This is a genomic window from Rhodococcus rhodochrous (assembly GCF_900187265.1).
GTDB lineage: Bacteria > Actinomycetota > Actinomycetes > Mycobacteriales > Mycobacteriaceae > Rhodococcus > Rhodococcus rhodochrous.
Genome location: NZ_LT906450.1, coordinates 4,079,949 through 4,541,321 on the forward strand (window position 1 = coordinate 4,079,949; position 461,373 = coordinate 4,541,321).

Genomic DNA, 461,373 nt, shown 5'->3' on the forward strand with positions numbered 1-461,373 from the left:
ATCATCGGTGCGCACTGCTGCAGGACCTGCTCGTCCCGGATCGAGACGCCGAGCCACACACCCACCCACGAGAGGGCGAACCGGAACAACAGCAGCACCAGCACGGCGAGGGCGATCTCCCCGGCGTCCGCCTCGATCCGCCAGCCGACAAGATATCCGATGCCGACCATCGGCGCCAGCGTGACCGCACACGTCAGGGTCTCGGCGAAGACAAGGCCGGCGGGTGCGGCCACCGGGGAGGTGGGCAGGGTCCGGAAGCGATCCGACAGTCCGCTGCGCATGTCGGCGTTGGCGGTGGCGGCGGTGGTCGCGAGGCCCATGGCCGCCACGAGGACGAGTACGCCCGGCATCAGATACGCGCGGTAGGTGGCGCCCTCGCCACCGGACAGGGCGCCGGCGAAGACGAATCCGAAGAGCAGCATCATGCCCAACGGTGCGGTGAGGGTGACGAACAGCAGGGCCGGCGAATGCCGGTAGGTCAGCAGGACGCGGTGCAGCAACGTCCGGGTGCCGGTGAGGGCAGAACTGCCGTGGCCGGACTCGTGGATGGTGGTCATGCGGACTCCTCGATTCGCTCACGTCCGGTCAGGGTCAGGAACGCCTCGTCGAGACCCACGCGGCGTCGGCCGATGTCGTCGACGGGGACACCTGCCTCGCCGAGGGCGCGCAGCACCGGCAGCAACGGCACCGAGTGGGCCTCGGTCGTGAACGACAGCCGGACCGAGTCGTTCGCCCCCGGCGTCCGGACGCCGGTGTGGCGCAGGCCGAATGCGCCGATGACGGCGACGGCCTCGTCGACGTGGGCGGCACCGGGCAGGACGAGGTCGAGTCCGGAGCCGACCGCCTCCTTGATCTCGGCGGGAGTGCCGGTCGCGATCGTCCGGCCCGCGTCGAGGATGGTGATGTCGTCGGCAAGCCGGTCGGCCTCGTCGAGATACTGCGTGGTGAGCAGGACCGCGGTGCCCTCGGCGACCAGTTCGCCGACCATCCCGTAGATCTCGTTGCGACTGCTCGGATCGAGACCGGTGGTCGGTTCGTCGAGGAAGAGCACGTCGGGTCGCACGAGCATCCCGCCGAGCAGATCCAGCCGCCGGCGCATGCCGCCGGAGTAGGTGCTCGCCTGCCGGTTCGCAGCGTCGGCCAGACCGAAGCGGTCGAGCAGTTCGACCGCGCGGGCGTGGGCGGCGCGACCGGCCAGACCGTGCAGGCGAGCGACGATCGTCAGGTTCTCGACACCGGTCAGCCGCAGATCCACCGCGTGGTACTGGCCGACGAAGCCGATGCAGCGCTTCACGCGGGCCGCATCGCGCACCACGTCGAAGCCGCGTACGCGGGCACGACCGGCCGTGGGCCGCAGCAGGGTGGCGAGCATCCGCACGGTGGTGGTCTTCCCCGATCCGTTCGGACCGAGGAGCGCATGGACGCGTCCCGGCGGGACGCGCAGCTGGACGTCGTCGACGACGGTGCGATCACCGAACGTCCGGGTGAGGCCTTCCGCCTCGAGTGCCATCTCGGTCACGATCCGCCTCTCGACTGGGAACAACGTTCGCAGTTCGAGGGTACTCATCTGCGAACATCGTTCGCAACCCGTTCGAGGAGGCATGCTGTCCTGCATGACGGTCTCCGACTCGATCTGGCTGCGGTCCGACACCGGGCGTCCCGGTCCGCGACCGGCCTACACGCTCGACCAGCTCGCGGACGCGTGCGTGCGGATCGCCGACGAGGACGGCATCCGCGCCCTGTCCATGCGCAGGCTCGCCGACACCCTCGGTACCGCCCCCGCGTCGCTCTACCGCTACGTCTCGGGCAAGACCGATCTCGTGGACCTCATGGTCGACCGAGCCGGCGCCGAATACCGCTTCGCTCCACTGACCGGCGACGTGCGCGCCGACGTACTCGACATCGCCGAACAGTCCCGCGCGATCCACCGCCGGCACCCCTGGCTGAGCCAGGTCACCGCATCGACGCTCGGCCCGAACTCGATGCGGTATCTCGACCACCTCGTCGGCGCCCTCGCCCCCGCCGGACTCGACCCGACCGCGACGATGACCGGAGTCGCCCTCCTGTCGGGGTGGGTCACCAACTTCGCCGCGCAGGAGGCCGCCGGGATGTCGGCAGGGGCGGCCGGCGGCGGAGCCGCGCACATCGCCGCGATGCTCGAGCACGGCGACTACCCGCACCTCACCGCCCTGATGACCGGCGCGTCCTCCGGGGGGCCCGCAGGGGACGCCGCCGATCCCGACGGCGGCAGCGGTACCGATGCGAACGACCGTGCGTTCCGCGCCGGCATCGACGCGCTCCTGTTCGGCATCGCGCCGACTCGCTGACGGCGCGCGGCGTTCGGCTAACTGTTGCGGGTCATGACGTTGTAGACACCACCAGGGGCTGACGAAGGCGGACGGGCCTTCCGACGGCAGGATGGGAAGTACCACCAACTCATCCGCCGAACGAAAGAACCCGTCCGTGCTCCACCGTAACGCCCCACTGTCCGTCGAAGGTCGCCGCCGTCTCGTCGAGCGGTGCCAGACTCGTCCGCTGTCCCATGTCGCCGCCGAGATGGGGATCTCCCGGGCCTGCGCCAGCAAATGGATGGCCCGCTACCGCGAACACGGTGAACTCGGCCTGCTCGACCGCCCCAGCGTCCCGCACCACCACCCCACCGCGACCCCGGCCGAGACCGTGGCGCGGATCGAGACCCTGCGACGGAAGCACAAGTGGTCCGCGGCTCGTATCGCACACGAGCTCGCCGCCGACGGCATCAGCATCTCGGTACGCACCGTCAGCCGGCACCTCGCTCACCTCGGCTTGAACCGGCGCAGGTTCCTCGATCCGAACGGCGAGAACAACCGCCAGCCACGCCGGATCATCGCCCGCTGGCCCGGCCACATGGTGCACGTCGACATCAAAAAAGTCGGCCGAATCCCCGACGGCGGTGGCTGGCGGGTCCACGGCAAGGGCTCGGATCAGGCCAAGAAAGTCGAGCGCGCCAAGACCGCCGGTGCCCGCGCCGGCTACGTCTACCTGCACTCGGCGGTCGACGGGTTCTCCCGCCTCGCCTACACCGAGGCCCTGGCCGACGAGAAAGCCGCCACGGCAATCGGGTTCATGCACCGGGCGAGAGTGTTCTTCGCCGCCCACGGCATCGTGCACATCCACCGGGTGGTCACCGACAACGGGTCCTGCTACCGGGCGAAGGACTTCGCGAAAGTGCTCCACGGTGGCCGGCATCAACGGATCACCCCGTACACCCCTCGTCACAACGGGAAGGTCGAGCGCTACAACCGGATTCTGGCCGAGGAGTTCCTCTACGCCCGCGTCTGGGTCAGCGAACGGCAACGCGCCCAGGCGCTACAGGTGTGGAATGTGCACTACAACTATCATCGTCCGCATACTGCCGTCGGTAATCGGCCGCCCGCGAGCAAACTCCGGACCGGTGTCACCAACGTCATGGCCTCATACAGCTAACCCAGGATCCCCCGGTCGTAGGCGGCTGCGACCGCCGCTGCCCTGTCCTTCACCTCGAGCTTCGCGAAGACGTGGGTCAGGTGGGTCTTCACGGTCGCCTCGCTGACGAACAGTTCCTGGGCGATGGCCCGGTTCGAGGTGCCCTTCGCGACGAGCGCCAGCACCTCACGCTCCCGGGCGCTGAGCGCCTGCGGGGCGGTGGGTGTCCGCATGTGGTTCATCAACCGCGACGCGACCACCGGCGACAAGACGGTCCGTCCCTCCGCCGCAGCCCGCACCCCGGCGAACAGGTCGTCCCGCAGAGCGTCCTTGAGCAGGTAGCCGGTCGCGCCGGCCTCGATCGCAGGCACGGTGTCGGCGTCCGTGTCGTAGGTCGTCAGCACCAGGACGCGACTACGCGCACCTCGCGCGACGAGTTCGGTGATCGCCTGCACTCCCCCGCCTCCCGGCATCCGCAGGTCCATGAGCACCACGTCGGGATCGAGTTCGAGCGTGAGGGTCACGGCCTCCGGACCGGAGGCGGCCTCCCCGACCACGTCGAATTCCGGGGATGCGGCGAACATTCCGCGCAGGCCGTCCCGCACGACGGGGTGGTCGTCGACGATCAGCACGGTGATCTCGTCCGCGTCGGTCACGACATCCTCCCCGTCGGTCACGACGTCCTCCCGGCCCTGATCAGCGGCACCCGCACCGAGACCGCGGTCCCCACACCCGGTTCGGACTCGACGTCCACGACGCCGGCGATCCGGTCGGCACGGGACTGCATGCCCCGCAACCCGAATCCGTCGCCCGGTGTCGCGCACGGATCGAAACCGCATCCGTCGTCCCGGATGTCCACACTCACTTCGTCGTCCATGTAGGACACCGTGACACCGGCACGGTGTGCGGAGGAATGCTTGGCGACGTTCGCGAGGGCCTCCTGGGTGATGCGGAACAACGTCACTCCGATGTCGTCGTGCAACGGTTCGGTGGTGCCCGTGACCGTGAGATCGGCCCGGATCCCGTTTTCGGCCGACCATCTCTCCACCTCGTGGGCCAGCGCGTCGTCGAGCGTGCGGTGCTCGAGTGCCTCGGGAGCGAGATTGCGCACCGAGCGGCGGGCATCGCCGAGGCTGCGTCGCGCAAGGTCCGTGGCCCTCTCGACGTGGCGCCGCGCCGCCTCCGGATCGGCGGTGTCCTGCGCCGCCTGCAACTGCGTGACGATCCCGGCCAGGCCCTGGGCGAGGGTGTCGTGGATCTCGGCGGCGAGCCGGCGGCGCTCGTCGTCGATCCCCGCTTCCCGGGCGTGCACCAGCAGCTGCGCGTGCAGGGCCTGGTTCTCGGACAGCGCGTTCTCGAGTCGGACGTTGGTGCGTTCGAGTTCGGTGATCGCAGCGAGCCGTTCGAGACTTCGCTGCTCGTCGCGTTCGGCGAGCCTCATCATCAGCATGGAGATCGAAGCGTTGAGCACGACGAGGAGCCCGAACGCGATCCACATCGTCGTGTCCTCCGGCGGCAGACCACCCGCCTGCGAACCCGCCACCGTCACAGCGGTGACGAGCAGCCCGAACCGGATCCAGCGATCCGGCAGCATCGCGTGGGCATCGAAGTAGCCGGAGGCCGCGTAGATCGCGAAGAACGGGTTGAGCCAACTCAGGACGAACGCCAGGGCAGACCGGAGCAGGTAGTAGACCGCGTCGCCCTCCGGCATCGACCGGCGGCGGCGACCGCGCCACAGTTCCAGACCCACCGCCACCGCGGTGAGCACCGCTGCCGTGTACCGCTCGGCGGGACTCATCAACAACGTCGCGGTGCCGACGGACAGGACGGTGCCGGTGGCGAGCATCCCCACCGGCGCCCATCTGTAGGTCCGAAGCCACGGATCGTCGGTGGTCGTCGGTGCCGTCATGGCTTCCAGGATGACGGTCGACGCGGTCACTGCCAACGGAACCACCGGATCGCCACGCCGGTCAGGACGACGGTCCAACCCACCACGACCGCGATGCCACCGAGGTTCGGCAGGCCGCCCGCGGCGGTCTCGTCGAGCAGTTGCGCTGCGGCACCGAAGGGTGTCAGCTCCACGATCCGTCGCAGCAGCTCGGGCATCGCCTGCACCGGAAGCCATACGCCTGCACTGAACATCAACGGGAAGAACACGATCGTGCCCAGCGTCTGGGCGATCCGCACGGACGGTGCCACCGCAGCCAGTGTCGCTCCCGCGCTCAGTGCCGCAGCGAGAGTGACGAGTACCGCGAGTGCGTATCCCCACGGCTGGGCGGGGAAGGCGACTCCGAAGGCCGCCCGACCGACGATCAGTGCGAGGACCACCGACGCCAGGACCGCGATCGCGTGCACCACGATCTGTGCGGTCAGCAGGTGCGACGGACTCGCCGGGGTCACGGCGAGCCTGCGGAGGATGCCCCGTTCTCGGTACGACGACAACACCGCGGGCATCGTCTGGACACCGGCCACGATCATCGCGAGGAGGATCGCCACGGGGACGTACAGATCGATCACCCGCAGACCACCGAGGTCCGGATCCGGTTCCCGGAAACCGGGAATCATGCCGAGGATCACGAGCAACAACGTGGGGAAGACGAGGATCCAGAAGAGCGCCCCGGGTTCCCGCGTGAACAGTCGTGCCTCGGTACGCAGAACGGCGGTCGATGCGGACATCGCCGGGGTGCCCGTCGTCGACGTCTCGACGAGCCTGGTGCGGACGGTCGGGTCGGTCATGACGTGCTCCTGGCGTCGGTGAGATCGAGGTAGGCGTCGTCGAGGGTCGCTTCGGCGATGCGGAGGCGTTCGGCCGTGACGCCGAGGCGTGCCAACAGGCCGAGTACCGCGTGGATCGACTCCTCGCTGCCTTCGACGGCCACCCGTTCCCGGGCGGTGTGCACGGAGACGACGCCGGGCTGGGCTTCGAGGAGCGCGGGGTCGAGCGGACCGGACGGGTGGAACGAGACCACGATCGCTGCGGACGACTGCCCGATCAGCTGGGCCGGCGTCCCCAGCGCACGGATGCGCCCGGAATCGAAGACCGCGACACGGTCGCAGAGGCGTTGTGCCTCTTCCATGAAGTGGGTGACGAGCAGGACGGTGACGCCGGAATCACGCACCTCCTCGATCAGTTCCCAGGTGTCACGGCGCCCACGCGGGTCGAGTCCGGTGGTGAGTTCGTCGAGGACGACGACGCGCGGTGAACCGATGAGTGCCAGTGCGATGAACAACCGCTGTTTCTGGCCCCCGGACAGTTTCGTGAACCGGGTGTCGAGCATGCGGCCGAGCCCGAGGCGTTCGGCGAGCACATCGCCGTCCGCGGGTCGGGCGTAGAAGGCCGTGTACAACCGGAGGGCCTCGCGCACGGTCAGTTTCGGCTGCAGCTCGCTTTGCTGCAACTGCGTGCCGAGCAGTTCGGTGACGGCCCGGTGGTCGCGGACCGGGTCGAGGCCGGCGACGCGGACGGTGCCCTCGTCGGGTTTTCGCAGACCCGAGATGTGTTCGACGGAGGTCGTCTTCCCGGCCCCGTTCGGACCGAGGATCCCGAAGATCTCACCTTCGTGGATCTCGAAGCTCACGCCGTCCACGACGGCGCGACCTCCGTACGACTTGTGCAGATTGCTCACTTCGACGATCGGCATGCATCGAGCGTCGCGCGGAGTTCCGGTCCCGCACATCGTCCGTCCGTCTCGATCGGATGTCCCCCGATCGGATGATGGCGAGGGTCATCCGGGTCGGGCATGATGTCGCCGTGCGTGTTCCCCGTCGAGATCAACCCGCGCGGCGCGAGGCCGCTCGGGTGTTCGACACGGGAGAACCCACATGGAATACAACGCGATGATCGAAATCGACGCCGACCTCGATCGCCTGACCGACGACGAGACCGTCGAGCTCATCGAACCGATCGTCCCGCACCACGGGGCGGTGGGACGCAGCGACAACGGCCGCGCCCAGCTCGTCATCACCGTCGACGCCGTCGATGCGATCCACGCGCTGCGGTTCGTGCGCGACCTGATGCAGACCTCGTACCCGTCGTACCGCGTGAACGCGGTGGACGTGTTGCCCACCAGTGCGTTCGACGCGATCTACGGCTTCGGCGACTACTTCGCCTGATGTGACGGGCCGGTGAGGGTCCGCCCCGGCGCGGACCCTCACGTCACTTCCGGCGCCCGAACCTCCGCATGCCGAGCAGGTAGCCCGGGATCGACCGGAACGGGACCCGCACCGGCCAGTCGTCGGGGCGGAAGTACGCCTCGGTGCCGCCGTCGACCACCACGACGCTGCCCGTCATGAAGTCCGCGGCCGAGGACAGCATGAACTCGACCCACTGCGCGATCTCGTCGGGCTTCCCGAAGCCCCCGAGCGGAACGGGGAAGCTCTCGACCGCCTTCTTGAGCGGGCTCTCGAGCTGCGCGTCGAGCAGCGGGGTGGAGATCGCTCCCGGTGCGAGGACGTTGAGGCGGATGCCGGCACCCGCCCATTCGGGGGTGACCGCGGCGCGGCGCGCCCATCGGGTCACGGCGATCTTCGATGCCGCGTAGGTGAACGGCGGGCCTGCCTGCGGGATGCGCGTGGTGCGCGCGACGCCCTTGTCCATGTCGCCGGCGAGGAATGCCTTCACCGCCGAGTTCGGCACGCCGGGCGTCGTGGTCGTCGAATTCGACCCGAACACCACGACCTTGCTGTTCGCGGAGGCGGCCAGAGCCGGTCGCCAATCGACGAGCAGGTCGATCACGCCCCGCACGTTGACCTGCGCGATGAGCTTCTCCTTGCCCGGGGTGGGGCCCAGGCCCGCGGCGAGCACGGCACCGTCGAGACGGCTGCCCGCCAGCTCGAGCGTCGCCCGGATCGCGTGGGAGCGGCCTTCCAAGGTGGACAGGTCCGCCGTGACCTCGGTGTCCTTCAGATCGATGCCGATCACCGTGTGCCCGGCGGCCCGCAACCGCTCCGCGCTCGCCCGGCCCATTCCCGACGCGGCACCCGTCACCGCATATACCGCCATGTGCCCCTCCATCGTTGGATTCGGGGCACGTTACAGCGAGGCGACCGCCTCGTGCAGCAGGGCGACGTACCGAGCGAGACCTGCCGCGTCGAGGACATCCGGGGAGGTCGTCACCGACAGGGTAACGGTGTCGCCGATCCCGTGCACGCCGTGGGTGAGCGCCTGCACGGGCGACAGGCCCGGGAAGCCGGAGGTGAACCGCACCCGTCCGCCACCGAGTTCCAGGTCGGCCGGCCCTCGGTGGACGCTCGACACGACGGTGTTGCCCGTGACGGTGGGTGGGACGACGGACAGGTCGAGTCGGTCGGTACCGAACCGCAGCAACGGTGCGGGGACGTGGTCGTCGGTGCGGGCCCGGATCGCCATGGCGGGGTGCCGCGCACGGATCCGTTGCAACGCCAGGTCGGCGGCGATCGCTGCGGCACGTTCGTGCGGGTCGCGGATCGCGCAGTGCAGGTCGACGCCGACGTTGCGGTAGCTGTTGCGGGCCGTGCCCGGCGCCACCGCAACCGGCACCTCGGCGGACAGTTCGTCGACGCCGAGGAACTGCGACAGGGCGGCGCCGATGGCCGTGAGCGCGCCGACGGTAACCGTGCCGACGCTGCGCAGGTCGGCGGAGTCGAACACGAGTGTGCGGACCGTCCGCCGCGGCCCGGGTGCGGTGTTCACGGCGACCAGCGGCCTCCCCGGGGTGGGTTGCGGCACCGACGGGTCGGCGAGCTGTCGCGCCGCCTCCACCGCCCGCCGTCCGTCGGCGATCACCCGCGGAATCGAGAACGGCAGCCGCAGGACGGCACGTGTGAGCATCCCGGCCGGCGAGGGGGCACGCGGCGGTGTGGTGGGTGTCGCGGTGCCCGCCAGCAGGTCGCGGGCGAGCGCGGAGGTGCGCACCCCGTCGGCGAAGGCGTGCGACATCTGCAGGACGACGAGGAGGGCGGGACCGTTCCCGCGCGGAGCACCCGTGACATGCGGGAAGACGTGCAGTCGCCACGGCGAGACGGTGACGTCGACGCGGGTCGCGACGAGTCCGGACAGCGTGTCGAGCAGGTCGCCGTAGCTACCGGATCCGTGGACGACGAACCGGTCCTCTGCAGACGTGTGCGCTGCAGGGGTGTGCGCTGCCCAATAGGGATAGTCGAGACCCGCGGGCACCTCGACCATCCGTACCTGCAGCTCCCCCATCACCTCCGCACGCGAGCGCAGCTCGTCGAGCACGTCGGCGACCGGAGCCGCGGGGGCGTCGAAACAGTAGAGGGCGAACAGGTCGCCCGGGATGCGGTCGCCGAGCCATTCCCGGCGCGCGTCCGACGGATGCATCTGCACGAGGTCACAGTCTGCCTGCCGCCCGTGGCACGTGCGGGGCGGGTATGAATGGGTCATGAGCGACGACACGACCGATCCGTACCTGTGGCTCGAGGACGTCACCGGCGAGGAACAACTCGACTGGGTGCGTGCCCGGAACGACCGAACGGTCGAGGAGTACACCCGCACCGAGAGCTTCACCGACCTCGAATCCCGCATCCGCGAGATCCTCGACACCGACGCCCGCATCCCCTATGCGCGTCGGCGGGGCGAGTACCTCTACAACTACTGGCGGGACGCCGAGCACGTGCGCGGCCTGTGGCGTCGCACGACGATGGAGCAGTACCTGCGCGACGAACCCGAATGGGACGTCCTCGTCGACCTCGACGCCGTCGCCGAGGAGGAGGGCGAGAACTGGGTGTGGTCGGGCGCCCAGGTGCTGCGGCCCGACCAGACCCGTGCGCTCATCAGCCTGTCGCGCGGTGGTGCCGACGCGAGCGTGATCCGCGAGTTCGACCTCGTCGAGCGGCGATTCGTCTCTGGCCCGGACAGTTTCGAACTGTCCGAGGCGAAGACGGACATCGGGTGGATCGACGCCGACACCGTCTACGTGGGAAGCGATTTCGGCGACGGCTCGCTCACCGACTCGGGTTATCCGCGACTCGCGAAGAAGTGGCGGCGCGGCACCCCTATCGAGGAGGCCGAGACGGTCTTCGAAGGTGAGCGCACCGATGTCGCCGTCTCCGCCTGGTACGACAACACCCCCGGTTACGAACGCAGCTTCGTCGACCGCGCGATCGACTTCTACCGGGCGCAGCGTTTCGAACTCACCGCGGACGGCGAACTCGTCGAACTCGACGTTCCCGACGACGCGCGGGTGAGCGTGTACCGCGACCACCTGCTCGTGCGCACCCGCTCCGAATGGCTCGGTCATCCCGCCGGCACCCTGCTGGCCGCGAACTATCCGGCCTTCCTCGCCGGGTCGCGCGAGGTGACGGTGCTGTTCGGTCCCGACGACCACACCTCGCTCGAGCAGTACGCGTGGACGCAGAACCATCTGCTCGTCGTCACACTGCGCGATGTGCAGACCCGCGTGCGGGTACTCACGCCGGGCGAGGACGGCTGGTCGGACGAGGAGCTGCCCGGCGTCCCCGATGCCACGTCGACCTCGATCATCGACGTCGATCCGCTCAACGGCGACGACTTCTTCCTCAACTCGAGTGGTTTCACGATCCCCGCGACCCTGCTGTCGGGGACGGTCGGCGGTCCGGTTGAGGCGATCAAGCAGGCCCCGTCGTTCTTCGACGCCGAGGGCATCACCGTCGAGCAGTTCTTCGCGACGTCCGACGACGGCACGCAGGTGCCCTACTTCGTGGTGGGTAGCAACACCGGAACCCCTTCGCCCACACTGCTGTACGGATACGGCGGATTCGAGAACTCGATGGTGCCGGCCTACAGCGGCGGCGTCGGGCGGGCGTGGCTCGAGAAGGGTTACACCTACGTCATCGCCAACATCCGCGGTGGCGGCGAGTACGGGCCCACCTGGCACACTCAGGCCCTGAAGGAGAACCGGCACAAGGTCTTCGAGGACTTCGCCGCGGTCGCGAAGGATCTCGTCGCGCGCGGGATCACGACGGCCGAGCAGCTCGGCGCCCAGGGCGGCAGCAACGGCGGTCTGCTCATGGGCGTGATGCTCACCCGCTGTCCCGAACTGTTCGGGGCGATCGTGTGCCAGGTGCCGCTGCTCGACATGAAGCGCTACCACCTGCTGCTCGCCGGTGCGTCGTGGATGGCCGAGTACGGCGATCCCGACAACCCCGCGGAGTGGGAGTTCCTGTCGAAGTACTCGCCGTACCAGAACACCGATCCGGATGCCGACTACCCGCCGATCCTCGTCACCACGTCGACGCGCGACGACCGGGTGCATCCCGGCCATGCGCGGAAGATGGTGGCGCGACTCGAGGAGCAGGGTCACGAGGTCTGGTACTACGAGAACATCGAGGGCGGCCACGGCGGCGCGGCCGACAACGCGCAGGCGGCGTTCAAGTCTGCTCTCACGTTCACCTTCCTGGCCGACAAGCTCACGAACCGGTGAACTTCGGGGAGGTTGTGTGCGTTTTCGACAATGAACACGCACACGACCTCCCTCATCTCGCCGGTCCGGTGGACTCGCGGACGACGAGCTGCGTCGGGAGCACGAGTTCGTCGGCCACCACGACCCGCTCGTAGGCCTGTCGGGCGAGCATCTCGATGGCGCGCGCCCCGGCGTCCTCGGTGCGTTCGGCGAGCGTCGTGAGCGACGGCTGGCACAGGTCGGAGCCGAAGATGTTGTCGAACCCGACCACGCTCACGTGCTCCGGCACGGACACCCCGCGTTCCCGCATCCGGCGCAGCACCCCGATGGCGAGCATGTCGTTGTGGCACACCACCGCGGTGGCACCGGCGGCCACGGCGGCGTCGGCTGCGGCGGCACCGCCACCGAGCGTCGGTGAGTAGGGGCCGAAGCGACGCACCGCGATGTCGTGGGCCTGCGCCGCGGCCTGCAGACCGGCCCAGCGCCGTGCTCCCGACCACGACTCGGGCGGACCGCCGAGGAACAACAACGAGCGGTGCCCGAGCGACGCGAGGTGGTCGACGATCTGCCGCGTGCCGGCCTCGTAATCGGCGACGACGCAGGAGATTCCGCGGATCGCGCGATTCACGAGAGTGACGGCGTCGAGGTCGGCGATGCGCCGCAGTTCGTCGTCGGGCATGCGGGCGGCCGCCAGGACGAAGCCGTCGACGGCCGGCCCCAACCGCCGGATGATGTGCGCTTCGGTGGCCGCGCTCTCCTGGGTGTCGGCGAGGACGAGGGTCCGGCCGGAGGCGACGGCGGCGCGTTCGGCCCCTTTGATCACGCCCGAGAAGAAGGGGTTCGTGATGTCGGGGACGAGCAGCGCCAAGGTGTTGGTGCGTCCCGATTCGAGGGCTCGGGCCGCGGGGTTGGGGGCGTAGCCGAGCCGGTCGGCGACCTCGAGGACGTGGTCGCGGGTGGCGGCGTTGACGCGGCCGGGGTTGGTGAACGTGCGCGAGACCGTGGACGCCGCCACCCCTGCCTCGCGGGCCACATCGGTGATGGTGGCGCGTTTCCGGGAACGCGGAGAGGCCGACATACGGACAGTATGGCAAAAAATGGCAAACGATTGCCGTGGGCTGCGCCACACCCATAACGTCCGTGTATCCGATACTGAAGACCCACCCCCCGAGGCATCCGATGACTGAGAACACCACGGTGCAGCGCACGCCCCGCAAGGCGGCGCTCGCCGCGTGGAGCGGCAGCGCACTGGAGTACTACGACCTGGCGATCTACGGCACCGCCGCTGCGCTCGTCTTCCCGAAGATCTTCTTCCCCGAGGGCAACCAGGCGGTCGCGACCGTCGCGTCGCTCGCCACCTTCGGCGTCGCCTACGTCGCGCGTCCCTTCGGTTCCGTCCTGATGGGCCACATCGGCGACCGTTTCGGCCGCAAGCTGATCCTCGTGGGCACGCTGCTGCTCATGGGTGTCTCGACCTTCCTCATCGGCTGCCTGCCGACCTACGGGCAGGTCGGCATGCTCGCGCCGATCCTGCTGGTCACCTTGAGACTCCTCCAGGGCCTGTCGGCCGCTGGTGAGCAGGCCGGCGCGAACTCGATGTCGTTCGAACACGCCCCCGACGACAAGCGCGGTTTCTTCACCAGCTGGACGCTGAGCGGCACGCAGGGCGGGCAGGTGCTCGCACCGCTGATGTTCCTGCCGGTGATCGCCCTGCTCTCCGAGGAGCAACTGCAGTCGTGGGGCTGGCGCGTGCCGTTCTGGATCAGCGCCGTGATCGTGCTGATCGGCTTCCTCATCCGCCGCAGCCTCGACGAGACCCCCGAGTTCCACGCCGAGAAGGCGCACGACGAGGCGCCCAAGGCACCGCTGGCCGTCCTCTTCCGCCACCACTGGACCGGTGTCCTGCGCGTCTTCTTCGCGGCCTTCATCGCCATGGTCAACACCGCATTCCAGGTGTTCGCCCTCAACTTCGCCACCGCCGACGAGTACGGCATCGGCATCAGCGACACCACGATGCTGTGGCTGGCGATCGTCGCCAACATCATCGCCGTCGGCACCATCCCCATGTGGGCCATGCTGTCCGACCGCATCGGCCGCAAGCCGGTCTTCGTCACCGGCCTGATCGGCAGCGCCGTCATGGTGACGGCCTTCCTGTGGTCGATCTCGCGGGGCGACGTGCCGCTCGTACTCGTCACCGGCATCCTGCTCGCCGGCGTGATCTACAGCATGCCGAACGCCGTGTGGCCCGCCACCTACGCCGAGTACTTCCCCACCAGCGTCCGCCTGTCGGGCATGGCGATCGGTACCCAGTTCGGTTTCGCGCTCGCCGGCTTCACCCCGGCCATCGCCGGGTCGCTCATGGACGGCAACGCCGACAACTGGTATCGCGTGGCCCTGTTCTGCGTCGGCGCCGTCGTCATCTCGCTGATCGCGGTGGCCACCGGACCGTCCGGAACCCACAAGGTCCCCACCCGCGAGGTCGGCCTGCTCCCCCACGACCGGAATAACGCACAGGTCCCTGCCGGAGCCGCATCGTGAGTGCCCGCCCGACGATCGCCGTCCTCAACGGGCCCAATCTCGACCTGCTCGGCACGCGCGAACCCCATCTCTACGGCACCGCCACGTTGGCGGACGTCGAGAAGTCGTGCCGTCGAACCGCCGACGACCTGGGCTTCGACATCGACTTCCGGCAGAGCAACCACGAGGGCGCACTCATCGATGCCGTCCACGAACTCCGCGAATCGGCGGCCGGTTTCGTGGTCAACGCCGCGGCCTACACGCACACCTCGGTCGCACTGCACGACGCGCTGGTGACCGTCGCGGCACCGATCGTGGAAGTGCACCTGACCAACGTCCACGCCCGCGAGGAGTTCCGGCACCGCTCGTTCGTCGCTCCCGTCGCGAAGGCCGTGATCGCCGGATGCGGCCCCGACGGATACGACTTCGCCGTCCGTCACCTGGCCGCGCTCGCACTCGACACCGAGAAGAAGGAAAGCTCCCGATGACCACCGCAGCGCCCGCACGTACGTCCTTCCTGCTGGGCCTGTTCGGCGCCGGGATCGGCGGTTCGCTCACCCCGGCCATGCAGGAACGCGAGGGTTTCGCCTCGGGACTGAACCTGACCTACCGCCTCGTCGACGCCGAGCGCCTCGGCTACGGCGCCGAGAACCTGGCCGAGATGCTCGACTGGGCACAGCGTTTCGGTTTCGACGGGCTCAACATCACGCACCCCTTCAAGCAGGTCGTGATCCCCCTGCTCGACGAGTTGTCCGACGACGCCCACGATCTCGGGGCGGTCAACACCGTGGTGTTCCGGGACGGCCGCGCGATCGGCCGCAACACCGACTGGTCCGGCTGGGGACGCGCGTTCCGCCGTCGGCTGCCCGAGGCCGTCTCCGACCGCGCCGTGCTGGTCGGGGCCGGTGGCGCCGGTTCGGCCGTCGGGTACGCGCTGCTCGAACAGGGCTCCGCGCACGTGTCCATCGTCGATGTCGACGTCGAGAAGGCGCAGGCCTGCGCGACCCGCCTGGCCAAGCGTTTCGGCGACGACCGGGTGCGCGCGACCACCGACCTCGCCGGGGCTCTGGCCTCGGCTCAGGGTCTGGTCAACGCGACCCCGACGGGCATGACCGGACACCCCGGGCTGCCTGTCCCCGCCGAACTCGTCCGCGAGGACCTGTGGGTCTCCGACGTCGTGTACTTCCCGCTCGAGACCGAACTGATCCACCTCGCCCGTTCCCGCGGCTGCCGGGTGGTGCCCGGTGGTGGCATGGCCGTCTTCCAGGCCGTGGGCGCATTCGAGTACTTCACGGGCGTCGAACCCGACGCCGAACGAATGGTCCGACACTTCGAGGAGCTGACCAGCTGATGCGCCGCGGAATCGCCACCGTCTCGCTCTCCGGTGTTCTCGCCGACAAACTCGACGCGATCGCCGCTGCAGGATTCGACGGGATCGAGATCTTCGACAACGACCTGATCGCATCGCCGCTGTCACCCGCCGAGGTGGCCCGGCGCTGCGCCGATCTCGGTCTGTCGATCGACCTGTTCCAGCCGATCCGCGACATCGAGGGTGTCGACCCGCGGCGGTTCCCCGACGTCCTACACCGCGTCCGCCGCAAGCTCGAGGTGATGAACGAGCTCGGCGCGACGACCTTCCTGGCGTGCTCGAACGCGCTGCCGACGGCGATCGACGATCCGGAGCTGTCCGCCGAACAGTTGCGCACCGTCGGCGATCTCGCCGCCTCGCACGGGGTCACCTTCGCCTACGAGGCCCTCGCCTGGGGACGTCACGTCAATCGGGTCGGGCAGGCGTGGAGCCTCGTCGAACGCGCCGACCACCCTGCGGTGACGCTGGCCGTGGACACTTTCCACATGCTCGCGCGCGGCGACGACGGACGCGCCCTGGCCGGCATCCCCGGTGAGCGCATCGGTTTCCTGCAGGTCGCCGACGCGCCGGTTCTCGACATGAACGTCCTCGAGTGGAGCCGTCACTTCCGGTGCTTCCCAGGGCAGGGCATGCTCGACGTCTCCGGGGTGGTCGCGGCCGTGCTCGACGCCGGCTACGACGGGCCGCTCTCGCTCGAGGTCTTCAGCGACGTGGTGCGCGAAGCGGATCCGCATGTGACCGCGCGCGACGCGATGCGGTCGCTGCTGTTCCTCGAGGATCGGCTCGGTGCGCGGGTCACCGGCCCCGCACGTGAGAAGGTGACGGTCGCGCCGCCGCTTCCGGCGCGGACCGACGCGGCGTTCGTCGAACTCGCCGACCCCGACCGCACCGAGTACCCGGCGCTGCTCACCGGACTCGGATTCCACATCGCCGGCCGGCACCGCAGCAAGCCCGTCGTGTGGTGGCGCAACGGCGGCGCGAACGTCGTCCTCAACGAAGAGCCCGCGCCGGGCCCCGCCGCGACCGCGTTGGGTCTCGTCGCCCCCGATGTCGCGGCGGTGGCCGAACGCGCCGCGAGCCTGCTGTGGCCCGCGGTCGACCGCACCCGCGGAGAGGGCGAGGCGGGCCTGCCGGGCATCACCTCCCCCTCCGGTCTGCACGTCTTCGTCAGTGCCGAGGCGGGACAGACCGACGACTGGCACAACGACTTCGTGTCCGACGACGGCGCGGGCACCTCACCTGTCGACGAGGGATGGCTCGGTCTCGACCACGTCGACGTGACGGTCGCGGCGGACGACCTGAACCAGGAGCTGTCGTTCTTCCGCACCCTGTTCGGACTGCGGCCGGAGGACCCGGAGGAGTACATCCAGCCGCAGGGCCGCCTGCGCATCCGCGCTCTGCGCGCGGAGAAGGGCGACCTGCGGGTCGCGCTGAACGTCTCCGATACCGGTGCTGCGCCACAGCCGCACGGCGTGACCCAGCTGGCCTTCGCCACGGCCGACGTCGTCGACTCGGTGCGGCACGCACGTGCGCGCGGGGTGGAGTTCCTCCGGCCGCCCGCGAACTACTATGCCGATCTCGATGCGCGGTTCGTGCTCGACCCGGACCTGCTCGTCGTCCTGCAGGACAACGGGTTGCTCTACGACCGCAACGACGACGGTGGCGAATTCCTGCACGCGTACTCGCTCCCGGTGCAGGGTGGCTTCCAGGTCGAGCTCCTCGAACGGCGCGGCGGTTACACCGGATACGGCTCCCCCAACGCCCACGTCCGGCTCGCCGCGGCCGCCCGCGCGGGATCAGCGGTCGCGTAGCCAGGTCACGATCTTCGCGACGGTGTCGTCGTTGTCGCGGATCCATCCGTTGTGGCCCAGTGCCCGCGGGTTGTGCCACCGGGCGACCTCGGCGGCGGGCAGCTTCTCGAGCAGGTGCTGCGCCGACTCGATCGGGGTGAGGTCGTCGCCTTCGATCGTGATCGACAGGACGGGCAGCGTGAGACGCCCGATCCGTTCCTCGTAGTCGATGTCCGCACCGGCCGGTTCGAACCGGCCGGTGCGGGCCAGTCGCGCCCAGTCGGAGATCAGCACGCGCGACTGCCGGCCGAATCCGGCGACGTCGATGCGGTCGCCGGGCCAGAAACCGGCAACCGCGGCGGTCAGCGACATCGCCGTCGCCCCGAGCCACAGCCCCGGTCCGCGGATACCACCGTGGTGGCGGTAATAGGGCGTGCCCGAGGCGACGAGGATCAGCCCGCCGAGGCGTCCGCGGATGCGCGCGGCGTAGAGCACCCCGAGTTGCCCGCCCATGGAGTGGCCGAGCAGGTACGGCGTCGAATCGGGGAAACGCTCCCGCACCACCTCGAAGACGGCGGGGAAATGCGTCGCGACGATCTCGTGATAGCCGTAGGTGCTCTCGGGCCCGGGTCTCGGACGGCTGTCGCCCTGCCCGGCCAGTTCACAGATCGCCGCGTCGAATCCGTGGTCGGTGATCGCCTGCGCGAACGGCTCGTAGTAACCGGCCGGGATGCCGAGCCCTGGCACGATCACCACGACGGCGCGGGAAGCGTCGCGGCGTGTCTCGTGTTCGTGGTCGGGTCCCGCGAAGAGGCGCACCGGGGCCGTGGTGCCCCCGGGAAGCTGGATCGGTACGGTCTCCACCGGCCCAGACTAGGCCGATCCGGACGCGGCGGGTGCCGGTTTCCCCGCCCCCGAACTTCACCGCCCTCCGAATTTCATCGCTACCCCGAGTCCGGAATTCAGGGTCGGGATGGGGGTCGTGCCCGGATGTGCTCGGGCCGGGTCGCGGCGGACGATCGAAATGTCCGGTCCAGCACCCTTTCGGAGGAACCCATGCGTACCCTTGCCACCCGCTCCCGTCTCGCGACCGCCGCCGTCCTGTCGCTCGGCACCGCCGCAGTGTTTCTCGGAACAGGAACTGCCGCAGCACAATCCGCGCCCGGTGTCGTGGGCATGAGCGAGCAGGCCGCGGTCGGCGTGCTCACCGCGGAGGGTGTGCCGTACTCGATCGTCAACCGGTCCGGTTCCGCCGGCGGCGACTGCACCGTGACCGCTCAGCGCGACCGGGGATACCGGACCGAGGTCGAGTACGAATACGACAGTGACGACAACGAGTTCGACCGTGTCGAACGTCAGGTGTGGCGCGGAGTCGGCCTGACGGTCGTGTGCCGCTGACGAGTCCTGACGGTCAGTCCAGACCGAAACCGCGCTCCCGCAGGGCTTCTCGCATCTTCTCCCTGCTCCCGAGCGCACCGGGCGACGCGAAGCGCCCGAGTACACGTTCGACCCAGCTCTCCGCCAGACCCTGATCGCGGTAGAAGCCGGCGATCTCCTCCTCGTAGGCGGCGAGGCCGACATCCCGCTCCTCGGTCGAGTACTGCTCGCGATGCAGCACCACATCCTGACCCAACCGCGGCTTGACCTCCGCCTCCACCTCGGGATCGGGACGGCCCACCACCAGCCCGACCACAGCGAAACTGTGGTCGGGCAGAGCCAGTTCTGCGGCCACGTCACGCGGATGATTGCGGATCGCTCCGATGTAGACGGTGCCGAGACCGAGTGATTCCGCAGCGAGCACCGCGTTCTGCGCGGCGAGCGCGGCATCGACCACACCGAGCAGGGCCGACTCCACGTAGTCGACGTTGACGAGGTCCTTGTCGTGCTGCTCGGCGACCCGCGCCGCGCGGGCGAGGTCGGCCACCCACACGAGCAGGAGCGGAGCGTCACGCACCGCCGGCTGATTGCCGGCGAGAGTCGCGATCCGGGCGAGCCGGTCGCGGTCGGTGACGGCCACGACGCTCCACAACTGCAGGTTGCTCGAGCTCGCGGCGGAGGAAGCCGCGGCCACGATTGCGCGCAGATCGTTCTCGGAGACGGCCTCGGGAAGGAACTTCCGCACGGAGCGATGCGCCAGTTGAAGAGCGATGACGTCGTTCCACGCGCCGGAACCACCACGGCCGGCCACCTGCTCAGCGGCGCGGGTGCCGTACCTGCGGCGCAGTGCGGCGAGCTGTTCGTCGAGGACGACGTCGGTCATGGCGGGGAGATCTCCTTCTGATCGGCAGTACCGACGGTCGAGTCTGCCTCCTCGCGTCCCGGCCGCCGAGCATTGCCCTCAGCATGATTTCAGCGGCGTCCGGGCCGGCTCGTCCGGTCGACCCCGAGACGAAGATCAGGGTGAAGATCCGGGCCGTTCCCGGATGTGCCGGGACCGTCACGGCGACAGGATGAATGCATGAACTTCGAGAACCAGGCTCCCCGTCCCTTCACCCGTTCCTCGTCCCAGCGCATGCTCGGTGGTGTGTGCGCCGGACTGGCCGAGTACTTCAACGTCGACCTCAATCTCGTGCGTGCAGGCGCAGTCCTCGCGGCCTTCGTCACGGGCGGCACCGCCGTGTTGCTCTACCTCGCCCTGTGGATGCTGATCCCCGAGAACTGAGAAGGATCACGGGGTCGGCCGAGACGACGACACCCCCGGCGGATCTCCGTCGGGGGTGTCGTGCTCCGCTGCGAGGCAGCGGCACAGCATGTTCAGCTCAGCAAGAACTACTGCTGGCCGAGGCCGAGGACGGCACTGCCGGTCTCGAGCAGGGTGCCGAGCAGTTCGGTGCCGCCGAGCAGTTCGAGGGCGGAGCCGATGAGTTCGATGACGTCCATGAGAATCTCCTTCGTCCGATCACATACCGGACGGGTGTCGTCCGATTGCTTTTCACCTACCCGGAATTCGATCGGAATTCCGTCGGGCTCGCATCAATTCTCAACACACTCGCCGCGCCTGCGCGACCCGAGAATACGCAAAACGGATGTGATGACATTCACACTCACAGAGAAGCCGGGACGAGCTCACATATGTCCAGCTCACAGCGTCAAGGAAGGAAAACGGAACGTCCGTACCCATTTATTTCCGTTTGAACTCGATATTTCCGTTCGACCCGATTCATCCCGTTCGCTGACCGATTATGGCGAATCGACCGATCCATCGGATGAATAACGACCGAAAGAAGATGCCCGATTCGACCGGGATCGAATCGGGCATTTCCGGTGGATTGTCCGGGACCGCTACAGTCCGACCGCCTGCGACAGAAGCGGCCACGAGTTGCGCAGATCACCCTCCCACCGGGCCCCACATGTTCTCGGGGTCGCCGCCCTTGACGCGCATGACAGCCTGCACGTAGGACTGCCCAGCGGCGTGCTCGTCCCGGCGTATCCGCTGTATGCCCCGACCGCCTCGTACAGCTCAGGGGCCGCCGCAACAAGGCCGAGCATCGATGTCCCGGACATCGACAGGCCCGCAATGGCGTTGCGTCCGATGTCCGAACTCCGTGTCGATGATCGGCGGGAGTTCGTGCGTCAGGAAGGTCGTCCGCATGTTGCGGCCGAGCGTGGGATCCCGGTTGCGCCAATCGGTGTAGTAGCTGTAGCCGCCGAGGAGCGGTGTGACGACGTGATGTTCTTGCCCGACTGTTCTCGACGGTCCGAGCACGCCTCCAAGAGCAGCGCAGACCAGGTCGTCTATCAAAACGGACAATGTGGCACTTCCGTAACTTCCATCGCATCCCGACTCGATCTCATGACAGGACATTCCGACACATCACCTATAATTGGATCCATTTACTCAATTATTGAATCCAAGCGAGGATCCATGTCCATCACTCCGCCAGGTCTCTTGGGGCGCCGTTTCTGGCTCCTGTTCGCCGCGTCGACGCTCGTGTGCACGACGACCGGCACTGTCGCCCCCGCCCTCCCTCAGTACATCCAGAACGATCTCGGTCACAGCGCCACCGTGGTGGGGATTGTCGTGGGCGCGGCGTCGGTCCTGTCCGTGATCGCCAACCCCGTTCTCGGGCGGATCACCGATCGGGCCGGACGCCGCCGGATGGGAATGTCGGGCGCCGCACTGGGAGTCCTCGGGATGGGGGTGCTTCTGCTGGCCGGCGGGCTGTGGAACGTAGTCGGTGGGCGGGCGCTGTTCGGGATCGGTGCCATCGCGCTGAACGTCGCGCTCACCGCCTGGGTGGTGGACGCGGCACGGGCGGATGCGCGGGGACGCGCCCTGGGGATGTTCGGCATCAGCGTGTGGATCGGCCTGGCGGCAGGTCCCCAGATCGGTCAGACTCTGCTGCACGAGTACGGCTTCACCGCCGTCTGGCTCGCCTGCGCCGCCATGCAGGCGGGGGCGTTCGGGTGCATCGCGGCCGCTCCGCGTCGCCCCCGGACCGCGGTCGTGGACAGGACCCCGCAGAAGTGGGGACCTGTGGTGGCCGCCACCGCCCGCCCCAGCGCGATCGCCGCGGCCGCGTGGACCGGTGAATCGATCCTGATGTCCTTCCTCATCCTCCATCTCGTCGACCGCGGCGTGCCGTCCACCGGCCCGACCGGTGCGGCGGCGGTCTTCACAGTCTTCTCCGCCGGCGTGGTCGGTTTCCGGTTGCTCCTCGGTACCCGGGTGGATCGGTGGCGGCCGCAGGTCACGGTGGCGGGGGCCCTGGCCGCCACCACCGCCGGTTACGTCGTCCTCGCCTTCGCGAGCAGCTTCCCAGTCGCCGCGATCGGGGCCGCACTGCTCGGCTGCGGGTTCTCCCCCCTGTATCCGGCACTGCTGATGCTCACCACCGGCCGGCTCCACCCGAACAGCCGCGCGGCGGGGCTCGGTGTGTTCACCTCGGGTGTCGAGCTGGGCCTCGCCGTCGGGGTGTTCGCCGGCGGCGTCCTCGTGGACCGGGCCGGTGGTGGAGCCGCAATGCTCGGCGCAGCGGGTTTCCAGATCGTCGCGATGGTCGTGCTGCTGTGCCGCCCGTGGCGCGTCACCCCCTCCCCCGCACCGGTCGGCGTGGCTGCGGAGGCCTGAACGGCACATCCGCGCAGACGAATTCGGCCGCGCCGTCCCGAAGGACGGCGCGGCCGCTGCGTTCGATCCGGTCAGCTACCGCAGCACGCCGACTCGCCACCGGACTCGGTGGAGCAGTGCGGCGTGGGCGCGGGGATGTCCATCGCCGGGTTCCGGTCGAAGAAGCCGTCCGGCTCGAACATGAAACCGATCTGCTCGACCGGCATGATCGGCCACTGCTCGGGACGCGGGAAGTGCATCACGCCGATGACCGGCCACAGCACCAGTTCGGCACCGTCGAGCGAGCGTCCCTTCTGCTGCCACACCTGCACGCCGTCCTCGCCGGGCTCGGCCTGGTTCGGGTACTGGCCACCGACGTACTGCTCGGCGGGATCGTAGGGGGTGGCCCACAAGTGGTTGTGGGTGAACGGTGCTCGCCGGGCCATCACGGAGTCCGGGGTGGAGAACGGGATCGTGGTGTTGGGCAACAGGAGCCGGTAGCCGGTGGGCTCGCCGTAGCGGTTGGTGCGCTCGGCGCTCTCGATACGCCAGTGCCGCGAGACCGACGCGTCGTTGCGCTGGGCCGCGTCCTTCTCGTTCAGCAGCGGGACCCGCACGGTCCGCACCGCATTGCCCCAGGGGTTTTTCTCGGGGTCCGGATCGACCTCGGCATGCTCCTCGACGATCCGGTTGAGCGGTCCGTCGATCGCGGTGTCCAGGCGCAGGCCGAAGAAGTGCTGGTGGTTGGGGGTCTGGACGTTCTTGGAGACGACCCGGCCGTAGGGGGCCTCCTCACCCTCCTCGATTCCGGAGGCCGACATCAGGCCGGTGAGTTTGACGGCGAGCTTGATGGTGCCGTCCTGGTGCAGCGACCAGTAGAAGCCGTAGTCGTAGTTCGCAACGGTCTGGAAGTTGGAGATGATGAGCTTGCGGGCGCGGCGCACCTGCCCGACGTCGCGACGCATGTCGGTGTGCTTCCACAGGACGCTGTCGTCCTCTTCGTGCATGCAGATCGCCTGCGGAATGGTCCGGCCCACCCCGTCGCCGCCGAGCACGGTCGCGTCGAAGTAGTGGATGACACCGAGGCAGTCGCATCCGAGCGCGAGGGAGTTGGTCAGCGGGCCGGCACCGTACTCACCCCAGTCGAAGAAGTTCTTGCGGTACTGGGTGGAGTTCGAGTCGAGGTACGGGACGTACATCTCGTTGCAGGCGACACGCTTGAGGATCGAACGGCCCTTGAACGTGAGGTCGTACAGTACGAGGCCCTCACGGTGGGTGAAGCCGAGGCGGAACTCCCAACCCTGCCAGGTGACCTTCCATCCCTCGACGTCGAAGCTCGTGCCTTCGGGCTGGACGACCTCGAGCGGGGCGAGACCCTCACGGTCGGGCTCCCACAAGCCGTTGTCGTAGTTGCCGGTCTCCTCCGAGATCGGCACGACACCGTGGTCCTCGACCTCGAGGACCTCCATGGTCTGCATATCGATGATGGGCACGACCCCCTGCACGGGGCGGGCGTAGCCGTTGTCGTCCTCGTCCACGCGGTGCCAGACGGTGCCCCAGGTGACGCGGCGGTCCTTGTACTCGTCGGGCACGAATCCGCCCATCGACTCCGCGTCGACCATCACGAGCGAGACGTCGGTGATGCCACGCTTGGCGAGGGCGGCGCGGAACTCGGGGTTTTCGCGGCAGGCCTGGGCGGCGGCGCGGGCCTCCTCGGAGGTGATGCCCGGACGACGGGGGTCGATGGCGCGCCAGTCGCGGATCCGCGACTCCTCGCCGAGGAGGACGTCGACCTCCCAGGCTTCGTTGTTGCCGTAGTCCATGACCACGAGACCGACCTTGCGCTCGCCGGCCGGTGCCGCGCCGGCGAGGACCGCGCGGGCATGGGCCTCGTCGAGCGTGGCACCCCAGAAACGGAGCCGGTCGCCGGTGCGCGCGTCGGCACGCACCAGGGCCACGGCGGCGTCGATCTCCTCACGGGCGAGCGGATCGAGCGGGTGGCTGCTGACGGCGACTTTGCCTTGCGTGGGTGCGTAAGCGCTCACGGCGTGCTCCTTCTGTGAACGGGTATCGGGTACCGAAGACGATTTTTTGGATCCAATAATTTCGTTACTGTATCCGAAAGTCGAGCGCATGGCGCGTCGATGTGGCGACGGCAACACGGAAAGGAGTTTGGTAGGTTGGCATCCGATTCGATCCAAGTTGGATCCGATTCCGTCGGATCGATGCGCGGCGCAGACGCCGGAGATTCACGCGGTGCGGGGGGCGCGCCGCCCTGCAGAAGAGGTCACTGATGAGCGACACCAGTACCGGGCACGCTTTGGTGGACGACACCGCAGCGGCCATCCGAGCGAAGATCATGTCCGGCGAGATCCCGATCGGCGCCCAGCTCCGGCAGGCCGAACTCGCGAAATCCCTCGGCGTCAGCCGCACCCCGGTGCGCGAGGCCCTGCGGCAGCTCCAGGCCGGAGGACTGATCGAGGTCGTCCCCAATCGCGGTGCGGTCGTGCGCGTCCCGGTTCCCTGGGAGGTCCGGGAGGCCTACGAGGTCCGCGCCGAACTCGAGGCCCTCGCCTGCGAGCGGGCCGTCGACCGGATCACCGACGACGCTCTCGAGGAGCTGAGGGAGACGAACCGCGTTCTGCGCGAGACCCGCCCGGAGCCGACCGAACCGGGCCGGCCCGGCGCCAGCACCCTGGCGAACGACCGCTTCCACACCCTCATCCACGAAGCAGCCGGCAACGAGCGGCTCTCCCGGGTGATCGCCCAGCTCAACGAGACCTTCCCCCGGAACGTCTCCGCCACGGTGCTGCAGGACAATTCGCGGCACCGCGAGGACAACCTGCGCGAGCACGAACAGATCGTGGCCGCCATCGAGGCCGGCGACCACGCGGCGGCACGCGAGGCGATGCGCCGGCACGTCCTCAGCGCGGGCGAACAGCTCGCACGCTGGTACGAGCGCCGGTCCTCGACCGTCTTCAAGGGCTGACGCCCTTCGAGAACCGGAGAACACGGAGGCCGGCCCGGACGCCCCTGCGGCGTCCGGGCCGGCTCGTCTTCCGGTCAGACCCGGGCGGGGGCCAGCATCCGGCCCGGCTCCAGGAAATCCAGATCGGGCCGCGACACACCCGTCACCAGGTCCGCGAGCGCCTCTCCGACGGCGGGTCCGAACTTGAATCCGTGGCCCGAGCACGCGGCCGCCACGAGGATCTGCGGCGTCTCCGGCAGCGGCCCGAGCGCGAAGCGATTGTTCGGTGCCATCGTGTACCGGCAGGACAGTGAGCCCACCACCGCTCCGTCCGCGGCGGGCAGGAACCGGCGGACCAGAACGTGCAGGACGTCGATCTCGCTCTGCGACACCGGCTTGCGCGCGGTGGTGAGGTCGTCCTCGGGACCGTGATCGAGGCCCACCTTGAGGGTGTCGCCACCGTAGGACGGGATGCCGTACATGAGGCCGACCCCGGGCACCTCGATGGAGAACGGGCCGAGGTTCGGCGGCGCGAGCATCTCCGGCCGGGACCCGGCAACGTGGATGTTGACGATGCGCACCACGTCGAGCACGGGCGCGAACTGCGGGAGCAGCTCCGAGATCCACGGCCCGGCGCAGACGACCACGCGGGCGGCCCGGATGCGGCCGGCGGTCGTGGTGACCACGGCGCCGTCGCCGTCGGGATCGATGCCGAGCACCCGGACACCCTCACGGCGGTCCACTCCGGCACGCCGGCCGATCGCGGTCAGCTGGGCCATCGCGGCCGCGGCGTCGACGACACCTGCGGCGGGGTCGTAGAGCGCGCGGAAGCCGGCACCGAGTTCGAGGCCGGGGAAACGCCGGGCCGCCTCAACGTGGTCGACCATCACGCAGTCCGGCCCGTCCAGCCCGGACTCGGCGTCCAGCGCGCGGGCGTAGAGGCCACCGGTCGTGGTGATCAGCGGGCGGGCGACCTCCTCCTCGAGTTCGGCCCAGGCCCGGTAGGCACGGTCGACGAGGGGGTACCAGATCGGATTCGGGTAGGCGCGCCGGATCATCCGGGCACGGCCGTGCGAGGAGCCCTCCACGTGTCCTTCGGAGAACTGCTCGAGCTGGATCACCCGCACACCGCGCCGGGCCAGCTGCCACGCGGTGGAGTTGCCGTGGATACCGGCGCCGACGACGACCACGTCCGTCGATTCCGCTGCCTCCACCGGCGCCGACCGGCGCGGGGCCAGGTCGGCGAGCGACGGGGTGGCGGGCAGTGGCACCCGCACCACTCCCTCGGGTTCCTGCAGCACCTCGACGAGGGCGTCGAGGTCGTCCTCACCGTTGTAGACGTGCATCGAAGCGCGGACCACCGCGTCGATCCCACGGTCGCCGAGATCCCACTGGGCGTGGGCGGCAGGTACGGCGACGACCCGGATCCCGCGGCGGCGCAGGTGTTCCTTGACGTCGAGCGCGGATCGTCCGTCCACTCCGAAGGTGACGATGCCGCCACCCGCGGCCGGCGGATCGAGGACGGTGACACCGGCGACCCCGGCGAGCTTCGCACGCAGCAGGCTCCCGAGATCGCCGATGTGGCGGGTGATCGCATCGATGCCGGTGGCGAACGCCTCGTCGAGGGCGGTACCGAGGCCGAGTTCGAGTGCGTGCGAGGCCTCCCAGGTCTCGAACCGCACCGCCGAGTCCTTCAGCTCGTAGGAGTTGTCGGCCTTCCACAGCGCTCCTCGCACGTCCGGCGAGCCGGGACGCAGGGTCTCGCGCGCGGCCGGCGAGACGTAGAGCAGGCCGGTGCCGCGCGGCCCGCGCAGGAACTTGCGTCCGGTGGTGACGAGGATGTCGCAGCCGATCGTCGCGACGTCCACCGGCAGCTGGCCGACGGACTGCGTCGCGTCGAGCAGGTAGGTCACTCCCGCTGCGCGGCACAGTGCTCCGACCTCGGCGACGGGTTCGACGAGTCCGGAGGAGGTGGGCACGTGTGCGACGGTGACGAGGCGGGCAGACCTCTTCAGGGCGCCGGCGAGGGCGTCGAGGTCGATGCGGCCGGCCGCGTCGTTGGGGACGACCTCGATCTCGATGCCGAGGCTGTCGCGCAGTTCCAGGAGGTGCAGGGCCGAGCTCACGTAGCTCGACCGGGAGACGAGGACGCGGTCGCCGCGCTGCAGTCTCAGCGCGGCGAGGGCGCGGTGCCAGCCGTCGGTGGCGCTGTTCACCAGCGCGATGTCGGTGGAGTCGGCACCGAGCAGCCGGGCCGCACTGTCGTACACCGCGTCGATACGCCCGCGGGCGAGGGCGTCGGCCTCATACCCACCGATGCGGGACTCGAGTTCGAGGTGCTGCCGCACCGTGGACAGCACCCCCGAGGAGAGCAGCGCGGCGCCCGCGGCGTTGAGGTGGTGGGAGAGGCCGGCCCCGGGCGTGTGCGCGCGGTGGTCTGCAACGTCGATCACGAAGCACTCCTGGATTGAAGGGGCGAGATCGCCCGGTCCGCTTTGTATACCGACACTATCAGATTGGATCCACTAATGTCGTGCCGTGGACAGACGAAAACGGCATCCGCGGAACACTTTTCGTTCCACGGATGCCGTTTCGACAGCACGAACACCGCGCCTACAAGGCCACGACCACACTCTTCGGTTCGCAGAATCCGAAGAGTGCCTCGTCGCCGAGATCCCGGCCGACACCCGAGTCCCCGAGCCCACCGAAGGGCAACGCGGGGTCGAAGACGTTGTAGGTGTTGATCCACACCGTGCCGGCTCGCAGCCTCGCCGCCATCCGGTGGGCCCGGGAGACGTCCTTCGTCCAGACACCCGCGGCGAGACCGTAGTTCGTGTCGTTGCCGATCGCGATCGCCTCCTCCTCGTCCTCGAAGGGGATGACCCCGACCACCGGCCCGAAGATCTCCTCGCACGCGATGGTCATCGAGTTGTCGACGCCGACGAACAGGGTCGGTTCGACGAAGAAGCCCGGCAGATCGGGCACCCCGCCACCGACGAGCACCTGCGCGCCCTCCTCGCGGCCGATGGCGATGTAGCGCAGGACCTGCTGCCGCTGCTCCTCGGACACGAGGGGACCGACGGTTATGCCACCGTCAAGGCCGTTGCCCACGGGTACCTTCCTTACCGCCGCAGCGAGCCGCTCGTGCATCTCGTCGAGGATCGAACGCTGCACCAGCAATCGGCTTCCCGCCGTGCACATCTGACCGGAGTGCCCGAAGGAGGCGCGCATCGCGGTGAAGACGGCGGCGTCGAGATCGGCGTCCTCGAAGACGATGTTGGGGCTCTTGCCGCCGAGTTCGAGGGTGAGCCGCTTGCTGGTGGGGGCCGCCGCTGCCATCACCGCGCGTCCCACCTCGGTGGAGCCGGTGAACGACACCTTCGCGACCCCGGGGTGTTCGACGAGCCGGGCACCGACGCGACCGTCGCCGGTGACGACGTTGACCACACCGGCGGGGACACCGGCCTGCTCGCACAGCGCCGCGACCCGCAGCATCGTCAGCGGCGTCTGCTCGGCGGGCTTGACCACGACGGTGCAGCCGGCGGCGAGCGCGGGGGCGAGCTTGAAACAGCCCGTCATGATGGGGAAGTTCCACGGCAGGATGAGCGCGGCCACCCCGACGGGTTCGCGGGTGGTGTAGACGTGGTGGTCACCGGCGATCGGGACGGTGGTGCCCGTCAGACGTGTCGTCGCTCCGGCGAAGTGCCGGAAGGTGTTCGCGCTCGACTGCGTGTCGGCGCGGGACCGCTCGATGGGCTTGCCGTTGTCGCGGGTCTCGAGCACCGCCAGTTCCTCGAGGTTCTCCTCGATGAGATCGGCGATGCGGGTGAGGATCCGGGCGCGTTCGAGCGGCGGCAGGGTGCGCCAGCGTCCGTCCGCGTGGGCGGCGGCGGCCGCGGCGACCGCGGCGTCGACGTCCTCGTCGGTGGCCGATACCGCGCGGGTGAGGACCTCCCCGGTGGCGGGGTCGAGGACGTCGAAGCATTCGCGGTCGCCGGCGGGGATCCACCGGCCGTCGATGTAGAACGGTTCGGCGGCCGAGACGGCGGGTTCGGTGATGAGGGTCAACGAAGAAACTCCTGACAAGCGTGGATCAGCGCGGGCTGGGCCAAGATTCGGCGATCGCGTCGGCCACCGCCTTCGCGGTGGTGCGAATGCACCGTTCCATCTCGCGGGCCCCGTTCTCCTCGGTGGCCTGCTCGACGTCCCGGCCCCACACACCCGACCGGCTGACCTGGTCGGTGCGGTAGTCCCAGAAGGTGTCGCGGTCCTCGAGCGATTCGGCCCGGTCCATGTGCACGATCTCCGGGTCGATGTGCAACATCAGCGAGGTCTCGAAGTAGTTGGCGTGCATCAGGCCGCGTCCGTAGGTGACGCGGCCGTCGACCTCCGGACCGGGATAGCAGGTGACGTAGAAGATGCAGCGCACGCGCACGTCGTCGTACTTGACGCGGAGCTTGTCGGCGGCGACCTCCATCGGGCCGGCGTTCCACGTGTGGGCGTTGACGAAGACGAACTGACGGACTCCGAGCGCGTAGAGGGAGTCGGTGATGTCCTCGAGCATCGCGATCATCGTCTCGGGACGCAACGTGAGCGTGCCGGGCAGGGTGCCGTGGGAGCCGGACACCCCGTACACCAGCGGCGGCACCACCGGGACACCCGTGAGCGCGGAGACACCGAGGCAGACGTGGTGGGCGATCTCCCCGTCCACGCACAGTCCCAGATGCGGTCCGTGCTGCTCGGTGGCACCGAGCGGAATCAGCACGGAATCGACGCCCTGGAGCAGGCTTTCGCATTCGCGGGCAGTGAGGCGTTCCCACTGGACCGGTTCGCCCGTGCCACCGAGTTCGGCGGCGAGATCGGCTGGGACGACCGGCGAGTAGAGGCGTTCGAATCGCGGGCTCACACCGTCACCTCGAGCTTCAGCAGACGGGCCATGTTGAGCCCTTCGACCTTCGCGCGATCCGCGTCGTCGGGGATCGCCTTGCGGATCTTGAGACGTTCGATGTCGAAGTCGCTGCCGGGCCATTCGGTGCCCATGAGAATCTTGTCGGGACCGAGGCGGTTGTAGGCGCGCTTGACGTCGGAGACCAGGGTCGCGGAGGTCTCCAGGTAGATGTTCTCGGTGCGCTCGGCCACCGTGATCGCGTCGGGCACGTTCCACACCGCACCCATGTGGGCGACGATGGTCGGCACCTCCGGATAGTACTTCGCGACCTCCTCGATCGCGAACGGCGAGCAGAACGCGTCGTCGAGGGAGTTGAACAGCACGATGAGACCGCGCTCGCGGCACACCTCGAAGATGGGGTCCAGCAGGCCGTGGTCGGAGGCGATGTAACCGTGCAGGGAGGGGTGCAGCTTCAGACCGGGCAGACGGGCGTCGGCGATCCGGTGGATCTCGCGTTCGGCATCGTCGTCCTGCGGCATGACCTGGCCGAATCCGAAGAACCGGTCGGGATGGGCCGCGACGAGGTCGATGAGGAAGTCGTTCTCGATGCGCTGGGCGAGCGAGCAGACCATCGCCATGTCCACGCCGGCTGCGTCCATGCTGTCGAGGATGCGCTGCGGGTCGAACGGCGTGTAGGGCGGCGGTGCCTCACCGCGCCGCACACCGGTCAGATAGTCCGACCGGCCACGAACGTCCTGCGTGGTGTTGTAGGCGTCGATGATCATTCGGGGATTCCCCTTCGTCAGGTGGATGCACGCCTGCAAGGCGATCCGGCTCGCCCGAGGCACGAGTACGAAGCTAACAGAATTGGATCCAATTAGTGCTATAAAGAATCCATTCTTAACGCCGATGTAACGCATCGCTGCGAACCTGACAGCATGACAAGCGTTTCCGGATCCGCCCCCACCACGCCACCCCCGTTCGGGCTCGCCCCCGAGGACATCGGCCTCTGGGACGCGGCGGTCTCCCTCCTGCAGCGCACCTACCGCTCGGGCCGGCACGAGGTCGCCGCGGCCGTACGGACCCGGTCGAGCGGCATCCACGTGGGTGTCCACATGGCGGGGTCGGCCGGTCGCACGTCGATCTGCGCGGAAGGCATGGCACTGGGGGCGGTGCTCGCCGCCACCCCCCCGGACCTGTCGCTCGCCGACGAGATCGACGCCGTCCTCGCGGTCCTGCACCGACCGGGGATCGGGATACGCATCGTCTCGGCCTGCGGGGTGTGCCGCGAGCTCCTGTTCGACTACTGCCCCGAGGCGTGGAACTACGTCCACCGGTTCCCGGACGACGCACCGGCACCGGGTACACCGGAGGTCGTGTACCTTCCGGAGACCGGACGGGGCATCCGAGAGGTACCCGCGCTCGCCCACGGATCGGCCGAGCGCCTGCGGGTGCGGGAACTGATGCCCGCCAAGAACATTCGGTCCTGGTGACGGATCAGCGCAGCCCGGCCGCGAGTGCGGTCGCGCTGCGCCAGGCCAGGGCCTCGACGGTCTGTACCGGGCCGCGGCCCCCGCAGGTGGGGAAGGTCGCCGTGCCGGTGACCACCAGGCCCGGCACCCCGTGGACACGTCCGTAGCCGTCGACCACCGAGGTCTCCGGGTCGGTCCCCATCCTCGCCCCGCCGTAGAGGTGCGTACCGAGGGGTTGCGCAGCGAACTCCTCGGCCGTGGTGGTGACGGCCCCGGCCGCGACGAGCCAGTCGCGCATGACGTCCTGCAGGTGGCGGGCGCGGCGACGATCGTCGTCGTGCAACGCGAAGGCGATCCGCGCGACCGGGCGTCCCAGCACGTCGACCGCCACCGGATCGAGGTCGATCGTGTTGTCCCGGTGGGGCAACTGTTCGGGTTGGGCCCACACCGCACCCCAGTGGGGATCCGGCGACGGAGCAGGGCCGGTCATCGCAGCCTGCAGGATCGATCCTCCGACGAATCCCTCTCGGGTGCAGTCGATCCCGTCGGCGTCGTACTCGGCGACCGCCGTGGCCGTCGCGGGCCCCGCCGATCCCCGGTCGAGGTCCACCCCCGGGAAGTGCCCGCGCACGCGAAGGAAGTTGTGCGACATGAAGTACCGTCCGACGGCCGGGCCGCCGAGCCCGGAGAGCAACAGCAGGCGCACGTTCGCGAGCACCGACCCGGCGAGCACCACGGCCCGGGCGGTAACCGTACGGATCCGCCCCTCGTGGTGGACGCGGACACCGGCGACGCCCGACCGGTCGGTGAGCACCTCCAGGACGGTGGTGCCCGGCATCGTGGTCACCCGCCCGGTGGCCACCGCCTGCCTGAGCAGGAATCCGGTGTCGCGGGACGCCGCGGCCGGAGCCTCGAAGGGCTGCAGGCCGAGGGCCCGGGCGGCCGCCGCCATACGGCGGGTCCACTCCGTCGACGGCCGCGGACCGACCCGCAGGAGGTGCTCGACCCGCTCGTACCACTCGTGCAGTTCGGCGGGGTCGATCGGCCAGTCCCGGACGTCCGTGCCCGGCGGTAGGACACCGGGGCCGTGACGCGCCTCGACCCGCGTGCGCATCCGCAGCGTCCACGGGTCGAGACGGTAGCTCTGCGGCGCAGCGAGGAGTTTCGATCCCCCGATCCCGTCGCGGCCGGCCTGCGGGCCCGGCGCGCGCACCGCCTCCTCGTGTGCCGCCGAACGCAGCGTCGGCGCAGCCGCCGCGAGAGGCGCCCGGGACGCGCTCCCGGACGTCCCGGCGTCGATCGCGGTGACCGTGTGCCCGGCACGGGCCAGCGCCCACGTCGCGATCGTCCCGGCCGGTCCCAGGCCGACCACGACGACGCTCACGCCACCGGGCCTGTCACGATCTCCGCCGCCCCGTCCGCGCGGGGATCGGATGCGGTGGACAGGTTCCCACCGGCGAGGCGGGAGACCTGGACGTGGCCGGCCTCGTCCCAACGCGCGCCCCGTGCCGTGCTGCGCAGTCCGGCGCGTGCCGCGACCTCCGCGAGATCGTCGGCGACACCGTCGTGTTCGACGACGAGGGTGGGCTCGTCCGCGCCGATGTCGCGGGCCCCGAACACCCACCGCTGCCGGCCGAGAACCTCGACGGCGTCACTGCCGGGGTCGGTGAGGTCACCGGCGACCTGCGACAAGATCCACGGTTGCGCCCGTCCGCCCTGGCAGCCGAGGGCCAGCACCAGATCGTCGCCGACGGCGACGGTGGGGCTGAGGGTGTGTGGCGGCCGGGCCCCCGGACGCAGGAAGGCGGGATGCCCGGGATCGAGGGAGAACGCCGATCCGCGGCTGTGCAGCACGATCCCGGTCTCGGGTTCGAGCAGACCGGCCCCGAAACTCTGGTACACGCTCTGGATGAGTGTCACGGCGCGGCCCTCGTCGTCGACGGCGGTGACGGCGACGGTGTCGCCCTGCGGGCGCGGGACACCGGGTCCGGTGAGCGCCGCGAAGACGTCCGTGCCCTCCGCGGCCGCGAAGAACCGGTCGAGGTCGACCTCGGCCACGCGCGGGTCGGCCAGCAGCGCGTCGCGGGCCTGCGCGACCCGGATCGACCTGTCGAGCAGGTCGGCGGCGGACCGGCGGGCGTCGTCGCCGAGGACGGCGAGCAGCGCCGAGGCCTGGCTCGGAGCGGGCGCGGTGAACCACCTCACCCCGTCGATCGTGCGGGAGACCGGGGTGGTCGTCACCGCACGGTGCACGGCGAGATCACCTGCGGTGATCGGGCTTCCGAGCTTCTGCAGGCCGGCGACGAGGGTGGCGGCGAGATCACCGGTGTAGAAGGCGGACGGCTCGTCGGCCAGGGTCCGCAGGGTGCGGGCCAGGGCGGGCTGCCGCCACAGGGCGCCCTCGGCGAGGGGCTGTCCGTCGGCGTCGAAGAACGCCGCGCGCGAACCCGGATCGGTGTGCAGCAGTTCGGCGTTGGCGAGCAGCGCACGCCGCATGCCCGCGGACACGGCGGTGCCCTCCTCAGCGATCCGGGCCGCCTCGGCCAGCGCCGAGGACAGTGGCAGGGCCGCACCGAGACCTTCGAGGGTCCGCCAGCCCGCGACCACACCGGGCACGGTCACCGCGAGCGGTCCGCGGCCGGGCATGCGGTCGTGGGCGGCGCGGATGGCGGCCACGTCGATCCCGGAGGCCGCGGCTCCCACCGAGACGACGGCGTGCACGGAGCCGTCCGGCTCGCGCACCACGGCGATGAGGTCGCCCCCGAGGGCGCACTGGTGCGGGTAGACGACGGTGAGGACCGCAGCGGCGGCGAGCGCCGCGTCGAGGGCGTTGCCGCCCGACTGCACGGCCTGCCGGGCCGCCGCGGTCGCCTCGTGGTGCGGTGCCGCGACCGCGACGCGCCACGTGCTCATCGCCGGATGAGGATGGTCCGGGCCGGTGCCGCTTCGCTGCCCTGCAGCTTCAGCGGCAGGCACACCATCTCGTAGGGGCCGGCCTCGACGGCGGCGAGGTCGAGACCTTCGAGGATGATGACGCCGTTGGGCAGGAGCTCGTGGTGGGTGTCCCACTCGACGGTGTTCTCGGGGGATTCCAGGGTCAGGTAGTCGATCGCGATGATCTTCACCCCGCGTTCGCGCAGCAGTGCCGCGCCGTCGGGGGCGAGACCGACCCACTGCGAGGGCTTCTCGTCGGCGCGCAACGCACCGGACTCGGACGAGTTGACGGTCTTGAGGATGACGCGGGTGGCGTCGCCGATCCCGGCGGCCTCGAGTTCGGCGGCGCCGATCTGTCCCGTCGTGCCGGTCAGGTCCAGCACGACCGCGGGGCCGACGAGCACGTCCATGTCGATCCGGTCGACGGGCAGTTCGCCGTCCTTGAAATGCAGGGGGGCGTCGACGTGGGTGCCGGTGTGCGAACCGATCAGCCAGCGGGTGACGTTCGAGGCGTCGCCGGCGGCGATGGATTCGACGGTGGTGATCTCGGGCTTGCGGCCCCAGTGCAGCATCTGCGGGTGGATGGGGAGGGAGATGTCGAAGATTTGCACGGTGTCTCTTTCTGTCGGGTCCCCCGCGGGACCGAGCGTAGCGGGCGCATCGGGACGACGGCGTCGGCGGTGAGGTGGTGCGGCTCAGAGCAGGCCGAAGTACTCGCGCTGTTCCCAGTCCGAGACATGCGCGAGATAGCGCGCGAACTCGGAACGTTTGAGCGAGAGGTACCAGCCGACGAAGTCGGGTCCGAAGGCGGCGGTGAGCTGTTCGTCGGCCTCGAGGGCGTCGAGTGCCTCCCCCAGCGAACGCGGCAGGCGCGGTGCGCCCGGTTCGTAGGGGTTCTCGGTCGGCATCCCCGGATCGAGTTCGCGGACGATGCCGTCGAGACCGCTCGCCACCTGCGCCCCGATGTAGAGATAGGGGTTGGCGGCGGGCTCACCCGACCGGTTCTCGAGCCGGGTGTTCGGGTCGCCCGGGGAGCCGACCACGCGGACCATCGCGCCCTTGTTGTCGATGCCCCACACCACCGCGTCGGGGGCGAGGGAGAACGGCATGTACCGCTTGTAGCCGTTGACGGTCGGGGTGGCGAAGGCGGTGGCGGCGGATGCGTGGGCGAGCAGGCCGGCGAGATAGTGCATGCCCTCGGCCGAGAGCGTTCCGAAACCCTCTGAGGTGAAGACCGGTGCGCCCGTGGAGATCCGACGCAGCGACTGGTGCAGGTGCCATCCGGTGGAGGCGGTCTGTGTGCCGGCCGGCCGGGACATGAAGGTGGCATGGTAGCCGTGGCGGCGGCAGATCTGCCGGATCGCGGCTCGGGTGAGGACGACGTTGTCCGCGGTCTGCAGGGCGGATCCCGGTGCGAGCGTGATCTCGAGCTGGCTCGGGCCGAATTCGAGTTCGATCGAGCGCAGCGGCAGGTCCGCCCGGGTCAGACCGTCGTGCAGCGCCTGTACGAGATGGTCGAGCGAGTCGAGACCCTCCTCGTGCAGCAGCTGCGAGCCGGTGCTCACCGGTGCGACGGTGGCCGCCCGGCCGGGGGCGCCGGGGGTACCGATGCGGTCGGCGGTGAGTTCGTCCTCGGTGGCGCGGAAGACATGGAACTCGAGTTCCGCGCCGGTGATCATCTCCAGGTCGTGCTCGGCCAGGCGGGCGAGCTGGTTGCGCAGGACGGTGCGCGGGCACAGCGGCACCGGCCGGCCGTCGGGGAAGTGCACCTGGCACAGCAGCCATCCGGTGCGGGCCGCCCAGGGCAGGACCCGGAAGGTCGTCGGGTCGGGCACGAGCACGATGTCACCTGCGCCGGAGAAGCCGGCGACCCCGACGCCGGTGTCGGAGGAGAACACCGAGAACGCCGAACGCCCCGAGGTGTCCTTGAGCAGCAGGGACGACGGTGCGGTCACCCCGGAGCGCATGGCGCCGGGGACGGCGTCGCGGGTCATGGTCTTACCGCGCAGCACCCCGTGCTGGTCGACGAACGAGAAGCGCACCATCTCGATGCCGAGTTCGTCGATGACGCGGCGCATCTGCGCGGCGGCGGCGTAGTGTTCCTCGGTCCACAGCCCGTGGGCGTCGACGAATCCGCCGCGTTCGGACGCGAGCAGCGGGCGGGCGCTCGAGCCGTCACCGCCCTCGGAGATCGGGCGCTCGTCGATGCTACGCATCGGCCAGGTCCTGTGCGTCGTCCGAGGAGGACTCCGACGCCCACGGAGAGGCGTTGCGCCGCTGAGCCTCCCGCTTGCGCCAGTGCAGTTCCCAATCGTCGGCGGGCGCGATCGTGTCGACGGCGAGCGGTCCCCGCAGCGCGGCAGCGGTCGCCTCGTCGACGGGCAGGCCGGGAACGGAGTTGCCGGCCTCGAACGCTTCGAGGGCGCGCAGCAGCATACGGCGGTTGGCGGTGACGGCGCGGTCGGAGATACCGAGGCGTTCCTGGGTGCGGTCCTGGATCGGTCCCATCGACTCGACGGCCCACTGATCGTGGACGTTGATGTCGAGACCCATACCGGTGTAGGTGAGGTCGCGCTGCTCGGCCGGGTCGAATCCCCAGTTGTTGGAACGGTTCCGGATGGGACGGTAGTCCGGGAGGGTGACGCCCTCGAGGCGCTGCGCGAGCAGCCTCTCCTTGTCGGTCTCGTCCTGGAAATCGTAGAAGATCATGTACCAGTAGTGGTTCTCGTCATCGACGGGGACGTGCCACTGGATGAAGACCTTGTTGTTGCCGAACGGCACGACGAAGGCGTTGGGGAACACCAGGTTCGTGATGCGGACGTGCTTGACCTCCTCGGTCAGGTCCCGCAGCGCGAAGACCCGCAGGCCGTACTCGGTCTGCTCGACCTCGATGTCGGGGCGGAAGCTCTCGCCCACGAGCTCGGACAGCTTCTTGCCGGTCCCGTCGACCTCCTCACTGAACTGCTGCCCGTAGACCTCGCGCGGGTCCTCACCGACGAAGCGGTGCAGGAAGGAGACGTGACTGGGGTCGATACCGCCCTCGAGTCCCTGCAGCCAGTTGCACTCCCACAGTCCCTTGAACGCGAAGGTGTACTCGTCGGGGGCGGTGAAGCAGTCGTAGGCGGGGAACGGCGGCGGGTCGCCGGCACCGAGATAGGCGAAGATGATGCCGTTGCGTTCCTCGCAGGGATAGCTGGCGATGCGGACGCGCTCGGCGAAGCGGCTGTGCTCGGGTTCGGCGGGTTGTTCGAGGCACTGGCCGTCGGCGCCGTAGAGCCAGCCGTGGTACAGGCAGCGCAGGCCGCCGTCCTCGAGCCGCCCGAAGGACAGGTCGACGCCACGGTGGGCGCAGAACCGGCTCACCAGACCCCAGCCGCCGCCGGGCCGCTCGAACAGCACAAGGTCCTCCCCCATGAGCCGGACGGCCTTGACGGGGCGATCCTCGGGCATCTCCGAGACCAGGGCCGCGGGCTGCCAGTAGGCGCGCATCATCTTGCCCAGCGGGGTCCCCGGTCCGGTGCGGGTCAGCCGTTCGTTGTCTTCGTGCTTCAGCATGCTCGACACCTCGTATCCGATTACTATTGAATTGGATCCAATATTGCCAGATTGTCATCCACGCGCAAATCGAGAACGGAGCCGCACGTGACCGCACCCTGTCCCCCGGCACGCCCCGACCATCTCGGCAGGCTCGCCGCCGTCCTCGCGGGCGCCACCGCGACGACGCATCTCGTGACGGCGGCGTTCCACCACACCGCCTCCCCCACCACCGCGCTGCTCGCCGTCATGGCCGCCGCCTGCCTCACCTGCTGCCGGCACCTCTGGCGCGCACCGAGCCCGGCCACCTTCGCCACCGCGGCCGTGACGACGACGCTCATGCTGGCCCTGCACATCCCCCTGCCCCACCACGACCACACCGCCGCACACGCCGCCGTCGACCTCTCCGGCACCGGCTCCCTCGATCTGCTCATGACCGCGGCGACCGGGCTGGCACTGGTCGAGCTCGCCGTCACCGTCACCGCGGTCTTCGTGCGCACCCGCGCGATTCCCGAAGCGGTGCTGGGACGTCCCGCCGCGGCGCACTCCTGACGCCGGGCACGCCGCGCTCGGCCGGCACGTCAGACGTCCAGGACGAGCCGCGGCGTGCGCGACCGGCCGACACAGATCATCATCGTCGTCCCGGATTCGCGCTCCGCTTTCGTCAGCACCGAATCACGATGTTCGGGAACCCCCTCCAGAACCTTCGTCTCGCACGAGCCGCAGAAGCCGTCCTCGCACGAGAACGCGACGTCCGGATCGACCTCGCGGACCACGTCCAGCAGCGACCGGCCGGCGGGTACCGGCAGGACCACCCCGCTGCGCCGCAACTCCACCTCGAAGGCCTCGTCGGGATCGGCAGCGACGTCCGGATCCACGGGGGCGGCACCGAACCGCTCGTAGTGGAAGGCCTCCTCCCCCAGCGCCGCCCGGGTGGCCTCCTCCGCCGCCCGCAGGAGCGGCTCGGGGCCGCAGCAGTACACCGCGGTACCGGCGGGTGCGGCGGCCAGGGCGCCGGCGAGATCGGGATGCCCGAGCTCGTCCTGCGGCACCACGACCACATCCGGTCCCAGCGTCCGGACCTCGTCGACGAACGCCATCGACGCCCGGCTCCGGCCACCGTAGAGCAACGACCACGACGCGCCCCGGGCGGTGAGCATCCGCGCCATCGCCAGCAGCGGCGTGATGCCGATGCCACCCGCGACCAGCAGGTGGTGCTCCGCCTCCACCAGTGGGAAGAGGTTGCGGGGCGGGCGGTATCCGACCCGGATGCCCGGGCGCAGGGTGTGCACCTCGGCGGAGCCGCCGCGGCCGGTGGCCTCGCGGAGCACGGCGATGCGGTAGCTGTGGTCGTCGGCGGGATCCCCGCACAGGCTGTACTGGCGCACGGTGCCGGAGGGCAGCACGAGATCGATGTGCGCACCCGCCTCCCAGGCCGGTAGCCGCGCTCCTTCGGGATCCTCGAGCAGCAACGAGATCACGTCCTGCGCCTCCCAGCGCATCTGGCGGATCAGCAGTTCGGGTGCGGCAGTGGACACGGTCGAAAACCTCCATGTACGAGTGCGACCCCGGAGCGGTCTCCGGGGTCGCGGGATCATCCGATGGTCGTGAGCCGCCCGGTCGCCACAGTGCCGCGCACGAAATCCGGTGCGGTCAGCCGATCGCCGGGGGCGGTGAGGGGATCGTCGGCGAGCAGGACGAGATCTCCGGGCCCGCCGGGGACGAGGTGCCCACCGGCGGTGCCCAGCAGTGCGGCTGCCCCGCTGGTGTGCAGTCTCCAGGCCGCCTCGGCCCCGATCTCGCGGAGGACCGAAGCCATTCCCGCTGCCGGGGACAGCTCCGGGCCGGGGGCGTCCGACCCGCCTCCGACGACGACGCCGTGGGCGAGCCAGTTCCCGAGGCGGCCGAGCGTGGCCGCGGCGGGCTCACCGAGGCGGTTGCGGATCGACGGCAGCGCCGCATCGCCGAGTGCGGGTTGCGCGGCGACCCCGACACCGAGTTCGGCTGCCTGCGCCGCGAACTCGACGCGGTGTTCCAGATAGGCGTGGATCAGATGTGTGCCCGTCCCGGCCCAGGACGGCAGGATCCCGGCGTCGACGGGGCGGCGGAGCAGGTCGAGCACCAATTCCACGGCAGCCGGCCCGACGGTGTGCAGGGCGAGACCGCTGCGTCGCTGCGCGGCCCACGCGATGTAGCTCTCGAGGGTCTCCGTCGAGGTGGACTGCACCCCACAGCTGTCGGTTCCCGGCCACGGGTCGTGGCGCAGGGCGGTGCCGAGCATCCCTCCACCGTCCACGAACAACTTGGCGGGTCCGAGCGACAACCGGGCGGCCGGATCCTGTGAGATACCCACGGATTCGACCTCCTTCCGGAACTGTTCGGGGTCGCTGCCGTCGAGGGCGTGGGGGAACACGACGAGGCGGACGGGCGGGTCCTCGCTCACGTACAGGTCCCGGTAGGCGGCGAGTTCGTCGATCCCCAGCGCGGGGTCGGCCGCGCAGGTGACGCCGACGCGGACGAGTTCATCCAGGCCGGTGCGGATCCATCCGCGCCGCTGCGCCTCCGTCGGAGCCGGCACGACCGCGGAGACGACGGCCACGGCACCGTGTTCGACGAGTTCGCCGGTGAGGTGCCCGTCGGCGTCGCGGCCGAAGCGCCCGCCCACCGGATCCGGCGAGTCGTCCCGGATTCCGGCGCTGCGCAGCGCGGCCGAGCTGGCGAGTCCGTCGTGACCCCGCCGGTCGAGCAGCATCGGCCGCCCGCCGGCCGCCTCGTCGAGTTCGGCGAGTGTGGGCAGACGCCGCTCCTCGAAGGACGTCTCGTCGAATCCGGCGCTGCCGAGCAGCCAGGAGGACCGGGGCAGGTCGGATGCGGCGGCACGGATACGGTCGAGCGCCTGCGGGATCGACGTGCAGTCGTCGAGCCGCAGTCGGCCGGCGGCACGCCCGAGCCACATGACGTGGACGTGGGAGTCGACGAAGGCCGGTGCCACCACCCCGTCGTGGTGCACCGTGCGGATTCCTTCCGGCGCAACCGCGGTCACCTCGGCGATCGAACCGACCGCCGTCACCGTCCCGTCGACGATGCACACCGCCTCGGCGGTGCCGGTGCCCGCGACCGGCCGGACGTCCCCGCACACGACGAGCGAGGACGTCGGATCGAACCCCTCCCGGGGTGCTCGGGTGGCCATGTCAGGCGCTCAGCGAGTCCGGGAAGTGGCAGCGCACCGCGCGGCCGTCCTTCCGTTCCGTCAGCGACGGCGCCACCTCCCGGCACATCGGATCCACGACGGGACAGATGTCCGCGAACCGGCATCCGGTGGCCGTGCGGGGAATCGAGGGTACGTCCCGGTCGGGGTCCCCGGCGGCCCCGGAGGTGCCGGGGACGGCGTCGAGCAGCGTGCGGCTGTAGGGGTGCAGGGGTTCGTCGAAGAACTCGTCGGCGGGCGCGATCTCGACGATCCGGCCGAGGTAGACCACGCACACCCGGTCGGCGATGTGCCGCACGACGCCCATGTCGTGCGAGACGAACATCATCGTCAGGTTGCGTTCCTTCTGCAGGTCCACGAGCAGGTTCACGACCTGGGCCTGGATCGACACGTCGAGCGCGGAGACCGGTTCGTCGGCGACGACGAAGCGCGGGCTCACGGCCAGCGCCCGGGCGATCCCGACGCGCTGGCGTTGCCCGCCCGAGAACTGCGCGGGATAGCGGTCGAGCAATGCCTCGGAGATGCCGACCTGCCCGAGCAGTTCCTCGACGTAGCCGTCGATACGGTCGCGTTCCATGATGCCGAAGTTGCGCAGGGGTGCGGCGACGATCTCGCGGACGGTCATCCGCGGATTGAGCGAGCCGAAGGGGTCCTGGAAGATCATCTGCATCTCGCGGTGGAACTCCCGCATCCGCGGCGGCGAGAGCGACTCGATCCTCCTGCCCCGGTAGGTGATCGTCCCGCCCACCACCGGAGCGAGTCCGAGCAGGGCCTTGCCGAGAGTGGACTTGCCGCTGCCGGATTCGCCGACGACGCCGAGCACCTCACCTTCGAGGATCTCGAGCGAGACCTCGTCGAGCGCGACCGGGGCACCCGATCGGGCGCGGCCGTATCGCACGGTCAGGTTCTCGACCTCGATCAGCGGTGCGCGCTGTGGGGGTTCGGCGTACGGCTCGTGCCGCGTGGCGGTCTCAAACATGGGCAGGTACCTTCACTCGGTTCGTCAGGCACGCATCGAGGTGCCCCGGGGACGAGTCGGCGGGCAGCAGGGGCGGGATCCCGTGGTCGCAGTCCGGAGTCGCCAGGCTGCACCGCGGCGCGAAGGCGCATCCGTCGGGGCGTTCGGCTCCGCGGATCGGGTCGCCGCCGATGGCCGGCAACCGATCGAGACGCGGTCCGTGTACGGGGGTGCGGGATTCGAGCAGTCCGCGGGTGTAGGGGTGGCGGGGGTTGCCGACCACCTCGTCGACGGTGCCGATCTCGACGATCCGCCCGGCGTACATGACGGCGACGCGGTCGGCGACCTCGGCGACCACCCCGAGATCGTGGGTGACGAGGATGACCGACGATCCGGTTTCGCGTTGCAGGCGCTTGATCAACCGCAGGACCTGCTGCTGGATCGTCACGTCCAGGGCGGTGGTGGGTTCGTCGGCGACCAGGACGCGGGGATCGTTGGCGAGGGCCATCGCGATCATCACACGCTGGCGCATGCCACCGGAGAACTCGTGGGGATAGGACCGGTAGGCGCCCTCGGGGTCCACGATGCCGACGGCGTCGAGCAGTTCCACGGCGCGGGCCTGCGCCTCCCGGCGTCCCGTTCTGCTGTGCAGCCGGAGCATCTCGACGATCTGGACACCGACCTTCTGGATGGGGTTCAGCGCCGACAGCGAGTCCTGGAAGACCACCGCGATCTCGGAGCCGCGGATGGAACGCAGGTCATTCTCGGTGGCGGTGACGAGGTCGGTGTCGCCGAAGGTCGCCCGTCCACCCACGGTGGTGCCCGGACCACGGTTGAGGCCGATCATGCCCATCGTGAGAGCGGACTTGCCCGAGCCGGATTCGCCGACGAGGGCGAGCAGCTCACCGGGATACAGGTCGAGGTCGACGTCGGCGACCGCCGGCACCGTGCCCTCCGAGGAGCGGAAGGACACCGAGAAGTTGCGCAGGGACAGGACAGGATCCGTCTTGGTCGTCACGACATTCCCTTCCGCAGGCGGGGATCGATCGCGATCTGGATCAGATCCACGACGAGGTTGACGAGGATGAACACCGTCGCGATCGCGAGGACCGCACCCTGGACGACGAGGTAGTCCCGCTGGATCACCGACGACACCAGCAGGTTTCCGATGCCGGGATACGAGAACACCGATTCGGTGATGACGGCGCCGCCGATGAGCGATCCGAACTGGATTCCGAGAGCGGTGACGATCGGCAACGACGCGTTGGGCAGCAGGTGCCGGAAGACGATGCGGGACTCGGAGGCGCCCTTCATCCGGGCGGTGCGGATGAAGTCCTCGCCGCGGACGTCGAGCACCGCGGTCCGGGCCATGCGGGTGAAGAAGCCGGCCATGGAGATCGCCAGCGTCGTCGCGGGCAGGACGAGATGCTTCGTCCAGGGCATCACGAGATCGGGACGGTTCTGCAGAATCGCGTCGAGCAGGACGAAATTGGTGGTCGGCGTGTAGTCGAGGGAGGACGGCATGCGGCCGAGCACCGGTAGCCATCCCAGCACGACACCGAACAGGTAGATCGACGCGACGCCGAGCGCGAACCACGGCAGCGCGAAGGTGAGGGTGGACAGTGCGCGGATGCCGGTGTCGATCCAGGTGTCCTTCGTCAGGGCGGCGACGATGCCTCCCGTCACCCCGATGAGGACCGCGAGGAACATCGCGGCCACGGCCAGTTCGAGGGTCGCGGGCAGCGCGGTCCACAGCAGGTTCGCGACGTCGTTGCCGCCGTAGTACGACGAGCCGAGGTCGAAGGTGACGAACGAGCGCAGGAAGTCGACGTACTGCTGCCACAGCGGCCGGTCCAGACCGAGCTGTTCGTTGATCAGCGCGGTATTGGCCTCGATCTCGGCGGTGGTCAGGCCCTGGGTTCCGTTGGTGGCGAGCGAGGATGCCGGCGAACCCGGTATCAGGCGCATCGCGAGGAACACGAAGGTCGTGATCGCCAGCAGCATCGGTGGCACCAGCGCGATGCGCTTGAGCACGGCGATCCCCACCCCGCTGCGGTCCCGGCGGGACGGGCAGGTGGCCTTCTCGGCCGGGAGCGCGGGCGGGGCGGTGAGTCCGGTGGGCACCGGTCGGGTCACTGTCATCGCATGTCCTTGACGTCGATGGCATCGCGCAGGTCGTCGCCGACGAAGCTGCAGGCGGCCACGAACAGCACCGTCAGCAGCGCCGGCAGCAGAACCAGTTGCGGGGCGGAGTAGATGAACTCCTGTCCGGCCTGGACCATGTAGCCCCAGTCGGGTGTGGGGGGCTGGATTCCCAGTCCCAGATACGACATTCCGGCGGCGAATCCGGCGGCGATCGACAGCGTCGTGACGAACTGGACGAGGATCGGGCCGGCGATGTTCGGCAGGATCTCACGGAAGAGTGTGCGGGGCAGGCGCGATCCGCCCACGCGGGCGGCGAGGATGTAGTCCTTCGAGGCCTCCCGCAGCGCGAGCGTGCGGGTCAGGCGCGCGAAGGCGGGCGCCAGGGCGATGCCCACGCCGACGACGAGGGTGCCGGCGCCGGGACCGGCGATCGCGACGGCGATGATGATCAGCACGATCGACGGCATGGCCATGCCCAGATCGGTGAACCGCATGAGCAGCTGGTCGAGGCGGCCGCCGCGGTATCCCGCGACGAAGCCGAGCACGACACCGATGACGCAGCTCAGGGCCGCGGCCAGGATGGACACCTCGACGAGTGGCCGCGCCCCGTACACGAGGCGGGCGAGCTGGTCGCGGCCGAGATCGTCGGTGCCGAGCAGGTGTCCGGGCGATCCGACGGGCAGCAGCGGAGACGCGTCCTGACGGAGCGGATCGGTGCCGAGGAGCATCGGCCCGAGGATCGCCAGGAGCACGAAGAAGATCGCTGTGCCCCAGGCGATCACCGCGACGGGACGGCGGGCGATCCGGCGATCGGATCGCTTCCGCCCCGTGCGCTTCCTCGATGGGGCGGAGCTAGACACGAGCGGTCTCCGCGAAGCAGCGGTGGTTGGCGAGCGCCGCGAGGTTGAGGTCGCTCACCCCGACTCCGGTGACGACGGGGTTGCTCGCGCACGCGAGCATCGCGACGCCCATGATCTCGTCGGCGAACTTCTTCTGCAGCGTCGTGTAGATCTCCTTGCGCTCCGCGGGGCTCGTGACGGCGCGGGCCTCCTTGACCATCGGATCGAACGTCTCCGCGTAGCGGGGCAGCGTGTTGTAGCCGCCGACCACACCGGCGTAGACACCGGTGGAGATGGTCATCTCGCCGGCGAGGTTGTCGGGATCGGGGACGTAGGAGTTGCGCTCCCAGATCATCAGTTCGTGGCCGGACGAGGTGGGGTCGAACACGCGGGACGAGAAGGTCGCCGGGTCGATGGTCTCGACGGTGATCTCGAGGCCGATGTCCTTCAGGTTCTGCTCGACGATCTGGGCGGCGCGGGGGTGCCATGCATCGGAGGCGGCGAGCAGGGTGAGGCGGCGGCCGGTCGCGCCGACGGATTCGAGCAGACGGCGCGCTTCGGCCGGGTCGCTCGTGCCGATGCCGGCGAGAGAGGTGTCGTAGCCCTCCACGGACGGCGGGAGCAGGTAGCCCTCCGGCAGCGCACCGACGCCGAAGAAGACCTGTTCGAGGATGGCCTTGCGGTCGATGGCGAGGTTGATGGCCTTGCGCACCTCGAGCTCGGCGAGCGCCGGCTGCCGCACGTCCATGATGACGAAGGCGTCGAAGGACGGTGCGGGTTCGTAGACGATGACCTTGTCGTTGCCGCGCAGCTGGCCGAGCGACGAGTGCGGGGTCAGCGCGGTCGCCGAGATGTCGCCGGAGATCAGCGAGGAGATGATCGTCGAGGGGTCCTGGATCTGCTGCAGCACGAGACGGCGGGTGGCGGGGGCGCCCTCGTAGTAGTCGTCGAACGCCTCGAGCACGACGTTCTGACCCGAGGTGGAGGACACGAGCTTGTAGGGTCCCGTGCCGATGAGGTTCTTGCCGATGTCCTGGCCGTACTGCTCGATGGCGGCGGCGGGCATGATGCGGCCGCCGATGTCGGACAGCTTGGACAGCACGGTGCCGTCCGGGGTCTGCAGGACGAGCTCGACGGTGGAGTCGTCGACGGCCCGGATGGACTCGAAGTTGTTGCCGATGGACTTGAGCGGCCGTGACGAGCCGGTGGGCAGGGTGGGGTCGTTCTTGTCGAACTGGCGGCTGAGCGAGCGTACGACGTCGTTCGCGGTGAGCGTGCTGCCGTCGTGGAAGGTGACGCCCTGCCGCAGGGTGAAGGTGTAGGTGCGGCCGTCCTCGCTGACGGTCCAGGACTCGGCGAGATCGGGCTGCGGCTCGTTGGTCTCGAAGTCGATGAAGGTCAGGCCGCGGCAGACGCAGTCGACGACCATCCAGTCCCCGAGGGTGGTGTAGAAGGCGGGATCGTGGATGGCGCTGGTGCCGTCGATGCCGATGGTCAGGGTTCCACCCGAACCGCCCGAGCCCGACCCGGAGCCGTCACCGTTCGGCTGGGCGGTGCCGCACGCGGCCGCGAGGGTCGTGACACCGAGGCCGAGTCCGAGCACGCCCACACCACGCAGGAGCGAACGCCGAGAGAAGGACGGGGTCTCCGCAGTCCGTTTCGTCGAATCCACCATGGTTTTCCTCATCCATTGGTCCAGTTATTGGATCCAATCTATAAGGCCACGTATGCAATCTATGTAACCGATTGCTACGTTCATGTTTCGAGATGGTGTGAACGACCTCGTCCAGGAGCCCGACGACGACAGGTGCCGAGACGGCACGAGGCCCGATCCCGTGTGGGATCGGGCCTCGCGTGGCGCTAGGGGCGGATCAGAAGTCCATGCCGCCCATGCCGCCGGTCGGGTCGCCCGCGGGAGCGGCGGCCTTCTCCGGCTTGTCGGCGACGACGGCCTCGGTCGTCAGGAACAGAGCCGCGATCGACGCAGCGTTCTGCAGCGCCGAGCGGGTGACCTTGACCGGGTCGTTGATGCCCGCTTCGAGCAGGTCCTCGTAGTCGCCGGTCGCAGCGTTGAGGCCGTGGCCGGCCTCGAGGTTGCGGACCTTCTCGGCGACGACGCCGGGCTCGAGGCCGGCGTTGAAGGCGATCTGCTTCAGCGGCGCCTCGAGGGCGACCTTGACGATGTTGGCACCCGTGGCCTCGTCGCCCTCGAGCTTGAGGTCGTCGAGAACCGGAGCGGCCTGCAGCAGGGCCACGCCACCACCGGCGACGATGCCCTCTTCGACGGCAGCCTTCGCGTTGCGGACGGCGTCCTCGATGCGGTGCTTGCGCTCCTTGAGCTCGACCTCGGTCGCGGCACCGGCCTTGATGACGGCGACGCCGCCGGCCAGCTTCGCGAGGCGCTCCTGCAGCTTCTCGCGGTCGTAGTCCGAATCCGACGCCTCGATCTCGGCGCGGATCTGGTTGACGCGACCGGCGATGGCGTCGGGATCGCCCGCGCCCTCGACGATGGTGGTCTCGTCCTTGGTGACGACGACCTTGCGGGCCTGGCCGAGCAGCTCGATGCCGGCGGTCTCGAGGGAGAGGCCGACCTCTTCGCTGACGACCTCGCCACCGGTGAGGATGGCGATGTCGGCGAGCTGGGCCTTGCGGCGGTCGCCGAAGCCCGGAGCCTTGACGGCGACCGACTTGAAGGTGCCGCGGATCTTGTTGAGGACCAGGGTGGACAGGGCCTCACCCTCGACGTCCTCGGCGATGATCAGCAGCGGCTTGCCCGACTGGATGACCTTCTCGAGCAGCGGCAGCAGGTCCTTGACCGTGGAGATCTTGGAGCTGACGAGCAGGATGTAGGGATCCTCGAGCACTGCCTCCTGACGCTCTGCGTCGGTGGCGAAGTAGAGGGAGATGTAGCCCTTGTCGAAGCGCATACCCTCGGTCAGCTCGAGCTGGAGACCGAAGGTGTTGGACTCCTCGACGGTGATGACGCCTTCCTTGCCCACCTTGTCGATGGCCTCGGCGATGAGCTCACCGATCGCGGGGTCGCCGGCGGAGATGCCTGCGGTGGCGGCGATCTGCTCCTTGGTCTCGACCTCCTTGGCGGTGTCGAGCAGCTTGGCGGTGACGGCCTCGACGGCCTTCTCGATGCCGCGCTTCAGGCCGAGGGGGTTGGCGCCCGCAGCAACGTTGCGCAGACCCTCGCGGACGAGAGCCTGGGCGAGCACGGTAGCGGTGGTGGTGCCGTCACCCGCGACGTCGTCGGTCTTCTTGGCAACTTCCTTGACCAGCTCGGCGCCGATCTTCTCGTACGGATCCTCGAGCTCGATCTCCTTGGCGATGGAGACACCATCGTTGGTGATCGTGGGGGCGCCCCACTTCTTCTCGAGAACGACGTTGCGACCCTTGGGGCCCAACGTCACCTTGACTGCGTCGGCGAGGCTGTTGAGGCCCCGCTCGAGGCCGCGACGGGCCTCTTCGTCGAACGCGATGATCTTGGCCATTGCGAAGTGATCCTCCGGGTATGGGGGTGACACCGGAGCGATCGCTCGTCGGATCGCTCCATGTACGCCTTCGGCCGGAAGCAGTGCCCGCGACGGACGACCAGGGGTGTCGAAAACCCGGTCTCACCCTACCGACCTGGCACTCACGTGTTGCGAGTGCTAAGTGCATTCTTAGCACTCGGGGGTGGCGAGTGCAAGATTACCGGCACCCGCCACCCCCGTCACGAAATCTGCGAAAGACCGACTACACGGTAGTGCGGATCATCGATGCGGCGCTCGCTCAGCGAGGCGTCGAACCGACTCCCACGGCGCACCACTGCCCCGTCGCGGTGTTGACCGCGAACGACTGGGCACCGACGCACGTGACGCCGGTGGTGTCGGCCGTGGCACCCGACCCGTAGCCGGCCACCGACAGGGTCGTCGCCGGACCCTGAGCCCAGGAGTGGCTCAGTCCGCCGCCGAGCGCGTAGGCGAACGAACGGCCGCCGTCACGGGCCGCACTGAGCGCCGTACCGAAGCCCGTCGCGTGGGCTTCGGCGGCGCCGGCCGACTCGGCAACCGACACCGCGGTGCCGCTGTCGGCCGCGTACGCGCGAGCGAAGGCGTCCTCTGCGGTGGCGCCGCAGCTGGCGGTATCGGACACCAGGATGTCGTTGGCAGAAGGAGGTGACACACAGGTCACCGGCGCCGCTGCGGCGGTACCCCCACCGAACAGCGCGGCCGAGGCCACACCGATGGCGACGAGTACACCGGCCCGGAGCGAACGGCGCGCGGTGAGAACGGATCGGAACGAACGAATGGACAAGAACGGCTCCTCTGCACTGGAGTGCCTCTACGCGAAAGGCTGCATCTGCGCTATGTGGGGCGAGCGCCCCGGCCGTAGGGTACCGATCACATGCGTCTCACGCGAGACCACGTGTCACAGACTGTCGAGGAGCCCGGGGAGATCGGCGACGGAGTCGATGACGTGGTCGGGACGATCGACCGCCAGGTCCAGGACGGATTGCCGAAACTTGCCGGTACGCACCAGGATTCCCGTCATACCGAGGCGTTGCCCCGGGACGACCTCTCCCGCGATGTCGTCGCCGACGACCACCATCCGATCCGGTTCGACACCCATCCGCTCCGATGCGACGAGGAAGCCGCGCAACGACGGCTTGCCCACCGCCACCACCGACCTGCCGGTGAGCTCCTCGAGTCCGGCCAGGTAGACCCCGGTGTCGATGCGCAACCCGTCGGCGGCCTGCCAGGCGAGCGCCCGGTGCATCGCGACCACCGGGACGTCCTCGCGCATCAACTCGGCGACGCGGCTCATCGCCCGGTGCGTGAAGGCATCCCCCGCGCCGCCGAGGATCACCACTTCCGGGTCGTCCTCGTCCAGCACGAGACCGTCGAGATCCGCTGCGATGTCGCCCTCGTTGAGGACCCAGCAACGCAGGCCCGGATAGGTCTGCCGGACATGGTCGACGGTGAGGGATACCGCGGTGACGATCTCGTCCGGTGACACCTCCATCCCGAGATCGGTGAGCCGCTGAGCGATCTCGGCGCACGTCCGGGAGGTGGTGTTGGTGAGGAAGGCGCGGCGGACGCCGTCGGCACGCAGTCGTGCCAGGACGTCCGCCGCACCCGGGACGGGCTGCCACTCGGTGACGAGCACGCCCTCGATATCGAACAACACCCCGTCCACACGCGTCATGCATCGAGCCTATCCGCGTGCGTGGCCACGGCGACAGGCTCGGCTCACACGCTTCCGGCGAGGCGTTCGGCGAGCAGACGGGTGAACCGCGCCGGATCCTCCACCTCGCCACCCTCGGCGATCAACGCCATGCCGTGGATCAGCTCGGCGACGTCGGCGAGCGAGGTGTCGTCCGGACGCTGCTCCCGGGCCGTGCGCAGACCCGACACGAGCGGGTGACCGGGATTGAGTTCGAGGATCCGCTTGACCCGCGGCACCGGCTGACCCGACGCCTTGTACATCCGCTCGAGCGCCGGCGACATGCTGAAGGTATCGCCGACGATGCACGCCGGGGAGGACGTCAGGCGCGACGAGAGCCGCACGTCCTTGACCTGCTCGTCGAGGGTCTCCTTCATCCACGACAGCAGGTCGCCGAACTCCTTCTCCTTCTCCTCGCGTTCGGCTTCGGCGGCCTTCTTCTCGTCCTCGGTACCGAGGTCGACATCGCCCTTGGCGATCGACTGGAAGCGCTTGCCCTCGAACTCCGGAACGGAGGTCACCCACATCTCGTCGACGGGGTCGGTCAGGAGCAGCACCTCGATGCCCTTGTCGCGGAACGCCTCCATGTGCGGGGAGCTCTCGAGCAGCTGCCGCGACTCGCCGGTCAGGTAGTAGATGGCGTCCTGGCCGTCCTTCATGCGCTCGACGTAACCGGCGAGCGTGGTCTGCTCCTCCTCGCTCGCCGTCGAGTCGAACGACGAGATCGCCAGCAGCGTGTCGCGGTTGTCGGTGTCGGAGATCAGGCCTTCCTTGACGACCCGGCCGAACTCGCGCCAGAACTTCGTGTACTTCTCGGGTTCCTTCGCGGCCATGTCCTTGACGGTCGCGAGGACCTTCTTCGTCAGGCGGCGCCGGATGGCCCGGATCTGCCGGTCCTGCTGCAGGATCTCACGAGAGACGTTGAGCGACAGGTCCTGTGCGTCGACCACACCCTTGACGAAACGCAGGTACTCGGGGACGAGGTCCTCGCAGTCGTCCATGATGAACACGCGCTTGACGTACAGCTGCACGCCGGTGCGCCGTTCGCGGGCGAACAGGTCGAACGGCGCGTGCTCCGGGATGAACAGCAGCGCCTGGTATTCGAAGGTGCCCTCGGCCTTGAGTGGGATGATCTCGAGCGGCTCGTCCCAGGCATGCGCGATGTGCTTGTAGAAGTCCTTGTACTCCTCCTCGGAGACCTCGTCCTTCGAGCGCGCCCACAACGCCTTCTGCGAGTTGAGGGTCTTGGTCTCGAAGGTCACCTCGTCGGCGCCGTCCTCCGACTTCGTGGTGCGCGAGACCTCCATGCGGATCGGCCACGCGATGAAATCCGAGTACTTCTTGACGATCTCCTCGAGCTTCCACTGCGAGGTGTAGTCGAACAGGTGGTCCTCGGCGTCCTCGGGCTTGAGGTGCAGGATCACCGAGGTGCCCTGGGGCGCGTCGTCCACCTCGGCGATCGTGTAGGTGGATTCGCCGCTGGACTCCCAGCGCGTACCGGTCTTCTCCCCCGCCTTGCGGGTGACGAGCGTGACCTTGTCGGCGACCATGAACGACGAGTAGAAGCCGATGCCGAACTGGCCGATCAACTCCTCGGATGCGGCGGCGTCCTTGGCCTCGCGCAGCTTCTGGCGGAGTTCGCCCGTACCGGACTTCGCGAGGGTACCGATGAGGTCGACGACCTCGTCGCGGTTCATGCCGATGCCGTTGTCGCGCACGGTCAGGGTGCGCGCGTCCTTGTCCACCTCGAGCTCGATGTGCAGGTCGGAGGTGTCGACGTCGAGATCCTTGTTTCGGAACGACTCCAGCCGGAGTTTGTCCAGGGCGTCCGACGCGTTGGAGATCAACTCGCGCAGGAAGGTGTCCTTGTTCGAGTAGATCGAGTGGATCATCAGATCCAGCAACTGCCGCGTCTCGGCCTGGAATTCACGCTGTTCGACGTTCGTACTCATTCCGGGTTCCCTTTCCACAAGCAGAACTTCCCCGGAAATAGTAAGCCGCCCGCGAACCCGGCCCGTTCGCGCTTCCGGGTCCATGATGGAGGTGCAGGCTTCGTCGTTCACAGGAGGTTGCGATGACGGTTCGTCGGACGGTGGTCGTCGGTGCGGGCATCGTGGGTCTGTCCACCGCGTGGTTCCTGCAGGAACGCGGTATCGAGGTCACGGTGCTCGATCGGGTCGGCGTGGCGGGCGACGCGTCGTGGGGCAACGCCGGATGGCTCGCGCCGGCTCTGACCCTGCCGCTGCCCGAGCCGGGGGTGCTGCGTTACGGCTTGCGCTCGATGTTCCGGCCGTCCTCGCCGGTGTACGTGCCGCCCACGACGGATCTGCGGTTGCTGCGCTTCCTCGCCGACTTCGCGCGGCACTGCACGAGACGGAAATGGACGTCGTCGATGGAGGTCTTCGCGCGCGCCAACCGCGTCGCCCTCGACGCCTACGACGATCTCGCCCGCGGGTCGGGCGACACGATCGTCACCGAGCCGACGCGGGTCGCCGATCCGTTCCTCGCGGCGTTCACCTCGGACGACGATCGACGGCTGCTGGTCGAGGAGTTCGAGCACGCACGTGCCGCAGGCAGCGAGATCGATTTCGACCTGCTCGACACCGACACGCTGCATTCGCTCGAACCGCTGCTCGGGGACCCGGTGCGGGTCGGGCTCCGGATCCGGGGGCAGCGGTTCATCGATCCGCCGCGGTTCGTCGCCTCTCTGGCGCACGCGGTCCGCGCCCGGGGCGCGGAGATCGTCACCGATGTCGACGTCCAGGAGGTGCGCGACACCGGTCGCGGGGTGGACGTCGTCGTGGCCGGTGGCGACTCCCGTTCGGCGGATGCGGTGGTGCTCGCGAACGGAGCGTGGCTTGGGCCTCTCGCCCGGCCGTTCGGTGTGCGCACGCAGGTTCAGGCCGGTCGCGGCTACAGCTTCAGCGTGCGGCCGCCGAGCCTGCCGAAGAACCCGGTCTACTTCCCCGCCCAGCGGGTGGCGTGCACACCCCTCCAGGACCGCTTCCGGGTCGCCGGCATGATGGAGTTCCGCAGCCCCGACGCCCCGCTCGACCCGCGGCGCATCGAGGCGATCGTCGACGCGACCCGACCGCTGCTGCGCGATGTCGACTGGGACGGGCGCAGCGAGGAGTGGGTGGGCTCGCGTCCGTGCACGGCGGACGGGCTCCCGCTGATCGGCCGCACGCGTTCGGAGCGGGTGTACGTCGCCGGCGGGCACGGGATGTGGGGTGTGGCGCTCGGTCCCCTCACCGGACGGCTGCTCGCCGGGTCGATGACCGGCGAGCCGGATCCGTTGCTCAGGTCGTTCGATCCGCTGCGCTGACCGGTCCGGGTTCGAGGCGGTCGCGTACGCGGTCGAACCATTCGAGGACGGCCCGTTCGTAGAGGATGCCGAAATCGAGGGTCGCCGCTGCGTGCGGCGGGAGGATGTCGGCCGCCGCCTGCTGTTCGTAGGCGGCGAGCTGCTCCTCGTGTCTGCGGCGGTGGTCGGCGAGCATCTCGGCGAGGCGCTCGGGTGGGAGGTGATCGCCGAAGCTGACGGTCAGCAGCAGCGGGTGACGGATGTTCTCGTCGCCCGGTTCGCGGTCGATCCATTCGGCGAAGGCCGTGCGTCCGGCCTCGGTCAGCAGGTAGGGCTTGCGGTCGCGCGGGCCCTTCTCCCCCGCCTCGATCAGTCCCTGCCGTTCCATCGCCGCCAGTTCCCGGTAGACCTGGCTCGTCGTCAGCGACCAGAACTTGCCGATGCGCGTCTGTGCGGTGGACACCAGGTCCCAGCCCGTCTTGGGGCCTTCGTGGAGGAATCCGAGCAGTGACGCGGCGGTGGCGTTGAGCGGTCGTCCGGTCATGGACGGGTCCTTCCTCGATTCGTACAGCGAAAAAACTTGACATTCCACTGTGGCATATCCACCCTGGAGTCAGGTGACATTCCATTGTGGAAGATCCCGGAGGGCACCATGGAACACACATCCACCACCGTCCCGACCGATCCCGGCCCGGCGACACCCGGCCCGGCGACACCCGGCCTTGCAACACCACCGCTGCGCATCTCCGATGCCGAGCGCGAAACGATCGTCGACGAACTGGGGCGCCATCTCACCGCCGGACGACTGACGATCGCCGAGTTCGACGAACGCGTCGCCGGGGTCTACCGCGCCGTGACGCAGGACGACGCCGGCGCCGTGCTCGCCGATCTGCCGTCGACACCCGCGCCCACCCCGGCCCCGCCGGCCGGGAATCCCTTCCCACGCCTGCGCCTGCCGCTCCACCAGCGCATCGAGTGGGGAGCCTGGGCCGCCGTGGGCTCCATCAATCTCGTGGTGTGGGCACTGGTGTCGCTCGGAACGGCCTCATTGATCTACTTCTGGCCGATCTGGGTCATCGCGCCCTGGGGTCTCGTCCTGGTGGGACGCACCGCACTCGGACTCGAGGGCGGCCCGGACCGCCGCAGGGCCGACGACCACATCCGCAACGCCCGGCGACGGCACCGCGAACACATGCGCCGCGCCGCCCTCATGCACCGGCGTGCCGTCATGCACCGGCGTGGACCGAATCCGCACTGCGGGCGATCGAGTCGTACCTGGTACTGATGTTCCCGAGATAGTGCGGGTGCGTGAGGATGTAGGGGGCATCGATCGAGATGCCGCGGACGACGATATCCCCCGCCGTCTCCGGTGCCATACCGGCGTTCCCGCCCTTGATGTGATCCACGCGCCGGACCTCGCCGCCGAGCCTGGCGGTGCTGTCGTCGAGCCCCGAACGCACCAGGCCCGGGCACAGGACCGAGACCCCGACACCGTGCGGGGCGAGTTCTGCACGTAGCGCTTCGGACATCGCGACGACGGCGGCCTTCGCGGCGCTGTACACGCCGCGGCCCGGCACACCCGCGGTCAGCCCCATGACCGAGGCGGTGTTGACGATGTGCCCGCGCCCGCGTGCCCGCAGGTCACCCGCGAAGGCCGAGACGCCGTTGAACACCCCGGTGACGTCGATGTCGATGACGGTGTCGAAGATCTGAGGATCGAGGTCGGCGAAATCTGTTCCGTTGAAACCGATCCCGGCGTTGTTGACGAGGATGTCGACCGGACCGAAGGCGTCCTCCGCTTCCCGTTTGACGCTGCACCAGCCCTCCCGGTCGCGCACGTCGAGGACGGCGCCACGGAAGAGCCGGAAGACTCCCGTCCGGTCGGCGAGCGTGGATTCGACTGCCGCGCCGTCGATGTCCGCGATCGTCACGGCCACCCCACGGTGGGCCAGGGCGTCGGCGATGCCGCGGCCGATACCGCTCGCACCTCCGGTGACGAGCGCGTGGCGCGCCGAGGCGATGTTCATGGACGAGGCTCCGTTCGTCTGGGTCGTCGAAGTCTGTGGTTCGTCGAGGTCTGCGGTTCGTCCCGATCAGTGCGACCGGCGGATCTTTCCGAAGTCCCAACTGCGCACGTTCTGCGGAGTGATCCGCAGCCATGCATGACGGCCGTCCGCCGTGAACTCGTCGCGACCGGCGTACTTGCGGGCGAAGGACAGTTCGACGCCGCGCAACAGTTCGTCCTCGACCGTGCGCGCCACGACCTCGGGGCGGGAACCGCGCGGCACGTCGCCGACGCTCATCGCGGTTCCACGTACCTCGACGCCTCGCAGATCCGTGAACTGCTCCCCACCGTCGACGACGATCGCGATGCGCGGGTCCTTCTGCAGGTCGGTCCACCGGCGGCTGCGGACGAGGGAGTTGAGCCACAGGAAGGCGCCGTCCCAGACGAACCACAACGGAGCGACGTGCGGGCTTCCGTCACCGCCGATCGTTGCGACGCGGCACGTCCGCTCGGTGGAGAGGAAGAGATCGATCTCCTCCTTCGTCATCGAGATCCCGGCGCCGCGCGTGCGCAGCGCGCCGTTTCCACTCATCAGCCCTCCTACCTGCACGGATGCTCGTCAAGAATTTTATTCTCTTTCATGAGAGAGATGTTCTCATCCGGCGGGTGCGAACACAACAGTCCGACGGGTCCGACCGATCTGCGATAGTCGGGACCAGCCGTGCCCGTCCCGGGCATCCCGCACGCCGGAGACGGAGCCGCCGATGTTTCTTCTCGACGACAGGTTGGTCTTCGGCGCGGGAGATCTCACCCGCGCCGCCTCGTGCGAGTTCGCCCTGCTCCGCAGCCTCGACTCGGCACTCGGTCGCCGCCCGCGCCCCGACACCGAACCCGACGCGATGCTCGACCGCGTCGTCGCACTCGGCGGTCGTCACGAGCAGCGTGTCCTCGACCGGTTCCGCGCGCAGGTGGGTGCGGAGAAGGTCGTCGAGATCGCCCGGCCCGAGTACACCGCCCGGGCACTCACCGAGGCGGCACAGGCCACCCTCGACGCCGTCCGGGCCGGAGCACCCGTCGCCTACCAGGGCGCATTCTTCGACACCGGCTCCTTCGACGCAGGCTCCTCCGACACCGCCCCGGTTCCGCTCGGCATGGTCGGCTTCTCCGACTTCCTCGTCCTCGAGGAGGACGGTTACGCCGTCTACGACAGCAAACTCTCCCGGCACGCGAAGGTCGAGGCCCTGCTCCAGCTCGCCGCATATGCGGACGCACTCGCGCGTACCGGGACGGCGGTGTCCTCACACGCGCATCTCGTCCTCGGTGATGGCTCGATCGCGTCCTATCCGCTCGCGGAGATCCTCCCGGTCTACCGGCACCGACGAGCCTGTCTCGAAACCCTTCTGACGTCGCACCGCGCCGCCCCCGAGCCGGTTCAGTGGGGATCGGGTGGGCACACCGCCTGCGGGCGCTGCGACGACTGCGCCCCCGAACTCGAACGCCACCGCGACCTGCTGTTGGTCGCGGGGATGCGCAGCACCCAGCGGCTGCATCTGATCGAGGCCGGTGTGTCGACCATCGACGACCTCGCCGCATGTGCGGCGCCCGTCGACGGGATGGCCCGCCGCACCTTCGAGACCCTGCGCGCGCAGGCACGGGCGCAACTCGAGGAGGAGCGGCGGGGCAGTCCCTACGCGGAGGTCTACGACGCCACTCCGCTCGGCATCCTGCCCGCCCCCGACGAGGGTGACATCTTCTTCGACTTCGAGGGCGACCCGCTGTGGTCCGAGGGTGGCGATTCCGAGTGGGGACTCGAGTACCTGTTCGGCGTGGTGGAGGGACCGGCCGATGCGCCGGTCTTCCGTCCCTTCTGGGCGCACGACCGCGAGCAGGAACGGCAGGCGCTGCTGAACTTCCTCGACTACGTCACCGACCGTCGGCGTCGCTACCCGGGGATGCACATCTACCACTACGCCCCGTACGAGAAGACGGCGTTGCTGCGACTGGCCGGCCGCTATGGCGTCGGCGAGGAGATCATCGACGATCTGCTGCGCGAGGGTGTGCTCGTCGACCTGTATCCCGTGGTGCGCAACTCGATCCGGGTGGGCGCCCGGGCGTACGGGCTCAAGAAGCTCGAACCGCTCTACACCGAGGAGGGCGAGTCGCGCGACGGCGATGTCGTCGACGCGGGCGCCTCGATCGTCGCGTACGCCGACTACTGCGCACTGCGCGACGCCGGGCGCCTCGAGGAGGCGGAACGCGAACTCGCGTCGATCGCTTCCTACAACGAGGACGACTGCATCTCCACCCTGCGTCTACGCGACTGGTTGCTCACTCGCGCCCGCGACCACGGCATCTCCCCCACCGAGACCATCCACGACGAGGCGGCTCCCGACGCGGAGGCGCACCCCGTCGAGACGAAACTCCTCGAGTACGTCGGCGGTGCACTCGCGGGCGACCGTACCCCGGAGCAACAGGCGGCGGCACTCGTCGCCGCAGCCATGGGCTACCACCGGCGCGAGCGGAAACCTTTCTGGTGGTCGCACTTCGACCGTCTGTCCACGGTTCCGGACGAGTGGGCCGACGCCCGCGACACGTTGGTCGCGGCGACGTGCACGCTCGAGACCGACTGGCACAAGGCCACGCCCCGTCAGCGACTGCTCCGGCGCCGGTTGCGCCTGGCGGGTGAGTTCGAGCCGGGCAGCACGTTGCGCGCCGGGCAGGACGTCTTCCTGTTGTACGACGCGCCGGGACCGGACGGACTGCCCGACGGCGGCGCCGGGACGCGGGCGTGGTCGCGCGGCCAGGTCGTCGAACGCACCACGGGGACGGACCATCCCGACGCGCTCGTCGTCGACGAGTTGCTGCGGACGGACGAGGAGTATTCGGCACTGCCGGTCGCGGTGACACCCGGTGCACCGATCTCGTCGAAGAACATCGAAGCGGCGATCGCCTCCGCTGCCGAGGCGATGTGCAGCGGGTTGCCGGCGCTGCCGTCGGCTGCGGCGGTGGACGTGCTGCGCCGTATCCCGCCCCGCTCGAGCTCCGGTGCCGCACTGCCACCGCTCGGCGACGACGCGGCGGCCACGATCGTCGCGGCCGTTCTCGCCCTGGACAATTCGTACCTGGCGGTGCAGGGCCCGCCCGGAACCGGCAAGACGTACACCGGGGCGCGCGTGGTGGCGGCACTCGTGAACGAACACGGCTGGCGTGTCGGCGTGGTCGCGCAGTCGCATTCGGTGGTCGAGAACATGCTGGCCGGCATCGTCGCCGCGGGGATGTCGCCGGAGCGGGTCGCCAAGGCGAAATGCCAGAGCCCCGAACCGACGTGGACCGCCTTCCCGGACGCGAAGTCCCTTGCGACACACATCGGTACATCCACGACCGGCTACGTGGTGGGTGGAACGGCCTGGGACTTCACGAATCCGAACTGCATCGGACCCGGCAGCCTGGACCTGCTGGTGGTCGACGAGGCCGGTCAGTTCTGCCTCGCCAACACCATCGCCGTGGCCACGGCCGCGTCGAATCTGCTGCTGCTCGGCGATCCCCGCCAACTGCCGCAGGTCTCGCAGGGCACCCACCCCGAGCCCGTGGACGAGTCCGCCCTCGGATGGCTCGCCGAAGGGCACGGGGCGCTGCCCGCCGATCGTGGCTACTTCCTGCCGGTGACCTGGCGGATGCACCCGGATCTGTGCGCGCGGGTGTCCGAACTGTCCTACGAGGGACGCCTGCGGTCGAAGTCCGAGATCACCACGCGCCGCGCGCTCGACGGCGTCCCGCCCGGCGTGCGGCTCGTGGAGGTCGCACACGAGGGCAATGCGACCTGCTCACCCGAGGAGAGCGCCGAGATCGTGCGGGCCGTCGCAGCCGTGCTCGGCTCGGCGTGGACGGACGACGCCGGCTCCCCGCCACGCCCCCTCGGAGAAGAGGACATCCTGGTGGTCGCGCCGTACAACGCTCAGGTCACCCGCCTGCGACAGGATCTCGCCGAAGCCGGTCTGCACCGCGTCCAGGTGGGCACCGTCGACAAGTTCCAGGGCCGCCAGGCCGCGATGGTGTTCGTGTCGATGACGGCTTCCGCCGTCGAGGACGTGCCGCGGGGCATGACGTTCCTGTTGTCCCGCAACCGGTCGAACGTGGCCCTCTCACGCGGCAAGTGGTCGGCGGTGATCGTCCGGTCCGGCGCCCTGACCGATCACCTCCCGTCGACCCCGGACGGCCTGATCGAACTCGGGGCGTTCATGCGGCTGACGGGAACAGAGCCGACCGGGACGTGACCGCACTCACATCGTCCGATAGGATCGACGACGATCCTGTTACCCCCGGTAGCAGATACACGGGACCCGGTCCCCAGAGAAGACCCGGTCCCCCGAGCACAGGAGTACACGTGTCGAAGACTCTCGAGGCCACGATCGAGATCACCGCCTCCCCCGAGCAGGTGTGGCGCGTGGTGTCCGATCTGAAGCGGATGGGCGAGTGGAGCCCGCAGTGCCGTCGGATGATCGTGCGCGGCGGACCGGTATCGGCCGGCACCACCACGATCAACATCAACAAGAAGGGCCTGCTGGTGTGGCCCACGACGGCGAAGGTGATCGACTTCGAACCCGGCCGTCGCCTGAGCTTCCGGATCAACGAGAACCGCTCCATCTGGTCGTTCACCCTCGAACCCACCGCCACCGGCACCCGGGTCACCCAGCGGCGCGAGGCGCCCACCGGGACCAGCAAGGTCTCGCAGACCCTGGTCAAGTATGTTCTCGGCGGCACCGAGGCGTTCGACGACGAACTGACGATGGGGATGAACGCGACTCTCGCCCGTCTCAAGAACGAGATCGAGGCGGGCGCGCGGGTCTGACCTTCCCTCCTCCGCTCACGTACGCTGGAGTGCCTGTGGACCGACAGGACCCGCCCGCGCGACGGGCGGGTCCACTGCGGTCCCGGATCACCGATCGCCAGCGATAAGAGGAGCCCGTGGCACGTAAGCCGACGCCCGCCGGAACACCCCCCACCAGCGGGGTAGCCCACATGGTCGACCTGGTCAGGCACGTCGTACCGCCCATGCATCCGGGCGGCATCCCCTTCGTCGCAGCTCCGCTCGCCGTGGCGACCCTCGGCCGCCGCAAGCCCTGGCTGCGCCGCGCCGGTCTCGCATCGGCACTGGCGTGCGCCACCTTCTTCCGGCACCCGCACCGCGTGCCGCCGAACCGCACCGGGGTGGTCGTCGCTCCCGCCGACGGCGAGATCGCTCTCGTCGACCACGCCGTGCCGCCCGCCGAACTCGGGCTCGGCAGCGAGGAGCGCCCCCGGGTCAGCATCTTCCTGTCCGTCCTCGACGTGCACGTACAGCGCAGCCCCGTCGGCGGCACGGTCCGCTCGGTGGTCCACACCCCCGGCAAGTTCCTCTCCGCCGATCTCGCCGACGCGAGCGAGGTCAACGAGCGCACCAGCATGCTGATCGAGACGCGCGACGGCGCCGAGGTCGCCGTCGTCCAGATCGCCGGGCTGCTGGCGCGGCGCATCGTCAACGACGCGCAGATCGGCGATACTCTGCCGATCGGCGACACCTACGGTCTGATCCGCTTCGGATCCCGGGTCGACACCTACCTGCCGGTCGGGAGCACCCTGCTGGTCGAACGCGGTCAGCGCACCATCGGTGCCGAGACCGTCCTCGCTCAGCTGCCCACGGTGTCGTGAGTCCGCACACGCAGGGTTCGCGTGCGGTCGCGACCGGTCGGTCCCGCGGTCGGCCCAACGTCGTCCGCCTGCTGCCGAGCGTCATCACGATCCTGGCGTTCTCCGCCGGGCTGTCGGCGGTGAAGTTCGCGCTCGACGGGCAACTCGGCACCGCGCTCGGCATGATCGGCGCCGCGGCCGTCCTCGACTCACTCGACGGCCGCATCGCCCGCATGCTCGATGCGACCAGCAAGATCGGCGCCGAACTCGACTCGCTGTCGGATGCCGTCGCCTTCGGTGTCGCCCCGGCGCTCGTGCTGTACGTGACGATGCTCGACGGCAGCCCCTTCGGCTGGATCGTCGCCCTGCTCTACGCGGTGAGCCTCGTGCTGCGGCTCGCACGGTTCAACACCCTTCTCGAGGACGACAGTGTCCCCGCCTACGCACGCGAGTACTTCGTCGGCGTGCCCGCGCCGGCGGCCGCCCTCGTCGCACTGTCACCCGTCGCCGCCTACATCCAGTGGGGCGACGGCTGGTGGACCTCCTACGGGCTGGTCGCGCTGTGGATCCTCGGGACGGCCGGGCTCGCGGTCAGCCGCATCCCGACCTTCGCGATGAAGTCGGCGTCCGTCCCCGCGCGACTCGCCGTGGTGCTGCTCGTGCTGGTCGCGGTGGCCGCGGCCGCGCTGGTCACCTATCCGTTCATCCTCATGCTCGTGCTGGTCGCGGTGTATCTCGCGCACATCCCCTTCGCGGTGCGTTCGAGGCGATGGGTCGCGGCCCGGCCCGAGACCTGGGACATCAAGCCCTCGGAGCGCCGTGCACTGCGTGCCCGCAACCGCGCGCAGCGTCCGCGTCGAGTCGCGGCCCGGCGTGTCGCCACGTCGGCGAGATCTCAGGCGCGACTCGGACTGCGCCGTCCGCGAGGGCGATGACATGCACGGCCCGCGAGGACGCTAGTCACGTTCTAGGCTCGGCGGGGTGACGACCCCACAACTCTCACTCACCGTCCGGCTCAACACCTCCGCCGCCGACTCGCGGCGGGGTGTCGTGCGTCTGCACCCCGAGGCGCTGGCCGCCCTGGGCCTGCGGGAATGGGACGCGATCGCGTTGGTGGGAGCGCGTCGCACGGCGGTCGTGGCGGGTCTCGCGCCGACCGGCACCCCGACCGGCACGATCCTGCTCGACGACGTGGTGCTGTCGAACACGGGCCTGAAGGAGGACGCGACGGTCGTCGTCGCACCCGTGACGGTCTACGGCGCGCGCACGGTGACGGTCACCGGATCCACCCTCGCGCGGCAGTCGATCCCGGAGACGACCCTGCGTCAGGCACTGCTCGGGAAGGTCCTCACCGTCGGCGACGCGGTGTCGTTGCTCCCGCGCGATCTCGGACCGGGCACGAGCAACGCCGAGACGACGCGGGCGTTGTCGCGGACGTTCGCGATCGCGTGGACCACCGAACTGCTCACCGTCTCGTCGGTGGATCCGGCCGGACCGGTGAGCGTGCAGCCGAACACCGCGGTCGTATGGGGTGGTGGTCAGGACGCTCTGTCGTCGTCCGTGCCGTCCGCCTCCGGATTCGTCTCGTCGGGCTTCGTCGCCTCCTCCCCCGCGACCGACCGGTCCGAACCGGTCCCCATCCCGGCTGTGCCTCCGGCACCCCCGGTCGAGGACCTCGTGGGTGTGCAGGCCCAGGTCGCGAAGCTCTCCGAATGGCTCACCCTCTCGCTCGACGAACCGGAACTGCTGCGCACCCTCGGCGCGTCGCCGCACCTCGGCGTGCTCGTCACCGGCCCCGCCGGGGTCGGTAAGGCGACCTTCGTGCGCTCGGTCGTCGCGGACCGGCGTCTGGTGGAGGTCGACGGGCCGGGCGTGGGTGCGCTCGCCGCCGACGATCGGCTGCGCCGGATCTCCGCGGCCGCCGAAGCGGTGCGCGGCGGTGGCGTCCTGCTGCTCACCGACGTCGACGCCGTGCTGCCCGCCGACACCGAACCCGTCGCGACGTTGATCCTCGACGAGCTGCGGCGGGTCGTCGACACCGAGGGCGCGGTGCTGATCGCGACCACCGCGCATCCCGACGACGTCGACTCCCGGCTGCGCGCCCCGGAGATCTGCGACCGCGAACTGTCCCTGCCGCTGCCCGACGGTGCGACCCGCCGGGTCCTGCTCGACGTGCTGCTGCGTTCGGTGCCGGCCACCGGCCTCGATCTCGCTGCCGTCGCCGGTCGCACTCCCGGCTTCGTCGTCGCCGACCTCGCGGCACTGTGTCGCGAGGCGGCACTGCGCGCGGCGTCCCGGGCGAATCGCGACGACGACGAACCGTCGCTCGTCCAGGACGACCTGCTCGGCGCGCTCGAGGTGATCCGTCCGCTGTCGCGGTCGGGCACCGAGGAGCTGGCGATCGGCAGCGTGAGTCTCGACGACGTCGGCGACATGGTCGAGACGAAGCAGGCACTGACCGAAGCCGTCCTGTGGCCGCTGCAGCATCCCGATTCGTTCGAGCGCCTCGGTGTCGACCCGCCGCGCGGTGTGCTGCTGTATGGCCCGCCCGGCTGCGGCAAGACCTATCTCGTCCGCGCCCTCGCCGGCACCGGGCGCCTGAGCGTCCACGCCGTCAAGGGCGCCGAACTGATGGACAAGTGGGTCGGCGCCTCGGAGAAGGCGGTACGCGAACTGTTCGAGCGTGCCCGCAACTCGGCGCCGGCACTGGTGTTCCTCGACGAGATCGACGCGCTCGCGCCGCGCCGCGGGCAGAGCTCCGATTCCGGGGTGTCCGACCGGGTCGTCGCGTCGCTGCTCACCGAACTCGACGGTGTCGAACCCCTGCGCGACGTCGTGGTGGTCGGGGCCACGAACCGACCCGACCTCATCGATCCGGCGCTGCTGCGTCCCGGCCGCCTCGAACGTCTCGTGTTCGTGCCGCCGCCGGACGCCGACGCCCGGGCCGCGATCCTGAAGACCGCGGGACGGTCGGTGCCGCTCGCCGACGACGTCGACCTCGACGAGCTGGCCGCCGGACTCGACGGCTACTCGGCCGCGGACTGCTCGGCGATGCTGCGCGAGGCCGCGCTCGCTGCGATGCGGCGCAACGTCGACGCCGCCGTGGTGACAGCGGAGGACGTCGCGGTGGCCCGGGAGAAGGTGCGGCCCTCGCTCGATCCCGCGCAGGTCGCGCATCTGCAGGCCTACGCGGAGGGCCGTTGAGATGGCCGTGACCACCGCGGTCCGCGTGGCCGGACCGGCAGCCGTCCTCGCGGCCTTCCTCGCCGCCGCGGTCGCGATCCTCGTCCCGGCCGCGGGTGAATCCGTCCTCCCGGCGGGTGCGCGCAGCGAATGGGCGCCCGTGGTCACCGCCGCGCTCGCCGTTCTCTCGGCGGCGGGGCTGCAGCGGACCGGCTCCAGGCGTACCGCGTGGATGCTGGCCGCCGCGTCGATCGTGGTCCTCGGTTCGATCCGCTATCTCGTTCCCGCCGGCATCTCGGCCGACAGTCTGACGGTCGTCGGATGGGTGATCGCCGCGATCACCGGTGTGTTGCTCGGAGCGGCGACCGCGGGTTCGTGGGGTTCGGCGACCGGCCAGTGGGCGCTGATCGCCGGTGGCTGGGCGGCCTTCCTCACCGCCGCGGCCGTCGGCTCCGAGGTCCCCGTCGACGCGATGCGCTGGACGGTTCCGCAGTGGGCGTTGGTCTTCGCACTCGTGGCAACCGTCGCCGCTGCGCTGACGGTTCCTACCGGGATGCGCGTGCAGCGGGCCGATCCGCGGTTGCTCGCGATCATGGTGACCGCCGCGGTGGTGCTCTCGGTGGGCTACCGGTTGCTGGGTGAATTCGTGGGTTCCCGCGCGGGCGACACGGGTGTGCTCCTGTGGCTGGTCGCCGGCGGAGCGCTCGCGGTGGCGGTCGTCGGCGCCGAGATCGTCGCGCGCCTCGTCCCGCCCGGCGACGACCGGTTCGTCCTCGCAGTCACCGGAGCCGTGGCCGCGGCGTACCCCGTCCTCGTCGAACTGTGGTCGGGTATGCAGTCGGCGACCGTGCCGTGGTGGGTGCTGCTCGTCGCGGTGGCCGCCGTGGTCGCCGGGGTGCGGCTCTCCCCGTACATGCCGTACGCGCTTCCCGGGCTGGTGCTCGCCGCATCGATCTCGGCGGCGACGGTGTGGTGGCCGGCGGAGATCGGCGAGGGCATCCCCCTCGCGGTGCGGGTCGCGCTCGTCGCGCTGGGCACCGGTCTCGCGCTCGGCGCATCCTTGCCGGGTTCGGCGTCCGTGGCGGCTCTCGGCCTGGCGCTGCCGGTGCCGGCAACGGCCGTCGTGGGGGCCGTGTGGATGCTGCCGGCGGATGCGCAATGGTCGGCGCTCGCATTGTTCGCCGCCGCCGTGATCTGTGCGTGGCAGGTGCGTTAGCGCTCTCACCTCCCCGATTCGCAAGCGTGCGAAGACAACCGTTAGGATGGGCACAATCCGTTTTGCCCGATGACGGCGAGCGGCGTGCATGTCGGGGCGATCCCCGTTTCGGCGGTGTGCCGTCCGCTGTGACGACAGCGAGTCCCACGGCCCGCAGTCAGTTTCACCCCGCCGACAGGCCCGACCCCGACGGAGTGCCTTTTGATCGCCATACTCGTTGCCCATGCGGTCGCTGCTCTTCTGGCGCCGCTTCTGGTCAGAGTCATGGGGAGAAATGCATTCCTGCCGCTCGCGCTGGTGCCCCTCGCAAGTCTCGGCTGGGTGGTCACCAATTGGGGAACCGATCAGACCCTGCAGATCGCGTGGGCCCCGACGCTGTCGATGAATATCGATCTGCGCTTCGACACGCTCGCGGCGATCATGTGCGTGCTCGTCCTCGGCATCGGTTCGTTGATCCTGCTCTATTGTTCGCGTTATTTCGAGGACGACGAGCCCCGCCTGGGCCTGTTCGCCGCCGAGATGGTCGCCTTCGCCGGCGCCATGTTCGGCCTGGTGGTCAGCGACAACATGTTGCTGCTCTACGTCTTCTGGGAACTGACGACCGTCCTGTCGTTCCTGCTCGTCGGGCACTACGCCGAACGCGCCTCGAGTCGTCGTGCCGCCACCCAGGCCCTGCTCGTCACCACGGCCGGTGGTCTGGCGATGCTGGTCGGCATCATCGTCCTCGGCGAGATGGTCGGCAGCTACAACCTCTCCGACGTCGTCGCGGCGGCACCCCACGGCTGGCTCGCCGGTGTGGCCGTGGTGCTCGTGCTCGTCGGCGCACTGTCGAAGTCCGCCGTGGTCCCGCTGCACTTCTGGCTGCCCGGCGCGATGGCCGCCCCCACCCCGGTGTCCGGATACCTCCACGCCGCGGCGATGGTCAAGGCCGGTATCTACCTCGTGGCCCGGCTCGCGCCCGGCTTCGCCGACAGCGCCGCGTGGCGGCCGATCGTCATCGGTCTCGGTCTCGCGTCGATGATCCTCGCCGGCTGGCGAGCGTTCCGCGCTTTCGACCTCAAGCTCATCCTGGCCTTCGGCACCGTCAGTCAGCTCGGTTTCCTCACGGCCCTGGTGGGCACGGGCAGCCGGGAAGCGGCCCTGGCGGGCCTGGCGATGGTGATCGCCCACGCCCTGTTCAAAGCATGCCTGTTCATGGTGGTCGGCATCATCGACCACTCCACGGGCACCCGCGACATCCGCAAACTCGCACATCTCGGCTCCGTAGCCCCCTACCTGGCGTTGATCGCGATACTCGCGGCGGCGAGCATGGCCGGTCTGCCACCGTTCATCGGGTTCGTCGCGAAGGAAGCCGCCCTCGAGTCGGCGCTGGTGGCCGAGGTACTGCCCGAATGGGCGCGGATCGCCATGACCGCGGGCATCGTGGTGGGCTCGATCCTCACCCTCGCCTACAGCATCCGGTTCATCTGGGGTGCCTTCGGCCGCAAGCAGCTCAAGCGCCCGAGCCCCGCGGTGCAGAACCTTCACGCGCCCGGGGCGCTGCTGCTCACCGCCCCGAGCATCCTTGCGTTCGCCGGTCTCGCCGCGGGCTTCGCGAGCTCGTGGGTCGATCACCTGATCACCCCCTACGCCGACGAGCTGCCCACCGAACTGAGCAAGCCCTACCACCTGGCGCTGTGGCACGGGTTCTCCTTGCCCCTGGGCCTGACCGCCGTGGTGATCGTGGGCGGCACGGTTCTGTTCCTCGCGCACCGCACCATCGCGCGCCTGCGCTTCGAGCACCCGCCGCTCGGCAACGCCGACCGGATGTACGACGCGACCCTCCAGGGCATGGACACCCTGTCCCTGCGCCTGACCGCCTTCCTGCAGCGCGGTTCGCTCCCCCTGACCCAGGCGACGATCCTCGTCACCCTGGTGGCGCTCCCGACGGTGCTGATGTTCTTCTTCGGGCTGAGCACGATGCCGTCGACGCGCGCGTGGGACTCGATCTGGCAGCTCGGGGTCGGGCTGATCATGATGGCCGCCGCGATCACCGCGACGGTGCTGCGCAACCGTCTCGGCGGTGTGCTGGTCGTGGGCGTGACCGGCTACGGGCTCGGTGTGCTGTTCGCCCTGCAGGGCGCCCCCGATCTCGCGCTCACCCAGTTCCTCGTCGAGACCGTCACCCTCGTGATGTTCGTGCTGGTCCTGCGCAAGCTGCCCGCCGAGACCGACCCGGCCGCGGTGATGGGCAGCAAGTTCGCCCGCGCGATGCTCGGCATCGCCGTGGGTGCAGTGGTCGTCGGGATCGGCGCCTACGCCGTCGCGGCACGCACCACCGATCCGATCTCGCTGCTGCTGCCCGACGCCGCCTACTACGGCGGCGACGGCAAGAACGTCGTCAACGTCCTGCTCGTCGACATCCGCGCCTGGGACACGATGGGCGAGATCTCGGTGCTGCTGGTCGCCGCGACCGGCGTGGCCAGCCTGGTCTTCCGCACCCGCCGCTTCGGCACCGCCCCGCGTGTGGCTGACGCACCTGCGGCGCAGCTCGACGCGGTATCCGCCAGCAACGAGACGACCTGGCTGCTCGGCGGCGATCTCATCGATCCGCGCTACCGCTCGCTGGTCCTCGAGGTCACCACCCGGCTGGTCTTCCCCACCATGATGATCCTGTCGGTGTACTTCTTCTTCTCCGGCCACAACGCCCCCGGTGGCGGCTTCGCGGGCGGTCTCATCGCCGGTCTCGCGCTGGTGTTGAGGTACCTGGCCGGAGGACGCTACGAGCTCGGAGAGGCGGTTCCCATCGACGCCGGCAAGATCCTCGGCATCGGACTCACCTTCGCCGCAGGCACCGCGCTGGTGTCGATGTTCCTCGGTGCTCCGGCCCTGTCGTCGGCGACCCTCGAGCTCACGCTGCCGCTGCTCGGCGACATCAAGATCGTGACCGCGCTGTTCTTCGACCTCGGTGTGTACCTCATCGTGGTCGGCCTGATCCTGGACGTGCTGCGCAGCCTCGGTGCTCGCCTCGACGCCGAGACCGTGGGTGAGCGCCGATGACCGCGAACATCACGCTCCTCGCCATCGTCGGCGTGCTCGTCGCGTCCGGTGTGTATCTGCTGCTCGAACGCAGCATCATCAAGATGTTGCTGGGTCTGCTGCTGGCGGGCAACGGCATCAACCTGCTGCTGCTCACGCTCGGCGGTCCCGCGGGTCACGCCCCCATCGTCGGTGTGGAGAGCGACGTCGAGCCGGACATGGCCGACCCCCTCGCCCAGGCGATGATCCTCACCGCGATCGTCATCACGATGGGTATAGCGGCGTTCGTGCTGGCATTGACCTACCGCTCCTACACCTATCGCGCACGGGACGAGATCGAGAACGACCCCGAGGACACCCTCGTGTCGCAGCGGCGCAGTCTCGCGGATCTTCCGTCGCGAGACCGCTCCGACGACCCGCTCACCGGTATCCCGAGCAAGAGCGGCGACGCCTTCGACGCCGCGGGCAACCCGATCCCGCTCGACCAGCTCAAGAACATCGAGGACCTCGAGGCGTACGAGGACCTGCACGACGGCGACTTCGACGACCCGACCGACTCTGCCTACACGCAGAACCAGGACGGGACGGACGAGTCCGGCGCTGCCGGAGATGCCCCTGCCGGAGATGCGGCCGGAGCCGGCTCTGCCGAGGACGCCGACGAGGCCGACTCCGCCGAGGACGACACCGCAGCCGTGCGTGCGGACGACCCCGACCCCGAGGCCCCCGATCCCGCCGAGGACGAGCCGACCGGAGACGACGAGAAGAACGGGAAGGAGGATCGCCGATGAACCTGAGCGTCGCGAACCTGGTTCCCCTCCCCGTCCTCATCCCGCTGCTCGCTGCCGCTGCGACCCTGATCGTCGGCCGCCGTCCCCGCGCACAGCGGTGGATCACCGTCTTCGCGCTCGTCGCCTCGCTCGCCGTGGGCGTGGCGCTGCTGTACTACGCCGATGCCGACGGCATCGCCGTACTGCAGATCGGCGGGTGGGAGGCGCCGATCGGCATCTCGCTGGTCGTCGACCGTTTGTCGGCGTTGATGCTGGTCGTCTCGGGGATCGTGCTGCTGTCGGTGATGCTGTACGCGGTCGGTCAGGGTATCCACGACGGCAACGAGCAACAGCCCGTCTCGATCTTCCTACCGACCTATCTCGCGCTCACGGCGGGTGTCAACATCGCCTTCCTCGCGGGCGACCTGTTCAACCTCTTCGTCGGCTTCGAGGTTCTCCTCGCCGCATCGTTCGTCCTGCTGACCCTGGGTGCGAGCGCCGACCGCGTCCGCGCGGGCGTCTCGTACGTCATGGTCTCGATGGTGTCCTCGCTGGTCTTCCTCGTGGGCATCGCCTTCGCCTACGCCGCCACGGGCACCCTGAACCTCGCCCAGATGGCACTGCGGATGGACGAGATCTCACCGGGCACCCGGGCCGCGATCTTCGGTGTGCTGCTCGTCGCCTTCGGCATCAAGGCCGCGGTCTTCCCGCTGTCGTCGTGGCTGCCCGACTCCTACCCCACCGCACCCGCACCGGTCACCGCCGTCTTCGCCGGCCTGCTGACCAAGGTCGGCGTCTACGCGATCATCCGGGCGCACACCCTGCTGTTCCCGGGTGGCGAACTCGACGACGTCCTGCTCGTCGCCGGTCTGCTCACGATGGTCGTCGGCATCCTCGGCGCGATCGCGCAGAACGACATCAAGCGTCTGCTGTCGTTCACGCTCGTCAGCCACATCGGATACATGATCTTCGGCGTCGCCCTGTCGTCGCAGACGGGTCTCGCGGGCGCCGTCTACTACGTCGGCCACCACATCCTCGTGCAGACCACCCTCTTCCTCGTGGTGGGTCTCATCGAACGCCAGGCCGGGTCGGCGTCGCTGCGACGCCTCGGCAGCCTTGCACTCATGTCCCCGCTGCTGGCGGTCCTGTTCCTCATCCCGGCGCTCAACCTGGGCGGTATCCCGCCGTTCTCCGGGTTCATCGGGAAGGTCGCCCTGCTGCAGGCCGGTGCGGAGGACGGTTCGGTCCTCGCCTGGATCCTCGTCGCCGGTGGTGTCGTGACCAGCCTGCTGACGCTGTACGTCGTCGCGCGTATCTGGACGAAGGCGTTCTGGCGGGCACGCGCCGACGCGCCCGAGGGCGATCTCGCCGACATCGGCCCGTCGGCGCTGATCGACGAATCCGCCACCGACATCTCGTTCGAGGAACGCCCGGACGTCGGCCGGATGCCGGCCGCGATGCTCGTCCCCACGGTCTGGCTCGTGGCGATCGGTGTGTCGTTGACGGTCTTCGCCGGTCCACTGCTCGACATCAGCAACCGTGCCGCGGAGAACCTGCGCGACCGCACGGTGTACATCGAGGCCGTGCTGGGGGGTGAGCAGGAATGATGAAACGCGCCAACGTCCTGCGCATGTTCGTCGTGGGATGGACGACGCTGGTCTGGGTCCTGCTGTGGGGCACCTTCAGCGTCGCCAACATCCTCGCCGGCGTGGTCGTCTCGCTCGTCATCATGTTCGTGCTGCCACTGCCGCGCGTGCCCGTCGAGGGTCGCGTGCACGTGTGGTCCGCGATGCGACTCGGCGCGGTGATCTTCAGCGAAACCATCCGCTCGACGATCAACGTGGCGTGGCTGGCGATCCGACCGTCCCCGCCGCCGGTCACCGGTGTGCTGCGCTGCCGGCTCACCATCAAGTCCGACCTGGTGCTGACACTGTGGACGGACATCATGAACAACATCCCGGGCACCATGGTGCTCGAGATCGACCAGGTGCGGCGGATCATGTACGTGCACGTTCTCGACGTGAGTACCGACAAGGCCGTGGCCGACTTCTACCGTTCCGCCCGCCTCATCGAGCGTCTTCTCATCCAGACGTTCGAACGCGAGTCGGAATGGCAGGCCAGCCCCTGGCGCAGCGGAACGGAGGAACTGACGTGACCGTGACACTGGTGATCGCGGGGACACTGCTGTTCGTCTCCGCGGTCCTGATCACCTACCGCGTGATCGCGGGCCCCAACTCCCTCGACCGGCTCGTCGGCGTCGACGCCCTGCTGGCGCTCGGCATCTGCGGCATCGCGATCTGGGCGGTGTACACGCGCGACACGTCGGTGCTGCCCGCCACCGTAGCCCTGGCCCTGGTCGGCTTCATCGGGTCGGTGTCCGTGGCTCGATTCCGGGTGCGTGACGAAGGATGACGACGATCATCGACACCTTCGCCCACATCCTGATCCTCATCGGTTCGGTCATCTCGCTGACCGCCGCGATCGGCGTGGTCCGTTTCCGCGACACCCTGTCGCGCATGCACCCCGCTACCAAGCCCCAAGTGGTGGGCCTGTTGTTCGTACTGGGCGGCGCCATGATCATCCTGCGCAGCTCGATCGACATCTGGATGATGGCCCTGGCGGGCATGTTCATGGTCCTCACCGCCCCCGTGATCGCCCACCGGGTCGGCCGCGTCGCCTACCGGGAGCAGCTCGGTCGCGACGGTCTGCTCGACGAGGACGCTCCCGGCGGTGCCTGACAACCGATGAGGGCCCGACGGGCGATGAGGGCCAGACTCTCGACGGGAGCGTGACGGCCGGGATGTCCTCGGCCGATCACTCCTTCAGTTCCTGCACGAGCGAGTCCACCACCGCGACGAGATCGCCGTCGGTCCGCTCCGCGATCCGGCGCTGACGCTGGTAGGACGCTCCCCGCACCGGGATGTCCGCGACCCGCGCGAGTTCGTCGGCGCAACCGAGCCGCATCGCGGTGGGCATGATCTGCTCGAGCAGGTCGTTCAGGTCGTCGGTGACCAGCCGCTCGGTGCACACCGGGTCGAGGATGACCTCCGCCTCGAGTCCGTAGCGCGCGGCACGCCACTTGTTCTCCTTGACGTGCCACGGCTGCAGCACGGGCAGTTCCTCACCGCGTTCGAGACATTCGTCGAAGTAGACGACGAGCGAATGCACGAAGGCGACGAGGGCGGCCAGTTCGGCACGGTTGGTGATGCCGTCGAACACCCGGACCTCGAGGGTGCCCCATTTCGGCGCCGGCCGGATGTCCCAGTGCATCCCCCCGGGGTGGCTGATGACGCCGGACTTGAGCTGATCGCCGATGAACTCCGCGTACTGCGGCCAGTCGGCGAAATGGTAGGGCAGGCCGGCGGTCGGCAGCTGCTGGAACATCAGCGCGCGGTTGCTCGCGTAGCCCGTGTCGTAGCCCGCCCAGATCGGCGACGAGGCCGACAGCGCGAGCATGTGGGGATACTTCACGAGCATGGCGTTGAGGATCGGGATGATCTTCTCCGCGGAGGAGACCCCCACGTGGACGTGTACTCCCCAGATGAGCATCTGCCGTCCCCACCAGCGGGTGCGGTTGATCATCTCGTCGTAGTCCGGGGACGGGGTGACGGTCTGGTCGGTCCACTGCGCGAACGGGTGGGTGCCGGCGCACATCAGGTCCACGCCGTTCGGGTCGGCGGCACGTCGCAGCAGCGACAGCGACTCGGACAGGTCGTCGACCGCCTCGGCGACGGTGTCGTGCACGCCGGTGACGAGTTCGACGGTGTTGCGCAGGAACTCCTTGGTCAACCGCGGGGTCTCCCCCGCGATCTCCTTCACCCTGTCGAAGACGACCGTCGCGCTGTTCGAGAGATCACGGGTGGTCTTGTCCACCAGAGCGATCTCCCATTCCACGCCGATCGTGGGACGAGGTGATCCCGGAAACTCGACTGCCACGTATCGATCCAACCACAGGGCCCCGCCGACGGATGTCCGTCTGCGGGGCCCTGTGTCGGGAATTACCTGCGAGATCGAGTCTCAGGAGATGCGGTCTCCGGTCACTCGATGACGCCGCACGCGAGGCGCGCGCCGAGGTTGTCCTGGTGCACGACCACCGAGGCGCCGTCCTCACCCTCGAGGTCCTCGAGGCCGAAGGCCGAGGTGGTGACGGTGGCGGTGGCGGTGCCGTCCTCACGGACGACGAGCGAGACCAGGTCGCCGCTCTCCGGAACGGAGGTGTTACCGCCGGCCTGCAGGTGGGCACCGGCGGACAGGAACGCGCCGGGCTCGCCGCCGTCCGGAGCGGTGGACTCGGCCTCGCAACGGCCGAACTCGTGGATGTGGACACCGTGGTAGCCGGGCTCGAGACCCTCGACCTCGACGGTCACCTCGACGTCGCCGCCGTTCTCGGCGAACGACACGGTGCCGGCCGACTCGCCGTCGACCGTGGTGAGCTCCGCGGTGAGCGCAGCAGCAGAGGCGGAGCCACCGGCGTGCGACTCGCTCCCACCCTCGGTGCCGTGGTCGTCGCCGTGGGCCTCGGAAGCGGGCGCGGCGGATCCCGTCCACACCGGCGGAGTCGTCCCCGGCTCGGTGCTCGCCTCCTCGCTGTTCGAGCACGCAGTCAGGCCCACCGCGGCGATCGCGACGATCGGGGCCAGAGCACGCCAGGACATGCGACGGGTGGAACTGGAGACCATCAAACCGCTCCTTCGAAGTGCCGAAAAGTCACCCGATCATAACCGGGCGTCTCCGGCGACCACCCGGTGGCGGACCGACACGGTTCCGGCGCTAACGCGAAGTGACGATGACGATCACTCCGGGGGCGGCGTCGCGGATGCCCTCGAAGCGCGGTTGCGCGGTGACACCGAGCGACTCGGCGACGGCTGTCGCGGTCTGCTGCTCTCCGGGAGACGACCCGTAGAACACCGAGGTCTGCGGGAGCAAGCCCTCGCTGTAGTTGCCCGTTTCACTGATGGTGTACCCCTCGTCCTCGAGGTAGGCCGCGGTCTGCGCGGCGAGGCCCGCGACCTCCGAGTTGTTGAACACGCGCACCGGTGCCGTCGCGGAGGCCGAGGTGTCGGACGCGAACGCGGTTCCGCTCCCCACGGGCATGGAAGGAGCCGAAGACACGGCCGTGGTGGTGGTCGCACCGTCCCCGGCGGCGGACGTGCCACCGTTCGCGGCAGCGGGCGCGGGCGCGGTGGGCACCGCGGCCGAGCGCGTGGACGGTGCGGCCGGCGCGGCAGCGGTCGTCGTCGTGGGTGCCGCCGCGGGAGCGGGTTCGTCGTCGGAATCACCGAGCGAGGCGAAACCGAGACCGGCGAACAGGATGCCCAAGGAGATCAGGACCATCGCGAACGCACGCAGAGGCGGTCCCGAGGGTGCGGGCGCGCGGCTGGGGATCTCGGGGGTTCTGCTCACGACCTCGACCATAGTTGCCCGAGCACACGCAGCGCTGCCGACCGGCCGCGCGTGTCGATATCGCATTATCCGGCCCGACGGCCGCCCGTCTAACGGGTGTCGAAACCGAGCCGGCGGGCCGCGCGGGCCTTCTGACGGCTCGCACGCAACCGCCGCAGCCGCTTGACCAGCATCGGATCGGCGGCGAGCGCCTCGGGACGATCCACCAGAGCATTGAGCACCTGGTAGTAGCGAGTGGCGGAGAGACCGAAGAGTTCCTTGATGGCGTCCTCCTTGGCACCGGCGTACTTCCACCACTGCCGTTCGAACGCCAGGATGTCGAGATCGCGACGGCTCAGGCCGTTCGCCTCGTCGCCGGTGGGTTCCTGCGCGGATGCGCCGTCGCCCTGCTGGGACACGAGATCGGACCGGTCGTTGCCGTGCGCTGCTGCGCCGTCCATTTCCCTCCTCGACTGACTGGATCACACCGTGACGAAGAGTCCTTGCGTCTCGGCGGAAGTCATTCAATCACGGGGTGGGGACACATACCGGTTCGAGAACGCCGCGAGTCGATCCCATTATCCTGTGTCACCATGGCCATTCTTCCGATCGTCATCGTCGGCGACCCCGTCCTGCACAACCCGACCCGGCCGGTGACCGAGTCACCCGCCGAACTCGCTCAGCTGATCGCCGACATGTTCGAGACGATGGACGCGGCCAACGGCGTCGGTCTCGCCGCCAACCAGGTCGGCGTGGACAAGCGACTGTTCGTCTACGACTGCCCCGACCGCGACGAGTCCGGCAAGGTCGTGCGCCGGCGCGGTGTCGTCGTCAATCCGATCCTCGAGACCTCGGAGATCCCCGAGACGATGCCCGACCCGGAGGACGATCTCGAGGGCTGCCTGTCCGTGCCCGGCGAGAACTTCCCCACCGGCCGCGCCGACTGGGCGAAGGTCACCGGTACCGACGAGAACGGTGATCCCGTCGAGATCGAGGGCCACGGATTCTTCGCTCGCATGCTGCAGCACGAGGTCGGGCACCTCGACGGCTTCCTGTACGTCGACGTCCTGATCGGACGCAACGCCCGCGCCGCGAAGAAGACCATCAAGCGCGCCGGATGGGGTGTCCCCGGGCTGACCTGGCTCCCGGGTTCGGTGGAGGACCCGTTCGGCCACGACGACGAGGACGAGTGACGAGGCGACCGGCGAACCGTCGATGACGACCGACCGTCCGGCCCCGTCCGTACCCCTCGGCACCCGGGTGGTGCTGCGGTACCGCCTGCCCGCCGGCTACAGCCATCCGATGACCGACGTCATCGGTGAACTCGTCTCCGTCGAACCGGTGGTCGCGGTGCGCACCGCCGACGGTCGCGTCGTCCAGGTGTCCCCCACCTCGGTCGTCGCGCTCAAGCCGATCGCGGCGCGGCCGATCCGCGTCTCGGAGATCCGCGCGCTCGAGCACGCTGCCGCTGCGGGGTGGCCCGGTCTCGAATCTGCCTGGGTGGACGGCTGGCTCGTGCGCGCCGGGCACGGTTTCACCCGGCGCGCCAATTCGGCGACGCCGCTCGGTGAACGTGGCACCGTGGCCGACCCCGCCGATCCGGCCGTGCGCGCCCGGCTCCGTGAATGGTTCGCGGCGCGCGGACTGCCGTTGCGACTGCTGGTGCCCGATCGGCTCGCCCGGATACCGGAGGGATGGCCGACCTCGGAGCCGGTGCTCGTTATGGGCGCCGACCTCGCGAACGTGCCGTTGCCGCCGGAACCCACCCCGGTCACGATCACCGAGCGGCCGGACGCCGACTGGCTGTCGCTCCACCGCGCCGACGCCGACCCGCGGCTCGCGCAGGACGTGCTCGGCTCGGTGGCCGCGGGTGTCCTCGGGTTCGGCCGCATCGGCGCGCCCGGGCAGGCGCCCCTGGCGATCTGCCGCGCGGCGATCACCGACGCACCGGACGGACGCCGCTGGGTGGGTCTGTCGACCGTGGAGGTCGCGCCCGAGCACCGGCGGCGCGGACTCGGCACACTCGTGTGCGGCGCTCTGCTGCGCTGGGCCCGCGAGCAGGCTGCGACCCACGCATACCTGCAGGTCGAGGAGTCGAATACGGCGGCCCGCGCCCTGTACCGAGAACTCGGCTTCGTCGACCACCACCGCTACCGGTACGCCTCCGAACCCGTCGGATAGGTCGCCTACAGTGGGCGTGTGCGCCTTGCTACCTGGAATGTGAACTCCGTCCGTGCCCGTACCGACCGCATCCTCGACTGGTTGCAGCGAACCGACACGGATGTGCTCGCGATGCAGGAAACCAAGTGCAAGGACGAGCAGTTCCCGTACGAACGCTTCGAGGAACTCGGCTACCGCGTCGCGCACGTCGGGCTGAGTCAGTGGAACGGCGTGGCAATCGCGTCGCGTGTGGGCCTCGACGACGTGCAAATCGGCTTCGAGGACCAGCCCGGTTTCTCGAAGGACCCGGAGGTCGATCCGGCGCTCGAGGCGCGGGCCATCGGCGCGACGTGCGCGGGTGTGCGCGTGTGGAGCCTGTACGTCCCCAACGGCCGCGACCTGAACGACCCGCACTACACCTACAAGCTCGACTGGCTCGCCAAGCTGCGCGCCGACGCGCACGCCTGGGCCACCGCAGCGCCCGAGCAGCCCATCGCGCTGGTCGGCGACTGGAACGTCGCCCCCACCGACGACGACGTGTGGGATCCGGCCTTCTTCGAGGGCAAGACGCACACCTCGCAGCCCGAGCGCGACGCCTTCCACGCGTTCACCGAGGTCGGCTACACCGACGTCGTCCGTCCGCACGCACCCGGCCCCGGGGTGTACACCTACTGGGACTACACCCAGCTGCGCTTCCCGAAGAAGCAGGGCATGCGGATCGACTTCGTCCTCGGGTCCCCTGCCTTCGCGGCGCGGGTGACGGGCGCCGAGATCGACCGCAACGAGCGCAAGGGCAAGGGCGCGAGCGACCACGCACCGGTCATCGTCGACCTCGACCTCTGAGCGGATTCCGGGCCGGGTGAACCGCCCGCGCAGGCATCAGGCCTTGCGGGCGGGCACCTTGCGTCGCGGCTGCCTGCGCCGGTTCTCCTTGCGCTGGGGGTCGGTGCGCGGAGGTTCGAGAGGCACGACGACGTCGCGGTAGTTCTCGTGCGACGACAGGAACCGCTGCACATAGGTGCACACCGGCCGCACGCGCCAACCTCGTCTGCGCGCGAGATCGAGCGAGCCACCGACGAGAACGGCTGCGAGACCCCGATGGCCGAAATCCTCCACGATCACGGTGTGCATGAAGTCGACGACCGGCGGGTTCGGTGCCGGAACGCGTTCGAAGTCGTAGTACCCCAGGATGCCGACGAGATCGCCGTTGAGGCGCAGTTCGAACCGGTTCTGGTCGGCGTTGTCCGACACGGCGAGGTCCGGCGAACTCGTGTTCATGAGCGCCTCCAATAGGGGTGTTGCGTGATCGAACTGTGACCTATGCCACTATAGAGTACTGCGGTGACCACCGGCAGCAGCGCTGTCGCGTTTCGGAAAGTGCACCCGTCCCAGCGCCGCCCGGCCGTGATCGAACACACCCTCGGTAGGGTGTCCGCGTGGACCTTCTGCCCTTGTCGCCTCGAGGCGAGACCCCGGTTCGAGCCCTCACCATCGCCGGTACCGACTCCGGAGGTGGGGCCGGCATCCAGGCCGATTCCCGCACGATGGCGATGTGCGGTGTGCACGCCTGCGTCGCGGTGGCCGCCGTGACCGTCCAGAACTCCGTCGGCGTCCGCGGGTTCCACGAGATCCCCGCCGAGACCGTGGCCGACCAGGTGCGATGCGTGGTCGAGGACATCGGGGTGTCCGCAGCGAAGACCGGCATGCTCGCCTCCACGCAGATCATCGAGGCCGTCGCGCAGGTGTGCTGCGAGGTGGGCATCGGCCGCGACAAGGAGGTGCCCCTCGTCGTCGATCCGGTCTGCGCCTCGATGCACGGCGATCCGCTGCTGCACTCCGACGCGCTCGACGCGATCCGCGGGGTGCTCATCCCCCTCGCCACCGTCGTCACCCCGAACCTCGACGAGGTACGGCTGATCACGAGCATCGACGTCGTCGACGACGCGTCGGCCCGGCGCGCAGCCGAAGCGCTCCATGCGCTCGGCGCCCGGTGGGTGATCGTCAAGGGCGGTCACCTGCGCAGCTCGGAGAAGAGCACCGACCTGCTGTTCGACGGCGACCGCTTCCTCGAGTTCAGCACGCCGCGGATCGAGACCGGCAACGACCACGGCGGCGGCGACACGCTGGCGGCCGCGATCGCGTCGGCCCTCGCCCACGGCCGGTCGGTGCCCGAGGCCGTCGAGTTCGCGAAGGAATGGATCACGAAGTGCCTCGAGTGGTCCTACGACCTCGGTCACGGCCACGGGCCGGTCAACCCGTTGTGGCGCCTGCACGAGCGCTGACCGCGCCCGTCCTCACTCGGTGAACTCGGCACGCACCTCGGCCCGCTGGTCGCCGGTGGGTACCCCGTCGGGTCCGTCGATCGAATTCGCGTAGACGGCCGTGCCGTAGGCGACGGCGGCGGCCGCCGCGCCGAACGCCTCGCGGTCGATGCCGGCCAGGGTGTCCTCGGGGGTGTGGTAGTTCGGGTCGAAGGGCTGGTCGGCGGTGCCACCCCACAGGTCGGCCTGCTCGGGGGTCTTGACGTCGTCGGCGCCGGTGAACACCCCGCCCGCGGGGATGCCGAAGGCGACGAACGGACCGTAATCGGAGCGACCGTCGAAATCGGTTCCGCCGACTTCGATTCCGCGTTCGTCGAAGAACTGCGCGAAGGTCCGCTCGATACCCGCCGAGCCCTCCGGACCGGGTCCTTCACCGACGGAGTCGGAGTCGTCGCCGTCGAACACGAGATATCCGGCGTTGGGCGAGCCGAGCATGTCGAAGTTCAGGTACAGGGCGATGTCGAGTCGTTCCTCGTCGGACAGCGACTCGACGTATTTCGTCGAGCCGACCAGTCCGACCTCCTCGGCGCCCCAGAACGCGAACCGTACGGCGTTGGTCACGTCCGGTTCGCTGCCGAGTTGCAGCGCGGTCTCGAGGACGGCGGCGACACCGGTTCCGTTGTCGTTGATCCCAGGTCCTTCGGGGACGCTGTCGAGGTGCGCGCCGACGACGACCACGTCATCGGTCGAGCCGGTGCGGGTCTGCGCGATCACGTTGCGCGACTTCCGGTCCTCGGTGCGGGTCTGGAGCGTCACCGTCACGCTGGTCGCAGCGGACAGGCGCTCGGCGTCGGCCCCGGCCACACCCCCGACCGGGATGCGGGGATTCGATTCCGCCCCGAGACCGGCGGCGTCGAGCGGACCGTCCTCGTTGTTGGCGACGAGGAGTGCGGCCGCTCCTCGTTCGGCGGCGACCTGCTCCTTGACGGCGAAGGTGCACACGCCGCGATCGACGATCACCACCGCACCGGCCGCGTCGACACCGTCGTAGTCGGTGGCCTCGCAACCGGGGGTGTCGTCGGGGGCGATACGTACGACACGCGCGGTGAGCCCCTCCGGTCCCGTCGACGGTGACATGCCGAGTGCGCTCACACCCATCGGCTCCCCGTCGACGGTGAGCTGCTCGTTCTCGACGGCGAACAGGGTCGTGTCGAACTCCGGTGTCTGCACGTCGAATCCGGCGTCGCGCAGAGCTCCGGCGACGTAGTCGACGCTCGCGTCGTAACCGGGGGTCCCGAGCGAACGGTTGCCGTCGTTCTCGCCGGCGATCCGTTCGAGTTCCGTCAGGTGCGCCATGACGGCATCGAGTTCCACGGCGTCGGCGAGCACCGCCGGGTCGACCGGCGGCGTCTCCACCTCCGCCTCCGAGCATCCCGCCGTCAGGAGTACACCGGCGGCGATCAGAGCCGCTCCCCGCATGCCGTATCTCGTCTGCGCCCGCGCCATCGACCGAGCGTACAAAAAAGCACTGCGCCGCACGGGGAAACCGTGCGGCGCAGTGTGACGGCGCAGAACCTGCGGCGTGTCGGCGCAGAACGTCAGGCGTCGCGGCGGTTGACCACCACGAGCGAGGCGGCGAACACCACGAACGAGAAGGCCGCGAAGTACACGAGCGATCCCCATGGACCCCAGTGGAATTCGATTCCCTGCCCGATGCCCAGGAAGTTGTTCGCGTTCGCGAACGGCAGGAACGGCTGGATCTCACGGCCCACCGAACCGAACAACGCGAACAACGACTCGAGCAGCAGCGGCCACAGCATCAACAGCGCGATCGTGCCGGCCGACTGCCGCAGCAGCGTGCCCACACCGACCGCGAGGAAGACGCACAGGAACGCGTAGATCGCGGTGCCGTAGACCGCGCGCCACGCCGTCCCACCGCTCAGGACGAGTTCGCGACCTGCGTCCGGCCCCGCCAACGCCTTCGCGAGGTAGAAGGCACCGAACGAGACCGCGAGTGTCAGCACCGCACCCAGCACGCCGATGAGCAGCGCCTTCATCGTCAGGAGCAGGGTGCGGTTCGGGGTGGCCTGGAAGGTCGTGCGGATGACCCCGAAGCGGTACTCGCTGGTGACCGACAGCGCCGCGAGAATCATGAGCACCAGCACGCCGAGACCGGTGACGCCGCTGACCGCGACGTCCACGGTCGGATAGAACCGTCCCAGCTCGTCGTCCATCCCTGCCGACGCACGGGAGACCGACCCGAGGATCGCGGCCAGACCGAGGCCGAGGGCGACGATGACGACGGTGCACCACAGCGGTGACTGCACCGACGTGAGCTTGATCCGTTCGGCCCGCAGTGTGTCGAGCGCCGTACTCATCACAGTCCACCCTTCATGACGTCGTCGACTCCGGATCCGTGGTATTCGACCTCGCCACCGGTGAGTTTCATGAACGCTTCCTCGAGCGACGCGTTGCGTCCCGCGAGTTCGTGCAACACGATCGACCGGGTCGCGGCGAGTTCGCCGATCTCCGCCGCCGGAGCGCCCGAGACATGCAGGGCACCGTCGTCCTCCCGCACGGTGTGCCCGCGCTCGGTGAGCGCGGTGCGCAGCTCGTCGAGCTGCGGACTGCGCACGACGACGAACGACTCGGACGCGCGATCGACGAACTCCTTCACCGAGGTGTCGGCGATGAGCCGTCCACGCCCGATGACGATCAGATGTTCGGCGGTCTGCGCCATCTCCGAGAGCAGGTGGCTGGACACGAGCACCGTGCGGCCTTCCGCGGCGAGCGCCTGCATGAACCGCCGGATCCACACGATGCCCTCGGGGTCGAGGCCGTTGACCGGTTCGTCGAACAGCAGCACGCGCGGGTTGCCGAGCAGCGCGGCGGCGAGACCGAGTCGCTGCGACATGCCGAGAGAGAATCCGCCGGCGCGCTTGCCGGCGACCTCCGTCAGCCCCACCTGGCGCAGCACCTCGTCGACGCGTGAGGCGGGCAGACCGTTCGACGCAGCCAGCCAGGCGAGATGCGACCGCGCCGACCGGTTGGGATGCACCCACTTCGCGTCGAGCAGTGCGCCGACGGTGGTGAGCGGCCGTGTCAGCTCGGTGTACGGCTTCCCTTCGATCAGTGCAGTTCCCGAGGTCGGCCGGTCCAGTCCCAGGATCATGCGCATCGTGGTGGACTTCCCCGCCCCGTTGGGGCCGAGGAAGCCGGTGACGATACCGGGACGGACCGTGAACGTCAGGTCGTCGACCGCGGTCGTGGACCCGAAGGTCTTGGTCAAGCCGGTCACTTCGATCATGCGCACCACCCTACGTGCGGCTCCGGCCCGCGCATCCGATCACGCGCCCGGAGCCGCACGCGGTGTGTCAGGGGACGAACACCTCGACGGTGACCGGGATGCTCGGTCGCTCGGTACGCATCGTCAGGGCGACACGGCCCTGCCCGGGGAACACGTGCATGAACAACGGCCGGGTGCTGGTGTGGAAGGCCGGCACGAAGCGGGTCTCCGTGCCGCGGGCGCCGGTGTCGAGATTGTGCCAGTCGAACGCCACGGTGACGTCGCAGTTCAGAACACTCGGTGTCCACTCGCCGAGAAGCGAATAGCCCTGCGTGATCCGCAGTTCGATCCCGTGGGTGGCGCCCGCCACCGAGTAGATCGAGTAGGACTCGTCGAGCGGGCCGTCGAAGGCGGTTCCACCCGCGCGCACGATGCCGGCGCAGATGCCGTCGCCCAGTGTCAGCACGGGAGGCGTGGCCAGCTGCGTCATCTCGCACGTTCTCGGTCCGGTGTTCGACCGGCTCAGCTGGCACGGCTCCTGGGCGCCTGCGACGCCCGGTGCCGTGACAGCGACGGCAACACCCATGAGCCCGGCAGCGGCGGCGGAAAGGATTCGGTGTGCAATTGTCATGCCCGGGGATCGTACCGACCGCACGGTATCCCGTCACGCGATAATCGGAAAACCCCTGAACACGAGGATTCTCAAGGGTTTTCCGTACCGGTCACGGCTCCATCGGCGAAGATGCCTGAGCCCAGAAGCGTTTCGGGATCCGACCGGCGTGCCGGGCACGGAATCCCGCCTCGACGGCGTGGCGCATCGCCGACGCCATCAGCGCCGGATCCTTCGCGCGGGTGACGGCGGTCGCGAGCAGCACGGCGTCGCAACCGAGTTCCATCGCGAGCGCCGCGTCGGAGGCGGTTCCGATTCCCGCGTCGAGGATCACCGGCACGCCCGCCGCCTCGACGATCATCTCGATGTGGTGCGGGTTCGAGATACCGAGGCCGGTGCCGATCGGCGAACCGAGCGGCATCACCGCAGCACAACCGACATCCTCGAGACGGCGCGCAAGGACGGGATCGTCGGTCGTGTACGGCAGGACGACGAAGCCGTCGTCGACGAGTTGTTCGGCCGCCGAGACGAGTTCGATGGCGTCGGGCAGCAGCGTCCGTTCGTCGGCGATGACCTCGAGTTTCACCCAGTCGGTCTCCAGCGCTTCCCGCCCGAGCTGCGCGGTCAGCACGGCCTCCTTCGCGCCGCGGCACCCGGCGGTGTTCGGCAGCGGTTCGATACCGAGACGGCGCAGCAGATCGAGGACACCGGTTCCGGAGGCCGCATCGACGCGGCGCATCGCGACGGTGGTCAGTTCGGTGCCCGACGCGACGAGCGCCTCCTCGAGCACGGCCAGGTTCGCCGCGCCACCGGTGCCGGTGATCAGCCGCGACCCGAAGGTGCGGCCGGCGATGGTCAGCTGCGGCAGATCGGCGCCGGGATCGTGTGTCTCAGCCACCCTGGACCGCCGTGAGGATCTCGATGCTCGCGCCGCGTGCCACCGGTTCCGACCAGCGACCGCGCGGGCACACGACACCGTCGACGGCGACGGCGATTCCCTTCTCGGGCAGACCGAGCTCGTTCAGCAGCTGCGACACGGTCGGGGCCGCGTCGTAGTACTTGTCCTCACCGTTGACGGTGATGCCCACGGACACGTTCGTCATCCCACACTCGCTTCCGTAATTCGTCCAGGACAGGCGTATTTCGCGTCGGCCAGCGACCGCCCGCCGAGTTCGGCGAGCACCGCGTCGACGGTGAGCGGCGTGAGCAGCACACCGTTGCGGCCGTGGCCGGTCGCGGCGACGACACGATCGGAGAGCCGGCCGATCAGCGGCAGGTTGTCGGGGGTCATCGGGCGCAGGCCCGCGCTCGCCTCGAACAGTTCGTACTCGCCGAGCGCCGGGAAGATCGTCTCGGCGTCGGCGATCAGATCGCGCACACCCGCCACCGTGACCTGCGTGTCGGACGCCTCGTACTGCGTCGCGCCCACGACGAGCCCGTCGTGGCGGGGCACCAGATAGGCGGGCCGTCCGTGGACACTCGCACGGATGGTGCGCTGCGGCGGCGGGGTCGCGCCCGGCCGCACCCGCAGCCGCAGGATCTCGCCCTTGACCGGTCGGACCGGAAGACCCGGCCACAGCCGCGCCGACGCCGAGCCGGCGGCGAGCACCACCTGGTCGTCGGGCAGGTCGGCGAGGTCGTGCACGGCGCCGTCGGAGAAACGCACCCCGGCCCCGGTGGCCGCAGTGCGCAGGGCGTCGACGAGCGCGCGGTTGTCGACCGACGACTCGGTGGGTGCGAGCAGTCCGAGCCGGACCTTCGGGCCGAGCGACGGCTCGAACTCCCGGATCTCCGCGCGGGAGAGCAGCCGCATCTCGTGCCCTCGCTCCCCGACCCATTCGGCGACGGTCCGCAGGTCGGCCGCATCCGCCGCGTCGAGCGCAACGGTCAGCGACGCCTCGGCGGTGAACACGTCGACGCCGGTCTCCGTGCGCAGTGCGTCCGCGAAGCCGGGCCAGCGGTCGAGCGACGCCGCACCCAGGGACAGCACATGGTCCTCACCCGGCCAGCCCTCGGACAGCGGGGCCAGCATTCCCCCGGCCACCCACGAGGCACCGCTACCGGGATTCGGGTCGTGCACGGTCACGACGTGCCCCGAGCGGGCCGCGCGCCATGCGATCGACAGCCCGATCACTCCGCCACCCACGACGGCCACAGTTGCCATTGGTCCACCTCACTCCCTGCGCCGGCATGATCCGGGTCAGGTCATAACGGTCGGGGCCGGCAGGCCCCCTCTCAGCCCCGCGAACCTCGGGACTCCCGTGTCGTCACACTTTCTGCCTAGAGGCTACCGTCTTGGTCGTGACCACCTATCGCGGCAACCATCCCGACCCGCGCGGCCGCCTCGCGACCGCCCGGTTGTACCTGTGCACCGATGCTCGCCGGGACACCGGTGACCTCGCACGGTTCGTCGAGGAGGCCCTCGCCGGTGGGGTCGACATCGTCCAGTTACGCGACAAGGACTCGGCCGGCGAGAAGAAGTTCGGACGCCTCGAGGCACGCGAGGAACTCGCCGCCCTCGAGATCATCGGTGAGGCGTGTGCACGCCACGGTGCACTCCTCGCCGTCAACGACCGCGCCGACATCGCTCTCGCGGCGGGCGCCGACATTTTGCACCTCGGTCAGGGCGACCTGCCGGTGCGGCACGCGCGGCAGATCCTCGGCGACGAGATCGTCATCGGCCGTTCGACGTCGAGTCGGGCGCAGGCCGCGCTCGCCGACATCGAGGAGGGCGTCGACTATTTCGCGTCCGGGCCGGTGTGGGACACCCCGACCAAGCCGGGACGGACCGCCGCGGGGCTGGAGGTGACGCGCGAGGTCGCGCAGTCGCAACCGGCACGACCGTGGTTCGCGATCGGCGGCATCGATCTCGAGCGGCTCCCCGAGGTGCTCGACGCCGGGGCCACGCGGGTCGCGGTGGTCCGGGCGATCACCAAGGCCTCCGATCCGCGGGCAGCCGCCGCGGCGCTCAAGACCCCACTGCCCGCCTGAGGCCGCTGAAGGCCGCTGCCGGCCCGAGGGGCTACAGCCAGCCCAGCACGGCCGAGGGCGACATCGCGATCGTGCCCTCGGGCAACCGCGCGCGCAGGCCGCGATCCGCGGTGACCACGACCGTCACGCCGGGGTCGACCACGGCCGTCGCGGTGGAGGCGAGCCGGGCCAGTTCGTCATCGCCGCTGCCGTCCGCGCTGTGTACCGGGATCCGGACGTCGTCGATCGTCGCGTCGCGGGCGTGCCCTTCGAGGACCGCTTCGACGCGGGGGACCCAGCCGAACGTCCCGTCGGGAAACTCGACGGTGCGGGGCAGGACCGCGGCGAGGTCGGCGAGCAGGGCGCTCGTCGCGCCGGGGCGGTCGCGCCACCATCCGGTGGGGCCGCTCGCTCCGAGCACGTTCGCGGTGTCGAGGAGCATGCGCACCGGTGAGGTGCGCAGCGACGGCCACGCCTCGGCGAAGCCGCTGTGCAGCGGCATCGTCTCCACCTCCGGTTCGGGCACCCAGCGCAGTTCGGTGCTCTCCTGGTTGATGCTGGTCACGAGCGTTTCGGTGGCGTCGGCAACGACAGTGGTGTAGGTCCATCCACCCGCGAGACCGGAGGTGACGCGTTCGGCGCGCACCGTCACGGCCGCGACATCGATCCCGGCCTCCTCGTGGGCCTCCCGCACGGCGGCGTCGACGGTGCTCTCGTGCGAGTCGCGCGCTCCACCGGGAAGGGCCCAGGTCCCACCCTGGTGCGACCACGCCGCCCGGTGCTGCAGGAGAACCGCGGGACGGCCGTCCGCGAGCGGAGCGCGCAGCAGCAGACCTGCGGCGCCGTGCCGTCCCCAGCGCTTCTCACCGTCCGGTCCGACCGCCCAGCCGTCACCGTCTCCACGCATTGCGTCCGCCTCTCCGATCCGTCCTCGCCCGGGCGTGTGCCCGGTACCGGATCCCGCCGTCCGTGGACGGCAACAATACCGCCGGGCTGCTTATATGCTCCCCTCAGAGCGCTCGACACGAGGAAGGGAGTGCCCGGTGGACGTACGGATCACCCCTCCCTTCGCGCCTGTCGAGAGCCATATCCGCGACGACGCCGGCACCGACGCTCCGGACGCCCGGTTCGACGACGCCCGCGCGCTGTTGCGATCCACGCCGGTGCGGTTGGTGGTCCTCGGCGTGGTGCTCACCGTTCTGCTCGTCGCGTCGGCGGCGGTCTCCGCGACGACGGTCTCCGGCAGGCAGGCCACCCACGACCGTCTCCTCTCGTCCATAGAGCCGCTCGCCAGCGCGGCCCAGAATCTCTACAGCGCGCTGTCGGTGGCCGACGCCGCCGCCGTGACGGGCTTCATCTCGGGCGGACTCGAACCGGAGGCGGTGCGCAGTCGCTACATCCGGGCCACCAACGAGGCCGCGGAGTATCTCGTCATCGCGGCGACCGGCCTGACCGACGCCGACCGCGAGACCGCGCACAACCTGACGGAGATCGGGCGGCTGCTGCCCGTCTACACGGGCCTCATCGAAACGGCCCGCACCAACAACCGCACCGGGCATCCGGTCGGCGCCGCATATCTCGGCGAGGCCTCGCACCTGATGCAGACCGAACTGCTCCCCGCCGCGCAGGAACTGCACACGCGGGGCGTCGCCGCCGTCGAGGACACCCAGCGCGACGCGGTACGACCACCCTGGCTCGCAATCGGTCTGCTCCTCGTCACGGTCGCCGCACTGTGCGTGGCGCACGTCGTCGTGAGCCGCCGCTGTCGTCGCACCCTCAATCCCGGACTCCTCGTCGCGATCGGCGCGACCGGGGTGCTGCTGTGCTGGTTGCTCGTCGCCGGCCTGGCCTCGTCGAGTGCCACCGAACACGCCATCGAACGCGGTGCGGCACCGCTCGCCGATCTCACCGAGGGGCGGATCCTCGCCCAGCAGTCGCGTACCGCCGAGACTCTGCTGATCGCCCGGCGCGACACGACCGGCGCGTACGACGACACCTTCGGGACCAACATGGCGCGACTCGGCGACATCCTCGACGAGTACGGGCGCGACTCCGCCCTCGAGGCCGGCGCCGAAGCGGTCGAGGCCGCGCGGTCGGCGCACGGCGCCTGGATCAACTCGCACGCACGCATGGTCGCCGCCCTCGCCCGCGGCGACTACGCAGCGGCCTCGGTCCTCGCGGTCGGGGCGGGACCAGGCGAATCCACCGCCCGGTTCGTCGCTCTCGATGCGGCCCTGACGGAAGGAATCGACGACACCCGCACCGAACTGCGCGACAACGAGTTCCGCGCCTCCCGCACCCTCGCCGGTCTCGCACCGGCGTCGGTGGTGCTGCTGACGGTGGCACTGATCGGCGTGTGGGTCGGTCTCCGGCCCCGGTTGAAGGAGTACCAGTGAGAAAGCGCGTTCTCGTCGCGGGTCTGTGCGTCGTCGCCGCACTCGCCGGCGGGTGCGCGACCGATCCCCCACCGCGCGCCCCCGGTCTCCAGGGGACGACGACCTCTCTCCCGCTCCCCGAGAACGCTCGGATGCTCGAATCGTCGGTGGCCACACCACCCGCACCCGACTGCGGCGATCCCACCGCCTCGCTGTCCCCGGACCCGAACGCCACCGGACCCGCGATCGATCGGATCCGGAAGCGCGGACGGCTGATCGTCGGCCTCGACACCGGCAGCAACCTCATGAGCTACCGCGATACCGCGACCGGGCGGATCACCGGTTTCGACGTCGACATCGCACGTGAGATCGCCCGCGACCTCCTGGGCGATCCCGACCTCGTCGACTACCGCATCCTGTCCTCCGCCGAACGCGAGAAGGCGCTGCAGGACTCCACCGTCGACATCGTCGCGAAGACCATGAGCATCACGTGCGCCCGACGCGAGAAGGTCGACTTCTCCTCCGAGTACTTCCGGGCCCAGCAGCGCGTGCTCGTCGTGCGGGGTTCCGACATCCGCTCCGCCGCCGATCTCGCCGGCCGGCGCGTGTGCATCGTCGAGGGCACCACCTCGCTGCTCCGGATGCGAGAAGTGCAGCCGTCGGCGTCGATCCTCACCGTGCCGTCGTGGGCCGACTGCCTCGTCGTCCTCCAGCAACAGCAGGTCGACGCCGTGAGCACCGACGACACGATCCTCGCCGGACTCGCCTCGCAGGACCCCTATCTCGAACTCGTCGGCCCCTCCCTCGGATCGGAGCCGTACGGCATAGGAATCCGGCAGGGCAGCGACGAGCTCGTACGCTTCGTCAACGCCACCCTCGAACGGATCCGCTCCGACGGGACGTGGACGGCGCTGTACGAGAAGTACCTGCGGGTGCTCGGTCCCACTCCGTCACCCCCGACACCGAACTACCGGGAGTGACGGCCATGTCCGACGAACCCGAACCGGCCGGCACGCCGTCGGCCGATTCCGGCCCCGCGACCGAACGGGCAGTCGATTCCGGGCCTGTCACCAGACGCGCGGCGGATTCCGGACCCGCGACCGAACCGTCGACGAGCGACTCGGGGCCGGCCACCGCGCGGGCGGCCGGGGATACCGGGCCCGCCACCGAACGCGGCCCCGCCCCCACCACGCAGCCCGAATCCACCCGGCGCTCCTCGATCCGGTCGGGTTCGTCCTCCCAGCGATCGTCCTCCCAGCGCTCGTCGTCCCAACGCTCGTCGAGCCGTCGCGTCCGGCCCCGCGGCACCCAGCGTCGCCGCATCGCCGGCCTCGTCGACGTGCCGGTCCCCACCCCGAAGGATCCCGTCGACGCCGTCCTCCGCGATCCGCACGTCTCCGAGGGCAAGAGGTTCTGCTCGAAGTGCGGGCAACCGGTGGGACGCAGCACCCCCTCCGGGCCGGGTCCCACCGAAGGCGATTGCCCCAAGTGCGGAACGCATTTCCAGTTCACTCCCGCCCTGCACCGCGGGGATCTCGTCGCCGGGCAGTACGAGGTGCAGGGCTGCCTCGCGCACGGCGGACTGGGGTGGATCTATCTCGCGATCGACCGAAACGTGAGCGACCGCTGGGTGGTACTGAAGGGGTTGCTGCAGGGCGGTGACGCCGAGGCCCAGGCGGTCGCGGTGGCCGAACGCCAGTTCCTGGCCGAGGTCAGCCATCCGAGCATCGTCCAGATCTACAACTTCGTCGAACACCCCTCCCCCGACGGCACCCCGATGGGGTACATCGTCATGGAGTACCTGGGTGGTCACACCCTGCGTACCGTGCTCGACAACTATCCCCCGCCGAATCGCATCCCGGTCGAGCAGGCCATCGGGTACATGCTCGAAGTGCTTCCGGCACTGCAATATCTGCACGACATCGGACTGGTCTACAACGACCTCAAGCCCGAGAACATCATGGTCACCGACGAGCAGATCGAACTCATCGACCTCGGTGCCGTCTCCGCGGTCGAGGGATACGGCTATCTGTACGGGACGCCCGGATATCAGGCGCCCGAGATCGTCCGGACCGGACCGACGGTCGCGAGCGACATCTACACGGTCGGACGCACACTCGCGGTGCTCACGCTCGACATGCCGTCGGACAAGGGCCGGTATCGCGACGGTCTGCCCACCCCCGAGCAGGCTCCCCTGCTCGCCGAGTTCGACTCCTTCCACCGCCTGCTCCTGCGGGCCACGAACCCCGATCCGCAGCAGCGCTTCTCGTCCGCCGACGAACTGCAGGGTCAGCTCACCGGTGTGTTGCGCGAGATCCTGTCGAAGAAGCTCGGTACCGAACATCCCGGACTGTCCCGCCTGTTCAGCCCGCCCCGCACGACCTTCGGCACCGACGAGGCACTCGTCCCCACCGACGTGTACGCCGACGGGATCGAGCGCGACCCCAAACTGCGGGGGCAGGATGTCGCGGCGGCACTGCCCGTCCCCCTGCTCGACCCCAACGATCCGAGTGCCGCGCTCCTCGCCGCCGCGGTCCACAGCGAACCTCAGCAGACCCTCGACTCGCTCCGGCACGCGCGCGAGAACGGGGTCGGTCGGGTCGTCGGGGCATCCGATGTGTCGTTCTCCAAGGAGATCACCCTGGCCGAGGTCCGCGCCTATCTCGATCTCGGACAGGTCGACAGCGCGGTGGACATCCTCGCCCGCCTCGAGCGCGAGTTCGGCGACGACTGGCGCATGGACTGGTACGCCGGGATCGCCGAACTGCTGCAGGACGACTACGAGGCGGCGTTCGCCCGGTTCGACAAGGTGCTGCAGGCTCTTCCGGGTGAGATCGCCCCGAAGATCGCGCTCGGGGCCACCGCCGAACTGACGCTGCAGCACTGGGAGAGCGACGACCCCGATGCGTGGCGACGCTTCTGCGAGGAGTCCTACCGGGTCGTGTGGCGCACCGACCACGCCGTCGTCAGTGCGGCCTTCGGGTTGGCACGCCAGCTCACGGCCCGCGACGAGATCCGCGCCGCCGTGGACGTGCTCGACGAGGTCCCCACGACCTCCCGGCACCACAGTGCCGCGACCATGACCGCCGCCCTGATCCTGTTGCGGGGCGGTCGCGTCGAGGAGATCTCCGAGGCGGATCTGCGCGAGGCCGCGCACCGGATCGCGTCACTTCCTCCCGACGAGGGTCGCGCACTGCAGATGCGCGCGCTCGTCCTCGGGACGGCACTCGAATGGGTGCGCAGCGGCCGGGCGTCGAGTCGCGAGTACGACCGCATCCTCGACGTACCGTTCACGGAGAAGGGACTACGCCTGGGCACCGAAGCAGCGCTGCGGCAGCTGGCGCGCAACGCGCCCTCACGCACGCACCGCTACACCCTCGTCGACCTCGCGAACGCGATCCGGCCGCGCAGCCTGACCTGATCGAAGATCAGGCACGTGCAGCCTGACCTGATCGAAGATCAGCGCCGGGCGAACTGCACGGCTGCGCGCGCGATCGCGAGTTCCTCGTTCGTGGGGATCACGAGCACCTCCACCTGCGACGAGTCGGCCGAGATCCGGCGTTCCCCGTCGTCGTCGGCGGTGTTGCGCGCGTCGTCGACGATGATGCCGAGCCGGTGAAGGTCGGCGAGGCTGTCGCGCCGGACGTCGACGTTGTTCTCCCCCACCCCGCCGGTGAACACGATCGCGTCGACCCCTCCGAGTTCGAAGGTGTAGGCGCCCACGTATTTCCGGATTCGGTGCACATAGACTTCGTACGCGAGTCGCGCATCCTCGTCGCCCTCGCCGACGAGTTTCAGCAGGGCGCGGAAGTCGTTGACGCCCGAGAGTCCCTTCAGGCCCGAGTGCCGGTTGAGCAGGTCGTCGATGGCGTCGACCTTCAGTCCGGCCGCCCGGTTGAGGTGCATGACGACACCCGGATCGATGTCGCCGCTGCGCGTGCCCATGACGAGACCTTCGAGCGGGGTCAGACCCATCGAGGTGTCGATCGGACTGCCGCCCGCGATCGCCGACGCCGACGCGCCGTTACCCAGATGGAGCACAACCAGATTCAGGTCCGCGATGTCGCGCCCGAGGAACTCCGCGGCACGCCCCGAGACGTATTCGTGTGAGGTGCCGTGGAATCCGTAGCGCCGGATGTCGTGCTTGTGGGCGATGTCGCGGTCGATCGCGTAGGTCGCCGCGTGCGGCGGGAGACCGTGGAAGAAGGCGGTGTCGAAGACACCCACGTGGGGTACGTCGGGAAGTTCCTCCCGCGCGACCTCCATTCCCACGACGTTCGCCGGATTGTGGAGGGGTGCGAGGACCGACAGCTCGTCGACGGCGCGGACCACATCGTCGTCGATGAGAGTGGGTTCGTAGAAGACCTTGCCGCCGTGCACGAGTCGGTGTCCGACAGCGACGATGCCCACCTCGTGCAGCGGACGGCCCAGTCCTTCGAGCATCTCGAGCACCGCGCGCAGTCCGGTCCGGTGGTCGGCGATGGCGTCGTTGCGTTCGTCCACGCCCGTCGTGTGATGGAAGACGATCCGCCCCTCCGACTCCCCGATCCGCTCGATCAGTCCGTGCGCCAGCGACTTTCCGCTGTCCGGTTCGATCAGCTGGAACTTGATCGACGACGATCCGGAGTTGAGGACCAGTACGGTGCCTGCGGTGGCCGGGTTCGGGCTGCTCACGCGTCTTCCTCCTGCGCCTGGATCGCGGTGATGGCGATGGTGTTGACGATGTCCTGGATCAGGGCGCCCCGGGAGAGGTCGTTGACCGGCTTGTTCAGGCCCTGCAGGACCGGTCCGACGGCGACGGCCCCGGCGCTGCGCTGCACGGCCTTGTAGGTGTTGTTGCCGGTGTTCAGGTCCGGGAAGATGAACACCGTGGCGCGTCCGGCGACGTCGGAATCGGGCAGCTTCGCACTCGCGACCGTCGGTTCGATCGCCGCGTCGTACTGGATCGGACCTTCCACCAGCAGGTCGGGTCGCCTCTCCCGCACGAACGTCGTGGCCGAGCGGACCTTGTCGACGTCGGCACCCGAACCGGATTCGCCGGTGGAGTACGACAGCATCGCGACCCTCGGGTCGATGCCGAACCGGGCGGCGGTCGCGGCGGACGAGATCGCGATGTCGGCGAGCTGGTCGGCGGTCGGGTCGGGGACGACGGCGCAGTCACCGTACGCGAGGACGCGGTCGGCGAGGCACATCAGGAAGATGCTCGACACCGTGGAGACACCCGGTTCGGTCTTGATGATCTCGAGGGCGGGGCGGATCGTGTGGGCGGTGGTGTGTGCCGCGCCCGAGACCATGCCGTCGGCCAGTCCCAGGTGCACCATCATCGTGCCGAAATACGAGATGTCGCGAATGATCTCGCGTGCACGGTCGACGGTCATGCCCTTGTGGGCGCGCAGACGCGCGTACTCCTCCGCGAACCGGTCGGCGTGCTCGGAGGTGCGCGGGTCGAGGATCTGTGCCTCCGACAGGTCCACCCCGAGTTCCGACGCCCGCTGGCGGACGGCTGCCTCGTCGCCGAGGATCGTCAGCTTCACGATGCCACGCTGGAGCACGCGTCCGGCGGCTCGAAGGATGCGGTCGTCCTCGCCCTCGGGCAACACGATGTGCCGCTGCTGGGCCCGCGCGCGGTCGATGAGCTGGTATTCGAACATCTGCGGGGTGGTCACGGACGGTCGCGGCAGTCGCAACCGGTCGAGCAGAGAACGGGAATCGACGTGTCGTTCCATGAGCGCGAGTGCCGTGTCGATCTTGCGCTGCGCGCCGAGGGCCATGCGGCCGCGGGTGCGGTCGGCAGCCGAGGCGGTGTCGAAGGTGCCGAGTTCGGTGGTGAGGATCGGCAGCGACGGCTTCAGGGCCGTGACGAGCTGCGCGATCATCGGGTGCGGCAGCAGGCCGCCGTTCATGATGATGCCGGCGAGCGTCGGGAATCCTTCGGCGGCATTGGCATTGACCAGCGCGAGGATGACGTCGGAGCGGTCGGCGGGAGCGATGACGACGACGCCGTCGGTGAGCCGCTCGAGAATCCGTTCGGCGGTCATGCCCCCGACCATGATGCGCAGCGCTTCCCGCTGCAGCAGGTCGGGGTCGCCGCTGTAGAGCTCGCCTCCGATCGCGGTCTGCAGCTCGGCCATCGTCGGCGCGACCAGCGCGGGCACCTCCGGGAGCGTCCACACCGGTTCGGCGCGGTCGCCGAGAGCCTGGGCGATCTCGTCGAGTGCATGCGGGTCGCAGCGGTTCACCACCACCGCGCCGAGATGCGCGTGCTGTCCCGCGAGCTCGTACGCGCACACACCGGCGAGCTGGGCGATCTCCGAGGGCGTGCGGCGGGAACCGCGCAGGACGAGCAGCACCGGGGCGTCGAGATTCGCCGCGATGCGGGCGTTGTACGACAGTTCGCTGGGGTTGGCGATCTCCGTGTAGTCGCTGCCGACGATGACGACGGCGTCGCAGCGGTCGGCCACCGCGTGGTACTTGCCGACGATGTCGCTGAGCGCGGCGTCCGGGTCGTCGTGGACGTCGTCGTAGGTGACGCCGATGCAGTCCCCGTAGGCGAGGTCGACGGTGGTGTGTTCGAGCAACAGTTCGAGGATGTAGTCGATGTCGCTGTCGGAGCGCGCGATGGGACGGAAGACACCGACGCGGGCGGTGGACGCGCACAGCGTCTGCAGCACCCCCAGGGCGACGGTCGATTTCCCGGTGTCCCCTTCCGGAGCTGCGATGTAGATGCTCGTGACGGACCCTGCAGCAGCACTCATGGATCCACCCTAACTGCAAACTCTGTTCCGTCCCGTGTACCCGCACACACGGCTCGAAGGCCCGCGACACGAACGCGATGTCACTCCTCCCTGGGAGGGGCGGCACCTTCGTCGTCGGACGTCAGCCGAGTGCGCGCAGGCGCGGCGCGAGGTCGCGTTCGAACAGTTCCAGGAACCGCTTCTGGTCATGACCCGGCGCGTGGAACACCAGATGATTCAACCCGGCATCGACATACGCCTTGACCTTCTCGACCGCCTCGTCCGGATCCGACGCCACGATCCACCGCTTGGCGACCTGCTCGATCGGCAACGCACCGGCCGCCGCCTCCATCTCCATCGGATCGTCGATGGAATGCTTCTGCTCCGGGGTGAGCGACAACGGTGCCCAGAAGCGGGTGTTCTCCAACGCCTTGTCCGGATCGGTGTCGTACGAGATCTTGATCTCGATCATCTTGTCGATCCCGGCCACATCCCGCTCCGCCTTCTCCGCACCCTCGGCGACGGCCGGCAACAGTTTCTCGGTGTAGAGCTCCATGCCCTTCCCCGAGGTGCAGATGAACCCGTCTCCGGCCCGTCCCGCATACCGGGCGACGACCGGACCACCGGCGGCGACGTAGACCGGGATGCCGCCTTCGGGCACGTCGTAGATCGACGCACCCTTGGTCGTGTAGTACTCGCCCTCGAAATCGACCCGGTCCCCGCGCCAGAGCTCGCGCATCAATCGCACCGACTCCCGAAGACGGGCGAAACGTTCCTTGAACTCCGGCCACTGGCCGGCATATCCGGTGGCGATCTCGTTGAGCGCTTCGCCGGTGCCGACGCCGAGGAAGATCCGCCCCGGATACAGGCACCCCATCGTCGCGAAGGCCTGCGCGATCACCGCCGGGTTGTACCGGAACGTCGGCGTCAACACCGAGGTCCCGAGCTGCAGGCGTTCGGTGCGCTCACCCACCGCGGTCATCCACGCCAACGAGAACGGCGCATGCCCGCCGTTGTGCCGCCACGGCTGGAAATGATCCGACACCGTCGCCGAATCCATCCCGTGCGCCTCGGCGAGCACACCCAACTCCACCAACTCGCGCGGGCCGAACTGCTCCGCCGACGCCTTGTACCCCAACTTCAAACCCCGAGCCACAGATTCCTCCGACCGTTCGCGTTCCGATGCCCCCGAGTATGCCGCCTACCCAAGCGAAAGTTGGGGGAGGTCGTGTGCGTCTTTCGCGAGAAAAACACACATAAGCTCCCCGAACATGGCCTGTCTGGGGTGCGCACCGCACGCCGTAGACTCGCCTCGGTGACCCCGCTCGAACTCTTCCTCGTCGCATTGGCCGGACTCGGCGCCGGAGCTATCAACTCCCTCGTCGGATCCGGCACCCTCATCACCTTCCCGACGCTCGTCGCGTTCGGTGTACCCCCGGTGACCGCGACGATGTCCAACGCGATCGGCCTGGTCGCTGGAGGCGTCTCGGGCACCTGGGGGTATCGGCGCGAGCTGCGCGGGCAATGGGAGCGGTTGCGGTGGCAGATCCCCGCGTCGTTCTGCGGGGCGCTGGTCGGAGCGTGGCTCCTGCTCCACCTGCCGGAAACCGTCTTCGAGACGGTCGTGCCGATCCTGCTCCTCCTGGCACTCACGCTCGTCGTGTTCCAGCCGAAGATCCAGGCGTGGGTGGCTCGCCGGACAGGAGGTGACGCCGACGGCCACCTCGGACCGGTACGGATGACACTGCTCGTCGTCGGCACCTTCGCCGTCGGCATCTACGGCGGCTACTTCACGGCGGCACAGGGCATCCTGTTGATGGGCCTGTTCGGAGCATTGCTGCACGACCACATCCAGCGACAGAACGCGGCGAAGAACCTTCTGTCGCTGGTCGTGAACGTCGTGGCCGCGTGCGCGTACATCCTGGTGGCGTTCGAACGGATCGACTGGACCGTGGCCGCACTGATCGCCGTGGGCTCTTTGATCGGTGGTTATCTCGGCTCGCACTACGGCCGACGCCTGTCGCCGGTCGCGCTGCGGGCGGTGATCGTCGTGGTGGGGCTGATCGGTCTTTACCGACTGCTTGCCTGACGCACTACTCTCCGGAATTCACCTCTGCCGGGAGTTGTCCGCAGCGTTACGAGAAGAACAGGAATCAATTCGACTTCAGAGAAATGGGAATTCCCGCCACTACAAGAGTCACCGACTCACTGGCCTCGGCGACCCGCGCATTGAGCCGACCCAGCATGTCCCGGAACAACCGCCCCGACGCGCTCGCCGGCACCACACCGCTGCCCACCTCGTTACTGACGGCGACCACGGGAACCCGGGTCTGCCGCCACGCATCGAGGAGGTCGTCGATATCGATGTCGACCGCAGCGGAATTGCCCGTGTTCCACACGTCGTGGAGGTCGAGTCGTGCCGTGAGCCAGGTTCCGAGACAGTCGACGAGCAGAGGTTCGTCCGCGTCGCGCAACACCTTCGCCACATCCGAGGTCTCGATCGTCGACCATGAGTCCGGTCGTCTATCGCGGTGCAGTGCAACACGTTCCGCCCATTCGGCGTCGCCCTCACGCGTCCCGCCGGTGGCGACGTAGGTGACGGACGGATACGACGCGAGCAGTTCCTCTGCGTGCCGCGACTTGCCCGACCGCACTCCCCCGAGGACCAGCGTCCGATGCGGCACGAGCGGAGTCTGCTCACCCACGTGGACCACCTCACCGTCGCGCCCCGGACGAGAATTCGATTGCTGCAGCTTATTTCGCAGATCGTCGATGGGCGGATTGTGGTGGCCGAGATGCACCGCGACCACGTCGGTGTTCTCGGTAACGGCACCGGCACTGCGCAGACCATCGACCATCGCACCGAATTCGGGCAGGCCGAGGTGGCCCTCGGACAGCGCGGAACGGTCGCCGAAGGTCTCTTCGAGGAAGACCGCGTCGAACCGGGCGCCGCGTACGGCCTCGAACCACTCGGTGGGCCACATCCCGGTGTCGCACGCCCACAGCAACCGCGACCCGCCGGGCCCCGACAGGTCGTACAGCACCGCGTCTCCGTCGCGGAACACCTTGTGTCGTGCGGGAAGAACGCGCACCGAGTATTCGCCGACGGTGAGCGAGTCCCCGGCCTCGACCGGCACGAAACGCACCGGGTCCTCCGGGCCCGCCCAGGGCCTGCAGGTGTCGAGTGCGTCGGCGGGGCCGATCACATCGAGATCGACGCCGGCAGCGACCCACGATCGGAACAACAATGCCTGGGGGCCGAGATGGTCGGCATGGGCATGAGTCAGGAGGATGTGGCGTACCTTCGCCAGCGACCTGCCGTGCCGCACGGCCGCGCGGGGCGCCTCGGGACCACAGTCGAGCATCAGCACGTCGTCGACGAGTGCCGCAGTCTGCCCGCGGATCTCACCGCGACGCGCGGCATCCGCGCAGGACGCGCATGTGCAGAACGGATTCGGCCACCCGTCCGCCGCGCCGGTCCCCAGGAGTACGACCTCCATCAGCAGCCTTTCGTACTGTCGCGGAGAGGGAGGACGGCGCGACCCGCCGGACGGTCGAGGATCTCGACGCGGGCGCCGTAGACCTGCGCGATGCGGTCGGCGGTGAGGACGTCATCGGGCGCTCCGTCGGCGACGACGTGCCCACCGTCGAGGAGCACGAGTCGTTCCCCGTACTGCGCGGCGGAGGTCAGATCGTGCATCGCGGCGATGACGGTGAGGTCGCCTTCGGTGCGCATCGAGTCGACGAGTTCGAGCACCTGCTGCTGGTGCCCGATGTCGAGTGCGCTGGTGGGTTCGTCGAGGAGCAGCACGCGCGGTTGCTGGGCGAGAGCGCGCGCGAGCACGACGCGCTGCAGCTCACCGCCGGACAGTTCGGTCGCGAGGCGCGGGGCGAACGCTTCGAGCTCGAGTCGTTCGACGACGCGGTCCACCACCTCACGGTCGTGTGCGGTCTCGGAACCGAAGCGCGGGATGTGCGGGGTGCGACCGAGATGGATCAGTTCCCGGACGGTGACGCCTTCCGGCACCACCGGGCGTTGCGGCATCAGCGCGACCGCTCGTGCCATGTCCCGGCGCCCGGCACGTCCCGGCACGACGTCGGCGACCCGGAGGTGACCGGTGGCCGGCACGAGACCGGCGAGGACGTGCAGGAGAGTGGTCTTGCCCGACCCGTTGGGTCCGACCAGCGACACCCACGATCCCGCGGTGACGTTCAGGTCGACCCGGTGCAGCACCTCGACGCCTCCGCGTTCGGCGGTGAGCTGCCGGCACGAGACCGTCATGGTCGGGGTGGTGAGAACATCGCTTTTCATCGGACACCTCGGCTCCGTCTGAGCACGACGAGGAAGAAGGGCGCCCCGATCGCCGCGGTGACGACACCGATCGGCAGTTCGGCGGGCGACATGACGGTGCGGGCCAGGACGTCCGCGAGGACGAGGAAGGACGCACCCACCAGCAGCGACAGCGGCAGCAGGAGGCGGTGTCCCGGCCCGACGAGCAGCCGGACCGCGTGCGGAACGACGATGCCGACGAACCCGATGAGTCCGCTGGCCGAGACCACCGCAGCGGTCCCGAGGGTCGCGACGCACACGAGCAGCAGCCGCACGCGCGCCGGGTTGATCCCGAGGCTCGCGGCTTCGACGTCGCCGACCGCCATGACATCGAGTGTGCGCCGATGCAGCGCGATGATCGCGACGGTGACCACGACGTACGGCAGGACCACGACGACGTCGGACCAGCCGTCGGTGGACAGGCGGCCGAGCATCCACGAGTACACCTGCCGCAGGGTGTCGTCGTGCAGCTGCATGAAGAAGGTCTGGATCGCGTTCGCGAAGGCGGCGACGGCGACACCGGCGAGGATGATGACGACTTCCGAGCGGCTGCCACCGACGGTACGGCCGAGCGAGTACGTCGCGCCGACGGCGAGCAGTCCCCCGGCGAAGGCCGCGATCGGGACACCGGCGAACCCGGCGGCGCCGCCCACGACGACGGCGAGGGTGGCACCGAGGCCGGCGCCGCTGGAGACCCCGAGCAGATACGGGTCGGCGAGCGGGTTGCGGAAGACCCCCTGGTAGGCGGCACCGGCGATGGCCAGCATCGCCCCCACCAGCACCCCGAGCACGACGCGCGGCATCCGGATGTTCCACAGGATCGCCTGCTGACGCGTGCTCAGCCCGGAGTCGACGTCGACGAACGGCAGGCGGTCGGCGATGTCGAGCAGCACCCCACCCGGGGTGAGGCCGGCGGGCCCGACGAGGATCCCGACCAGCATCGCGGCGAACAGGGCGAGCACCGCGCCGGTCAGTACGAGCACGTTGCGCGGCACCACCCGCGCACCACCGGGTGGCAGTGCGCGGGTGGTGCCTCGCGACAGGGAGATCAAGGCGTGGGCTGGACCGCGGGGATGGCGCCGACGATCCGGGCGACCTCACGCATCAGGTCCACGACGCGCGGCCCCCAGCGACTCGCGATGTCCTCGTCGAGGACGTAGACGTGACCGTCCCGGACTGCGGTGAGCTCGTCCCATCCGGCACGCTGCGCGACGACCTCGGGCGTGACACCGCAGCACTGTCCGTCGGCCAGGAAGATCACGTCGGGGTTCTGTTCGAGGACGTACTCGGCGGACAGCTGCGGGTAGCCGTTGCCGCCGGTCGCGATCGAGGTCAGACCCAGCATCGAGAAGATCTCGCCGATGTAGGTGTCGTCGGTGACGGTGTAGAAGGTGTTGTCGAGCTCGTGGTAGTAGGTCAGCGGGGTCTCCCGTGTGGGGAGTCCGGCGAGAATCTCGTCGATGTCCGTCTTCATCTGCGCGACGACCTCGGCGGCATCACCGACGTGCCCGGTCACGGCTCCGAGCTGTTCGATCTGGGCGTAGGTGTCGTCCAGGTTCTCGGCCGCGGGAAGGATCAGCGTCTCGACGCCGGCCTGTTCGAGCCCCGCGACGAGATCGGCGGTGTCGGCGTTGGCGACGACGAGGTCGGGTTCGTATCCGAGGATCGCCTCGACGTTGGGGGTGTACCCCGACAGGTCGGTGACCGGCGCGTCGGTCGGGTAATCGGACCGGTCGTCGACCGCGACGACCTGATCACCGGCACCGACGGCGTAGAGCATCTCCGTGCTGGTGGGGCTCAACGACACGATGGCCTGGGGGACGTCCGCGGAGGTGGTGTCGGTGTCACCGGACGGTGACGAATCGTCGCTGCTCGAGCATCCTGCGGCGAGGAGCGCGAAGGCGGTCAGTCCGGCGGCGAGCAGCCGCCGGTGATTGTCGAGGGGCACAGCCATCCTCCGTTGTTCGGAGGACGAAAACAGTACGGCTGCAACGGTGCGGTTGCGGCACGTCACCGTCCTTCGTCCGAGGACCAGTACGTACGGACCCTCCGCGCCGGCTGACCTGGCTCACCCGGAAGTCGGGCTCACAGTTGCGGGACAGCGCCGGATTCTCACCGGCTTCACCGAAAACGCAGCGGGTGCCCTACCGGATCGGCAGGACACCCGCAGCGTAGCTCACGGCGTCCCAGGTCAGGACAGCGCCTGCTGGAGATCCTCGAGCAGGTCCTCGGGATCCTCGAGGCCCACGGACAGTCGCACCACACCGTCGGACAGACCGATCGCGGCCCGGCCCTCCGGTCCCATCGCCCGGTGGGTGGTGGTCGCCGGGTGGGTGATGAGCGACTTGGAGTCGCCGAGATTGTTGGAGATGTCGACGATGCGCAGCTTGTTCAGCAGTTCGAAGGCACGCTTCTTGCCCTCGCCCTCGGGGGCGTCGAGCTCGAACGTGATGATCGTGCCGCCGCCGCTCATCTGCGACTTCGCGAGTTCGTACTGGGGGTGCGATTCGAGGTACGGGTACTTGACCCAGCGCACGGCATCCTGCGTTTCGAGGAACTGCGCGATGCGCAGCGCCGAATCGACGGAGGCGCGCAACCGCACCGGCATGGTCTCGAGGCCCTTGAGCAGCGTCCACGCGTTGAACGGGCTCAACGACGGCCCGGTGTGGCGGATGAGCTGCTGCACGGGCCCGTCGATGTAGTCCTCGGGACCGAGGATCGCTCCGCCGAGCACGCGGCCTTGGCCGTCGATGTGCTTGGTGCCCGAGTAGACGACGATGTCGGCACCGAGATCGATGCTGCGCTGCAGCAGCGGGGTGGCGAAGACGTTGTCCAGCACCACCTTCGCGCCCGCCGCGTGCGCCATCTCGGAGACGCGTCGCACGTCGACGAGGGTCTGCATCGGGTTCGACGGGGTCTCGAAGAAGACCGCCGTGGTGGGCACCGACAGCGCCTTCTCCCACTGGTCGAGGTCCTCGCCGTCGACGAACACCGTCTCGACACCCCAGCGAGGCAGGATCTCGTTGCACACGACGAAGCACGAACCGAAGAGGCTGCGTGCCGCGACGAGGCGGTCACCCTTGCCGAGCAGCGCGGCGAGCGCGGTGAACACCGCGGACATGCCGGACGCGGTGGCGTAGGCGCCCTCGGCACCGTCGAGCAGGCGCAGGCGCTCCTCGAACATCTTCACCGTGGGGTTGCCGTAGCGGGAGTAGACGAAGTGGTCGACGTCGCCGGTGAACGCGGCTTCGGCGGCCTCCGCGGACTCGTAGACGAACCCGGAGTTGAGGTAGAGCGCCTCGGAGGTCTCCTCGAAGCCGGATCGGAGCAGGCCGCCGCGCACGCCGAGCGTGGCGGGGCGAACGGTGGCGGGCAGCGCCTTGTCGAACGCGCCGCCCTGGGGGATGGAACTCACGACTGCCTCCACGGCAGGCCCGCAGCCCGCCAGCCCTCGGCACCGCGATGGCCTTCACCGTCGAGAGCGCCTTCGAATCCTTCGAGAAGGTTGTAGGCGGGGGTCAGGCCCGCAGCGGTGGCGGCCGTGGCCGCTCCGATGGAGCGCTGCCCCGAGCGACACAGGAAGATCACCGGTCCGCCGCCGATACCCGCCGCTCTCAGGTCCTCGACGAAGGTCGGGTTGGGTGCGCCGTCGGGGTAACGAACCCACTCGACGAACACGGTCCGGCGACCGAGCGACGAGGTCTCGGGGACCCCGACGTATTTCCACTCGGCTTCGGTACGCACATCGACGAGCACGGCATCCGGATCACCTTGCAGCAGGTCCCATGCCTGCTGCGGCGTTATATCACCTGCGTAGCTCACCCGGATATGTTTTCACAGGTCGGACTGTGACGTACACGCGGGCACCGCTTCGTATACGCACGGCGACGCGTCAGAACCGGCAGATCCGCCATACGTCGTCGACGCGGACGACCTGCCACGTCTCGGTCTGTGTCTCCCCGTCGAGGCCGGTCCGGACGTCGACGGTGGCCCGATCGCCGTCCACGGAGACGTTCTGTGTGGCCTGCAGTTCCACCCGTCCCTCGACGTCCGCGAGCGGCGCTTCCTCGGCGGGCAGATCGCTGCAGCGCAGCCGGTCGAGGATCGGTCCGTCGTTCTCGTTGTGCGCGGAGACGTAGTCGGTGACCGCGCGGCGCACCATCTCGTCCTCGGTGAGGTCGTCGCCCGCCGGGGAGAAGAGCTGTGCGCCGAAGACGACGAGGACGAGAACCACCAGCACCGCGAGGGCTCCGAGGAAAGGCCCTATGCTGCTACCGGTGGGACCGTCGGGATCCGGGCCGGGATCGGGTTCGGGTTCGGGGGCTCCGCGCTTGGCCATGCGCCCGATCCTAGTGGGCGCGAGGTCGCGACCCGTCACGGCCGCATTTGCCCTAAAAACCCTCTCGAGGTAGGAATTGTCGCATGGCCACCACGCAGCTCGTTCGACGCCTCGCCGTCGACCTGTGTCGTATGGGTGCCCACATGTGTTGTCGCTGAAGCGATTCGCTCGACGGCTCGATGTCTTCTCCTTCGCCGTCATCCCCGCGCGACCTGCGCCGAGCCCACTGAGGGCAGCCTTAATTTAAGCTGGATATGTCCGTCCGCACACCGAAGAGGTAGTTGATCCCCTGATGACCGATCAGACTCGTCCCCTTCGCGTCGCGATCGTGGGTGCCGGCCCTGCCGGTATCTACGCCGCCGACGCACTCATGAAGTCCGACACTGCGCAGGATCCCGGGGTCAGCATCGACCTGTTCGAGCGCATGCCGGCGCCGTTCGGTCTGATCCGCTACGGTGTCGCGCCCGACCACCCGCGCATCAAGGGCATCATCACGGCCCTGCACAAGGTGCTCGACAAGCCGCAGATCCGCCTGCTCGGCAATCTCGACTACGGCAGCGACTTCAACCTCGACGACCTGCAGCGTTTCTACGATGCGGTGATCTTCTCGACCGGCGCGAACGCGGACCGCGCGCTGAACATCCCCGGTATCGATCTCGACGGCAGCTACGGCGCCGCCGACTTCGTGTCCTGGTACGACGGTCACCCCGACGTGCCGCGCACCTGGCCGCTCGAGGCGGAGAAGGTCGCCGTCCTCGGTGTCGGCAACGTCGCGCTCGACGTCGCCCGCGTGCTCGCCAAGACCGGCGACGAACTCCTGCCGACGGAGATCCCGCCGAACGTCTACGAGGGCCTGAAGAACAACAAGGCCGTCGAGGTGCACGTCTTCGGTCGCCGTGGTCCGGCGCAGGCCAAGTTCACGCCGCTCGAGCTGCGCGAACTCGACCACTCCCCGACCATCGAGGTCATCGTCGATCCCGAGGACATCGACTACGACGAAGGCTCCGAGCAGGCGCGTCGTAACTCGAAGCAGGTCGACATGGTCGCCAACACCCTGCAGGACTGGGCGATCCGCGATGTGGGCAACCGCCCGCACAAGCTGTTCCTGCACTTCTTCGAGTCCCCGCACGAGATCCTCGGCGAGGACGGCAAGGTCGTCGGTCTGCGCACCGAGCGCACCGAGCTCGACGGCACCGGCAACGTACGCGGCACCGGCAAGTTCAACGACTGGGAGGTCCAGGCCGTCTACCGCGCGGTCGGCTACCTGTCGCAGAACATCGCCAAGCTGCCCTTCGACGAGCAGGCCGGCACCGTGCCGAACGAGGCCGGACGTGTTCTCGCCGACGAGAACGCCGAGGGTCACGACCGGTTCATGCCGTACACCTACGTCACCGGCTGGATCAAGCGCGGCCCCGTCGGCCTGATCGGCCACACCAAGGGCGACGCGAACGAGACCGTCGCGAACCTGCTCGAGGACCGGGCCGCCGGCCGTCTGAACACCCCCGAGGATCCGTCCGAGGACGCGATCGTGAAGTTCCTCGAGGACAAGCAGCTGCCGTACACCACCTGGCAGGGCTGGTACCGCCTCGATGCGCACGAGCGCAGCCTCGGTGAGGCCGAGGGCCGCGAGCGCGTGAAGGTCGTCGAGCGCGAGGACATGTTCCGCGCCAGCGAGCCGCACAAGGCGTGACAGCCGCCTGAGCTGCACGAACGAGGAGGGACCCATCCGCACACGGATGGGTCCCTCTCGCTTTCCGGGTGTGCTCAGGTGAGCAGGACGGCGCCCAGCCATACCGACGCTGCGACGAGCCCGCCGAACAGTTCGACGAGGATCGACAACGCGACCGCCTTGGTCGCCGCGACCGTCGAGACCCACGCGTCGCGGTGGGTGCGGTGCCGCTGCACCTCCGACAGGTACATGCCGAGCAGGAAGCCCAGGAACAGCCCGACGACGGGGATGACGAAGAAGCCGACGATGCCGAGCAGACCGGCCAGGATGAGCGACCGGTTCGGCACCCCGGCCTGTTGCAGTCGCTTGCCGGGCCAGGTGTACTTCACGATGCCGGTGACCAGCAGCGCCACCGTCGCGACGCCCAGCACGATCCATGCGGTGGTGCCTCCCGTGAGGAACGCCCACACGGCGATCGCACCGAAGATCAGCAGGACGCCGGGCAGGATCGGCAGCACGATCCCGAGCAGTCCGACGAGGATCGCCAGCCCGACGAGCAGTTCGCCGCCGGCACTCACGGCGCCACCGGGCGGGCCGAGCGGGCGGAAGACGGCGGAGTACCGGGACGCGGTGGCAGCATGGTGGGACTATATGTGCCACCGGTCCACGCCCCCGGGAGGACGCGATGAGCAGTACCAGGCCTCACAGCAGCCCGAAGAGTGCATCGGACGCCGCTTCCGCCGCGGTGCGCGGCGACGTCCGGTACTTCACGACGCCCGGTGTCGATCCTGCCGAGACGGTGGAGTGGCAGCGACGCGACGCGCGGATCGTCCATCACGGCACCGGCCGTGTCGTCTTCGAGCAGACGGATGTGGAGTTCCCCGCCTTCTGGTCGCAGAACGCCACCGACATCGTCACGCAGAAGTACTTCCGCGGGCAGCTCGGGCACCCCGATCGTGAACACTCGCTGCGCGACGTGATCGCGCGGATCGTCGACACGATCACCGCGTGGGGGCACACCGACGGCCACCTCGACGCCCCGGAGGCATTCGCCGCCGAACTGACCTACCTGCTGATCCACCAGCGGGCCTCGTTCAACAGTCCCGTCTGGTTCAACATCGGCGTGCCGAACACTCCACAACAGGCCAGCGCGTGTTTCATCCTGTCGGTCGACGACAGCATCGATTCGATCCTCGAGTGGTACCGGCAGGAAGCGGTCATCTTCAAGGGTGGGTCGGGCGCGGGGGTGAACCTCTCCCGGATCCGTTCGTCGGCCGAACCGCTCACCGGCGGCGGAAGCGCGTCGGGGCCGGTCAGCTTCATGCGCGGCGCCGACGCCTCGGCCGGGACCATCAAGTCCGGCGGCAAGACCCGGCGGGCCGCGAAGATGGTGATCCTCGACGTCGACCATCCCGACATCGAGGAGTTCGTCGACTGCAAGGCGATCGAGGAACGCAAGGCACGGGTGCTCGCCGAGGCCGGTTTCGACATGGGTCTCGACGGCAGCGACATCCATTCGGTGCAGTACCAGAACGCGAACAACTCGGTGCGCGTGACCGACGAGTTCATGCATGCGGTCGTGGCCGACGCCGAGTGGCCGCTGCGTGCGGTGACGACCGGCGAGACGGTCCGGACGGTCCGCGCGCGAGAGCTGTTGCAGCGCATCGCTGCCGCCACCTGGGAGTGCGCCGACCCGGGTATCCAGTACGACACGACGATCAACGCCTGGCACACCGCCTCGGCGACCGGCCGGATCAACGCGTCGAATCCCTGCTCGGAGTATATGCATCTCGACGATTCGGCCTGCAACCTCGCGAGCCTGAACCTGCTCACCTTCCTACGCGAGGACGGCACCTTCGACGTCGACGGTTTCCGTCATGCCGTGGCGGTGATGCTCACCGCGCAGGAGATCCTCGTCGGCCGCGCCGACTACCCCACCGAGAAGATCGGTGAGACGTCGCGGCGGTTCCGGCAGCTCGGGCTCGGTTACGCCAATCTCGGTGCGCTGCTCATGGCTTCGGGTCTGCCCTACGACAGCGAGGCCGGTCGCGCGACGGCCGCGGCGATCACCGCTCTGATGACCGGCCACGCCTATGCCGTGTCGGCGGACATGGCACGGCGCCTCGGGCCGTTCGACGGGTTCGACGAGAACCGCGCGCCGATGCTCGACGTGCTGGGCAAGCACCGTGGTGCGCTCGACGACATCGACGCCGATCTCGCACCCGCCGAGGTGCTCGACGCGGCACGACAGGCGTGGGATCGCGCGGTGGCCGACGGCACCGCCCACGGTGTGCGCAACAGCCAGGTCAGCGTGCTCGCGCCGACCGGCACGATCGGGCTCGCGATGGACTGCGACACCACCGGGATCGAACCGGACCTGGCGTTGGTGAAGACCAAGAAGCTCGTCGGCGGTGGCAGCCTCACGATCGTCAATCGCAGTGTGCCGCGCGCACTGTCGCGTCTGGGTTACAGCCCGTCGGAGGTCGCCGACATCGTGGCGCACCTCGATCTGCACCACGATCTCACCGGTGCACCGCACGTGCGCGACGAGCACGCACCGGTGTTCGCGACCTCCATGGGCGACAACGTCATCTCGCCGCGCGGTCACGTCGGGATGATGGCCGCGGTGCAACCGTTCCTGTCGGGTGCGATCTCGAAGACGGTGAACCTGCCCGAGTCCGCGACCGTCGACGACATCGCCGACATGTACGTCGACGCATGGCGCCTGGGGGTGAAGGCCCTCGCGATCTACCGCGACAACTGCAAACTGGGACAACCGTTGTCGACATCGTCGCGCCCTGCCGTCGCAGAAGCGGCGGTCCCGTCCGCGGCGCCTCGTCGCGAACGGCTCCCGCGTACCCGCAACTCGCGGACGTTCGAGTTCCGGGTGGCCGACTGCAAGGGCTTCGTCACGATCGGCGAGTACGACGACGGGCGTCCGGGCGAGATGTTCCTGCGCGTGTCCAAGCAGGGTTCGACCTTGGCCGGCATCATGGACGCCTTCTCGATGTCGGTCAGTTACGGTCTGCAGTACGGGGTTCCGTTGCGCACCTTCGTCCGGGCCTTCACGAGTACGCGTTTCGAACCTGCCGGGATCACCGACGATCCGGATCTGCGGATCGCCACGTCGATCCTCGACTACATCTTCCGGCGACTGGCGGTCGACTATCTCGAACCCGACGAGCGCGCCGAACTCGGCATCCTCACCGTCGCCGAGCGTTCGGTGCCCGACACCCCCACGCTCACGCCGTACACGAGCACGCCGCCGATGCGCGAGCCCGATCCGCCGGCGACCGCCCCGCGCGGCACACACAGCGAGAGCACATCCTCCCCGGGTGGGCTCGCCGCTCCGTCGCCGTCGAATCCGGACGCGCCGTATTGCATGCAGTGCGGGGTGAAGATGCAGCGGGCCGGGTCGTGCCACGCCTGTCCGTCCTGTGGGAACACCAGCGGCTGCAGCTGAGGTGATGCGTCCATACTGGCGCGATGGTCCTGGGAATCGACACCGAACTGACACTGACGGCCGCGGGTGCGGTCTTCCTCCTCGCACTCGCTCTCGGCGTGTGGAAGTACCGGCAGATGGCGACCTCCGACGACCACCTCGCGCACCCGTACGTCGACATCGCCCACCGCTCCGCCCTGATGTACTCCTTCGCGACGCTGCTGGTCGCGGTGTTCGTCGAGCTCAGCGCGTGGCCCACCGCGGTGAACCTCGCGGCGGCCGCGGTGATCGTGATGTTCTTCGTCGGCGCGATCGCGAGCTATGTCGTGCACGGCGCGCTGCGCGATACCACCAACCAGTTCGCGCATCCGGTGCGCGGGACGGGCCTGGCGATGGCCGCGCTGATCGTCGGCGAGATGGGTGGCTTCGCGGTGCTGTTCGCAGGCTTCCTGTGGGGCGCCTTCGCGAGCTGAGGCCGCGTCAGGTGCGGTGTTCGAGCAACGACAGGACGTTGCCGTGCGGGTCTCGGAACCACGCGACCCGCATGCCGTCGGGCGCGGTCCACGCGTCGTGGTCGTCCTGGTCCATGCCGTTGTAGCGGATGAACTCCACGCCGTGCTCGCGCAGTCGTTCGACGGTGCCGTCCAGATCGGATACCCGCCAGCCCAGCACGGTGTAGCCGGTCTCCTCGCGCGACTGCACGAGGGTCACCCGGACCGGTGCGCCGTCGCCTCCGTCGAGGACGAGCGCGAACGGGTCGCGGGAGAGCTTCCGGAAGCGCAGGGTGTCGACGTAGAACGTCTCCGAGACGTCGAGGTCGGTGCTCGGGATGAAACTCACGAGTTGGCCGGTGATCGTCATATGTCCACTGTGCGCCGGAGCGCCCGAGCGCGACAGCGGATTCGGCGGATTCACGCCCCCACCTCCGCGATCCGGCGACTAGGCTCTCGATCATGAGCACCTCGGAGATCGCCACGGTCCTGGCCTGGCACGACGCCGTGAACAGCAACGACATCGACACGCTCGTGCAGTTGTCGAGCGACGACATCGTGCTGCCCACCCCCGACGACGATCCCGACCAAGGACTCGACGAGCTGCGCGAGTGGGCGACGACGGCGGGCGTCACGCTGCAGCCGGGCCGCATGTTCGTCCACCGGGGCGTCGTGGTGGTCGAGGAGACGGCGACGTGGGCGTCCGATCCGGGTCCCCGTGAGGAGGCGATCGCCTTCCGGGTGGTCGACGACCAGGTGGTCACCGTCGTCCGGCACACCGATCTCGCGGAGGCCTTCGAGGCGACCGGACTGAGTGAAGCAGATCTGTACGAGGAGTGATCCGTTCCGCGTGACCGGAACCATATTCTGAACGCTCGCTAAGGTACTCTCCGTTGCGACAGTCCCTACGTATCGGAGTGAGGTTCGTCGAGTGTCCGCTGAAGCTGTTGAGAAGAAGGGTCCGCTCGCGGGTATCCGCGTCGTCGAGTTCAAGGGCCTCGGTCCCGGCCCGCACGCCGCGACCCTGCTCGCCGATCTCGGCGCCGATGTCGTCATCGTGCAGCGCCCCGGCGAGATCCCGCAGGAGGGACAGCGCGATCCGATTCAGCGCAACCGTCGCATCGTCGAGGCCAACCTCAAGGATCCCGCCGACATCGAGAAGGTCCTGACCCTGCTCGAGCGCGCCGACGTCCTCATCGAGGGCTTCCGCCCCGGCGTCACCGAACGGCTCGGCCTCGGACCGGACGTGGTCCTCGAGCGCAACCCGCGCATCGTCTACGGCCGCATGACCGGCTGGGGCCAGGAGGGCCCGCTCGCCAACGCGGCCGGCCACGACATCAACTACATCTCCCTCACCGGCGTCCTGCACGCCATCGGCCGCCAGGGCGAGCGTCCGGTGCCGCCGCTGAACATGGTCGGCGACTTCGGTGGCGGTTCGATGTTCCTCGTGTTCGGCATCCTGTCCGCCCTCGTCGAGCGTCAGACCTCCGGCAAGGGTCAGGTCGTCGACGCGGCGATGGTCGACGGCGCGCTCGCCCTGTCGCACATGATGTGGGCGTTCCGCGGTCGCGGCGCGTGGTCGGACGAGCGCGGCGTCAACATGCTCGACACCGGCGCACCGTTCTACGAGGTCTACGAGACCAAGGACGGCAAGTACATGGCCGTCGGTTCCATCGAGCCGCAGTTCTACGCGCTGCTGCTGCAGGGCCTCGAGCTCGATCCGGCCGACCTGCCGCACCAGCTCGACACCTCGCGCTGGGCGGAGATGAAGAAGATCTTCACCGAGAAGTTCCTGTCGAAGACCCGCGACGAGTGGACCGAGATCTTCCTCGGCACCGACGCCTGCGTCTCCCCGGTCCTCACCTGGGCCGAGGCGGAGAAGAACGAGCATCTCGTCGCCCGCGGATCGCTGATCGAGATCGACGGCGTCGTGCAGCACGCACCGGCTCCGCGCTTCTCCCGCACCCCCGCCGGTGAGCCGGTCGGACCGGCGGCCGAGGCCACCGACATCGACACCCTCTGGGTCTGATCGCCCGGTCCGGGCCCGGGATCGTAACGGTGTTCTACCGATACGGTTCCGGGCCCGTCCCATCAGCGGGAAAGCCACCGGGCGCACCCTGATCGGTGTGCTATCAACACCGTCATGAGTGATGGGGTGGGAGCCGCGATCCATCGATCGGCGGCCACGGCACGAGCACGAGCACGCACCGCGGTCCCGGGCCGCGTCCCGGAGGTGCTCGACGTCCGCAGCAAGGACGGCACCCGCATCCACACCGAGGCGTACGGGCCCGCCGACGCCCCGACGATCGTCCTGGCGCACGGCATCCTGTGCGAACTCGGTTTCTGGCGCAACCAGATTCGCGACCTGTGCGACGACTACCGGGTGGTCGCCTTCGATCACCGCGGTCACGGACGCAGCCAGGCCGCCCCTGCCCGGGCGTACACGATGGACCATCTCGCCGACGATCTCCACGCCGTGCTGGGCGCGGCCGCACCCGACGGCCGACCCGTCGTGGTCGCCGGGCACTCCATGGGCGGCATCGCCGTGATGGCCTGGGCCGAACGGTATCCGCGCGACGTCGACGCACGGGTGTCGGCCGTGGGCCTGGTGAACACCACACCGGGCGAGATCTTCGACAACGTGCAGTTCCTGCGCGGACCACAGAGCCTGACGACGGTGCGGCGCCGCGTCGCCCAGACCGTCGTTCCGCTGGCGCGGATGCCGCTCCCCCAGCGGATGCCGTTGCGCAAGCACCTGCTCTCCCGCGTCGCCGTCGGGACGGGGGCGGCCGCGACGATCACCGCGGACGTCGACCGCATGCTCGGCCGCACCTCGGCACGAGGTCGCGGCGGTTACGGGCGGCTGCTGGTGAACATGATCGACACCGTCGATCCCTCCGCGATCACCGCGCCCACCCTGGTGATCGCGGGCAGCCACGACCGGATCTCACCGCCGGGCCGATCCGAGTGGATCGCCGAGCGCCTGCCGAACCTGCTCGAACTGCGCACCTTCGACAGCGGGCACTGCGGCCCCCTGGAACGACCCGGAGAGGTGTCGGCGGCGCTGCGCGAGCTGATCGAGACGTCCTGAGAGGCAGGATCAGACGACGAGCCGCGCCTCGTCGGGCGTGCGCCCGGAGGCCACCTGGTCGTAGGCGGCTGCCATGGCCTCGACGGCATCGTCGAGGACCTCGACGTCCTGCGTGTACGGCAGGCGCACGAAGTGCTCGAACGCGCCCTGCACACCGAAGCGCGGACCGGCGGAGAGCAGCACACCGTGGGACGGCGCGGCGGCAGCCAGCGAGGTCGACACCGGTTCGGGCATCCGCGCCCACAGCGACATCCCGCCCTGGCCCGGCGTGTACTCCCAGTCGGGCAGCCGGCAGTCCAGGGCGTCGCACAGCGCACGACGTCGTTCCCTCAACGCAGCGCGGCGACGTTCGAGCAGTTCGTCGACGTCGGAGAGCAGATGCGCGGCCGCGAGCTGTTCCATGACGGGCGTGCCCAGGTCGACCGCGGTCCGCGCTCCGGCCAGCCGGACGATCGTGTCGCGGTCGGCGCGGATCCACCCCACCCGCAGACCACCCCACAGCGACTTCGCCGTCGAGCCCACCGTCACCACCGACGCGCCGGCAGGCATGGCTGCGACGGGAGGCGGCGGCGGAGCATCGAGCCACAGATCGACCATCGACTCGTCGACGACGAGCGTGGTCCGCGTGTCGCGCATGATGCGGGCCAGTTCGGCGCGGCCGTCCTCGTCGAGGCACAGGCCCGTGGGGTTGTGGAAATCGGGAACCAGGAAGGCGGTGCGAGCGGCGGTCTGCCGGACGGCGCTGGCGACACCGTCGAGATCCCAGCCGCCGTGCGGACCGTTCTCCGGGCGCACCGGAACCGGCACCGGGCGCGCGCCGTACCGGCGGATCGCTTCGAGCGCATTGGGATAGGTGGGGTGGTCGACGACCACCCGGTCGCCGGGATCGTCGAGCACACCGAGCAGCAGACGCATCGCGTGCTGCGCGCCGGAGGTCACCATGATCTGGTCGGGCGAGGTGGGCAGTCCACGCTCGCGGTAGCGACGGGCGATGACTTCGCGCAGCACCAACACCCCGATCGGTTCCATGCCGTGCGAGTCGAGATAGGTCGACATCGACCGCAGCGCCGCCGCATACGCCGCCTCGATCTCCGCTGCCGGCGCGGGCAGCGAGGCATTGCTCAGATCGATCGCCGGACCGATCGGCATCCGGGACCCCGTGTTCTCGGAGTCCCGACGTGCAGGCACGGCGACCGTACTGCGGGCGCCCTGGCGGCTGCGCAGATAGCCCTCTTCCCGCAGCGCCGCATAGGCGGAGGCGACGGTGGTGCGGCTCACCGACAGCGCGGCGGCGAGTTCCCGCTCGCTGGGCAGGGCGACCCCGAGTGGGACGCGACCGTCGTGCACGAGCAGGCGGATGCTGTCCGCGAGCGCCCGGTAGGCAGGGCGGGGATCGGCGCGAGCGGAGCGACGGGAATGCGACTGTCCGGAATCCTGCCAGTTGCCGAGGTCGCGGACGAGCGAACCGGCTCCGATCGCTCGAGTGATCACCGATCCAGTATGCCCCGCGCCGCGCGGGCGGGATCAGGACGGTGGATCGAGCACCTGACGGAACAGGACCGTCCCTCGCGAGTCGAGCAACTCGACCCGCATCTGCTTCGTCGCGCCGTCGACGAACACCTCCCCGAAGTGCTGATATCCGTCCATCGGTGAGGTGTTCGCCGCCGGGGGCGCGTGCACGAAGACGGCCTCGGGACCGAACGTCCCGTCCAGTTCGTTGGGGCCGAAAGCACCGGCGTTGAGCGGTCCCGAGACGAACTCCCAGAACTCGTCGAAGTCGGTGAACGAGGCGCGGTCCGGCGAATAGTGATGCGCGGCCGTGTAGTGCACGTCGGCGGTCAACCACACCGTGCCGGTGATCCTGCGCGCCTTGACGGCCGACAGGACCTGCGCGATCTCCGATTCCCGACCCGAGGGAGCGCCGTTGTCCCCGTTCGCGATTCCTTCGAAGGCCGTGTCGCCGTCGGGTACCACCAGGCCGATCGGCAGGTCGGCGGCGATGATCTTCCAGGTGGCGGTCGAGCGGGTGAGTTCGTCGATGAGCCACCGCGTCTGCGCGCTGCCGAGCACCTGTCCCGCCGCGCCGACGTTGGTGCCGTTGGCGTCCTTGTAGGTCCGCATGTCGAGTACGAAGACGTCGAGCAGCGGTCCGTACCGCACGACCCGGTGGATACGTCCGTCGACGGCCTCCGCCGGATCGAGCGGGAGCCACTCGTGGAAGGCACGGAAAGCCCGTTCCGCCAGGACGTCCACGTTTTTCTCGGTGTACTGGTCGAGATCCAGGATCTCACCCGCGTACCAGTTGTTGACGGTCTCGTGGTCGTCCCACTGCACGATCTGTGCGACGGTGGAGTTGAACCTGCGGTAGTTCTCGTCCATGAGGTTGTAGGCGTACTGGCCGCGGTACTCGTCGAGGGTCTGCGCCACGGCGCTCTTGGGTTCGGTGACGACGTTGCGCCAGATCCGGCCGTCCGGCAGTTCGACGGTCTCCTTCAGCGGATTGTCGGCGTACACGACATCGCCGGAATGCACGAACAGGTGCGGGTCGCGACGGGCCATCGTGTCGAAGATCGTCATCCCACCGACGTCGGGGTTGATGCCGAAGCCCTGACCGGCAGTGTCGCCGGACCACTGCAGCCTGATGTCGCCGGGAGCGGTCGGGGCGGTGCGGAACAGACCCGTCACCGGCTCGGACGTGGCGCCGTCCTCGCCTTCGAGGACGACACGGTAGTGCACCTGCTCACCGGCCGGCAGTCCCGTCAGCCGCAGCCGGCCGGTTCCGTCGGTCTCGGGTGTGAGCAGTCCACCCACGTGCCGGACGGGATCGGTGAAGGATTCGGTGGCCGCCGTCTCCACGACGAGCCGAGCCGGTCGATCCGAGCGCGCCCACACGAGCGCCCCGTCGGCCCGCACGTCGCCGGTGGCCACACCGTGGGTGAGGATCGGCCGCTCACGGACCAGGCTCGGCGTTGCAACGGAACTTCCCGACGAGCACGCCGCCGCCGGAGCCGCGAGGGCTCCGAGCGCAACGGTGCGTAGCAGGGTTCGACGGGACACGTACATGGTTCTCCCCGGGGTCCGACGGACTGTGCGGGACGAGCGTGCACAGTCCGTGCGAACCGTCGGTGAACATGCAGTGAGGGATCGGTGCCCGTCCGACGACGAATCGGAGCGGGCCGGAAGCTACCCCGTCAGCGGATGACGTCGCGCCGGACGATCGTCTCGTCACGGCCCGGTCCGACACCGATGCAGGAGATGTAGGCGCCGGAGAGCTCCTCGAGACGCAGCACGTAGTTCTGCGCGTTCTTCGGCAGCTCCTCGAAGGTGCGGGCGTGGGTGATGTCCTCCCACCAGCCCGGCATCTCCTCGTAGATCGGCTTGGCGTGGTGCACGTCGGTCTGCGTCATCGGCATCTCGTCGATCCGCACACCGTCGACCTCGTAGCCGACGCAGATCGGCACGGTGTCGAGGCCCGACAGCACGTCGAGCTTGGTGAGGAAGTAGTCGGTGATGCCGTTGACGCGGGTCGCGTAGCGGGCGATGACGGCGTCGAACCATCCCGTACGGCGGGCGCGACCGGTGGTCACACCGACCTCACCACCCTGCTTGGCCAGGTAGGCGCCGTGGTCGTCGAACAGCTCGGTCGGGAACGGGCCGGAGCCGACGCGGGTGGTGTAGGCCTTGAGGATGCCCAGCACCGTCGAGATCTTCGCCGGGCCGATACCGGAACCGACAGCGGCGCCGCCGGCGGTGGGGTTGGACGACGTCACGTACGGATAGGTGCCGTGGTCGACGTCGAGCAGCGTGCCCTGCGAACCCTCGAGGAGGATCGTGTCGCCGCGCTCGAGCGCCTTGTTCAGTTCGAGGCGCGTATCGGTGATGCGGTGCTTGAAACCCTCGGCCTGGGTGAGGACCTCCTCGACCACCTGCTGCGGGTCGAGCGCCTTGCGGTTGTAGATCTTGACGAGCACCTGGTTCTTGAATTCCAGTGCGGCCTCGACCTTCTGGGTCAGGATCTTCTCGTCGAGCACATCGGCGACCCGCACGCCGACGCGGGCGATCTTGTCCTGGTAGCAGGGACCGATACCGCGTCCGGTGGTGCCGATCTTCTTCTTGCCGAGGAAGCGTTCGGTGACCTTGTCGATGGCCACGTGGTACGGCATGATCAGGTGCGCATCGGCCGAGAGCAGCAGACGGGACGTGTCGACGTCGCGCTTCTCGAGACCTTCGAGCTCGGTGAGCAGCACACCCGGATCCACCACGACACCGTTGCCGATGACGTTGTTGACGCCGGGCGTCAGGATTCCCGACGGGATCAGGTGCAGGGCGAACTTGTCGCCGTTGGGCAGCACGACCGTGTGACCGGCGTTGTTACCACCCTGGTAGCGCACGACCCACTGCAGACGTCCGCCGAGTAGATCGGTAGCTTTGCCCTTGCCCTCGTCGCCCCACTGGGCTCCGATCAGGACGATTGCCGGCATGTCGCGCTCTCCTCAGGCAGGTGTCTACGTGCGGGCGGTCTCGCCTGCAGGGTCCTGCCCAACCGGGCAGCAGCCGGGACCACAGTGTAGTCCACCCTCCGACAAGCGCGAATGACGGGACTGCAGAAGCGCCGGAGCTGCGGCGCGGTGCCGGGTCGCCGCCGCCCTCCCCCACCGGCTTCCCATTACAGTGGACGCAGCCGAGAGCCCGACGAACCCGACCCCTCGAGGAGACCCGTTGACCCCGGTAGTGCTCAGATGCGGTGACGTGCCATTGCCGTTGGCGCTGACCCCCGTGACCGCACTGTCTGCGCCTGCCCTCCCCGAGAAGGACGACTTCGAGGACGTCTTCGCGCATCTCGAGTCGGTGGAGGACCCTCGTCTGATCGTCGTGGGCGACGACGCCGCCTTCGCCGCGACCGTCACCCGCCTGATGCGCACCGAACGTCTCGACCTGGAGGTCGCGTACGTCCCGGAGAAGCGCACCCCCGCCACCGAGGCGTACGGGTTGCGGACGGGGTCGAAGGCCGCCACCGTCGCCCTCCAGGGGGTCGCGAAGCCGTTGCCGCTGATCCGCGACGACGCCGGTATCGCCCTCGTCGGCCGTGCACTGCTGTGCGGGGAGAACGGCGACGCGCTCGTCGGGGAGGCCTACGTCGACGACACCCGCCTGTTCTCCGGCACGGTGCCCGGCATCCGCGTCGAACCCACACCCGCGATGCCCGGTCTGCGGGCCGCGATCGACCGGCCGCGCTGGTTCGGCGGCTACAAGTGGCTGACGGGCCGGGCCATGCAATTGGGTTCCCCCGCCGCGGTCGTCACCCGCGACGGGGTCGCGAACCCCCGGGCTCTCAAGCGGTCGACCTTCTACCGGCACGACAAGAAGTGGAAGCTCGTCCGCTGAGACCCGTTTTCAGCCGACGTTGACCCCGTAGTCCCGCGCGATGCCCGCCAGGCCGGAGGCGTAGCCCTGGCCGATGGCGCGGAACTTCCACTCTCCACCGTGGCGGTACAGCTCACCGAAGACCATCGCGGTCTCGGTGGATGCATCCTCGGTGAGGTCGTAGCGGGCGAGTTCCCGGCCGTCGGCGCGGTCGACGACGCGGATGAACGCGTTGCGGACCTGACCGAACGACTGGCCCCGCGCGTCGGCGTCGTGGATCGACACCGGGAAGACGATCGACTTGACCTCCGCGGGAACGGCGACGAGGTCGACGTTCACGCTCTCGTCGTCGCCCTCGCCCTCACCCGTGAGGTTGTCGCCGGTGTGCTCGACGGAGCCGTCCGGCGAACGCAGGTTGTTGTAGAAGACGAAATGCTGGTCGGACAGGACCTTGCCGTTCTCGCTCGTCAGCAGTGCGCTAGCGTCGAGATCGAAGTCCGCGCCGGTCGTCGCGCGCACGTCCCAGCCGAGACCCACCGTCACCGCCGTCAGGTTCGGAGCCTCCTTCGACAGCGAAACGTTGCCGCCCTTGGCCAAGCTCACACCCATACCGAATCCTTTCGCTCGATGATCGTTGCCTACCGCCACCCTAGTGAAGACCGGACGAGTCGGGCAGGGACGTGTGAAGGCCGTCCCGCGGGGGTAGTCGCAGGGCACCGGACGATGGCCGGGGACGGCGTTCCCGGCCTTTCGGTGTGTACGGCGAATGTCGCGCGAGGGAGAAGAGGGGTCGGTTGTGGTGATTCGAGTCGCGTCGGTACCTGCGTCGCACGTCTACGTCCGGCACCTCGCCTGCCCGGAGGGCGACGACGTGATCCGGTTGACGGATCCGGTTCCCGCCGACGGCCGCAAGGTTCCCGGGGGCTGGTGGCCGCCGTTGATGCTCGAACCGGGCCGGGTGAGCGACCACCACGAGGAATTCGACGTCTTCCACATCCATTTCGGATTCGACGCGATCGGCGCGGAGCAGCTGCAGGACGTCGTTGCCGAACTCGCCGAGCACGACAAGCCTCTCGTGTACACGGTGCACGACCTGCGGACCCCGCACCATCCCACCCCCCGGTGAGCACCACAAGCAACTCGACGTGCTGATTCCGGCCGCGGACGAACTGATCACCCTCACGCCGGGCGCCGCCGAGCGGATCCGTCTGCGCTGGGGCCGGGAGGCGACGGTCCTGCCGCATCCGCACGTCGTCGAACAGCACTGGCTCGAGCGACCGCGTCGCGACGAGAGTCCGTTCGTCGTGGGGGTCCACGCGAAGAGCCTGCGCGCGAACATGGATCTGTTCCCGGTGCTCGACACGCTGGCCGAGACCGTGCGCTCGCTTCCCGATGCGGTGTTGCAGATCAACGTGCACGACGAGATCTTCGATCCCGACAATGCGTACTGGTACAACCCGGAAGCCGGTTCCCGCATCCTCCAGTACGGCGAGCAACCCCAGGTGGACGTGCGCGTGCATCCGTACTTCTCCGACGACGAACTGTGGCAGTACCTCTCGGACCTGTCGGTGTCGGTGCTGCCCTACCGTTTCGGAACCCATTCGGGTTGGCTCGAGGCGTGTTTCGACCTCGGCACCGCCGTGATCGCGCCGAGTTGCGGCTTCTACGGCGAGCAACGTCGGTGCGGTGTGTACACCTACGACGAGGACACCTTCGACGCCGACTCGCTCGATCGTTGCGTGCGAGAACTGTACGAGAGTAGAGATCTTCCGCGAGCCGACTGGTCGCAACGTATGGACGAACGTCGCGCGCTGGCCCGCGCCCATCGTGACATATACCTGCGCGCGATGAGCAGCCGGAGCGGATCATGACGCCGTTGCGCATCGCGCTCATCGCGTCGAACAGATATCCGATCCGCCAGCCCTTCGCCGGCGGACTCGAAGCGCACGTGTGGCATCTCGCCCACGCGCTCGGCAAGGACGGCCACGAGGTGACGCTCTTCGCCGCACCGGGATCCGATCCGGAACTTCCGGCCTCGTTCCTCGAGGTGCCGTCCTTCGAGGTCAGCGAACTCGCACGCAGCGACGTGTCGATGCCCCCGGCGAACGGCTTCCTCGGCGACCACCACGCCTACCTGTCGCTGATGCTCGATCTCGCCGGACCGTCCGCCGATGCTTTCGACGTCGTGCACAACCACAGCCTGCACTACCTGCCGATAGCGATGGCCCGCATGTTGCGCACCCCGTTGCTCTGCACGCTGCACACGCCGCCGACGCCGTGGCTCGAGTCGGCGATGGCGACTCCGGGTGGGTGCCCGGGCACGTTCGTCGCGGTCAGCCGGCACACCGCGACGGCCTGGGAACACGCCACGCCCGGTCCGGTGGCGGTCGTGCCCAACGGTGTCGATCTCGGAGCGTGGCCGGTCGGTTCGGGAGGTGAGGACCTGATCTGGTTCGGCCGCCTCGTGCCGGAGAAGGGCGCGCATCTCGCGATCGAGGCCGCGCGCCGGGCCGGTTACCGGCTGCGGATCGCGGGCCCGATCAGCAACCGCAGGTACTTCGCGGAGCACGTCGAACCGTTCCTCGGTCCCGACGTGATCTATCTCGGTCATCTCTCCCAGCCGGATCTCGCTGCCGCGGTGGGACGTTCGGCAGCAGCACTCATCACCCCGCAATGGGACGAACCGTACGGTCTCGTCGTCGCCGAGTCCCTCGCATGCGGGACACCCGTGGTGGCCTTCGCGCGCGGCGGCATCCCGGAGGTCGTCGACGAGAGCAGCGGATGCCTGGTCGCGCCGGACGACATCGACGGCCTGGCCGCGGCGATACCCCGCGCGGTCCGTCTGTCCCGTGCCTCCGCCCGAGCCCGCGCGGAGGAGCGTTGTTCGGAACGCACGATGGTCGATGCCTACGTCTCGCTGTATCGGGAACTCGCGGGAGCGGCATGATCGGCTACTACATCCATCATCACGGGCACGGACACCGCACCCGCGCGAGCAGCATCTGCGCGCATCTGCGGACGCCGGTGACGGCATTGTCGTCGGCGCCGCTCGGCACTGCCGCCGACGCCTTCGACGACGTCGTGCTGCTCCCCCGCGACGACCTCGCCGTCGACACCGCGCAGGACCCGACGGCCCACGACGTCCTCCACTGGGTTCCCACCCACGACGACGGTCTCCGCGAACGCATGCACGCACTGGGGTCGTGGATCGCCGCGACCCGCCCGAGCCTGCTGGTGGTGGACGTGTCGGTGGAGGTGACGCTCCTCGCCCGCTTGTACGGGATCCCCGTCGTGGTGCTCGCGATGCCGGGCGAGCGCACCGATACCGCCCACACGCTGGCCTACCGCGTCGCCGACCATCTCATCGCACCGTGGTCGCAGGACGTCTACGATCCGCACTGGCTGCGCTCGTACGCCACCTCGTACGTCGGCGGGATCAGCCGTTTCGACGGACGCCCGTCTCCCACCCGCACAGCCGGTGAGAAGCCGAGGGTCCTCGTCATGAGCGGCAGCGGCGGATCGTCGATCACCGTCGACGATCTGCACCGGTTCTCGTCGCGCTTCCCCCAGTACGAGTGGGAGGGTCTCGGTGTCGCGGGCGGCCCGTGGATCGACGATCCGTGGCCCGTCCTCACCGGAGCCGACGTCGTGATCGGGCATGCGGGCCAGAACACCGTCGCCGACATCGCGGCCGCCGCGCGACCTGCGGTCGTGATCGCCGAACCCCGTCCGTTCGACGAACAGCGTTCCACCGCAACGGCTCTGGAGAAGGCCGGACTGACGGTGGGTCTCGACGGGTGGCCCGACCCGAACCGCTGGCCCGAACTGATCGAGCGAGCACGCGGCCTCGGCCCCGTCGAATGGAAACGCTGGCAGGTCGACGGTGCCGCGGCACGTGCGGCGGCGATCCTGGACGAGCTGGCGGAGAGATCGTGACGGTCTCGGTCGTCACCGTCGCCGCGAGTCGCAGCACGCATCTGCGACGGCAACTCGACGGCCTCGCACGCAGCACCCGGACACCCGACGAGCACATCGTCGTCGCGATGGGTGATCCGCAGGTCGCAGAGGTCGTCGCTGCTGCGGGATCGTCGGCGCGGGTGGTGGAGATGGACGTCGACTCCTCGAAACTGCCGGTCGGAGAGGCGCGGAATCTGGGTGCGCGGACGGCGTCGTCGGATCTGCTCGTCTTCCTCGACGTCGACTGCATCCCCGCTCCCGACCTGATCGAACGATATGTCGAGGCGGCCGGCCGGCACCCGGCTGCGCTGCTCAGCGGTCCGGTCACCTATCTGTCCGAACCGGGTGCCGGCGGCTACGACCTCGACCGGCTCGGCGACTCGATCGATCCGCATCCGGCCCGTCCGTTCCCCTCCTCGGGTGAGATCGTGCTGGACGACAGGCACGAATTGTTCTGGTCGCTGTCGTTCGCGTCCCGGTCGCTCGTGTGGGACCGCATCGGCGGGTTCTGCACCGCCTACAGCGGATACGGCGGCGAGGACACCGATTTCGGGCAGAAGGCCGCGCGTGCCGGAGTGCCGATGGCCTGGGTCGGCGGCGCCCACGCCTTCCACCAGTACCACCCGGTATCGAACCCACCGGTCGAGCATCTCGACGACATCCTCACCAACGCCGCGCTGTTCCACCAACGTTGGGGCTGGTGGCCGATGCGGGGGTGGCTCGACGAGTTCGAGCGTCTCGGTCTCGCCGCTTTCGACACCCGGGAGCGGCGATGGGTACGCACTCGACCGTGAACTGGTATCACGGCGTGTGCTAATTTCGGCACCGTCATTACGATGACGCCAGAGGAAGCCGGTGCGATTCCGGCGCGGTCCCGCCACTGTGACCGGAGAGCGATCTCCGGGAGCCAGATACTCCCGTCGCCGTACCTCCTTGCCCGGGGCGGACTTCCCCGAGAGAGGGCGTAATCGCCATGCGTGTACGCGCAGCCTTCCCGAAGCTCCTGGTCGCGCTGACCTCGGCGAGTCTTCTGCTCGCCGGGTGTTCGACGACCGCATCCGATACCGAGAACGACGCCTCGGACGGGTGTATCACCGACTTCGACCCCTCGGTCGACTATTTCCCCGACAAGTCCGAGATCGTCGACGCCGAGAACTTTTCGATCACCTACGAGAAGAGCTACCAGGTTCTCACCGTGAACGAACCGTTCTCCGCGGCACCGCCGGAGTCGTACGTGCTGGTCAAGTGCGGTGCACCTGCTCCGGAGCTGTCGGGCGAGCTGGCCGCGGCCCAGCAGATTCAGGTGCCGATCACGAGCTTGTATTCCGGTTCGACCACCCACCTGCCACTGGTGACCGAACTCGATGCGCTCGACGTCCTCAGCGGCGTCTCGAACGGCTCCTATGTCTCCGACCCGGCCGTGATCGAACGCATCGAATCGGGCGCCGTCGCCGAGTATGCCGCGGGCGGCAACATCGACACCGAAGCCGTGGTGCTCGCTGCACCCGACGTTCTCATGACCGGCGGCTCCGACGATCCCGCCTACGTCCAGCTGCGGGAGGCCGGAATCGGCGTGGTCGCCAATGCCGAGTGGCTCGAGGCATCTCCGCTGGGACGCGCAGAGTGGATCAAGGTGATGGCCGCGCTGACCGGCAAGGAGAAAGAGGCGGCACAGGTCTACGACGATATCCGGAACCGTTATCTCGATGTGGCGGCGAAAGCCTCCGACGTGGAACCGGCTCCCGTTCTGCTGGGTGGGATGGCACAGGGCACGTGGTACATGTCCTCCGGCGGCAGCTTCATGGGCCGGTTGTTCAGCGACGCCGGTGCGCAGTGGCCGTGGCAGGACGTGACCACCGCCGGCTCGCTTCCCCTCGACTTCGAGGCTGTGGTCGCCGAAGCATCCGATGCGCCGACCTGGCTCGTGGTGAACAACTGGACGTCGATCGGTGACGCACTCGCCGACGACGAACGGTACCGCTCGCTGGCCGCCGTCGGCGCCGGCCGGGTGTGGAACGCGAACAAGGCTCTCGGCCCCAATGGGGGCAACGACTTCTACGAGCGGGGCGTCCTGCGACCCGACCTGATCCTGTCGGACCTCGTGGCGATTCTGCATCCCGACCTGTTGCCCGACCACGAGTTCACGTTCTACCAGCAGCTACCGGCATGACCGCCGTGCTCGGAGCATCCCCTGCCGCGACCGAGTCCGCGCCCGACTCGCCGCCGGGTACCGGACGGGTCTCGCTCGTGTTCACGGCGCTGATCGTGGGACTGGCGGCGGCAACGATCCTGTCGGTGACACTGGGTTCGGTGACGGTGCCGCTCGGCGAGACCCTCCGGGTCCTGTTCGGCCAGGAAGCATCGGATCCGCGCTGGAGCATGGTGATTCGTGATCTGCGGCTACCGCGAACGATCACCGCGATCGCGGTCGGGGCGGCGCTGGGGATCGCGGGTCTGCAGATGCAGACGCTGTTCCGGAACGCTCTGGCGGACCCGTTCATCCTCGGTGCCAGTTCCGGCGCGAGTCTCGGTGTGGCGATCGTCGTCGTGCTCGGCGGGGGCGGAGCGAGTGGCTTCACGGCCGGTCTGGCGGGTCTCGGGCGTGCGGGTGTGGTGCTCGCCGCGGCGCTGGGGGCGGCTGCGGTTCTCCTGTTGATCGTATTGCTGTCGCGGTGGGTGCGGTCGGCCGTCACCCTGTTGCTCATCGGAGTGATGCTCGGGTCGGCGACCACAGCCGTCGTCTCGGTACTGCTGGTGTATACAGACCCGCAGCGCAGTCAGCAGTTCCTGGTGTGGGGACTCGGGAGCTTCACGGCCACGACGTGGTCGGATCTGAAGTTGCTCGTCCCTGTCGTGCTCGGCGGAATCGCCGTCGCACTGCTCACCGTGCGCGCGCTCAATGCGCTGCTGCTCGGTGAGGGTTACGCCCGGTCCATGGGCATCGATATTCGCGCCGTCCGGCTCACCACCGTGGTGTCGGCCGCTCTCCTGGCCGGGGCCACCACCGCGTTCTGCGGCCCGATCGGATTTCTCGGCCTGATCGTCCCGCATCTGGCCCGCATGGCCTTCGGCACTTCGGACCATCGCATACTGCTTCCCGGTGTCGCGTTGCTCGGAGCCGTGCTCGCCCTCGTCTGCGGGATCGTGAGCCAGATGCCCGGTACCGACACGGTGTTCCCCCTCAACGCCGTCACCGCCATCGTCGGCGCTCCCGTTGTGATCGCGGTTCTCATCCGCAGCCGACGCGGAGCACTCGGAGCAGCACTGTGATTCCAGGTAGCACTGTGACCCCGGGCGTGGAACTGCACGACCTCACGATCGGTTACACCCGGCGTCGGGCACTGCGGCGCGGAACGGTCACCGAGGTGGCCTCCGGTCTGTCGGCAGTGGCGCGACGCGGCGAACTCACCGCCCTCGTCGGGCCGAACGGTGCAGGAAAGTCGACGTTGCTCCGGACGTTGTGCGGCCTGCAACCGGCGCTGCGCGGTCGGGTGCTCATCGACGGTGAGGACGTGGCGACGGTGAAGCCCGCCGACCTCGCCACCCGCATCTCGGTGGTGCTCACCGAGCGCATCGACCCCGGCCTGTTCACGGTGCGCGAACTGGTCGCGCTCGGCCGCACACCGCACCTGCCCGCCAGTGCACGGCTGTCCCCCGAAGATCTGGCCGCGGTGGACCAGGCGCTCGAGGCGGTCGGCGCGACCCGCCTCGCATCCCGGCAGTTCTCCGAACTGTCCGATGGGCAACGGCAACGTTCTCTCACCGCCCGTGCCCTGGCTCAGGATCCGTCGCTGCTCGTCCTGGACGAACCCACCTCCTTCCTCGACGTTCCGTCGCGGGTCGAACTGGTGGACGTCCTCGGCCGTCTCGCTCGTGAACAGAACCTGGCTGTGGTGATGTCCACGCACGAACTCGAACTCGCCTTGCGCGTAGCCGACAGGATGTGGCTGCTGGGCACCGACCGGACCTTGACGTGCGATACGCCGGCGGCGCTGGCCGAGTCCGGACGGATCGGGGCGGCATTCGATCGGGGGCGGATGCGGTTCGATTCGCGGACGATGGTGTTCGATCTGAAACCGGAGGACAGCCGTGTCTGACCCAGCGGTGTCCGGCGCGCGCGGGGTGCTCGCGCGAATCACCGCGTGGAGTCCGTACTTTCGTGTCGGTACCGGCCCGGTGGATGCGGGCTGGCGCCCGACCTCCGAACTACGGGATGCCGCGACCCGCGATGTTCTGGTCCGTGCGATATCGGAACGTATGAAGACCGCGGAGCCTCGCGTCGCGGCATCGACCTTGTTCTTCGGTTTCGTCGCACGGCTGTGGTCGGTCGCGGTCGGCACCGTCACCGCCTCTGGACGCTGTGTCCGGCTCGACCCCGACAGGCTGTTGTGGCGCGACGACTCCGGTCTGCAGTTGCACATCGTCACCCCCGTATTCGGTAGCGACCCCGCAACGGAAGTGCTCGATGCTCAGATCGAACCGCTGATCGACGCGTGGCGGGACATCGTTGCGCCGGGGGCGCTCTGGGGCAACACCGCCTCCGCTCTGATCGGTGCTCGGCGCGTCATCGGCGACGAAGCCCGACCGCACGTCGACGCACTGCTGCAGGACCCGCGGCTCGTTCACACCATCGACCGAGCCACAGGCCGCCGGCGCAGTTGCTGCCTGTACTACCGCACACCGTCCGGCGGTGTGTGCAGCGACTGCGTCTTCCCCACACCACCCCGACAGATATCGAAGGAGATGTTGTGACCGTCGTTTTCGATCCCGAGATCGTCACCACCGAGGACGGGGGACGTGAGCAGCGCTGGCCGTTGCCCACCGACGAGGACAGCTTGCTGCGTCTGGTCACCTTGCTGTTCGAAAACTATTGGAACGACGTGTGGTTCGGTCTTCTCATCGAAGGCTCTGCGCTCGAGGTCGCCGCGCCGAACGCACCGAAGAAGATCGGCATGTACGACGGGTACGTCACCGTCGACTTCGGTCGCTGGCACTTTCACCTGTGCATCGGTGAGCACACGGCGAGCGGACCGGAACTGGGCCGGATCCGTCGCTGTGGCCGCGCCGAGTTGTATCGCCGGATCGGTAAGGACGACACCGTCACCTCGTGGGGTCTGCGCCTGTTCAACGGTCGCGACGAGCAGATGCTGACCGTCATGCTGCCCACCCCGTTCCTCACCAACACCCAGCAGCTCACGGACGAACCGGTCTGGGAGCACCTCGAAGCCTGGGACCGCATCCGCGCGGAATTCCTGGAGCTGGAACCGGATCCACGCGACCGGAGCGGAAAGGGCTTCCGTCACTCCTGATTCGACGCAGGTCTATAGTGGTGGGTGCAGTCGGTTCGTCCCTGCCCGGTCGTGAGGAGCCCCAAAGACCGGGAAGTGACGTCGAAGCACCTTCCGAGGTGTCGAAGAGGGAACCCGGTGAGAATCCGGGACTGCCCCGCAGCGGTATGCAGGAACGACCGCCGTCAACAGCACTGGGTGCACACCCGGGAAGCGACGGCCAGTAGGTTCGAGCCTCACGGCTCGGGCGCCTGCGAGTCCGAATACCTGCCGATCGTGTCGGGCACGCCGTGCCCGACGGTATGCCGCCTCGTGGAATGGGCGCACGCCGATCGGCAACACCTCGACCACGGTCGAGAATACGGGGCTCGTATCGGGATGTGCGTTCGTCGGGCGGTAGACCACCCGCGACGAACACCGGAGAAAACCTGATGTCTGTTCCGACAGCTACCCCGTTCACCGCGACCGTGCTCGGCTCCGCGCGTATCGGACCGAACCGGGAGCTGAAGAAAGCCACCGAAGCCTACTGGGCCGGTCGTCTCGACCGCGCCCGCCTCGAAGCGGTCGCCACGCAGTTGCGTGCCGAAACATGGTCTCGCCAGCACTCGGCCGGACTCGATTCGATTCCGGTCGGAACGTTCTCGTTCTACGACCAGATCCTCGACACAGCGGTCATGCTCGGGGCTCTTCCTCCCAGAGTCGAAGGCATCACCGACGACCTGGACCGCTATTTCGCCGCTGCGCGCGGAACCGACGACGTCGCTCCCCTCGAGATGACCAAGTGGTTCGATACCAACTACCACTACCTGGTCCCCGAGATCGGGCCCGACACCACCTTCCGACTCGACGCCACCAAGATCCTCGCCGAGGTCGCACAGGCGCGCGAACTCGGAATTCCGGCGCGTCCGGTCGTCGTCGGCCCCTTGACGTTCCTGTTGCTGTCGAAACCGGTCGACGGCCAAGGCTCGTTGCTCGACCGCGTGGACGAACTCGTACCCCTCTACCAAGACCTGTTCGCACAACTCGCCGGCACCGGAGTCGACTGGGTACAGGTCGACGAACCGGCACTCGTCCGCGATCTGGACGACGCCACCCTCGACGCCGTCGGACGCGTGTACAGAGCCCTGTCACAAGCACACGAGCGGCCTGCACTCCTCGTCGCGTCGTACTTCGGCAGCCTCGGTGCAGCGCTGGACAAGCTTGCGCATACTGCGATCGAAGGCATCGCCGTCGATCTCGTGGCCGGAACCAGCGAGGGCATCGCGGGACTGCCCGCTCTCGCCGACAAACTGATCGTCGCCGGTGTCGTCGACGGCCGGAACGTCTGGCGCACCGACCTCGAACGAGCCCTTTCCAGTCTCGCCACACTCTTCGGATCCACAGCGGCGGTCGCGGTGTCGTCCTCGTGCTCGCTGCTGCACGTGCCGTACACGATCGAGGCGGAGCCCGGTCTCGACGAGTCGCTGCGTAGCCGGCTCGCATTCGGCGACGAGAAGATCACCGAGATCGTGGCACTCTCGAAGGCGCTTCGCGGGGGCCGCGACGCCGTCTCCGAAGAGCTCGAGGCATCCCGCGCCGCTGCGCAGGTACGTGCCTCGGACCCGCGGCTGCGCAACGATCGGATCCGCGGGGTCCTCGCGTCCCTTTCATCGAAGCGGACGCGCACACCGGCCGATCGGCGTCGGGAGATCCAGCGGGGCCACCTCGATCTGCCTTTGCTGCCCACGACGACGATCGGGTCGTATCCCCAGACCACTCGCATCCGAGTTGCCCGAACGGCACTGCGCAAGGGCGAGATCGACCGCACCGAGTACGTGCAGCGGATGCGTGACGAGATCGCTGAAGTCGTTGCATTGCAGGAGAAGTTGGGCTTGGACGTCCTCGTTCACGGTGAACCGGAACGCAACGACATGGTGCAGTACTTCGCTGAGCAACTGGATGGCTTCTTTGCCACCGAGAACGGTTGGGTCCAGTCCTACGGCAGCCGCTGCGTGCGACCGCCGATCCTCTACGGCGATGTTGCACGGCACGCCCCGATGACCGTCGACTGGATCACCTACGCCCAATCTCTGACCGACAAGCCGGTCAAGGGCATGCTCACGGGGCCCGTCACGATCCTCGCCTGGTCGTTCGTCCGAGACGATCAGCCGCTCGCCGAGACAGCCGACCAGATCGCCTTGGCGATCCGCGACGAGACTGTGGACCTACAGGCCGCCGGGGTACGCATCATCCAGGTGGACGAGCCGGCACTGCGCGAACTGCTGCCGTTACGCGCCGCCGAGCATGCCGACTACCTGAAGTGGGCTGTGGGGGCGTTCCGCCTGGCCACCTCCGGCGTCGCGGATTCCACCCAGATCCACACCCACCTGTGCTATTCGGAGTTCGGCGAGGTCATCGAAGCGATCGCCGAGCTCGACGCCGATGTCACGTCCATCGAAGCGGCCCGGTCCCACATGGAGGTCCTCGACGACCTGAACGCCGTGGGATTCGATCTCGGGGTGGGCCCCGGGGTGTACGACATCCATTCGCCGCGTGTTCCGAGCGAAGCCGAGATCGCCGAATCGCTCCGCGAAGCGCTGCGAGCAGTGCCCGCTGAACGACTGTGGGTCAATCCGGACTGTGGGCTCAAGACCCGCCGTACGGAGGAGGTCACGGCCTCACTGACCAACCTCGTCGCGGCCGCCGCCACCGTTCGCGCCGAACTCGGCAACTAGCCTCTCCCCAGCAAAGGTTTCTTCATCATGTCCATCCGAAAGATTCGCACCACCCATGCCGGGAGCCTTCCCCGCACGCCCGAACTCGTCGAAGCCAACCGTGCGCGACGCGAGGCAGCCGACAGCTTCCGGCTCGACACCTCGCAAGAATTCTCGGAACTGCTCGCCGGCCAGGTCACCGCGCTGGTGCAGCGCCAAGTGGACCTCGGAATCACCACCCCCGGCGACGGCGAGTACGGCAAGGCCATGTCCTCGACCGTCGACTACGGAGCATGGTGGTCGTACTCGTTCCAACGACTGTCCGGTCTCGAACTGACCGACGGCGGCCCGTTCGGCAGCACCCCGGTCCGATCCACGCCCGGCAACGTCCGGCTCACCACCTTCCCCGATCGGCGCGACTGGACACTGTTCGCCGAGGCCTACGGCGATCCCGACAGCGGGATCTCCGTAGGTAAGGAACCACCGCTGTTCCCCACAGCGACGGGTCCGGTCACATACATCGGCCACGACGCCATCGCATCCGACATCGCGAATCTGAAGTCCGCCCTCGCCGCCTCGGGTGCCGAGAACGGGTTCATGACGTCGCTGTCTCCGGGCAGCGCCTCCCGGATCGGCAACGAGCACTACGCCACCGAGGAGGAGTTCATCTGGGCGTGCGCGGATGCTATGCGTGAGGAATACCAGGCGATCATCGACGCCGGCCTGATCCTGCAGATCGACGATCCCTCCATCGCCGAGAACTGGGATCAGATCAATCCCGAACCGACGGTCGAGGACTATCTTGCGTTCACCCGGATCCGGGTCGAAGCACTCAACCACGCCCTTCGCGGCCTGCCTCAGGACCGGATCCGTTTCCACCTGTGCTGGGGCAGCTGGCACGGCCCGCACACCACCGACCTCGAATTCAAGTATCTCGTCGAGACGATGCTGCAGATCGATGCAGGTTCGTACTCCTTCGAGGCTGCCAACGTCCGCCACGAGCACGAGTGGCGAGTATGGGAGAACGTGAAACTTCCCGACGGCAAACAGATCGTGCCCGGCGTCATCAGCCACGCCACCAACGTGGTCGAACATCCCGAACTGGTGGCCGACCGGATCGAGAGGTTCGCGAGTGTCGTCGGTCCGGAGAACGTGATCGCGTCGACGGACTGCGGGCTCGGCGGACGGATCCATCCGCAGATTGCGTGGGCGAAGCTCGAATCGCTCACCAAGGGAGCAGAACTCGCGGCAGAACGCCTCTGGTGACACTTCCCGTGCGTGGTCCCGGTAATGGGACCACGCACGGGTTCGTCAGAGTCGGACCTGCGCCAGAATCGCCTCTGCGAGCTTGACGTGCGCGGCATCGACGAGTTGCCCGTCGACACTGGTTGCGCCCAGACCACGGGCCTGCGCGTCGCGGTACGCCTCCAGATTCCTCTTCGCGCGCCGGATCTCGTCCTCGCTCGGCGAGAAGACATCATTGGCGATCTCTATCTGGGACGGGTGGATCGCCCACTTCCCGTCGAAGCCCAGCGCAGCGGCGTGCCGTGCTGCACGTTCGTATCCCGCAGCATTTCGGAAATCGGGGTACGGAGCATCGATCGCGAGCAACCCACCTATGCGAGCAGCCGTAAGTACCTTCATTCGGGCGTAGTGCCAGAAGTCGCCCGGGTATTCGTCGCGTGGTTCGAAATTCGTATCGACGCGCGCATGCTGGGAGACCGAGAGATCACCCGCTCCGAAGATGAGGGCGTCGAGCCTACTGCTGGATGTCGCGATCTCCTCGGCATTCGCCACTCCGGCGACATCCTCGATGAGCACTTCGAGTCGGACGGGTTTCGTGATACCGAGGGTGCCTTCCACCTGTGTGAGCAGTGTGTCCACCCACCACACGTCCCGAGCGGACGTAACCTTCGGGACGATGATGACGTCGAGGTTCTCACGCGCCCCCGAGAGCACTTCGATCACGTCCCCGTAAGCCCAGCGGGTATCGATGCCGTTCATCCGCAACGCTCGAACGGTGGTTCCCCAGTCGTAGTCGTTGAAGGCGCGCACCGCCTTGCCGCGCGCTTCCTCTCTGTTGGCGGGTGCCACGGCGTCCTCGAGATCGAGGAACACCAGATCGGCCTGCGAAGCCGCAGCTTTGGCGAACATCCGCTCGTTGGACGCAGGAGTGGCCAGTTCGGACCGTCTGATCCTGCGCGGTGCAGCGGTTTCGGTCATGATGGATTCCTTCCGTGGTCAGACGATGCTGCGTTCGCGGAGTTCGGCGAGTTCGGTTTCGCTCAACCCGAGGATTTCGGTGAGCACTTCCGTGGTGTGTCGGCCGAGTGCCGGTCCGAGCGTGTCGACGATCCCGTCACTTCGTGAGAAGCGCGGCACAGGCGCCTGCACGAGCAGGTCCCTGAGTTCGTCGTCCTCGACCCGCACGAACACCCCTCGAGCCTTCATCTGCTCGTCCTCGACCAATTGTGCGACATCGTAGACGGGGGCAGCTGCGATCTCCTCCGCCTCGAACACCGCCATGGCCTCGTCGAGGGTATGCCGGCCCACCCACTCGGCGACGATCTCGTCGACTTCGTCCAGGCGAGAAAGCCGACTCTGGGGATCGGAGAAATCCGGATGGGAGATCAGGTCCGCGCGGCCGATCGCCTTGAAGACGCGCAGCGCGATCGAAGGGGCGCTGGCCGACATCGCGAGCCATCTGCCGTCTTTCGTGCGATAGGTGTTGCGTGGAGCAGAGATTTCCCAGCGGTTACCGGATCGATGAGCAATCGCACCGGTCCGGTCGTAGGCGAGCAGTGACTGTTCCAGCAACCGTGCGAGTGGATCGATCAGATTGATATCGATCAGTTGCCCGTCGGCACCGTGCACATCGCGGTGGTAGAGCGCCATCATGACGGCATACGCGGCGTTCAACGACGCGACACCGTCGGCGAGCATGAACGAAGGCAGAGTCGGTGGCCCGTCGCTTTCTCCCGTGCTGTGGGCGAAGCCGCTCATCGCCTCCCCCAACGTGCCGAAACCCGGCCGGGAGGCCTTCGGTCCGTGGAGCCCGAAGCCGGTGACGTGCAACATCACAAGCTTCGGGTTGAGTGAACTCAGTGCCTCGTAGTCCAGACCCCACCGGGTCAGGGTGTGCGGACGCGTGTTCGCCACTACCACGTCGCATTCGACGGCCAGTCGACGTACGAGATCCTGTCCGGTATCGGTCCGGAGGTCGATGGTCACGGACCTCTTGTTGCGGCCGAGGCTTTTCCACATCAGCCCGATTCCACCGTCCTGTACTCCCCATCCGCGGATCGGATCACCACCCTGAGGTTGCTCGATCTTGATCACATCGGCACCGAACTCACCGAGATAGGTGGCGGCAAGCGGTCCTGCCGCGAGAGTCGCCATGTCGAGAACGCGGATTCCGGCGAGCATCGTTCCGCGCGAATCTGCTGCCGGATCAGGCATGCTCGACGACCTTTCCGGCATCGGCGAGATCGGTTGTTCGTGTAGCCATGATGTTCTCGGGACGGGCGAGGCCGAGGTTCTCGCGTAATGTCCTGCCCTCGTAGTCCGTTCGTACGAGTTCACGTGCGCGGAGCTCGGGGACGACGAGACGCACGAAGTCTTCGAATGCTCCAGGGAAATGCGTTGCTGCAATAACAAATCCGTCGCACGAACGTGACTGGAACCAGTGCTCCATTTGTTCGGCTATCTGCGGTCCGGTTCCGACGAACCGCGGTCCTTGCAGCAGGGTGGCGCGGTGGTTGGCGAGCACACGCAAGGTCAGTTCCTGATCTCTGATGTGGCGCTTGACCCCCTGCACGAGTCCACGGATGCCAGAGACCTGGTCGATGAGTTCGTCGGTGACCACATCGTCGAGGCTGTGACCGGAAAAATCGTAGTTGGTGACCTCCGACAGCAGAGTGAGGGAAGCCTGGGGGTGGACGAGGTCGTGCAGGAAGATGTTTTCCTTCTCGCGCGCAATCTGTTCGGTTTCGCCCGGAATGACGTAGACCATCGGCAGTACCCGGACGGAATCGGCGTCTCGACCGTATTCGGCGATGATCGCTTTCTGGTCGGCGTAGTGTTCGGCAGCCACCTCCCGACTCGGATCACCGGTGAAGATGAGATCGGCCCACTTCGCTGCGAATTGCCGTCCGCGGCCGGATTGGCCTGCCTGAATGAGAACCGGGCGTCCCTGCGGGGTGCGGGGCACGGTGAGCGGGCCCTGCACGTCGAAGAACTCGCCGTGGTGATCGAGTTTGTGTACCTTCGCCGGGTCGGCGAAGACTCCCGACTCACGGTCGGCGACGATGGCGTCGTCCTCCCACGAATCCCACAGCTTGGCAACTACTTCGACGAACTCCTCGGCACGGTCGTAGCGCTTGTCGTGCTCGGCGTGTTGGTCCACACCGAAGTTACGCGCCTCGGCGTCGTTGACGGAGGTAACGATGTTCCACGCCGCGCGGCCGCCACTGAGATGGTCGAGAGACGCGAATGTGCGGGCCACGTGGAACGGTTGGTAGTAGGTGGTCGAGTAGGTTGCGCCGAGCCCGAGATGCTGCGTCACCGCCGCGGCGGCACCGAGGATCGCAGTCAGGTCGAGCTTGATCGGACGGGCGCCGTATCGGACGGCGTCGTCGACCGAGTTGCCGTAGATTCCGGGCATCGCGAGGCGGTCGTCGAAGAACATCAGGTCGAACCTGCCTTCCTCGAGGACACGTGCAATGCGCTGGTAGTAGTCCAGACTCAAGAAGTCCTGCGCAGCATGCGGGTAACGCCACGACCCCGAGTACACCGACACATTGCCGGCCTGCATGAAGGCTACGAGCGTCATCCGATCGTTTCTAAGTTCCATGGGTACCCCTCGCTCGAAAAACATATCTGATCTGAACTGATATATTTATTACCCGGTGATAGATTGTCAACCCGACGACCGACCGGGCGAGAAGAGATGCAATGACAGACGTCGACCGCGGCCCCTGGACACTCAGGACAGCACCGACCGATGGTGGCGCCGCGCCGAAACGGACGAGCCGCGAACGCGCCACCGAAATCCTGCGTAATCGAATCCTCTCGGGCGACCTGTCACCCGGCGACCGCATCGACCTCGACGCCGTTGCCGACGAGTTCGGCACGAGCCGCACCCCGGTACGCGAAGCATGCCTCGCTCTCGCCCAGGAAGGGCTGGTGCGCGTCGCTCAGCGCAGCGGCGTCTCCGTCATCGGCGTCTCTCCCGAGACCATCATCGAGAACTTCGCGCTCATGGCGGCACTGTCCGGCGTCGCCGCACAGTGGGCGGCAGAGAAGATCACCGACCGGCAGCTACTGCGCGTGCGAGAACTGCACCGGGAGACTCGTGTTGCCGCCGCCACCGGCGACGACATCGCAACTCTGAACTGGATGTTCCACCGCGAAATCAACAAGTCGTGCGGTTCCGCTCGACTGCAGGCAATGCTCGGCGACGCCGGTCGCATGATCCCGCAACGGTACTTCGAACTGTTTCCCGAACGGGTGCCGTGCAGCCTCGACGAACACGACTCGCTGATCAGCGCTCTCGCACGAGGCGACGGCGCCGAGGCCAGGCGGATCACCGAAGAGCACTTCGCCGGCGCATCGCAGATGCTCAGCGCGTACATCGCGCAGGCAGCTCGTAACAGCGCCGCCGCGATGGATTGAACCTTCCATCGAGCTCGTTCACTTCGGCAGGTCGCCGATCAGGAATCGAGCTCGTGGACGTGTAGCTGTATGACGTGTCGGTATGTTAATCCTAAACAGATACATCAGATCACCATCAATGTATGAAAGGCGTCCCGCCATGACGACCCGTCCGATCCGACCACGACGCAGCACACTTGCAGTACCCGGATCGAATCCGAAGATGATCGACAAGGCCCGCGGACTGCACGTCGATGCCGTATTCCTCGATCTCGAGGACGCGTGCGCCCCCGCAGCAAAGGCCGCCGGCCGCAAGAACATCATCGAAGCCCTCCGCGAAGGCGGATTCGGCGAGAAGATTCGCACAGTTCGGGTCAACGACTGGACGACCCCGTGGACCTACCGTGACGTCATTGATGTCGTCGAAGGCGCAGGAGCACAACTCGATTGCATCATGCTTCCCAAGGTCCAGGATGCTGCTCAAGTCCACGCCTTGGACATGTTGCTCACTCAGATCGAGAAGTCGCACGGCCTCGAAGTCGGTCGCATCGGAATCGAAGTGCAGATCGAGACCGCTTCGGGCCTGATCGCACTCGATGCGATCGCGCAGGCGAGCCCTCGCATCGAGACCCTCATCTTCGGTCCTGCCGACTTCATGGCCTCGATCCAGATGAAATCTCTCACCGTCGGCGAGCAGCCGCCGGGCTACGACGTGGGTGACGCGTACCACCACATCCTGATGTCCATCCTGATGGCAGCACGGGCCCACGGAAAACAGGCGATCGACGGCCCCTACCTCGCGATAAAAGACCTCGACGGGCTCGGTCGGGTCGCAGGCCGGGCCGCTGCACTCGGTTTCGACGGTAAATGGGTTCTGCACCCGACCCAGGTGGACCTGATCAACGAAACTTTCAGCCCGAGCCAGGACGATTACGATCACGCCGAGAACATCCTCGATGCATACGCATGGTGCACTTCCGAGGCCGGCGGCTCTCGCGGAGCCGCGATGCTGGGAGACGAAATGATCGACGAGGCGTCCCGCAAGATGGCTCTGGTGATCGCGGGTAAAGGACGCGCGGCAGGGATGAAGCGGGCAACGGTATGGCAGCCGCCCGAGTGAGAACCGGAAACGGCGGCCCGCACCGTGTCTACGGTGCGGGCCGCCAGGGGAAGGCACCCCGGGGTCAGGAGACGGTGACGGAAACCACCCCGGGGTGCTGCTCTGTGCGCCGTCAGGCCACCACCGGGCGTTGCGGGACACCCGAATACTCGCTGAGCGGTCGGATCAGTGCATTCGACTCACCCTGCTCGATAATGTGTGCGGTCCAGCCGGTGATGCGGCTCATCACGAAGATCGGTGTGAACACCTCGATGTCGAAGCCCATCAGGTAATAGGCCGGGCCGGTGGGACAGTCGAGGTTGGGCTTGATGCCGGTGGCCTCGTTCATGGTGCGTTCGAGGATCTCGTACATCCGTACCCACTTCTCACCGCCGGTCTTCGCCGCGACGTCGAGGAAGGCCCGCTTCATCGTGGGCACCCGGGAGTCACCGTTCTTGTAGACGCGGTGCCCGAAGCCCATGACCTTCTCCTTGCGGGCAAGCCTGCCGCGCAACCATTCCTCGGCCCGTTCGGGTTCACCGATTTCGAGCATGTCGTGCATGACGGCTTCGTTGGCGCCGCCGTGCAGCGGGCCCTTCAAGGTGCCGATCGCGGCGGTGACGGCACTGTAGATGTCCGACAGGGTCGACGTCACCACGCGCGCCGCGAAGGTCGATGCGTTGAAACTGTGCTCGGCGTACAGGATCAGCGAGACCTCGAACGCCTTGACGATCTCTGCGTCCGGCACCTCTCCGAAGCACATGTTCAGGAAATTCTCGGCGAACCCGAGCGAGTGGTGAGGCGCGATCGGATCGAGGCCGTGACGGCGCCGATGGTCGGCCGCGACGATCGTAGGCAGCAGAGCCATCATGCGAAGGGCCTTCTCACGCTTCGCCCGAGACGAGTTGTCCCATTCCTCTGGGTCCTCGGCGCCGAGATAGCTGATAGCGGTGCGCACCACGTCCATCGGGTGGCAGTTCTCCGGCATCTTCGCCACCAGCGCCAAGAGCGATCGATCGGCGCGACGATTCGCACGCTCGCGTTGACAGAACAGCTCGAGTTGGGAGTGGGTCGGCAACTCGCCGTTCCACAACAGGTAGGCGACCTGCTCGAAACTGCAGTGTGCCGCGAGGTCCTGCACCGCATAACCACGGTAGGTCAGCGAATTCGTCTCGGGCACCACCTTGGAGATCGCGGTGGTGTCGACGACGACGCCGGCCAGCCCTTTGTAGATGGTCGGGACTGTGTTCGTCATTGGTTCCCTCCGAGCGTGAAGTTGAATACTCCGGAATCGAACTCGTTGTAGCGCTCGTACTCGAGCAACTCGTACAGCCGCGACCGCGTCTGCATCTGGTCGACGAGAGTTTCCTGAGTGCCCTCCTCATGGATCACTCGTAGACCCCGCTCGATCGCGCCCATCGCCAATCTCAGTGTGGTGACGGGATATATCACTGCGTTGTAACCGATCGCCTCGAGGGCCTGTGCCGGGATGAGTTGCGACTTGCCGAATTCGGTCATGTTCGCAAGTAGCGGGATATCCACAGCTGTACGGAACTTCTCGAAGTTGGCGCGGGTGTGCAGCGCTTCGGTGAAGATCAGGTCGGCACCGGCCTCGGCATAGGCCTTCGCACGCTCGATAGCAGCGTCGATGCCGTCGATCCCTGCGGCGTCCGTGCGTGCACAGATCACGAAATTCGGATCGCGGCGAGCCGTCACGGCGGCACGGAGTCGCCGAACCATCTCGTCGGTCGGCACGATCGCCTTGCCGTCGAGATGTCCACAGCGCTTCGGATTGACCTGATCCTCGAGGTGCAGACCGGCAAGACCCGCATCTTCGGCTGCGAGCACGGTGCGCGCTGCGGACATCGGCTCACCGAATCCGGTGTCGGCGTCGATGAGCACAGGCAGGTCGGTGACCGCGGCGATCTGCCGACTGTGCGAGACAACCTCCGTGAGAGTCGTCAACCCGATGTCGGGGAGCCCCAGCCCGGCCGAGAAAGCGCCACCGGAAACGTAGACTCCCTCGAATCCGATTTCCTGGATCAGTTTGGCCGTCAACGGGTTGATCGCACCGGGGAACCGCTGGATCTTCCCCGATTGCAGTCCCGCCCGGAACGCCGCGCGCTTGTCCGCCACCGATGTGGAAGCTGCGATGAGTCCGGTCATCTCAGAACAGTCCCTTCGGCGACTTCGGTGCACGGGCGAGAACCTCGTCGGACACGGTGAAGGTGAGCTCGTTCAGTTCGCCGGCCTTCAGTTCGGGGGTGCGCTGCGCGACGTCGAGGAAGCGTTCCTGCTCGGCCGGATCGATGACGCCCTCGGCGAGGGTACGGAACTTCGCGATGTACTGATCCCGAGCGAAGGGACGCGCCCCCAACGGATGCGCATCGGCGATCGCCAACTCGTCGACGATCACCTCGCCGCTCTTCAACGTCACCTCGGCGCGCGCACCGAACGCCTTCTCGTCCGGATCGGTGGAGTGGTAACGGCGGGTCCACTCGGGATCCTCTGCGGTGGAGATCTTGCGCCACAGCTCGATGGTGTCCGGGCGCTGCGCCCGCTCGGGCGCATAAGAACGCTCGTGGTGCCAGGTGCCGTCCTGCAACGCGACGGCGAAGATGTACATCACCGAGTGATCGAGCGTCTCACGGCTGGCCTGCGGGTCGAACTTCTGCGGATCGTTCGAGCCGGTGCCGATCACGACGTGGGTGTGGTGACTGGTGTGCAGCACGATCGACGCGACCTGATCCAGGTCGCCGATCCGATCGCGCATGCGCCGCGCCAGGTCGATCGGAGCCTGGCTCTGGTACTCGGCCGAATGTTCCTTGGTGTACGTGTCGAGGATGGCGCGCTTCGCCTCACCCGGTCCCGGCAGCGGCACCTGGTATTCGGCCTCAGGGCCGCCGAGCAGCCACGCGATGACGCCGTCCTCCCCTTCCCAGATCGGAGACGGTGCGCCCTCACCGCGCAGTGCCCGGTCCACGGCCTCGACAGCCATCTTCCCGGCGAAGGCCGGCGCATACGCCTTCCAGCTCGAGATCTCGCCCTTGCGGGACTGTCGCGTCGCGGTCGTGGTGTGCAGTGCCTGTCCGATCGCCTGATAGACCGTTTCGGTGTCGAGTCCGAGCAGCGTGCCGATACCGGCAGCGGCCGACGGGCCGAGATGCGCGACATGGTCGATCTTGTGCTCGTGCAGACAGATCGCCCGCACCAGATCGACCTGGATCTCGTAGCCGGTGGCCAGGCCGCGGATCAGGTCCGCGCCGCTGCGGCCGGTGTGCTGGGCGACCGCCAGAATCGACGGGATGTTGTCGCCCGGATGCGAGTACTCTGCCGCGAGAAAGGTGTCGTGGAAGTCGAGTTCACGCACCGCGACGCCGTTGGCCCACGCTGCCCACTCGGGAGAGAACGTGCCACCGACACCGAAGACCGTGGAACCGGGGCGGTACGGGTGGGCCAGCGCCTGGGCACGGGCATTGGCCACCGGACGACGCGTCACCGATGCCGCCGCGACCGCCGCGTTGTCGATGATCCGGTTGACGATCATCTCGGCTGTGTCGGCAGGGACCTCGACCGGATCGGTCGCGACCTCGGTGATCTTCCATGCGAGGTGCTCGTGCTTGGGGAACTCTTCAGCGGAACGGCGGGTGCGGACGAGATGGGTTTTCACTTCACGACCTTCCAGAGGATCTCAACTATCGATTTGCACGCTATGCAGGGCGGGGTGGAAGGGAAATGGGTTGCACAGGAGTATTTGTGCGAACCGTGAAGATCGATTTTGTGTAAATTGCGGAAACGCTCCCTGTTACGTTTTTCGCATGCAGAAGCTGTATGCGGGCGCCAAGTTGCGGCGGCTACGCGAAGAGCGAGGTTTGACCCAGACTGCCCTCGCTCGGCTGCTGCAGTTGTCCACCAGCTATGTGAACCAACTGGAGAACGACCAACGCCCGCTCACTGTGCCGGTCCTGTTGCGTTTGAACTCGACGTTCGACCTGGACATGGGATTTTTCGCGGTCGACAGCGACGCCCGGTTGATCGCGGACCTGCAGGATGTGTTCGCCGACCACGCGACCACCGTCGACAGCACGGCAGCGGAGGTCGATGATCTGGTCACCCGCCATCCCGCCGCGGCGCAGATGCTGGTCACGATGCACCGGCGCCTGAGGGGGGTCACGGAACAGGTGGAGCGTCTGTCGCCGACGGGCGACGGTTCCGCCCTGGACCATCGCGTGGCGATGCCCTACGAGGACGTGCGGGACTTCTTCTACGACCGTCGTAACCACATCGCCGAGCTCGACGATGCCGCCGAGCAGATGTTCATATCCCGCGGGTTGTCACTGGGCGGCCTCGATCTTCAGCTCGCGCGCCTGCTACGGGACGAGCACTCCGTCACAGTCAGGATCCGTACCGACCCGCCCGGCGAACCCGGACCCAAACGCAGCTACGACCCGTCGACGAGAGTTCTCCTTCTCGCACGCCGCCTCACTCATGGGCAGCGCGCGTTCCAGTTGGCCACCCAACTTGCGTTCCTCACCCAGAACAGCACCCTCGACGCCCTCGTCGCAACGGCGCCCGAGCTACCGACCGAGTCGCAGGCACTCACGCGTATCGGCCTGGCCAACTATTTCGCCGGTGCCCTCATACTGCCCTACACCCAGTTCCTACGCAGTGCCGAGGACTTGCATTACGATATCGACCTGCTCGGCAACGCATTCGAGGTCGGGTTCGAAACCGTCTGCCATCGCCTCTCCACCCTCCAACGCCCCGGACAACGCGGAGTTCCTTTCTTCTTCGTACGCACCGACAAGGCGGGAAACATCTCGAAACGGCAGTCGGCCACGGCATTTCACTTCTCTCGGGTCGGTGGAAGCTGCCCACTGTGGATCGTCCACGACACCTTCGCCACACCCGGTCGGATTCACACCCAGGTTGCCCAGATGCCCGACGGCCGGAAGTATCTGTGGATCGCACGGACCACCGACGAACACTCCACCGGCGGTTTCCTGGCCCAGCCCCGGAGCTTCGCCATCGGGCTCGGCTGCGACCTTGCCCACGCCCACAGGCTCGTCTACGCCCGAGGATTGAACCTCGACGACCCGGCAACTACCGTCCCGATCGGACCGGGTTGCAAGGTCTGCGACCGTATCGACTGCGCTCAGCGAGCATTTCCGCAAGTGGGCCGCTCCCTGGACACCGACGAGAACCTGGCTCCCCCTGTCCCCTACACTCCCGAGCGTTCCCAGAGATGAACCGAACGTCGGGCACGTCCCTGCGTCGTCAGCTCGACGACCTCGCACACTCGGAGGATCGAGTGACGGAACACTGGTGGGACAACGCTGCATGCCGTTTCTTCGGCCCGGCACCGTTCTTCGCTCCGGACGACGAGACCCCGGCGCAACGCGCCGGACGAGAGCGTACCGCCAAACTCATCTGCAGTGCTTGTCCCGTGCGGTGGACCTGCCTACAGCAAGCTCTGACGACCGGCGAGCATCACGGCGTGTGGGGTGGAACAACCGAGCACGAACGCAAACGGCTCGCACGCCCGTCCCCGCAAGGTAGGCAGATCGCTCGCTGACACGTCGGGGTGGAATCCACTACCGCCCCAGCCGACGGGCGCGTTCCGACAGGCGTGCGAGTCGAACATCGGGATGCTGGCGAGGACAGGTCGAGCACTTCACGCCGTGCGGACCGTTGTACAGCAGGCAACACGACACTCTGTGTACAAAGGTGTGTGGTGCCCCTTCGGATTCGGTCGCCACCTCTTGAAATCGTGGAGCAGGAAGCCGTGTCCCGCCGAGCTGCCCGGAGATTTCCCGTACCGTCGCGCGGGCAGATTCCAGTGCCTCGTCTACGCGCCCGGTCGCGGTTCCGGCCCACAGGTACCGGGTCGCGATGGAATCGACGGCCACAGCCCACAGCCGTCGCTCCCCCTTGCCACAGAGCGAGGCCAAGTACTCGATGCCCGAACCCAATGCCTCGGCGAGCGCAGACTCGACCGGTGTCGTCAGCACCCGGGTGGACCGTGCTCCGACCAACCGGCCGTACATCTTCCGGTTCGGTGAGAACGTGCCATCCAGGGTCGAGATCGCGCCGGATGCAACAAAGTCGACGTCACGTCCGGTCAACGCGCGGCGGTGCAGGACCACGTCCTGAAGCCGTGGACTCAGCGCTGTCCCCGTGACGAACAGGCTCGCAACCGTCGGCAGGACCAGCGAACTACTGATCGCGCGCCACAGGACCGTCCCCAGAATCAACGGGTCGTCGACCTGCCACCGCTCGGAACGCAGGTGCATCTCGTGCTCTACCCATTCGGGGTCGAGAATCGCGGAGGCGGGAATCTCCTGGGAACCGCCATCGAGGATCAGTGGGGCGTGCTCACTCACCGGGAGCGTGTTCAACAGCCGGGTGAGCACAGCCTCCGCTGTCGGGTTCGGAACAACCATCGTCACCAGCGCCTTTCGTCGGCTACTCGAGTCCGCTCAAGTCCATCCGCGGCTCGATCTCGCTCTGAGGCAGCAGTTGTTCCTGTTCCAAAGCCTTCCGCACGTGTTCTGCAGTATCCATCATCAAGGCGCCACTGCGTCCCATGTCGGTCGGAAGGTTGAGGACGCGTCCCTGGGTGATGGCATCCAGTGAGCGGGTTGCGGGATTCTCGGAGAGAAGGGTCAGCTTCGCTTCGAATGCACCGGCACCGTCTCCGGTATCGGTGAGAACGATGAAGTCGGGGTTCGCGGCGGTCACCGATTCCCAGGACATCTTCGGGCTCTTCTCGTCCACGTCGTCGAGCGCGTTGCGGGCGCCTGTCACCTCGATGATGGATGTGAAGAGGTGGGGCTTTCCGGCGCTCGAGACTCCTTCGTTCGATACCGAGGTGATGTACATGACGGTGGGGGCGTCCTCTGCACGCGGTGCCGATTCCATCTCCCCTCGCCGCTCCCTCAACTCCTCGATCTTCGCCGCGGCGATATCGTCGTGACCGACGATGGCGCCGATGTTCGACAGGTCGGCGAACGCCTCGTCCCACGGTGACATGGTGTCGACAGAGCCGGGGAGGCACGTGGGGGTGACGGTGTAGGCAGGGATACCGAAGTCGTCGTTCAGGCGTTCCGGAGTGATGTTCTTCTCCACACTGAATCCCCAGCCGTAACCGGCCATCACCACGTCGGGCTTCTGGGCTTGAATACTCTCGAGGTTGAACGATTCCTCGGACTCGAACGGCAACTCGTCGATGCGCTCGGTGCCGTACATGCCGCGAAGCTGGTCGAGTCGCGAAGCACGAATGCCGCTGACGGCCGTGATGTGGTCGTCGGCGTCGAGCGCCAGCAAGTTCAGAAGAATCTGGCTGTCGTTGGCGTAGATCGCCGTAGCCGGGGACGGGAAAGTGAGTTCCGTTCCGCAGTTCTCGACAGTGACTTCACCGTCGAGTGCGGCATCGTTGCTCTGATCGGAACTGCTGCAGCCGGTGAGGGCCACGACGGCTGCAACAAGTCCGGCAGCCAGAGGGGCCGGGGACTTCAGGCGGGACAGAATGCTCGAATCGAACTGTAGGCGTTCAGACATGGTTCTCCGTGTGTGGTCGGGTCCCTGCGGAATCGGAACCGAGCACCAGGTGCTGCCGTCCGGTTGTGGGATCTGTGAGCTGGGTTGCAGGAACTGAGAAAACGTGTGCGACGGTGGCCGGCGACAGAGCGTCGGACGCATCGGCGTAGGTCGCAAGAGTGCCGTCGTGCAGGACGGCCACCCGGTCGAAATACGATGCGGCAAGGGTGAGGTCGTGCATTGCCGCGACGACTGTGCACCCGAGCCCCCGCAGCGTTTCCAGAAGGTGGATCTGGTGGCGGATATCGAGATGGTTCGTGGGTTCGTCCAGTATCAGCAAGGTCGACTCCTGGGCGAGCCCGCGGGCGAGCATCGCCCGGCGGCGCTCACCACCCGAAAGTTGGTCGCACCGCCGGTCGACTGCATGTGTCAATTCGACGGTGGACAGGGCGCGGAGAGTGACCTCCCGGTCCGAATCCTCGCCCATCGACCAGGGTGGACGATGAGGAATCCGGCCCATGGCAACCATTTCGCCGAGCAACAGGTCCTGCGGGGGTGTTTCTTCCTGCCCGACGTAGGCGATCGCCCTGGCCCGTACCCGAGGCGGGAGAGAATAGAGATCCCGACCGTCGATGGTGACGGTTCCCTCTGCGGGCGCGCGTAGACCCGCGAGAGTGCGTAGCAGCGTCGACTTTCCGCTTCCGTTGACTCCCACCAGCGCAATCATGGAGCCGTACGCGAAATCGAGGTCGATGCCGGACAGAATGTCCGCACCCGCGACCGTGCAACGAACGTTGCGCACCTGCATGTGCATCAATCACCGTCCGAGAAACTGTAGTGGCGCCGTCCGAGCAGGAAGAGGAAGACGGGCGCCCCGACCAGGCCCGTCATCACGCCGAGGGGAAGTTCCTCGGGACTGAGCAGAACGCGGGCGGCAATATCGATCCACAAGAGGAACAGGGCTCCACCGAGTGCAGCGACCGGCAGGACGATGCGGTGGCGTGCCCCCACCATGATCCTGGCCAGATGCGGCATGATCAGGCCCACGAACCCGATCCCGCCGGATACCGAGACCAGCACGCCGACCAGAATCGACGACAGCGCGAACAACCCGAACCGAAGCCCCCGGACGGGAACACCGAGGGCTCTGGCGACGTCCGGTCCGCTCGCCAGCGCGTCGAGCCACGAATGGATCGCGAACAATATGCCCGCGGATACGAGCACGACGACAAGTGCCGGAAGGATCTGCTCCCACATCGAGCCTGCGACGCTTCCGAGTGTCCAGTGCAGGACCGAGCGAACGGCATCGCGGTCGTCGCTGAGGAAGACGAGAAAGCTCGATATCGACGAGAACGCTGACGCCATGACGACACCGGTGAGAATCAACCGAAGAGGTGTCAGTCCTCCTTGGGCCATGGAAACACCGAAGACCGCGGCTCCGGCAACCATCGCACCGATCAATGCGCCCAGCGACAACGCCCAGATGCCGAGTGTGGTCAGCACACCGAACATGATGACCAGGGTGGCTCCGACACCCGCTCCGGCCGAGATTCCCAGAAGGTACGGGTCGGCCAGGGGATTCTTCACGAGTGTTTGCATTGCGGCGCCGGCCATCGCCAGGCCTGCGCCGACGATCAGCGCCATCAGGATGCGAGGTGCTCGGAGTTCCCAGATGATCGTGTCGTAGACGGGATCAGGGCCGGCCCCGCCACCGAGGCGGGCCCGCACCACGTCCCAGGTAGCCGACAAGGGCACGGGTTCCGATCCGAGAGTCAAGGAAACGAATCCACTGACGACGACCGCGACGACAAGCGCGGCCAGTAGTGGAATCGCCGGAACCCGAGTGCGTCGAGGAGGTTTCGCGACCTCGAGCAACTCGACTCACCGACAGGTGTAGTGCAGTGCCCCATTGCGGGGTCGGTGGCTTACTTCGGGGGAAGCAAATACACGAACAGGTATGAGGGGACCTCTGGCGTAGGCGCGCATCGATCGCTCTTTCGTAACTGGGGCCCAATCGCGAGGCCCGCGTTGTCATTCGGTGAGCCAGCTGGTATTCGGACTCAGGATCGTGCCCACTGGGCGCCTTCCCAGACCATCTACGGTCCAGTGGCATGTGCCCTGTCGGTACCCTTTACCGCTGCGCGACAGTTCCGGATTCTCACCGGATTCCCTGTAGTTCCGATACATGTTGCGTATTGGAACTACGACTGACTCGAGGAGAACCTTACACAAAAAGGAGCAGGTGTTATAGGCCGGACCCGAAGACTGGGATTTCAGTACCCCAGGTAAGCTCGTGGACTCCGGAATCTCTTGGCTCCCGGCATCTCAGCGGTGTCTGCATGATTCGACCCATCTCACCGTCGGCGATGGCATCACCAACTGTCGTCGCGTCGGTCGTACCATCCCGCGCCCTCGGGCCTCCTCATCGAAAAGCAGGTACGTGGTGTACCGGCCGTGAAGGAAGAACTCAGACCTATGACAGATCTCGACACGATCCTGGACACGATCGATGCGCTCGGTCCCCCTTTTCATGTCGGCACCACGCCGAGGAAGGGCACCGCAGACGACGCCGAGGTCGACTGGTTCGCCGGCGCACAACTCTGCGACCCGGCGTCCGGGGAAGCACGAAGAATGATCGAGTTGCACGCTCGGTTTCGCCGGATGCCTGTCGCACGGCACGTCGGTTCCCTGGTCTTCCAACGCTACTGCCATCGTGTCTGCGCCGTCGCGGCAGCGGCGTGGGTACTGCACGGCGTCGCGCTGGACCTGCGTGCCCCGAACGTCCGCGTGCGCTTTGTTTCCGGCACGCCGGATCTGGTGGTGCTGGGCACACCGAGCGCACTGGCCGATGCCACCCCCGAAGATCTTCTCGAGGCGAGTGTCGACGGACACCTGGCGCCTCTCGCGCAGAGTGTGCGCGCCGAGACAGGCCCCGGGATGGGCAACCTCCTGGGCAATATCGCGGCGGGATTCGCCGGTGCCTTCCGAACACTTGCGCGACGACCCGACCCGAATCCGAACATGCAGGAAATCAGCGTTCTCGCAGAAAGTTTGCTCTCGGCCCGGCCCGAACTACAGCGTTGCGGTGACCTACGGATTCTCACCGGCCCTGCCGGTCCTCGTCTCCAGTACGACCGCAGAACCTGTTGCCATTGGTATGCCGCCCCCGACGGCCGTTACTGTTCCTGGTGCTCTCGGCTTTCCTACGACGAACGGACACGACGTTTCCAGGAGTCCATGGCGCAGGAATGAACGGGGCCACGGGACCGGCCGGGGTCGTAGCGCGGATCTACTGCATCCGGGACGGCACCGGTGCGCGCAACCGCCGGTAACGGATTACCGGCGCACCCCCGTCGTCGTCCACCGTGGCACGCACGCCGTACACCTGCTCGATCATGTCGGCGGTCAGCGCCTCGGCCGGCGTTCCGCACGCGACGACCCGCCCCTTCTCGAGCACGACCACTCGATCACAGAACATGGCGGCGAGGTTGAGATCGTGCAGGGCAACATAACTCGTCACCGGTAGCGCTACGACCCGTTCGAGGATGTCGAGCTGATGCGCGATGTCGAGGTGGTTGGTCGGCTCGTCGAGCAGTAGCTCCTCGGGTTCCTGTGCCAGCGCCCGCGCGATCTGCGCGCGCTGACGTTCGCCGCCCGACATCGACCGCCACAGACGATCGGCGTGCTGCGTCATACCGGTCGCTTCGAGTGCGTTCGCGATGGCGAGGTCTCCCCCGTCGTCGCGTCCAAAAGTATCTGCATGAGGAATTCGTCCGAGACGCACCACGTCTCGCACTCGGATGTCGACCTCGGTGTGTGCGTGCTGTCCGACCATAGCGACGCGACGGGCAAGTGTCCGGCGGCCGAGGTTGCGCAGATCGGTGCCGTCGAGCGTCACCACACCCGAGTCCGGCCGATCGACGCCGGCCAGCAGACGGAGCAACGACGATTTCCCCGAGCCGTTCGGTCCGAGCAGCCCGATCGTTTCCCCGGGCACGGGATCGATCGTCACTTCGTCGACGACGAGGTTTCCGCCGCGGCTCCACCGCAGCGACTTCGCGGACAGTGTCACGGGGTACTCCTCGTACGGAAGAGAATCAGGGCAAAAGCGGGCACTCCGATCAGGGCCGTCACCACGCCGACGGGGACCTCTTGCGGTGCGAACACGGTGCGGGCGACCGCGTCGACCCACACCATGAAGACTGCTCCGACGACGGCGGTGACCGGGACCAGGCGGCTGTGGCGGGGGCCGACCAGGAAGCGGGCCGCGTGCGGAAGCACCAGTCCCACGAACCCGATCGCGCCGGCCGCACTGACCAGGACAGCGGTGATCAGGGCCGTCACCATCAGGAACAGCAGCCGTGTGCGCCCGACCGAGATCCCGAGGGTCGCCGCGGTCGACGAACCGAAGGTGAAGGCGTCCAGTGACGATGCCTTCACCAGGCACACCACGATCCCGGCGGCGCAGACCGATCCGCAGAGCGCCACATCTGTCCAGGTGGCACCGGACAACGAACCGAGCAGCCAGAACAACACTCCCCGAGTGCGTTCCGCGTCGGCGGACGAGATGACGATGAACGATGTCAGAGCCGAGAACAGTTGTGTCCCTGCAACTCCGGCCAGAACCACGCGGGAGGTTCCGCCCCCTGCGCCGGTAGCCAACAGCAGCACGAGAGCAAACGAGGCGAGAGCACCGAGAAAGGCTCCACTCGACAGCGACACAGCGCCACCACCGATGCCGAGTACGGCGATCATCACGGCTCCGGTCGACGCACCCGACGAGATGCCGAGAACGAACGGATCGGCAAGCGGATTGCGCAGCAGCGACTGCATGATCGCCCCGCACACCGCGAGTCCGGCGCCGCACACGGCGGCGAGCAGCGTGCGGGGCAGACGCAGTTCCCACACGATCCCTTCCCGAATCGCACTGACCGAGCTGTCACCCAGTCCCAAGCGTTCGAAGATCACCGCGTAGACGTCGACGACGGACAGCTCGGCCGGGCCGATCGTGACGGTCACCGCGATCGACAGTGCGAGAACGATCAGTCCCGCGACCACCACGACACCGGCCACCGGAACCCGGCGAACCTCCGCGGGTCGCCGGGCAGTGGACGTCACCATCAGTTGTCGAGATTCCACTCGCGCAGGGCGTCGGCGACCTTCTCGATTCCGTCGATCGTGCGGATGGACGGGTTCATATCGGCGCCGTTGACCACGATGTACCGCCGGTTCTGCACCGCACTCAGGCGCTGGGTGACCGGATTCGATTCCAGGAACTCGATCTTGCTGTCCAGAGCGTCCCCGGTGATGCTGCGGCGGCTCAGGTCGGCCAGAACGAGCGCGGTCGGGTCACGATCGAGGATCGACTCCCAGCTCACCTGAGGCCACTCGTTCGTGGTGTCGTCGAAGACGTTCTTCGCTCCGACGGAATCGGTGATGATGCCCGACGATCCGCAGCAACCCGCCACATACGGGGTCTCGATATCGGCGAACCAGTACGCGAGCGACACTCCGTTCGCGTTCACCTGTCCCGACGCGTCCTCGTACCGCTGTTCGAGTTCGGCGACGAACTGCTCACCGCGCTCACGCACGTCGAAGATCGCGGCGAGGTCGCGGATCTCCTTGTACACCGCGTCCATGGTCAGCGGTTCGGTGCGGTTGCCGTCGGCGTTGACGCTGTTGTCGTCCTTGCCGTCGCAATCGGTGGGCGACAGGTAGGCGGGCACCCCGAGTTGCTCGAACTGCGACGGTTCGGCAACCCCACCGGGTCCGAGCGTTCCGCCGAAGGACGCCGAGACGAAATCCGGTTCCGTATCGAGCACGACCTCGAAGGACGGCTTGTTGTCAGCCAGACGCGGAACCTTCGCGTTCTCGTCGGCGAGGTTCTCCCGAACGGGATCGGTCCAGGTCGCGGTGCCGACCATGCGGTCGGCGAGACCGAGCGACAGCAGGATCTCGGTGGATCCCTGATTCAGGGACACCGCCCGCTGTGGTGGCGCGTCGACGGTGAGCGTCCTGCCGCAGTTCTCGATGGTGAGCGGGTACGCCGTCGCGGCTGTGTCCGGCTCGGGCGGAGTCGATTGTTCGTCGTTCGACGAGCATCCCGACACGGTCAGCGCCGCCGCCATCAATGCGACGCCGACGCGCACCACCGAATACCGCCTCGTACGGGCGGTGAATATCGAATTGTTCATGTCCATCCTCGTGGGTCCTGCTTCGGCGACGCAGGTGTCCTGGCTCCCGGATCGACGCTCGCCCCCGGCCTTCCAACCCGTATGGGCCGTGACCATGCTGTTGGGGGATCACTCCTCGGTGACAGTTGCGGGACAGCCACGGATTCGCACCGTTGTTCCCTACGTCGCTACGAACAGTACAAGACCCGGCGTCGGTCCCGGAACCGCGCAACCGGGCGTCCGCCACCCATCGACACCGGATGAGGCACCATGTCCGAATGGCATCCGGCCGAAGAACCCTCGTCGTCGCATGCGCGCCGAGGGCTACCGTTTCGTGACGGTGTCGGAGCTGCTCGACATGCAGTCCTCGTGAACTCCGGAGCGCGAAATGGTCATCGGTACGCGTTGTTACGCGCTCCGATGACCATTTCGCGCTCTGATCCTCAGGTGAACGGGACCCCGCCGGTGACGGCGATGGTCTCCCCGGTGATGTAACTCGACTCCTGGGAGGCGAGGAAGACGTAGGCCGGTGCAAGTTCCGCGGGCTGGCCGGGGCGACCGAGCGGGGTGTCCTTACCGAACTGCTCGTACGCATCCTTCGGCATCGTCGCGGGAATGAGCGGCGTCCAGATCGGACCGGGGGCAACCGCATTGACGCGGATACCCTTGCTCGCCACGTCGGAGGCGAGGCCCTTCGTGAAGTCGACGATGCCGGCCTTCGTGGCCGCGTAGTCGAGCAGACCGGGCGAGGGGCTGACCGCCTGAATCGATGTGGTGTTGACGATCGTCGAGCCCGGGGCCATCTCCGCGACCGCGAACTTCGAGAGCCAGAACAGGGCGTAGAGGTTCGTCTTCATCACGCGGTCGAACTGCTCGGTGGAGATGTCGCCGATGCCGCCGGGTTCGAGGTGCTGGTAGGTGGCGTTGTTGACGAGGATGTCGATGCCGCCGAGTTCGGACACCGTCGTGTCGATCAATCGCCGGCAGAATTCCTCCTCCCGGATGTCGCCGGGCATCCGCACCGCGCGGCGTCCCGCCTGTTCGACGAGTTCGGCGGTCCGCTTGCCGTCCTCGTCCTCCTCGTCGAGATAGGCCAGGACGACGTCGGCACCCTCCCGCGCGAAGGCGACCGCGACCGCCCGTCCGATACCGGAGTCACCACCGGTGATCAGGGCGCGGCGGCCTTCGAGCCGTCCGCTCCCCCGGTAGGTCGCCTCGCCGTGGTCGGGGGCGGAGAGCAGATCGGCGGTCGCGCCGGGATAGGTGATCTCCGGTTGCTCCTCGAGCGGCGGAACCGGGTGCTGCTCTCCCGGGTGCTGCATGCGGTACTGGTCCTGGTCCGGCATCGTCGCCCTCCCTCGATCGGTTCGTAAGGGGCGGTACCCGGTGCTCCGCGGCGCCACACCGGCACCGGTCCCGGCGAGTGTGTCGGAGCATAATGACAGGTGGACGACATGAGCGAGGTCACATCGGCGTCCGGCGCATAATGGCCACCCATGTGTCGGAACGGAGAGGTCGAGGCATGAGCGCGGACGGTACGAGCGCGGACCTGTCGGCCTATCGGAACGACTTCGCCCGGATCGAGAAGAAGGTCGCCGGGGAGTTCGACGCCGGCCGCCGCGGCCGGGTTCTTGCGGTCTGCGTCGTCGTCCTGACGGTGTGCATGTTGCTTCCGCAGACGTCGTCGGCGTGGTCGTGGACGGTCTTCGGCAGTTGGTTCGGCGACACCGCGCCCGTAGCGGTGCCGCTGCGGATCTTCGCGGTCCTGGCCCTGGTGTTCGGGGTGGTGATCTCGACGCTGGCGTTGTGGCTGCGACGGTGGAAGCTGGCGTCGCTCGCGATGCTCGGCTCGGGGCTGTCGTCGTTCTTCGGGCTGTTGGCGTACTGGTCGCAGGCGGGGATGATCACGAACGCTCCGCATCATCCGACCGTGGCGTTGATCGCCGAATGGCTGGTGATGATCGTGATGACGTCGCAGTGGTTGCCGATCGTGCTGAGCCGGTCGCCCACGGACGTCCCGCCCCGGCCGCATCCGCTGCGGACCGGTCGACGGTAGGTCAGCGCTCGACGAGCGAGCCCATCTTCTTCGCCAGGAACTCGATGCTGCGACGCGGCACGAGCCGGGCGAGCAGGTCGAGCATCATCGCGTCCTTGCCGATGCACACCCGGAAGGTGCCCTTCTCGATCGCGTCGGCGATCCTGTGTGCGGCCTCGGCGGACGAGGTGATCCTGACGGAGGCATCGGTGTTGCGTCCCGGGATCGCGGCACCGGAGTTCTCGGCGATGCCGGTGCGGACGGCGCCGGGGAACACCAGCGTCACCGCGACCTTCGTCGTGCGCAGTTCGGCGTACAGGCCCTCGGTGAGCAGCTTGACCGCCGCCTTGCTCGCGCCGTAGACCGACTGGCCCGGCACCGGCACGAAGGCACCCATGCTCGACACGTTGAGCAGGCTCGCCTCGGGACGGCTCAGCAGCTCGGGGAGGAACGCCTTGCACATATGGACGACGCCCCAGTAGTTGACGTCGAGCACCTTGTTCATCTCGTCGTACGGCAGGTCTGCGAACGGGACGAACTTCTGGATGATGCCGGCGACGTTGGCGACCCCGTCGACCCGCCCGTGTGCTGCGGTCACCTCGCCCACCAGGGCTTCGACGGCGGCGCGATCGGAAACGTCGACCGTGTGGGTGGTCAGACGGTCGTCGTACGCGACCGCCAGGGCACGGGTGCCGTCGAGAGCCTCGGCGCGGAGGTCGACCGCCGCGACCCGCGCCCCACGCACGAGGAGTTCGAGGACGACGTCGCGTCCGATCCCGTTGCCTCCACCGGTGACGACGAAAACCCTGTCACGGATCTGCATGCTGCCTCCTCGTGTCGTTGGGTCCAGTCAATCCGGTCCGGCGACCCGACGCCACCCGAAGTGTGCGCGTGCACGTCTGCGGGTATCCGCCCGGACACGAGTCGGCCCAGCGTACGGAGGTAGAAGTGACGACGTCGAAGAAGAAGGACGACGAGGTGCGCAAGGACCCGCCGGGTCCGGTCGATCACGGTCGCAACGGCGGTATGGCGACCCGGGAGAACGCCCCCGAGGTGGTCGAGCGTTCGGACGACGACGAGAAGTGACCCGATCCGGACGATGTGAACGGCCACGAGGCCACCGATCGGGCCGATAGGTTGAGTACATGCAGTTCGCCGGACCGGCCGAACAGTACAACCGCTTCATGGGCCGCTACGCAGCGACGCTCGCGCCCGCCCTGGCGGACGCGGGTGGGGTGAGGGGCGGGCATCGGGTCTGCGACGTGGGATGCGGACCGGGTGGGCTCACCCGTGAACTGGTCGCCCGGGTCGGTGCAGCGAACGTCGCAGCGATCGATCCCGCTCCCCAGTTCGCGGCGGCGTGCCGGCAGATCGCACCGGAGATCGACGTCCGCGTCGGGGTGGCCGAGAACCTGCCGTGGCCGGACGGAACGTTCGACGTCACCCTGGCATCGTTGGTTCTCGGATTCATGAACGATCCCGAACTGGGTGTGCGGGAGATGGTGCGGGTGACCCGTCCGGGCGGCACCGTCGCCGCGTGCATGTGGGACACCACGGCCGGCGGGATGACGATGCTCCGCGTCTTCTGGACCGCAGTGGGAACGGTCGAGCCCGGCACTCCGGGTGAGAGGACACTGCCCGGTACCAGCGAAGGCGACATCGCCGACCGGTTTCGGCGGGCGGGTCTGCACGAGGTGGTCGGCGGCGCCCTGTCCGCGCGCGCCGATTACGCCGATTTCTCCGACTTCTGGGAACCCTTCACGTTCGGTGTGGGACCGGCCGGTCGGCACCTGGTCTCGATGTCCGAAAGGCACCGCGTCGCAGTGCGTGATGCCTGCCGTGCTGCTCTTCCGTCCGGACCGTTCTCGCTCGACGCCCGCGCCTGGTATGCGCGGGGAACGGTTCCGGACGAACGGAACTCACCCTCGCCGCAGTAAATAGGTGTCCATCACCCAGCCGCGGGCCTGCTTGGCCCGCGCACGGGCCTCACGGATCGCGGGAAGCACCTCGGCAAGCTTGCCCGCGACGAGTTCTTCGTCGTCGGTTCCCAGATTCGCACCCCACCACATGCTCCACGTCCCGTCGAGGTCGGCGCAGGCAAGGCCGCCGTCGAGCATCACCACGATGTTCGACGCACCCGCTGCGACGTCCCGAAGCAACCGACGACCGGTCGTCACGGTGATCGGCCCGCCGATGGTGTTGAGCACGAGACGATGTCGGGCCGCGAGCAGTTGCACGCTGCTGATACCGGGAACGACGTCGTAGTCGAACCACACCCTCCCGCGTTCGAGGATGCGTTCGACGACGCGGATCGTGCTGTCGTACAAGCTCGGATCCCCCCAGACCAGGAAGCCGACCGTCTCGTCCTCCCGAACCTGTTCGAGCAGAACGGTCTCGTATGCCTCGGCGCGGGCGGCGTGCCAGTCGCGCACCTCGTCTCCGTAGCGCTCCGGGTTCCGGTCGCGGGGCGGGTCGGGCACCACGACCATCCGATAGGAACCGGAAGTGTGACGGCGCAGGATCTCTTCGCGGACCGCCACGAGATCGTCCACGCCCCGCTTCTTGTCGGGCACAAGGAAGACGTCGACGCTCTCGAGGGCGCGCACCGCCGCCACCGTGAGATCGTCCGGTCCCCCGGGGCCGATCCCGATGAGCCGAACCCTCACCCCCGGTCCTCGAGATCGCCCTCGACGTCGAGATAGGCCTGCTGCAGTCTGTTCATCGTCTCGGGATCCGGTTCGGACCACAGCCCGCGATCGGCCGCCTCGGTGAGCCGTTCGACGATCCCGCGCAGCGCCCACGGATTCGCTTCGCGGAGGAACTGCTGGTTCTCCGGGTCGAGCGCATAGTTCTGTGCGAGCGACTCGTACATCCAGTCCTCGACCACACCGGCAGTGGCGTCGTAGCCGAACAGGTAGTCGACGGTCGCGGCGAGTTCGAATGCGCCCTTGTAGCCGTGCCGGCGCATCGCACCGATCCACCGCGGGTTGACGACCCGAGCGCGGAAGACCCGTGCGGTCTCCTCCGCCAGTGAGCGGGTGCGCACCGCATCGGGGGTGGTGGAATCGCCGATGTATGCCTTCGGGTCGGTGCCCGTCAGCGCCCGCACCGTTGCGACCATGCCGCCGTGGTACTGGAAGTAGTCGTCGGAGTCGGCGATGTCGTGTTCGCGGGTGTCGGTGTTCTTCGCCGCCACCGCGATCCGTCGATAGTTCGCACGCATGTCGTCGGCGGCCGGAACACCGTGCAGCCCACGCCCGTAGGCGAATCCGCCCCAGGCCGTGTAGACCTCGGCGAGATCGGCGTCGGTACGCCAGTTGCCTGAGTCGATGAGTTGCAGGATGCCGGCACCGTACGAGCCGGGCTTCGATCCGAAGATGCGCCGTACCGCACGGTCGGCGTCGCCGTGTTCGGCTTCGTCCCGCCGAGCGTGGGCTCGCACGTAGTTCTGCTCGTCGGGTTCGTCGAGGGCGGCGACCATGCGGATCGCGTCGTCGAGCATCCCGATGACGTGTGGGAACGCGTCCCGGAAGAAGCCGGAGATCCGGACCGTGACGTCGATGCGGGGCCGGCCGAGTTCCTCGAGCGGGATCACGGTCAGTTCGCGCACCCGACGCGACTCGGCGTCCCATTCCGGCCGCACACCGATGAGTGCGAGCACTTCGGCGATGTCGTCGCCGGCGGTGCGCATCGCCGAGGTCCCCCACACCGACAGGCCGACCGACTGCGGGTACTCCCCCGTGTCGGCGAGATACCGCCCGATCAGATTGTCCGCCAACGCGACACCGGTGTCGTAGGCGAGCCGGCTCGGGACGGCTTTCGGGTCGACGGTGTAGAAGTTGCGCCCGGTCGGCAGCACGTTGACCAGGCCGCGCAAGGGTGAGCCGGACGGACCGGCCGGGACGTATCCACCATCGAGTGCGTGCAGCACCGCGTCGAGTTCGACCCTTGTGCCCGCGAGGCGGGGAACCACTTCGTCGGCAGCGAAGGTGAGCACCCTCGCGACCTCGGAATCAGGATGGCCGAGCACGGTTTCGACGATGCGTGCAGATGACCCGGCGTGCCAACCGTCGTCCTCCATGGCCTCCACGAGCGACCGCGCGACGCTCTCGACGGCATCGACCTCCTTCGACGGAGCATCGGACTTCAGCCCGAGTGCGGTGCGCAGACCCGGGACGGCGTTGCTCCTGCCGCCCCACACCTGCGCGGCCCGCAGTATCGACAACACGAGATTCACTCGCGCCTCGCCGGTCGGCGCGTCGCCGAGGACGTGCAGGCCGTCGCGGATCTGCGCGTCCTTGACCTCGCACAACCATCCGTCGACGTGCAACAGGAAGTCGTCGAATTCGGCGTCGTGCGGGCGGTCGTCGAGTCCGAGATCGTGGTCCAGCTTCGCCGCCTGGATGAGCGTCCAGATCTGCGCCCGGATCGCGGGCAGTTTCGCCGGATCCATCGCGGCGATGTTCGAGTACTCGTCGAGCAGCTGTTCGAGACGAGCGATGTCGCCGTAGGATTCGGCGCGCGCCATGGGCGGGATGAGGTGGTCGACGATCGTCGCGTGCGCTCGGCGTTTGGCCTGCGCCCCTTCGCCCGGATCGTTGACGAGGAACGGGTAGATCAGCGGCAGGTTACCGATCGCGGCGTCGGTCGCGCAGGCGGCGGACAGACCCGCGTTCTTGCCCGGCAGCCACTCCATCGACCCGTGTTTGCCGAGATGCACCACGGCGTCGGCACCGAAGCCGTGCTCGACCCACTTGTAGGCGGCGAGGTAGTGGTGCGAGGGTGCCATGTCGGGATCGTGGTAGATCGCCACCGGATTCTCGCCGAATCCGCGGGGCGGCTGGATCATCAGCACCACGTTGCCGGCTTGCAGGGTCGCCAGCACGATGGCGTCACCGTCGACGAACAACCGTCCCGGTGCCGGTCCCCACGCTTCGATCATGGCGTCGGTGAGCTCGGCCGGTAGACCGTCGGTCCACCGAAGATAGTCGGAGGTGCTCACCCGCACCGGATTTCCGGCGAGTTGTTCGGCGGTGAGCCACTCCTCGTCCTGCCCGCCGGCATCGATCAGGGCATGGATCAAGGCGTTTCCCGCCTCGGCGTCGTCCTCGACGTCCATACCGGGGAAACCGTCGCCGAGGTCGTATCCGGCATCGCGCAGCGCGCGCAGCATCCGGATCGCCGACACCGGCGTGTCGAGACCGACGGCGTTGCCGACACGGGAATGTTTGGTCGGGTAGGCGGACAACATGACCGCGATCCGGCGCTGCTCCGGAGGCACATGTCGTAATCGCGCGTGAGCCACAGCGATACCGGCGACGCGCCGACACCGTTCCGGGTCGGTGACGTAGCGGGGCAGACCGTCGGCATCGAGTTCCTTGAACGAGAACGGAACCGTGATGATGCGTCCGTCGAATTCGGGGACGGCGATCTGCGTGGCCGAATCGAGCGGCGACACACCGTCGTCCGATTCCGCCCAGTCGTCACGACTCCACGTCAGGCACAGAGCCTGCAGGATCGGGATGTCGAGCGCGGCGAGCGCTCCGACGTCCCACGCCTCGTCCTCGCCTCCCGCGCTCACGGCGGCAGGTCTGGTGCCACCGGCAGCCAGCACCGTCACGACCAGCGCGTCGAGGGTGCCGAGTTCGGCGAGCAGATCCTCGGGCGCTCCACGCAGCGACGCGCAGTGGATCACGACGCCGCAAGCCGTGCCGGTCGCGTCGATCGCGTCGGCGAGATCGTGCGCGAACTGCACGTTTCCGCTGGTGTGGTGGGCTCGGTAGAACAACACGCCGACGCGCGGCAACCCCTCGCCGTCGACCGGATCGGGACGGTCGAGCACACCCCATTCGGGCAGCTCGGCGGGTGGTTCGAAACCCTCACCGCCGAGCAGCACGGTGTCGCTCAGAAAGGCGTGGAGCTGCCCGAGATTGGCCGGGCCGCCGTGCGCGAGATAGCGATGCGCTTCGGCGGCGATGCCGATCGGCACCGTCGAACGCCCCATGAGCTCGGCGTCCGGGGTCTGTTCACCGCCGAGGACGACCACCGGCACACCCGCGGCGAGCACGGTATCGAGTCCCGCCTGCCAACTCCGAGCGGAACCCAGGATCCGCACCACGACCAGGGCGGATCCGCCGAGCAGCGCGGGCAGTTCGGCGGACACGTCGAGGCGCGACGGGTTGCCGAGCACCCAGTCGGCACCGCTCGACCGCGCCGACAGCAGGTCGGTGTCGGACGTCGACAACAAAGTCAGGCGCGTCACGACGCAACCCGAAAACGCAGGCGTACAGCCATGTTCAGTCTCCAAAACCCTCGTGGACCTCACGTGCCGTGGCCGGTCTCCTGGCTGACGGGTCGTCGCTGCTCCACCGACCTTCCCGGACCGAGATCCAGTGGCCTCCGCACCGGCGGACCGGTACGGACGAGGGCGAGCAACTATCCGCTCACAGTGGCGAGGGCCGCGCCGGTTTCCCACCGGCTTCCCGAGCACCACGGCAAGCCGAGAGTAGCGCACCCGGCCGGAAAGGTGTGCAACCATGTGCGTCCGTGGATGCTCTGCCACCCTCTCTCCCTCCCGATCGGTGCCCCGGAATCCTTCGCCCGCATGTCGCGGCGGACGGTGCATTGGTGCGGCTTCGCGCGCCCGGAGGGCAGGTGCCCGCCGGTGCGCTCCGAGCACTGTCGAACGCGTCGATCGCCTACGCCGACGGCGACGTGCATCTGACGTCGCGCGGAAACCTGCAGCTCAGAGGCATCGACCTCGACGAGGACGGTGCCGTCCCCACGGGACTGGCCGATGCCGTCGCCGCGGCCGGCCTGCTCCCGTCGGCGAGCCACGAACGGGTGCGGAACATCGTCGCGTCGCCGCTGTCGGGTCTCGTGGGCGGACTCGCCGACGTCCGGCCTCTCGTCCGCGAACTCGATACCGGGCTGTGCGCCGATCCGGCCCTCGTCAACCTACCGGGCCGGTTCCTGTTCGGCCTCGACGACGGTCGCGGCGACATCGCCGCCTTGCGGTGCGACCTCACCGCTGTCGCACTCGACGACGGCACCGCACGCATCGTCGTGGGTGGTCTCGACGGGCCGACGGTGCCACTCGCGGAGGCTCCGGAGACGCTCCTGCGACTCGCCCGCCGCTTCGTCGAGATCCGCGGGTCGGTGTGGCACGTGCGCCAACTTCCGCGTGCGGGAGCGGAACTCGACGGTACCCTTCCCACATCACGGCCACCGGCCGTCACGATGCCGTACGGCACGCTCGGCGACGCGGTATCGGTGCTGGTCCCGCTGGGAATTCTCACCCCCGCTATGGTCGCTGCCCTGCCCGATCGCGGTGTGGTCGTCACGCCGTGGCGCGGCCTGGTACTCCCGTCCGGGTCGAATCTCGTTGCGCTGCGCGAAACCGGCTTCGAGACGGCCCCGGATTCGGCGTGGCAGCGGGTGACCGCGTGCACGGGAGCACCCGGGTGTAGCCTCGCCGGAGGTGACACCCGAGCGCTGGCTCGCCGGATCGTCGCCGGAGATACCACCGATTCCCGAATTCACGTCGCCGGATGCGAACGCGCCTGCGGCGCACCGCACTCGCCTCACCGCCTCGTTTTCGCCAGGAGCACCCCGTGACCCTTCGACCTCCCCCGCGTCGGTACGACTACGTCACCGACGGCGCCGAGATCTACGTCCGGTCGTTCGCGACGATCCGCGCCGAGTCGGAGCTGTCCGCGATTCCTGCGAGTGCGGAGAAGGTCGCGGTCCGGATGATCCATGCAAGCGGGCAGACCGATCTGGCACGAGATCTCGTGATCCACTCCGATCTTGTTCCGTCCGCCCGCACTGCTCTGAACGCAGGTGCTCCGATCCTCACCGACGCGAACATGGTGGCCTCCGGGGTCACCCGTACGCGCCTGCCCGCGGGCAACGACGTGGTGTGCCTGCTCGCCGACCCACGTGTCCCCGAACTCGCCGAGCGGTGGGGCACGACCCGCTCCGCAGCGGCGGTGTCGTTGTGGGCCGACCGCCTCGAAGGCTCCGTCGTCGCGATAGGCAATGCCCCGACGGCCCTGTTCCATCTGCTCGAGATGCTCGACGACGGCGCCCCGCGACCGGCCGCGATCGTCGGTGTTCCCGTCGGGTTCATCGGCGCCGCGGAGTCGAAGGAGGCGCTGCTCGACCATCCGCTGCAGATCCCCCATCTGGTGGTGCGGGGGCGCCGCGGCGGGTCGGCGATGGCGTCGTCCGCGATCAATGCACTTGCCCAGGAGAAGGAATGAGCGACACGATGCCAGGCAGGTTCTACGGCGTGGGCCTCGGTCCCGGTGATCCCGAACTCATCACACGCAAGGCCGCGCGGCTGATCGCCGAGGCCGACGTGCTCGCCTACTATTCCGGCACGCACGGCCGCTCCATCGCCCGGTCGATCGCCGCCGACCTGATCCCGGACGGGGTGATCGAGGAACTGCTCGTGTACCCGGTGACGACGGGCACCACCGATCACCCGGGCGGCTACGACGGTGCGATCGCCGATTTCTACGACGAGTCCGCCGCCCGGCTGGCCGTCCACCTCGACGCGGGACGCACCGTCGTCGTGCTCTGCGAAGGCGACCCCCTGTTCTACGGCTCGTACATGTACCTGCACGACCGCCTCGCTCCGCGATACCCGACGGAAGTGGTGCCGGGGGTGACGTCGGTGTCCGCCGCATCTGCTGCGGCCGCCGAACCGATGGTGCGCCGCACCGACGTCCTCACCATCCTGCCCGGCACGTTGCCCGCCCCGGAACTCGCACGGCGGCTCGCCGACACCGACGGCGCGGCGATCATGAAGCTGGGCAGGACGTTTCCCGCCGTCCGGGAAGCTCTCGCCCAGTCCGGTCGCCTCGACGACGCCGTCTATGTCGAACGCGCGTCGATGGATCGGCAACGCATCCTGCCGGTCACCGAGGTCGACGCCGACGCGGTGCCGTACTTCTCGGTGATCCTCACGGCCGGTGACCGCTCGCCGAGGAATCGCGCCGTCGCCGACCGATCACGGCCCTCCGTAGCGACCGAGGTGACACATCCGGAGGCGAACGAACTGTTCGTCGTCGGGTTGGGTCCCGCGGACGAGAAGTGGCTGACCGCCGAGGCCGCCGACGCACTCGCGCAGGTCGATCACGTCGTCGGATACGGACCGTATGTCGATCGCGTCCCGGTACGTCCCGGCCTGCACCGTCATTCGAGTGGCAACACCGTCGAGGTCGACCGCGCGCGATTCGCTCTCGACCTCGCGCTGGCGGGCGAGAAGGTCGCGGTGGTCTCCGGTGGCGACGCCGGGGTGTTCGGGATGGCGTCCGCGGTGTTCGAGGCCGCCCAGGACGACACCTACGCGTCGGTGCCGATCCGCGTCCTGCCGGGTGTCTCCGCGGTGCAGGCCGTCGCGGCGCGTGCCGGCGCCCCGATCGGCGGCGACTTCGCGGTGATGAGCCTGTCGGATCGACTCAAGCCGTGGGACGTGATCGAGAAGCGGTTGGCTGCGGTGTCGGAGGCCGATCTCGTCCTGGGCATCTACAACCCGGCGTCCCGGTCTCGGACCACGCAGGTCGCGGATGCGAGAACGGTACTGCTGAAGCATCGTCCGGCCGACACCGTCGTCGTGATCGGGCGCGATGTGGGACGGCCCGGTGAGTCGCTCGAGGTCACGACACTCGAGAAACTGGATCCGGCGAACATCGACATGAAGTGCCTGCTCATCGTCGGCGCTGCGGGCACCTCCGTGACACCGACCGGCGCGGTGTGGACGAAACGGTCGGTGGACGGTCAGAGTGCGGGATCGTCGACGACCGACTGGACGAGCCGGCCGTAGGTCTCGATCAGCGACTCGCTGGGCATCTCGTCGCGCGGCAGCAACTCGAACGTCCTCAGGCTGCCCGCCAGTCCCAGCAGGAGGGTGACGACGATCTGCGAGCGCACCAGCCCTGCCGATTCGTCCCCGATCAGTGCCGCGATGCGGGCGACGACCCGCTCGTTCGTCCGTGCGCGGGCCACAGCCGGATCCGCTGCCTCACGGACCAGGAAGGGTGCCACCGCCCAGAAGTCGTAGTCGTCCGAATCCCGTCGCTCGACGACCGCACGCACCATCCGGTACCCGACCGGCTCGTCGTGACGCGTGGCTTCGGCGAGTCCGGGCGAGTCCGGAGCTGCCGCCTGGAAGAGCTCGGCCTTGCTGCCGGTCAGTTTCATCACGAGAGCCGGTGAGACACCGGCTGCTTCGGCGACGTCCCTGATCGTGGTGCCGTTGAATCCGCGCTCGGCGAACAGCGGTCGTGCGGCGTCGAGGATGACGTCGCGGGTGGTTCGCTCGGTCACCTACGCCTTCGCCTCCACGGATGCGTCCGCAACGCTCGTCGTCGACGGTCGATGCCTCGGAAGGAACATGGCTGCCAGGCCAGCGGAGAACGTCGCGACGCCGGCGATCCCGAACATCGCCACGAAGGCGCTGTGGGCCGGGAAGACCGTCCCGGCGACTTCCATGGTGAGCCCGGCGACCAGTGCCGCGACCACCGCGCTCATGCTCGACGATCCGATCGTCCTCAGCAGGCTGTTGAGTCCGTTGGCCGCTGCGGTCTCCGAGAGCGGGACGGCACCCATGATCAACGCCGGCATGGTCGCGAAGGCCATCGCGTTACCGATGCTGACGAGGACGCTCCCGATGACGATGAGTGCGACGGTGTCGTCGAAGACCATGCGGAATCCGTAGGCCACGGTCATGAGCAGTCCTGCGGCCAACAGAGTGGTGCGGCCGCCGAATCGTGCGGTCATGCGCGCCGACAGCGGAGAGACGACAAGCATGGTGAGTCCACCCGGAACCATGCACAGACCCGCGGTCGCCGCACTGAGACCGAATCCGAAACCGGTGATCTCCGGAAGTTGCAGTTGCTGCGTCGTGGAGAGGGTGTTCGCATACGCCGCGAAGCCGACGAAGAGCCCGGCGATGTTGGTGAGCAGAACAGGGCGACGGGACGAGACCCGCAGATCCACCATCGGGACGGGAACGCGCAGTTCGTACGGGACCCAGATCGCGAGAACGACGGCGGCCGCCCCGAGGCTCACGAGGGTCTGCGGACTCGACCAGCCCCAGACCGGTCCCTTCGAGATCCCGAGCAGCAGCGCCACCAGAGCGAGCGACAACAGCACTGCGCCGACGAGGTCGAAGCGGCCCCGGGTACCCGAGGCGCCCGCCGGGACCGTGACGAGGATGCCGACCAGCAGGAGCACACCGGCAGCCGCCGAGACGTAGAAGACCGAGGCCCACCCCAGGGTGTCGTAGAGAACGCCCGCTGCCGGTAGACCCAGTGCGCCACCGATGCCCATCGTGGCACTGGTCAGCGCCACCGCGCTCGCGACCTTCTCGCGGGGCAGCAGGTCGCGCAGCACGGCCATGGCGACCGGGATGAGTGCCGAGGAGAAGCCCTGCAGCGCGCGGCCGACGAGGACGGCGATGTAGCTCCCGCCGAGCGCGGCGATCAACGACCCCACGACCATCATCGCCAGCGACAGCACCATCATCCGGCGCTTGCCGAACATGTCGGCCGACCGGGAGACGATGGGGGTCGCCACCGCTCCGGTCAGCAACGTGATGGTGACCAGCCAGGTCGCGGCGCCGGCCGAGACGTCGAGGATCTCCGGGAAGTCCGGGAGCAGCGGAATGACCAGCGTGGTCTGCAGAGCCGCGACGAGACCCGCCAGGCTCAGCAGCGTCGTGACCGTCGTGCTCGACGCCGATGTCGTTCGTCCCATGTCCCCATCTCCGTTGCCCCCCCCCTGCGGGGTGAACACCGTTCACCCAATGATCGAGTGAACGGTGTTCACCCCCGGATTGTCAACAGGTTCGCGCGGTGAACCGGGGTTCGCCGCTGCTGCAACCTGGGCAAACCCCGGTTCGGCACGCAAGGAGGGAACTATCCGAGACCGAGGCGCTCGCGAGCGGGGTCGTAGAGGTGCGAGCAGGCGACATCCGGCCGTTCACGCACGCCGAGAGCGTGTCCGACGACGATGACCGCGGTGTGCTTCAGGCCGGCCGCCTCGACACCGTCGGCGATGTCGGCGAGGGTGCCGCGCAGCACGACCTGGTTCGGCCGCGACGCGAACGCGACCACCGCGACGGGACAATCGGCGCCGTATTCGGCAGTGAGTTCTTCGGCCAGGACACGGATGCGGGTGATCGCCAGGTGCAGGACGAGACTCGCCCGGATCCCCGCGACCCGCGTCAGAGCCTCGGTGTCGGGCATCGCCGTCGACCGGGCCTGCGTGCGGGTCAGCACGACCGTCTGCACGAGTTCGGGAACGGTCAACTCGGTGCCGAGTGCCGCGGCCGCCGCGGCGTAGGCGGGCACACCGGGCGTGACGTCCCAGGGCACGCCTGCGGCGTCGAGTCGTCGCGTCTGTTCGGTGAGCGCCGAGTACAGCGACGGGTCGCCGGAACACAATCGCACGGCGTCGAGCCCGCGCCGGTGCGCGTCGACGAGATGCGCGGTGATCCCGTCGAGGTCCAGGTGCTGCGTGTCGATCAGTTCGGCGTCGTCACGACAGTGCGACAGCGTGTCGGCATCGAGATAGGTACCGGCGTACAGCACGACCGGGACCTCGCGCAGCAGGTTCACCGCTCGCAGCGTGAGCAGGTCGGCCGCTCCGGGTCCGGATCCGACGAAATGGACGGTCATCGTTCGCCTTTCACTGCGCTCCACTGCACGACCGGTCGCTGCGCACGCCAGCCGGTGAATGTTCCTATGGGATCTGCGTGTTCGACGGACAGACGGGTGAGTTCACCGCCGTGCGTCTTCCACCACTGCACGAGGCCGGCCTCGGTCTCCAGCGTCACCGCGTGCGCGACGAGCCGACCGCCGGGAGGCAATGCGTCCCAACACGTGTCGAGCACACCCTCACGACTTCCTCCCCCGCCGACGAAGATCGCGTCGGGCACCGGGAGTCCGTCGAGCGCGGCGGGAGCGGCACCACGGACGACGCGCACGGTCGACGGCACTCCCAGAGCGGCGGCATTGCGCTCGATCGCGCCGGCGCGCCTCTCGTCCTTCTCGATCGCGAGAGTACGACAGCGCGGATCGGTTCGCGCCCATTCGATTCCGACGGACCCGGCTCCCGCACCGACGTCCCACAGCAACTCTCCCGGTCGCGGTGCGAGTGCGCACACCGCCGCGACACGCACGGTCCGCTTGCTGAGCTGTCCGTCGTGCTCGAACAGGGAGTCGTCGAGACCGGGCACAGTCGACAGTCCTGCCGGTCCGTCGACCTCGACGCACATCAGACTCAGAGACCGGACGCCCGTATCGGTCAGATGGGCCGCCTTCGCATCGATCCGGGACTCGTCCGCAGCACCGAGATGCGACAACACCGCAACCCGTGAGTTCCCGAAACCGGCGGCCACCAGGAGCGTCGCAACATCCGCGACACGTGCACCGTCGACGAGGACGACGAGTTTGCGTCCGCGCGTCAGAACTCTGCGCAGAGCATCGATCTCACGCCCCACGACAGTGACCGTCTCGCACTCCTCTGCCCACCAGCCCATGCGTGCGCGGGCGAGTGCCACCGACGAGACCGCCGGGATCACCTCCACGGCGTCGCGTCCGAGGCGCCGGATCAGTGTGGTGCCGATTCCGGAGACCAGTGGATCGCCGGACGCGAGCGCGACGACGTCCTTGCCGACGTGCCGGTCGAGGAGGTCGTCGAGGCCGGGCAGGAGCGGCGACGGCCACTCCTCACGCACCGCCGCGCCGGCGGGAATCAGGTCGAGGTGGCGCCGGCCACCGAGCAGGACCTCGGCCGCGAGAATCCGCTCCCGGACGGTGGACGGCACACCGGACCATCCGTCCGCCCCGATTCCGACAACGGTGATGCCTGTCGTCTGTCGCATCGGTCCCATGGCGGTGAACCATAACCCAGGCGCGGCGGCTACACTCGGCCGCGGCAAGGCAATCGAAGGTGCCCCTCACGGGGATAATCGGGAAGCCGGTGAGAATCCGGCACAGGCCCGCTGCGGTGACCCGGGAGTCGTCGATCATGCGCATCCGCGCAGCCACTGGACCGTCCGGTCCGGGAAGGCGATCGCACGGCGTCCGACCGGGAAGTCCGAATACCGGCCTTCGAACAGCTTGCCGCGGAGAACATCCCAGCGGGAGCCTGTGGAGGTCGAAATGTACGTGTATCCGTTCGGCGCGGTGGTCGGTTCCGACGACCTCGCGCTGGCCCTGACCCTGTGTGCGGTGTCGCCGACGATCGGCGGTGTGCTGGTGCGTGGCGAGAAGGGCACCGCGAAATCGACGACGGTGCGTGCCCACGCCGCGCTGTTGCCGCCGGTCACCGTCGTGGACGGGTGCCGGTTCTCGTGCGATCCGGACGCGCCCGATCCGTCCTGTCCGGACGGTCCTCATCCGGCCGATACAGCCTCGCATGTCCGACCGGTTCGGCTGGTGGAACTACCCGTCGGCGCGGCGGAGGATCGCGTCACCGGAGCGTTGCATCTCGGCAAGGCACTGGCCGACCGCACGGCCGAATACGAACCCGGTCTTCTGGCCCTGGCCCACCGCGGTGTGCTGTACGTCGACGAGGTCAATCTCCTGCACGACCACCTGGTCGACCTGCTGCTCGACGCCGCGGCGATGGGTCGCTCGACCGTCGAACGCGATGGGGTCTCCGTCGAGCACGCCTCCCGATTCGTCCTGGTCGGAACGATGAATCCCGAGGAGGGTGAGCTTCGCCCGCAGTTGCTCGACCGCTTCGGACTCGCCGTGGATGTGGCCGCGCCCCGCGACCCGCACGTGCGCGCCGAGATCGTGCGGCGGCGGATGGCCTTCGACGCCGATCCGGCCGGATTCACCGCGCGGTGGGCGGATCGGGATGCCGAGTGGTCGCGTCGCGTCGTCGCCGCGCGCGAACGCGTCCCGCAGGTCGTACTGAGCGACGACGCGCTGGTCTCGATCGCCGAGGTGTGCGCGGCGTTCGATGTGGACGGCATGCGTGCCGACCTGGTCACCGCCCGCACGGCCATCGCGCACGCGGCCTGGCACGACCGCCTCGAGGTGACACGCGAGGACATCGCGGCAGCGGCCCGGCTCGCGCTTCCGCACCGTCGGCGGCGCAACCCGTTCGACGCCCCCACCAGCAGCGACGACCTGCTCGACGACCTGCTCGGCGGAGACGACCCCGATCCCGGCCCCGACGACGATCCCGGTGGCGGCGAGAGCGCACCCGACGACTCGGCAGCGGAGACGTCCTCCGGCTCGGGCGACAGGTTGTCCACCAGCCTGGCGTCGGCATCGGATCCGTTTCGTGCCAGGGTGTTCTCCGTCGATCGGGTCGGGCGCGGGGCGGCCGGCCGTCGGTCGCGGGCGGTCACCACGATCGGCCGCACAGTGGGCAGTCGCCGCGGCGATTCCGGTCCGGTTCACCTTCCCGCCACGATCCGCGCGACCGTCCTCACCGATCAGGGTCTGCAGCTGCGCCGCAAGATCATCGAAGGCCGCGAGACCAATCTCGTCCTGTTCTGTGTCGACGCCTCCGGGTCGATGGCCGCACGCAACCGGATGGTGCAGGTCAAGACCGCTGTTCTGTCGCTGCTGCTCGACGCCTACCGCCGTCGCGACACCGTCGGCCTCGTGACCTTCCGCGGCGCCGGCGCGACCGTCGCACTCCCGCCGACGAATTCGGTGGACGTGGCCGCCGCACGGCTACGCGAACTCCCCGCCGGTGGGCGGACCCCGCTGGCGGAGGGCCTGATCGAAGCGGCCGAGATCATCCGGCGCCATTCGCTGCGGGATCCGCGACGACGCGCCCTGCTCGTCGTGGTCACGGACGGTCGCGCCACCGCCGGACCGGACGCCGTGCAGCGCTCGCTCGACACCGCGGACGTCATTGCTGCACAGGGAATCTCCTCGGTGGTGGTGGATTCCGAGACGGGACGTTTCCGGATGGGTCTCGCGGCCCGTCTCGCCGAACGCCTCGGCGCCGACTACGTACCCGTCGGCGAGGTCGATGCTGAGGCACTGACCGGAATCGTTCGGGAGAGGGCCGCCTGATGCCGAAGGGACAGCCCACCGTCGTACCTGACGACGGTCTCACGACCCGCCAGCGCCGCAACCGGCCGTTGCTGATGGTCAACACCGGTGACGGAAAAGGAAAGTCCACGGCCGCATTCGGTCTCGCGCTGCGGGGCTGGAACCAGGGCTGGTCGGTCGCCGTCTTCCAGTTCGTCAAGTCCGCCAAGTGGCGCCTCGGCGAGCAGACCGCCTTCGAGACCCTCGCCGACCTGCACGACGAGCGCGGCACCGGCGGACCCATCGAGTGGCACAAGATGGGATCCGGATGGTCGTGGTCGCGCAAGGAGGGCACCGAGGAGGACCACGCTGCCGACGCCCTCGCCGGATGGCGCGAGATCCAGCGACGCCTCGCCGCGGAGGAGCACGGCCTGTACGTGCTGGACGAGTTCACCTATCCGATCGCGTGGGGATGGGTCGACATCGACGAGGTCGTCGATACGCTGACCTCTCGGCCGGGACGCCAGCACGTCATGATCACGGGGCGGCGGGCGCACCCGAAGCTCGTCGAGGTCGCCGACCTGGTGACGGAGATGACGAAGGTCAAGCATCCGATGGATGCGGGTCAGAAGGGCCAGCGAGGGATCGAGTGGTGAGAGTTCCACGTGTAGTCGTCGCCGCACCGGCATCCGGGCACGGGAAGACCACCGTCGCCACGGGTCTCATGGCGGCGCTGCGCCGCGCCGGGCACGTCGTGTCGGGCCACAAGATCGGTCCCGACTACATCGATCCCGGCTACCACTCGCTCGCCACCGGCCGACCCGGCCGCAACCTCGACCCGCATCTCGTCGGCGAGGACCTCGTCGCTCCCCTCTTCCTGCACGGCGCCGCCGGTGCGGACATCGCCGTGATCGAAGGTGTCATGGGGTTGTACGACGGGATGATCGGCACCGACGGGTACGCGTCCACCGCCCACACCGCGGCCCTGCTGTCCGCACCGGTGATCCTCGTCGTCGACGTCTCGCACGCCTCCCGGTCGATCGCGGCGATCGTGCACGGCATAGCGTCCTACGACCGCGGCACGCGGATCGCCGGCGTGATCCTGAACAAGGCCGGATCGCAGCGACATTCGGACGAGGTGATCCGCGCACTCGAACCGACCGGCATCCCGGTGATCGGCGTGCTCGGTCGCGACGACGGCATCACCGTTCCGTCGCGCCATCTCGGCCTGGTGCCCGCCGAGGAACGCGACGAGGCGACCGCGCAGGTGGATCGGCTTGCCGCGCAGATCGCCGAACGCATCGACCTCGCCGACATCCTCGGTATCGCCTCGGCAGCACCCGACCTACCGGCGACGCCGTGGTCACCGGGCACGTCCACCGAGGACGGTCCGGTGATCGCTGTCGCCGGAGGCCGTGCCTTCACCTTCCGCTACACCGAGACCGAGGAACTCCTGCGCGCACACGGATGCCGACCGGTGACCTTCGATCCCCTGCGCGACGAACGACTACCCGCCGGCACCGCAGGTATCTACCTCGGCGGCGGGTTCCCCGAGGTGCACGCCGCCGACCTCGCCGCGAACCTCCCCCTGCGCACGCACCTGCGCGCCGCGATCGCGGCGGGAGTTCCAACCGTCGCCGAGTGCGCCGGTCTGCTCTATCTGGGGCGCGAGGTCGACGGACACGAGATGGTCGGCGCCCTCGACACGTCGGCACGGATGACCTCGCGCCTGACCCTCGGCTACCGCACCGCGATCGCACCGCAGGACGCCCTGCTCGCTCCCGCCGGCACCCGCGTCACCGGTCACGAATTCCACCGCACCGCGATCGACCCCGGCGCCTCTCCCGCGTGGCTGCTCGACGGCCGGCCGGACGGCGTCGCCACCGCGACGGTGCATGCGTCGTACCTGCACACGCACTGGGCCGGACATCCCGATCTCGCACGACGGTTCGCGGACGCCGCGCGGGCGGCGGAACCCGCACCCGAACCCACCTCGGCACCGGCACGTCGTCGAACACACGAACCCGATCTGCATCATCACGGCGACCGCGACGCGACCGAAGGGCTGGTCGACCTCGCCGTCAACGTCTCGCGCCGACCTCGACCGGCTTGGCTCGACGACGCCCTGCGTGCCTCGCTGGACGATCTCGCGCGCTATCCCGACCCGAGCGGTGCACGCGCCGCCCTCGCCGATCGTCACGGCCGCAGCAACGACGAGGTCCTCCCGACGGCCGGGGGTGCCGAGGCGTTCACGTTGCTCGCCCGGGCGCGGGCATGGCGGAAACCGGTGGTGGTGCACCCGCAGTTCACCGAACCCGAGGCCGCACTGCTGGCCGCCGGACATCGTGTCACGCGGGTGGTGTTGCGCCGCGACGACGGGTTCGTCCTCGATCCGGGTGTGATCCCGGAGGACGCCGACCTGGTGATCGTCGGCAACCCGACGAATCCCACCTCGGTCCTGCATCCGGCCGACACGCTCCTGGCACTGACCCGACCGGGACGCGTCGTCGTGGTCGACGAGGCGTTCATGGACGCCGTTCCCGGCGAAGCCGAATCGTTGACGGGACAGTTCGTTCCGGGACTCGTGGTGCTGCGGTCGCTCACCAAGACGTGGGCGATCCCCGGCCTGCGAGCTGGATACGTGGTCGGCGACGCCGCGGTGCTCGCGGATCTCGCCGTGCAGCAACCGCCCTGGTCGGTGTCCACCCCCGCAGCGGCTGCGATGATCGCGTGCGCATCCGACGACGCAGTACGCGAGACCGACGTGATCGCGCACGAGATCGCCGGAGACAGGGAGGTCCTCGTCGACGCCCTCACCGGACTCGGAATCCACGTGGTCTCCCCCGCGACGGCCCCGTTCGTGCTGGCGGAAGTACCCGAAGGAACTCGGGAGAAACTGCGGCAGAAGGGGTTCGCGCTGCGTCGCGGAGACACCTTCCCCGGCCTCGGTGACGACTGGGTGCGGATCGCAGTGCGCGACGCGGCGACCACGACGGTGCTCGTCGAAGCATGGAGGACGATCCTGTGAAGCGCAGCGCACCCGGAAAACAGAGGGCACTCGGACTGGCGCTCGGCTACGCTGCCGACCAACTCGTCGGCGACCCGCAACGGTGGCATCCCGTGAGCGGCTTCGGGAAGCTGGCGCGCGCCGCCGAAGGCCGGCTGTATGGCGACCACCGCGCTGCCGGGGTGGTGTTCACCTCGCTGCTGGTCGGCTCCGCCGGGGCGTTGGGATACGTCGCCGACCGCGCGACCCGCGGTCGTCCGGTGCTGTCGGTCGCGGTCACGGCGCTGGCCACCTGGACCGTGCTCGGTGGCCGCTCCCTCGGATTCGAGGCCCGGACGATCGACGCTCAGCTCCGCGACGGCGACCTCGCCGCGGCGCGGCAACAGGTGACCCACCTGGTGGGCCGCGACCCGTCGCGACTCGACGAGAACGGGATCGCGCGCGCCACGATCGAGTCGGTCGCCGAGAACACCTCCGACGCCGTCGTCGCGCCGCTGTGGTGGGGTGCGCTGCTCGGTCCGGCCGGCCTGCTCGCGTACCGGGCCGCGAACACCCTCGACGCACGCGTCGGCCACCGCACCCCGCGACTCGAACGGTTCGGGTGGGCTTCGGCCCGGTTCGACGACGTGCTCAACCTCGTCCCCGCTCGCCTCACCGCCCTGTTGGCCGTCGCACTCGGTGACGACGGCCGGGGTGCGATCCGGGCGTGGCGTCGGGACGCCCGTAAGCATCCGAGCCCTAATGCCGGTCCGGTCGAGGCGGCGTTCGCCGGCGCTCTCGGTCTCCGGCTCGGCGGCACGAACATGTATCACGGAGTGGTCGAGGATCGCGGCACGCTCGGCGACGGACCCGCGCCGGTCCCGGAGGATATCGGCCGGACCGCGCGACTCGCCTCGAAGGTCGGAACCGGATCCGTGGCGACGGCTGTCGCCGTCTCACTCGCACGTCGTCGATAATCTGCTCGGTATTTCCCCGCCTCGACGGACAATTCCGTTCCGAGGGTGAAATTTCGGGGTGAATCCGTGTTCGTTCTGCCCGAATACGTAACTCCGGTTACTGTTCGTGCGATTCGTAGAGATAGTGCCCCGTGGAGTGGTGGACTTCGGATCGGCTCTGCAGTAGACGTAGTGATCAACGAGTCGTGCTGGATACTATGCTGTTTCGCTCGAGCCGGTCAACGACAACGCCGGTTCGGTAGCGTGCTGTTTGGCGGCGATCACCGCCCGGAGCTCGTCCATGCTCACATCCGAGACATACCGGCGGGTGACCTGCCACTCGTCGTGCTGCTCGATGACCACCGCGGTCGCCAACCGGAGGAATGCCGCCGGGTTCGGAAAAATGTCCACGACGTCGGCTCGACGCTTGATTTCCTTGTTCAACCGCTCAATGGGATTGTTGGACCACACCTTTTGCCAATGAGCCTTGGGGAACGCGGTGAACGCCAGCACATCGTGTTTGGCGGCTTCCATCAACGCCGCGACCTTCGGAAACGACCCGGAGAAGGTGTCGGTGACCTGATCCCACTGCTCCGCGACGGCGTCCGGGTCGGTGTGCGCGAAGATCGTCTTGACCGCCGCCATCACCGGCGGCACATGCTTGGCCGCCACCGCCGCCCGAATGTTGCGCATGAAATGCACCCGGCACCGCTGCCACGAAGAACCCGCGAACTGCTGCATCACAGCAGCTTTGAGGCCACTGTGTGCATCGGAGATCACCAGATGCACCCCCGACAGACCACGGGCCTTGAGGCTGGTGAGGAACTCGCGCCAGAACTCGTAGGATTCGCTGTCCCCGACGGCGGTTCCGAGTACCTCGCGGGTGCCGTCGATCGAGACTCCGGTGGCCACCACCAACGCCTGGGACACCACGTGCGCACCGACCCGGACCTTGCAGAAGGTGGCGTCGAGAAACACGTACGGAAAGCTCGTGTGCGTCAGCGTGCGCTCGCGGAACCGGGCGATCTCGGTGTCCAGACCAGCGCAGATCCGCGACACCTCCGACTTCGAGATCCCGGATCCGACACCCAACGCGCCGACCAGGTCGTCGACGCTGCGGGTCGACACGCCGTGCACGTAGGCTTCCATGACCACTGCGTACAGGGCCTTGTCGATGCGGCGGCGTCGCTCCAGCAAGGAGGGGAAGAACGATCCTGACCGCAGTTCGGGGATCTTGACCTCGACATCGCCGCTGGTGGTGGCCACGGTCTTCGTTCGATGTCCGTTGCGGTGCGTTATCCGGGTGTCGGTGCGTTCGTAGCGGCCGGCGCCGAGCTTGTCGGTGGCCTCGGCTTCGATCAGAGCCTGCAGGCCGGTACGGATCAGTTCGGCGAACACGCTGGCGCTGTCGGCGCCCTCGAGCGCGTGGAGCTGGGTGAGCAGTGCAGAATGATCGTGGGTCATCGCGTAGCTGCTTTCTGTGAGTCACTGTGAGAGGTAACTCGTTGATCACTACGCGATGGCCCACCCTCGGCGAGGGAGCGACACGCCGCGGACCTGGCCGGATGCGCTCAGCCGATTCCCACCACTCCCCGGGACTTACCCGGTGCAATCCGTAGAATTTCGAAGCGCGGTTGCGTTAACACCTCCCCGGATTGATCTTGTTTCGTCCCAATTTTGCTGCCAGCCTCAAGATGACCCCTGCAACTCTCTATGATGTTCAGCACCGGAGTGGTCAAGTGGTCCGTGCCCTGCGTGGTATTCAAGTACCAGACGGGGTTTAACGCATTCTTCATTCCGAAATCCTTGCTGAACACAATCCCAAACGGTTTGAATTGGCGGGACCGTCCCGCAATATCTTGAACCATCGACCAACAGTGCTCCAACGGAGTCTCCGTGAAGCAACAGCATTTCTGGCCTAGGCCCGCAGCCTCGAGAGCGCCAGGGAATTCTTCTGCGAGTTCTTTGGCTAATCCCAGATTGCTACGTGCTTCGATTACGCCACTCGCGAGAATCTGCATCAGAGCATCCCTAGCAGATCCGTTACCTCTGTCCCGGGTAAAGTGCACTAAATATTCACTGAGATCGGACCTTTTGTGCAGCAATTCCGCAATATTTTGTTTCACAGTCGAATAATAGCTGCTTTACAATGCCCGGACCAGATCTTACTGATCTGGCAATGAAGGTAACCGGACCGTCGTCAGGGGTGTAACACGCATCACTACTGCTCTGCACGGGGTCCGTAGGCCCTGTGGCCCTCAGATGGCACCTCGCCCCCATCAGGTCTTCGCTAACTCCTGCCAGCAGCGCATCACCACAACGAAGACGGACAACTTGTTCCCTTGCATTGGAGCGATGGCAGCGGGATGCGCGAAGAAGCCGAGAAATTGATACGACCGTGGAGCAAGCGGAACTGCAGCGGATCCACGCGCAGGTTCAGGAAAACGACATACCCCCGCGACGGATTGATACGCTGATCTCGAACATTCCTTCTTGGAAGTTCACTGAGGCCTACTGTGTCCGGACGGTGGGCCTCTTCTCTTGGCCGGACAACAGCCACGCTCAGCCTCGGTCCAGGTCAGGCTTGCCCTGCCCGTCTCCTACCGAATCCCTCCAGTTGTGCTAGGTTTCCCGCGATGGAGGGGGCCATTACGGTGCTGTATGCCGACACCGAGCGAATCCATGAGCTTGCAAACACGCTGAATCCCGGCGAGAACACGCGAGAATCCGGAGTTTGCGACCAGGCGATCTCAGGCGCCTCCAGTCTGATTTCATCGTCGGCCACGTCCGCCGTGCTGGCTGTCCTCGGTGGTCTGGCTGACACTGCGCTCAGTGCGTGTCATGACGAGTTCACCGCACTCAGCACCAATACCGAGCACGCGAGCGAGAGCTACCGGACCACTGACGACGAGACCGCCCAACAGCTCTCGGCAATCGAGATACCCGAGTGATCGTGCAGGGATCCCGAGGGCTCCCCAGCAGATCGACGATCGAACATTGGGATGCACTGACTGCTTCTGACACGATCGTCCGCACTCTGGGCTACGAAGCTGAACGACTCGATTCGCACACCCGGTCCGTTGACAGGCAGCGCGCCGCCGTCTCGGGCGAGGACTGGATAGGAACTGCCAACCAGGCAGCAGACGACCGGATCGCCGACGCATGCGCCCGTAGCCGGAAGCTGTCCACAGGGCTAGTCGAAGTTGCTGGCACCGTCGAGACCGGGCTTTCGGAGCTGCACTACGCCCGCAGAGCGTTGCTTTCGGCGGTCGCGGAGGCAGAGGCCGACGGATGCCGAGTCGCAGACGACTGGACTGTCACGATCATAGGGCCGCCGACCGAGGAGTCCGAGGCCAAGGTCTTCGAATGGGCCGGTTATCTACGCTTCAAGGCTGCGGCTGTCCAGGAGGCCGACTCCCGTGCCGCCCAATCCATTGCAGACGCGGCGGCGGCTCTGACCTTCGGCTCCAACTCTGGAATCCATGGCTTCGTGCCGATCATCGCGCTTGGCGCTGTCGATCTGGCGCTCATGGCAGCCCTCGCCGCCGGTGCGATCTCGGCAGGCGCGATCCTCCTATGGGTCTCTGAACACTTTCCGAGCATCAACCTGCAGCAGGTGCTCGACATCATGCCGTCGACCCTGACCAATGATGGTCCGGGACAGTGGGAGTACCCCAACCGTGGCGGCACCTCCGAACGCGCCGGTGCCTACGAGGAACAAGTCACCGGCAGCCCCGCCGGAGTTGAATATGCGATCCCCAAAGCGGACGGCTCGGGCAACGTCCTGTTCGACGGTTGGGACCCGGACGCCGGAGAGAGCGGCAAGCTCATCGAAGCGAAAGGACCCGGCTACGAATGGATGGTCGGCGACGACGGCCAGTTCAAGCCTAATATGGGCGCAGCCAAATCTCTCCCCGACCAGCTTCGACGGCAATCTGAAGCTGCCGAATCCGCTGGGGCCGAGATCGAGTGGCGTGTCGCCGAAGAGCGAGTAGCTGAAGCCATCGAGGACATGATCGACGAAGCTGGATACGAGAACATTACGGTCAAGTACGTCCCGCCGGAGTAGCAGGCAACCACAGGTAGACAGGGAGGAACACGGTGGTACTGGATTTCATTGGTGGCTGGGGCGGACGGGTCGAGTCGCCTCGCGACGGCGCAGATCGCTTACAGCGCTCGCTACAGGAGATGCCCGACCTGTCCCATCTCTACTCTCCTTGGCTTCTCAACGGTGTCAAAGAAGACGGCACCTTCGTGCATCTCCCGAATGACATCGACGGCATCGAACAGGTAGTAGCCGACTCGATCCTCCGTGGAGACGATGGACTGGCCATGGTCAAGACCGGGTACACACCCGACTTGATCCGGATGTGTGAAGGCAGCTACCGCAAGTACTCAGTACGCGTGGGATTCGACGGGACAGGATTGAAGAACCATGTCCACTTCTCCCTGGACGATCCCGCGGACGATCCTTCCGGTGTAATCGACCCAGCACTCGTTGCCGACCATCTCCATATCCTGGTCCGTGCATGGGAACCCGACTACATCTATGTCGCCCCCAAGAAGCACCGTCGGTCGATCGGCTGCAAACCCGGACAGATCTGCGCCGGCTGGCTCACCTACGTCAAGGACAACGTCCCGCTAGACGAAACAGCACTCCGCGCCCACGCAATCGAGATCACCTCAGGAGACGGCGGTCGCTACATCCAGCTCAACGGAACCCCCACCACCCCCGACCTCGAGCAGGCCACCATTGTCCGACAAGCTTTGGGCTACTGACGGAAACAACCTTCGGACCGCATGCGGCTCCCTGCCGGACGCCCCACGAGCGTCAAATTCAAGTTGCCCGAGGCCTTCAAGCCGGGTGATGCGACGAGGAACGCATCAGGTCATCCGCAGGATGGACAAAGTCCCATGTGCTGTCGTTCGATCCACTAACTTCGGGAAATGACGTTCTCTCGTGAGTTCCTCGCAGACTTTCACGCTGGCGTGCATCCGGACGAACCCCAGCTACTCGCTCGTATCTACGCGGACGAAAACGCTGTCACCTATCTGGAATCCTTGGAGCGCGTGACTGATCCGTTGCGACAGTATGGGCGGTCTCAATTCCCGCAACTGGACTGAACCCAGCGCATGAACTGATCACAAGTTGTCGCCCCGTCTCGATATCCTCAGCGCTGTGAGCAACAGCGGTCAGGGCCATGCCATTTGCGTAGCTGTCGGCTGCACTCTCAAGGTCTCGGTCAAGAAGCACCAGTTGTGCGAGAAGCACTACCAAGCCTTCTGGAAGTACGGAGACCCGAACGGTAGCGGTAAACGTCAGGGTGGCCCATGTTCCGTATCTGACTGCAACCGACCGCGGAGCAGCCGCGAAGGCTACTGCCATATGCACAGACTCCGACTGCTTCGCACGAACTCCCTGGGTGCGAAAGGGAGGCTAATACACGGGGACTCTGCAAACCGCATTACAACCGATGGCTAGGGAATCGCCCCGTCCAGGCATGACGGCTAGCCAAGACCGCTCAGCCGGATAAGTTATCGGTCACGTAGCGTCAAAGATAACTTATTCAGCGAATGACAACTCGACTAGGCCCGGCACAGAGGTACGAGTTGAGGTACGTGCGGAAGCCCGTCATGGCCGTTCTTATCATGCCTTAGTCGGTCTTGTTCTTACCCAGCTGACCTGGGCCGATGCCATTCGTTCAGCTTCCCAAGCTGAATACGCGGGTTCGATTCCCGTCATCGGCTCAGACGAAAAGCCCCGGCCGGATTATCTTCCGGTCCGGGGCTTTCGCGATTCTCGGTACTGCGGTTCCGGGTGCCGATGTCGTCCTCGGAACGCGCGAGAGATGTATCAGAATTCGAACACCACTCGAGCGGGAACAGATCCGCTGAGCACATCGCTGATCGACTGGTTCACCGATTCCAACGGTCGGGTTTCGGAGATGACCTGGGTGCGTCCCGCTGCGTGCAGGGCGAAGACGTCGGCCAGGTCGTTGCGCGTCCCCACGATCGATCCGATCACGGACTTGCCGCCGAGCACCGTGTCGAAGATCGGCACCGGCAACGACGCATCACCGGCCGGCAGCGCTACACAGACGAGTCGCCCGCCGCGACGCAGCGAGGCGTAAGCCTGCTGGAAGGACGCAGCCGAGGCCACGAGCGCGAGAGCCACATCCGCTCCCCCGAGGCGGGCGATCGCCTCCACCGGGTCCTCCTTCTTGGCGTTGACAACATGGTCTGCGCCGAGACGCCGCGCCATTTCGAGCTTCTCGTCTTCGACGTCGACAGCGACCACGAAGCCGCCTGCAATCCGCGCATACTGCACTGCGAGGTGTCCGAGTCCGCCGATACCGAAGACGGCGACGGTCTGCGCGGGACGCACCTTCGCCACCAGTACCGCCTTGTAGGTCGTCACGCCGGCGCACGTCAGTGGCCCCGCGTCCACGGACGAAACACCGTCGGGGACAGGGGTTGCGAAAGCAGAGGGGAGCACCGCGTACTCACCGAAGCTGCCGTTGACGGAGTAACCGGAATTGCGCTGGTTCTCGCACAGAGTCTCCCAGCCGGAGATGCAATACCGGCACGCACCACACGCATATCCCAGCCAGGCGATGGCGACCCGCTCACCCACCGGTCGGTCGGTGACGTCCGATCCGATCGCCTCGACACGTCCGATGCCCTCGTGCCCGGGTATGAACGGCGGAGACGGCTTGACCGGCCAATCACCGTGTGCCGCGTGGATATCGGTGTGGCAGAGCCCGGTCACTTCCATCTTCACCAGTACGTCGGTCGGTCCGGGCTCGGGAACAGGCAGATCTTGGATCTCGAGGGGTGCTGTGAAGTCGGTGACGACTGCTGCTTTCATCGCGAATCTCCTGTGGTGGGCGGGCCCGCACATCCACGAGCCGTACGACCCCGAGAGCCCCGTGCCCCCGAACCCGAAGACCGTCCATCCTTCTCCCGGCGTCGTGTCCCCATCCTCGACCACGAGGTGCCGGGATATCAGGGTTCTCGGTCACGAATCGGTATGCAGTTGGTACCTGCTTCCTTCGCGAGGATGTGCCGCTCCACGCCAACTGTGCATCGCTTCCGCAGCGACGAACCGGCCGACTAGTTGTACTGACCGGGGACGTTGGTCAATCGTGAGAAGGGCGGCTGGTTCCCGCAGGCCGTGTGGGGCCGGTGGTGGTTGTAGTAGTGCAGCCAGCCCTCCAGCTCGCCCCGGCGTTCCGTTTCGGAGGTGTAGCAGCGGGCGTAGGCCCAGCCGTCGGCCAGGGTGCGGTGGAACCGCTCGATCTTGCCGTTGGTCTGCGGCCGATACGGCCGCGTGCGCTTGTGCCTGACTCCGAGCTCTGCGCAGGTGTCTCGCCATAGGTGTGAGCGGTAGGCGCCGCCGTTGTCGGACAGGACGCGTTCGACGGTGACGCCGCGGGCGTTGAACCACTCGACGGCCCTCACCAGCACTGCGGTGGCGGTGATCGCGGTTTCGTTGTCGTGGATCTCGGCGTAGGCGACACGGGAGTGGTCGTCGATGACGGTGTGGACGTAGGCCTTGCCCATCAACGGGTCATAGTGCTTATTCCTGGGCTTGTCGGGGGTGGCTGCTCGGTTCTTCTCGCCTTGTCGTCGGCCGACGTAGCGCCAGCCTCCGCCGTCGGGGATATTGCCGAGCTTCTTCACATCGACGTGGAGCATCGCGCCAGGATGGTCGTGTTCGTAGCGACGGACGGGTTCGCCGGTAGCGCGGTCGACGTGGGAGAGCCGGTTGAGATGGGCATCCGTGAGGATGCGGTGGACCGTCGACGGCGCGATCCCGAGCCGATACGAGAGCTGCACCGGTCCTTCGCGGAGACGTAGCCGGAGCTGGATGCAGCGGCGGGTGACCCGCGCGCTGGTTTTGCTGGGCGAGTGGTGCGGGCGCGAGGAGCGGTCCTGCATGAGCTCGCCGGCGCGGTAGCGGTCGGCCCAGCGCTTCACCGTCGGCCACGACACCTGGAATCGTGCAGCGACCTCACTGACAGGCCAGCCCTCGCCGACGACGAGACGAGCGACGATCAGGCGATGACGCGGCGTCAGGGCCGCATTGGGGTGAGACATTGCGTTCTCCGGAAAGTGCAGTCGAGGGCTAGCTGCGGCCGATCTGGATGCGTTTCCATGCCGACGACGTTGCGCACCCGCCGAGCAGACCGACCGCCAGGGGGATGACAAGTGCAACTGCCGGCACAGTCGGATCGCCAGAGGCCCACAGGGTCGGGATCGCCCACGGCACGTAGCGGCCGAGACCGAAGCCGGAGGTCAGGTTGGTGGCCACGAGAACGGCCAGGGTCGCGCCGATCCCGGCCAGGTATCCGCGCCAGTGGGTGGCCACCCAAGCGATGGGAAGCACGCTGCACACCAGGCAGAATCCGCTGATCGTCAGTGTCAACCCGGCATGGAGTGCCCCTGCCGGATCAAGCCCGAGACCGATCCCTGCCATGATCGATGCGACGCTTTGAACCAGAGTGAGGGCCAGGCCCCAGCCGAGGCAGGCGACAAGCTTTGCGCGTGCCACCGCTGCGCGGGACGTGCCGATCGCGAAGAGACCGACGATGGTGCCGTCAGTGAACTCGCGGCCGACTGCCCACGCCGCGACGATTCCGGCTGCCAGCAGCAGGGTGACTCCAAGGCTCAGGGCGGCCAGGCTGACATATCCGCTCCACCCCTGCCCGCTGATCATGGCGGCTGCCTTGCGGCCCATGTCTGTCCCTGGGGCGTGGACGGCTGCTGCGTAGCCACCGGCCGAGGTGGCTGTGGCCATGATGAGAACGGCACAGGCCGCGGTTCTGGCCACGGGGGATGCGTAGAGTTTTCGGGATTCGATGCGCAGGACTGGGGCGTGTGGGGTCATCAGATCTCCTGCAACTGTTGGTCGGCGGCCAGTACGGTGTCGAAGAAGACCTTCTCGAGGTCACGTTCGTCGGGGGTGATGGTGGCGATGACCTGTCCGTGGTGAAGGACGTCGACCGCATCGGAGACACGGGCGAGTTCGTCGAAGTGGTGGCTGGTGATCAGGATCGAGCTGCCCTGGCCTGCCAGGCGACGCAGTTCGTCACGAAACGCCACGACCGCCAGAGGGTCGAGGCCGTTGGTGGGCTCGTCGAGGACGGCCACGCTGGGCTCATGGGCGAGCGCGCTGATCAGGCCCACCTTCTGACGCGTGCCTAGGGAAAGCCGCCGAACGGGCTGGTCAAGATGGGCTTCCATGCCGAGCGCCCGCGAAAGCTGCGCGACGCGTGGCGCGCACCCTGATGGGTCCATGCCGTGAAGCATGATCGCGTTGTCGATGTTGGCGCGCGCTGTCAGCTCGGGATAGGCGGCCGGCGTCTCGACCATGTGACCGACCCGACACCAGGCCTCTGCGGGGCTGGGCCAGATGTCCTGGCCGTGGAGCAGGACATGGCCCGCATCGGGTCGCAGCATGCCCAGCGCCACCCGCAGTGCGGTCGTCTTGCCCGCACCGTTGAGGCCGACGAGCGCACGAATCTGTCCGTGGGACAGCTCAAGGTCCAGTCCACGCAACACCTCGCATCCGCCCAGCCGGACCTGGATCCCCGACAAGGTCAGCGCGGCGGTCATCGGGCCGAGCCCAACAAGCTCTGCAGCCCGCCGGCAAGGGCCATCGCAACATGGCTGGGCTCGGGCTCGGCCGCCCAGCCCAGCAGGATCGCCGTGGCGGCCCCCATCACGGCCCCTGCAGCAGCTCGCGCCTGGTCGGCGGATGCGCCGGAGCTGACCAGGGCCTCGCGAATCGCCTGCTCCGTTGCCGCGCTGGAAGCCCAGACAGCCCCACGCAAAGAGGGCGTGGCCGCGACGAGCTGGATGCGGTCCCGGAACTGGGGAGACGACAACTCGCGCGCCGCTTCGGGCTCGCTCAGCGCGGCCAGGAAGCCGCCCACCACTCGCTCGAGCGGGTGTGCTGACGCTGGCTGGGCGGCGACGGCCAGTGCGATCGCCGGATCGAACATGTCCTCCACCAGGACGGACTCCTTGCTGGAGAAGTGCCGGAAGAAGGTCATCCGTGACACTCCAGCCGCTTCAGCGATCTGGGCCACCGACACGGTGTCGTAGCCAAACTCGCGGAACAGGCGCAGGGCGATGTCATGCAAACGTCGGCGATCAATCGGAACAGTCATGCCCCAATGATACCCAGTCACAGTTACCGAGTAACAGAATCAGTCGATCAACGTGTCCGGTCAGTACAACTAGTGGTGGAACAGCACCGGCTGACCTTCACGCGGAATAGGCGTCTCCAGCCGATCGAGGAAGTCGACCTCCGTCTTGATTTCGGCCAGAAGCGCGGTGGCGAGGTCGTGGCTCAAACCGTTGCGCACGACGATCCGCTGCACCGTGACGTCGGCCAGGTCGTCGGGCATGGGATACGCGGGTACGAGCCATCCCTTCATCCGCAACCTGTCCGACAGGTCGTAGAGGGTCCACTTGTCGGTGTAGCCCTTTTTGAGCATCCACGCGAACACCGGAATGTCGGAGCCGTCGTTCCACAGTTCGAATGCCGGAAGCTTGGCTATCTCCTGCGCAAGGTACTGCGCGACTGCCAGCGACTCCTGTTGGACTCGTTTGTAACCGTTGGACCCCAAGCGCAGGAACATGTAGTACTGCAACAGCACCTGCGCGCCCGGCCGTGAGAAGTTCAGCGCAAAGGTTGGCATGCTGCCGCCGAGGTAACTGACGTAGAAGACCAGTTCGTCCGGTAGCGCCTGCTTGTCACGCCATACCACCCAGCCCACGCCGGGATAGACGAGACCGTACTTGTGACCCGACGTGCTGATCGACGCCACCCGGTCGAGCCGGAAATCCCACACCAGGTCCGGCTGACAGAACGGCGCGATCATCGCTCCGGACGCGCCGTCGACGTGAATCGGGACGTCGACGCCGGTGTCGGCGGCGATGCGGTCCAGTGCCTCACTGATCTCGGCAACAGGTTCGTACGCTCCGGTATACGTCACGCCCATGATGGCGACGACGCCGATGGTGTTCTCGTCCACATACTTGTCGAGTTCGTGCCCGTCGAGGGTTCTGTGCTCCAAGGTGATGGGTACATACCGTGCTTCGACTTCGAAATAGTTGCAGAACTTCTCCCAGCACACCTGAACAGCGCTCGAAAGCACGAGGTTCGGCGCCTCGGTGGACTTTCCTTCGGAGCGCCGGCGCTTCTGCCACCTTCGTTTGAGTGCCAATCCGCCGAGCATGCACGCCTCGGAGGAACCGATCGTGGACGTTCCGATGGCGTTGTCGGGATCGTTGGCGTTCCACAAATCGGCAAGTATTGTCCAGCAACGCGTTTCGATAGCCGCCGTCTGCGGATACTCGTCCTTGTCGATCATGTTCTTGTCGGCGGACTCGGTATAGAGACGAACGGCAAAGTCGTCCATCCACGTGCCGACGAATGTGGCCAGATTCAGCCGCGCGTTGCCGTCCAGCATCGCCTCGTCGTGCACAATCTGGTAGGCGGTCTCGGGGTACGACTCCGACTGCGGCATCCGGTTTTTCGGGAGGTCGGTGGCCTCCCCCGGTCGCTCGAAGACCGGATTGAGCGAAAGCGAGTCGCTGGTGCCGACACCACGTCCACGGAACTCGGTGGGATCGATCGGTTCAGACATTGTTCTCCCTCGGAAAGCGAATCGGACCATAGTCGTGTGTAGACGGCGGATTCGACGTATGCGTCATGATCTGCTCGCATTGCCGGTCCCCGAGCCGGTGGGGCGAGGACCGTCCGGGCCCTCCTTGGTGTAGTCCGTCTGATCAGCCACATCTTCACCTGCGGTGAGCATTACGTGCTCGCCGCGTGCAATCGGCGGGACGAACTTGTTCACCTCGCCGTACCGTTGCCGAATCGGTTCGACAAGGCGCGGGTGGGACCTCTTGTCGTGGAGCGCGTAGATGATGAACGGAATGAGGACCGCGACGATGAATGCGCAGACCAAGATTCCCGTGTATTCCGTATCGTATCTCTTCGCCAAGGTCGAGGGCGTCACAAAGCTGATCGCCAGCGCAAATCCCGACACGATGAACCCGACCACTGCGACGAACAGTTTGACCACAGTTCCGCCCGGAATCTCGTACGCGCGTTCCAGATTCTTCTTCCTCAACACCAGGACCATGTACGCGATGAAGAACAGGAGATAGCCGACGAGATAGATCACCGTGGTCAGGGCGATGGCGGTGAAGAAGCTGACGTTGCCTGCACCGCCGCCGAAGGTGAGCAGAGCGGCCCAACCCGTGACGATCACACCCTGCACGACGATGAAATTGACCGGGACGTCTGCACGGTTCACTTTGCGCATGGACCTGGGCAGGATCCCTTTCTGGGCAGTCACATACATACCCCGGGCCGGGCCGACGACCCAGGCGCTCACTTCGGCCATGACGCCGACCGCGAGCATCACCGCAAGCACCTTCGCCAGCCAGACAAGACTATGACTGAAGTGCTCGAGTAGCCCGGCGAACGTCTGGACCACGCCGGCGCTGAGCGAGAGTTCACTCTCCGGGACGACTGCCGCCACCGACAGGCCGCCCACGGTGTTGAGGACTACTGCCGCGATCACGAGCATCAGCATGGCCAACGGGTAATCCCGTTTGGGATTCACCATTTCGTTGGCATGACTGGCGCTGGCCTCGACACCCATGTACGCCAGGATGAACGACACGAACACGACCAACGTGGAGAGTTCACTGAAGTCGGGCACCAGCGCGGCGGCACTGATCTCGACATCCGACTGTCCACCGGTGGCGAGATACGCGATCGCCAAGACGATGAGGACTATTCCGGGGATGATCACGCCGCCCACAAAACCTGTTTTCGCAATACGGGCGGTGTATTTGGTGCCACCGAGTTGGCTGAACGTGAGTAGCCAGAAGATCACCAGCACCCCGGCGAACTTCATCCACGGAACCTCGTCGAGTTGTCCCAGTTGAAGACGTAGCCCAGGGCACCGAGGATGAAATAGATCATCGTGACGAATCCGACGGTTATCTGCAGCCATTGGAAGAAGATGGCCGCGAAGCCGAATCGTTCGCCCAGAGTCGACCCGACCCATTTGAAGATGCCGCCCTCTTCCCATCCCTTGACCGTTGCCATTTCGGCAGCACACAGAGCCACCGGGATGAACCAGCAGAAGCCGCCGAGAACGAGGAAAAAGACCAGGCTCAGACCGGAAGTCGCGAACGTCGGATACTCGTAGACGGTCATGACCATCGAAGCAGTGATCGCAAAGAACCCGAAGAGGGTCAGTGTCTTCGGCGGAGCCTTCGGAGCAACCATACCCGTTCCTTATTCACTAGGTATCGGTCAACAACACTGTCGCCCGGCGCTTTACTGCGGCACGCAAAGCGTATCGCAGTCCGAAAGCAAGAATCATGAAAGCGACGATCTTGAGATGCCGAACCGGACCGAACTGGCAATAGTTCAAGCACCTTCGCATTCCACGCAATATGCGCGCGTCGTCAAAGAACTCTCTCGACGCACCTGTCGCGGCCCACCCGCCAGGAACCGACCCACGGGCAGGCAGGCCACGGCTCGCAGCTACCAGCGGTAGTCCAGGAACTTTCCGTCGAAGGTGACGACCACGCGGTCACCGTCCGGATCGGGCCGCCGCGTGATGTCGACGGTGAAATTGATCGCGCTCATGATTCCGTCACCGAACTCTTCGTGGATGAGCGCTTTGAGCGCCGGTCCGTACACCGAGAGCGCCTCCGAGAAACGGTAGATCGTCGGGTCGCGCATGACCTCGGGTGAGGAACCGCGGTGAGGTTGCAGTGCAAGGCTTTCAGCGATTTCCTCACCCAATCCGAGCCGCTCACATACGCGGCTCGCCTGCTCTGCGCTGAGGGGGTGCTGGCCCAGCAGTGCTGCAGTCGTCCACACCAGCGGCGCGCCGAGGTGCTCGGCGAGGTCCGCCCACGTGAGTCCCTGGCGGATTCTCGCCGCGTCCACAATTGCCGCAGCGTCGGCCTTCGGAAGAATCGGGTTCATGGGTACTGCCTTTCGATGTGGTTGCCGGGTGGACGTGGTTCGGCTGTTGTCGGGGCGGACGCTTGCTCAGGCCGGCGTGAGTTCCGATTCCGTCGTCTCCGTCTCGGCTCTTGCTCCCCGCTTCGGTGCAGTGCGCATGTGGGTCACATAGATCACCGCACCGACGAAAACAATTCCTCCCACGAGATTACCTATCACCGTGGGGATTTCGTTCCACACGAGATAATCGCCCAACGAGAATTCGCCGCCGAGCAACAATCCGGACGGGAAGAGGAACATGTTGACCACGGAGTGCTCGAAGCCCATGTAGAAGAACAGCATGACCGGCATCCACATGACCAGGACCTTGCCGGGAACACTCTTGGACATCAGCGCTGCAACGACAGCGGTGGACACCATCCAGTTGCACAGCACACCACGCAGGAACAGAGTCATCATGCCTGCGGCGCCGTGCTCGGCGTAGCCGACGGTGCGCGCTTCCCCGATGTGCATCAGTTGCTGGGCCACATCGTTCGGCGGGATGGAGTAGCCGTAGGTGAGAATGAAGGTGATCATGACGGCGACAGTGAAAGCACCCGCAAAGTTGCCGAGGAAGACCAGACCCCAATTGCGCAGTACCGCACCGATGGTCACCCCCGGGCGCTTGTCGACGTAGGCGACCGGGGCGAGCGTGAACACCCCGGTGAGCAAGTCGAACCCGAGCAGATAGAGCATGCAGAAGCCGACCGGGAATAGCACCGCGCCGAGCAGTGCGTTGCCGGTCTGCACGGTGACCGTGACGGCGAATGCGGCCGCGAGCGCGAGGATCGCGCCACCCATGTAGGACCGGATGACGGTGTCCCGTGTGGACATGAGGACCTTGCTCTCGCCTGCGTCGACCATCGAACGGGCGAGTTCGGCGGGGGGAACGTAGGACACATCAACCTCCTGGTCGGGTAGGCCAGTGTTTCGGGGTTGCGTGTCCGGCACATTGCCGAGCAGTAAAAGCGGTCGTTACGTTCTCCTCGCACGGGTGCCCGCCACGTTGTGAGGCCGCACGGCGGGTATTCCTGCGGGCTTGTGGCCGGGACTAGGGCCGGTCGTCGCGGCGAGCGCTGTATTCGCGATGCGGAACGAATTCGAAGGTCAGCATGGCGAACGCCGCAGGTAGGAGGTAACGCAGTTTGAAGAGGACGAACCGCCGGTCTGTCCCCGCGTGAAACTTGTCCAGATAGCGATACAGCGACTCGAGCGCGATGATCGAGTCTCCGAGGCGGAGCACCATGCGCACTCCGGAACGCCATCGGCCGGTGCCGTTCGGGCCGAGAAGGTCCGGGAACGGGGCAAATGCCAACGACACCGACGTTCCGCCGATGCTGCGGACGTGGTCGATGACGGCGACGGCCATCCGCTCGTCGGTGCCGTTCGGTGCCCGGGGGCTACGCCATGGCACGTCCAGGCTCCATTCTTCGCCATGATCTGCAAGGCCGTATCGCTGAAACCCGACGGGAACCATGTCCCGGTCGCGTGCGATGACGATCATCATGTCCGGGTACGTCCCGTCGAGCAGATGGTCGAGGATCATCGAAAAGCCCCGGCGCTGATGGCCGGAGCGAGTGTGAGCCACGATGTCGAGCAGTTGACTCCGCACTTCGGGGGACAGATCCCTTTCGGCGACGATCTCGGTGGTGACTCCGGCGTTCTCGGCGCGGTGCACCGCCTGGCGGAGGTTACGGAAACGCCGGCCGACGAGGGTGAAATGCCCGACGTCGACGATGACGTCGCACCCGATGCAGACCGATCTCAGTCGTGGGCGACCCCGACCGCCCGACTGCCACAACCGAACGGTGTTCTCACCGGCCCCGAGGACAGCCACCCGCCACCCCCGGTCGGAGGCGAAGCGCGTGAAGTCCGAAAGCAGGTTGTCGAACGCCGGCGGGTGGCCCACCGGGTCGCCCGACACCACCGCGATACCGGCGCGCGTGCGATACCCGATCGCGGCGGTGCGACCGGAATTGTAGAAGTACGACTTGGTCGAATTCAGCGCAAACGGCGCCAACGGGTCACCGCTGGACTCCCGCACGAGCGAGGCGATGCGTTCTTCCTCCTCGGGTTCTGGCCTGCTCCCGACGGGAAGAACCAACACGGGCCCCGACACCGCGATCGCGACGAACGCGACATGGCTGTGTCCCCAGGCGTAGGCGAAACCTGCCACCAGCAGACACAACAGGGCTGCTACCGCATGCATACGGGTCACGGGACGGCGCAACCACACCCCGCGGGCGACGAACGCGATCGCGACAGCGAGCGCGACGATCAGTTTTGTGTCCCTGCCCGACCGGAATGCCGCGATTTCCAGCACGATCATCGCGAGCAGGTACAAGCGGAGTCCCATTCGCTGCACGCCGGGTGTCGCCGAGGCTGCGGCGGTTTGCAGGGTCGTCATGGCTCACTCTCGATTCTCCGCGGCATCGGGCGCCCTTACGACCGTATGCCCGTTGAATCGCCCACCCTGCGGTTTCTGATGAAGAGCGAGCAGTCAAGGGAACGAACACGATTTATCCGGCATTACGCCGCTCGCACTCGCTCACGATGCGGAGGATAGTGCCCCGTGGAGTGGTGGACTTCGGATCGGCTCTGCAGTAGACGTAGTGATCAACGAGTCGTGCTGGATACTATGCTGTTTCGCTCGAGCCGGTCAACGACAACGCCGGTTCGGTAGCGTGCTGTTTGGCGGCGATCACCGCCCGGAGCTCGTCCATGCTCACATCCGAGACATACCGGCGGGTGACCTGCCACTCGTCGTGCTGCTCGATGACCACCGCGGTCGCCAACCGGAGGAATGCCGCCGGGTTCGGAAAAATGTCCACGACGTCGGCTCGACGCTTGATTTCCTTGTTCAACCGCTCAATGGGATTGTTGGACCACACCTTTTGCCAATGAGCCTTGGGGAACGCGGTGAACGCCAGCACATCGTGTTTGGCGGCTTCCATCAACGCCGCGACCTTCGGAAACGACCCGGAGAAGGTGTCGGTGACCTGATCCCACTGCTCCGCGACGGCGTCCGGGTCGGTGTGCGCGAAGATCGTCTTGACCGCCGCCATCACCGGCGGCACATGCTTGGCCGCCACCGCCGCCCGAATGTTGCGCATGAAATGCACCCGGCACCGCTGCCACGAAGAACCCGCGAACTGCTGCATCACAGCAGCTTTGAGGCCACTGTGTGCATCGGAGATCACCAGATGCACCCCCGACAGACCACGGGCCTTGAGGCTGGTGAGGAACTCGCGCCAGAACTCGTAGGATTCGCTGTCCCCGACGGCGGTTCCGAGTACCTCGCGGGTGCCGTCGATCGAGACTCCGGTGGCCACCACCAACGCCTGGGACACCACGTGCGCACCGACCCGGACCTTGCAGAAGGTGGCGTCGAGAAACACGTACGGAAAGCTCGTGTGCGTCAGCGTGCGCTCGCGGAACCGGGCGATCTCGGTGTCCAGACCAGCGCAGATCCGCGACACCTCCGACTTCGAGATCCCGGATCCGACACCCAACGCGCCGACCAGGTCGTCGACGCTGCGGGTCGACACGCCGTGCACGTAGGCTTCCATGACCACTGCGTACAGGGCCTTGTCGATGCGGCGGCGTCGCTCCAGCAAGGAGGGGAAGAACGATCCTGACCGCAGTTCGGGGATCTTGACCTCGACATCGCCGCTGGTGGTGGCCACGGTCTTCGTTCGATGTCCGTTGCGGTGCGTTATCCGGGTGTCGGTGCGTTCGTAGCGGCCGGCGCCGAGCTTGTCGGTGGCCTCGGCTTCGATCAGAGCCTGCAGGCCGGTACGGATCAGTTCGGCGAACACGCTGGCGCTGTCGGCGCCCTCGAGCGCGTGGAGCTGGGTGAGCAGTGCAGAATGATCGTGGGTCATCGCGTAGCTGCTTTCTGTGAGTCACTGTGAGAGGTAACTCGTTGATCACTACGCGATGGCCCACCCTCGGCGAGGGAGCGACACGCCGCGGACCTGGCCGGATGCGCTCAGCCGATTCCCACCACTCCCCGGGACTTACCCGGCGTAGGATCGGAAAAAGAAATACGGAACCGTTGAGCAGGGGGAAGCCGACGTGGAGGTGTCGAGATTTTTCCTTACTGTCGCGGTCGCCTGTTCTCGGAATTGTCCGATGCCCCACGTCTGGTGATCCTTCGCGGCCACCGTTTCTCGGGGAAGACGACACTTCTGCGGACATGGCTCATGACCGATCCCGAACCTTGTCGCGTCATTGCGTACGTCGGTCCGTCCACTGCGGATTCTGCCGCCGACCGTTATTGGACCCGGATATTCGATTCCGTACGCCGTTGCATCGACATCGACGCCTCGCGCACGAGCCGGGGATTCGCCGCCCTCCGAACTGCCCTCTCGACCGCGGACACACCCGTCACCCTCGTCCTCGACGGCACGCGACTCGATGAGGACGTCGCCGAGGGCATCGGCACCCTGCTCGCCGACGAACCGACCCTGCGCATCGTCGTCGCGACCCGCACCACGAGTTCCGCCGGTGCGGGCATGCCCTCCGACACGAGGATCCTCACCTCCGCCGACCTCGCCTTCACCGTCGACGAAACAACCGCATATCTGCGTGATGCCGGTGTTCCGCAGGAGCGGTGGGTCGTGGAGCGGATCGTTCACCGCACCGGAGGGCTACCGGCCGTGATCGGCCGTCTCCCCACAGCCCTGTCCTCCGCACCGATCCCCGGAGCGACGGAGCTCGAGCACCTCGACCGCATCGTGGACGCGGTGATCGACTCGGTGACAGCACGGACGATCAAGAACGAACCGCTCCTCGCACACCTGCTGCGACCGGTTCTGATGTCGGCGATGACCGACTCGCTGACCTGCGCGTCCCTCGCAGAGTCGGGTGTGGACGCCCCGACCTTCGTCACCACCCTCGAGTCCCTCGGCCTGGTCGAATCCGTGCCCGGGAGCCCGGCCCGGGCGTACCCGGACGCCGTCCGCCGGTCGTTGTTGCGACGTGCCGTCGCCGACCTGCCGGCGGAACCGGCCAGGACCTACCTCGTGATGCCGGGGACCGACGAGCGCGGGTCGGACAATGCTGCGCAGCTCGGGCAGGTCGTCACTCTGCGGAGGGACGGACGGTTCGCCGAGGCGGCGTCGATCTGCGACGAGCTCGCGTCGAGAGCGGTGTCCTCGTCGACCGAGTCCACCGATACGACGGTCACTTCCGACGCCGCCTTCTACTTCCAGGCGGGGCTGACCTACTTCTTCGCGGTGCGTCCGCACGAGGCGATGGGCATGCTGCGCCGAGCCCGTTCCGCCGGGGCCGGGACCCCCGTCGGCGAGGACGCCGCTGCCGTACTCGGACTCATGCATGCCCTGCGCGGAGAAGGGCCGGAGGCACGCGCGGCGCTCTCCACCGATCGGTCGCCTCGGCGGCACCACCGCAACAACGCACGACTCGCGCACACAGCCGAGCAGATCGCGGCGGTACTGCTCGCGATCGACCGACTCGAATCCGACGTCGCGCTCGACATCCTCGTCGACATCGAAGCGTCCACGGCTCCGAACGAGCTCTGGGCACTCGTCCTCTACGCACAGGGCTCGCTCGCGCTGCTCACCCGTACTCCGATGGACGGGCTGCGGCGGATCAAGGCCGAGATCCGGAGGCACCCCGAGCTCCACGCCGGGTACAACGCGGTGCTCGTCAACGCGATACGCGCCGACCTCGAACTGGCGCTGGGCGACTTCGACCGGGCGCAGAACCTCATCGCCGACTCCACCCACCTGTTCACCGCGCCCGTCCATGCCCGCCTGCGTCTGCTGACGGGCGATCCTGCCGGCAGCGAAGCGCTCGTGCACCACTACGGAACCGATCCGAACTGCACGCCCCGGCAGGCGATGGAACTCGCCGTGCTCGGTGCAGCTGCCGCATGCGCGCTCGGACGCGACACCGAGGCCCGTCCTCATCTCGACCGGGCGATCGCGCTGTCGCAGCAGACCGGGCTGTTGCGACCGTTCACCATGGTCTCGCCGCTGATGGCCCGTCACTTCGGCTCGCTGGGAGTCGCCCTGCCGACCGCCGCGGAGCCGACGGCGCTCGACACGGCCACCTACCCGAAGTCGAAACCGGTCGTGCGACTGACGCCGCGCGAGCGTGCGGTGCTCGACGGATTGATCGCGGGTCGTTCGGCACGCACCATCGCGAAGGTCGAGTTCGTCAGCGTGAACACGGTGAAGACGCAACTGCGGTCGCTGTACCGGAAGCTCGGCGTGAACTCCGGGAAGGACGCGGTGATCGCCGCGCGGCACCTCGTGCTCGACTGACGCGGTACCCGAGCGACGGGTGAGCCCGGTCGGTCCGGCCGCCTCAGGGAGTGTGCTCGACCGTGGTCATGTGGTGGTGGCCGATGCGCACCAGCTCCGACAGCACGTCGGTGTCCACGGCGGACAGCTTCGTGACGTACAGGCACGCGGCACCGCGCTTGTGCGGACCGAGGGTCGCGAGGAGCTCTTCGGCACCGGGCGCGATCGTCAACCCGTACAGCGCGAGGTTCGTCTTGCGCGGCGAGAAACCGACGGCGAGGGCGTCGCCTTCGCGTCCGCTGGCGTATCGGTAGTGGTACCGGCCGAAACCGACCATCGACGGTCCCCACATCACCGCCGGCTGCCCGGTGACGTCGTGCATCAGGTCGTGCAGTGCCCACCCGTCGGCGCGGCGTACCGGATGATCGACGGCGTCGAGGAACTCCGACACCGGACGATCGGTGGGCTGGGTCTTGTTCTCGGCCATGATCGGCACTCTTCCAGCGAGTGCCGACAGGTACCTGTCACGGCATGTCCCGCAGGTCCTCGATGCGGTGGTCGAACTCGCCCTCGGTGTCGTCGACCGCGTCCTCGAGGCGACCGTTCTCGAGCGGTCGGTACACGAAGACGGTGTTCAGGCCGACCTCGCGGGCGGCCCGCAGATCGTAGGGATGCGACGCGACCATCGCGGCCCGGGAGGGGTCGACCCCGAGATAGCGGCAGGTGCGTTCGTACAGGAAACGTTCGGGTTTGAAGGCGCCGAACAGTTCGGCCGTGAGGATGGCGTCGGCCTCGAGCTGCTGCTCGCGGAAGAGCCTGATCATCGTGGCCATGTCCGTGTTCGACAGCGTCGACACCACCGCCTGAGAACGGAGTTCCTTCAGCCCCGGCCGCACGTCCGGCCATGCCTCGAGGCGCTGCCATGCCCGCGCCGTCTCGATGCGCACGTCCTCGGGAAGGTCGATCCCGAACTGCTCGCACACGTCGCCGAGTCCGTCGACGTAGGAGTCCTGCACGCGATACCACTTCTCCACCGACTGATCGAGGCGGAGGATGCGCTCGTAGTAGTCACTCCTCCAGGCCCGCACCAGGTCGCCCACGGTCGCCGGATCGGCATAGGTACCGAGTGCCTCGGCGACCGCCCGGGTGACCGGGGTGTAGAAGTCCATCAGCGTGCCCTGCACGTCGAAGATGTACGCGTCGTATCGGCTCACGCCCTGGAGCATGCCCGCTCGCGCCGTCCCGAAACGGAGTCGCAGAACCAGCACGCCGATGTGACCCGCGTCGCATACTGGGACCGAAGCGTCGCCGCGCTCCGGGGGTACACCATGGACGACCTGGCGGAATTCCGTCACGATCTCGATCGCATCGAACACCGCGTCGCCGGTGAGGTGACCGTCGGCCGCTCGCGGGTCCGAATCCTGGCCGGGTGCGTCGCGCTGCTGGTCGTGGGCCTGCTGCTTCCCCAGGCCACCTCGGTGACGTCCCTGACGACCCTTCTGCGCTGGGACTCCGAGGCCGCCACACTCCCCCTCCGCGTCTTCGACGTCTTCGTGGTGGTGTTCGGCATCCTCGTACCGCTCGTCGCGTTGCTCCGCCGCCGGTGGGGTGCCGCGGCGATCGCGATGCTCGGCTCGGGTGCGGCGTCGATGGTGGGACTGTTCGCCGTCTGGTCGCAGGCCGGGATGGTCGCCCACACCTCTCACGCACCGCACGTGGGGCTGTATCTGTGCTGGGCCGCGGTGATGGCGTCCACGGCGGTGTGGCTGCCCGTCGTGCTCTCCACCGCTCCCCTGCGTAGCGCTCCTCCCGTCACCTCCGGGGTTCTGACTCCCCGGGACGGTCACTGATCGCACCGTTCACCGATCGACAGTGGCGCGCGTCACGCTTGCAGTGCAACACTGTAATCAGTGCAACACGCACGGTTGATCGGTGCGACACGCACCGGGTCGCGTCCCGAGGAGGACATCATGCGACATTCACACATTCACGGATTCGGACGACCGGGCGGCTGGCAACAGGCCGACGTCCCCGACGCGAGCGATGCCTCCGAGTGGTTCGCCGGCAGGCTCCCCGACGACTGGTTCACCGGCCCGCCCGACATCGAGATCGACAGAGAGGAGATCTTCGTCGTCGGCCCGCTCGGGGTACCCGACGGCACGAGCGATACCGAGATCGACGGACGTATCGCTCGATTCCGCGAGACCACCCGCGCCGATCGGATGCGCATCGCCGACGAGGCCGAGGCCCGCTACGGCCGGAAGGTGGCCTGGGGCGTGAAGGTCGGCGACCGGACCGACCTGTTCACCCACCTCGCCGTCCCGGTCATGACTCGACTGCGCCAACCCGAACGGAAGGTGCTCGACACCCTCGTCGACGCGGGTGTCGCGCGGTCCCGTTCGGACGCACTGAAGTGGACCGTCAGGCTCGTGGGGCAGCACTCGGAGCAATGGCTCCGGGAACTGCGCGAGGCGATGAAGAAGGTCGACGATCTGCGTTCCGAAGGTCCGCAGGTCTGACCTCCGCGACCCGGAGGACCCACTCCCGCGCTGCCGCCACGGACTCCACCGTGGCGACACCGCGGGGTGCCGGCGGGCGACGCACGACGATCACGCGCACACCCAGTTCGTCGGCGGCGTCGAGTTTGCCGCGAGTGAGCGAGCCACCCGAATCCTTCGTGACGAGGGTGTCGATCCTGTGGTCGAGCAGCAGCTTCCGTTCGTCACTCGCGGTGTAGGGGCCGCGTCCGAGCAGCACCGACCAAGCCTGTGGCACTTCGATCGTCGGCGGATCGACGACGCGGACGAGCACGTCGTGCGCGTCGAGCGGCCCGACGAAGCGGCCGAGGGTCTGTCGTCCCGTGCTGAGGAAGATCCTCCGGCCGGTCGCGGCAGCGCGCGCGGCGCCGTCGTGGTCGTCGACCCACGTCCACCGGCGGTGCTCGTCGTGCCAACCGGGTCGCTGCAGGCGCACGAGCAGCACGTGTGCGGCAGCGCATGCCGCGGCGGCGTTCGCGCTGATGCCCGCGGCGAACGGATGGGTGGCGTCGACGACGGCTCGGATATCGCGCTCGGTCAGGTACCGGGCGAGACCCTCTGCACCACCGAATCCACCGATGCGCACGGGGCCGACGGGCAGGCGTGGATTGCGGACCCGGCCGGCCAGGGAGGATTCGAACGCGATGTGCGTGTCGTCCAATGCTGCAGCGAGGGAACGGGCTTCCCCCGTCCCACCGAGGATGAGGACCGTCACCGAAGGGTTCCCCTCAGCACGGGCAGGGTTCGCCCGTCGGAGAGCATGGCGAGCAGAGCGTCCATGTCGAGATGTTCGTCGACGAGATCCGCGAGCGCCTCGATGCGAGCCTCGCGTGCGGCCGGGAAACTCACTTCCCCGGCGCGGATCTCGCAGCCCATCCCTGCGGCGACCTCACGCAGCCACGCCCACCGTAGGGCGTCCCCTTCGAGGGCGCCGTGCCACATGGTGCCGAACACCGATCCTTCGCGGGTGCCGCCGAGGAAATCGGTGCCCCCGTCGACGATGATGCGTCCGTGGTGGATCTCGTAACCGGAGGCGGCCACACCCAACGCGGTGCCCCTCGGCAACCGGAGAACCTTCTCGCGTCCGAATGCGGTTCGCACCGGGAGCAATCCGAGACCCGCAACGCTTGCGCCGGGCAACCCCTCGACGCCGTGCGGGTCGTCGATCTGCGTGCCGAGCATCTGGAATCCGCCGCAGATACCGAGGATCGTTCCACCCCGGCGGGCGTGCTCGACGATCGCGGTGTCGAGTCCTCGCGAGCGCAGCCACGCGAGATCCGCGAGGGTTGCGCGTGTTCCGGGCACGATCACCACGTCGGCACCGGCGAGCGCTCGCGGGTCCTCGACGAAGCGGACCCGCACATCCGGTTCGAGGCACAACGCATCGACATCGGTGAAATTGCTGACGCGCGGCAGCATCACGACGGCGATGCTCAGTGCACCGTCACCGTCGTGCACGGGGCGGGAGGTGAGGGCGAGCGAATCCTCGGAGTCGAGCCACAGGTCGCGTTGCCACGGCAGCACACCGAGTACAGGGCGGCCGGTGAGTCGTTCGAGCGAGTCGAGTCCGGGCTTCAGGAGTGAGACGTCGCCACGGAACTTGTTGATCACGAAACCGCGGATCAACTGCTGATCCGCCGCGTCGAGCAGGGCGAGCGTCCCGTACATCGAGGCGAAGACACCACCGCGGTCGATGTCGCCGACGATGACGGTCGGCATCGAACCGTGTTGCGCCAGTCCCATGTTCACGTAGTCGTGGTCGCGCAGATTGATCTCGGCCGCACTGCCGGCACCTTCGCACACCACCACGTCGAATCTGCGGCGGAGGTCATCGAAGGTGCCGAACGCCGCATCGGCGAGATGCTGTCGCCCACCGGCGAACTCGCCTGCCTCCAACGCTCCGGCAGGTCGCCCGAGAACCACGACGTGGCTGCGCCGGTCGCTGCCGGGCTTGAGCAGCACCGGGTTCATCGCGGCCTCGGGGATCGCGCGTGCTGCCACCGCCTGGATCCACTGGGCGCGCCCGATCTCCGCGCCCTCACTCGTCACCATCGAATTGTTCGACATGTTCTGCGCCTTGAACGGCGCGACCCGAAGGCCGCGCCGCGACAAGGATCGGCAGATCCCGGTGACGACCACGGATTTCCCTGCATCCGAAGTCGTTCCGGCGACGAGCAGACCCGAACCCATGTCGTCAGGCCGAGATCATCACACGACGGGACGCGCGTTCGGTGAGATACGCGAAGACCACACCGAGCGCCGCCCACAGGGTGAGCTGCACGGTGAACGACGCGACCCGGAACTCCCACAGCAGTGTCGCGGGGAATCCCTCGTCCACCTCGTCGATTCTCGGCAGGGCGAGATATCCGAGTCCCACCACGACGAGGAATGCGACCGCCGGTCCGGCGATACGGACGGTGTGGAGATCCTGGGCCGCCAGGGCCTTCGCCACCGCGACGGCCACGGCGATCGCGACGAGCCCGAGAACCACCGAGGCGAGCCACAGCAGGGTGCGTTGATCGATCGTGTCGGGATCACCGACGGCCGGCGGGTTCGCCGGGTACTTCACGAACGGGACTGCCTCGACGGCGAGCCACGCCCCGGCCGCTCCGAACAATCCGAGTTTCCACCCCGGCATGTCGGTGAGGCGACGCGCGAAGTGCAGCACCGATGCGTAGAGAGCGCCGAGTGCGAGACCCGCGAGGATCGTCGCGAGGAACAGCCCGGCCTTCTGACCGGTTCGGCCGACGAGCGCGTCGTCGCCGTGACTGTGACCGTGGGATTCTTCGGCGGTCGCAGCGTGATCGTGGTCGTGCGAATGCGCCTCGCCGGCAGCTTCTTCGAGCGCGATCGCCGATTCGATGTGGGGTTCGCCGACGACGAAGGCGACACCGCCGGCGAGCAGACCCGCGACGAGTCCGGCGAGCAGGCCCCGCAACAGCAGGTGGAGGTAGGTTCCGGGCATCATGGTCCCCGTTCTCAATGGCACGGGAGACCGAGGAGGTGCCGGCCGTCGTGCATCAACTCGTGCATGAACATGCCGGTGCGCGAGATCGCGCCCTGATCGAATCCGACCAGGTAGAGAACGAGAAATGCCGCGACGATCACTGCGGCGAGAGCGACTGCGAGTGCGGCGGAGCCGAGCGACTCGTCGGGGGTATGGACAACAGCCATGACAATCCTCCTGGGATTTCGCGTCCCATTCGATTCCGTCATGCGCCGCGGGAGTTTTCTGGCTTCCGGAGATTTCGACGTCTCCGGTTACAGTGGCGCGACCGCTCCGGTTTCCCACCGGATTGCCTACACCTCGGCACATCTTTACCGACGAACCTTCGCACCGCGCGGTCTGCGATGTCAAGCGGAGAGGACGCACCTGCCGTGACCCGATTGTTCTTCGTCGCACACGCTTCCACGCGTGCGACGGAAAAGGCCCGATTCCCGTGCGACGAGCCGATCTCCGAACGAGGCCGACGCGAACTCGGACGCGTCACCGTGCCGGTCGTCGACCGGTGGGTGTGTGCACCGGAGCGACGCGCGGTCGACACGGTGCACGCCTTCGGTCTCCTCGCCGAGATCGACCCGGCACTGCGCGAGCTCGACTACGGCATGTGGTGCGGGGCGGGGTTGGACGAACTGCCCGAGAGCGACCTGGCGATGTGGCTGACCGAGCCGGCGGCAGCACCGCACGGCGGCGAGTCCGTCGAGGACCTCATCCGCAGGGTCGGCACCTGGCTGGCTGCACGGGACGACGGCTACGAACGTGTCGGGGTGGTGACACACCCGGCGGTCGTGCGGGCCGCAACGGTGTGCGCCCTCGACGCTCCGGCATCGTCGTTCCGCAGGGTCGACGTGGGACCGCTCGACGTCGTTCGGCTCTACGGTGGGCCGGATCGGTGGACGTTGCGTCCGAACCGATTCGCGCGGTGAGCTACCAGGTGACGTCCTTCTCGCACTGCTTGCCGTCGACCGTCGACTCCACCTGGACGGTGGCGTGCTCGAGTCCGTGCGACGACAGCGCGGTGCGCGCCGAGTCGAGGATCCACTGCGGGTCGTGGTCGCTGACGAGATGCACGGTGGCGACGTCCATGCCGGTGGTCAGCGTCCACACGTGCAGGTCGTGCACGCCGCACACGCCGGGCAGCGCGAGCAGGTCGGTGCGCAGGAGATCGACGTCGAGATGCGCGGGCGAGGTCTGCGTGAGGATGCGCAGCGACTCGGCGGCCAGTCGCAGGGCGCGCGGCACGACCCACAGGGAGATGAGCACACCGACGACGACGTCGGCCAGGCTCCACCCGAAGATCATGACGAGTGCGCCCGCGATGAGGACCCCGACGGATCCGACGGCGTCGGCCAGCACTTCCATGTAGGCACCGCGCACCGCGATGCTGTCCTTCGCGTCGGCCCGGAGCATGAGCATCACGACGATGTTGGCGGCCAGTCCCGCGAGGGCGGTGATGATCATGGGCAGGCCGGGAAGTTCGGGGGCGTCGCCGATGCGATTGATCGCCTCGTAGAAGACCCAGCCGGCGACGCCGAGCAGCAGCACCGCGTTGACCATCGCGGTGAGGACTTCGGCGCGGTGCCACCCGAAGGTGCGCGACGCCGCGCTGCTCCCTCGTCGGGCGAGGATGAGGGCGACCATGCCCATGGACACCCCGACGACGTCGGTGAGCATGTGGCCCGCGTCGGCGAGCAGGGCGAGGGAGCCGATCAGGAGACCGACGAGCGCCTCGAGTACGAAGAACGCTCCGAGGATGCCCAGCGCGAAGGCCATGCGCCGGATGACGGCACGCGTGGGACCGGCGCCCTGACCGTGACCGTGGCCGACGCCGTGTGAGTGCCCGTGACCCGAACCCATCGAACTCCCTCTCCGAACTTCGGGCCATCGTATGCACGAATGCGCATATGTTTCAACGGCGACGTGCCCGGCGGGGTCGGAGAGGTCTATTCGTCCGGGTCGTAGGCCGGATGTTCGACGGTGGGAGGAAGGGTCGCGATCGCGGTGATCCGCTTGAGTCCGGCGGTCTGCAGCAGGTCGACGATCAGCGACCTCATCTGCGCGAACACCACCGTCGCCGAGACTCCCGCCCCGGCGATGAGGTCGGGATCCATCTTCTTGGCGATGCTGCGCAGCACGCGCGCGGCCTCGGCCTGGTCGGGTTGCTCCCCCGGCTCGGCGAGAACCATCGCGCGGAGCACGTCCACCGCATCGGCCACCTCGGCGAAACGCTGCACGAGCCGCGGGTCGAGGATCTCGTCGTCGCGAACGAGGGTCAGGGACCGGCGCGCGAGCACCCGGATGTTGCGCATCGCGTGGTCGATGGGATCGGCCGCGGCGGTGAGCACTGCGAGTCTGCCCCGGCTGTTCCAGTAGAGCGGCGAGATCCGGCTGATCTCCCGGCCACCCTTGAGGTGGGTCCGCATCGTGTCGATCGCAGGCTGAGTGGCTCGTGCCTGTTTGAGGGCGTCCTCGATCGGTTTCGGGTTGTTCTCGACGAGCCCGGTCTCGACCTTCCTCAGGACCTCGCTCGCCGTCGCGAGGACCTCGGCGGCGTTGCGCCGGGCACGCCGCACCGGATGGGTGGGGATCATGGCGACGACCGCGATTCCGGTGAGACCACCGATCAGGGCGTCGACCATGCGATCGGGCCCACCGGTACCGCCGGGTGGCAGCAGTGTCGCCACAAGCACTGCAGAGTTCCCGGCCTGCATCGCGAAGATCGGGCCGCTGTTCAACGCGACCGCCGTACTCATCGCGATCGTCACGACGAGGGCGATCTGCCACGGTCCGCTGCCGATCAGCGACACGAGCAGGTCGCCCACACCGATCCCGACGGTCACACCGCAGACGAGTTCGACGGAACGCCGCAACCGGGCGCCGAGCCCGAGTCCGAGGGAGACGACTGCCGCGATGGGCGCGAAGAAGGGCTGTTGGTGCCCGACCAGATCCTTCGCGACCCACCACGCAAGGCCCGCCGCCAACGCGCACTGCACGATCGGCAGCGCCGATGAGCGCAGCCGTTCGAACGAGTCGGTCAGGCGCTTACGAGCTCCTCGACGCGTGGGTCGACGCCGGGTCGCCGCGGACAGTCTGTTCGATACAGACATGTACGGGCGTCTATTCGACGCCGAGTTCTTCCGCTGCCCGCGGGTCGCAGTCCTCGAGCAGGTCCAGGCAGCGGGCGTGCTCGTCCGACTCCCCGATGGTCCGGGCGGCCCGGGCCAGCACGGCGACGCAGCGCAGGAAACCGCGGTTGGGTTCGTGGCTGTAGGGCACGGGACCGAAACCCTTCCATCCGTTGCGGCGCAGCTGGTCGAGGCCGCGGTGGTATCCGGTGCGGGCGTAGGCGTAGGCCTGGATCGTCTCGCCACTGTCGAGTGCGGCCTCGGCGAGGTACGCCCATGCGATCGAGGCGGTGGGATGGTCGGCTGCGACCTTCGCCGGGTCCTCGTTGTTCAGCAGGGCCGACTCCGCGTCGTCGTCGCCGGGGAGAAGGGTGGGCTGCGGTCCGAGAAGATCACCGAAAGACGTCATGGGGTCATTCTGCCCTTCCGTCATGAAGGCTCGATAGAGTCCCCGGGTAACCGCAGGCCGTCGAGCGAGGTGCAGCACGTTGTCGGACCCGAAGAACGAAGAGTCACCCGAGCAGACTTCGACGACCCCATCTGTCGAAACACCGGGCGAGAGCACGGAGAACGAACCCGCCGTCGAGCCGGCGACGGCCGAGAAGGCGGCGCCTGAGGAAGCAGTGGCCGAGGAGGCCGACGAGCCGGCGGAGCAGGTCACCGAGCCGACCACCGAGGCGGCGTCCGCTGATGTGGACGCGAGCAGCGAGGTCGACGCCTCCCCCGAGAGTTCCGAAACCGTCGAGCCGTCCGGAACTCCCGAACCCCAGGACGCTCCAGAACTCCCGGACGCTCCCCAGCCCTCCGACACCGTCGCGAGCAGCGACGAGCCGGAGCAGGCCGACGAACCGAAGCAGGCCGACGAACCGAAGCAGGCTTCGGACGAGAGCATCACCACGGACGAGACCGTGGCGCTTCCCGTCGTCGACCCCGAGAACACCGGGTCCCGCCCGGCCGCCGAACCCGAATCGGAACCCACGCCCGAATCCGACGCCGCCTCCGCCGCCGATGCGCCCACGGTGCAGATCCCGGTTCGCAGCCACGTACCCAAGGCGCCGCCGCAGCGAATCGTGCCCCGCGGTGAGGAACCGCCGGTGCAGCCCGAACCCGCCCGCGTCGCCGTCCAGCCCACGCCGACGCGCATCCCGCCGGCCCGCGACAAGAGCCGCGGACGCTGGCTGATCGCCGCCGGAGCGGCAGCCGTGCTGGTGGTCGTCGCGATCGTCGCGGCCGGGGTGTTCGTGTTCATGAAGGACCGCGCCGACAACTCCCCTGAGAGCCGGATCCGCTCGAGCATCGACACCTTCGTCGGAGCGCTCGAATCGGGCGACCTCCCGACCCTGCGGGAGTCGACCTGCGGGGCGCTCTCCGACTTCTACGAGACGGTCGATCCGGAGAATTTCCGCGACATCCACCGGCTCGCCGTCGAGCAGGGCGAGATCCCGGTGGTGACGAGCGTCGACCGCATCCAGATCACCGACGGCACCGCCATCGCGCAGGTCACCGCGCACACGGTGAACAATCCCGACGACGTCACCGACCGCACCTTCGACCTCATGCTCGACGGTGAGCAGTGGAAGGTCTGCAGCGAATAAACGGGACAACGGCAGCGACGAGTGCGCAGAAACCGTCGATCGTCCTCGGCGTGTCGCGACGATTTCTGCACACCCCGGGGACGACGAAGGGCGCCGACGTTGCCGTCGGCGCCCTTCGGGTATCGGTGGGTCCTACTTGGCCGAGACCGAGCGTCCCGCCGACCTGAGGTCGTTGCAGGCCTCGATGACACGCTGCGTCATGGACGCCTCGGCCTTCTTGAGGTAGCTGCGCGGGTCGTAGGTCTTCTTGTTGCCGACCTCGCCGTCGATCTTGAGAACACCGTCGTAGTTGGTGAACATGTGTCCCGCGATCGGACGGGTGAACGCGTACTGCGTGTCGGTGTCGACGTTCATCTTCACCACGCCGTAGCTCAGCGCCTCGTCGATCTCCGACTTCAGCGAACCCGAACCACCGTGGAAGACGAGGTCGAACGGCTTCGAACCCTCGGGCAGACCCAGCTTCTTCGACGCGGCGGCCTGGCCCTCGGCGAGGACGGACGGCTTGAGCTTGACGTTGCCCGGCTTGTAGACGCCGTGGACGTTGCCGAAGGTCGCGGCGAGCAGGTACTGGCCCTTGTCGGCGCCGAGCGCGTCGACGGTCTTCTCGAAGTCCTCGACGGTGGTGTAGAGCTTGTCGTTGATGGCGTTCTCGACGCCGTCCTCTTCACCGCCGACGACGCCGATCTCGATCTCGAGGATGATCTTCGCGGCCTTGGCGGCGGCGAGGAGATCCTGCGCGATCTCGAGGTTCTCGTCGATCGGGATGGCCGAGCCGTCCCACATGTGCGACTGGAACAGCGGGTTCTGACCGTTGTTCACGCGCTCCTGCGAGATCGCGATGAGCGGACGGACGAAGCCGTCGAGCTTGTCCTTCGGGCAGTGGTCGGTGTGCAGGGCGATGGTCACGTCGTACTTCTCCGCGACGACGTGAGCGAACTCGGCGAGTGCGACGGCACCGGTGACCATGTCCTTCACGCCCAGGCCCGAGCCGAACTCGGCGCCACCGGTCGAGAACTGGATGATGCCGTCGCTGCCGGCGTCCGCAAAGCCCTTGATGGCGGCGTTGATCGTTTCGGACGAGGTGCAGTTGATGGCCGGGAACGCAAAGGAGTTCTCCTTCGCGCGGGCGATCATCTCGGCGTAGACCTCGGGAGTCGCGATAGGCACAGCGGCTGTCCTCCAGATGAGAGTCGATCGGCATCCCACCGGGATGTGGTGGGTGCCCGGGTTGTCCCTGCAGTATGTCAAGTGACACGTCTCCTCGATACTCGGGCCGTCCCGCGCCCGATGCCGGGATTCGGGGTGAGGTGGACCCCGCCGGTACCCTGGACCGCGTGACTGTGTTCGAAGCCTCGGAGTCCGTGACCAATCTGGCCCTGATGCCGGGGTTTCTGGATCCGGTCAATCTGCTCAATTCGTTCGGAACCTGGATGCTCATCGGGCTGCTGCTCGTGGTGTTCATCGAGTCCGGACTGCTGTTTCCGCTGCTCCCGGGCGACTCTCTGCTGTTCACCGCGGGTCTGATCGCAGCGGCCAAGTCGGCGGAGGTCGAGCCGTTCGCCCCTCTGTGGGTGCTGATGGTGACGATCCCGATCGCGGCCGTCCTCGGCGACCAGGTCGGTTATCTCATCGGCGCGAAGGGCGGCACCAAGCTGTTCAAACCCGATGCGAAGCTCTTCAAGCAGGCCTACATCGACGAGGCGCACCAGTTCTTCCTGCGCCACGGTCCCGCGATGATCTTCCTGGCACGCTTCGTGCCGATCGTGCGCACCTACGCCCCGCTCGTCGCGGGCGCCGCGAAGATGCCCTACCGCGTGTTCATCGTCTACAACGTCCTGGGCGGCATCGTGTGGGGCGCGGGTGTGACGCTGCTCGGCTACCTGCTCGGCCAGATCACCTTCATCGCCGACAACATCGACATCATCTTCCTGGGCATCGTGTTCGTCTCGGTGATCCCGATCATCACCGAGGTCGGCAAGCGCGTGCTCAGCTCGCGTCGTGCGGCCAAGAACGGTGAGGCGCCGGCCGCCGAGGCCGAGCCCGCGACGATGCCGATCAACCGCATCGAGAGCAAGTAGGAACGGCCCTCACACCGCAGAAGGTGGATTCCGCCCGTCGAACGAACGGGCCGGGATCCACCTTCTTCCGTTTCAGGACCGCGACGCGGCGACAGCGTAGGCGGCCTCCATGAGCATCCACCCACCGAGTTGCACCGACATGTCGCGTTCGGCGACGGCCGACTCACGGACGGTGCCGCCCGCGAACCGCGCGACCGAGGTGCCCAGGCCCGGGAGCCGCGCCTGCTTCGACCAGTCGCGGCCGAAGACGGGCAGTTCCTCGACCTGCAGCCGGTTCTCCCAGGCGGCCTCCGCCGACGCCAGCACGATCCGTGCCGCGACGTTGCGGGCACGGATGTCGTCGCCGTCGACGACGGGCAGTGTCGTGGCGACCATCGCGAGGTAGCGGGCCAGGATCCCGTTGAACAGTCCCCCGTCGCCCCCTCCCCCGCCGGTGACGACACTGCGTTCGGTGAGGTGGTCGTCGACTGCGGCGACAAGCGCGTGGACCCTGCGGCGATGCCGGGGGTCGTCGAGCTGCAGGGCGAGTTCGGTCTCGAGACCGAGCGTCACACCCTGGCAGTAGCTGTAGATCGCGCGTTCGTGCACGCCGTCGCGGATGCCGTCCAGGACGAGACCCGTCTCGGGGTCGAGCAGCACGTCGTGGATCCAGTCGGCCATCTCCTCGGCGCGGTAGACCTTGCCGGTGCGGGCGAGCAGCAGCGCCGCGGGACCGTTCGCGGGGGCGTTGAAGAAGTTGTCCCGGCGACGCCACGGGATGCCGCCGCCGCGTTCGGGTTGCCAGGCGTCGAGGAGCTCGTCGACGAGGGTCGCGATCGCACCGCGGTGGTCGACGTAGAGATGCCGTTCGGCCCGTTCCAGCGACAGGCCGAGCCACGCCATGTCGTCGTAGTAGTTGTTGGTCCAGCCGGTGAGGTTGCGGATGCGGTGGGTGCGGGCGAGCCGCACGACGCGGCGCCGGCGACGCGGTGTGGCGTCGCGCTCGGCGGCGTCGACGGCGGTGTCGATCAGGTGCGCCTGCCACCAGTAGTGCCAGGAGAGGAACAGTCGCTCACGTCGGACGGCGGGCCATCCGACCACCCCGAGCGCGGTGCCGGGCAGGGCCCAGAGACGACGGATGTGCCGCGAGACGATCGCACCCTCTGCGGCGTCGGCCCGCTGCGACCACCGGGCGGCTTCGACTCCGTCCGAACGCTGTCCTGCTGCGGTGTTCATCACCCTCCACACTGCCCGACCGGCGGCCGTCCCGACGACGGTCCGCGCGACTTTCATCCCGGAATGCGGGGCAGGTGTTACCAGGCGTCCGAGAAATCGGCGTGCTGCCTGATCCACGCGTGCATCGCGATCCCCGCGGCGACACCCGCGTTGATGGATCGGGTGGAGCCGAACTGGGCGATGGAGACCGTCATCGACGCGACGTTGCGGGCCGCTTCGGTGACGCCGGGACCCTCCTGCCCGAACAGCAGCAGGCAGCGGTGCGGCAGGGTCGCCGTCTCCAACCGGACCGAGCCGGGGGTGTTGTCCACCGCCACGATCTCGAGGTCCTGTTCGGCCGCCCACGCGACGAGCGCGTCGACGTCGGGGTGGTGGAGCAGGTGCTGGTAGCGATCGGTGACCATCGCTCCGCGCCGGTTCCACCGGCGTCGTCCGACGATGTGCACGGTGCCCACGGCGAACGCGTTGGCGGTGCGGACGACCGTCCCGATGTTCGCGTCGTGGGCGAAGTTCTCGATGGCCACGTGCAGCGGGTGCCTGCGACGGTCGATGTCCGCGACGATCGCCTCGCGGTTCCAGTAGCGGTAGGCGTCGACGACGTTGCGCCGGTCGCCGTTGGCGAGCAGCTCCGGGTCGTAGCGCGGGTCGGTCGGCGGCTCGGTGCCGAATTCCTCGATCCACGGTCCGACGCCGTGCGGGTGCTCGCCCCACTCGGTGGGGCCCGCGGCGTCCTCGACGGCCGGTTCGGAATGCGTGTCGGTCACCGTCAGAACGTCTCGTTCGATCCTGCCGCGACGCGGAAACCGTGACCGGTGGCGTCGTTGGTGCAGGTCACGTCGGCTGCGGTGGTGGCGCACGTGTAACCGAGCTGTGACAGCGGCGATCCGGGCGGCAGCGCGGGGCTCGCCCCGTCGGGCGAGAGGTAGACCGGTCCGCCGGAGCACACGAACTCCCCTTCACCGGAGTCCTGCACGCGGATGCCGAGTCCCCAGTTGACCATGCAGTCCTCGGGGCGCGGCGGGATCGGATCGGTCGGTCCCTCACAGCCCGCCTCGGTGCGGGTGGGCAGCCGGACGATGCCGCATTCGAAGGTGCCGTCGGGGCTGCTGAAGTAGTACGACTCGTTGCGCTGGTACTCGACCTGCGCGAGCGGAGCAGGTTCCTCCGTGGAGGTCTCCGGCTCGGGAGCCGGTTCGGTCGTCGACGGGGTCGTCTCCTCGGTGGTACTCGGGGCGACCGTCGTGGAGGAGGTCGTCGAGGCAGTCGCCGAGGTCGTCGTCGACGTCGCTCCGGAGTCGGCTTCCGGCCCGTCCGCGGAGCCTCCGCATCCTGCGACGAACAGTGCCGCACCCGCGACGACTGCGACCGGCCACATCCGAATTCTCACGCAACACCCTTCCCGACGACGTGCGGGTGTCACTCTATCGAGCGGTGTCAGTGGCCGGTCAGGCGCCGGTTGACCAGGCGATTCATCCATCCGGGCGACACCTGGGCGAGTGTGGCGAGCACGGTTGCCTGCCGTCCGACGGGCCGGTGCACCCGGCCCGAACGCCGGGTGGGGCGGGTCGCGTCGAACACCGCGCGGGCGACGTCGTCGGCGCCGAGGTTCACGCCCAGGGAGCGTCGCGAGCCGATGTCCATCCCGTCGACCATGTTCGTGTCGACGAACAGCGGCCACATCGCCTGGACCTTGATGTCGTGGCGTGCCCACTCGAGTTCGAGTGCTTCGGTCAGGCCGCGCACCGCGAACTTGGTGGCGCTGTAGGTGGCGAGCTCGGGCTGTCCGTAGAGCGCCGATGCCGAGCACATGTTGACGATCTGCGCACCGGGGGTGTCGCGGAGGTACGGGAAGGCCGCATGGCAGCCGAGGAGGACACCGGTGACGTTGACCTCGACGATCCGGCGATGGCGGCTCACCGGGATCTCCTCGAACGGTCCGGAGGACAGCAGCCCGGCGTTGTTGACGAGGACGTCGAGGCGGCCGTCGGTGCAGAATTCCTCGAGCACGCGGGTCCACGCGGCGGTGTCGGTGACGTCGAGGGAACCGGTGACGATCCGTCCCGCGGTGATCGAGGCGCCCTCCTCGGCGAGGCTCGCGAGCCCGGCGGTGTCGATGTCGAAGGCACCGACGCGGTAACCGTGACGGGCGAAGAGCAGGGCTGTGGAGCGGCCGATACCGGCGGCGGCTCCGGTGATCACCACGCTGGGAGCAGACATGGCATCACCCTAATCGCGGGCGGGACCCGACGGGGTAGAGCGGGGATAGGCTGGAATCGGAGGAGTTGTGAATCGTCGTATCGTCGCCACCGTCGCGTTCGTCACCGTGGGATATGTCGTCGTTCTCGCGTTGTGGATGAACCTGTTCCTGCCGATCTCCGAACCCGGCACCGAGGGTTTCCAGGTGGTCTTCCTCGTCTGCCTGTACGGCACCGTGCTCGGCCTGTCGATGGCGCTCGCGGGTCGCCGATCGGAGGTCATGCGTCGCATCGAACGCGAGGGCTACGAGGGATGGGCGACCATCCGTTCCGCGACACCGCTCGATCTGACCTCGACCGGTCAACTGACCCGGCTCGACCTCGAGCTCACGGTGCCCGGCTCGGAGCCCTATCGCGGCACGGTCGTCTACGAGGTCGACCGCCGCGACCTGCACCGCTACGTCGCCGGCGAGGTCGTGAGCATCTGGGTGGACCCCCTCGACCGCGACCGGATCGTCCTCTACCCCTAACCCTTCCGGCTCGTGAGAGCGAGAAGCCCTTCCACGAGCAGCAGCTGGGCCACGGCGTAGGTGGTCAGCACGAATCCTTCCGCTGCCGCACGGGACTTCTCGTCCTTCAGCAGGGTGCGGCGCACCACGATCGATCCGTCGGACAGCGTGAAGATCAGACCACCGAGACCGAGCCAACTGCGCCGATCGGTGTCCGGCACGGCCAGCCCCGCGCGCACGCGCGCAGCGGGCGCGAGGGCGGGATCTCCGGCGAGCGTCGCGGTGGTGGCGAGCAGGGCACCGTATCCGGCCAGCGGCGCGGCCACCGAGCGGCTGCGGGCGGCGAGCAGACCGGCCGCACCGGCCAGCGCACCGGCACGCTGCACCGCGACCGGCTTCGACACCCGCGCACCACGCCGGACGAGGATGCTCGAGTAGGCGGTCTGCATGACACCGAAACAGGCTGCACCGCTCAGGATCCGACGGTCCTCGTCGGAGCGGATCATGGCGATGTCGCCGAGGGTGGCGGCTGCGAGACCCGCGACCATCAGCGCGGTATCGGCGCGATCGGTGTCACGGGAGCGACGCAGCACCCGCACGGCGAGCGCCGGTGCGATGAGCGGTTTGGCGATCCGCTGCAGCTTCTCGTTACCCGACACCCCACCGACGACCGTGGCAGCCGATGCCGCCGCGAACACCGCGTGCTCGACGCCCCACCTCTTGCGACTGAACCAACCCATGCGCGCACAGTACCCGGCAGGCATCAGCAGCGGCGCGCACCGCCGGACGCCGTGGCGCGCAGGAAGGTCGGCGCCGGAAGGCCGCGACGCGCAGCGGCATCGGCGACGGCCTGCCGCACCGGGTCGACGCGGTCGTCCTCGCACAGCGCGATCGCCGACCCGCCGAAACCGCCGCCCACCATCCGGGCACCGAGTGCACCGGCGCCGACGGCCGCATCGACGGCGGTGTCGAGCTCGAGGCAGCTGACCTCGAAGTCGTCGCGCAACGAGCGGTGCGACGCATCGAGCAATGGTCCGAGATCCCGGATCCGCCCTGCCCGCAACAACTCCGCGGCCTCCCGGACCCGGGCGATCTCGCCGATCACGTGCCGGGCGCGGCGACGCAGGACGGGATCGTCGATCGGGTCCGCCGACGAGGCGTCGCGCAGGCTCTCCACGCCGAGGAGTCGAGTGGCGTCCTCGACCTCACGGCGGCGCTGCCCGTACTGCCCGTCGGCGAGCTCGTGTCCGGTGCCGGTGTCGACGACCAGCACGGTCAGTCCTCGGGCTTGCGCGTCGAACGGGATGTGTTCGCTGCTGCCGTCGGCGAAGTCGAGGAGCAGCGCGTGGCCCGGACGGGCGTGGAGGGCGATCCGCTGGTCGAGCCCACCGGTGGGAGCACCGGCGTAGTCGTTCTCCGCGCGCACGCACGCCGCGGCGAGTCGATCACGGCCGTCGTCGTCGAGGGGCAGCCCGCACAGGTCGGCGAGTGCCACCGCAACCGATGTCTCGAGTGCCGCGGACGACGAGAGTCCCGCTCCGACCGGCACGTCCGACGCGACCGCGATGTCCGCCCCGGTGAATCCCGGCGGGTCGAGCGTCCAGATCACGCCGGCGACGTAGGCCACCCAGCCGTCGGCGTGCCGGTCGCGCAGATCGAGATCGACGTCGTCGAAACCGGAACTGCGCACGCGCAGCAGATGATCGGAGCGGCGGCGTACAGCGACGACGGTGACCTGCGGGATCGCCATCGGCAGGCACAGACCTCCGGCGTAGTCGACGTGCTCGCCGATGAGATTGACGCGCCCGGGCGCGCACCAGCAGCCCTCGGGGTCGGTGCCGAACTCGGCCGTGAACCGTGCGCGGGCGGTCTCCGCGAGTGTCATGGCGCCACCTCGCGCAGGCGTTCGGCGATCCGTTCGGGGGTGGTGTCGCTGATCCACGCGCCCATCGCGGATTCGGATCCGGCGAGATATTTCAGCTTGTCCGGGGCCCGCCGCAACGAGAAGATCTGGCAGAACAATCGCACGTCCCCGCGGGGTGCACCGACCGGCGCCTGGTGCCAGGCGGCGATGTAGGGAGCGCGGTCGACACCGGGAAAGAACCGGTCGACACGGCCGAGCAGGTCGCACTGGATGCCGGCGAGTTCGTCGCGTTCGTGTTCGTCGAGGGCCGCGAGATCAGGGACCTCGCGATGCGGGACGAGGTGCACCTCGACAGGCCAGCGTGCCGCGGCGGGAACATAGGCCGACCAGGCGTCGCCGGCGAACACGAGTCGGGTGCCCGCGCGTCGTTCGGCGTCCAGGATGTCGCCCTGCAGCGACCTGCCGGTCCGCCGGCGATGCTCGCGGGCGCGGTCGAGCAGGGCCTGCGAGCGCGGTGGGACGAACGGGTAGGCGTAGATCTGTCCGTGCGGATGCTGCAGTGTCACACCGATTTCCACGCCGCGGTTCTCGAAGCAGAAGACCTGCTCGACATCAGGTCGCTGCGACAGCGCGGCGGTGCGGGCGGCGAGCGCATCGATGACGGTGCGCGCCCGGGACGCCGAGAGGTCGGCGAACCGGGCGTCGTGGTCGGGGGTGAACGCGACGACCTCGCAGCGGCCGGTCGCCGGTCGCCGCGGCCACAGACCGTCGCCGTCGACGAGATCCTCACCGGCCGACGGCGCCCCGAGCGACGGGAAACGGTTCTCGAAGACAACGACGTCGTAGTCGTCGGCCGGGATCTCGGTGCACGCACCGGCCCTGCTCGGACACAGCGGGCAGTCGACGGCCGACGGCAGGAAGGTGCGGTCCATCCGGTGCGCCGCGAAGGTGACCCACTCCCCCGTCAGCGGGTCGCGGCGCATCTCGGAGGTCGCCGCGACCGGCGGCAGGTCGCGGCGGTCGTGGAGGTCGCGGGTCGCGGCACCGGAGACGAACGGCTCGGTGTCGTCGAAGTAGATCAGCTCCCGGCCATCCGCGAGATGCGTGACGGTCTGCCGGACCCGCGCCTCCACGCGGCTACTTGTCGTCCAGACCCAGGTCGGCGAGGCCGAGCAGGGAACGGTACTCGACGCCCTCGGCGGCGATGACCTCGTCGGCGCCGGTCGCGCGGTCGACGACGGTCGCGACACCCACGACGATCGCGCCGGCCTCGCGCAGCGCCTTGACGGCGGTGAGCGGCGAGTTGCCGGTGGTGGTGGTGTCCTCGACGACGAGCACGCGCTTGCCGGTGACGTCCGGTCCCTCGATCTGCCGCTGCATGCCGTGGGCCTTGGCGGCCTTGCGGACGACGAACGCGTCGATGGGCCGGCCGGGGGCGTGCATGACGGCGAGGGCGACCGGGTCGGCACCCATGGTCAGGCCGCCGACGGCGTCGAAGTCCCAGTCGGAGACGAGCTCGCGCAGCAGCTTGCCGATGAGCGGGCCGGCCTCGTGGTGCAGGGTCGCGCGGCGCAGGTCGACGTAGTAGTCGGCTTCCTTACCGGACGACAGGGTCACGCGGCCGTGTACCACCGCCAGCTCGCGTACCAGTGCTGCCAGTTCGTCGCGGTCACTCATTGCGTCCTCACCCGTCGTTCGGCGGCGCGACGCCGGTGCGGTCGCGCTCGTGTCGGGGAACGAGCCTAGTCGCTGTGGGTCGCAGATCAGGCAGCGACGGTGTCGGAGGTCGCCTCGGACTCCGGCCGGACGTCGCTCGCGACGACCGCGGTTTCGGTGTCCGCCTCGACGGTCTCGGGCCTGCGGGCCGGTCCGGATGCGGTGACGGGTGCGGGCGCCTCGAACAGCACGACCGGGCCGACGGCCGCGAGCTTCGCGAACAACGAGGTGGGGAATCGGCCGACGGCGGTGTTCAGGGCGCCGCCGAGGTCGTTGTGCACGCGGACGGCGCCGGCGATGCGCTGTTCGCGGGTCTGCAGTTCCCGGGCGACCCGGATGAACGGCCAGTGGTTGACCCCTTCGAGTCCACCGATCAGCTCGTGCAGCGTCGCGGACAGCGCGTTCTCCGCGCCGGCGCGTTCGGTGAGCCCGAGACGCTGGTCGCGCACGCCGATGGCGAGCGACCGGGCGCCGACGACGGGCCGGATGTGCTCACGTTCGACGCCTGCACCGGCCGACGCCGCGATGAGCGCGGGCACGAGATCGTAGCGGTCGTCGAGTTCGTGGAGGAGCAGGCGCAGGCTCTCCCGGTGGCGTTGCTGCAGCGTCCGAAGGCGGCGCACGCCTGCGCGCAACCACAGCACCACCGCAACCACGACAGCAACACAGAGCACCACAGCCACAGACGTCACGCGCAGAAATGTACCGAGCGCACGGATCGCGTCGAAGACTGCACCCGGCGTGTCCTGCGCGGTGTATCCGTACCGTGATCTGGCAACGCCCGCCGTCAGTTCGTCCGGCGACGATCAGGTGCGGCCGCGACCGTTGCCGAAGGTGTTCGTCAGCTTCCGCACGAGGTTCTGCGGCACCAGTCGTCCCGCCGTCGCGAGCACCTTGTACTGCAGCCCGGGGATGCTGCGGACCTTGCCCTTGTCCAGGTCGGCGAGCGAGGTGCGCACCACCTCGTCGACGTCGAGCCACATCAGGTTCGGGGTGGACGACATGTCGATCCCGGCACGCTGGTGGAACTCGGTGCGCACGAAGCCGGGGCACAGTGCCTGCACCCGCACGCCCGTGCCGGTGAGACCGCCCGCCAGTCCTTCGGTGAACGACACGACGTAGGCCTTGCTGCCGGAGTAGGTGGAACCGCGCCCGGGAAGCAGACCGGCCACGCTCGCGACATTGACGATGTCACCCCTGCCCGCCTCGATCATCGACGGGAGCGCGGCGCGTGTGAACGCGACGACCGAGGTGACGTTGACATCGAGCTGCGCGTGCAACAGGGCCGGATCGGCGGTCCAGAACTCGCCGGTCGTGCCGAAGCCGGCGTTGTTGACGAGCATGTCGACGCCGCGGCCGAGGCGCTCGACGACGAGATCGCGACCGTCGGCCGTCGCCAGGTCGGCGACGATGATCTCCGATGCCGCCCCGAACTTCTGCTTCAGCTCGGCGGCGAGTTCGTCGAGGGCGGGACGGGTGCGGGCGACGAGCACGAGGTCGTAACCGCGACTCGCGAGGGTGCGGGCGAAACCCGCGCCGATTCCCGAGGTGGGTCCGGTCACGAGCGCGACGGGGCGGGCGGAAGTCATGGCCGCCACACTAACGACACGCGGCGTGCGCGACCACCTCTCGGCGTTCCCCGCAGTGACTGCTTCTCGGCGTTCGCCTCAGTGACCGCTTCTCGGCGTTCGCCTCAGTGACAATTCTCGGCGTTCGCCTCAGTGACGAGCGGAGGGGCGTCCCGGATCCTGCGAACCCCGGTCGAGTTCCTCGGGTTCGACAACGGGTGGCAGCACGTGGAGGATGCCGGACAGCCGCGCGACGGTCTCGATGGCCGAGTCCCATTCGCGTCCGGTGCTGCCGATGGGGATCGAGCCGAGCGTCCACTCGCCCTCGCTCCACAGCATCTGCACGTGATCGGGGATGGATTCGGTGAACGCGACCATCCGCTGATCGCACACGCGACGCGCGATCTCGAGGTCGGTGGCGAAGACGATGCGCGGCCCGATCGAACCGAGCAGGTTCATGTCGGGATCCTTCGGCGGCGGCGTCGACTTGAGGCGCAGGTCGATGTCGACGTCGGAGCCGACCTTGCGGCGGACCGCGATGATCGTCGCGGTCTCCTCGATGTCGAACAGGACGAACTCCTCGCCGCGGCGAACCCCGCGGACGATGTCGATCGCGCCGAGATATTCCTGCTTGGCGAGCGCCGCGCGGTGCCAGGTGGACGGCAGGTGGTCCTCGGCGGAGGTGTACTTGTAACCCTGCGCCTTGGCCCAGATCTCCCGGATACGACCCGACTGCTCCCGCCGCGTCCGGTCGACGTAGAGCAGCGCGACCGCACCCAGCAGTGCGACCGCGGCCAGAGAGAACCACATGACAGTCATCGTCGAGTCAGCCTAGCGGGTCAGCGGCCCGAACCACCGAAGGATGGGAGGGACGCGCTGACGACGGTCTGGGCGGTCATCCGCCCCTGCTCGACGGCGCTGCCGGTCGCCACGGCGGTCGCGCCGACCTCGAGGCTGTCGGCGGTGTTGCCGGTCAGGGTGATGATCTCGGTGTCGGGCGTGAGGACGACGGTGACCGTCGAACCACCGATGACACCGAGGGTGATGCTGCCGCCGTCGTTCGCGGTGATCGTGCCCACGACCGCGCCCGCGTCGCCCATGACCTCGCCGAGTCCGCCCGGGATCCGGTCGAGGGGCAGCCCCGGTGTGGTCGGTTCGGGTGCCGGCGGGAGAGTCGCCGTCGGCGGGGGCGCGACGGTGGCCGGGGCGCGATCCGACGCGACCCGCGAGGTGGAGTCGTCGGGTCGGCTGAGCAGGAACCCGATGGTGCCGCCGAGCGCGATGAGGACCACCGCGGCGAGCGCGATCAGTCCCCAGCGAGGGCCGCGTGGCTTCCCGGCATCCGCGCCGGGCACCGGGCCCGTCGGTGGCTGCCCCGGTATCCCCTGCCCCGGTGTGCCCGGTCCCGGGTTCATCGCCGTCTGCGGATTGCGGGGGTCGTAACCGGGGAGCACCTGCGTGGGCTGATAGCCGTGCGGGGGCGGGTAGCCCGGCTGGGGAGGATACGGCTGCTGAGACGGATGGACCTGGGGCGCGGGGTAGGCCTGCGTGGGCTGGTACTCGCTCCCCTGCGCGCCCCACTGCTCGTAGCGGGTGTACGCGACCGTCGGGTCGGTGACCGGCCGCCCGTACGCCTCGGTCGGGTCGTCGGTGTGCAGCACGCGGGTCGCGTCGTCGTCCGTCCCGTTCGACGACTCGTCGAGTGCGTAGGCCCGTTCCTGCGGGGTGCGCGGCTCCTGGGGATTCGTCATAGCGCCTTCCAGAGTAGGCGTGCGCGGCCCCGGCGGCTCCTGCCGCCGAGGCCGCGCACGGGGCGCCGTCAGGCGCTGATCACCAGGTGGTCGCCGTCCTCGCTGACGCCCACGTGGACGGTGTCGCCGTCCTTGATCTCACCGGCGAGCAGCTTCTTGGCGAGCTGGTCGCCGACGGATTGCTGGATCAGGCGACGCAACGGACGTGCACCGTACTGCGGGTCGTAGCCGCGCACCGCCAGCCAGAACCGGGCGGTACCGGAGACGTCCAGCGTCAGTCGCCGCGCCGACATGCGGTCGGCGAACTGGTCGAGCTGGATGTCGACGATCTTCTCGAGCTGCTCCTCCGAGAGCGGGTCGAAGATCACGACGTCGTCGAGCCGGTTGATGAACTCCGGCTTGAACGCCGCCCGCACCGCCGCCATCACCTGTTCCTTGTCGCCACCCGCACCGAGGTTCGACGTGAGGATCAGGATGGTGTTGCGGAAGTCGACCGTGCGTCCCTGGCCGTCGGTGAGACGACCGTCGTCGAGCACCTGCAACAGCGTGTCGAAGACGTCCGGGTGTGCCTTCTCGACCTCGTCGAACAGCACCACCGTGTAGGGGCGGCGCCGCACGGCCTCGGTCAGCTGGCCGCCGGCCTCGTAGCCGACGTAGCCCGGAGGCGCACCGACGAGCCGTGCCACCGAGTGCTTCTCGCTGTACTCGGACATGTCGATCCGCACCATGGCGCGTTCGTCGTCGAACAGGAAGTCCGCGAGTGCCTTCGCCAGCTCCGTCTTACCGACACCGGTCGGGCCGAGGAACAGGAACGACCCCGTCGGACGGTTAGGGTCGGCGACACCGGCACGCGCACGACGCACCGCGTCGGAGACGGCCTGCACCGCGACGTCCTGGCCGACGACCCGCTTGCGCAGTTCGTCCTCCATCCGCAGCAGCTTGGCGGTCTCGCCCTCGAGCATGCGCCCGGCGGGGATGCCGGTCCATGCCGCGACGACGTCGGCGACGTCGTCCGGGCCGACCTCCTCCTTGAGCATCAGGTCGCCACCGGCGGTGGCACCCGACGCGGCGGCTGCCGCCTCGAGCTTCTTCTCCAGCTCGGGGATGCGGCCGTAGCGCAGCTCGGCGGCCTTGCCGAGGTCGCCGTCGCGTTCGGCGCGTTCCTCCTCACCGCGCAGGGATTCGAGCTGTTCCTTGATCTCCCGCACGGAGTCGATCGCGGTCTTCTCGTTCTGCCAGCGCGTCGTGAGCTGGTTGAGCTTCTCCCGCTCGTCGGCGAGTTCGGCGCGCAGCTTCTCGAGGCGTTCCTTCGAGGCCTCGTCGCTCTCCTTCTGCAACGCCATCTCCTCGATCTCGAGGCGACGGACGATGCGTTCGACGCTGTCGATCTCCTCGGGACGCGAATCGATCTCCATCCGCAGGCGCGAAGCCGCCTCGTCGACGAGGTCGATGGCCTTGTCGGGCAGGAAGCGCGAGGTGATGTACCGGTCGGACAGCGTCGCCGCCGCGACGAGCGCGGAGTCGGTGATGCGCACGCCGTGGTGCACCTCGTAGCGCTCCTTGAGGCCGCGCAGGATGCCGACGGTGTCCTCGACACTCGGCTCCCCCACCAGAACCTGCTGGAAGCGACGTTCGAGAGCCGCGTCCTTCTCGATGTACTTGCGGTACTCGTCGAGGGTCGTGGCACCGACCAGCCGCAACTCACCGCGGGCGAGCATCGGCTTGATCATGTTGCCGGCATCCATCGCCGACTCGCCCGTCGCGCCCGCACCGACGATGGTGTGGAGCTCGTCGATGAAGGTGATGATCTGCCCGGCCGATTCCTTGATCTCGTCGAGCACGGCCTTGAGGCGTTCCTCGAACTCGCCGCGGTACTTCGCGCCCGCGACCATCGAGCCGAGGTCGAGCGAGATGACGGTCTTGCCGCGCAGCGACTCGGGCACGTCCCCGGCGACGATGCGCTGGGCGAGGCCCTCGACGATGGCGGTCTTACCGACACCCGGCTCACCGATGAGAACCGGGTTGTTCTTGGTCCTGCGGGAGAGCACCTGGACGACACGGCGGATCTCGTTGTCGCGACCGATGACCGGGTCGAGCTTGCCTTCGCGCGCCCGCGCCGTCAGATCGGTGGAGTACTTCTCCAGGGCCTGGTAGCTGGCCTCGGGATCGGCGGAGGTCACGCGGCGGTTGCCGCGGACGGTCGTGAAGGCGTCGCGCAGGGCGGTCGGCGTTGCGCCGCGCCCGGCGAGCAGCTTCGCGACATCGGAGTCGCCACCGGCGAGGCCGACGAGGACGTGCTCGGTGGAGACGAATTCGTCGGTGAGTTCGGTGGCGAGTTTCTGTGCCGCAGTCATGGCCGCGATCGCCTCACGCCCGAGCTGCGGTGTGGTGGTCGCCCCGCTGGTCTGCGGAAGACGACGGACGAGGTCCTCGGCTTCCCTGCGGACCGCGGCCGGGTCGACGCCCACCGCTTCGAGCAGCGGGCCGGCGATGCCGTCGGTCTGGTCGAGCAGTGCCACGAGCAGGTGTGCCGGACGGATTTCCGGGTTGCCCGCAGTGGACGCCGACTGAAGTGCAGCGGTGAGTGCGGCCTGGGTCTTGGTCGTCGGATTGAACGAGTCCACTGCGCGCCCCTTTCTTTCTCGGTGCACTCCCGCGCAGGCGAGTGCCCCATGTCGATTCTGCACCCGATTCCCTGCACCGGGCAGGTCTCGGTGATGTCGAATTCTTCAACGGATCATAAGTTGAGTTTGTTCCACTCAACTTTCCTGAGTGTAGTGACTCTGAACACAAACCGCTTGCAGACTGTGACGGACCCGGCGGTCAGTGGCCGGGCGCCCTGCAACCGACTACAGTGGCGGCGTTCGCGCAGCACGGATACAGGGAGGATGGCGTGGAGGCTTTCGCCATCGCCCGGGTTCAGCTCAGCTTCGCGTCGATCATCGCCACCCCCACCGGAGCCGAACGGTTCGCGACGGCGTTCTACAACGCCATGTGGAGCGAGTCCACCGGCATCCGCTCACTGTTCCCCGCCGGCATGGAGTCGATGCGGCAGCGTTTCGCGACCGCGGTCGGCTGGGTCGTCGCCCGTCTCCACGAGCCCGGCACCGTCGACAGGTTCCTCGCCCAGCTCGCGCGCGACCACCGGAAGTACGGGGTCGAGCCGCTGCACTACCGCGTCGCGGGCAACGCACTGCTCGCCGCGGTCCGCGAGTGCACTCCCCTGATCCTGTGGACGGCCGCGCTCGAGCGCACCTGGGCCGAGGTCGTCGACGGGGTCGTCGATACGATGGCGACCGCCGCGGCCACCGACGACCTGCCCGCCTCGTGGGGGGCCACCGTCGTCGGCCACGAACGCGTGCTCCCCGATCTGGCGATCATCCGGCTCGAGGCCGACAGCCCGATCCCCTATTACGCCGGCCAGTACATGAGCGTGCAGATCCCGCAGCGCCCGCACATGTGGCGGTACCTGTCCGCGGCGATCCCTCCGAATCCGTACGGGCAGATCGAATTCCACGTCCGACGGGTCTCCACCGGATGGGTGAGCCCGGCGCTCGTCGGCGAGACCGCCGTCGGTGACCGATGGACGATCGGCCCACCGCTCGGTGGCCTGCACGTCGACCGCGAGAGCGGCCAGGACGTGCTGATGATCGCGTCCGGTACCGGACTCGCCCCCATGCGCGCCCAGATCATGGAGATGGCGATGCGCGGCGACAACCCGCGCGTCCACCTGTTCTACGGCGGCAAGTATCCGTGCGACCTGTACGACCTCGAGACGCTGTGGCAGATCGCCACGACCAACCCGTGGCTGACCATCGTGCCGGTGCTCGAGGAGAAGGAGAACCCTTGGTGGCACCCGGTTCCTGTGAAGGAACCGCCCACCGGCCTCAACCGGCCGATGTACGGCAAGCTCGGTAAGGTCGCCGGGCAGTTCGGCACGTGGGCCGACCGTCAGATCCAGATCGCCGGGTCGCCGTCGATGATCCGCACGACGCTGTACGCGTTGTCGGCGGCAGGCACCCCGCGTCAGAACATCAGCTTCGACCCGCTCTGATCTGCTTGCGCAGCTTCCGTGCTGCGAGAACGTTCCGCGTCAGCGAGATGGGGTTCGGTGGCACCCATCCGGCCTGCTTCGCCATTCCGAGATCGTCGCGTACGGCCCAGTGCTCGACCACCTTGCCGTCGGCCACCCGCAGCCAATGGGTCTGCCGCACCGAGAACCGCTTCCCCGTGGGCGCGAACACCTGATCGACGCGCCCGTACTCGTCGTAGGTCACGAACGGACCTTCGTGCCGGGCCGACATGACGGAGTCGACGACGACGAGACCGTCCTCCTCCACGACGTGCCTCACCTCGAACCTCAGGTCCGCGAAGGCCTCGCGCAACCACAGTGCAGTCGCGAAGAAACCCTCGGGCCCCGGCGCTCTCGCGGCCGGCGGTTCGTCCTTCGCCTCGTGGTTGACCGCATCGGCGGACACCACCTCCTCGAAGACGCTGCGGTCACCGTCGACCATGATCATCATGGACCGCACGGCGAGAGCCCTCTTCTCCTCCGAACCGAGTTCCGAGGTGGACGCCGGAGTGGAATGTTCGATCTTCACGGCACTCTCCTGCCTGTGAAACGAGACGATCGACCCCCGGTTCGAGTATGAACCGGCCGGTCGGGAAGTCAACGCCGCAGGAGAAGGGAAACGGTGGCTACATCCGCTGCGCCGCGACCGCCCGCGCGAACTCCGGATGCGCCTGCGAGATGACGAGTTCCGAACCGTCCTCGGCCACGGACATTCCCAGCGACGCCCGCTTCGGTTCGAGCACCCGCAGGGCGACGTAGATCGGGAGGAACGACAGACCGAAGACACTGAGCAGCGCGAGACCGTAGATCTTGGGAGCGCCCTGCACGAGCGCGAACACCAGCGCGAGGAAGATGACGCCGAGGACCGTGCAGGTCGCGGCGGCGGCGATCTGCCACCGCGTGCGGACGGCGACGCAGCGAGCGCACACAGGCCAGTCCACCGCGGCGACCTGCACCGTGTAGGCGGCCTCGAGCGCCGAACCGAACCGGTTCGATCCCTGGCGGGGCTCCGACGCGTCGGCCGCGACCGTCACCCGGACACGTCCGGTCTCGGGCTCTCCGTGGCGCGGGCAGATCGGGGGGATGGGATCGATCGGTCGCATCGAACCGTCTCCGAGCGTGCTCGTCGCTCCCGAGCCCGGATATTCGACTGCCAACCGCACCTCGACCCGCTGGGCGTCCCCGTTCACCATGCGAGGGAGTATGTCAGGCCGCACTCCCCGGCGAAAGCCGAGGATCTATCGGCCGCGTCGCCTCTCCGTCTCGGCCACGAAATTCGGGTGGGCGTACGCGACAACGAGGGCCGACCCGTCGATCGGAGCCTCGAAACCCCACCAGCCCTGACGCATCTGTCTGACGAAGATCGCCGGGGTCGGAACGAGAATGGCACCGAACACCAGCAGTGTCGCCACGCCGGGATGTTCACGCCCCAACCCGATGATCGCCATATTCACCACGGCGAGCAGACAGAACAACCCGGCAAACAGGAACAACTTGATCGCCCATCGCGCCACCCGATCCACCCGCACACAGCGCGCACACATCGGCACGTCGAACGAGATGTGGCGCGGTACGTGCTGTGCGCGGGCGCGCCAGGTGCTCGCCTGAGCTCCGGCCTCGGTGCCGAGGATCCGAATTTGACCACGGGTGTGCCGAACCTTCCGGCTCGTGGTGACCCATGTCCTCACTCGTTCGATCTCCGGCACACCGTGCACGGGACACAAGGGCGGAAGTGGATCCTTCACGGTCAGCAGGGGGTTCGATGCTCCATCCGGCGCCGACTTCACGTCGTCGCGGCACTTCAACTCGAAACGCACATGTGCACGGTCCGATTTCGTGATCCCCCCATGTTTCACGCCGAGCACTGTAGCGGGCCGTCTGGAGGCGCGTCGCCATGCCCTACACTCTCGTCCGATCACGACAGGGGGGATGTCTTGACACAACCGTATCTACACGTGGATCCCGACGATCTGCGCACAGCGGCACGCGATCTGCAGGATCTGGCCGATCAGGCCGACAGCGCGCGCCGCTACGTAGACCGATGGCTGACGGCACCCGAGATCGGGGGGTTCGTCTTCCTCGACGTCGCCGAGCGTGTGCATACCGTCCGCTCCCGGCTGACCTCGCTCTACGGGGAACTGGGCGTGGCCACCGACCGGGCTGCGACGGCGATGACCGAATCCGCACGGACGTACGAGGACACCGAAGTCGCCACTTCGACACAGTTCGAGCGCACGAACCCGGACGTCGGCTGGTGAGCGCCCGTCCCGATGAAGCGCTTGTCGAACCCACCGCCTCCGATCCCATACCGGACCTGCTCGAACGCACCCTCGGCTTGTACTACCTCTCCCCGAGCTTCTACGTCGCCGAACTGTGCAAGTTCGTGGTGGGTACCGATCCGTGGGCATGGGCTGCCCAGTACTACGCCGGGGATTGGGCGACAGTGCTGCGCGCGAGCGATGCTGTCGACAGACTCGCCACCTTCCACCGCGAGTACGCGACCGCCGTCGAGGAGGTCCACGGCACGGTCGCCCCCTGGAGTGGGTCGGCCGCACACGCCGCAGGGTTGTACCTCACCGATCTCGCGGCCGTTCTCGACGAGCAGGCGCAGGCCGTCCACGGCATCGGTAGGCAACTCGAACAGGTAGCCCTGGCCATGTACGAACTGAACCAGGCCTTCGCCGAAATTCTCTCCGTCATAACGGATGCCGCAATCATCGCCCTCGTCAAGTGGGCCGCGGCGGGTGTCGTCGGCGCGACCGGGGTCGGCGCCATCGCCTCCGTGGTGGTGGCGGGCACCTCACTGCGGGAACTCAAGCTCATCGCCGATTCGTGGAGCCGAGCGATGAGCATCCACACCGCCGTATGGACGACCGTCCAGGGATCCATGGGATTGCTCGTCGGTCACCTCACACAGATCGAGAACATCGAGATCCCCACCCTCCCCGCAGTCTAAGCACCACGGTGCCGCACAGAAATCGAGAAGACATGGACGAACCCGAGATCGTCGTCGACGTCGCGCGCGGCGATGCCACCCTGTCCCGCGAGATCGTCACGTCATTGCGGTCGATCGCCGACGCCACGGGCGACCCGGCCTTCGCGAAGCTCGTCGAGCAGGTGACGTCGGGTGAGCTGGGGGTGCGGGAACTCGCCGGTACAGAAGTGTTCTCGTCGATGCTCGACCGTCTGGTCGCCCCGGTCCTCGAGTCGCTGAAGGAGACGACCTTCGAGGATCTCGTCGAGGAGCGTCCCGACCCTCATATGTAACGCAGATCACACTTCTTGCGATGATCCATCATCAGCCACACACAGAGGAACGGACATGAGCAGGATTCACGTGTGGCTCGCGATGATCGTCGTCATCGCGGGGATCGGGCTGACGGGCCCGACCGCGTCGGCCGCAACGCCCTATTGCGGCATCCACTGGGGTTCGCTGGACAAGGTGAACCCGACGATGGTCGCCTCACCGTTCACCGCCGTGCGGGCGGGACGGCACGAGTGCTTCGACCGGATCGTCGTCGATCTCGCCGGACCGGCCGCGGGGTACCGCGTCGGCTACGTCCCCGCCGTCCACGAGGACGGATCCGGGTTCGAGGTTCCGCTGCGCGGAGGCGCCTACCTCCAGGTGGTCGTCCTCGCGCCCGCCTACTACGTACCGGCGAACCGGCGCGAGGTCGTCGACGTGAGCGGATACCGCACCCTGCGACAGGTGGCGTGGGCCAACAGTTTCGAAGGCCAGACCACCCTCGGTGTCGGGGTACGGGCCCGGCTGCCGTTCCGGGTGTTCACCCTCGACGGTCCCGGTAGCGGTTCGCGGGTGGTGCTGGACGTCGCGCACCAGTGGTGAGGCAGGACAGCGGCATTCCGAATCCACGAGTCCTGGTGACAAACAGCCGGCCCCGGCAACCACGACCGGTTGCCGGGACCGACTGCCACGCGAACGGGGTCAGCGATAGGACGCCCGCAGCGTCTTCTTGTCGAGCTTGCCCAGCGGCGTCAGCGGCAGCGCGTCGAGGAAGTCGACCGACTTGGGCGCGTGCACCGAACCCTTTGCGGCACGCACCTTCTCGATCAGTTCCTCGGCCGGCACCGACTGACCGTCGCGCAGCACGACACACGCCTTGACGGCCTCGCCCCACTTGGTATCCGGCACACCGACGACGGCCACCGACGCGACCGCCGGGTGCGACGAGATGACGTCCTCGATCTCGCGGGGGAAGACGTTGAAGCCTCCGGTGACGATCATGTCCTTCTTGCGGTCGACGATCGTCATGAAGCCGTTCTTGTCGGCGCGCGCGACGTCACCCGTGTGCAGCCATCCGCCGCGCAGCGCCTCGGCGGTCTCCTCCGGCTTGTTCAGATAGCCCTTCATCACCAGCGGGCCGCGCACACAGATCTCGCCGAGTTCGCCCTGCGGCACCTCGTTCAGGTCGTCGTCGAGCAGACGGACGTCGAGCCACGGCACGGGGCGACCACACGACGCGAGGCGGCTCGGATCGTCGGGGAGGTGTTCCTCCTTGCGCAGCACCGAGATGGTCATGCCGCATTCGGACTGGCCGTAGAACTGGAAGAAGACCGGGCCGAGCCGCTCGATCCCTTCGCGCAGGCGGGACGGCGACATCGCCGACGCACCGTAGAACAGGGTCTCGAGGCTCGACAGGTCGCGGCTGTCGAAATCGGGATGGTCGAGCAGCATGTAGATCATCGTCGGCACGAGCATGGTCGCGTTGATGCGATGCTTCTCGATCGCTTCGAGCACGAGCGCAGGATCGAAGTGCGGCAGCACGTAGAGGCATCCGCCGCGCAGGAGCGTGGGGACGAAGAACGCCGCACCCGCGTGCGAGAGCGGGGTGCACACGAGGAAGCGCGGCTGCTCGGGCCACTGCCACTCGGCCATCTGGATCTGATTCAGGGCCGCGCCCGAACGGAACGAGCCCATCACGCCCTTCGGCTTCCCGGTGGTGCCGCCGGTGTAGACGATGGACGAGGTGTCCTCGATGTCGACAGGCGCGGACACGAGGCGCTGCTCGGTGAACTCCTCGGACAGGGCGAGGATGTCGGTGCCCACCGAGGACGGGCCGAGGGAGAACAGGTTCTTCAGGGTCGGCACCTGCTCGCGCAGCTCCGCGGCGCGTTCCTCGAAGTGGCGGGGATCGAAGATCAGGGTCTCGATCTCGGCGTCGGTCGAGATGTACTGGTGGTCGGAGAGCGAGCCCATGGGGTTCAGGGCCGTGTTGCGGCAGCCGGCGACCATCGTGGCGCCCATCGAGATGAGCACCTCGGGCCGGTTCTTGGACAGCATCGCCACCGCCGATCCCTGCCCGACCCCGACGGACGCGAGCGCCTGCTGGAACCGGCTGATGGCAGCGCGCATCTCGGCTCCGGTGAGGACGACGTCACCGAGGTGCAGGGCGGGCCGGTCGGCGCTGCGGTCGAGCGCGGTGATGAGGAGATCGGGCGTGAATGCGGGGCGGTAGAGGTCGGCGTACTCCTCGGGCATGGTCGTCCTTCCGGTGTGCTGTGACGGTCCGTTGTGTGACGTCACCGGTCGGCGTTCTCCGCTGTGGTGACCATCACCTGCCGTTCGTCACGATAACCTCTCGATGCCGAAAACTGAAACACGTTCCACTCTGCCTTTTCGCCGATTTCTCGCCTAGAGTCTTGGGCACGTCACAGCACACCACCGGGGGATCACGCATGCAGTCGGCCACGCCGTCACCGAGCGAGACCGAAACGGCAGTCACCGCAACCGTCGTCGAACATCATCGGCTCCGGCACGACCTCGTCGTCGTGCGTCTCGAATGCGACGACGCGATCGTCGATTTCCGCCCCGGGCAGTACGTCGACGTGGCCGTGCCGCAACGTCCCACGCTGCCGCGTCGCCTCTCCCCCGCGCTGCCACCGTCGCTGGACGGCAAGCTCGAGTTCCACGTGCGCACGGTCCCGGGTGGCTGGGTGAGCGGCGCGATCGTCGCCGACACCCAACCGGGCGACGTGTGGCAGATCGGCGCCGCCCGCGGCGGCGACCTCCACATCGACGACACCGGCCGCATCGTCATCATGGTGGCCGGCGGCACGGGCCTCGCGCCGCTGCGGTCGTTGATCCTCGACACGGCGCGTCGCCCGGATCCGCCCCGCACCTTCCTGTTCACGGGCGCCCGCAACCCGCGCGACCTGTACGCCGCCGACATGCTCATGCTCCTGTCGGAGGCGCTGCCGTGGCTGACGGTGGTGCCGGTCGTGGAGACCCTCGAGATCCCCGACATCCCCGACCCCTGGTTCGATCGCATCGCCCCGCGCATCGACGAGTTCGGACCCGACCCCGACGAACTGCTCGAGGGCAGCGTCGACGAGGTCGTCACGTCCTACGGTGCGTTCGGCGACCACCAGGTGCTCGTGTGCGGCCCGGCGGCCATGGTGCGCACCACCGCTCAGCGGCTGATCGAGACCGGTACCCCGGTCGAGAACATCCGCTACGACCCGTACTGAGTGCCCCGGCGCACCGGCCGGCGCTCTACGAAGCGGCCGCGGTCACCCAGGCACGGGCGACGACCGACCCGGACGAGTCCGTGCCGACGAGCGCGACGTCCTCGACGTTCTCGTGATCGGTGCGGTAACGCTGCAACACGGTCACCGACCAGGTCGGTGATCCGGGACCCGCGGAGTGCTCGTAGAAGCGCATCCGGAGCCGCCGCACATCGGCGAGGTCGAACCGTTCGACAACCGAATGCAGCAGTTCGTCGGCGTACGGGGTGGGCACACCGTGCTCACCGCCCGGACGCGCCGATCCGGACACGAAGACCTCGGCGACGACCCGCCCGATCTCATCGACGTATCCGAGTGTCCGGTCGAGCCGGCCGGACGCCTCGTCACGGTTGTCGCGGGCCCGGCAGGTCAGCGCGTCGGTGGTGGGTGGCGCGAAGAACACGACGTCCACTTCGTCCACCGGGCCGTCTTCGGGACGGGGCCCGGCTCCCCAGAGGGACAGCACGGTAGGGAGGGAACGGACGTCCCCGTTCGTGATCGTCACATGCCCTCCCTACCTCTCGGATCGTCCGCTCAGGCGACCGGTGCGTCCGACGATGCTGCGTCGCGTGCCGCGATGTACCCGAAGACCAGGCCCTGCCCGATGGTGGCGCCGGCACCGGGATAGCGGTGGCCGAACGCGTTGGCCGCGGTGTTGCCGATGGCGTAGAGACCGGCGATGGGGCTGCCGTCCTCGCGGAGGACCCGCGCCCGTTCGTCGGCGCGCACGCCACCGCACGTGCCGAGATCGCTCAGCGTCATCTTCACCGCGTAGAGCGGGCCGTGCGTGAGGGGTCGCAGGTTCGGGTTCGGCTGGACGGTCGGGTCACCGTAGTAGCGGTCGTAGGCACTGCCGCCACGTCCGAACTCGGAATCCGTTCCCGCCGCCGCGTCCTCGTTGAACTTGCCGAACGTCGCGGCGAAGGTGTCCACCGGCACGCCCATCGACGCCGCGAGTTCCGCAGCGGTGGTGCCGCGGTGGGCGATGCCCGCCTTGTACCAGGCCTCCGGGAGCGGCTGGCGCGGGAACACCCCGGCCGCGAAGACGTAGCTGTTGCGGTACTTCTGGTCGAAGACGATCCACATCGACTCGATCGGATCGCCGGCACGCTCGCGTTCGAGCACCAACTGTCCGAACGACATGTAGTCGGACGACTCGTTGGTGAACCGGCGTCCCGTCTGGTCGACGATGAACGAGCCGGGCAGCGAACGCTCGGCGAGCATGACCATCGGCGGCTTGCCCGGGCGGGTCGGCGCGACGGCGGGGAACCACCAGGCCTGGTCCATGAGGGCGAGATCGGCACCGACCTCCTGGGCCGCCTTGATCGCATCGCCGGTGTTGGTCTCCGCCCCGAGGCTCTCGTGGTCGAGCAGACGCTCGGACTGGAACTTGCGGCGCATCTCCATGTCGTGGTCGAACCCGCCGGCGGCGAGCACCACCCCGCGACGCGCGGTCACCGTCACCTCACGTCCGTTCTGCGCTACGACGGCACCGGTGACACGGTCGCCGTCGGTGAGCAGACGCACCAGCGACGTCTCGGTCCACACCGGCACACCGGCCTTCAGCACACCCGCGAACAGTCCGGCGGCGATCGCCTGTCCACCGGCGACGTATTCACGCTTGACGGCGAGACCGGCGACACCCTGGGCGAGCCGCTTGAAGATGCGCGGAAAACCCTTGTGCGGCACGCGCAGCATGAGGTTCATCCACTTGTAGTCGGCACCGGTGGTGGGCATCGGCAGGCTCGCCTCCATGAGGCCGGGACGCAGTCGACCGCGCTCCTCACCGAGGACCGACAGGTCCAGGGGCAGGCACTCGCAGCTGCGGCCGACCGCCGAACCACCCGCCAGTTCGGGGTGATAGTCGGAGTAGCCCTCTGCCCAGAACAGCTTCATGGGGGTGGTGCGCTGGAGCATCTCGACGGTGGCGACACCGTTGTCGACGAAGGCCTCGCCCCGCTCGACCGGCGCCGTGCCGTCGACGACCGTCCGCACGTAGGTGTGGCCGCGCTCGATGGTGTCGCCGCTTCCCGCCGCGTCGAGTACCGGATTGGCCGGCACCCAGAACGCACCGCCGGAACGGGCGGTCGATCCGCCGACGTAGGCCGATTTCTCCACGATGAGGGCGGACAGGCCCGCCTCGTGCGCGGTGAGCGCGGCGGCCATGCCGGTACCGGACCCGATCACGAGCAGGTCCACGGTCGTGTCGCGGGCTGTGGTCACGGCCGGTACAGGGGTCTTGGCCATCGACTGTCTCCTTCACATCGTTGTCTTCCGGACGGTATGGCAGCTCCGGGAGTCGTAACATGCGTGATCCCGATCACCGGGAGAACGCGAGGACGGACGATCGGTCTCCGACGGTCCGATCATTCCGGCGAGGCGAAGACGCCGGAGAGGTAGGCGACGATCTCGTGGAACAACTCCTCCGCAGCAGGTAGCACGGCTGTCATGGTCGCGAAACCGTGCATCATCCCGTCGTACCGCCGTAGTTCGACCGGCACACCGGATTCCTGCATACGCCGCGCGTACTCCTCGGTGCCGTCGCGCGTGGGGTCCACTTCGGCGGTGGCGACGAAGGCGGGCGGCAGGCCGACCAGGTCGCCGGCGAGGCCCGGAGATGCCTGCACAGAACGCCGGTCGGCGGGATCCGGCACGTACATGTCCCAGAACCAGTGACAATCCTCCGGGGACAGCAGTGCCGTGGCGTACTCGGGATTGGTCACTTCCATCACCGCAGTCCCGTACAGGGAGATCTGCGCGAGAGGACATGGAAGACCGGTCTCGTGGAGTTGCTGGGCCAACGCGAAGGTCAGAGTGCCACCGGCACTCTCGCCTGCGATCACTGCTCGCGTCACGTCGACGGGCCGAAGTTCATCGGGCGCAGAGGTGATCCATTCCCAAACACTCCGACAATCGTCGAGCGCCGCCGGACAGGGGTGTTCCGGCGCCAGCCGGTAGTCCACGGAGACGATGACGGACCGGGATGCGATGCTCAACTTCCGCAGGTACTCCTCGTTCTGGTCGAGATTTCCGACGGCGAATCCTCCACTGTGCATCCACTGCACCACCGGCAACCCCGGGTCGTCGGACGGCCGGTAGACGCGCACGGGAACGCCACCACCGGCAGAGGGAACGACGCTGTCCTGTCGATGATGAATGGGTGTCGTTGCCGGAATCGCGTGCGCAGCGAGAGCGGCACGCAGATCCTCCACAGGCGTCTCGTGCATGGGCTTCGCCATGCGTGCTGCAGATGCATCGACCACGCGCTGCGCTTCCGGTGAGAGCGACATGTGTTCTCGTTTCGTCGACGTCTCGTACGGGCTGGGGAGGTTCCGATCGCTGTGGCGGCGGTTCGGATCAGAGAACTCGCGGAGACACCTCTGCGAAGTGATCGGCGTATCTCACCAAGTCCTGGGTATCGAGAACGACGTGAACGGCACTGAAGTGAACCGTCTCGGGTTTCTTGCCGCTCCTATATCGGTGACGGCTCCGGTTGTGGAGTCGACAGGTGAGCGTAGTACGCCGCCTCGAATTCATCCGGCGGGACGTATCCGAGACGGCTGTGCAGGCGACTGCGATTGAACCAGTCGACCCACTCCATCGTGGCGTACTCGACGTCCTCGACGGACTTGTAGGGACCCGGATGGAACGGGTTTCCCTTGGTGATCACTTCGGTCTTGAACAACCCGATCGTGCTCTCGGCCAGAGCGTTGTCGTATGCGTCTCCGACGCTGCCAATCGACGCGGCAATACCCTCCAGCACAAGGGTTTCCGCGAAAGAGATGGAAGTGTACTGGGCGAGTTCAACCGGTCGATGCAACACCGGGCTACTGCAGGGAGCGTAGCTGCTCGGCGAAGACCTCGGCCGGGGTTCGCCAGCCGAGGACCTTGCGTGGCCTGTTGTTGATCGCCAGAGCGACGGCGTCGAGGTCCTCGGCGGACCACCGGGACAGATCGGTACCCTTCGGGAAATACTGGCGCAGCAGGCCGTTCGTGTTCTCGTTCGTCGGTCGTTGCCAGGGCGAGTGCGGGTCGGCGAAGAACACTCTCGTGCCGGTCTTGAGAGCGAACCGGGCATGACCGGACAGCTCCTTTCCGCGGTCCCAGGTCAAGGTCTTGCGGAGCTGCTCGGGAAGCGTGGTCATCGATGTCGTCAGCGCGGCGTTCATCGCGGCGGCGCCGTAGCCACCGAGGGACGGACCGTTCTTCACAGGCGGCCTCTCGCCCCACCCCTCCAATCGAGGCAGGTGCACCAGGATCGTGGAGCGGCTGCTGCGCTCGACGAGCGTGCCGATCGCGGACCGGCCGGTCCCGATGATCAAGTCGCCTTCCCAATGCCCTGGGACAGCACGGTCTTCGGCTTCGGCGGGGCGTTCGCTGATCACCACGTCCGCGGTGACATGTCCCTGCGGCTTGTTCTGCGATCGGCTACGGGGCACCCGCAGTGCCCGGCCGGTGCGCAGGCATGTGACCAACTCCCGTGTCAGGGCGCCTCGACCTTCGATGTACAACGATTGGTAGATCGCCTCGTGACTGATGCGCATGGACTCATCCTCCGGGAAATCAACTTTCAGCCGGTGCGAGATCTGTTCCGGGCTCCATGCCGTCGCCCACCGTCGGTCCTGCCGATGCGGCTTGTTCAGTCCTTTCCACGCGGGCGTGTCGGGGCCTGCGACGGCGGTGCCGTCGGGCCGGCGGACGGCCGCGGAGAGCCGCTCCTGCACATACTCACGCAACCTGTCGTTGTCTAACAGCTTCGCCGTTTTCGGGCGTTTCGCGGCTTGTTGCGCTTTCCACTGCGCCACTCCGGCTCGGTAGACCTGCGTGCCGCTGCGGGTCGCCGCGTTGCGGCGCAGCTCGCGTGAGATCGTCCCCGGGTCGCGTCCGATCCGACGGGCGATCTCCCGCACGCCGACATCCTGGGCGCGCAACAGTGCGATCTCCTCACGCTCGGTGAACGACAGGTAGCGGCCCGTGGGCTCGTCCAGGCTGATCGGCGGCATGCCGCCAGCGTGACGGAACCACCGGGACCCGACCGGCCACGACACGCCGACGGCCTCCGCGGCGTCGGCAGTCGTCGCTCCTGAGGCGATCCGCCGCCAGAAATCGCGCTGCACCGCACGCGAGGGTTCCGGTCTCCCCGGTGACCGCATCGACGGGCGCAACGCCCGATCCGCCGCCCACTGCCGTCGGGCACCCACCGGCGCCTGGCGTGTCTGCTTGTTGCTGCGTCCCATCGCACACCTCCGTCATCGAGGTGTTGCGACGACCGATTGAATCCACCCTGACTGCCGGCATCGCTATGGTGGATCAACCCTGAGCCGACCGGGTGGCCCGTGTGGTCACGTCGCCACAATGCCATCTTCAAGGCGGTGGTGACCATCGCGGTGTCCTTGACGGTGGCGGCATGCCAGCCGACGATCGCCCGCGAGAAGCAGTCGATCACGAACGCGACATAGACGAACCCCGCCCAGGTGCGGCAATAGGTGAAGTCGGTGACCCACTTCCGATTCGGAACCTCGGCGGTGAAATCACGATCGACCAGGTCAGGGGCGCGGCGGCTGTCCGAGCCGCCGGGCATGGTGGTGCGGTGCCGACGGCCCCGGACCGCTCCGGACAGCCCTTCATCGCGCATCAACCGGTCGACGGTGCATGCCGCGACGTCGTGGCCGTGTCTGCGCAGGTGCACGGTCATCTTCCGGCGACCATAGAGACCTTCGGCGGTGCCGACGGTCTCACGCAGAGCGTTCGTCAGATGTGCATCGGCGACGGTCCGGCGGGATGGAGAAGCAGTTTTCCAGTTCCGATACGTGCGTGGGGCGACCTTGACGCCACGCTCGGTGAGCACGGCGCAGATCGACTCGACCCGGTGTCCTTGTGCACGCATCTGGTCGATGAACTGGCAGATCAGCGGCGGCGAGGGTCGAGCTCCCTCGCGAAGAAAATCGAGGCCGATTTCAAGATTTCGTTGGCCTCACGGAGGTCTCGGACTTCGCGTTCGAGCTCTTTGATTCGTTGCTGTTCAGCGGTGGTCACGTCGGGTGTCTTGTCGGCATCGATCAGAGCCTGGCGGGTCCAGGTGCGCAGCGACTCGACACCGACGCCGAGCTTCGGGGCGATGGCTTTGCACGCCGCGAACGGCGAAGAATATTCGTCGAGGTGGTCGAGGACCATCTTCACCGCTCGTTCACGCTGCTCGGCGGGGTAACGCTTGGACATGATGTGCATCCTCCTCAAGAAAGGAGGCGGCATCAAACCCGAGACGGTTCAGTGTGCGGTCGTGGGTGGATCGGTGGGACACCGGACTGGTCGATCTGACCGGCGATCAAGGGTTGCTGGCGCAGGTCAACGGGCGCACCTCGGCGGTGGTGATCGACTGGTTCGACGCCCGCGACGAGACGTGGAAGGCGCAGATCACCCATGTCGCGATCGACATGTCGACGGTGTACGCAAAGGCGGCGCGCGAGGCATTGCCGCACGCACAACTGGTGGTGGACCGGTTCCACGTGGTCAAGAAGGCCAACGAGATGGTCGATACCGTCCGACGCCGGGTCACCCAGCCCGAGCGGGGTCGGCGCGGCCGCAAGAGCGATGTCGAATGGATCAATCGCCGCCGGCTGCGGGCCTCCGAACGCCTGACCAACGAACAACGATCGACACTGTTCGAGAAGCTGACCTCCGCCGACCCGCACGGGGACATCGCCGCCGCATGGATCGCCAAAGAACTGCTGCGGGATGTGTTGCGCTGCACCGACCGTGGTGGCCTTCGCCATGAGATCCGGGACAGACTGTATCGGTTCTACACGTTCTGCGCGGCATGCCGTGTCCCGGAGATCGGCAAGCTGGCGACGACCGTCTCGGCGTGGCAGGAACCGATGATCCTGGCGATCACCACCGGCCTGTCGAATGCGCGCAGTGAAGGCTACAACCGCATCGTCAAGCACGTCGGCCGCATCGCGTTCGGATTCCGTACCCCGGAGAACCAACGCCGCCGGGTACGGTGGGCCTGCACTCGTCGATCACGTCGGGTCGCACCCAGCCGGCGCCAATGCCACTGCTAACTGCGAAGAGCCCGATTGGGGCTCGATCGAGCAGTTCGTGCCGATCGACCACACCGCAACGCCGACGCAGATCCACACGAGCACCGTGACACGGTCGGGGCTGTGGACACCAGGGCCGATCAACATCACGTCCTGATTGAACCGCCGTGGGTCCGGTAGAGACTTCGTTCAGGCCACCTTGAGGACCGAGGTAGCAACGGGGCGCTGTCGAGCAGCTCGCCGACATGGCGACGGGCTGCAGTCTTCGAGCCTCCGTGTTCGGCGATCCGGTCCCGATACATCCGGACCGCACGTTCCTGAGTCTCCGCGTCGTACTTCCTCGGTGCGGGCATACCAGCATTCTCTTTGTTGGATCAGGCGCCCCCATCTCACCCAGGACCGTTCATAGTGCGTTCGTGCGGGACACCGTGAAATTCGGCGTCGATGACTGGCCACACCACGCAATCGACATCGTTGCTTGACCCCATATGAGCGGTGGCTTCACGTCATGCCAGTACGATCTGCTCGGTCGGCTGAGCGTGTTTGCTCGGGCGCTCCATGTATGTCGGGCCGTAAGCGACAAAACCAAATCGGGAATAGAGAGGCTGCGCGTCCGCTGTATGCAGCATCCATCGGAAATCCCCTGCGTCGGCATCCAACAATAGGTATTCGAGTATTGCGCTTCCGATGCCTGCACCGCGATGCTCCGGAAAGACGAACCCGTCTGCGATGTATCCGTAGCTAACACCGTCCGAGGACACTCGGACGGCGCCGAGCAGCTGTCCCGAATCAGACGCTCGCGCAACGTAGACTTTCCAGGCCCTATCGAATTGGAATCGAATTTGATCTCGCGAGCGCCACCTATTCCAATAGGCGTCCTCAAGGAGGAAATCGAGGATACGCGAAAGTTCCGCTTCCGACAGCTGGGTGTCTATCACTATGCTCATGACTGAACTATCGACTTTCCATCAGGTGTTCCTAGGCTTACGGTGCCTCGGATCGCTGTCATGTACACCCCCACCGTCGCGACTATACCGAGCGCTCCTATCAGAGACAGAGCACCGTGTCCCACTGCTATGGCTGGGCGACATCGGCGATGGTGTCGTTCAAATTGGGGTTGAGCGCTATGACTTGGATCCCACCCTGATCCCGCTTCAAGGTCGCCTCGGTGATCAGGCATCGATCGACCAGCGCGGCTACGCGCAGAGTCTTGTCGATCTTGTTGGCAACAGAGTCATCGAGAGTGAGATGATCGCCAAGGTTTTCGCCGCAGCAAACTGCGAGTTACCAGGTTTCCCTCAGCTTGCCGGTACGGTCAGCGTTGCTGCGGGCGCTGTGAGCTACGCTGTTCGAGCTGTGCTCAGGGGAGAGATATTGCCCCGCGAGTGGGGCGTGAAGCTGGCAGAGAGCGTGCTGATCCCGGGATGAATTCCTTCACCGAACACCGTCGTGGACGCAATCGGCGGTTGCTGCTCGTACATCCGAACAGCCAGCTGCCATGGATCTTCGACGCCGCGGACGCCGCTGGCATCGACCTAGTGGTTCTTCCTCGTGAGGGAGCACGAGGGGACGCATCGCAATTCCCTGCGGTTGTCGAAGTGCTGGACGCCGGTATTGATAGTGTGGATGAACTTGCGGCGATCCACGCGGACCGACCCTTCGACGGGGCCTTCTCGCCGTATGATCCGTCGGTTCCATTCACTGCCCGTCTATGCGAGCGTCTCGGCTTCACCAGCGTTTCCACACGCGCCGCCAAGATCAGCCGTGACAAGTCGGAGGTTCGCAAGCAACTCCAGGCGTGTGGCGGCAACGTTCTCCGGAACGTAGTGGTAGACCCGTTAGCAGAACCAGACATTCAAAGTTTGAGCACTGTCGGTCTGCCCGCGGTCGTGAAGCCGCTGGATGGATACGGAAGTCTCGGCGTGTGCCTGCTGCAATCCTACGACGACGTCGCAGAAGTTTTCACTAAGAGCGCAGCTGCGCGGATGACTGCGACAACAGCCGTTCGAGGCGACTTGTTGTTGTTGTTGGAAGAGTTCCTTCCTGGCCCGGAGTTTGTTGTCGAGTCGATCGTGCTCGATGGTGACGTGTTTCCGTTGGTGCTCGGGGACAAGGGGCGACCGCAGGGCCCTTACTTCGAGGAGGGTGACTATATAGCACCAGCCACAGTGTCGTCGGATGTCGCTAAGGCGATTGTGGACGAAGTCGTCAACGCGCATCACGCAGTCGGAATCAAATCGGGTCCCACTCACACCGAGGTGCGACTCTCTTCTGCAGGGCGTCCCTTCATCCTCGATATCGGGGCGCGCTTTGGGGGATCCGGCGTTTCCCACTTCATGGTCCAGGCCGCTACGGGCATTGATTTCGCTGGAGAGGTGCTCCGGCAGTGCGTCGGTCTACCCACGACAATCCGAGACGGGGTGGCACCGGGCGTGCTTCCGCCGACGGTGGCCTGGTCAGCGAACTACATCATTCCGATCGGAAGTGCCGGCATCGTCGCTGACGTGGTCGGTCTCGATGAGATCGAACGAGACGAGCGGGTCGCTCACACGTTCAAGCTCGTCGAGTCGGGAGACCACCTGCTGCCGTATCCAACCTTTTCTGGCCATCCGGGCTTCATTTTGTCCAGACATTTAAGCCGGACGTCCGTTGAAGACCTACACCAGCGTCTGGCCGAACGCGTCGCTGTCACTTATCTTCCATCTCATGCCCCGGTGTAGTTCCCAAGCAGGTTGGTGGAGGGATTGCGACGACACGCGGTAGCCGGGTCGTCGACAGCGAAGGTCTCCTGTCGTGAAGTGGAAGTTGTTGAGACAACCACTGAGCGACAGGAGACCTTCTTGGCCCACGCTGACGCATTCTGACCCTGAATGGCCCGGCTACTGCTGGACCAACGCGTCGTCGACGACGACCGTCCCATCGTGCAAGCAACCGCATTTTCAACGTCTCCTGGCCCACCACCAAACCCGGGGCCGTGTGATACCTGGAGATGGTGCCGGATGGGATGAATGACCGCTCCAGCGGCCGATCGCGTCCAGACTGAACATGCCGATCGCGACCGTGCATGCGGTGCCGCTTGAATCGGCTCTCGCACATCGGCATCCGTACCGGCCAGATGATCCGCCGCTACGTACACCCCATCCGGGATCGATGATCCACGTTGACATCAAAACCGGGATGCCCCTCGATCCACCGACCAAGACCAGCATAAAAGTCTCTGATACCCAACGTATTTCACTACGTGAAGCGAGAACCTCGAACCTACCTGTGTCGGTGGTGGCAGGTCCCCGATAGTCGGTCCAGGCGGTTCTAGAGCCGGTTCCTACGTGCAGTCGATCAGTCGATCTCGCACGCCACGGGCTGGTGCCGGTGGGTGCATCCGGCAGCGTACTCGGCGGGGGTCTTGTACCCCAATGTCGAATGACGGTGTCGGTGATTGTGGTCGTCCTTGAAGTCCTCGATCACCACCCGGGCCTCGAGCAGAGTCGGCCAGTAGTTGCGGTTCAGACACTCATCGCGCAACCGGTTGTTGAACGATTCGATGAACCCGTTGTTCCACGGCGTGCCCGGCGGAATGTAGGACACCCCCACCGACCCAGCACAGAAGTCCCGCAGCGCTTCCGAGATGAACTCCGGCCCATTGTCCATCCGTAACGCCAGCGGCGGCCCACCCCACATCGCGAACGCCTTCTCCAAGCCCTCGATCAACCGGTCGGCGGTGATCGAACGGTCCACGATGTTCAACAACGACATCCGCGTATGCTCGTCGACCATCGAGGCGATCTTCACCGTCTTACCGTCGACGGTCGAATCGAATTGGAAGTCCAACGCCCACACAATGTTCGGAGCATCCGCGTCGACGATCGGAACCGAGGATTGGCCGGCACGTTTGCGGCGTGGGGCGCGCCGGACCTGCAGTCCTTCCTCCTTCCACAGGCGGTGAACCTTCTTCTTGTTCACCTCGACACCCTGGTCGTAGCGCAGCCACGCCCACGCTCGACGGAACCCGTGCCGCGGATGTTTGCGGGAATATCTGCGTAGCTCTGCGCGCAGGTCGGCGTCCGGGTCGTCCGGTGTCTGCGCCAACGGCAACCGCCGGTAAACCGATCGGGAGAGCCCAACGACCTTGCACGCGAACCGCTCCGACATCTGTAGGGTGTCGGTGAGCATGGTGATCGCGGCGCGTTTGGCGGTCGGGCTTAGAGCATGTCTCTTATGGTCTAGATCGTTTGTGCGGCATAATGCACCGTCGTGGTCGATGCGTTGTCTTCCCGGCTGGTACCGGATGGGTTGTGGGAGATCGTCGAACCGTTGCTGCCCGGATTCCGGGCGCGGCCGCAAGGCGGCGGCCGGGCGGCGATCGATGATCGGGCGGTGTTCACCGCTATCGTCTATGTCCTCACCAGCGGCTGTGCCTGGCGGCACCTGCCGCCGTCATTCGGAGTCAGTGTTCCGACCGCGCATAGACGGTTCACGACCTGGGCCAAGGCTGGGGTGTTCGACGAGCTGCACCGCCGGGTCCTCGATCGGCTCGGCGCCGGCGGGGACCTGGACTGGTCCGCCGCGATCCTCGACGCCGCGCACGTGCGGGCGAAAAGGGGGGGCTCTCTGACCGGTCCCAGCCCGGTCGATCGACGCAAGAACGGCTCGAAGATCCACATCCTGTCCGACGCCGATGGTATCCCGCTGGTCACCGCGGTGACCTCGGCGAACACCCACGACAGTGTCATGCTGCAGCCCATGGTCGCTGCGATTCCTGCGGTGCGTTCGCGTCGCGGTCCGCGGCGCCGCCGACCCGGCCGGTTGCGGGCGGACAAGGGTTACGACTACCCCGTACACCGCCGGTGGCTGCGGGCCCGGGGCATCGTTCCGCGGATCGCCCGCCGCGGCGTTGACAGCAGCGAACGACTCGGCCGCTACCGATGGAAGATCGAACGCACCCTGGCCTGGCTCACCGGCTACCGTCGGCTGACGATGCGCTACGAGCGCCACGGCGAGCACTTCGCTGCTTTCCTCCAACTCGCCGCGGCGTTGACCTGCTTCAAGAAACTCGCCAAATGAGACATTCTCTTAGAATTTTCCCTTCGCGATCTCCCGCAACGCGTCCTTCTCCAACTCGGCATCTGCGAGCAATCGCTTGAGCCGGCTGTTCTGCTCCCGCAGTTCCTTGAGCTCCTTCGCCGCATCGGCATCCATGCCGCCGTATTGACGACGCCAGTTGTACAGCGTCGCCGCCGACACCTCGAGCGCGGCGGCGATCTCCTCGCCGTTCTTGCCTTCCGCGGCCAACTCGTCGGCCCGGCGCAGCTTGCGCACGATGTCCTCGGCCGAGTGACGTTTGCGTCCCGCCATGATTCCTATCGTCCCTTCTTCGCCCTTACCAGGGCAATCAGGACTCTAGAACAACCCGGACCTACTCACAGGGGACACGCCAACGCCAGTTGCTGCCACTCCCGTCGCTGCCGATCCCGTTGGTTTCAGATGGGCTTGTCGCGACGACGATGTCTCAATCGGGGCGGGGGTCGTACCGGTACAGAGTCCCACAGCATTCTTGCGACGTGGTAGGGACTGGGGTCTGGACCATTCCGTGGGCACCGTCAATCGTGTACCAGTCTGTTGGTGGTGCGAGGCTCGGGTCAGCGGCGACCGCGGCCAGCGCCAGGTCCTCGAAGAACGCTTCAGTGGCTCCGACCGCGGCGACGACGACAGCGCGGTTGAGTGAGCGCTGGTTGGCGGGCGGCGCTCCGGCACCAGTTTGCTCCCCTGGCTGACGCGCGGGGCCGTCAGGGGCGCATTCTTCTGATGGATACTCTCGAGGGTTCTGTGCGTCCGAGAGGTACGAGACCAGTTCGTCCAACGACGACTGCAAGGGGTGACGGGGCAACGCGTTCTCCAAAAGTCGGCTCGATCGACCACGCACGCGCTCGGCGGTCTACTCCACGACTCCGCCGATCTGCCGCTTCCCGCAGGTCGAGGTAGGGATGCGGGTGCGCCGGCCCCGCCAGCGCGCTGCGCTGGCCGACTTCATTGGGTAGGCGACAATCGAGGCCTACGCCTCGCCGGATGCCCTGGTCATCAGCGCGCTGACCGCCGACGGCCCGCGGGCGCTGACGCGCACCACCGATTGCGAACTGGTGCGGCGAGGCGGCGACGAGGACCCTGCTCGGAGCCCCGATCAGGTTGGTCGAGATCCCGATCATCGGGACGACGGAACCCGCGGCCACGGTCCGCGCGCTTCGCGACGCCGCTCCCGCCGGCGCAAGCCCGTTGACCGTCGAGTGGGACGGCCTGCTGTGCGTGATCACAATGACCCGGCCCGCGGTCCGCAACGCCGTCGATCTGGCGCTGGCCCTGGAAATCGAGAAGGCCGTCGATGGCCGGACCATCGAGCAGCATGACGCGGCGGACGTCCGCACTCTGGCCGACGGGTGGGTCTACGCACGCTTTTACGAATCAACCGCGCGCCGCAACGCTGCCCTGCCCGGCTGGCTGCACTTCTACAATCACCACCGAGCCCTTTCCGCCATCGGCGGCCAGCCGCTAGTCACCAGACAACGTCGCTGGACATCGCATGATGGACGCCGTCAGCTCCGTGGGTGTGTCGTCCGGGACGAGGTAGCCCGCGCCAGGGATGGTCTCGAAGCGTGCTACGGGGATCTGTGCCGCAAGCTGCGCCCCTTGGCTGCAGGCATCAGATGTCATCGCCGGCTCGTCTGCGCATACGCAGGCGAGCCCCGGACGGTAGACCGGGCATCAACACATCGGATGATTCGGGCGTCGGATGTGTCTCAGCCGAGCTCGTGCCGGCGTAGATACGCGAGGACGGCCAGCACCCGACGATTCGTGTCGTCGGTCGGCGGCAGCACCAGTTTGTTAAAGATGTTGCCGACATGCTTGCCGACCGCCGATTCGGTGATGAACAACTGTGCGGCGATCGCCGCATTCGAATGTCCCTCTGCGATCGAGGCGAGCACCTCGCGTTCGCGCGGCGACAACTGCGCCAACGGATCCCGCCGGCGACGGAACAACTGCTGTATGACCATCGGATCGATCACAGTGCCACCGGCAACCACTTGACGCAGAGTGGAGACGAACTCCTCGACATCGACGATGCGATCCTTCAGCAGATAGCCGACCCGCCCACCTTCCGCACCCATGAGTTCGTCGGCGTAACTCAATTCGACATACTGGCTCAACGCCACCACGGCAAGCCCCGGATAGGTTCGTCGCAGTGCCACTGCTGCGCGCAACCCCTCGTCGGTGAAACCCGGCGGCATCCGCACATCGGTCACGACGAGGTCCGGACGGTGCTCGGCGACAGCCGATTCCAAGTTCACGGCATCGGGGACCGCAGCCACGACCTCGAACCCGAATCGTTCGAGCATCGCGGCGAGGCTTTCGCGCAGCAGTGCACCATCCTCGGCGAGGACCACTCGCACGGCAGTCAGTTCTCGATCCACGGCAACTCCACACGGACAACGGTGGGCCCGCCAGGCGGGCTGGACAGCAGCATTCTGCCGTCGACCGCCGCGACCCGGTCGGCCAGGCCCGTCAGACCGCTCCCTCGTTCCGGATCCGCACCACCGCAGCCGTCGTCCACGATCTCAACGACCAGCAGATTCCCGGCGCGTCGGACAGCCACTGCGACGGCCGTCGCATCCGCATGCTTGGCGACGTTGTTGAGCGCCTCGACCACGACGAAGTACGCTGCGACCTCGACATCCCGGGCGGGGCGGGATGGGATGTCCGCGGTGACGCCGACCGGGGCCATGAAGTCTTCGGCCAGCGCACGCAACGCGTCGGGCAGGCCACGGTCGGTGAGGACCCTCGGGTGGATTCCCCGAATGAGTTGCCGCAGTTCCGCCATCAATTCCTTGGCCTGGTCATGCGCCTGCGACACGCTTTTCGCGGCTGCGGAATCTGGTGGGAGGTCGAGTTTGGCCATGCCCAACTGCAAGGTGAGGTTGACGAGCAGCGACTGTGCGCCGTCGTGCAGGTCGCGCTCGATCCTGCGACGTTCCGCCTCGAAGGCATCGACCAACCGGGCCCGGGACCGGGACACCTCCACAAGTCGTGCACGAAGCGCGTCCGGGTCGTCGCCGCACAATAACGACCGGGCGAGCGCACCGTGCAGTCCCGCGATCAGAGCACTCACATACGGGATCGCGGGCAGCAGAAGCACACCTGCGATCGCGTAGGGGACGGCCTGGTCGACCGCCGTGATCTGGCTGAAGCCGAGCGCCACCGCTTCGTCACCGTCACCCACCACCAGGGGGCTGATCACCATCACCACGATGAGCCCGGTGATCACCGCAGCCAGGAACAACAACGCGGGCACCAGCGTGAGCAGCAGGAACGCATAGCCGAGCCCCCTCCATGTCGCGGACTCGGTGTAGCGGGTGCGCACCCAGGGCCACAGGCCCGCGGAGGGAGGAGCGCGGTGCGCCGAGAGCGCCCGATCCCTGCTCACCAGACGCAGCCGCATCCGTTCCAGGGTCGCCAGCGGTATCGCCACCAGCGGGCCGAGCCCGAACACCAGCGCCGCGCCGAGAACACCGAGGAACAGCACCCGGCCGAGCGGCTGCGGATACATGCCGTCGCCCGCCCACACGATCAGGACGAGCCACGGGACGCAGAACGCCGCGAACGGCAACGCGACCATGCACACCACCGGGACGGTGGTCAGCACGTGACCCAGCGACCGCCACGGCCACTCGGTCAGCAGAAAGCGCCGCCGTGTGATCGCGGTGAGCACCGTGGTCGGTTCATTGGAGGACACCGAGTGAGTCTACCGACGCGGCCGCTGCTTCGGGATGAGGTGGAGTGCAGCCGAAAGGTGGTGCTGGCACCACCTTCGATCCGCGGCGTGGACCCAGTGACCGCACCACCGGTCGAATGGTCAGCTGAAGTCATGCAACTGGAGCTGAACCACGTCACCAAAACCTATCGGGGTAAACAGGCTGTCACCGACGTCAGCCTGCGGGTCGGGCCCGGGGTTCTCGGCCTCCTCGGCCCCAACGGAGCCGGTAAGTCGTCGCTGATGCGCATTCTCTCCACAATCACCCGCCCGACCACAGGTACGGTCATGTGGAACGGGACCGACATCGTCGCTCGGCCGGAGCCGCTCCGACGCGTCCTCGGTTACCTCCCGCAGGATTTCGGCGTCTACCCGAATCTCAGTGCCGGAGAGTTCCTCCGGTATCTCGCCGCAGTGAAAGGTCTGACTTCGCGGTCGGCCAAGGAGCGGGTCGACGAGCTGCTCGAACTCGTCAACCTGACGGAGACGGGATCGCGGCCGGTGGGTACGTTTTCCGGCGGAATGCGCCAGCGTGTCGGTATCGCGCAGGCACTCCTGGGTGACCCCGAGCTTCTCATCGTCGACGAACCGACGGTCGGGCTGGACCCCGAGGAACGCATGCGGTTCCGCAACCTGCTCGGGGACCTGGCGAACGACCGGATCGTCATCCTGTCCACTCACATCGTGTCAGACATCGAATCGATCGCCGACGACATCGCGATCCTCACCGCCGGCGAACTACGTAGGCGCGGCACCCCGGAGGAGCTTCTCCGTTCCGCGGACGGTCTGGTGTGGGAAGCGATGGTTCCCGTCGATGCCGTGACCGAGATCCGGCAACGAGCGACGATAACCCGCACGGTCCGAACAGCACAGGGCGTGCGTGTCCGTGCGGTCGCCCATACACCTCCGATGCCGGGGGCTCGTCCTGTCGAACCCGATCTCGAAGACGCGTACGTCATCGCGGTCCACAGCCCGATGGCGCCCGCCGGGGTGATCCGATGACAGGCGCTGTCGCTGCCGTCGCGATGGCAGACTTCCGGGATCGTTCGCGGCGTCCCGCGTTCCTGGTGACGGTGCTCGGCGCTGTCGCACTCGGCTATGTGGCCGTCCCGCCTGTCTCTGCAACGTACGCGATGGTCAAGGTCGGATCGTTCCGGGGACTGTACGACAGCGCGTACATCGGCATGTTGCTCGCCATGATCGGCAGTTTGTGGTTGCCGCTGTTCGGGTTCTACGTCGTCCGCAGCAGCATCGCGCGCGACATTTCGACCAGCGTAGGCGAAACGCTTTCCGCCTCCCCGTTGCGCACGTCGATGTATCTGCTAGGCAAGTATCTGAGCAACCTGGCGGTGCTCGCGGCGATGGCTGCCGCACTCGCTCTGATCGCACCCGTGATGCAGCTTCTCCGCGGGGAATCCACTAGCCTCGACATGACGGCGCTCTGGCTTCCGATCGTGCTGTTCTGTCTTCCTGTCCTGACCGTGGCCGCAGCAGCCGCCGTCGTCTTCGAAACGGTCCCGCTCTTGCGAGGTGGTGCGGGAAACATACTGTGGTTCTTCGTGTATCCGTCGATGTTCCTCGCCGGGATTCCGCTGGTCTACGGATCAATTACCGCAGGGTTCCAGGCAGACCTGGCGACGCAGCACCCCGGCATGGATGACGAGATCTCAATCGGGTTCACCGCGGAACCGGGCGCACTCGGGCAGTTCACGTGGTCCGGGATGGACATCGACACGACTCTCGTCGCCGCGAGTGCGGGGTTGATTGCCGCCTCGACGATCGTCGCCATCCTTCCCTCCCTCTGGTTCGGCCGGTTCGATCCCGCACGGTGGCAACGCACTCCCTCGCATGTGTCTGCCGCACCTGCAACCGAAGCTCCCGTTGCGCCGGCGTTCTCGCAGAGCCCGCGAACGCTGTCGCCGGCCGAGCGTGGACAGTCGTTCCCGGGGTTGCTGCTCGGCGAGGTGCGCATTCATCTCGGAAGCGTGTCGCGGTGGTGGTGGCTCACACTCGCGATCGTGACGATCACAGCCCTCGCCGTTCCCGCTGATCGCGTCGGCACCGCACTGCTCTTCGCATGGTTGTTGCCGGTGCTGCTGTGGTCACGTCTCGGGACACTCACCTACGAACAAGGCGTCGCTCCCCTTGTGCAGTGCGGTGTCTCGTCTCGCATCAGACTCATCGCCGAGTGGGGTGCAGGCGTGCTTATTGCGGTCATCGCGGGTGTCGGCCCGCTGGTGAAGATGCTGCTTGCAGCGGACGCGACCGGAGTCGCCGCGTGGGTTGCGGGTGCGACGGTGATTCCTGCCCTTGCGCTTCTGATCGGGTCGATCGGCCGGACTGCACGCGTGTTCCAGGCCGTCTACCTGTTGATCTGGTACGCCGTGCTCAACGGGGTCGCAGCGGTCGACGTCATGGGCGTGCTCCGCACCGATGGGTCACTCGGCGGCCCGTCCCCACTGTTGTCCTTCGGCGTCAGCGCCGTGCTGATCGCCGCCACAGTACTCGTTCAGGAGATTCGCCATGCCCGTCGTTGAAACCGCACCCCGGAAGTTCCGCGTCTCCGTCGGCGTTGCGGCACTGGCACTCTTGTCTGTAGCACTCACCGGCTGCACTGCCGATTCCACGAGTCACGAACAGCGGAATGACAGCTACAGCGGCGCCACGTCCGTCACACTCGATTTCGATGATGCGGGTGCCAAACAGTTCGGTGTCACCACCGCGGCCCTGAGCGCCCAGGTGATCGGCTCCGACCGCGACGACATCGAGATCCGACGTTCCTTCGAGTTCACCGACGGCGACAAGCCCGATGAACGCATCGACACCGACGGGTCCGGTCTGATTATCAGCGCGAGTTGCCCCGATAGATTTGCCGTCGGCAGCCCCACCTGCGTCGCCCGATACGAGATCGCCGTACCGTACGGGACTGTTGTCCAAGGGAATTCGAAGTTCGGCGATCTGACGGTGACCGACACCCGTGCCGCCGTCGATCTGAACTCCCGCTACGGTGACGTCACGCTGGTCACGGGCCCGGGCGGTTACGCGGTGGACGCCGTCTCGGCGACGGGCACAAGCACCATCGAGGTGCCGCAGGATCCCGCCGGGATCCCGGTGCGCCTACGGTCCGGAGATGGCGCCGTCTCCGCAATGACGGGCCCTCGCTGAGACGAGAGCGAAGTACCCAGAGTGAATGCACACCTCGCAGGGACGGTTACTACCAGGCAGCCACTCGAGGTGTGTGTTATTCGTCGTCGTCGATCTCGCCGCGGGCCAACCACTGTGGGAGGAGCTGCTCAGGAGTATCGGCGTGAGGATGGGGTGGCTGTGGTGTCCGGGCGAGTAGTCGAATGACGGCAATCACCGCCAGGACGATTAACACCCAGAACGCGATCATCGCGAAGATCATGAGCGCGTAGCCCCACCCGTTCATGCTGTTGGCGTACCAGAACATCATCGGTGTGCCTCTGCATTGCGCCAGATTCGTCGCTCTTCAGGCAGCCCGCGCGATCGCGATTTTCACCCGGGTCCGGCGCACGAGTTCGGCGCGGCCGGCGACGGTGCCGCGAGACGGCCCACACCTGCTGCCTCAGCGATCGCATCGGGTGGCACGTCACTCGCGCCCGCTCTGCTTTCTGTTGATTGGCGTCCAAGTATGCCGAGGCGCTCTTTCAAGAACGCGATGTCGTTGTCCTGCTCGAACATCTGCTTGCGGAGACGGGCGAGCTCGGTGCCCACACGGGCGATGCTGCTGCAGCTCGGAGAGCATCTCGACATACCGCTTCGTGATCGGAACACGCTGTCGGCGTTGGTGACGAAGCGGACATCTCACCTGTCCCCGTACAGATGTCGTGGGAATCTGCGATAGGAGGCGCACACAGCCAATGGGCACACCGACCAGCACCAAAATATCGAAACGACCTGCAAAACAAGATGAAACACCTGATGAGTATCCGGACGCACCCTGACGAACCGTTGCGGGCAGATTCAATCGTCCTCGACGGTGATCGTTGGGGGACTGGGAATTACCGCGGTGGTCAAGGCGATGCGAGTGCGGTCCCCGCCGGAGTCGGTTTGGTACGGCGCGAGTAGCTCGGCGAGCCGTGTCTGGATCTGCGCGAGGTCGTCGGTGGTGACGTAGAGCGGTGTGGTGCCGAAACCCAAGTAATTCCGCAGGTTTCGATCCTCGTTCTCGATGAACGTGTCGAAACTCTCGCCGAGTGCGCTCAGGAAGGTCAGGAAGGCGTTTCGGAGTTCTGCGTCGCTCATCGCATTGAGATCGTCGTGCCCGACGTGTGCCATGCGTTCCCCGAGCGCGAGTGTTCGTTCAATGGTCCCGCGCACGCGGCGCTCGTCGACGACGGTGACGATCTCCGCGTCGATCAGTGCCGCCACGTGCCGGTAGAGCGTGGCCTGGGTGACGCTCGGCAGTGCCGCCCGGAGTTCGCCGGTCGTCAGCTGGCGACCTCCGAGTTGCTGCACAATCCGCAACCGAACAGGATGCAGTACGACGTCGGCAATTGTCGATTTGCTCGCCATCGCGACCTTTCGCCGTTATTATCACTCTGATAATGTTCTCAACATCGATACGAGCTTACCGTCGACAGGAGACTTGACGCTATGGCGCAACCGATCTACGACGAAGCAGCCCTGCATCTGACCTTTTCTCGATGGGAAGCCCCGGTGGTCCGCTATTCCGCCATGGCTGTACCGCTGAACTCGATCTCGAGCGTCGAGGTGTTGCCGAGATGGACCTCGGAAACTCTCGGCATCAGATCCGGCCTGACAGTCTCCGGCTACCTGAAAGTCGGCACCTTCTTGCACCCCCGCGGCACCACTCGGCTGGTCTCGATGAAGCGTGGCCACCCGATATTGCGTGTCGGACTTCGTGGGCGCAAGGCCGATGAGAAGTTCGACGAATTGCTTCTCAGCAGCCCGGACGCATACGAGATCGCCGAAGCCCTCCGACTGGCCGGTGTGCGATGAAGGGCGTCTCCATCCAAGTCGACAGCCTCACAAAACGATTCGGTCGAGTAGAGGCAGTCGGCGACGTCACCTTCACGGCCCAACCGGGTCGGGTGACGGGTTTTCTCGGACCGAACGGCGCCGGCAAATCCACGACTTTAAGGATGCTGCTCGGACTGACCCGTCCGGACCGCGGTACTGCGCTGTTCGCCGGCATCGCCTACGGCGACCTTCCGTCCCCCACGCGAACCGTGGGCGCTGTACTGGACATCGCGTCGGCGCATCCTGCTACCACCGCCCGCAATCACCTCCGTACCTTCTGCGCCCTCGGCGGTCACCCGTCGGATCGAGTCGACGAGGTAATCGGAACGGTCGAACTGGACCGGTTCTCCGACCGACGCGTAGGCGGTTACTCCACGGGCATGCGACAGCGCCTCTCCCTCGCTACCGCGCTGCTGGGCGACCCGGACGTGCTCGTTCTCGACGAACCGTCCAACGGCCTCGACCCGGCGGGAATTGTGTGGCTACGTAACTTCCTTCGGGATTTCGCTGTCTCCGGCGGTACCGTCCTGATCTCCAGCCACGCCCTCGGTGAACTGCAGAACAGTATCGACGACGTGGTGCTCATCGACCACGGACAGATCGTCTGGACGGGCACCCTGCTCGAACTCACGACGCGAGGCGACACATTGGAAGAGGCATACCTCAGACTCATCGCCCGGGAGAGTGCGATATGAAGCGTGCCGTCCGCGGTGAACTCACGCGACTGTTCTCCACCCGTCTCCCCATGTGGGCACTGATTGCGGCCGTCGCGAGCGGCGCCGGACTCACAGGGCTGCTCGGTTTAGTGGGCCCGGAGAACGCATCGCCTCCGATGCCCGCTCTCGACACCTCGGAAGGTGTGGGAATCGCTATCGGCCTCGCTGGGCTGCTGCTGTTCGTACCCGCACTGTTCGGCACGGTAGCCATCACGAGCGAGTACCGCCACCAGACCATCGGCTCGACGTTCCTTGCGGTGCCTCGTCGCGGCAGGGTGCTCGGCGCAAAGCTGGCTGTCTACAGCGTATTTGGACTCGCTTACGGACTGCTGATGTCGTTGTCGTCGGCAATCGCCTTGTGGTCCGTCGCCACCATGCGCGGAATCACCCTCGGCGCCTCCGCCGGCGACCTGGTGACACTCCTTGCCCGCCTGGCTGTGGCCGCCGCAATCTACACGATGCTCGGCATGGGTATCGGTGCGCTGGCACGCAACCAGCTCGTGGCCGTGGGAGTCGCGCTCGGGTATTTCTATCTTGTTGAGCCTGCGCTCATGATCGTCCCGGGACTCGGTGCCTTCTATCCGTTCCTTCCTGGAGGCGCGACTGCTTCACTGATGGACTTCACGTTCCTCGCCGATACCGTCGCCCAGGAATCTTCGCTGGGAGTGCCCGCATTGCTCTCGCCGCTCGTGGGCGTGCTCGTGCTCCTCGGCTACGCGGCGGCTGCCTCGGTGGTAGCAGTGGTGTCGCCGCTTCGGCGGGATCTCGCGTAGCGTTGCCGCGCTGAGCAGTGCTGCGCGCGGTCCGGCGGGTCGGATACCGCCGGATTTACGCAGAACCGACCGATCTGGGGAACGCCCTCCCCGAGGACTCGCCCCGACTCGCTCAGCAGATCACCTCGATGCTGGCAACGGGCGGGCGGAAATGTGGGGAGTTCCAACCGAAAGCGGACAGAAACCGTCGCGCTGCAGGGACAGTGTCCGGTGCAGCGCCGCCGCCAGAGGCCAGTTCACGGCTTCAACGTACAAGGCACGAGCGTGGACCGCTGTGAGCTGGGTGGATCCGGGGGGACTGCTGCACGATCCGGTGACAGATTCGGTCACGCAGCCTGTGTGGCTGGTGTGGTCATGATGGTCTCGAACTCGACAGGCGTCAATCTGCCGAGCCGGAGCTGACGTCGCCGGCGGTGATAGGTCCGCTCGATCCAAGTCACGATCGCGATGCGCAACTGCTCGCGTGTGGCCCATCTCTGCCGGTCGAGGACGTTCTTCTGGAGCAGCGCAAAGAACGATTCCATCGCGGCATTGTCGCCGGCCGCACCCACCCGACCCATCGATCCGACCAGGTCGTGGCGGGCGAGGGCGCGGACAAATTTCCGGCTGCGAAATTGCGATCCACGGTCGGAATGAACCACACATCCGGCAACCGAGTCCCGCCGTGCCACTGCCGATTCGAGGGCCGTGACAGCCAGACGGGATTTCATCCGATCGCTGATCGAGTAGCCGACGATCCGGTTCGAGTACACGTCCTTGACCGCACACAGGTAGAGCTTGCCTTCCTCGGTTCTGTGTTCGGTGATATCGGTGAGCCACAAAGTGTTTGGAGCATCCGCGGTGAAGACGCGGCCGACGAGATCATCGTGCACCGGCGGCCCGGAGCGGCCCTTCTTCGAGCCACGTTTCTTGCCGAACACACTCCACCACCTGTTGGTCGAACAGATCCGCCACGCCGTGCGGTCCGACATCGACTCGCCCGCATCGCGGGCTTCGTCGGCGAGGAACCGGTAGCCGAACTCCGGGTCCTCGCGGTGGGCGTCGAACAGGGCGTTCGCCCGGTACGCCTCCTCGAGTTCGGCGTCGGTGACCGGGTCGGCGAGCCACCGGTAGTACGGCTGGCGCGCGATCCCCAGAACCCGGCACACCCGCCGCGACGGGAATCCCGCCGGCGGCCAGCTCGCGGACGAGCGGTGGGGGCACCTCCCGCGTGCGGGGGAACATCATTTTCCCGGAAGATTCGCCTGTGATAGATACGCCGCGGCCCGCCGCAGCACTTCGTTCTCCTGCTCAAGCAACCGGATCCGCTTTCTCAGCTCGCGGTTCTCTCTGGACTCCTCGTTCGTCGTCCCTGGCTTGGTGCCGTCCTCGACGTCGGCATTCCTGAGCCAGTTGGTCAGGCAGGATTCGCTGATGCCGAAGTCGGCGGCGATCTGCCGCAGGTGCTGACCTGGTTCGCGGTTGCGGGCCACGCGGACGACGTCGTCGCGGAACTCTTTCGGATAGGGCTTGGGCACGGGGTCCATCCTTCCAGCAGTGCCTCACGGCACCACAGTTCAGATGTCACCTATCCGTGCAGCAGTCCCAACAGCGTTCGCCTACACCGGCTACCCGAAGATCGTCATCGAATCCGTGCCGGAGGACGTCACCAGCGTCACGACCGGAGTGCTGGCCACAACCCGACAGGCGTTCTCCGCCATCAGCGTTGCGATCGTGTCGGTCATGCTCTCGCTGTGGACCGTGCCGGATACGACCATGCCGACATCGGCGTCGCTCGACCTGGCAGTCGGCTGGTTCGTGTTGTGCTCGCTGATTGTGGCGGCGATCTGTTTGTTCATCGGCCGGCCGCAACAGGCGCCTGCCGTCGACTCGCCTGTGAGCGACGGCCGGGACGACGCCGACATGTCCGGCGCCGCAGTCTGAAAGCGAACCGGTGTGGGCCTGTTCGTTCCTCCGGGAAAACCCTCCCGCGAAGCGGGATACGGTCGCCCTGGAACGCTCCGACGACCGTAGGTTCTCGATATGGCAGACGAGAAGATCTTCGTGGTCGACCGTGTGGTCACGAAGCCGGGATGTGCACGAACGTTCGTCGACAGATACATCGCCGAATACGTACCGGGGGGACGTGGACGAGGGATGACGCTCGACCGGATCCTCGTCACTCCTCCGGTCTGGTCCGACGACGAAACCAACGTGGTCACCATCATGTGGTCGGTCGACGGCGTGAACTCGTGGTGGAACATGACCCGGCAGGGACGACGAGACCCCGAACTCGGACGGTGGTGGTCGGATATGGATCAGTACGTCACCGAGCGTTCGCGGACGATGGCCGCCCAGGCCGCCGACATCGAAGGACTTGCCGATGTTTAACGTGGTCAGAGTCGTGCACTTCGACGAGTCCGCAAGCATTGCGGACTGCGCCGAATACGTCGACACCGTTCGGATCGCCGCCAAGGAACTCGACACGGTCGGACACTTCGTCGCTCCCACCCTGCCCGGCGTGATCAACGGTGGCAATGTCCTTGTGCATCTTCGTTTTCCGTCCGCAGAGATCGCCGCTCGCCACATCAGCGATTTCGACGTCATCCTCCGTACACCTCCCGCGACGTATGTGGACGGAGTCGGTTATCCGGCTTCCTCGGCGCACAGACGTCCGGACGAGCCGCACACGGTCTACCGGGCGCTTCTGGTGCGGGTCGACCCCGAGGCCCCGGCCGAAGCCGTCGAGGAGTTCGAAGGTGACCTGTTGAAGATGCCAGGATACATCCCCTCGATCGTCGCCTGGCGCCTGAGCCGGGTAGCGGATTCGGTGGGCCGTACCGAATGGACGCACGTGTGGGAGCAGGAGTTCACCGATCACGAGGCTCTCATGGGCCAGTACCTGAACCATCCGGTCCACTGGAGCATCGTCGACCGCTGGTTCGATCCGGAGTGCCCGGAAGTCATCGTGCGCGAGCGGGTGTGCCACACCTTCTGCGCTGTGGAGGACATCGCCATCGAGTGAGAACGACGAAGTCCTCGGGCCATCGGTGATGGTCCGAGGACTTCGTCTTCAGCGGAGTGCCGTCACTCGAACAGTGAACGCATCATCTTCCAGATCTCCTGCCGTGCAGGCTCCGTCAACGACAGCGACGGGAACGTCAGGAATCCGTGGAAGAGACCGTCGAATCGTCGATGCCGTACTTCCACACCGGCGTCCGCGAGTCGTTGCGCATAGTCGTCACCGGCCGAGCACGGTGGATCGAGTTCGGCAGTGATCACGACGGCCGCAGGAAGTCCGGCGAGCGAATCGGCCCGAGTCGGGACCAGTCGAGGATCGTCGGTACCTTCCGGCGCGTACTGCTCCCAGTACCACTTCATCGCCTTGGTGGTGTTGTAGTACCCCGACCCGTACTTCCGGTACGACTCCGTGTCGAAGTCGTCGTCGATGACCGGATAGAACAGCGCCTGGCCGAACACTGCAGGTCCCCCGCCGTCGCGCGCTGCGAGGGCCACGGTCGCGGCGAGGTTCCCCCCGGCACTGTCACCTGCAAGCACGATACGCGTGGGATCTCCCCCGTATGTCGTGATGTTGCCGGCCGCCCATTCGAGTGCTGCGTACATGTCCTCGTGCGCTGCCGGTGCACGATGTTCCGGTGCGAGTCGGTAGTCGACGGACACGACGACGACGCCGACCCCCTCCGCCATCGAACGACAGAACTCGTCGTGACTGTCGAGATCGCAGAACACGAAGCCACCGCCGTGGGCGAAGACCACCACCGGGATCGCGTCCTCGGAACTCTCGGGCCGATAGACACGGAGCGCGAGGTCTCCACCGGGACCGTCGATGGTGATGTCGTGGACGTCCCTCATGGCGGGCAGGTGCTGAAGAGGTGCACGACGACTGCGGATCAGGTCACGGAGTTCCGGGGGCGGAACCGTGGTGACATCCGGAAAGCCCGCGTCCAGGGCCTTCAGCATGGACTCGACTTCAGGATGCAATGACATGTGGGTCTCCTCGATGTGGTGCGTTCGGCCACGCTAAGACCGGGGGCGACGGGTCCGGAACCCGTTATCCCGGCCAGCGGTCGACCGAAATACGTCACTTCAGTGGGACGAAGCCTTCGCTCGGGCCGACCCGGCCACGAGGATGAGGAGCAGCCCACACCCGACAGTCACCGATCGACGGTGACCGGAGACCCGGAGGAAGCGACATCATGACCACCGCGCACGGTGCTACGTCCGCACCCGACGACGTCTACGATCCCGACGTGAGGAGGCTGGTCGAGGCGATCCGCGCGCGAGGCGTCGGTTCCTTGCGGGACACCGGGGTCGAAGCGGCCCGCCGCTCACTCGAATCGATCGTCCGGCCCGCCGGCCCCGACATGCGCTCCGTGCAGTCCAGGGAACTCCCCAGACCCCACGGCACCGTTCCCGTGCGCATCTACCGCCCTCGTTCGACACCGGATCGACATGCACCCGCCCTGGTCTGGTTCCACGGCGGCGGCATGATCATGGGCACTCTCGATTCGTTCGACCGGCTCGCGCGCGAGGTCGCCGAATCGACGCGGGCCGTGGTGATCAACGTCGACTACCGACTCGCCCCCGAACATCGCTATCCCGTGGCCCACGACGAAGCCTGGGCAGCGCTTCGATGGGCACACGACAACGCTCACGATCTGGGTCTGGATCCGGACCGTATCGGGGTGGGTGGAGACAGTGCCGGCGGCGGGTTGGCCGCGGCCACAGCTCTCCGGGCCCGCAACGAAGGCGGGCCCCGCATCGCTCAGCAGGTGCTGGTGTATCCCGGCCTCGAGCGCCGATGCGATCGGCCGTCGATGCGGCGCTTCGGCGACAGTCCCTTCCTCAGGTCCGAGGACATCGACTGGATGAAATCGCTGTATCTGGGCGATGATCCGGCAGAGGACGACGAGTACGGAACCCCGGTGCTGGCGACCGATCTGAGTGGGCTCCCTCCTGCGGTGGTGATCTGTGGTTATGCCGATCCCCTCCGGGACGGTGTGGAGGACTACGGACGACGCCTGCAGGAGGCGGGGGTGCCGACGGCCGTCATCCGCTATCCGGGGGTCGGGCACGGATTCTTCATGCAGACCCACGCACTGGCACGGGCCAGGGCTGCGATGGCGGAGGTCGGTGCCCTGGTCGCCGCACGGTTCGCTCCGATCACCTGATCCCGGAATTCCTCCCGGTGAGCAGACCATGACCGTCCAGGAGCCACGGAACTCCTCGTAGTTTGTCCGCGAGCGCGCAACCCGGCTCGCTCGCAGATGCCGAGGAGGCAGCGATGTCCCGAGAACCCGGATCCCAGGTGGAACGCGACGAGATCGAACACGTGGACGTGGTGGTGGTCGGGATGGGTGCCGCCGGCTGCGCTGCCGCTCTGGCCGCCCACGACGCGGGTGCCCGAGTGGTCGTGCTGGAGAAGACCGGTCCCGGCGAGGCCGGCGGAAACACGCGGGTGTCGGGTGGTGGCTGGTTCCATCACGACGATCCCGAACGCGCTGCTGTGTATCTGCGCGCGCTGTGCGGCGACGATCGGCCCCTACCCGAGCCCGTCGTCCGAGCGTGGTCCCACGGAACCCGAGAGGTGTCCGCATGGGTGGAATCGCTCGGTGTCGAGGTGGGGCCGCACGGTCACTTCAACGCGGCCGGCGCGGAGTATCCCGAGCTGCCCGGGAGCGACTGCTACGGAGGATTACGTTGTGTCGAGGGGACACTCGGTCAAGGTCGGCTCTTCGCGGTCCTGGAGAAGGCGTTGCACGATCGCGGCATCGACGTGCGGTACGAGACGCCCGTTGCGCGCCTGACGACCGACGCGCTCACAGGTTCGGTGACCGGCGTCGTCACCGCCGGCGGTGAACGGATCGACGCCGGGCGCGGTGTCGTGCTCGCCACCGGCGGCTTCGAAGGCGACCCCGAACTGGTACGCACTCACCTCGGACTCGAGGACGTGCCGGTGTGGGGAAGCACGGCCGCAACCGGCGACGGCCTCCGTATGGCGCAGGAGGTCGGGGCGGATCTGTGGCACATGGACAACATGATGGCGGTCAACGGCATCACCGACCCGGCTTCCCGCCACGGCTACTTCGCGATGTTCGTCCATGCGCGTGGGGTGATCTGGGTCGACGACACGGGCCGTCGATTCGTGGACGAGTTCGTCCCGTCGGGGCACGGGCAGGCGTTGATCGACGGACGGTACGTTCTGCATCCGCATCGCCCCATGTGGGTCGTGTTCGACGAGAAGACGAGGTCGGCCGGTCCGATCAGCGGTTCGGCCGACATCCTCCCGGTCGGGTGGAACGTGTTGATGAACGGTTATCGGTGGAGCTCCGACAACATGACGGAGATCGAAGCGGGCTGGATACGACGCGGCGACACGCTGGAAGAACTTGCCGCGGTGACAGGAGTGCCCGCAGATGCTCTCGCAGAAAGCGTCTCGGAGTACAACGCTGCATGCGCTGCGGGGGTGGACGAGCGCTTCGGGCGTTCCGCCGCCACGCTGGTGCCACTCCTCGAACCCCCCTTCTATGCCTACCGCAGCGGACCGATGCTGGCGTGGACCAACGGCGGGCCTCGTCGTGACGAACACGCTCGTGCCCTCGCCACGGACGGCACGGTCATCGAGGGACTCTATGCCGCGGGCACGGTGAGCTCGACATTCAGTTGGGCCAAGGACGGTGGTTTCCACATTGCCGATGCGTTCGTGTTCGGCCGCATCGCGGGCGAACACGCCGCTCGTCGTATCGGTTGAGTCCGGAGACCGGGACGGTTCGTGCTTCCTGCGTCCGCCGCGCGCAGACTGCCACGAGACGACGTTGCGAAGGAGTGTCCTGTCATGACCCCTGTGCCGAGCCGAGATCCGAAGGTGCGGATCGGAATCACCAGTCCGATCGTCACGCGCCTTCCGGGTGCGTACAACGAATGGGAAGCAACCGCCGGGATCGACGAGCTGACACGGATCGCGGTCACCGCGGACCGCCTGCGATTCCATCACCTCACCTGCAGTGAACATGTCGCCGTGCCGGTGCCTGTGGCCGAAGTTCGTGGCGGGACGTACTGGGATCCGTTGGCGACACTCGGGTATCTGGCGGGACGGACCGAACGGATCCGGCTCGCCACACAGGTTCTGGTTCTCGGCTATCACCACCCGCTGGAGATCGCCAAGCGTTACGGCACCCTCGACGCGGTCAGCGGGGGTCGCCTGATCCTGGGACTCGGCGTCGGCACGCTGCAAGAAGAGTTCGATCTGCTCGACGTGCCGTTCACCGACCGCGGCGCACGGGCGGACGATTCCCTGGCTGCGCTGCGTGCCGCGCTCTCGGAGCGCGTACCGTCCTATCGCGGAATGTATTTCGAGTTCTCCGACATGGTCGTGGAGCCCAACGCAGTACAACCGCGGGTGCCGTTGTGGATCGGCGGGCGTACACCACGCTCCTTGCGACGGGCGTGCGAGCTGGCAGACGGCTGGGTTCCTTTCGGTCTGTCGTTCGACGACGTGCAGGCGATGTTGGGCAGGAGACAGCTGCAGTCCGGATTCGAGGTCGTGTTGCCGGCTGCGGGCCTGGATCCGATCGGCGACCCGGACAGGACGAGAAGGAGGCTCGATCGCGCCGTATCGGCGGGAGCGACGATCATCGGCGCCGGAGTGACCGCCGAGTCGGTCGACCACTACTGCGAGCAGCTCGAGGCTCTCACAGAGTTGTACGGCGAGGCGTTCGGGAATGCCGGAGAATGAGGCCCGCGCTTTCGTGATCCACTTCACAACCTTGGGAACGTGTGGCACCATTCCGATTCGAAATACCCACGTCCTCGCGCTCGGAGCGCTGCGGTTGTAGGAGTAGTCATGACGATTGAGGCGGAAGTCGACCGTACGGCACCCAGCGCAGTGCTCGATCGTGTCGGCCTCGTGCTCGATACGTTCGACGGGGCCGGCCAGCTCACCCTCGCCCAGATCGTGCGTCGGACCGGCCTCCCTCGGTCGTCCGCCCATCGCATCCTCGATCGCCTGGTCTCGATGCGATGGCTGCATCGGGAAGGCCGCACCTACACCCTCGGGCTCCGCCTGATGGAACTCGGTTCACTCGCCGTCCACCAGGACAGACTGCACGCCACCGCCCTACCGCACCTGCAGGAACTCCATCGCGTCACCGGCTTCGTCGTCCACCTGGCCGTCCTCGACGGCGACGATCTCGTCTACCTCGAGAAGATCGGCGGACGTCTCGCCACGGCCGTGCCCACCCGGGTCGGAGGACGCCGACCGGCGCGCAGCACCGCCCTCGGCAAAGCACTTCTGGCGTACGAAGGCACCCCCGGTGCCGCCTACGATCACATACGCGAGCAGGGGGTCGCCTTCGAGAACGAGGAGTCGCTGGCAGGATTCGGGTGTATCGCTGTTCCTGTCGGTCCCGTCGGTTCCGCGGTCGCAGCGGTATCACTGTGCGGCCCCCTCCCCCATCTGCGTTTCGAACATCGGCTGACCGCGCCCGTCCGCATGACGGCCACCGCCATCTGGCGCAAACTCGACCGCAACCACATCGTTCCGACCCTGCAGACCCGCCGGACGCTACGCACAGCACCCGGCGTCCGAGAGCATCAGTACGCCTGACGGACAGTCCTGCCGACCGTCCGGGTTGCGGGTCGACGCATGTCGGACCCGTCGATCCCCCTGTGCGCGAATCGTTCTGCGGATGAGTAGGAGCGGCAGCGAATCGGGTACGTCGCGGATCTCCCGCTGCGCGGGAGCGCGACCCCATATCCACCACGACGCGAATAACGTCGACGAAGTCGCCCCTTGACCATCATCAGATCCGAGGAACAGATATGACAGTGTCCGACGCAGACGCCCGCACGCAGCGCATCCGCGCCACCGTGCACGCCTATCTCGACGCCGTGGCCGCGGGAGTGGCCGCCGACATCGCCGCCCTCTACGCCGAGGACGCCACCCTCGAGGATCCGGTCGGCAGCGAACCGCGCGTGGGCCGGGCCGCGATCGCCGAGTTCTACAAGGGTGTCGAGGCCGCCGAGAACACCACCGAACTGCTCACGCTCCGGATCGGCGGGTCGACCGCGGCCTTCCACTTCCGCGTGGTCACGAAGGCGGGCGAGCAGACCTACGAGATCGAGCCCATCGACATCATGACGTTCGACGACGAGGGACGAATCACCAGCATGCGGGCGGTCTGGGCACCGAGCGACATGCGTGTCCGCTGACCGGTGGGCGGGGCACGGTTCGCCAGGCCCCGCCACGGTGACGGACACTGGAACGAACGCCGATCGATTGGAGCTTCGATGACAGCGGAACACGCGGTACTGGATCCCCGACGGATCCGCGACGTGATGGGCAACTTCTGCACGGGTGTCACGGTGATCACCGCGCTCGACGGCGACGAACCGCTGGGATTCGCATGCCAGTCGTTCGTGTCGGTCTCGCTGGACCCGCCGCTCATCTCGTTCTGTCCCGCCCGCACGTCGACGACCTGGCCGAAGATCCGGGAGGTCGGCACCCTGGCCGTCAACGTCCTGTCCGAGAGCCAACGCACCCTGTGCGGTGCGTTCGCGGTGAGCGGCGGCAACAAGTTCCGCGGGGTGCGCTGGGAGCCGGGTGACAACGGCGCTCCGGCGCTCGAGGGAGCCCTCGCACGGGTCGAGGCGACCGTGGAGACCGAGTACGAGGCCGGCGACCACACGATCGTGCTGGCACGAGTGACCGGACTGACGTCGCTGCACTCCCGCGGCCCGCTCCTGTTCTTCCAGGGCACCTACGGCGGTTTCGAGCGTCGGTGACACCGAACGTCGGCGATGTGGAACGACGGGTGAGGGAATAGACGGTCACCGGCCGAGGTTGCTCCGAAGGTGTGCCCGGCGGCCGATACCGGGCCCCGACGCGAAGGATTACCGGTGACCGTTCCCCTCTCCATCCTCGACCTCGCACACATCGGCAAGGGCGAGACCGCCCGTGAGAGCTTCGACGCCAGCGTGAAGATGGCCCGGCTCGCCGAGCAGTGGGGTTACCGGCGCATCTGGTACGCCGAACACCACAACATGCCGACGATCGTCTCGTCGGCGACGAGCGTGCTCATCGCGCACGTCGCCGCGCACACCTCGTCGATCCGTCTCGGCGCGGGCGGCATCATGCTGCCGAACCACTCGCCGCTGACCATCGCCGAACAGTTCGGCACCCTCGCCACGCTGCATCCCGGCCGCATCGACCTCGGTCTCGGCCGCGCCCCCGGCAGCGACCAGAAGACCATGCGGGCGCTGCGCCGCGATCCGACGTCGGCCGACAGCTTCCCGCAGGACGTTCTCGAACTGCAGGCCTACCTGAAGGGCGAGTCGCGGATCCCGGGAGTCGACGCGATCCCCGGTAAGGGCACCGACGTGCCGCTGTGCATCCTGGGCTCGTCGCTGTTCGGCGCGAAACTCGCTGCCCTGCTCGGTCTTCCGTACGCCTTCGCGTCGCACTTCGCGCCGCAGGCCCTCGAGGACGCGGTGCGGCTCTACCGCCGCGAGTTCCAGCCCTCCCCCGACCACCCGGAGCCGCACGTCATCGCAGGTGTCGGCGTGATCGCCGCCGACACCACCGAGGAGGCGCAGTCGCTGTTCGAGGCGACCAAGCGGGCCCGGGTCGTCCAGATGGTCGGACGCGGGCGCACGTTCACGGAGGAGGAGATCGACATGCTGCTCGACTCCCCCGCCGGCATGCAGGTGCTCGAGATGCTCCGGTACACCGCCGTGGGTACGCCGCAGGAGGTGCGCGACTACCTCGACCGGTTCACCGAGCGCGCGCAGGCCGACGAGCTGATCGTCGTGTCGTCGGCTCCCGGACGCGACGCGTGGCTGCGTTCGCTGGAGCTTGTTGCGCAGGTCAGCGACCTCGTCCCGGCCTGATCGCCGAAGACCGACGGATCGAGCTACCGACGGGTACACTTCAGCGGCCGGCCAGGCACGGCTGAGAACCACGAGTCGTCAACCGCCAGGAGCACGATGAAGTACCGCACCCGCGCTGTCGCAGCGGCAGTTCTGACCGCTGCGGCGGCGCTCACCGCACCGACCACTGCGTCCGCCGATGCTCTGCCCACAGATGGGCCCAGCATCACGCTGACGATCCGGAACGACACCGATGCGCCGATGGTGCTCACGTCGACCGAGAACCTCTACGGAACGTGGGTGGACGAACCGGCCACCGTGGTGCCGGCCCGCTCCACCGAAACGATCTCGGCGAGCAGTACCGACCGGCGCGGGTTCGGCATCCAGATCGACTACACGATGCCCGGCGACGCGACGGTGGCGCTCATGGCCAACAACTACGGCACGGGCGTCGCGAACGGCGACGGCACCCACATCGCCGGTGCCAACCGGCACGGCTTCGGGGTCGCGACCACGGTGGAGGACGGATATCCGTTCATGACAGCGGACTTCGCCGTCACCCGACCCTGAGACGACGAACCGGGCCCGGAGGGATACCTGCGTATCCTTCCGGGCCCGGTTCGTATGTGCGTCAGCGTCGCGCCTGTCTATCAGCGTCCCGCAGCGTCCATCACGGACAGGTGCGCGAACAGCGCGCTCGCGCCGATCGGGTTGCCACCGCCGGGGTAGACGGTGCCGCTCGGTGCTGCCATCGTGTTGCCCGCCGCGTACAGACCGGGGATCGGAGCACCCTCGCTGTCGAGCACGCGCCCGACGGTGTCGGTCCGCAGACCGCCCTTGGTGCCGAGATCGGAGATGCCGAACTGCGCCGCGTGGAAGGGGCCCTGCTCGATCGGGACCAGCGCGGACCCACCGCCGGTGAAGGCGAGATCGTAGGGTTCGTCCCCGCGACCGAAGTCTTCGTCGACTCCCTTCGCGGCCAGCTCGTTCCACCGCGCGACGGTCGCCTTCAGGGATTCGGCGGGCACACCGATCTGCCCGGCGAGCTCCTCGAGGGTGTCGGCGGTCTTCCACAGTCCCGCGTCGACGTACTTCTCGGTCTCGACGAGCGGCACGTTCGTCGCCCCGACCGGCGGGGCCTCACCGTTCCGGTCGTCGTAGATCATCCAGAACGGCAACGTCATCTCGCCGCGCTCCATGCGGGCGATGACGTCGCGGCCCAGACGGTCGTAGGGTGCGTACTCGTTGGTGAACCGCGCACCGTCCTGGTCGACGAAGATGCCGCCCGTGAAGCACAGCGCGAACGCCGAGCGTCCGTCCGGATGGGTCAGTCCCGGTGACCACCAGGCCTGATCCATCAGATCCACGTCGGCGCCGACGGCGATGCCCGCCTCGTGGGCCTTGCCGAGGTTCGACCACGGTCCCATCGAGTCCCGCGCGGCACCCGGTACCCCGTACTTGCCGCGCATCTCGTCGTTCTGATCGAAACCGCCGGCGGCCAGGACGACGCCCTTGCGCGCGCGGATCGCACGTCGCTCACCGTCGTTCCCGACGACCGCGCCCACGACCACGCCGTCCTCGACGATCAGTTCCTCGAGCGGGGTGTTCCGGTACAGGTCCACGTTCGGGTACTTGCGCAGGGCGATGAGGAATCGTCCGACGAGCGCACGACCGCCGATGAGCATGTCGGGCAGGGGTTCGCCGATGCGTTCACGGCCGAGCGGGCCGCGGATCGACTCGTTGAGCTCGGGATCGCCGGCGATGGGCAGCGGCGACGGGACGATGTGCCGTCCCTGGGCACGGGCCTTGGGCGCCTTGCCGAAGTAGTCGGGCCACGGGTACACCATGAATTCGAGGTCGTCGTCGGACTCGAGGTAGTCGATCAGCGGGGCGCCGCCGCGAACGTAGGCCTCCTGCAGCTCGTGCGGGGTGCGGTCGCCGACGACCGCGTGGTAGTAGGTCAGCGCATCCTCGATGGTGTCATCGTCACCGGCGCGCTGCAGGACCGCGTTGGTGGGGAACCAGACGCCGCCGCCCCCGGAGTACGCCGTGGTGCCGCCGAAGTACTCGGACGCCTCGACGAGGATCACCGACAGCCCTTCGCGCGCAGCGGTGTACGCACCGCAGCACCCTCCGGCTCCCGACCCCACCACGAGGACGTCACATTCTTCCGCCCACTCCGCCATGACTGTTGCCTTCCGTCGACCGTTCGTGTGGAACACGCCACACTAGGCAGACGTCGGGCCCGCGCAGGGCGATCGTCTCGCTGGGCGGGAGATTTTCACCCGGCAGGTCGGTGCGGTCGGTCAGTCGCGCCTGTTGCGCGGCTTCCATACGACGAGGGCGTTGCTGCGCGGAATCGGCACCAGATCGCCGCGCGTCGAACGCAACTGGGCGAACTCGGCGTTGAGTTCGACGACGCGCTGCTGCAGCGCCTCGACCTGGTTGGTCAGCTCTATGATCCGCTTGATCCCGGCGAGGTTGACACCTTCGTCCTGGGAGAGGCGCTGTACTTCGCGCAGCAGTTCGACGTCGCGCGGCGAGTACCGGCGGCCGCCGCCGCTGGTGCGGTGCGGGGTGACGAGGCCGAGCCGGTCGTAGTTACGCAGCGTCTGCGCATGCATCCCGGCGAGTTCTGCTGCCACCGAGATGACGTAGACGCGCGCATCGGGGTCCGGTGACAGATCCCGTGGCATTCTCGTCTCGCTCATCACGCACCTGCCCATCCCTCTCGAGGATCGAAACCGCTTGCCTCTTCTGCACGAAGATAGTTGTGCAGCGCTTCCGTCGCCTTCTCGTCGAGATTCTGCGGGATCGCGACCTTCACCGTGACGAGAAGGTCACCGGCGCCGCCCCCGCGCTTGGGGACACCGCGTCCGCGGACCCGCAGGACCCGGCCGTCGGCCGTTCCCGGCGGGATCTTCAGCCCGACGCGACCGTCGAGGGTCGGCACCGAGACGGTGCCGCCGAGGACGAGCTCGCCGTAACTGACGGGCAGCACGAGGGTCAGATCGTCGCCCTCACGCCCGAACACGCGGTCGGGACGGACGTGCACCGTCACGAACAGGTCGCCGGACGGAGCGCCGCGCAGACCGGCCTCGCCCTGACCGGCGAGGCGGATGCGCGAACCGTCCTTGATGCCTGTGGGGACCCGCACGGTGATGGTGCGCGTGCGGTTCTGCACACCGGTACCGCGGCAGTCGTTGCAGGGGTTGTCGATGATCGATCCGGTGCCCCGGCAGTCGTCGCACGGTTCCGAGAAACCGAACGCGCCCTGGTTACGGGAGACCACACCGCTTCCGTTGCAGTACGGGCAGACCCGCGGGCTCGTTCCCGGCTGGGCACCGCTGCCGTGGCAGGTGGTGCACGGCGCCGGGCTGGTCATCCGCAGGGGAACCGTGACGCCCTTGACGGCGTCGCGGAAGTCGAGTGTCGTCTCGGTCTCGACATCGGAGCCGCGGCGCGGACGCGAACGGGCGCCCGGTGCCGCTCCGCCGGCGCGGTTGAACAGGCCGCCGAAGAGGTCGCCGAGTCCACCGTCGCCGGCGCCACCGCCGAACAGGTCGCCGATGTCGAAGGTCGCTCCGGTGCCACCGGAGAATCCGCCGGCGCCGGGACGGAAGCCGCCCTGCATGCCGCCGGAGGCGAACATGCGGCGGGTCTCGTCGTATTCCTTGCGCTTGGCGGGATCCGACAGGACGGCGTTGGCCTCGCTGACGGCCTTGAAACGTTCTTCGGCCTTGGCGTCACCGGGGTTGGCGTCGGGATGCAGGTCCCGCGCCAGTTTCCGGTAGGCCTTCTTGATCTCGTCCTGCGTTGCGTCGGGGGAGACGCCCAGGTCCTTGTAGAAGTCCTTCTCGATCCACTCCCGCTGGCTCACCGGGCGTCTCCTCCTCTCGCGTTTTCTTGTTCTTACTCTGTGCCCGGCTCTGCCGACGGCGCGTCGCCCGGCGTGTCCGCCGGATCGCCGTCGGTGACCGTCACCATCGCGTGCCGCAGGATGCGGTCGCCGAAGCGGTAACCCTTGCGGAGCACCGCCCCGAGCACCGGGTGGTGACCGTCGCCTTCCATCTGGACGGCCTCGTGCAGCTCGGGATCGAAGGCGTCGCCTTCCTCGCCGAACGCGACGAGTCCGACACTGTCGAACACGGCGGTCAGCTTGCCGGACAGCGCCTTCAGCGGACCCGTCTCCAGGTCGCCGTGGGCGCGGGCCCGGTCGAGGTCGTCGAGGACGTCGAGGAACTTCGCCGCGACGGAGGCCTTGGCCTCCTCCGCGATCGCCGTGCGCTGCGCCTCGGCGCGGCGACGGTAGTTCGCGTACTCCGCGCTCACGCGCTGCAGGTCGGCAGTGCGCTCGGCGAGTTCCTTCGCCTCCTGCGACTGTCCTTCGGTCTGCTCGGCCTTCTCGGTGTCACCCTCCGCAGGAACCGACTCGATCACCTCGCCCTCCTCGGCGCGCGGCTCCTCGGCGGGGTCGCGCACCTCGAAGGTCTCGGGGTCGATCCGTCGCTTGTCGGTGACGGTCACCGGTTCCTGCTCGGGCTTGTCGGCACTCACTTCTTCTCCGAATCGTTCGGCTCGTCGACGACCTCGGCGTCGACGACGTCGTCGGCACCTGCGGCCGCGCCGTCACCGGCAGCGGCACCCTCGGCGCCCTGCGCCTCGTAGATGGCCTGGCCGAGGGCCTGCGACTCGGTCGCGAGCTTCTCGACGGCGGCCTTGACCGCGTTGATGTCGGAGCCGGCGAGAGCGTCGTTGGCTTCCTTGACGGCAGCCTCGACCTTCTCCTTGACGTCGGCCGGGACCTTGTCCTCGTTCTCCTTGATGAACTTCTCGGTCTGGTGCACGAGCGACTCGGCCTGGTTGCGGACCTCGGCCTCCTCGCGACGCTTGCGGTCCTCCTCGGCGTGGGCCTCGGCGTCCTTGACCATCCGATCGATCTCCTCCTGGGAGAGGCCGGAGCCTTCCTGGATCTTGATCGTGTTCTCCTTGCCGGTGCCCTTGTCGCGGGCGGTGACGTGGACGATGCCGTTGGCGTCGATGTCGAAGGTCACCTCGATCTGCGGGACACCGCGCGGAGCCGGCGCGATGCCGCCGAGCTCGAACGAACCGAGCAGCTTGTTGTGCGCCGCGATCTCACGCTCGCCCTGGTAGACCTGGATCTGCACGGACGGCTGGTTGTCGTCGGCCGTGGTGAAGGTCTCGGACCGCTTGGTGGGGATCGTGGTGTTGCGCTCGATGAGCTTGGTCATCACGCCGCCCTTGGTCTCGATACCGAGCGACAGCGGGGTGACGTCGAGCAGCAGCACGTCCTTGACCTCGCCCTTGAGGACGCCGGCCTGCAGAGCTGCACCCACGGCGACGACCTCGTCGGGGTTCACGCCCTTGTTGGGCTCGCGACCACCGGTGAGCTCGCGCACCAGGTCGGTGACGGCGGGCATACGGGTCGAGCCGCCGACCAGCACGACGTGGTCGATGTCGCCGACGGAGATGCCTGCGTCCTTGACGACCTGCTGGAACGGAGCGCGGGTGCGCTCGAGGAGGTCGCCGGTGATCTTCTGGAACTCCGAGCGGGTGAGCTGCTCGTCGAGGAACAGCGGGTTCTTGTCCGCGTCGACGGTGATATAGGGCAGGTTGATCGAGGTCGACTGCGAGGACGACAGCTCGATCTTGGCCTTCTCGGCAGCCTCACGCAGACGCTGCATAGCCATCTTGTCCTTGGTCAGGTCGACGCCGTGCTGTGCCTTGAACTTGTCGACGAGCCAGTTGACGATGCGCTCGTCCCAGTCGTCGCCACCGAGGTGGTTGTCGCCGGAGGTCGCGCGGACCTCGACGACGCCGTCGCCGATCTCGAGGAGGGAGACGTCGAAGGTGCCGCCACCGAGGTCGAAGACCAGGATGGTCTGCTCCTTCTCGCCCTTGTCGAGGCCGTAGGCGAGGGCAGCCGCGGTGGGCTCGTTGACGATGCGCAGGACGTTGAGGCCGGCGATGGTGCCGGCTTCCTTCGTGGCCTGACGCTGGGCGTCGTTGAAGTACGCCGGGACGGTGATGACTGCGTCGGTGATGTCCTCACCGAGGTAGGCCTCGGCGTCGCGCTTGAGCTTCATCAGCGTGCGGGCGCTGATCTCCTGCGGCGTGTACTTCTTGTCGTCGATGGCCACGGTCCAGTCCGTGCCGATGTGGCGCTTGACCGAACGGATGGTGCGGTCGACGTTGGTGACCGCCTGGTTCTTGGCGGGCTGGCCCACCAGAACCTCACCGTTCTTCGCGAATGCGACGACGGACGGGGTGGTACGGGACCCCTCGGCGTTGGCGACCACAACGGGCTCGCCGCCTTCCAGAACGGAAACGACCGAGTTGGTGGTTCCGAGGTCGATGCCGACCGCACGAGCCATAATTTTCCTCCAATGTTCCTGCCGCGGCGCGTACACGCCGCGAAAACGTTCCTGCTCCCCCGGACCTGTTCGACCCGGGTGAGCGCGGTCGACTCAAGCCTGCACCCGATCGACTCACGTCGTCAAATGAGGTTGAGCCTAGTGCGCTCAAGTTGTCTGACTCATCCAACGGCAGGTCGCGGATTTTTGTTCCGATCGTGACGTAGATCACTTCCGCGTCGGATCGCGCTGTTCTGCCGCTCCCCTGCCGTCCCCGGAAACGACCCGCTGGGCGGGAAAGACCGGTGCCCCGCCCGTTCCACCCGCCCTAGCGTGAGGCCACTTCATGAACCTCCGTGTCCGTTCCGGGACCGGACTGTTCGCGCTCGTGGAAGGACTCCAAGTTGAACGGCCAGCATCCCCGATCCGTCGTCACCGCACCTGATGCCACCACCGGGACCACGTCGTACGACGTCGTCGTGGTCGGGGCCGGCATCGCCGGTCTCTACGCGATCCACAGATTCCGCAGCCAGGGCCTGACGGTCCGCGCGTTCGAGGCAGCGTCGGGGGTGGGCGGGGTCTGGTACTGGAACCGCTACCCCGGCGCGCGCTGCGACGTCGAGTCGATCGACTACTCCTACTCCTTCTCCCCCGAACTCGAGCAGGAGTGGAACTGGAGCGAGAAGTACGCCACCCAGCCCGAGATCCTCGCCTACCTCGAGCACGTCGCCGACCGGTTCGACCTGCGCCGCGACATCCGGTTCGACACCCGCGTCACCTCCGCGGTCCTCGACGAGGAGGGCCTGCGCTGGACCGTGCGCACCGACCGCGGTGACGAGGTCTCCGCCCGCTTCCTCGTCGTGGCCGCCGGGCCGTTGTCTAACGCGAACACCCCGGCCTTCGACGGTCTCGACCGCTTCACCGGCGACATCGTCCACACGGCCCGCTGGCCCCACGACGGCGTCGATTTCACCGGCAAGCGCGTCGGCGTGATCGGCACGGGATCGTCGGGCATCCAGTCGATCCCGATCATCGCCGAGCAGGCCGAGCAGCTGTTCGTCTTCCAGCGCTCGGCGAACTACAGCATCCCCGCCGGCAACGTGCCGCTCGACGACGCCACCCGCGCCGAGCAGAAGGCGAACTATGCCGAGCGACGCCGGCTGTCCCGGGAATCCGGCGGCGGCTCCCCGCACCGGCCGCACCCGAAGTCGGCACTCGAGGTGTCCGAGGAGGAACGCCGCGCCGTCTACGAGGAACGCTGGAAGCTCGGCGGCGTCCTCTTCTCCAAGGCGTTCCCCGACCAGCTCACCGATCCGGCTGCCAACGACACCGCCCGTGCGTTCTGGGAGGAGAAGATCCGCGCGGTCGTCGACGATCCTGCGGTCGCCGAACTGCTGACCCCCAAGGACCACGCCATCGGCGCCAAGCGCATCGTCACCGACAGCGGGTACTACGAGACGTACAACCGCGACAACGTCGAACTCGTCGACCTGCGCAGCACCCCGATCGTGGGCATGGACGAGACCGGCATCGTCACCACCGGCGCGCATTACGACCTCGACATGATCGTCCTCGCGACCGGCTTCGACGCCATGACCGGTTCGCTCGACAAGCTCGAGATCGTCGGCCGCGGCGGTCGCACCCTGAAGGAGACGTGGGCGGCCGGCCCGCGGACCTATCTCGGGCTCGGCATCGACGGCTTCCCCAATTTCTTCAACCTCACCGGCCCCGGCAGCCCGTCGGTCCTCGCGAACATGGTGTTGCACTCCGAACTCCACGTCGACTGGGTCGCCGACGCGATCGCCTATCTCGATGCGCGCGGCGCCGCCGGTATCGAGGGCACGCCGGAGGCCGTCGCCGACTGGGTGGAGGAATGCCGCAACCGGGCCGAGGCGTCGCTGCTGAACTCCGCGAACTCCTGGTACCTCGGCGCGAACATCCCGGGTCGGCCCCGCGTGTTCATGCCCTTCCTCGGCGGCTTCGGCGTCTACCGCGAGATCATCACGGAGGTGGCCGAATCCGGTTACAAGGGGTTTGCGATCCTCGAGGGCTGACGCCCCGGACGGAGGGTTCGGGATCGATCAGTTGCGTCCGTCGAACAGTGCGTCCGGGCGCAACCGATCGGTCAGCACCCGGGCCCGCTTGGCGGCGAGCCGGTCGAAGGACTCCGGGTGGGTGAGGATCCAGAAGTCGTCGCGCCCGATGCCGTCGAACAGCAGTCGCGCGGCGTCGTCGGGGGTCATCCCCTCCCGGATCTGTTCACGCCAGAACCCGGCGTCGGCGGCGGACGCCTCGTGGTCGGGAAGGTCGTCGAAGATGCGCGTGGCGACCTGCCCTGGACTGAACACCGACACGCCGATCTGCGGATACGCCTCGGCACATTCGAGATACAGGCATTCGGTGAGCGCCTGGACACCGTGCTTCGACGCCGCGTAGGCCGTCATCCGCGGGGTGATCGCGATGCCGCCCACCGAGCACGTGTTCACGATGTGCGACCGTCGCGGGTCGGCGCCCATCCTCGGGACGAACGACCGGATGCCGTGGTAGACGCCCAGCAGGTTCACGTCGATCACGCGCCGCCACTCGCCGACGGGCACCTCCCAGGTATATCCGAGCGATTCGAGGCCGGCATTGTTGAGCAGCACTGTCACCGAACCGAATTCGGCATACGCGGCATCGGCCAGAGCGTCCACCGCAGCGGCATCGCGCACGTCGGTGGGCACCGTGAGCGCTGCGCATCCGTCGGCCCGCAGGTCCGCGGCGACCGCGTCGAGGCGCTCGGCGGAGATGTCGGCGAGCACGACGTTCATGCCGAGGGCTGCGGCCCGCCGGGCGGCGCTCTCCCCGATCCCGCTGCCCGCTCCGGTCACGACGGCGGTACCGTCCTTCAGGTCTTCCGGTCGCACGATGTCTCCTGTTCGACGCAGCGATTACTTGACGCAGTGCCCGGCGTCGACGGGCAGGGTGACACCGGTGATGTAGCGGGACTCCTCGGATGCGAGGAACAGGCTCGCGTTCGCGATGTCCTCGGGTTCGATCAACGGCACCGGAAGCAGGTGCATCGACTGCAGGGCCGTCTCGAACTGCTCCCGCGTCGGGTTCTCGACACCCGGGCAGAAGGTGCGCATCGTGGCCGGGTTCTCCACCATCGTGGTCCGGGTGTTGGCGGGGTGGATCGTGTTGACCCGCACCCGATGCGGAGCGAGTTCGTTGGCGAGCGACTTCATCAACCCCACGACACCGTGCTTGGCGGCGGTGTAATGGCCGACGCTCACGAGCCCGCGCAGACCCGCGATCGAACTGACGAGCACGATCGAGCCCCCGCGACCACCGGCCACGATGTGCGGGATCGCGGCCTTGCACGTGCGCCACACGCCGGTGAGGTTGACGTCGAGCATGGTCTGCCAGCGTTCGGAGTCCATCTCCGTCGCCCGGCCCGACGAGCTGATCCCCGCGGTCGCGCACACGACATCCAGCCGGCCGAGCGCCGTGACCCCCTCCGCCACCGCGTCGTCGAGTGACGGCTGATCGCGCACGTCCACCTCGAAGGCACAGATCTTCCGGCCGAGCGATTCGACAAGTCGCACGGTCTCGGCGAGGTCGGCGGGTGACGCGCCGGGAGTGGTCGCGTGGTCCACCGGGGCGCACACGTCGACGGCGACGATGTCGGCGCCTTCCTGCGCGAACCGCACCGCCTGGGCGCGTCCCATCCCCCTCGCCGCGCCGGTGATCAGCGCGACCTTGCCGTCCAGACGTCCACTCATCACGCCACCTTCTGGGTCAGACCGCCGTCGACGACCATCTGCAGGCCGGTGACGTAACGGGATTCGTCGGATGCGAGGAAGAGCACCGCGTTGCTCACGTCGACCGGTTCGACCCACGGCACACGCAGTAGCGTCTTCGTCGACAGCACCTCCGCGACGTCGTCGGCGGTGGGCGCCTCGAGGTCGGGGCGCAGCCGCGCGAAGGTCGCGGGGTTGAGCGTCATCGGTGTCGCCGCCGCACCCGGATGAACGGTGTTGACGCGGATCGCCCGCGCCCCGAGTTCGTTCGCCAGGGTCTTGGCCAGGCCCGTGACCGCGTGCTTGGCCGCCGAGTAGTGCGACGCGCCCGGAACGGCCTTGATCGCGGCGGTGGAGCTGACGATGATCACCGATCCACCGGCGGGATCGAGTTCGGCGACACCGGCTTTGACGGTGTGCCAGGTACCGGTGAGGTTGACGTCGATCGATCGGTTCCAGATCTCGTCGTCGATCTCCCAGGACGGGCCCGGATTGTCGCTGATGCCGGCGTTCGCGACGACGACGTCGAGCGGCCCGAGCTCGGACACTCCGGCGCGGACCGCCGCGACCACCGCGTCGAGGTCGCGGACGTCCGCCGTGCCGGTGACGATCCGGCGCCCCGTGGCGCGTACGAGGCGGGCGGTCTCGTCCAGTTCCGCCTCCGTGCGGCCGCCCGGCAGGTCCAGCGCGACGATGTCGGCACCCTCCTCCGCCAGCCGCGTCGCACATGCGCGCCCCAGCCCACCTGCGGCGCCCGTGATCAGCGCGACCTTCCCGGTCATCCGTGCCATGAACGTTCCTTTCGCCGTGATGTGCCGCGACGCTAACGACCGCGGGTGTTCCCTCGGGAGGGCTTCTCCCGTGTGACGGGAGGCCTGTTCTGCCCGCCGGTTCGTCGCATTCCATCCAGCGGGAGACACGCTTCACACGGCGAGTGGCCGACGAGTTCCATGAGGCGCATCACAAGTCTCTCCACCACTGACGGCACGGAGGAATTCATGTCCATCGACACCGCACGGTCCGGTTCGGACGACGACGTCGAGATCCGCGAGATCCAGGCTGCGGCCGCTCCCACCCGCTTCGCACGGGGCTGGCACTGCCTCGGCCTGCTCCGAGACTTCCAGGACGGCAAGCCGCACTCCATCGAGGCCTTCGGAACCAAGCTGGTCGTGTTCGCCGACAGCAAGGGGCAGCTCAACGTCCTCGATGCCTACTGCCGGCACATGGGTGGCGACCTGAGCCGCGGCGAGGTCAAGGGCGACTCGATCGCGTGCCCGTTCCACGACTGGCGCTGGAACGGCAAGGGCAAGTGCACCGACATCCCCTACGCCCGGCGCGTCCCGCCGATCGCGAAGACCCGCGCCTGGACGACCCTCGAACGCAACGGCCAGCTGTACGTCTGGAACGACCCGCAGGGCAATCCGCCGCCGGAGGATGTCACCATCCCGGAGATCGCCGGTTACGGCACCGACGAGTGGACGGACTGGAGCTGGAAGAGCCTGCGCATCAAGGGCTCCCACTGCCGTGAGATCGTCGACAACGTCGTCGACATGGCGCACTTCTTCTACATCCACTACTCGTTCCCGCGCTACTTCAAGAACGTCTTCGAGAGCCACACCGCCACGCAGTACATGCACTCGACCGGTCGTGAGGACGTCATCTCCGGCACCAACTACGACGACCCCAACGCCGAACTGCGTTCCGAGGCAACCTATTTCGGTCCGTCGTACATGATCGACTGGCTCGAATCCGATGCCAACGGCCAGACCATCGAGACCATCCTCATCAACTGCCACTACCCGGTGAGCAACAACGAGTTCGTGCTGCAGTACGGCGCGATCGTCAAGAAGCTCCCGGGGGTGTCGGACGAGATCGCCGCCGGGATGGCCGAGCAGTTCGCCGAGGGCGTGCAGCTCGGTTTCGAGCAGGACGTCGAGATCTGGAAGAACAAGGCACCCATCGACAATCCGCTGCTGTCCGAGGAGGACGGCCCGGTCTACCAGCTGCGTCGCTGGTACCAGCAGTTCTACGTCGATGTCGAGGACATCACCGAGGACATGACCAAGCGCTTCGAGTTCGAGATCGACACCACCCGGGCGGTCGCGAGCTGGCAGAAGGAGGTCGCGGAGAACCTCGCGAAGCAGGCCGAAGGCTCCACCGCGACCCCCTAGAGCCCCTCGTCGCATCCCCCACCCCACCAGAAGGAACACGATCATGAGCTACGAAGTCCTGGCCGGCATCGAGGCCGCGGCCGACGACATCTTCCTCGAAGGCATCGAGGCCGAACGGATCGGCAAGGTCGCCGACGCGACCGTCAAGCGCATGAAGGAGTCCGGCTCCATCCGCATGCTGCAGCCCAAGGAGCACGGCGGTTTCGAGTCGCATCCGCGCGAGTTCGCCGAGACGGTCATGCGGATGGCGTCGCTCAACCCCTCGGGCGGCTGGGTCCACGGCATCGTGGGCGTGCATCCCTGGCAGCTCGCGTTCGCCGATCCCAAGGTCCAGCAGGAGGTCTGGGGCCAGGACCAGGACACGTGGCTCGCGTCGCCGTACATGCCGGGCGGCATGTGTGTGCCGGTCGACGGCGGTTACAAGTTCTCCGGCAAGTGGTCGTTCTCCTCGGGCACCGACCACTGCGACTGGGCGTTCCTCGGCGCGATGGCATGCAATCCGGACGGCAGCGTGCAGATGCCGCCGCGCATGCTGCACGTGATCATCCCGCGGTCCGACTACCGGATCATCGACGACTCGTGGGACGTCGTGGGTCTGCGCGGGACGGGATCGAAGGACGTCGTCGTCGAGGACGCGTTCGTGCCCGACTACCGCGTCATGGATTGCGACGAGGTCATCGACGGCACCGCCGTCCGCAAGTACGGCCGCACCGAGTCGCTGTACCTGATGCCGTGGTCGAACATGTTCCCGCTCGGGATCACCTCTGCCACCATCGGCATCTGCGAGGGTCTGCTGCACCACGCCAACGAGTACCAGCGCGAGCGCATCAACCCGCAGGGCACGGCGGTCAAGGACGATCCCTACACCCTGTTCGCGATCGGTGAGGCCACGGCGAAACTGCGGTCGGCCCGGGATTCGCTGCTCGCCAACGTCGATCGCATGTGGGACATCGTCGATTCCGGGAAGACGCCGACCTTCGAGCAGCGTGCTCTCGGCCGCGAGACCCAGGTGAACGCCGCCTGGCAGGCCGTCACGGCCGTCGACCAGGTCTACGCCCGGTGCGGCGGCAACGCCCTGCGGATGGACAAGCCGATGCAGCGTTTCTGGCGCGATGCACACGCCGGTCTGCACCACGCGATCCACGTCCCGGGCACGGTCTACCACGCGGCGACGCTGAGCGGCCTCGGCGTGGACCCGCAGGGTCCGCTGCGGGCGATGATCTGACCTTCCCCCACATCCGAACCGACAACGGAGACAACAGTATGAGCAAGTTCGACGCCGGAAGTTTCGGCACCGACATCCGCGGTCTGGGATACGTGAAGATCCAGACGAACGACATGGAGCGCTGGCGGAAGTTCGCGTTCGAGGTCCTCGGCTTCGCCCAGGGGTCCGGGCCGGAGGAGAACGCGCTGTACCTGCGCATGGACGAGCGCAGCGCGCGCATCGTGGTGGTGCCGGGCGAGGACGACCGGGTCGTCACGATCGGCTGGGAGGTCCGCGACCGCGCGGCCCTGGCACGCGTCCAGGCAGCCGTCGAGGGGGCCGGAGTGGCGGTCAAGCCGCTGTCGGTCGAAGAAGCCGACCTGCGCCGGGTGGAGGAGGTCATCACCTTCCAGGATCCGAGCGGCGCGACCCTCGAGGTCTTCCACGGCGCGGTGCTCGACCACAGCCCGGTGGTCACGCCGTTCGGCGCGAAGTTCGTGACGGGCGCGCAGGGACTCGGCCACGTCGTCCTGCCGGTCACCGACATCAACGGCACCTTCGACTTCTACACCGAGGTTCTCGGCTTCCTGCCGCGCGGCGCCTTCCGGTTGCCGGCACCGCCGGAGTTCGGGCCGATCCGCCTGCGCTTCCTGGGGGTCAACCAGCGCCACCACAGCCTCGCGCTGATTCCCGCCCCGCACGGCGGCGCTCCGGGCCTGATCCACCTCATGGTCGAGGTCGACACCCTGGACGCGGTCGGCCAGGCTCTCGACCGGGTCGTCAAGGACGGTTTCTCGGTGTCGTCGACGCTGGGCCGCCACACCAACGACAAGATGGTGTCGTTCTACGTCCGCGCCCCCGGTGGCTGGGACATCGAGTTCGGTACCGACGGGCAGCTCGTGGACGAGACGTTCTACACGTCCGAGGAGATCACCGCCGACAGCTACTGGGGCCACGACTGGTCCGGTAGCGAGCCGCTCGCCGCCATGTAGCACCACCCTCTGCGCACCACCGCACAACTGCAGATCGCTCCCCGAAGAGGGGGAACCCCGTCCACGAGGACAGCGGGTTCCCCCTCTTCGGTGTGCAATCTCGGTGATCCACTTCACAAATGTGCGCGCATGTGTCACTATTTCTAATAGAAAGACCCACGTCATTTGGGTTTCGTGGCGATTCTCGCCCCTGATCGAGGGAGATATCGGTGACCGCACCCGCGACTGCAGACTCCACCCCCACCGCGATCCTCGAACGGATCTCGCTCGTCCTGGACGCCTTCGACGGCCCCGGACGGCTCACGCTCGCCCAGGTCGTCAGGCGAACCGGGCTACCCCGCTCGTCCGCCCATCGGATGCTCGAACGACTCGTCGAGATGCGGTGGCTGCGCCGCGAGGGCCGCGACTACGAGCTCGGCACCCGCCTCATGGAGCTCGGCTCGATCGCTGTCCACCAGAACCGCCTGCACAGCGCCGCCGCTCCGATCCTGCACGACCTGCACCGCGCCACCGGCTACGTCGTGCACCTCGGCGTACTCGACGGGCCCGACGTGCTCTATCTCGACAAGGTCGGTGGCCGGCTCGCCACGGAGCTGCCCACCCGCGTCGGCAGCCGCTATCCCGCACGCAATTCCGCGATCGGCAAGGCCCTGCTCGCCTACACCCCGCCCAGCACCGACGACCTCACCGAGCTCACCCCCGAACTGCGCAAGGTCCGCGAGACGGGCGTGGCGTACGAGGTGGCGCGGATCTCCGGCGGGATCGGCATCATCGCCGTCCCGATCGGCCCCGTCGGTGATGTCGTCGCCGCCCTGTCCATCTGCGGACCGACCAGCCACGTCAAGTTCGACCATCGCCACGCCGCCCCGGTCCGTATGGCAGCGAACGCGATCCACCGATCTCTCTCAGGACGCCCCCGCGCTGCGCAGGTCGTGCCGCGAGCGCACCACCCGGGCCTGTCCGCAGCGACGGCACAGCCCCGCCTGCAGTACGCCTGAGGGCGCTCCGCTCTGCCCGGACGGTCCCCGCACCGGGCGGAGCGGCCGACTCAGCTGCGCTCGCGCCGTTCGAGACCCAGCACGAAGTCCTCCACGTCGCGCCAGGACCCGGCGACCTCCGGAACAGGATTGCCCAGTTCGTCACGGGCCCGGACGGACGAGAAGGTCTCGGCCGCCTCGTCGATGTCGGCCAGTACCTGTTTCGCCAGATCGATCTCGGCCTGGAAGTAGCGTTCGGCCCAGATCAGGCTCATCCGGGAGAACGCCCATGCGGGTTCGCGGTTGGCGTGATCGCCGTGCAGCTTCGCCTGCTCCCGCATGGTCTCCATGTTCTCGATGTGCGACCGGACGAGCTTCTTCAGCTCGTCGGGCTCGTTGAGATGTCCCATCCACAGACGCAGCATGAGACCGTGCTTGAGGACCGGTTGTTCGACGGGCGCAGCCCGCGACCAGTTCCGCACGGCACGGGTGCCACGTTCGGTGATGCGGTAGACCCGCCGGCCACGCTCCCCCGGCTCGGAGATCATCTCCGACTCGGCCAGCCCCGCCGCCTCGAGCTTCTTGAGTTCGGCGTAGATCTGGCTGACGGACGGACTCCAGTAGAAGAAGCCGATGCTCCAGTCCGCCCACTTCTTCAGGTCGTAACCGGTGAGTCCCTCACCGAAGGTGAGCATGCCCAGAACGGCCCAACTCGTGGCGGGCAACGACGGGTAGCTGTCGTCGGAAGCGTCGGCGACAGGCTCGATCTCGGGCATGATCGAAGCCTAACAGCCCAGGTAGATGAGGGTGCACCGCGCTGGATACCGCCCGCTGAGCGGAACACGGTCTCCCGTTCCGTGGGAGAACGGGAGACTCGGCCGGTCGCCGCAACTACCGTCGCTGTCACAGCCCCCAGGAGGTCCGATCATGGAAAGCGTCACCTGCAACCACTGCAGCAATCGCGTCCTCGTCGAGAAATACAGCGAGGCACACACCAGCATCCAGTGGCTCGACGACGCCGACAGCGTCTGCCCCGAGTTCGCGCGGGCCCGCACCGCCCAGGAAGGCCGTGCCTGGATCCCCACCTGCCACAAACTGCAGCAGACGATCGACGACCTGATCGTCTCCGGCCAGATCGGCCTGTCGCTGCGCAGCTATCCGGTACCCGGCCGCCTCGAATGACGCGGAGCGCGGCCGGGATCCGCCGGATCACATCCCCCGCGCCTCGTTCGCCTTCGTGATGAACTCGATCTGTTCACGACTCGGCCCGCAGAACTCCTGCTCGATCTGCTGCGCGTTGTCCTCGTGCATGCGGTAGAGGCTGTCGCGTAGGCCCTCGTCGCCGCCGTGGAACTGCTCGAGCAGACCCATCCATTGCCGTGCCATCTCCTGGGCCTCGGGAGAAGCCGGATCCATCCCCGCACTCAGTGCAGCGTCGACACGTGGGATGAGCTCCTGCCACGACGCCTCCGCCGCCGTGATGACGTCGTCGCCCAGCCTTGCGCGTCGTTCCGCGAGGTCTGCGATCTGTCCCTTGTCGAAATACTTCTCGAAGACGTCGTCCACTTCGATCACTCCTCGGATCACCTGAAGGAAGTCGGCGACCGATGCATCCGGCGACGTTCGGACCGTGCGGGAGAGCATCTCGACCTGGGCGCGCAGCGTGCGGGTTGCCGCGAGCTGATCGTCCAGGTAGGCACGGTGCGCATCGAGGATCTCCGACAGCGAGGTGTCACCGTCGGTGACCGTGGCGATCGCGTCCAGCGACAGCCCGAGCTGACGCAGCACCAGCACCTGGTACAGCCTCTCGACGTCCGGCTCCTCGTACAACCGGTGACCCGACGCCGTCCGGCCCGACGGCCGCACGAGGCCTATGTCGTCGTAGTGATGCAGGGTCCGCACGGTCAGGCCCGTCTCCGCTGCGAGACGCCCCACCTTCCATTGCTGTCCGGAACGTGTCTGCTGCATCGTCCACCCACTTCCACCGGCACTCCGTGTACCGGCACGATCGACGCTATGACCTCACGTTACGTGAGGTGCAAGCCGATCGTCCGGCTACAACTCGTCTACCGGCCGGCTCCCGCGACCAGCCCCTCCGCACTGCGCGCCGCCACCGCTGCGGCCTTCGCGGTGAACGGATCGAGCAGCGGATACTCTGCGCGGGATCGCCAGTGCCGCACCGCGTCGACGGCTGCCGCGCGGATCTCGGCGGGCGACGCGTCGTCGGTGAGTCCGAGGCGCCGGGTGGCGCCGATCCCGGATCCACCGACCACACGCTGCAGCGCCAGGACCTCCTCGTCGGGCAACGACACCGACGCCGACCGCAGTCTGCCCAGCAGGCGGAGTTCGGCGAAGCCGTGGTCGTCGGCCAGTTCGCGTCGCACGGCTCCCAGCAGGTCGTGATCGCCGCACGCGTGCAGCACCCGTTCGAGCGCCAGCAGCGCCGAATGGGTCTTGAGCTGATCGGCGCGCTGACCGAACTGCACGTCGATGACCTGACGCAGCTCGTCGAGCCCGCTGCGCGCGACGAGTTCGGCGGCGAGCGAAGGTGAATCGCGCGCGCCGAGCTGCACGAGCAGAACTGCGGTGCGGATGCCGAACAGACCGAACCGGTCGACGAGACGTGCCCGCATCCCGGGGTCGACGGGCAGGTCGACGTCGGGCCGCGCGAAGCGGTCGGCCGACAACATCGCGACCTGCAGTTGGTCCGACGGCATCCGGGCGAGCGCCTCGAAGGCCGCGAACTCGTTCTGCCGCAACGTTCGTGCGGCGAGCGCGAGCAACCCGGCGACCGGCACGACCGCCTGGCACAGTCCGGTGCGTTCGAGTTCGTCGGTGAACCTCGCCGCGACCTGCTTCGCCGACATCATCGCGTCGGCGCGACCGGCACCGACCTCGTCGGCACGCGAGACCACGCCGACGATGCCGAGCGGCCCCGATCCCCCGCCGACATGGCGGCCGATCCGTTCGAGGAACTCGACGTCGGCGGCGCCGAGCGAACGCATCAGGTAGACGGCGGCGTCGGCACCCGAGGCCGATTCCTCCGGGGTGAGCAGCGCCAGGGTCCGCGCCGACACGTCCTGCGACAGCGACGACGTGCCCGGGGTGTCGATGATGGTGGTCTGCGCCAGCGCGCTGGCGGGCCATTCGACGTCGATGAAGTCGACGCGGTCGGCGGTGAGTTCGCCGAGGTCGAAGGTCAGACGCCCGTCGGGACGGTGCACGGGCACCGGCATGCGGCGCTCCCCGTCGTACCAGGCGTTCACCGACGGCACGGGCCCGTTGCGGTACCAGGTGACGACGCGTGTGCACTCCGTCGCATCGGTGGGCGCGATGTCCTGCCCCACAAGCGCATTGAGCAGAGTCGACTTGCCGGCCTTGAGCGATCCGGCGAGCGCGACCCGCAGCGGCTGATCGAGTCGCGCGGCGCAGTGGTCGAGCCGGTCCGCGACGGCCGGGTTCCCGCCGTACGACGCGCGTGCCCGGTCGAGCAGGTCGCGGGCGCGCGCGAGGGCCGGGGTCACGCCGACACTCCCGCGAGTTCCGCGGCGCGCTCGCGCAATCGGCTCAGTTCCGCGACCTGCGTGTCGAGTTCGCCGATCCGACGCCGGCGTTCCTGTTCCTGCACGGTCGCGGCCTGACGGGTCGCTTCGAGCGACTCGTCGAGCGAACGCAGTGTCTGTTCGGCGATCTCGGTGAAGTGATCGCGCAACTGCCGCTGGATGAGGCGGAGCCGGTCCTTGGATTCCTTCCCGACCTGGAAGCTCACGTCGTCGGTGAAGGCGCGGATCGCGTTCTTCGCGTCGGCGCGGCGTCTGGCGAGCCGGACCTGCTTGTCGTCGCGATACGCCTTGGTGCCCAATACGACTCCGGCTCCCACCGAGATCGGGTTCACGAGCGCCATCCCCATCAGGGTGGTGACGAGACCGAACATCAGCACGCCACCGTAGGAACCCTTCATGCCGACGAGCACCTTCTGACCGATGCCGATCCGGCCGGACTCGAGATCGGACAGGTTCTCGACGGGATCGAGCAGCGTCGACAGGTCGCCGAGATGCAGCGACGGCAGGGATGCGTCGTCGAGCGCGAAGTGCTCCGCCACCCTGCCGGCGAGGATCCCGGCGCGTTCGTGCGCCCACACGAAGTTGTCGCCGACCGATTCGGCGACCTGCTCGGCGAGCCACTGCCCCAGCCGGGGCCATTCCTTGCCCGGATCACACTCGTCCACGGACGCTTCGGCGTCGCGGGTCACTGTGCGCAACCGGTCGCGCAGGTCGTGGTCGATGTCGGCCGCGAGATCGGCGATGCCGTCCGACAACGTGATCTGCCACCGCGCCGCCCGCGTCCGCAACGCCTCGGTCGCGGCACGCGCCCGGCGCAGGTCCTCGATCGCGGCGTTCCCGGATTCGGGGTCGCGCAGCGCAGCGAGTTCGCTCTCGCAACCGAGCGCGAGATGGTCGACGACGGTCTTCACGTCGTGTGCCACCGACAGGCGCGCCGAGTCGGCGTTGCGCGCGACGACCTGGTCGCGCAGGAAGTCGTAGATCGCGTCGAAGCCGGATTCCTGCTGCAGCGACGCATCGTCGGTGCGCAGGGCGTATTCGCGCAGCAGGGACGAGACGGGCAGCAACGGCAGGTCGAGCCCGGCGCGCTGCAGGTGTTCGCGGTCGGCGTCGACGATCGCGCGCCAGTGCGGATACATGTCGGTCTTGGTTACGAGCACCGCCGACGCCGGGCACAGTGTCTGCACCTGCCGCAGGAACGCCATCTCCGGAGCGGTGAACTCCTGGCTCGCATCCGAGACGACGAAAACCGCGTCCGCGGTGGCGAGGAGCGTCAATGTGGCTGCGGTGTGCGGATTTCCGTGCCCGCCCACACCCGGGGTGTCGACGAACACGAGCCCGTCGGCGAGCAGTGGACTCGGCACGCTCACCTCCAGCCGTTCGACGTCCCGGCCGGCACTGCGCGGCGCGACCTGCTGCAGGTCGTCGAAGGGAACGGCGATGCGCGGCGCCGAACCGGTCGGGACGAGTTCGGCCGACGGCTCCTGCCCGTGCTGCACGAGCGTGGGGACCGCGGTGGTCTCGTCGTCGCCGACGGAACACACCTCGAGGCCGAGCAGTGCGTTCACGAACCGGCTCTTGCCCTGGTTCAGTCCCCCGACGACGACCACCCGCAGTCGCGGGTCGGTGACCTTCGTGCGGGCGGCCGTCAGCCGGTCGGTGAGATCGTTGCGCCCGGCGCTGCGGGAGCGCGCGATCACGGAGTCGATCAGGTCGAGGAGCGCTCGGCGTCTCGAGGGATCGGATGGATGCTGCGTATCCGGTGAATGCTGCATGGGCTGCGTCGACTCGCCTTCCGTCGGTGCGGGCTCCGGCCATTATGTCCCGGAGCCCGCACCGCTGCGGTCAGGGCAGCAGTCCGTCGAGATCGGTGGAGTCGCCACCGGCGCCGAGCGAGGAGTCGCCACCGGCTCCGGCGAACAGACCACCACCGAGACCGGAGGTCGCGGTGAGGCCGCCCTCGCCGAACAGACCTGCAGCTCCCGAGGCGGAGCCGAAGACGTCCTCGCCGACCGACGCCCAACCCTCCGCACCACCCGACAGGGCCGTCCCCACCTGCGTGGACAGTTCGGCGCCGAGGTCGGCTGCGCTCTCCAGGCCGCCGGAGACACCGAGGTCGACTGCAGTACCCGGATCTGCTGCACCACCGAGATCGAGGGCGTTCTCGAAGTCGGCTGCCGTACCCAGGTCGACCGACGTTCCCAGTCCACCGGCCGCGCCGATCCCCGAATCGATCGCGGCGCCTAGGTCCGCGCCCACGTTCACTCCGGCCCCGAGTTCCGCCGCCGCGTCCAGCGCTCCGTCGAGGGCGTAGCCGAGCTGACCGGTGGCTTCGGCACCGGCGCCGAGGCTGCCGCCGATCGTTGTCGCGAGCTGCGAGCCGAGATCCGCACCCGCATCGACGGGCACCGACCCCGCGGCCGTCTCGAGTGCACTGCCGAGCTGCAGGCCGAGCTCGGCGCCTGCCGAACCACCGGTCGCGAAGGTCGAGCCGAGGACGGACGACAGGTCCGTTCCGAGGCTCGTCCCCGCCTGCACGGTCGAATCGACGGTCGCGCCGATATCGGTGGTCGAGCCGATGGCGACGTTCAGCGCGGACGACAGTTCGGTGGTCGCGGTGGTCTCGAGGCCCAGCGCGCCGCCGAGCACCCCACCGACCACCGTGCCGAGGTCGATGCCCGCACCGGTCTCCGTATCGATCTCACCACCACCGGAGAGGACCGCGTCGAGGTCGACGCCGCCGAGCAGGCCACCGTGCGCACCGCTCTCGATGACGGTCCCCAGCGCGGCACCGAGATCGGCCGCAGCGCCGCCGCCCGCTCCGAGCAGGGCCGAGAGGGACGCACCGAGACCGAGGGTCGCGCCCACGCCGGCGTCGAGACCGGCGGCGAGGTCGGTTCCCAGGCCGGCACCGAGATCGGCCACACCACCGAGGACACCGCCCAGGCTCGTGCCGAGCGCACCGGTCAGTTCCGTGCCCACGCCGAGCACGCCCCCGAGTGTCGTGCCGAGCGCGACACCGAGTTCGGCGCCGCCGTCGAGGGCCGCGGTGAGCTCGGTCGAGAACGCGCCCCCGGCGTCGACGGCAGATTCCAGCAGGCCACCGAGGGCGAGGCCGATATCGGCACCGAGCGTGCCCCCGATACCCAGTGCTCCTTCGAGGGTGGTCGCGAGGTCGGCGCCGAGACCGCCCGAGGCCTCGACGGCCGCATCGATCGCGGCGGCGAGATCGGCGGCGGCACCGACACCCAGGCCCAGTCCGCCTTCGAGCGCTCCGCCCACAGCGCCCCCGATGCCGAGGGCTCCACCGAGGTCGAGACCCGCGCCGAGTGCACCGCCGAGTGCCGCACCCAGGGAAGCGCCGAGCTCGCCACCGGCTTCGAGCGCCGCTCCGAGTTGTGCACCGAGGTCGGCGACGACCCCGGTCTGCGCGTCGAGGTTCAGTCCGCCACCGAGACCCAGGCCCCCACCGAGTCCTGCCCCGACACCGAGGCCCAGGCCGGCGGCGCCACCGAGGCCCACTGCTCCACCCAGGCCCGCCGCTCCACCCAGGCCCGCCGCTCCACCCAGGCCCACTGCTCCACCCAGGCCCGCCGCGGCGGTACCGGCGATCGACGCTCCGACGTTCGCGGCACCGTTCAGCGCTGCGGTCAGTTCGGCGGCGGTCCCGGCGAACAGACCGCTGTCCGCGACCAGCGGGGCGACGGCGACGATGTCGGCGTGGCACACGTCGTCCAGTCCGGCTTCGGCGAGGACGGCCTCGGGGTTGCTGCAGTACCGGGCGAGTTCCTTCTCGTCGCGGAACAGGCCGAGGATGAAGTCGAGTACGGCGTTGGTGGCCATCGCGTGTCTCCTGAGTCGTGGGGATCTGGGAACGACGCTACGAATCCGCGGGTCACGGGCACAGGGGGTGCGGCCCCCTGTCTGCCGTCGACCGTTAGGGGATCGGGGTGCGGGGGCATCGGGGTCGTTAGGGGATCGTCCCCACGATCGGGCCGGTGGGCGGTGTGGGAGCTAACAGGTCACGGGGTGGGAACGACAGGCTCATCGAGACCGAACGGTGGAACGAGATCGCGGACCTGTGTCCGCCAGAACCCGGGAGCATGCATGTATTCAGGACTCGGCGTCACGATCGGGGCGGCCAATTCGGTGGCCCTCACCGTGCTCGACCAGCCCCGATCCGGCGATCCCAGCGTTCTGTCGGTCCCCACCGAACTCCATCTCCCCGAGGACGGAGCCCCCGTCCTCGGCGCCCCGACCCCCGGTGCGCAGGCGTTCTCCGGCTATGCGGCCCGGGTCGGCGATCCGGTCGGCATCCTCGCCGAGGACGGCTCCACCTACCTCGGTGAGGATCTCGTCGCGTCAACCGTGGCCTGTCTGCAGTACCGCACCGGCACCTCCGATGTGCCGACGATGCTGGCGCATCCCGCCGCGTGGTCGGCGCACACCGTCGAGGCCCTGCAGGCGGCGCTCGTCCGCGCCGGCGTGACCGCAGGGACGATCCCCGAACCGATCGCGGCGGTGCGCTGGCTCGACGCCACCCACGGTCCGCTGGGGGACGACGTGACGGTGGTCTACGACCTCGGTGCGCGCAGCCTCGACGTCGCCGTCGTGCAGGGCGGGACGCATCCGACGCTGTTGGGCCGACCGCTGAGCAGCGACGACGTCTCCGGCGACCACCTCGACCATCTCGTCACCACCTATCTGCTGGGAACGCTCGGCGAGGACGCGGCCGACCTCGACCCGTTCGATCCCGCGACCGTCGCGGCCCTCGCCGATTTCCGTGCTCGGTGCCGCGCGGCGAAGGAGGCACTGTCCAGCGACACCGAGACGGTCGTGCCGGTCGCGCTGCCGGGCCTGCACCGCGACCTGCGTCTGGTGCGCAGCGAGTTCGAGGAGTTCGCCCGGGAGCCGCTGGAGACGTCGCTCGCCGTGGTGCAGGATGCGATCCGCGGGGCCGGGCTCGACCGGTCGGACATCGCACACGTGCTGTTGATCGGTGGTGGCTCGTCCACCCCGCTCGTCGCCGAACTGATCTCGTCGGAGCTGGGTCTGCCGATCGTCTCGTCGGCGCGACCGGCCTTCACCGCAGCGCACGGAGCCGCGCTCGCAGCGGCCGCGGTCGGTGCCCCGACTGCCGCGGCGCCGGTGGCGCCTCCTGCACCTGTCGTCGACGACGAACCCGAGACCGTCGCACTGCCGGTGGTGCCCGCCGCGGAGGCGCAGCTTGTCGCTGCAGCGCATCGGCCCGCAGTCGTCGACACCGCGACCGGCACACCCGCACGCGCCCGTTCGTTCGCGCTGGTGGGTGCCGCTGTCGCCGCCGTCGTCGTCCTCGCCGGGGGCGGGCTGGCGATCGGCACCCTGTCGTCGGAGGCCGAGACGCCCGGTTCGGAGGTACGTCCGTCGAGCGAGATCGTGGCCGGGAACCCGACGACCACCACGACCGTCCCCGGTACGACCGTCCCCGGCACGACCGGCGCGCAGCCGTCCGAGTCGGGAACCGTCGTCCCGGTCCGGGTGCAAGGCCCGGACGGGACCGTGACTGCTGTCCCGGTCGCCGCGACGCCCGCTTCCGGTACCGCACCCACCGGCGCTGTACCTGCACCGGACCCGACCGCACCCGCACCGGCGACACCCGGGGAGACGACGCAGGCACCCGAATCGGCACCGCAACCGGCTCCCGCCCCGGCACCGGCGCCCGCTCCTGCGCCGGCACCGCAACCGACCGCACCCACCGCACCGAATACGGGTGGCAGCCGCGTCGGCGACGCCCTGTCGGGCGCAGGTCAGGGTGCGGGCGCGGTCGTCGAGGGTGTCGGTAACGGCGTGGGCCGGGTGCTCGACGGCACCGGCAACGTGGTCGGGGGTGTCCTCGACGGCACGGGGCAGGTCGTCGGCGGACTGCTCGGAACCGGACGCTGACCGATCCCGATGACGTCCGCTCCCGCCCCTCCGCGACGCCCGGTCCCCAGGGAGGTCACGCGTGCCCTGACCGCGGCCGCTCCCCCGCGACTGCTGCTCGTCGGCGGCACCGGAACCGGGAAGTCCGCAATCCTCGCTTCGCTCCGAACCGATTTCGCCGACACCCGCATCGTCGACGACGCACACCGCATGACCGCCGCGGAACTGCAGGAGCTCGTCGACCACATCCGGGATGCACCGACGGGGATCGTCGTGGCCACCGAAGCCCGACCGCACCGAGCCGAGATGCGCTCGCTGACCGCAGCGTTCACGGGAAGCGGGACGGTGGTGGAACTGGGGTCGTGGACACCTCGTGAGATCGCCGGTCGCGCGGCGTCGTTCGAGCTCCGGCTCGCACCGCCCCAGGTGCGTGCCCTGCACCGCCTCACGGGCGGCGTACCGCATCTCGTCGACACCGCCCTCGACGCCGTGCGGACGGAGAGCGTTGTCCGGCGGGCCGTCGAGGAAGCGATCCGCCGGCAGCTCCTCGCGGATCTCGATCTCACCGCAGCTCTGGCGCTCGTCGACCTCGGCGCGGCGCTCGATCCCGGCGAACTCGCCGCCGTGCTCGACATCCCTGTCGAGCGCGCTCTCGATCTCGTCGATGCGGCCCGTGCGAGTGGTCTGCTCGGCGCCGATGCCGCGAGCCTCACCACCGGGGCGAGCGGTGCGCCCGCGGCGGCCCTGGGACGGCACAACCTGTTCGTCGTCGCGCGTCGCCTCCTCGCGACTCGTCTCGATGCCGGAACGCTGACGCCGCAACTCGCCCGCGGCCTCGCGACGATCGGCCTCACCGACCCGCATCTCGCCGAGCGACTCGTCGCGTTCGCAGCCGACGCGCCGCCCCGCGAGGCCGCGGATCTTCTCGACGCCGCCGTACCCGCGGGAGCCGATCCCGCGACCCTTGCGGTGCGGCGAGCCGAAGTCGCCTTCGCGGCAGGGGATCTCGAGCGAGCCGAACAGATCACCGACCGGTTGCTCGACCGCGTCGACACGGCGGACGTCGACGACCTGCGCGCCGCCACCCGGATCTCCGCGAGCATCGCCGCGCATCGCGGCATGCTCGACCGCAGTGCCGACCTGTTCGAATGGCTCGGTCCCGAACGGGTCGGTACGGACGCTCCCCTCGCCGCCACCGTGCTGCTCGCCGCCGGACGACCCTCGGCCGCAGAACGTCTCCGCGGTGCCGCCACCTCGGGTGCGCCGACCTCTGCGGCCTCCGCCGCACGACTGCTCGAGGAGGGCCTGCGCGAATCCGTCGGCGGCGACGGCCGGATCGCGATGAACCGCCTCGCCCGCGCATTGACGAGCCTCGGCTCCGACGGGCCGCTGCGCGCCTGGCCCGACACGGTCGACGCCGTCGCCGCACTGCTGTGCCTGCACTCGGGCGAACTCGGGCACGCACGCGCGATCCTCGACCGTCCGGAGACTCCCACCGTCCGCAATCGCATCCTGGTGGCGTGGACCGAGATGCTCGGCGGTGATCTCGCAGCCGCGGCGGCGACCGCCGAAGCCGTCGCTCCCGAAGTGACCGGGCAGCGCGACCTCCTCTTCTTCCACGCCTTGCAGGTCGGGTTGGCGCGACGCAATGCCGACCTCGGAGCGTTGACGGTGCGGTGGCAGGCCGCGCAGTCGGTCGTGGCCGAGTACTCCGTCGACCTGTTCGGGCTGCTGCCGTTGGGCGAACTGTGGCTGGCCGCCGTCCGCCTCGGGGAGTCCGCGCGGGTCGCGCACCTCGTCGCCGCTGCCCGCGTACTGCTCACCACCCTCGGTGAGCCACCGCTGTGGGGCGCGGCGCTGCACTGGTACGGGGTGCAGGTCGCGATCGCCGCGGACCGGCCGGCCGACCTCGTCCCGCACGCCCGCGCGCTGGCCCTGGCCGCGGAGACCACCGCCTACGCCGCGGTGCTCGCGCGGGCCGGGCACGCCTGGCTCTCCGTACTGCGCGGTGAGGTCGACGCGACGCGCATCCGCGAAGCGGCCGAGGCCCTCGCGTCCGTGGGTCTTCCGTGGGACGGCGCGAAGCTCGCGGGAGAAGCAGCGCTGCGGGCGGACGACACCACTGTCGCCACCGGATTACTGCAGGTCGCGCGGACGATCCGGCAGGACGGCCCGGCCGGTCGCGCACCGGTCGACATCGCCCCCGACACTCCCCCGGGCGATCCGGACGAATCACCCCTCGGTGCACGGGAGAAGCCGGGTGCACTGTCCGAGCGAGAGGCGCAGGTGGCCGACCTGGTGGTTTCGGGCCTCACCTACCGGGAGGTAGGAAACCACCTGTACATTTCCGCGAAGACCGTGGAACATCATGTCGCCCGTATCCGGCGCCGACTCGGTGCCGGTTCCCGCTCGGAGCTCCTGTCACTGCTTCGGGCCATGGGGCACGGCGCAGATGTACCCCGTCACACACACTCCGACCGGAATGGAGGCAAGCCGGCATGTCCGTAGGCGTAGGCCTGAGGGTGGGGACCACCGTGTCGTCGGTTGCGGTCACCTCACCGACGCCGGGACGGCCGGACCCCGCACCGATCGAGCGGTTCACCGCCGTCCACCTGCACTCCGACGGCACCGCAACGCTCGGAGACCACGACGTCGTCGACGGCCACACCAGTTCCTTCACCGGCTTCGTCGACCGCCTCGGCCACTCCGGTGGTGTCCGCGCCAACGACGGTTCGCTCTCCCGCGCCGAAGACCTCGTCGCCACGGCCATGGAATGCCTCCTCGCCGACGCAGCCTCCCTCATCGGCGACACCCCGTACACCGCAGTGGCGACGCACCCCACCGACTGGCCGAGCTCGACGGTCGCGGTGCTGCGCAACGCCCTCGACTACGTCGGATTGCGTCACGTCTCGCTCGTCTCCGACGCCGAGGCCGCCGCGGCATGGTTCGAATCGCAGGTCGCGCACCAGACCGGACGACTCGTCGCGGTCTATCACATCGACCCGCAGGGCTCGACCGTCACCCTCGTGCGCTCGGGAGTCGCGGCGGGTAAGGCATTCCGGTACCCCGAAGGCGACGCCCCGTCGGTCGCTGCGCAGCTCTCGTCGGCGCTCGGCGCGTTCGGCTGGCTCGTGAGCAACCTCGACGCCATCGTCGTCACGGTCGACGAAGCGGTCGACCCGAGCGCCGCGCAGCTCGTCGCGCAGTCGGTGAAGACCGGACTCGGCGTGCGGTGCGCCCTGGCGCCCGAGCCGCACCAGACGATGGTGCGCGGCGCTGCTCTCGCCGCGGCCGCAGGCTCGGTCGACCTCCTCGGGTCGACGCAGATCCTGCCCACCGCCAAGCTCGCCGAACCGCGACGCAGCGAACTCGACCCAGAGATCACCGCGGTGATCTCGAAGATCACGGCGACTCCCCCTCCGGGTGCCACGCCCGCTCCCGCCGCGACGCCCGCGGCGAACACGTCGAAGGCGACGGTCGCCGCCGTCGCGGTCGGAGAAACCGCCGACGAGAAGCCCTCGGGTCGCTCGTCGAAGGTCACGGCCATCGCGGCAGCCGCGGCGATCGCGCTGCTCGTGGGCGTCGGCGCGCTGGTGTTCGGACTGCGGGACTCTCCGACGGCCACCGCGGGAACGCAGGTCGCCGAGACCCCGACCGCACCCGCGACCACGACGACCTCGAAGGCGCGCCCCGCACCGGCTCCCCGCAGCACCGAGGAGACCACCACCGAGGAGTCGACCGAGCCGGCCACCGCCGAGCAGACGGTCCCGGTGGCTCCGCCGGTCGTGCAGCAGACCTGGGTAGATCCCACCACCGGCACGAGCGAACAGTCCTCTTCTTCGTCGTCGTCGCCGGGCTCGACCACCTCCAGCACGTCCGACACGTCCTCGACCACGTCGAGCACAGGCTGGTCGAGGCGGAACCAGCCCAGTGATTCCTCGGGTGGCGGACGCGACAGAGGCGGCAGCGGTGGCGGGGACAGCAGCACCCCGACGACTCCGCCGACGTCCGATACGACCGATCCCGAGCCCTCCGAGGGACCGACACCGTCGGAGACTTCGGAGCCGTCGGAGACTGAGACCCCCAACTAGACAGCGCAGGTATCCCAGTGGTGACCTACGGCACTATCGGCGGTCGCCGGGCCGTCCCGTAGGCTGTCCCGCGGGTCGGCTCGCCGAATCCACGAAGCACCTGTTCAAGAGCACATCGAGCACACATGAAAGGCCTCCATGCGTCTCTCGTCGGCGTCGCGCGCCGCAGTCCGTTCCACCACCCGCCGCGTCGCAGTCGCAGCGGCCTCCGCGGTTCTGCTGGCAGTGCCCTTGAGCGCCACAGCGAGTGCCGCGCCCGCCGAACAGTTGCCTTCCGCTGAACTTCCCGCCGAACTCGTCGAGGCGATCCAGCGCGACCTGGGTCTGTCCCCCGAGGAGTATCTCGACCGGGCCGCCCGCGCGCAGGAGCTCGGCGACTACGCCCGCGACTTCCGTTCCGAGCACCCCTCCGAGTTCGCCGGTGCCTGGCTCGGCGAGGACGGCAAGCCGGTCATCGCCGTCACGAACCGCGAGGCCGCCGAGCGCGCCGCGCAGGACGGCTTCCACGCCACGGTCGCGCCGGTCTCGGCCGACGGACTCGAGCAGGCCCTCGCCGAATTGAACCGCTGGGTGGCAGGGCTCCCGCGCGAGGTGTCGTCGCAGATCAACTCCGCGTCGATCGATGTGCTCAACAACCAGATCGTCCTCGACATCGTGAACTCGCCGATCGGGCGCGCACTGAACCTGCCGTCGCTGGTGGCGAACGTGCAGGTCCAGCTGTCGCCGGGCATGCCGCCCAACGATCCGGCCCCGATGGGTGGCGACACCTACATCACCGCCGACGGCGACGTCCGCACCACGCCCATCGAGCGCATCGGCATCTGCTCGTTCGGCTTCAACGGTGTCGACGCCGACGGCAACGCCGTCAACCTCACCGCCGGTCACTGCGACGCCGTCGCCCGTGCCGACGGTGGTTCGACCGTCTACCTGCCCAACCGCGCGAACATCGACGAGAGCGTCCGGATCGGCAAGTTCACCGAGTCCACGGTGGGCACCGACAGCACCCTCGACTACGGCATCGTCTCGCTGGACGACGCCGGCGTCGAGGCCGGCCTCGATCGCCCGTCGGTCCGCGGCGGCAACGGTTCGACCCTCACGGTCACCGGCACGGCCGTTCCGGTCGTCGGGGCGCCCGTCTGCAAGTCGGGACAGTCCTCGTCGTTCACGTGCGGCCTCGTCGTCGCCGACCGCATCGAGACCCAGCTGACCTACGACTCGGGCTTCTCGAGCACCATCCGCGGCTTCGCGACCTCCGCCTGCACCCTCGCGGGTGACAGCGGTGGCGCGATCGTCACCGGCACCCTCGCCCTCGGCGTGATCAGCGGATCGAACAGCGCCGGCGCACCGAACTGCGTCGAGGCGAACCTGGTACTCGCGCCCAACGGTGGTACCTCCAGCCTCGGCATTCCGATCCAGGAGATCGAGAACGCCACCGGCACCCGAGTCCGTACTGCGGCGAACCCGGCATAAAGGCCGGAACCGTCCGGTCCGTTCGTCACAACAGTCACACGAGTCTCATCCGTAACCGAGAAGTACCTATGTACTTCCTCGCTCACCCCTTAGGATCGGACGGACGCCGATCCGCGGGGGAACGGCGCCTTCGCGCGTGCATGCGTGAAGGAACGAGAAAGGTATCCATGCGACGCACCTTCGCACGTCGGACGGCCGTCATCGGTTCGGCCGCACTGCTGCTCCTCGGTCCTGCCGTTGCCATCGCGCAGGCCGAACCCGAGACCGAACCCGCGCAGACATCGTCTCTGCCGGCCGAGCTCGTCGAGGCGTTGCAGCGCGACCTGAACATCGATGCCGAGCGCTTCCTCGCCGATGCGCAGCGCAGCCAGGATCTCGCCGCGTTCGCCGAGAAGGCACGGGAGCAGTTCGAAGCCGTCTTCGCCGGTGTGTGGCTGGACGACCAGGGCACCGCCACGGTCGGCCTGACCGAGGGTGACGGCTTCGAGGAGGCCCGCAAGGCCGCCGAGGATGCCGGATTCACCGTCGCCGAGACCGAACGCAGCGAGGACGCCCTCGAAGATCAGCTCGGCGCACTGGGCGACTGGCTCGAGACCCAGCCGCCCGCCGTCGCCGACGTCATCCGCGGCATCGCCATCGACGTGGTGAACAACGACGTCGTCGTGCGCACCGACAACGTGTCCGGTGTCGAGCTCCCCGACTTCCTCGACGGAGTGCGCGTGCTGTTCGCTCCCGCCGAGCTGACGCCGGAAGGCGCGACCGACCTGCAGCCCATCGCCGGTGGCCTCGACGCCCCCGACGCTCTCTTCGGTGGCGACGCCTACGCCGCGCTCGGCGCCGGCGAGGGCCTGCGCTGCTCGCTCGGCTTCAACGGCGAGGACGGCAACGGACAGCCCGTGAACATCACCGCCGGTCACTGCGACCCCAACCGCGCGCAGGCCGGCACTCGGTGGGCCTCCCAGGTCCACCAGCTCATCGGCGACAACCTCGGCCAGCATCTCGGCTCGTTCGAGAAGACGGTGCTCGACGGCAGCGACTACGCGCTGATCCGCCCCACCGCCGCTGCCGCGGGTCGCTTCGAGAACAACGGCGTGCGCGTTCCGTTCGCCGCTCCGCTGCCCATCACGGGTGTCGCGGATCCCGTCGTGGGCGCTCCGGTCTGCAAGTCGGGCCTGCGCACCGGCTACAGCTGCGGCGTCGTGACCGCCACCGGCCAGAACGTCGAGATCGGCCACCGCGTGCTCGAGAACGGCTTCTCCACCAACCTGTGCGCCCTGCAGGGTGACAGCGGTGGCACCCTCGTCACCGGCACCCTCGCCCTCGGCATCTCCAGCGCCTCGAACGTCGGCCAGTACGGCATGTGCGAGATCGCCGGGTTCGTCAGCGGCCTGCTCGGTGAGAGCCCCGAACTGTTCGCCACGCCGATCAAGACGGTCCTCGCGGAGAACCCGGGCCTGAAGGTCCGCACCTGGTAGGACAGGCTCCATACAAGAACGCGGCCCGGCTTTCCCAACATGGAGAGCCGGGCCTCGTCGCATACTCAGCGGTATGTGCTGCCACAGGAGCGTCACCGAGGAATCAAGATCGAGTCAGGTTAGGCTCTCTCCAACTCGGTCGGAACACGTGAGTCGGCCGCAAGAACAGAGGGAGAAGAAGTGCTCGGATCATCACTCCTGGGAAGCCTGGCGGTAGTGCTTACAGATCCACAGGTGCTGTGGAACTTGATCAGACTTTTTCTGGCCGCCTGACCAGGGTACGAAACAGCCCCGCCGCCCTTCCGGGCGACGGGGCTGTTCTCGCTCTTCCTTACTTGGCCCACTGCGTGGTTCCCGGAGGCGCGAACAGATCCTGGACCACTGCGATACCCGCGACCACAGCGGTCGGGCCACCGGCGACGAAAGCACCGATGGTGCCGCCACCACCTGCTCCGACCACACACCCACCGATGGCACCCGGAATCGTCCCGACAAGGCCGACGGCCGCGCCGACGATGCAGCCGATGATCGCACCTGCAACGGTGCCGATGGCCGTAGCCATGCCCAGCTGCGAAATGAAGTTCTGCTGCGACTTCAGGTTCTCCTCAGGCGACGCGACGTCGGTCAGCTTCAGGGCAACCGGGGTGATCGACGGCCCGACCTTGTCCTCGGGATCAACCGGCACGGCCTTATTCAGGTCCGTCGTCGGGGTCAGGGTCAGCGTCTTGCCGTCTTCGCTGATCTCACGCTCGAAGGGGAGCTGCAGATCGCCGAGCTGGATCGCGAGGGGCAGGCTGAGGACAGTGTTGCCGTCGTCGTCCTGCAGCTCGACGCTTTCACCGTCGCCGGAGATCCGGAACTGTCCGGCGTCGATGACAGTCTCGATGGACTCACCGTCGGGACGAACCTCGTAGTTGATGGCGTTCTCGTCCTGCGCAGCGGGCGCCGCATACGAGGTACCGGCGGTGATGCCCATGGCGGCGATCGTCATCGTCGCCACAGCGGCAAGCTTCTTCAGCTTCATCTTTTTCCGTTCTGTGACATGGCGCACGCCTGTTAAGACGCCCCCATTCTGCTGTATTGACCTGGAGTTCTACGTCCCCCGACGTGTACAGCCCACATGCGAACCCCATGTACCGGGCGAATCATAACCGACATCACATCCGGAGTGTTATACCCATTTGCCCGAATGGAAACAGCATCGTGGCCGGTACAGGGGTGCCGTGATCTCCGTGTGACACATGCCTCTTTTCAGACGAGTTAGGACATCCTGCGTGACTGCGGTATCACGTTTGACCTCTAGCGTGTCCGGGCACACGGTCTCCGATTCGACGCAGTCATAGCTACTGTCGGGTAACTCCAGATCAGACCAAGTTACCGGTGAGTAACTTAGCTTGCGTTACGATGCGGTGACTCATACCAGGCGGCACGACGCCGCCCCCGACACGAAAGGCCACGTATGAATGCCCTGACGATTACGTTGGGCACGATCGGCGTGCTGCTGAGCCTCGTGTGTTGGTTCGCGTTCATCAGCGGCGCGCTGAAGATGGTCAACACGATCCGGGTCGGCCAGCCGGCCCCGGACCGCTGGCGGCCGTTCTTCCCGCGCTTCAAGCAGATGGTCGTCGAATTCCTCGCGCACACGAAGATGGTCAAATTCCGGACCGTCGGCTGGGCGCACTGGCTGGTGATGGTCGGCTTCATGCTCGGCGCGATCGTCTGGTTCGAGGCCTACGGCCAGACGTTCGATCCGAACTTCCATTGGCCCCTCATCGGCGACACCGTCGTCTACCACTTCATCGACGAGATCCTCGGCCTCGGCACGGTGATCGGCATCCTGACGCTGATCTACATCCGCCAGCGCAACCATCCGCGTCAGCCCGGTCGGATGTCGCGCTTCAGTGGCTCGAACTTCAAGGCCGCCTACTTCGTCGAAGCGGTGGTGCTGCTCGAGGGCCTGGGCATGATCCTGGTGAAGGCCGGCAAGATCGCCACCTACCACCACCACAACGCCTACACCGACTTCTTCACGATGCAGGTCGCCCGGATCCTTCCGGAGAGCCCCGAACTGGTGTCGGTGTTCGCGTTCATCAAGCTCATGTCGGGCATGGTGTGGCTCTACATCGTCGGCCGCAACATCACCTGGGGTGTCGCGTGGCACCGCTTCTCGGCCTTCTTCAACATCTACTTCAAGCGTGAGGACGACGGCGGTCCCGCCCTCGGCGCCGCACGCCAGATGATGTCCGGCGGCAAGCCCGTCGACATGGAAGACGCCGACCCGGACAACGACACCTTCGGTGCCGGTCGCATCGAGGACTTCACGTGGAAGGGCTGGCTGGACTTCACGACCTGCACCGAGTGCGGTCGTTGCCAGTCGCAGTGCCCCGCCTGGAACACCGGTAAGCCGCTGTCGCCCAAGCTGCTCATCACGTCGCTGCGCGACCACGGTTACGCCAAGGCGCCCTACCTGCTCGCCGGCGGTCGCACCGATCTCGGTGGCGACGAGGTCGGGCTGGTCGACGCCGACGGCAACCCGGACGAGGCCAAGCTCGCGAAGATCCCGGCGTCGGCTCGCGAGGAGTCGGGTCGCAAGCTCGTCGGCGAGACCGAGGCGCTGGTCGAGGGCGGCGAGCTCGCTCCCGTCATCGACACCGAGACCCTGTGGTCGTGCACCAACTGTGGTGCGTGCGTCGAGCAGTGCCCGGTGGACATCGAGCACGTCGACCACATCATCGACATGCGTCGCTACCAGGTGCTCATCGAGTCGGACTTCCCGTCCGAGCTCGCGGGTCTGTTCAAGAACCTCGAGAACAAGGGCAACCCCTGGGGTCAGAACGCCAAGGACCGTCTCAACTGGATCAACGAGATGGAGTTCGACATCCCGGTCTTCGGCCAGGATGCCGACAGCTTCGACGGCTACGAGTACCTCTTCTGGGTCGGCTGTGCCGGTGCCTACGAGGACCGCGCGAAGAAGACCACGAAGGCCGTCGCCGAGCTCCTCGCGACCGCCGGCGTGAAGTTCATGGTCCTCGGCGCCGACGAGACCTGCACGGGCGACTCCGCTCGCCGCGCGGGCAACGAGTTCCTGTTCCAGCAGCTGGCGCAGCAGAACATCGAAGTCCTCAACGGTGTGTTCGAGGGCGTCGAGCCGAGCAAGCGCAAGATCGTCGTGACCTGCGCGCACTGCTTCAACGCGCTGAACAACGAGTACCCGCAGGTGGGTGGCAGCTACGAGGTCGTCCACCACACGCAGCTGCTCAACCGTCTCGTGCGGGCGAAGAAGCTGGTCCAGGTCAAGGCCGTCGGCCAGGACGTGACCTACCACGACCCGTGCTTCCTCGGACGGCACAACAAGGTCTACAACGCTCCGCGTGAGCTGATGGCGGCGTCGGGCGCGAAGCTCGTCGAGATGCCGCGTCACGGCGAGCGGTCCATGTGCTGTGGTGCCGGTGGTGCCCGCATGTGGATGGAGGAGAAGATCGGTAAGCGCATCAACATCGACCGTGTCGACGAAGCGCTCACCACGAATCCCGCCAAGATCGCGACCGGCTGCCCGTTCTGCCGCGTCATGCTCACCGATGGTGTGACGGCGCGTCAGGAAGAGGGCAAGGGTGAAGGCGTCGAGGTCATCGACGTCGCGCAGCTCATGCTCGAGTCCATCTCTCGCGTCGAGGCCGCCAAGCTCAGCGACAACCTCAAGGTCGTCCAGCAGCCGAAGACCCCGGTGGAGGTCGAGGAGACCGCGGAAGAGGTCGAGAAGGAGCGCGTCGAGGAGGTCGAGGCCGCAGCGGCAGCGCCGGCTGCTCCGAAGACCACCGGTGCCCCGAAGACCGGCGGTCTGCAGATGAAGGGCGGGCTCAAGGCTCCGGGCGGACCGAAGGCTCCCGGTGGCGCGAAGGCTCCTGCTGCTGAGGCAGCCGAGGCTCCGGCAGCGCCGAAGGCGAAGCCGGGCGGACTGCAGATGAAGGGCGGCCTGAAGGGTCCGGGCGCGAAGAAGGCTGCGGCTCCGGCTGCACCTGCCGCGTCGTCCGAGGCTTCTGCTGCTCCTGCGGCCGAGGCACCGGCAGCGCCGAAGGCCAAGCCGGGCGGACTGCAGATGAAGGGTGGCCTCAAGGCTCCGGGCGCGAAGGCCCCGGGTGCTGCGAAGCCGGCCGCACCTGCTGCCCCGGCCGAGTCGTCGGCGTCGTCGGAAGCTCCCGCAGCCGAGGCACCCGCGGTGCCGAAGGCGAAGCCGGGTGGTCTCCAGCTCAAGAGCGGCCTGAAGGGCCCCGGCGCCAAGAAGGCGGCTCCGGCAGCGAACTCTGCTCCCGCGGCTCCTGCCGAGGAAGCACCTGCTGCCGAGGCTCCCGCGGCGGAAGTTCCCGCTACGGAAGCGCCTGCGGAGCAGCCGAAGGAGTCGGCGATCCCGAAGGCGAAGCCGGGCGGACTGCAGCTCAAGAGTGGTCTGAAGGGACCGGGTGCGAAGAAGGCTGCGCCTGCCGCTCCGGCGAAGCCGGCGGCAGAGCCGGAGTCGACGCCGGAACCCGAGCCCGAGTCGGCACCGGAGCCCGAGGCCCCGGCAAAGCCGGAGGCCGAGGCGCCGGCGCCGCCGCAGGCAAAGCCCGGCGGTCTGCAGATCAAGAGCGGCATCAAGCCGCCGGGTCGCAAGTAAGTAGGTAAACAACCGAGAAGTGAGGCTCACAACCGTGGTGGTCAACCACTGGGGTTGTGAGCCTCACTTCTGCGTTGAGAGCCTTCGTACGACGTACCGCCCAACCGGGCCACTCCCCCGCTGCGCCAACCCCATGGCTGCGCGGATCTTCGACGCGAGCGCGCCCGGGTTCTCCAGCTCGTCCCATGTCCACCGCACGACCACCCACCCCGCCTGGCGTAACCGGTCCTCGCGCAGCTTCTCCTGATAGACGACGTCCTCCGCATCCTTGGTGGCGACACCGTCGCGTCGGTACTTGATACGACCGTCGAACTCACCGATGACACCGTGGTCGCGCCACAGAAAGTCCACCCGCGCGAGCCACCGATCGGCAGCGTCGAGCACGTCGACCTGGGTGAGTGGGATCGGTAGGCGCTCGTCGACCATCAGGATGCGACTGCGTGACTCGCCGACGCTGTCGCTACGGTCGTCCATCCGTCCCACCGCCCGCGAAGCACGTGCGCGTCCCGGATGAGCTCCCATCCGCTCCAGTGCACTCTGCAGCAATCCGATGTCGGTCAGACCCTGTCGCAACGCGCGGTCGCCGAGCACCACCGACTCTTCGAGCGGCTCGGTTGCTGCGATATCGACTACGGTCCGCGCGACCTCCAGTACGCGGACGCCGCACCTGTCCATCACCTCGGTGTCGTCGAGTCGCGCAGTGTGCATCACTCGTCCCGGCGTTCGTTTGTGCGGCATAATGCACCGTCGTGGTCGATGCGTTGTCTTCCCGGCTGGTACCGGATGCCTTGTGGGAGATCGTCGAACCGTCGCTGCCCGGATTCCGGGCGCGACCCCAAGGCGGCGGCCGGGCGGCGATCGATGATCGGGCGGTGTTCACCGCGATCGTCTATGTCCTCACCAGCGGCTGTGCCTGGCGGCACCTGCCACCGTCATTCGGAGTCAGTGTTCCGACCGCGCATAGACGGTTCACGACCTGGGCCAAGGCTGGGGTGTTCGACGAGCTGCACCGCCGGGTCCTCGATCGGCTCGGCGCCGGCGGGGACCTGGACTGGTCCGCCGCGATCCTCGACGCCGCGCACGTGCGGGCGAAAAGGGGGGCTCTCTGACCGGTCCCAGCCCGGTCGATCGACGCAAGAACGGCTCGAAGATCCACATCCTGTCCGACGCCGATGGTATCCCCGCTGGTCACCGCGGTGACCTCGGCGAACACCCACGACAGTGTCATGCTGCAGCCCATGGTCGCTGCGATTCCTGCGGTGCGTTCGCGTCGCGGTCCGCGGCGCCGCCGACCCGGCCGGTTGCGGGCGGACAAGGGTTACGACTACCCCGTACACCGCCGGTGGCTGCGGGCCCGGGGCATCGTTCCGCGGATCGCCCGCCGCGGCGTTGACAGCAGCGAACGACTCGGCCGCTACCGGTGGAAGATCGAACGCACCCTGGCTTGGCTGAGCGGCTATCGCCGGCTGACGATGCGCTACGAACGTCACGGTGAGAACTTTGCTTCCTTTCTCCAACTCGCCGCTGCGCTGACCTGCTTCAAGAAACTCACCAAATGAGACGTGCTCTTATCTCCCCAGGCGCGCATGATCCGCACGGGTGTGCGCATCACAGAAACGGCGCGGTCTCCCCGACACGGCGCCTAACTGCGATTACCGTATCGCGCCTGAACCGCCGTTCGTTTCTCAGGCTCAATATTGATTCGCGACACATCGTGCCCGTAATGCTCGAGCAGTCGCGGATCCATTATCCGCCGCCACAGCGGCGGGAACAGCGCGAGGATGATCAATACCGCGTAGCCGGCGGGCAACTGCGGCGCCTGCGGCATCGACCGCAGGGTCTGGTAGCGGCGCAGCGGATTGGCGTGATGGTCGCTGTGCCGTTGCAGGTTGTAGAGGAACAGGTTGGAACACACGTGGTTGCTGTTCCAGCTGTGCTGGGGTTGCACGCGTTCGTAGCTGCCGTCCGGGCGCTTCTTGCGCAGCAGCCCGTAGTGCTCGAGATAGTTGGCGCCTTCTAGGAACATGATCGCCATGACGGCCTGGACGACGAGCCACGGGGCGATCGACCAGCCGAACACCGCGATGAGCACGGCGTACAGGACGACGCTCAGCGCCCACGCGTTGAGGATGTCGTTGTGCCGCACGTTCCAGAACGACGTACCGCGACGTTCGAGGCGGCCCTTCTCGTAGCGGATCGCCGAGCGGAGGCTGCCGAACACCGAGCGGGGCAGGAAGCGCCAGTAGCTCTCCCCCATGCGGGCGGTGGCGGGGTCCTCCGGGGTCGCCACACGGGCGTGGTGTCCACGATTGTGTTCGACGTAGAAGTGGCCGTAGAACGACTGGGCGAGTGCGATCTTCGCGAGGCGCCGCTCGATGGTGGTGCGCTTGTGCCCGAGTTCGTGCGCCGCGTTGATGCCGACACCGCCGACGATGCCGAGCGTGGCGGCCATCGCGAACCGTTCGGCGCCGCCCATGGGCTGCGACACCCACATCCAGCATCCGAATGCCAGGCCCGCGTACTGCAGTGGGAGATACAGGTAGGTGCAGTAGCGGTAGTACCGGTCGTTCTCGAGCGTCCGCATCACGCTCTCGGGGGGATTGCTCGTGTCCAGCCTCGCGAACGCGTCGACCAGCGGGCAGACGACGGCGATGACCAGTGCACCGGTGGCCCAGAAGACGCCGAGGTGCAGGTATTCGACGAGGAAGTAGGCGATGAAGGGACTCAGGGGGACGACGAGTCCGTACAGCCAGAGGCGCTTCTTGGGGTCGGTCCATCGATCGTGCGTCGCGCTGCGAGGAGTCGCCGAATCCACAAACACCAATCCCCCAGGAAGGAAAAACCGTCCGGTACGAATCCCCCCGCACCGGATGAAACAAACTGTTACCCCACGACCCGGATATACCTTACAAGTAGTACTTACCGACGGGTAGGTCTATATGACCCCTATGTGGCGCAGAGCACACACCGCGGTAGTACACGACGACGGCGCCGCATCCTGAGATGCGACGCCGTCGAACGCGGAATTCTCGAAAGGGTGCGACCTAGATGGCGCGCACGCCCTGAGCCTGCGGGCCCTTCTGCCCCTGACCGATCTCGAACTCGACTCGTGCCCCCTCGTCCAGGGTCTTGAAGCCCGAACCCTGGATCTCGGAGTAATGGACGAAAACGTCTGCTCCCCCACCATCCTGCTCGATGAAACCGAAGCCCTTTTCCGCGTTGAACCACTTGACAGTGCCCTGCGCCATACCACTTGCTCCTTGCATTCCCCCACGTCACCCCGACGTGAGGCCTAGATGGACCTCGATCATCGCATTGATCCGGACATTCGTCGCGCCTTGTTTCCCAACTCGTTACCGCAACCGGCAAAACGCGGATGAAATCCTGTTGCGGCACGGTGGCACGATGTAAGCCGTGACTACCGAGGAGCAAGGCCAACTTCACCATCACATCAGCCGTCGGCTCGAGCAGTCGTCGAAGCTCCAGAACGTGCTCTACGAGATCCGCGGGCCGGTGCACGCCCACGCCGCGCGGCTCGAGGCCGAGGGGCATCGCATCCTCAAGCTCAACATCGGCAACCCCGCACCGTTCGGGTTCGAGGCGCCCGACACGATCGTGCAGGACATGATCGCGGCGCTGCCCCACGCGCAGGGCTACTCGGAGTCAAAGGGCATCGCCTCCGCCCGTCGCGCGATCGTCACGCGCTACGAGCTCGTGCCGCGCTTCCCGAAGTTCGACATCAACGATGTCTACCTGGGCAACGGCGTCTCCGAGCTCATCACCATCACCATGCAGGCCCTGCTCGACGACGGCGACGAGGTGCTCATCCCGGCACCCGACTATCCGTTGTGGACGGCGATGACCTCGCTCGCCGGTGGCACCCCCGTGCACTATCTGTGCGACGAGACCAACGACTGGAACCCGGACCTCGACGACATCGAGTCCCGGATCACCGACCGCACCAAGGCGATCGTGGTGATCAACCCGAACAACCCGACGGGCGCCGTGTACTCGCAGGAGGTGCTCGAGGGGATCGTGCGCCTCGCCCGCAAGCACCAGTTGCTGCTGCTCGCCGACGAGATCTACGACAAGATCCTGTACGACGACTCGAAGCACATCTCCCTCGCCTCGCTGGCCCCCGACCTGCTCTGCCTGACCTACAACGGCCTGTCGAAGGCGTACCGGGTCGCCGGCTACCGATCCGGCTGGATGGTCATCACCGGCCCGAAGGATCACGCAGAGGGCTTCCTCGAAGGCGTCGACCTGCTCGCCTCGACGCGGTTGTGCCCCAACGTGCCGGCCCAGCACGCCATCCAGGTGGCGCTCGGTGGCTACCAGAGCATCGAGGACCTGGTGCTGCCCGGCGGGCGCCTGCTCGAGCAGCGCGACGTCGCGTGGGAGCGGCTCAACGCCATTCCGGGCGTGAGCTGCGTGAAGCCGCGCGGCGCGCTCTACGCCTTCCCGCGTCTGGACCCGGAGGTCTACGACATCCACGACGACGAGAAGCTCGTGCAGGATCTGCTGCTGCAGGAGCGCATCCTCGTCACCCAGGGCACGGGCTTCAACTGGCCGAACCACGACCATCTGCGCATCGTCACGCTGCCGTGGGCACGCGATCTGGCGGTGGCGATCGAGCGGATCGGTAACTTCCTGTCCTCCTACAAGCAGTAGGAACTAGGCTTCCGACCCCGGGCCGGCAATCGTTGCCGAACAGTTATATTGCGCCTTTCGGGACCAAAGTCCCTGTTTAGAGGCACGGGCGACCTACCCGAACGGACAGTTTGTCGGGTTCGTGACCATCGCCACATGTCAACCCCTCCCCAACCCGGGGTCGGAACCAGTAATTTGTCCTATGGCACTAAGCACTACGCGCTGTGCCGGGCTCCCTGATCGATCGCCATCCCCCCCCTGTGCGAGATCAGGTGACGGTGGCGGGGACACCCCCCCTGCTCCCCGCCACCACCAGCCCCAACCATCTCGCCTCTTGGCTAGCCTGTCCGGGTGAATCACGGACACGGCCACTTCGGCCACGGACACGGTCACGGCCACGGGCAGGACGAAAGTCCCATCCCACTCGGACCCATCGCCGCGAAGATCGTCGTCGGCCTCCTGGCTGCGATCGGTCTCCTTGTGCTCTTCGGTACCGCCCTGTTGTGGCCGAGCAGCCGTTCCGTGGACATCCCCGCCCCCTTCCAGACGAGTAGCGGCGGCGCGGTCGTCACCGAGGCCGGAACCGTCGTCGAACAGGACACCGGCCCGTGCGGCAGCGCGTCCTTCGGGCGCGTCTTCACCGGTGAGCCGTCCCCTCCCTCGAGCAACGCCTTCGACTGCGAACGCAGCATCGTCGCCATCGAATCCGGTCCCGACGACGGTGCCCGGACCCTCCTCGAGGTGATCCCCGGCCCGGGTCAGCCCGAACTACAGGCCGGCGACGAGATCCGTCTCGTCCGCCAGACCGATCCGGCGGGTGCCACCCAGTACTCCTTCTACGACTACGCCCGCGGTTTCCCGCTCGCCCTGGTGGTCGCGGCCTTCGCTGTCGTGGTGGTCGCGATCGCCCGTTGGCGCGGTCTGCGGGCCCTGATCGGCCTGGTGGTCGCGTTCGGGGTGCTGGTGGTGTTCATGCTCCCGGCGCTCCTGGACGGCAAACCCGCCGTGCCGGTCGCACTGGTCGGCGGTGCACTGATCCTCTACGCGGTGCTCTATCTGGCGCACGGCGTGAATCTGAGGACCAGTTCGGCGCTGCTCGGCACACTCGCGTCGATGGTCGTCGCGGCCCTGCTGTCCTACGTCGCGATCCGGATGACGCACCTGACGGGCCTGTCGGAGGAACAGAACACCGACGTACAGCTGTACATCGGGCACGTGTCGATCTCGGGCCTGCTGTTGGCCGGATTCATCATCGGCTCACTGGGTGTGCTCAACGACGTCACCATCACGCAGGCGTCGTCGGCCTTCGAACTCGCCGGGCTCGATCCCGAGTCGTCACGTCGTGAGATCTTCTCGGCGGCGATGCGCGTGGGCCGCGACCACATCGCCAGCACCGTCTACACACTCGTCCTCGCCTACGCGGGCGGCGCGCTGCCTCTGCTGCTGCTGTTCTCGGTGGCCGGGCGCTCGATCACGGATGTGATCACGAGCGACGCCGTGGCGATCGAGCTGGTCCGCGCATGCGTCGGCGGCATCGCGCTCACGTTGTCGGTGCCGCTCACCACGGCGATCGCCGCCGTGCTCGCGCGTACCGACGCCCCCGGACAGCAGACGGGTGGCCGGCACGCGCGACGCGCGTGAGCGGGCGACTCAGGGAAGCCGGATCTGCGGCAGCGGCGGCAACTCGATCGTCGGCAGCGGCGGCAGCGTCGGCACCGGCACTCCCAGCCCCGGGATGGTCGGAGCCGGGGCGGGCGGAGGTTCGGGGGCCGGCGGCACCGGGCGCGGCGAATAGGTCGTCGGAACGGGCTCCGGCTCGACCGTGGTGGTCGTGGTGACCTGTGTGGGCGCCACCGCCGGTGCGGGGTTCTGGCGCGGCGCGTTGGTGGTCGTGGGGGTGTACGACTGGGTGGGGCTCGTTTCGTCGGTCGACGAACTGGTGAAGCCGGTGCTCAGCGCCACGCCGATGACCGCGACGACCGCGAGGGCCGTGCCGGCGATACCGGCGCCGGAGATCTGCTTGCCGCTGACCGACGGGCCGCGACCGGCCAGCGTCGCCCACCACGGCTTCTTCGCGTCGGCGGATTCCGGGCCGGAGGCGGCCGCGGTCGTCGGTGCGGCGGCCGCAGCGACGACGGGGATCTGCTCGGTATCGGCGCTCGTCGACGACGGGCGGCCCGGCACGATGCGGGTGAGGGTGCTCACCGGCTGCGAGTTCGCCGGCTTCGTGGCGGCCATGGCCCCGCCCTTGGCGAGCACGAGTTCGGGCTCGTGCGGCACCACCAGCGGCAGTCCGAGCCACGAGCGCAGCACCTCCTGCACGAGCGGGATGTGCGCGCCGCCGCCGAGCAGGACCACGGCCTCGGGGTTGCGACCGGCACGGGAGATCACCTGGTGCACGAACTGCGCCGACGACTCGACGCACTGTGCGATGAGCGGATCGAAGGTCTCGCGCGACATGAGCACGACCCCTGCAGCACCCGGCACGGCCACGGTCTCGCTCAGCGACAGCTTCTCCTTGGCCTCGCGGCACTGGGCGGACAATTCGTCGTCGGTGGCGGGGTCGTCGGGGCGCCACACACCGTTGGTGTCGAGCTGGTGGTCGCGGATCACGTTGTCGAAGACGCGGCCGCCGATGCTGTCGGTGCGTTCGGCGAGCACCTCGCGGGAGACGAGGTCGACGACGGTGACGGTGAGCCCAGCGTCGCCGAGGTCGTAGAAGACGGCGGTGTTGCTGCCGAGTTCGCCGGTGGCCTGCAGATAGGTGACGGCCGCCTCGGGTTCGGAGACGAGGAGGTAGCGGTCGATGTGTTCGACGGCCATCGCCGCGCGCAGGCGCTCGGCCTGGGCATGGTCGCGGTAGACCACTCCGACCCGCTCGATCGGATCGCCCGCGACACCCGTCTGGAAGAGCACCCCGAGGGTGCCCGCCGCCAGCCGTGCCGGATCGTCCTTACCGGTTTCGACCACCTGGAACTGGAACCCCGCCGTCGGGGTCGTTCGATCCACGGGCCGCACCACCCGAACGGCGCTCTCCCCCACGGTCACACCGAGAATAGAACTCATCAGCCGCCTTCGACGTTGGATGCGCCAGCCGCTTCAGCTTCCCCCGGCGCCCGAAATCACCGACGATGGTACAGAACGTTACCGACCGGTCACGAGGGCCGTTCGGATGACGTATACGGGGACCGAGCACCCTGACGGCGTCTCCCATAGGATCGCCGAATGCGGATTCTCTATGTGTGTACCGGAAACATCTGCCGCTCACCCACCGCAGAGAGGCTGACCACCGCATACGCGGCCGAACAAGGTCGCGGAGATCTCTCGGCGCACAGTGCCGGCACCCGGGCGATGGTCGGTCACGGCATGGAACCCACCGCTGCCCTCGTGTTGCAGCAGCTCGGAGGCGATCCGGACGGATTCGCCGCGCGCCGGATCACCCCGCAGATCGCGGAGGACTCCGACATGATCATCACGATGAGCGAGAACCACCGGGCAAAGGTGGTCCAGCTCGCCCCGCGCCGGATGCGGGTGACGTTCACACTGCGCGAGGCTGCCCGGCTGCAGAAGGCCACCGGAGCGCGAACCATCGCAGAACTGACGACGGCCCGGGCGCAGATGTCTGCACCCGGGCCGGAGGACATCGTCGATCCGATCGGCCGCGACGAGGAGACGTTCGTCGCGGTCGGATCCGAGATCGCCGACCTGTTGCTACCTCTCCTCGCCGCTCTCCGATCCTGAGTCGTTCACCGGGCGCCGCGGTGCGTGCACCACGGGCCGCGACAGCGGCTCGGCGGAGGAGTACGCCTGCGGCGCCTGGTAGGGCTCGCTGCCGTACCGCTCCGTTGCCGGCTGCGGCGCCGGCGGGAACTGCTCCGCAGCGCGGTAGTGGTAGGCGTCGTTGCTCGGCGCCGGGTAGGCCTGCGTGGCCGGCGGCTCGACGTGGCGATGACCGTTCTGCGGCCGTGCCGGGCCTTCCACGGGTGCCTGCGTCTGCGGGGCAGGCTGGGCGGCCGGTGCGGTCGGGGCCGGTGCACCGACACGCTGTGTCGCCGGCGTGCTCGTCTGGGCGGCCGCCGGAGCAGCAGCCGGAGCGGCACCGTCCTTGTCGGAGCTGTAGTAGTAGTAGCGGTACTCGTAGGCCGTGCCGCGTCCCTTGGTGGGGGTCATCGCCAGGATCGTGCCGAGCACGGGCGCGTTGATCGCACGCAGGTTGCCGACGGCCCGCGCGAACTGCTCGCGGGTGGTCTTGCCGTAACGCGCGATGAGCAGCGCACCGTCGGCGATGCTCGTGAGGATCGCCGCGTCGGTGACGGGCAGCAGCGGCGGCGCGTCGATGATGACGTAGTCGAAGCGCGACCGCAGGTCCTCGATGACCTCCCGCGCATGCGCGGAGCCGAGCAGCTCGGACGGGTTGGGCGGCAGACCGCCCGCAGCGAGCACGCACATGCCGTCGAAGCGGGTCGGCTGGAGCACGTCCTCGAGCGAGGCCGTGTGCGCGAGCACGTTCGACAGGCCGGCGTCGCCGAGCGTGGCGAGGTACTTGCTCACGCGCGGGCGGCGCAGGTCGGCTTCGACGAGCACCACGGAGTGTCCGGCTTCGGCGAGCACCAGGGCCAGGTTGACGGCCGTGGTGGTCTTTCCCTCGCTGGGAAGCGAGCTGGTGACGACAATCGCGCGCGGCGGGTTGTCGACCTCGAGGAACTGCAGGTTGGTCCGCATCTCGCGGTAGGCCTCGGCGTCGCCGCTGTTGGCTTCCGCGAAGACGATCGCCGGCTCTTCCTGGCGGGCCTTGTCGAGCGGGATCACACCCACCACACCGGTGCCGGCGAGATCCTCGACGGCGTTGCGGTCCTTGATGGTGTTGTCGAGGCGGTCACGCAGCACCGCGAGGGCGATACCGAGCAGCAGACCGACGGCCAGACCCAGCGCGACGTTCCGCGTGGTCTTCGGCGTCACCGGCGACGACGGCGTGGCTGCGTACTGCTCGACCACCACGCGGGCGGTGGGCGGGCCGCCGTCCTCCGGGGTCTCCAGTTCGCGTGCCATGACGACGAATTCGTCCGACAGCGCGTTGGCGAGGTCGCGGGCACGCTCGGGCGACTCGTCGGTGACGGCGGTGTCGATGAGCACCGTGTCGGGAGTCGACGAAGCGGTCACCTTGCCGGCCAGATCGACGGCCGACATGTCGCCGAGACCGAGCTTCTCGAGGGTGCGCTGCGCGAGGGTGGTGCCCTCGAGCAGTTCGGTGTAGGAGGTGACTCGCTGCTGCGAGAACAGGTTGCCCTGGTAGATCTCCTGCACCGATGCGCCCGACGAGGTCGACACGAACAGACGTGTCTTGGCTTCGTACTGCGGCGTGGTCAGCAGGGAGGCGCCGAGAGCGGCAAGAACCGCCACCACCGTCGTGACGGCGACGATCCTCCACCTCGCCTGCAGAATTCGCAGGTAATCATGTACTTCCATCAGGGCGTCTCCCTCGTTGCGGTAACACTGCGTGCGCACCCGGTGGGCGCGGTGTGGGGGTCGTCGTGGCGCTCGAGCACGCTGTCGAGCACCGGGCCGATCGCACGCACCGCGTCCGGATCGGCCAGTTCCGAGTGCGTGAACGGCACCGGATGTTCGACGACGAGACCGCGCACATATCGCTGCCAGGTGGCGGCGAGATCTGGGTGCCGGTCGAGATCGGGGGCGGCGACCACCAGGACGATGTCGCCGTCGTATTCGCCGAGGGTGTGCCGGCGCACCGCGTCTTCGACGGCCTGCGCGGCGGCGTCGGTGCGGCGCCGGACCTCGGCGACGAGTTCTTCGGGCAGCCCGGCGATGTCGGGTACGTTCTCTGCCGCAGGGTGGGGCTCGGCAGGCACAGTCTCGGGCGTGAGCGTGTCGAGCAGCACTACCGCACCGACCTGCTCTCCGTGCTCGCGGAGCTGCACGGCCATCTCGTGTGCGATGGTGCCGCCCACCGACCAGCCCAGCAGGTGGTAGGGACCATCGGGCCTCACCTTACGGATTTCGGCCACATACCGCGCGGCGAGTTCGCCGATGCTGTCCGGAATGTCGTCGAAGCCCGTTGCCTGCAGTCCGTAGACGGTGCGGCCGTCCAGGTGCGGTGCCAATCCGGCGTACATCCATGCGAGTCCGCTGATGGGGTGCACGCAGAACAGCGGGGGCCGTTCATCACCGCGACCGGCGATCTCGACGATACTGCCGAGCGGGTCGCGGTCGTCATCGCTGCGGCCGTGCTCGATCCGGTCGGCCAGAGCGGCGAGATCCGTACTGGTGAACAGCCATTCGACGGGGACGTCGGCGCCGAGCGCGTCGCGCAGTTCGCCGGCGACGGTGACGGCCGCGATGGAACTGCCGCCGAGATCGAAGAAGCTTCGGTCGGCGGAGATCTCGTCGACCGGCAGATCGAGGTGGCGGGCGAACACCGCGGCGACGGTCTGTGCGATGCGACCCTGCGGCGCCACATACGGTTCGTCGACCGCGGTGTCGGGGGCGGGCAGCGCCGCGCGGTCGACCTTGCCGGACACCGTCAGCGGCAGTGCGTCGACGACGGTGATGCTCGCCGGTCGCAGGTGCCGCGGCAGGTCGGCGACGAGCGCGCGACGCAGCGCCGCCATGTCGGGTGCGGTGCCGGTCTCGGGCTGGATGTAGGAGACGAGCACGGTGTCGCCGGCACGTCCGGGATGCGGGACGGTCACGGCCGCTGCGACTCCCGGGCGGCTCAGCAGCGCGGCGTCGACCTCGGCGGGTTCGATGCGGATGCCGTGGATCTTCACCTGGTCGTCGATGCGGGCCACGTAGTCCAGTACCCCGTTCGGCTGGATCCGAACCAGGTCGCCCGTGCGGTACAGCCGCGACCCGCCGTCGTCGAACGGGTTCGCGACGAATCGGGTTGCGGTGAGGCCGGATTCGTAGCGGTAGCCGCGGGCGGTGCTGTCGCCGGTCACGTAGAGCTCGCCGACGGTGCCGCGCGGCACGGGGTGCAGGCGCGAATCGAGCACGTAGGCGGTGGCTCCGGCGACAGGCGTGCCGATGCTCGGCTTGTCGTCACCCATGAGCGGTGCGGAATACGAGACGGCGACGGTGAATTCGGTGGGTCCGTAGCCGTTGACGATCCGGTGCCGCGACCAGCGGCCCACCAGCGCACCGGGCAGGGTCTCACCCGCGGCGACGATCGTCGTCGGCTCGAGTGCCTCGGGGTCGAGGGTGCCGAGCACGGTGGGCGTGAGGTTGAGGTGCGTGACGCGCTCGTCGACGATCAGCTCCTGCAGGGGTTCCCCGGCGAAGGTGTGGTCGGGGGCGATCACGAGGGCGCCGCCGTGCGCGTGGGCGGAGAGCAGTTCGAAGACCGCGGCGTCGAAGGTGTGCGAGGCGACCTGCAGCACGCGCGATTCCGGCCCGAGGTCGAGCAGGTCGGTCTGCACGTCGAGCAGCGCCGCGAGTCCGCGGTGGGTGACGTCGACGCCCTTCGGTGTGCCCGTGGTGCCGGACGTGTAGATCGTGTAGGCGAGGTCGCCGGATGTCACTGCGGGACGCGGCGGTTCGACGGCATCGAAGTCGATGCTGCGGTCGGCGGTGAGGTCGAGCCACATCACGTGGCCGAATTCGCGGTAGCCGACGGTCAGGCCGATGCGGGCACCGGAGTCGGCGAGGATCGCGGCGCTGCGCGCGTCGGGCTGGGTGAGATCGACGGACACCCACGCCGCACCGAGTTTCGTGATCGCCCAGACGGCGAGCGGCCAGTACTCGCTGCGCGGCACGGCGATCGCGACGAGGTCTCCGCGTCGTACGCCGTGGGAGGCGAGCACGGAAGCGATCTCGTCGGCGCGGGCGTCGAGTCCGCCGTACGTCCACGCGACGGTGCCGGAGCGCACCGCGATGCGTCCGCGATGCTGCTCGACGGCAGTCTCCAGGATCTCGGGCAGCGTGCGCGGTGCGACGGCGGGAGCCGACAGCGGTGCGTGCACCGGCACGGCGAGATCGCCGACGGCGCGGTCGGGTTCGGCGAGGGCGGCGGCGAGCATCGCGACGAGGTCGGTGAGCATCGCGTCGCCGGTGGTGTCGTCGAACAGATCCGTCGCGTAGACCAGGCGCAGGTCGAGTCCGGCCTCGTGCTCGACGAGTTCGACGACCACGTCGAACTGCGCGGCCGGTTCCCCGGCGTCGGTCTCGGCGATCTGCACGTCCGGCAGTTGCGGCAGCACCTCGCCGGCCTCGACGCGGTGCGTGAGCAGCACCTGGAAGAGCGGGCTGTACGACGGGTCGCGACGCGGCGCGAGGCGCGCGACGACCTCGTCGAACGGCACGTCGGCGTGCGCGAGCGCGCCGAGGTCGGTGGCCCGCACATCACGCAGCAGATCGGTGAACGGACGCGACGGGTCGACGGCGGTGCGCAGCACGACGGTGCCGACGAACATGCCGACGAGCCGGTCGAGACGCGCATCGGGGCGACCCGCGATCGCGGTGCCGACGGCGATGTCGGTGCGTCCGCTGCGACGCGCGAGCATCGCGGCGAGCACCGCGTGGACGAGCATGAACACCGTGACGTCGTGGCTGCGCGCGACATCCCGGAGGCGACGGTGGGTCTCGGCGTCGAGCGTCGAGACGATCTGCGCGCCACGGTGCGTCGGCTGCGCGGGGCGCGGCCGGTCGGCGGGCAACGGCAGCGGGCCGTCGGGGATGCCGGCAAGTGTGGTGGCCCAGTAGTCGAGTTGACGGGCGGCGAGCGAACTCGGGTCGGTGACGTCGCCGAGCAGTTCGTGCTGCCAGCGCGCGTAGTCGCCGTAGGTGACGGGCAGTGACTCGAAGACCGGTGCTTCTCCCCCGCGACGCGCGGCGTAGGCGACGGCGAGATCGGTGAGCAGCGGACCGACGGACGCGCCGTCGAACGCGATGTGGTGCACGGCGGCAGCGAGCACCCAGCGGCCGGGTTCGACGTCGAACAACCGGATCCGCATCGGTGCCTGCGTCGTGATGTCGAAGGGCGTGGTGATCGTGGCGGTCACGGCTGCGGCGACGTCTTCCGGCGCGGAGTGTTCGAGCACCGGCGGGTCGACGGGCACCTGGACGTCGTCGGTGAAGGCGGTGCGCAGCACGCGGTGACGGTCGACGACATCGCTCACCGCAGCGGTGAGGGCGTCGACGTCGAGGTTGCCGCTCAACGTCAGCACGACCGGCACGAGATAGCCGGCGGTGCCGGTCTCGGCGCGCGCGACGATGCCGAGGCGGCGCTGCGCGGGCGCGATCGGTGCCAGGGTGTCGTCGTCGTAGTGCCGCAGCGCGACGCGCTGGTCGTCGCCGGATTCGATGCGGGCGGCGAGCGCGGCGAGCGTGGGGGCGGCGAGCACCTCGCGCACCGGCACGTCGGTGCCGAACGCCTCGCTCAGGCGCGCGGCGAAGACGACGGCCGACAGCGAGTCACCACCGGCGGTGAAGAACCCGCGGTGCGCGGCCGGGCGGGCGCCGAGCACGTCCTCGGCGACGGTGACGACGAGATCCTCGGCGTCGGTGAGCGGCCGGTCGAGGGCTTCATCGTCGTCGAGTGCGGCGGCGTCGTGCAGTTCGAGCGCGGCGACGTCGAGCTTGCCGTTGGGGGTGAGGGGCAGCTGGGCGAGCGCGTGCACGCGGGTCGGCATGCGATGCGGCGGTACGACGAGCGCGAGTCGCGCGGTGATGTCGTCGGCCGACAGGTCCGGGCCGGCCGCGAACGCGACGAGCGTGCCGCTCACCGCGACCACCGCGGCCTGCCGGATGCCGGACTGGGCGAGCAGCGTGGCTTCGAGTTCGCCGGGTTCGATACGCACGCCGCGCACCTTGAGCTGGCGGTCGGTGCGGCCGAGATAGCCGAGGGTGTCGTCGACGCGGCGGTGGACGCGGTCGCCCGTGCGGTACATGCGTGCACCGCCGGGGGCGGCGACGAAGCGTTCGGCGGTGCGGGCCGGGTCGTCGAGATATCCGGCGGCGAGGCCTTCACCCGCAAGGTACAGCTCGCCGACCGCGCCGGCCGGCACGGGCCGCAGGCGTGCGTCGAGCACGTGGGCGACGGTGCCGGGGACGGGCTTGCCGATGCTCGGGCGGGTGCCGGGTTCGATGTCGACGAGGGTCGCGACGATCGTGGCCTCGGTCGGTCCGTAGGCGTCGAGCATCACGCGGCCGTCGGCCCAGCGCGCCGCGAGCGACGGCGACAGCGATTCGCCACCGGACGCGACGACCTTCAGGTCGGGCAGTCCCTCGGGGTCGAGGGTGCCGAGCACCGTGGGGGTCGACAGGTAGTGGGTGATGCGCTGTTCGGCGAGGTAGCGGTGCAGGTCCTGACCGGCGTAGACGTCCGGGGGTGCGACGACGAGCGTCGCACCGGTGGTGTGGGCGAGCAGCAGTTCGAGCAGCGCGGCGTCGAACTCGGGTGAATAGCCGTGCAGTACGCGGTCTCCGGGCTCCACCCGGTAGCGCTCGGCGGCTTCGGCGGCGAGCGGGGCGAGTCCGCGGTGCGTCACGGCGACCCGCTTCGGGGTGCCGGTGGAGCCGGAGGTGGACACGACGTAGGCGGTGCCGGGCAGGCACGTCTCCCCTGCCTGCCGCGAATGGGTGAAGGCCGCACCGGTCTTGGTGATGGCCCACAGGGTGCGGATGTAGTCGACGCTGCGCGGTGCGTCGATGCGGACGATCCGGCCGTCCCGCGCGCCGTCGGCCCGCAGCTCGTCGGCGAGGGCGTCGGACTGTTCGTCGAGTTCGCGGTAGGTGAGCGATTTGCCGTCGCCGCGCAGGGCCTCGCGGTCGGGATGCGCGGCGGCGGTGGCGCGCAGCATCTCGGCGAGGGTGCGGGTCGGGGCCGGTTCGCCGCCGTCGAGGGCAGCGGCCGGGGCGTCGACGGCCATTTCACCGATGGTCGTGTCGGGTGCGCTCGCCAGGTTGCCGAGCAGCGCGACGAACCGGGTGACGAGCAGTTCGGCGGTGCGGCCGGCGAAGCGGGCGGCGTCGAACACGAGCGTGCCGGCGTAACCGGCGGGGCGTGGGGCGAGCGTGAACTGCAGGTCGAACTTCGGTGTGTCGTCGAGGACTTCGCGGGCCTCGACCGTGAGCTCCCCGAGGCTGATCGGATCGATTCCGAAGTCCTGCAGCGCCAAAGCGACCTGCGGCGCGCCGCTCTGCCGCTCCGACAGCAGCTGCTCGTACGGCACGGCGACGTGGTCGAAGGCGGCGACGTCGAAGTCGCGGACCTGGCCGAGCAGTCCGGCGAACGACATGTCGGGGGCCACGCGGGCGCGCAGCACGAGGGTGTCGAGGAACGGGCCGACGAGGTCTTCGAGCTGCGCCCAGCGGCGTCCGCCCACCACGGCGGCGACGGCGATGTCGTCGCTGCCGCCGAGTCGCGCGAGCAGCACCGAGAGGGCGGCGTGCAGCACCATGAACTCGGTGGCGCCGTGTGCGCGGGCGAGGTCGGCGAGCGCCTCGCGCACATCGGCGGGCACCGTGAAGTCGACGCTGCGTGCACCGGTTTCGGTTCCGGTGGCGTCGGCGGGCAGTTCGGTGAGGGTGAGTCCGTCGAGGGCGCGCCGCCAGTGCTCGAGGTCGCGTTCGGGGATGCCGCGTTCGGCTTCCCACAGGGCGTAGTCGGCGTACTGCAGCGGCAGCGGTTCCCACTGCGGGGCCGCACCGTTCACGCGGGCGAGATAGGCGATGGTGAGGTCGCGCAGCAGCGGCTTCAACGACGTGCCGTCGGCGATCGAATGGTCGACGTCGAGGTGCAGCACGTGCTGGTCGGGGCCGGTGCGTTCGAGTCGCACGCGCCACCGGTCGCTGCGCGGCGCCTCGTGGACCTGCTGGTACACGCCGTCGCCGTCGACGATGTAGTCGGTGCGCAGGATCTCGTGGCGCAGCGCGACGTCGCCGAGGGCGGCCTGCAGGGCACCGAGGTCGAGCGGTCCGCTCAGGTTGACCTCGCTGCGCAGCCGGTAGGCATCGGGGGCGAGCGAACTCAGTCCCCACAGACGACGCTGGGCGCGGCTGAGCGGAATCCGTTCCGGGCGCGGCGACACGGCGACGGGTCCGGCGTCGGTGTCGAAACCACCGGCGTCGAGGGCGGCGGCGAGCGCGTCGACGGTGGGGTTCGCGAATACCGTGCGCAGCGGCACGTCGGTGCCGGTCTCGTCGCGCAGGCGTCCGACGAGGACGGTGGCGAGCAGCGAGTTGCCGCCGACGGCGAAGAAGTCGTCGGTGCGTCCCACCGCGGTGCCGTCGCCGAGGACGTCGCCGATGATGCGGGCGACGAGCGCTTCGGTCTCGGTGCGCGGTTGGCTGCCTTCGCCGGCGGCGGGTTCGGGCAGTGCGGTGGCATCGACCTTGCCGTGGGAGGTGAGCGGGATCGCGGCCAGCGGCACGATCGCGGTGGGCACGAGGTGCGCGGGCAGAACGGTGCGCAGCTGGGCTCGCAGGTCTGTGTCGTCCAGGTTGTTGCCGTCGAGGTTCTCACCGGTGACGTAGGAGACGAGACGACCGCTGCGCACGAGCGTCACGGCCCGGTCGACGCCGTCGAGCGCGGTGAGGGCGGTATCGATCTCGCCGGGTTCGATGCGCACACCGCGCAACTTGATCTGGTTGTCGCTGCGGCCGACGAATTCGAGGGCACCGGCACGGGTCCAGCGCACGAGGTCGCCGGTGCGGTAGCGGCGGCCGTCGGGTCCGGCGACGAACCGCGCTGCGGTGCGCGCGGCGGCGTCGCGGTAGCCCGAGGCGAGTCGCGGTCCGGAGACGTAGAGTTCGCCGACCACCCCGGTGGGCACGGGACGCAGCCGCTCGTCGAGGACCTCGACGGTGACGCCGCGAACCGGGGTGCCGATGACGATGTCGTCGCCGGGTCGCAAGGGCTGCGAGTTGGTGACGAACATCGTGGCCTCGGCCGGGCCGTAGCTGTTGACGAGGGTGCGCCCGTCTCCCCAGCGGTCGACGATCTCGCGGGTGAGCCGATCGCCGCCGAGCACGAGGGTGCGCAGGGCCGGCAGGTCGCGCACCGGCACGGTCGCGAGCGTCGACGGTGTCATCACCGCGTGGGTGATCCCGGCGCTGTCGAGCAGGTCGCCGAGGGCGGCGCCGCCGTAACTGTCGGCGTCGGCCACCACGAGCGTCGCGCCGGAGATGCCGGCGGTGAGCATCTCGAGCATCGCGGCGTCGAACGACGGTGCCGCGACGTGCAGGACGCGATCGCCCGGGAAGGCGGCGAGGTATTCGCCGATGTCCTCGGCGAACGCGCTCGCGGCGCGCTGGGTGACGGTGACGGCCTTGGGGTGTCCGGTGGTGCCGGAGGTGAAGACGAAGTAGGCGGGCGCGTCGGGTGCGGCATCGACGACGTCGGCGAGCGGCTCCTCGTCGTCCGAGGTCACTTCGAGCCACCGCACGGTCGCCGGAAGTGTCGGCGCTTCACCGACTCCCACGCGCACGTCGGCGAGCATCTCGGCCAGGCGCGCGGTGGGGGCGGCGGGGTCGACGAGCATCGGTGCGGCACCGGCGGCGATGATGCCCCACACGGCGAGCACGGATTCGAGCGAGCGCGGGTAGGCGCACGCGACCGGATCGCCCGGGCGCACTCCGGCGAGCTGGAGGCGCGCGGCGAGAGCGTCGGCGTAGTACAGCAGTTCGGGATACGACAGTTCGCGGTCGCCGTCCACGATCGCGAGTTCCTCGCCACCGGCGGCCGCACCCTGCGCGAGCCACTGCCGCAGCGACCGGGATGCACCCGGTGTGGCGCCGACGGTGGGTAAATCGACGTCGCCGTGCAGGTCGATCTCACCGACCCGCACGTCCGGATCGGCTGCGGCCGCGCTGAGGATCGCACGCAGACGGTCGGCGTAGGCGGCGACGGTGTCGGCGTCGTACAGGTCTGTGCTGTAGAAGAATTCGAGGTCGATGCCGTCCTGCTGTTCGGTGACGGTGACCTGCACGTCGACGTTGACCGTCTCGGTGTCGACGGGTGCGGCGGTGACGTTGAGCCCCGGCAACGCGAAGGTCGACGCGACGGGTCGTGCCTGCGACAGCGCCACCTGGAACAGCGGATGGCGCGCTTCGCTGCGGGCGGGCTGCAGCTTCTCGACGAGCGTCTCGAACGGTGCGTCGGGGTTGCTGTAGGCGGCGAGGTCGCGGCGGTGCACCTGCGCGAGCAGGTCGGTGAAGGGGGCGTCGGGGTCGACGTCGGTGCGCAGCACGAGGGTGCCGGCGAACATGCCGACGACGTCGTCGAGCTGCGGGTCGCCGCGACCGGAGACGGCGGTGCCGATGGGGATGTCACGACCGGCACCGTGGCGCGCGAGCAGCGCCGCGAGTGCGGCGTGCAGCACCATGAACACCGTCGCGCGACCCTCACGGGCCAGCGTGTGCAGTCCGCGGACGAGGTCGGCGTCGAGCGAGACGGTGTGGGCGGCACCGTGTCCGGTGGGCTGCGCGGGTCGCGGGCGGTCACCGGGCAGGGTCACCTCGTCGGGCAACTCGGCGAGTTCGCCCAGCCAGTACGGGATCTGCTCGTCGGCGACGCTGCGCTGCCACCGCGCGTAGTCGGTGTACTGGACGGGCAGCGCGGGGAGTTCGGGGGTCGCGCCGGTGAGGCGGGCGTCGTAGGCGACGGCGATATCGCGCAGCAGCGGCGTGAGCGACCAGCCGTCGGCCGCGATGTGGTGCAGGACGACGAGCAGCACGTGCCGGTCGGGTGCCGTCCGGTACAGGCGCATGCGGGCCGGGGGTTCGACGGTGAGATCGAATCCGGTGGTGGCGTAGTCGCGGACGAACTCGTCGAGGGCGTCCTCCGGCACGGCCACCGGGTCGAGATCGGGGCGTGCGGCGGGCAGCACGGTGTACTCGTCGGCGGCCGGGTAGACGGTACGCAGCGTGCGGTGCCGTTCGAGCACGTCGGTCACGGCGGCGGTGAGGGCGTCGAGGTCGAGGTTCCCGTCGAGCCGCACCGCGAAGGGCAGGTTGTAGCTCGGGGACGCCGGGTCGAAGCGGTTGATGAACCACAGGCGCTGCTGCGCCGCCGACAGCGGGGCGGGCGCGTCGGGGTCGGCGACGAGAGGTGCGCGGCGCGAGCGGGTCTCACTGTTCTCGTCGACGAAGGCGGCGAGCGCTGCGACGGTGCGGTTCTCGAAGACGTCGCGCACGGTGACGTCGGTGTCGAGTACGTCCGACAGGCGACCGGCGAGGCGCGTGGCGAGCAGCGAGTTGCCGCCGAGGTGGAAGAAGTCGTCGTCGGCGCCGAGGGTGCCGGGGGCGATGCCGAGCAGTTCGGCGCACACGTCCGCGACGAGTTCTTCGACCGGTCCGTGCGGTGCCGCTCCCCCGCCGGCGGTGACGTCGGGGGTGGGCAGCGCGGCGCGGTCGAGTTTGCCGTTGGCGGTGAGCGGCAGCGCGTCGAGGACCACGGCGGCCGACGGGACGAGGTGGTCGGGCAGGCTGCGGCGCAGGTCGCGCAGGGCCGCGGTGGCATCGCCGCCGACGAGGTAGGCGACGAGGCGGTCGTCGCGCAGCAGCACGACGGCCTGGCGTACGCCTTCGCTGCGCAGCAGGGCGGCTTCGACCTCGCCCGGTTCGATGCGGTAGCCGCGCAGTTCGATCTGCTGGTCGGCGCGACCGAGATAGTGCAGGGCACCGCTGGTGTCGCGGCGGCCGAGGTCGCCGGTGCGGTAGCGGCGGGTGCCACCGGGGGCGGCGACGAAGCGGGTCGCGGTCTGGCCGGGACGTCCGCGGTAGCCGCGCGCGAGTTGGTCTCCGCGCACGTACAGTTCGCCGATCACCCCGGGCAGTGCGGGTCGCAGCGACGAATCGAGCACGTCCACGGCGAGACCGGGCAGCGGCGCACCGATGCCGGTCGCGGTGGCGTCGCCGAAGGTCACGTGCACGGTGGTCTCGGTGATGCCGAACATGTTGACCACCCGCACATGCGGATGACGTTCGGCCCACGGGCGCACGCGCTCCGGGTCGAGGGCTTCGCCGCCGAAGATCAGCAGCCGCAGGTATTCGAGCGGTGCGTGATCGGTGGCGGCGAGCTGGTAGAAGGCCGTGGGGGTCTGGTTGAGCACCGTCACCCGATTGCTCGTGAGCACGTCCACGAAGGCGGCCGGGTCGCGCACGGTGAGGTGGTCGACCACCACGACAGACGCGCCGGTGGCCAGCGGTGCCCACATCTCCCAGACGGAGAAGTCGAAGGCCGGCGAGTGGAACAGCGTCCACACGTCGTCGGCGCGCAGTCCGAATTCGTCGACGGTCGCGGCGAGCAGCGACAGCACGTTGCGGTGCGTCACCTGCACGCCCTTGGGGGTTCCGGTGGAGCCGGACGTGTAGACGATGTAGGCGCCGAGATCCGCGACGAGCGGGAAGTCGAACAGCGCGCCGTCGTCGAGGCGGCCGGCCACCTCCGGGTCGTCGAGTCGCAGCGTCGGCACGCGGACGTCGGTGAAGTCGCTGTCGGTGACGACCAGCGAGGGCTGCGCGTCGTCGAACAGGGCCTGCAGGCGCGTCGCGGGATGCGTGACGTCGACGGGCAGGTAGATGCCGCCGGCGCGGGAGACGGCGAGGATCGCGACGACGAGGTCGGGGGTCCGCGGCAGTGCGACGGCGACGACGTCCTCGGCGGTGACGCCGCGTTCGCGGAGGAGTTTCGCGAGCGCGCCCGAGCGCGACCACAGCGCGCCGTAGCTGAGGGAGTACCCGTCCCCCACCACGGCGACCGCCGCAGGATCGTCGGCCACGCGCTGCGCGACCAGCTCGGGCAGCGACTCTGCCGAAAGTTGTTGCGCGACGCCGACGGGGGTGAGGTCGGCGTCGCCCAACTCGATACCGCCGACCGACACAGCCGGGTCGGCGGTAACGGCATCGAGGATACGCACGAACCACGACTGCCACTGCACAATCGTGTGCGAATCCAAAAGTTCGTCCGCGTACGTAAGGATCGTTTCCAAACCGGCGGGCACACCGGTCTCGGAACGGCGTTCGCGGACGGTCAGTTCGAGGTCGACGCGGGCCGTGCCCACCGGGATTTCGCGGATGGTCGTGGAGCTGCCGGGCAGCGTGAACTCGTCGAGCGAGAACGACTCGTACGCCAGGATGACCTGGAACAACGGGTGGTGCGCGTCGGTGCCGGCACCCACCGCGTCGACGATGCGATCGAACGGCACGTCGGCGTGGGCGAAGGCGTCGAGATCGGCGCGACGAGTATCGGCGAGCAGGTCGACGAAGGTTCGGCGCGGATGCACCCGCAAACGCAGTGGCACGGTGCCGACGAACATGCCCACCACGTCGTCGACCGCGGCGTCGCTGCGTCCGGAGACCGGTGTGCCGATGGTGACGTCGTCGGTGGCGGCCAGTGCCGACAGCAGCGTCGCGAAGGCCGCGTGCATCACCATGAACGGCGTGACGTCGTGGGCGCGAGCGAGCTTGTCGACTGCGGCGTGCAGTTCGGCGGGGATCGTGAAGCTCGCGCGACCTGCGGTACCGGTGGTCGCCGCGGTGCGGGGACGGTCGGTGGGCAGCGCGAGCAGCGGCGACGCGTCGTCGAGGGTCTTCTGCCAGAAGGCGAGCTGCCGTGCCGCGAGGCTGTCGGGGTCGTTCTCGTCGCCGAGCACGGCCCGGTGCCAGCGCGCGTAGTCGCGGTAGGTGACCGCCGGTGCCGGCAGGTCCACCGTCTCCCCGTCGCGGTGGGCGCGGTAGGCAGCGACGGCGTCGCGTCCGAGCGGCAGTAGTGACAGACCGTCGGCGGCGATGTGGTCGATCACCACGGTGAGCACGTAGCCGGAGTCCGTCCGGTACAGCCGGGTGCGGATCGGCGGGTCGACGGTGAGATCGAAACGCGCGCGGGCGAATTCGGCCAGCTCCGCATCGAGGTCGGCGCCGGCGTCGACGGGCTCGAGGTCGAGCGTCACCGACGGCAGCACGTGCTGACGCGGGCCGGACGGGCTGTCGGGGAAGACCGTGCGCAGCGAGTCGTGGCGAGACAGCACGGTGGCGGCGGCCGCACGCACGGCGTCGAGGTCGGTGTCGGCGTCGAGGTCGAGCGCGAAGGCGATGTGGTCGCCGCCGTCGATGCCGTCGGCCACGTCGAACCGGTTGAGCAGCCACATGCGCTGCTGCGCGGGTGCGAGCGGCGCGTCGCTGTCGTCGTCGATGTGTACGAGCGGCAGGTGCTCGCCGGTGGGTTCCTCGGCGAGCAGGTTGGCGAGTTCGGTGACGGTGGGGTGCTCGAAGATGTCGCGCACACCCACCCGGCGCCCCGCGACTCCCCGCAGGCGCGCGGCGAGCTGGGTCGCGAGCAGCGAGTTGCCGCCGACGGCGAAGAAGTCGTCGGATCCGGCGACGTTCGGCAGGTCGAGCAGATCGGCGACCACACCGGCGACGAGTTCTTCGGTGGCGCTGCGATATCCGTCGGTGCGGGTCGCGGTGACCTCAGGCTCGGGCAGCGCGGCGCGGTCGATCTTGCCGGTGCTGGTGAGCGGGAACGCGTCGAGCACGGTGACGGTCGCGGGCACCATGTGCCGGGGCAGACGCTCGGCGGCCCATTCGCGGATCTCGTGCGGGTCGAGGCGGCCGTTGCGGCTGTGCACGTAGGTGGCGAGGGTGTCGCCGCGCACCACGGTCACGGCGGTGCCGATGCCCGGGTGGGTCTGCAGGGTCGCGTCGATCTCGCCGAGTTCGATGCGGAAGCCGCGGATCTTGACCTGGTGGTCGCTGCGGCCGACGAACTCGAGAGCGCGGTCGTCGTCGTGTCCCGTCCAGCGGACGAGATCGCCTGTGCGGTAGAGACGCCCGATGCCGAACGGGTTCGCGACGAACCGGTCGGCGGTGAGCGCGGGAGCGTCGAGGTAGCCGCGGGCGACGCCCTGTCCCCCGAGATACAACTCGCCGGTCACACCTTCGGGCACGGGCCGCAGGCGTTCGCTGAGCACCACCGCGGTGACGCCGACGAGGCCGGTGCCGATGGTGAGCCGGTCGCCGGGTGCGAAGGGGTCGCTCGACGTGGCGAGCACCGTCGTCTCGGTGGGGCCGTAGACGTTGAGCAGGGTGCGGCCGGGCGCCCAGCGTTCGGCGGTCTCGACCGGCCATGACTCGCCGCCGATCGCGATGGTGCGCAGGGCGTCGAGTCCGGTGGGGTCGAGCTGGGTGGGCACCGACGGCGTCGAGAACCAGTGGGTGATGCCTTCGGAGCGAAGCAGTTCCACGAGTTCGTCGCCACCGAACAGGTCGGCGGGCGCGACCACCAGTGTGCCGCCGGAGGTGAGTGCCAGGACGTATTCGAGCACCGCGCCGTCGAAGGCAGGGGTTGCGAAGTGCAGCACCCGTGCTTCGGTTGCGGTGTCCGAGATGGTGGGCAGGTCGAAGCGCTCGACGAACGACTGTGCGAGCGGGCCGAGTCCACGATGCGAGACCACCACGCCCTTGGGCCGGCCGGTGGAGCCCGAGGTGTAGACGACGTAGGCCGTGTTGTCGACGTGCAGCGGCCGCACGCGATCGGCGTCGGCGATCGGGCGGGTGTCGCCCTCGACGGTGAAGGCGATCGGCTCGACCCCGTCGGGCAGCGCGACGTCGCCGTCGACGATCGCGTACCGCGCGCCGGATGCGCCGAGCAGCTGGGCGATGCGCGCGGCGGGCTGGTTGGGGTCGACGGGCACGAAGGCCGCGCCGCTCAGGGCGACGGCCGCGGCGGCGAGCACCGAACGCGTCGACCGCGAGAGCACGACGGCCACACGGTCTTCCGTGCCGATGCCCCGCTCGATCAGCGTCCATGCGAGCGGTCGTGCCGCCGTGCGGATCTCGACGGCCTGTCCACCGGGCTCGGTCACGCAGGCCGGCGACCGGTCGATGATCTCGGCGAAAGTCGCTTCCGGGCCGGGTTCGGCCGGTTCGACGGAGAGGGTGCCGAGGTCGAGGTCGCCGACGGGCAACGACGGATGCTGCGCGACCTGCTCGAGCACTCCGCTCAGGCGGGTCACCCAGCGCGCGATGGTGTCGTCGTCGAACAGTTTCGTGTCGTAGACGAGGCGGCCGGTGAGCGATCCGTCGCGCAGTTCACGCAGCGAGATCTCGACGTCGAATCGCGCCTGCGCCGAGGCGATCTCCTGCGGCCGCACCGTGAGGCCGGGCAGTTCGAGGTCGGGCACGTCCACGTTGTCGTAGGCGAGCATCACGTGGAAGGGCGAGAAGCCCAGAGCGTCGACGACGTAGTCGAACGGCACGGTGGCGTGCGCGAAGGCGTCGAGGTCGGTGTCGCGTGCCTGCGCGAGCAGTGCCGTGAACGGCTGCGCCGGGTCGACATTGGTCCGCAGCGTGACGGTGCCGACGAACATGCCGACGAGCGCGTCGAGGTCGGGATGGTCGCGACCGGCCGTTCCGGTGCCGATGGCGATGTCGTGCCCGGACGTCCAGGCGGCCAGCCACACGGCGACGGCGGCGTGCACGGCCATGAAGGTGGTGGCGTCGTGCGCGGCGGCGACGGACCGCAGCGCCGCGACCTGCTCGGCCGGCACCGTGAAATCCACGGCCGCAGCGGGACCGAAGCCGCCGTTGCGGGGACGGTCGGTGGGCAGCGGCGCCGCGTCGGCGAGACCGTCGAGTGTGCGTGTCCAGTAGTCGATCTCGCGACCGGCGCGGGTGTCGGGCGCCGCCGGATCGCCGAGACGGTCGAGATGCCACTGCGCGTAGTGCCGGTAGTGCAGCGGCAGCGGCGCCCACGCAGGCGCTTCCCCGGCCGTGCGGGCGAGGTAGGCGACGGCGACGTCGGCGGTGAGCGGAACGAACGACGCACCGTCGAGCGCGATGTGGTGGGCGACGACGGCGAGCACATGCTTGTCGTCGTCGAGTCGCAGCAGGCGGATGCGGAACGGGATCTGCGCGGTGAGGTCGAACGGTTCGGCCGCCCACTCGGTGATGAGCGCTTCGACGTCGCCCTCGGCAGTTTCGGGTTCGAGAGCGAGACCGGCGACGGCGCGATCGAGCGGCAATACGTCCTGCACGGGGCCGTCGAGCTCGAGGCGAAACAGTGTGCGGAGGGTTTCGTGCCGGTCGAGGACGTCCACCACCGCGGCTTGCAGCGCCGGCAGGTCGAGGGCGCCGTCGAGGTGCAACGCGAACGGCAGGTGGTAGGCAGCCGGGTCGCCGTGCGCGCGGGCGAGCAGGAACAGTCGGCGCTGCGCGGGGGCGAGCGGTGACGGTCCGGTGTCGGAGGTGGCGACGGGTCGCGATTCCGATTCGGGTCGCTTCGCCGCGGCTGCCGCCAGTCGGGCGACGGTCGGGTGGGCGAAGACGTCGCGCAACTGCACGTCGCGGCCCAACGCGGCACCGAGACGGGCAGCGAGCTGGGCGGCACCGAGCGAGTGGCCACCGAGCGCGAAGAAGTCGTCGTCGGCTCCGATGTCGTCGATGCCGGTGAGCTCGGCGATCAGCTCGGCGACGATCTTCTCGGTCGGGCCGTTGGGCGGCCGAGATCCGACGGCCACGGCACGCTCGGGTGCGGGCAGCGCGCGCCGGTCGACCTTGCCGCCCGGCGTGAGGGGCAGCGCCTCGAGCACGGTGATCGACGACGGACGCAGATAGGTGGGTAGTTCGTCGGCGAGGCGGACGGTGAGGTCGGCTGGGTCGACGTCGCCCACGACGTAGGCGGCGATGTGCTCGCCGTGGACGGTGACGGTCGCGGCCTGCACCTCGTCGAAGGAGACGAGCGCGGCTTCGATCTCACCGAGTTCGATGCGGTAGCCGCGGATCTTCACCTGCTGGTCGGCGCGGCCGAGGAATTCGAGGTGCCCGTCGGTGGTCCAGCGGGCACGGTCGCCCGTGCGGTACATGCGCCCACCGAACGGCGAGGCGACGAAGCGTTCGGCGGTGAGGGCCGGTGCGCCGAGGTAGCCGCGCGCGACGCCCGGTCCCCCGAGATACAGCTCGCCGATCACGCCGGCGGGCACGGGATGCAGGCGGGCGTCGAGGACGGCGGCGGTCATGCCGTCGATCGGTCGGCCGATCGGAACGCCCGCGCCGGGCTGCAGCGGATCGCTGAGCGTCGCGAGGATCGTGGTCTCGGTGGGCCCGTAGGCGTTGAGCATCGTGCGGCCGGTGGACCAGCGATCGGCCACGGCCTGCGGCAGCGCTTCGCCACCGGCGTCGAGAACCTGCAGGTCGGGCAGGCCGTCGTCGGGAGTGACGGCGAGGATCGCCGGTGCGGTGATCGCGTGGGTGACTGATTCGCTGCGCAGCAGGGTTGCCAGCGCCGGTCCGCCGACGACGTCGGGCGGGCAGATCACCAGAGTCGCGCCGACGTCGAAGGCGAGGAGCAATTCCTGCAGCGACGCGTCGAAGGACGGCGACGCGAGGTGCAGCACGCGCGATGTCTCGTCGGCGCGGTAGCGATCGCGCAGCGTGGACACGAGCGCCGACACACCGCGGTGGCCCACCGCGACGGCCTTCGGGGTGCCGGTGGAACCGGACGTGTGGATGGCCCACGCCGTGTTGTCGACGTGCAGCGGCCGCAGGCGATGCTCGGCAGTGAACGTCTCGCCGGAACCGTCGGCGGGCGGCGCGATGCGGGTGACGTGCTCGGGCAGCGCCGGGTGGTCGTGAGCGACGGCGATCCGCACGTCGCGCAGCACCTGGTCGAGGCGGCGGGCGGGAAGTTCGGGGTCGAGCGGGGTGTAAGCGGCACCGGTCTTGGCGATGGCCCACAGCGCGACCACCGAATCGATCGAGCGAGCCAGCAGCACCGCGACGCGCTCTTCGGGGCCGGCACCCGCCGCGACCAGCGCATGAGCGAGCGCATCGGAGCGAGCGTCGAGTTCGCGGTAGGTGATGCTGTCGGTTCCGTCCACGACGGCGGCGGTGTCGCTCGCGGCGTGGCGGGTGAGGACGTCGGGCAGCAGTTCCGGCTCGGGCGCGGTGCGTCCGCGGGCGGGAGCCAGATCGTCGAGCTCGGCCGGGTCGGCGAGGGCGAGATCGCCCACCGCGACACCCGCGTTCTGCACGAACTCCTTCAGGAATCCGCGGAAACGGCTGTGCAGCGACGAGAGGTGCTCGTCGCTGTAGAGATTGGGGTTGGCCTCGAAGTCGACGCGCATCGTGCGCCCGGCGACGCCCGGGTAGACATTCACGGCGAGATCGTCGATCGGGCCGCTGGACTGGTGGTGGTACTCCCCCGTCACGTCGCCGAACGCGATTTCGGGATGGAACATCATCAGGTTGACGGTGGGCCCGAACGGGCTCGCCGCCTCGTCGCGGGAGCGGCCGAGGCTGCGCAGATCCGCGAGCATGTCTTCGTACCGATACCGCTGGTGGCGCAGGGTGCTGCTCAGTTCCACCTGCACGTCGCGGATGAGCTCGACGGGTGTGGTTGCCGGATCCACGCACAGACGCAACGGCACGACGTTGGCAAGAACACCTGCGGACCGACGCAGCGCGGCGGTGGTGCGCGCCGAGACGGGCAAGCTGAGCACGACGTCGACCACACCCGTCGTCCGGGCGAGGAACGCGCCGAACGCCGCGAGGACGATCGGCACATCGGTGGAGTTCGCGTCGTGGGCGAGCGCCGAGACGGCGGCCGCGGTGTCGGCGTCGAGTTCGGAGTTCGCCCGGCGTGCCGGCACCCCGAGAGGTGCTTCGTGATCGACGAACGACACGGATTCGGGCAGGTCGGCGAGGCGCTCGAGCCAGTGCTGACGGTCGGTGTCCTGACGCTTCGAGCCCACATAGGCGGCCTCGACATCGAGAATGTCGGCAATCGGCATCGCCTTGAGCGGCGGCGCCTCGGAGCCGGAGACCCACGCCGAATACAGTTCGGCGGCGCGGTTGAGCATGTTGACCGCGCCCTGCCCGTCGAGCGCGATGTGGTGGACGTAGCTCGACAGGAAGTAGCGGTCGTCACTGATCTGCAGCACCGTCGTGAAGATCGACCGGTCGTGCAGCAGATCCAACGGGCTCGTGTAGCGCTCGGTCATCCACTCGGATGCCGCTTGCTCTGGGTCTGTCTCGGAACGGAAGTCGATGTACGGAACATCGTCGTCGAACGCGACGTCAACATATTGGTGCGGCACGCCATCGACGTCGGTGAAGAACAAGAAACCCGACTCGACATCGCGCGCAGCCTGCACACACGCAGCACGCAAGAGCTCGATGTCAAGTTCACCGATGAGCTCTACGTACTGCGCGGTGGTGAAAGGTACGTCTGGATGCAGCAACTGCGCATACCAGAGACCCCGCTGACTCAGGGACAGCGGAAGTAGGTGCACCACGCTCCCCTCGTCCTCCCGACACAATTCAGGACACGGGAAGTGCAGAACCCTCCCCTGTCATGCGATCGTGGACGGAGCCTCCCAACTCCACTGTCACGATCACCGTGCAGAAGTTTACTTACAGTCACTGTTACCCACCACTTGAACGGTCGGCCAGATCGAAATCGGGTTATCGTCTCGAGCGGAAACCACGAAGGGGGCACAAGCGGCGTGAACGATGTTACCGGTGAGTCAGTTTCGCCTGAACCGGGCCGACGCAGGGTGCGCAGGCGCCTGTCCGACGAGGAGATCGGAGCTCAGCGCAGGAAGCGCCGGCGCGTGCAGATCGGCTGCGGCGTAGGCGCACTCGTTGTCATCGGATTCATCGGCTGGCTGGGTTACGAAGGCCTGCAGGCGAAGTCGAACCTGGAGAAGGCGCAGGGCTTCGCGACGCAGGCGAAAGACGCACTGCTCGCGGGCGATAACGACAAGGCACGCATCGCAGCGGGCGACGCGGACCGCTACGCCCAGGACGCCCAGAGTTCGGTCGACTCGGTGCCGTGGCGTATTGCCGGCGCCGTTCCATTCTTGGGGAGCCCGTTCGATTCCACTCGCCAGATGACCACCATTGTGAGTGGTCTCACAGAGCAGGTTCTCCTCCCCGCGGTCGACGCAGGCAGCGCCGTGTCCCCGGATCAGCTGATCTTGGATGGCGCACGAATCAATCTTGCGGCCCTCCGCGATGCTGCGCCCGTCCTCGAGACGACCTCTGCGGCGATCACCGACCTCGACGAGCAGGCCCAGAACGTCGACAGCACATGGCTCGGGCTGATCGACGACGCGCGGGTCGACCTGCAGGAGCAGGTGTCCGAGTTGTCCGGACTACTGAACAACACCTCGCTCGCGGCGCAGATCGCGCCGGCAATGCTCGGCGCGGACGGTCCACGCAGTTATTTCATCGGTTTTCAAACCAACGCCGAAGCACGCGGCACTGGCGGCTTGCTCGGCGGCTTCGGTGTCGTGCGGGCCGCCGATGGAGCGGTAGCAGTGGACGACCTGTCCCGGCGCGACTTCCAACTGCCATATGAACCGATTGACCTGGGTCGCGATTTCAACCAGGCCTACGGCGCGAGCTCACCAACGACCCGAGCGGTAAATAGCAACGTCAGCTCGCACTTCCCTTACGCGGCCCAGATCTGGCAATCGATGTGGCGACAGGAAACTGGCGAGGAAGTCGATGGCGCGATCGCCACAGACCCCGTAGCGCTGAGTTACATCCTTGAAGCTGTCGGCCCTATCACCATGCCGGACGGGGAGAAGATTACTGCTGACAACGTTGTTGAGCTTACGGAAGCCACAGCCTACAAACGCTTTGCAGACGACAACGATGCGCGGAAGCGCTACCTCGAAACAATTGCTGCGCGGGTGGTCGACCGCATGACTGGAAGCATCTCGAACCCTCGCGCACTTCTGGAGGGACTTGGGCGAGCCGCCAGCGAGCGTCGCATCGCTGTGTGGAGTGCCAACCAGGACGAACAGACCGTCCTAGAAACCACGCCGTTGGCCCACGCGGTTCCAGAAACCGACGCTCCGTACGCAGGCGTAGTCATCAATAACCTTGGTGGCAATAAGCTCGATTACTACCTACAGCGTCAAATCGAATACCGCGCCGAGGAATGCAATGGCGACCGTCGCGCATCTCAAGTTACGGTACGTCTCACAAACGCCTTACCCGAGGGCGATTACACGACTTACGTAGCAGGTATGTTCGACAACCCCATCGGAGCACCGTTCGGCACCAATCTCACGGATCTCGCATTGCTTTCGACGAACGGGTCTGACCTGAGAAAGGTCACCGTCGATGGGAAGCCTGTATTCACATACAAGGGAACTGAACGAGGTCACCCCATGTTCAACGTGCAGGTCCCCATTCCGCGAGGGCAAACAGTAGAAGTCAAATTTGAGCTGGACGAACCCATCGCTCGCGGGAGTGCCCTTGTTCCCATCCAGCCACTGGTGGATACGCCTGACGTCATTGTCGCCGTGCCCGAGTGCCACTAAGAGCATGTCTCTTATGGCCTAGATCGTTTGTGCGGCATAATGCACTGCCGTGGTCGATGCGTTGTCTTCCCGGCTGGTACCGGATGCGTTGTGGGAGATCGTCGAACCGTTGCTGCCCGGATTCCGGGCGCGGCCCCAAGGCGGCGGCCGGGCGGCGATCGATGATCGGGCGGTGTTCACCGCGATCGTCTACGTGCTCACCAGCGGCTGTGCCTGGCGGCACCTGCCATCGTCGTTCGGGGTCAGCGTTCCGACCGCACACCGCCGCTTCACCACCTGGGTTCGGGCCGGGGTGTTCGACGAGCTGCACCGCCGGGTCCTCGATCGGCTCGGTGCCGGTGGGGACCTGGACTGGTCCGCCGCGATCCTGGACGCAGCGCACGTGCGGGCGAAAAGGGGGGCTCTCTGACCGGTCCCAGCCCGGTCGATCGAGGCAAGAACGGCTCGAAGATCCACATCCTCTCCGATGCCGACGGCATTCCCCTCGTCACGGCGGTGACCTCGGCGAACACCCACGACAGTGTCATGCTGCAACCCATGGTCGCTGCGATTCCGGCGGTGCGCTCACCTCGCGGTCCGCGGCGCCGCCGACCCGGCCGGTTGCGGGCGGACAAGGGTTACGACTATCCCGTGCACCGCCGGTGGCTGCGGGCCCGGGGCATCGTTCCGCGGATCGCCCGCCGCGGCGTCGACAGCAGCGAACGCCTCGGCCGTTACCGGTGGAAGATCGAACGCACCCTGGCTTGGCTGAGCGGCTATCGCCGGCTGACGATGCGCTACGAACGTCACGGTGAGAACTTTGCTTCCTTTCTCCAACTCGCCGCTGCGCTGACCTGCTTCAAGAAACTCACCAAATGAGACGTGCTCTAATGGCTCGAAGGCTCCGTAACGGACGCCTACCTGCGGAGGCTGAGCCGGTGCATGGGTTATAGACCTATGCAGTCGCAAGTGCCGGTTCCGCTGCGAAGCGAAATCGAGCGTGGCCAGAAGGGTCGGTCAAGTTCCGTTGTGAGACCGCAAGGTAGGTCTCTCCCGGCTCTGTCGCTGGCCCTTCTACTGTGCCCATTCCATCCGAAAGGTCAGACGACAAAACGCGCTAACGCGTTGCTGCGCCGAATGAGGACTGTCGACCGAGTTACCAACTCGCTCAGGACTTTCGGACCGAATCTGCTTAGGACCAACACCGTTCAGTTAAAGGGGTCTGCGGTATGATGTCGGCGTGCCGCGTAGTGGATGGGTGAAGCCGGAGTCGGATCATCGGTTGTCGGATCTGGTGTCGGTAGGGTTGTTGACCAGGGTGTTTCCTGCCGAGGTGGTCGACGAGGTGATCGCGGCGGCGGGGCGTACCGAGCAGCGGAGTCGGGCATTGCCGGCACGGGTGATGGCGTACTTCTCGATCGGGATGGCCCTGTATGCGCAGGAGTCCTACGAGGATGTGTTCGCGGCACTGACCGATGGATTGTCGTGGACTTCCGGGTGGTCGCAGTCATGGACTCCGCCGTCGAAATCAGGGATTTTCCAAGCTCGTTCACGGCTCGGTCACGAGCCGGTGCGGGATCTGTTCACCCGGGTTGCTCGCCCGCTCGCGGACCGCGAGACCCCCGGGTCCTGGCTGGCAGGGCGTCGGCTCGTGGCGATCGACGGTACCTGCCTGGATCTGCCCGACACGCCGGTCAACGCGGAGTACTTCGGTCGGCCGGGTTCGGGCCGGGGCGAGAAGTCCGCCTATCCGCAGGCCCGTGTCGTGGCGGTCGCCGAATGCGGCACCCACGCGATGTTCGACGCAGAGGTCGGGCCCTGCACCACCTCGGAGGTCGCGATGGCCCGCGAGGTGATCGACCGGCTGCAACCGGGCGTGGTGCTGCTCGCCGACCGGTACTTCTACGGGTTCGACCTGTGGGCCCGGGCCGCCGCGACGGGCGCGGACCTGCTGCGGCGGGTCAAGACGAATCTGCGGCCCACGCATGTGCAGACCCTGGCGGACGGGTCGTGGCTCGCCGAGATCACCGCGTCGGGGCCGGGCCGGAGCGCGAAGCAGCCACTGACGGTACGGGTGATCGAATACGCGCTCGACGACGGCCGCGAGAACCCCGAGCAGTACCGGCTGCTCACGACGATCCTCGATCCGGAGCAGGCCACCGCGACCGATCTCGCCTTCGCCTATGCGCAGCGGTGGGAGGTCGAGAACACCTTCGACGAACTGAAAACCCATCAGCGGGGCCCGCGGGCGGTGCTGCGTTCGCAGTCTCCCGAGTTGGTACTGCAAGAGATCTGGGGGCATCTGTGTTGCCACTACGCGATCCGCACCCTGATGGTCGATGCCGCCCGCGCCGGGGGCCACGACCCGGACCGGATGTCCTTCGTCGCTGCCTTGCGGGTCACCCGCCGATCGCTGTCGCACAGCGCTTTTCCGGCTCTTCCGACTTGGCGGGGGTCTGGTGTGACCGATCGGAATCGTGTCGGTGATTGATCGAGGGCTCGCGCCCTTGTGAACTGGGTGTTCTCTACGCATCCAGCAACAACAAAGGCGCGAGCATGTCCCAGAGTAGTTCAGTGCTGTTCGGCCTCGACGGCGTCATCGTCGAGGCCGTGCAGATCCACCCCGACGGCACCCGCACGGTCCGGGTGGTCACCGCCCCACAGTGGGTGGGTGTGTGCCCGGTGTGCACGACGACCTCGACCCACTCGAAGGGCTGGGTAACCACCCGCCCGCGCGACATCAAGATCGGCCGAGACCGCCCCTCGGTCGAATGGACGAAACGGAAATGGTTGTGCAGTAATAATTCCTGTGACCGCAGGTCATTCACGGAGTCGGTACCGCAGATCCCGCCTCGGGCCCGGATGACGACGCGGGCGAGGACGGAGATGGCATTGGCGGTCCTCGACGACGACCGCTCGGTGAAGGCGGTCGCCGCGGCGTACGGCTGCACGTGGAACACCTGCCACAAGGCCGTGGTGGCGACCGCAGACGAGGTGCTCGACCCCGAACCCGAGCCGGTGCGCGTCCTGGGTATCGACGAAACCCGGCGCGGGAAGGCGAAATGGGAGACCTGCACCGACACCGGACGACGGTCGTGGGTGGACCGGTGGGACACCGGCCTGGTCGACCTCACGGGCGTTCAGGGCCTGTTGGCGCAGGTCAATGGGCGCACCTCCGCGGTGGTGACCGACTGGTTCGCCGAGCGCGACCCCGACTGGAAGGCGCAGATCACCCACGTTGCGATCGATATGTCCTCGGTGTACGCGAAGGCGGTCCGCGAAGCACTGCCGCAGGCGCTGCTGGTCGTGGACCGATTCCACCTGGTCAAAAAGGCCAACGAGATGGTCGACACGGTCCGTCGCCGCGTCACCCAAGCCGAGCGAGGACGACGGGGCCGCAAGAGCGACGTCGAGTGGATCAATCGGCGCCGGCTGTTGCGGGCCGCGGAGCGGCTCACCGACGAGCAGCGAGCGACGTTGTTCGAGAAGCTGACCTCCGCCGACCCCCACGGCGACATCGCCGCGGCATGGATCGCGAAAGAGCTGCTGCGAGATGTATTGTCCTGCACCGACCGTGGTGGTCTCCGATACGAAATCCGAGCTGCGCTGCACCGGTTCTACACGTTCTGCGCGGCGTGCCGGGTTCCGGAGATCGGGAAGTTGGCGGCGACGATCTCGGCGTGGCAGGAACCGATGATCCTCGCTATCACCACCGGCCTGTCCAACGCGCGTAGCGAGGGCTACAACAGGATCGTCAAACACGTCGGCCGGATCGCGTTCGGGTTCAGGACTCCGGAGAACCAGCGCCGGCGGGTACGGTGGGCCTGCACCCGCCAATCACGGCGGGCATCATCCAGTGCCAGGCAGTTACGCCCCTGCTAACTCGGAAGAGCCGCTTTTCCCCCCTCACGACCGTAACGCCGTCACGCGATTGTGGCGGCGCGCCCTCGACGCACTCCTCCGCCGCGTCAACCCGCCGCGCCGGCCACGGTCCAACCCTCGCGTGGTCAAACGCAAGATCCTCAAGTGGCCGGCGAAACGGTCACACCACCAACATCATCCGCAACCCACCCACCCCGCGGAATGCAGCATCCTCACGCCTAACTGAACTGTATTGTGCTTAGGACCCATGGGAGCCGCAGGTACCGATAATTGAATCGCAGGAGATCCGCGTACGCCGGACGGTCGAGGAATATCGCTCCGACTCGGATCGAGGACAGGATCTAGATCTGGCACGACCTCGAAATATCCTTGTCGATATGGGCGCGGGACGCGCAGGTTACCCCGGACCGAGATTTCCTTGATGGAGTCTCACGCCGGGGTTCCTCGTACAGCACGAAACCCAACACGCACCAAGCCAGCCATGGGCCGCCTATGACTGGAGTAACCGCAACCATTTCTGGATTGGGTGCGCGAGACCGTCCAGCCAGTGAATGGGCGCGGCGTCCGTGCGGCCAACCTATCCTCGGCTGGAGTCAGGACCCAATGACGCCCACTGCCGACTCCATAACCTTTCGATGTTGCTCAGCCCACGCAGACAACGACCTGGCACTAAGCGCGTCCGACGGCAGCTCCCTGGGAGCACTCGACAGTGCCTGCGCAATCCCCTCGGCGAGCGCATCCGCGTCGGGATCAAAAAGGTAGCAACCCAGCGACGCAGCCTCGTCCGCCGCATGACAGTCGCGAGCCATCAACACATCAACACCGCCAGATCGGGCCTCGAGCATCACCATAGGGGAGCCCTCACGTGCTTTTCTTCCTGACGGAATGACAACGAGTCCCGCACCTGCGTAGACAGAGGACATGGCAGCTACATTGCCCAAGAATCTCACATTCGCCGGAGCGAGACCTTCCAAGCGAGTTCGATCCGGCCCGTCTCCAGCGATTACGAATTCGATGTGCTTAAGTCTGGCTGCCGCAGCGAGCAGCAAATCGACACGCTTATACTCGTGCAGACGACCCGCAAAGAGAACATAGCCACTCCCGGCGTCTTCGGCCCGGTTGAAATCCGCTCCTCCAACAAACGGATTATTTATCAGCACAGAAGATATACCCGACTCCCGCAGCGACGCCTCAACACCCTGACTGATAGCCACAACCGAGCATTTCTGCGCTTGCCATGCGTAAATCTTTCGTCCCACAACAGGAAGGTTGTCAGGAATAGGACCGTGTTCCGTCCACATCACCGGAATCCCTCGTCTAGATAGCGCACGGGGAAGGGTCAGCTTTTCCTTGAAATACTGGACATGAACGAGATCGGGACCAAACTCATCGATCGCTCGAAGCGTCTCCCTCACGGAAAGAGCCGCATCGATCCCCTGCTTGACCAAAGGCGACCGTCGGGTCAGTTTTGGTGTCACGCCCGCTTCAACACACTCACCTAGATCGGGCGTCCAATCTGGAAGGGAACCGATCAACCGTGCTTCGACGCTCCAACTGGACTTCAATTCGGCGTAGAGCCTGTATAAATACTGCTCGGCCCCTCCGGGGGTCTCCGAACTAGCCACGACCGCGACCTTCAACATAAACTCGTTCCCATCAATGTAAACATCCGTTTCCAACGGAGAGAAAATGATATACCTAGCCTAAAGACGCGAAATGCTCTTATTGTTCGTTGCAGCGACCGGTCCGAGTCTATTAGGCTCTCGCCGCGTAAGCGACCGAAATACGTCCAGCAAAATTGCAGCCCCACCGATAATGACAGTCAGAACCAAGCCGTAGTAGATATCGAACGCCGATCCGCCGAGCAACATTCGAAAAACAACCACCATGACAATAGCCAACCAGAGTTGACGACGGAACGTCTGAACCAAGGCCGATGTGACGAAAAAGAACACTGCGAACAATAGCAATGCCGACACGTAACCACCTGTAGCGAGACGCAGGTATCCCATCATTGATAGGAACTGCCCACTCGAGCGGTAACCTAGATACTTCGAGCTTACTTCGACGGATATCGACGCCGGCTTGTCTTCCCAAATAGCCCTGGGGATGAACGTAGTAACCGGGGAAAGCAAATCAAAAGGTCGCGCGGGTTCACGATGGGCGATTTTGTCGACGAACCTATAGCCGTCCAGCGTGTCGACACCCGCCGCATACACTGCGCGTACCGGGTCGTCGGCCATATCTGCGAAAATCTCCGACGCCGTCAGGCCATGGCCTCTCACAACATTTGCGCGCATCTGCGACATAAATGCGGCCGACCCAATAGCAAGGACCCCTACGATCAGAACGCTAGCGAGTACCTTTCTACTGTATATGCGATTTCGAACAACCAAACCCGACGCCAGTGCGATGAGAATTACGAATAACGGGCTGCGTACATTCTCAACGACGAGGAACGCTGTCCCAAGACCAAGTAAGATCCACATCTTACGACTATTAAATCCGCCGTAAAACGCGATGATTGCGAGACCGCATACCAAGCATGTCCGAAGAAGAACCAATAATCCCTGACCCTCTGCGGCACGGTTCTCGAGCTCGGCGGGAAAGACAACTGTAGCGATAGCACCGACACAAACCAAGAAGATCGAAATCGATTTCCAGTCGCCGATGGAATGCTTGCTTTCTTTCGCATGTCGACGGGAAAATACGTAGACGGCCAAGATCTCCATCGCCAGCACAACGATGAGCTCGATGAACCACAACCATGCTAGAGAATCGACCTCCGCAGCACTAGGCAGCGAAGTGACCCCAGCGGTTAGAATCTTGCTATCAATTTTTCCCTGAGATTGCAGCACCGCCGGCACCCATAAACAGAATAGATACATGACAGCGGCAAGGCTGGAAACTAAGGCATTGGAGACCACACCAGCTCTGTAGCATGAGACCAGTCGCACCAGGACAAAAAGTGTCAACGCTCCAAGGGCGAGTTGTGCGCTCATGTGGCGGCTCCATTGCGTGCTGTCGGGGCGATCCGATTGTTTGAAGAACTTTCATCAAACGCATACATCAAGTAGTTGGCACACCCATCCGAGTGACGAGCAACAGCGCTCCCGACAATCATGCGAGCCCCTCCTTGACGTGCTGCATTTCCACAGTCCTGCGAGGTCGGGGCAATTTAGCCAGAAGCAGTACTCCTACAATTGCGCCAACCGCCGAACTCCCAAGTGCGATTACAGAGGCGGTCATGCTGGAAACCGCGCTCCAGAACACTACGAAGGCCACTACTGTCGTCCCGAGCGAGGCGATGGATATGACACTACCTATCCCCGGATAGCCTCGACCCGATAGTACCGAGGATGCGACCACAGAGACCCAGGTTAGCAAGCTCGATATAGCGAGGATCTGCATCGGAAGTACACTAGGACCGAAATCCGAACCGAACACAATTGGCGTCACGATGGGCGCTGTCACGAGGATTGCGAGCACAGCCAATACGCATACCGCAAAGAAAAAGAGACATTCTCGCATAATCGCAATGTTTGACGCACCCTTTGCAGATTTCTGCAACGAATTTCGCGCGGCGAGAGTTGCGAGCACCAACGGTATCTCGGCTACGGTCACGGCAACTGCGTAGTAGCCGAGTTCCCTTGCGCTTGCAGCCGCTGGCATAAGAAGTTGATCGAGGCGCGAACTTGCAATCGTAGAAATTGTTCCTATCGAAGCCAGCAACGAGTACTTCCCCATACTGGACCAATCCCCACTGCGGGAATTGTCTTTTGGCAAAGGGATGAACAAGATTGCAGCGGCGATCACGAACGAGATCAGAGCAGCGGCCGAGAAATAGGTCGCGGAGGTAATGCCGACGAGAGCTACGACAACTACGAACAAAAATCGAAGTACTGCGCCTGCTCCACGTTCTATATCGAGTAGGCGCCACTGTCCGACCCCTTGCCAGGAACCTCGTCGAATTTGAACCACGGCCGAAACGATGATTGATGACCAGCAAGCTAACAAGAAAAAGTACGGTATGTTCTGGTTTTCACTTACGATCCGGCCGTAGAAGACCATCACTGCTATCACAATTGCGGTCGGTACGATTCCGAGGAACAGTCCTAGTCTGTAGCAGTCTCTGGCATTCCTACCTCTCGCGATGAAGTACGCAACTGCACTTGGGATACCGAGACTTGCAACGGCAGCGGCCATCGTAATCGGCTGCATGATACTGGCAAACTGTCCGCGGCCTTCCGCTCCCATCGCGTGTGCGAGAATCGGCCCGCTCAGGATTCCGAGTGCCGGACCGAGTCCGTAGAGGAAGACACCCCGAGCCTTCTCGCTGGTCGCACGCCGCCAGAGCTTGCTCAGTGGCGATGAGGCGGGCGCGATACCATTCACTGCGGCGTGCCTAGCCAAGCTTTGCCCCAGGTGCAGTAATTAGCTCCCAGGCTTGTTCGATCCGGCCCGACCAAGAGTGTCCTGCTGCGCGCGCGCTCTGCGCGTCTGCCGTTTCTGGACCCCACGTGTCGATTGCCTGCTCGACAAGCGCAGCGAACTGGTCGTGGCTACCAATGTTCACGCCTTCTGGCGGGTTCGCGACCAAGCTTGCGAGAGGGGTACTTACAACGTTCAATCCCGCACCCATATATTCATACACCTTCAATGGAAATACCCCACGTGTGTAATCGTTCTGGTGGTAGGGAATTAGTCCGACCCTCGACTGACCGAAGACCTCAGCCAACTCATCGAGCGTAAGATTACCGAGATAGTCCACATTGGGCATCTTCAAGAGTCCATCTAGTTCTCGGTCCGCCGCCACGCCATCGATGTTGACAGGGCCGGCAAGTTTCAATTTTTCACCCAACTCTGCGACAGAGCGCAGCAAGGAGAAATCAATCTTGGTCGGCGTAATATTGCCTGCGAACACCACGCTACGCTCACGTTCCGACCGCTGGTGGACCTTAAACCGCTCCACGTCGGCAACGTTCTGCCAAAGCTGCACGTCGGTGCGGACCGTCCTCAGGTGCTCAGCGACACCTTGGCTACTCGCCAGAACATGATCTGCCCTGCGGAGAAGGAATTCCTCAGCAGTAAGCAAAGTACTTTCGGGCACCCCTGGAAGGGTGTGCAATAGATCCACTGAATGGTAGACGACCTTTGAGAAATGGTTCTCCAGTCCGTACGTCAACGGAGAAAACGTCCAAAGTACCGAGTTCTCCCCGGTCTTGAGCTTCGGAAGAAGTCGCTTTCGAATCAGAGTCTGGTTCGCGTAGCGAATCGGACCAAATTTGTGGAATGGCAAGACTTGAGGAGAAACAATCTCAAGCGATTCCGGCAATTCTGACTGAGAGGACAACGATTTAGAACCCGAGTCTTTCGTGACACGAGAAATTACACGTGCAATATCTGCACGGGAAATTGTTGGTGCTCGCAATCCCATGGACTCGATATATGTAACATTCGTGCGTCGAGCAAGACCAACAGCCATGTACTGCTTGTTAGTCCACACGGAACTATGAAAGTCGGCTGTAGAAAGGACGGTGATCTGCGGGTTCATGCGGCCCTACTGTCGACTCGATTGGCGCTGTTAATGCGATCCGCTCCCACCCAAGATTTAATATTCTCCTTGAAATTTTCCGCGGAGAACAACTCAGCACGGGATCTAGTTGCCACGCTGGAGCAGTTCACTGCCCGCTCAACAGCATCCCGGAAGTCTGCCGGATCGTCCGGATTGCAGAGTGCACCCGTTTCCCCATCCACTACGGTTTCCGCTACACCACCGATCCGGTTTCCTACAACGGGAGCGCCGGCGGCCATCGCCTCGACTGGCACGATGCCGAAGTCCTCAACTCCGACAAAGATAAAAGCTGAGCACCGCTGATAGAGGAGATAAAGCATTTCGTCGCTCACGCGGCCGACGAAGATGACCGATACATTCGCGTCCTCCGCTATGTGTTCCAGTCGCGCACGATCCGGACCGTCGCCCGCAATTACTACAGGAGTGTTACTCAAGCTTCCCGCCGTTATAGCGGCGTCCATTCGCTTATACGGAACCATCCTGGAGGCGCAGAACAGGAATTGGCTCGGCAATGACTGGAGGATGTCCTTCTCCGCCTCAGTCCACGCGTGATCTACTTCTCGTGATTCTTTAATCCGATCGACGTCGACAGGTGGATATATTGTCGTCGCTTCCACGCCCCAAAAATCTTCGATACGGCGTGCCACAAAGTTGCTGTTCGCCGCAAAGTTCCCGCCCTCTTGCGCTCGCCTTCGGTCCAGGGACCGCAACGCGGGGGCTGCCATCCTGACGAGGGGCGACGCTCCCCGCGCGTCCAACTCCGGAGTCCATAAATACCGAGCCGGCGTATGAACGTAAATAAACCGATCAATCTCGGCACGCCCACGGAAACGTAGGTGGTGGGCGAACAGGTGAGAGCTGATGAGCGCCCATTCGACGTTGTCGTTCTTCCAGGAGCGCCACACTGCCGGCATCAAAGGAAGCGCTGCTGCCTTGCTCTTTCGCAGGGGAGTACGCGCCAAAATGCTTTCTTTTACATCAGCGGCGGGAAATCGGTCGGGTGCATCATTCCACAGACACAGCAGAGGCAGGGTCGGCATCATTTCAACAAACGAGTCGACGACCTTTTCTGCGCCTCCAGTGGCTTCGATCCATTCGTGAATGATAGCTCCACTCATATCCTCACCTCTACAACCGCCCGATTACCGATATTGTGTAACTTACTATTGTGAGATTGCCGACCCGGCCGCTACCGACGTCCGAGTCCGCGATAGTTCCAACCCGCCGCTCTCCACCTCGATGCGTCAAGGCAGTTGCGTCCGTCCAAAATAGAAGGCACACGTACGCACTTCCGAAGCGAATTCGGATCGAGGTCGCGGAACTCCTGCCATTCTGTGAGCACCAAGACAATATCGGCACCTGAACAAGCGTCAGCTGCGCTCGGGGCGTAATTCAAAGTCGGGAATAACGCGCGTGAGTTCTCGATTGCTTTAGGGTCGTACACACTTACTGACGCGCCTTGAAGTTGAATTTGTCCCGCGATATTAAGAGCAGGAGAGTCCCGGACGTCGTCCGAATCCGGCTTGAATGCTGCCCCCAGCACTGCTACTCGCGATCCGATAAGAGATCCCCCGACCAATTCACGCGCAAGGTCCACCATTCGAGTTCGACTGCGCATATTGATATTGTCAACCTCCCTCAAGAAGGTCAAAGCTTGGTCTGCACCGAGTTCACCAGCTCGTGCCATGAATGCACGGATATCTTTCGGGAGACATCCTCCGCCAAAACCAATACCCGCATTTAGAAAGCGACGCCCGATACGGGCATCTTTACCAATAGCGTCGGCGAGCACGGAAACGTCGGCTCCGGCGGCATCGCAAACTTCGGCCATCGCGTTGATGAACGAGATCTTCGTAGCCAGGAATGCATTTGCTGCCGTCTTTACCAACTCCGCAGTTGCCAGGTCAGTGACAATGAGCGGGATCCCTTCGCCCAACAACGTCGCGTACACTTCACGAGCAACGGATTCTGCGCGTCCAGGATTCTCACCGTCGATCCCAAGAACCATCCGATCCGGATGCAATGTGTCCTGTACAGCGAAACCTTCCCGCAAGAATTCAGGATTCCACGCGACCTCTACTTCGCTTCCTGCCGGTGCCAGTTGCCTGGCTCGTTCGCCGAGTCGCTTGGCTGTTCCGACCGGGACGGTGGACTTCCCGAATATAACTGCGGGCTTGGACAGCTTGGGAGCCAAAGTCTCAATAACTGAATCAACGAATCGTAAATCGGCAGCGAATTCGCCCCGCTTTTGAGGTGTGCCGACGCCGATAAAGTGAATGTCGGCGAATTCCGCCGCCTCGTCATAAGACGAGGTAAAACGCAGGCGTCCGTTCTCGATATTTCGCTTCAAGACATCTTCGAGGCCTGGTTCGTAGAAGGGAACTTCGCCGCCCTCAAGCTTGGCGAGCTTCCCGGGATCCACGTCCACACCGATGACTTCGTGGCCAAGTTCGGCCATGCATGCAGCGTGGGTGGCACCCAGGTACCCGGTTCCAAATACTGCGATACGGCAGTTCATTCTTTCTCTCCGGCCTTCTCGTGGTATTCCGATACAATGAAGTTCATGTGACGACAGTTACGTAGACCCGTCTATGCGGACTCAACGATGGGAGATTGCGGAAGGTCTCGCTTCTTGGTGGCTGGTGTTCCTGCATAGAGAGAATGAGCCTCCAGCTCTCCGCGAACGAGGGACGTTGCAGCAACCACGGCTCCGGCGCCGATGTTTGCACCAGGTAGGACAGTGGACCCCACAGCAATTCGGCACCCGTCTCCGATGTTGATTGGTGCGCCCCACCCCTTACCGGACCGCCGCTTCGGATCGGAGATGTCGTGATCGGACGTAAGAAACCGTGCATCGGCACCGATTGAGACGTTATCGCCGATCTTTATGCCTTCGCGCGTATCGAACATGACGCGATAGGAGACAACCGATCCTGCTCCGATCTGCACATTCTTAGACTTGAAAATCACATGTGCCCGAACTATTGCGCGCCGATGAATTCCCGGGAGGAACAACCGGAGCAGTTGCGTACGCACTCGTGCTGGGAATATGAACGAACCTAGGATGTCGTTGACAACGAAAAGCCACAGCACCGAATGATGGTCGCCAGCTTCTCGCCATAGAACTTCGCGAGCTTTGTCAGCGAGGGTCACGTTCAATCCTTGTTAGCTGGTAGGTATATGGATCCGTGAATGATCGAAGTGTCGGTATTGCCCGAGTCGTAAGTGCAAACATTCCGTCACGACATGGGTACGTATATGGTGGACTCGTTCTGTGGTATGTCCGGGCCGTACCACCGGTGCTGGCCATCTCAGTAGGCGCCGTCGCTGGCGAGGACTGCGTTGACGGTCTTACCGATGATCAGCACATCCGAGATCATCGACCAGTTCTCCACATACGACAGATCCAGCCGCACCGACTCGTCCCACGACAGATCCGAGCGACCACTGACCTGCCACAGACCGGTCACACCCGGGCGCACGAGCAGACGACGCTTGACCCGACCGTCGTAGGCCTCGACCTCACGCCGCAGCGGCGGACGCGGACCCACCACACTCATCTCCCCGCGAATGACGTTGAGGAACTGCGGCAACTCGTCGATGCTGAACCGGCGCATCACCTTACCCACGCGCGTGACCCGCGGGTCGTCCTTCATCTTGAACAGCGGACCGGCGCCCTCGTTCTGCGCCAACAACGTCTCGACCATCGTGTCGGCATTGGTCACCATCGACCGGAACTTGATCATCCCGAAGGGCGTGCCGTCGATGCCGATGCGCTCGGCCTTGTAGAAGACCGGACCCCGATCCTCCAACTTGATCAACAGGGCGACGACCGCGAACACCGGCGCCAACGCCACCAGCGCCGCGCCGGCGAAGATCAGATCGAAGATCCGCTTCCCTGACCGCTTCGCCCCGTGATAGCTCGGCTTTTCCACATGGATGAGCGGCAGACCGGCGACCGGGCGCATCTCGATGCGCGGACCCGCGACATCGACCACGCCCGTGGCGACGACCAGGTCGGTGTCGAGCGGTTCGAGCTGCCAGATCAGATCGTGCAGGCCCTCGCTGCCCAGGGTTTCGGTGGCGGTGACCACCACTGTGTCCGCCCCGGACAACTTGAGTGCTTCGACGACGGAGTGTTCGTCGCCGTAGATGGTGATCTCCCGGCCGTCGACATCGATGACGTCACCGGCGGCACCCGAATAGCGGGGCACGCACACACCGACGACGCGGTAGCCTTCGCCGTCCTTGCGGGCGAAGGTGCGCGTCATGTGCCGCACTGCCCGCGCCCCACCGACGACCAGCACCGAGGTACAGAACTCACCGCGGGCACGCTTGCGCGCGATCACCTTCCGCCACAACCACCGCGACAGCAACAGACCGGCAAGACCTACCGGCAGAGCGATAGCCAAGTATCCACGCGCCAGATCCAAGCGGAATACCAGGGCGATGATTGCAATGAACCCGAAGAGCCGAGCCGTACTCGAAACGACGCGCTGATACTCGCCATGCCCAGCGCCAATGACCCGACGGGATCGAGTACGAAATAGTGCGAGTGTGACCAACCAGAGACCGACGAGCCCTGCCGAGATCAGCGCGTAATTGACCTCGGACACCGGCTCGGTCATCAACAGGTCGTTCTGACCGAAGCGGACGCTGTGCGCTACGAGAACGGCAAGCATGACAACAATCGCATCGGACCAGATCAACCGACTGATGTAGGACTGTTGCCACTTTCGACGGCTCGTCGCGCGCGATGGTTGATACTGTCCCCGAACAGAATTGGCGTTATCCGCTACACGCGCATCGGGGGTGTCGTGATCTGCCTCCCCGATGGCAGTCATAACGCAACCACCCACATAGTCGTCTCCTCCCCGAGACATGTACTGCTCCCACGACCAGGCAACATTGATGCCGGCCCGCGCACCCTCCCCGGTCGCGTGACCTGCTGTTGCCTGCCCAGCTGGGCTCAGCTCCTCCAGTTATATGCGCATCGCTTCCCTGCGAAAACGCTCTTTGAGACTGTAACGTTACTTACGAGATATGGCAGCTTGAACGACCGTCCAGATTGGACTCAATCCCCACCTACCACGGGGCGACACACCATGATGCCAATCGAGGCTCCGAAGGCGAGCCTGAGGCAATCCTCCCAGCCGTCTTGCACTTTCAGTGCATTTGTCGATTCGCGAAGCTGGAGATCGACCCCTAGACTGCGCTTACCGACCCCCACGTGACGTGGGATTTATAGTCGGATTTTCAAGGGTGAGATCTATCTCACCATTGTTCAACGTTTTGACCGAGCAGTCGCGGGTACTACCGCGCGGTCATGCGCTCGACAGGGGAGGCGAGGGTAGAACCATGAAAGAAGAAGTAGGAGTGGGTAAAGCGTTCCGGACGGCCGTGGTGCCGGCGGCGGGGATGGGAACTCGGTTCCTGCCGGCCACGAAGACAGTACCGAAGGAACTATTGCCGGTGGTCGACACGCCGGGCATCGAACTGGTCGCGACCGAAGCTGCCCACTCGGGAGCTCAAAGACTTCTCATCGTGACGTCCCCCGGAAAGGACGGAGTCGTGGCGCATTTCGTCGACGACTTCGACCTCGAGAAGCACCTCGAAGCAAAGGGCAAGCTCAAGCTGCTCGAGAAGGTGCGGCGCGCGCCCAATCTGCTCACTGTCGAATCAGTAGTCCAAGAGAAGCCACTCGGCCTGGGCCATGCTGTCGGCTGCGCGGAAGCTGCTCTGGAGCCGGACGAGGACGCGATCGCAGTTCTTCTCCCGGACGACCTCGTGCAACCGAGCGGCATCCTGGAAACGATGGCGCGCGTCCGAGCCAAGCGTGGGGGAACGGTGCTGTGCGCCATCGACGTTCCGAAGAGCCAGGTGAGCTCGTACGGAGTATTCGAGGTTGAGGAAGTACCCAACGTCGCGAATCCGGACGTTTTACGAGTCCGCGGCATGGTGGAGAAGCCGGCTCTTGCCGATGCTCCGTCCACACTTGCCGCCGCCGGCCGCTATCTGCTGGATCGTGAGATCTTCGACGCCCTCCGTCGGATCAAACCGGGCGCAGGCGGAGAACTTCAATTGACCGACGCGATCGCGCTGCTGATCGAGGAAGGTCACCCGGTCCACGTCGTCGTGCATCGCGGGACCCGCCACGACTTGGGCAACCCGGGTGGATATCTCCGGGCAGCGATCGATACCGCTCTCGACAGCGAGGAATACGGCGACGGCCTCCGTAGGTGGATCCACCAGCGGCTGGACTTGGACGCCATCTGAACGGAGTACGGCCGAATTACATCAATGGGACTTAGGTCCCGCCCTCGATGTGCCGTAGGTCCCGCATTCTGGTTAAATCCTCAAGTGTGTTGCCTCCCCGCAACATGCCCCTTCCCCTCCCCGGGAATTGGCGGCACCTGAGCCCCGCTGGCTCCTCCCCTCTGCCAGCGGGGCTCGCTCGACTTCGAGACAGCGCACCACGGACTACCAAGCGCGGCCCGAGACCACACGATTCAGATTGCAAGCGTTGACGCTTTTCGAACTCGGTGCCAAGATGATCAACCACGCGCTCGAACGCGCGTGCGAACAACTCAAAACAGATGGCCCGCCGCGACTGGCATCGCGACGGGCCTGATGTCCGACTAATCAGGAGTCGAACATGCGTCAGCATACCTATGCGCGGGTGACGTCGTGAGCATCGAAGCGATCACCTGGGCGCTCGAACGCGCCGACATTCCGTCCCCCACTCCGCCCGGGATGCCCTCAGCGCCAGCCCTGACAGTAGTGCTGCTCGGCCTGGCCAATCATGCGTCCCGACATGGTGCGGATGCGTATCCATCCGTGAGGAAGCTCGCCGGGTACGCCCGCATCAGCGAACGCCAGGTGCAACGTTGCCTGAAAGCGCTCGCCGCTCTCGGCCTCATCTCCAAAGGCGATCAAGAGCGAATTGCAGCGACAATCCCTCGCGAAGACCGTCGCCCAGTCCTCTACAACCTGTCGATGAAGCGGGGTGACACGTCGTCACCCCGCAGCTCTGAACGAGATGACAAGACGAAGCGCCACGGGGTGACGGGAACGACCGAGCGAGGTGACACCCCGGTCACCCGAACCGTCCTTGAACCAACAAATGAACCTGCTGCACTCCCCCGCCCGACAATTCGCACCCGCGATGCAACACGTGCGCAGCAGCCATCTCCCATCGACCGACTGGCCACGGCGTGCCGCCGGGCCGGCCTGTCTGCACGGTTCGACACCCTGACGCCGGCGAAGTGCACCCTCGTCGAGCAATCGATCGACACTCATGGCGTAGATGCTCTTGTCCGCGCCGCGCTCGAATGCCATCGACCGTGGGACCCAGCTCGCTCCGCAGCAGCATGGATCCCGATCTGGCAGTCGCTGCAACCACCCCGCCCGAAACTCCCGCCACGATGCGGCCGGTGCGATGAGTACGGCTGGTTACCCGACGACGAACTCGGGCGTGCAGTGCGATGCCCATGCCGCCAAGTGACGTCGCACAGGATTCCCACTTCACCTCAGGAGGCGATGCTCTTGGCAGCATGAGCACACTTGCCGCTGGCGGTAGTGCGCTGGCGCCGTAGTTGCCCTCGTAGCAACGCATTCCGATCCCTTGAGTGGTGCTGCGAGTGATACGACGACGTCGCGAATCAGACATCGCCGATTCCTTCTCTCGGTACCATGAGCCCGTATTTCGTGGAAACGAGCGGCGGCATGCCGCGGAGGATGTGAGGCAACTGGCACCCGAAGAAATCGAACATCGTCCGATAGCAGTGTGCGTCGTCGGGACCGGCGCGATCGGACAGACGGTGATCGACGCTCTGCGCGCCGACTCGGTGCCGGACGTAAGCCTCACGGCCGTGTTGGATTCACGAAGCAGCCCGGAGGAGGCCGCCGCCGCATTCGACGCCGCAGACATTGTGGTGGAAGCTGCCACAGTCGACGCCGCTCGGACTTTGCTCCCCGAAGTGGTGAAACGCGGAAAGGACGTCATCGTCTGCTCGTGCGGCGTCTTCGCCGAGCGCGGTTTCGATGTGGAGTCGTTCAGCTCCGGACCAGGACGTGTGCTGCTCCCGACGGGCGCGATCGGCGGTTTCGATGTTCTGGCCGCAGCGACACGTGCAGGAAGCCGCGATGCACGCCTCACCCACACCACGATCAAACGGCCCGGCGCGCTCGGCATCGAAGAATGTCTGGACGCGGAACGCACCGTTTTCCGAGGATCTGCCCGAGAGGCTGCGCTGGCCTTTCCGCGAACCTCGAACTCATCGGTGGCTCTCGCTCTCGCGACCCTCGGACTCGACCGGGTCGAGGTGGTGGTCGTTGCCGATCCCGCCGCTACGAGCACGCGTCACAGAGTCGAGTGGGAGTCACCGCTCGGCCGGTACGAGCTGGCGTTCGAGAACTCGATCGACCCGGCATCGAGTGGGCGCACGTCTGCGATCACAGCCTGGTCGGTGATCGAGGTACTTGCTGCGCTATCGCTCGGGATCGGTCCCGGCGCGGTCGTGCTCGGGCCTCGCCGCAGGTAGTGGCCGACCTCCCGAACAGCTCCCAAGGCTCGCCGCGGAGATTGGTCGCTTTCGCGTGTTTGGACCAGAATTTCGGGACGAAAGTCCCAGGTGTGCGGGCGGAATCGTAACCACTTCTGTCACATTCATGTTTCCTGATAGTTGCCTGGGTAGCGGAGCGCGAACAGGTCCTGTACACAGTGTGAAACAACACATTTCGCAGGTGAAGGTGTAACTCCCTACCGGGAGCGGCAACTCGGTTTCACCTGACCTACTCGCACCCTGGAGCAGCCTGTGACCACATCATCGATTTCCGACCGACCGGCACGGGTACTTTTCCTCGGCACCCCCTCCAACTCCGTCGCACTCGACAGGTGGGCAGAACTGCAGGAGCGCCTCGGCCTCGCAGGTATCGAGACCACGACCGCCTTCGAAGGCGAGGTGGATTACGCGATCCTCACCGAGGATATTCTCGACGGCTACTGCACCGCTGCCGAGGCACTGACCCTGCAGAAGCTCCGGGCTCGCGGGATCACATGCGCAAGCACCTGCGCCGGTCCCGAGCAGATCCTCGCAGCGCTAACGGAGACCTCCGCCGACGTTGCCTCGGTGGTGCCGATCTCGGCGGCCAGGGGACGCAGTTTTGGACGCGCTGTAAGCAACGCCGTCTAATCACAGAACGAATCGTGCGCGTCGGTGGATATTCACCGACGCGCACGATTTGTTTCGAACCATTTTCTACGGCGAGGGCATTCCGCCATTGACGTGGATCGTCGCCCCAACCACGTAGCTCGACTCCGGCGACGCCAGGAACACATAGGCGGGCGCCAACTCGGTCGGTTGCCCAGCACGCCCGAGCGGGGTGTTCTGCCCGAATTCGGGCAGCTCCTCCTTCGGTTGGCCATCCGAAGGCTGGAGGGGCGTCCAGATCGGTCCGGGCGCAACCGCGTTCACGGGGAGTGTCCGATAAACGGTGGATCCGGCCTGGCATCGGTTAGTTGATGCGTCCTTCGAAAGTGATCGCGAAGGCATTGAGGGCAGGCTTCCACCTCATCGCCCATCGTGCCCTACCCCGACCGGTGGGGTCCAGCGCCCGCGTCGCAAGATAGAGACACTTCAGCGCGGCCTGCTCGGTCGGGAAATGCCCACGGGCGCGGATCGCACGCCGGTAGCGGGCATTGATCGACTCGATCGCGTTCGTCGAGCAGATCACCCGCCGGATCTCGACGTCGTAGTCGAGGAACGGCACGAACTCGCTCCACGCGTTCTCCCAGAGCCGGACGATCGCCGGATACTTCGGTCCCCACTTGGTGGCGAACTCGACGAACCGTTCCTTGGCCGCGGCCTCGGTCGGAGCGGTATAGATCGGTTTGAGATCGCGGGACATCTCGTCCCAATGCTGGCGTGGTGCGAATCGAAAAGTGTTGCGGATCAAGTGGATAACGCAAGTTTGCACCACTGCGAGTTCCCACACGGTGTTGATCGCCTCCGGCAAGCCTTTCAACCCGTCGCAGACGACGATGCACACATCGGCCACTCCGCGGTTTTTGATCTCGGTGAGCACCGCCAGCCAGAACTTCGCGCCTTCCCCGCCGTCGCCGGCCCACAACCCCAGGATGTCGCGTTCACCGTTGACGGTCACCCCGATCGCGACGTAGATCGGTCGGTTGGTGACCTGACCGTCGCGGATCTTGACGTGGATGGCGTCGATGAACACCACCGGATACACCCGATCGAGGGGCCGGTTCTGCCACTCGGTCATCTCCTCGAGCACCTTGTCGGTGATCCGGGAGATGGTGTCCTTCGACACCGACGCTCCGTAGATATCCTGAAAGTGTGCCGAGATCTCGCCGGTGGTCAATCCTTTGGCGCTGAGCGAGAGCACGATCTCGTCGATGCCGGTCAGCCGCCGTTGCCGTTTGCGCACGATCTTCGGTTCGAAGCTCGAGTCGGTGTCCCGCGGGACGTCGATCTCGACCGGGCCGATCTCGGTGAGCACCGTCTTCGATCTGGTGCCGTTGCGGGAGTTGCCGCTGCCGCGACCGGCCGGGTCGTTCTTCTCGTAGCCGAGGTGCTCGGTCATCTCCGCATCCAGTGCGGTTTCGAGCACGTTCTTCGTCAACTGCCCGAGCAGTCCGTTCGGGCCCATCAGCTCGATGCCCTGCTCTTTGGCCTGGGCCAGCAGCTGCTGCGCCAACTCCAGCTGGTTCACCTCGTCCGCCATGGGCTCCAGTGTTTCCGTCACGGTCGATCCTTCCCGCCAAGCTCGCTGCTCGGCGTGTCAGGCCAACCCGGATCCACCGTTATTCAGACAGTCCCCGTTCACGCGGATGCCCTTCTCCGCCAGCTGGGTCGCCATGTTCTTCGTGAAGTTGTTGATCGCGGCCTTCGTCGACGAGTAATCGATCAACGCCGGCGACGGCTGGTACGCCACGATCGATGTGGTGTTGATGATCGTCGAGCCCGGTTGCAGATGCTTCAATGCCGCGCGCGTGGTGCGGAACATCGCGAGGATGTTCACCTGGAAGGTCTGCTCGAGTTGATCGTCGGGCAGGTCGTCCAACCCTTCGACCGCAATCTGCTTGCCGGCGTTGTTGACCAGGATGTCCAGGCCACCGAGTTGTTCGACCGCCTGGTTGACGACGTCGGAGCAGAACGAGGCATCCGTCAGATCACCGGGAAGCGTGACCGCCTTACGACCGCTCTCGTTGATGATGCGGGCAACGTTCTTTGCGTCGGGTTCCTCGTCCGGCAGGTACGAGATCGCGACGTCGGCACCCTCCCGGGAGAAGGCGATGGCAGTAGCAGCGCCGATGCCAGAGTCACCACCGGTGATCAATGCCTTGCGTCCTTCGAGCCGGCCTGTGCCTCGATAGGAGAATTCGCCGATGTCTGCTTTGGGCACCATGTCGGCGTCGAGGCCCGGCTCGGGCTGGTCCTGCTTCGGTGGCGAGATGGACGGGTAACGAGTCGTCGGATCCTGGAACTTCAGTTGATCGGTCTTATTGGTGTGCACGTCTTGTTCAGCCATGAGTACCGCCTGTCAATGGGTGATCGTTCGAAGTGCTCGAAAGCTTGTTGCAAATGGCTTCCCGGGGCAGCAAGACCGCAAACCCCGACACCTGCGACGACTTCTTCCACGACAGGAGACTCGGACGAGCGTTCACCGAAAACGATCAGGGCTTGTCCACTCGACACGCACGCCCCGTGAAGGTGTACCTGCGTCTCTTGGTGCCACGCTTCCGACGTCGAATCCCCTTCGGTGATGCGCGCTCCCCTTCGACCGGTGACTGTGCGTCCCGCAGGACGGGACGGCCAGCCACGTCGAGAGTCGACCAACGCTCGGCAGGCGCTTCGCGTTCGTCACGCGCGCGGATGATCCGACCGAGAATCACCGCAGCGGCAACGGACACGACGGCCCAACCGAGCAACACCCAGAGAATCCAATGCACGACTTGGACAACGGTCCAAGTTTCCCTCTTGTTACGCGATCAGACGGACTTCACCCCGAACTTCACCCCGTCAGCTGGTGTTATCGAGGGTCCCGGCCTCTGGAAAGTAGCCACGAAGAACAAAGTAGCCACGAAGAACAAAGACCCCGCCGGAAGGGCATGCGAGTAACCTTCCGGCGGGGTTCGATGTCACCGTGCAGGGGACGGCGACAGCCTGAGACACTACCGTGAAGTTGATCTTGGGGCGAGAATCGCTCGATCGAAGGTCAGTACGCGCCTTCGCTGGCGACGACCGCTTTCACGGTCTTCATGATGATCAGCACGTCGGAGACCATGGACCAGTTCTCCACGTACGACAGATCCAGACGCACCGACTCGTCCCACGACAGGTCCGAGCGACCACTGACCTGCCAGAGACCCGTGACGCCGGGGCGTACCAGCAGACGACGCTTGACCCGGCCGTCGTAGCTCTCCACCTCGCGCCGCAGCGGCGGACGCGGTCCCACCACGCTCATCTCGCCGCGCACGACGTTGATGAACTGCGGCAACTCGTCGATGCTGAACCGGCGCAGGACCCGGCCGACACGAGTGACGCGCGGGTCTTCCTTCATCTTGAAGAGCAGACCGGCACCCTCGTTCTGATCGAGCAGCGTGTCGACCAGCTTGTCGGCGTTCTGCACCATCGAGCGGAACTTGATCATCCCGAACGGAGTTCCGTCGAGTCCGATGCGCTCGGCCTTGTAGAAGACCGGACCGCCGTCCTCGAGCTTGATCAACAGTGCCACGACAGCGAAGACCGGCGCCAGGCACAGCAGCGCGGCGAGCGAGAACGCGAGGTCGAACAGACGCTTCCCGCTGCGCTTGGCACCGTGATAGCTCGGCTTCTCCACATGGATCAGAGGCAACCCGGCAACCGGACGCATCTCGATGCGCGGACCGGCGACGTCGACGACGCCGGTCGCCACCACCAGATCGGCGCGCTCGGGTTCGAGCTGCCACAGCAGGTCGCGAATGCCCTCGTGACCAAGAGTCTCGGTGGCGGTCACCGCGACGGTGTCGGCACCCGAAGCGCGCAATGCTTCGACGACGGTGTTCTCGTCGCCGTGGATCGGGATCTGCCGTCCGTCCACATCGATGCTCTCGCTCGGCACACCGGAATAACGCGGCACGCACACGCCCACCACGCGATAACCCTCGCCGCTGCGACGCTGGAATGTGCTGGCCATGTGGCGAACTGCGCGAGCACCGCCCACCACCAGCACCGACGTCGTGAACTCGCCCTTCCGGCGCCGGCGTGCGACGGCTCGTCGCCAGACCCACCGGAAGAACAGCAGACCCGCCAGACCGACGGGCAGAGCGATGGCGAGATAACCGCGCGCGAGTTCCATCCGGAAGATGAGCGCCACGATGGCAACGAGGCCGAAAAGATTGAGCGTCGCCGAAACGACGCGCTGATATTCCTCGAAGCCGGCGCCGATCACCCGCCTGGAGCGTGTACGGAACAATGAAAGAAATGCGATCCACGCGGCGCCGAGCGCAACGGAGATCAGCGTGTAACTCAGCGTTCCGACACCGTCCATGGTGACGAGCGAGTCCTGGCCGAACCGCACCACGTGCGCGAGCGCGACAGCCAGCACGACGACCAGAGCGTCAGTCACGAACAAGGTATTGACGTAGGACTTCTGCCAGCCCCACCTGGTGGACCTCCGATTACCGGCCGGAGCGCCGGTACTGGTGTCGATACGCGAAAGGTCTTGCACAGCATCGTCGTTTGTCTGACGAACCGTGGTCATGACGGAAGAACCCTCATAGTGTGTCTCCTCCCCGAGACGCTTCGACGCTCGAGCACCTCCCTGCACTCGGACGTCGACAACCCCGTATACCGAAGCCACGTCCCCCGTAGCGGCCCCGATACGTTATGCGATTGAGATCGTCTCACAGAAGTGTTGCTTGCGCGCGACAACAAAAGAGAAGTTATCGAGAAACTCACCCGTTGGTAGCGTGCTCGGGGTCGAGATCGAGGCGCCGGAGCGTCTGGGCGTTGAGCGCGACGACGATCGTCGACGCCGACATGAGCACTGCGGCGAGAGCCGGCGAGATCGCGACACCGGCGAAGGCGAGCACACCGGCCGCCAACGGAACGGCGACGACGTTATATCCAGTTGCCCACAGCAGATTCTGCCACATCTTGCGATAACTCGCGTGCGAGAGCTCGACGATCGACAGCACCGCTCGCGGATCGTTCGCGGCGAGGACGACGCCGGCCGACTCGATCGCGACGTCCGTGCCGGCTCCGATGGCGATGCCGACGTCGGCACGCGCAAGGGCAGGTGCGTCGTTGACGCCGTCGCCGACCATCGCGACGGTGTGCCCGCGCTTCTGCAATTCGGCGACCTTCGCGTCCTTGTGTTCCGGAAGCACTTCCGCGAACACTTCGTCGATCCCGAGATCTGCGGCCACGGCGTCGGCCACCTGCTGGGCATCGCCGGTGATCATCGCGACCGTCACACCCCGCGCATGCAGAGCGTCGACGGCCTGCCGCGATTCGTCGCGCACGGTGTCCTCGAGCGCCACTGCTCCGAGTACCCGCCCGTCGGAGGCGACGTGCAGCACCGATGCGCCACGTCGTACCCATCCGTCGGTGACTGCGGCGACGTCGTCGGGCACCGACAACTGCAGGGACGACAGCATGGACGGTCCGCCGATCGTCACCTCCACACCGTCGACCAGTCCGCGCACGCCGCGGCCGGGCAACGAGCGGAAGTCCGTCACCACCCTCCGCTCCGCCGACGGCACGCGGGCATCGGTGGCAGCCATGATGGCTCGCGCGACCGGGTGCTCGCTGTCGGCTTCGACCGCTGCTGCCAGGGCGAGCAGATGCTCCTCGTCGGTCCCCGCCGTCGCGACGACACCGGTGACCTCGTGCCTGCCTTGCGTGAGGGTGCCGGTCTTGTCGAACAGCACTGCGTCGACGGTGCGCATGCGCTCGAGCGCCAACCGATCCTTGACGAGCACACCCGCCCGAGCCGCGCGCTCGGTCGAGATCGCGATCACCAGCGGAATCGCCAGACCCAGCGCGTGGGGACAAGCAATGACCAGGACGGTCACAGTGCGCACCACGGCTTCGTCGAGATTGCCGAGCAACGTCCACACGAGGAAGGTGAGAGCACCCGCGACCGCGGCGAAGTAGAAGAGGAAGGCTGCGGCGCGATCCGCCAGCGCCTGCGCGCGGGACGAGGACGCCTGGGCGTCGGCGACCATGCGTTGGATGCCGGCCAACGCGGTGTCCTCCCCCACCGCCGTGATCCGAATTCGCAACGCGCTGTCGGTGGCGACGGTGCCCGCGACCACCGCGGCGCCGACGTCGCGGGTGACCGTCTTGGATTCGCCGGTGACCATCGACTCGTCGACCTCGGCAGTCCCGTCGATGACCGTGCCATCGGCGGGCACGCGCGCTCCGGCACGCACGAGCACCACGTCGTCGAGGGACACTTCGTGCAACGGCACCTCGACGACACCATCGTCGGTGACCTTCTCTGCGGTGTCGGGCAACATCGCGGCCAATGCTTCGAGTGCTCCGGAGGCCGAACCCAGCGCTCGCATCTCGAGCCAGTGGCCGAGCAGCATGATGACGATCAGCAGCGCCAGTTCCCACCAGAAGTCCAGGTCGAAACCGCCGACCTCGAGAGTCGTGGCCCACGACGCGACGAAGGCCACCGTGATGGCCATCGCGATCAGCAGCATCATCCCCGGTCGGCGGGAACGCAGTTCGGCCCAGCCGCCGGTCAGGAACGGCACGCCGCCGTAGAAGAAGATGACGGTGCCCAGTACCGGTGGGATCCACTCGATGCCCGGAACATCCGGGAGGTGGTAGCCGAAGAGCTCGGCGACCATGTGGCTGAATACGACGACCGGCACCGACAGGATCAGGCTGACCCAGAACCGTCGCCGGAACATCTCGCCGTGCGCGCCGTGCCCCGCGTGACGATCGCGGCCGGCGTGCTCGTGGGTGTGTTCGTGCACCTGCTGGGACATCGACAGCTCCTGACTCGGCCGACGGGACGAACCTACGACGCGGATCGGCTACAGAGTGGTCAACAACTGACGCATCGTGTCGATTTCCTTCTGCTGGGTGTCGGCGATGGTGCGGGCCAGCTCGACGGTCTCGGGGTACTGCCCGTCCTCGATCTCGTCCTGCGCCATCTCGATCGCTCCCTTATGGTGGACGATCATCTGCTCCAGATACAGGCGGGCGGCGTCGATACCTTGCGCGTCGGACAGTGCCTGCATGTCCTGCTCGCTCATCATTCCGTCCATATGCGGCATGTCGTCCATACCCGGCATATCCGAGACAGCTGGCATGCCGGACATGTGGCCGTTCATTCCAGGAGCGTCGTCACCGTGCATGGGCATGCCCCATTCCTCGAGCCATGCCTCGAACTGCTCGATCTCGGGTTGTTGCTCTGCCTTGATCTGCTCGGCCAGCGCCCTCACCGGCTCCGGGATGCCGTCCTTTGCCAGCAGCATGTCGCTCATCTCGATGGCCTGCGCATGGTGCGGGATCATCATGCGCGAGAACATCACATCGTCCTGGTCGAACCGCGCGGAGTTCGCCTCGGCGGATGTCGGAGCCGAAGTGGCGGTCGCCGTGGTTGCTTCGTTGCCACTGGAATCACTGCACGCAGACGTCGTGAATGCCACTGCCAGCGCGATCGCACCGGCAGCCAGAGCCTTCTTGTTCATGGCATCCACCCTCGCGTGTGCGCTCCCGGGTTCCGGTGGAGATCTCATGAAGATTTGCTCAAGAAGTGCGGGCACATCGTCAGCACCACGGCGGGTGGTGATGATGGATGCCATGCCTTCCTCTGTTCGCCCAACGGGACCATCCGGCGGATCCGCACCCGCCCCGAGCTCGACCGGCCGGATGCGAGCCATGGTCGTCGAGGACGAGGAGTCGTTGGCAAAGCTCGTGGGTTCGTATCTCGAACGCGACGGCTTCGACGTGACGATCACCGGCGACGGATCCGAGGCCGTGACCCTCGCGCGGCAGGTCGACCCCGACATCCTGGTGCTCGACCTCGGCCTACCCGGACTCGACGGTGTCGAGGTGTGCCGGCAGCTGCGCACCTTCTCCGACGCCTACGTCGTGATGCTCACCGCGCGCACAGAAGAAGTCGACACCCTGATCGGCCTGTCCGTCGGGGCCGACGACTACCTGACGAAGCCGTTCAGCCCGCGCGAACTCATGGCCCGCATCCAGGCCATGCTGCGTCGTCCCCGGACCACCGCGCGGACCTCAGCCTCTACGGGCCGGCAGGACCGCGTGTTCGGCGATCTGTCCATCGACGTCGACGGACGGGAGGTCGCCGTCTCCGGCACACCGGTCGCACTTACCCGCACCGAGTTCGACATCCTCGCTGCCCTGGCGCAGGACCCAGGAGTCGTATTCACCCGGGCGCAGCTCATCGCGGCCGTGTGGGGACAGAACTGGGTGGGCGACGACCACCTCGTGGACGTGCACATCGGCCATCTGCGCCGCAAACTCGGCGACGATGCGAACCAGGGACGTTTCGTGCGCACCGTCCGCGGCGTCGGCTACCGGATGGGTACAGGACGATGACGTCCCGCTCCCCCACCGCGACGAGCTTCGGCACCCGCCTGTTCCTCGCACTCGTCGCCGTCGTCGTCGGATGTGCCGTCAGCGCATGGCTGGTCGCGTCCGCTCTCGCTCCCGGGATCTTCCACGACCATCTCGGACAAGCGGGCATCGATCACGATTCGAGCCAGGCCGCCCACGTCGAAGAAGCCTTCACCTGGGCCATCGTCCTCGCGTGGGGCCTGGCGGTCGCGATCGCGGTGCTGTTGGCCTCGGCGGTCAGTTGGTACATCGCGCGACGGATCCAGCGTTCGCTCGACACGGTGACCACCTCCACCGCGCAGATCGCCGGAGGTCGTTACGACACCCGCGTCCCCAGCCCCGAGCTCGGCCACGAATTCGACGAACTGGCAACCAGTTTCAACGAGCTGGCACGACGCCTCGAAGCCACCGAAATCACAAGGCGCAGAATGCTCGCCGACCTCGGGCACGAAATGCGCACACCCATCGCCACACTCGATTCCTATCTGGAAGCACTCGAGGACGGCGTCCGCACTCTCGACGACGACACCCGGCAGATTCTGCGAGCCGCCACTCACCGGCTGAACCGCCTGGCACAGGACATCACCGCCGTCTCCCGGGCGGAAGAGCACCTCACCCGCATCCATCGGGTGCCCACGACCACCGGCACCCTCGTCGCCACGGCGGTCGACGCGGTGCGCGAGCAGTACGACGGCAAAGGCGTGACGTTGCAGGCCGAGGTCGTCGAATCCGCGCCGGTGACGGTCGATCCCGACCGGCTCGGACAGGTGCTGGCGAACCTGCTGGACAACGCCCTACGGCACACACCGGCAGGAGGAAACGTCACCGTCGCCACGCGCATCCTGGGCCGCGGCCGAACGGAGATCACCGTGACCGACACGGGCGCCGGTATCGCGCCCGACCACCTCGACCACCTCTTCGACCGGTTCTACCGCGCGGACACCGCCCGCGAACGGAATCACGGCGGCAGCGGCATCGGTCTGACGATCGCGCGGGCACTCGTCGAAGCCCACGACGGTCGCATCCACGCGCACAGTGAGGGACCGGGCTGCGGAGCCCGGTTCACTCTGGAACTGCCGACGGCGAGTCAGGCGTAATTGGACAGGACGAACTCGGTCAGCCCCTTCCGGACCGCTTCGACCGCATGCTTCTGCCCGCGCTTCAGCACGAAGCCGGGAACCGGGACCTTCGGTTCGAGCGACATGGTGACGTGCACACGGGTGCCGCGCTCGGTCGGCTCGAGTGCGTACTCCCCGTCCTGGCTGCGCTGCATGGAACTCTCGACGAGAGTCCACGACGTCGACGTCTCCGTCCACGAATGCTCGATGATCTGGGTGTCGGAGAAGCCGAGCAGCGACAGCGTCATGCGGATCCGGATCGGCCGGCCGTCGTCGTCCCTGGTGAGGACCTCGACGCTCTTGTGGGCCGACGACCACTCGGGGATGCGCTCGACATCCTCGAGGGCGCGCATCACCTGCTCGGGTGTGGCGTCGATGTCGAATCGATCGGAGACGCTGGCCGCCACGTCGGGTCCTCCTCGTCGGAAACGGGGTACATCGACCAGATGACCCCGGATGCCCTATGACGAAACCCCACCGACGGTGCCGGCGGGGTTCGGTCCGTGCTGTCGATCAGTTGTCGACCTGCACCTCGTCGTCGGTGATGAGGAAGGTCATCAGGTCGGTGCCGACGGTCAGCGGGCCGTCGTAGTTCTCCCGGGTGCGTTCGATGAGCGTCTCCTCCGAGATGCCGGGGACGCGGCCGGGGATGCCGTTGACGATGTGGCTGTACACGGCCATCTTCGGCTGGGTCTGCTCGAAGATGTCGCCTGCCTGCTGCGGGTTCGTGTGGTGCGCGTACACGCTGGGCAGCGCAGTCGGATCCTCGAAGTCGGCGACCTCGTGCACCAGCACGTCGACGCCTTCGCCGAACTTCAGAACGTTCTCGGTGGGCACGGTGTCGCCGCTGATGAGCACCGACTTGCCCGCGTAGTCGACTCGATAACCGACCGCCGGCTGGATGGCACCGACCGGATCGTGCTCCACGGTGAACATCGTGACGGTGACGCCGTCCTGATCGAAGACGACGCCGTCTTCCGCGAACTCGTGCGATTCGATCGGCGTGGTCGCGGGATCGACTTCCTTGTCCGCGACGCGCACGTCGATGTCGTTGCGGTAGGTGCTCTGCATTCCGTCGCCGATGTTCCGGACGCCGACGGGTCCGTAGAGCTGGAAGGCGCCCTCGCGCCCACCGAGCGCCGGGACGTAGCTGCTCATCCAGAGGTCGGACAGACCGTTGATGTGGTCGGAATGGAAGTGGGTGAGGAAGACGGCATCGACCTGACCGACCGGCACGCCGGCCTGCGTGAGGCGCACCGTGGCTCCGCGTCCCGCATCGAAGACGAGGTTCAAGCCGTTGGCCTGGACCAGCGTGGACATGCCGTAGCGCTCGGTGCTCGGCACCGGGCTGCCCGTGCCGAGCAGCGTCACACGCATCTCGCCCTCGGCGGGAGCTTCGGAGGCCGGGTGAGCGGAGTCCGTGGGCGAACCATCCGACGCCGTCGTTTCCTGGGCTGCGGGTGTCTCCTGAGCTGCAGATTCACCGGAGCTGCAGCCCGTGAGTGCGAGCGCGAGAACACCCGACACCACTACTGCCGCCGTGCGGATCCGGCCGAATTCGAATGAGCGTCGTGACACCGAAGGTTCCTTCCAAGGGAACGAGAGATTCTGTACGCACTGCGTACGTCACGAACGCTGTGCGTACATACTGTGCGGGTCGTCACATCGGAAAGTCAAATCACGAAGTCGTCTCGGAAGACGGGAACGGCCCCGACGACGAAACTCCGAGGCCGTTCCGATCGAGCTGCGTTCAGTTCTGCATGAGGACCTGCTGGCTCTTCACCAGCGGATACGACGCCAGATTGCTCCCGTCAAGATCCTCTTTGTGCATGTCCACGCCGGTGATCTGGCTGTTCTCGTAGGTGCGGTAGTAGTAGATGCCCTTGTGGGTGTTGCAGCACGACGAGTAGATGGTGATCTCGTATTTGTCGTCGAGCCGAACACATCCGCGTTGTTGCTCCACGGAACCGAGAATGTGGAAGAACTGGCTGATCGCCTCGGACTCCGATTCGCCCGATACCGAATTCACCTTGGTGAAGGCGGCCTTGACGAAACGCGACATCGAGGACAGGTCTCCCGGCAACCCCACAGCACCGAGGCCGCGACTGTAAGTATCGAAGGGGATCTCCTTCGAGAAGCGCGGCTCGGGTGGATCGACCGACAGACTCATGTAGTTGTTGATGTTGAACAACTGGATGTCGAAGGTCGGATTGTTCGTGAGGACCTGGATCGGGTTGTCGTGGACCTTCAAGCCCTCGGCGACGGATTCGACGGTAATGGACTCGTCCCGGTCGGAAATGATCCAGTGCAGCGGGGACGGCGGGAACTCCTCACTGAACGCAATGTCGACGATGCGCACGTCCGCAAGCGCGTCCCGCACCTGCGCGACGGTCTCGAACTGTCCGAGCACCCAGGGGATGAACTCGAACGACGCGACGTTCGTCCCGTCCTCCGAAACGGGCTTGTAGTCGGCATTGTCGGGGAAATTCAGCCCCGCCATGCTCAAGCCCTTCTCGTTGGTCGCGTCGTAGTAGAGCGGATAACCCTCGGCTACCGTCGCCATGCCGATCATGGCGTGATGCGTCTTCAGTGGCGGCACCTTACGGAACTCGAACGGGAAGTTCCGCGGCGTGACCGTCACCGCTTCCCGGTAGGAGTATTCGAGGTCGAGATTCCGGCCGAAATAGTGGTCCTTGGCGGTGTAGTTGGCGGCTGTGCACATGCGGCTACCTCCGGACTGTTTCGTCCCACGGTATCGGCATATGCGTGGACGCATGGCGGTTCGGACGGTCCCATACGAGAACGGCCCCGGAGTCGAACTCCGAGGCCGTTCTCTTCGCGCTTGCTCAGTAGGCGCCGTCGCTGGCGAGCACTGCCTTGACGGTCTTACCGATGATCAACACATCCGAGACCATCGACCAGTTCTCCACATACGACAGGTCCAGGCGCACCGACTCGTCCCACGACAGATCCGACCGGCCACTGACCTGCCAGAGCCCGGTCACACCCGGACGCACCAGCAGACGACGCTTGACCCGACCGTCGTAGGCCTCCACCTCCCGCCGCAACGGCGGACGCGGACCCACCACACTCATCTCCCCGCGAATGACGTTGAGGAACTGAGGGAGTTCGTCGATGCTGAACCGGCGCATGATCTTGCCGATACGGGTGACGCGGGGGTCGTCCTTCATCTTGAACAACGGACCCGCACCCTCGTTCTGCGCCAACAGGGTGTCGACCATCTTGTCGGCGTTGGTGACCATCGACCGGAACTTGATCATCCCGAACGGCGTGCCATCGATACCGATGCGCTCGGCCTTGTAGAAGATCGGACCCCGATCCTCGAGCTTGATCAACAGCGCGACCACCGCGAACACCGGCGCCAACGCCACCAGCGCCGCGCCGGCGAAGACCAGATCGAAGATCCGCTTCCCCGACCGCTTCGCCCCGTGATAGCTCGGCTTCTCCACATGGATCAACGGCAGACCGGCCACCGGGCGCATCTCGATCCGCGGACCCGCGACGTCCACCACCCCCGTGGCGACGACCAGGTCGGTGTCGAGCGGCTCGAGCTGCCACACCAGATCGTGCAGACCCTCGCTACCCAGGGTTTCGGTGGCGGTGACCACCACCGTGTCCGCCCCCGACAACTCGAGTGCTTCGACGACCGAGTGCTCGTCGCCGTAGATGGTGATCTCCCGGCCGTCGACATCGATCACATCACCCGGGGCACCCGAATAGCGGGGCACGCACACCCCGACGACGCGGTAACCCTCCCCGTCCTTACGGGAGAAGGTGCGCGCCATGTGCCGCACCGCCCGAGCACCACCGACCACCAGCACCGAGGTACGGAACTCACCGCGAGCGCGCTTGCGCGCGATGACCTTCCGCCACACCCACCGCGACAACAGCAAACCGGCAAGACCCACCGGCAACGCAATAGCAAGGAAGCCACGCGCGATCTGCTGGTTGGTGATGAGCGCGATGATCGCGATGGTGCCGAACATGGCGAGCGTCGCCGAAATGACCCGCTGATACTCGTCGTAGCCGGCGCCGATGACGCGACGCGACCGAGTGCGGAAGAGGCTTAGTGCGCCCAACCACGCAACGATGATGGTCGCGGACGTCAACGAGTACTCGAGTGCTGCGCCCTCCCCGGCGAGCAAGAGTTCCTCATATCCGAATCGCACCCACTGCGCCAGCAGCACGGACAGCACAACGACGAGCGCATCCGTGACGTAGAGCCGCTTCACGTAGGCGTTCTGCCACTTCCATCGATTGACGCCGGTGCCGGGCGACGCGTCCGCGGGGGCACGTTTCGGTGCACCCCGCGGAGCGTCGGACGGGTCGAGCCCTCGATCATCGACCGTCGTCATCCCGCAGTCCTCCCCATAAATGTGTCTCCTCCCCGAGACAAAACTTTCCCGACGAGTCCAGGCGCCGGCACTGGAACCGGACTCGAGCGAGCGTTACCCGAACTATCTCTAAGAAATAGCTGAGCGTTACCTGTTATTCGAAGTCTTCTCGCAGATCACGCGGGAAATTCACCCTCGGAGTCCGGGGCAACGCTGCGACCGTGTCGTGTGTTCGGTTGAATCCCTTGGGCTTCGAGTTCACCTACCTGCATGTAACCCGAACAACGGAACACTCCGAGTGACGATAATCACGTTTATGCAACATTGTTTCCCGCTCAGAACCCGATGAGTTTCCCGAGGCCGTCGAGATCACCGCGAGAACCAAGTGACGAATACCGTTACCGCGAGTTTCTGAAACCTCAAGCGCCCTCTGTCAGTTGGCGCGCGCATAACGCGGCCGGCACAGCCTGACCGCCCATCCATCGAAGGCGGGGCGGGCTGACGCGCCGAACCGGGGCTCGCACGGCGTGTTGCAGGGGTGAGCCCCGGTTCAGCGCGCGGGGGCCGGTCGACACCCAAGAAACTGCCCCTAGACGCCCGCCACACATTCGCGCCGATAGCCGGAGATATGGTCGGGATAGGCTTCGGTATCCCTGAAGAGAGCCCTGAGGAGAACCGTTGAGCACCCTCCAGACCCTTGATCGCGGTCTACGTGCGCTGGACATCGTGTCCCAGCGACCGGGGGGAATTTCGATCGCGGAACTCTCGGCCGAGTTGGAGGTCGCTCGGGCCATCGGTTATCGAATCGTCGCGACCCTCGAAGCGCATTCGCTCGTGGCCCGAACACAGGACGGCAGGATCAGACTTGCCGTCGGAGCCGCTCTTCTCGGTTCACGCTTCCGCCCCCGCTTGCGCGAAGTGGCGCAACCGCTCCTGCGAGACCTGGCTCAGCAGACGTCGGCCACCGCCTTTCTATCGACTCTCGAGGGTGACGAGTGCGTCGTGATTGCGGTGGCCGAACCCGATACGGGCATCCTCCGAGTGGGCTACCGAGTCGGTACGAGGCATCCGGTATCCAAGGGCGCGGCCGGTCTCGCGATCCTCGCCGGCCGCCCTGCATCGGATTCCGACACCGACGCCGTCCGACGTGCACGCGAGGACGGTTTCAGCATCACCGCCGGCGAGCTCGAGCACGGCGCTGTCGGCGTGGCAGCCAGCGTGCGCTCCCCCCTCGACCATGAGGGCGTGGGATTCGAGGCGAGCGTCGGCGTTGTCGCGATCGAAGGTCTCGATACCGATGTTGCGGCAGCCGCCGTTGTGGCGACCGCCGCACGGATCAACAGCCTGCTCGATACCTGACCAGTACAGCCACGCTCGAGGACGCCCGCTGAGGGCGTCCTTTTTTGTGCCCTCAGCACAGAGATCCGACCCCGACATTGACGCCGAGTGTGACCGCCGTTACCGTCCTACTGTGCGTTCAACGAACATATGTGTTCGTTAAAAGTAAACTTGCAGTTCGCAGATGGAGAGCATCATGACGAGTCAGTCGATCGGCACCGTCCTCGACACCCCGAAACCCGCCGCGGAGAGCCGCTGCCCCGTCGACCACACCGCCTTCACTTCCCCGACCGGCTGCCCCGTCTCCCCGCGCGCTGCATCGTTCGATCCCTTCACCGGCCCGTACCAGGTGGACCCGGCCGCGTCTCTGCGTTGGTCACGCGACGAAGAACCCGTCTTCTACAGCCCCGAACTCGACTACTGGGTGGTCACCCGCTACGAGGACGTGAAGGCCGTCTTCCGCGACAACCAGTTGTTTTCCCCCTCGATTGCCCTGGAGAAGATCACCCCGACTTCCGACGAAGCGAACGCCGTCCTCGCTCGCTACGGCTATGCCATGAATCGCACCCTCGTCAACGAGGACGAACCTGCGCACATGCCGCGACGCCGTGCGCTGATGGAGCCGTTCACTCCCGCTGCGCTCGCTCACCACGAGCCGATGGTGCGTCGACTGACCCGGGAGTACGTGGATCGCTTCATCGATACCGGACACGTCGACCTCGTCGACGAGATGCTCTGGGAGGTTCCGCTCACCGTCGCGCTGCACTTCCTCGGCGTGCCCGAGGAAGACATGGACACCCTGCGCGAGTACTCGATCGCGCACACCGTCAACACGTGGGGACGTCCGGCTCCCGAACAGCAGGTCGCCGTCGCCGATGCTGTCGGTAAGTTCTGGCAGTTCGCCGGCACCGTTCTCGACAAGATGCGCAAGAACCCCGACGGGCACGGCTGGATGCCGTTCGGTATCCGCGTTCAGCAGGAACAGCCGGACGTCGTCACCGATTCCTACCTGCACTCGATGATGATGGCCGGCATCGTCGCCGCGCACGAGACGACTGCCAACGCCTCCGCCAATGCTTTGCGGCTGCTGCTCGAACACCGCGACGTGTGGGAAGAGATCTGCGTCGACCCGAGCCTGATCCCCAACGCGGTCGAAGAATGCCTGCGTCACTCCGGATCGGTAGCAGCGTGGCGGCGCCTCGTCACCGCGGACACCACGATCAACGGTGTCGCAATCCCCGCCGGGGCAAAGCTGCTGATCGTGAACTCGTCCGCGAACCACGACGAACGTCACTTCGACCAGGCCGACGACTTCGACATCCGACGCGACAACGCCAGCGACCATCTCACCTTCGGGTATGGCAGCCACCAGTGCATGGGAAAGAATCTCGCGCGCATGGAGATCCAGATCTTCCTCGAAGAGCTGACCCGCCGCCTGCCCCACATGGAGCTGGTCCCGGACCAGGAATTCACCTACCTCCCCAACACCTCGTTCCGCGGACCCGATCATGTGTGGGTTCGCTGGGATCCGTCGCGCAACCCTGAAAGGACCGATCCCACGGTGCTGTCCCGACAGCAGCCGGTCAAGATCGGCGAACCGTCGAAGAACACGATCGCTCGCACGATGGCCGTCTCCGGGCTGGAACGCGTCGCCGACGACATCCTGTTGATCACCCTGCGCGATACCTCCGGGCGCCCGCTTCCGAAATGGTCCGCCGGGTCGCACATCGACATCGACTGCGGCACTGTCTCCCGCCAGTACTCACTGTGCGGTGATCCGAACGACCGCAACACCTTCCAGGTGGCCGTTCTCCACGACCAGCAGAGCCGAGGTGGCTCCCGGTGGATCCATACCGAACTGTCCGTCGGCGACACGCTCCGGGTACGGGGTCCCCGCAACCACTTCAAGCTCGACCCCGACGCGAAACGGTATGTCTTCGTCGCCGGCGGCATCGGCATCACCCCGGTGATCGCGATGGCCGATCAGGTCAAAGCTGCCGGAGGCGACTACGAGATTCACTACGCCGGCCGCTCACGCACCTCCATGGCATTTCTCGACCGCCTCGCCCGCGACCACGGAGATCGCGTCCGGGTCTATCCCGGCGACGAAGGCACCCGCATGGACCTTCCCTCTCTCTTCGCCGACCCGGAAGAGGGCACGCAAGTGTACTCGTGCGGGCCCGAGCGCCTGCTCGCCGCACTCGGAGAGGCCACCGCACATTGGTCCGACGACACGCTGCACGTCGAACACTTCTCCTCCACGCTCGAGGAACTCGATCCCTCCAAGGAGCACGGCTTCGAGGTGGTGCTGAAGGATTCCGGCATCACCGTCCCGGTCGCAGCCGATCAGACAGTGCTCCAAGCACTTCGAGCGGCCAACATCGACGCACAGAGCGACTGCGAAGAAGGTATCTGCGGTGCCTGCGAGGTACCCGTTCTCGATGGCGAGGTCGACCACCGCGACCTGGTCCTCACCAAGGCCGAGCGCGCAGCCGGAAAAACCATGATGACCTGCTGCTCCCGCGCATGCGGCGACAAGCTGACCCTCCAGCTGTGACACACGGCTGAACTCGAACCTGATCCGAAAGGCACGACATGACCACCATCGAGCAGTCGGGTACGCCGCCGATTCCACCGGACGCCGGCACACCGACCACGAGAACTCCGTTCAAGCGGGTTCTGGCCGGCAGCATGGCCGGCGCCGTCCTCGAGTGGTACGACTTCGCGATCTACGGCATCCTTGCCGCGACCGTCCTCGGCCCTCTCTTCTTCCCCAGCGGCAATGCCGTCGCCTCCTTGTTGATGGCACTTGCGACACAGGGACTCGGTTTCGTCGCCCGTCCTCTCGGCGGCATCGTCTTCGGTCACCTCGGTGACAAGTTCGGACGCAAGCCCATCCTGGTGGCAACGTTCCTCATGCTCGGAGGCGCGACGGCCGCGATCGGACTGTTGCCGACCTACGGCCAGATCGGCATCTGGGCGACCGTCGCCCTGGTGGTCCTGCGCATGATCCAGGGCTTCGCTCTCGGTGGTGAGTTCGGCGCCGCAGTAATCCTGGTCAGCGAATACGGCGAACCCAAGCGTCGTGGATTCTGGGCGGCGTGGCCGCAGTCCGGAGCTCCGGCCGGTACCGTCCTGGCCACCGTCACGGTCGGCATCCTGGCGGTCGTCTTCCCCGGGGACGCATTCGACAACTGGGGCTGGCGCGTCGCCTTCCTGCTCGCCGTGCCCCTGCTCATCATCGGCTTCTTGATCCGACGGGGTGTCGAGGAATCTCCGGTCTACCAGGCCGCGCAGGCGAAGGCCGAGTCCGCCGAGGACAAGGCTGCACACAAGGAATCGTCCAGCATCATCGAGGCTCTGCGTAAGCCGCGCCCGCTGCTCCACGGCCTCGGCATGCGTCTCGGCGAGAACATCGCGTTCTACGTCTACACGATCTTCGTCATCGCTTACGCCACCACCTATTTCGACTACACGCGCGGCGCCATCGTCACCACCGTCGCCTTCGCGTCGGTCTGCCAGTTCCTCGGAATGATCGGTGGCGGCTGGTGGTCCGACCGGGTCGGACGCAAGATCGCGATGCTCGTCCCCTCGATCTCGCTCGTCATCTGGGCGCCCATCTTCTTCGCTCTGGTGCACACCGAGAACATGACTGCACTCGGGGTGGGTGTCTGCGTCGGCGCTCTGCTGCACGGCATGCTCGCCGGCCCCGAAGCCGCGTGGATCACGGAGTTGTTCCCCACCAAGTACCGCTTCGCCGGTTCGTCATTGGTGTTCCAGGGCTCGTCGATCATCGCCGGCGCTCCAGCCCCGTTCATCGCAGTGTGGCTGGTCGATCGCTTCAATGCCACTGCCGTCATCGTCTATCTGGTGATCACCATGTCGATCACCGTGATTGCCGTGGCCACCAGTCGCGAGACCAAGGGTGTCGATCTCGACAAGCTCGACGATCTCTACTGAGCACGACTCATCGAGAATTGGCGCGCTGAAACGAGGTTCGCGTCGGCAACACGCCGCGCGAGCCTCGTTTCGGCGCGTCAGCTCAGCTCGGGTGTTCGTTTCAGGAAGCTGAAGAAACCGGGAGTGTGCACCTCACGCAGGCGCGTGAGCTTGCGGTAGGAGATCAGCCAGACACCGTCGACCTTTCGGTACTCCTCGTGGTAGTGCCCCCACCCGTGCAGCGACTCCTCGACGCCGTCGTTGTCCCACCACAACTCGTCTTCCATCGCCCAGATGCCGCGCGCGCTCGTGGCCGATTCGAGGACGATCTCTGGGCAGTGGCCGTGGTGCGCCGAGGTAATCGACACCGGTCCGTCGAGGAAGTTGCTGATGGCGCGGGTGAGCGCCTCGCGTCCCACGACACGGCCGGGCTGTTCGCCGGTGCGGGGCTGCTTGTCGCTGGGGAGTCCGCCCCACGTCTCGCTCACCACGTCCTCGGTGTGCAAGGTGGGGTACAGCTCCCACTGCTTGGTGTCCATCACCCGCAGCCGGGCCGAGAAGACCTGCTGGATCTCGTGGATGGCGAGAAGCTGTTCGGCTGCAGACAGGTCGCTGGTCGGGCGGTCCGTGGTCTCGGTCATGGCGATCCTTCCGGAGCGGGTGGTCACCTCCTTGCCTACCGATCTCCGGCGGGAATCTCCCGCAGTCTCCCGTTGACCGGAACAACAGCGGTCCTCGCGCGGTGAAACGGGGTTCGCCCGGCGTGTTGCAGGGGCGAACCCCGTTTCAGCGCGTCAACTCGGGGTGAGGCGGGGGATGCGGACGCGGAAGGTCGAGCCGACACCCTTCTCCGACTCCACCTCCACCTTCCCGCCGTGCGCCGCGACCAGCGCGGCGACGATCGACAGACCCAGACCGCTCCCACCCGACGAGCGGGTGCGGGAGGCGTCGGCGCGGTAGAAGCGTTCGAAGACGCGCTCGCGGTCGTCGGGATCGAGGCCTGGGCCGGTGTCGGCGACTTCCAGAACAGCATCGGAATCCGCGGTTCCCACCCGAACGGTGACATCGGCGTCGGGTGGAGTGTGGGTCAGCGCGTTGGTGACGAGATTGCTCAGCACCTGACGCAGACGGGCGTCGTCGCCGAGAACCTCGGGAGTGCCTGGGCCGTCGATGATCTCGAGGGTGATGGCCCGCTCGGGCGCAACGGCACGCGCGTTGTGCACTGCGTCGGCAGCGACGGCGAGCAGGTCCACCGGGGAGCGGTCGAGCGGGCGTTGTTCGTCGAGTCGCGCGAGCATCAGCAGGTCTTCGACGAGCAGACCCATGCGGCGGGCCTCGCGTTCGATGCGTTCCATGAGCATGCCGGTGTCGGTGCTCGCACCCTGCCGGTACAACTCGGCGAAGCCACGGATGGTGGTGAGCGGGGTGCGGAGTTCGTGGCTGGCGTCGGCGACGAAGCGACGCATCTTCTCCTCCGAACGTCGCGCCGATTCCTCCGACGCCGCAGTTGCCGCGAAGGCCGATTCGATCCTGCCGAGCATCGCGTTGAAGGTCACCGACAAGCGGCCGATCTCCGTTCGGGGGTCGCCCTCGGGCACCCGCTCGCTGAGGTCGCCTTCGGCGATCGCGGCAGCGGTGCGCTCGACCTCGTCGAGCGGACGCAGACTCATACGCACGACGACACCGCCGGCCACCGCCAGCGCGACCAGCACGACCGCACCGATCATCGTCTGCAGCACGACGAGCCTGTCCACCGTCTCCTCCGCCTCGGCCAGGCTCATCCCGACAGTGGTCACGGCACCCGAGGCATTCTCGGTACTCATCACCCGCCAGTGCGGACCGTCGTCGCCGGCGGACCTGACGGTGACGGGCCTGCCGGTCGGCTCGTCCGGCACGTCGGGGGCGGTCGACTCGTCGTTGACGACGAACAGCAGCCGACCGTCGGCGTCGACGACCTGCACGTAGAAGGGGCTCGGTGGTCGCCGGGAGTTGGGGGCGTCCAGCGGGGGCGTCGGTGGTGGCCTGTCGGGTCTCGCCCAGGTCCGCGCAGCCTCCTCGAGATCGCGATCGACCCGCGACAGCAGGGAATTCTGCAGAGCAGACGTGACTGCGATGCCCGACGCGAGCAGGCCGACACCGGCCAGGAGCACCAGGGCGGCCACCAGCGTCCAACGGAGCGGCAGCGCCCGCAGACGGTTCATATGCGGGGTTCCCGCATCACGTAACCCACCCCGCGAACGGTGTGGATGAGGGGGACGTCGCCGGTGTCGACCTTGCGGCGCAGATACGACACGTACGACTCGACCACCCCGACCTCACCGCCGAAGTCGTAGTTCCACACGTGCTCGAGGATGCGGGGCTTGCTGAGCACCGTGCCGGCGTTGAGCATCAAGTACCGCAACAGCGTGAACTCGGTCGGCGACAGCGACACAGGCTTGCCCGCCTTGAAGACCTCGTGGGTGTCCTCGTCGAGTTCGAGGTCGGCGAAGGTGATGCGGGAGCTGCGTTCGGCCTCGGACACCTTGCCGGCTCGGCGCAGGATCGTGCGCAGCCGGGCGATGACCTCTTCGAGGCTGAACGGTTTGGTGACGTAGTCGTCGGCGCCGAACGTCAGGCCCGCGACCTTGTCCTCCACCGCGTCCTTCGCCGTCAGGAACAGCACGGGCGCGTCGATACCGTCTGCGCGCAGGCGACGCAGCATGCCCATGCCGTCCATCCCCGGCATCATCACGTCGAGGATCACCGCGTCGGGCCGGAAGCGACGTGCCTTGTCGAGTCCTCCGGCGCCGTCGCTCGCGGTCTCCACCTCGAAGCCCTGGAACTTCAGGCTCACGGACAGCAGTTCGACGATGCTCGGCTCGTCGTCGACGACGAGCACGCGCGCTTCGGGGCTCCGGTCGGTCACGCATCGATTGTCGCGGGTGAGGCTGACGCTTCGCTCGAGGAAGCCTGGCAGTTTGCTGTGAGCCTCCCGATTGCCAGGAAACTGCCAGGAAACCTCCAAGGCTCCTCGAGGTGACGGGTGTGTGCTGTTCCGGTGACCAACGGCTTCCAAGAGACCGCGAGCAAGCTGCACGCGTTCAACCGGTACGAGATCAAATACTTCGTCGACGAGATGAAGGTGCCCGAGCTGCGGCGCGAACTCGCCGCCCGGATGGACACCGATCCGTACTCACCACACGGTGGGTATCCGGTGACGTCGCTGTACTACGACACCCCGGATCTGCGGTTCTACTGGGAGAAGATCGAGGGCCTGAAGTTCCGCCGCAAGGTGCGCATGCGCCTGTACGGGGATCCGGCCGCATGTACCGACGACACACCCGTGCAGGTCGAGATCAAGCAGCGCGTCAACCGCGTGACGCAGAAGCGTCGCACTGCCCTCCCCTACAGCGTCGCCCTGCGGTGGTTGAACGGGCGCGAGGACATCGAGTGCGACGACTCGCAGCGGTCGTTCGTCAACGAGGTCTCCAGCCTCGTGGGGAATCTGGATCTGCGACCGATCGTGACCACCGGTTATCTACGCGAGGCGTTCGTCGGACGCGACGCCGATCTCGGCCTGCGCGTGACGATCGACCACAAGGTGCACGGCCGCGACCGCGACTTCCACTTCGCGTCCGGCGCCGAGAACCGCTTCATCATCCCGCCGAAGCTGGCCGCCGTGGAGCTCAAAGCGAACGAGCGGGTGCCCTACTGGGCGACGGATCTGACGGCACGGCTGGACATGTCGGTGATCCGGGTGTCGAAGTACTGCCAGTCGGTCGAGGCGTTCGGGCTCGCACCCCGGTCCCGTTTCGGCGCACCGGAACTGGTGCTGCCGGACGGATTCGACACGCGTGTACCGGCCGATCTCCTTACCACCGAACCGATCCCGGTTCGCTGACCCACCCTTTCCGAAACAAGGACGGATATGAATTTCGATTTCCAGGACCTCAGCGGCACGTTCACGACCTTCGACATCGTGATATCGCTGGCGTTGTCGTTCGTGCTGTCGAGCGTCATCGCGTGGGTCTACCGCTACACGCACAAGAACGTCTCCTACAGTCAGTCCTACGTGCAGACGCTGGTGCTGGTCGGCATGGTCATCGCGCTCATCATGCTGGTGGTCGGGTCGAACATCGCGCGGGCATTCGCTCTCGTCGGCGCTCTGTCGGTGGTGCGATTCCGCAACGCCATCAAGGAAACCCGTGATGTCGGATTCATCTTCCTGGTGATGGCCATCGGCATGACCACCGGCACCCGCTTCTACGTGCTCGCCATCGCAGCTACCGTCGCAATCTGCCTCGTGCTGCTGATCATGAACAAGTTCAACTGGTTCAAGCTCGACGTGCAGCGGCAGGTGGTCAAAGTGCAGGTGCCGCCGGAGCCGGCCTACACCGACACCGTCGAGGACGTTCTCATCAAGCACTGCAGTGAGTACGAGCTGGTGTCCACCGAATCCGTCCGCGCCGGCGCCCTGGTGGAGCTGTACTACACGGCCCAATTGAAGAAGGGCATGAGCTCGAACGACCTGATCGCCGCGCTGAGCGCCGTCAACGCCGGCCAGCGGGTGAGCGTCCTGACCGGATACGACCAGACCGACCTGTGATGACGGCACCGACCCCACGGCGACGTCTGCGGCACCGGATACCGACATCGCTGCGTCGGCACTGGACACTGCCGGTGACGTTCATCGCGTTCGTCGCGATCGTGGCCACGGCCTTCGGAGCGACACGCGTGCGGCCCTACATCACGGGCGAACCGACGATCATCTCCTCGGAGATCACCGAGAACGTCGCCGGCACAGTCGATCTGTTCGACACCTCCGTCACGCACGAGTTGTCGCTCGACATCGGCGACGCCGAGTACGACGACATGATCTCCGCATACGAGAAGGACGGTGACAAGGAGTGGGTGGTCGCCGATGTGGTCATCGACGGCACCCGCATCGACGACGTGGGCGTGCGTCTGAAGGGCAACTCGACGCTGCGCGGTCTGCAGGGTGAGAACGGTGAGGAGCCGGGCGGTTTCGGACCTCCGGAAAGATTCGAACTGCCCGAAGGTTTCGAGTTGCCCGAGGGTGTCGATCCGGCGCAGGGTCCGCCCGGGATGGACGGCATGGCGCAGGTGGACCCGGAGGATCCGACCTCGCTGCCCCTGTTGATCCGTTTCGACGAGTACGTCGACGGTCGCGCGTATCAGGGCATGACCGAACTGTCGGTGCGGCCCGGTTCGCCGGTGATCAACGAGGCGATGGCGTTGTCCCTCACCGCTGAGACCGATCAGCCCACCCAGCGGTACGCGTACACGGTCTATTCGGTCAACGACAGCGCCACCGCGACGCGACTGGTGCTCGAGCATCCCGACGAGCTGTACGCCAATTCGCTGTTCGACTCCCCCGGTTATCTCTACAAGGCCGATGCATCGTCGCGGTTCGAGTACGTCGGCGACGACCAGTCGGACTACGCCGACCAGTTCAAGGAGATCAATGCCGCCGATTCCGGGACACTGCAACCGATCATCGGCTTCCTGAAGTGGATGGACTCTGCCGACGACGCAGAGTTCGACGCCCATCTGGCCGATTGGGTCGACGTCGACTCCTTCGCCCGGTACGTCGCCACCCAGAACCTGCTCGTCAACTTCGACGACATGGCCGGGCCCGGTCAGAACTACTACCTCCGGTACGACCTCGACACGAAGAAACTGTCGGTGGTCTCGTGGGATCTGAACATGGCCATGCAGGGCGACACCACTGCCGGCCCGGACGACACCATCTCCATGATGGGCGGCATGGGACCGGGCGGTCCCCCACCGGGTATGCCGGGCGGCGCGCCACCGGAAGGGATGCCCCAGGGCATGCCACCGGGGATGCCGGGAGGTGACGGTGAAGGTCGTGGCGCGATGGGTGGCAACACGCTGAAGACCCGTTTCCTCGACTCCGCCGCCTTCACGGAGCTCTACCACCAGGCGTACCGGGAGCTGTCCGAGCAGATCTACGGCAACGGTCTGGCGCTCGAGGTCCTCGACGAGGTGGCAGCGTCGGTACCGATCTCCGACGGACTCACGGCCGAGGCGCTGCAGGAGAGCGTCGACTCGATGCGTTCGTGGATCGAGGAACGCACCCAGGCACAGCTTCAGTGGATCCAGCCTCGCTGAGCGGGGCCGGATCCACCGAAGTTACGGATACTGTCTGGCCATGACTTCCGAAGAGATCTTGCTCGTCGAGCAGCGCGAGTCCGTCCGCATCCTGACCTTCAACCGCCCGGAGGCGCGGAACGCGCTCAGCTCGGCGCTCATCGATGCCCTGCGCGCCGAGATCGCAGCCGCGGATACGGACGACGAGACGAACGTCGTGGTCCTCACCGGCACCGACCCGGCCTTCTGCGCCGGACTCGACCTGCAGGAACTCGGAGAAAGTGGAGGCAACCTGTCGCTGGTGTCGGGCGCCGACCTCCCCGTCGGCCATCCGTGGAAGCCCATCTCCAAGCCGATCATCGGCGCGGTCAACGGGGCCGCCATCACCGGTGGCCTCGAGATGGCGCTCGCATGCGATTTCCTCATCGCATCCGAGCGCGCCCGTTTCGCCGACACCCACGCCCGCGTCGGCGTCCTACCGGGCTGGGGACTCACCCAGCGCCTGCCCGCGGCAGTGGGTCCGGGTTTCGCGCGTCGCATGAGCCTGTCCGGAAACTTCGTCGGAGCCGAGGAAGCACTGCGGGCGGGACTGGTGACGCAGGTCGTCGCGCACGACGAACTGCTCGACACGGCCCTGGAGGTTGCGCGGACGATCGCCGGCAACGACCAGCCGGGTGTGCGGGCGCTGCTCGCGTCGTACCGGCGCGCGGAGGAGCACGTCGTCGAACCGGCCCTGCAGGTGGAGCAGCAGACCTCGGAAGCGTGGATGCGGGAGTTCTCGCCGGCACGGGTTGCCGAGCGACGAGCCGCGGTGATCGAACGTGGAAAGTCCCAAAATGCCGTGAACCTCAAGTCCTGAAACGCCCACAATTAGGGGGCATTTCGGGCTAATCGGACAGTTTTATCACGGAACGATAACAACTAGTGACGGCAGGTAACAGGCTTTGGTGCCTTCGCGAAGTATGGGACGGAAGTGAACTTTCCCTTGCGGATTTTTCACTTCCCACGCTTGTTCGCAGGCGTGCCCATTCACAACAACATGGAGGTATTTCTATGCTGCTCGGATCTCTCGCACTGACCCTCGGTGGACTCCTCGCTGCCCTCGGCATCATTCTCTGATAGCAGGGCCGATCGACTCCGCGCCCGCACCACCCCCTGCGTGCGGGCGCGGTTCGGTCTATTCGGACGTATCCACTTCGGGGGTTCGGAAAACCGTTTCTTCACTGCGCTTTTCGGACATCCGCTTCTCGAGTTCGTCCTTCTCGCGTTGCGCCATCTCGGGGTCGACGTCCTCACCCGGCACAGGTCCGGGATCCGTAGCCGGCGCGCCCTGACCGGGATCGGCTGCGTCGATCTCGTTCGAGCCGGTGTGCTTGATCGGGAGAAACGGTTCCATACTTGCCATGAATTCGGATTCCCGACGCTCATGCGCGCAAACAACTACTCCGGCAACAGAATGTTCTGCAGCCGCAGCCGACCACGAGCGAGACCCTTGCCGGTCCGTTGAGGCCGAGTCAGTCGCAGACCCGGGCGGAACCGGCCGCGCGAAAACTCCCCGAGAGCACGAAAACATAACGAAGTGAATTTTCGATCCTCGGGAGTGTTTGACGCTGAGGCGACGGGTATTCCTGGCTCAGCGTCCCGGTGCGGACGCAGTCCTATAACCCGAATGACAGGAGGAATTCATATGCTCCTTGGATCTCTCGCGCTGACCCTCGGTGGACTGCTCCTAGCACTGGGCATCATCCTCTGAGCCTGCGCGCGCCGCGTCCGCATCCGTCACGGGTGCGGACGCGGTCGTATGTGCGATGAATTTTCCGGGTGGCTCGGGTCGGTATGGTCACCGACCCAGAAGGAGCCGACATGCCCGAACCCGTCACCCGCACGATCGACGTCCCCGGCGCGACTCTCGTCTACGACGTCCGCACCGTCCCCGGCGGCGCGACACCGCTTCTGCTCGCCGGATCCCCGATGGACGCGAGCGGCTTCACCAGTCTCGTCTCCTACCTCGACGACCGGACCGTGATCACCTACGACCCGCGCGGCACGGGCCGCGGCACGCGCACCGACACGTCGATGCAGTCCACCCCCGCCCTGCACGCCGACGACCTGCACCGGATCCTCGCCGAGCTCGACCTCGGTCCCGTCGATGTCTTCGCCAGCAGCGGTGGCGCGGTCAATGCGCTCGAACTCGTCTCGCGGCACCCCGAACAGGTGCGCACGCTGGTCGCGCACGAACCGCCGATCGTCGAGCTGTTGCCCGATCGCCTCGGAGCCGAAACGGTGCGCGACGACATCCACGACACCTACCAGCGCAGCGGGCTCGGACCGGCCATGGCCAGGTTCATCGCTCTGGTCAGCTTCGAAGGGGAGCTGACCTCCGACCATCTCGACCGGCCCGCTCCGAACCCGTCCGATTTCGGCCTGCCGGTCGAGGACGACGGGACCCGCGACGACGTGCTGCTGGGCCAGAACTGGCTGTCGTGCACGGGCTACCACCCCGATCTCGACGCCCTGGCGAACGCGTCCACGCACATCGTCGTCGCCGGTGGTCGCGAGTCGGTACGCCAACTGTGCGGCCGCGCTGCGGCAGCGCTCGCCGACCGGCTCGGCACAACTCCGACGTTGTTCCCCGGCGATCACGGTGGCTTCATGGGGGCCGCGGAGGGCATGCCCGGCGATCCGGAAGCCTTCGCCTCCGTGCTCCGCGAGGTGCTCCAACCGAGCCGCGTGTAATCCGTCCGATCCTCCGGGAGGTCACCATGACCGAACCTCACTCCGGCCGTCCACCCGTCGTCGATCTCGCGACCTGGCAGGCCGCGCGCGACGAACTCCTCGTTCGGGAGAAAGCCCACACCAAGGAGGGCGACGCCATCGCCGCGGCCCGCCGACGACTCCCGATGGTGGAGTTCGACGGAACGGTCGAGGTGGTCGGGCCCGACGGCTCGGTCCCCTTCCTCGACCTCTTCCAGGGCCGCAACGAACTCATGGTCTACAAGCACATGTGGTACGACGGTGCACCCCCGCAAGGACAGTGCGAGGGATGCACCACCACGGCCTGGCACGTCCGCGACGCCGTCTACCTCAATGCTCGCGGGGTGTCGTTCGTGTTCGTCACCACCGGTCCGTGGGAGGAGGTCGCGGCGTTCGTCGAGTTCATGGGCTACACCCAGCCCTGGTATTCGGTGCGCAACGTCGACGAACCCGTGGGCGGGGCGATGGGTTATCTCACCTCCTACCTCCGCGACGGTGACCGGACCTTCCTCACCTACTCAACGACGGGTCGCGGCACCGAACGGGCCAACAGCTCGGCCGGCCAGCTCGACATGACCCGTACGGGCGTGGCGAGAGGTGGGAGGACAAACCCGAGGGGTGGCCGGAGGGAGACGACCCGTGCTGGTTCTGGCGCGCCGACGCCGACGGCAATGCGACATGGGATGAGACGAGCCGCCCGGTGCCGCAGTGGACCCGGCCCGGCGCGACTCCCGTCGAGACCCTCGGCAGGCAGAGCAACTGGCACTGACCACCCGCAACCGGCACCGATCACACCGCCGGTGCCGCACGCCTACCGTGGAACGAGGTGTTCCCGACGAAGGAGGGTGCGTGGCGGAACGGTCCGGGTCGACTCGTCCCGAGTCCGAATGGAACGGCCGGGATTGGTACGTGAACTTCGGTGAGCGCAGCCCGTCACGCAATTGGGACGACGGTCGCCGCTACGGTTTCCTCGCCGCCGGCGGCGGCCGCTGGTATTCGGATTCCTTGCAGGAGTTGCCCGCCGGTGGCCGCGTCTTCGTCTACATCCCGAAGATCGGGTACGTGGGCATCGGCGTCGTGACCGGTCCGGCGGCTCCGGCCGACGAGGCGACGCTCGTCGTCGACGGGCGGCCGGTGCCGTTCCGCAGCCTCGACCTGAAGGCACCGTACGTCCACGAGAGCGAGGGCACGAACCCGCACGAGGACCACCGCGAATGGATCGTGCCCGTGCAGTGGACGCACACCGTCGCGCGCGAGGATGCCTTCCGCATCCCGGGTCTGTTCGCGAATCAGAACTCGGCATGCCGCCTGCGTCACCGCTTCACCGTCGACACCGTGACATCGTTCTTCGAGAGCAATCAGGATCGGGACGGGTGACAGCAGTAGCTCTTTCGCTCGGTCACTCCGTGTCGCGCAGCGCGCTCCTGCGTTCGACGCGGCGACGATCTGCCAGGTGGGCGTCGCGCAGCGCTTCGAGGAGACGCGGCGTGGTCCGCTCCCCGGGTTCGACGACCGCCACCCATCCCAGTGAGCCGTAGACCGGGTGCGGGACGAACACGTCGGTCTCGGCGAAGTCGATCGTCGAAGGGTCGACGGACCGGGGCGGGCAGCCGAGCAACTCGGTGAACAGCTGCGATCCCGCATGGACGTTCACCCGCCATCGTCCCGGCTCGTCGAGGTGTGAATCCTCGTCGTCCGGATAGTTCTTCGTCACGATCGTCGCGTAGGGCTGCCGGTTGTGCGGGACCTCGCCGTCCGGGGCGTAGTAGAAGAAGTGGTCACCCCACGAGATCTCGGGATGCCCACTTCCCTCCTGTGGTGCGAGCTCGAGGACACCGTCGAAACTCCGGATCTCTGCAAGGATCTGTTCCATCGTCATACTTCGAGTGTCGCCTTGAAGTGCTTGTGGAGGGTTCGGCTGTGGAGCACACGATGACGACGGGGCGTCTGGCCGCTGCCGCCGGATACTCCGTGCAGCAGGTGCGCGATCTCGAACGTCTCGGGATGATCCCTCCCGCAGCACGAATGACCAACGGCTATCGCCGATTCGGACCCGAACACCTCACGGCGCTGCGCGCGTACCGCGCTCTGGCTGTCGCGGTCGGGCCCGTGGAGGCGCGCAGCGTCATGCACGATGTGCAGGTACTCCCCTACGACGAGGCGCTCGCCCGTGTCGTCGAACTCCACAGTGGGCTCGCGCGAGCCCGCGACGAGTGTCTCGCCGCGCTCCGCGCACTCGACGTGATCGTCGACGAGGCCGCCCACGATGCGCCTCCGCTGCCCGGCGACGCCATGAGCATCACCGAGCTGGCGAACGCCATCGGGGTGCGATCGTCCGCCCTCAGGTTCTGGGAGAAGGAGGGATTGGTCGCGCCCGAACGGATCGACCGCAACAATATTCGGAGCTACTCACCCGCCGCGGCGCGGAACGCGCGGATCGTCGCTGCACTGCGCGCAGGTGGCTATCGCATCCCAGCGGTCAGGGCCGTGATGGCATCCATCGGAACCGACGGCGAGACCGATACCGCTCGGGACGCACTTCACGAGCGGCTGCGCACCGTCGCCGTGCAGTCCGAGGCGTTGCTGCGGGCCGGTGCCGACATTGCGACCCTGATCGGGAACGTGGCTCCGCTCTCGACTATCTCGAATCCGACGAGTGCAGTCGCCACGGCACGCTTGTCACCATCACCCCGGGCTGGAACAACAGGCGGCTCTTGAGTCTGAGCGCGCTCTGGTTGTGGAGCAGGTTTTCCCACCAGTGACCCACGACGTACTCGGGGATGAAGACGGTGACCACATCGCGCGGCGAGTTGCCGCGCACCCGTCTGACGTAGTCGAGCACCGGTCGCGTGATCTCCCGGTACGGCGATTCCAGCACCTTCAGCGGAATCGTGATGTCGCTGGCCTCCCATTCGCGCACGAGTGCGCGGGTGTCCTCCTCGTCGACGTCGACGGTGATCGCTTCGAGGGTGTCGGGATGGGTGGCCGTGGCATACGCGAGCGCCCGACGTGTCGGGTGGTGCAGCTTGGCCACGAGCACGATCGAATACGTGCGGCTGGGCAACAGACCGTCCCAGCCACCGGGGTCGAGTTCGACCGCCACGCGTCGGTAGTGGTGGCCGACGGCGCGCATCGTCACGAAGACGGTCACCATGGCGAGGATCGCGATCCACGCGCCGGCAACGAATTTCGTGACGAGCACGATGATCAGGACTGTTCCCGTCATCGCCAGACCCACACCGTTGACGACGCGCGAGCGCTGCATCTTCCGGCGATGACGTGTGTCGGTCTCGGTGACGAGCAGGCGGGTCCAGTGCCGCACCATGCCGGTCTGGCTCAACGTGAAGGAGACGAACACCCCGACGATGTAGAGCTGGATGAGATGGGTGACCTCGGCGTCGAACAGCCAGACGAACACGATCGCCGCGAGGGCCAGGAAGACGATGCCGTTGCTGAACGCCAACCGATCACCTCGGGTGCGTAGCTGCGTCGGCAGGTGCTTGTCCTGCGCGAGCACCGACGCGAGGACCGGGAAACCGTTGAACGCGGTGTTCGCAGCGAGGACGAGGATCAATGCAGTCACGGCGGTGACGAGGTAGAAGCCGAGGGGGAAGTCGGTGAAGACCGTCTCGGCGACCTGCGCGACCAGCGTCTTCTGGTGATATCCCTCCGGTGCCCCGCGCAGTTGCGCTGCGGGGTCTGCGGCGACGACGACGCCCAGCCGCTCGGCGAGCACGATGATGCCCATCAGCAGCGTGATCGCGATGGCGCCCAGCATCAGCAGAGTGGTGGCTGCGTTGTGCGATTTCGGTTTCCGGAAGGCGGGCACCCCGTTGCTGATGGCCTCGACTCCCGTCAGGGCCGCACACCCCGACGAGAACGCGCGGGCGAGAAGGAACGCGAAAGCCAGTCCGGTCAGGTGGGATTGTTCGGCGGCGAGTTCGTAGTGCGACGACTCGGCGCGGAGCGGGGCGTCGAACACGACGAGGCGCACGAAACCCCAGACGAGCATCACCCCGATGCAGAACATGAAGGCGTAGGTGGGGATGGCGAAAGCTGTGCCCGCCTCGCGGAGTCCGCGGAGATTCACTGCGGTGAGAAGGGTGATCGCGGCGATCGCGAACAGCACCTTGTGGTGTTCGACGAAGGGAATCGCCGACCCGATGTTCTGGGCGGCCGACGAGATCGACACGGCAACCGTCAGCACGTAGTCGACGATCAACGCGCTGCCCACCGTCAGGCCGGCCATCGCCCCGAGATTCTTCGTCGCCACTTCGTAGTCGCCACCCCCGGAGGGGTAGGCATGCACGTTCTGCCGGTAACTCGCGACCACCACGACGAGCACGCCGGCGACGGCGAGACCGATCCAGCCGGAGAACGCGTAGGCGGACAGGCCCGCCACCGACAGGACGAGGAAGATCTCCTCCGGGGCATAGGCGACGGACGACAGGGCGTCGGACGCGAACACCGGCAGGGCTACGCGTTTCGGTAACAGGGTGTGGCCGAGGGTGTCGCTGCGCAGCGGTCTTCCCAGCAACACTCGTTTGGTGACGTTGTCACGGCCCTTGTGGATGGTTACGGCCATGACCACCGCTCCTGTCCGGCGCATCCCTGCGCACGCAGAAGCGAACGTACGCTTGGATCACGAGGCTTGCCATAGGTGCAGATCGGGCAAATTCACCCCGCCCATCACCCTCCGGTGAGGTTGGCAGATGAAAGAATCGTCGGTAGCGTGGAGACGTTGTTGCTCCTCGCAACAAAGCGTGCCGTGTCTCCTCCCCTTTGACATGGCACGGACGGACCCCGTCGGCCCCTCCCCTCGTTAAGCCGACGGGGTTCTCTCATCTGTTCCCCTCTATGCGGTGGCTCACACGCTTTCGTACAGAACGGCCCGTTTTACGGATTTTGCGGTGATCCCGTACAGCGGCAACAGAACTTGACTCGTTCACCGTGTGCGCGGTCGACTATTTCTTTCACCACGCTCACGATCCGGAGAACCCTGATGACCGATTCCATCCTCGAGCTCTACGTCAACGACGGATTGTCCGACGAGGAAGTCGATCAGCAGAGGGACACCTACGGTCCGCTCACCGAGGACGTGCGCGAGCTGATCCAGCTCGCCCTGCAGACCCGCGTGGATGCCGACGACGTCGCGCGGGCGCGGGAACATCTCGCGGCTGCGCGCGAGATTCTCGAACGCGACCGGGAGGACGTCCCGTACGGCACCCGGTTCAACGATTCGGGCCGATTCCGCAACTGGGGCAACGCCGCAATCGGCCTGCGCAACGCCATCGCCCCGATCGGCGACATCCACGAGGACGACGACGGCCGCGTGTGGACGGACATCCACCTCGGCCCCGTCTACGAGGGGCCGGCCGGACACGTGCACGGCGGGGTCTCCGCCCTGTTGCTCGACCAGATCCTCGGCGACGCCGCGCGCATCTCGGGATATCCGGGGATGACGGGCACGCTCACCATCCGCTACCGCAAGCGCACTCCCCTCGGAGCTCTGCGCGTGGAGGCGAAACTCGACCGCGTCGAAGGACGTAAGGCGTTCGTCGTGGGGCACATCGCCGACTCGGAGGGGGTCTGCGTGGAAGCGGAAGGCATCTTCATCGCCCCGGTGTGGATGGTGCAGCAGCGCGACTCGTTCGCGGAGACACCGAGGCCCGAATAGGCTCACAACCGAGAAGTGAGGCTCACAACGCCCATGGTCGACCATCAGGGTTGTGAGCCTCACCTGTGCGTTGTGAACCTCCGAACGACGTAACCTTCCGTCGTCGACCACAGAATGGCAATATCACTCTCATGAGCGAGAATGGCATTTTTACCAGTCAGCGGCCGTCGGTGTCGATGAATCAGCGCACCTTCACCGCCGACTTCGGCCTGACGTCGCTCCAACTGAGCAAGGAGCGCGCCATCATGCGCGCCGACCTGCACGACAAGCTGCGCAACGACGCCGGCGCCGCAGCACTCGGGATGCTCACCACCGTGGTCGACATCGTCACGTCCACCCCACCACTCGCCGTGTGCAGCCCGGACTGGGTGGCCACCCAGGACCTGTCCATCCACACCGCCGAACCGCTCACCGAGGGTCCGATCGTCGTCGACACCCACCTCGTGCGCGTCGGCAAGAAGACCGTGCACGTCGCCGCGCAGATCTTCGACGGGCGCGGCAGCAGCGGCCTCGAGGAACTCGTCGCCGCCCTCGACGACGGCGCGTTGCAACCGGCGGGGCGCGGTCTCGTCACCTTCGTGCGGCTTCCCCGTGCCGCAGCGGCCGGTTCGGGCTACTACAACCCCAGCGAGTGGGTGGGCGCCATCCACGAATTTCCCAGGGAACACATCGACGGATCGATCTACTCCCGGCTGGGGATGCGCACCCTCGACGCACGCGCCGGCGTCCTCGAACTCGACCTCACCCCGTTCGTGGCCAACATGATCGGCACCATCCAGGGTGGCGCCCAGGCGCTGCTCGCCGAGCACGCCGCGCACACCGTTCTCCCGGGTTTCGTGGCGACCGACTTCCAGGCCCACTATCTGTCGCAGGTGAAGGTGGGACCGGCCCGGTCCCACGTCACAGTTGTCCGTGAGACGAAGGACCATGCGATCGTCGACGTGCGTCTCGTGGACGCCGGAGCCGACGATCAGGTGCTCGCCCTGACGACGGTCACCCTGCGACGCCTGCCGTTCTCCTGATGCGCGTGTTGTCGGAGTCACCACATGCGACCCGGTAGGCCCGGCTCCTCCGCCAGTACAGTTGATCGAAATCCGGCAGGAGCGAGAGGAGTCGACCGTGCAGAACGCCGTGTTCTACTCGCTCGTCGCGATGTGTTCGTTGTTCGCCGCGTCGACGTGGTGCCTCTCGCGCCCCCACCTGCTGTCGAGCTCGGCCGCGTTCGTGGCCTCCGGGCTGTGGGTACTGATGAACGGACCTCTCGAGGGTCGCGTGCTGTACTCGGTGACACCGAACCACGGATTGACGGAGGCCGACCTGCTCTCGGGAGTGGGAGTGTGCATCGCAGCCTGGGGTTTCTGGACGACGCGGAACCGTCGACGCCGTCGGCGTTCGCAGCGGCCGGCGTCGTACCGCAGGCATCCCGACGGGTCCCGAGCCATGCCGACCCCCGTCTTTCCTGCGGGTAGCGACGTCGAAACAGGCCCCATCCGCCGCAAAGCAGGCTGAGCGTTCCGGTTCGACCCCGAGAAGATTTTTCAGGTCTCGTTTCAGTATCGGCTCTGGACGAGTGACCAGTCGTCACCTAAGCTCCAAAGCGGCCACGGCGTAGGTGGCCGTGTCTCCCTAGAGTCCTCCCCGACACAGGAGATACAGCGCGAGGCCCCGCCGGCTCCTCCCCTCGAATCGCTGGCGGGGCCCTTCCCTGTCTGCCTCCCCGACGACAGGGGCAGATCGAATGGTAATCGGGTCCCAATGTCCGATTCGTCCTACATTCGAACGAAACTCCGGGTAACCCTTGTGACCTTCGTCTCTGCGGCGCTGTTCACAGCATAGAGCAATCTGCTCACTCGCGTGCATAGATCTTTCTGGAGTTCACCGAAAGATCAACTGGCAGAGTGCGCGCAGTAGTCGACGGCAACCACCCGAACACACGAGCCCGCCCGCACCGATTCGGTGCGGGCGGGCTCGTAGGCGACGGAGCTATACCGGTTCGGGTTCCTTCACCTCGTGCGTCGCAGCTTCCTGCTGCGCGGCCTCGAGCTTCAGGCGCTGTCCGAGGACCGACTTGCGGCGGCCGTAGACGAAGTAGACCGCCACGCCCAGAACCATCCAGACCGCGAATCGGATCCAGGTCTCGACCGACAGATTGAGCATGAGCCAGCCGCAGGCGAGGACCGCGAGGATCGGGACCAGCGGCACGAGCGGCACCCGGAATCCGCGGGGCAGATCGGGGCGGGTGCGACGGAGCACCATCACGCCGACGCAGACCAGGACGAAGGCGAACAGGGTGCCGATGTTGACCATCTCCTCGAGCACACCCATCGGGAACACCGCGGCGAGGACGGCCACCACACCACCGACGATCAGGGTGATGCGCACGGGCACACCCTTGTGGTTCGTGACGGCGAGTTTGCGGGTGACGAGTCCGTCGCGGGACATCGCGAACAGCACGCGGGTCTGGCCGAGCATCATCACCATCACGACGGTGGTGAGGCCGGCGAGACCGCCGATGTTGATGGCCATCTGCGCCCAGGTGACACCGTGTGCTTCGAAGGCCGTGGCCAGCGTGGCGCTGCCGTCACCGACCAGTTCGCTGCCGGTGCGCAGATCGGTGTACTTGACCATGCCGGTGAGCACGAGGGTGACGCCGACGTAGAGGACGGTGACGATCGCCAGCGAACCGAAGATTCCGCGGGGCAGTGCCTTCTGGGGGTTCTTGGTCTCCTCGGCGGTGGTGGCGACCACGTCGAAGCCGATGAAGGCGAAGAAGACCAGGCTCGCCGCGGCGAGGAGGCCGTACCAGCCGTAGGTGCTGCCGCCCGCACCGGTAAGCGCCGAGAACAGCGACTGGTGCATGCCGGACGCGGTGCTCTGGGCCTCCTCGGCCGGCGGGACGTACGGGGAGTAGTTGGACTTGTCGATGTAGAAGATGCCGACGACGATGACGAGCAGGACCACCGCGACCTTGATGGCGGTCACGACGGCGGAGACCCGCGACGACATCTTGGTGCCGACGGCGAGGATGATCGTGATGGCGCCGACGATGAGCAGCGACCCCCAGTCGACCGTGATCGGTCCGAGGTCGATCGACGCATTGCCGCCGAACATGCCCCCGAGATACATCGACCATCCCTTGGCGACGACCGCGGAGGCGAGGGCGAACTCGAGGATCAGATCCCATCCGATGATCCAGGCGACGAATTCACCGAAGGTGGCATAGGAGAAGGTGTAGGCGCTTGCCGGCGACCGGCACCGCGGAGGCGAACTCCGCGTAACACAGCGCGGCGAGACCGCACGCGATCGCGGCGAGGACGAACGCCAGCGAGATGGACGGTCCGGCGAGATTGCCGGCGGTGCGAGCGGTGAGGGTGAAGATTCCGGCTCCGACCACGACGGCGACGCCGAACACGGTCAGATCCTTGGCGGTCAGTTCTCGTCGTAGCCGCGAACCGGGTTCGTCGGTATCCGCGATCGACTGTTCGACGGATTTGGTCCGCCAGATGCCGACTCCGGGCATTGTGTGCTCCTCGGGGTGATTGCGGCGCCCGCCACGCCCGGTCCGGGCGAGGGGTAGGCATGTCGCTCACTTCGCGCGCATTACGTTGCAGCAAGCCGTGTTTGCGTGAGCATTTGATGCAGCAATCATGGCACTGGCTCGTGAAGTGTCAATATCTTTCTGATCAGTTGAGCATTATGCTCGAGTGGTGACGCGCATCACAACGGAAAGGGTGTCATCGTGTTCAGTCTCGACCGGCTCGACGCAGCTCTCCTCGGAGAGCTCACTCGCAATCCCCGGGCAGGAATCGTCGACCTGTCGGCGAAGCTCGGTGTCGCCCGCAACACCGTGCAGTCGCGCATCAGAAAACTCGAGGAGTCCGGTGCCGTCACCGGATACCGACCGGTCGTCGACCTGCCGAAGCTGGGTGTGCCGCTGCAGGCGTTCATCGGCGCCGAGCTCGTCCAGGCGCGGATGGGGCATGTGATCGCCCAATTGGGCCGATTCCCCGAGGTTTTGGAAGTACACGCGACGACGGGCCGGGAGGATCTCCTGATCCGGATGGCCGCGCAGTCCCAGGAGGACCTCCTGCTGGTCCTGGAGCGGCTCCACGCCATCGAGGGCGTCGCGCACACCACCACGACGCTCGCGCTCACCACGCCGATCGAGTACCGGACGCAGCCGCTCGTCGAGCACATCACCCGCGATGCGGGGCACGGGCGTTCGTCGTCGGCCGGAAACTCCTGAAGACACGAGAAGGGGAGGCACCTCGCGGTGCCTCCCCTTGTTCCCCTGTGCGGATCAGTTCCCTGTGCGGATCAGGCAGTATCGATGCGGCGCTCGGCGATCCGGTTGGCCGCTGCGCCCGGCGTGACGCCGAGAGTGCTGGAGACGTCGAAGATCTCGGCGGTGCGCTCGAAGATCGACTCCACTCGTGTGCGGACGACGTCGGCGGCGGATCCGTCGACCTCACCGGCGACCTGGATCAGTCCGCCCGCGTTCGCGACATAGTCGGGCACCCAGACGATTCCGCGCTTGCCCAGCAGTCCCTCCACCTCGGGCTGCGCGAGCTGGTTGTTGGCCGCACCGCACACGAGACGTGCGTCGAGGTGGGCAGCGGTGGTCGAGGTCAGCGTGCCGCCGAGGGCGCACGGCGCGTAGACGTCGGCGGACGAGGCGACGACGTTGTCGGTGACCTGCGCCGGGAACTCGTCGACCACGCGGGCGATCGCGGCGGGGTTCACGTCGGAGACGATCACCTCGGCACCGTCGGCGACGAGCAGCTTCACGAGCTCGTATCCGACCTTGCCGAGACCCTCGACACCGACCGTGCGACCCGCGAGAGTCGTTTCGCCCCAGACCGTCTGAGCGCCGGCACGCATGGCCTGGAAGACACCGAGCGCGGTCAGCGGCGAGCTGTCGCCCGATCCGCCGGCGGCGACGGTGCGTCCCACGGCGTGGGCGGTGTGCCGGCCCACCACGTCGAGGTCCTCCGCGCGGGTTCCCACATCGGCGGCGGTGATGTAGCGACCACCGAGCGACTCGACGAATCGTCCGTAGGCGGCGAGCAGTTCGTCGTTCTTGTCCGTCTTCGGATCACCGATGATGACGGCCTTGCCGCCACCGAGGTTCACACCCGACACCGCGGCCTTGTAGGTCATGCCCCACGACAGTCGCAGCACGTCCTCGAGCGCCGACATCTCGTCCGCGTAGGGGTAGAAGCGGGTGCCGCCGAGGGCGGGGCCGAGTGCGGTGGAGTGGATCGCGACGATGGCGCGCAATCCGGTGGCCGCGTCGTGATGGAACACGACCCGCTCGTGCGGACGGTCGGTCAGGCGGGCCGAGCGGCCGAACACGCCGTCGGACGTGGTGAACTCGGGGAGGTCGAGGGCAGAGGTGGTCATCGGTGGGTTCCTTTGCAGCAGAGGGTGTACGTGCGTCAGAAGTCGGTGTCGATGCCGAGCTCGGCGAGGCGGGCCCGGTACTGCTCGACGGAGCGGAGCTTGACGTCCTCGTAGCCGCGCACCATGTCGGGCAGGGCCGCGATCTCGGCGGCGCGGTCGTAGGAGTCGACGTCCAGGTCGGCGGCGAGCCGCTGGATCGTGGCGGTGTAGTGGGCGAGCAGAGCACGCTCGACGCGGCGGACGTGGGCGTAGCCGAAGGGATCGAGCTTCGTGCCGCGCAGACGCTTCGCCTTGGCCAGAGCCTTCAGCGCGACATGCGATTTCGGTCCGAAGCCGACCTTCTTCTCACGGCCGAGTGCGCGCAGCGCCGGCGGGTGCAGGCGGTAGGTGAGCTTGCGCCCACCGGGGACCTGGCCCTGTACCTCGTCGAGGAAGGCCGGGTCGACGAGCATGCGGGCGACCTCGTACTCGTCCTTGTAGGCGGTGAACTTGAACAGTCCGCGGGCGACGGCCTCGCTGAAGTCCGTGCGGTTCGTGACGCGCCGCTCGGCTTCCCAGGCTGCCTGCACCTGCGCGATGTAGCGGGTGGCGAGGGCTTCGCTCTGGAAGTCGATCAGCGACGCGGCGCGGATCCGCACGAGCCGCTCGACCTCACCGGTGAAGGTGGTGCCGGCGAACAGACGCTCCGGTGCGACGGTGGCGGCGCGCTCCGTGCGGGCCGGTTCGGTCGCGGCGGCGAAGGCCGCGGGATCCGCGACGGCTACCCGGCCCCAGCGGAAGGCGGCGATGTTGGTCGCGACGGCCACACCGTTGATCTCGATGGCCTCCTCGATGGCCTCGGCGGGGATCTCGAGTCCACCAAGCTGGTGGGCGGCGCCCACGACGAGGAAGTTCGCGGCCGAGGTCTCACCGAACAGCGCCTGGGCTGCGGCGAGGGCGTCGAACGAGACGGTCGTGCGGGTCGCGGTGTCGAGGCGGGCGAGCAGGTCCTGCTCGTCGGGGTGCCGGACGGAGCGGTCGTAGACCATGTCGCCGGTGGGGACGCGGCTCGTCGACGCGACCGCCACGGTCTCCTCACGGTTCGCGTAGGCGAGGTTCTTCGGCTCGGTCGCGGTGAGCAGGTCGAGCGCGAGCAGAGCGGTGGCACCGCCCGGGCCGACGCGGTTGCCGGGCTCGAGTCCGTCGGCGGCGAAGCGCAGGTGGGAGACCACCGGGCCGGCCTTCTGGCTCATGCCGATCTGGTCGAGCGACTCGACCTCGAACCCGGCGCGCAGCGCGGCCGTAGCGAGCACCTGGTTGACGGTGACGATGCCGGTGCCGCCGATGCCCGCGAGGAAGACGTTGCGGGTGCCCTTCGGGGTGTCGATGGCGGCGTCCGGGATGCGCGGCGGGGTCGGAGCCTTGCGGCGCTTGGGCTTCTCCGGCGACGTCTCGACGGTGACGAAGGACGGGCAGTCGCCGTCGAGGCACGAGTAGTCGGTGTTGCAGGAGGTCTGGTCGATGCGGGTCTTCGAACCGAACTCGGTGTCGACCGGCTGCACCGACAGGCAGTTGCTCTTGACGCCGCAGTCGCCGCAGCCCTCGCACACCGCTTCGTTGATGACGACGCGGGTGGTGCGGGCGGGCAGGGTGCCGCGCTTACGCTGACGGCGCGCATCGGCGGCGCAGTGCTGGTCGTAGATGAGCACGGTGACGCCCTCGATCTCGCGCAGCAGCTTCTGCGCCTCGTCGAGCCGGTCGCGGTGCCAGACCTCGGTGCCGCGGGCGAGGGTGCGCTTGCGGAGGCGCTTCGGTTCGTCGGAGCAGATGATGATCTTGCCGACGCCCTCGGTGGTGAGCTTGTGGGTCAGTGCCGGGATCTTCAGGGCGCCTTCGGCGTCCTGCGCGCCGGTCATCGCGACGACGTCGTTGTAGAGCAGTTTGAAGGTGATGTTCACGCCGGCAGCGACGCACGCCTGGACGGCGAGCTGGCCGGAGTGGAAGTAGGTTCCGTCGCCGAGGTTCTGGAACATGTGGCCGATGTCGGTGAACGGCGCCTGCCCGATCCACTGCGCACCTTCGCCGCCCATCTGGGTCAGGCCGGTGACAGCGCTGTCCTTGCGGCCCGACAGGGTGACGAGGGTGTGGCAGCCGATGCCGCCGCCGCCGATCGAACCCTCCGGCAGTGCGGTGGAGCGGTTGTGCGGGCAGCCGCTGCAGAAGTAGGGGGTGCGCTGGGTGGACAGCACCTCGAGCGACAACTGCGGCAGGGGTGCGGGGCCGAGTTCGACGTGGCCGCGCAGCACGCGACGCAGCGGGCCGCGCAGGCGACCGGCGGTGAGTTCACCGTCGACGGGCACGAGCGGGCGGCCGTCGGCGTCCTTCTTGCCGACGATCTGCGGGGCGTTCGCGGTGCCGTAGAGGATCTCGCGGATCTGGGTCTCGACGAAGGCGGTCTTGTCCTCGACCACGATCAGTTCGTCGAGGCCGCGGGCGAATTCGCGGACGATCTCGGGACCGATGGGGTACGGCATGCCGATGCGCAGCAGGCGGATGCCGGCGCGGTGCAGCGCGGCGTCGTCGACGCCCAGGTCGAGCAGGGCCTGACGCAGGGCGTCGAAGGTGGTGCCGGTGGCGGCGAGGCCGACACGGGCCTGCGGCGGATCGACCTCGATCACGTCGAGGCCGTTGAGGCGGCCGTACTCCTGGACGATCTTCCAGCGCGGTCCGTAGAGGTCGGCCTCGGCGAAGACGCTGTCGCCGGGCGCGGCCATGGGACGCTGCTTGTAGACGAACGGCCGTCCTTCCCATTCGATCTCGGGGACCGTGATGGGCAGGTCGGAGATGGAGCCGTCGACGGACCAGGCGCCGTCGGCGACATCCGCGACGATCTTGAGGGCGACGAGACAGCCCGAGGCACGCGACAGCGCGACGCCGTGCAGGCCCATGGTGACGATCTCGGCGGCGTTGCGCGGGAACAGGACCGGGATGCCGAGGGCGGAGAGGGACCGCTCGCTGACGGCGGGCACGGTCGACGACTTCGACGCGGGGTCGTCGCCCACCATGAGCAGCACGCCACCGTTCGGGTTCACCCCGTACATGTTGGCGTGACGCAGCGCGTCGGTGGCGCGGTCGAGTCCGGGGCCCTTGCCGTACCAGACGCCGACGACGCCGTCGTGGGTCGGTGTGCCGGCGCCGAGCTGTCCCTGGCTGCCCCACACGGCGGTGGCGGCGAGTTCCTCGTTGAATCCGGGCACGAAGGTGATGTCGTGCTCGGCGAGGACCTTCGGCATGCCGTGGAGCATCTTGTCGAGACCGCCGAGGGGGCTGCCCTGGTATCCGGAGACGAAGGTCGCCACCCGGCGACCGTCCCGCATGGCCCGCACCTGCTGCTCGACGAACAGGCGGGCGATGGCCTGCACGCCGGTGAGGAGCACGGTGCCGGAGCCCGAGCGATATCGGTCGTCGAGGTCGTAGGGAAGTCGTTCGCTCTCCCGGATTACGGTCTCGGTCATTGCGTACCACCCGTTCTTCGTCGCGGCGTTCGATTGTGTCTGCGCCACTTCGATCGCGTCATTTGGTACAGCAATGGTTGATTGAGCTAGGCGATCTCGTCAACAAAAGATTTTCGAGCGCATCATTTCGCTCAAATGTGACGCACCGCACACACCTGAAGTGTGCACGGTGCTCAGAATCACCACCCGCCGCGAGCACGGGTGGTTCCACCTCTCCCCCGGTTCACGGACCCGCCGGAGGCGCGGACCGGGTTGCCGTCGCCGCCGGGAGGGTAGCCCTCGGTAGCCGGTATCGGTGTCCGGACGCCGCACCCGGTGAGGTGCTGCCGGTTCAGACACAGAGCCGGCAGCACCGTCCGGGCCCCTTCATTCCGGGTTACTGCATCCGGGGTTACTGCGCCGTCAACGCGAACGGTTCATCATCCCGGTCCCCATCGCGGCCGTGGCCAGACCGAGAACACACACGACCACGCCCACGATGATGTGGGACCAGATCATGGATGTACTGGTCTCGACGCCACTGACCAACCACGGCGAGAAGATCAGCCACAGACCGAGCAGCGGCGCGACGAACGCCAGGCCGTGGGTGCGGCCGTAGGCCGAACCGAGCGCCATGGCGAGCAGTGCGACCGCGAGGCCGCAGATCAGATTGGTGGTGGCGAGTGCGGTCTGATCGGCGAATCCGATGATCCAGGCGGATGCCGCCGCGTACAGACCGGCAACCATCATCAATCCGTCGGTGACCTGGACTGTGGGCTGTTCGCCCATCCGGTCGTAACGTTCGCGCATCTCGACGATGTCGGGATGGGTGTGCATTGCAGAATGAGCCGATGATGTCGACATTGTCCTCATCTCCTCGTGGGTGAGAAGTCCGAGGGGCCCTCCTGGGTCCGACACCATTATCGTCGTCCTGGGCGGGATGTTGCCGTAGGGCAGAAAGTCCCTACTTGGTGATCTCGGGCGTGATCGACGGCGTCAGTCGGGTGTCGCGTCGGGGACGAGGACGGCAGCGCCGCGCACGCGGTCGCCGGCGAGATCCGCCAGCGCGCGGTCGGCGTCGTCCAGCCCGTATCGCATGGTCGCGACCCTGATGCGGTGCTGCCCGGCGAACGCGAGGAACTCCCGGGAGTCCTCTCGGGTATTGGCGGTCACCGACCGGATCTCGCGCTCGTAGAACAGGTGCCGCTGATAGTTCAGCTGTGGGACGTCGGTCAGGTGGATGCCGGCGATCGAGAGGATGCCGCCGCGGTCGAGCGCTTCGAGCGCGGGCGGCACGAGGTTGCCGACGGGCGCGAAGAGAATGGCGGCGTCGAGGGGCACCGGCGGTGCGTCCGCGGCGCCCTGCACCGACGCGGCCCCGAGTTCGCGGGCAAGATCGCGCGCGTCCTCGCTCCTCGTCATGACGTGCACCTCGGCACCTCGCGCCAGGGCGACCTGCGCCGCGATGTGGGCGCTGCCACCGAAGCCGTAGATGCCGAGCCTGCCGCCGTCGGGGACCGAGGCGCGCTTCAACGCGCGGTAGCCGATGATGCCGGCGCAGAGCAGCGGGGCGAGTTCGACGTCGTCGTATCCGTCGGGCAGCGACAGGGCGAAGGCCGCCGGTACGGCGACGAACTCGGCGTACCCGCCGTCCTCGTCCCATCCGGTGTATCTCGAATTCGGACAGAGGTTCTCGTCGCCCCGGCGACAGTAGCGGCACTGCCCGCAGGTCGAGCGCAGCCAGGCCACGCCCACGCGGTCGCCGACGGCAAAGCCCTCGACCGCCTCCCCCGCCCGATGGACCACACCGACCACCTCGTGCCCCGGGACGACACCCACCCGGTGGACGGGGAGATCACCCTCCGTGACGTGCAGGTCGGTGCGGCACACACCGCACGCCAGCACGCGCACCAGCAGATCGTTCGGTCCGATCTCCGGCAGCGGAACGGATTCGAATCGCAGGGGGTGGCCGGCGACGGGGCCGGGTTCCACCACTCGCCACGCTCGCATCGATCGGGGTTCGTCCACGGCTCTCGCCTCCCGTGTGTTTGCCGATCTCGACACCGGTGAACCCCTTCTTACATGAGCAGCACAGAAGGTTCCGCCGATTCGCACGACACCGCTCAGGATGTCGTCACCATTCTCACCGAGGACCATCGGGAGATGCTCGAACTTCTGGGCCGAGCGGAGACCACGCTCGACGCGGAGGAGCGCCGCGACCTCACCGACTCCGTAATCGCCGAGGTGATGAGGCACTCCGTCGCCGAGGAGATGTTCGTCTATCCGGAGATGGAGAAGCACCTCCCCGGGGGCACGGAAGCCGTCGAGCACGACAAGAAGGAGCACGACGAGATCGTGCAGGTGATGAAGCAACTCGAGGGCGCCGACGCGTCGAGTGCGGAGTTCACGACCCTGGTGAAGAAGTTGCAGGAGCTTCTGAAGCACCACGCCGATGACGAAGAACCCGACCAGTTCCCGGCATTGAGGGCGCATCTCGGGCACGACACCCTCGTGGAGGTGGGCACCAAGGTGCAGGCCGCCAAGAAGCTGGCCCCGACCCGGCCGCATCCGTCTGCGCCGCATTCCGAACTGTTCCACAAGACCGTCGGCCCGGGAGTCGGCATGGTGGACCGACTGCGCGACGCCCTGACCGGACGCAATACCTGAGCGACCCGAACCCGACCCGGCGCGGCACCCCCGTCACGCCGGGTCGGGTTCGTCCGGTGCGCCGTCCCGAGCTCTCGTCCGGACGAAGAACGAGATCTTCCCGTTCGTCTCGAGCACCGCGAGATCGATGTCGGCGAACCGCCGGATTCCCTCCTGCCGCGCGGCGGCCATGAGGTCGTCGAGGGACAGACGTTCCCGTTTCAGGTTCTGCAGGTCGGGTTCGCCGTCCCGGACGATCACCACGGGGACCCCGTGGGTGATGCCGCGCATCCGCGGAAAGCGGGCGTTGATCATCGACAGGGCCAGGGTCAGCACCGCGAAGACACCGATGGTGAGGACCGCACTCGTCATGGACACGTCGTCCTGCGTGATCCCCTGCTGCACGAGATCTCCCATGGCCACGAACAGCACGAGCTGGAAGGTGCTCAGTTCGCCGACGCTCGACCGGCCGACGAGGCGGGTGATCCCCCACAGGAACAGGAACAGGACGAGCGCGCGGATCACGATCTCCATCAGGGCACCAACCAGGTATCGAAATAGATTGTCACTGCCGATTTCTCGCCGTCCATCACCGAGACGGAGCCCGATTCGCCCCGTTGTCGTCCGGACCGGATCCGCACGTCGAGCGCGAAGGTGAACTCGTCGCCGGGCGGCGGATCGAAGGTCAGGTACGCGAGCCCGCCTCCCGCGGTCTCCGAGGACGGTTCCGGCAACCGGCCCCGCATCTCGAGGATCTCGAAGTAGGACGTGTCGACCGCCAGGACGATCTCTTCGTCGAAGCCATCCTCACGGCGCACCGTCACCTCCCACGGGACGTCGAGCCCGGCACGCGCGATGCGCGGATAGGTCAGGTCGAGCTCGTACCCGCCGCCCTGCGCAGTGGCCGTCGAGCTCCGCACGCCGAGGAAGCCCAGCATCCCGGCCACCAGCACGATCACGAGCAGGGACGCTGCGGCGGTCCGCAACCGCGCGACACCCTTGCTGCGCGCAACCTTCCCGACATCGTCGAGGGTGGACTCCGGCCTGCTGTCCATTTCTCCACGTTGGCACAGGAGCAGCGTGCAGACGGTGTGTATCGACGGGGTGTTTGGGCTGCACGCCCATGGGTAGTCGCATATAGCACCACGGGCCAACCGAGGCGGCGTCGAGACGAGGCGCCGCGGGGTGCCTTCTCAGGCGCGCCTTCTCGCGCGACGCGTCTTCGCACGACAATCGGCATTCGAGAAGCAACATGTTTCGTCATACAGACCATCTGCAGTTCGACGTCAAGCCGGAGAAGCCCGACCCCGTCTACGCCCGCAAACTCCAGGAGTTGATCGGCGGAGCGTACGGCGAGATGACCGTGACCATGCAGTACCTGTTCCAGGGCTGGAACTGTCGAATGCCCGGGAAGTACAAGGACATGATCATGGACGTCGCCACCGAGGAGATCGGGCACGTCGAAATGATCGCCACCATGGTGGCGCGTCTCCTCGAAGGCGCACCCGCCACGGAGTCGACCAAGAACGCCGCCGCCGACCCGGTGGTCGCAGCGGTACTCGGCGGCATGGATCCGCGGCAGGCCATCGTCTCCGGTGGCGGCCCCACCCTCTCCGACAGCAACGGTGTGCCGTGGAACGGCCGCTTCATCGTGGCCAGCGGTAATCTTCTCGCCGACTTCCAGGCCAACGTCGCCGCCGAAGCGCAGGGCAGGGTGCAGACCGCGCGGCTGTACCACATGACGGACGATCCGGGTGTAAAGGACATGCTCCGCTTCAACCTCGCCCGCGACACCTACCACCAGAACCTGTGGCTCGCCGCCATCGAGGAGTTGAAGGCCGATGGCATCGAGCCCGGCCCGATCGCACCGAACGCACTGTTCGACGAGGAGCACTCCGAGCACGCGTCGAGCCTGTGGCACCTGTCCGACGGCGCCGCCGCCGATCAGGGCCGCTGGGCACACGGCACCGGACCCGACGGCACGACCCCCATGTCGTTCCTCGCCGATCCCGTCCCGCTGGGCGACGTGGCGAGTGCGCCGCCGCCGGACCCGAAGCTGTACGCGACCTACGACGGGTCGCAGGGCAAGCCCCGTTCTGCCGCAATGGGAACGGAGAAGGGACTCGTGGGCAAGGTCAAGGACGCCCTCGACCCCGACACCCCCTGATCCATCCTCGAGGCAACCGCCCCGGCTCCCCGCGAGCCGGGGCGGTTGCGCGTGAAAGTACCTTCCCGACGGTTTGTTTCGTTACCGGTTTGTTTTGTGATGCAAGGGAGCGGGAAGGCTTCATCAATGAGCACCAACATCTTCGTCCTCGGACTCACCGACATCCAGCGCAAGGAACTGGAGACCGTACGCGGCGCCGACCAGCTGAGCTTCCACGGGTTGCTCGACTACGAAACGCTTGTGGAGCCCGACGAATACGTGTTCGACGATCTCCTCGACGCCTGCCGGCGCGAACTGGACGACTTCCCCGGCAGCGTGGACGGGATCATCGCCCACTGGGACTTCCCCACCAGCGTGCTCGCCCCGATCCTCGCCGCCGAACGCAACATCCCCTCGCCGTCGCTGCGCAGCATCGTGGCCACCGAGCACAAGTACTGGAGCCGACTCGCCCAGAAGGAATCGGTTCCCGAGTGCGTCCCGCAGTTCAGTTCGTTCGATCCCTTCGACGACAACGCCCTCGACAGCATCGACCTCGAATTCCCGTTCTGGGTCAAGCCCGTGAAGTCGCATTCGTCGCAACTCGGATTCGAGATCCGCAACGAGCAGGAGTTCGCCGACGCTCTCGTCGAGATCCGCGAGAAGATCGGACTCGTCGGTAACGCCTTCGACGAGGTCCTGCGCCGCGTCGACCTTCCGGACGAGATCGGGAGGAGCTCGGGCACCACCTGTCTCGCCGAGCAGGTCGTCAGCGGTATCCAGGCTGCCCCTGAGGGCACGATGTTCCAGGGCCAGTGCAACGTCCACGGTGTCTTCGACATGCGCAAGGACGCCGCCGGGCACAGCTTCGAACGCCTCGACTACCCGGCGAGCACCGTGCCCGAGGAGGTGCAGGCACGGATGATCGACATCACCGAGCGCTACCTGCGCCACGTCGGCTTCGACAACGGCTGCTTCAACTCCGAGTTCATGTGGGACGAGGAGAACGACAAGCTCTGGCTGATCGAGATCAACACCCGGATCTCCCAGTCGCACAGCGAATTGTTCGCCAAGGTCGACGGCAGCTCGAACCACGAGGTCGCCATCGACATCGCCCTCGGCCGGGAGCCCCGGATGCCGCACCGGCAGGGCGAGTCCGCCGTGGCGGCGAAGTGCATCATCCCGCGCTACGAGGACGGCATCGTCACGTCGGTGCCCTCGGAAGCCGACATCGCCCGCCTCCGCGAACGGATCCCCGGTGCCCTGGTGTGCATCGACGTCGCTCCCGGCGACCGGCTCGCCGACCTTCCCAACCAGGATGCCTACCGCTACGAACTGGGCACGATGTACATCGGCGCCGACAGCGTCGAACAGCTCGGACAGCGGTATCGCGAAGGCCTGGAAGCACTTCCGTTCACCTTCGATCCTGCACCCGAGAATCGGTAGGAGTTCTGCATGCACACGATCACCGATCTCCCCCACGAGGTCCGTGTCATCGAGAACGTCTTCATCACGATGCGCGACGGCGTACGGCTCGCCGCGCGGATCTGGCTGCCCGTCGACGCCGAAGCGCACCCGGTACCCGCTGTGCTCGAATACATTCCGTACCGCAAGCGGGATTCCACGCGCGGACGGGACGCGCTGAACCACCCCTACATGGCCGGTCACGGCTACGCCTGCGTGCGGGTGGACATGCGCGGCAGCGGCGACTCCGACGGAGTGCTGCGCGACGAGTACCTCGCCGACGAGCACGACGACGCCTGCGAGGTCATCGAATGGCTTGCCGCCCAGCCGTGGTGCGACGGTTCGGTGGGCATGATGGGCATCTCCTGGGGTGGCTTCAACAGCCTGCAGGTCGCGGCTCGCCGGCCACCGGCCCTCAAGGCGATCGTCAGCGCCTCCGCGACCGAGGACCTCTACGTCGACAACATGCACTACATGGGTGGATGCCTGTTGTCCGACAACCTGTCCGAGGCGACGGTGATGTTCGCCTTCAACAGCCTGCCTCCCGATCCCGCGATCGTCGGTGACCGCTGGCGCGAGATGTGGCACGAACGCCTCGAGGGCAGCGGCCTGTGGATCGAGAAGTGGCTCGAACACCAGCACCGGGACGACTACTGGAAGCGCGCCTCCGTCAACGAGGACTACTCCTCCGTGCAGTGCCCGGTCCTCGCCGTCGGCGGTTGGGCCGACGGCTACACGAACGCCATCTTCCGGTTGATGGAACATCTCGACGTGCCCCGCAAGGGACTGATCGGACCGTGGGGCCACAAGTACCCGCATCTCGGGGTCCCCGGCCCGGAGATCGGCTTCCTGCAGGAGGTCGTGCGGTGGTGGGACCACTGGCTCAAGGGCGTCGACACCGGAGTGATGGACGAGCCGATGGTGCGCGCGTGGATGCAGGACTCCATCGAGCCGAACCCGTCCTACGCCGAACGCCCGGGCCGCTGGGTGGCCGAACCGTCGTGGCCGTCACCGAACATCGAGAACCGTCGCTACACCTTCGACCGGTACGCGCTGCATCCCGACGACGACGGCACCCTCACCGTCGACGAACGGCCCCTGGCACTGCAATCCCCCTTGAGTGTCGGCATGTTCGCCGGCAAGTGGGCGTCCTACGCCGCAACTCCCGACCTGCCGTCGGATCAGCGCGAGGAGGACGGCGGCGCGCTCGTCTTCGAGACCGAGGCGCTCGACACGACGACGGAGGTCCTCGGCCGACCCGAGCTGGAGCTCGAGGTCTCGTCCGACAGCCCGGTGGCGATGCTCGCCGCACGGTTGTCCGACGTCGCGCCCAACGGTGAGGCGACACGCGTGACCTACGGACTGCTCAACCTCACGCACCGCGACAGCAGCGAGAAGCCGGAGGCCCTCGAGCCGGGACGGCGCTACCGCATCCGGATCGAGCTCAACGGCATGGCCCACGTGTTTCCGGCAGGGCACCGTCTGCGGTTGTCGCTGTCCACCTCCTACTTCCCGCTGGCATGGCCGTCGCCGACGCCCGCCGAGGTGACGGTGTACACCGGCGGTGGTCTGCACCTGCCGGTGCGCCCGCCCCGTCCGGGGGACGCGCATCTGCGCCAGTTCGGGGAACCGGAGGCCACCCCGGAACTCGCGATCACCCTGCTGGAGCCGGGCGAGCACCACTGGCGGACCACCCGCGACCTCGCGACCGGCGTGTCGACCCTCGACATCCTCGACGACCAGGGGTCGTTCCGGATCGACGAGACCGGAACGGTCATCCGGCGTCGCACCCAGGAGTGGTTCAGTTTCGGAGGCAACGATCCCAACTCGGTGCGCGGCGAGACGCAGACCCTGCGCCGCTACGAGCGGGACGACTGGCGCACCGAGGTCCGTACCCGCACGATCCTCACGTCCACCCCGGAGGAGTTCGTGATCAACGCGGAGCTCGACGCCTTCGAGCTCGACGACGATCACGGCGATCGTCGTGTCCACTCGGAGAGCTGGCAGCGCCGGATACCGCGCGATCTGGTGTGACGCACACGCGCGATCTGGTGTGACGCACACGCGAGATCCGATGTGACGAGCAGACGGAAGCCCACCCCGCGACATGCCGGGGTGGGCTTCCTGCGTTCTGCGCGAACGGTGTTCAGGCGCTCCTGCGCGAATCACCGCCGACGTCGAAGTGCTCCTCGTACCACCTCTCGGCCTCGTCGAGCACATTCCTGCCGAGCCGGGCATGGGGCCGGACGTCGACGAGCAACGGTTCGTGGCCGGGACCGCGCCCGACCATCCTGCCCGTGAGGATCCAGACGAACCGACCGTCCTCCTCACCGGACCCGGTGCACGTGCAGACACGGCGGGCGACCCAGTCCTTGACGGGCCGGCGCCACCACGGCTCCTGAGCGAGGGTGGTGGCGACGAGCCCGGGCAGGGTCACGTTCGCCTCGCGATCGCGACTCGGCCCGTCCTCGGCGTCCGCCGCCGGACCCTTCGAATACCGCAGGTAGAGCAACGGATCCGTCGCGACGTCGGCGAGCTGGTCGAGGGAGGTGATCAGCGGGATGTCGTCGGGGTCGGGTTGGAAACCCCGCACGGATGTGTTCACCTTCGACTCCTCCTGCAGATCCCAGGGCGAAGTCGAAGGGTTCCCTGCCCACCGGCTACGAAACCCCGCACTGCGGTGGGGTCAGTAGGCGCCGTCGCTCGCGAGCACCGCCCGCACCGTCTTCACGACGATGAGCAGATCCTGCACCATCGACCAGTTCGCCACATAGAACAGATCGAGGCGGATGCGGTCGGCCTCGGACAGATCGGATCGGCCGGAGACCTGCCACAATCCCGTCATGCCGGGTCGCACGAGGATGCGGCGCGGAACGAAGCCCGGAATCTTCTCGCCCTCACCCACCGCGAGGGGACGCGGCCCCACGAGACTCATGTCGCGGGCGAGGACGTTGAACAGCTGCGGCAGTTCGTCGATGCTCGTGCGGCGGATGAACCGTCCCACCGGCGTGATCCGCGGGTCGCGGGCGGACTTGTAGAAGGTCGCGTCCTCCTGACCGGTCTGCGCGCGGACCGTATCGACCATCCGGTCGGCATCGACGACCATGGACCGGAACTTCCACATCCGGAAGACGGTGCCGCCCAGGCCGACGCGTTCCTGCCGGTAGAAGACGGGGCCGCCGTCCTGAAGCTTGATCAGCGCGGCGACCACGAACATGGCCGGCGCCGCGATCGTGAGGGCGAGGACCGCGCACACGAGGTCGAAGGTCGTCTTGGCGATCCGATGCGACCCGCGGTACTGCGGCTCCTCGACGTGCACGAACGGCAGCCCGCCCACGGGGTGCATCGACAGTCGCGGCAGGGCGATGTCGGTGACGCCGGGAGCCACCACGAGATCGACGCGATACGGCTCGAGTTCCCACGCGAGCTCGCCGATATCTCCGTTGCCCCAATGGGTTCCGGCAGCGATCGCGACGGTGTCGGCGCCGGAGAGCTTGACGGCGTTGATCACGTCGGTCTCCGCACCGAGTACCGGGATCTCCTGTCCGGCGACGGTGATGCTGCGCCCGCTCTCCCCCGTGTACCCGGTGGTGCACACACCGACGACGCGGTATCCGGCCGAGGTGTCGCGGACGAACGATCCGACCATCGCATCCACCGCGCGTTCGGAGCCGACGACGAGCACCGAGGTCCGGAACTCGCCCCGCACACGCCGGCGTTCGATCGAACGACGGCACCATCGGCGTCCGAGCGGCAGAACGACCAGGCCGACCGGCATGGCCAGCAACAGGTAGACCCGGATCGTGTCGAGGTCGGTGGCGAACGAGTCGACGAGGAACGAGGCGATCGCGAGCAGACCGAAGGTCTGCAGGGTCGCCCTCGTGACGAGCCGGTACTCCTCCTCGCCGCTGCCCACGATCGGCTTCTTACGAGTTCCGTTGAGCGCCAGAATCGCAAGCCACAGGCCGGCCACCACGATCGCCGAGGCGAGCCCCCGGGTCACCGAGGACCCCGGGTCGACCGGTCCACCGATCATCGTCCCGGCCCCCTGCGCCAGGACGACGGTCGTGACGACGATCGTCGTGTCGGTGATCGCCAGCGACCGGAGATAGGTGCGCTGCCATTGTCTGCGCGGGACACTTCCGTGACCATCGCTCGTGTCGTGGGTCGGCGCGTTGCGGCGCGCCAACTCGGGTCCGATCCCCATGCTTCTCCTGCTTGCCTACTCCACGCGAAGTGGCCCCGACAGCCAGATGAACGATTCGGTGATTATGTCCGTTTTTTCGAAGGAACGCGAATCCTGTTCCAGTGCAACGGATCACAGCGACGCGGGTGATGCCACCCCTGAAGCGAAGGAGCTACGCGTAACTCGAATTACTTGTGCGCGTAGTTGCTTCAGCAAAGAACACATTCGTGAAGCGGCGACGAACGCAGCTCGGTCGGCGGCAGTGAGCCATGACGATCCCCCATCGAACCCCATCAAACCCATCAGCAGGCTCCCGACCCGGGAGAAAGGTACAACAGGGACGAACCGGCGACAAGAGTTCGTCTACTCGTCGGTAGTATGACGTGAGTCACGACGTTCCGATCTCCTCCCCGATCCAGTCGCGGATGTGCTGCCGGAAGTTCTCCGAGGACAGCGCAGCGACGGCCTCGTTACGGCCCTTCGGCACACCGTCGATCGCGGTGATGCACTCGGCGACCGCCTCCACCCTGTCCTCGCGGAAACACAACCCGTCGACCCCCTCGGCAACCGTCTCACCAGCACCTCCGAGCGCGTTGACGACGACACGCGCCCCTGCCGCACGTGCCTCGACGGGCATGATCCCGAAGTCCTCCACCGCAGGAAAGACATAGACGTGGGCCTGCTGGTAGAGCGCGTAGAGCAGGGCGTCCGACGGCCGAGCGAGCACGTGGACCGGCACAGTCGCCTCGTCGGCGAGCTGCCGCAGTCGGCCCTCCTCCGGCCCGGATCCCGCGATCACCGCCGGCACCCCGGCGAGGTCGGCTGCCCGGATCACCCAATCCAGTCGCTTGTACGGTACGAACCTCGACGCCCCCAGCACGAAGGTCTCCGGAAGTCCCTCCAGCAGGGCGGATTCGGCTGCGGACAGTTCGTCACGCCAGTCGGGCACCGACGAGATGCGGGCCGTCTCGACGGGAGGGAAGATCACACGCGCCTCGACATCCCAGGCCCGCTCGATGCGACGACGCACGAAATCGCTGTTCGCGGCGAAGTGTGCACCCTCCCGCGCGCGACGCCGATCGAGGGCCCGCAACGGAGGTGCCGCGCACCGCACCGCGAGCGAGGCACCCCGATCGTCGAGCTCCGGATTCCACAGGTAGCGCGCCGGAGTGTGTACGTAGACGAACTTCTCGAACCCGCTCGGTGCGCCCCGGAAGGTCACGTGGTGGGCGAAACAATGCGAGCTGACCAGGGCGAAGTCGTACGAACCGGGTCGGCGACGCCAGACGTACGGCATGGCCGACAATGCCAGCGCCTTGCGCCTGCGCAGAGGTGTGCGCGCCAGACCGCTCTCGTGCACCGTCCGCCCCGGATACCGGTCGGCGTCGTCCCACAGGCACAGCACGTCGGCCTCGGGAAAGGTGCGGACGAACTCGTCGAGAACCTTCTCCGAACCTCCGTCGCGCGCGATCCATTCGTGCACCAAGATTCCAGGCACAGCCATCCCTCCGAAGACCCCGAGCCGATCGGGAGGGTACTTTATGACCCTGCCGACGCCGAGAGGTAACGGGTCGGCACAATCCCTCGATACGAATGCGTCCGAACGGCAAGAAGATTCAGGGTCCGAGACGGGGTCGGGAAATCACCCCCTCTTTCACCCCCTCGACAGTGGAGGTCACGGAGTGGATGTGCGACACGCGTCGTGGTTCGGCGACCCTGCGTCCCCGATCCTCGGGCACGTCCACCTTCCCGCCGACCGCCGCGCGCGCGGCGCGGTGGTGCTGTGCCCACCCCTCGGCAAGGAACACCTCGACACCTATCGAGGCGTCAAGGCTCTCGCCGAGCAACTCGCCGAGCGCGGACTGGCGGCAGTGCGCTTCGACTACACGGGCACCGGAGACTCGGCCGGCGATCAGGATTCGCCCGACGCGGTCGCGGCATGGCAGCGCAGCGTCGTCACCGCAGTGGAGACGGCCCGCGCGAGCGGCGCCGAGCACATCACCGTCGTCGGACTGCGCGCCGGCGCACTGATCGCGGCGACGGCACTGCCGGAGTGCGGACCGGTCGACGCCGTCGTGCTGTGGGATCCCATCGTCTCGGGCCGGGCGATGTTGCGCGAACAACGCGCCCTCTACCGTCTCGCCCTCGGCGCCGACGATCCCGAAGACCCCCGGGTCTCGATCGTCGGCGGCGTTCTCGCCCCCGAAGCCGCCGACGCACTCCGCGCCCTGAAGATCGATCCGAGGTCGCTGAACGGCACACGAACCCTGCTCGCGACCCGGCCCACAGCCCGCGAGACCGCCGCGGTGTCGGCGCTCGCCACCGCACTCGGCGGTGACGAGCTCTCCCTCGACGCCCACGAATCCTTCGTCACTCCCAGCACACTCCACTCCGCGATCCCGACCGAGCAGCTCACCCGGATCTCCGATTGGGTAGCCGCGGGCGCGCCGGCCGCCACCCGCGAGGTCCACTTCCCCGAGCGCGACCGCGCGGTCGTCGCGACCACCGACTCCGGGCTACCGATCCACGAGAGCGTCGAATATCTCGGCCCGAACGAGATGTTCGCGCTGCGCACGCACGGTGTCGACCCCGAACGGTTCGACACCGAGGGGTTCGGCGCCCCGCGCCGGTCCACCCCGACGGTGTTGTTCTTCGGCACCGCCTACGAGCACCGGCTCGGCCCGAGTCGTCTCTGGGTCGAGCTCGCGCGCGAGTTCGCCTCGCACGGCATCTCCACGATCCGGTTCGACCGGACCGGGGTGGGTGATACCGGCACGGCGCACGGGGCGACCCCCACCCCGCTGTACTCCGACGACTCCGACCGCGACGCCCTCGATGCTGTCGCCGCCCTCGGCATCGATCCGCAGGACCTCGTGGTGATCGGCCTGTGTTCGGGTGCGTGGTACTCGTCGTGGGTCGCCCTCCGGGGTGCAGCACATTCCGCCGTGCTCGTGAACGTGATCCTGTGGTGCACCCACCGCCGGAAGTCGTTGCGCGCCGATCTCGGTCCGAACGCACCCGACGTTCCGGCGATCGCAGCCCCGGCGGAACCGCAGACGATCTCTTTGCGTGCCCGCATCAAGCCGTGGGCGCAGAAGTACCTGCCCTATCCGTTGTGGCTGTTGCTCGGCCGACTCGGCGTGACCCAGGTTCCCGAGGTCGGGTTGGAGGCACTGCGTCGCGCGGGTGTGTCGGCCACGGTCGTTCTGTCCGCCGAGGACCACCGGTGGTTCCTGACCCAGCGCGGAGAAGAAGGACTTCGCCGGGTACGCCGACGTGGCTTCACCGGGGACATCCTCACCAGCGAGGTCGGTGAGCACAGCGGTCGGCAGCGGGACGGGCGCGAGTTCCTCCGCACGGCGGTCACCTCGACCGTGCTCTCCCGTTTCGGGTCCCACACCGCGGATCCCGCTGCAGGCGAGTACGTCTCATGACTCCCCTGTTGATGCTCGCCGTTCCGGTCGTGCTCGTGCTGGGAGTGCTGCTCTGGCGGCGACCCCAACGCGGGTTGCTGGCGATCGCCGCGCTCACTCCGTTCCACGGCCTGCTCGCGATCGTCCCCGGCGGTGAATCACTGTCGCCGTGGAAGGAGGGGCTGCTGCTCCTCACCCTCGGCGCGACCTTCGTCAGCCCCTACCGACGGCGGCTGCCGGCACCGTCCTATCCGTGGTGGCCGGCCGTGGTCGCGTGGGTGGCGATCGGAGTCCTGTCGGCGTTGCTCGTCTCGGGGCTCGCCGGCATCATCGCCATCAAGATCACCTACTTCTACCTCGTCATCCCGGTGATCCTGTGGCGTGCACCGTTCGACGCCCGCGACCGCGACCACCTGGTGTCGATCCTCATGGGCACGACGGCCGTCACCGCCGTCGTCGGACTCGCGCAACAGGTGATCGGCGGTGAGCGACTCGCCGAACTCGGTTACCGCTGGGACGAGCATCTGCGCATCAGCGGCGGAATCCTGCGCAGTTTCAGCACGTTCACGACACCCTTCGCCTTCGGCCTGTTCGTGATGATCGGACTGATCGTGGGGTGCTCGGTCTCCTTCGCCGATCCGCACCGGCTCCGCAACAAACTGTTCCTGTGCGCGACACCGATCATGGTGCTCGGCATGGGTGTGACGATCGTGCGCGCCAGCTACATCGGTCTCGCCGTCGCACTGTTGTGGCTGGCGGTCCACCGCTACCGCGCCCTGTTCCTCGGCTTCGGCGCCGCCGCGGCGCTCGCACCGCTCGTCCTCTTCGCCGTGCCGAGTTCGATACTCGCTCCGTTGTTCTCCTCGTCGAGCCTCGGTGAGCGCGGGGATGGCTGGTCGCAGACCCTGTCGTCGCTGTGGGTGCACCCGTTCGGTCAGGGTCTCGGTGCAACCGGCTCGGCTGCCGCCGACACGGTGGCCCAGAGCAACCCGATGCTGTCCGAACTGTCGTACACGGCGTCCGTGCAGTTCGGGTTCATGCCCTATCAGCCCGACAACTACTACATGAAGCTCGCCGTGGAACTCGGCCCGATCGGCGTGTGGCTGTTCGTCCTCGTACTCGTCTGCGCCGCGGTTTCGACGCTGCGTGCGTCGCGGGTGCTGAGTGGACAGGACGCCGCACTCGCACTCGGGGTGAGCGGCACGATCGTCGCGGCGGCGGTCGCCTCCACGGTGGCGACCTATCTCGAGATCTTCCCTCTCGACGTCTATTTCTGGTTACTGTTAGGAACTGTCGGATGCGCACTGACGCAACACTGGTCACCTCGCCGAAGCTCGCTCACCGCATCGGGTTCGGCGCCCTCGCACTCCGACCGTCCGGCAGTGGAGTCCAGACCTACGTCCGCGAGCTGCTGACCGCGCTCGACCCCCTGCTCCCCTCGGCGGCGTTGCGGGCAACCGTGCAGTGCGACGCCACGGGAGAACTGCCCCCTCGCGTGACCCCGTCGGTACGACCGGTCGCCGACGGGGTGCGGCGGATGCTGTACGCGAAGGTGCCCGTCCGCGGGGTCGACCTGTTCCACAGCCTCGACGTCGACCTGCCCGTCCTGTGTTCCGGTGTCACCGTCTCGACGTTCCACGATCTCGCCGTCTTCGACACCCCGTGGGCGTTCAGCAGGCACCGGGCCGCCGGTGAGCGTGCACTGCTGCGCGATGCCATGCGACGGGCCGACGTACTCGTCGCGGTCTCCAACTTCACCGCCGAACGTCTCCTGGCGCTGTGCGGCCGAGAGGCCGTGGTCACTCCGCTCGCGCCCGCGGTGTGGGCGAAACCTCCGGCCCCCGAGGAGATGCGGGACATCCGCAGGGCGTACCGGCTGCCCGAACGGTTCGTCCTGCAGGTCGGCACCGTCGAACCCCGCAAGGACGTCGCGCTCGTCGCCGACGCGTGCCGTCTCCTCGACATCCCGCTGGTGCTGGCCGGAGCCGGATCCACCGGACCCCACGCACCGGCCGGTTCGATCGGTCTCGGTTACGTTCCCACCGCCCACCTCCCCTCGTTGTACGCCGCGGCGACCGCCGTCGCGTACGCCTCGCGCTACGAGGGCTTCGGGTTGCCGCCGCTCGAGGCGATGGCGTGCGGCGGGGCGGTGGTGACGAGCGCCGTCGGTGCACTGCCCGATGTCGTCGACGACGGAGCCCTGCTCGTCACCGAACACACCGTGACGTCGTGGACAGCGGCCCTGCGCGTCGTCGTCCACGACCGCGACACCGCGGAGGCGCTGCGCACCCGAGCACGCGAGGTCGCCGCGACCTCGACATGGACGCGCACCGCCGAACTCACGCGCGAGGCTTACCGCACCGCGGGCCTGAGAATCTGACGAGGTCGTCGCGTGGGTAGACATTCGCTGGCCGACCGGATGGCCGAGACCGTCGTGATGGAGCGGATCGTCGCGGCGCACGACCCCGGCGGTACTCTCCACGAACCGCAGACCCCGGAGCTCGACGGGCGGGCCGCGCGACGCAACACCGTCGTGATGCTCGGCAGCCGGTTGGCCGTCGCCTCGATGGGCTGGGCCGGTTCGATGATCGTCGCCCGCGCGTTGGCACCGGACGACTTCGGCAAGTTCTCCTTCGTCTTCGGCCTGCTCGGGTTGCTGTCCGTCGTCACCGATCTCGGCGTGGGCCGAGTGGTGCTCGCGAAGCTCGTCGAGTGCAATCCGTGGGAGGTCTCCTACGTCACCACCGCGTTCATCGCGTTGCGCGCTGTGCTCGGTCTGCTCGGGTACGCGCTGGCCGTCGGGTACGTGCTGCTGCTCGGATACTCGTCCGATGTCGTCTGGGCGACAGTGATCGCCGGTCTCGTCGTGGTGATCGCAACGCCCAACAACGCCCTGTCGGTGATGTACCAGAGTCGATTGCGCATGGCATCGGTCGCGGTCGCCGAGACCTTCGGCCAGCTCGCGCAGCTGATCGCCACCATCGCCGCGGTGCTGTGGAATCCGGTGCTGCTCGTGCTCGTCGTGCCGGCGGTGATCAACGAGATCGTCGGCGCGGGCATCCTCGTGCGCGGCGTGCGAGCGGGCAGGGCCGGGCCCCTGCCCGCCGCGCGCGCCCAATTGTGGCGGTGGCGGGAGATGCTCGTCGAGGCCATCCCCCTCAGCATCGGCTTCGCCCTGCTCACCCTGCTGTCGAAGATCGACGTGCTGATGCTCGGGCGGATGGACACCTTCGACTCGGTGGGTCTCTACACCGTCGGTTACAAGTTCGCCGACCTGCTGTCGATGGTGTCGTCGACCGTCGTCGGACCGGTGACCACGCTGCTGGTCGCGACCTGGCCGGCGCAGAGCGAGATGTTCCGGCAACGCACACGGGAAGCGGCGATGCTCCTCGCGGTGCTGGGCGCGACCGCCACCGCGGCCTTCTGGTCGTCGGCGGACGGTGTGCTGTCCCTCCTTTACGGCGAGCGGTTCGCCGAGGCGGCCGGTGCTTCGCGCATGCTGGTGCTCGGCAGCGCGCTGTCGATGCTCACCGAACTCGGTCTCATGGTGCTCATCGCGACCGGGCGCCACCGCGTCTATCCGTGGGTGGCGCTGGCCGCACTCGCCGGGAACATCGGTGCGAACCTCGTCCTCATCCCCCGTCTGTCGTTCGACGGGGCGGCGCTGGCGACGGTGCTCACCGAGGCTGCGATGCTCGTCGCGATCTGGATCGTGGTGGCCCGGAGCGTCCGGATCGGGGGCCTGTTCCCCTTCACCCAGACCGCCGCGATCGCGATGCTGGGTGTTGCGGTGGCCGTGTGGATGTCGCTCTTCGCGGAGCGCTACGATCTTCCCTGGCCCGTCACCGCTGTCCTCTCGGCTGTCTGTGTTCTGGCCGGAACCCATGTCCTTCCCATCACCGGCGGGCTCGGCCTCGTCGGTCTCGTCAAGTCTCGTTGAGGTTGCAGTGTCCCTTTCGCGGTCGATGCCGCGTCGCGTGTCGCGGTCCATGCCGCTCCGCGCCGTTCTCACCCTTGTCGGTGTGTTCGCTCTGTCGTGCACCCAGAGCACCGAGCCACGCGACTGCCGAACAGATCTGACCGCCGACAGTCTCGGGGTCGCGACGGGAGCCGGCCTCGACTCCCTCGACTCCGCTGACCTCGACGCATACATGTCGACGGTCGCCGACAGCGGCGCCGGCTGGATCCGGTTCGACGTGGACTGGTCGACCATCGAACCCGCGCGTGGCCGCTTCGACTGGAGGGGCACCGATCGGGTCGTCGCCGCAGCCGACGCGCACGACCTGCAGGTGCTGGGCCTGCTCACCCACACTCCGCACTGGGCGCGGACGTCGGAGGCCGACCCCGGCGACCCGCACGGGATGCCCGCCGACCCGGACGAATTCGGTCGCTTCGCAGGCGACGTCGCCGATCGCTATTCCGACAGCGTCACGCACTGGGAGATCTGGAACGAGCCGAACCTGACGGCCTTCTTCACCCCGCAACCCGACGTCGGCGCGTACGCCGACCTGCTCGTGGCGGCGTCGGACGCGATCCACAACGTCGACCCCGGGGCAGTGGTCGTCACCGGTGGCCTGTCCCCCGGCACCGACAACGGATCGGACATCGCCCCGACGACCTTCCTCACCGAGTTGTACGACGAGGGCGTGTCGTGGGCCTTCGACGTCGTGGGCATGCATCCCTACAGCTACCCGGCCCTGCCGTCCGATGCGTCGACGTCCGAGTGGAATTCCTTCTACCGCATGCGCGAGATGCGCACCGTCATGGTCGAGCGGGGGGATTCCGACAAGCCCATCTGGGCAACGGAGTTCGGGGCACCGACGGGCACGGACACCGACGCGGTGGGGCCCACGGAGCAGGCCGACATCCTGCGCGACGGGATCACCGAGCAGCGCGCGTTGGGATTCGTCGACAAGCTGTTCGTCTACAGCCTCCTCGACCGCGGCACCGATGTGTCCGATCGCGAGCAGAACTTCGGGGTCCTCGCGCACGACGGGACAGCTAAGCCTGCCTGGGACGTGCTGCGCACGGCGGCGGTCACTTCCGGTTGTCTCTGATCAGCAGCGGCTCGAGGTGAGGGCGTCGCGCGCCGCCAGGCGCAGGGGACGGACGAGGTCGGCTCCGAGATCTGCGGCGCGGAGGGTCCACCGGTGGTGCGGTCGCGAGGCGGGGACGGCGATGATCCGCCCCACCCGGTAGTCACCGTTCGCCCACTGCTCCTTGAATTTCGTTGTGCCGAGGAGGTAGTCGAAGCGGCCGATGCCCAGCTCGTCGTGCCGGTCGGCGAGGTGGCGCTGCAACAACTGGCCGGGCTGGTAGCGGCGCGCCTCGGGATGGAAGCGGCTCAACCACATCTCGGCCGTGGTCCCGGTGCGGAACATGATCTCGTGGGCCGTCCACCGGTCGCCGACGAGCAGACCCACGACGAGCAACCGACCGGCACGGGCCTCGGCGGCGAGCAGCGGCCGGGTGAACGCGGTGAACGGCGGCGCACAGAAGTTGTCGCGCCCGCTGTGTGCGTCGGCGGCCGCAGCGACCGCGGCGATATCGCGCCACCTCTGCGCGAGATGGTCCGGATCGCGCACCACTTCGACGGAGACCGGGGTGCCTTCGCGTTCCAGCGAGCGTTCGAGCCGGGACAGTGTTCTCAGTGTGCGTCGACCACGCAGCGATTCGGCGCCGGCACCGGTGGCGACATCGACGGTCAGGCACCGCTCGGTTCCGGCGATGTCGATGCTCCAGCGAGGCGAGGCATGCAGCATCTCGACGAGAGGGTCGGTGAGATCGACGTGGTCGAGCTGCAGTGCCATGTTCCGATCGGCGATGCCGTCGAGCAGGTCGGCGAGCGCGGCCTCGTCGGTCGCGAGGAAGGTTCCTATCGTGGCGAGGCCGTGAGCCGGGAGTCGTAGAGCGGTGACCCCGAGACGGGTGCGGGCGTGCAGGGGCGCGAGTCCGACGAGGCGCCCGTCGCGCCGGACGGTGCACACGGCCGATCGGCCGCGCCCCATCCGATTCCAGGCCAGTGCGTAGGAGGGGCGGGTCGCGACGCGCCGACCCACCTCCTGGGCGAGGTCGTCCCATTCCGCGGAGAGCCGGACTGCGGATGTCTCGTCGTGGATCTCGAAATTCACGGTGCGCATGCACCGGAACCTTCGGTCCACGAATCCCACATCTTCCGGCCCCCTGCTCGTTACAGTGAATTCGCGGCGTCGGTCTGCCGCTCGCTCCACCGCAAGAATCGCAGGTCGGCGGCGCAGCGTTACGACCGATGTCTGAATTGTCCGAATGATACATCAGGAGAGTCGATGGGTCGTCTCGCACGCGTCGCACTGGCCACAGCCCTCTCGTGCTCCCTCGCCGCACTCGCAGCGTGCGCCCCACCGCCCCAACCCCCTCCGCCGACCACCTGCGCGACCGACGACATCGGAATCGCGGCCGGCGCACCGCTGATGTACCTGTCGGACTCCGAACTCGACCGCGAACTCGACGCGATCCGGGCCGTCGGCGCCCGGTGGCTGCGCGTGGACATCGACTGGTCGGTGATCGAACCGAACCGCGGGCAACAGAACTGGTCGGTGCCCGACCGTGTGGTGGATCGCGCTCGGGTCCGCGGACTCGAGGTGGTCGGCATCGTCGCGTACACCCCGGCCTGGGCGCGCGTCGCGGGCGGCGGCGACACTCACGGATACCCCGCCGACCCGGCAGCCTTCGCCGGTTTCGCCCGGCAGGCGGCACAGCGCTATTCGACCCGCGTGACGCACTGGGAGATCTGGAACGAACCGAACCTGACCAACTTCTTCCGGCCCCGTCCCGACGTCGGCAAGTACGTCGAGCTGCTCGCCGCGGCCGCTCCGGCCGTCAAGTCCGTGCAACCGAATGCCCGGATCCTCAACGGCGGACTCGCACCCGCGGTGGACAACGGTTCCGACATCTCCCCCGTCACCTACGTGCAGCAGCTCTACGCGCGCGGGGCGCACCAGTACTTCGACATCCTCTCCGTCCACCCCTACAGTTATCCGGCACTGCCGTCCGATGCGAGCACGCAGAGCTGGAACACCTTCTACCGCATGCGTCTGATGCGCGACACCATGGTGCAGTACGGCGACGCCGCGACACCGGTGTGGGCCACCGAGTTCGGCGCCCCCACCGGAACCGCCTCGAACGCGGTGAGCACGCAACGGCAGGCCGACATCATCGCCGACGGCATCGCGGAGGCCCGCCGGCTCGGCTGGGTACAGAAGGTCTTCGTCTACTCGATGCGCGACCGCGGGACGAACCAGGCCGACGTCGAGCAGAACTTCGGGCTGCTCTACCAGAACTTCTCGGCCAAATCCTCACGCGCCGTGGTCGCTTCGGCGACCTCGGGATGCGCGGCCGCGAACGACACGCTCGAGTCCACGAACACCCCGGTCGACGCGGTGTGGTGACAGTGGGTGTGCCGACGATCAGGCGCCGAGCGCGTCGGTGATCCCGTCGAGGATCCGATCGAGGATCGGCCCCGACGTCGCGAAGTTGATGCGCAGGAAGTTGCGTGCGCCCGACCCGAACCGCACCCCACCGTCGGCGAGGACACGTCCCCGCTCGCGGACGGTCGACACCGGATCGTCGATGCCGAGCGGCCCGGTGTTCAACCACGTCAGGTAGGTGCCCTGCGGCAGGTGGTGCCGTAGGTCCGGGATCCGTTCGCGCAGAACCTCGTCCACCCGTCGACGGTTCCGGTCGAGGACCTGCAGCAGGTCGCGCTGCCACGCATCGCCCTCCCGCCACGCGGCGAGCGTCGCGACCACTCCCGGCACCGACACCGTCCCGTACAGGTCGAACGGCTCCGCGTCCCGGCGCTTCAACAGGGTCTCGGAGCCGTAGTGCACCACCGCGCACCGCATCCCCGCAAGGTTGAACGCCTTGCTGGCGGAGGTGAGCGTCACCGTGCGGGCAGCGGTCTCCGGCCCGAGCGAGGCGAACGGGATGTGCCGGTGCGGTTCGTAGATCAGCTCGGCATGGATCTCGTCGCTGACGACGAGCATGTCGAACCGTTCGGCGAGATCGGCGATCCGTTCGAGTTCCTCACGCGTGAGCACCCGTCCGGTGGGGTTGTGCGGGTTGACGAGCACCAGCACCCGCGGGCGACGCCGTGCCACCAGCGGCTCGAACGTGTCGAAGTCGAGCACCCACCCGTCGCCTCGGTCGACGAACGGAAAGTCGATCTGCTGCAGACCCATCCGTCGCAGTGACGCCAGGAACGGCGGGTAGTTCGGTGTCTGGATCGCCACCGCATCCCCGCGCGTGGTGCTCAGGTGCAGCACGAGTTGCAGGGCCTGGATGAGATCCGTCTGCTCGCGGACGGCTCCGGGATCGGGTTCCCATCCGTAGCGCGTGTGCATGCGTTGCGCGAACTCCTCGCGCAGCGGCGTGCCGTCGAACCAGTCGGGATAGCCGAGATCGCTACGGTCGACCAGTTCGTGCAGCGCACGTGCGATCGGCGGTGCGACCGGGAAATCCATGTCGGCGACCCACGCGGGGGCCAGCCCGTCGGCGGCCGCCCGTGCCCACTTGGCACCGGACCGCGCCGACAGGGCGTCGAAGTCGAGGTCGTCGAACCCGGGCACCCCAGGACCGCCGACCGAGAGGCGCTCGTCGCTGGTCATGAGGATGAGAATCGCACGGTTCGCGGCACTCCGCGCGCCGAAGTCAGGCGGCCGGTCGCTGGCCCGTGACGAAGAAGATCAACCGATCGGCGACGTCGACGGCCTGGTCGCCGAAACGCCCGTAGAAACGCGCGAGGAGTGCGGTGTCGACCGCGGTCCGGATGTCGCCGTCCCATTCGGGGCTCTCGAGCAGGGTGAGCAGTCGCGAGTGCACCGCATCGAGTTCGGTCTCGATGGCGTGCGTGCCCTTGATCGTCTCGAGGTCGAAGTCGGTGAACGCGTCGCGCAGGATCGCGACGATCTGCGCGGCGAGTTCGGCCATCCGGCGAAGATCGTCGCGCAGGAGATCGGACACCAGCGACTCGGGATGGCGACGCCGTACGACCCGCGCGATGTGCAGGCTCAGTTCGCCCATCCTGGTGAGATCGCCCGTGATACGAACCGCGGAGAAGACCAACCGCAGGTCGGCGGCCACGGGACCCTGCAGGGCGAGGATCCGTACCGCTCGCTCGGAACAGTCGGTGTCGAGTTCGGCGATCCGTGCATCGAGATCGAGGGCGGCCTGGGCTGCGTCGAGATCGGTGTCGAACAGGGCGCGAGTGGCCAGGTCGAGCCCTTCGGCTGCGACCGCCGCGAGCTCACCGAGACGTTCGACCAGGTCGTCGAGCTGTCCTCGGAACAACTCCCTCATGTCTCGCTCCCTCCGTCGCCCGGTTCACGGCACGTGTACCCGGCTGGTCCTCTTTGCAGTCCTGGAGAGGAGCCTAACGGCGCGCGTCGACGACACTCTCGGTGGCGACGTCCTCGGAGGGCGATGCGGAGCCCGCACCGTCGTCCATGCGGGCGAGATGAGCCTTGATCCATTCGGTGCTTCCCGGCGTCGCGGTGCTGTGCTGCGGTGTGCCGGCAATGCAGATAGACAAATTGTTTTCCTCGTCGTGACGCCGATGTGCTCGGCTGCGCAGGCCACACCCATCCCCTGGAGTGACCGCCATCACTATAGCCTGTCGGCGCGAAGCTTCAACTCGGGCGGGAACGCGGTCAGTAGCGCAACGTCTCCCGAGGTTCGCCGTAACCGTTCTGCTCGGGATGAGCGTGCCCGTCCCGGTAGCCCTGCTGGTCGGCGTATCCGTAGTCGTGCCCCTCGTCGTAGCGGTACTGCCGGTAGGCCGAATCCTGGGGCGGGACGAACAGCGACTCGGGTTGCGACGGCACCGGCTGCGACGGCACCGGCTGCGGAGCCCGGTGACGGTCGTCGGGCACCGGTCGCGGCGCAGGCGCCGCGGGTGCAGGTGCAGGTGCAGGTGCAGGTGCGGCGGCCGGGACGGGAGCCGGGGGTTCGGGAGCCGCCTCCACGGCCGTTTCGCGGCGCCGGGCCGGAAGCACGGGCACCAACTCGCGTCCTGCACCGAGCACGACGAGACGCGTGGGCACCTCGATCTCGGCCAGGGCACGCAATGTGTCCTCCGCCTGCGCTCGCTCCTCGGCCCCGGCCTGCAGCACGATCACGGCGAGCGCGAGCCCCTCGGTCTTCGCGCGGGTCCACCACTGCTCCCCGACTCCGCAGCACACGATCCGGTCGCGGGCATCGCCGAAGGCGTCGGTCTCGACGGTCACGCCCTCGCCGGTGAGGAGGAGGATGTGGTCGCCGAGGGAGGCGCGCTGCCCGAGCATGACGATCGTGTCGAGAGGAAGCGTCTCCCGATCGTCGCGCTCGATCTGCACAGCTGTCCGGTGGCGACGCGCGACCCGCCGGGCCCAGGCCGGGCTGTTCGACGCTCCGAAGCGTCCGTTCAGCGCGACCAGCAACTCCGCGACGAGGACGAACACGGCGAGGAAGGCGACCGCGGCCTCGGCACGCGGCATCGGGGACACCTTCGTCCCGGTACCGGCGGGCATCGACAGCACCTGGAGGTATTCGAGGCTCGCACCCGAACGCGCCTGCCGGAGCTGCTCGAGCCGCGCATCGAGTTCGGTCTGCACCACAGGGTCGGCTGCGCCCTCCTCGTCGGCCGCGATACTCGCGGCGAGGTCGGCACGCAGACCGGCGACGACGGCGTCGAGTTCGGCGATGCGCGCGTCGAGGGCGACGCGATTGCGTTCGGTCTGCGCGCGGTCGAGCTGCGTGACGACCGTCTGCGCGAGCCGGTCGGCGTCGGCCTGCGAATCGTCGCGGGCGGTCACGGTGAGCAGGGTGGGCGACGAGCCGTAGCCGACGTCGATCCTCGACGGCAGCTTCGCGGGGTCCTCGTTCGTCTCGGCTGCGATCGCGGCCACGACCGCCGAGTCCTGTGACAGCGCGACATAGGGGGCGATGAGCTGCCCGAGGGTCGCGTCGTTGCCGGACACGGATGCCGACGAGCGGATCTCCGCGACGAGCGACGACTCGTACACCCCGGGGCCGCTGTCGCGGACGAAGAAGACCGCGACCGCGGCGAGCGCGGCGACGAGTGCGGCGGGCACGGCCACGCGAGCGAGATCGCGGGCATGCCCCACAAGGTCGACGGTGGGAGGAACACCGAGCTCACGACGCAGTTCGGCGTCGCGGATGCTTCGTTCGAACACGATGCACAGGCCTTTCGCTGTCGCCCCGGGGAGTGGGCACGTCGCCAGTGTGTCGCGACGAATCGGGCAAATGTTACCGACCCGTACGTCCGTCAGCTGCCGAGCAGCCAGCGCGGACGGGACCACATCTGCCAGGTCTCGGCGACGCGCGCTCCGGCCGCGAGATAGAGCGGGGTGACACGCGGCCTGGTGAGTCCGCACATCGCGACCGGGCCGCGCTGCGTGTGGGTGTGGGCGGCGCCGGCCCGGATCAGCCGGTTCGCGTATCCGCGACGTTGCCGGCCGGTGCGGGTGCCGAGCGACCACACCGTCCGGATCGGTCCGCTGTCGACGAGCAGGGTGCAGGACTGCAGAGTTGCAGTCCCGCCGTCCGCATCCGCGTCGTCGAAGATCCCGATCACCTCGACGCCGGGGGTGCGGGCGACGACGTCGGCGTAGGCGACCGCGGCGGTCCCCGGGGCGATCCCGAAGGTCGCGGCGGCGAGTTCGCGGGCATGCACCATGCCGTCCTCGTCGAGAACCCGGAAGCCCGGATCGATCGGAGCGTCGTGGGCGACGAGGTAGGTCAGGTCCAGCGAACCCGCACATACCCAGCCGTGGTCGGCGAGAACCTGGGCGGCGCCGAGGCCGTCCCCGGCGAGCAGGACGATCGACGGGTGACCGGCCTCCGTCAGCGTCTCGTAGACATGGTGGGCGTGGGCGGTCACGTCGCCGCCGTGGACGAGTGCGAGGTTGTAGTCGGGGTCGGGGGCTGCAGTGATGCCGATCCACCAGCCGTCACCCTCGGACCAGTGGCCCCCGGACGTCAGCGGCCGCATGCTCGCGCCGTACGCACGTCGCAGTTGCGGCGACGATGCGAGACCCGTCGCGATCGAGGCGGCGTCCACCCCTTCTCCTTCCACTGCCGCAGGAATTGTCCCCGGACCACATCTACAGGGCCGGCACGAAAACGGCATCGGCGGCACCCACTGGGGGTGCCGCCGATGTCGTCACGTGCGGATCGGAGTGTGGACTCCGATCAGAGGTAGGCGCCGATCAGGTCGCGCAGGAACTTGATCACGAACTGGAGCGGGTCGACCGGCTCCGGCTGCGACTGGGGGGCCGGCGGAACACTGTCGGCCTGGGGCGCGGCCTGACCCTGCGGTGCGGGCGCGGACTCGGCCTGCGGCGCGGACTGTGCCTGCGGAGCCGACTCGCCCTGCGGCGCGGACTGTGCCTGCGGAGCCGACTCGCCCTGCGGTGCGGACTCGCCGCCGCCGACCGTCACGGAGATGCCACCGGTGAAGGGGCGGCCGGACGCGTCGAAGATGTTCTCGTACTGCGTACCCGAGGCGTCCTGGCATCCCCAGAAGACGTTGTAGGTGCCGTCGGTGATCGCCTCCGGACCGGCCTGCGAGGGTGCGCCGTCCTTGATGTACAGCGCGCTCGAGGTGCTCGTGTTGGTCACCGAGAAGCTCGTGCCGGCGGGCTGCGCGTCGATGCGGCCCGACGGATCGGCCGTGTCGACGGTGCCCGGCTTCAGGACGTAGGTGACGCAGGTGACGCCGCGGTCGACGTCGGCGCGCGTCAGATCGAAGTCGACGACGATGGCGCCGTTCTCCGCCTGTGCCGAGACGCTCGGACCCGCAGCGGACGAGACGCCCGGAACGACCAGTGCCAGCAGTGCGGCACCGGAGGCCGCGACTGCAGCCTTCTTCGCAACAGAATTCATCGATTTTCCTCCCCGTATTCGATGTCGGCGACCACTTTCGCGAGCGGCACGCCGTCGACCGTGCCCGACGCGCGTAGAACGCGGGCACATATGCGAGAACGTTACCGCTATATGTCGTTGCTGTCGCGACGAGGTGGAGCGTCGGCCCGGGCGGTCCGATCCGCATGCCCGAGATCACGATCCGGCTCCACAAGATCACGCACTCGCTGCTTGAGCACGACGATCTCGGGAAAACCCTTGTCCTCCTTGCGGTCCCACACGACCGTGTCGTCGACGACGATGCGGAACACTCCACCCGTCCCGGGAACGAGCGCGACCTCGCCGAGGGTGGTACCGAAGGTGTTCAGCAGTTCCTGCGCCATCCATCCGGCGCGCAGCAGCCATTTGCACTGCGTGCAGTAGGTGATCGCGATGCGGGGAGCCTGCTCGGTCATGAGCGACAGGATATCTCCGCCGGAAACAGGCCCGGGAATAGGTGAAGCCCCGGCAATCGTGGTGGTGGATCGGCCGGGGCTTCTGCACGGACCGGTGATGGGGGGTAACCGACCCGTGCGGCCGTCCTCACATGGGGGGACAGGAGGACGACGCGGAACCGAGTCTAGACACGAGAAATTGTTACTCGCGAGTATCGCACAGGCGGACGTCCGGCGTGTCAGGAAGCGACGGGAGGATTCGCAGAATCGCGCTGCTCCCGCTGCATCTCGACGAGTTGTTCCTCCCTCTCGGAGACGAACAGGAACCGACCGACCGCGAGCGCGCCGAGAGCCGAGAGGCCCAGCCACGCCGCCAGCGCCGATGCGATCCACACCCACATGGCTCACAGTGTGCGCGAATCCGCCGAGAACACCAAACATCGGAGATCACAACATGGTTGCAAAAGCAATACTCGAGGACGCCTCACAATGTGACGCCCGTCGCCCACAAGGCGTTCACCATGGCCGGCAACGTGACTTCGATGTCGTGGCGCTCCTCCACCCGGCGACGCGCAGTGACGGCGAGGTCGTTCCGCAGGTCGGGATCGGACATCAGTCGCCGCAACGCCTCTGCCAGAGCCTTCGCATCGCCGGGTGGAACGAGCAGTCCCGCGCCGTCGGCCAGGTGCTCGGCGGCCCCTCCGTGATCGGTGCCGACGACGGGCACACCGTGCGCCATCGCCTCCAGTGCGACCAGCGGCCCCGCCTCCGGTGAGGTGCTCGCGGAGACCATCACGTCCCACACCGCGAAGACCTCGGCGGGATCGACCCGGCCCAGGAACGACACCCGTCCGCGCAGGTCGGGGGCCTCTGCCCGACGCCGCAGTTCGTCGAGGAAGGCTTCGTCGCCGGGGAACGGCTCCCCCGCCACATCGAGACGGATCCCGGGCACCTCCGCCACCGCCTCGAGAAGGACGCGGTGTCCCTTCCATTCCGTCACCGACGCGAGGATGCCCACCCGCACGGTCGAGGCATCGGGAGTCGAGCCCTCGGGAGATGTCGACCGGGACGGAACAGGCGGGATCGGGACGCCGTGCGATGCGACGACCACCGGATATCCGCATTCACGGACCGGCACGGCCGAGGCCCGCGAGACGGCGACCGCTCCACCCACGGCGGCTCTGCCCATCCGGGCGACGATGCGCTGCTTACGGGAGGACAGAGTGTCGTGCACCAGCCACCCGGCACGTTCACGGTGGGACGTGCCGAGCACGGCGAGCCGCAGGGACGGCAGTGCGAACAACGAGTTGCACACGACCCGCGGCCGCTCCGCGGCGAGCACGCGACGGAGCCTGCGCGCTCCCACCAGCCACCGCACCGGAAGACCCGCCAGGCCCGCGATCCGCCCGACTCCCCTCTGCCCCCACATGCCCAGCCGGGGCAACCGGACACGGACGCATCCGGCCGGGAGGGCTTCGGCGAGCGGCCCGTCGGGGCACGCCACCACGACCCGACGCCCCTGCGCGAGGGCGACGTCGACGAGCATCAGCATGACCTTCTCGGCACCCGACCGCTCTCCGGTGTGCGCGACGAACAACAGCGGATCGCTCACGGCTTCCGCCACGGGGCCTCCTGATTCGTCCGTTTCGGGGTCGTCGGCTGAAATCGGGCCCGGTCGTCGTTCCGTTACACCAGCGCAACATCACACCGAATTATCGTCGCATCTGCAATATTCGCGTGACCGGACGCAATACGCTGTTCGAGTGACATCCCCCGAACCGGTCGCCGGTCCCGTCGTGCCCTCATGTTGGCCCTCGCTACCTCGATGACGTTGTGCGCGAACCCGATTACCGCCGCAGCGCAGGATCTCGAGGCGACGGAACCGACACCTCCGGGCGAGGTCGCATTCCCGACCCGCAATCTCGGGCTCGGGCCGAACATCGAATTCCGCGGCAGTTCCGATGTCGTCACGCTCACATTTCCGGTCCCCGCCGGAAATTCTCCCGCTTTCCTCGACACCACCGCAGAACTGCCCACGAACGTCGCGCGCGGATGGATCGACGTCGTCTCCGACGGGCGCCTGCTCACCCGCCTGGAACTGCCGGCCGGTGGGGACATCGTGCCGCTGTCGATCCCGCTCACCGGAGCGAAGGTGGAGAACGACGCCGCGGTGATCTCGCTCGATCTGCATCTGGTCGCCGTCGACAACATCTGCCCCGAGGACTGGACACTGGGTTCGGTACGTCTGCGCGACGGTGTGGTCCGGTACGCCGGCACACCCGCGGCGCCGCAGACCGTCGCCGACTACCTCCCGCCGATCCTCGATCGCCTCGAGTTGTATCTGGCCGAAGACCCCACGGACGCCGAAGCGAGCGTCACCCTCGACCTCGCGGCAACCGTGAGCGCCCGGTACTCCGGACGGCAGGTGCCCGTGGATGTCCGTGAGCTCCCGGCGAACGGCGTTCCCCCCGCCGCCGACACCCCGTTCGTCCGGCAGATCGTCGTCAGCGAGGCCGATGTGACGGGCGCGGAGGTCGTGCCGGTGCCCGATGGGCCGCCCGCCCTGTACGTCCGCGGCGACGCGGAGACCCTGCTCGACCAGGGGCGCCTGATCACCAGCGCCCTGTCCGGCTTCGCCATCGGTTCCGACGTCGCCGTCGGCGCGTTCGAGACCCGGCCGATCCTTCCGTCCGACTCGGCCACCCTGTACGACCTGCGGGTGTCCGACCTCGAGACGAGCGGCCTCGGCATCGCCGACGTGCACCTCTTCCTCGACCAGACCGAATTCGGGCGGCCGGTGCGCGACGTGAGCATCGACCTGCAGGGCTCCTACACCCCGCTCCCCGCCACCCAGGGCGGGTCGATCACCGTCTCCGCCGGCGACGTCATGCTCGATTCGTGGGCGGCCGACGCGAGCGGCGTCATCGACCGTGTCGTCACGGTTCCGAACTCGGCCCTCGGGCGGCTCACCGACGTCACCGTCGAACTCCGTACCACCGGCGCCCAGGAACAGTGCGGTCTCCAGCAACCGGTCACCCTGCGCATCGACGGTGACAGCCGTGTCTTCAGCACGCTCGCGGATCCGCCGCTCCCCGTCGGCTTCCCGTCGCTGCCCCAGACGCTGATGCCGAAGGTCGACGTCGCGACCTCCGATCGCAGCCTCGTCGACGTCTCCCGTGCCGTCGAACTCATTGCCGGACTCCAATCGCTCACCAGCCGTCCGCTCGACCCCGAATGGGTGACGATCGACGAAGCGCTTGCCTCGTCGGGACCGGCAGTGATCGTGGACGCGAACGGACTCCTCCCCGAAGCTCTGCAGTCGCAGCTGCCGCTCGTCCGCACCGAGGACCGCCGGTTCGAGGTCCGCAACGCCGACGGCGAGAGCACCAGCCTCACCTTCGGTACAGAGGTGGACTTCGCCTCGCTGCAGGTCGTGCGGGACGACGGACGCACCGTGCTGGTCGCCACGTCGACCGGCACTCCGGAGGAACTCGATCGGACGCTCGACTGGCTCTCCGCCGAGCCCGGTCGCTGGTTCGAACTCGAAGGCAGCGTGCTGTTCACGGCACCCGACCGCGAACCGATCTCCCTCATCGATCCCCGGAGCCAGGACGACGACCTCGACGCGCCGTCGTCGGGATCGGACAGCACGGTGACCGCGGTGGTCGTTGCGGGTGTCGTCCTGCTCGTCGTCGGCGCGGCCGGCGCGGTGGTGTGGTCGCGCACCCGGCGCCGCCCGCAGTCACGGTGAACACCATGACTGCGACAGTGGAGCAACCGTCGTTCACCGAACGGTTCTTCACGCGCGCGTTGCGGCACACCACCCGCCGGTGGATCGTGATCGTCGCCGCGACCGTGATCGCCTTCCACTCCACCTGGTTGCAGCTGATCGACGAGATCCGCGCGGGCACCACCGGCGGCTACGTCCTCATCGTGCCGCCGCTCGTCGCGATCGTCGCGATCGGCATCACGCGGCAACGCAGGAACGAGTTGCCGATCCACGACCGGCAGCCCGACATCATCACGGCGGTGCTCCTGCTGCTGATCGCGCTCGCGATCAAGGGGCTGCTGATGCCGCGCTACGCGACGAACTATCAGGTGATGCACCTCGACGTGCTCGCCGCGTGGGTGTTCGTGTGCGGGGCGTGCGTCGCGATGTTCGGCCTGCGCGTGACCGCGGCGTACTGGCAGGCGTGGGCGATGCTCTTCCTGAGCTCGCCCGTGCTCTATCGGATCGTGCTCGTCGAGTCCGGGGGCACGAAGCTCGCCGCGGGACAGGTCACGCTCGTGCTCGCCGCCACGGCCATCGGACTCGCGACGCGGCGCACCCGTGCCCGCGGATTCTTCTACGGCTCCGCGACATTCGTGACCGGACTTTTCGTGCTCATCCTGATCGATCAGCGGTGGCCGGACGCGTCCATCGCCGTGTCCCAGTACGTGCCGGCGGTGATCGCGACGCTGGTCGTCGGTGCCGGCGCCTATCTGTGGACCTACCGCGGGCTCGCCCCGCGCACGCTGCCGCCGAATCCGGTGTCGATTCCCCAGGCTGTGCGGGGAGCCCTGTGCATCGTGGTGGCCGCACTGCTCGCGGCGCTCGTGCCGCTGCCCGACCAGCGACTGACCCCCGTGTCGGAGGGACCGCCCTATTCGGGCACCGCCACACAGATCGTCCCACCCGGATGGGTGCAGTTGTCGTCCGTCGACTACGACTGGCCCCGTGCCTATTTCCGCCAGGGATCGGTCCTGCGCCGGCAGATGATCCGTGCGGAGGAACCGAATCCCGACTGGGACCGTCTGCTGCGCCCGCGCACCGTCGCCGTACAGACCCTGCAGGTCCGCAGCCCGAACGCATTCGCGGTCTACCCCACCGAGTCGATGTACGAACTCGGCATGTCGCGCGTGAGCCCCAAGGAGTACGTCGAGCTGGGGCACGGGGTGACCGCCGAATACTTCACCGTCGTCGACGACAACCTGCTCCTGACGTGGAGCCTGCTCAGCTTCGTGTGGGTCCGCAGCGACACCGTCGCCCAGCGGGTGAGCCTGTTGACGGTGGACAACCACGAACTCGACGCGCCGTTCCCGCAGCCCGAACCGAACACCGTCACCAATGCGCGCACGCTGCTGCGGGTGCTGTTGCGCGGCAACGGCACCGTCGAGGACACCGAACCCGAGTACAAGGACCGTTCCATGCTGATCGAAGTGGGTCGCGAACTCGTGGAGGCACAATGGCAGGGCGAGTGAACGTCGGCTCCGGGCACGATGTTCCACCCGAGGGCACCGCGGAGTTCGACGCCTACCGGACCGCGGCCCTGCACGAGGCGGTGCACGGACTCCGCGAACGGAGCCCCGTCTCGTCGGCGTCGGTCGCGTTCGTCCCGTGGCAGAAGTATCTCGGATTCGCGCTCGCCGCAGCCTTCGTGCTCTCGCTCGTCGTGGCGACGAAACCGACCCTGATCGTCTTCACCGTGTTGTGCACCTTCGGGTACATCGCGACCCTCGCCGACCGGCTGCTGCTGTTCACCCGCGGCATGGCGCGCGACGCGCAGTTCATCGTCGACGACGAGGAAGCCCTGGCCCTCACCGATGATCAACTGCCGCAGTACACGGTGCTCGTCCCCGCTTACAACGAACCCGAGGTGGTCGGCGACCTGCTCGCCGCGATGGCCGCACTTGACTATCCGGCCGACAAACTCCAGGTGCTGTTGCTGCTCGAGGAGGACGACACCGTCACGATCGAGGCCGCGGAGAAGGCCGGGCTCGGAGAGAGTGTCGAGATCCTGCTCGTCCCGGCCGCCGACCCGCGCACGAAACCGAAGGCGTGCAACTACGGCCTGCACTTCACGACCGGTGAGATCGTCACGATTTTCGACGCCGAGGATCTGCCCGAGCCTCTGCAGTTGCGCCGGGTGGTCGTCGTCTTCGACCGTCTCGGCGACGACGTGGCATGTGTGCAGGCGAAACTGGCCTTCCACAACGGAACCCAGAATCTGCTGACCGGCTGGTTCACCGCCGACTATGCACTGTGGTTCAACTTCATCCTGCCCGGACTGATGAAGTCGCACTCGCCGATCCCGTTGGGCGGCACGTCGAACCACATCCGCCGGTCGGTCTTCGACGACATCGGCGCGTGGGATCCGTACAACGTCACCGAGGACGCCGATCTCGGCGTGCGGATCGCCGAATCCGGCTACTCCACCGCGGTTCTCGACTCGACCACGCTCGAAGAGGCGAACAGCGATCCGATCAACTGGGTGCGGCAGCGATCCCGTTGGTACAAGGGCTATCTGCAGACCTGGCTGGTCCACATGCGCCGGCCCGTCCGGTTGTGGCGGGTGATCGGCACCGCGGGGATGCTGCGTTTCACGACCCTGCTCGCGGGCACGCCGATCATCGCGTGCCTGAACATGGTGTTCTGGATGACGACGCTGGCGTGGCTGCTCGGGCAGGCGGAGCTGATCGAGGAGATCTTCCCCTGGTACGCCTATTTCCCCGCGCTGATCTCGCTCGTGTTCGGCAACGTCGCCGTGATGTACATGAACTTCGTGGCGTGCCGCGAGACGGGCCACTCGAACCTGTGGTGGCCGTGCCTGACCGTGCCGTTCTACTGGGTTCTCATGTCGATCGCGGCGATCAAGGGCACCTATCAGCTCATCCGTAATCCTTCCTACTGGGAGAAGACCTTCCACGGGTTGTCGTCGTGAGGGCCCGCAGCACGTGGGTGTTCTGGACCGCCTGCCTGGTCTATCTGGTGGTGGGACTGTGGCTCGCGCTGGACGTGCAGTACTACCAGGGTGATTCGCTCAGCCGTGTCAGCGCTGCGCGGTCGGTGCTGCTCAGCCGCGACCCGCACCTCGCCGCCATCGGTTTCGTGTTCACACCCCTCACCGCGCTCGTCCAGGTGCCCCTCACGGGATTGTCGGCGTGGTTCCCGGGACTGTCGGCCTATGCGGTGACGGCCGTGCTCATGTCGGCGCCGTTCATGGCCGGCGCGGCGGTGCAGATCCACCGCATCGCGTGCGATCGCGGTTGCGCGCCGTGGTTCGTGTGGACGGTGACGGCGGTGTTCGCCCTGAACCCGATGATCGTCTACTACGGTGCGAACGGGATGAGCGAGGCGCCGTTCCTGTTCGCCTTGTGCTGGGCCGCGCGTCGTCTGATCCGCTGGTGCAGCACCGACGACATCCACGACCTGGCGCTGGCCGGAATCGCCCTGGCACTGGCGTATCTCGCGCGGTACGACGCACTGGCCGTCGGCGGGGCGGTGACGGTCTTCGTCGCACTGCTCGTCCGGTACCGGTCGCGCCGATACGCTCCCGGCTCGGGATGGCAGCCGGCGATCATGGACGCGATCCTCGTCGCCGCTCCCCTCGCCCTGGCCTTCGTCGCGTTCGTCGTGACGAGCTGGCTCGTCACCGGTGAATGGCTCGCGCAGTTCACCTCGGCCTACGGCAACGCCGCCATCCTCGAGCAGAGCGGTGGCGGGTCGTCGGGTGGGCTCGGTGCGATCGCCTTCTCGCTCGCCGAGACCGTCGTGCTCGGACCGGCGCTTCCGTTGCTGATCCCGGTCGTGGCGGTGCTCGCATGGCGACGACGCGATCTCGAACCGCTCGTACCGTTCGTCGTCTTCGGCGCGGTCCTGGGCTTCGCGGCCCTGTCCTATGCGCGCGGAATGACCTTCCCGTTCCTGCGCTTCTACATCTGCGCGATCCCGTTGCTCGCGGTGTGGGTCGTGCAACTGGCTCCGCGACGTGGACTGCTCACGGCGCGACGCCCCGGGCCGCATGCCGTTCCGAGGACGGAGGACCCCAGCGGCGCAGCACCGCTGGGTGCGGTGCTCCTGGTGTGCAGCCTGCCCGTCACGTTCGTCGCGATGGGTTCGCCCACCCTGTCGCAGGAACAGCACGCGCTGCGCACGGTCCTGTTCCCGGACAACGACGATCCGTCCGAGGTGCGTGAGCAGCAGCGACGGGTGATCGCGGCGTTCTCCACGGAACGACGCATCGCCGAATACCTCGACGCGATGGACCTGCCGCCGGGCTCGGTGCTGATGGACACGGTCTACGGGTTCGCGATCTTCTCGGCCACCGAACGCCCCGAGACGTTCGTCATCCCTTCGGACTCCGACTTCACCGCCGTGCTCAACCGCCCCTCCGCCTCCGGGATCGAGTACATCCTGACCGTCCCCAACGAGGGCCGCGGAACGTCGGACGCCGTCAACCGCCGTTACCCCACCATCTACGAGACCGGCAGCGACATCGCGGTACTCGAACTCGAGATCCCCAACGACGGTGCCGACCAACCCGATTGGCGACTCTTCCGGGTACTCGACCGGACGTCACCCTGAGCGGTGGTGGCGCCGTAGGACGTAGTGGACCGGGTCGTCCGGACCGATGTCGTAGGTGCACTCGTCCGGTCGCGGGTCGGGGACGAACGACCACATCAGTGCGCCGTCGGCCCCGAGATCGCGGTACTGCGTGAGCGTGCGGTCGACGATGTCGGCACGCTCGCTCACCGCGCGGCACGAACCGGCCCGGACACCGAGTTCGGCGACGAGCATCGGCTTCGACAATCCGTCGAGTCGCCGTTCGAGGAACTGCGCGTCGTCGTAGTCGTGGTACTGCACCACGTCGAGCTGCTCGGCGTCGGTGACGGTCGCGAAATCGTCGCCGGCGGAACCGCACTGGTCGCCTCCGATGGTGCCGACGGTGACGAGCCGGTCCGGGTCGTGCTCGTGGACTATGCCGGCTGCTTCGTCGATCCAGCTGCGGAGCAGCCGAGCACCGCCGGGCAGGCACTCGCGTCGTTCGAGGGTGCACTCGTCGTCGGTGCAGGTCGCGGTCTCGGGTTCGCCGATCAGCTCCCACATCGCGACCGCCGGCGACGAACCCCACCGTTCGACGGCGGTCGCGACCCAGTCGTCGTAGGCGAGCACATGACCCGGCAGCGGGTCGTGCCAACCTGCGTCGTACCAGTCCGCCTGCTTGTATCCACCCGCGTCGCAATCACTGTCCTGCGGGGCGAGCACCGGGATCAGGTACACCCTGTGCCGCTCGGCGGCATCGAAGACGGCATCGAGCGCCGTGAAGTCGAGCGTGCCGCCGATCCGGTGCACGGCGTGGGACTGGAATGCGTCGAAACGCACGATCGAACGCGGCGCCCGCGTGCCGAAGAAGGCGTCGAGGTCCACCTCGGCACCGCATCCGTGGTTGACCTCCCAGCGGGTACCGAGCTGGTATGCGTTGAGTCCGGCGGGCCACCACGTCCGGCCGTCGAGGACGAGCCGGTCACCGTCGGCACGCACTACCGGGAGATCCTCGGGAGGCGAGGGGCGCGACGAGGTGTCCTGCGCGCAGGCCGCGAGCAGGAGCAGCAGTGTGGTGGCGACCGCAGCGACGCGCACGTGCAGAGATTAACCCGGACGAGAGGGTGCCCGACCCGCACGGACGAGATTCACCCCCGGAGTTCGTCTGCGACGTGCGCAGGACCAACTAGCTGGGGCGCGCGTCGGGATGCTTGTGCACGAAGTTCAGGTACGCCTTCGACGGGGTGGGCCCGCGCTGGCCCTGGTACTTCGACCCGACCTTCGCGCTGCCGTAGGGGTGCTCGGCGGGGCTCGTCAGCCGGAACAGGCACAGCTGACCGATCTTCATTCCCGGCCACAGCGTGATCGGCAGGTTCGCGACGTTGGACAGCTCGAGGGTGATGTGCCCGTCGAAGCCCGGGTCGATGAACCCGGCCGTCGAGTGCGTGAGCAGACCGAGCCGGCCCAGCGACGACTTGCCTTCGAGGCGGCCGGCGAGGTCGGCCGGCAGGGTGCACCGCTCCATCGTCGACCCGAGCACGAACTCGCCGGGGTGCAGCACGAACGACTCACCCTCGGGCACCTGCACCAGCGACGTCAGTTCGTCCTGCTGCTTCGCCGGGTCGATGTGCGTGTAGCGCGTGTTGTTGAAGACGCGGAACAGGCTGTCGAGTTTGACGTCGACACTCGAGGGCTGCACGAGCTCCGGATCGAACGGGTCGATGCCCAGATGCCCGGAGGCGATCTGGGCGCGGATGTCGCGATCGGAGAGCAGCACGAGTAGAGGTTAACAATCGCCCGGCCGCGGGGTTCTACGTGGCCGAGTCGCGTCGCAATTGGGCCGACATCGTGACCAGCAGTTCGGTGCACTCCTCGACGACGTCGTCGTGGCTCAGCGGCACGGTGCCGTCGAGCCAGGCCGTCAGCGCCTGGGCGAGTCCGCCGACGACGTAGTGCGCCGCCAGGTCGAGCCGGGGGCTCGGGGTGATGGCGTAGATGTTCTCGGCCTGGGCGGTGACCAGCCCGGCGAACATGCGGGTCGAGTCGAGGCGCCGCTTCGCGAGCTGCGTGTTGGCCTGGCTGACGGAGAACAGCATGCGGCCGAGCCGCGGGTCCTCGTCGATCTCGCGGACGATGTTCTCGACGCAGGCCCGCACGATCGCGCGGTCGTCGTCGGCGGGTGCCGAGGCCACGGCGGCGAGCGTGCTCTCGGCGATGCGCTGGACGACGTGGTCGTAGACGGCACCGGTGAGCTCGTCGCGGTCGGCGAAGCTCTCATAGAAGTAACGCGAGGCCAGACCTGCGCGCTTGCAGACACCGCGCACCGACAGGGTGGCTTCGCCGTCGGCAGCTCCGAGGAGATCGAGACCGGCCTCGATCAGCTGCGCTCGCCGATCGGCCTGTCGTTCCTCGCCTGCGCGTCCACCGTAGAGCCGTCCAGTTGCCATACCTCTATCTTCGCAGCGTCCGCTTTCCGTGCCGCGCAACCTCCGGTCTTTACCGTCGGCGCGCATCTGAGTACAGTCGTGGTCACTTCGAACGATGGAGGGACATTCGATGACGACGACCGTCGACAAGCCCGTCGGACTGGACGACACGATGGACGGGCTCGGCCTGGCCGCCGGAGCAGCGAACATCATCATGCAGCTGTCGTGGCCCGGCGTCGGCTACGGCGTCTACGAATCCCGCGTGGAGTCGGGTCGGCTGTTCGACCACCCGATCAAGCGCACCCGCACCACCCTCACCTACCTCGCCGTCGCCATGCGCGGCACCGACGACGAGAAGCGCCTCTTCCGTCGCGGCGTCAGCAAGGCACACGCGCAGGTGCGCTCCACCGAGTCGAGCCCGGTCGAATACAACGCGATGGACCCGGAACTGCAGTTGTGGGTGGCGGCGTGTATCTACCGCGGATTCGAGGACGTGCACCGCGCGCTGTACGGGCCGATCCCCGACGACGCGATCGAGTACTTCTATCGGAACGGCGCGACTTTCGGCACGACACTGCAGGTGCCGCAGCACATGTGGCCGGAGAACCGCGCGGCGTTCGAGCAGTACTGGGAGGACAATCTCCACAAGGTGAAGATCGACGACACGATCCGCGAGCATCTGCTGTCGATCGCCCGGATCGAGTTCCTGCCCCAGCCCGTCCCTGCCCTGGCCGGCAAGCTCAATCTCTTCTTCACGGCCGGCTTCCTGCCGCAGCTGTTCCGCGAGCAGATGCTGCTGCCGTGGACACCGCGCGACCAGCGACGCTTCGACCGCGTCATGCGAGCTCTCGGTGCAGTGAACAAGAGGCTGCCGGTCGCGGTGCGGGAGCTGCCCTACCGCGTGCTGCTGGCCGACATGCGGTGGCGGATCCGGACGGGCCGGTCCCTGGTCTAGGGGTCCCGCGATCGACCCGCAGAGTCTGCTACAGTTTGCTCCGAAAGCTCGGGCCGGAGTCGGTGAGAATCGGCAAAAGCCCAGCGTGCCGATGTAGTTCAATGGTAGAACATCAGCTTCCCAAGCTGAATACGCGGGTTCGATTCCCGTCATCGGCTCTCACACGAAGGCCCCGACCACACGGTCGGGGCCTTCGCCGTTGTGGGGTGGTCCGGACCCGCCGTTCCTGCCGCAGGACTCTCCCGGGACCGGCTCATGCGCGGATCACGGCCGACTCTCCCGTACTGTGGGGACATCGGGACCGTTCAGGTCTCCTATTGAGGGTGGCAGCATGGCCGACAAATCGCCTCGCAGTTCGATGTCCAAGAAGTCCGGCAAGTCGCTGAAGGAAAAGCGCGCCGAGAAGAAGACCCGGACCAACATCAAGGCCGACGCCGAGATCGTCGCGAACGTCAGGAAGCGCTGACGCGGTCACTGAACTTTCTGCACACGAAGGCCCCGACCACAGGTCGGGGCCTTCGTCGTATCGAGTCCGTCGTTGTTATCGATTTTCTCGCGTTCTTCGACAACAACACCTACCTCGACGGGCCTTCGAGGTACGCGCGGGCCGTGTCGAGGAGTTCGGGAAGTGAGCGGGTCGCGTCCAGGGTGACGCCGTGCTCGTCGGGTTCCAGGGGCTCGAGCGTCTCGAACTGAGAGGCCACCAGCGTCTCGGAGAAGAAGTGGCCGCCGCGTCCGCGAACCCTGGACCGCACGACGTCGACGGGTACATCCAGATGCAGGAAGACGGTCGGGGTGTCGGCACGCAGGATGTCACGGTACGACCTCTTCAGCGCCGAACACGCGACCACCGGGGTCTCGACGCTTTCGGCAGCGGCTGCGACGGCACGCAACCACGGTTCACGATCGTCGTCGTCGAGCGCGCGCCCCGAGCGCATCTTCTCGATCGACGCGTCGCTGTGATAGTCGTCCGCCTCGATGAAGGCCCCGCCGATCGCGTCCGCGAGCTGCTTCGCGAAAGTCGTTTTGCCACATCCGCTGACGCCCATCACCACAACAGCCATGTCACATCGTAACGACGGGGAGGTTGTGGTCGCTTCCGGCAAGATTCTCGACCACAACCTCCCCGAAGTTTCACTCGAGGTACGACGCGTAGTCGGCGTAGGGCACCTGGCCCGTGGGGCTCGCCTTGATCGCCTCGGCCACTTCCGGCGGGATGGGCGCCCAGTAGGCCGGCATCGCGGCCGCGAGGGAAGGGCTCACGGCGTAGATGAGAGCGAAGTTCACGATCCACAGCGGCGGCGCCATCGACATGCCGACGGTCGAGACGACGTCGCCCTTCGTGTTGGTGACCAACTGGGCGGCGCCGGATATCTGTTGCGCCGCAAAACCGAAGGTCGCTTCGATCGGGTACGCCGACCGGTACAGCGCCACCAGCGTGTCCGTCGCGTCGTTGTTCCGCAGCCAGGTGTCGACGTACCCGCCGGGCGCGATGAGCGTGTTCACCTGCCTCGTCGGCGCCGACGCGTTGGCCGGGCTCTGCAGCATCCCGTCGGGCGTCACGTAGAGGCCGTAACTGCCCAGCACCGTCGGGGTGGAGACACCGTTCACGTCGGAGTACATGGGGTGACCGGTCGTATTGATGAGGATGTCGATGGAACCCTGGATGATCTCGGCCGCTTCCTTGCTGCCGCCCACTCCCCCACCGGTGGTGAAATCACGGGCCTGCTGCTCGGACAACGCATCCTCCGGCCTCAACCCGATCTGCCGGGCGATGTCCTCGGCCCACTCCCGACCGAGCGGGGCGTGCAACTGGGACGGGTCGGTGACCTGCGTCGGCGCCAGATGCTCGTAGGCCGGTGCGCCGGAGAAGGGAAGCGAGAATCCCGTGGACTCGTCCGCCGACGCCGCGGGATTCACCCACAGGGCGACCAGCCCCATGAGCGCCACCACCGAGGCGGCTCTGCGATACAGGCGTCCTTCGCGTCTGTGCCACCGTTCGGACTTCCGTGTGCTGCGCATAGGTCGACCTCCTGGGACACCGTCGCGATGGGGACACACGTGCGCATTTCAGTGAAGCGCCGGGGTAAAGAGCGCATCAATGCCTGTGCGGGGTGAATTGGGGGAGGATATGGGCGATTTCCGCAGGATTTTCGACAACAACCTCCCCGAGAAAGCAACGTGGCCGCCACCCGGAAGGGGTGACGGCCACGGGGCTGCAGTGACGCCTAGACGGTCGCGGCGACCGCTTCCTCGGCCTGGGCCGGGGCGCTCGTGCGGATGAGGTGGTCGAACGCGCCGAGCGCGGCCGTCGCACCCGCACCTGCGGAGACGATGATCTGCTTGTACGGGACGGTCGTGCAGTCGCCGGCAGCGAACACGCCGGGCACCGAGGTGCGGCCGTGGTCGTCGACGACGATCTCGCCGCGCGGGCTGAGTTCGACCGTGCCGGAGAGCCACTCGGTGTTCGGCAGCAGACCGATCTGGACGAACACGCCGTCCAGCTCGAGGGTGCGCGACTCGTCGGTGGTGCGGTCGGTGTAGGTCAGGCCGGTGACCTTCGAACCGTCGCCGAGGACCTCGGTGGTCAGGGCGCTGACGACGATGTCGACGTTGGGCAGGCTGCGGAGCTTGCGCTGCAGCACCTCGTCGGCGCGCAGGACCGAGTCGAACTCGATGAGGGTCACATGGGCGACGACACCGGCGAGGTCGATCGCGGCCTCGACACCGGAGTTGCCGCCACCGATGACGGCGACGCGCTTGCCCTTGAACAGCGGGCCGTCGCAGTGCGGGCAGTAGGTGACACCCTTGTTGCGGTACTCCTGCTCGCCCGGCACGTTCATCGCGCGCCAGCGGGCACCGGTCGCGAGAACGACGCTGCGCGAGAGCAACCGGGCACCGTTCTCGAGCTCGACCTCGACGAGGCCACCCTCGGTGGGGGCCGGGGTGAGCTTCGAGGCCTTCTGGACGTTCATGATGTCGACGTCGTACTGGCGCACGTGGTTCTCGAGCTCGGCGGCGAACTTCGGGCCCTCCGTGTAGGGGACGGAGGAGAAGTTCTCGATGGCCATGGTGTCGAGCACCTGGCCACCGAAGCGCTCGGCGAGAACGCCGGTGCGGATTCCCTTGCGGGAGGCGTAGATCGCAGCGGTCGCGCCGGCAGGGCCACCACCGACGACGAGGACGTCGAAGGGGTCCTTCTCGCTGATCGCGGCGGCGGTGCGCTCGGCGGAGCCGCTGTCGAGCTTGCCGACGATCTGCTCGAGGTTCATGCGTCCGGAGCCGAACAGCTCACCGTTGAGGAAGACGGTCGGCACGGCCATGACCTGGCGTGCGTCGACCTCGTCCTGGAAGAGCGAGCCTTCGATCGCGGTGTGCTTAATGCGCGAGTTGGTCACGCACATCACGTTCAGGGCCTGCACCACGTCGGGGCAGTTCTGGCACGACAGCGAGAAGTAGGTCTCGAAGTGGAAGTCGCCCTCGAGGTCGCGCACCTGCTCGAGCAGTTCCACGGCCTCCTTCGAGGGGTGGCCGCCGACCTGCAGCAGGGCGAGCACGAGGGAGGTGAACTCGTGGCCGAGCGGGATACCCGCGAACTCGACCTCGACGTCGGTGCCGACCCGGCGGATCAGGAAGGAGGGGCGACGGGTGGCTTCACCGTCGCGCACATGAGTGACCAGATCGGACATGCCGGCGATCTGATCGAGGAGGTCGGCGAGTTCCTTCGACTTCGGCCGGTCGTCGAGGGACGACACGAGCTCGATCGGCTGGGTGACCTTTTCGAGAAGGGACTTCAACTGGGCAGCAAGGGAGGCATCGAGCATGAGGATTCACTCCAGAGGTGGAAGAACTGTGACCGGAAGAGATGGGAGTCGGCGAACTTCTCAGCTCGAGCCGAGCGGACCCGGACGGTGCCCGGTGGCACGGGACTTTCGATCCCGTGCCACCGGAACGAATTTCCGTCGACGAATCAGATCTTGCCGACGAGCTCCAGCGACGGAGCGAGGGTCTCGTCGCCCTCTTCCCACTTGGCCGGGCAGACCTCGCCCGGGTGGTTGCGGACGTACTGAGCGGCCTTGACCTTGCGGACGAGCTCGGCGGCGTTGCGGCCGATGCCCTCAGCGGTGACCTCGGTGAACTGGACGACGCCGTCCGGGTCGACCAGGAAGGTGCCGCGGTCGGCGAGACCCTGGTCCTCACGGAGGACCTCGAAGTCGGTGCTGATCTGCAGGGTCGGGTCACCGATCATGGCGTACTTGATCTTGCCGATGGTCTCCGACGATCCGTGCCACGCCTTGTGCGTGAAGTGCGTGTCGGTCGAGACGGAGAAGACCTCGACGCCGAGCTTCTGCAGCTCCTCGTAGTGGTCCGCGAGGTCGCCGAGCTCCGTCGGGCAGACGAACGTGAAGTCTGCGGGGTAGAAGAAGAAGATCGCCCACTTGCCCTTGATGTCCTCGTCGGACACGGTCACGAAGGCGCCGTCCTTGAAAGCCTCGGCCTTGAAGGGCTTGATCTTCTTGTTGATCAGCGACATGTAGAAACCTCACTCGTCTCGATGGGGTTGACGGCTTCGACGTTATCCGCGAACTATTAATTGTGCCAATCGATAGTTTCTAGAAATTCGATAAGCAAGGGCTATAACACGGCATTCGACCAGGTCGTTGCTTTTCCTTCCTCACGAATGTGACAGAACACACAACCTTTGCGACAGAGCACTCCGGCCCGTCCGGAAGGGGAGAATGGAACCGATGCACTCACGACTGAGCTACCGCCGCACCGGATCCGGTGAACCCCTACTCCTCCTGCACGGCATCGGCGCCACGATGGACGACTTCTCCACCCTCGTCCCGCGTCTCGCCGAGCACTTCGACGTACTGAACGTGGACCTACCCGGCCACGGTTCGTCGCCGAAGCAGAGCGGCCGACCCACCGTCGGCGCCCTCACCGACACCCTCGAGGCGGAACTCGACGCCCACGGACTCGACCGGGTGCACGTTCTGGGCAACTCGCTGGGTGGGCGACTCGCGATCGAACTCGCCGTGCGCGGGCGCGCCCTCTCGGTGGTGGCCCTGTCACCCTCGGGACTCGGGTTGCCCCCGGAGCGGATCTTCCAGGGTGCGCTCATGACGACCGCGCGCCTGCTCAACAAGACCCGCAGCCCGTTCATCGAACCGATGTCACGCAGCGTCCTCGGTCGCACCGCGCTCACCGCGGGGCTACGCGCGATGCCGTGGAAGACGACCCGCGCCGAAGCACTGTCGGTGAAAGGTGGATTCGCGGAGTCGGACGGTTTCTGGTCGATGCTGTGGGACGCGATCCTGATCGATGTGCCGACGGGACTCGACCGGATCGACTGTCCCGTCACGCTGGGACAGGGCGTCCTCGATACGGTCGCGTCGGCGCAGACCGTGCGGTACGTCCCGCTGATCCCCGGGGCACGGTTCGTGCCACTCCCCTGGGCCGGCCACGCGCCGCAGTCCGACTGCCCCGAGGCCATCGTCGACCTCGTGCGCCGGACCGCCGCGCGGGCGACCGTCTACTGCCGGTAGGACTCGACCTCGTCGACCGGCCGCGCCTGGGCGGCGTCCGGGTCGTCACCGAACTCGGCCTTCGCGCGGCGCTGTCGTAGCAGGTCCCAGCACTGGTCGAGTCTCTTCTCGACCGCGCGCAGGCGCTGCAGATCCTCGTCGCTCAGGCCGTCCGCGCCCGTCCGCGAGCGCAGCGTCTTCTCCTCGTCCACCAGCTTCTCGATGTGCTGGAAGAGATCGTTCTCGTCCATGTGTGGCTCCCTCGATGTGGTGTTCCGACGGCATAGCCTGATCGACCGGGAGTGAAACCGCCGACGGTTTCGCACCGGGCCGGCCGGGTATCTCCTCGACATGAGCATCGAAGACGGTCCCGGCGACACCCTCAGCCCCAGCGAAGGCCTCGACGCCGACGAGGTGCGGAACGACGACGGCGACGAGGTCGTCGACCCGCCCGAGGACTGGAGTGCAGCCGACAAGTTCGGAACGACCCAGCGTGAAGAGCAGGAAGGCGAGTCGCTGGACGAGCGTCTCGCCGAGGAGGAACCCGACGTCGAACCCGCCGAGCCGCTGGACAAGCCTGTCGCGGCGACGCCGGAGGACGAACTGACCGAAGACGTGGACGAGGTGGTCGACGACGCCACCACCGGCTCACCGGAGGATCCGAAACTCGCGGACGTCGTCGACGGGACGATCGTGCAGGATTCGCGCGTCGACCGCGGTCAGGTCGACGGCGCTCCCGAGGACGGGGAATCGATCTTCCCGATCGTGGAGTAGGAGTTCGACGAATAGACGAAGGGGAGGTTGTGTGCGTGTCCGGTGAACGGACACGCACACAACCTCCCCTTACTTCGTGCTGGAGCTACGCGCTAGAGCACCTTCGAGCCGTACATCTCACCGAGCGGGTCGGCGATGAGTTCGAGGCGGGCTCCGTCGGGGTCGCGGAAGTACAACGAGACGTCGCTGTGTTCGACGAGCTCGACGCCCGCGGCGATGAGCTTGTCGCGCAGGCGCTCCCAGGTGGACAGGGCGACGCTGATCGCGATGTGGTGCAGACCGCCGAAGACCTCCTGATAGGGGCCGATGTCGAGACCGGGGAAGTCGAAGAAGGCCAGCAGGTTGCCGTTGCCGATGTCGAAGAAGAAGTGCGACGACCCGGGGTAGTCGCGGTTCTCGATCAGCTCCGTCAGCGGGAACTCGAGGAGATCCTGGTAGAAGCGCACGGTCCGTTCGACGTCGCTGCTGATCAGCGCGGTGTGGTGCAGTCCCCGCGCCGAGGATTGCGGGCGCGCGTCGGCAGGCTTCAGGTGCGCGTCGCGGATGAGTGCACGCCGACGCTCGAATTCCTCGGAGCGCTGCTGCTCGTCGGCGATCATCGATCCACCTTCTTCCCGGTGTAGTTGCGTTCTCAACCACCAGAATGATCCCTACTAGTTGCGTTGTCAACTAGTTTGGCCGAGGTGGTAGCGCTTCGTGACCCGGGGAGTCACGGACCGGGTAAGACGATCTCGTCGCCGTCACGTCTTCTTCACGAACATCCGATTCGCCCGTTCCCCCGGATATCGAGTGCGGACGATGAATACGTCGGGGACTCACCGCGGTTCCGAGGAGATCCCATGAACCATCGCAGGACCCTGCGTGCGACGGTCTCGTTGCTCGCACCGCTCGCACTGCTCGCCGGTTTCGCACCCGCCGCGAGCGCAGCGGCGGATACGGACACCCGAGGATTATGGACGGTCAGTACCCGCGGAGACACCGTGCTGGTGAAGCTGATGTACACGTCCCCACCGGACGAGGACTACCCCTTCATCTGCGTCGCAGCGCTCGGCACCGGCGAGTCCGGAATCGCGGAGATCTTCGGAGCGAACTACCAGACCCTCGAGTTCACCGGGATCGCCGCAGGACTCAACATCGCGACCGCCAGTTGCGAGGACAACGACGGGGAGTTGCGGCCGGTGGGCGCGATCGAGTTCGAGCTGCCCGGCCCACCGACCCTCCACTACGTCGCGACCGAGTCGTTCTGGTTCGACGACGCGGACGACGACTGAGCGTCACATCTTCGCGTCGCGCGCCATGACGAAGCTGTAGAGACCGTAGATCGCGATACCGAGACCCATGAGGACGAGCAGCACCGTACCGAAAGGCTGCGAGCCCAACGTCTTCAGAGCTCCGTCGAGCCCCGCTGCCTTCTGCGGATCGGCCTGGAGAACCGCGACGATCACCAGCACGCCGACGAGACAGAGCGCGAGACCCTTCGCCACGTACCCGACGAGGCCGAGTCGTTTCACGAACGTGCTCGGGTGGTTCTTCAGGTCGTCGACGAAGTTCTTCGACGCACCCTTGTAGACGTGGTAGGCGCCGACACCGAGGATGACGAGCCCCGCAACGACGAGGACGAACTTGCCGACGCCGGACTCCAGCAGCTTCGCCGTCAGTCCCGCGTTCTGTTCACCGCTCGACTTGCCGCTGCCGCGGGCGAACCCGAACGCGGTGTACGCGAAGCCGAGGTAGACGACACCGACGCAGGCGGCCTTGAACCGGTCGAACGCCTTGTCCTTCATGTCGGCGTCGGGCTGCTCCGGCTCGGATGCCTTGCCGAAGGTGGCCTCGGCGAACCGCCACAGGCCCATCATCACGAAGACGACGACGGCGATCCACAACGCGATCTTCCCGCCGGGCTGTTCGCCCAGCTCCGCCATCGCACCGGACTGCGAGGCCTCCTGCTCGCTGCGACCGAACGCGACCCTGATCGCGAGGTAGCCGATGAGCAGGTGCACGATGCCACTGCCGACGTAGCCGGCACGTGCGAACTTCTCGAACACACCGTTCTGCGCCACGCGCTCGGCGGATGACGCCGCGCCACGTGACGCGGGGGCCTGACGGTTCACTCTCGTCTCCTCATCGGTCGGGACTGTCCCCTTCGCGCTGTATTCCCGACACCGCGGACCGCAAACGCGAACCGGCTCCGGTGGGTAGATTGGCGTCAGGTTCGAAACGCCGTCGATCGGAGGCGCATCGTGCGGATCGTCGAGGATGCTGTCGCCCTGGCCCGCCGGTGGGTGAACGAATCGTCGGAGGTCGCACCCGACCGTGCGGCCCGCCACCTCGCCGACGTCCTGAAGGATCCCCACGGACTCGAGTTCACCGTGCGCTTCGTCGACGAGGTCATCCGCCCCGAGGATCCGGCGACCGCAGCGCATGCCCTTGCCGAATTGTCCCGGAACATACCGGATTTCCTTCCCGTCCACCTCCGCGCGGCCGTGCGGGCGGGCGGTGCGATCGGTCCCCGCTTCCCGCACCTCGTCGTCCCCGCCGCGCGCCGCGCGCTCCGGGCGATGGTCGGACACCTCGTCGTCGACACCGACGATGCCGCGCTGGGCCGGGCCATCGCACGACTGCAACGACCCGGCATCCGCCTCAACCTCAACCTGCTGGGCGAGGCCGTCCTCGGCGATGACGAGGCCCGCCGCCGTTTCGAGGGCACCCTCGCGCTGCTGGCCCGCGACGACGTCGACTACGTCTCGCTCAAGGTCTCGGCAGCCGTCGCGCCGCACTCGCCGTGGGCCTTCGACGAGACCGTCGAGGACATCGTCGAGCGACTCACCCCGCTGTACCGCCTCGCCGCGACCTCGCCGACGCCGAAGTTCGTCAACCTCGACATGGAGGAGTACCACGACCTGGACGTGACGGTCGCGGCGTTCACGACGCTGCTCGACCGTCCCGAGTTCCTCCGTCTCGAAGCCGGGATCGTGCTGCAGGCGTATCTGCCCGACGCCCTGACCACGATGATCGAACTGCAGCGGTGGGCGGCGGCGCGACGCGCTCGTGGCGGCGCCGCGATCAAGATCCGGGTGGTCAAGGGTGCCAACCTGCCGATGGAGCGGGTCGACGCGTCGTTGCACGGATGGCCGCTCGCGACGTGGAGCACCAAGCAGGAGACCGACACGAACTACAAGCGGCTGCTGCACTACGCGCTCACCCCCGAGCGGATCGAGAACGTACGGGTCGGGGTGGCCGGGCACAACCTCTTCGACATCGCGTACGCGTGGGAGCTCGCCGGTCGCCGGCAGGTGCGCAACGGGATCGACTTCGAGATGCTCCTCGGCATGGCGCAGAGCCAGGCCGAGGTGATCCGTCGACACGTCGGCAGCCTGTTGCTCTACACGCCCGTCGTCCGCCCCGACGAGTTCGACGTCGCGATCTCGTATCTGGTGCGTCGGCTCGACGAGGGTTCGGGGCAGGAGAATTTCATGTCGGCGGTGTTCGATCTCGCCGACGACCCCGCCCTGTTCGAACGCGAGGAGCAGCGGTTCCGCGCGTCGGTGGCGGCGCTCGACGACAGCGTCCCCTCCCCCAACCGCACGCAGAACCGGCAGGGGCCGCCGCCGGCGGTGCCGGCATCGACAACACCGCCCGGACCCCCGGTGTTCACGAACACGCCGGACACCGATCCGTCCCTGCCGCAGAACCGGGAGTGGGGTCGCCGCATCCTCGAGCGGGTGCCGTCGTCGAAACTCGGTATCGACACCGTGCGCGCCCACACCCTCTCCTCCGAGGACGACCTCGAGCGCGTGCTGGTCGACGCGACCGCGGCCGGTCGTGCCTGGGGTGCCCGCAGCGGTGCCGAGCGCGCACGGATCCTCGAACAGGTGGCCGACGTGCTCGAGGCGCGACGCGCCGATCTGCTCGAGGTGATGGCGGCCGAGGGCGGTAAGACGCTCGACCAGTCCGATCCGGAGGTCTCCGAAGCGATCGACTTCGCGCGGTACTACGCCGAGCGGGCCCGCGCGCTCGACGAGATCGACGGTGCGCGGTTCGTGCCGTCGACCCTCACCGTCGTGACGCCGCCGTGGAACTTCCCCGTCGCGATCCCGGCGGGGTCGACGCTCGGAGCGTTGGCGTCCGGTTCGGCGGTGGTCCTCAAGCCCGCGACACTCACGGCTCGGTGCGGGTCGGTGCTCGCCGAGGCGATGTGGGATGCCGGTGTTCCCCGCGACGTCCTGCACCTCGTCCACGCCGACGAACGGTCACTGGGCACGAAGCTCGTCTCCGATCCCCGCGTCGACCGGGTGGTGCTCACCGGCGCCTACGAGACCGCCGAACTGTTCCGCTCGCTGCGCCCCGGGATGCGGCTGCTGGCGGAGACGAGCGGCAAGAACGCGATCGTCGTGACGCCGAGCGCCGATCCGGATCTGGCGGTGCGCGACGTCGTGCAGTCGGCGTTCGGGCATGCCGGGCAGAAGTGCTCGGCGGCGTCGCTCGTAATCCTCGTCGGCTCCGTGGCGAGCTCCCGCCGGTTCCGCGACCAGCTCGTCGACGCGGTGCGGTCGTTGCCGGTCGGTGCCGCACACGATCCGCGAACACGTATGGGGCCGTTGATCGAACCGGCGCAGGGCAAACTGCTCACCGCGCTCACCGAACTCGACGACGGCGAGTCGTGGCTCGTCGAACCGCGCCGGCTCGACGAGGAGGGCCGGCTGTGGACGCCCGGTGTGCGCACCGGGGTGCGACGCGGGTCGCGCACGCATCTCGTCGAGTTCTTCGGTCCGGTGCTGGGGGTGATGACCGCGGCCGACCTGGACGAGGCGATCGCGATCCAGAACGAGGTGGACTACGGGCTCACGGCGGGTCTGCATTCGCTGGACTCCGACGAGATCGCCCGCTGGCTCGATCGCGTGGAGGCCGGGAATGTGTACGTGAATCGCGGTATCACCGGTGCCATCGTGCGACGGCAGCCCTTCGGTGGTTGGAAGAAGTCGTCGGTGGGAGCGGGCTTCAAGTCGGGTGGGCCGAACTATCTCTTCGGCTTCGGATCCTGGGAACCGTACACCTGGGACGAGGACGCGCTGCGCCGGGCATTCGAGGACGACGAGCAAGCCTGGGCGTCGGAATTCTCTGTGGCGCAAGACGTCACGGGATTGACGGCGGAGCGGAACCTGTTCCGGTACCGGCCCGTTCGCACACACGTACGCCTCGGCGAGGCGGGTCGGCCCGACGAACTCGTGCGCGTGCTCGGTGTCGCGGCCCGGGCGGGCGCGCCGGTGGAAATCTCTTCGGCTTTCGCCGTCGATCTCGTAAGATGCTCGAATACAGCACGTTTCGACGGTCGCGTGCGCGTGGAGAGTGATGCGGAATGGGAGGAACGGATCGTCGACACGGCCCCGGCGCGTGTCCGCCTGATCGGCGCAGCGCCACCCGCCGAATGGGGCACCCGATGCGACATCGCGGTGTTCGACCATCCGGTGACCGGATCCGGACGAATCGAAATGTTGCCGTTCCTGGCCGAACAGTCCGTCACGATCACCGCTCATCGATTCGGCACACCGAACCGGCTCACCGACGAGATCATCTGAAAACAAACCCCGAAGCGGTTCTGCCGAAGCCCTGTGAACCCCGACACTGTGAGGTGGAATAGGAAAATGGATATCGCCACGACACCCCCTACCGAACGTCGCAAGCTCGCACTCGCCGCGGTGAAGGAACTCGGTCCCCAACGCACCGAGAAGGCCATCCTCAAGGTTCGTTGCCCCAAGGGCCACACCGTGGCGGCGGTGTACAACACCACCGAGGGTCAGGTCGTGGTCTCCCGCAGCGGTCCCGGCGGCCGCGGCAACCGCGACCGCGAAGCGACACCGCACAACGGCACATCACTCAATTCGGAGTATGTGGACACCCTCGAGGTGACGCAGTTCGAGGACGACGCCATTCCGTCGGGATGCGCGTGCGGTCCGCGCTCACTGTCGCGGAAGAAGATGCAGGACGCCGTGGCGACACACGCTCACGTCATCAACCTGACCTGATCCCTCACAGACCGAAACGCAACTGCACCCGGAACACGTCGAGCACCTCGTCGACCCACGCCAGGATCGACAGCGTCGAATCGATGTTCTGCGGTGGTGTGCGCACGAGGGTGTCGTGCCGGAGCAGACGCTCGAAATCCACGGCGACAGGACCGTTTCGCACCGTTCCGTTCGGCGACCGGAATTCGACGCCGGCACGCACCATCACGTCGATGATCTCCTGGGCGAGGATCCCGTAGGCGACCGTCGTCGGGTGCACACCGTCGAGGGAGAACAATCCCCCGCTGTCGCGACCGCCGTGACCGTCGGCCGACAGGAAACGCGTGTCCGGTACCGGGTCGAGCGCGGCGAGCGCCGGCGGTAGCGGGTACGGCTGCCACCATGCGGGTCGAGCATCGAGGTCGTCGACGTAGCGGCGCGCGGCCAGGCGGTCGAGGATGCCCGCGGTGTCGAGCAGATACCAGTCCAGTCCGGCACGTCGCGCGTCGGCGACCGCTTCGGTGATCGTCTCGTCGAACAGGTCGATCGCGGCGTCGACCATGCGGGCCTGCGCACCGGTGATGTGTTCGTCGCGGCTCGCGTCGAAGCGACGCGCGTCCACCCACGGCCGGGTGTAGTAGGGGAAGTACGGCGAGCCGTTCTTCGTCCCGATCCCCCGGGCGATCGGGGCGATGGTGACGTGCGGGACGGTGCACAGCACCATGTGCCGCGCGTCGATGTCGCGGAGCTTCGCGACGACCTCCGCGAACTCACTGTCGAAATGTTCGGGCCGCCAGATCGTGTAGGCCTGTTTCGCGTCGAGGTCGCGGAAGTCGTCGCCGCTCCACACGACCTGCAGTTCGGTAACGGTCTGCAGTGCGTTGTTCGAACCGAGGAAGACGACGAGTGTCTCGATGCCGGCGTCGGTGTCGCCGTCGTGCTCGGCACCGAGTTCGGCCGCGACGTCGAACAGTGTCATCTCGCGGCGCCCGTCGTCGGTGCCGGGGTAGACGTACAGCGCCGCCCGCTCCCCGTTGTTCTCGACGAGTTGCCGCACGAGATCGTCGCGGGGTGTTGCGATGCGTTCGGCGCAGACGCGGGCGGTCCTCTGCAACGCGTCGCGCAGATCCCAGCCGAAACACGACAGGTTGTGGAGATACCCGACGAGCGGTGGTGTCGCGCCGGGTCCGCGTTCCCAGTAGTCCTCGACCTCGTCCATGAAGCCGCGCGCCGTGAACAGGGCCGTCGGCAGCTCCCACGGTTCGAGCGTCGATCCGTGCCGCTCCTCGATCCGGCGCAACAGCACTTCGACGTTCAGCGGCAGTCCGCCCGGTCCACCGAAGCGCGGGTATCGGAGATCGGCGCCGAGCTCGTGGGCGACGATCGCCGGGACGGAGACGTCGGTGTTGTAGATCGCGCCGCTCTGGAAGCCCTGCAGCAGGGAGTCGCCGAGCGCCACCAACCGGTGTGGCGGTGTGCCGCGGAAGGACCGGGGAACGTCGATGCCGAGGGTCGGGTCGAACACCGGCACCCGCGGCGGCCGGGCAGCACGGGCCACGACCGTGTCGGGTGTGCCCTCCGGGATCTCATCGGCCGTCATCACGCCTCCTCGGCCCCCTCATCGAGGGTAGACAGACGGCAGCACCGTCGTGGCCGGATCCGGGATCGTCGACGGTGAACCCTGTCCGGGCCGACGCGTACCTTCGGAGCATGAGCGACGCCGACTTCGCCCACACCGATCGCGCCGAGAAGAACCGGCGGGACAAGGCCGTGACCCTGGCCCGGTATGCATGGAACCGCGGCATCTCGGGAGCCGAACTGCTCGCCATGACCGACGAGACGCGACGCAAGCTGGCGCGGGCCGCGGATGCGCATCCGCCGCGCACGATGGAGACCTGGGAACTCGCCGCGAGATTGATGGACGAGAAGACGGCGTGGGCGCAGAAGCACCCCGAGCATCCCGCAGCGATCCGCACCGACGAGGACGAGAAGATCATGTGGGTCAAACCGCCCGTGCGGTCCTGGTTCGAGTGACCGGGAGGAAATTGCCTTGCAGCAGAAGTTACCGAGTGCAACAATTTCCGATCGCCTCACCTCTGTGCAGGCCACCTTCACGTAACAGCTCGATATTCCTATTCCGACAGGAACACCGTGACCACCACTTCGGAACCTCTGGTTCTCACCCAGCGACGGATCTGGATCATCTTCTCCGCGCTCATCGCGGGCATGATGCTCGCCAGCCTGGACCAGACTATCGTCTCCACCGCCATGCCCACGATCGTCGGGCAACTCGGCGGCGTCGAACACCAGGCGTGGATCACCACCGCCTACCTGCTCGCGGTGACCATCGTGATGCCGATCTACGGCAAGTTCGGCGACGTCTTCGGGCGCCGGTACCTGTTCCTCATCGCGATCGGCGTGTTCACCCTCGCCTCCGCGGCGTGCTCGATGACCGACGACTTCTGGACCTTCGTGGTCTTCCGCGCGATCCAGGGCTTCGGCGGCGGTGGTCTGATGATCCTGTCGCAGGCGATCATCGCCGACATCGTGCCCGCGAGCGAACGCGGTAAGTACATGGGCCCGCTCGGCGCGATCTTCGGCCTGTCGGCCGTCGGTGGCCCGCTGATCGGCGGCTTCTTCGTCGACCACCTGACGTGGGAGTGGTGCTTCTACATCAACGTGCCGGTCGGCATCATCGCGTTCGTCATCACCTGGTTCGCGCTGCGCCTGCCGGTGAAGAAGCCGACGAAGCGGATCGACATCCTCGGCGTGCTCACGCTGTCGCTCGCCACGACCTGCCTGATCTTCTTCACGGATTTCGGCGGCGACGCCGATCGCGGCTGGACCGCTCCGCTCACGTGGATGTTCGGCGCCGGACTCGTGGTGTTCGTGTGCCTGTTCGTGCTCGTCGAGTCGCGCGCGCAGGATCCGATCATCCCGCTGTCGCTGTTCCGCAACTCGATCTTCGTCAACGCCACGGCCATCGGTTTCGTCCTCGGTCTCGGCATGTTCTCGGCGATCGCGTTCATGCCGACCTTCCTGCAGATGTCGTCGGGCACCTCGGCCGCGGTCTCGGGTCTGTTGCTGCTGCCGATGATGGCCGGTCTCATGATCACCTCGATCGGCTCGGGTCTGGCCATCACCAAGACCCAGCGCTACAAGATCTATCCGATCGTCGGTTCGCTCATCACCGCGGCGGGCATGCTGTGGCTGACCACGCTCGAGGGCGACACCCCGCTGTGGGTGATCTGCTCGATGCTGTTCGTCTTCGGTCTGGGTCTCGGCCTGATCATGCAGGTCGTCATCCTGATCGTGCAGAACGCGGTGCCCGCCGACGAGATCGGCACCGCGACGAGCTCGAACAACTACTTCCGTGAGGTCGGTGCGGCGCTCGGTGTCGCGATCTTCGGCACCATCTTCACCAACCGCCTCGCGGAGAAGCTCGTCGAGGTCTTCACCGCGGCCGGCGCCACACCGGAGCAGGCCGGCCAGGCCACCGCGACCGTCGATCCGGCAGCGATGAAGCTGCTGCCCGATCCCGTCCGCGAAGGCATCATCGACGCCTACGCCGACTCGCTGGCCCCGGTGTTCTGGTACCTCATCCCGTTCCTGCTCATCGCGTTCGTCCTCGCGTGCTTCATCAAGGAGATCCCGCTCTCCGACGAGGCGCTCATGGTCGCGCGGGGCGAGGCGATCGCCGACCCGGCGAAGTCGTCGAAGGACGACACCGTCGTGGTCGTCGAGGGAACCGAGCTCGTCGAGGGATCCGAAGTCGGCTCGGACACTGCGGACAGTGGTTCGAAGCGGTCGTGATCGAATAGGTCCGGCCATCGGACGAAGGAACGGAGACGGCACGTGGGACGAACGATCACACCGGTTCGCGTCAAGGACGTGGTGATCGGTGAAGGCGCACCCACGATCCTCGTCCCCGTCACCGGCCGCACCCCCGAGGTGCTGCGCGAACAGATCGCGGCCGTCGCCGATCGGGCCGACGTCGTCGAATGGCGCGTGGATTTCTTCCACACCGTCGACGACGTCGCCTCGGTGGTCGCGCAGGCCGGTGCCCTCGCCGAACAGTTGCAGGGCACTCCCCTGCTCGCGACCTGCCGCACCGCGAACGAGGGCGGGGAGATCGCGATCGACGACGAGGCGTACGCCGAGCTGACGGTCGCGCTCGCCGAGAGCGGCGCGGTGGATCTGGTGGACGTCGAGTACCGCCGCGACCGTGCCGCCGTCGAGCGGATCGTCGCGGCGGCGCACGCCCGCGGTGTCGCGGTGGTGGCGTCGAACCACGACTTCGACGCCACTCCGCCGAAGGACGAGATCGTCGCGCGGCTGCGCGAGATGCAGGAACTCGGCGCCGACATCTGCAAGATCGCCGTCATGCCGCGGTCGACAGCCGACGTGCTCACGCTGCTCGACGCGACCCGCACCATGCACGAGGACCACGCCGACCGCCCGTTGATCACCATGTCGATGGGCGGTCTCGGCGTGGTGTCGCGGATCGCCGGTCAGGTCTTCGGGTCGGCCGCGACGTTCGGGATGGTCGGCACCGCGTCGGCTCCCGGTCAGGTCGACGCCGGCGAACTGCGCTCGGCGCTCGACCTGATCGACCGCTCGCGCTGATCACCACACGGCGGCGAGACCGAGCCCGGCGGCTACCGCGACGAGCGTGATCGCCAGGGTGCCCAGCGCGATCGCGCAGGCGGCACCGTAGCGGCGCGCCACGATCAGGCGGACGGAGTCGACGCTGGTCGTGCTGAAGGTGGTGAACCCGCCGCAGAACCCCACCCCGACGACGGTGAGCAACTCCGCGGGGGCGTCGTGGAACAGCACCGCACCGGTGAGCAGCCCCAGCAGTAACGAACCGACGACGTTGATCAGCACCGTCGGCCACGGCAGGGACGACCCGGAGCGGGCACGCAGCGCACTGTCGACGACGAAGCGGACGACCGCGCCGAGGCTGCCCGCCAATGCCACCCCCACCACGATCACGACGTGCTCCGGCGTTCACCCAGGCGGGCGGCGAGCGCGATGCCGACGCCGGTCGCGAGCAATCCGGCGAGCACGGTGCCCAGCGCGTAGGTCGCCGCGGCGAGCAGGTACCCGTCGCGCAGCAGCAGGTCGGTGTCGACGGCGAGTGCGCTGTAGGTGGTGAACGAGCCCAGCGCACCGGTGCCCACTCCGAGCCGGACCACCTGCCGCCAGGAGGTGTCGGGTCCGATGCGGATCAGCGCCTCGAGCAGGAAGCCGAGCAGCAGCGCCCCGAGGACGTTGATCGCGAAGGTCGTGACCGGCCAGCCGCCGGACTCGACGGGGAACCACCGACCGAGGCCGTAACGGGCACTCGTCCCGAGCAGGCCGCCCACGGCGACCGCTGCCAACGCCGACGGTCGCAGGTGCAGCGCTCTCGGCAGCGGGCGTTCGCCCTCGCTCACTCCTGGTCCCACAACTCCAGAACAGTAGTGAGGATCTCCTCCGACTCACCGAGACCCCCGAGATGGCTCTCGCCGGGCAGGTGGTGGAACCGGGCGTCGGGCAGCAGGTCCACCATGTGCAGGCCGTGTTCGATCGGGATGATGTGGTCGGTGTCGCCGTGCCACCACCGCACGGGCACCTTCACGTCGGAGACGCGGAAACCCCAGTCGCGGGTGAACACGACGATGTCGGAGAACGGCGCGGAGATCTGGCGTCGGCTGCCGTTGAGCAGGTCGTCGAGGAACATCGCCTTGAACTCGGGACGGGCGAGCAGGCGGCGGTCGGCCTCGGGTGAGAGACGTCCGTACAGGTCGATGATCGGCGACGCGAACGGGCGCACTACGCGGATCGCCGCGCTCATCGCCACACCGATCGGGACACCCGCGGTCTGCAGTGCCGGCGCGACGAAGGCACCCAGTTTCATCAGGTTGCTGTCGATCGCCTCGGGACCGACCACCGGTGCCACACCGCCGAGGACCGCGGCCGCGACGACCCGTTCGCGCAGCGCATAGGCAGCGGCGAGGGTGTAGGGACCGCCGCCGGACAGTCCGACGATCGCCATGCGGTCGACACCGAGGGTGTCCGCGACGATGCGCAGGTCGTCGCTGAACGCGAGGACGTTCTCGTAGATGTGCGGCGTCGACGAACCGATCCCCGGACGGTCGACCCCGATGAGGCGGATGTGGTTCCGTTCGGCGAAGGCGCGGGCCTCGATGGGGACCTGGCGGCGGGCACCCGGCGTGCCGTGCAGCCAGAACACCGTGCGGCCCTGGGCCGACCCGAACTCGGCGAAACCGAGCCGGCGGCCCTCCCCGACCGCGACGGTGCCTTCGAGCTTGGGTCGTTCGACGTCCATGGCGCCAGCATGGCACGCACCCGCACGCCCGACCAGCGACCGTCCCGTGGGACGAATCGACGCAACCGAGATGTGATGCGCGCTACATTGGATCTGACTACAGCCAGCGTCAGATTCCGACCACCCGGAGATGCGCCCGTGACGAAGATGCTCGCTCCCCCGCCTCCAGGCCTCGCTCCCGTCCCCGGCGACAACGGCCTCCCCTATGTCGGTTACGCGCTGAAGTACATGCGCGATCCCGTTGCGGCGTATACGCATCGGTACCACGAGCACGGCCCGGTCTCGTGGTTCCGCTTCGCCGGGCATCCCTGGGTGGTGCTGCTCGGCCCCGACGCCGTCGGCGCGGCCCTGCAGAACCGCGACCGCGCGCTGCTGAACGGACCGGGATGGCGGGCACTGATCGGACCGTTCTTCGACCGTGGGCTCATGCTGCTCGACGGCGACGAGCACACCGCGCACCGTCGCATCATGTCGCAGGCGTTCACCCGCGACCGCCTGTCCCTCTACACCGACCGCATGCACCCGTCGATCGAACGGACCCTCGACGGGTGGACACCGCGCGACGATTTCCGCGTGTACCCGGCGCTCAAGGAACTGACCCTGGGTCTCGCGACGGAGATCTTCATGGGCGGCGCCGAGGGGTCGTCCGCACGCGAGATGGACGAGGTGAACCGGGCTTTCATCGGATGCGTGCAGGCGGCCACCGCCATCGTGCGCTACCCGCTTCCGGGCACGCGGTGGCGTCGCGGCATCGTGGGACGGGCACGCCTCGAGAAATTCTTCCGGCACTACCTCCCCGCGCGTCGTGCGGGGGACGGCGACGACATCTTCTCGGTGTTCTGTCACGTCGAATCCGAAGAAGGCGAACGATTCTCGGACGACGACGTGGTCAACCACATGATCTTCCTGATGATGGCCGCGCACGACACCTCGACGATCACACTGTCGACGGCGATGCAGTATCTCGGCCAGTTCCCCGAATGGCAGCAGCGCTGCCGCGAGGAGTCCGACGCGCTCGGCACCACCACGCCGAGCTTCGACCGGCTCGACGAACTGACCTCGCTGGACCTGGTGATCAAGGAATGCCAGCGGCTGGTGACCCCGGTGCCGGGTGTCGTGCGACGCGCGGCGAAGGACACCGAGATCCTCGGCCACTTCGTCCCGAAGGGAACCCTCCTCAATCTCGGGATGCACTTCTCCCACCACATGCCTGAATTGTGGCCCGACCCGGAGCGTTTCGATCCCGAGCGGTTCTCGCCGGAGCGCCGCGAGGACAAGGTGCACAAGTACGCGTGGGCGCCCTTCGGCGGTGGCGCGCACCGATGCCTGGGCATGCACTTCTCGGGAGCGGAGATCAAGACGGTGCTGCACCATCTGCTGCTGCGTTTCCGCTGGCACGTGCCGGCCGACTACGTCGCGCCGATGAACTTCACGTCGCTGCCGTTCCCGAACGACGGGGGTCCGATCCACCTCCTTCCGAGGTGATCAGGGCGTAGAAAGAAGGGGTGACCGCCGCCGACGAACTCGACGAACGTTTCGTCACCGCGGTGCGCGCTCTGCCCGGGCACGCACCGCCGACGCGTCCGGTCGACCGGCGGGTCGACGACGATCTGCTGGTGCGATACTTCGACGCCCAGGTGCAGTCGCGGCACCTCGATGTCGCGGCCCGCACCCTGCAGGGACGCGGCGAGGGTTTCTACACCATCGCGTCGGCGGGCCACGAATCGAACGCCGCGTTGGGATTGTGCACGCGGGTGACGGATCCCGCTCTGCTGCACTACCGTTCGGGCGGTTTCTACGCGGCTCGCGGGTCGTTCGTCGAGGGCAGCACCCCGATCCGCGACGTACTCGCCGGATGCGCGGCGTCCACGCTCGATCCGATCTCGGCGGGCCGGCACAAGGTGTTCGGCAACGCCGACCTGAACATCCTGCCGCAGACGTCGACCATCGCCTCGCACCTGCCGCGGGCCGTCGGTCTCGCCCTCGCGCTCCCGCGGATGCAGCGACTCGGGCTCGACGCGGCGTGGCCGTGGGATTCGGTGGTGGTGTGCAGTTTCGGTGACGCCTCGGCGAACCATTCGACGGCCGTCGGCGCCCTGAACGCGGCCGCCTACTGCCGTCACCGCGGGTTGCCGTTGCCGTTGCTGCTGGTGTGCGAGGACAACGGACTCGGCATCAGCGTGCCCACCCCGCCCGGCTGGCTCGAGCGGTCGCTGTCGTCGTATCCGGGGATCGAGTACCGGTCGGTGGACGGCGCCGATCCGGTGGAGATGCTCGCTGCCGCAACCGATGCCGTGGAGACGGTGCGCACGACCCGGGCTCCGGTCCTGTTGCACGTGCGGGTGGTGCGTTTCCTCGGTCATGCCGGTTCCGACGTCGAGTCGGCCTACCGCAGCCCGTCGGATCTCGCCGCCGATCACGAACGGGACCCTCTGGTGGGCACGGCCCGTGAACTCGTCGCACGCGGAGTGCTCGATGCCGCAGGGGTTCTCGACCGGTACGAGCGGATACGGGCCGAGGTCGACTCCGTCGCGGACTCACTGCGGCGACCGCCGCGACTGGCGACCGCCGCCGAAGTGATGCGCCCGCTCGAATCCGGGCTCGTGCACGTCGACGACGATCCGCACCCTGCCGGTGAACCGCTCACGCTCGCCCGGGCCGTCACCCGCACGCTCGGGCAATTGCTCGAGGAGGATCCCCACGTCTGCGTCTTCGGTGAGGACGTCGGTCTCAAGGGCGGGGTCTACGGGGTCACCCGAGGACTGCAGGAACGCTTCGGGCGCCTGCGCGTGTTCGACACCCTGCTCGACGAACAGACGATCCTCGGCACCGCGCTGGGCTTCGCCGTCGCGGGCATGCTGCCGATCCCGGAGATCCAATACCTGGCCTATCTGCACAACGCCGAGGACCAGTTGCGCGGGGAGGCGGCGAGTCTGGCGTTCTTCTCCGACGGGCGGTACCGCAATCCGATGGTCGTGCGCATCGCGGGCCTGCCCTACCAGCGCGGCTTCGGCGGGCACTTCCACAACGACGATTCCGTCGCGGTGCTGCGCGACATCCCCGGTCTCGTGCTGGCCGTGCCGAGCTCACCCGCCACGGCCGGTGCCCTGCTGCGCACGTGCGTCGAGCTGGCCCGCCGGGAAGGCCGGGTCTGCGTGTACCTGGAACCGATCGCGCTGTACCACCGACGCGACCTCTACGACGAGGGCGACGGACTGTGGCAGCAGGTTCCCGACACCGCCGGACTCCCACCGGGATCGGTGTGCGTCTACGGAGACGGGCGCGACGTGCTGGTGGCGACCTTCGGGAACGGGGTGCCGATGAGTCTGCGGGCCGTCCGTCGCGCGGGAGTCGCAGCGACCGTCCTCGACCTGCAGTGGTTGTCGCCGCTGCCGACGACCGCGCTGCTCGAACACGTCCGCCGCTTCGAGCGCGTGGTGGTGGTCGACGAGACACGGCGCAGCGGAGGGGTCGCGGAATCGGTCGTCGCGACCCTCGTCGACGATGCGTGGCAGGGCCGGATCACGCGGGTCACCTCCCACGACAGCTACGTGCCCCTCGGGCCGGCCGCGGCGCACGTGCTGATGTCGGAGGACGACATCGTGCGGGCCCTGCTGGAGGCGTGATCAGCAGGAAGCGAGGACGCGCGCCATCGCGTCGTGTTCCGCCTGGGTGACCCACAGTTCGTAGACGGTCTTCACCTCGATCTGCCGCACGACGTACTCGCAGTGGTAGGCGGTGTTCGGCGGCAGCCACTCCGACGCGTCGGAGTCGCCCTTGCCCTGGTTGGTGGGGCCGTCGACGGCGATCAGGTTGCGCGGATCGTTCGCGAGGTTCCGCTTCGCCTGATCGTCCAGATAGCGAGCGCCCTTCTTCCACGCATCGGACAGGGCCACGACATGGTCGATCTGCACGGCGGACGAGGTCTCGACCCCTCGACGGAAGGAGATCGTCTTCCCCGTGTACGGGTCCTCGAGGGTGCCGGCGACGACCGTGCACTGCTTCTTCCCCGGCTCGAAGGAGACGTCGACGAGGTCGCGCCGGAGGATGTCGTTACGGGTGTCGCAGCCGTTGCGCCCCAGGTCGACGGTCACCTCGTCGGTCCAGGCCGAACCGAACAGCGAACGGTCGTAGCCACTCTGCGGTTCGGCGGGCCGGACGGGCAGTGCCGCCAGCGCCTCGAGGGCTTCGGAGGGGTTCTCGACCGTGCCGCCGCCGGGACCGGCCGGTTCGTCGTCCCCCACGGGTTCGAGGAGGACGACGACCACGCTGACCACGATGAAGCACAGGATCCAGACCCAACGGGGAATGGACGACGTGCGAGTGCTCGCCATATGTCGATACTGCTACGAAGTCGTACTGCCGCTGCTTCCTACTTCGCCAGCGGGGGCATCTTCACGACCTGGCCCGCGTACGACAGGCCGGCACCGAACGCGAGGAGCAGCGCGGTGGATCCGGCCTCGACCTGACCGGTGCGCAGCATCTTCTCCATCGCCAGCGGGATGGACGCGGCGGAGGTGTTGCCTGTCTCGATGATGTCGTCGGCGACCGCGACCGTCTCGGGCAGTTCGAGCTGCTTGACGATGACATCGTTGATGCGCAGGTTGGCCTGGTGCGGGACGAAGGCGTCGAGGTCCTCGAGGGCCACGCCGGCCTTGTCGGCGATCTGCCGGGCGAACTTGCTCATCTCGAAGGCGGCCCAGCGGAAGACCGCGGTGCCCTCCATGATGATCCAGGGACGCTTCTGGTTCGGGTTGGTGGCGAAGTCGACCCAGTCGGGTTCCTGACGGATCGCGTTGGCCTGGGAACCGTCGGAGCCCCAGACGGTGGGGCCGACGCCGACCTCGTCGGACGGGCCGACGACCACGGCACCGGCACCGTCGCCGAAGATGAAGCGCACCGAGCGATCGGTGGGCTCGGTGGTGTCGCTCATGCGCTCGACGCCGACGACGAGCACGTGCTCGGCCGTTCCGGCGCGCACGAGGTCGGAGGCGACACCGAGGGCGTAGCAGAAGCCTGCGCAGCCGGCCTGGATGTCGAGCGCCGCGGCACCACCGGTGCCGATGCGGTCGGCGACGAGAGCCGCGGCCTGCGGGGTCTGGAAGGGGTAGGTGGAGGTCGCGACGATCACGGTGTCGATCTGCGCACCCGTGAGACCGGCGGCCGCGAGGGCCTGCTCGGCGGAGCTCGTCGCCATGTCGACGACCGACTCCCCCGGATGCTGCTTCGCGAAGCGGCGCTCCTTGATGCCGGACCGCGACTGGATCCATTCGTCGCTCGAGTCGATCTGCTGGCAGATCTCGTCGTTGGTGACGATGCGCTCGGGGCGGTGCACACCCAGACCGAGCAGCGCGCTGTTCCTCAGCGGGGCGGGGACAGCGATCTGTGCACCCATCAGACGAACTCCTCCTCCTCGATGTACCTCGTGTCGGCACATCGCATCCGGTCAACGATATCGCAGGTCACGGTTTCGTCACAGCGCAGCCCCGACGATGCGCTTCCGTGACCGGTACCGCAAGCGGCCGTCCCGTCCACCGGACGAGGCTAGCGTCGCGGTATGGATGCACGGGACTGGAACGAGAAGTATGCGGCGTCGGAACTGATCTGGGGCGCACCGCCCAATCCGGTGATCGTCGAACACGTGGCGTCGCTGCCGCACGGTCGCGCCCTCGATCTCGGGTGCGGTGAAGGTCGTCACTCCCTGTGGCTGGCGACGCGCGGATGGGAGGTCGTGGGCGTCGACTTCTCGGAGGTCGCCCTCGACAAGGCCCGCCGGATCGCAGCGCAGGCACCGTCGCGTTCGCGGGACCGGCTCCGTTACGTCCTCGCGGATGTGACGGCCGACTCGTTCGACGGCGGATATGACCTGATTCTCTTAGCCTTCCTGCATTTCCCTCCGCCACAGCGGAGGGCGCTTCTCGACCGTGCGATCAATTCGCTGAAACCTGAAGGAATCCTCATATTCCTGGGGCACGATGCGATAAATCCCGACGAGGGCGTGGGTGGACCGCAGGACAAGGAAATCCTCTACACACCAACCGATCTCGTCGAGGAAATCGACGGCAGATTGGAAATCAGGATTGCCGAACGGCGATATCGGGAAACCGATGCGGGAACCGCGATCGACGTGCTCGTCGTGGCGAGCAAACCACCTCTTGGCAGTTAGTTGCCTGACGAGTAACATGGAGATGTTACCGACGAGTAATAACTTGGGCGGTACTTGAAGCCAGCTGGACCGCACCACACTGGGAGACACCGACGACATGGGCCATTACAAGAGCAACCTCCGCGACCTCGAGTTCAACCTCTTCGAATTCCTGAAGATTCAGAAGGTCCTCGAAGCCGGCAAGTTCGGCGATCTGGACGAGGACACCGCACGCGGCATCCTCGCCGAGGTCAAGGCACTGGCCGAGGGGCCGGCCGCCGAAGGCTTCGCCGACGCCGACCGCAACCCGCCGGTCTTCGACCCCGAAACCCATTCGGTGTCGCTTCCCGAGCCGTTCAAGAAGTCGTTCCGCGCCTGGTGGGACGCCGGTTACTGGTCGATGGGCATCCCTGAGGAGATCGGCGGCACCGACGCACCCCGCAGCCTCCTGTGGGCCGTCAACGAGATGATGCTCGGCGCCCAGCCGGCGGCGTTCATGTACGCGGCCGGTCCGGCCTTCGCGGGCGTGCTGTACGACAACGGCACCGATGAGCAGAAGCAGTGGGCCGCCACCTGCGTCGAGCGCGGCTGGGGCGCCACCATGGTCCTCACCGAGCCCGACGCCGGCTCCGATGTCGGCGCCGGTCGCACCAAGGCGATCAAGCAGGACGACGGCTCCTGGCACATCGAGGGCGTCAAGCGGTTCATCACCTCGGCCGACTCCGACGACCTGTTCGAGAACATCTTCCACCTCGTCCTCGCCCGCCCCGAGGGCGCCGGTCCGGGCACCAAGGGCCTGTCGCTGTTCTTCGTCCCGAAGTTCCACTTCGACTTCGAGAAGAACGAGATGGGCGAGCGCAACGGCGTGTTCGTCACCAACGTCGAGCACAAGATGGGCATCAAGGCCTCCGCGACCTGCGAGGTCACCTTCGGTGGCCACGGTGTTCCGGCCAAGGGCTGGCTCGTCGGTGAGGTCCACAACGGCATCGCGCAGATGTTCGACGTCATCGAGCACGCTCGCATGATGGTCGGCACCAAGGCCATCGCGACCCTGTCGACCGGTTACCTCAACGCCCTCGACTACGCCAAGGAGCGCATCCAGGGCGCCGACCTGACCAAGATGTCCGACAAGACCGCCCCGCGCGTGTCGATCATGCACCACCCGGACGTCCGTCGTTCGCTCGCGATGCAGAAGGCCTACTCCGAGGGTCTGCGCGCCGTGTACCTGTACACCGCCGCCCACCAGGACGACTCCGTCGCCGAGCAGGTCTCGGGCGCCGACGCCGGTCTCGCGCACCGCATCAACGACCTGCTGCTGCCGGTCGTCAAGGGTTGCGGCTCCGAGCGCGCCTACCAGTACCTGAAGGATTCGCTCCAGACCCTCGGCGGTTCGGGCTTCCTGCAGGACTACCCGATCGAGCAGTACATCCGCGACTCGAAGATCGACTCGCTGTACGAGGGCACCACCGCCATCCAGGCGCAGGACTTCTTCTTCCGGAAGATCGCCCGCGACCGCGGTGTGGCGCTCGCCCACGTCGCCGGTGAGATCAAGAAGTTCGTCGAGCGCGACGACGCCGACCAGCGTCTGAAGAAGGAGCGCACGCTCCTGGCCACCGCCCTCGGCGAGACCCAGACGATGGTCGCCACGCTCACCCAGTACCTCATGGGTGCGCAGGAGCAGCCCACCGAGCTGTACAAGGTCGGTCTCGGTTCGGTCCGCTTCCTCGAGGCGTTCGGCGATCTGATGATCGGCTGGCTGCTGCTCGAGCACGCCGAGATCGCGCTCTCCGCGCTCGACGACGGCGTCGACGCCTCGGACAAGGCGTTCTACGAGGGCAAGGTCGCGGCCGCGTCCTTCTTCGCCAAGAACGTCCTGCCGGAGCTGAGCGTCGCGCGTCAGATCATCACCGACGTCGACCTCGACATCATGGAGCTCGACGAAGCGGCGTTCTGATCGAACCGCTCACGGCGGTAGCGCGATAGACGAGACCGACGTTGTGTGCGATGTCCCGACGGATTTCGCACACGACGTCGGTCTCGTCGTTTTCGGGAGCAGCGTTGACAACCTTTGTTGTCAGTAGCACTCTGAGCTCTGTGACCATCACCGGCACGTCGACGACGACTCGGTACATGCGCGACCGCGAGAAGGCCGCCCGCATCACCGCACCCCTGCGCCCCTTCGCGGGACGCGCTCCCGACGCCACGCCCGAGGAAGCGGACGCCCTGCAGCGCGCCCTGCTCGAGCGCGACGAACCCAGCGCCGAACTGGTGCGGGCCATCCGGCGCGACCGCACCGTCACCCTCGCGCAGTTCCGCACTGCACTGGCCGAGGGCGTCGACGCCGTCCCCGACGCCCCTCCCGTGCTCCGGAAGTACTTCGAGATGCTCGAGGACACCCCCGACTGGGTCGACCGCGACAGGATCGCCCTCGGCGCCCGCACGCTGCGCAGGGTCGGATCCGACGTCGGCGACGTCCTCGCCTACGGCTCGCTGCTCGGCGGATACAACAACTCCGGTCCACTGCCGGTGCTGACGTCGTCCGGTCGCCTCACCGGCGAGCGCACCCGCCGGCGCATCGCCGAGACCGGGACGTGGTGGAACGGGTGCGTCGCCGACGGCGGTCTCGAACGGTTCGGCGAGGGATTCACGCTCTCGGTGCACGTGCGACTGATGCACGCCTTCGTCGACTATCACCACGAGCACGACGGCGAGTGGGACACCGAGTTCCGCGGACTACCGGTCAACCAGTTCGACCAGGCCGGCACCCTGGGCCTGTTCTCGATCACCTTCCTGCTCCACACCCGCGTCCTGGGTGTGCGATACACCCGGCGCGAGGCCGAGGCCGTCCTGCACCTGTGGGCGTACGTCGGGTGGCTGATGGGCGTCGACCCGAAGTGGCTCCGGTTCGAGGAGCGCGCGGGGCTCCGGATGATGTACCAGATCGGGTCGTCCTCGCCCGCTGCCGACGAGAACAGCCATATGCTCGCCCGGTCGCTCGTCGAACTCCCGCTCCACACGCGGTATCCGCGTTTCCAGGCACTGCGTCGACGGTACGAATACGAACGCGGACTGTCGCTCGCGACAACGCTTCTCGGCCCGTCCGGGGTCCTCGCACTGAAGGTCCCGCTGCGTCCGCCGTGGTATCCGGTGGGTCGCTTCGCCGTGAACGTCGTCAAACACCATGTGGTCGGCCGCTTCCCGTCCGGGAAGGCGTGGTTGCAGCGGCACGGTGAGAAGCAACTGCGCGACGCGCAGCTCCGCATCCTCGACGGCGAGATCCCCGACGTGGTGGCGCTTCCCGAGTGACGAAGTAAGGGGAGGTTGTGTGCGGTTTCCTCACCGGAGCCGCACACAACCTCCCCGAAGTTTCGAGGACGTCGGTTACTCCTCCTCGGTTCCACCCGCTGCCGGCGCCTCGGCCGCAGGCGATTCCGGCGCGGGTGCGTCCTCGGCCTCGGCGTCCTCCGATCCGGTGTCGCCGGAGGTCGCGTCGTCGCCACCACCGGAGGGCTCGTCGCTCGGTTCCGGTTCGGGGCTGATGCACTTCACGATCGGGACCGGGTCGTACCGGACCGTGCGCGTCGCGTTCGAGATCTGCGCGCCCGTCCGTGCGTCGGTGACGATCCGGGTGTCGGTGACGGTGAAGCCCTGCGCGCCGCTCGACGGGATGCAGGCCGAACCGGCGGGCAACGTGATCGTGTTGGGCGAGGTGAAGTTCGTGCGGTTGCCGGTGACCGACTGGACGTCGACGGTCTTCGTGCCCCAGATGCGCACCGTGATGTCCGAACTCGTGCCGATCGTCTGGATCAGGACGCCCGTGTCGAACGGGTTGCGAAACTTCAGGTCGATGGCACCGTCGTAGATCGTGGCCTCGCGGGCCGCAGGGTACCGGGAGATGTAGTAGCTGTGCTCGGTATGCTCGACGTCCTCCATACCCGCGAAGTAGGTCGCGTTGTAGAGGGTGGTCGCGAGCTGGCTGATGCCACCGCCCACGGCCTTGCCGGGACGTCCGGACTCGATGATGCCCGACTCGATGTACCCCTGTGCCGCACCGCGCGGACCGGTGTAGTCGTTGAAGGAGAAGGTGTCCCCCGGCTTGACGATGGCGCCGTTGATCTCCTGGGCGGCCAACCGGATGTTGACGCCTGACGCGTATTCGAAGCCGCTGGTGGTGAACTCCGAGACCACCTCCTTGATGCCGAGCTTCTCGGCGCCTTCGGTGGTGAGTTCCGGTTCGGCCTTCCTGTACACCGCGTCGGTGCTGCGGTCGCCCTCCTCCTTCAGCAGGTCGGGCAACCTCTCGAGGGTGACGGGCCAGTCGACCATCTCGCCGGTCTCGCTGGGCACGATCGTCGGGCGACCACCGTCGAGGACGATCCGCGCATCCTTCGGCTCGGTCTCCGACGGCGCGAGCTGCGGCGCGAGGATGCCGATCGCGGCCTCTGGATTGTACTGCGGTTCGAGTCCTCCCGAACCGTTCGGCACGAACGACAGGACGGCGCCCACCGCATCGCGCGGAAGCACACCGACGGCCCCGTCGAGCCCCCGGACGACCAGATCCTGCGCCACGGCCGGAACCGCGACTTCCGCCAGCGCCCGGTCGAGGCCCTCGCGGGTGACGGTGACGTCGACGCTCTCGACGGGCAGCGAGACATCACCGTACGGCCAGCGCTCAGCGAAGACGTCGCCTGCGACGGCCACGTCGAGTTGCTGGCCGGGCTGCGGCGTCACCGGAACGGGAGTGCCGTCCTCGAAGACGATGTTGCCCTCGCGCGGCTCGTGCGCGGCGGCAGCGGCGGCCTTCTCGATGGCTGCGGACAGGGCGACCTCGTCGCGCGTGGAGACCACGCCGACCTCGTCGTTCCCGAAGAACGACGCGAGTCGCGTGAACGGATTGAGCGGCTGCGAACCCACCTGGTCGAGGGTCGCGGGCCAGTCGATCCCGATCCCGGCCTCCGACGGCACGATCTGCCCCTGCGTGTCGCCGGCGGTGACGTCGACGGGCATGTCGAGCCGCGGCGTCAGTTGCTCGGTGAGCTCTGCCTCGGCCGCATCGAGCGACATGCCGCCGATCTCGACACCTGCGACGGTGACACCGCGCGGCACCTTGCCCGACGACAACGCCAGATCGGCCACGTAGAACACGGCGAGCAGCGCGACGACGCCACCGACGACGAGCGCGATCGTGCGCCGGGGCAGATTCGATCCGGACCTGCCCGGTTCGTCGCCGTCTCCGCCGGAACCTCCCGGGCCGCCGGTGGGCGGAGGGGTGACGGGAGGCGGTCCCTGCGGCGGCGGACCCGCCTGCATCTGCTGGGTCGGCTGGTCGCCCTGCGGCGGATGGGCGGCCGACGGCATCGCCGTCGACGTGGGCGGGACGGGAGCCTCCGGCTGTTCGGGGCCGGGTTGTGCCGGGTTCTGTTCCCCCTGCGAACGGAGGAGCCGATCGGTGGCGGCGGACGATCCGTCGCCCGGTGCCCGGTTCCCCGGCGCGACGACCGGAATGACCGCGGTGGGCGCCTCCGAGGGATGGACGTTCTCGGTCGGGGACTCGTCTGCGCCGGTGGGAGCCACCTGCTCCGGGTTCGTGGGAGCCGCCTGCTCCGTGTTCTCAGCGGCGGCCTGCGGGGCAGCCAGGTCTTCCGTCTTCGGCTCGTCGACCCGCGGCTCCGCCGCTCCACTCGCCTCCTGGGCCTCGGCAGCTTCCGGCTGCGGGGCTTCGACGTCGGCCTTCTGGTCGGTGGCACTGCCCGCCTGAGACTCGGTCACCTCCCGGTGAGGATCGACCGCTTCGAAACGCTCGGTAGGAGCCGACTCGGCCTCGCGAGCGGACTCCGCCGTCGAACCGACGTTCTCGGTTCGTGCGTCGTCGTGCTCGTGAGGGGACTCGTCGGTCCCGTTGCTGCCGCTCACCCGGATCCCTTCGCAAAGCTGGACGCGCTGTCGAATTCGCGCGCCGACTACCTGGTTTCAAGGGTAGTGCCCCAGCTTCGGTCGGCTTCGCCCGGAATGCGAAGACCCCGCGTTGCTACCAGGTCGGGGGTCAGGCAGCAGCGCGGGGTCGCTGGGTCTATCGCTGTCCGTCGCGGAGCGTTACACACCGAACGGAACTTTTTTTCTCAACGACTTCCGAGGGGTGTCGATCAGGCCTCGAGAATCGCCGTCACACCCTGTCCACCTGCGGCGCAGATGGAGATCAGGCCGCGGACGGGCTTGCCGGTCTCCTGCTTCTTCTCGTGCAGCATCTTGGCGAGCGAGGCCACGATCCGGCCGCCGGTCGCGGCGAACGGGTGGCCGGCCGCCAGCGACGAGCCGTTGACGTTGAGCTTGCTGCGGTCGATCGAGCCGAGCGGGGCGTCGAGGCCCAGCTTGCCCTTGCAGTACTCCTCCGACTCGAACGCCTGGAGGGTGGCGAGCACCACGGAGGCGAACGCCTCGTGGATCTCGTAGAAGTCGAAGTCCTGCAGGGTCAGGCCGTTGCGCTGCAGCAGGCGCGGGATGGCGTAGGTGGGCGCCATGAGCAACCCGTCTCCACCGTGGATGTAGTCGACCGCGGCGGTCTCGGAGTCCACGAGGTAGGCGAGCACGGGGAGCTTGCGCTCGGCGGCCCACTCCTCGCTCGCCAGCAACGCGGCCGATGCGCCGTCGGTGAGCGGCGTCGAGTTGCCGGCGGTCATGGTGGCGTCGCCCAGCTTGGTGCCGAAGACCGGCTTCAGCGTCGACAGCTTCTCGACCGACGAATCGGGACGCAGGTTGTCGTCGCGGGTCAGCCCGAGGAACGGGGTGACGAGGTCGTCGAAGAAGCCCCGGTCGTAGGCGGCGGCCATGTTGCGGTGGCTCGCGACGGCCAGTTCGTCCTGCGCCTCGCGGGAGACGCCGAACTCCTTGGCGGTGATCGCGGCGTGCTCACCCATCGACAGGCCGGTGCGCGGCTCGCCGTTGCGCGGGATCTCGATGCCGAGCATCGACGGGCGGACGTTGCCGAGCAGCTTGACCCGGTCGGCCGTGGTGCGGGCCCGGTTCAGGGAGAGCAGGAACTCGCGGAGCTGGTTGTTCACGGCGATCGGGGCGTCGGAGGTGGTGTCGACGCCGCCGCCGATACCCGCCTCGATCCGTCCGGCGGCGATGGCGTCGCCGACCGCGATGATCGACTGCAGGCCGGTACCGCAGGCCTGCTGCAGATCCCAGGCCGGGGTGTAGGGGCTCAACGCGCTGCCGAGCACGCTCTCGCGGACGAGGTTGAAGTCGCGGGCGTGCTTGAGGACCGCACCGCCGACGACGGCACCGAGGCGCTCACCCTGCAGGTTGAAACGGCCGACGAGACCGTCGAGGGTGGCGGTGAACATGTCCTGGTTGGACGCGCGGGCGTACTTGCGGTCGGACCGGGCGAACGGGATCCGGTTGCCTCCGAGAACGGCGACACGGCGCTGCTGCGTGGAACGGGCTTTGGTGGTCACTGGTGTCTCCCGGTTTCGGACGGATTCGAATTCTGGCTACTATTCTTACTCACGGGTAAGTTTGTTGTCGAACACGCTTGCTGTCGAACACTGCACCGACGACCGAATCGAAGAAGGTGGAATCGTGGCCGAAGCCAAGGGCGCACCCAAGCTCTACGCCCAGCTCATCTCGTCCGCACCCGGAGCGTTCCTCGCCAAGCAGTTCGGTCTGCCACAGCCCGAGAAGCTCCGGCGCTACCAGCCCGGCGAGCCCCCGCTCCCCGGCCCCGTCCTGCTCGGCGGCAACGGCCGCCTGGTCGAACCGATCCGCAACCTCCTGAGCGACTACACGTTCGCCGAGCCGTCCGACACGAAGTTCGGCGCACTCGTCTTCGACGCTACCGGCATCACCGACCCCGCGGGCCTCGAACAGCTCTTCACGTTCTTCCAGCCCACCCTGCGCAATCTCGCCCCGAGCGGCCGCGTCGTCGTCCTGGGCACCACGCCCGAGGAGGCCCGATCGGTCGACGAGCGCATCGCCCAGCGCGCCCTCGAGGGCTTCACGCGCAGCGTCGGCAAGGAACTGCGTCGCGGTGCCACCGTGCAGCTCGTCTACGTCTCCCCCAAGGCCGCGACCGGCCTGTCCGGTGTGGAGTCGACGCTGCGCTTCCTGCTCTCGGCGAAGTCGGCTTTCGTCGACGCCCAGGTGATCCGCATCGGTGAGGGCGACGCCACCGCCCCCGAGTCGTGGGAGCGTCCGCTCGCCGGCAAGGTCGCGGTCGTCACCGGCGCGGCCCGCGGCATCGGCGCGACGATCGCCGAGGTGCTCGCCCGCGACGGCGCGACCGTCGTCGCCGCCGACGTCCCCGCTGCGGGCGACGCGCTGACCCAGACCGCCAACAAGGTCGGCGGCACCGCCTTCGCGCTCGACGTCACCGCACCCGACGCCGGTGAGAAGCTCGCCGCGCACCTGCTCGAGCGTCACGGCGGCGCCGACATCATCGTCCACAACGCCGGCATCACCCGCGACAAGCTGCTCGTCAACATGGACGCCGCTCGCTGGAACGCCGTGATGGGCGTGAATCTGATCGCCCCGCAGAAGATCACCGACGTGCTCGTCGAGAAGGGCGCGCTGAAGGAGGGTGGCCGGGTCGTCGACGTGTCGTCGATCGCCGGTATCGCCGGTAACCGCGGCCAGACCAACTACGGCGCCTCGAAGGCCGGTGTCATCGGCCTCGTCCAGGCGACCAGCGAGGCGCTCGCCGACAAGAAGATCACCGTCAACGCCGTCGCTCCGGGCTTCATCGAGACCGCCATGACGGCCGCGATCCCGGTCGCCACCCGCGAGGCCGGCCGCCTGATGAGCTCGCTGCAGCAGGGCGGCGAGACCGTCGACGTCGCCGAGACCGTCGCGTGGTTCGCGAACCCCGCGTCGAGCGCCGTGA

Annotated in this window: 391 protein-coding genes, 2 tRNA genes, 16 pseudogenes and 9 riboswitches (2 of these 418 running past the window's edge); of the genes and pseudogenes, 183 read left to right on the top strand and 226 right to left on the bottom strand. The window is 67.5% G+C overall.

Annotation, left to right across the window (positions count from 1 at the left end; genetic code table 11):
* Together CKW34_RS18700 and CKW34_RS18705 are read right to left on the bottom strand one after the other, a co-directional pair.
* Nucleotides 1-557: the 5' portion of an ABC transporter permease gene (locus CKW34_RS18700; RefSeq protein ID WP_059384715.1), read on the bottom strand. The gene continues 265 nt to the left of window position 1, outside the view; the window shows 557 of its 822 coding nt (coding positions 1-557); its start codon is at nucleotides 555-557; the stop codon falls past the left edge of the window.
* Nucleotides 554-1,510 carry an ABC transporter ATP-binding protein gene (locus CKW34_RS18705; RefSeq protein ID WP_059384725.1) on the bottom strand — a complete coding sequence of 319 codons (957 nt, stop codon included), beginning with the start codon at nucleotides 1,508-1,510 and terminating at the stop codon, nucleotides 554-556. Before CKW34_RS18705 ends, CKW34_RS18700 begins: the two co-directional genes overlap by 4 nt.
* 103 nt (nucleotides 1,511-1,613) lie before the next feature.
* Here CKW34_RS18705 and CKW34_RS18710 point away from each other — a divergent pair, with 103 nt between their 5' ends.
* On the top strand, nucleotides 1,614-2,327 hold the full coding sequence (locus CKW34_RS18710; RefSeq protein ID WP_231921745.1) for a TetR/AcrR family transcriptional regulator: 714 nt from the start codon (nucleotides 1,614-1,616) through the stop codon (nucleotides 2,325-2,327).
* 136 nt (nucleotides 2,328-2,463) lie between these two features.
* Nucleotides 2,464-3,465 carry an IS481-like element ISRae1 family transposase gene (locus CKW34_RS18715; protein ID WP_157742111.1) on the top strand — a complete coding sequence of 334 codons (1,002 nt, stop codon included), beginning with the start codon at nucleotides 2,464-2,466 and terminating at the stop codon, nucleotides 3,463-3,465.
* On the opposite strand, the gene CKW34_RS18720 is transcribed toward CKW34_RS18715, so the two are convergent.
* The 4 genes from CKW34_RS18720 to CKW34_RS18735 all read right to left on the bottom strand — a co-directional run bounded on the left by CKW34_RS18720 (nucleotide 3,462) and on the right by CKW34_RS18735 (nucleotide 7,085).
* Complete coding sequence (locus tag CKW34_RS18720; protein ID WP_231921942.1) at nucleotides 3,462-4,028, bottom strand: LuxR C-terminal-related transcriptional regulator; 567 nt, start codon at nucleotides 4,026-4,028, stop codon at nucleotides 3,462-3,464. The genes CKW34_RS18715 and CKW34_RS18720 overlap by 4 nt on opposite strands.
* Nucleotides 4,029-4,117: 89 nt before the next feature.
* A complete protein-coding gene (locus CKW34_RS18725) occupies nucleotides 4,118-5,353 on the bottom strand; it encodes a sensor histidine kinase (protein ID WP_059384361.1) in 1,236 nt (411 codons plus the stop codon).
* 26 nt (nucleotides 5,354-5,379) lie between these two features.
* On the bottom strand, nucleotides 5,380-6,180 hold the full coding sequence (locus CKW34_RS18730; RefSeq protein WP_095092050.1) for an ABC transporter permease: 801 nt from the start codon (nucleotides 6,178-6,180) through the stop codon (nucleotides 5,380-5,382).
* Complete coding sequence (locus tag CKW34_RS18735; protein WP_059384293.1) at nucleotides 6,177-7,085, bottom strand: ABC transporter ATP-binding protein; 909 nt, start codon at nucleotides 7,083-7,085, stop codon at nucleotides 6,177-6,179. The genes CKW34_RS18730 and CKW34_RS18735 overlap by 4 nt, the downstream gene beginning before the upstream one ends.
* A gap of 181 nt (nucleotides 7,086-7,266) precedes the next feature.
* Between CKW34_RS18735 and CKW34_RS18740 the strand changes: the two genes are divergently transcribed.
* Nucleotides 7,267-7,557 (top strand): hypothetical protein, encoded by a 291-nt coding sequence (locus CKW34_RS18740; RefSeq protein ID WP_059384294.1) that lies wholly within the window; start codon nucleotides 7,267-7,269, stop codon nucleotides 7,555-7,557.
* 43 nt (nucleotides 7,558-7,600) lie between these two features.
* On the opposite strand, the gene CKW34_RS18745 is transcribed toward CKW34_RS18740, so the two are convergent.
* Nucleotides 7,601-8,446, bottom strand: a complete 846-nt coding sequence (locus CKW34_RS18745; protein WP_059384295.1) for an SDR family oxidoreductase — start codon at nucleotides 8,444-8,446, stop codon at nucleotides 7,601-7,603.
* A gap of 30 nt (nucleotides 8,447-8,476) precedes the next feature.
* Nucleotides 8,477-9,826, bottom strand: a complete 1,350-nt coding sequence (locus tag CKW34_RS18750) for a wax ester/triacylglycerol synthase domain-containing protein (protein ID WP_080968415.1) — start codon at nucleotides 9,824-9,826, stop codon at nucleotides 8,477-8,479.
* Here CKW34_RS18750 and CKW34_RS18755 point away from each other — a divergent pair.
* On the top strand, nucleotides 9,825-11,843 hold the full coding sequence (locus tag CKW34_RS18755; RefSeq protein ID WP_059384297.1) for a prolyl oligopeptidase family serine peptidase: 2,019 nt from the start codon (nucleotides 9,825-9,827) through the stop codon (nucleotides 11,841-11,843). The two genes, CKW34_RS18750 and CKW34_RS18755, sit on opposite strands and share 2 nt — an antisense overlap.
* 52 nt (nucleotides 11,844-11,895) lie before the next feature.
* Here CKW34_RS18755 and CKW34_RS18760 read toward each other — a convergent pair whose 3' ends face one another.
* On the bottom strand, nucleotides 11,896-12,900 hold the full coding sequence (locus CKW34_RS18760; protein ID WP_059384298.1) for a LacI family DNA-binding transcriptional regulator: 1,005 nt from the start codon (nucleotides 12,898-12,900) through the stop codon (nucleotides 11,896-11,898).
* A gap of 101 nt (nucleotides 12,901-13,001) precedes the next feature.
* On the opposite strand from CKW34_RS18760, the gene CKW34_RS18765 reads away from it, so the two are divergent.
* Genes CKW34_RS18765 through CKW34_RS18780 form a run of 4 tightly spaced genes read left to right on the top strand, consistent with a single transcriptional unit; the run spans nucleotide 13,002 to nucleotide 17,519 of the window.
* A complete protein-coding gene (locus CKW34_RS18765) occupies nucleotides 13,002-14,360 on the top strand; it encodes an MFS transporter (protein ID WP_059384299.1) in 1,359 nt (452 codons plus the stop codon).
* Nucleotides 14,357-14,827 (top strand): type II 3-dehydroquinate dehydratase, encoded by a 471-nt coding sequence (gene aroQ / locus CKW34_RS18770; RefSeq protein WP_059384300.1) that lies wholly within the window; start codon nucleotides 14,357-14,359, stop codon nucleotides 14,825-14,827. Before CKW34_RS18765 ends, aroQ begins: the two co-directional genes overlap by 4 nt.
* Nucleotides 14,824-15,690, top strand: coding sequence for a shikimate dehydrogenase (locus tag CKW34_RS18775; RefSeq protein ID WP_059384301.1), 867 nt, complete (start codon nucleotides 14,824-14,826; stop codon nucleotides 15,688-15,690). Before aroQ ends, CKW34_RS18775 begins: the two co-directional genes overlap by 4 nt.
* Nucleotides 15,690-17,519, top strand: a complete 1,830-nt coding sequence (locus CKW34_RS18780; RefSeq protein ID WP_059384302.1) for a bifunctional sugar phosphate isomerase/epimerase/4-hydroxyphenylpyruvate dioxygenase family protein — start codon at nucleotides 15,690-15,692, stop codon at nucleotides 17,517-17,519. Before CKW34_RS18775 ends, CKW34_RS18780 begins: the two co-directional genes overlap by 1 nt.
* Here the strand turns inward: CKW34_RS18780 and CKW34_RS18785 are convergent.
* On the bottom strand, nucleotides 17,505-18,362 hold the full coding sequence (locus tag CKW34_RS18785; RefSeq protein WP_059384303.1) for an alpha/beta hydrolase family protein: 858 nt from the start codon (nucleotides 18,360-18,362) through the stop codon (nucleotides 17,505-17,507). The two genes, CKW34_RS18780 and CKW34_RS18785, sit on opposite strands and share 15 nt — an antisense overlap.
* A 192-nt stretch (nucleotides 18,363-18,554) precedes the next feature.
* On the opposite strand from CKW34_RS18785, the gene CKW34_RS18790 reads away from it, so the two are divergent.
* Nucleotides 18,555-18,896 carry a hypothetical protein gene (locus tag CKW34_RS18790; RefSeq protein WP_059384304.1) on the top strand — a complete coding sequence of 114 codons (342 nt, stop codon included), beginning with the start codon at nucleotides 18,555-18,557 and terminating at the stop codon, nucleotides 18,894-18,896.
* A 13-nt stretch (nucleotides 18,897-18,909) separates the two neighbouring features.
* Here CKW34_RS18790 and CKW34_RS18795 read toward each other — a convergent pair whose 3' ends face one another.
* The gene (locus CKW34_RS18795) at nucleotides 18,910-19,758 is read right to left on the bottom strand and encodes an NADPH-dependent oxidoreductase (protein ID WP_059384305.1); all 849 of its coding nucleotides are present in this window, start codon (nucleotides 19,756-19,758) and stop codon (nucleotides 18,910-18,912) included.
* Between the two features lie 198 nt (nucleotides 19,759-19,956).
* Here CKW34_RS18795 and CKW34_RS18800 point away from each other — a divergent pair, with 198 nt between their 5' ends.
* Nucleotides 19,957-20,160 (top strand): PspC domain-containing protein, encoded by a 204-nt coding sequence (locus CKW34_RS18800; protein WP_006553621.1) that lies wholly within the window; start codon nucleotides 19,957-19,959, stop codon nucleotides 20,158-20,160.
* Between the two features lie 672 nt (nucleotides 20,161-20,832).
* Here CKW34_RS18800 and CKW34_RS18805 read toward each other — a convergent pair.
* A pseudogene (locus tag CKW34_RS18805) lies at nucleotides 20,833-21,168 on the bottom strand (alpha/beta hydrolase-fold protein); the annotation flags it as partial.
* Between the two features lie 195 nt (nucleotides 21,169-21,363).
* Here CKW34_RS18805 and CKW34_RS18810 point away from each other — a divergent pair.
* Complete coding sequence (locus tag CKW34_RS18810; RefSeq protein WP_157742112.1) at nucleotides 21,364-22,569, top strand: MFS transporter; 1,206 nt, start codon at nucleotides 21,364-21,366, stop codon at nucleotides 22,567-22,569.
* A gap of 71 nt (nucleotides 22,570-22,640) precedes the next feature.
* Here CKW34_RS18810 and CKW34_RS18815 read toward each other — a convergent pair whose 3' ends face one another.
* Nucleotides 22,641-24,593 (bottom strand): primary-amine oxidase, encoded by a 1,953-nt coding sequence (locus CKW34_RS18815; protein WP_059384307.1) that lies wholly within the window; start codon nucleotides 24,591-24,593, stop codon nucleotides 22,641-22,643.
* Nucleotides 24,594-24,841: 248 nt separating this feature from the next.
* Between CKW34_RS18815 and CKW34_RS18820 the strand changes: the two genes are divergently transcribed.
* Nucleotides 24,842-25,537, top strand: a complete 696-nt coding sequence (locus CKW34_RS18820; protein WP_059384308.1) for a GntR family transcriptional regulator — start codon at nucleotides 24,842-24,844, stop codon at nucleotides 25,535-25,537.
* 74 nt (nucleotides 25,538-25,611) lie between these two features.
* Here the strand turns inward: CKW34_RS18820 and CKW34_RS18825 are convergent, their stop codons facing one another.
* The 4 genes from CKW34_RS18825 to CKW34_RS18840 all read right to left on the bottom strand — a co-directional run bounded on the left by CKW34_RS18825 (nucleotide 25,612) and on the right by CKW34_RS18840 (nucleotide 31,189).
* Nucleotides 25,612-27,969 carry an aminotransferase class V-fold PLP-dependent enzyme gene (locus tag CKW34_RS18825; RefSeq protein ID WP_197700675.1) on the bottom strand — a complete coding sequence of 786 codons (2,358 nt, stop codon included), beginning with the start codon at nucleotides 27,967-27,969 and terminating at the stop codon, nucleotides 25,612-25,614.
* A gap of 160 nt (nucleotides 27,970-28,129) precedes the next feature.
* Nucleotides 28,130-29,584, bottom strand: coding sequence for an aldehyde dehydrogenase family protein (locus CKW34_RS18830; protein WP_059384310.1), 1,455 nt, complete (start codon nucleotides 29,582-29,584; stop codon nucleotides 28,130-28,132).
* Between the two features lie 25 nt (nucleotides 29,585-29,609).
* A complete protein-coding gene (locus CKW34_RS18835; RefSeq protein ID WP_059384311.1) occupies nucleotides 29,610-30,422 on the bottom strand; it encodes a creatininase family protein in 813 nt (270 codons plus the stop codon).
* Nucleotides 30,419-31,189, bottom strand: a complete 771-nt coding sequence (locus CKW34_RS18840; protein WP_059384312.1) for an amidohydrolase family protein — start codon at nucleotides 31,187-31,189, stop codon at nucleotides 30,419-30,421. The genes CKW34_RS18835 and CKW34_RS18840 overlap by 4 nt, the downstream gene beginning before the upstream one ends.
* A 153-nt stretch (nucleotides 31,190-31,342) precedes the next feature.
* On the opposite strand from CKW34_RS18840, the gene CKW34_RS18845 reads away from it, so the two are divergent.
* Nucleotides 31,343-31,897, top strand: a complete 555-nt coding sequence (locus CKW34_RS18845; protein WP_059384313.1) for a cytidine/deoxycytidylate deaminase family protein — start codon at nucleotides 31,343-31,345, stop codon at nucleotides 31,895-31,897.
* A 4-nt stretch (nucleotides 31,898-31,901) separates the two neighbouring features.
* Here CKW34_RS18845 and CKW34_RS18850 read toward each other — a convergent pair whose 3' ends face one another.
* The 5 genes from CKW34_RS18850 to CKW34_RS18870 all read right to left on the bottom strand — a co-directional run bounded on the left by CKW34_RS18850 (nucleotide 31,902) and on the right by CKW34_RS18870 (nucleotide 38,365).
* Entirely contained in the window at nucleotides 31,902-33,260 is a 1,359-nt protein-coding gene (locus CKW34_RS18850) for an FAD-dependent oxidoreductase (protein ID WP_059384314.1), read from the bottom strand.
* Nucleotides 33,257-34,789: a gamma-glutamyltransferase gene (locus CKW34_RS18855; protein WP_059384315.1), complete on the bottom strand. Its 1,533-nt coding sequence runs from the start codon at nucleotides 34,787-34,789 to the stop codon at nucleotides 33,257-33,259. The genes CKW34_RS18850 and CKW34_RS18855 overlap by 4 nt, the downstream gene beginning before the upstream one ends.
* Nucleotides 34,786-35,421 carry a cyclase family protein gene (locus CKW34_RS18860; RefSeq protein WP_197700676.1) on the bottom strand — a complete coding sequence of 212 codons (636 nt, stop codon included), beginning with the start codon at nucleotides 35,419-35,421 and terminating at the stop codon, nucleotides 34,786-34,788. The genes CKW34_RS18855 and CKW34_RS18860 overlap by 4 nt, the downstream gene beginning before the upstream one ends.
* An 84-nt stretch (nucleotides 35,422-35,505) precedes the next feature.
* Complete coding sequence (locus tag CKW34_RS18865) at nucleotides 35,506-37,026, bottom strand: glutamine synthetase family protein (RefSeq protein WP_080968410.1); 1,521 nt, start codon at nucleotides 37,024-37,026, stop codon at nucleotides 35,506-35,508.
* Entirely contained in the window at nucleotides 37,019-38,365 is a 1,347-nt protein-coding gene (locus CKW34_RS18870; RefSeq protein ID WP_059384316.1) for a Rieske 2Fe-2S domain-containing protein, read from the bottom strand. The genes CKW34_RS18865 and CKW34_RS18870 overlap by 8 nt, the downstream gene beginning before the upstream one ends.
* 87 nt (nucleotides 38,366-38,452) lie before the next feature.
* Between CKW34_RS18870 and CKW34_RS24805 the strand changes: the two genes are divergently transcribed.
* Nucleotides 38,453-38,896, top strand: coding sequence for a hypothetical protein (locus CKW34_RS24805; protein WP_059384317.1), 444 nt, complete (start codon nucleotides 38,453-38,455; stop codon nucleotides 38,894-38,896).
* A 29-nt stretch (nucleotides 38,897-38,925) separates the two neighbouring features.
* Here CKW34_RS24805 and CKW34_RS18880 read toward each other — a convergent pair whose 3' ends face one another.
* From CKW34_RS18880 to htpG, 11 genes are all read right to left on the bottom strand, one after another.
* Nucleotides 38,926-39,882 (bottom strand): PDR/VanB family oxidoreductase, encoded by a 957-nt coding sequence (locus tag CKW34_RS18880; RefSeq protein ID WP_370670876.1) that lies wholly within the window; start codon nucleotides 39,880-39,882, stop codon nucleotides 38,926-38,928.
* Nucleotides 39,883-39,938: 56 nt separating this feature from the next.
* The gene (locus tag CKW34_RS18885) at nucleotides 39,939-41,534 is read right to left on the bottom strand and encodes an amidohydrolase (RefSeq protein WP_059384318.1); all 1,596 of its coding nucleotides are present in this window, start codon (nucleotides 41,532-41,534) and stop codon (nucleotides 39,939-39,941) included.
* A 1-nt stretch (nucleotide 41,535) separates the two neighbouring features.
* Complete coding sequence (locus CKW34_RS18890) at nucleotides 41,536-42,531, bottom strand: ABC transporter ATP-binding protein (RefSeq protein WP_059384319.1); 996 nt, start codon at nucleotides 42,529-42,531, stop codon at nucleotides 41,536-41,538.
* On the bottom strand, nucleotides 42,524-43,528 hold the full coding sequence (locus CKW34_RS18895; RefSeq protein WP_059384320.1) for an ABC transporter ATP-binding protein: 1,005 nt from the start codon (nucleotides 43,526-43,528) through the stop codon (nucleotides 42,524-42,526). The genes CKW34_RS18890 and CKW34_RS18895 overlap by 8 nt, the downstream gene beginning before the upstream one ends.
* Nucleotides 43,525-44,652, bottom strand: a complete 1,128-nt coding sequence (locus tag CKW34_RS18900) for an ABC transporter permease (protein ID WP_080968411.1) — start codon at nucleotides 44,650-44,652, stop codon at nucleotides 43,525-43,527. The genes CKW34_RS18895 and CKW34_RS18900 overlap by 4 nt, the downstream gene beginning before the upstream one ends.
* A complete protein-coding gene (locus CKW34_RS18905; protein ID WP_197700677.1) occupies nucleotides 44,649-45,515 on the bottom strand; it encodes an ABC transporter permease in 867 nt (288 codons plus the stop codon). The genes CKW34_RS18900 and CKW34_RS18905 overlap by 4 nt, the downstream gene beginning before the upstream one ends.
* Complete coding sequence (locus tag CKW34_RS18910) at nucleotides 45,508-47,169, bottom strand: ABC transporter substrate-binding protein (RefSeq protein WP_059384322.1); 1,662 nt, start codon at nucleotides 47,167-47,169, stop codon at nucleotides 45,508-45,510. Before CKW34_RS18910 ends, CKW34_RS18905 begins: the two co-directional genes overlap by 8 nt.
* A 196-nt stretch (nucleotides 47,170-47,365) precedes the next feature.
* Nucleotides 47,366-48,991, bottom strand: a complete 1,626-nt coding sequence (groL, locus tag CKW34_RS18915; protein ID WP_016932760.1) for a chaperonin GroEL — start codon at nucleotides 48,989-48,991, stop codon at nucleotides 47,366-47,368.
* 280 nt (nucleotides 48,992-49,271) lie between these two features.
* Complete coding sequence (locus CKW34_RS18920) at nucleotides 49,272-49,796, bottom strand: DUF6764 family protein (protein WP_059384323.1); 525 nt, start codon at nucleotides 49,794-49,796, stop codon at nucleotides 49,272-49,274.
* A 114-nt stretch (nucleotides 49,797-49,910) separates the two neighbouring features.
* Nucleotides 49,911-50,687, bottom strand: coding sequence for an HAD-IIA family hydrolase (locus CKW34_RS18925; protein ID WP_059384324.1), 777 nt, complete (start codon nucleotides 50,685-50,687; stop codon nucleotides 49,911-49,913).
* Nucleotides 50,688-50,731: 44 nt separating this feature from the next.
* Nucleotides 50,732-52,657 (bottom strand): molecular chaperone HtpG, encoded by a 1,926-nt coding sequence (gene htpG, locus CKW34_RS18930; RefSeq protein WP_059384325.1) that lies wholly within the window; start codon nucleotides 52,655-52,657, stop codon nucleotides 50,732-50,734.
* 122 nt (nucleotides 52,658-52,779) lie between these two features.
* On the opposite strand from htpG, the gene CKW34_RS18935 reads away from it, so the two are divergent.
* Nucleotides 52,780-54,030 (top strand): NAD(P)/FAD-dependent oxidoreductase, encoded by a 1,251-nt coding sequence (locus tag CKW34_RS18935; RefSeq protein ID WP_059384326.1) that lies wholly within the window; start codon nucleotides 52,780-52,782, stop codon nucleotides 54,028-54,030.
* Here the strand turns inward: CKW34_RS18935 and CKW34_RS18940 are convergent.
* On the bottom strand, nucleotides 54,005-54,553 hold the full coding sequence (locus CKW34_RS18940; RefSeq protein ID WP_059384327.1) for a PadR family transcriptional regulator: 549 nt from the start codon (nucleotides 54,551-54,553) through the stop codon (nucleotides 54,005-54,007). The two genes, CKW34_RS18935 and CKW34_RS18940, sit on opposite strands and share 26 nt — an antisense overlap.
* 108 nt (nucleotides 54,554-54,661) lie before the next feature.
* On the opposite strand from CKW34_RS18940, the gene CKW34_RS18945 reads away from it, so the two are divergent.
* Nucleotides 54,662-55,294 (top strand): DUF1707 SHOCT-like domain-containing protein, encoded by a 633-nt coding sequence (locus CKW34_RS18945; RefSeq protein WP_064059870.1) that lies wholly within the window; start codon nucleotides 54,662-54,664, stop codon nucleotides 55,292-55,294.
* On the opposite strand, the gene CKW34_RS18950 is transcribed toward CKW34_RS18945, so the two are convergent.
* Both CKW34_RS18950 and CKW34_RS18955 read right to left on the bottom strand, forming a co-directional pair.
* A complete protein-coding gene (locus tag CKW34_RS18950) occupies nucleotides 55,236-56,036 on the bottom strand; it encodes an SDR family oxidoreductase (RefSeq protein WP_059384328.1) in 801 nt (266 codons plus the stop codon). The two genes, CKW34_RS18945 and CKW34_RS18950, sit on opposite strands and share 59 nt — an antisense overlap.
* A 66-nt stretch (nucleotides 56,037-56,102) precedes the next feature.
* Nucleotides 56,103-56,606, bottom strand: a complete 504-nt coding sequence (locus tag CKW34_RS18955) for a pyridoxamine 5'-phosphate oxidase family protein (protein ID WP_059384329.1) — start codon at nucleotides 56,604-56,606, stop codon at nucleotides 56,103-56,105.
* A 172-nt stretch (nucleotides 56,607-56,778) separates the two neighbouring features.
* Between CKW34_RS18955 and CKW34_RS18960 the strand changes: the two genes are divergently transcribed.
* From CKW34_RS18960 to mnhG, 12 genes and pseudogenes are all read left to right on the top strand, one after another.
* Nucleotides 56,779-60,288 carry a TM0106 family RecB-like putative nuclease gene (locus CKW34_RS18960; protein ID WP_059384330.1) on the top strand — a complete coding sequence of 1,170 codons (3,510 nt, stop codon included), beginning with the start codon at nucleotides 56,779-56,781 and terminating at the stop codon, nucleotides 60,286-60,288.
* 110 nt (nucleotides 60,289-60,398) lie between these two features.
* Nucleotides 60,399-60,863, top strand: coding sequence for an SRPBCC family protein (locus CKW34_RS18965; protein WP_016691615.1), 465 nt, complete (start codon nucleotides 60,399-60,401; stop codon nucleotides 60,861-60,863).
* A 116-nt stretch (nucleotides 60,864-60,979) separates the two neighbouring features.
* The gene (locus CKW34_RS18970) at nucleotides 60,980-61,702 is read left to right on the top strand and encodes a phosphatidylserine decarboxylase (protein WP_059384331.1); all 723 of its coding nucleotides are present in this window, start codon (nucleotides 60,980-60,982) and stop codon (nucleotides 61,700-61,702) included.
* On the top strand, nucleotides 61,699-62,616 hold the full coding sequence (locus tag CKW34_RS18975) for a CDP-alcohol phosphatidyltransferase family protein (RefSeq protein WP_059384332.1): 918 nt from the start codon (nucleotides 61,699-61,701) through the stop codon (nucleotides 62,614-62,616). Before CKW34_RS18970 ends, CKW34_RS18975 begins: the two co-directional genes overlap by 4 nt.
* 46 nt (nucleotides 62,617-62,662) lie before the next feature.
* Nucleotides 62,663-64,885 carry an AAA family ATPase gene (locus tag CKW34_RS18980; protein ID WP_059384333.1) on the top strand — a complete coding sequence of 741 codons (2,223 nt, stop codon included), beginning with the start codon at nucleotides 62,663-62,665 and terminating at the stop codon, nucleotides 64,883-64,885.
* Nucleotide 64,886: 1 nt separating this feature from the next.
* Nucleotides 64,887-66,080 carry a hypothetical protein gene (locus tag CKW34_RS18985; protein ID WP_059384334.1) on the top strand — a complete coding sequence of 398 codons (1,194 nt, stop codon included), beginning with the start codon at nucleotides 64,887-64,889 and terminating at the stop codon, nucleotides 66,078-66,080.
* Nucleotides 66,081-66,281: 201 nt separating this feature from the next.
* Nucleotides 66,282-69,119: a Na+/H+ antiporter subunit A gene (locus CKW34_RS18990; protein ID WP_059384335.1), complete on the top strand. Its 2,838-nt coding sequence runs from the start codon at nucleotides 66,282-66,284 to the stop codon at nucleotides 69,117-69,119.
* A pseudogene (locus CKW34_RS18995) lies at nucleotides 69,116-69,658 on the top strand (Na(+)/H(+) antiporter subunit C); the annotation flags it as partial. The gene CKW34_RS18990 and the pseudogene CKW34_RS18995, both read left to right, overlap by 4 nt.
* 224 nt (nucleotides 69,659-69,882) lie before the next feature.
* Complete coding sequence (locus CKW34_RS19000; RefSeq protein WP_059384337.1) at nucleotides 69,883-71,472, top strand: Na+/H+ antiporter subunit D; 1,590 nt, start codon at nucleotides 69,883-69,885, stop codon at nucleotides 71,470-71,472.
* On the top strand, nucleotides 71,472-72,020 hold the full coding sequence (locus tag CKW34_RS19005) for a Na+/H+ antiporter subunit E (protein ID WP_059384338.1): 549 nt from the start codon (nucleotides 71,472-71,474) through the stop codon (nucleotides 72,018-72,020). The genes CKW34_RS19000 and CKW34_RS19005 overlap by 1 nt, the downstream gene beginning before the upstream one ends.
* The gene (locus CKW34_RS19010) at nucleotides 72,017-72,277 is read left to right on the top strand and encodes a monovalent cation/H+ antiporter complex subunit F (protein WP_059384339.1); all 261 of its coding nucleotides are present in this window, start codon (nucleotides 72,017-72,019) and stop codon (nucleotides 72,275-72,277) included. Before CKW34_RS19005 ends, CKW34_RS19010 begins: the two co-directional genes overlap by 4 nt.
* Nucleotides 72,274-72,603 carry a monovalent cation/H(+) antiporter subunit G gene (gene mnhG / locus CKW34_RS19015; protein WP_059384340.1) on the top strand — a complete coding sequence of 110 codons (330 nt, stop codon included), beginning with the start codon at nucleotides 72,274-72,276 and terminating at the stop codon, nucleotides 72,601-72,603. Before CKW34_RS19010 ends, mnhG begins: the two co-directional genes overlap by 4 nt.
* Nucleotides 72,604-72,679: 76 nt before the next feature.
* Here mnhG and CKW34_RS19020 read toward each other — a convergent pair whose 3' ends face one another.
* The 4 genes from CKW34_RS19020 to CKW34_RS19035 form a co-directional block, all read right to left on the bottom strand.
* Nucleotides 72,680-73,801, bottom strand: coding sequence for a glutamate--cysteine ligase (locus CKW34_RS19020; protein ID WP_059384341.1), 1,122 nt, complete (start codon nucleotides 73,799-73,801; stop codon nucleotides 72,680-72,682).
* Between the two features lie 101 nt (nucleotides 73,802-73,902).
* Entirely contained in the window at nucleotides 73,903-74,544 is a 642-nt protein-coding gene (locus CKW34_RS19025; RefSeq protein WP_059384342.1) for a superoxide dismutase family protein, read from the bottom strand.
* A gap of 91 nt (nucleotides 74,545-74,635) precedes the next feature.
* Nucleotides 74,636-75,280 (bottom strand): LytR C-terminal domain-containing protein, encoded by a 645-nt coding sequence (locus CKW34_RS19030; protein ID WP_059384343.1) that lies wholly within the window; start codon nucleotides 75,278-75,280, stop codon nucleotides 74,636-74,638.
* 77 nt (nucleotides 75,281-75,357) lie between these two features.
* Entirely contained in the window at nucleotides 75,358-75,708 is a 351-nt protein-coding gene (locus tag CKW34_RS19035; protein ID WP_006553645.1) for a DUF3263 domain-containing protein, read from the bottom strand.
* Nucleotides 75,709-75,840: 132 nt separating this feature from the next.
* Here CKW34_RS19035 and CKW34_RS19040 point away from each other — a divergent pair, with 132 nt between their 5' ends.
* From CKW34_RS19040 to CKW34_RS19050, 3 genes are read left to right on the top strand one after another with little or no spacing between them, the layout of a single operon-like run.
* Nucleotides 75,841-76,440, top strand: a complete 600-nt coding sequence (locus CKW34_RS19040) for a peptide deformylase (RefSeq protein WP_059384344.1) — start codon at nucleotides 75,841-75,843, stop codon at nucleotides 76,438-76,440.
* 22 nt (nucleotides 76,441-76,462) lie between these two features.
* Complete coding sequence (locus tag CKW34_RS19045; protein ID WP_059384345.1) at nucleotides 76,463-77,428, top strand: N-acetylglutamate synthase, CG3035 family; 966 nt, start codon at nucleotides 76,463-76,465, stop codon at nucleotides 77,426-77,428.
* Nucleotides 77,429-77,446: 18 nt separating this feature from the next.
* Entirely contained in the window at nucleotides 77,447-78,250 is an 804-nt protein-coding gene (locus CKW34_RS19050; protein WP_059384346.1) for an exodeoxyribonuclease III, read from the top strand.
* Nucleotides 78,251-78,286: 36 nt separating this feature from the next.
* Here CKW34_RS19050 and CKW34_RS19055 read toward each other — a convergent pair whose 3' ends face one another.
* Nucleotides 78,287-78,685 carry a GNAT family N-acetyltransferase gene (locus CKW34_RS19055; protein ID WP_059384347.1) on the bottom strand — a complete coding sequence of 133 codons (399 nt, stop codon included), beginning with the start codon at nucleotides 78,683-78,685 and terminating at the stop codon, nucleotides 78,287-78,289.
* A gap of 158 nt (nucleotides 78,686-78,843) precedes the next feature.
* On the opposite strand from CKW34_RS19055, the gene thiD reads away from it, so the two are divergent.
* Complete coding sequence (gene thiD / locus CKW34_RS19060; RefSeq protein WP_059384348.1) at nucleotides 78,844-79,689, top strand: bifunctional hydroxymethylpyrimidine kinase/phosphomethylpyrimidine kinase; 846 nt, start codon at nucleotides 78,844-78,846, stop codon at nucleotides 79,687-79,689.
* A 12-nt stretch (nucleotides 79,690-79,701) separates the two neighbouring features.
* Here the strand turns inward: thiD and CKW34_RS19065 are convergent, their stop codons facing one another.
* The 7 genes from CKW34_RS19065 to thiO form a co-directional block, all read right to left on the bottom strand.
* Nucleotides 79,702-81,174 carry a M20/M25/M40 family metallo-hydrolase gene (locus tag CKW34_RS19065; protein ID WP_226949969.1) on the bottom strand — a complete coding sequence of 491 codons (1,473 nt, stop codon included), beginning with the start codon at nucleotides 81,172-81,174 and terminating at the stop codon, nucleotides 79,702-79,704.
* A gap of 92 nt (nucleotides 81,175-81,266) precedes the next feature.
* Nucleotides 81,267-82,046 (bottom strand): ABC transporter permease, encoded by a 780-nt coding sequence (locus tag CKW34_RS19070; RefSeq protein WP_059384349.1) that lies wholly within the window; start codon nucleotides 82,044-82,046, stop codon nucleotides 81,267-81,269.
* The gene (locus tag CKW34_RS19075; RefSeq protein WP_059384367.1) at nucleotides 82,046-82,975 is read right to left on the bottom strand and encodes an ABC transporter ATP-binding protein; all 930 of its coding nucleotides are present in this window, start codon (nucleotides 82,973-82,975) and stop codon (nucleotides 82,046-82,048) included. The genes CKW34_RS19070 and CKW34_RS19075 overlap by 1 nt, the downstream gene beginning before the upstream one ends.
* A gap of 67 nt (nucleotides 82,976-83,042) precedes the next feature.
* Complete coding sequence (locus CKW34_RS19080) at nucleotides 83,043-83,585, bottom strand: hypothetical protein (RefSeq protein WP_226949970.1); 543 nt, start codon at nucleotides 83,583-83,585, stop codon at nucleotides 83,043-83,045.
* Between the two features lie 91 nt (nucleotides 83,586-83,676).
* The gene (thiG, locus tag CKW34_RS19085) at nucleotides 83,677-84,462 is read right to left on the bottom strand and encodes a thiazole synthase (RefSeq protein WP_059384350.1); all 786 of its coding nucleotides are present in this window, start codon (nucleotides 84,460-84,462) and stop codon (nucleotides 83,677-83,679) included.
* Nucleotides 84,455-84,667 carry a sulfur carrier protein ThiS gene (thiS, locus tag CKW34_RS19090; RefSeq protein ID WP_059384351.1) on the bottom strand — a complete coding sequence of 71 codons (213 nt, stop codon included), beginning with the start codon at nucleotides 84,665-84,667 and terminating at the stop codon, nucleotides 84,455-84,457. Before thiS ends, thiG begins: the two co-directional genes overlap by 8 nt.
* Entirely contained in the window at nucleotides 84,664-85,728 is a 1,065-nt protein-coding gene (thiO, locus tag CKW34_RS19095; RefSeq protein ID WP_059384352.1) for a glycine oxidase ThiO, read from the bottom strand. Before thiO ends, thiS begins: the two co-directional genes overlap by 4 nt.
* Nucleotides 85,725-85,837: riboswitch (TPP riboswitch) on the bottom strand. Its footprint overlaps the gene before it by 4 nt.
* Before the next feature lie 28 nt (nucleotides 85,838-85,865).
* On the opposite strand from thiO, the gene thiE reads away from it, so the two are divergent.
* Nucleotides 85,866-86,555, top strand: a complete 690-nt coding sequence (gene thiE, locus CKW34_RS19100) for a thiamine phosphate synthase (RefSeq protein ID WP_059384353.1) — start codon at nucleotides 85,866-85,868, stop codon at nucleotides 86,553-86,555.
* 31 nt (nucleotides 86,556-86,586) lie between these two features.
* Here thiE and CKW34_RS19105 read toward each other — a convergent pair whose 3' ends face one another.
* A complete protein-coding gene (locus tag CKW34_RS19105; protein WP_059384354.1) occupies nucleotides 86,587-87,441 on the bottom strand; it encodes an NUDIX hydrolase in 855 nt (284 codons plus the stop codon).
* 136 nt (nucleotides 87,442-87,577) lie between these two features.
* Between CKW34_RS19105 and CKW34_RS19110 the strand changes: the two genes are divergently transcribed.
* Genes CKW34_RS19110 through CKW34_RS19120 form a run of 3 tightly spaced genes read left to right on the top strand, consistent with a single transcriptional unit; the run spans nucleotide 87,578 to nucleotide 92,330 of the window.
* The gene (locus tag CKW34_RS19110) at nucleotides 87,578-88,930 is read left to right on the top strand and encodes a hypothetical protein (RefSeq protein ID WP_059384355.1); all 1,353 of its coding nucleotides are present in this window, start codon (nucleotides 87,578-87,580) and stop codon (nucleotides 88,928-88,930) included.
* Nucleotides 88,927-89,889 (top strand): glutamate ABC transporter substrate-binding protein, encoded by a 963-nt coding sequence (locus CKW34_RS19115; RefSeq protein ID WP_059384356.1) that lies wholly within the window; start codon nucleotides 88,927-88,929, stop codon nucleotides 89,887-89,889. Before CKW34_RS19110 ends, CKW34_RS19115 begins: the two co-directional genes overlap by 4 nt.
* A gap of 5 nt (nucleotides 89,890-89,894) precedes the next feature.
* Entirely contained in the window at nucleotides 89,895-92,330 is a 2,436-nt protein-coding gene (locus CKW34_RS19120) for a serine/threonine-protein kinase (protein WP_370670877.1), read from the top strand.
* A gap of 38 nt (nucleotides 92,331-92,368) precedes the next feature.
* Here the strand turns inward: CKW34_RS19120 and CKW34_RS19125 are convergent, their stop codons facing one another.
* The 3 genes from CKW34_RS19125 to fgd form a co-directional block, all read right to left on the bottom strand.
* Nucleotides 92,369-93,583, bottom strand: a complete 1,215-nt coding sequence (locus tag CKW34_RS19125; protein WP_059384357.1) for an acetate/propionate family kinase — start codon at nucleotides 93,581-93,583, stop codon at nucleotides 92,369-92,371.
* Nucleotides 93,580-95,664: a phosphate acetyltransferase gene (pta, locus tag CKW34_RS19130; RefSeq protein ID WP_059384358.1), complete on the bottom strand. Its 2,085-nt coding sequence runs from the start codon at nucleotides 95,662-95,664 to the stop codon at nucleotides 93,580-93,582. The genes CKW34_RS19125 and pta overlap by 4 nt, the downstream gene beginning before the upstream one ends.
* A gap of 121 nt (nucleotides 95,665-95,785) precedes the next feature.
* Entirely contained in the window at nucleotides 95,786-96,799 is a 1,014-nt protein-coding gene (gene fgd / locus CKW34_RS19135) for a glucose-6-phosphate dehydrogenase (coenzyme-F420) (protein ID WP_064059869.1), read from the bottom strand.
* Nucleotides 96,800-96,958: 159 nt separating this feature from the next.
* Between fgd and CKW34_RS19140 the strand changes: the two genes are divergently transcribed.
* Nucleotides 96,959-97,732 carry a sulfite exporter TauE/SafE family protein gene (locus CKW34_RS19140; RefSeq protein WP_059384567.1) on the top strand — a complete coding sequence of 258 codons (774 nt, stop codon included), beginning with the start codon at nucleotides 96,959-96,961 and terminating at the stop codon, nucleotides 97,730-97,732.
* A gap of 64 nt (nucleotides 97,733-97,796) precedes the next feature.
* Here the strand turns inward: CKW34_RS19140 and cobU are convergent, their stop codons facing one another.
* The 7 genes from cobU to CKW34_RS19175 form a co-directional block, all read right to left on the bottom strand.
* Nucleotides 97,797-99,143 (bottom strand): bifunctional adenosylcobinamide kinase/adenosylcobinamide-phosphate guanylyltransferase, encoded by a 1,347-nt coding sequence (gene cobU, locus CKW34_RS19145; protein ID WP_059384520.1) that lies wholly within the window; start codon nucleotides 99,141-99,143, stop codon nucleotides 97,797-97,799.
* Complete coding sequence (locus CKW34_RS19150) at nucleotides 99,143-99,955, bottom strand: ABC transporter ATP-binding protein (RefSeq protein ID WP_059384521.1); 813 nt, start codon at nucleotides 99,953-99,955, stop codon at nucleotides 99,143-99,145. The genes cobU and CKW34_RS19150 overlap by 1 nt, the downstream gene beginning before the upstream one ends.
* Nucleotides 99,952-100,914 (bottom strand): FecCD family ABC transporter permease, encoded by a 963-nt coding sequence (locus tag CKW34_RS19155; RefSeq protein ID WP_231921943.1) that lies wholly within the window; start codon nucleotides 100,912-100,914, stop codon nucleotides 99,952-99,954. The genes CKW34_RS19150 and CKW34_RS19155 overlap by 4 nt, the downstream gene beginning before the upstream one ends.
* Nucleotides 100,915-101,021: 107 nt before the next feature.
* Nucleotides 101,022-101,927: an ABC transporter substrate-binding protein gene (locus CKW34_RS19160; RefSeq protein ID WP_174479680.1), complete on the bottom strand. Its 906-nt coding sequence runs from the start codon at nucleotides 101,925-101,927 to the stop codon at nucleotides 101,022-101,024.
* An 81-nt stretch (nucleotides 101,928-102,008) separates the two neighbouring features.
* A riboswitch (cobalamin riboswitch) is annotated at nucleotides 102,009-102,124 on the bottom strand.
* Between the two features lie 40 nt (nucleotides 102,125-102,164).
* Nucleotides 102,165-103,388 carry an O-succinylhomoserine sulfhydrylase gene (locus CKW34_RS19165; RefSeq protein WP_059384569.1) on the bottom strand — a complete coding sequence of 408 codons (1,224 nt, stop codon included), beginning with the start codon at nucleotides 103,386-103,388 and terminating at the stop codon, nucleotides 102,165-102,167.
* Complete coding sequence (locus tag CKW34_RS19170; protein ID WP_059384523.1) at nucleotides 103,385-103,795, bottom strand: rhodanese-like domain-containing protein; 411 nt, start codon at nucleotides 103,793-103,795, stop codon at nucleotides 103,385-103,387. Before CKW34_RS19170 ends, CKW34_RS19165 begins: the two co-directional genes overlap by 4 nt.
* A gap of 70 nt (nucleotides 103,796-103,865) precedes the next feature.
* The gene (locus CKW34_RS19175) at nucleotides 103,866-104,312 is read right to left on the bottom strand and encodes an Rv0361 family membrane protein (protein WP_059384524.1); all 447 of its coding nucleotides are present in this window, start codon (nucleotides 104,310-104,312) and stop codon (nucleotides 103,866-103,868) included.
* A 292-nt stretch (nucleotides 104,313-104,604) separates the two neighbouring features.
* Between CKW34_RS19175 and CKW34_RS19180 the strand changes: the two genes are divergently transcribed.
* On the top strand, nucleotides 104,605-106,002 hold the full coding sequence (locus tag CKW34_RS19180; protein WP_059384525.1) for an FAD-dependent oxidoreductase: 1,398 nt from the start codon (nucleotides 104,605-104,607) through the stop codon (nucleotides 106,000-106,002).
* Between the two features lie 74 nt (nucleotides 106,003-106,076).
* On the opposite strand, the gene CKW34_RS19185 is transcribed toward CKW34_RS19180, so the two are convergent.
* Complete coding sequence (locus CKW34_RS19185; RefSeq protein WP_059384526.1) at nucleotides 106,077-106,559, bottom strand: DUF456 domain-containing protein; 483 nt, start codon at nucleotides 106,557-106,559, stop codon at nucleotides 106,077-106,079.
* A gap of 107 nt (nucleotides 106,560-106,666) precedes the next feature.
* Between CKW34_RS19185 and CKW34_RS19190 the strand changes: the two genes are divergently transcribed.
* Together CKW34_RS19190 and CKW34_RS19195 are read left to right on the top strand one after the other, a co-directional pair.
* The gene (locus CKW34_RS19190) at nucleotides 106,667-109,444 is read left to right on the top strand and encodes a vitamin B12-dependent ribonucleotide reductase (protein WP_167388364.1); all 2,778 of its coding nucleotides are present in this window, start codon (nucleotides 106,667-106,669) and stop codon (nucleotides 109,442-109,444) included.
* Nucleotides 109,445-109,467: 23 nt separating this feature from the next.
* Nucleotides 109,468-109,896 carry a hypothetical protein gene (locus CKW34_RS19195; protein WP_059384528.1) on the top strand — a complete coding sequence of 143 codons (429 nt, stop codon included), beginning with the start codon at nucleotides 109,468-109,470 and terminating at the stop codon, nucleotides 109,894-109,896.
* 7 nt (nucleotides 109,897-109,903) lie between these two features.
* On the opposite strand, the gene CKW34_RS19200 is transcribed toward CKW34_RS19195, so the two are convergent.
* Nucleotides 109,904-110,284, bottom strand: coding sequence for a VOC family protein (locus tag CKW34_RS19200; protein WP_059384529.1), 381 nt, complete (start codon nucleotides 110,282-110,284; stop codon nucleotides 109,904-109,906).
* A gap of 92 nt (nucleotides 110,285-110,376) precedes the next feature.
* Between CKW34_RS19200 and CKW34_RS19205 the strand changes: the two genes are divergently transcribed.
* The 3 genes from CKW34_RS19205 (at nucleotide 110,377) to CKW34_RS19215 (ending at nucleotide 113,005) form a co-directional block, all read left to right on the top strand.
* Entirely contained in the window at nucleotides 110,377-110,754 is a 378-nt protein-coding gene (locus CKW34_RS19205; RefSeq protein ID WP_059384530.1) for a nuclear transport factor 2 family protein, read from the top strand.
* A 91-nt stretch (nucleotides 110,755-110,845) separates the two neighbouring features.
* On the top strand, nucleotides 110,846-111,943 hold the full coding sequence (locus CKW34_RS19210; protein WP_059384531.1) for a CaiB/BaiF CoA transferase family protein: 1,098 nt from the start codon (nucleotides 110,846-110,848) through the stop codon (nucleotides 111,941-111,943).
* Between the two features lie 114 nt (nucleotides 111,944-112,057).
* Nucleotides 112,058-113,005 carry an alpha/beta fold hydrolase gene (locus CKW34_RS19215; RefSeq protein WP_095092052.1) on the top strand — a complete coding sequence of 316 codons (948 nt, stop codon included), beginning with the start codon at nucleotides 112,058-112,060 and terminating at the stop codon, nucleotides 113,003-113,005.
* Between the two features lie 9 nt (nucleotides 113,006-113,014).
* Here the strand turns inward: CKW34_RS19215 and yczR are convergent, their stop codons facing one another.
* The 3 genes from yczR to CKW34_RS19230 form a co-directional block, all read right to left on the bottom strand.
* Nucleotides 113,015-114,496 (bottom strand): MocR-like transcription factor YczR, encoded by a 1,482-nt coding sequence (gene yczR / locus CKW34_RS19220; RefSeq protein ID WP_059384532.1) that lies wholly within the window; start codon nucleotides 114,494-114,496, stop codon nucleotides 113,015-113,017.
* Nucleotides 114,497-114,529: 33 nt separating this feature from the next.
* Entirely contained in the window at nucleotides 114,530-116,068 is a 1,539-nt protein-coding gene (locus CKW34_RS19225) for an alkaline phosphatase D family protein (RefSeq protein ID WP_059384533.1), read from the bottom strand.
* A gap of 128 nt (nucleotides 116,069-116,196) precedes the next feature.
* Nucleotides 116,197-117,486, bottom strand: a complete 1,290-nt coding sequence (locus tag CKW34_RS19230; RefSeq protein WP_059384534.1) for an adenylosuccinate synthase — start codon at nucleotides 117,484-117,486, stop codon at nucleotides 116,197-116,199.
* Nucleotides 117,487-117,736: 250 nt separating this feature from the next.
* Between CKW34_RS19230 and CKW34_RS19235 the strand changes: the two genes are divergently transcribed.
* Nucleotides 117,737-118,390, top strand: a complete 654-nt coding sequence (locus CKW34_RS19235; protein WP_059384535.1) for a hypothetical protein — start codon at nucleotides 117,737-117,739, stop codon at nucleotides 118,388-118,390.
* Between the two features lie 9 nt (nucleotides 118,391-118,399).
* Here the strand turns inward: CKW34_RS19235 and CKW34_RS19240 are convergent, their stop codons facing one another.
* The gene (locus CKW34_RS19240) at nucleotides 118,400-118,978 is read right to left on the bottom strand and encodes a TerD family protein (RefSeq protein WP_006552942.1); all 579 of its coding nucleotides are present in this window, start codon (nucleotides 118,976-118,978) and stop codon (nucleotides 118,400-118,402) included.
* A 190-nt stretch (nucleotides 118,979-119,168) separates the two neighbouring features.
* On the opposite strand from CKW34_RS19240, the pseudogene CKW34_RS19245 reads away from it, so the two are divergent.
* From CKW34_RS19245 to CKW34_RS19295, 11 genes and pseudogenes are all read left to right on the top strand, one after another.
* A pseudogene (locus CKW34_RS19245) lies at nucleotides 119,169-120,240 on the top strand (glycosyltransferase family protein).
* Nucleotides 120,237-121,316, top strand: coding sequence for a glycosyltransferase family 4 protein (locus CKW34_RS19250; protein ID WP_059384536.1), 1,080 nt, complete (start codon nucleotides 120,237-120,239; stop codon nucleotides 121,314-121,316). The pseudogene CKW34_RS19245 and the gene CKW34_RS19250 overlap by 4 nt, the downstream one beginning before the upstream one ends.
* Nucleotides 121,313-122,305, top strand: a complete 993-nt coding sequence (locus CKW34_RS19255) for a glycosyltransferase (protein ID WP_059384537.1) — start codon at nucleotides 121,313-121,315, stop codon at nucleotides 122,303-122,305. The genes CKW34_RS19250 and CKW34_RS19255 overlap by 4 nt, the downstream gene beginning before the upstream one ends.
* On the top strand, nucleotides 122,302-123,120 hold the full coding sequence (locus CKW34_RS19260) for a glycosyltransferase family 2 protein (RefSeq protein ID WP_059384538.1): 819 nt from the start codon (nucleotides 122,302-122,304) through the stop codon (nucleotides 123,118-123,120). The genes CKW34_RS19255 and CKW34_RS19260 overlap by 4 nt, the downstream gene beginning before the upstream one ends.
* 18 nt (nucleotides 123,121-123,138) lie before the next feature.
* A riboswitch (cobalamin riboswitch) is annotated at nucleotides 123,139-123,259 on the top strand.
* 40 nt (nucleotides 123,260-123,299) lie between these two features.
* Nucleotides 123,300-124,496, top strand: a complete 1,197-nt coding sequence (locus tag CKW34_RS19265) for an ABC transporter substrate-binding protein (protein WP_059384539.1) — start codon at nucleotides 123,300-123,302, stop codon at nucleotides 124,494-124,496.
* Nucleotides 124,493-125,596, top strand: coding sequence for a FecCD family ABC transporter permease (locus tag CKW34_RS19270; protein WP_080968427.1), 1,104 nt, complete (start codon nucleotides 124,493-124,495; stop codon nucleotides 125,594-125,596). The genes CKW34_RS19265 and CKW34_RS19270 overlap by 4 nt, the downstream gene beginning before the upstream one ends.
* 14 nt (nucleotides 125,597-125,610) lie before the next feature.
* Nucleotides 125,611-126,423: an ABC transporter ATP-binding protein gene (locus CKW34_RS19275; protein WP_059384540.1), complete on the top strand. Its 813-nt coding sequence runs from the start codon at nucleotides 125,611-125,613 to the stop codon at nucleotides 126,421-126,423.
* Complete coding sequence (locus CKW34_RS19280; protein WP_231921746.1) at nucleotides 126,416-127,078, top strand: (2Fe-2S)-binding protein; 663 nt, start codon at nucleotides 126,416-126,418, stop codon at nucleotides 127,076-127,078. The genes CKW34_RS19275 and CKW34_RS19280 overlap by 8 nt, the downstream gene beginning before the upstream one ends.
* Nucleotides 127,075-127,635 carry a DUF7676 family protein gene (locus CKW34_RS19285; RefSeq protein ID WP_059384542.1) on the top strand — a complete coding sequence of 187 codons (561 nt, stop codon included), beginning with the start codon at nucleotides 127,075-127,077 and terminating at the stop codon, nucleotides 127,633-127,635. Before CKW34_RS19280 ends, CKW34_RS19285 begins: the two co-directional genes overlap by 4 nt.
* A 68-nt stretch (nucleotides 127,636-127,703) precedes the next feature.
* A riboswitch (cobalamin riboswitch) is annotated at nucleotides 127,704-127,903 on the top strand.
* Between the two features lie 142 nt (nucleotides 127,904-128,045).
* Nucleotides 128,046-130,328: a 5-methyltetrahydropteroyltriglutamate--homocysteine S-methyltransferase gene (metE, locus tag CKW34_RS19290; RefSeq protein ID WP_059384543.1), complete on the top strand. Its 2,283-nt coding sequence runs from the start codon at nucleotides 128,046-128,048 to the stop codon at nucleotides 130,326-130,328.
* 27 nt (nucleotides 130,329-130,355) lie between these two features.
* A complete protein-coding gene (locus CKW34_RS19295) occupies nucleotides 130,356-131,573 on the top strand; it encodes a cobalamin-independent methionine synthase II family protein (protein WP_059384544.1) in 1,218 nt (405 codons plus the stop codon).
* A 45-nt stretch (nucleotides 131,574-131,618) separates the two neighbouring features.
* On the opposite strand, the gene CKW34_RS19300 is transcribed toward CKW34_RS19295, so the two are convergent.
* The 3 genes from CKW34_RS19300 to CKW34_RS19310 are packed head-to-tail and all read right to left on the bottom strand — an operon-like array spanning nucleotide 131,619 to nucleotide 135,138.
* Nucleotides 131,619-132,530, bottom strand: coding sequence for an HpcH/HpaI aldolase/citrate lyase family protein (locus CKW34_RS19300; protein ID WP_059384545.1), 912 nt, complete (start codon nucleotides 132,528-132,530; stop codon nucleotides 131,619-131,621).
* Nucleotides 132,531-132,548: 18 nt separating this feature from the next.
* The gene (locus CKW34_RS19305; protein ID WP_059384546.1) at nucleotides 132,549-133,733 is read right to left on the bottom strand and encodes a CaiB/BaiF CoA transferase family protein; all 1,185 of its coding nucleotides are present in this window, start codon (nucleotides 133,731-133,733) and stop codon (nucleotides 132,549-132,551) included.
* Nucleotides 133,734-133,758: 25 nt separating this feature from the next.
* Nucleotides 133,759-135,138 carry an LLM class flavin-dependent oxidoreductase gene (locus CKW34_RS19310; RefSeq protein ID WP_059384547.1) on the bottom strand — a complete coding sequence of 460 codons (1,380 nt, stop codon included), beginning with the start codon at nucleotides 135,136-135,138 and terminating at the stop codon, nucleotides 133,759-133,761.
* Nucleotides 135,139-135,260: 122 nt separating this feature from the next.
* On the opposite strand from CKW34_RS19310, the gene CKW34_RS19315 reads away from it, so the two are divergent.
* Entirely contained in the window at nucleotides 135,261-135,980 is a 720-nt protein-coding gene (locus CKW34_RS19315) for a GntR family transcriptional regulator (protein WP_059384548.1), read from the top strand.
* A 139-nt stretch (nucleotides 135,981-136,119) separates the two neighbouring features.
* Nucleotides 136,120-137,079, top strand: coding sequence for an HpcH/HpaI aldolase/citrate lyase family protein (locus CKW34_RS19320; RefSeq protein WP_059384549.1), 960 nt, complete (start codon nucleotides 136,120-136,122; stop codon nucleotides 137,077-137,079).
* A 112-nt stretch (nucleotides 137,080-137,191) separates the two neighbouring features.
* Here the strand turns inward: CKW34_RS19320 and CKW34_RS19325 are convergent, their stop codons facing one another.
* The 3 genes from CKW34_RS19325 to prpD are packed head-to-tail and all read right to left on the bottom strand — an operon-like array spanning nucleotide 137,192 to nucleotide 140,728.
* Nucleotides 137,192-138,313, bottom strand: coding sequence for a bifunctional 2-methylcitrate synthase/citrate synthase (locus tag CKW34_RS19325; protein ID WP_059384550.1), 1,122 nt, complete (start codon nucleotides 138,311-138,313; stop codon nucleotides 137,192-137,194).
* Nucleotides 138,310-139,224 carry a methylisocitrate lyase gene (gene prpB / locus CKW34_RS19330; RefSeq protein ID WP_059384551.1) on the bottom strand — a complete coding sequence of 305 codons (915 nt, stop codon included), beginning with the start codon at nucleotides 139,222-139,224 and terminating at the stop codon, nucleotides 138,310-138,312. Before prpB ends, CKW34_RS19325 begins: the two co-directional genes overlap by 4 nt.
* A gap of 1 nt (nucleotide 139,225) precedes the next feature.
* Nucleotides 139,226-140,728 carry a 2-methylcitrate dehydratase PrpD gene (gene prpD, locus CKW34_RS19335; RefSeq protein WP_059384552.1) on the bottom strand — a complete coding sequence of 501 codons (1,503 nt, stop codon included), beginning with the start codon at nucleotides 140,726-140,728 and terminating at the stop codon, nucleotides 139,226-139,228.
* 148 nt (nucleotides 140,729-140,876) lie between these two features.
* On the opposite strand from prpD, the gene CKW34_RS19340 reads away from it, so the two are divergent.
* Together CKW34_RS19340 and CKW34_RS24930 are read left to right on the top strand one after the other, a co-directional pair.
* The gene (locus CKW34_RS19340; protein WP_059384553.1) at nucleotides 140,877-142,307 is read left to right on the top strand and encodes a short-chain fatty acyl-CoA regulator family protein; all 1,431 of its coding nucleotides are present in this window, start codon (nucleotides 140,877-140,879) and stop codon (nucleotides 142,305-142,307) included.
* Nucleotides 142,304-142,633, top strand: coding sequence for a WhiB family transcriptional regulator (locus CKW34_RS24930; protein WP_080968428.1), 330 nt, complete (start codon nucleotides 142,304-142,306; stop codon nucleotides 142,631-142,633). The genes CKW34_RS19340 and CKW34_RS24930 overlap by 4 nt, the downstream gene beginning before the upstream one ends.
* 19 nt (nucleotides 142,634-142,652) lie before the next feature.
* Here CKW34_RS24930 and CKW34_RS19350 read toward each other — a convergent pair whose 3' ends face one another.
* From CKW34_RS19350 to CKW34_RS19365, 4 genes and pseudogenes are all read right to left on the bottom strand, one after another.
* Complete coding sequence (locus CKW34_RS19350) at nucleotides 142,653-143,501, bottom strand: (2Fe-2S)-binding protein (protein WP_155418974.1); 849 nt, start codon at nucleotides 143,499-143,501, stop codon at nucleotides 142,653-142,655.
* Nucleotides 143,502-143,523: 22 nt separating this feature from the next.
* Nucleotides 143,524-144,618, bottom strand: a complete 1,095-nt coding sequence (locus tag CKW34_RS19355) for an ABC transporter substrate-binding protein (protein ID WP_157742113.1) — start codon at nucleotides 144,616-144,618, stop codon at nucleotides 143,524-143,526.
* Nucleotides 144,611-145,321, bottom strand: a pseudogene (locus CKW34_RS19360) (ABC transporter ATP-binding protein); the annotation flags it as partial. The gene CKW34_RS19355 and the pseudogene CKW34_RS19360, both read right to left, overlap by 8 nt.
* Nucleotides 145,322-145,410: 89 nt before the next feature.
* A complete protein-coding gene (locus CKW34_RS19365) occupies nucleotides 145,411-146,472 on the bottom strand; it encodes a FecCD family ABC transporter permease (protein WP_059384557.1) in 1,062 nt (353 codons plus the stop codon).
* Nucleotides 146,473-146,625: 153 nt separating this feature from the next.
* Nucleotides 146,626-146,824: riboswitch (cobalamin riboswitch) on the bottom strand.
* A 227-nt stretch (nucleotides 146,825-147,051) separates the two neighbouring features.
* Between CKW34_RS19365 and CKW34_RS19370 the strand changes: the two genes are divergently transcribed.
* The gene (locus CKW34_RS19370) at nucleotides 147,052-147,849 is read left to right on the top strand and encodes an IucA/IucC family C-terminal-domain containing protein (protein WP_231921748.1); all 798 of its coding nucleotides are present in this window, start codon (nucleotides 147,052-147,054) and stop codon (nucleotides 147,847-147,849) included.
* A gap of 37 nt (nucleotides 147,850-147,886) precedes the next feature.
* On the opposite strand, the gene CKW34_RS19375 is transcribed toward CKW34_RS19370, so the two are convergent.
* The 4 genes from CKW34_RS19375 to CKW34_RS19390 form a co-directional block, all read right to left on the bottom strand.
* Nucleotides 147,887-148,669, bottom strand: a complete 783-nt coding sequence (locus tag CKW34_RS19375) for an ABC transporter ATP-binding protein (RefSeq protein WP_059384559.1) — start codon at nucleotides 148,667-148,669, stop codon at nucleotides 147,887-147,889.
* On the bottom strand, nucleotides 148,666-149,718 hold the full coding sequence (locus CKW34_RS19380) for a FecCD family ABC transporter permease (RefSeq protein WP_059384560.1): 1,053 nt from the start codon (nucleotides 149,716-149,718) through the stop codon (nucleotides 148,666-148,668). Before CKW34_RS19380 ends, CKW34_RS19375 begins: the two co-directional genes overlap by 4 nt.
* Nucleotides 149,718-150,725, bottom strand: a complete 1,008-nt coding sequence (locus CKW34_RS19385; protein WP_059384572.1) for an ABC transporter substrate-binding protein — start codon at nucleotides 150,723-150,725, stop codon at nucleotides 149,718-149,720. The genes CKW34_RS19380 and CKW34_RS19385 overlap by 1 nt, the downstream gene beginning before the upstream one ends.
* A 78-nt stretch (nucleotides 150,726-150,803) precedes the next feature.
* Nucleotides 150,804-150,985, bottom strand: a riboswitch (cobalamin riboswitch).
* Between the two features lie 228 nt (nucleotides 150,986-151,213).
* Entirely contained in the window at nucleotides 151,214-152,116 is a 903-nt protein-coding gene (locus CKW34_RS19390; protein ID WP_059384561.1) for a glucose 1-dehydrogenase, read from the bottom strand.
* A gap of 176 nt (nucleotides 152,117-152,292) precedes the next feature.
* Here CKW34_RS19390 and CKW34_RS19395 point away from each other — a divergent pair, with 176 nt between their 5' ends.
* Nucleotides 152,293-152,826 carry an Rv2732c family membrane protein gene (locus tag CKW34_RS19395; protein WP_059384562.1) on the top strand — a complete coding sequence of 178 codons (534 nt, stop codon included), beginning with the start codon at nucleotides 152,293-152,295 and terminating at the stop codon, nucleotides 152,824-152,826.
* 1 nt (nucleotide 152,827) lies between these two features.
* Here the strand turns inward: CKW34_RS19395 and CKW34_RS19400 are convergent, their stop codons facing one another.
* Entirely contained in the window at nucleotides 152,828-153,628 is an 801-nt protein-coding gene (locus CKW34_RS19400; RefSeq protein ID WP_016691527.1) for an SDR family NAD(P)-dependent oxidoreductase, read from the bottom strand.
* A gap of 125 nt (nucleotides 153,629-153,753) precedes the next feature.
* On the opposite strand from CKW34_RS19400, the gene CKW34_RS24495 reads away from it, so the two are divergent.
* Together CKW34_RS24495 and CKW34_RS19405 are read left to right on the top strand one after the other, a co-directional pair.
* Nucleotides 153,754-153,891: a hypothetical protein gene (locus tag CKW34_RS24495; protein WP_016691526.1), complete on the top strand. Its 138-nt coding sequence runs from the start codon at nucleotides 153,754-153,756 to the stop codon at nucleotides 153,889-153,891.
* 59 nt (nucleotides 153,892-153,950) lie between these two features.
* On the top strand, nucleotides 153,951-154,742 hold the full coding sequence (locus CKW34_RS19405) for a class I SAM-dependent methyltransferase (protein ID WP_059384563.1): 792 nt from the start codon (nucleotides 153,951-153,953) through the stop codon (nucleotides 154,740-154,742).
* On the opposite strand, the gene cobF is transcribed toward CKW34_RS19405, so the two are convergent.
* The gene (gene cobF, locus CKW34_RS19410; protein ID WP_059384564.1) at nucleotides 154,725-155,471 is read right to left on the bottom strand and encodes a precorrin-6A synthase (deacetylating); all 747 of its coding nucleotides are present in this window, start codon (nucleotides 155,469-155,471) and stop codon (nucleotides 154,725-154,727) included. The two genes, CKW34_RS19405 and cobF, sit on opposite strands and share 18 nt — an antisense overlap.
* Complete coding sequence (cobN, locus tag CKW34_RS19415; RefSeq protein WP_059384565.1) at nucleotides 155,468-159,067, bottom strand: cobaltochelatase subunit CobN; 3,600 nt, start codon at nucleotides 159,065-159,067, stop codon at nucleotides 155,468-155,470. Before cobN ends, cobF begins: the two co-directional genes overlap by 4 nt.
* Before the next feature lie 53 nt (nucleotides 159,068-159,120).
* Nucleotides 159,121-159,314: riboswitch (cobalamin riboswitch) on the bottom strand.
* A 118-nt stretch (nucleotides 159,315-159,432) separates the two neighbouring features.
* Here cobN and CKW34_RS19420 point away from each other — a divergent pair.
* Genes CKW34_RS19420 through CKW34_RS19430 form a run of 3 tightly spaced genes read left to right on the top strand, consistent with a single transcriptional unit; the run spans nucleotide 159,433 to nucleotide 162,637 of the window.
* Nucleotides 159,433-160,422: a cobalamin biosynthesis protein CobG gene (locus CKW34_RS19420; protein ID WP_095092053.1), complete on the top strand. Its 990-nt coding sequence runs from the start codon at nucleotides 159,433-159,435 to the stop codon at nucleotides 160,420-160,422.
* Nucleotides 160,419-161,069 (top strand): precorrin-8X methylmutase, encoded by a 651-nt coding sequence (locus CKW34_RS19425; RefSeq protein ID WP_016691521.1) that lies wholly within the window; start codon nucleotides 160,419-160,421, stop codon nucleotides 161,067-161,069. The genes CKW34_RS19420 and CKW34_RS19425 overlap by 4 nt, the downstream gene beginning before the upstream one ends.
* Nucleotides 161,066-162,637 (top strand): precorrin-2 C(20)-methyltransferase, encoded by a 1,572-nt coding sequence (locus CKW34_RS19430; RefSeq protein ID WP_059384574.1) that lies wholly within the window; start codon nucleotides 161,066-161,068, stop codon nucleotides 162,635-162,637. Before CKW34_RS19425 ends, CKW34_RS19430 begins: the two co-directional genes overlap by 4 nt.
* Here the strand turns inward: CKW34_RS19430 and CKW34_RS19435 are convergent.
* The 4 genes from CKW34_RS19435 to CKW34_RS19450 all read right to left on the bottom strand — a co-directional run bounded on the left by CKW34_RS19435 (nucleotide 162,592) and on the right by CKW34_RS19450 (nucleotide 166,711).
* A complete protein-coding gene (locus tag CKW34_RS19435; protein ID WP_059384575.1) occupies nucleotides 162,592-163,140 on the bottom strand; it encodes a TetR/AcrR family transcriptional regulator in 549 nt (182 codons plus the stop codon). The genes CKW34_RS19430 and CKW34_RS19435 overlap by 46 nt on opposite strands.
* Nucleotides 163,141-164,571 carry an MFS transporter gene (locus CKW34_RS19440; RefSeq protein ID WP_059384576.1) on the bottom strand — a complete coding sequence of 477 codons (1,431 nt, stop codon included), beginning with the start codon at nucleotides 164,569-164,571 and terminating at the stop codon, nucleotides 163,141-163,143.
* A gap of 161 nt (nucleotides 164,572-164,732) precedes the next feature.
* Nucleotides 164,733-165,494: a cobalt-precorrin-4/precorrin-4 C(11)-methyltransferase gene (locus CKW34_RS19445; protein ID WP_059384577.1), complete on the bottom strand. Its 762-nt coding sequence runs from the start codon at nucleotides 165,492-165,494 to the stop codon at nucleotides 164,733-164,735.
* Entirely contained in the window at nucleotides 165,491-166,711 is a 1,221-nt protein-coding gene (locus CKW34_RS19450; RefSeq protein WP_059384578.1) for a bifunctional cobalt-precorrin-7 (C(5))-methyltransferase/cobalt-precorrin-6B (C(15))-methyltransferase, read from the bottom strand. The genes CKW34_RS19445 and CKW34_RS19450 overlap by 4 nt, the downstream gene beginning before the upstream one ends.
* Nucleotides 166,712-166,751: 40 nt before the next feature.
* Nucleotides 166,752-166,947: riboswitch (cobalamin riboswitch) on the top strand.
* 35 nt (nucleotides 166,948-166,982) lie between these two features.
* On the opposite strand from CKW34_RS19450, the gene CKW34_RS19455 reads away from it, so the two are divergent.
* The 4 genes from CKW34_RS19455 to CKW34_RS19470 are packed head-to-tail and all read left to right on the top strand — an operon-like array spanning nucleotide 166,983 to nucleotide 172,784.
* Entirely contained in the window at nucleotides 166,983-168,863 is a 1,881-nt protein-coding gene (locus CKW34_RS19455) for a VWA domain-containing protein (protein ID WP_174479684.1), read from the top strand.
* On the top strand, nucleotides 168,863-169,477 hold the full coding sequence (gene cobO / locus CKW34_RS19460; protein ID WP_059384580.1) for a cob(I)yrinic acid a,c-diamide adenosyltransferase: 615 nt from the start codon (nucleotides 168,863-168,865) through the stop codon (nucleotides 169,475-169,477). Before CKW34_RS19455 ends, cobO begins: the two co-directional genes overlap by 1 nt.
* Entirely contained in the window at nucleotides 169,474-171,849 is a 2,376-nt protein-coding gene (locus CKW34_RS19465) for a cobyrinate a,c-diamide synthase (RefSeq protein WP_059384582.1), read from the top strand. The genes cobO and CKW34_RS19465 overlap by 4 nt, the downstream gene beginning before the upstream one ends.
* Entirely contained in the window at nucleotides 171,831-172,784 is a 954-nt protein-coding gene (locus CKW34_RS19470; RefSeq protein ID WP_059384581.1) for a cobalamin biosynthesis protein, read from the top strand. Before CKW34_RS19465 ends, CKW34_RS19470 begins: the two co-directional genes overlap by 19 nt.
* 195 nt (nucleotides 172,785-172,979) lie before the next feature.
* Here the strand turns inward: CKW34_RS19470 and CKW34_RS19475 are convergent, their stop codons facing one another.
* Nucleotides 172,980-174,227, bottom strand: a complete 1,248-nt coding sequence (locus tag CKW34_RS19475; RefSeq protein ID WP_059384854.1) for an IS256 family transposase — start codon at nucleotides 174,225-174,227, stop codon at nucleotides 172,980-172,982.
* A gap of 107 nt (nucleotides 174,228-174,334) precedes the next feature.
* Nucleotides 174,335-174,889 carry a hypothetical protein gene (locus CKW34_RS24345; protein ID WP_155739904.1) on the bottom strand — a complete coding sequence of 185 codons (555 nt, stop codon included), beginning with the start codon at nucleotides 174,887-174,889 and terminating at the stop codon, nucleotides 174,335-174,337.
* A gap of 510 nt (nucleotides 174,890-175,399) precedes the next feature.
* Here CKW34_RS24345 and CKW34_RS19480 point away from each other — a divergent pair.
* The 4 genes from CKW34_RS19480 (at nucleotide 175,400) to CKW34_RS24350 (ending at nucleotide 178,508) form a co-directional block, all read left to right on the top strand.
* Nucleotides 175,400-175,714 (top strand): hypothetical protein, encoded by a 315-nt coding sequence (locus CKW34_RS19480; protein WP_059384762.1) that lies wholly within the window; start codon nucleotides 175,400-175,402, stop codon nucleotides 175,712-175,714.
* Entirely contained in the window at nucleotides 175,711-176,832 is a 1,122-nt protein-coding gene (locus CKW34_RS24705; RefSeq protein ID WP_231921749.1) for a Tox-REase-5 domain-containing protein, read from the top strand. Before CKW34_RS19480 ends, CKW34_RS24705 begins: the two co-directional genes overlap by 4 nt.
* Nucleotides 176,833-176,864: 32 nt before the next feature.
* Complete coding sequence (locus CKW34_RS19490; protein ID WP_155418989.1) at nucleotides 176,865-177,542, top strand: hypothetical protein; 678 nt, start codon at nucleotides 176,865-176,867, stop codon at nucleotides 177,540-177,542.
* An 897-nt stretch (nucleotides 177,543-178,439) separates the two neighbouring features.
* Nucleotides 178,440-178,508: transfer RNA gene (locus CKW34_RS24350), tRNA-Gly, on the top strand.
* Between the two features lie 109 nt (nucleotides 178,509-178,617).
* On the opposite strand, the gene CKW34_RS19495 is transcribed toward CKW34_RS24350, so the two are convergent.
* The 12 genes from CKW34_RS19495 to CKW34_RS19545 all read right to left on the bottom strand — a co-directional run bounded on the left by CKW34_RS19495 (nucleotide 178,618) and on the right by CKW34_RS19545 (nucleotide 190,697).
* Complete coding sequence (locus tag CKW34_RS19495; RefSeq protein WP_059384765.1) at nucleotides 178,618-179,631, bottom strand: zinc-dependent alcohol dehydrogenase; 1,014 nt, start codon at nucleotides 179,629-179,631, stop codon at nucleotides 178,618-178,620.
* A 245-nt stretch (nucleotides 179,632-179,876) separates the two neighbouring features.
* Nucleotides 179,877-180,863, bottom strand: coding sequence for an IS481 family transposase (locus CKW34_RS19500; protein WP_059384760.1), 987 nt, complete (start codon nucleotides 180,861-180,863; stop codon nucleotides 179,877-179,879).
* A gap of 28 nt (nucleotides 180,864-180,891) precedes the next feature.
* Nucleotides 180,892-181,563, bottom strand: a complete 672-nt coding sequence (locus CKW34_RS19505; protein ID WP_197700680.1) for an ABC transporter permease — start codon at nucleotides 181,561-181,563, stop codon at nucleotides 180,892-180,894.
* An 89-nt stretch (nucleotides 181,564-181,652) separates the two neighbouring features.
* Complete coding sequence (locus CKW34_RS19510) at nucleotides 181,653-182,381, bottom strand: ABC transporter ATP-binding protein (protein ID WP_059384758.1); 729 nt, start codon at nucleotides 182,379-182,381, stop codon at nucleotides 181,653-181,655.
* A complete protein-coding gene (locus CKW34_RS19515) occupies nucleotides 182,378-182,938 on the bottom strand; it encodes a TetR/AcrR family transcriptional regulator (RefSeq protein ID WP_059384764.1) in 561 nt (186 codons plus the stop codon). Before CKW34_RS19515 ends, CKW34_RS19510 begins: the two co-directional genes overlap by 4 nt.
* Nucleotides 182,939-183,007: 69 nt before the next feature.
* Nucleotides 183,008-184,423 carry a glutamate decarboxylase gene (locus CKW34_RS19520; RefSeq protein ID WP_059384757.1) on the bottom strand — a complete coding sequence of 472 codons (1,416 nt, stop codon included), beginning with the start codon at nucleotides 184,421-184,423 and terminating at the stop codon, nucleotides 183,008-183,010.
* Between the two features lie 63 nt (nucleotides 184,424-184,486).
* Complete coding sequence (locus CKW34_RS19525; protein WP_064059938.1) at nucleotides 184,487-185,707, bottom strand: amino acid permease; 1,221 nt, start codon at nucleotides 185,705-185,707, stop codon at nucleotides 184,487-184,489.
* Nucleotides 185,704-186,084 (bottom strand): amino acid permease, encoded by a 381-nt coding sequence (locus CKW34_RS24810; protein ID WP_064059939.1) that lies wholly within the window; start codon nucleotides 186,082-186,084, stop codon nucleotides 185,704-185,706. Before CKW34_RS24810 ends, CKW34_RS19525 begins: the two co-directional genes overlap by 4 nt.
* Nucleotides 186,085-186,345: 261 nt before the next feature.
* Complete coding sequence (gene cynS, locus CKW34_RS19530; protein WP_059384756.1) at nucleotides 186,346-186,795, bottom strand: cyanase; 450 nt, start codon at nucleotides 186,793-186,795, stop codon at nucleotides 186,346-186,348.
* A 66-nt stretch (nucleotides 186,796-186,861) separates the two neighbouring features.
* Complete coding sequence (locus CKW34_RS19535) at nucleotides 186,862-187,713, bottom strand: formate/nitrite transporter family protein (protein WP_059384755.1); 852 nt, start codon at nucleotides 187,711-187,713, stop codon at nucleotides 186,862-186,864.
* A gap of 151 nt (nucleotides 187,714-187,864) precedes the next feature.
* Nucleotides 187,865-189,220, bottom strand: coding sequence for a bifunctional lysylphosphatidylglycerol flippase/synthetase MprF (locus tag CKW34_RS19540; RefSeq protein WP_231921750.1), 1,356 nt, complete (start codon nucleotides 189,218-189,220; stop codon nucleotides 187,865-187,867).
* Between the two features lie 229 nt (nucleotides 189,221-189,449).
* Complete coding sequence (locus CKW34_RS19545; RefSeq protein ID WP_059384854.1) at nucleotides 189,450-190,697, bottom strand: IS256 family transposase; 1,248 nt, start codon at nucleotides 190,695-190,697, stop codon at nucleotides 189,450-189,452.
* A 321-nt stretch (nucleotides 190,698-191,018) separates the two neighbouring features.
* On the opposite strand from CKW34_RS19545, the gene CKW34_RS19550 reads away from it, so the two are divergent.
* Nucleotides 191,019-193,106: a helix-turn-helix transcriptional regulator gene (locus CKW34_RS19550; RefSeq protein ID WP_059384629.1), complete on the top strand. Its 2,088-nt coding sequence runs from the start codon at nucleotides 191,019-191,021 to the stop codon at nucleotides 193,104-193,106.
* 43 nt (nucleotides 193,107-193,149) lie between these two features.
* Here CKW34_RS19550 and CKW34_RS19555 read toward each other — a convergent pair whose 3' ends face one another.
* Nucleotides 193,150-193,572, bottom strand: coding sequence for a DUF1801 domain-containing protein (locus CKW34_RS19555; protein WP_059384657.1), 423 nt, complete (start codon nucleotides 193,570-193,572; stop codon nucleotides 193,150-193,152).
* Between the two features lie 37 nt (nucleotides 193,573-193,609).
* A complete protein-coding gene (locus CKW34_RS19560) occupies nucleotides 193,610-194,311 on the bottom strand; it encodes a haloacid dehalogenase type II (protein WP_059384658.1) in 702 nt (233 codons plus the stop codon).
* A gap of 48 nt (nucleotides 194,312-194,359) precedes the next feature.
* Here CKW34_RS19560 and CKW34_RS19565 point away from each other — a divergent pair, with 48 nt between their 5' ends.
* Nucleotides 194,360-194,935 carry an Rv2732c family membrane protein gene (locus tag CKW34_RS19565; RefSeq protein WP_230823305.1) on the top strand — a complete coding sequence of 192 codons (576 nt, stop codon included), beginning with the start codon at nucleotides 194,360-194,362 and terminating at the stop codon, nucleotides 194,933-194,935.
* A 120-nt stretch (nucleotides 194,936-195,055) separates the two neighbouring features.
* Entirely contained in the window at nucleotides 195,056-195,604 is a 549-nt protein-coding gene (locus tag CKW34_RS19570) for a hypothetical protein (protein WP_059384660.1), read from the top strand.
* On the opposite strand, the gene CKW34_RS19575 is transcribed toward CKW34_RS19570, so the two are convergent.
* The 4 genes from CKW34_RS19575 to CKW34_RS19590 are packed head-to-tail and all read right to left on the bottom strand — an operon-like array spanning nucleotide 195,507 to nucleotide 198,796.
* Nucleotides 195,507-196,337 (bottom strand): cobalt-precorrin-6A reductase, encoded by an 831-nt coding sequence (locus tag CKW34_RS19575; protein WP_059384630.1) that lies wholly within the window; start codon nucleotides 196,335-196,337, stop codon nucleotides 195,507-195,509. The two genes, CKW34_RS19570 and CKW34_RS19575, sit on opposite strands and share 98 nt — an antisense overlap.
* The gene (locus CKW34_RS19580) at nucleotides 196,334-197,812 is read right to left on the bottom strand and encodes a cobyric acid synthase (protein ID WP_059384631.1); all 1,479 of its coding nucleotides are present in this window, start codon (nucleotides 197,810-197,812) and stop codon (nucleotides 196,334-196,336) included. The genes CKW34_RS19575 and CKW34_RS19580 overlap by 4 nt, the downstream gene beginning before the upstream one ends.
* Nucleotides 197,813-197,816: 4 nt before the next feature.
* Nucleotides 197,817-198,587, bottom strand: coding sequence for a CbtA family protein (locus CKW34_RS19585; protein ID WP_095092103.1), 771 nt, complete (start codon nucleotides 198,585-198,587; stop codon nucleotides 197,817-197,819).
* 14 nt (nucleotides 198,588-198,601) lie between these two features.
* Nucleotides 198,602-198,796 (bottom strand): CbtB domain-containing protein, encoded by a 195-nt coding sequence (locus tag CKW34_RS19590; protein WP_006552982.1) that lies wholly within the window; start codon nucleotides 198,794-198,796, stop codon nucleotides 198,602-198,604.
* Nucleotides 198,797-198,828: 32 nt separating this feature from the next.
* Nucleotides 198,829-198,947: riboswitch (cobalamin riboswitch) on the bottom strand.
* Nucleotides 198,948-199,000: 53 nt separating this feature from the next.
* On the opposite strand from CKW34_RS19590, the gene CKW34_RS19595 reads away from it, so the two are divergent.
* Entirely contained in the window at nucleotides 199,001-199,549 is a 549-nt protein-coding gene (locus tag CKW34_RS19595) for a histidine phosphatase family protein (protein WP_064059936.1), read from the top strand.
* A 1-nt stretch (nucleotide 199,550) separates the two neighbouring features.
* Here CKW34_RS19595 and CKW34_RS19600 read toward each other — a convergent pair whose 3' ends face one another.
* From CKW34_RS19600 to CKW34_RS19610, 3 genes are all read right to left on the bottom strand, one after another.
* A complete protein-coding gene (locus tag CKW34_RS19600) occupies nucleotides 199,551-200,480 on the bottom strand; it encodes a cation diffusion facilitator family transporter (protein ID WP_059384634.1) in 930 nt (309 codons plus the stop codon).
* 86 nt (nucleotides 200,481-200,566) lie between these two features.
* Nucleotides 200,567-201,730 carry an FUSC family protein gene (locus tag CKW34_RS19605; RefSeq protein ID WP_174479686.1) on the bottom strand — a complete coding sequence of 388 codons (1,164 nt, stop codon included), beginning with the start codon at nucleotides 201,728-201,730 and terminating at the stop codon, nucleotides 200,567-200,569.
* Nucleotides 201,731-201,740: 10 nt separating this feature from the next.
* A complete protein-coding gene (locus tag CKW34_RS19610; RefSeq protein WP_006552986.1) occupies nucleotides 201,741-202,157 on the bottom strand; it encodes a DUF3151 domain-containing protein in 417 nt (138 codons plus the stop codon).
* A gap of 79 nt (nucleotides 202,158-202,236) precedes the next feature.
* Between CKW34_RS19610 and CKW34_RS19615 the strand changes: the two genes are divergently transcribed.
* Complete coding sequence (locus CKW34_RS19615) at nucleotides 202,237-203,343, top strand: Rv0361 family membrane protein (RefSeq protein ID WP_059384635.1); 1,107 nt, start codon at nucleotides 202,237-202,239, stop codon at nucleotides 203,341-203,343.
* A 132-nt stretch (nucleotides 203,344-203,475) separates the two neighbouring features.
* Here the strand turns inward: CKW34_RS19615 and fbaA are convergent, their stop codons facing one another.
* The gene (fbaA, locus tag CKW34_RS19620; RefSeq protein ID WP_059384636.1) at nucleotides 203,476-204,510 is read right to left on the bottom strand and encodes a class II fructose-bisphosphate aldolase; all 1,035 of its coding nucleotides are present in this window, start codon (nucleotides 204,508-204,510) and stop codon (nucleotides 203,476-203,478) included.
* A gap of 212 nt (nucleotides 204,511-204,722) precedes the next feature.
* Here fbaA and CKW34_RS19625 point away from each other — a divergent pair, with 212 nt between their 5' ends.
* Nucleotides 204,723-205,421 (top strand): VTT domain-containing protein, encoded by a 699-nt coding sequence (locus CKW34_RS19625; RefSeq protein ID WP_095092104.1) that lies wholly within the window; start codon nucleotides 204,723-204,725, stop codon nucleotides 205,419-205,421.
* Between the two features lie 72 nt (nucleotides 205,422-205,493).
* Here CKW34_RS19625 and CKW34_RS19630 read toward each other — a convergent pair whose 3' ends face one another.
* The 4 genes from CKW34_RS19630 to CKW34_RS19645 form a co-directional block, all read right to left on the bottom strand.
* Entirely contained in the window at nucleotides 205,494-206,636 is a 1,143-nt protein-coding gene (locus CKW34_RS19630; RefSeq protein WP_059384662.1) for a glycoside hydrolase family 76 protein, read from the bottom strand.
* Between the two features lie 77 nt (nucleotides 206,637-206,713).
* Nucleotides 206,714-207,400, bottom strand: coding sequence for a TrmH family RNA methyltransferase (locus CKW34_RS19635; RefSeq protein ID WP_059384638.1), 687 nt, complete (start codon nucleotides 207,398-207,400; stop codon nucleotides 206,714-206,716).
* A 2-nt stretch (nucleotides 207,401-207,402) separates the two neighbouring features.
* The gene (locus tag CKW34_RS19640; RefSeq protein ID WP_059384639.1) at nucleotides 207,403-208,011 is read right to left on the bottom strand and encodes a hypothetical protein; all 609 of its coding nucleotides are present in this window, start codon (nucleotides 208,009-208,011) and stop codon (nucleotides 207,403-207,405) included.
* A 59-nt stretch (nucleotides 208,012-208,070) separates the two neighbouring features.
* Nucleotides 208,071-208,853, bottom strand: coding sequence for an SDR family oxidoreductase (locus CKW34_RS19645; RefSeq protein ID WP_059384640.1), 783 nt, complete (start codon nucleotides 208,851-208,853; stop codon nucleotides 208,071-208,073).
* A gap of 67 nt (nucleotides 208,854-208,920) precedes the next feature.
* On the opposite strand from CKW34_RS19645, the gene CKW34_RS19650 reads away from it, so the two are divergent.
* Nucleotides 208,921-209,361 (top strand): hypothetical protein, encoded by a 441-nt coding sequence (locus tag CKW34_RS19650; RefSeq protein WP_059384641.1) that lies wholly within the window; start codon nucleotides 208,921-208,923, stop codon nucleotides 209,359-209,361.
* Here CKW34_RS19650 and CKW34_RS19655 read toward each other — a convergent pair.
* The 9 genes from CKW34_RS19655 to clpB all read right to left on the bottom strand — a co-directional run bounded on the left by CKW34_RS19655 (nucleotide 209,358) and on the right by clpB (nucleotide 218,863).
* Nucleotides 209,358-210,080, bottom strand: a complete 723-nt coding sequence (locus CKW34_RS19655) for a lysoplasmalogenase family protein (protein WP_059384642.1) — start codon at nucleotides 210,078-210,080, stop codon at nucleotides 209,358-209,360. The genes CKW34_RS19650 and CKW34_RS19655 overlap by 4 nt on opposite strands.
* Nucleotides 210,081-210,103: 23 nt before the next feature.
* Entirely contained in the window at nucleotides 210,104-211,225 is a 1,122-nt protein-coding gene (galK, locus tag CKW34_RS19660) for a galactokinase (RefSeq protein WP_059384643.1), read from the bottom strand.
* The gene (galT, locus tag CKW34_RS19665) at nucleotides 211,222-212,337 is read right to left on the bottom strand and encodes a galactose-1-phosphate uridylyltransferase (protein ID WP_059384644.1); all 1,116 of its coding nucleotides are present in this window, start codon (nucleotides 212,335-212,337) and stop codon (nucleotides 211,222-211,224) included. Before galT ends, galK begins: the two co-directional genes overlap by 4 nt.
* A gap of 4 nt (nucleotides 212,338-212,341) precedes the next feature.
* Nucleotides 212,342-212,881, bottom strand: coding sequence for an orotate phosphoribosyltransferase (gene pyrE, locus CKW34_RS19670; RefSeq protein WP_059384645.1), 540 nt, complete (start codon nucleotides 212,879-212,881; stop codon nucleotides 212,342-212,344).
* Nucleotides 212,882-212,967: 86 nt separating this feature from the next.
* Nucleotides 212,968-213,567: a LemA family protein gene (locus CKW34_RS19675; RefSeq protein WP_059384646.1), complete on the bottom strand. Its 600-nt coding sequence runs from the start codon at nucleotides 213,565-213,567 to the stop codon at nucleotides 212,968-212,970.
* Nucleotides 213,568-213,726: 159 nt separating this feature from the next.
* The gene (locus tag CKW34_RS19680; protein WP_059384647.1) at nucleotides 213,727-214,509 is read right to left on the bottom strand and encodes an SDR family NAD(P)-dependent oxidoreductase; all 783 of its coding nucleotides are present in this window, start codon (nucleotides 214,507-214,509) and stop codon (nucleotides 213,727-213,729) included.
* Between the two features lie 129 nt (nucleotides 214,510-214,638).
* The gene (locus CKW34_RS19685; protein ID WP_016691486.1) at nucleotides 214,639-215,298 is read right to left on the bottom strand and encodes a type III secretion system chaperone family protein; all 660 of its coding nucleotides are present in this window, start codon (nucleotides 215,296-215,298) and stop codon (nucleotides 214,639-214,641) included.
* A gap of 29 nt (nucleotides 215,299-215,327) precedes the next feature.
* Nucleotides 215,328-216,239 (bottom strand): hypothetical protein, encoded by a 912-nt coding sequence (locus CKW34_RS19690; protein ID WP_059384648.1) that lies wholly within the window; start codon nucleotides 216,237-216,239, stop codon nucleotides 215,328-215,330.
* Nucleotides 216,240-216,307: 68 nt separating this feature from the next.
* Nucleotides 216,308-218,863, bottom strand: coding sequence for an ATP-dependent chaperone ClpB (gene clpB / locus CKW34_RS19695; RefSeq protein WP_059384649.1), 2,556 nt, complete (start codon nucleotides 218,861-218,863; stop codon nucleotides 216,308-216,310).
* Between the two features lie 269 nt (nucleotides 218,864-219,132).
* On the opposite strand from clpB, the gene CKW34_RS19700 reads away from it, so the two are divergent.
* Complete coding sequence (locus CKW34_RS19700) at nucleotides 219,133-220,293, top strand: FAD-binding oxidoreductase (protein WP_059384663.1); 1,161 nt, start codon at nucleotides 219,133-219,135, stop codon at nucleotides 220,291-220,293.
* On the opposite strand, the gene CKW34_RS19705 is transcribed toward CKW34_RS19700, so the two are convergent.
* The 3 genes from CKW34_RS19705 to CKW34_RS19715 form a co-directional block, all read right to left on the bottom strand.
* A complete protein-coding gene (locus CKW34_RS19705) occupies nucleotides 220,274-220,840 on the bottom strand; it encodes an ester cyclase (RefSeq protein ID WP_039585569.1) in 567 nt (188 codons plus the stop codon). The genes CKW34_RS19700 and CKW34_RS19705 overlap by 20 nt on opposite strands.
* A gap of 97 nt (nucleotides 220,841-220,937) precedes the next feature.
* Nucleotides 220,938-221,504, bottom strand: coding sequence for a hypothetical protein (locus CKW34_RS19710; RefSeq protein ID WP_006553007.1), 567 nt, complete (start codon nucleotides 221,502-221,504; stop codon nucleotides 220,938-220,940).
* A 45-nt stretch (nucleotides 221,505-221,549) separates the two neighbouring features.
* On the bottom strand, nucleotides 221,550-222,128 hold the full coding sequence (locus CKW34_RS19715) for a hypothetical protein (RefSeq protein ID WP_059384650.1): 579 nt from the start codon (nucleotides 222,126-222,128) through the stop codon (nucleotides 221,550-221,552).
* Between the two features lie 138 nt (nucleotides 222,129-222,266).
* Here CKW34_RS19715 and CKW34_RS19720 point away from each other — a divergent pair, with 138 nt between their 5' ends.
* The 4 genes from CKW34_RS19720 to CKW34_RS19735 are packed head-to-tail and all read left to right on the top strand — an operon-like array spanning nucleotide 222,267 to nucleotide 224,158.
* Nucleotides 222,267-222,569 (top strand): hypothetical protein, encoded by a 303-nt coding sequence (locus CKW34_RS19720; protein WP_006553010.1) that lies wholly within the window; start codon nucleotides 222,267-222,269, stop codon nucleotides 222,567-222,569.
* Nucleotides 222,566-223,267, top strand: a complete 702-nt coding sequence (locus tag CKW34_RS19725) for a hypothetical protein (RefSeq protein ID WP_006553011.1) — start codon at nucleotides 222,566-222,568, stop codon at nucleotides 223,265-223,267. The genes CKW34_RS19720 and CKW34_RS19725 overlap by 4 nt, the downstream gene beginning before the upstream one ends.
* A gap of 32 nt (nucleotides 223,268-223,299) precedes the next feature.
* Nucleotides 223,300-223,578 (top strand): hypothetical protein, encoded by a 279-nt coding sequence (locus CKW34_RS19730; protein ID WP_059384651.1) that lies wholly within the window; start codon nucleotides 223,300-223,302, stop codon nucleotides 223,576-223,578.
* A gap of 55 nt (nucleotides 223,579-223,633) precedes the next feature.
* The gene (locus tag CKW34_RS19735; RefSeq protein ID WP_026061274.1) at nucleotides 223,634-224,158 is read left to right on the top strand and encodes an AMIN-like domain-containing (lipo)protein; all 525 of its coding nucleotides are present in this window, start codon (nucleotides 223,634-223,636) and stop codon (nucleotides 224,156-224,158) included.
* A 99-nt stretch (nucleotides 224,159-224,257) separates the two neighbouring features.
* Here the strand turns inward: CKW34_RS19735 and CKW34_RS19740 are convergent, their stop codons facing one another.
* Nucleotides 224,258-225,811 carry an AMP-binding protein gene (locus tag CKW34_RS19740; RefSeq protein ID WP_059384652.1) on the bottom strand — a complete coding sequence of 518 codons (1,554 nt, stop codon included), beginning with the start codon at nucleotides 225,809-225,811 and terminating at the stop codon, nucleotides 224,258-224,260.
* 197 nt (nucleotides 225,812-226,008) lie between these two features.
* Here CKW34_RS19740 and CKW34_RS19745 point away from each other — a divergent pair, with 197 nt between their 5' ends.
* Nucleotides 226,009-226,800, top strand: a complete 792-nt coding sequence (locus tag CKW34_RS19745; protein WP_059384653.1) for an FAD-binding oxidoreductase — start codon at nucleotides 226,009-226,011, stop codon at nucleotides 226,798-226,800.
* Nucleotides 226,801-226,825: 25 nt separating this feature from the next.
* On the opposite strand, the gene CKW34_RS19750 is transcribed toward CKW34_RS19745, so the two are convergent.
* From CKW34_RS19750 to CKW34_RS19780, 7 genes and pseudogenes are all read right to left on the bottom strand, one after another.
* A complete protein-coding gene (locus CKW34_RS19750; RefSeq protein ID WP_059384654.1) occupies nucleotides 226,826-227,341 on the bottom strand; it encodes a hypothetical protein in 516 nt (171 codons plus the stop codon).
* A 29-nt stretch (nucleotides 227,342-227,370) separates the two neighbouring features.
* The gene (locus CKW34_RS19755; protein ID WP_059384655.1) at nucleotides 227,371-229,083 is read right to left on the bottom strand and encodes a 3-ketosteroid-delta-1-dehydrogenase; all 1,713 of its coding nucleotides are present in this window, start codon (nucleotides 229,081-229,083) and stop codon (nucleotides 227,371-227,373) included.
* A 119-nt stretch (nucleotides 229,084-229,202) separates the two neighbouring features.
* Nucleotides 229,203-230,126: an alpha/beta hydrolase gene (locus CKW34_RS19760; RefSeq protein WP_059384656.1), complete on the bottom strand. Its 924-nt coding sequence runs from the start codon at nucleotides 230,124-230,126 to the stop codon at nucleotides 229,203-229,205.
* 182 nt (nucleotides 230,127-230,308) lie between these two features.
* Nucleotides 230,309-230,635, bottom strand: a pseudogene (locus CKW34_RS19765) (integrase core domain-containing protein); the annotation flags it as partial.
* Between the two features lie 28 nt (nucleotides 230,636-230,663).
* Nucleotides 230,664-231,989, bottom strand: coding sequence for an IS30 family transposase (locus tag CKW34_RS19770; RefSeq protein ID WP_428839094.1), 1,326 nt, complete (start codon nucleotides 231,987-231,989; stop codon nucleotides 230,664-230,666).
* 125 nt (nucleotides 231,990-232,114) lie between these two features.
* A pseudogene (locus CKW34_RS24935) lies at nucleotides 232,115-232,723 on the bottom strand (IS3 family transposase); the annotation flags it as partial.
* 20 nt (nucleotides 232,724-232,743) lie between these two features.
* The gene (locus CKW34_RS19780) at nucleotides 232,744-233,055 is read right to left on the bottom strand and encodes a transposase (RefSeq protein WP_157742114.1); all 312 of its coding nucleotides are present in this window, start codon (nucleotides 233,053-233,055) and stop codon (nucleotides 232,744-232,746) included.
* A gap of 56 nt (nucleotides 233,056-233,111) precedes the next feature.
* Here CKW34_RS19780 and CKW34_RS19785 point away from each other — a divergent pair.
* Both CKW34_RS19785 and CKW34_RS24355 read left to right on the top strand, forming a co-directional pair.
* A pseudogene (locus CKW34_RS19785) lies at nucleotides 233,112-233,897 on the top strand (ISL3 family transposase); the annotation flags it as partial.
* 37 nt (nucleotides 233,898-233,934) lie between these two features.
* Nucleotides 233,935-234,033, top strand: coding sequence for a hypothetical protein (locus tag CKW34_RS24355; RefSeq protein ID WP_231921751.1), 99 nt, complete (start codon nucleotides 233,935-233,937; stop codon nucleotides 234,031-234,033).
* Nucleotides 234,034-234,382: 349 nt separating this feature from the next.
* Here the strand turns inward: CKW34_RS24355 and CKW34_RS19795 are convergent, their stop codons facing one another.
* The gene (locus CKW34_RS19795; protein WP_059384825.1) at nucleotides 234,383-234,823 is read right to left on the bottom strand and encodes a GNAT family N-acetyltransferase; all 441 of its coding nucleotides are present in this window, start codon (nucleotides 234,821-234,823) and stop codon (nucleotides 234,383-234,385) included.
* 184 nt (nucleotides 234,824-235,007) lie between these two features.
* Between CKW34_RS19795 and CKW34_RS19800 the strand changes: the two genes are divergently transcribed.
* From CKW34_RS19800 to CKW34_RS24940, 3 genes and pseudogenes are all read left to right on the top strand, one after another.
* Nucleotides 235,008-235,304, top strand: a complete 297-nt coding sequence (locus CKW34_RS19800) for a hypothetical protein (RefSeq protein ID WP_059384826.1) — start codon at nucleotides 235,008-235,010, stop codon at nucleotides 235,302-235,304.
* Nucleotides 235,301-236,596, top strand: a complete 1,296-nt coding sequence (locus CKW34_RS19805; RefSeq protein WP_080968468.1) for an ATP-grasp domain-containing protein — start codon at nucleotides 235,301-235,303, stop codon at nucleotides 236,594-236,596. Before CKW34_RS19800 ends, CKW34_RS19805 begins: the two co-directional genes overlap by 4 nt.
* Before the next feature lie 344 nt (nucleotides 236,597-236,940).
* A pseudogene (locus CKW34_RS24940) lies at nucleotides 236,941-237,044 on the top strand (IS481 family transposase); the annotation flags it as partial.
* A 168-nt stretch (nucleotides 237,045-237,212) separates the two neighbouring features.
* Here the strand turns inward: CKW34_RS24940 and CKW34_RS19810 are convergent.
* Complete coding sequence (locus CKW34_RS19810; protein ID WP_064059966.1) at nucleotides 237,213-238,046, bottom strand: IS3 family transposase; 834 nt, start codon at nucleotides 238,044-238,046, stop codon at nucleotides 237,213-237,215.
* A gap of 93 nt (nucleotides 238,047-238,139) precedes the next feature.
* Here CKW34_RS19810 and CKW34_RS19815 point away from each other — a divergent pair, with 93 nt between their 5' ends.
* Entirely contained in the window at nucleotides 238,140-238,937 is a 798-nt protein-coding gene (locus CKW34_RS19815; RefSeq protein ID WP_095092105.1) for an IS5 family transposase, read from the top strand.
* Between the two features lie 15 nt (nucleotides 238,938-238,952).
* On the opposite strand, the pseudogene CKW34_RS19820 reads toward CKW34_RS19815, so the two are convergent.
* A pseudogene (locus CKW34_RS19820) lies at nucleotides 238,953-239,228 on the bottom strand (transposase); the annotation flags it as partial.
* 1,059 nt (nucleotides 239,229-240,287) lie between these two features.
* Between CKW34_RS19820 and CKW34_RS24945 the strand changes: the two are divergent.
* Nucleotides 240,288-240,449 (top strand): annotated as a pseudogene (locus tag CKW34_RS24945) (IS481 family transposase); the annotation flags it as partial.
* A gap of 215 nt (nucleotides 240,450-240,664) precedes the next feature.
* Here CKW34_RS24945 and CKW34_RS19830 read toward each other — a convergent pair.
* Together CKW34_RS19830 and CKW34_RS19835 are read right to left on the bottom strand one after the other, a co-directional pair.
* Nucleotides 240,665-241,261, bottom strand: coding sequence for a LuxR C-terminal-related transcriptional regulator (locus CKW34_RS19830; RefSeq protein WP_462687177.1), 597 nt, complete (start codon nucleotides 241,259-241,261; stop codon nucleotides 240,665-240,667).
* Between the two features lie 59 nt (nucleotides 241,262-241,320).
* Nucleotides 241,321-242,655, bottom strand: a complete 1,335-nt coding sequence (locus CKW34_RS19835) for a sensor histidine kinase (RefSeq protein WP_059384584.1) — start codon at nucleotides 242,653-242,655, stop codon at nucleotides 241,321-241,323.
* Nucleotides 242,656-242,658: 3 nt separating this feature from the next.
* Between CKW34_RS19835 and CKW34_RS19840 the strand changes: the two genes are divergently transcribed.
* From CKW34_RS19840 to CKW34_RS19850, 3 genes are read left to right on the top strand one after another with little or no spacing between them, the layout of a single operon-like run.
* Nucleotides 242,659-243,675: an ABC transporter ATP-binding protein gene (locus tag CKW34_RS19840; protein ID WP_231921752.1), complete on the top strand. Its 1,017-nt coding sequence runs from the start codon at nucleotides 242,659-242,661 to the stop codon at nucleotides 243,673-243,675.
* The gene (locus CKW34_RS19845; protein WP_059384586.1) at nucleotides 243,672-245,210 is read left to right on the top strand and encodes a hypothetical protein; all 1,539 of its coding nucleotides are present in this window, start codon (nucleotides 243,672-243,674) and stop codon (nucleotides 245,208-245,210) included. Before CKW34_RS19840 ends, CKW34_RS19845 begins: the two co-directional genes overlap by 4 nt.
* Nucleotides 245,197-245,838, top strand: a complete 642-nt coding sequence (locus CKW34_RS19850; protein WP_059384587.1) for a hypothetical protein — start codon at nucleotides 245,197-245,199, stop codon at nucleotides 245,836-245,838. The genes CKW34_RS19845 and CKW34_RS19850 overlap by 14 nt, the downstream gene beginning before the upstream one ends.
* A gap of 76 nt (nucleotides 245,839-245,914) precedes the next feature.
* On the opposite strand, the gene CKW34_RS19855 is transcribed toward CKW34_RS19850, so the two are convergent.
* The 3 genes from CKW34_RS19855 to CKW34_RS19860 form a co-directional block, all read right to left on the bottom strand.
* Nucleotides 245,915-246,127 carry an SHOCT domain-containing protein gene (locus tag CKW34_RS19855; RefSeq protein ID WP_059384588.1) on the bottom strand — a complete coding sequence of 71 codons (213 nt, stop codon included), beginning with the start codon at nucleotides 246,125-246,127 and terminating at the stop codon, nucleotides 245,915-245,917.
* A 62-nt stretch (nucleotides 246,128-246,189) separates the two neighbouring features.
* Nucleotides 246,190-246,408, bottom strand: coding sequence for a hypothetical protein (locus CKW34_RS24360; protein ID WP_155418975.1), 219 nt, complete (start codon nucleotides 246,406-246,408; stop codon nucleotides 246,190-246,192).
* Nucleotides 246,409-246,657: 249 nt separating this feature from the next.
* The gene (locus CKW34_RS19860) at nucleotides 246,658-247,209 is read right to left on the bottom strand and encodes a helix-turn-helix domain-containing protein (protein ID WP_059384589.1); all 552 of its coding nucleotides are present in this window, start codon (nucleotides 247,207-247,209) and stop codon (nucleotides 246,658-246,660) included.
* An 81-nt stretch (nucleotides 247,210-247,290) separates the two neighbouring features.
* Between CKW34_RS19860 and CKW34_RS19865 the strand changes: the two genes are divergently transcribed.
* The 3 genes from CKW34_RS19865 to CKW34_RS19875 all read left to right on the top strand — a co-directional run bounded on the left by CKW34_RS19865 (nucleotide 247,291) and on the right by CKW34_RS19875 (nucleotide 249,166).
* The gene (locus CKW34_RS19865; protein ID WP_059384590.1) at nucleotides 247,291-247,656 is read left to right on the top strand and encodes a hypothetical protein; all 366 of its coding nucleotides are present in this window, start codon (nucleotides 247,291-247,293) and stop codon (nucleotides 247,654-247,656) included.
* Between the two features lie 92 nt (nucleotides 247,657-247,748).
* Nucleotides 247,749-248,372: an ABC transporter ATP-binding protein gene (locus CKW34_RS19870; RefSeq protein WP_197700681.1), complete on the top strand. Its 624-nt coding sequence runs from the start codon at nucleotides 247,749-247,751 to the stop codon at nucleotides 248,370-248,372.
* Complete coding sequence (locus CKW34_RS19875; protein WP_059384592.1) at nucleotides 248,369-249,166, top strand: ABC transporter permease; 798 nt, start codon at nucleotides 248,369-248,371, stop codon at nucleotides 249,164-249,166. Before CKW34_RS19870 ends, CKW34_RS19875 begins: the two co-directional genes overlap by 4 nt.
* Before the next feature lie 326 nt (nucleotides 249,167-249,492).
* Here CKW34_RS19875 and CKW34_RS19880 read toward each other — a convergent pair.
* Nucleotides 249,493-250,683: pseudogene (locus CKW34_RS19880) on the bottom strand (IS3 family transposase).
* A 19-nt stretch (nucleotides 250,684-250,702) separates the two neighbouring features.
* Here CKW34_RS19880 and CKW34_RS19885 point away from each other — a divergent pair.
* The 3 genes from CKW34_RS19885 (at nucleotide 250,703) to CKW34_RS19895 (ending at nucleotide 252,170) form a co-directional block, all read left to right on the top strand.
* On the top strand, nucleotides 250,703-251,089 hold the full coding sequence (locus CKW34_RS19885) for an MFS transporter (protein WP_231921753.1): 387 nt from the start codon (nucleotides 250,703-250,705) through the stop codon (nucleotides 251,087-251,089).
* A gap of 99 nt (nucleotides 251,090-251,188) precedes the next feature.
* Nucleotides 251,189-251,536 carry a hypothetical protein gene (locus CKW34_RS19890; protein ID WP_059384595.1) on the top strand — a complete coding sequence of 116 codons (348 nt, stop codon included), beginning with the start codon at nucleotides 251,189-251,191 and terminating at the stop codon, nucleotides 251,534-251,536.
* The gene (locus CKW34_RS19895; protein WP_059384596.1) at nucleotides 251,529-252,170 is read left to right on the top strand and encodes a Dabb family protein; all 642 of its coding nucleotides are present in this window, start codon (nucleotides 251,529-251,531) and stop codon (nucleotides 252,168-252,170) included. The genes CKW34_RS19890 and CKW34_RS19895 overlap by 8 nt, the downstream gene beginning before the upstream one ends.
* 62 nt (nucleotides 252,171-252,232) lie before the next feature.
* On the opposite strand, the gene CKW34_RS19900 is transcribed toward CKW34_RS19895, so the two are convergent.
* Nucleotides 252,233-253,153 carry an alpha/beta hydrolase gene (locus CKW34_RS19900; protein ID WP_059384597.1) on the bottom strand — a complete coding sequence of 307 codons (921 nt, stop codon included), beginning with the start codon at nucleotides 253,151-253,153 and terminating at the stop codon, nucleotides 252,233-252,235.
* A 209-nt stretch (nucleotides 253,154-253,362) separates the two neighbouring features.
* Here CKW34_RS19900 and CKW34_RS19905 point away from each other — a divergent pair, with 209 nt between their 5' ends.
* The 8 genes from CKW34_RS19905 (at nucleotide 253,363) to CKW34_RS19940 (ending at nucleotide 260,602) form a co-directional block, all read left to right on the top strand.
* Nucleotides 253,363-254,337 carry an alpha/beta hydrolase gene (locus tag CKW34_RS19905; RefSeq protein ID WP_059384598.1) on the top strand — a complete coding sequence of 325 codons (975 nt, stop codon included), beginning with the start codon at nucleotides 253,363-253,365 and terminating at the stop codon, nucleotides 254,335-254,337.
* A gap of 113 nt (nucleotides 254,338-254,450) precedes the next feature.
* Nucleotides 254,451-255,917: an FAD-dependent oxidoreductase gene (locus tag CKW34_RS19910; protein ID WP_059384599.1), complete on the top strand. Its 1,467-nt coding sequence runs from the start codon at nucleotides 254,451-254,453 to the stop codon at nucleotides 255,915-255,917.
* A 114-nt stretch (nucleotides 255,918-256,031) separates the two neighbouring features.
* Nucleotides 256,032-256,901 (top strand): LLM class F420-dependent oxidoreductase, encoded by an 870-nt coding sequence (locus CKW34_RS19915; RefSeq protein WP_064059949.1) that lies wholly within the window; start codon nucleotides 256,032-256,034, stop codon nucleotides 256,899-256,901.
* Between the two features lie 108 nt (nucleotides 256,902-257,009).
* A complete protein-coding gene (locus CKW34_RS19920; protein WP_059384600.1) occupies nucleotides 257,010-257,771 on the top strand; it encodes an IclR family transcriptional regulator in 762 nt (253 codons plus the stop codon).
* A gap of 215 nt (nucleotides 257,772-257,986) precedes the next feature.
* Nucleotides 257,987-258,376 carry a nuclear transport factor 2 family protein gene (locus tag CKW34_RS19925; RefSeq protein ID WP_059384601.1) on the top strand — a complete coding sequence of 130 codons (390 nt, stop codon included), beginning with the start codon at nucleotides 257,987-257,989 and terminating at the stop codon, nucleotides 258,374-258,376.
* 78 nt (nucleotides 258,377-258,454) lie between these two features.
* The gene (locus CKW34_RS19930) at nucleotides 258,455-258,949 is read left to right on the top strand and encodes a flavin reductase family protein (RefSeq protein ID WP_016695963.1); all 495 of its coding nucleotides are present in this window, start codon (nucleotides 258,455-258,457) and stop codon (nucleotides 258,947-258,949) included.
* 114 nt (nucleotides 258,950-259,063) lie between these two features.
* A complete protein-coding gene (locus CKW34_RS19935; RefSeq protein ID WP_059384602.1) occupies nucleotides 259,064-260,053 on the top strand; it encodes an LLM class flavin-dependent oxidoreductase in 990 nt (329 codons plus the stop codon).
* Nucleotides 260,054-260,149: 96 nt separating this feature from the next.
* The gene (locus CKW34_RS19940; RefSeq protein WP_059384603.1) at nucleotides 260,150-260,602 is read left to right on the top strand and encodes a hypothetical protein; all 453 of its coding nucleotides are present in this window, start codon (nucleotides 260,150-260,152) and stop codon (nucleotides 260,600-260,602) included.
* An 80-nt stretch (nucleotides 260,603-260,682) separates the two neighbouring features.
* Here CKW34_RS19940 and CKW34_RS19945 read toward each other — a convergent pair whose 3' ends face one another.
* The 5 genes from CKW34_RS19945 to dnaK all read right to left on the bottom strand — a co-directional run bounded on the left by CKW34_RS19945 (nucleotide 260,683) and on the right by dnaK (nucleotide 266,427).
* Nucleotides 260,683-262,218, bottom strand: a complete 1,536-nt coding sequence (locus CKW34_RS19945; RefSeq protein WP_059384604.1) for an FAD-binding protein — start codon at nucleotides 262,216-262,218, stop codon at nucleotides 260,683-260,685.
* Nucleotides 262,219-262,338: 120 nt separating this feature from the next.
* Nucleotides 262,339-262,743 (bottom strand): heat shock protein transcriptional repressor HspR, encoded by a 405-nt coding sequence (locus CKW34_RS19950; RefSeq protein ID WP_059384605.1) that lies wholly within the window; start codon nucleotides 262,741-262,743, stop codon nucleotides 262,339-262,341.
* Entirely contained in the window at nucleotides 262,743-263,912 is a 1,170-nt protein-coding gene (gene dnaJ, locus CKW34_RS19955) for a molecular chaperone DnaJ (protein WP_059384606.1), read from the bottom strand. Before dnaJ ends, CKW34_RS19950 begins: the two co-directional genes overlap by 1 nt.
* A 32-nt stretch (nucleotides 263,913-263,944) precedes the next feature.
* Nucleotides 263,945-264,589, bottom strand: coding sequence for a nucleotide exchange factor GrpE (grpE, locus tag CKW34_RS19960; protein WP_059384607.1), 645 nt, complete (start codon nucleotides 264,587-264,589; stop codon nucleotides 263,945-263,947).
* The gene (gene dnaK, locus CKW34_RS19965; RefSeq protein ID WP_059384608.1) at nucleotides 264,586-266,427 is read right to left on the bottom strand and encodes a molecular chaperone DnaK; all 1,842 of its coding nucleotides are present in this window, start codon (nucleotides 266,425-266,427) and stop codon (nucleotides 264,586-264,588) included. The genes grpE and dnaK overlap by 4 nt, the downstream gene beginning before the upstream one ends.
* Nucleotides 266,428-266,810: 383 nt before the next feature.
* Here dnaK and CKW34_RS19970 point away from each other — a divergent pair, with 383 nt between their 5' ends.
* Nucleotides 266,811-268,460, top strand: a complete 1,650-nt coding sequence (locus CKW34_RS19970; RefSeq protein WP_059384609.1) for a flavin-containing monooxygenase — start codon at nucleotides 266,811-266,813, stop codon at nucleotides 268,458-268,460.
* A gap of 27 nt (nucleotides 268,461-268,487) precedes the next feature.
* Here CKW34_RS19970 and CKW34_RS19975 read toward each other — a convergent pair whose 3' ends face one another.
* Genes CKW34_RS19975 through CKW34_RS19985 form a run of 3 tightly spaced genes read right to left on the bottom strand, consistent with a single transcriptional unit; the run spans nucleotide 268,488 to nucleotide 270,979 of the window.
* Nucleotides 268,488-269,312: an SDR family NAD(P)-dependent oxidoreductase gene (locus tag CKW34_RS19975; RefSeq protein ID WP_059384610.1), complete on the bottom strand. Its 825-nt coding sequence runs from the start codon at nucleotides 269,310-269,312 to the stop codon at nucleotides 268,488-268,490.
* A gap of 24 nt (nucleotides 269,313-269,336) precedes the next feature.
* Nucleotides 269,337-270,170 carry a mycofactocin-coupled SDR family oxidoreductase gene (locus tag CKW34_RS19980; protein WP_059384611.1) on the bottom strand — a complete coding sequence of 278 codons (834 nt, stop codon included), beginning with the start codon at nucleotides 270,168-270,170 and terminating at the stop codon, nucleotides 269,337-269,339.
* Nucleotides 270,170-270,979, bottom strand: a complete 810-nt coding sequence (locus tag CKW34_RS19985; protein WP_059384612.1) for a mycofactocin-coupled SDR family oxidoreductase — start codon at nucleotides 270,977-270,979, stop codon at nucleotides 270,170-270,172. Before CKW34_RS19985 ends, CKW34_RS19980 begins: the two co-directional genes overlap by 1 nt.
* Before the next feature lie 207 nt (nucleotides 270,980-271,186).
* Between CKW34_RS19985 and CKW34_RS19990 the strand changes: the two genes are divergently transcribed.
* The 4 genes from CKW34_RS19990 to CKW34_RS20005 all read left to right on the top strand — a co-directional run bounded on the left by CKW34_RS19990 (nucleotide 271,187) and on the right by CKW34_RS20005 (nucleotide 275,553).
* Complete coding sequence (locus CKW34_RS19990; RefSeq protein ID WP_059384627.1) at nucleotides 271,187-272,359, top strand: Rieske 2Fe-2S domain-containing protein; 1,173 nt, start codon at nucleotides 271,187-271,189, stop codon at nucleotides 272,357-272,359.
* A gap of 43 nt (nucleotides 272,360-272,402) precedes the next feature.
* Nucleotides 272,403-273,584, top strand: a complete 1,182-nt coding sequence (locus tag CKW34_RS19995; protein ID WP_059384613.1) for an acyl-CoA dehydrogenase family protein — start codon at nucleotides 272,403-272,405, stop codon at nucleotides 273,582-273,584.
* Nucleotides 273,585-273,622: 38 nt separating this feature from the next.
* Nucleotides 273,623-274,555, top strand: coding sequence for a biphenyl-2,3-diol 1,2-dioxygenase (gene bphC / locus CKW34_RS20000; protein WP_059384614.1), 933 nt, complete (start codon nucleotides 273,623-273,625; stop codon nucleotides 274,553-274,555).
* A 209-nt stretch (nucleotides 274,556-274,764) separates the two neighbouring features.
* Complete coding sequence (locus CKW34_RS20005; protein WP_059384615.1) at nucleotides 274,765-275,553, top strand: IclR family transcriptional regulator; 789 nt, start codon at nucleotides 274,765-274,767, stop codon at nucleotides 275,551-275,553.
* Between the two features lie 50 nt (nucleotides 275,554-275,603).
* On the opposite strand, the gene CKW34_RS20010 is transcribed toward CKW34_RS20005, so the two are convergent.
* Nucleotides 275,604-276,308 (bottom strand): PadR family transcriptional regulator, encoded by a 705-nt coding sequence (locus tag CKW34_RS20010; RefSeq protein ID WP_059384616.1) that lies wholly within the window; start codon nucleotides 276,306-276,308, stop codon nucleotides 275,604-275,606.
* A 151-nt stretch (nucleotides 276,309-276,459) separates the two neighbouring features.
* Here CKW34_RS20010 and CKW34_RS20015 point away from each other — a divergent pair, with 151 nt between their 5' ends.
* Complete coding sequence (locus tag CKW34_RS20015; protein WP_016695946.1) at nucleotides 276,460-276,714, top strand: hypothetical protein; 255 nt, start codon at nucleotides 276,460-276,462, stop codon at nucleotides 276,712-276,714.
* A gap of 27 nt (nucleotides 276,715-276,741) precedes the next feature.
* Here CKW34_RS20015 and CKW34_RS20020 read toward each other — a convergent pair whose 3' ends face one another.
* From CKW34_RS20020 to CKW34_RS20035, 4 genes are all read right to left on the bottom strand, one after another.
* The gene (locus tag CKW34_RS20020) at nucleotides 276,742-277,500 is read right to left on the bottom strand and encodes a MerR family transcriptional regulator (protein WP_016695945.1); all 759 of its coding nucleotides are present in this window, start codon (nucleotides 277,498-277,500) and stop codon (nucleotides 276,742-276,744) included.
* Between the two features lie 98 nt (nucleotides 277,501-277,598).
* Nucleotides 277,599-279,056: a dynamin family protein gene (locus CKW34_RS20025; RefSeq protein WP_059384617.1), complete on the bottom strand. Its 1,458-nt coding sequence runs from the start codon at nucleotides 279,054-279,056 to the stop codon at nucleotides 277,599-277,601.
* Nucleotides 279,053-280,870 (bottom strand): dynamin family protein, encoded by a 1,818-nt coding sequence (locus tag CKW34_RS20030; RefSeq protein ID WP_059384618.1) that lies wholly within the window; start codon nucleotides 280,868-280,870, stop codon nucleotides 279,053-279,055. The genes CKW34_RS20025 and CKW34_RS20030 overlap by 4 nt, the downstream gene beginning before the upstream one ends.
* Nucleotides 280,871-280,940: 70 nt before the next feature.
* A complete protein-coding gene (locus CKW34_RS20035; protein WP_059384619.1) occupies nucleotides 280,941-282,938 on the bottom strand; it encodes an IniB N-terminal domain-containing protein in 1,998 nt (665 codons plus the stop codon).
* A gap of 264 nt (nucleotides 282,939-283,202) precedes the next feature.
* Between CKW34_RS20035 and CKW34_RS24820 the strand changes: the two genes are divergently transcribed.
* The 5 genes from CKW34_RS24820 to CKW34_RS20060 all read left to right on the top strand — a co-directional run bounded on the left by CKW34_RS24820 (nucleotide 283,203) and on the right by CKW34_RS20060 (nucleotide 292,035).
* Nucleotides 283,203-285,020, top strand: a complete 1,818-nt coding sequence (locus CKW34_RS24820) for an Hsp70 family protein (RefSeq protein ID WP_064059957.1) — start codon at nucleotides 283,203-283,205, stop codon at nucleotides 285,018-285,020.
* A gap of 9 nt (nucleotides 285,021-285,029) precedes the next feature.
* The gene (locus tag CKW34_RS20045; protein WP_059384620.1) at nucleotides 285,030-287,507 is read left to right on the top strand and encodes a LuxR C-terminal-related transcriptional regulator; all 2,478 of its coding nucleotides are present in this window, start codon (nucleotides 285,030-285,032) and stop codon (nucleotides 287,505-287,507) included.
* Nucleotides 287,498-289,090: an Hsp70 family protein gene (locus CKW34_RS20050; protein WP_059384621.1), complete on the top strand. Its 1,593-nt coding sequence runs from the start codon at nucleotides 287,498-287,500 to the stop codon at nucleotides 289,088-289,090. Before CKW34_RS20045 ends, CKW34_RS20050 begins: the two co-directional genes overlap by 10 nt.
* 138 nt (nucleotides 289,091-289,228) lie before the next feature.
* Nucleotides 289,229-290,560, top strand: a complete 1,332-nt coding sequence (locus tag CKW34_RS20055; protein ID WP_059384622.1) for a S1 family peptidase — start codon at nucleotides 289,229-289,231, stop codon at nucleotides 290,558-290,560.
* A gap of 167 nt (nucleotides 290,561-290,727) precedes the next feature.
* Nucleotides 290,728-292,035 (top strand): S1 family peptidase, encoded by a 1,308-nt coding sequence (locus tag CKW34_RS20060; RefSeq protein WP_059384623.1) that lies wholly within the window; start codon nucleotides 290,728-290,730, stop codon nucleotides 292,033-292,035.
* 331 nt (nucleotides 292,036-292,366) lie between these two features.
* On the opposite strand, the gene CKW34_RS20065 is transcribed toward CKW34_RS20060, so the two are convergent.
* Nucleotides 292,367-293,059, bottom strand: coding sequence for a hypothetical protein (locus CKW34_RS20065; RefSeq protein WP_059384624.1), 693 nt, complete (start codon nucleotides 293,057-293,059; stop codon nucleotides 292,367-292,369).
* 435 nt (nucleotides 293,060-293,494) lie between these two features.
* Between CKW34_RS20065 and CKW34_RS20070 the strand changes: the two genes are divergently transcribed.
* Nucleotides 293,495-296,686 carry a (Fe-S)-binding protein gene (locus CKW34_RS20070; protein ID WP_059384625.1) on the top strand — a complete coding sequence of 1,064 codons (3,192 nt, stop codon included), beginning with the start codon at nucleotides 293,495-293,497 and terminating at the stop codon, nucleotides 296,684-296,686.
* A gap of 63 nt (nucleotides 296,687-296,749) precedes the next feature.
* Here the strand turns inward: CKW34_RS20070 and CKW34_RS20075 are convergent, their stop codons facing one another.
* Complete coding sequence (locus CKW34_RS20075; protein ID WP_059384626.1) at nucleotides 296,750-297,394, bottom strand: hypothetical protein; 645 nt, start codon at nucleotides 297,392-297,394, stop codon at nucleotides 296,750-296,752.
* A gap of 41 nt (nucleotides 297,395-297,435) precedes the next feature.
* Between CKW34_RS20075 and CKW34_RS20080 the strand changes: the two are divergent.
* Nucleotides 297,436-298,245, top strand: a pseudogene (locus CKW34_RS20080) (IS5 family transposase).
* 83 nt (nucleotides 298,246-298,328) lie between these two features.
* Here CKW34_RS20080 and CKW34_RS20085 read toward each other — a convergent pair.
* Together CKW34_RS20085 and CKW34_RS20090 are read right to left on the bottom strand one after the other, a co-directional pair.
* Nucleotides 298,329-299,501 carry an alkane 1-monooxygenase gene (locus CKW34_RS20085; protein ID WP_059384688.1) on the bottom strand — a complete coding sequence of 391 codons (1,173 nt, stop codon included), beginning with the start codon at nucleotides 299,499-299,501 and terminating at the stop codon, nucleotides 298,329-298,331.
* 229 nt (nucleotides 299,502-299,730) lie between these two features.
* A complete protein-coding gene (locus tag CKW34_RS20090) occupies nucleotides 299,731-299,934 on the bottom strand; it encodes a cold-shock protein (RefSeq protein WP_006553044.1) in 204 nt (67 codons plus the stop codon).
* Between the two features lie 166 nt (nucleotides 299,935-300,100).
* On the opposite strand from CKW34_RS20090, the gene CKW34_RS20095 reads away from it, so the two are divergent.
* Entirely contained in the window at nucleotides 300,101-301,357 is a 1,257-nt protein-coding gene (locus CKW34_RS20095; RefSeq protein ID WP_059384687.1) for a pyridoxal phosphate-dependent aminotransferase, read from the top strand.
* A gap of 330 nt (nucleotides 301,358-301,687) precedes the next feature.
* On the top strand, nucleotides 301,688-302,977 hold the full coding sequence (locus tag CKW34_RS20100) for a YibE/F family protein (protein ID WP_059384686.1): 1,290 nt from the start codon (nucleotides 301,688-301,690) through the stop codon (nucleotides 302,975-302,977).
* A 9-nt stretch (nucleotides 302,978-302,986) separates the two neighbouring features.
* Here CKW34_RS20100 and CKW34_RS20105 read toward each other — a convergent pair whose 3' ends face one another.
* Nucleotides 302,987-304,306, bottom strand: coding sequence for an Hsp70 family protein (locus tag CKW34_RS20105; protein WP_174479688.1), 1,320 nt, complete (start codon nucleotides 304,304-304,306; stop codon nucleotides 302,987-302,989).
* A gap of 255 nt (nucleotides 304,307-304,561) precedes the next feature.
* Here CKW34_RS20105 and CKW34_RS20110 point away from each other — a divergent pair, with 255 nt between their 5' ends.
* Nucleotides 304,562-305,077 carry an arsenate reductase/protein-tyrosine-phosphatase family protein gene (locus CKW34_RS20110; protein WP_059384684.1) on the top strand — a complete coding sequence of 172 codons (516 nt, stop codon included), beginning with the start codon at nucleotides 304,562-304,564 and terminating at the stop codon, nucleotides 305,075-305,077.
* Here the strand turns inward: CKW34_RS20110 and CKW34_RS20115 are convergent.
* Together CKW34_RS20115 and CKW34_RS20120 are read right to left on the bottom strand one after the other, a co-directional pair.
* Nucleotides 305,048-306,802 carry a tyrosine-protein kinase domain-containing protein gene (locus CKW34_RS20115; protein WP_059384690.1) on the bottom strand — a complete coding sequence of 585 codons (1,755 nt, stop codon included), beginning with the start codon at nucleotides 306,800-306,802 and terminating at the stop codon, nucleotides 305,048-305,050. The genes CKW34_RS20110 and CKW34_RS20115 overlap by 30 nt on opposite strands.
* Entirely contained in the window at nucleotides 306,802-325,581 is an 18,780-nt protein-coding gene (locus CKW34_RS20120; RefSeq protein WP_059384689.1) for a non-ribosomal peptide synthetase, read from the bottom strand. Before CKW34_RS20120 ends, CKW34_RS20115 begins: the two co-directional genes overlap by 1 nt.
* Before the next feature lie 213 nt (nucleotides 325,582-325,794).
* Between CKW34_RS20120 and CKW34_RS20125 the strand changes: the two genes are divergently transcribed.
* The 4 genes and pseudogenes from CKW34_RS20125 (at nucleotide 325,795) to CKW34_RS20140 (ending at nucleotide 331,485) form a co-directional block, all read left to right on the top strand.
* Nucleotides 325,795-327,624 (top strand): DUF4012 domain-containing protein, encoded by a 1,830-nt coding sequence (locus CKW34_RS20125; protein ID WP_231921755.1) that lies wholly within the window; start codon nucleotides 325,795-325,797, stop codon nucleotides 327,622-327,624.
* A 49-nt stretch (nucleotides 327,625-327,673) separates the two neighbouring features.
* Nucleotides 327,674-328,482, top strand: a protein-coding gene (locus CKW34_RS20130) for an IS5 family transposase (RefSeq protein ID WP_414896217.1) whose coding sequence is annotated in 2 segments (ribosomal slippage) — nucleotides 327,674-328,021 and nucleotides 328,024-328,482 — 807 coding nt in all. Because the reading frame shifts where the segments join, the coding sequence is not laid out codon by codon here.
* 361 nt (nucleotides 328,483-328,843) lie between these two features.
* Complete coding sequence (locus CKW34_RS20135) at nucleotides 328,844-330,094, top strand: IS4 family transposase (protein WP_059384682.1); 1,251 nt, start codon at nucleotides 328,844-328,846, stop codon at nucleotides 330,092-330,094.
* 18 nt (nucleotides 330,095-330,112) lie between these two features.
* Nucleotides 330,113-331,485 (top strand): annotated as a pseudogene (locus CKW34_RS20140) (ISL3 family transposase).
* Nucleotides 331,486-332,078: 593 nt separating this feature from the next.
* On the opposite strand, the gene CKW34_RS20145 reads toward CKW34_RS20140, so the two are convergent.
* The 8 genes from CKW34_RS20145 to CKW34_RS20175 all read right to left on the bottom strand — a co-directional run bounded on the left by CKW34_RS20145 (nucleotide 332,079) and on the right by CKW34_RS20175 (nucleotide 341,904).
* Nucleotides 332,079-333,110 carry a glycosyltransferase family 4 protein gene (locus CKW34_RS20145; protein ID WP_162232237.1) on the bottom strand — a complete coding sequence of 344 codons (1,032 nt, stop codon included), beginning with the start codon at nucleotides 333,108-333,110 and terminating at the stop codon, nucleotides 332,079-332,081.
* A gap of 78 nt (nucleotides 333,111-333,188) precedes the next feature.
* Nucleotides 333,189-334,487 (bottom strand): hypothetical protein, encoded by a 1,299-nt coding sequence (locus tag CKW34_RS20150; protein ID WP_155418994.1) that lies wholly within the window; start codon nucleotides 334,485-334,487, stop codon nucleotides 333,189-333,191.
* Nucleotides 334,488-334,605: 118 nt separating this feature from the next.
* Entirely contained in the window at nucleotides 334,606-335,691 is a 1,086-nt protein-coding gene (locus CKW34_RS20155; protein ID WP_323754818.1) for an MATE family efflux transporter, read from the bottom strand.
* 199 nt (nucleotides 335,692-335,890) lie between these two features.
* The gene (locus CKW34_RS20160; protein ID WP_080968463.1) at nucleotides 335,891-337,039 is read right to left on the bottom strand and encodes a glycosyltransferase; all 1,149 of its coding nucleotides are present in this window, start codon (nucleotides 337,037-337,039) and stop codon (nucleotides 335,891-335,893) included.
* Entirely contained in the window at nucleotides 337,036-338,178 is a 1,143-nt protein-coding gene (locus CKW34_RS20165; protein ID WP_080968462.1) for a glycosyltransferase, read from the bottom strand. Before CKW34_RS20165 ends, CKW34_RS20160 begins: the two co-directional genes overlap by 4 nt.
* 71 nt (nucleotides 338,179-338,249) lie before the next feature.
* Nucleotides 338,250-339,578, bottom strand: a complete 1,329-nt coding sequence (locus tag CKW34_RS20170; protein WP_080968461.1) for a UDP-glucose dehydrogenase family protein — start codon at nucleotides 339,576-339,578, stop codon at nucleotides 338,250-338,252.
* Between the two features lie 71 nt (nucleotides 339,579-339,649).
* Nucleotides 339,650-340,213, bottom strand: coding sequence for an acyltransferase (locus tag CKW34_RS24365; RefSeq protein ID WP_155418992.1), 564 nt, complete (start codon nucleotides 340,211-340,213; stop codon nucleotides 339,650-339,652).
* Between the two features lie 158 nt (nucleotides 340,214-340,371).
* Nucleotides 340,372-341,904 carry a sugar transferase gene (locus tag CKW34_RS20175; protein WP_231921756.1) on the bottom strand — a complete coding sequence of 511 codons (1,533 nt, stop codon included), beginning with the start codon at nucleotides 341,902-341,904 and terminating at the stop codon, nucleotides 340,372-340,374.
* 514 nt (nucleotides 341,905-342,418) lie between these two features.
* On the opposite strand from CKW34_RS20175, the gene CKW34_RS20180 reads away from it, so the two are divergent.
* The 4 genes from CKW34_RS20180 (at nucleotide 342,419) to CKW34_RS20195 (ending at nucleotide 346,254) form a co-directional block, all read left to right on the top strand.
* Nucleotides 342,419-343,336, top strand: coding sequence for a UTP--glucose-1-phosphate uridylyltransferase (locus CKW34_RS20180; protein ID WP_059384823.1), 918 nt, complete (start codon nucleotides 342,419-342,421; stop codon nucleotides 343,334-343,336).
* A 411-nt stretch (nucleotides 343,337-343,747) separates the two neighbouring features.
* Nucleotides 343,748-344,617 carry a helix-turn-helix domain-containing protein gene (locus CKW34_RS24370; protein WP_155418996.1) on the top strand — a complete coding sequence of 290 codons (870 nt, stop codon included), beginning with the start codon at nucleotides 343,748-343,750 and terminating at the stop codon, nucleotides 344,615-344,617.
* 263 nt (nucleotides 344,618-344,880) lie between these two features.
* Nucleotides 344,881-345,603 carry an aspartate dehydrogenase domain-containing protein gene (locus CKW34_RS20190; protein WP_231921948.1) on the top strand — a complete coding sequence of 241 codons (723 nt, stop codon included), beginning with the start codon at nucleotides 344,881-344,883 and terminating at the stop codon, nucleotides 345,601-345,603.
* Between the two features lie 273 nt (nucleotides 345,604-345,876).
* The gene (locus CKW34_RS20195) at nucleotides 345,877-346,254 is read left to right on the top strand and encodes a hypothetical protein (RefSeq protein ID WP_231921757.1); all 378 of its coding nucleotides are present in this window, start codon (nucleotides 345,877-345,879) and stop codon (nucleotides 346,252-346,254) included.
* Nucleotides 346,255-346,320: 66 nt separating this feature from the next.
* Here CKW34_RS20195 and CKW34_RS20200 read toward each other — a convergent pair.
* From CKW34_RS20200 to CKW34_RS20230, 6 genes and pseudogenes are all read right to left on the bottom strand, one after another.
* Nucleotides 346,321-346,539 (bottom strand): annotated as a pseudogene (locus CKW34_RS20200) (SDR family oxidoreductase); the annotation flags it as partial.
* Between the two features lie 37 nt (nucleotides 346,540-346,576).
* Nucleotides 346,577-347,806 (bottom strand): IS256 family transposase, encoded by a 1,230-nt coding sequence (locus CKW34_RS20205; protein ID WP_080968475.1) that lies wholly within the window; start codon nucleotides 347,804-347,806, stop codon nucleotides 346,577-346,579.
* A gap of 96 nt (nucleotides 347,807-347,902) precedes the next feature.
* A pseudogene (locus tag CKW34_RS20210) lies at nucleotides 347,903-348,613 on the bottom strand (SDR family NAD(P)-dependent oxidoreductase); the annotation flags it as partial.
* A gap of 687 nt (nucleotides 348,614-349,300) precedes the next feature.
* On the bottom strand, nucleotides 349,301-350,827 hold the full coding sequence (locus tag CKW34_RS20220; RefSeq protein WP_370670882.1) for a sugar transferase: 1,527 nt from the start codon (nucleotides 350,825-350,827) through the stop codon (nucleotides 349,301-349,303).
* A gap of 193 nt (nucleotides 350,828-351,020) precedes the next feature.
* Nucleotides 351,021-353,069: a heavy metal translocating P-type ATPase gene (locus tag CKW34_RS20225; RefSeq protein ID WP_059384807.1), complete on the bottom strand. Its 2,049-nt coding sequence runs from the start codon at nucleotides 353,067-353,069 to the stop codon at nucleotides 351,021-351,023.
* 48 nt (nucleotides 353,070-353,117) lie between these two features.
* Nucleotides 353,118-353,777: a DUF305 domain-containing protein gene (locus CKW34_RS20230; protein WP_026061714.1), complete on the bottom strand. Its 660-nt coding sequence runs from the start codon at nucleotides 353,775-353,777 to the stop codon at nucleotides 353,118-353,120.
* A 190-nt stretch (nucleotides 353,778-353,967) separates the two neighbouring features.
* On the opposite strand from CKW34_RS20230, the gene CKW34_RS20235 reads away from it, so the two are divergent.
* The gene (locus CKW34_RS20235) at nucleotides 353,968-354,654 is read left to right on the top strand and encodes a response regulator transcription factor (RefSeq protein WP_059384806.1); all 687 of its coding nucleotides are present in this window, start codon (nucleotides 353,968-353,970) and stop codon (nucleotides 354,652-354,654) included.
* A complete protein-coding gene (locus tag CKW34_RS20240; RefSeq protein WP_059384805.1) occupies nucleotides 354,651-355,769 on the top strand; it encodes a sensor histidine kinase in 1,119 nt (372 codons plus the stop codon). The genes CKW34_RS20235 and CKW34_RS20240 overlap by 4 nt, the downstream gene beginning before the upstream one ends.
* Here CKW34_RS20240 and CKW34_RS20245 read toward each other — a convergent pair.
* The 4 genes from CKW34_RS20245 to CKW34_RS20260 all read right to left on the bottom strand — a co-directional run bounded on the left by CKW34_RS20245 (nucleotide 355,760) and on the right by CKW34_RS20260 (nucleotide 360,166).
* Nucleotides 355,760-356,197, bottom strand: coding sequence for an SRPBCC family protein (locus CKW34_RS20245; RefSeq protein ID WP_059384804.1), 438 nt, complete (start codon nucleotides 356,195-356,197; stop codon nucleotides 355,760-355,762). The genes CKW34_RS20240 and CKW34_RS20245 overlap by 10 nt on opposite strands.
* Before the next feature lie 106 nt (nucleotides 356,198-356,303).
* Entirely contained in the window at nucleotides 356,304-357,368 is a 1,065-nt protein-coding gene (locus CKW34_RS20250; protein ID WP_231921759.1) for an MBL fold metallo-hydrolase, read from the bottom strand.
* A gap of 172 nt (nucleotides 357,369-357,540) precedes the next feature.
* On the bottom strand, nucleotides 357,541-358,512 hold the full coding sequence (gene bsh, locus CKW34_RS20255; RefSeq protein WP_059384802.1) for a choloylglycine hydrolase: 972 nt from the start codon (nucleotides 358,510-358,512) through the stop codon (nucleotides 357,541-357,543).
* 124 nt (nucleotides 358,513-358,636) lie between these two features.
* The gene (locus CKW34_RS20260) at nucleotides 358,637-360,166 is read right to left on the bottom strand and encodes a sugar transferase (RefSeq protein ID WP_059383860.1); all 1,530 of its coding nucleotides are present in this window, start codon (nucleotides 360,164-360,166) and stop codon (nucleotides 358,637-358,639) included.
* A 657-nt stretch (nucleotides 360,167-360,823) separates the two neighbouring features.
* Between CKW34_RS20260 and CKW34_RS20265 the strand changes: the two genes are divergently transcribed.
* The 3 genes from CKW34_RS20265 to CKW34_RS20275 all read left to right on the top strand — a co-directional run bounded on the left by CKW34_RS20265 (nucleotide 360,824) and on the right by CKW34_RS20275 (nucleotide 365,443).
* Entirely contained in the window at nucleotides 360,824-361,504 is a 681-nt protein-coding gene (locus CKW34_RS20265) for an IclR family transcriptional regulator (RefSeq protein ID WP_059383859.1), read from the top strand.
* A 175-nt stretch (nucleotides 361,505-361,679) separates the two neighbouring features.
* Nucleotides 361,680-364,040: a cytochrome P450/oxidoreductase gene (locus CKW34_RS20270; RefSeq protein WP_059383877.1), complete on the top strand. Its 2,361-nt coding sequence runs from the start codon at nucleotides 361,680-361,682 to the stop codon at nucleotides 364,038-364,040.
* A 38-nt stretch (nucleotides 364,041-364,078) separates the two neighbouring features.
* Entirely contained in the window at nucleotides 364,079-365,443 is a 1,365-nt protein-coding gene (locus CKW34_RS20275; protein WP_174479668.1) for an MFS transporter, read from the top strand.
* Nucleotides 365,444-365,520: 77 nt separating this feature from the next.
* Here the strand turns inward: CKW34_RS20275 and CKW34_RS20280 are convergent, their stop codons facing one another.
* From CKW34_RS20280 to CKW34_RS20290, 3 genes are all read right to left on the bottom strand, one after another.
* A complete protein-coding gene (locus CKW34_RS20280; protein ID WP_059383875.1) occupies nucleotides 365,521-366,063 on the bottom strand; it encodes a nuclear transport factor 2 family protein in 543 nt (180 codons plus the stop codon).
* Between the two features lie 153 nt (nucleotides 366,064-366,216).
* Nucleotides 366,217-367,623: a sensor histidine kinase gene (locus CKW34_RS20285; protein ID WP_059383858.1), complete on the bottom strand. Its 1,407-nt coding sequence runs from the start codon at nucleotides 367,621-367,623 to the stop codon at nucleotides 366,217-366,219.
* Nucleotides 367,620-368,327, bottom strand: a complete 708-nt coding sequence (locus tag CKW34_RS20290; RefSeq protein ID WP_059383857.1) for a response regulator transcription factor — start codon at nucleotides 368,325-368,327, stop codon at nucleotides 367,620-367,622. The genes CKW34_RS20285 and CKW34_RS20290 overlap by 4 nt, the downstream gene beginning before the upstream one ends.
* Nucleotides 368,328-368,459: 132 nt before the next feature.
* On the opposite strand from CKW34_RS20290, the gene CKW34_RS20295 reads away from it, so the two are divergent.
* From CKW34_RS20295 to CKW34_RS20310, 4 genes are read left to right on the top strand one after another with little or no spacing between them, the layout of a single operon-like run.
* Nucleotides 368,460-369,302: a polyphosphate polymerase domain-containing protein gene (locus CKW34_RS20295; protein ID WP_095092055.1), complete on the top strand. Its 843-nt coding sequence runs from the start codon at nucleotides 368,460-368,462 to the stop codon at nucleotides 369,300-369,302.
* A 27-nt stretch (nucleotides 369,303-369,329) separates the two neighbouring features.
* Nucleotides 369,330-370,007, top strand: a complete 678-nt coding sequence (locus CKW34_RS20300) for a DUF4956 domain-containing protein (protein WP_059383855.1) — start codon at nucleotides 369,330-369,332, stop codon at nucleotides 370,005-370,007.
* Nucleotides 370,007-371,554, top strand: a complete 1,548-nt coding sequence (locus CKW34_RS20305; protein ID WP_174479667.1) for a CotH kinase family protein — start codon at nucleotides 370,007-370,009, stop codon at nucleotides 371,552-371,554. Before CKW34_RS20300 ends, CKW34_RS20305 begins: the two co-directional genes overlap by 1 nt.
* 40 nt (nucleotides 371,555-371,594) lie before the next feature.
* A complete protein-coding gene (locus CKW34_RS20310; protein ID WP_059383853.1) occupies nucleotides 371,595-372,392 on the top strand; it encodes an enoyl-CoA hydratase in 798 nt (265 codons plus the stop codon).
* 318 nt (nucleotides 372,393-372,710) lie between these two features.
* Here CKW34_RS20310 and CKW34_RS20315 read toward each other — a convergent pair whose 3' ends face one another.
* Nucleotides 372,711-372,929: a hypothetical protein gene (locus CKW34_RS20315; RefSeq protein WP_059383852.1), complete on the bottom strand. Its 219-nt coding sequence runs from the start codon at nucleotides 372,927-372,929 to the stop codon at nucleotides 372,711-372,713.
* 467 nt (nucleotides 372,930-373,396) lie between these two features.
* Between CKW34_RS20315 and CKW34_RS20320 the strand changes: the two genes are divergently transcribed.
* The 3 genes from CKW34_RS20320 to CKW34_RS20330 are packed head-to-tail and all read left to right on the top strand — an operon-like array spanning nucleotide 373,397 to nucleotide 375,664.
* A complete protein-coding gene (locus tag CKW34_RS20320; protein ID WP_059383874.1) occupies nucleotides 373,397-374,269 on the top strand; it encodes an alpha/beta fold hydrolase in 873 nt (290 codons plus the stop codon).
* Nucleotides 374,270-374,295: 26 nt separating this feature from the next.
* On the top strand, nucleotides 374,296-375,210 hold the full coding sequence (locus CKW34_RS20325) for a DUF899 family protein (protein WP_231921760.1): 915 nt from the start codon (nucleotides 374,296-374,298) through the stop codon (nucleotides 375,208-375,210).
* Entirely contained in the window at nucleotides 375,197-375,664 is a 468-nt protein-coding gene (locus CKW34_RS20330; RefSeq protein WP_231921761.1) for a hypothetical protein, read from the top strand. The genes CKW34_RS20325 and CKW34_RS20330 overlap by 14 nt, the downstream gene beginning before the upstream one ends.
* A gap of 22 nt (nucleotides 375,665-375,686) precedes the next feature.
* Here CKW34_RS20330 and CKW34_RS20335 read toward each other — a convergent pair whose 3' ends face one another.
* Nucleotides 375,687-376,166 (bottom strand): DUF6194 family protein, encoded by a 480-nt coding sequence (locus CKW34_RS20335; RefSeq protein WP_059383850.1) that lies wholly within the window; start codon nucleotides 376,164-376,166, stop codon nucleotides 375,687-375,689.
* 53 nt (nucleotides 376,167-376,219) lie between these two features.
* On the opposite strand from CKW34_RS20335, the gene CKW34_RS20340 reads away from it, so the two are divergent.
* Nucleotides 376,220-377,005, top strand: coding sequence for a MerR family transcriptional regulator (locus tag CKW34_RS20340; protein WP_059383873.1), 786 nt, complete (start codon nucleotides 376,220-376,222; stop codon nucleotides 377,003-377,005).
* On the opposite strand, the gene CKW34_RS20345 is transcribed toward CKW34_RS20340, so the two are convergent.
* A complete protein-coding gene (locus CKW34_RS20345; protein ID WP_059383849.1) occupies nucleotides 376,926-378,872 on the bottom strand; it encodes an APC family permease in 1,947 nt (648 codons plus the stop codon). The two genes, CKW34_RS20340 and CKW34_RS20345, sit on opposite strands and share 80 nt — an antisense overlap.
* A gap of 417 nt (nucleotides 378,873-379,289) precedes the next feature.
* Here CKW34_RS20345 and CKW34_RS20350 point away from each other — a divergent pair, with 417 nt between their 5' ends.
* From CKW34_RS20350 to CKW34_RS20360, 3 genes are all read left to right on the top strand, one after another.
* On the top strand, nucleotides 379,290-379,964 hold the full coding sequence (locus tag CKW34_RS20350) for a PaaI family thioesterase (protein WP_059383848.1): 675 nt from the start codon (nucleotides 379,290-379,292) through the stop codon (nucleotides 379,962-379,964).
* A gap of 131 nt (nucleotides 379,965-380,095) precedes the next feature.
* On the top strand, nucleotides 380,096-380,986 hold the full coding sequence (locus CKW34_RS20355; RefSeq protein WP_228525757.1) for a PaaI family thioesterase: 891 nt from the start codon (nucleotides 380,096-380,098) through the stop codon (nucleotides 380,984-380,986).
* Between the two features lie 97 nt (nucleotides 380,987-381,083).
* Entirely contained in the window at nucleotides 381,084-381,473 is a 390-nt protein-coding gene (locus tag CKW34_RS20360; RefSeq protein WP_059383846.1) for a hypothetical protein, read from the top strand.
* Between the two features lie 474 nt (nucleotides 381,474-381,947).
* On the opposite strand, the pseudogene CKW34_RS20365 reads toward CKW34_RS20360, so the two are convergent.
* Nucleotides 381,948-383,484: pseudogene (locus CKW34_RS20365) on the bottom strand (amino acid permease).
* 219 nt (nucleotides 383,485-383,703) lie between these two features.
* On the opposite strand from CKW34_RS20365, the gene CKW34_RS20370 reads away from it, so the two are divergent.
* Nucleotides 383,704-384,210, top strand: coding sequence for an Lrp/AsnC family transcriptional regulator (locus CKW34_RS20370; protein WP_059383845.1), 507 nt, complete (start codon nucleotides 383,704-383,706; stop codon nucleotides 384,208-384,210).
* A 71-nt stretch (nucleotides 384,211-384,281) separates the two neighbouring features.
* On the opposite strand, the gene CKW34_RS20375 is transcribed toward CKW34_RS20370, so the two are convergent.
* The 4 genes from CKW34_RS20375 to CKW34_RS20390 form a co-directional block, all read right to left on the bottom strand.
* On the bottom strand, nucleotides 384,282-385,367 hold the full coding sequence (locus tag CKW34_RS20375) for a Glu/Leu/Phe/Val family dehydrogenase (protein WP_059383844.1): 1,086 nt from the start codon (nucleotides 385,365-385,367) through the stop codon (nucleotides 384,282-384,284).
* Between the two features lie 35 nt (nucleotides 385,368-385,402).
* Nucleotides 385,403-388,861, bottom strand: a complete 3,459-nt coding sequence (locus tag CKW34_RS20380) for an indolepyruvate ferredoxin oxidoreductase family protein (protein WP_059383843.1) — start codon at nucleotides 388,859-388,861, stop codon at nucleotides 385,403-385,405.
* Nucleotides 388,862-389,263: 402 nt separating this feature from the next.
* Nucleotides 389,264-389,677 (bottom strand): SPW repeat protein, encoded by a 414-nt coding sequence (locus CKW34_RS20385; protein ID WP_059383842.1) that lies wholly within the window; start codon nucleotides 389,675-389,677, stop codon nucleotides 389,264-389,266.
* A gap of 159 nt (nucleotides 389,678-389,836) precedes the next feature.
* On the bottom strand, nucleotides 389,837-390,850 hold the full coding sequence (locus tag CKW34_RS20390) for a zinc-binding alcohol dehydrogenase family protein (protein WP_059383872.1): 1,014 nt from the start codon (nucleotides 390,848-390,850) through the stop codon (nucleotides 389,837-389,839).
* A gap of 72 nt (nucleotides 390,851-390,922) precedes the next feature.
* Between CKW34_RS20390 and CKW34_RS20395 the strand changes: the two genes are divergently transcribed.
* Nucleotides 390,923-391,507, top strand: coding sequence for a hemerythrin domain-containing protein (locus CKW34_RS20395; protein ID WP_059383841.1), 585 nt, complete (start codon nucleotides 390,923-390,925; stop codon nucleotides 391,505-391,507).
* A gap of 33 nt (nucleotides 391,508-391,540) precedes the next feature.
* On the opposite strand, the gene CKW34_RS20400 is transcribed toward CKW34_RS20395, so the two are convergent.
* Entirely contained in the window at nucleotides 391,541-392,020 is a 480-nt protein-coding gene (locus CKW34_RS20400) for a DUF421 domain-containing protein (RefSeq protein ID WP_174479666.1), read from the bottom strand.
* Nucleotides 392,020-392,541 carry a hypothetical protein gene (locus CKW34_RS20405; protein WP_059383840.1) on the bottom strand — a complete coding sequence of 174 codons (522 nt, stop codon included), beginning with the start codon at nucleotides 392,539-392,541 and terminating at the stop codon, nucleotides 392,020-392,022. The genes CKW34_RS20400 and CKW34_RS20405 overlap by 1 nt, the downstream gene beginning before the upstream one ends.
* 197 nt (nucleotides 392,542-392,738) lie before the next feature.
* On the opposite strand from CKW34_RS20405, the gene CKW34_RS20410 reads away from it, so the two are divergent.
* The 3 genes from CKW34_RS20410 (at nucleotide 392,739) to CKW34_RS20420 (ending at nucleotide 397,127) form a co-directional block, all read left to right on the top strand.
* Nucleotides 392,739-393,653: a manganese catalase gene (locus CKW34_RS20410; protein ID WP_059383839.1), complete on the top strand. Its 915-nt coding sequence runs from the start codon at nucleotides 392,739-392,741 to the stop codon at nucleotides 393,651-393,653.
* A gap of 126 nt (nucleotides 393,654-393,779) precedes the next feature.
* Nucleotides 393,780-395,075: an ATP-grasp domain-containing protein gene (locus tag CKW34_RS20415; RefSeq protein ID WP_059383838.1), complete on the top strand. Its 1,296-nt coding sequence runs from the start codon at nucleotides 393,780-393,782 to the stop codon at nucleotides 395,073-395,075.
* Nucleotides 395,076-395,084: 9 nt separating this feature from the next.
* Nucleotides 395,085-397,127 (top strand): CocE/NonD family hydrolase, encoded by a 2,043-nt coding sequence (locus CKW34_RS20420; protein ID WP_059383837.1) that lies wholly within the window; start codon nucleotides 395,085-395,087, stop codon nucleotides 397,125-397,127.
* A gap of 112 nt (nucleotides 397,128-397,239) precedes the next feature.
* Here the strand turns inward: CKW34_RS20420 and CKW34_RS20425 are convergent, their stop codons facing one another.
* The 3 genes from CKW34_RS20425 to CKW34_RS20435 all read right to left on the bottom strand — a co-directional run bounded on the left by CKW34_RS20425 (nucleotide 397,240) and on the right by CKW34_RS20435 (nucleotide 400,783).
* On the bottom strand, nucleotides 397,240-397,698 hold the full coding sequence (locus CKW34_RS20425) for a DUF6098 family protein (RefSeq protein ID WP_059383836.1): 459 nt from the start codon (nucleotides 397,696-397,698) through the stop codon (nucleotides 397,240-397,242).
* Nucleotides 397,699-397,779: 81 nt separating this feature from the next.
* Complete coding sequence (locus CKW34_RS20430; RefSeq protein ID WP_059383835.1) at nucleotides 397,780-399,300, bottom strand: sugar transferase; 1,521 nt, start codon at nucleotides 399,298-399,300, stop codon at nucleotides 397,780-397,782.
* A 367-nt stretch (nucleotides 399,301-399,667) separates the two neighbouring features.
* Entirely contained in the window at nucleotides 399,668-400,783 is a 1,116-nt protein-coding gene (locus tag CKW34_RS20435) for a glycosyltransferase (RefSeq protein WP_080968367.1), read from the bottom strand.
* 178 nt (nucleotides 400,784-400,961) lie between these two features.
* Between CKW34_RS20435 and CKW34_RS20440 the strand changes: the two genes are divergently transcribed.
* From CKW34_RS20440 to CKW34_RS20460, 5 genes are all read left to right on the top strand, one after another.
* Nucleotides 400,962-402,713, top strand: coding sequence for an alpha/beta fold hydrolase (locus tag CKW34_RS20440; RefSeq protein ID WP_059383833.1), 1,752 nt, complete (start codon nucleotides 400,962-400,964; stop codon nucleotides 402,711-402,713).
* The gene (locus CKW34_RS20445; RefSeq protein ID WP_080968365.1) at nucleotides 402,710-404,107 is read left to right on the top strand and encodes an O-antigen ligase family protein; all 1,398 of its coding nucleotides are present in this window, start codon (nucleotides 402,710-402,712) and stop codon (nucleotides 404,105-404,107) included. The genes CKW34_RS20440 and CKW34_RS20445 overlap by 4 nt, the downstream gene beginning before the upstream one ends.
* On the top strand, nucleotides 403,990-405,072 hold the full coding sequence (locus CKW34_RS20450; RefSeq protein ID WP_059383832.1) for a glycosyltransferase family 4 protein: 1,083 nt from the start codon (nucleotides 403,990-403,992) through the stop codon (nucleotides 405,070-405,072). Before CKW34_RS20445 ends, CKW34_RS20450 begins: the two co-directional genes overlap by 118 nt.
* Nucleotides 405,073-405,084: 12 nt before the next feature.
* Nucleotides 405,085-406,632, top strand: coding sequence for a flippase (locus CKW34_RS20455; RefSeq protein WP_226949993.1), 1,548 nt, complete (start codon nucleotides 405,085-405,087; stop codon nucleotides 406,630-406,632).
* Nucleotides 406,633-406,714: 82 nt separating this feature from the next.
* Nucleotides 406,715-407,749, top strand: coding sequence for a glycoside hydrolase family 5 protein (locus CKW34_RS20460; RefSeq protein WP_229582789.1), 1,035 nt, complete (start codon nucleotides 406,715-406,717; stop codon nucleotides 407,747-407,749).
* On the opposite strand, the gene CKW34_RS20465 is transcribed toward CKW34_RS20460, so the two are convergent.
* Entirely contained in the window at nucleotides 407,750-408,832 is a 1,083-nt protein-coding gene (locus tag CKW34_RS20465; RefSeq protein WP_059383829.1) for a GNAT family N-acetyltransferase, read from the bottom strand.
* 165 nt (nucleotides 408,833-408,997) lie between these two features.
* On the opposite strand from CKW34_RS20465, the gene CKW34_RS20470 reads away from it, so the two are divergent.
* A complete protein-coding gene (locus tag CKW34_RS20470; RefSeq protein WP_059383828.1) occupies nucleotides 408,998-410,119 on the top strand; it encodes a GH39 family glycosyl hydrolase in 1,122 nt (373 codons plus the stop codon).
* An 18-nt stretch (nucleotides 410,120-410,137) separates the two neighbouring features.
* On the opposite strand, the gene CKW34_RS20475 is transcribed toward CKW34_RS20470, so the two are convergent.
* From CKW34_RS20475 to CKW34_RS20505, 9 genes are all read right to left on the bottom strand, one after another.
* A complete protein-coding gene (locus CKW34_RS20475; protein ID WP_059383827.1) occupies nucleotides 410,138-411,337 on the bottom strand; it encodes a MalY/PatB family protein in 1,200 nt (399 codons plus the stop codon).
* A 43-nt stretch (nucleotides 411,338-411,380) separates the two neighbouring features.
* A complete protein-coding gene (locus CKW34_RS20480) occupies nucleotides 411,381-412,028 on the bottom strand; it encodes a phosphate signaling complex PhoU family protein (RefSeq protein ID WP_059383826.1) in 648 nt (215 codons plus the stop codon).
* A gap of 73 nt (nucleotides 412,029-412,101) precedes the next feature.
* A complete protein-coding gene (locus CKW34_RS24375; RefSeq protein WP_153811627.1) occupies nucleotides 412,102-412,260 on the bottom strand; it encodes a hypothetical protein in 159 nt (52 codons plus the stop codon).
* Nucleotides 412,261-412,378: 118 nt separating this feature from the next.
* Nucleotides 412,379-413,902, bottom strand: coding sequence for a hypothetical protein (locus CKW34_RS24555; protein ID WP_059383825.1), 1,524 nt, complete (start codon nucleotides 413,900-413,902; stop codon nucleotides 412,379-412,381).
* Between the two features lie 92 nt (nucleotides 413,903-413,994).
* Entirely contained in the window at nucleotides 413,995-414,789 is a 795-nt protein-coding gene (locus tag CKW34_RS20490) for a hypothetical protein (protein ID WP_059383824.1), read from the bottom strand.
* A 131-nt stretch (nucleotides 414,790-414,920) separates the two neighbouring features.
* Entirely contained in the window at nucleotides 414,921-415,613 is a 693-nt protein-coding gene (locus CKW34_RS20495; RefSeq protein WP_059383823.1) for a hypothetical protein, read from the bottom strand.
* A gap of 107 nt (nucleotides 415,614-415,720) precedes the next feature.
* Nucleotides 415,721-416,047 carry an Rdx family protein gene (locus CKW34_RS20500; RefSeq protein WP_059383822.1) on the bottom strand — a complete coding sequence of 109 codons (327 nt, stop codon included), beginning with the start codon at nucleotides 416,045-416,047 and terminating at the stop codon, nucleotides 415,721-415,723.
* A 218-nt stretch (nucleotides 416,048-416,265) separates the two neighbouring features.
* On the bottom strand, nucleotides 416,266-416,427 hold the full coding sequence (locus CKW34_RS24505; protein ID WP_016696211.1) for a hypothetical protein: 162 nt from the start codon (nucleotides 416,425-416,427) through the stop codon (nucleotides 416,266-416,268).
* Between the two features lie 83 nt (nucleotides 416,428-416,510).
* Nucleotides 416,511-417,638: a glycosyltransferase family 4 protein gene (locus CKW34_RS20505; protein ID WP_059383870.1), complete on the bottom strand. Its 1,128-nt coding sequence runs from the start codon at nucleotides 417,636-417,638 to the stop codon at nucleotides 416,511-416,513.
* A gap of 192 nt (nucleotides 417,639-417,830) precedes the next feature.
* Here CKW34_RS20505 and CKW34_RS20510 point away from each other — a divergent pair, with 192 nt between their 5' ends.
* From CKW34_RS20510 to CKW34_RS20525, 4 genes are read left to right on the top strand one after another with little or no spacing between them, the layout of a single operon-like run.
* A complete protein-coding gene (locus CKW34_RS20510; RefSeq protein WP_174479665.1) occupies nucleotides 417,831-419,777 on the top strand; it encodes a hypothetical protein in 1,947 nt (648 codons plus the stop codon).
* A gap of 5 nt (nucleotides 419,778-419,782) precedes the next feature.
* Nucleotides 419,783-421,267 carry an archaeosortase/exosortase family protein gene (locus tag CKW34_RS20515; protein ID WP_231921762.1) on the top strand — a complete coding sequence of 495 codons (1,485 nt, stop codon included), beginning with the start codon at nucleotides 419,783-419,785 and terminating at the stop codon, nucleotides 421,265-421,267.
* Nucleotides 421,252-422,727 (top strand): glycosyltransferase, encoded by a 1,476-nt coding sequence (locus CKW34_RS20520; protein WP_059383819.1) that lies wholly within the window; start codon nucleotides 421,252-421,254, stop codon nucleotides 422,725-422,727. Before CKW34_RS20515 ends, CKW34_RS20520 begins: the two co-directional genes overlap by 16 nt.
* A complete protein-coding gene (locus tag CKW34_RS20525; RefSeq protein ID WP_174479664.1) occupies nucleotides 422,724-424,370 on the top strand; it encodes a glycosyltransferase family 39 protein in 1,647 nt (548 codons plus the stop codon). Before CKW34_RS20520 ends, CKW34_RS20525 begins: the two co-directional genes overlap by 4 nt.
* Here the strand turns inward: CKW34_RS20525 and CKW34_RS20530 are convergent.
* The 3 genes from CKW34_RS20530 to CKW34_RS20540 all read right to left on the bottom strand — a co-directional run bounded on the left by CKW34_RS20530 (nucleotide 424,362) and on the right by CKW34_RS20540 (nucleotide 426,775).
* Nucleotides 424,362-425,426, bottom strand: a complete 1,065-nt coding sequence (locus CKW34_RS20530; protein WP_059383817.1) for a beta-mannosidase — start codon at nucleotides 425,424-425,426, stop codon at nucleotides 424,362-424,364. The two genes, CKW34_RS20525 and CKW34_RS20530, sit on opposite strands and share 9 nt — an antisense overlap.
* Before the next feature lie 88 nt (nucleotides 425,427-425,514).
* Complete coding sequence (dcd, locus tag CKW34_RS20535) at nucleotides 425,515-426,105, bottom strand: dCTP deaminase (RefSeq protein WP_059383816.1); 591 nt, start codon at nucleotides 426,103-426,105, stop codon at nucleotides 425,515-425,517.
* A 34-nt stretch (nucleotides 426,106-426,139) separates the two neighbouring features.
* Nucleotides 426,140-426,775, bottom strand: coding sequence for a TetR/AcrR family transcriptional regulator (locus tag CKW34_RS20540; RefSeq protein WP_059383815.1), 636 nt, complete (start codon nucleotides 426,773-426,775; stop codon nucleotides 426,140-426,142).
* Between the two features lie 109 nt (nucleotides 426,776-426,884).
* Between CKW34_RS20540 and CKW34_RS20545 the strand changes: the two genes are divergently transcribed.
* From CKW34_RS20545 to CKW34_RS24825, 3 genes are all read left to right on the top strand, one after another.
* Complete coding sequence (locus tag CKW34_RS20545) at nucleotides 426,885-427,709, top strand: oxygenase MpaB family protein (RefSeq protein WP_059383869.1); 825 nt, start codon at nucleotides 426,885-426,887, stop codon at nucleotides 427,707-427,709.
* A gap of 87 nt (nucleotides 427,710-427,796) precedes the next feature.
* Nucleotides 427,797-427,867, top strand: a tRNA-Gly gene (locus CKW34_RS20550).
* A gap of 173 nt (nucleotides 427,868-428,040) precedes the next feature.
* Nucleotides 428,041-428,175 (top strand): hypothetical protein, encoded by a 135-nt coding sequence (locus CKW34_RS24825; RefSeq protein ID WP_016696222.1) that lies wholly within the window; start codon nucleotides 428,041-428,043, stop codon nucleotides 428,173-428,175.
* 109 nt (nucleotides 428,176-428,284) lie between these two features.
* Here the strand turns inward: CKW34_RS24825 and CKW34_RS20555 are convergent, their stop codons facing one another.
* From CKW34_RS20555 to ahpC, 4 genes are all read right to left on the bottom strand, one after another.
* Nucleotides 428,285-428,773 carry a gluconokinase gene (locus CKW34_RS20555; protein ID WP_226950002.1) on the bottom strand — a complete coding sequence of 163 codons (489 nt, stop codon included), beginning with the start codon at nucleotides 428,771-428,773 and terminating at the stop codon, nucleotides 428,285-428,287.
* 70 nt (nucleotides 428,774-428,843) lie between these two features.
* Nucleotides 428,844-429,731: a hypothetical protein gene (locus CKW34_RS20560; protein ID WP_059383813.1), complete on the bottom strand. Its 888-nt coding sequence runs from the start codon at nucleotides 429,729-429,731 to the stop codon at nucleotides 428,844-428,846.
* Nucleotides 429,732-429,937: 206 nt separating this feature from the next.
* Nucleotides 429,938-431,533 (bottom strand): alkyl hydroperoxide reductase subunit F, encoded by a 1,596-nt coding sequence (ahpF, locus tag CKW34_RS20565; RefSeq protein ID WP_059383812.1) that lies wholly within the window; start codon nucleotides 431,531-431,533, stop codon nucleotides 429,938-429,940.
* A 146-nt stretch (nucleotides 431,534-431,679) separates the two neighbouring features.
* Nucleotides 431,680-432,243 carry an alkyl hydroperoxide reductase subunit C gene (gene ahpC, locus CKW34_RS20570; RefSeq protein ID WP_059383811.1) on the bottom strand — a complete coding sequence of 188 codons (564 nt, stop codon included), beginning with the start codon at nucleotides 432,241-432,243 and terminating at the stop codon, nucleotides 431,680-431,682.
* 214 nt (nucleotides 432,244-432,457) lie between these two features.
* Here ahpC and CKW34_RS20575 point away from each other — a divergent pair, with 214 nt between their 5' ends.
* Nucleotides 432,458-433,258 (top strand): alpha/beta fold hydrolase, encoded by an 801-nt coding sequence (locus CKW34_RS20575; RefSeq protein WP_226950003.1) that lies wholly within the window; start codon nucleotides 432,458-432,460, stop codon nucleotides 433,256-433,258.
* On the opposite strand, the gene CKW34_RS20580 is transcribed toward CKW34_RS20575, so the two are convergent.
* Entirely contained in the window at nucleotides 433,246-433,488 is a 243-nt protein-coding gene (locus CKW34_RS20580; RefSeq protein WP_059383810.1) for a DUF2630 family protein, read from the bottom strand. The two genes, CKW34_RS20575 and CKW34_RS20580, sit on opposite strands and share 13 nt — an antisense overlap.
* Nucleotides 433,489-433,588: 100 nt before the next feature.
* On the opposite strand from CKW34_RS20580, the gene CKW34_RS20585 reads away from it, so the two are divergent.
* The gene (locus tag CKW34_RS20585; protein ID WP_059383809.1) at nucleotides 433,589-434,011 is read left to right on the top strand and encodes a hypothetical protein; all 423 of its coding nucleotides are present in this window, start codon (nucleotides 433,589-433,591) and stop codon (nucleotides 434,009-434,011) included.
* Between the two features lie 92 nt (nucleotides 434,012-434,103).
* Here the strand turns inward: CKW34_RS20585 and CKW34_RS20590 are convergent, their stop codons facing one another.
* Complete coding sequence (locus CKW34_RS20590; RefSeq protein WP_059383808.1) at nucleotides 434,104-434,610, bottom strand: VOC family protein; 507 nt, start codon at nucleotides 434,608-434,610, stop codon at nucleotides 434,104-434,106.
* A gap of 240 nt (nucleotides 434,611-434,850) precedes the next feature.
* On the opposite strand from CKW34_RS20590, the gene CKW34_RS20595 reads away from it, so the two are divergent.
* Nucleotides 434,851-435,282: a hypothetical protein gene (locus CKW34_RS20595; RefSeq protein WP_059383807.1), complete on the top strand. Its 432-nt coding sequence runs from the start codon at nucleotides 434,851-434,853 to the stop codon at nucleotides 435,280-435,282.
* A 3-nt stretch (nucleotides 435,283-435,285) separates the two neighbouring features.
* On the opposite strand, the gene CKW34_RS20600 is transcribed toward CKW34_RS20595, so the two are convergent.
* A complete protein-coding gene (locus CKW34_RS20600) occupies nucleotides 435,286-436,122 on the bottom strand; it encodes a DUF1206 domain-containing protein (RefSeq protein WP_059383806.1) in 837 nt (278 codons plus the stop codon).
* Nucleotides 436,123-436,251: 129 nt separating this feature from the next.
* Between CKW34_RS20600 and CKW34_RS20605 the strand changes: the two genes are divergently transcribed.
* On the top strand, nucleotides 436,252-439,587 hold the full coding sequence (locus CKW34_RS20605; protein ID WP_059383805.1) for a bifunctional proline dehydrogenase/L-glutamate gamma-semialdehyde dehydrogenase: 3,336 nt from the start codon (nucleotides 436,252-436,254) through the stop codon (nucleotides 439,585-439,587).
* Nucleotides 439,588-439,653: 66 nt separating this feature from the next.
* Nucleotides 439,654-440,034, top strand: a complete 381-nt coding sequence (locus CKW34_RS20610) for a hypothetical protein (protein WP_059383804.1) — start codon at nucleotides 439,654-439,656, stop codon at nucleotides 440,032-440,034.
* A gap of 4 nt (nucleotides 440,035-440,038) precedes the next feature.
* Here the strand turns inward: CKW34_RS20610 and CKW34_RS20615 are convergent, their stop codons facing one another.
* Nucleotides 440,039-441,613 (bottom strand): hypothetical protein, encoded by a 1,575-nt coding sequence (locus tag CKW34_RS20615; protein ID WP_059383803.1) that lies wholly within the window; start codon nucleotides 441,611-441,613, stop codon nucleotides 440,039-440,041.
* 110 nt (nucleotides 441,614-441,723) lie between these two features.
* Between CKW34_RS20615 and CKW34_RS20620 the strand changes: the two genes are divergently transcribed.
* The 3 genes from CKW34_RS20620 (at nucleotide 441,724) to aroD (ending at nucleotide 444,639) form a co-directional block, all read left to right on the top strand.
* The gene (locus tag CKW34_RS20620) at nucleotides 441,724-442,047 is read left to right on the top strand and encodes a hypothetical protein (protein WP_059383802.1); all 324 of its coding nucleotides are present in this window, start codon (nucleotides 441,724-441,726) and stop codon (nucleotides 442,045-442,047) included.
* Between the two features lie 117 nt (nucleotides 442,048-442,164).
* Nucleotides 442,165-443,826 carry an MDR family MFS transporter gene (locus CKW34_RS20625; RefSeq protein ID WP_059383801.1) on the top strand — a complete coding sequence of 554 codons (1,662 nt, stop codon included), beginning with the start codon at nucleotides 442,165-442,167 and terminating at the stop codon, nucleotides 443,824-443,826.
* Between the two features lie 42 nt (nucleotides 443,827-443,868).
* Complete coding sequence (aroD, locus tag CKW34_RS20630; RefSeq protein ID WP_059383800.1) at nucleotides 443,869-444,639, top strand: type I 3-dehydroquinate dehydratase; 771 nt, start codon at nucleotides 443,869-443,871, stop codon at nucleotides 444,637-444,639.
* Here the strand turns inward: aroD and crcB are convergent, their stop codons facing one another.
* From crcB to CKW34_RS20645, 3 genes are read right to left on the bottom strand one after another with little or no spacing between them, the layout of a single operon-like run.
* Nucleotides 444,640-445,008: a fluoride efflux transporter CrcB gene (gene crcB, locus CKW34_RS20635; protein WP_059383799.1), complete on the bottom strand. Its 369-nt coding sequence runs from the start codon at nucleotides 445,006-445,008 to the stop codon at nucleotides 444,640-444,642. It lies immediately after the preceding gene.
* Nucleotides 445,005-445,463 (bottom strand): fluoride efflux transporter FluC, encoded by a 459-nt coding sequence (locus CKW34_RS20640; protein WP_059383798.1) that lies wholly within the window; start codon nucleotides 445,461-445,463, stop codon nucleotides 445,005-445,007. The genes crcB and CKW34_RS20640 overlap by 4 nt, the downstream gene beginning before the upstream one ends.
* Nucleotides 445,448-446,347 carry an alpha/beta fold hydrolase gene (locus CKW34_RS20645; protein ID WP_059383797.1) on the bottom strand — a complete coding sequence of 300 codons (900 nt, stop codon included), beginning with the start codon at nucleotides 446,345-446,347 and terminating at the stop codon, nucleotides 445,448-445,450. Before CKW34_RS20645 ends, CKW34_RS20640 begins: the two co-directional genes overlap by 16 nt.
* Before the next feature lie 138 nt (nucleotides 446,348-446,485).
* Here CKW34_RS20645 and CKW34_RS20650 point away from each other — a divergent pair, with 138 nt between their 5' ends.
* Nucleotides 446,486-447,832 carry a cytochrome P450 gene (locus CKW34_RS20650; RefSeq protein ID WP_059383796.1) on the top strand — a complete coding sequence of 449 codons (1,347 nt, stop codon included), beginning with the start codon at nucleotides 446,486-446,488 and terminating at the stop codon, nucleotides 447,830-447,832.
* Nucleotides 447,833-447,852: 20 nt separating this feature from the next.
* Nucleotides 447,853-449,973, top strand: coding sequence for a thiamine pyrophosphate-dependent enzyme (locus tag CKW34_RS20655; protein WP_095092056.1), 2,121 nt, complete (start codon nucleotides 447,853-447,855; stop codon nucleotides 449,971-449,973).
* On the opposite strand, the gene CKW34_RS20660 is transcribed toward CKW34_RS20655, so the two are convergent.
* On the bottom strand, nucleotides 449,974-450,681 hold the full coding sequence (locus CKW34_RS20660; protein WP_059383795.1) for an HNH endonuclease family protein: 708 nt from the start codon (nucleotides 450,679-450,681) through the stop codon (nucleotides 449,974-449,976).
* Between the two features lie 38 nt (nucleotides 450,682-450,719).
* Nucleotides 450,720-451,742 (bottom strand): beta-ketoacyl-ACP synthase III, encoded by a 1,023-nt coding sequence (locus CKW34_RS20665; RefSeq protein ID WP_059383794.1) that lies wholly within the window; start codon nucleotides 451,740-451,742, stop codon nucleotides 450,720-450,722.
* Nucleotides 451,743-451,904: 162 nt separating this feature from the next.
* Between CKW34_RS20665 and CKW34_RS20670 the strand changes: the two genes are divergently transcribed.
* The 3 genes from CKW34_RS20670 to CKW34_RS20680 all read left to right on the top strand — a co-directional run bounded on the left by CKW34_RS20670 (nucleotide 451,905) and on the right by CKW34_RS20680 (nucleotide 455,798).
* Entirely contained in the window at nucleotides 451,905-452,513 is a 609-nt protein-coding gene (locus CKW34_RS20670) for an SAM-dependent methyltransferase (RefSeq protein WP_059383793.1), read from the top strand.
* Between the two features lie 97 nt (nucleotides 452,514-452,610).
* Nucleotides 452,611-454,446, top strand: coding sequence for an acyl-CoA dehydrogenase (locus CKW34_RS20675; protein WP_059383792.1), 1,836 nt, complete (start codon nucleotides 452,611-452,613; stop codon nucleotides 454,444-454,446).
* A 140-nt stretch (nucleotides 454,447-454,586) separates the two neighbouring features.
* Nucleotides 454,587-455,798, top strand: coding sequence for an oxygenase MpaB family protein (locus tag CKW34_RS20680; RefSeq protein ID WP_059383791.1), 1,212 nt, complete (start codon nucleotides 454,587-454,589; stop codon nucleotides 455,796-455,798).
* 75 nt (nucleotides 455,799-455,873) lie between these two features.
* Here the strand turns inward: CKW34_RS20680 and CKW34_RS20685 are convergent, their stop codons facing one another.
* Nucleotides 455,874-458,405, bottom strand: coding sequence for a VanW family protein (locus CKW34_RS20685; protein ID WP_174479662.1), 2,532 nt, complete (start codon nucleotides 458,403-458,405; stop codon nucleotides 455,874-455,876).
* 230 nt (nucleotides 458,406-458,635) lie between these two features.
* Nucleotides 458,636-459,949: an acetyl-CoA C-acetyltransferase gene (locus CKW34_RS20690; protein WP_006552665.1), complete on the bottom strand. Its 1,314-nt coding sequence runs from the start codon at nucleotides 459,947-459,949 to the stop codon at nucleotides 458,636-458,638.
* 124 nt (nucleotides 459,950-460,073) lie between these two features.
* Between CKW34_RS20690 and CKW34_RS20695 the strand changes: the two genes are divergently transcribed.
* Nucleotides 460,074-461,373, top strand: the 5' portion of a protein-coding gene (locus tag CKW34_RS20695) for a 3-oxoacyl-ACP reductase (RefSeq protein ID WP_059383865.1). 47 nt of this gene lie beyond the right edge of the window; 1,300 of the gene's 1,347 nt are visible here — the first part of the coding sequence; it begins with the start codon at nucleotides 460,074-460,076; its stop codon lies beyond the right edge, outside the window.

Bases quoted from the DNA above. Each gene is read 5' to 3' on its own strand.
- CKW34_RS18705 (WP_059384725.1), bottom strand. From the start codon at position 1,510: ATGGCACTCGAGGCGGAAGGCCTCACCCGGACGTTCGGTGATCGCACC.
- CKW34_RS18710 (WP_231921745.1), top strand. From the start codon at position 1,614: ATGACGGTCTCCGACTCGATCTGGCTGCGGTCCGACACCGGGCGTCCC.
- CKW34_RS18720 (WP_231921942.1), bottom strand. From the start codon at position 4,028: ATGTTCGCCGCATCCCCGGAATTCGACGTGGTCGGGGAGGCCGCCTCC.
- CKW34_RS18725 (WP_059384361.1), bottom strand. From the start codon at position 5,353: ATGACGGCACCGACGACCACCGACGATCCGTGGCTTCGGACCTACAGA.
- CKW34_RS18730 (WP_095092050.1), bottom strand. From the start codon at position 6,180: ATGACCGACCCGACCGTCCGCACCAGGCTCGTCGAGACGTCGACGACG.
- CKW34_RS18735 (WP_059384293.1), bottom strand. From the start codon at position 7,085: ATGCCGATCGTCGAAGTGAGCAATCTGCACAAGTCGTACGGAGGTCGC.
- CKW34_RS18740 (WP_059384294.1), top strand. From the start codon at position 7,267: ATGGAATACAACGCGATGATCGAAATCGACGCCGACCTCGATCGCCTG.
- CKW34_RS18745 (WP_059384295.1), bottom strand. From the start codon at position 8,446: ATGGCGGTATATGCGGTGACGGGTGCCGCGTCGGGAATGGGCCGGGCG.
- CKW34_RS18755 (WP_059384297.1), top strand. From the start codon at position 9,825: ATGAGCGACGACACGACCGATCCGTACCTGTGGCTCGAGGACGTCACC.
- CKW34_RS18750 (WP_080968415.1), bottom strand. From the start codon at position 9,826: ATGACCCATTCATACCCGCCCCGCACGTGCCACGGGCGGCAGGCAGAC.
- CKW34_RS18760 (WP_059384298.1), bottom strand. From the start codon at position 12,900: ATGTCGGCCTCTCCGCGTTCCCGGAAACGCGCCACCATCACCGATGTG.
- CKW34_RS18765 (WP_059384299.1), top strand. From the start codon at position 13,002: ATGACTGAGAACACCACGGTGCAGCGCACGCCCCGCAAGGCGGCGCTC.
- CKW34_RS18775 (WP_059384301.1), top strand. From the start codon at position 14,824: ATGACCACCGCAGCGCCCGCACGTACGTCCTTCCTGCTGGGCCTGTTC.
- CKW34_RS18780 (WP_059384302.1), top strand. From the start codon at position 15,690: ATGCGCCGCGGAATCGCCACCGTCTCGCTCTCCGGTGTTCTCGCCGAC.
- CKW34_RS18790 (WP_059384304.1), top strand. From the start codon at position 18,555: ATGCGTACCCTTGCCACCCGCTCCCGTCTCGCGACCGCCGCCGTCCTG.
- CKW34_RS18795 (WP_059384305.1), bottom strand. From the start codon at position 19,758: ATGACCGACGTCGTCCTCGACGAACAGCTCGCCGCACTGCGCCGCAGG.
- CKW34_RS18800 (WP_006553621.1), top strand. From the start codon at position 19,957: ATGAACTTCGAGAACCAGGCTCCCCGTCCCTTCACCCGTTCCTCGTCC.
- CKW34_RS18810 (WP_157742112.1), top strand. From the start codon at position 21,364: ATGTCCATCACTCCGCCAGGTCTCTTGGGGCGCCGTTTCTGGCTCCTG.
- CKW34_RS18820 (WP_059384308.1), top strand. From the start codon at position 24,842: ATGAGCGACACCAGTACCGGGCACGCTTTGGTGGACGACACCGCAGCG.
- CKW34_RS18840 (WP_059384312.1), bottom strand. From the start codon at position 31,189: ATGATCATCGACGCCTACAACACCACGCAGGACGTTCGTGGCCGGTCG.
- CKW34_RS18845 (WP_059384313.1), top strand. From the start codon at position 31,343: ATGACAAGCGTTTCCGGATCCGCCCCCACCACGCCACCCCCGTTCGGG.
- CKW34_RS18855 (WP_059384315.1), bottom strand. From the start codon at position 34,789: ATGAGCACGTGGCGCGTCGCGGTCGCGGCACCGCACCACGAGGCGACC.
- CKW34_RS18865 (WP_080968410.1), bottom strand. From the start codon at position 37,026: ATGCGTAGCATCGACGAGCGCCCGATCTCCGAGGGCGGTGACGGCTCG.
- CKW34_RS18870 (WP_059384316.1), bottom strand. From the start codon at position 38,365: ATGCTGAAGCACGAAGACAACGAACGGCTGACCCGCACCGGACCGGGG.
- CKW34_RS18885 (WP_059384318.1), bottom strand. From the start codon at position 41,534: ATGGCCACCCGAGCACCCCGGGAGGGGTTCGATCCGACGTCCTCGCTC.
- CKW34_RS18890 (WP_059384319.1), bottom strand. From the start codon at position 42,531: ATGTTTGAGACCGCCACGCGGCACGAGCCGTACGCCGAACCCCCACAG.
- CKW34_RS18900 (WP_080968411.1), bottom strand. From the start codon at position 44,652: ATGACAGTGACCCGACCGGTGCCCACCGGACTCACCGCCCCGCCCGCG.
- CKW34_RS18910 (WP_059384322.1), bottom strand. From the start codon at position 47,169: ATGGTGGATTCGACGAAACGGACTGCGGAGACCCCGTCCTTCTCTCGG.
- groL (WP_016932760.1), bottom strand. From the start codon at position 48,991: ATGGCCAAGATCATCGCGTTCGACGAAGAGGCCCGTCGCGGCCTCGAG.
- CKW34_RS18925 (WP_059384324.1), bottom strand. From the start codon at position 50,687: ATGACGCGTGTGGACGGGGTGTTGTTCGATATCGAGGGCGTGCTCGTC.
- htpG (WP_059384325.1), bottom strand. From the start codon at position 52,657: ATGAGTACGAACGTCGAACAGCGTGAATTCCAGGCCGAGACGCGGCAG.
- CKW34_RS18935 (WP_059384326.1), top strand. From the start codon at position 52,780: ATGACGGTTCGTCGGACGGTGGTCGTCGGTGCGGGCATCGTGGGTCTG.
- CKW34_RS18940 (WP_059384327.1), bottom strand. From the start codon at position 54,553: ATGACCGGACGACCGCTCAACGCCACCGCCGCGTCACTGCTCGGATTC.
- CKW34_RS18945 (WP_064059870.1), top strand. From the start codon at position 54,662: ATGGAACACACATCCACCACCGTCCCGACCGATCCCGGCCCGGCGACA.
- CKW34_RS18950 (WP_059384328.1), bottom strand. From the start codon at position 56,036: ATGAACATCGCCTCGGCGCGCCACGCGCTCGTCACCGGAGGTGCGAGC.
- CKW34_RS18955 (WP_059384329.1), bottom strand. From the start codon at position 56,606: ATGAGTGGAAACGGCGCGCTGCGCACGCGCGGCGCCGGGATCTCGATG.
- CKW34_RS18960 (WP_059384330.1), top strand. From the start codon at position 56,779: ATGTTTCTTCTCGACGACAGGTTGGTCTTCGGCGCGGGAGATCTCACC.
- CKW34_RS18985 (WP_059384334.1), top strand. From the start codon at position 64,887: ATGGCCGTGACCACCGCGGTCCGCGTGGCCGGACCGGCAGCCGTCCTC.
- CKW34_RS19000 (WP_059384337.1), top strand. From the start codon at position 69,883: ATGAACCTGAGCGTCGCGAACCTGGTTCCCCTCCCCGTCCTCATCCCG.
- CKW34_RS19005 (WP_059384338.1), top strand. From the start codon at position 71,472: ATGAAACGCGCCAACGTCCTGCGCATGTTCGTCGTGGGATGGACGACG.
- mnhG (WP_059384340.1), top strand. From the start codon at position 72,274: ATGACGACGATCATCGACACCTTCGCCCACATCCTGATCCTCATCGGT.
- CKW34_RS19025 (WP_059384342.1), bottom strand. From the start codon at position 74,544: ATGGTCTCCAGTTCCACCCGTCGCATGTCCTGGCGTGCTCTGGCCCCG.
- CKW34_RS19030 (WP_059384343.1), bottom strand. From the start codon at position 75,280: ATGGTCGAGGTCGTGAGCAGAACCCCCGAGATCCCCAGCCGCGCGCCC.
- CKW34_RS19035 (WP_006553645.1), bottom strand. From the start codon at position 75,708: ATGGACGGCGCAGCAGCGCACGGCAACGACCGGTCCGATCTCGTGTCC.
- CKW34_RS19040 (WP_059384344.1), top strand. From the start codon at position 75,841: ATGGCCATTCTTCCGATCGTCATCGTCGGCGACCCCGTCCTGCACAAC.
- CKW34_RS19045 (WP_059384345.1), top strand. From the start codon at position 76,463: ATGACGACCGACCGTCCGGCCCCGTCCGTACCCCTCGGCACCCGGGTG.
- CKW34_RS19055 (WP_059384347.1), bottom strand. From the start codon at position 78,685: ATGAACACGAGTTCGCCGGACCTCGCCGTGTCGGACAACGCCGACCAG.
- CKW34_RS19065 (WP_226949969.1), bottom strand. From the start codon at position 81,174: ATGGCGCGGGCGCAGACGAGATACGGCATGCGGGGAGCGGCTCTGATC.
- CKW34_RS19070 (WP_059384349.1), bottom strand. From the start codon at position 82,046: ATGAGTACGGCGCTCGACACACTGCGGGCCGAACGGATCAAGCTCACG.
- CKW34_RS19075 (WP_059384367.1), bottom strand. From the start codon at position 82,975: ATGATCGAAGTGACCGGCTTGACCAAGACCTTCGGGTCCACGACCGCG.
- CKW34_RS19080 (WP_226949970.1), bottom strand. From the start codon at position 83,585: ATGACAATTGCACACCGAATCCTTTCCGCCGCCGCTGCCGGGCTCATG.
- thiS (WP_059384351.1), bottom strand. From the start codon at position 84,667: ATGACGAACGTGTCCGTGGGCATCACCGTCAACGGTGAGGACAAGTAC.
- thiO (WP_059384352.1), bottom strand. From the start codon at position 85,728: ATGGCAACTGTGGCCGTCGTGGGTGGCGGAGTGATCGGGCTGTCGATC.
- CKW34_RS19105 (WP_059384354.1), bottom strand. From the start codon at position 87,441: ATGCGTGGAGACGGTGACGGCTGGGCGGTCGGACCGGACGGTGAGAAG.
- CKW34_RS19120 (WP_370670877.1), top strand. From the start codon at position 89,895: ATGTCCGACGAACCCGAACCGGCCGGCACGCCGTCGGCCGATTCCGGC.
- pta (WP_059384358.1), bottom strand. From the start codon at position 95,664: ATGAGTGCTGCTGCAGGGTCCGTCACGAGCATCTACATCGCAGCTCCG.
- cobU (WP_059384520.1), bottom strand. From the start codon at position 99,143: ATGGAGGTCGTACTCCTGGGGACCGGCGCGGCGGACGGGTGGCCGAAT.
- CKW34_RS19150 (WP_059384521.1), bottom strand. From the start codon at position 99,955: ATGAAAAGCGATGTTCTCACCACCCCGACCATGACGGTCTCGTGCCGG.
- CKW34_RS19155 (WP_231921943.1), bottom strand. From the start codon at position 100,914: ATGCTGGTCGGGATCCTCGTCGGGCCCGCCGGCCTCACCCCGGGTGGG.
- CKW34_RS19160 (WP_174479680.1), bottom strand. From the start codon at position 101,927: ATGGCTGTGCCCCTCGACAATCACCGGCGGCTGCTCGCCGCCGGACTG.
- CKW34_RS19175 (WP_059384524.1), bottom strand. From the start codon at position 104,312: ATGGCCAAGCGCGGAGCCCCCGAACCCGAACCCGATCCCGGCCCGGAT.
- CKW34_RS19180 (WP_059384525.1), top strand. From the start codon at position 104,605: ATGACCGATCAGACTCGTCCCCTTCGCGTCGCGATCGTGGGTGCCGGC.
- CKW34_RS19190 (WP_167388364.1), top strand. From the start codon at position 106,667: ATGAGCAGTACCAGGCCTCACAGCAGCCCGAAGAGTGCATCGGACGCC.
- CKW34_RS19195 (WP_059384528.1), top strand. From the start codon at position 109,468: ATGGTCCTGGGAATCGACACCGAACTGACACTGACGGCCGCGGGTGCG.
- CKW34_RS19200 (WP_059384529.1), bottom strand. From the start codon at position 110,284: ATGACGATCACCGGCCAACTCGTGAGTTTCATCCCGAGCACCGACCTC.
- CKW34_RS19205 (WP_059384530.1), top strand. From the start codon at position 110,377: ATGAGCACCTCGGAGATCGCCACGGTCCTGGCCTGGCACGACGCCGTG.
- CKW34_RS19215 (WP_095092052.1), top strand. From the start codon at position 112,058: ATGAGTGATGGGGTGGGAGCCGCGATCCATCGATCGGCGGCCACGGCA.
- CKW34_RS19225 (WP_059384533.1), bottom strand. From the start codon at position 116,068: ATGTACGTGTCCCGTCGAACCCTGCTACGCACCGTTGCGCTCGGAGCC.
- CKW34_RS19230 (WP_059384534.1), bottom strand. From the start codon at position 117,486: ATGCCGGCAATCGTCCTGATCGGAGCCCAGTGGGGCGACGAGGGCAAG.
- CKW34_RS19240 (WP_006552942.1), bottom strand. From the start codon at position 118,978: ATGGGTGTGAGCTTGGCCAAGGGCGGCAACGTTTCGCTGTCGAAGGAG.
- CKW34_RS19250 (WP_059384536.1), top strand. From the start codon at position 120,237: ATGACGCCGTTGCGCATCGCGCTCATCGCGTCGAACAGATATCCGATC.
- CKW34_RS19255 (WP_059384537.1), top strand. From the start codon at position 121,313: ATGATCGGCTACTACATCCATCATCACGGGCACGGACACCGCACCCGC.
- CKW34_RS19265 (WP_059384539.1), top strand. From the start codon at position 123,300: ATGCGTGTACGCGCAGCCTTCCCGAAGCTCCTGGTCGCGCTGACCTCG.
- CKW34_RS19270 (WP_080968427.1), top strand. From the start codon at position 124,493: ATGACCGCCGTGCTCGGAGCATCCCCTGCCGCGACCGAGTCCGCGCCC.
- metE (WP_059384543.1), top strand. From the start codon at position 128,046: ATGTCTGTTCCGACAGCTACCCCGTTCACCGCGACCGTGCTCGGCTCC.
- CKW34_RS19295 (WP_059384544.1), top strand. From the start codon at position 130,356: ATGTCCATCCGAAAGATTCGCACCACCCATGCCGGGAGCCTTCCCCGC.
- CKW34_RS19300 (WP_059384545.1), bottom strand. From the start codon at position 132,530: ATGACCGAAACCGCTGCACCGCGCAGGATCAGACGGTCCGAACTGGCC.
- CKW34_RS19305 (WP_059384546.1), bottom strand. From the start codon at position 133,733: ATGCTCGCCGGAATCCGCGTTCTCGACATGGCGACTCTCGCGGCAGGA.
- CKW34_RS19310 (WP_059384547.1), bottom strand. From the start codon at position 135,138: ATGACGCTCGTAGCCTTCATGCAGGCCGGCAATGTGTCGGTGTACTCG.
- CKW34_RS19315 (WP_059384548.1), top strand. From the start codon at position 135,261: ATGACAGACGTCGACCGCGGCCCCTGGACACTCAGGACAGCACCGACC.
- CKW34_RS19320 (WP_059384549.1), top strand. From the start codon at position 136,120: ATGACGACCCGTCCGATCCGACCACGACGCAGCACACTTGCAGTACCC.
- CKW34_RS19325 (WP_059384550.1), bottom strand. From the start codon at position 138,313: ATGACGAACACAGTCCCGACCATCTACAAAGGGCTGGCCGGCGTCGTC.
- prpB (WP_059384551.1), bottom strand. From the start codon at position 139,224: ATGACCGGACTCATCGCAGCTTCCACATCGGTGGCGGACAAGCGCGCG.
- CKW34_RS19340 (WP_059384553.1), top strand. From the start codon at position 140,877: ATGCAGAAGCTGTATGCGGGCGCCAAGTTGCGGCGGCTACGCGAAGAG.
- CKW34_RS24930 (WP_080968428.1), top strand. From the start codon at position 142,304: ATGAACCGAACGTCGGGCACGTCCCTGCGTCGTCAGCTCGACGACCTC.
- CKW34_RS19350 (WP_155418974.1), bottom strand. From the start codon at position 143,501: ATGGTTGTTCCGAACCCGACAGCGGAGGCTGTGCTCACCCGGCTGTTG.
- CKW34_RS19355 (WP_157742113.1), bottom strand. From the start codon at position 144,618: ATGTCTGAACGCCTACAGTTCGATTCGAGCATTCTGTCCCGCCTGAAG.
- CKW34_RS19380 (WP_059384560.1), bottom strand. From the start codon at position 149,718: ATGGTGACGTCCACTGCCCGGCGACCCGCGGAGGTTCGCCGGGTTCCG.
- CKW34_RS19385 (WP_059384572.1), bottom strand. From the start codon at position 150,725: ATGGCGGCGGCGCTGACCGTGTCGGGATGCTCGTCGAACGACGAACAA.
- CKW34_RS19390 (WP_059384561.1), bottom strand. From the start codon at position 152,116: ATGCCGGACCAGGACCAGTACCGCATGCAGCACCCGGGAGAGCAGCAC.
- CKW34_RS19395 (WP_059384562.1), top strand. From the start codon at position 152,293: ATGAGCGCGGACGGTACGAGCGCGGACCTGTCGGCCTATCGGAACGAC.
- CKW34_RS19400 (WP_016691527.1), bottom strand. From the start codon at position 153,628: ATGCAGATCCGTGACAGGGTTTTCGTCGTCACCGGTGGAGGCAACGGG.
- CKW34_RS19405 (WP_059384563.1), top strand. From the start codon at position 153,951: ATGCAGTTCGCCGGACCGGCCGAACAGTACAACCGCTTCATGGGCCGC.
- CKW34_RS19430 (WP_059384574.1), top strand. From the start codon at position 161,066: ATGAGCGACACGATGCCAGGCAGGTTCTACGGCGTGGGCCTCGGTCCC.
- CKW34_RS19440 (WP_059384576.1), bottom strand. From the start codon at position 164,571: ATGGGACGAACGACATCGGCGTCGAGCACGACGGTCACGACGCTGCTG.
- CKW34_RS19445 (WP_059384577.1), bottom strand. From the start codon at position 165,494: ATGACCGTCCATTTCGTCGGATCCGGACCCGGAGCGGCCGACCTGCTC.
- CKW34_RS19450 (WP_059384578.1), bottom strand. From the start codon at position 166,711: ATGGGACCGATGCGACAGACGACAGGCATCACCGTTGTCGGAATCGGG.
- CKW34_RS19455 (WP_174479684.1), top strand. From the start codon at position 166,983: ATGTACGTGTATCCGTTCGGCGCGGTGGTCGGTTCCGACGACCTCGCG.
- cobO (WP_059384580.1), top strand. From the start codon at position 168,863: ATGCCGAAGGGACAGCCCACCGTCGTACCTGACGACGGTCTCACGACC.
- CKW34_RS19470 (WP_059384581.1), top strand. From the start codon at position 171,831: ATGGAGGACGATCCTGTGAAGCGCAGCGCACCCGGAAAACAGAGGGCA.
- CKW34_RS19475 (WP_059384854.1), bottom strand. From the start codon at position 174,227: ATGACCCACGATCATTCTGCACTGCTCACCCAGCTCCACGCGCTCGAG.
- CKW34_RS19480 (WP_059384762.1), top strand. From the start codon at position 175,400: ATGGAGGGGGCCATTACGGTGCTGTATGCCGACACCGAGCGAATCCAT.
- CKW34_RS19495 (WP_059384765.1), bottom strand. From the start codon at position 179,631: ATGAAAGCAGCAGTCGTCACCGACTTCACAGCACCCCTCGAGATCCAA.
- CKW34_RS19500 (WP_059384760.1), bottom strand. From the start codon at position 180,863: ATGTCTCACCCCAATGCGGCCCTGACGCCGCGTCATCGCCTGATCGTC.
- CKW34_RS19505 (WP_197700680.1), bottom strand. From the start codon at position 181,563: ATGGCCACAGCCACCTCGGCCGGTGGCTACGCAGCAGCCGTCCACGCC.
- CKW34_RS19510 (WP_059384758.1), bottom strand. From the start codon at position 182,381: ATGACCGCCGCGCTGACCTTGTCGGGGATCCAGGTCCGGCTGGGCGGA.
- CKW34_RS19515 (WP_059384764.1), bottom strand. From the start codon at position 182,938: ATGACTGTTCCGATTGATCGCCGACGTTTGCATGACATCGCCCTGCGC.
- CKW34_RS19520 (WP_059384757.1), bottom strand. From the start codon at position 184,423: ATGTCTGAACCGATCGATCCCACCGAGTTCCGTGGACGTGGTGTCGGC.
- CKW34_RS19525 (WP_064059938.1), bottom strand. From the start codon at position 185,707: ATGAAGTTCGCCGGGGTGCTGGTGATCTTCTGGCTACTCACGTTCAGC.
- CKW34_RS24810 (WP_064059939.1), bottom strand. From the start codon at position 186,084: ATGGTTGCTCCGAAGGCTCCGCCGAAGACACTGACCCTCTTCGGGTTC.
- cynS (WP_059384756.1), bottom strand. From the start codon at position 186,795: ATGAACCCGATTCTTCCGAAGGCCGACGCTGCGGCAATTGTGGACGCG.
- CKW34_RS19540 (WP_231921750.1), bottom strand. From the start codon at position 189,220: ATGACGACCCTGCAAACCGCCGCAGCCTCGGCGACACCCGGCGTGCAG.
- CKW34_RS19545 (WP_059384854.1), bottom strand. From the start codon at position 190,697: ATGACCCACGATCATTCTGCACTGCTCACCCAGCTCCACGCGCTCGAG.
- CKW34_RS19550 (WP_059384629.1), top strand. From the start codon at position 191,019: ATGACCGATCCCGAACCTTGTCGCGTCATTGCGTACGTCGGTCCGTCC.
- CKW34_RS19555 (WP_059384657.1), bottom strand. From the start codon at position 193,572: ATGGCCGAGAACAAGACCCAGCCCACCGATCGTCCGGTGTCGGAGTTC.
- CKW34_RS19560 (WP_059384658.1), bottom strand. From the start codon at position 194,311: ATGCTCCAGGGCGTGAGCCGATACGACGCGTACATCTTCGACGTGCAG.
- CKW34_RS19570 (WP_059384660.1), top strand. From the start codon at position 195,056: ATGCGACATTCACACATTCACGGATTCGGACGACCGGGCGGCTGGCAA.
- CKW34_RS19580 (WP_059384631.1), bottom strand. From the start codon at position 197,812: ATGGGTTCGGGTCTGCTCGTCGCCGGAACGACTTCGGATGCAGGGAAA.
- CKW34_RS19585 (WP_095092103.1), bottom strand. From the start codon at position 198,587: ATGCCCGGAACCTACCTCCACCTGCTGTTGCGGGGCCTGCTCGCCGGA.
- CKW34_RS19590 (WP_006552982.1), bottom strand. From the start codon at position 198,796: ATGGCTGTTGTCCATACCCCCGACGAGTCGCTCGGCTCCGCCGCACTC.
- CKW34_RS19600 (WP_059384634.1), bottom strand. From the start codon at position 200,480: ATGGGTTCGGGTCACGGGCACTCACACGGCGTCGGCCACGGTCACGGT.
- CKW34_RS19605 (WP_174479686.1), bottom strand. From the start codon at position 201,730: ATGTCTGTATCGAACAGACTGTCCGCGGCGACCCGGCGTCGACCCACG.
- CKW34_RS19610 (WP_006552986.1), bottom strand. From the start codon at position 202,157: ATGACGTCTTTCGGTGATCTTCTCGGACCGCAGCCCACCCTTCTCCCC.
- CKW34_RS19625 (WP_095092104.1), top strand. From the start codon at position 204,723: ATGCCGGGGTTTCTGGATCCGGTCAATCTGCTCAATTCGTTCGGAACC.
- CKW34_RS19630 (WP_059384662.1), bottom strand. From the start codon at position 206,636: ATGAACACCGCAGCAGGACAGCGTTCGGACGGAGTCGAAGCCGCCCGG.
- CKW34_RS19640 (WP_059384639.1), bottom strand. From the start codon at position 208,011: ATGTGGCCGGTCGCAGTCGTCGCGGGTGCGGCACTGTTCGTCGCAGGA.
- CKW34_RS19645 (WP_059384640.1), bottom strand. From the start codon at position 208,853: ATGTCTGCTCCCAGCGTGGTGATCACCGGAGCCGCCGCCGGTATCGGC.
- CKW34_RS19655 (WP_059384642.1), bottom strand. From the start codon at position 210,080: ATGGGTTGGTTCAGTCGCAAGAGGTGGGGCGTCGAGCACGCGGTGTTC.
- galK (WP_059384643.1), bottom strand. From the start codon at position 211,225: ATGACACTCGCGGAGACCGCCCGCGCACGGTTCACGGCCGAGTTCGGC.
- pyrE (WP_059384645.1), bottom strand. From the start codon at position 212,881: ATGAGTGACCGCGACGAACTGGCAGCACTGGTACGCGAGCTGGCGGTG.
- CKW34_RS19680 (WP_059384647.1), bottom strand. From the start codon at position 214,509: ATGACTTCCGCCCGCCCCGTCGCGCTCGTGACCGGACCCACCTCGGGA.
- CKW34_RS19685 (WP_016691486.1), bottom strand. From the start codon at position 215,298: ATGTGGTTCTCTCTGGCCGCGGTCGCACTGCTGGGTGCGGTCGCGCTG.
- CKW34_RS19690 (WP_059384648.1), bottom strand. From the start codon at position 216,239: ATGACGAATCCCCAGGAGCCGCGCACCCCGCAGGAACGGGCCTACGCA.
- CKW34_RS19710 (WP_006553007.1), bottom strand. From the start codon at position 221,504: ATGGTGAACGGGGACGCCCAGCGGGTCGAGGTGCGGTTGGCAGTCGAA.
- CKW34_RS19730 (WP_059384651.1), top strand. From the start codon at position 223,300: ATGGACGAACCCGAGATCGTCGTCGACGTCGCGCGCGGCGATGCCACC.
- CKW34_RS19735 (WP_026061274.1), top strand. From the start codon at position 223,634: ATGAGCAGGATTCACGTGTGGCTCGCGATGATCGTCGTCATCGCGGGG.
- CKW34_RS19740 (WP_059384652.1), bottom strand. From the start codon at position 225,811: ATGCCCGAGGAGTACGCCGACCTCTACCGCCCCGCATTCACGCCCGAT.
- CKW34_RS19745 (WP_059384653.1), top strand. From the start codon at position 226,009: ATGCAGTCGGCCACGCCGTCACCGAGCGAGACCGAAACGGCAGTCACC.
- CKW34_RS19755 (WP_059384655.1), bottom strand. From the start codon at position 229,083: ATGGCCAAGACCCCTGTACCGGCCGTGACCACAGCCCGCGACACGACC.
- CKW34_RS19760 (WP_059384656.1), bottom strand. From the start codon at position 230,126: ATGTCGCTCTCACCGGAAGCGCAGCGCGTGGTCGATGCATCTGCAGCA.
- CKW34_RS19770 (WP_428839094.1), bottom strand. From the start codon at position 231,989: ATGCGGTCACCGGGGAGACCGGAACCCTCGCGTGCGGTGCAGCGCGAT.
- CKW34_RS19780 (WP_157742114.1), bottom strand. From the start codon at position 233,055: ATGTCCAAGCGTTACCCCGCCGAGCAGCGTGAACGAGCGGTGAAGATG.
- CKW34_RS19795 (WP_059384825.1), bottom strand. From the start codon at position 234,823: ATGAGCATAGTGATAGACACCCAGCTGTCGGAAGCGGAACTTTCGCGT.
- CKW34_RS19805 (WP_080968468.1), top strand. From the start codon at position 235,301: ATGAATTCCTTCACCGAACACCGTCGTGGACGCAATCGGCGGTTGCTG.
- CKW34_RS19810 (WP_064059966.1), bottom strand. From the start codon at position 238,046: ATGCTCACCGACACCCTACAGATGTCGGAGCGGTTCGCGTGCAAGGTC.
- CKW34_RS19830 (WP_462687177.1), bottom strand. From the start codon at position 241,261: ATGCTCGAACGATTCGGGTTCGAGGTCGTGGCTGCGGTCCCCGATGCC.
- CKW34_RS19845 (WP_059384586.1), top strand. From the start codon at position 243,672: ATGACAGGCGCTGTCGCTGCCGTCGCGATGGCAGACTTCCGGGATCGT.
- CKW34_RS19850 (WP_059384587.1), top strand. From the start codon at position 245,197: ATGCCCGTCGTTGAAACCGCACCCCGGAAGTTCCGCGTCTCCGTCGGC.
- CKW34_RS19855 (WP_059384588.1), bottom strand. From the start codon at position 246,127: ATGATGTTCTGGTACGCCAACAGCATGAACGGGTGGGGCTACGCGCTC.
- CKW34_RS19860 (WP_059384589.1), bottom strand. From the start codon at position 247,209: ATGGCGAGCAAATCGACAATTGCCGACGTCGTACTGCATCCTGTTCGG.
- CKW34_RS19865 (WP_059384590.1), top strand. From the start codon at position 247,291: ATGGCGCAACCGATCTACGACGAAGCAGCCCTGCATCTGACCTTTTCT.
- CKW34_RS19875 (WP_059384592.1), top strand. From the start codon at position 248,369: ATGAAGCGTGCCGTCCGCGGTGAACTCACGCGACTGTTCTCCACCCGT.
- CKW34_RS19890 (WP_059384595.1), top strand. From the start codon at position 251,189: ATGGCAGACGAGAAGATCTTCGTGGTCGACCGTGTGGTCACGAAGCCG.
- CKW34_RS19895 (WP_059384596.1), top strand. From the start codon at position 251,529: ATGTTTAACGTGGTCAGAGTCGTGCACTTCGACGAGTCCGCAAGCATT.
- CKW34_RS19900 (WP_059384597.1), bottom strand. From the start codon at position 253,153: ATGTCATTGCATCCTGAAGTCGAGTCCATGCTGAAGGCCCTGGACGCG.
- CKW34_RS19905 (WP_059384598.1), top strand. From the start codon at position 253,363: ATGACCACCGCGCACGGTGCTACGTCCGCACCCGACGACGTCTACGAT.
- CKW34_RS19910 (WP_059384599.1), top strand. From the start codon at position 254,451: ATGTCCCGAGAACCCGGATCCCAGGTGGAACGCGACGAGATCGAACAC.
- CKW34_RS19920 (WP_059384600.1), top strand. From the start codon at position 257,010: ATGACGATTGAGGCGGAAGTCGACCGTACGGCACCCAGCGCAGTGCTC.
- CKW34_RS19925 (WP_059384601.1), top strand. From the start codon at position 257,987: ATGACAGTGTCCGACGCAGACGCCCGCACGCAGCGCATCCGCGCCACC.
- CKW34_RS19930 (WP_016695963.1), top strand. From the start codon at position 258,455: ATGACAGCGGAACACGCGGTACTGGATCCCCGACGGATCCGCGACGTG.
- CKW34_RS19940 (WP_059384603.1), top strand. From the start codon at position 260,150: ATGAAGTACCGCACCCGCGCTGTCGCAGCGGCAGTTCTGACCGCTGCG.
- CKW34_RS19945 (WP_059384604.1), bottom strand. From the start codon at position 262,218: ATGGCGGAGTGGGCGGAAGAATGTGACGTCCTCGTGGTGGGGTCGGGA.
- CKW34_RS19950 (WP_059384605.1), bottom strand. From the start codon at position 262,743: ATGAGCGAGACGAGAATGCCACGGGATCTGTCACCGGACCCCGATGCG.
- dnaK (WP_059384608.1), bottom strand. From the start codon at position 266,427: ATGGCTCGTGCGGTCGGCATCGACCTCGGAACCACCAACTCGGTCGTT.
- CKW34_RS19980 (WP_059384611.1), bottom strand. From the start codon at position 270,170: ATGAGTGGACGTCTGGACGGCAAGGTCGCGCTGATCACCGGCGCGGCG.
- CKW34_RS19985 (WP_059384612.1), bottom strand. From the start codon at position 270,979: ATGGCACGGATGACCGGGAAGGTCGCGCTGATCACGGGCGCCGCAGGT.
- CKW34_RS19990 (WP_059384627.1), top strand. From the start codon at position 271,187: ATGTCCATCGACACCGCACGGTCCGGTTCGGACGACGACGTCGAGATC.
- CKW34_RS19995 (WP_059384613.1), top strand. From the start codon at position 272,403: ATGAGCTACGAAGTCCTGGCCGGCATCGAGGCCGCGGCCGACGACATC.
- bphC (WP_059384614.1), top strand. From the start codon at position 273,623: ATGAGCAAGTTCGACGCCGGAAGTTTCGGCACCGACATCCGCGGTCTG.
- CKW34_RS20010 (WP_059384616.1), bottom strand. From the start codon at position 276,308: ATGCCCGAGATCGAGCCTGTCGCCGACGCTTCCGACGACAGCTACCCG.
- CKW34_RS20015 (WP_016695946.1), top strand. From the start codon at position 276,460: ATGGAAAGCGTCACCTGCAACCACTGCAGCAATCGCGTCCTCGTCGAG.
- CKW34_RS20020 (WP_016695945.1), bottom strand. From the start codon at position 277,500: ATGCAGCAGACACGTTCCGGACAGCAATGGAAGGTGGGGCGTCTCGCA.
- CKW34_RS20030 (WP_059384618.1), bottom strand. From the start codon at position 280,870: ATGCAGCATTCACCGGATACGCAGCATCCATCCGATCCCTCGAGACGC.
- CKW34_RS20035 (WP_059384619.1), bottom strand. From the start codon at position 282,938: ATGGCCACCAACGCCGTACTCGACTTCATCCTCGGCCTGTTCCGCGAC.
- CKW34_RS24820 (WP_064059957.1), top strand. From the start codon at position 283,203: ATGTATTCAGGACTCGGCGTCACGATCGGGGCGGCCAATTCGGTGGCC.
- CKW34_RS20045 (WP_059384620.1), top strand. From the start codon at position 285,030: ATGACGTCCGCTCCCGCCCCTCCGCGACGCCCGGTCCCCAGGGAGGTC.
- CKW34_RS20050 (WP_059384621.1), top strand. From the start codon at position 287,498: ATGTCCGTAGGCGTAGGCCTGAGGGTGGGGACCACCGTGTCGTCGGTT.
- CKW34_RS20055 (WP_059384622.1), top strand. From the start codon at position 289,229: ATGCGTCTCTCGTCGGCGTCGCGCGCCGCAGTCCGTTCCACCACCCGC.
- CKW34_RS20060 (WP_059384623.1), top strand. From the start codon at position 290,728: ATGCGACGCACCTTCGCACGTCGGACGGCCGTCATCGGTTCGGCCGCA.
- CKW34_RS20065 (WP_059384624.1), bottom strand. From the start codon at position 293,059: ATGAAGCTGAAGAAGCTTGCCGCTGTGGCGACGATGACGATCGCCGCC.
- CKW34_RS20070 (WP_059384625.1), top strand. From the start codon at position 293,495: ATGAATGCCCTGACGATTACGTTGGGCACGATCGGCGTGCTGCTGAGC.
- CKW34_RS20075 (WP_059384626.1), bottom strand. From the start codon at position 297,394: ATGCACACTGCGCGACTCGACGACACCGAGGTGATGGACAGGTGCGGC.
- CKW34_RS20090 (WP_006553044.1), bottom strand. From the start codon at position 299,934: ATGGCGCAGGGCACTGTCAAGTGGTTCAACGCGGAAAAGGGCTTCGGT.
- CKW34_RS20110 (WP_059384684.1), top strand. From the start codon at position 304,562: ATGCGGATTCTCTATGTGTGTACCGGAAACATCTGCCGCTCACCCACC.
- CKW34_RS20115 (WP_059384690.1), bottom strand. From the start codon at position 306,802: ATGGAAGTACATGATTACCTGCGAATTCTGCAGGCGAGGTGGAGGATC.
- CKW34_RS20150 (WP_155418994.1), bottom strand. From the start codon at position 334,487: ATGAGCGCACAACTCGCCCTTGGAGCGTTGACACTTTTTGTCCTGGTG.
- CKW34_RS20155 (WP_323754818.1), bottom strand. From the start codon at position 335,691: ATGGCCGCTGCCGTTGCAAGTCTCGGTATCCCAAGTGCAGTTGCGTAC.
- CKW34_RS20160 (WP_080968463.1), bottom strand. From the start codon at position 337,039: ATGAACCCGCAGATCACCGTCCTTTCTACAGCCGACTTTCATAGTTCC.
- CKW34_RS20165 (WP_080968462.1), bottom strand. From the start codon at position 338,178: ATGAGTGGAGCTATCATTCACGAATGGATCGAAGCCACTGGAGGCGCA.
- CKW34_RS20170 (WP_080968461.1), bottom strand. From the start codon at position 339,578: ATGAACTGCCGTATCGCAGTATTTGGAACCGGGTACCTGGGTGCCACC.
- CKW34_RS20175 (WP_231921756.1), bottom strand. From the start codon at position 341,904: ATGACTGCCATCGGGGAGGCAGATCACGACACCCCCGATGCGCGTGTA.
- CKW34_RS20180 (WP_059384823.1), top strand. From the start codon at position 342,419: ATGAAAGAAGAAGTAGGAGTGGGTAAAGCGTTCCGGACGGCCGTGGTG.
- CKW34_RS20205 (WP_080968475.1), bottom strand. From the start codon at position 347,806: ATGGCGGACGAGGTGAACCAGCTGGAGTTGGCGCAGCAGCTGCTGGCC.
- CKW34_RS20220 (WP_370670882.1), bottom strand. From the start codon at position 350,827: ATGACCACGGTTCGTCAGACAAACGACGATGCTGTGCAAGACCTTTCG.
- CKW34_RS20225 (WP_059384807.1), bottom strand. From the start codon at position 353,069: ATGTCCCAGCAGGTGCACGAACACACCCACGAGCACGCCGGCCGCGAT.
- CKW34_RS20230 (WP_026061714.1), bottom strand. From the start codon at position 353,777: ATGAACAAGAAGGCTCTGGCTGCCGGTGCGATCGCGCTGGCAGTGGCA.
- CKW34_RS20235 (WP_059384806.1), top strand. From the start codon at position 353,968: ATGGTCGTCGAGGACGAGGAGTCGTTGGCAAAGCTCGTGGGTTCGTAT.
- CKW34_RS20240 (WP_059384805.1), top strand. From the start codon at position 354,651: ATGACGTCCCGCTCCCCCACCGCGACGAGCTTCGGCACCCGCCTGTTC.
- bsh (WP_059384802.1), bottom strand. From the start codon at position 358,512: ATGTGCACAGCCGCCAACTACACCGCCAAGGACCACTATTTCGGCCGG.
- CKW34_RS20260 (WP_059383860.1), bottom strand. From the start codon at position 360,166: ATGACGACGGTCGATGATCGAGGGCTCGACCCGTCCGACGCTCCGCGG.
- CKW34_RS20270 (WP_059383877.1), top strand. From the start codon at position 361,680: ATGACGAGTCAGTCGATCGGCACCGTCCTCGACACCCCGAAACCCGCC.
- CKW34_RS20275 (WP_174479668.1), top strand. From the start codon at position 364,079: ATGACCACCATCGAGCAGTCGGGTACGCCGCCGATTCCACCGGACGCC.
- CKW34_RS20280 (WP_059383875.1), bottom strand. From the start codon at position 366,063: ATGACCGAGACCACGGACCGCCCGACCAGCGACCTGTCTGCAGCCGAA.
- CKW34_RS20285 (WP_059383858.1), bottom strand. From the start codon at position 367,623: ATGAACCGTCTGCGGGCGCTGCCGCTCCGTTGGACGCTGGTGGCCGCC.
- CKW34_RS20300 (WP_059383855.1), top strand. From the start codon at position 369,330: ATGAATTTCGATTTCCAGGACCTCAGCGGCACGTTCACGACCTTCGAC.
- CKW34_RS20305 (WP_174479667.1), top strand. From the start codon at position 370,007: ATGACGGCACCGACCCCACGGCGACGTCTGCGGCACCGGATACCGACA.
- CKW34_RS20310 (WP_059383853.1), top strand. From the start codon at position 371,595: ATGACTTCCGAAGAGATCTTGCTCGTCGAGCAGCGCGAGTCCGTCCGC.
- CKW34_RS20315 (WP_059383852.1), bottom strand. From the start codon at position 372,929: ATGGAACCGTTTCTCCCGATCAAGCACACCGGCTCGAACGAGATCGAC.
- CKW34_RS20320 (WP_059383874.1), top strand. From the start codon at position 373,397: ATGCCCGAACCCGTCACCCGCACGATCGACGTCCCCGGCGCGACTCTC.
- CKW34_RS20325 (WP_231921760.1), top strand. From the start codon at position 374,296: ATGACCGAACCTCACTCCGGCCGTCCACCCGTCGTCGATCTCGCGACC.
- CKW34_RS20335 (WP_059383850.1), bottom strand. From the start codon at position 376,166: ATGACGATGGAACAGATCCTTGCAGAGATCCGGAGTTTCGACGGTGTC.
- CKW34_RS20340 (WP_059383873.1), top strand. From the start codon at position 376,220: ATGACGACGGGGCGTCTGGCCGCTGCCGCCGGATACTCCGTGCAGCAG.
- CKW34_RS20345 (WP_059383849.1), bottom strand. From the start codon at position 378,872: ATGGCCGTAACCATCCACAAGGGCCGTGACAACGTCACCAAACGAGTG.
- CKW34_RS20350 (WP_059383848.1), top strand. From the start codon at position 379,290: ATGACCGATTCCATCCTCGAGCTCTACGTCAACGACGGATTGTCCGAC.
- CKW34_RS20355 (WP_228525757.1), top strand. From the start codon at position 380,096: ATGAGCGAGAATGGCATTTTTACCAGTCAGCGGCCGTCGGTGTCGATG.
- CKW34_RS20375 (WP_059383844.1), bottom strand. From the start codon at position 385,367: ATGACCACCTCTGCCCTCGACCTCCCCGAGTTCACCACGTCCGACGGC.
- CKW34_RS20380 (WP_059383843.1), bottom strand. From the start codon at position 388,861: ATGACCGAGACCGTAATCCGGGAGAGCGAACGACTTCCCTACGACCTC.
- CKW34_RS20385 (WP_059383842.1), bottom strand. From the start codon at position 389,677: ATGCACACCCATCCCGACATCGTCGAGATGCGCGAACGTTACGACCGG.
- CKW34_RS20390 (WP_059383872.1), bottom strand. From the start codon at position 390,850: ATGCGAGCGTGGCGAGTGGTGGAACCCGGCCCCGTCGCCGGCCACCCC.
- CKW34_RS20395 (WP_059383841.1), top strand. From the start codon at position 390,923: ATGAGCAGCACAGAAGGTTCCGCCGATTCGCACGACACCGCTCAGGAT.
- CKW34_RS20400 (WP_174479666.1), bottom strand. From the start codon at position 392,020: ATGGAGATCGTGATCCGCGCGCTCGTCCTGTTCCTGTTCCTGTGGGGG.
- CKW34_RS20405 (WP_059383840.1), bottom strand. From the start codon at position 392,541: ATGGACAGCAGGCCGGAGTCCACCCTCGACGATGTCGGGAAGGTTGCG.
- CKW34_RS20410 (WP_059383839.1), top strand. From the start codon at position 392,739: ATGTTTCGTCATACAGACCATCTGCAGTTCGACGTCAAGCCGGAGAAG.
- CKW34_RS20415 (WP_059383838.1), top strand. From the start codon at position 393,780: ATGAGCACCAACATCTTCGTCCTCGGACTCACCGACATCCAGCGCAAG.
- CKW34_RS20420 (WP_059383837.1), top strand. From the start codon at position 395,085: ATGCACACGATCACCGATCTCCCCCACGAGGTCCGTGTCATCGAGAAC.
- CKW34_RS20430 (WP_059383835.1), bottom strand. From the start codon at position 399,300: ATGGGGATCGGACCCGAGTTGGCGCGCCGCAACGCGCCGACCCACGAC.
- CKW34_RS20435 (WP_080968367.1), bottom strand. From the start codon at position 400,783: ATGGCTGTGCCTGGAATCTTGGTGCACGAATGGATCGCGCGCGACGGA.
- CKW34_RS20445 (WP_080968365.1), top strand. From the start codon at position 402,710: ATGACTCCCCTGTTGATGCTCGCCGTTCCGGTCGTGCTCGTGCTGGGA.
- CKW34_RS20450 (WP_059383832.1), top strand. From the start codon at position 403,990: ATGCGCACTGACGCAACACTGGTCACCTCGCCGAAGCTCGCTCACCGC.
- CKW34_RS20465 (WP_059383829.1), bottom strand. From the start codon at position 408,832: ATGCGCACCGTGAATTTCGAGATCCACGACGAGACATCCGCAGTCCGG.
- CKW34_RS20470 (WP_059383828.1), top strand. From the start codon at position 408,998: ATGGGTCGTCTCGCACGCGTCGCACTGGCCACAGCCCTCTCGTGCTCC.
- CKW34_RS20475 (WP_059383827.1), bottom strand. From the start codon at position 411,337: ATGACCAGCGACGAGCGCCTCTCGGTCGGCGGTCCTGGGGTGCCCGGG.
- CKW34_RS20480 (WP_059383826.1), bottom strand. From the start codon at position 412,028: ATGAGGGAGTTGTTCCGAGGACAGCTCGACGACCTGGTCGAACGTCTC.
- CKW34_RS20495 (WP_059383823.1), bottom strand. From the start codon at position 415,613: ATGAATTCTGTTGCGAAGAAGGCTGCAGTCGCGGCCTCCGGTGCCGCA.
- CKW34_RS20500 (WP_059383822.1), bottom strand. From the start codon at position 416,047: ATGACCGAGCAGGCTCCCCGCATCGCGATCACCTACTGCACGCAGTGC.
- CKW34_RS24505 (WP_016696211.1), bottom strand. From the start codon at position 416,427: ATGTGGGTGTGGATCGCATCGGCGCTGGCGGCGTGGCTGGGCCTCTCG.
- CKW34_RS20510 (WP_174479665.1), top strand. From the start codon at position 417,831: ATGTTGGCCCTCGCTACCTCGATGACGTTGTGCGCGAACCCGATTACC.
- CKW34_RS20515 (WP_231921762.1), top strand. From the start codon at position 419,783: ATGACTGCGACAGTGGAGCAACCGTCGTTCACCGAACGGTTCTTCACG.
- CKW34_RS20520 (WP_059383819.1), top strand. From the start codon at position 421,252: ATGGCAGGGCGAGTGAACGTCGGCTCCGGGCACGATGTTCCACCCGAG.
- CKW34_RS20540 (WP_059383815.1), bottom strand. From the start codon at position 426,775: ATGGCAACTGGACGGCTCTACGGTGGACGCGCAGGCGAGGAACGACAG.
- CKW34_RS20545 (WP_059383869.1), top strand. From the start codon at position 426,885: ATGACGACGACCGTCGACAAGCCCGTCGGACTGGACGACACGATGGAC.
- CKW34_RS24825 (WP_016696222.1), top strand. From the start codon at position 428,041: ATGGCCGACAAATCGCCTCGCAGTTCGATGTCCAAGAAGTCCGGCAAG.
- CKW34_RS20555 (WP_226950002.1), bottom strand. From the start codon at position 428,773: ATGGCTGTTGTGGTGATGGGCGTCAGCGGATGTGGCAAAACGACTTTC.
- CKW34_RS20560 (WP_059383813.1), bottom strand. From the start codon at position 429,731: ATGCGCAGCACACGGAAGTCCGAACGGTGGCACAGACGCGAAGGACGC.
- ahpF (WP_059383812.1), bottom strand. From the start codon at position 431,533: ATGCTCGATGCCTCCCTTGCTGCCCAGTTGAAGTCCCTTCTCGAAAAG.
- ahpC (WP_059383811.1), bottom strand. From the start codon at position 432,243: ATGTCGCTGATCAACAAGAAGATCAAGCCCTTCAAGGCCGAGGCTTTC.
- CKW34_RS20575 (WP_226950003.1), top strand. From the start codon at position 432,458: ATGCACTCACGACTGAGCTACCGCCGCACCGGATCCGGTGAACCCCTA.
- CKW34_RS20580 (WP_059383810.1), bottom strand. From the start codon at position 433,488: ATGGACGAGAACGATCTCTTCCAGCACATCGAGAAGCTGGTGGACGAG.
- CKW34_RS20585 (WP_059383809.1), top strand. From the start codon at position 433,589: ATGAGCATCGAAGACGGTCCCGGCGACACCCTCAGCCCCAGCGAAGGC.
- CKW34_RS20590 (WP_059383808.1), bottom strand. From the start codon at position 434,610: ATGATCGCCGACGAGCAGCAGCGCTCCGAGGAATTCGAGCGTCGGCGT.
- CKW34_RS20595 (WP_059383807.1), top strand. From the start codon at position 434,851: ATGAACCATCGCAGGACCCTGCGTGCGACGGTCTCGTTGCTCGCACCG.
- CKW34_RS20610 (WP_059383804.1), top strand. From the start codon at position 439,654: ATGGATATCGCCACGACACCCCCTACCGAACGTCGCAAGCTCGCACTC.
- CKW34_RS20615 (WP_059383803.1), bottom strand. From the start codon at position 441,613: ATGACGGCCGATGAGATCCCGGAGGGCACACCCGACACGGTCGTGGCC.
- CKW34_RS20620 (WP_059383802.1), top strand. From the start codon at position 441,724: ATGAGCGACGCCGACTTCGCCCACACCGATCGCGCCGAGAAGAACCGG.
- CKW34_RS20645 (WP_059383797.1), bottom strand. From the start codon at position 446,347: ATGGACGTCGAACGACCCAAGCTCGAAGGCACCGTCGCGGTCGGGGAG.
- CKW34_RS20660 (WP_059383795.1), bottom strand. From the start codon at position 450,681: ATGGCGAGCACTCGCACGTCGTCCATTCCCCGTTGGGTCTGGATCCTG.
- CKW34_RS20665 (WP_059383794.1), bottom strand. From the start codon at position 451,742: ATGGGTGCACAGATCGCTGTCCCCGCCCCGCTGAGGAACAGCGCGCTG.
- CKW34_RS20670 (WP_059383793.1), top strand. From the start codon at position 451,905: ATGGATGCACGGGACTGGAACGAGAAGTATGCGGCGTCGGAACTGATC.
- CKW34_RS20675 (WP_059383792.1), top strand. From the start codon at position 452,611: ATGGGCCATTACAAGAGCAACCTCCGCGACCTCGAGTTCAACCTCTTC.